The 461,373-nt window shown below is 70.1% G+C and carries 338 protein-coding genes and 10 pseudogenes (1 of these 348 only partly in view); 113 read left to right on the top strand and 235 right to left on the bottom strand.

What is annotated here, in order from left to right; translation table 11 throughout:
- From OG966_RS31920 to OG966_RS31880, 9 genes are all read right to left on the bottom strand, one after another.
- Positions 1 to 553 carry the beginning of a cytochrome ubiquinol oxidase subunit I gene (locus OG966_RS31920; protein WP_326653468.1) on the bottom strand. Its footprint begins 932 nt before the window's first position, so only the first 553 of its 1,485 coding nucleotides appear in the window; it begins with the start codon at positions 551 to 553; its stop codon lies beyond the left edge, outside the window.
- A gap of 45 nt (positions 554 to 598) precedes the next feature.
- On the bottom strand, positions 599 to 1,438 hold the full coding sequence (locus tag OG966_RS31915; protein WP_326653467.1) for an SDR family oxidoreductase: 840 nt from the start codon (positions 1,436 to 1,438) through the stop codon (positions 599 to 601).
- A gap of 167 nt (positions 1,439 to 1,605) precedes the next feature.
- Complete coding sequence (locus tag OG966_RS31910; RefSeq protein WP_326653466.1) at positions 1,606 to 3,186, bottom strand: GMC family oxidoreductase; 1,581 nt, start codon at positions 3,184 to 3,186, stop codon at positions 1,606 to 1,608.
- Positions 3,187 to 3,333: 147 nt separating this feature from the next.
- The gene (locus tag OG966_RS31905; RefSeq protein WP_406733714.1) at positions 3,334 to 4,248 is read right to left on the bottom strand and encodes a cyclase family protein; all 915 of its coding nucleotides are present in this window, start codon (positions 4,246 to 4,248) and stop codon (positions 3,334 to 3,336) included.
- Between the two features lie 123 nt (positions 4,249 to 4,371).
- Positions 4,372 to 5,961 (bottom strand): gluconokinase, GntK/IdnK-type, encoded by a 1,590-nt coding sequence (locus OG966_RS31900; protein WP_326653464.1) that lies wholly within the window; start codon positions 5,959 to 5,961, stop codon positions 4,372 to 4,374.
- Between the two features lie 127 nt (positions 5,962 to 6,088).
- Positions 6,089 to 7,474: a chloride channel protein gene (locus OG966_RS31895; protein WP_326653463.1), complete on the bottom strand. Its 1,386-nt coding sequence runs from the start codon at positions 7,472 to 7,474 to the stop codon at positions 6,089 to 6,091.
- A gap of 33 nt (positions 7,475 to 7,507) precedes the next feature.
- Entirely contained in the window at positions 7,508 to 7,789 is a 282-nt protein-coding gene (locus OG966_RS31890) for an SHOCT domain-containing protein (protein WP_326655448.1), read from the bottom strand.
- Positions 7,790 to 7,858: 69 nt separating this feature from the next.
- Positions 7,859 to 8,317 carry a DUF6325 family protein gene (locus tag OG966_RS31885; protein WP_326653461.1) on the bottom strand — a complete coding sequence of 153 codons (459 nt, stop codon included), beginning with the start codon at positions 8,315 to 8,317 and terminating at the stop codon, positions 7,859 to 7,861.
- A 227-nt stretch (positions 8,318 to 8,544) separates the two neighbouring features.
- Entirely contained in the window at positions 8,545 to 9,264 is a 720-nt protein-coding gene (locus tag OG966_RS31880) for a GAP family protein (protein WP_326655447.1), read from the bottom strand.
- A 215-nt stretch (positions 9,265 to 9,479) separates the two neighbouring features.
- Between OG966_RS31880 and OG966_RS31875 the strand changes: the two genes are divergently transcribed.
- The gene (locus OG966_RS31875) at positions 9,480 to 10,460 is read left to right on the top strand and encodes a YhjD/YihY/BrkB family envelope integrity protein (RefSeq protein WP_326653460.1); all 981 of its coding nucleotides are present in this window, start codon (positions 9,480 to 9,482) and stop codon (positions 10,458 to 10,460) included.
- A 16-nt stretch (positions 10,461 to 10,476) separates the two neighbouring features.
- Here OG966_RS31875 and OG966_RS31870 read toward each other — a convergent pair whose 3' ends face one another.
- Both OG966_RS31870 and OG966_RS31865 read right to left on the bottom strand, forming a co-directional pair.
- On the bottom strand, positions 10,477 to 11,886 hold the full coding sequence (locus tag OG966_RS31870) for a pyridoxal phosphate-dependent aminotransferase (protein WP_326653459.1): 1,410 nt from the start codon (positions 11,884 to 11,886) through the stop codon (positions 10,477 to 10,479).
- A 188-nt stretch (positions 11,887 to 12,074) separates the two neighbouring features.
- Positions 12,075 to 12,836: an SDR family NAD(P)-dependent oxidoreductase gene (locus tag OG966_RS31865; protein WP_326653458.1), complete on the bottom strand. Its 762-nt coding sequence runs from the start codon at positions 12,834 to 12,836 to the stop codon at positions 12,075 to 12,077.
- 136 nt (positions 12,837 to 12,972) lie between these two features.
- On the opposite strand from OG966_RS31865, the gene OG966_RS31860 reads away from it, so the two are divergent.
- On the top strand, positions 12,973 to 13,548 hold the full coding sequence (locus OG966_RS31860; protein WP_326653457.1) for a TetR/AcrR family transcriptional regulator: 576 nt from the start codon (positions 12,973 to 12,975) through the stop codon (positions 13,546 to 13,548).
- Between the two features lie 33 nt (positions 13,549 to 13,581).
- Here the strand turns inward: OG966_RS31860 and OG966_RS31855 are convergent, their stop codons facing one another.
- From OG966_RS31855 to OG966_RS31830, 6 genes are all read right to left on the bottom strand, one after another.
- Complete coding sequence (locus tag OG966_RS31855; protein WP_326653456.1) at positions 13,582 to 13,722, bottom strand: hypothetical protein; 141 nt, start codon at positions 13,720 to 13,722, stop codon at positions 13,582 to 13,584.
- A gap of 57 nt (positions 13,723 to 13,779) precedes the next feature.
- Complete coding sequence (locus OG966_RS31850) at positions 13,780 to 14,931, bottom strand: XdhC/CoxI family protein (RefSeq protein WP_326653455.1); 1,152 nt, start codon at positions 14,929 to 14,931, stop codon at positions 13,780 to 13,782.
- A 36-nt stretch (positions 14,932 to 14,967) separates the two neighbouring features.
- Positions 14,968 to 16,449 (bottom strand): NCS2 family permease, encoded by a 1,482-nt coding sequence (locus OG966_RS31845; RefSeq protein WP_326653454.1) that lies wholly within the window; start codon positions 16,447 to 16,449, stop codon positions 14,968 to 14,970.
- A 253-nt stretch (positions 16,450 to 16,702) separates the two neighbouring features.
- Positions 16,703 to 19,087, bottom strand: coding sequence for a xanthine dehydrogenase family protein molybdopterin-binding subunit (locus tag OG966_RS31840; RefSeq protein WP_326653453.1), 2,385 nt, complete (start codon positions 19,085 to 19,087; stop codon positions 16,703 to 16,705).
- 5 nt (positions 19,088 to 19,092) lie between these two features.
- On the bottom strand, positions 19,093 to 19,677 hold the full coding sequence (locus OG966_RS31835; protein ID WP_326653452.1) for a (2Fe-2S)-binding protein: 585 nt from the start codon (positions 19,675 to 19,677) through the stop codon (positions 19,093 to 19,095).
- A complete protein-coding gene (locus OG966_RS31830) occupies positions 19,668 to 20,567 on the bottom strand; it encodes an FAD binding domain-containing protein (RefSeq protein WP_326653451.1) in 900 nt (299 codons plus the stop codon). The genes OG966_RS31835 and OG966_RS31830 overlap by 10 nt, the downstream gene beginning before the upstream one ends.
- 289 nt (positions 20,568 to 20,856) lie before the next feature.
- On the opposite strand from OG966_RS31830, the gene OG966_RS31825 reads away from it, so the two are divergent.
- The 4 genes and pseudogenes from OG966_RS31825 (at position 20,857) to OG966_RS31810 (ending at position 24,276) form a co-directional block, all read left to right on the top strand.
- Positions 20,857 to 22,590, top strand: coding sequence for a PucR family transcriptional regulator (locus tag OG966_RS31825; RefSeq protein WP_326653450.1), 1,734 nt, complete (start codon positions 20,857 to 20,859; stop codon positions 22,588 to 22,590).
- Between the two features lie 249 nt (positions 22,591 to 22,839).
- Complete coding sequence (locus tag OG966_RS31820; protein WP_326653449.1) at positions 22,840 to 23,643, top strand: hypothetical protein; 804 nt, start codon at positions 22,840 to 22,842, stop codon at positions 23,641 to 23,643.
- Between the two features lie 10 nt (positions 23,644 to 23,653).
- Positions 23,654 to 23,734, top strand: a pseudogene (locus OG966_RS31815) (SDR family oxidoreductase); the annotation flags it as partial.
- A gap of 29 nt (positions 23,735 to 23,763) precedes the next feature.
- Positions 23,764 to 24,276, top strand: coding sequence for a protein-tyrosine phosphatase family protein (locus tag OG966_RS31810; protein ID WP_326653448.1), 513 nt, complete (start codon positions 23,764 to 23,766; stop codon positions 24,274 to 24,276).
- A 9-nt stretch (positions 24,277 to 24,285) separates the two neighbouring features.
- Here OG966_RS31810 and OG966_RS31805 read toward each other — a convergent pair whose 3' ends face one another.
- From OG966_RS31805 to OG966_RS31785, 5 genes and pseudogenes are all read right to left on the bottom strand, one after another.
- The gene (locus OG966_RS31805; RefSeq protein WP_326655446.1) at positions 24,286 to 24,639 is read right to left on the bottom strand and encodes a hypothetical protein; all 354 of its coding nucleotides are present in this window, start codon (positions 24,637 to 24,639) and stop codon (positions 24,286 to 24,288) included.
- A gap of 72 nt (positions 24,640 to 24,711) precedes the next feature.
- Positions 24,712 to 25,040: pseudogene (locus OG966_RS31800) on the bottom strand (ATP-binding protein); the annotation flags it as partial.
- A complete protein-coding gene (locus tag OG966_RS31795; protein WP_326655581.1) occupies positions 24,941 to 25,264 on the bottom strand; it encodes a hypothetical protein in 324 nt (107 codons plus the stop codon). The gene OG966_RS31795 and the pseudogene OG966_RS31800, both read right to left, overlap by 100 nt.
- Positions 25,264 to 25,980 (bottom strand): hypothetical protein, encoded by a 717-nt coding sequence (locus OG966_RS31790; RefSeq protein ID WP_326653447.1) that lies wholly within the window; start codon positions 25,978 to 25,980, stop codon positions 25,264 to 25,266. The genes OG966_RS31795 and OG966_RS31790 overlap by 1 nt, the downstream gene beginning before the upstream one ends.
- 659 nt (positions 25,981 to 26,639) lie before the next feature.
- Complete coding sequence (locus OG966_RS31785; RefSeq protein ID WP_326653446.1) at positions 26,640 to 27,473, bottom strand: GntR family transcriptional regulator; 834 nt, start codon at positions 27,471 to 27,473, stop codon at positions 26,640 to 26,642.
- 149 nt (positions 27,474 to 27,622) lie between these two features.
- On the opposite strand from OG966_RS31785, the gene OG966_RS31780 reads away from it, so the two are divergent.
- The gene (locus OG966_RS31780; protein WP_326653445.1) at positions 27,623 to 28,468 is read left to right on the top strand and encodes a (2Fe-2S)-binding protein; all 846 of its coding nucleotides are present in this window, start codon (positions 27,623 to 27,625) and stop codon (positions 28,466 to 28,468) included.
- 211 nt (positions 28,469 to 28,679) lie between these two features.
- Complete coding sequence (locus tag OG966_RS31775; protein ID WP_326653444.1) at positions 28,680 to 29,768, top strand: DUF2637 domain-containing protein; 1,089 nt, start codon at positions 28,680 to 28,682, stop codon at positions 29,766 to 29,768.
- Between the two features lie 101 nt (positions 29,769 to 29,869).
- Here the strand turns inward: OG966_RS31775 and OG966_RS31770 are convergent, their stop codons facing one another.
- The 3 genes from OG966_RS31770 to OG966_RS31760 all read right to left on the bottom strand — a co-directional run bounded on the left by OG966_RS31770 (position 29,870) and on the right by OG966_RS31760 (position 34,139).
- Positions 29,870 to 30,328, bottom strand: coding sequence for an ATP-binding protein (locus tag OG966_RS31770; RefSeq protein ID WP_326653443.1), 459 nt, complete (start codon positions 30,326 to 30,328; stop codon positions 29,870 to 29,872).
- A 158-nt stretch (positions 30,329 to 30,486) separates the two neighbouring features.
- Complete coding sequence (locus OG966_RS31765) at positions 30,487 to 32,229, bottom strand: pyruvate dehydrogenase (protein WP_326653442.1); 1,743 nt, start codon at positions 32,227 to 32,229, stop codon at positions 30,487 to 30,489.
- 80 nt (positions 32,230 to 32,309) lie between these two features.
- Entirely contained in the window at positions 32,310 to 34,139 is a 1,830-nt protein-coding gene (locus tag OG966_RS31760) for a protein phosphatase 2C domain-containing protein (protein ID WP_326653441.1), read from the bottom strand.
- A 376-nt stretch (positions 34,140 to 34,515) separates the two neighbouring features.
- Between OG966_RS31760 and OG966_RS31755 the strand changes: the two genes are divergently transcribed.
- From OG966_RS31755 to OG966_RS31745, 3 genes are all read left to right on the top strand, one after another.
- Positions 34,516 to 35,508 (top strand): helix-turn-helix domain-containing protein, encoded by a 993-nt coding sequence (locus OG966_RS31755; protein WP_326653440.1) that lies wholly within the window; start codon positions 34,516 to 34,518, stop codon positions 35,506 to 35,508.
- A 23-nt stretch (positions 35,509 to 35,531) separates the two neighbouring features.
- Entirely contained in the window at positions 35,532 to 36,014 is a 483-nt protein-coding gene (locus OG966_RS31750; protein WP_326653439.1) for a DUF456 domain-containing protein, read from the top strand.
- 429 nt (positions 36,015 to 36,443) lie between these two features.
- The gene (locus tag OG966_RS31745) at positions 36,444 to 36,809 is read left to right on the top strand and encodes a PPOX class F420-dependent oxidoreductase (protein WP_326653438.1); all 366 of its coding nucleotides are present in this window, start codon (positions 36,444 to 36,446) and stop codon (positions 36,807 to 36,809) included.
- A gap of 60 nt (positions 36,810 to 36,869) precedes the next feature.
- Here the strand turns inward: OG966_RS31745 and rsgA are convergent, their stop codons facing one another.
- The 6 genes from rsgA to OG966_RS31720 all read right to left on the bottom strand — a co-directional run bounded on the left by rsgA (position 36,870) and on the right by OG966_RS31720 (position 41,690).
- Positions 36,870 to 38,015: a ribosome small subunit-dependent GTPase A gene (gene rsgA, locus OG966_RS31740; RefSeq protein ID WP_326653436.1), complete on the bottom strand. Its 1,146-nt coding sequence runs from the start codon at positions 38,013 to 38,015 to the stop codon at positions 36,870 to 36,872.
- Between the two features lie 459 nt (positions 38,016 to 38,474).
- Positions 38,475 to 39,725: a formamidase gene (fmdA, locus tag OG966_RS31735; protein ID WP_326653435.1), complete on the bottom strand. Its 1,251-nt coding sequence runs from the start codon at positions 39,723 to 39,725 to the stop codon at positions 38,475 to 38,477.
- Between the two features lie 24 nt (positions 39,726 to 39,749).
- A complete protein-coding gene (locus tag OG966_RS31730; RefSeq protein WP_326653434.1) occupies positions 39,750 to 40,388 on the bottom strand; it encodes an AmiS/UreI family transporter in 639 nt (212 codons plus the stop codon).
- A 33-nt stretch (positions 40,389 to 40,421) separates the two neighbouring features.
- The gene (locus OG966_RS40970; protein ID WP_406730637.1) at positions 40,422 to 40,700 is read right to left on the bottom strand and encodes an FmdB family zinc ribbon protein; all 279 of its coding nucleotides are present in this window, start codon (positions 40,698 to 40,700) and stop codon (positions 40,422 to 40,424) included.
- Between the two features lie 148 nt (positions 40,701 to 40,848).
- Complete coding sequence (gene crcB, locus OG966_RS31725; RefSeq protein WP_326653432.1) at positions 40,849 to 41,217, bottom strand: fluoride efflux transporter CrcB; 369 nt, start codon at positions 41,215 to 41,217, stop codon at positions 40,849 to 40,851.
- A complete protein-coding gene (locus tag OG966_RS31720; protein WP_326653430.1) occupies positions 41,214 to 41,690 on the bottom strand; it encodes a fluoride efflux transporter FluC in 477 nt (158 codons plus the stop codon). Before OG966_RS31720 ends, crcB begins: the two co-directional genes overlap by 4 nt.
- Positions 41,691 to 41,862: 172 nt before the next feature.
- On the opposite strand from OG966_RS31720, the gene OG966_RS31715 reads away from it, so the two are divergent.
- Both OG966_RS31715 and OG966_RS31710 read left to right on the top strand, forming a co-directional pair.
- On the top strand, positions 41,863 to 43,026 hold the full coding sequence (locus OG966_RS31715; RefSeq protein WP_326653428.1) for an NAD-dependent formate dehydrogenase: 1,164 nt from the start codon (positions 41,863 to 41,865) through the stop codon (positions 43,024 to 43,026).
- A 227-nt stretch (positions 43,027 to 43,253) separates the two neighbouring features.
- Positions 43,254 to 43,676 carry a hypothetical protein gene (locus OG966_RS31710; RefSeq protein ID WP_326655445.1) on the top strand — a complete coding sequence of 141 codons (423 nt, stop codon included), beginning with the start codon at positions 43,254 to 43,256 and terminating at the stop codon, positions 43,674 to 43,676.
- Between the two features lie 386 nt (positions 43,677 to 44,062).
- On the opposite strand, the gene OG966_RS40965 is transcribed toward OG966_RS31710, so the two are convergent.
- Positions 44,063 to 44,359 (bottom strand): DUF6059 family protein, encoded by a 297-nt coding sequence (locus OG966_RS40965; protein WP_406730639.1) that lies wholly within the window; start codon positions 44,357 to 44,359, stop codon positions 44,063 to 44,065.
- Between OG966_RS40965 and OG966_RS40960 the strand changes: the two genes are divergently transcribed.
- From OG966_RS40960 to OG966_RS31695, 3 genes are all read left to right on the top strand, one after another.
- Positions 44,243 to 44,656: a methyltransferase family protein gene (locus OG966_RS40960; protein WP_442806821.1), complete on the top strand. Its 414-nt coding sequence runs from the start codon at positions 44,243 to 44,245 to the stop codon at positions 44,654 to 44,656. The genes OG966_RS40965 and OG966_RS40960 overlap by 117 nt on opposite strands.
- 1,375 nt (positions 44,657 to 46,031) lie before the next feature.
- Entirely contained in the window at positions 46,032 to 47,840 is a 1,809-nt protein-coding gene (locus OG966_RS31700) for a helix-turn-helix transcriptional regulator (RefSeq protein ID WP_326653426.1), read from the top strand.
- A 25-nt stretch (positions 47,841 to 47,865) separates the two neighbouring features.
- The gene (locus tag OG966_RS31695; RefSeq protein ID WP_326653425.1) at positions 47,866 to 48,291 is read left to right on the top strand and encodes an acyl-CoA thioesterase; all 426 of its coding nucleotides are present in this window, start codon (positions 47,866 to 47,868) and stop codon (positions 48,289 to 48,291) included.
- 58 nt (positions 48,292 to 48,349) lie between these two features.
- On the opposite strand, the gene OG966_RS31690 is transcribed toward OG966_RS31695, so the two are convergent.
- The 15 genes from OG966_RS31690 to OG966_RS31620 form a co-directional block, all read right to left on the bottom strand.
- On the bottom strand, positions 48,350 to 49,531 hold the full coding sequence (locus OG966_RS31690) for an FAD-dependent oxidoreductase (RefSeq protein WP_326653424.1): 1,182 nt from the start codon (positions 49,529 to 49,531) through the stop codon (positions 48,350 to 48,352).
- Positions 49,532 to 49,577: 46 nt separating this feature from the next.
- Complete coding sequence (locus OG966_RS31685) at positions 49,578 to 50,639, bottom strand: LLM class F420-dependent oxidoreductase (protein ID WP_326653423.1); 1,062 nt, start codon at positions 50,637 to 50,639, stop codon at positions 49,578 to 49,580.
- The gene (locus OG966_RS31680) at positions 50,639 to 51,547 is read right to left on the bottom strand and encodes an alpha/beta hydrolase (protein WP_326653422.1); all 909 of its coding nucleotides are present in this window, start codon (positions 51,545 to 51,547) and stop codon (positions 50,639 to 50,641) included. The genes OG966_RS31685 and OG966_RS31680 overlap by 1 nt, the downstream gene beginning before the upstream one ends.
- A gap of 31 nt (positions 51,548 to 51,578) precedes the next feature.
- Positions 51,579 to 52,325, bottom strand: a complete 747-nt coding sequence (gene fabG / locus OG966_RS31675; RefSeq protein WP_326653421.1) for a 3-oxoacyl-ACP reductase FabG — start codon at positions 52,323 to 52,325, stop codon at positions 51,579 to 51,581.
- A gap of 117 nt (positions 52,326 to 52,442) precedes the next feature.
- Positions 52,443 to 52,721, bottom strand: coding sequence for an acyl carrier protein (locus OG966_RS31670; protein ID WP_326653420.1), 279 nt, complete (start codon positions 52,719 to 52,721; stop codon positions 52,443 to 52,445).
- A 104-nt stretch (positions 52,722 to 52,825) separates the two neighbouring features.
- Positions 52,826 to 53,623, bottom strand: coding sequence for an SDR family oxidoreductase (locus tag OG966_RS31665; RefSeq protein ID WP_326653418.1), 798 nt, complete (start codon positions 53,621 to 53,623; stop codon positions 52,826 to 52,828).
- The gene (locus OG966_RS31660; RefSeq protein WP_326653417.1) at positions 53,623 to 54,591 is read right to left on the bottom strand and encodes a beta-ketoacyl synthase N-terminal-like domain-containing protein; all 969 of its coding nucleotides are present in this window, start codon (positions 54,589 to 54,591) and stop codon (positions 53,623 to 53,625) included. The genes OG966_RS31665 and OG966_RS31660 overlap by 1 nt, the downstream gene beginning before the upstream one ends.
- Positions 54,588 to 55,817 carry a beta-ketoacyl-[acyl-carrier-protein] synthase family protein gene (locus tag OG966_RS31655; protein ID WP_326653416.1) on the bottom strand — a complete coding sequence of 410 codons (1,230 nt, stop codon included), beginning with the start codon at positions 55,815 to 55,817 and terminating at the stop codon, positions 54,588 to 54,590. The genes OG966_RS31660 and OG966_RS31655 overlap by 4 nt, the downstream gene beginning before the upstream one ends.
- Positions 55,814 to 56,788 carry a beta-ketoacyl synthase N-terminal-like domain-containing protein gene (locus tag OG966_RS31650; protein ID WP_326653415.1) on the bottom strand — a complete coding sequence of 325 codons (975 nt, stop codon included), beginning with the start codon at positions 56,786 to 56,788 and terminating at the stop codon, positions 55,814 to 55,816. The genes OG966_RS31655 and OG966_RS31650 overlap by 4 nt, the downstream gene beginning before the upstream one ends.
- A complete protein-coding gene (locus tag OG966_RS31645) occupies positions 56,785 to 57,924 on the bottom strand; it encodes a beta-ketoacyl-[acyl-carrier-protein] synthase family protein (protein ID WP_326653414.1) in 1,140 nt (379 codons plus the stop codon). Before OG966_RS31645 ends, OG966_RS31650 begins: the two co-directional genes overlap by 4 nt.
- Complete coding sequence (locus tag OG966_RS31640) at positions 57,921 to 59,459, bottom strand: AMP-binding protein (RefSeq protein WP_326653413.1); 1,539 nt, start codon at positions 59,457 to 59,459, stop codon at positions 57,921 to 57,923. The genes OG966_RS31645 and OG966_RS31640 overlap by 4 nt, the downstream gene beginning before the upstream one ends.
- Positions 59,459 to 60,388, bottom strand: coding sequence for a beta-ketoacyl synthase N-terminal-like domain-containing protein (locus tag OG966_RS31635; protein WP_326653412.1), 930 nt, complete (start codon positions 60,386 to 60,388; stop codon positions 59,459 to 59,461). Before OG966_RS31635 ends, OG966_RS31640 begins: the two co-directional genes overlap by 1 nt.
- Positions 60,378 to 61,574, bottom strand: a complete 1,197-nt coding sequence (locus OG966_RS31630) for a beta-ketoacyl-[acyl-carrier-protein] synthase family protein (protein WP_326653410.1) — start codon at positions 61,572 to 61,574, stop codon at positions 60,378 to 60,380. The genes OG966_RS31635 and OG966_RS31630 overlap by 11 nt, the downstream gene beginning before the upstream one ends.
- Positions 61,575 to 61,606: 32 nt before the next feature.
- A complete protein-coding gene (locus tag OG966_RS31625; protein WP_326653409.1) occupies positions 61,607 to 61,864 on the bottom strand; it encodes an acyl carrier protein in 258 nt (85 codons plus the stop codon).
- Between the two features lie 13 nt (positions 61,865 to 61,877).
- Entirely contained in the window at positions 61,878 to 63,086 is a 1,209-nt protein-coding gene (locus OG966_RS31620) for a 3-deoxy-7-phosphoheptulonate synthase (RefSeq protein WP_326653408.1), read from the bottom strand.
- 319 nt (positions 63,087 to 63,405) lie between these two features.
- Here OG966_RS31620 and OG966_RS31615 point away from each other — a divergent pair, with 319 nt between their 5' ends.
- The 10 genes from OG966_RS31615 to OG966_RS31570 all read left to right on the top strand — a co-directional run bounded on the left by OG966_RS31615 (position 63,406) and on the right by OG966_RS31570 (position 73,755).
- A complete protein-coding gene (locus tag OG966_RS31615; protein ID WP_326653407.1) occupies positions 63,406 to 65,334 on the top strand; it encodes an anthranilate synthase family protein in 1,929 nt (642 codons plus the stop codon).
- Between the two features lie 23 nt (positions 65,335 to 65,357).
- Complete coding sequence (locus OG966_RS31610; RefSeq protein WP_326653406.1) at positions 65,358 to 66,488, top strand: acyl-CoA dehydrogenase family protein; 1,131 nt, start codon at positions 65,358 to 65,360, stop codon at positions 66,486 to 66,488.
- A gap of 73 nt (positions 66,489 to 66,561) precedes the next feature.
- Positions 66,562 to 67,623 carry an SDR family oxidoreductase gene (locus OG966_RS31605; protein WP_326653405.1) on the top strand — a complete coding sequence of 354 codons (1,062 nt, stop codon included), beginning with the start codon at positions 66,562 to 66,564 and terminating at the stop codon, positions 67,621 to 67,623.
- Positions 67,620 to 68,888, top strand: a complete 1,269-nt coding sequence (locus OG966_RS31600; RefSeq protein ID WP_326653404.1) for an aspartate aminotransferase family protein — start codon at positions 67,620 to 67,622, stop codon at positions 68,886 to 68,888. The genes OG966_RS31605 and OG966_RS31600 overlap by 4 nt, the downstream gene beginning before the upstream one ends.
- A gap of 6 nt (positions 68,889 to 68,894) precedes the next feature.
- Complete coding sequence (locus OG966_RS31595; RefSeq protein WP_326653403.1) at positions 68,895 to 69,347, top strand: type II toxin-antitoxin system RatA family toxin; 453 nt, start codon at positions 68,895 to 68,897, stop codon at positions 69,345 to 69,347.
- A 9-nt stretch (positions 69,348 to 69,356) separates the two neighbouring features.
- Entirely contained in the window at positions 69,357 to 70,199 is an 843-nt protein-coding gene (locus OG966_RS31590; RefSeq protein ID WP_326653401.1) for an SDR family oxidoreductase, read from the top strand.
- Complete coding sequence (locus OG966_RS31585) at positions 70,196 to 70,831, top strand: sterol desaturase family protein (RefSeq protein ID WP_326653399.1); 636 nt, start codon at positions 70,196 to 70,198, stop codon at positions 70,829 to 70,831. Before OG966_RS31590 ends, OG966_RS31585 begins: the two co-directional genes overlap by 4 nt.
- A gap of 21 nt (positions 70,832 to 70,852) precedes the next feature.
- Positions 70,853 to 71,446, top strand: coding sequence for a class I SAM-dependent methyltransferase (locus OG966_RS31580; protein ID WP_326653398.1), 594 nt, complete (start codon positions 70,853 to 70,855; stop codon positions 71,444 to 71,446).
- A 153-nt stretch (positions 71,447 to 71,599) separates the two neighbouring features.
- Positions 71,600 to 72,664 carry a right-handed parallel beta-helix repeat-containing protein gene (locus OG966_RS31575; protein WP_326653397.1) on the top strand — a complete coding sequence of 355 codons (1,065 nt, stop codon included), beginning with the start codon at positions 71,600 to 71,602 and terminating at the stop codon, positions 72,662 to 72,664.
- 32 nt (positions 72,665 to 72,696) lie between these two features.
- Positions 72,697 to 73,755, top strand: a complete 1,059-nt coding sequence (locus OG966_RS31570) for a methyltransferase (RefSeq protein ID WP_326653396.1) — start codon at positions 72,697 to 72,699, stop codon at positions 73,753 to 73,755.
- Positions 73,756 to 73,855: 100 nt separating this feature from the next.
- Here OG966_RS31570 and OG966_RS31565 read toward each other — a convergent pair whose 3' ends face one another.
- From OG966_RS31565 to OG966_RS31535, 7 genes are all read right to left on the bottom strand, one after another.
- A complete protein-coding gene (locus OG966_RS31565; protein ID WP_326653395.1) occupies positions 73,856 to 74,188 on the bottom strand; it encodes a TcmI family type II polyketide cyclase in 333 nt (110 codons plus the stop codon).
- A 27-nt stretch (positions 74,189 to 74,215) separates the two neighbouring features.
- Positions 74,216 to 74,695, bottom strand: a complete 480-nt coding sequence (locus OG966_RS31560; RefSeq protein WP_326653394.1) for an SRPBCC family protein — start codon at positions 74,693 to 74,695, stop codon at positions 74,216 to 74,218.
- Between the two features lies 1 nt (position 74,696).
- On the bottom strand, positions 74,697 to 74,951 hold the full coding sequence (locus OG966_RS31555) for an acyl carrier protein (RefSeq protein WP_326653393.1): 255 nt from the start codon (positions 74,949 to 74,951) through the stop codon (positions 74,697 to 74,699).
- 15 nt (positions 74,952 to 74,966) lie between these two features.
- Positions 74,967 to 76,217, bottom strand: coding sequence for a ketosynthase chain-length factor (locus OG966_RS31550; RefSeq protein WP_326653392.1), 1,251 nt, complete (start codon positions 76,215 to 76,217; stop codon positions 74,967 to 74,969).
- Positions 76,214 to 77,482 carry a beta-ketoacyl-[acyl-carrier-protein] synthase family protein gene (locus tag OG966_RS31545; RefSeq protein ID WP_326653390.1) on the bottom strand — a complete coding sequence of 423 codons (1,269 nt, stop codon included), beginning with the start codon at positions 77,480 to 77,482 and terminating at the stop codon, positions 76,214 to 76,216. Before OG966_RS31545 ends, OG966_RS31550 begins: the two co-directional genes overlap by 4 nt.
- Positions 77,479 to 77,913, bottom strand: coding sequence for a cupin domain-containing protein (locus OG966_RS31540; RefSeq protein ID WP_326653389.1), 435 nt, complete (start codon positions 77,911 to 77,913; stop codon positions 77,479 to 77,481). The genes OG966_RS31545 and OG966_RS31540 overlap by 4 nt, the downstream gene beginning before the upstream one ends.
- 69 nt (positions 77,914 to 77,982) lie before the next feature.
- Complete coding sequence (locus tag OG966_RS31535) at positions 77,983 to 79,107, bottom strand: SchA/CurD-like domain-containing protein (protein WP_326653388.1); 1,125 nt, start codon at positions 79,105 to 79,107, stop codon at positions 77,983 to 77,985.
- A gap of 267 nt (positions 79,108 to 79,374) precedes the next feature.
- On the opposite strand from OG966_RS31535, the gene OG966_RS31530 reads away from it, so the two are divergent.
- Together OG966_RS31530 and OG966_RS31520 are read left to right on the top strand one after the other, a co-directional pair.
- Positions 79,375 to 81,006 carry an FAD-dependent oxidoreductase gene (locus OG966_RS31530; protein WP_326655444.1) on the top strand — a complete coding sequence of 544 codons (1,632 nt, stop codon included), beginning with the start codon at positions 79,375 to 79,377 and terminating at the stop codon, positions 81,004 to 81,006.
- Positions 81,007 to 81,445: 439 nt separating this feature from the next.
- Positions 81,446 to 84,160: a SpoIIE family protein phosphatase gene (locus OG966_RS31520; protein ID WP_326653387.1), complete on the top strand. Its 2,715-nt coding sequence runs from the start codon at positions 81,446 to 81,448 to the stop codon at positions 84,158 to 84,160.
- Positions 84,161 to 84,323: 163 nt separating this feature from the next.
- Here OG966_RS31520 and OG966_RS31515 read toward each other — a convergent pair whose 3' ends face one another.
- From OG966_RS31515 to OG966_RS31505, 3 genes are all read right to left on the bottom strand, one after another.
- Complete coding sequence (locus tag OG966_RS31515) at positions 84,324 to 85,046, bottom strand: DUF1775 domain-containing protein (RefSeq protein ID WP_326653386.1); 723 nt, start codon at positions 85,044 to 85,046, stop codon at positions 84,324 to 84,326.
- A gap of 68 nt (positions 85,047 to 85,114) precedes the next feature.
- Positions 85,115 to 85,693, bottom strand: coding sequence for a hypothetical protein (locus OG966_RS31510; RefSeq protein ID WP_326653385.1), 579 nt, complete (start codon positions 85,691 to 85,693; stop codon positions 85,115 to 85,117).
- Positions 85,694 to 85,843: 150 nt separating this feature from the next.
- Complete coding sequence (locus OG966_RS31505; protein WP_326653384.1) at positions 85,844 to 86,419, bottom strand: histidine phosphatase family protein; 576 nt, start codon at positions 86,417 to 86,419, stop codon at positions 85,844 to 85,846.
- Between the two features lie 262 nt (positions 86,420 to 86,681).
- On the opposite strand from OG966_RS31505, the gene OG966_RS31500 reads away from it, so the two are divergent.
- Both OG966_RS31500 and OG966_RS31495 read left to right on the top strand, forming a co-directional pair.
- The gene (locus OG966_RS31500; protein WP_326653383.1) at positions 86,682 to 86,894 is read left to right on the top strand and encodes a CbtB domain-containing protein; all 213 of its coding nucleotides are present in this window, start codon (positions 86,682 to 86,684) and stop codon (positions 86,892 to 86,894) included.
- 22 nt (positions 86,895 to 86,916) lie between these two features.
- On the top strand, positions 86,917 to 87,690 hold the full coding sequence (locus OG966_RS31495; RefSeq protein WP_326653382.1) for a CbtA family protein: 774 nt from the start codon (positions 86,917 to 86,919) through the stop codon (positions 87,688 to 87,690).
- An 88-nt stretch (positions 87,691 to 87,778) separates the two neighbouring features.
- On the opposite strand, the gene OG966_RS31490 is transcribed toward OG966_RS31495, so the two are convergent.
- The 3 genes from OG966_RS31490 to OG966_RS31480 all read right to left on the bottom strand — a co-directional run bounded on the left by OG966_RS31490 (position 87,779) and on the right by OG966_RS31480 (position 90,688).
- Entirely contained in the window at positions 87,779 to 88,666 is an 888-nt protein-coding gene (locus OG966_RS31490) for an ABC transporter substrate-binding protein (protein WP_326653380.1), read from the bottom strand.
- Positions 88,667 to 88,790: 124 nt separating this feature from the next.
- Positions 88,791 to 89,912, bottom strand: coding sequence for a sensor histidine kinase (locus tag OG966_RS31485; protein ID WP_326653379.1), 1,122 nt, complete (start codon positions 89,910 to 89,912; stop codon positions 88,791 to 88,793).
- A 5-nt stretch (positions 89,913 to 89,917) separates the two neighbouring features.
- On the bottom strand, positions 89,918 to 90,688 hold the full coding sequence (locus OG966_RS31480; protein WP_326653378.1) for a response regulator transcription factor: 771 nt from the start codon (positions 90,686 to 90,688) through the stop codon (positions 89,918 to 89,920).
- 177 nt (positions 90,689 to 90,865) lie between these two features.
- Between OG966_RS31480 and OG966_RS31475 the strand changes: the two genes are divergently transcribed.
- Positions 90,866 to 91,261 (top strand): VOC family protein, encoded by a 396-nt coding sequence (locus OG966_RS31475; protein ID WP_326653376.1) that lies wholly within the window; start codon positions 90,866 to 90,868, stop codon positions 91,259 to 91,261.
- Here OG966_RS31475 and OG966_RS31470 read toward each other — a convergent pair.
- Complete coding sequence (locus OG966_RS31470) at positions 91,201 to 91,938, bottom strand: DUF6597 domain-containing transcriptional factor (RefSeq protein ID WP_406730645.1); 738 nt, start codon at positions 91,936 to 91,938, stop codon at positions 91,201 to 91,203. The genes OG966_RS31475 and OG966_RS31470 overlap by 61 nt on opposite strands.
- Before the next feature lie 124 nt (positions 91,939 to 92,062).
- On the bottom strand, positions 92,063 to 93,244 hold the full coding sequence (locus OG966_RS31465; protein ID WP_326653375.1) for a YihY/virulence factor BrkB family protein: 1,182 nt from the start codon (positions 93,242 to 93,244) through the stop codon (positions 92,063 to 92,065).
- A 17-nt stretch (positions 93,245 to 93,261) separates the two neighbouring features.
- On the opposite strand from OG966_RS31465, the gene OG966_RS31460 reads away from it, so the two are divergent.
- The 14 genes from OG966_RS31460 to OG966_RS31400 all read left to right on the top strand — a co-directional run bounded on the left by OG966_RS31460 (position 93,262) and on the right by OG966_RS31400 (position 106,821).
- Entirely contained in the window at positions 93,262 to 94,926 is a 1,665-nt protein-coding gene (locus tag OG966_RS31460) for an acyl-CoA dehydrogenase family protein (RefSeq protein ID WP_326653374.1), read from the top strand.
- A gap of 332 nt (positions 94,927 to 95,258) precedes the next feature.
- Entirely contained in the window at positions 95,259 to 96,542 is a 1,284-nt protein-coding gene (locus OG966_RS31455) for a GAF domain-containing protein (RefSeq protein ID WP_326653373.1), read from the top strand.
- 162 nt (positions 96,543 to 96,704) lie between these two features.
- Positions 96,705 to 97,271: a GNAT family N-acetyltransferase gene (locus tag OG966_RS31450; RefSeq protein ID WP_326653372.1), complete on the top strand. Its 567-nt coding sequence runs from the start codon at positions 96,705 to 96,707 to the stop codon at positions 97,269 to 97,271.
- Between the two features lie 96 nt (positions 97,272 to 97,367).
- Positions 97,368 to 97,451, top strand: a complete 84-nt coding sequence (locus OG966_RS40955; RefSeq protein ID WP_351448512.1) for a putative leader peptide — start codon at positions 97,368 to 97,370, stop codon at positions 97,449 to 97,451.
- A gap of 117 nt (positions 97,452 to 97,568) precedes the next feature.
- Complete coding sequence (locus OG966_RS31445; protein WP_326653370.1) at positions 97,569 to 99,266, top strand: nitrite/sulfite reductase; 1,698 nt, start codon at positions 97,569 to 97,571, stop codon at positions 99,264 to 99,266.
- A 31-nt stretch (positions 99,267 to 99,297) separates the two neighbouring features.
- Positions 99,298 to 99,477 (top strand): hypothetical protein, encoded by a 180-nt coding sequence (locus OG966_RS31440; protein WP_326653368.1) that lies wholly within the window; start codon positions 99,298 to 99,300, stop codon positions 99,475 to 99,477.
- On the top strand, positions 99,474 to 100,175 hold the full coding sequence (locus tag OG966_RS31435; protein WP_326653367.1) for a phosphoadenylyl-sulfate reductase: 702 nt from the start codon (positions 99,474 to 99,476) through the stop codon (positions 100,173 to 100,175). Before OG966_RS31440 ends, OG966_RS31435 begins: the two co-directional genes overlap by 4 nt.
- On the top strand, positions 100,175 to 100,741 hold the full coding sequence (cysC, locus tag OG966_RS31430; RefSeq protein ID WP_326653365.1) for an adenylyl-sulfate kinase: 567 nt from the start codon (positions 100,175 to 100,177) through the stop codon (positions 100,739 to 100,741). The genes OG966_RS31435 and cysC overlap by 1 nt, the downstream gene beginning before the upstream one ends.
- Positions 100,738 to 101,676 (top strand): sulfate adenylyltransferase subunit CysD, encoded by a 939-nt coding sequence (cysD, locus tag OG966_RS31425; protein WP_326653364.1) that lies wholly within the window; start codon positions 100,738 to 100,740, stop codon positions 101,674 to 101,676. The genes cysC and cysD overlap by 4 nt, the downstream gene beginning before the upstream one ends.
- A gap of 2 nt (positions 101,677 to 101,678) precedes the next feature.
- Positions 101,679 to 103,019: a sulfate adenylyltransferase subunit 1 gene (locus OG966_RS31420; protein ID WP_326653363.1), complete on the top strand. Its 1,341-nt coding sequence runs from the start codon at positions 101,679 to 101,681 to the stop codon at positions 103,017 to 103,019.
- A 218-nt stretch (positions 103,020 to 103,237) separates the two neighbouring features.
- Positions 103,238 to 104,356 carry an ABC transporter substrate-binding protein gene (locus OG966_RS31415; RefSeq protein WP_326653362.1) on the top strand — a complete coding sequence of 373 codons (1,119 nt, stop codon included), beginning with the start codon at positions 103,238 to 103,240 and terminating at the stop codon, positions 104,354 to 104,356.
- Between the two features lie 34 nt (positions 104,357 to 104,390).
- Positions 104,391 to 105,182, top strand: a complete 792-nt coding sequence (locus OG966_RS31410) for an ABC transporter ATP-binding protein (RefSeq protein WP_326653361.1) — start codon at positions 104,391 to 104,393, stop codon at positions 105,180 to 105,182.
- Positions 105,169 to 106,068, top strand: coding sequence for an ABC transporter permease (locus OG966_RS31405; RefSeq protein ID WP_326653360.1), 900 nt, complete (start codon positions 105,169 to 105,171; stop codon positions 106,066 to 106,068). Before OG966_RS31410 ends, OG966_RS31405 begins: the two co-directional genes overlap by 14 nt.
- Before the next feature lie 6 nt (positions 106,069 to 106,074).
- Positions 106,075 to 106,821 carry a sirohydrochlorin chelatase gene (locus OG966_RS31400; protein WP_326653359.1) on the top strand — a complete coding sequence of 249 codons (747 nt, stop codon included), beginning with the start codon at positions 106,075 to 106,077 and terminating at the stop codon, positions 106,819 to 106,821.
- Between the two features lie 40 nt (positions 106,822 to 106,861).
- Here the strand turns inward: OG966_RS31400 and OG966_RS31395 are convergent, their stop codons facing one another.
- From OG966_RS31395 to OG966_RS31380, 4 genes are all read right to left on the bottom strand, one after another.
- A complete protein-coding gene (locus tag OG966_RS31395) occupies positions 106,862 to 107,443 on the bottom strand; it encodes a TIGR03086 family metal-binding protein (RefSeq protein WP_326653358.1) in 582 nt (193 codons plus the stop codon).
- A gap of 239 nt (positions 107,444 to 107,682) precedes the next feature.
- Positions 107,683 to 107,922 (bottom strand): hypothetical protein, encoded by a 240-nt coding sequence (locus OG966_RS31390; protein ID WP_326653357.1) that lies wholly within the window; start codon positions 107,920 to 107,922, stop codon positions 107,683 to 107,685.
- The gene (locus OG966_RS31385) at positions 107,909 to 108,160 is read right to left on the bottom strand and encodes a DUF6400 family protein (protein ID WP_326653355.1); all 252 of its coding nucleotides are present in this window, start codon (positions 108,158 to 108,160) and stop codon (positions 107,909 to 107,911) included. The genes OG966_RS31390 and OG966_RS31385 overlap by 14 nt, the downstream gene beginning before the upstream one ends.
- A 205-nt stretch (positions 108,161 to 108,365) precedes the next feature.
- Positions 108,366 to 109,373: a ketopantoate reductase family protein gene (locus tag OG966_RS31380; RefSeq protein ID WP_326653353.1), complete on the bottom strand. Its 1,008-nt coding sequence runs from the start codon at positions 109,371 to 109,373 to the stop codon at positions 108,366 to 108,368.
- 36 nt (positions 109,374 to 109,409) lie between these two features.
- On the opposite strand from OG966_RS31380, the gene OG966_RS31375 reads away from it, so the two are divergent.
- Positions 109,410 to 110,246 (top strand): aldo/keto reductase, encoded by an 837-nt coding sequence (locus OG966_RS31375; RefSeq protein WP_326653351.1) that lies wholly within the window; start codon positions 109,410 to 109,412, stop codon positions 110,244 to 110,246.
- Positions 110,247 to 110,315: 69 nt separating this feature from the next.
- Here OG966_RS31375 and OG966_RS31370 read toward each other — a convergent pair whose 3' ends face one another.
- The 3 genes from OG966_RS31370 to OG966_RS31360 all read right to left on the bottom strand — a co-directional run bounded on the left by OG966_RS31370 (position 110,316) and on the right by OG966_RS31360 (position 112,493).
- The gene (locus tag OG966_RS31370; RefSeq protein ID WP_326653349.1) at positions 110,316 to 110,678 is read right to left on the bottom strand and encodes a nuclear transport factor 2 family protein; all 363 of its coding nucleotides are present in this window, start codon (positions 110,676 to 110,678) and stop codon (positions 110,316 to 110,318) included.
- Positions 110,671 to 111,216: a DUF1697 domain-containing protein gene (locus OG966_RS31365; protein ID WP_326653348.1), complete on the bottom strand. Its 546-nt coding sequence runs from the start codon at positions 111,214 to 111,216 to the stop codon at positions 110,671 to 110,673. The genes OG966_RS31370 and OG966_RS31365 overlap by 8 nt, the downstream gene beginning before the upstream one ends.
- A 77-nt stretch (positions 111,217 to 111,293) precedes the next feature.
- Complete coding sequence (locus OG966_RS31360) at positions 111,294 to 112,493, bottom strand: S8 family peptidase (protein WP_326653347.1); 1,200 nt, start codon at positions 112,491 to 112,493, stop codon at positions 111,294 to 111,296.
- Positions 112,494 to 112,861: 368 nt separating this feature from the next.
- Here OG966_RS31360 and OG966_RS31355 point away from each other — a divergent pair, with 368 nt between their 5' ends.
- Complete coding sequence (locus OG966_RS31355) at positions 112,862 to 115,135, top strand: MMPL family transporter (protein ID WP_326653346.1); 2,274 nt, start codon at positions 112,862 to 112,864, stop codon at positions 115,133 to 115,135.
- 340 nt (positions 115,136 to 115,475) lie between these two features.
- Here OG966_RS31355 and OG966_RS31350 read toward each other — a convergent pair whose 3' ends face one another.
- From OG966_RS31350 to OG966_RS31340, 3 genes are read right to left on the bottom strand one after another with little or no spacing between them, the layout of a single operon-like run.
- Positions 115,476 to 116,765 carry an ABC transporter substrate-binding protein gene (locus OG966_RS31350; protein ID WP_326653345.1) on the bottom strand — a complete coding sequence of 430 codons (1,290 nt, stop codon included), beginning with the start codon at positions 116,763 to 116,765 and terminating at the stop codon, positions 115,476 to 115,478.
- Positions 116,765 to 117,607: a carbohydrate ABC transporter permease gene (locus OG966_RS31345; protein ID WP_326653344.1), complete on the bottom strand. Its 843-nt coding sequence runs from the start codon at positions 117,605 to 117,607 to the stop codon at positions 116,765 to 116,767. Before OG966_RS31345 ends, OG966_RS31350 begins: the two co-directional genes overlap by 1 nt.
- Entirely contained in the window at positions 117,604 to 118,539 is a 936-nt protein-coding gene (locus tag OG966_RS31340) for a carbohydrate ABC transporter permease (RefSeq protein ID WP_326653343.1), read from the bottom strand. Before OG966_RS31340 ends, OG966_RS31345 begins: the two co-directional genes overlap by 4 nt.
- A gap of 140 nt (positions 118,540 to 118,679) precedes the next feature.
- Here OG966_RS31340 and OG966_RS31335 point away from each other — a divergent pair, with 140 nt between their 5' ends.
- The gene (locus OG966_RS31335) at positions 118,680 to 119,531 is read left to right on the top strand and encodes a phosphotransferase enzyme family protein (RefSeq protein WP_326653342.1); all 852 of its coding nucleotides are present in this window, start codon (positions 118,680 to 118,682) and stop codon (positions 119,529 to 119,531) included.
- 209 nt (positions 119,532 to 119,740) lie between these two features.
- Here the strand turns inward: OG966_RS31335 and OG966_RS31330 are convergent, their stop codons facing one another.
- Entirely contained in the window at positions 119,741 to 120,463 is a 723-nt protein-coding gene (locus OG966_RS31330) for a 3'-5' exonuclease (protein ID WP_326653341.1), read from the bottom strand.
- 74 nt (positions 120,464 to 120,537) lie between these two features.
- On the bottom strand, positions 120,538 to 121,770 hold the full coding sequence (locus OG966_RS31325) for an SAV2148 family HEPN domain-containing protein (protein WP_326653340.1): 1,233 nt from the start codon (positions 121,768 to 121,770) through the stop codon (positions 120,538 to 120,540).
- A 299-nt stretch (positions 121,771 to 122,069) separates the two neighbouring features.
- Between OG966_RS31325 and glgX the strand changes: the two genes are divergently transcribed.
- Positions 122,070 to 124,190 carry a glycogen debranching protein GlgX gene (glgX, locus tag OG966_RS31320; protein ID WP_326653339.1) on the top strand — a complete coding sequence of 707 codons (2,121 nt, stop codon included), beginning with the start codon at positions 122,070 to 122,072 and terminating at the stop codon, positions 124,188 to 124,190.
- Positions 124,191 to 124,428: 238 nt separating this feature from the next.
- The gene (treY, locus tag OG966_RS31315) at positions 124,429 to 126,789 is read left to right on the top strand and encodes a malto-oligosyltrehalose synthase (protein ID WP_326653338.1); all 2,361 of its coding nucleotides are present in this window, start codon (positions 124,429 to 124,431) and stop codon (positions 126,787 to 126,789) included.
- A gap of 64 nt (positions 126,790 to 126,853) precedes the next feature.
- Here treY and OG966_RS31310 read toward each other — a convergent pair whose 3' ends face one another.
- Positions 126,854 to 127,402: a DUF1707 and FHA domain-containing protein gene (locus OG966_RS31310; RefSeq protein WP_326653337.1), complete on the bottom strand. Its 549-nt coding sequence runs from the start codon at positions 127,400 to 127,402 to the stop codon at positions 126,854 to 126,856.
- 300 nt (positions 127,403 to 127,702) lie between these two features.
- On the opposite strand from OG966_RS31310, the gene OG966_RS31305 reads away from it, so the two are divergent.
- Together OG966_RS31305 and OG966_RS31300 are read left to right on the top strand one after the other, a co-directional pair.
- Positions 127,703 to 128,599, top strand: a complete 897-nt coding sequence (locus OG966_RS31305; RefSeq protein WP_326653336.1) for a GNAT family N-acetyltransferase — start codon at positions 127,703 to 127,705, stop codon at positions 128,597 to 128,599.
- Positions 128,600 to 128,656: 57 nt separating this feature from the next.
- Positions 128,657 to 129,883 (top strand): MFS transporter, encoded by a 1,227-nt coding sequence (locus OG966_RS31300; RefSeq protein ID WP_326653335.1) that lies wholly within the window; start codon positions 128,657 to 128,659, stop codon positions 129,881 to 129,883.
- Here OG966_RS31300 and OG966_RS31295 read toward each other — a convergent pair.
- Positions 129,872 to 131,254 (bottom strand): GH1 family beta-glucosidase, encoded by a 1,383-nt coding sequence (locus tag OG966_RS31295; protein ID WP_326653334.1) that lies wholly within the window; start codon positions 131,252 to 131,254, stop codon positions 129,872 to 129,874. The genes OG966_RS31300 and OG966_RS31295 overlap by 12 nt on opposite strands.
- A 56-nt stretch (positions 131,255 to 131,310) precedes the next feature.
- Here OG966_RS31295 and treZ point away from each other — a divergent pair, with 56 nt between their 5' ends.
- Complete coding sequence (treZ, locus tag OG966_RS31290) at positions 131,311 to 133,086, top strand: malto-oligosyltrehalose trehalohydrolase (RefSeq protein ID WP_406730654.1); 1,776 nt, start codon at positions 131,311 to 131,313, stop codon at positions 133,084 to 133,086.
- Between the two features lie 32 nt (positions 133,087 to 133,118).
- Here treZ and OG966_RS31285 read toward each other — a convergent pair whose 3' ends face one another.
- The 3 genes from OG966_RS31285 to OG966_RS31275 all read right to left on the bottom strand — a co-directional run bounded on the left by OG966_RS31285 (position 133,119) and on the right by OG966_RS31275 (position 136,007).
- On the bottom strand, positions 133,119 to 134,240 hold the full coding sequence (locus tag OG966_RS31285; protein ID WP_326653332.1) for an aminopeptidase P family protein: 1,122 nt from the start codon (positions 134,238 to 134,240) through the stop codon (positions 133,119 to 133,121).
- A 37-nt stretch (positions 134,241 to 134,277) separates the two neighbouring features.
- Complete coding sequence (locus OG966_RS31280) at positions 134,278 to 135,228, bottom strand: hypothetical protein (RefSeq protein WP_326653331.1); 951 nt, start codon at positions 135,226 to 135,228, stop codon at positions 134,278 to 134,280.
- Between the two features lie 137 nt (positions 135,229 to 135,365).
- Positions 135,366 to 136,007: a nucleoside/nucleotide kinase family protein gene (locus OG966_RS31275; RefSeq protein WP_406730655.1), complete on the bottom strand. Its 642-nt coding sequence runs from the start codon at positions 136,005 to 136,007 to the stop codon at positions 135,366 to 135,368.
- 58 nt (positions 136,008 to 136,065) lie between these two features.
- Between OG966_RS31275 and OG966_RS31270 the strand changes: the two genes are divergently transcribed.
- Together OG966_RS31270 and OG966_RS31265 are read left to right on the top strand one after the other, a co-directional pair.
- Positions 136,066 to 136,455, top strand: a complete 390-nt coding sequence (locus tag OG966_RS31270) for a VOC family protein (RefSeq protein ID WP_326653329.1) — start codon at positions 136,066 to 136,068, stop codon at positions 136,453 to 136,455.
- Between the two features lie 176 nt (positions 136,456 to 136,631).
- Positions 136,632 to 137,015, top strand: a complete 384-nt coding sequence (locus OG966_RS31265) for an SUKH-4 family immunity protein (RefSeq protein WP_326653328.1) — start codon at positions 136,632 to 136,634, stop codon at positions 137,013 to 137,015.
- A gap of 9 nt (positions 137,016 to 137,024) precedes the next feature.
- Here OG966_RS31265 and OG966_RS31260 read toward each other — a convergent pair.
- Together OG966_RS31260 and OG966_RS31250 are read right to left on the bottom strand one after the other, a co-directional pair.
- Positions 137,025 to 138,021, bottom strand: a pseudogene (locus OG966_RS31260) (vWA domain-containing protein); the annotation flags it as partial.
- A gap of 60 nt (positions 138,022 to 138,081) precedes the next feature.
- Complete coding sequence (locus OG966_RS31250) at positions 138,082 to 139,362, bottom strand: RNA-guided endonuclease InsQ/TnpB family protein (protein ID WP_326653326.1); 1,281 nt, start codon at positions 139,360 to 139,362, stop codon at positions 138,082 to 138,084.
- Between the two features lie 26 nt (positions 139,363 to 139,388).
- Here OG966_RS31250 and tnpA point away from each other — a divergent pair.
- Positions 139,389 to 139,595 (top strand): annotated as a pseudogene (gene tnpA / locus OG966_RS31245) (IS200/IS605 family transposase); the annotation flags it as partial.
- Between the two features lie 170 nt (positions 139,596 to 139,765).
- Here tnpA and msrB read toward each other — a convergent pair.
- The 4 genes from msrB to OG966_RS31225 form a co-directional block, all read right to left on the bottom strand.
- On the bottom strand, positions 139,766 to 140,173 hold the full coding sequence (msrB, locus tag OG966_RS31240; RefSeq protein ID WP_326653324.1) for a peptide-methionine (R)-S-oxide reductase MsrB: 408 nt from the start codon (positions 140,171 to 140,173) through the stop codon (positions 139,766 to 139,768).
- 12 nt (positions 140,174 to 140,185) lie between these two features.
- Positions 140,186 to 141,580 (bottom strand): UDP-N-acetylmuramate--L-alanine ligase, encoded by a 1,395-nt coding sequence (gene murC / locus OG966_RS31235; protein ID WP_326653323.1) that lies wholly within the window; start codon positions 141,578 to 141,580, stop codon positions 140,186 to 140,188.
- Between the two features lie 72 nt (positions 141,581 to 141,652).
- Complete coding sequence (locus OG966_RS31230; protein WP_326653322.1) at positions 141,653 to 142,123, bottom strand: indole-3-glycerol phosphate synthase; 471 nt, start codon at positions 142,121 to 142,123, stop codon at positions 141,653 to 141,655.
- A gap of 106 nt (positions 142,124 to 142,229) precedes the next feature.
- Positions 142,230 to 142,991, bottom strand: a complete 762-nt coding sequence (locus OG966_RS31225; protein ID WP_326653321.1) for a pyrimidine reductase family protein — start codon at positions 142,989 to 142,991, stop codon at positions 142,230 to 142,232.
- On the opposite strand from OG966_RS31225, the gene zapE reads away from it, so the two are divergent.
- The 4 genes from zapE to OG966_RS31205 all read left to right on the top strand — a co-directional run bounded on the left by zapE (position 142,990) and on the right by OG966_RS31205 (position 147,235).
- Positions 142,990 to 144,099 (top strand): cell division protein ZapE, encoded by a 1,110-nt coding sequence (gene zapE, locus OG966_RS31220; protein ID WP_326653320.1) that lies wholly within the window; start codon positions 142,990 to 142,992, stop codon positions 144,097 to 144,099. The two genes, OG966_RS31225 and zapE, sit on opposite strands and share 2 nt — an antisense overlap.
- Before the next feature lie 51 nt (positions 144,100 to 144,150).
- Complete coding sequence (locus OG966_RS31215; RefSeq protein ID WP_326653319.1) at positions 144,151 to 144,576, top strand: OsmC family protein; 426 nt, start codon at positions 144,151 to 144,153, stop codon at positions 144,574 to 144,576.
- Between the two features lie 170 nt (positions 144,577 to 144,746).
- Positions 144,747 to 146,105, top strand: a complete 1,359-nt coding sequence (locus OG966_RS31210; RefSeq protein WP_326653318.1) for an alkaline phosphatase PhoX — start codon at positions 144,747 to 144,749, stop codon at positions 146,103 to 146,105.
- A 305-nt stretch (positions 146,106 to 146,410) separates the two neighbouring features.
- On the top strand, positions 146,411 to 147,235 hold the full coding sequence (locus OG966_RS31205; protein WP_326655442.1) for a PPK2 family polyphosphate kinase: 825 nt from the start codon (positions 146,411 to 146,413) through the stop codon (positions 147,233 to 147,235).
- 59 nt (positions 147,236 to 147,294) lie between these two features.
- Here the strand turns inward: OG966_RS31205 and OG966_RS31200 are convergent, their stop codons facing one another.
- A complete protein-coding gene (locus tag OG966_RS31200; protein WP_326653316.1) occupies positions 147,295 to 147,753 on the bottom strand; it encodes an SsgA family sporulation/cell division regulator in 459 nt (152 codons plus the stop codon).
- Between the two features lie 132 nt (positions 147,754 to 147,885).
- Between OG966_RS31200 and OG966_RS31195 the strand changes: the two genes are divergently transcribed.
- The gene (locus OG966_RS31195; RefSeq protein WP_326653315.1) at positions 147,886 to 149,271 is read left to right on the top strand and encodes a hypothetical protein; all 1,386 of its coding nucleotides are present in this window, start codon (positions 147,886 to 147,888) and stop codon (positions 149,269 to 149,271) included.
- Positions 149,272 to 149,430: 159 nt separating this feature from the next.
- Here the strand turns inward: OG966_RS31195 and OG966_RS31190 are convergent, their stop codons facing one another.
- Entirely contained in the window at positions 149,431 to 149,844 is a 414-nt protein-coding gene (locus tag OG966_RS31190; RefSeq protein ID WP_326653314.1) for an organic hydroperoxide resistance protein, read from the bottom strand.
- A 98-nt stretch (positions 149,845 to 149,942) separates the two neighbouring features.
- On the opposite strand from OG966_RS31190, the gene OG966_RS31185 reads away from it, so the two are divergent.
- Positions 149,943 to 150,455 carry a MarR family winged helix-turn-helix transcriptional regulator gene (locus OG966_RS31185; protein WP_326653313.1) on the top strand — a complete coding sequence of 171 codons (513 nt, stop codon included), beginning with the start codon at positions 149,943 to 149,945 and terminating at the stop codon, positions 150,453 to 150,455.
- 56 nt (positions 150,456 to 150,511) lie between these two features.
- Here OG966_RS31185 and OG966_RS31180 read toward each other — a convergent pair whose 3' ends face one another.
- Together OG966_RS31180 and OG966_RS31175 are read right to left on the bottom strand one after the other, a co-directional pair.
- On the bottom strand, positions 150,512 to 151,981 hold the full coding sequence (locus OG966_RS31180) for a S1 family peptidase (RefSeq protein WP_326653312.1): 1,470 nt from the start codon (positions 151,979 to 151,981) through the stop codon (positions 150,512 to 150,514).
- Between the two features lie 154 nt (positions 151,982 to 152,135).
- Positions 152,136 to 152,621 (bottom strand): cupin domain-containing protein, encoded by a 486-nt coding sequence (locus OG966_RS31175; protein WP_326653311.1) that lies wholly within the window; start codon positions 152,619 to 152,621, stop codon positions 152,136 to 152,138.
- Between the two features lie 304 nt (positions 152,622 to 152,925).
- On the opposite strand from OG966_RS31175, the gene OG966_RS31170 reads away from it, so the two are divergent.
- Together OG966_RS31170 and OG966_RS31165 are read left to right on the top strand one after the other, a co-directional pair.
- Complete coding sequence (locus OG966_RS31170; RefSeq protein WP_406730659.1) at positions 152,926 to 153,429, top strand: MarR family winged helix-turn-helix transcriptional regulator; 504 nt, start codon at positions 152,926 to 152,928, stop codon at positions 153,427 to 153,429.
- Positions 153,430 to 153,537: 108 nt separating this feature from the next.
- Positions 153,538 to 154,395 carry a polysaccharide deacetylase family protein gene (locus OG966_RS31165; protein WP_326653310.1) on the top strand — a complete coding sequence of 286 codons (858 nt, stop codon included), beginning with the start codon at positions 153,538 to 153,540 and terminating at the stop codon, positions 154,393 to 154,395.
- Positions 154,396 to 154,474: 79 nt separating this feature from the next.
- Here the strand turns inward: OG966_RS31165 and OG966_RS31160 are convergent, their stop codons facing one another.
- Together OG966_RS31160 and OG966_RS31155 are read right to left on the bottom strand one after the other, a co-directional pair.
- On the bottom strand, positions 154,475 to 154,678 hold the full coding sequence (locus OG966_RS31160) for a hypothetical protein (protein ID WP_326653309.1): 204 nt from the start codon (positions 154,676 to 154,678) through the stop codon (positions 154,475 to 154,477).
- 253 nt (positions 154,679 to 154,931) lie between these two features.
- Positions 154,932 to 155,609 carry an AIM24 family protein gene (locus OG966_RS31155; protein WP_326653308.1) on the bottom strand — a complete coding sequence of 226 codons (678 nt, stop codon included), beginning with the start codon at positions 155,607 to 155,609 and terminating at the stop codon, positions 154,932 to 154,934.
- Between the two features lie 72 nt (positions 155,610 to 155,681).
- On the opposite strand from OG966_RS31155, the gene OG966_RS31150 reads away from it, so the two are divergent.
- The 6 genes from OG966_RS31150 (at position 155,682) to OG966_RS31125 (ending at position 162,473) form a co-directional block, all read left to right on the top strand.
- On the top strand, positions 155,682 to 156,398 hold the full coding sequence (locus OG966_RS31150) for a peptidyl-tRNA hydrolase (RefSeq protein ID WP_326653307.1): 717 nt from the start codon (positions 155,682 to 155,684) through the stop codon (positions 156,396 to 156,398).
- A 107-nt stretch (positions 156,399 to 156,505) separates the two neighbouring features.
- The gene (locus OG966_RS31145) at positions 156,506 to 157,267 is read left to right on the top strand and encodes a DUF4142 domain-containing protein (RefSeq protein WP_326653306.1); all 762 of its coding nucleotides are present in this window, start codon (positions 156,506 to 156,508) and stop codon (positions 157,265 to 157,267) included.
- A gap of 128 nt (positions 157,268 to 157,395) precedes the next feature.
- Complete coding sequence (locus OG966_RS31140; RefSeq protein ID WP_326653305.1) at positions 157,396 to 158,733, top strand: DUF692 domain-containing protein; 1,338 nt, start codon at positions 157,396 to 157,398, stop codon at positions 158,731 to 158,733.
- Positions 158,734 to 158,738: 5 nt separating this feature from the next.
- Positions 158,739 to 159,758, top strand: coding sequence for a TIGR04222 domain-containing membrane protein (locus tag OG966_RS31135; protein WP_326653304.1), 1,020 nt, complete (start codon positions 158,739 to 158,741; stop codon positions 159,756 to 159,758).
- A 192-nt stretch (positions 159,759 to 159,950) separates the two neighbouring features.
- A complete protein-coding gene (locus tag OG966_RS31130) occupies positions 159,951 to 160,727 on the top strand; it encodes a TIGR04222 domain-containing membrane protein (protein WP_326653302.1) in 777 nt (258 codons plus the stop codon).
- A 99-nt stretch (positions 160,728 to 160,826) separates the two neighbouring features.
- A complete protein-coding gene (locus tag OG966_RS31125) occupies positions 160,827 to 162,473 on the top strand; it encodes an alpha/beta hydrolase (protein ID WP_326653301.1) in 1,647 nt (548 codons plus the stop codon).
- Positions 162,474 to 162,529: 56 nt separating this feature from the next.
- Here the strand turns inward: OG966_RS31125 and hemQ are convergent, their stop codons facing one another.
- Together hemQ and hemG are read right to left on the bottom strand one after the other, a co-directional pair.
- The gene (gene hemQ / locus OG966_RS31120) at positions 162,530 to 163,243 is read right to left on the bottom strand and encodes a hydrogen peroxide-dependent heme synthase (RefSeq protein WP_326653300.1); all 714 of its coding nucleotides are present in this window, start codon (positions 163,241 to 163,243) and stop codon (positions 162,530 to 162,532) included.
- Positions 163,244 to 163,247: 4 nt separating this feature from the next.
- A complete protein-coding gene (gene hemG / locus OG966_RS31115; RefSeq protein WP_326653299.1) occupies positions 163,248 to 164,675 on the bottom strand; it encodes a protoporphyrinogen oxidase in 1,428 nt (475 codons plus the stop codon).
- 127 nt (positions 164,676 to 164,802) lie between these two features.
- On the opposite strand from hemG, the gene OG966_RS31110 reads away from it, so the two are divergent.
- Entirely contained in the window at positions 164,803 to 165,735 is a 933-nt protein-coding gene (locus OG966_RS31110) for a DUF4349 domain-containing protein (protein ID WP_326653298.1), read from the top strand.
- A gap of 28 nt (positions 165,736 to 165,763) precedes the next feature.
- Positions 165,764 to 167,140 carry an FAD-dependent oxidoreductase gene (locus OG966_RS31105; protein WP_326653297.1) on the top strand — a complete coding sequence of 459 codons (1,377 nt, stop codon included), beginning with the start codon at positions 165,764 to 165,766 and terminating at the stop codon, positions 167,138 to 167,140.
- A gap of 168 nt (positions 167,141 to 167,308) precedes the next feature.
- Here OG966_RS31105 and hemE read toward each other — a convergent pair whose 3' ends face one another.
- Complete coding sequence (gene hemE / locus OG966_RS31100) at positions 167,309 to 168,391, bottom strand: uroporphyrinogen decarboxylase (RefSeq protein ID WP_326655440.1); 1,083 nt, start codon at positions 168,389 to 168,391, stop codon at positions 167,309 to 167,311.
- Positions 168,392 to 168,504: 113 nt separating this feature from the next.
- Between hemE and OG966_RS31095 the strand changes: the two genes are divergently transcribed.
- From OG966_RS31095 to OG966_RS31070, 6 genes are all read left to right on the top strand, one after another.
- On the top strand, positions 168,505 to 169,176 hold the full coding sequence (locus OG966_RS31095; RefSeq protein WP_326653296.1) for a DUF3000 domain-containing protein: 672 nt from the start codon (positions 168,505 to 168,507) through the stop codon (positions 169,174 to 169,176).
- Positions 169,177 to 169,476: 300 nt separating this feature from the next.
- Positions 169,477 to 170,139 carry a helix-turn-helix transcriptional regulator gene (locus OG966_RS31090; RefSeq protein ID WP_326653295.1) on the top strand — a complete coding sequence of 221 codons (663 nt, stop codon included), beginning with the start codon at positions 169,477 to 169,479 and terminating at the stop codon, positions 170,137 to 170,139.
- Positions 170,140 to 170,216: 77 nt separating this feature from the next.
- Positions 170,217 to 171,494 (top strand): ribonuclease D, encoded by a 1,278-nt coding sequence (locus OG966_RS31085; protein ID WP_326653294.1) that lies wholly within the window; start codon positions 170,217 to 170,219, stop codon positions 171,492 to 171,494.
- A 304-nt stretch (positions 171,495 to 171,798) separates the two neighbouring features.
- Positions 171,799 to 173,019 carry a thiolase family protein gene (locus tag OG966_RS31080; RefSeq protein WP_326653293.1) on the top strand — a complete coding sequence of 407 codons (1,221 nt, stop codon included), beginning with the start codon at positions 171,799 to 171,801 and terminating at the stop codon, positions 173,017 to 173,019.
- On the top strand, positions 173,016 to 175,142 hold the full coding sequence (locus tag OG966_RS31075; protein WP_326653292.1) for a 3-hydroxyacyl-CoA dehydrogenase NAD-binding domain-containing protein: 2,127 nt from the start codon (positions 173,016 to 173,018) through the stop codon (positions 175,140 to 175,142). Before OG966_RS31080 ends, OG966_RS31075 begins: the two co-directional genes overlap by 4 nt.
- A gap of 85 nt (positions 175,143 to 175,227) precedes the next feature.
- A complete protein-coding gene (locus tag OG966_RS31070) occupies positions 175,228 to 175,599 on the top strand; it encodes an NTP pyrophosphohydrolase (RefSeq protein ID WP_326653291.1) in 372 nt (123 codons plus the stop codon).
- A 167-nt stretch (positions 175,600 to 175,766) separates the two neighbouring features.
- On the opposite strand, the gene OG966_RS31065 is transcribed toward OG966_RS31070, so the two are convergent.
- The 9 genes from OG966_RS31065 to ngcE all read right to left on the bottom strand — a co-directional run bounded on the left by OG966_RS31065 (position 175,767) and on the right by ngcE (position 188,278).
- Positions 175,767 to 177,284 carry an amino acid permease gene (locus OG966_RS31065; protein WP_326653290.1) on the bottom strand — a complete coding sequence of 506 codons (1,518 nt, stop codon included), beginning with the start codon at positions 177,282 to 177,284 and terminating at the stop codon, positions 175,767 to 175,769.
- A 143-nt stretch (positions 177,285 to 177,427) separates the two neighbouring features.
- The gene (gene dxs, locus OG966_RS31060; RefSeq protein ID WP_326653289.1) at positions 177,428 to 179,341 is read right to left on the bottom strand and encodes a 1-deoxy-D-xylulose-5-phosphate synthase; all 1,914 of its coding nucleotides are present in this window, start codon (positions 179,339 to 179,341) and stop codon (positions 177,428 to 177,430) included.
- A gap of 164 nt (positions 179,342 to 179,505) precedes the next feature.
- Positions 179,506 to 180,795 carry a sugar ABC transporter permease gene (locus OG966_RS31055; protein ID WP_326653288.1) on the bottom strand — a complete coding sequence of 430 codons (1,290 nt, stop codon included), beginning with the start codon at positions 180,793 to 180,795 and terminating at the stop codon, positions 179,506 to 179,508.
- Positions 180,792 to 181,580, bottom strand: coding sequence for an ATP-binding cassette domain-containing protein (locus OG966_RS31050; RefSeq protein WP_326653287.1), 789 nt, complete (start codon positions 181,578 to 181,580; stop codon positions 180,792 to 180,794). The genes OG966_RS31055 and OG966_RS31050 overlap by 4 nt, the downstream gene beginning before the upstream one ends.
- Positions 181,581 to 181,761: 181 nt before the next feature.
- The gene (locus OG966_RS31045) at positions 181,762 to 182,874 is read right to left on the bottom strand and encodes a sugar ABC transporter substrate-binding protein (RefSeq protein ID WP_326653286.1); all 1,113 of its coding nucleotides are present in this window, start codon (positions 182,872 to 182,874) and stop codon (positions 181,762 to 181,764) included.
- 122 nt (positions 182,875 to 182,996) lie between these two features.
- Positions 182,997 to 184,196: an ROK family transcriptional regulator gene (locus tag OG966_RS31040; RefSeq protein WP_326653285.1), complete on the bottom strand. Its 1,200-nt coding sequence runs from the start codon at positions 184,194 to 184,196 to the stop codon at positions 182,997 to 182,999.
- Between the two features lie 650 nt (positions 184,197 to 184,846).
- Positions 184,847 to 185,764, bottom strand: coding sequence for a carbohydrate ABC transporter permease (locus OG966_RS31035; RefSeq protein ID WP_326653284.1), 918 nt, complete (start codon positions 185,762 to 185,764; stop codon positions 184,847 to 184,849).
- Between the two features lie 92 nt (positions 185,765 to 185,856).
- A complete protein-coding gene (locus tag OG966_RS31030) occupies positions 185,857 to 186,780 on the bottom strand; it encodes a carbohydrate ABC transporter permease (protein ID WP_326653283.1) in 924 nt (307 codons plus the stop codon).
- Positions 186,781 to 186,829: 49 nt separating this feature from the next.
- Positions 186,830 to 188,278, bottom strand: a complete 1,449-nt coding sequence (gene ngcE / locus OG966_RS31025) for an N-acetylglucosamine/diacetylchitobiose ABC transporter substrate-binding protein (protein WP_326653282.1) — start codon at positions 188,276 to 188,278, stop codon at positions 186,830 to 186,832.
- 418 nt (positions 188,279 to 188,696) lie between these two features.
- Between ngcE and OG966_RS31020 the strand changes: the two genes are divergently transcribed.
- Entirely contained in the window at positions 188,697 to 192,530 is a 3,834-nt protein-coding gene (locus OG966_RS31020; protein ID WP_326653281.1) for a GH92 family glycosyl hydrolase, read from the top strand.
- A gap of 185 nt (positions 192,531 to 192,715) precedes the next feature.
- Here the strand turns inward: OG966_RS31020 and acnA are convergent, their stop codons facing one another.
- A complete protein-coding gene (gene acnA / locus OG966_RS31015) occupies positions 192,716 to 195,445 on the bottom strand; it encodes an aconitate hydratase AcnA (RefSeq protein WP_326653280.1) in 2,730 nt (909 codons plus the stop codon).
- 249 nt (positions 195,446 to 195,694) lie between these two features.
- On the opposite strand from acnA, the gene OG966_RS31010 reads away from it, so the two are divergent.
- From OG966_RS31010 to OG966_RS31000, 3 genes are all read left to right on the top strand, one after another.
- Positions 195,695 to 196,051 (top strand): VOC family protein, encoded by a 357-nt coding sequence (locus tag OG966_RS31010; RefSeq protein ID WP_326653279.1) that lies wholly within the window; start codon positions 195,695 to 195,697, stop codon positions 196,049 to 196,051.
- 48 nt (positions 196,052 to 196,099) lie between these two features.
- Positions 196,100 to 197,629, top strand: coding sequence for a helix-turn-helix domain-containing protein (locus OG966_RS31005; RefSeq protein ID WP_326653277.1), 1,530 nt, complete (start codon positions 196,100 to 196,102; stop codon positions 197,627 to 197,629).
- Between the two features lie 328 nt (positions 197,630 to 197,957).
- A complete protein-coding gene (locus tag OG966_RS31000) occupies positions 197,958 to 198,773 on the top strand; it encodes a VOC family protein (RefSeq protein WP_326653276.1) in 816 nt (271 codons plus the stop codon).
- Between the two features lie 39 nt (positions 198,774 to 198,812).
- On the opposite strand, the gene OG966_RS30995 is transcribed toward OG966_RS31000, so the two are convergent.
- From OG966_RS30995 to OG966_RS30975, 5 genes are all read right to left on the bottom strand, one after another.
- A complete protein-coding gene (locus tag OG966_RS30995) occupies positions 198,813 to 200,378 on the bottom strand; it encodes a PP2C family protein-serine/threonine phosphatase (RefSeq protein ID WP_326653275.1) in 1,566 nt (521 codons plus the stop codon).
- Positions 200,379 to 200,492: 114 nt separating this feature from the next.
- Positions 200,493 to 202,052: an MFS transporter gene (locus tag OG966_RS30990; protein WP_326653274.1), complete on the bottom strand. Its 1,560-nt coding sequence runs from the start codon at positions 202,050 to 202,052 to the stop codon at positions 200,493 to 200,495.
- A gap of 85 nt (positions 202,053 to 202,137) precedes the next feature.
- Positions 202,138 to 202,983 (bottom strand): alpha/beta fold hydrolase, encoded by an 846-nt coding sequence (locus OG966_RS30985; protein ID WP_326653273.1) that lies wholly within the window; start codon positions 202,981 to 202,983, stop codon positions 202,138 to 202,140.
- A 61-nt stretch (positions 202,984 to 203,044) separates the two neighbouring features.
- Positions 203,045 to 203,443, bottom strand: coding sequence for a RidA family protein (locus tag OG966_RS30980; RefSeq protein WP_326653272.1), 399 nt, complete (start codon positions 203,441 to 203,443; stop codon positions 203,045 to 203,047).
- A complete protein-coding gene (locus OG966_RS30975; RefSeq protein WP_326653271.1) occupies positions 203,440 to 204,609 on the bottom strand; it encodes an acyl-CoA dehydrogenase family protein in 1,170 nt (389 codons plus the stop codon). The genes OG966_RS30980 and OG966_RS30975 overlap by 4 nt, the downstream gene beginning before the upstream one ends.
- Before the next feature lie 132 nt (positions 204,610 to 204,741).
- On the opposite strand from OG966_RS30975, the gene OG966_RS30970 reads away from it, so the two are divergent.
- Together OG966_RS30970 and OG966_RS30965 are read left to right on the top strand one after the other, a co-directional pair.
- Complete coding sequence (locus OG966_RS30970) at positions 204,742 to 206,358, top strand: AMP-binding protein (RefSeq protein ID WP_326653270.1); 1,617 nt, start codon at positions 204,742 to 204,744, stop codon at positions 206,356 to 206,358.
- 4 nt (positions 206,359 to 206,362) lie between these two features.
- Positions 206,363 to 207,169 (top strand): PaaX family transcriptional regulator, encoded by an 807-nt coding sequence (locus tag OG966_RS30965; RefSeq protein WP_326653269.1) that lies wholly within the window; start codon positions 206,363 to 206,365, stop codon positions 207,167 to 207,169.
- Between the two features lie 49 nt (positions 207,170 to 207,218).
- Here OG966_RS30965 and OG966_RS30960 read toward each other — a convergent pair whose 3' ends face one another.
- Positions 207,219 to 209,540 (bottom strand): bifunctional salicylyl-CoA 5-hydroxylase/oxidoreductase, encoded by a 2,322-nt coding sequence (locus tag OG966_RS30960; RefSeq protein WP_326655439.1) that lies wholly within the window; start codon positions 209,538 to 209,540, stop codon positions 207,219 to 207,221.
- A gap of 131 nt (positions 209,541 to 209,671) precedes the next feature.
- Entirely contained in the window at positions 209,672 to 210,499 is an 828-nt protein-coding gene (locus OG966_RS30955) for an enoyl-CoA hydratase family protein (protein WP_326653268.1), read from the bottom strand.
- 216 nt (positions 210,500 to 210,715) lie between these two features.
- Between OG966_RS30955 and OG966_RS30950 the strand changes: the two genes are divergently transcribed.
- A complete protein-coding gene (locus OG966_RS30950; RefSeq protein WP_326653267.1) occupies positions 210,716 to 211,159 on the top strand; it encodes an ATP-binding protein in 444 nt (147 codons plus the stop codon).
- A 66-nt stretch (positions 211,160 to 211,225) separates the two neighbouring features.
- Here the strand turns inward: OG966_RS30950 and argF are convergent, their stop codons facing one another.
- The 16 genes from argF to OG966_RS30870 form a co-directional block, all read right to left on the bottom strand.
- Positions 211,226 to 212,233, bottom strand: a complete 1,008-nt coding sequence (argF, locus tag OG966_RS30945; protein WP_326653265.1) for an ornithine carbamoyltransferase — start codon at positions 212,231 to 212,233, stop codon at positions 211,226 to 211,228.
- A 66-nt stretch (positions 212,234 to 212,299) separates the two neighbouring features.
- Positions 212,300 to 213,532, bottom strand: coding sequence for an arginine deiminase (locus tag OG966_RS30940; protein WP_326653264.1), 1,233 nt, complete (start codon positions 213,530 to 213,532; stop codon positions 212,300 to 212,302).
- Between the two features lie 77 nt (positions 213,533 to 213,609).
- A complete protein-coding gene (locus OG966_RS30935; RefSeq protein ID WP_326653263.1) occupies positions 213,610 to 215,718 on the bottom strand; it encodes a hypothetical protein in 2,109 nt (702 codons plus the stop codon).
- Complete coding sequence (locus OG966_RS30930) at positions 215,718 to 217,844, bottom strand: hypothetical protein (RefSeq protein ID WP_326653262.1); 2,127 nt, start codon at positions 217,842 to 217,844, stop codon at positions 215,718 to 215,720. Before OG966_RS30930 ends, OG966_RS30935 begins: the two co-directional genes overlap by 1 nt.
- Positions 217,841 to 220,447 (bottom strand): hypothetical protein, encoded by a 2,607-nt coding sequence (locus OG966_RS30925; protein WP_326653261.1) that lies wholly within the window; start codon positions 220,445 to 220,447, stop codon positions 217,841 to 217,843. Before OG966_RS30925 ends, OG966_RS30930 begins: the two co-directional genes overlap by 4 nt.
- 8 nt (positions 220,448 to 220,455) lie before the next feature.
- Entirely contained in the window at positions 220,456 to 223,863 is a 3,408-nt protein-coding gene (locus tag OG966_RS30920) for a tubulin-like doman-containing protein (RefSeq protein ID WP_326653260.1), read from the bottom strand.
- Positions 223,864 to 223,904: 41 nt separating this feature from the next.
- Positions 223,905 to 226,304, bottom strand: coding sequence for a vWA domain-containing protein (locus OG966_RS30915; protein WP_326653259.1), 2,400 nt, complete (start codon positions 226,302 to 226,304; stop codon positions 223,905 to 223,907).
- Between the two features lie 6 nt (positions 226,305 to 226,310).
- On the bottom strand, positions 226,311 to 226,757 hold the full coding sequence (locus OG966_RS30910) for a Pycsar system effector family protein (RefSeq protein WP_326653258.1): 447 nt from the start codon (positions 226,755 to 226,757) through the stop codon (positions 226,311 to 226,313).
- 56 nt (positions 226,758 to 226,813) lie between these two features.
- Positions 226,814 to 228,157, bottom strand: coding sequence for a hypothetical protein (locus OG966_RS30905; RefSeq protein ID WP_326653257.1), 1,344 nt, complete (start codon positions 228,155 to 228,157; stop codon positions 226,814 to 226,816).
- Positions 228,154 to 230,448 (bottom strand): hypothetical protein, encoded by a 2,295-nt coding sequence (locus OG966_RS30900; protein ID WP_326653256.1) that lies wholly within the window; start codon positions 230,446 to 230,448, stop codon positions 228,154 to 228,156. The genes OG966_RS30905 and OG966_RS30900 overlap by 4 nt, the downstream gene beginning before the upstream one ends.
- Positions 230,445 to 231,344: a hypothetical protein gene (locus tag OG966_RS30895; RefSeq protein WP_326653255.1), complete on the bottom strand. Its 900-nt coding sequence runs from the start codon at positions 231,342 to 231,344 to the stop codon at positions 230,445 to 230,447. The genes OG966_RS30900 and OG966_RS30895 overlap by 4 nt, the downstream gene beginning before the upstream one ends.
- 75 nt (positions 231,345 to 231,419) lie before the next feature.
- Positions 231,420 to 232,148 (bottom strand): Crp/Fnr family transcriptional regulator, encoded by a 729-nt coding sequence (locus tag OG966_RS30890; RefSeq protein ID WP_326653254.1) that lies wholly within the window; start codon positions 232,146 to 232,148, stop codon positions 231,420 to 231,422.
- 223 nt (positions 232,149 to 232,371) lie between these two features.
- Positions 232,372 to 234,951: a polynucleotide kinase-phosphatase gene (locus OG966_RS30885; protein ID WP_326653253.1), complete on the bottom strand. Its 2,580-nt coding sequence runs from the start codon at positions 234,949 to 234,951 to the stop codon at positions 232,372 to 232,374.
- Positions 234,948 to 236,495: a 3' terminal RNA ribose 2'-O-methyltransferase Hen1 gene (locus tag OG966_RS30880; RefSeq protein ID WP_326653252.1), complete on the bottom strand. Its 1,548-nt coding sequence runs from the start codon at positions 236,493 to 236,495 to the stop codon at positions 234,948 to 234,950. Before OG966_RS30880 ends, OG966_RS30885 begins: the two co-directional genes overlap by 4 nt.
- Before the next feature lie 170 nt (positions 236,496 to 236,665).
- Positions 236,666 to 238,018, bottom strand: a complete 1,353-nt coding sequence (gene lysA / locus OG966_RS30875; RefSeq protein WP_326653251.1) for a diaminopimelate decarboxylase — start codon at positions 238,016 to 238,018, stop codon at positions 236,666 to 236,668.
- A 26-nt stretch (positions 238,019 to 238,044) separates the two neighbouring features.
- A complete protein-coding gene (locus OG966_RS30870; protein ID WP_326653250.1) occupies positions 238,045 to 238,431 on the bottom strand; it encodes an SAV_915 family protein in 387 nt (128 codons plus the stop codon).
- 531 nt (positions 238,432 to 238,962) lie between these two features.
- Between OG966_RS30870 and OG966_RS30865 the strand changes: the two genes are divergently transcribed.
- Positions 238,963 to 240,873 (top strand): amino acid transporter, encoded by a 1,911-nt coding sequence (locus OG966_RS30865; protein WP_326655437.1) that lies wholly within the window; start codon positions 238,963 to 238,965, stop codon positions 240,871 to 240,873.
- A gap of 213 nt (positions 240,874 to 241,086) precedes the next feature.
- Here the strand turns inward: OG966_RS30865 and OG966_RS30860 are convergent, their stop codons facing one another.
- Positions 241,087 to 241,830, bottom strand: a complete 744-nt coding sequence (locus tag OG966_RS30860; RefSeq protein ID WP_326653249.1) for a DUF4118 domain-containing protein — start codon at positions 241,828 to 241,830, stop codon at positions 241,087 to 241,089.
- A gap of 212 nt (positions 241,831 to 242,042) precedes the next feature.
- Entirely contained in the window at positions 242,043 to 243,599 is a 1,557-nt protein-coding gene (locus tag OG966_RS30855) for a hypothetical protein (RefSeq protein WP_326653248.1), read from the bottom strand.
- 392 nt (positions 243,600 to 243,991) lie between these two features.
- Here OG966_RS30855 and kdpB (OG966_RS30850) point away from each other — a divergent pair, with 392 nt between their 5' ends.
- A complete protein-coding gene (gene kdpB, locus OG966_RS30850) occupies positions 243,992 to 246,145 on the top strand; it encodes a potassium-transporting ATPase subunit KdpB (protein WP_326653247.1) in 2,154 nt (717 codons plus the stop codon).
- A 261-nt stretch (positions 246,146 to 246,406) separates the two neighbouring features.
- A complete protein-coding gene (locus tag OG966_RS30845) occupies positions 246,407 to 247,225 on the top strand; it encodes an SDR family NAD(P)-dependent oxidoreductase (protein WP_326653246.1) in 819 nt (272 codons plus the stop codon).
- A gap of 74 nt (positions 247,226 to 247,299) precedes the next feature.
- Here OG966_RS30845 and OG966_RS30840 read toward each other — a convergent pair.
- Positions 247,300 to 247,629 (bottom strand): annotated as a pseudogene (locus tag OG966_RS30840) (amino acid permease); the annotation flags it as partial.
- A gap of 293 nt (positions 247,630 to 247,922) precedes the next feature.
- Here OG966_RS30840 and OG966_RS30835 point away from each other — a divergent pair.
- A complete protein-coding gene (locus OG966_RS30835; RefSeq protein WP_326653245.1) occupies positions 247,923 to 248,483 on the top strand; it encodes a hypothetical protein in 561 nt (186 codons plus the stop codon).
- A gap of 228 nt (positions 248,484 to 248,711) precedes the next feature.
- Here the strand turns inward: OG966_RS30835 and mmuM are convergent, their stop codons facing one another.
- On the bottom strand, positions 248,712 to 249,629 hold the full coding sequence (gene mmuM, locus OG966_RS30830; protein WP_326653244.1) for a homocysteine S-methyltransferase: 918 nt from the start codon (positions 249,627 to 249,629) through the stop codon (positions 248,712 to 248,714).
- Positions 249,630 to 249,656: 27 nt separating this feature from the next.
- Positions 249,657 to 250,580, bottom strand: a complete 924-nt coding sequence (locus OG966_RS30825) for an LLM class F420-dependent oxidoreductase (protein ID WP_326653243.1) — start codon at positions 250,578 to 250,580, stop codon at positions 249,657 to 249,659.
- A gap of 240 nt (positions 250,581 to 250,820) precedes the next feature.
- On the opposite strand from OG966_RS30825, the gene OG966_RS30820 reads away from it, so the two are divergent.
- A complete protein-coding gene (locus OG966_RS30820; protein ID WP_326653242.1) occupies positions 250,821 to 251,174 on the top strand; it encodes a VOC family protein in 354 nt (117 codons plus the stop codon).
- A gap of 276 nt (positions 251,175 to 251,450) precedes the next feature.
- On the opposite strand, the pseudogene OG966_RS30815 reads toward OG966_RS30820, so the two are convergent.
- The 8 genes and pseudogenes from OG966_RS30815 to OG966_RS30780 all read right to left on the bottom strand — a co-directional run.
- Positions 251,451 to 251,939 (bottom strand): annotated as a pseudogene (locus OG966_RS30815) (DUF6099 family protein); the annotation flags it as partial.
- A 180-nt stretch (positions 251,940 to 252,119) separates the two neighbouring features.
- Entirely contained in the window at positions 252,120 to 252,452 is a 333-nt protein-coding gene (locus OG966_RS30810; RefSeq protein ID WP_326653241.1) for a nucleotide pyrophosphohydrolase, read from the bottom strand.
- Positions 252,449 to 253,594 carry an AAA family ATPase gene (locus tag OG966_RS30805; protein WP_326653240.1) on the bottom strand — a complete coding sequence of 382 codons (1,146 nt, stop codon included), beginning with the start codon at positions 253,592 to 253,594 and terminating at the stop codon, positions 252,449 to 252,451. Before OG966_RS30805 ends, OG966_RS30810 begins: the two co-directional genes overlap by 4 nt.
- A gap of 56 nt (positions 253,595 to 253,650) precedes the next feature.
- The gene (locus tag OG966_RS30800) at positions 253,651 to 254,046 is read right to left on the bottom strand and encodes a cell division protein SepF (protein ID WP_326653239.1); all 396 of its coding nucleotides are present in this window, start codon (positions 254,044 to 254,046) and stop codon (positions 253,651 to 253,653) included.
- Positions 254,047 to 254,167: 121 nt separating this feature from the next.
- Positions 254,168 to 254,326 carry a DUF5133 domain-containing protein gene (locus OG966_RS30795; protein ID WP_326653238.1) on the bottom strand — a complete coding sequence of 53 codons (159 nt, stop codon included), beginning with the start codon at positions 254,324 to 254,326 and terminating at the stop codon, positions 254,168 to 254,170.
- Positions 254,327 to 254,380: 54 nt separating this feature from the next.
- On the bottom strand, positions 254,381 to 255,790 hold the full coding sequence (locus OG966_RS30790) for an NADP-dependent succinic semialdehyde dehydrogenase (protein WP_326653237.1): 1,410 nt from the start codon (positions 255,788 to 255,790) through the stop codon (positions 254,381 to 254,383).
- A gap of 206 nt (positions 255,791 to 255,996) precedes the next feature.
- The gene (locus tag OG966_RS30785; RefSeq protein ID WP_326653236.1) at positions 255,997 to 256,371 is read right to left on the bottom strand and encodes a hypothetical protein; all 375 of its coding nucleotides are present in this window, start codon (positions 256,369 to 256,371) and stop codon (positions 255,997 to 255,999) included.
- A 90-nt stretch (positions 256,372 to 256,461) separates the two neighbouring features.
- On the bottom strand, positions 256,462 to 256,653 hold the full coding sequence (locus OG966_RS30780) for a DUF6381 family protein (protein WP_326653235.1): 192 nt from the start codon (positions 256,651 to 256,653) through the stop codon (positions 256,462 to 256,464).
- Positions 256,654 to 257,165: 512 nt separating this feature from the next.
- Between OG966_RS30780 and OG966_RS30775 the strand changes: the two genes are divergently transcribed.
- Together OG966_RS30775 and OG966_RS30770 are read left to right on the top strand one after the other, a co-directional pair.
- The gene (locus OG966_RS30775) at positions 257,166 to 258,032 is read left to right on the top strand and encodes a metallophosphoesterase family protein (protein ID WP_326653233.1); all 867 of its coding nucleotides are present in this window, start codon (positions 257,166 to 257,168) and stop codon (positions 258,030 to 258,032) included.
- Entirely contained in the window at positions 258,029 to 258,685 is a 657-nt protein-coding gene (locus OG966_RS30770; RefSeq protein WP_326653232.1) for a 4'-phosphopantetheinyl transferase family protein, read from the top strand. The genes OG966_RS30775 and OG966_RS30770 overlap by 4 nt, the downstream gene beginning before the upstream one ends.
- Before the next feature lie 78 nt (positions 258,686 to 258,763).
- On the opposite strand, the gene OG966_RS30765 is transcribed toward OG966_RS30770, so the two are convergent.
- From OG966_RS30765 to OG966_RS30730, 8 genes and pseudogenes are all read right to left on the bottom strand, one after another.
- Complete coding sequence (locus OG966_RS30765) at positions 258,764 to 259,537, bottom strand: thioesterase II family protein (RefSeq protein WP_326653231.1); 774 nt, start codon at positions 259,535 to 259,537, stop codon at positions 258,764 to 258,766.
- A 103-nt stretch (positions 259,538 to 259,640) separates the two neighbouring features.
- On the bottom strand, positions 259,641 to 260,873 hold the full coding sequence (locus OG966_RS30760; protein ID WP_326653230.1) for a cytochrome P450: 1,233 nt from the start codon (positions 260,871 to 260,873) through the stop codon (positions 259,641 to 259,643).
- Positions 260,874 to 261,040: 167 nt separating this feature from the next.
- Positions 261,041 to 275,437 (bottom strand): SDR family NAD(P)-dependent oxidoreductase, encoded by a 14,397-nt coding sequence (locus OG966_RS30755; protein WP_326653228.1) that lies wholly within the window; start codon positions 275,435 to 275,437, stop codon positions 261,041 to 261,043.
- 31 nt (positions 275,438 to 275,468) lie between these two features.
- Positions 275,469 to 276,368 (bottom strand): proline iminopeptidase-family hydrolase, encoded by a 900-nt coding sequence (locus tag OG966_RS30750; protein ID WP_326653226.1) that lies wholly within the window; start codon positions 276,366 to 276,368, stop codon positions 275,469 to 275,471.
- Between the two features lie 192 nt (positions 276,369 to 276,560).
- Positions 276,561 to 287,837 (bottom strand): annotated as a pseudogene (locus tag OG966_RS30745) (type I polyketide synthase); the annotation flags it as partial.
- Positions 287,838 to 287,865: 28 nt separating this feature from the next.
- Positions 287,866 to 298,527 (bottom strand): type I polyketide synthase, encoded by a 10,662-nt coding sequence (locus tag OG966_RS30740; protein ID WP_326653222.1) that lies wholly within the window; start codon positions 298,525 to 298,527, stop codon positions 287,866 to 287,868.
- 21 nt (positions 298,528 to 298,548) lie between these two features.
- Positions 298,549 to 303,294: pseudogene (locus tag OG966_RS30735) on the bottom strand (type I polyketide synthase); the annotation flags it as partial.
- A gap of 84 nt (positions 303,295 to 303,378) precedes the next feature.
- On the bottom strand, positions 303,379 to 304,248 hold the full coding sequence (locus OG966_RS30730; RefSeq protein ID WP_326653219.1) for a sugar phosphate isomerase/epimerase family protein: 870 nt from the start codon (positions 304,246 to 304,248) through the stop codon (positions 303,379 to 303,381).
- A 331-nt stretch (positions 304,249 to 304,579) separates the two neighbouring features.
- Between OG966_RS30730 and OG966_RS30725 the strand changes: the two genes are divergently transcribed.
- From OG966_RS30725 to OG966_RS30715, 3 genes are all read left to right on the top strand, one after another.
- On the top strand, positions 304,580 to 305,236 hold the full coding sequence (locus tag OG966_RS30725) for an O-methyltransferase (RefSeq protein ID WP_326653218.1): 657 nt from the start codon (positions 304,580 to 304,582) through the stop codon (positions 305,234 to 305,236).
- 345 nt (positions 305,237 to 305,581) lie between these two features.
- The gene (locus tag OG966_RS30720) at positions 305,582 to 308,362 is read left to right on the top strand and encodes a helix-turn-helix transcriptional regulator (protein ID WP_326653217.1); all 2,781 of its coding nucleotides are present in this window, start codon (positions 305,582 to 305,584) and stop codon (positions 308,360 to 308,362) included.
- Between the two features lie 421 nt (positions 308,363 to 308,783).
- Positions 308,784 to 325,661: an SDR family NAD(P)-dependent oxidoreductase gene (locus OG966_RS30715; protein WP_326653216.1), complete on the top strand. Its 16,878-nt coding sequence runs from the start codon at positions 308,784 to 308,786 to the stop codon at positions 325,659 to 325,661.
- 306 nt (positions 325,662 to 325,967) lie between these two features.
- Here OG966_RS30715 and thiO read toward each other — a convergent pair whose 3' ends face one another.
- From thiO to OG966_RS30690, 5 genes are all read right to left on the bottom strand, one after another.
- Entirely contained in the window at positions 325,968 to 327,086 is a 1,119-nt protein-coding gene (thiO, locus tag OG966_RS30710) for a glycine oxidase ThiO (protein ID WP_326653215.1), read from the bottom strand.
- A gap of 33 nt (positions 327,087 to 327,119) precedes the next feature.
- On the bottom strand, positions 327,120 to 329,417 hold the full coding sequence (locus tag OG966_RS30705; protein ID WP_326653214.1) for a type I polyketide synthase: 2,298 nt from the start codon (positions 329,415 to 329,417) through the stop codon (positions 327,120 to 327,122).
- 43 nt (positions 329,418 to 329,460) lie between these two features.
- On the bottom strand, positions 329,461 to 330,051 hold the full coding sequence (locus tag OG966_RS30700; RefSeq protein WP_326653213.1) for an FcoT family thioesterase: 591 nt from the start codon (positions 330,049 to 330,051) through the stop codon (positions 329,461 to 329,463).
- 55 nt (positions 330,052 to 330,106) lie between these two features.
- Positions 330,107 to 341,053, bottom strand: coding sequence for a type I polyketide synthase (locus OG966_RS30695; protein ID WP_326653212.1), 10,947 nt, complete (start codon positions 341,051 to 341,053; stop codon positions 330,107 to 330,109).
- 236 nt (positions 341,054 to 341,289) lie between these two features.
- Positions 341,290 to 342,894, bottom strand: a complete 1,605-nt coding sequence (locus OG966_RS30690; RefSeq protein WP_326653211.1) for an AMP-binding protein — start codon at positions 342,892 to 342,894, stop codon at positions 341,290 to 341,292.
- A 249-nt stretch (positions 342,895 to 343,143) separates the two neighbouring features.
- Here OG966_RS30690 and OG966_RS30685 point away from each other — a divergent pair, with 249 nt between their 5' ends.
- Positions 343,144 to 344,100, top strand: a complete 957-nt coding sequence (locus OG966_RS30685) for an ACP S-malonyltransferase (RefSeq protein WP_326653210.1) — start codon at positions 343,144 to 343,146, stop codon at positions 344,098 to 344,100.
- A 38-nt stretch (positions 344,101 to 344,138) separates the two neighbouring features.
- Here OG966_RS30685 and OG966_RS30680 read toward each other — a convergent pair whose 3' ends face one another.
- The gene (locus OG966_RS30680) at positions 344,139 to 344,384 is read right to left on the bottom strand and encodes an acyl carrier protein (protein ID WP_326653209.1); all 246 of its coding nucleotides are present in this window, start codon (positions 344,382 to 344,384) and stop codon (positions 344,139 to 344,141) included.
- A gap of 89 nt (positions 344,385 to 344,473) precedes the next feature.
- Here OG966_RS30680 and OG966_RS30675 point away from each other — a divergent pair, with 89 nt between their 5' ends.
- Positions 344,474 to 346,033 carry an AMP-binding protein gene (locus tag OG966_RS30675; protein WP_326653208.1) on the top strand — a complete coding sequence of 520 codons (1,560 nt, stop codon included), beginning with the start codon at positions 344,474 to 344,476 and terminating at the stop codon, positions 346,031 to 346,033.
- On the opposite strand, the gene OG966_RS30670 is transcribed toward OG966_RS30675, so the two are convergent.
- The gene (locus tag OG966_RS30670) at positions 346,014 to 346,790 is read right to left on the bottom strand and encodes a TetR/AcrR family transcriptional regulator (protein WP_326653206.1); all 777 of its coding nucleotides are present in this window, start codon (positions 346,788 to 346,790) and stop codon (positions 346,014 to 346,016) included. The two genes, OG966_RS30675 and OG966_RS30670, sit on opposite strands and share 20 nt — an antisense overlap.
- A 115-nt stretch (positions 346,791 to 346,905) precedes the next feature.
- Here OG966_RS30670 and OG966_RS30665 point away from each other — a divergent pair, with 115 nt between their 5' ends.
- The 4 genes from OG966_RS30665 to OG966_RS30650 all read left to right on the top strand — a co-directional run bounded on the left by OG966_RS30665 (position 346,906) and on the right by OG966_RS30650 (position 350,568).
- Entirely contained in the window at positions 346,906 to 348,624 is a 1,719-nt protein-coding gene (locus tag OG966_RS30665) for a DHA2 family efflux MFS transporter permease subunit (protein WP_326653205.1), read from the top strand.
- Between the two features lie 103 nt (positions 348,625 to 348,727).
- Positions 348,728 to 349,114, top strand: a complete 387-nt coding sequence (locus tag OG966_RS30660; protein WP_326653204.1) for a cold-shock protein — start codon at positions 348,728 to 348,730, stop codon at positions 349,112 to 349,114.
- Between the two features lie 229 nt (positions 349,115 to 349,343).
- On the top strand, positions 349,344 to 350,198 hold the full coding sequence (locus OG966_RS30655; RefSeq protein WP_326653203.1) for a mycofactocin-coupled SDR family oxidoreductase: 855 nt from the start codon (positions 349,344 to 349,346) through the stop codon (positions 350,196 to 350,198).
- Positions 350,199 to 350,268: 70 nt separating this feature from the next.
- Positions 350,269 to 350,568 (top strand): hypothetical protein, encoded by a 300-nt coding sequence (locus OG966_RS30650; RefSeq protein WP_326653202.1) that lies wholly within the window; start codon positions 350,269 to 350,271, stop codon positions 350,566 to 350,568.
- 290 nt (positions 350,569 to 350,858) lie between these two features.
- Here the strand turns inward: OG966_RS30650 and OG966_RS30645 are convergent, their stop codons facing one another.
- The 12 genes from OG966_RS30645 to OG966_RS30590 all read right to left on the bottom strand — a co-directional run bounded on the left by OG966_RS30645 (position 350,859) and on the right by OG966_RS30590 (position 364,415).
- Positions 350,859 to 351,863: an NADase-type glycan-binding domain-containing protein gene (locus OG966_RS30645; protein ID WP_326653201.1), complete on the bottom strand. Its 1,005-nt coding sequence runs from the start codon at positions 351,861 to 351,863 to the stop codon at positions 350,859 to 350,861.
- A gap of 335 nt (positions 351,864 to 352,198) precedes the next feature.
- The gene (locus OG966_RS30640) at positions 352,199 to 352,864 is read right to left on the bottom strand and encodes a phage tail protein (protein ID WP_326653200.1); all 666 of its coding nucleotides are present in this window, start codon (positions 352,862 to 352,864) and stop codon (positions 352,199 to 352,201) included.
- Entirely contained in the window at positions 352,861 to 354,819 is a 1,959-nt protein-coding gene (locus tag OG966_RS30635; protein ID WP_326653199.1) for a putative baseplate assembly protein, read from the bottom strand. The genes OG966_RS30640 and OG966_RS30635 overlap by 4 nt, the downstream gene beginning before the upstream one ends.
- The gene (locus OG966_RS30630; protein WP_326653197.1) at positions 354,819 to 355,244 is read right to left on the bottom strand and encodes a GPW/gp25 family protein; all 426 of its coding nucleotides are present in this window, start codon (positions 355,242 to 355,244) and stop codon (positions 354,819 to 354,821) included. Before OG966_RS30630 ends, OG966_RS30635 begins: the two co-directional genes overlap by 1 nt.
- Complete coding sequence (locus OG966_RS30625) at positions 355,244 to 357,133, bottom strand: VgrG-related protein (RefSeq protein ID WP_326653196.1); 1,890 nt, start codon at positions 357,131 to 357,133, stop codon at positions 355,244 to 355,246. The genes OG966_RS30630 and OG966_RS30625 overlap by 1 nt, the downstream gene beginning before the upstream one ends.
- A complete protein-coding gene (locus OG966_RS30620; RefSeq protein WP_326653195.1) occupies positions 357,133 to 357,885 on the bottom strand; it encodes a CIS tube protein in 753 nt (250 codons plus the stop codon). The genes OG966_RS30625 and OG966_RS30620 overlap by 1 nt, the downstream gene beginning before the upstream one ends.
- Complete coding sequence (locus OG966_RS30615; RefSeq protein ID WP_326653194.1) at positions 357,886 to 358,323, bottom strand: phage tail protein; 438 nt, start codon at positions 358,321 to 358,323, stop codon at positions 357,886 to 357,888.
- A 73-nt stretch (positions 358,324 to 358,396) separates the two neighbouring features.
- Positions 358,397 to 359,026, bottom strand: coding sequence for a hypothetical protein (locus OG966_RS30610; RefSeq protein ID WP_326653193.1), 630 nt, complete (start codon positions 359,024 to 359,026; stop codon positions 358,397 to 358,399).
- Between the two features lie 2,603 nt (positions 359,027 to 361,629).
- Positions 361,630 to 361,788: a DUF6760 family protein gene (locus OG966_RS30605; protein ID WP_326653192.1), complete on the bottom strand. Its 159-nt coding sequence runs from the start codon at positions 361,786 to 361,788 to the stop codon at positions 361,630 to 361,632.
- Positions 361,785 to 362,243, bottom strand: coding sequence for a hypothetical protein (locus OG966_RS30600; RefSeq protein ID WP_326653190.1), 459 nt, complete (start codon positions 362,241 to 362,243; stop codon positions 361,785 to 361,787). Before OG966_RS30600 ends, OG966_RS30605 begins: the two co-directional genes overlap by 4 nt.
- Positions 362,243 to 362,686, bottom strand: a complete 444-nt coding sequence (locus tag OG966_RS30595; protein WP_326653189.1) for a phage tail protein — start codon at positions 362,684 to 362,686, stop codon at positions 362,243 to 362,245. The genes OG966_RS30600 and OG966_RS30595 overlap by 1 nt, the downstream gene beginning before the upstream one ends.
- A gap of 121 nt (positions 362,687 to 362,807) precedes the next feature.
- A complete protein-coding gene (locus OG966_RS30590; RefSeq protein ID WP_326653188.1) occupies positions 362,808 to 364,415 on the bottom strand; it encodes a phage tail sheath family protein in 1,608 nt (535 codons plus the stop codon).
- Positions 364,416 to 364,751: 336 nt separating this feature from the next.
- On the opposite strand from OG966_RS30590, the gene OG966_RS30585 reads away from it, so the two are divergent.
- Positions 364,752 to 366,284: a COG1470 family protein gene (locus OG966_RS30585; protein WP_326653187.1), complete on the top strand. Its 1,533-nt coding sequence runs from the start codon at positions 364,752 to 364,754 to the stop codon at positions 366,282 to 366,284.
- A 54-nt stretch (positions 366,285 to 366,338) separates the two neighbouring features.
- On the opposite strand, the gene OG966_RS30580 is transcribed toward OG966_RS30585, so the two are convergent.
- From OG966_RS30580 to OG966_RS30570, 3 genes are all read right to left on the bottom strand, one after another.
- Positions 366,339 to 368,333, bottom strand: coding sequence for an ATP-binding protein (locus OG966_RS30580; RefSeq protein ID WP_326653186.1), 1,995 nt, complete (start codon positions 368,331 to 368,333; stop codon positions 366,339 to 366,341).
- A complete protein-coding gene (locus tag OG966_RS30575; RefSeq protein ID WP_326653185.1) occupies positions 368,330 to 369,004 on the bottom strand; it encodes a DUF4255 domain-containing protein in 675 nt (224 codons plus the stop codon). Before OG966_RS30575 ends, OG966_RS30580 begins: the two co-directional genes overlap by 4 nt.
- A gap of 197 nt (positions 369,005 to 369,201) precedes the next feature.
- Positions 369,202 to 369,840 (bottom strand): helix-turn-helix transcriptional regulator, encoded by a 639-nt coding sequence (locus tag OG966_RS30570; RefSeq protein ID WP_326653184.1) that lies wholly within the window; start codon positions 369,838 to 369,840, stop codon positions 369,202 to 369,204.
- A gap of 133 nt (positions 369,841 to 369,973) precedes the next feature.
- On the opposite strand from OG966_RS30570, the gene OG966_RS30565 reads away from it, so the two are divergent.
- Complete coding sequence (locus tag OG966_RS30565; RefSeq protein WP_326653183.1) at positions 369,974 to 372,781, top strand: AAA family ATPase; 2,808 nt, start codon at positions 369,974 to 369,976, stop codon at positions 372,779 to 372,781.
- A 478-nt stretch (positions 372,782 to 373,259) separates the two neighbouring features.
- On the opposite strand, the gene OG966_RS30560 is transcribed toward OG966_RS30565, so the two are convergent.
- The 6 genes from OG966_RS30560 to OG966_RS40950 all read right to left on the bottom strand — a co-directional run bounded on the left by OG966_RS30560 (position 373,260) and on the right by OG966_RS40950 (position 381,775).
- Positions 373,260 to 377,273: a molybdopterin-dependent oxidoreductase gene (locus tag OG966_RS30560; RefSeq protein ID WP_442806820.1), complete on the bottom strand. Its 4,014-nt coding sequence runs from the start codon at positions 377,271 to 377,273 to the stop codon at positions 373,260 to 373,262.
- Between the two features lie 323 nt (positions 377,274 to 377,596).
- Complete coding sequence (locus tag OG966_RS30555; RefSeq protein ID WP_326653182.1) at positions 377,597 to 378,781, bottom strand: amidohydrolase family protein; 1,185 nt, start codon at positions 378,779 to 378,781, stop codon at positions 377,597 to 377,599.
- A complete protein-coding gene (locus OG966_RS30550) occupies positions 378,778 to 379,917 on the bottom strand; it encodes an MAB_1171c family putative transporter (RefSeq protein WP_326653181.1) in 1,140 nt (379 codons plus the stop codon). Before OG966_RS30550 ends, OG966_RS30555 begins: the two co-directional genes overlap by 4 nt.
- The gene (locus tag OG966_RS30545; RefSeq protein ID WP_326653179.1) at positions 379,917 to 380,438 is read right to left on the bottom strand and encodes a hypothetical protein; all 522 of its coding nucleotides are present in this window, start codon (positions 380,436 to 380,438) and stop codon (positions 379,917 to 379,919) included. The genes OG966_RS30550 and OG966_RS30545 overlap by 1 nt, the downstream gene beginning before the upstream one ends.
- 11 nt (positions 380,439 to 380,449) lie before the next feature.
- Positions 380,450 to 380,920: a hypothetical protein gene (locus OG966_RS30540; protein ID WP_326653178.1), complete on the bottom strand. Its 471-nt coding sequence runs from the start codon at positions 380,918 to 380,920 to the stop codon at positions 380,450 to 380,452.
- A gap of 645 nt (positions 380,921 to 381,565) precedes the next feature.
- Positions 381,566 to 381,775, bottom strand: a complete 210-nt coding sequence (locus tag OG966_RS40950) for a transposase (protein WP_442806819.1) — start codon at positions 381,773 to 381,775, stop codon at positions 381,566 to 381,568.
- Positions 381,776 to 382,258: 483 nt separating this feature from the next.
- Here OG966_RS40950 and OG966_RS30535 point away from each other — a divergent pair, with 483 nt between their 5' ends.
- Positions 382,259 to 383,023 (top strand): response regulator transcription factor, encoded by a 765-nt coding sequence (locus tag OG966_RS30535; protein WP_326653176.1) that lies wholly within the window; start codon positions 382,259 to 382,261, stop codon positions 383,021 to 383,023.
- Positions 383,024 to 383,425: 402 nt separating this feature from the next.
- Here OG966_RS30535 and OG966_RS30530 read toward each other — a convergent pair whose 3' ends face one another.
- The 32 genes and pseudogenes from OG966_RS30530 to OG966_RS30375 form a co-directional block, all read right to left on the bottom strand.
- Positions 383,426 to 385,018: an acyl-CoA carboxylase subunit beta gene (locus OG966_RS30530; protein WP_326653174.1), complete on the bottom strand. Its 1,593-nt coding sequence runs from the start codon at positions 385,016 to 385,018 to the stop codon at positions 383,426 to 383,428.
- Positions 385,015 to 385,815 carry a 4'-phosphopantetheinyl transferase family protein gene (locus OG966_RS30525; protein WP_326653173.1) on the bottom strand — a complete coding sequence of 267 codons (801 nt, stop codon included), beginning with the start codon at positions 385,813 to 385,815 and terminating at the stop codon, positions 385,015 to 385,017. Before OG966_RS30525 ends, OG966_RS30530 begins: the two co-directional genes overlap by 4 nt.
- On the bottom strand, positions 385,812 to 386,771 hold the full coding sequence (locus tag OG966_RS30520) for a Gfo/Idh/MocA family protein (protein ID WP_326653172.1): 960 nt from the start codon (positions 386,769 to 386,771) through the stop codon (positions 385,812 to 385,814). The genes OG966_RS30525 and OG966_RS30520 overlap by 4 nt, the downstream gene beginning before the upstream one ends.
- Positions 386,768 to 388,177 (bottom strand): NDP-hexose 2,3-dehydratase family protein, encoded by a 1,410-nt coding sequence (locus OG966_RS30515; RefSeq protein ID WP_326655435.1) that lies wholly within the window; start codon positions 388,175 to 388,177, stop codon positions 386,768 to 386,770. Before OG966_RS30515 ends, OG966_RS30520 begins: the two co-directional genes overlap by 4 nt.
- Before the next feature lie 500 nt (positions 388,178 to 388,677).
- Entirely contained in the window at positions 388,678 to 388,977 is a 300-nt protein-coding gene (locus tag OG966_RS30510) for a hypothetical protein (protein WP_326653171.1), read from the bottom strand.
- Between the two features lie 42 nt (positions 388,978 to 389,019).
- Entirely contained in the window at positions 389,020 to 390,324 is a 1,305-nt protein-coding gene (rfbH, locus tag OG966_RS30505; protein WP_326653169.1) for a lipopolysaccharide biosynthesis protein RfbH, read from the bottom strand.
- Complete coding sequence (locus OG966_RS30500; RefSeq protein WP_326653168.1) at positions 390,321 to 391,358, bottom strand: NAD-dependent epimerase/dehydratase family protein; 1,038 nt, start codon at positions 391,356 to 391,358, stop codon at positions 390,321 to 390,323. The genes rfbH and OG966_RS30500 overlap by 4 nt, the downstream gene beginning before the upstream one ends.
- Positions 391,348 to 392,331 carry a dTDP-glucose 4,6-dehydratase gene (rfbB, locus tag OG966_RS30495; protein WP_326653167.1) on the bottom strand — a complete coding sequence of 328 codons (984 nt, stop codon included), beginning with the start codon at positions 392,329 to 392,331 and terminating at the stop codon, positions 391,348 to 391,350. Before rfbB ends, OG966_RS30500 begins: the two co-directional genes overlap by 11 nt.
- A complete protein-coding gene (locus OG966_RS30490; protein ID WP_326653166.1) occupies positions 392,328 to 393,395 on the bottom strand; it encodes a glucose-1-phosphate thymidylyltransferase in 1,068 nt (355 codons plus the stop codon). Before OG966_RS30490 ends, rfbB begins: the two co-directional genes overlap by 4 nt.
- 91 nt (positions 393,396 to 393,486) lie before the next feature.
- Entirely contained in the window at positions 393,487 to 394,647 is a 1,161-nt protein-coding gene (locus OG966_RS30485; protein WP_326653165.1) for an acyltransferase family protein, read from the bottom strand.
- A gap of 230 nt (positions 394,648 to 394,877) precedes the next feature.
- Positions 394,878 to 396,266 (bottom strand): FAD-binding oxidoreductase, encoded by a 1,389-nt coding sequence (locus OG966_RS30480; RefSeq protein ID WP_326653164.1) that lies wholly within the window; start codon positions 396,264 to 396,266, stop codon positions 394,878 to 394,880.
- A 260-nt stretch (positions 396,267 to 396,526) separates the two neighbouring features.
- Positions 396,527 to 397,573 (bottom strand): methyltransferase, encoded by a 1,047-nt coding sequence (locus OG966_RS30475; protein ID WP_406730811.1) that lies wholly within the window; start codon positions 397,571 to 397,573, stop codon positions 396,527 to 396,529.
- Positions 397,574 to 397,924: 351 nt separating this feature from the next.
- Positions 397,925 to 398,983, bottom strand: a complete 1,059-nt coding sequence (locus OG966_RS30470) for a methyltransferase (protein ID WP_326653163.1) — start codon at positions 398,981 to 398,983, stop codon at positions 397,925 to 397,927.
- A gap of 38 nt (positions 398,984 to 399,021) precedes the next feature.
- Positions 399,022 to 400,545, bottom strand: a complete 1,524-nt coding sequence (locus OG966_RS30465; protein WP_326653161.1) for an FAD-dependent monooxygenase — start codon at positions 400,543 to 400,545, stop codon at positions 399,022 to 399,024.
- Between the two features lie 118 nt (positions 400,546 to 400,663).
- A complete protein-coding gene (locus OG966_RS30460) occupies positions 400,664 to 401,503 on the bottom strand; it encodes an SDR family oxidoreductase (RefSeq protein ID WP_326653160.1) in 840 nt (279 codons plus the stop codon).
- A gap of 45 nt (positions 401,504 to 401,548) precedes the next feature.
- A complete protein-coding gene (locus tag OG966_RS30455; RefSeq protein ID WP_326653159.1) occupies positions 401,549 to 402,037 on the bottom strand; it encodes a flavin reductase family protein in 489 nt (162 codons plus the stop codon).
- Between the two features lie 21 nt (positions 402,038 to 402,058).
- The gene (locus OG966_RS30450) at positions 402,059 to 402,883 is read right to left on the bottom strand and encodes an SDR family oxidoreductase (protein WP_326653158.1); all 825 of its coding nucleotides are present in this window, start codon (positions 402,881 to 402,883) and stop codon (positions 402,059 to 402,061) included.
- On the bottom strand, positions 402,880 to 403,710 hold the full coding sequence (locus tag OG966_RS30445; protein ID WP_326653157.1) for an NAD(P)H-binding protein: 831 nt from the start codon (positions 403,708 to 403,710) through the stop codon (positions 402,880 to 402,882). Before OG966_RS30445 ends, OG966_RS30450 begins: the two co-directional genes overlap by 4 nt.
- Before the next feature lie 11 nt (positions 403,711 to 403,721).
- Entirely contained in the window at positions 403,722 to 404,846 is a 1,125-nt protein-coding gene (locus tag OG966_RS30440) for an acyl-CoA dehydrogenase family protein (protein ID WP_326653156.1), read from the bottom strand.
- A gap of 17 nt (positions 404,847 to 404,863) precedes the next feature.
- Positions 404,864 to 406,636: an FAD-binding oxidoreductase gene (locus tag OG966_RS30435; protein ID WP_326653155.1), complete on the bottom strand. Its 1,773-nt coding sequence runs from the start codon at positions 406,634 to 406,636 to the stop codon at positions 404,864 to 404,866.
- A 1-nt stretch (position 406,637) separates the two neighbouring features.
- Positions 406,638 to 408,227, bottom strand: a complete 1,590-nt coding sequence (locus OG966_RS30430) for an MFS transporter (RefSeq protein ID WP_326653154.1) — start codon at positions 408,225 to 408,227, stop codon at positions 406,638 to 406,640.
- 19 nt (positions 408,228 to 408,246) lie between these two features.
- The gene (locus OG966_RS30425) at positions 408,247 to 408,375 is read right to left on the bottom strand and encodes a hypothetical protein (RefSeq protein ID WP_326653153.1); all 129 of its coding nucleotides are present in this window, start codon (positions 408,373 to 408,375) and stop codon (positions 408,247 to 408,249) included.
- Positions 408,376 to 408,397: 22 nt separating this feature from the next.
- Positions 408,398 to 408,973: a dTDP-4-dehydrorhamnose 3,5-epimerase family protein gene (locus tag OG966_RS30420; RefSeq protein WP_326653152.1), complete on the bottom strand. Its 576-nt coding sequence runs from the start codon at positions 408,971 to 408,973 to the stop codon at positions 408,398 to 408,400.
- Positions 408,974 to 408,980: 7 nt separating this feature from the next.
- On the bottom strand, positions 408,981 to 410,252 hold the full coding sequence (locus tag OG966_RS30415) for a nucleotide disphospho-sugar-binding domain-containing protein (RefSeq protein ID WP_326653151.1): 1,272 nt from the start codon (positions 410,250 to 410,252) through the stop codon (positions 408,981 to 408,983).
- Between the two features lie 11 nt (positions 410,253 to 410,263).
- A complete protein-coding gene (locus OG966_RS30410) occupies positions 410,264 to 410,776 on the bottom strand; it encodes a nuclear transport factor 2 family protein (protein WP_326653150.1) in 513 nt (170 codons plus the stop codon).
- Positions 410,777 to 410,794: 18 nt separating this feature from the next.
- Positions 410,795 to 412,297 (bottom strand): FAD-dependent monooxygenase, encoded by a 1,503-nt coding sequence (locus OG966_RS30405; RefSeq protein WP_442806818.1) that lies wholly within the window; start codon positions 412,295 to 412,297, stop codon positions 410,795 to 410,797.
- A gap of 105 nt (positions 412,298 to 412,402) precedes the next feature.
- Positions 412,403 to 412,594: an acyl-CoA carboxylase epsilon subunit gene (locus OG966_RS30400; protein WP_326653148.1), complete on the bottom strand. Its 192-nt coding sequence runs from the start codon at positions 412,592 to 412,594 to the stop codon at positions 412,403 to 412,405.
- Positions 412,591 to 414,225 (bottom strand): annotated as a pseudogene (locus tag OG966_RS30395) (FAD-dependent monooxygenase); the annotation flags it as partial. The pseudogene OG966_RS30395 and the gene OG966_RS30400, both read right to left, overlap by 4 nt.
- Complete coding sequence (locus OG966_RS30390) at positions 414,168 to 415,103, bottom strand: aromatase/cyclase (RefSeq protein WP_326653147.1); 936 nt, start codon at positions 415,101 to 415,103, stop codon at positions 414,168 to 414,170. The gene OG966_RS30390 and the pseudogene OG966_RS30395, both read right to left, overlap by 58 nt.
- A gap of 20 nt (positions 415,104 to 415,123) precedes the next feature.
- Positions 415,124 to 415,909, bottom strand: coding sequence for a 3-oxoacyl-ACP reductase FabG (gene fabG / locus OG966_RS30385; RefSeq protein WP_326653146.1), 786 nt, complete (start codon positions 415,907 to 415,909; stop codon positions 415,124 to 415,126).
- Between the two features lie 150 nt (positions 415,910 to 416,059).
- A complete protein-coding gene (locus OG966_RS30380) occupies positions 416,060 to 416,329 on the bottom strand; it encodes an acyl carrier protein (protein WP_326653145.1) in 270 nt (89 codons plus the stop codon).
- 48 nt (positions 416,330 to 416,377) lie between these two features.
- Positions 416,378 to 417,451 carry an IS630 family transposase gene (locus tag OG966_RS30375; RefSeq protein WP_326653144.1) on the bottom strand — a complete coding sequence of 358 codons (1,074 nt, stop codon included), beginning with the start codon at positions 417,449 to 417,451 and terminating at the stop codon, positions 416,378 to 416,380.
- Positions 417,452 to 417,601: 150 nt separating this feature from the next.
- Here OG966_RS30375 and OG966_RS30370 point away from each other — a divergent pair, with 150 nt between their 5' ends.
- Positions 417,602 to 418,840 carry an IS4 family transposase gene (locus OG966_RS30370; RefSeq protein WP_326653143.1) on the top strand — a complete coding sequence of 413 codons (1,239 nt, stop codon included), beginning with the start codon at positions 417,602 to 417,604 and terminating at the stop codon, positions 418,838 to 418,840.
- Between the two features lie 197 nt (positions 418,841 to 419,037).
- Here OG966_RS30370 and OG966_RS30365 read toward each other — a convergent pair whose 3' ends face one another.
- The 7 genes from OG966_RS30365 to OG966_RS30335 all read right to left on the bottom strand — a co-directional run bounded on the left by OG966_RS30365 (position 419,038) and on the right by OG966_RS30335 (position 425,905).
- Complete coding sequence (locus tag OG966_RS30365) at positions 419,038 to 420,261, bottom strand: ketosynthase chain-length factor (protein ID WP_326653142.1); 1,224 nt, start codon at positions 420,259 to 420,261, stop codon at positions 419,038 to 419,040.
- On the bottom strand, positions 420,258 to 421,538 hold the full coding sequence (locus OG966_RS30360; RefSeq protein ID WP_326653141.1) for a beta-ketoacyl-[acyl-carrier-protein] synthase family protein: 1,281 nt from the start codon (positions 421,536 to 421,538) through the stop codon (positions 420,258 to 420,260). The genes OG966_RS30365 and OG966_RS30360 overlap by 4 nt, the downstream gene beginning before the upstream one ends.
- A complete protein-coding gene (locus tag OG966_RS30355) occupies positions 421,535 to 421,861 on the bottom strand; it encodes a TcmI family type II polyketide cyclase (protein ID WP_326655433.1) in 327 nt (108 codons plus the stop codon). Before OG966_RS30355 ends, OG966_RS30360 begins: the two co-directional genes overlap by 4 nt.
- Entirely contained in the window at positions 421,846 to 422,169 is a 324-nt protein-coding gene (locus OG966_RS30350) for an aromatic-ring hydroxylase C-terminal domain-containing protein (protein WP_406730821.1), read from the bottom strand. The genes OG966_RS30355 and OG966_RS30350 overlap by 16 nt, the downstream gene beginning before the upstream one ends.
- Complete coding sequence (locus OG966_RS30345) at positions 422,166 to 422,288, bottom strand: hypothetical protein (protein ID WP_326653140.1); 123 nt, start codon at positions 422,286 to 422,288, stop codon at positions 422,166 to 422,168. The genes OG966_RS30350 and OG966_RS30345 overlap by 4 nt, the downstream gene beginning before the upstream one ends.
- A 401-nt stretch (positions 422,289 to 422,689) precedes the next feature.
- Positions 422,690 to 423,589, bottom strand: a complete 900-nt coding sequence (locus OG966_RS30340; protein ID WP_326653139.1) for a hypothetical protein — start codon at positions 423,587 to 423,589, stop codon at positions 422,690 to 422,692.
- A gap of 531 nt (positions 423,590 to 424,120) precedes the next feature.
- Positions 424,121 to 425,905: a sigma-54-dependent Fis family transcriptional regulator gene (locus OG966_RS30335; RefSeq protein WP_326653138.1), complete on the bottom strand. Its 1,785-nt coding sequence runs from the start codon at positions 425,903 to 425,905 to the stop codon at positions 424,121 to 424,123.
- 180 nt (positions 425,906 to 426,085) lie between these two features.
- Between OG966_RS30335 and OG966_RS30330 the strand changes: the two genes are divergently transcribed.
- From OG966_RS30330 to OG966_RS30305, 6 genes are all read left to right on the top strand, one after another.
- Positions 426,086 to 427,111, top strand: coding sequence for an NAD(P)-dependent alcohol dehydrogenase (locus OG966_RS30330; RefSeq protein ID WP_326653137.1), 1,026 nt, complete (start codon positions 426,086 to 426,088; stop codon positions 427,109 to 427,111).
- A gap of 17 nt (positions 427,112 to 427,128) precedes the next feature.
- Positions 427,129 to 428,727: an extracellular solute-binding protein gene (locus tag OG966_RS30325; RefSeq protein WP_326653136.1), complete on the top strand. Its 1,599-nt coding sequence runs from the start codon at positions 427,129 to 427,131 to the stop codon at positions 428,725 to 428,727.
- A gap of 80 nt (positions 428,728 to 428,807) precedes the next feature.
- On the top strand, positions 428,808 to 429,686 hold the full coding sequence (locus tag OG966_RS30320; protein ID WP_326653135.1) for a carbohydrate ABC transporter permease: 879 nt from the start codon (positions 428,808 to 428,810) through the stop codon (positions 429,684 to 429,686).
- Positions 429,683 to 430,528 carry a carbohydrate ABC transporter permease gene (locus OG966_RS30315; RefSeq protein ID WP_108153094.1) on the top strand — a complete coding sequence of 282 codons (846 nt, stop codon included), beginning with the start codon at positions 429,683 to 429,685 and terminating at the stop codon, positions 430,526 to 430,528. Before OG966_RS30320 ends, OG966_RS30315 begins: the two co-directional genes overlap by 4 nt.
- A complete protein-coding gene (locus OG966_RS30310; RefSeq protein ID WP_108153093.1) occupies positions 430,525 to 431,613 on the top strand; it encodes an ABC transporter ATP-binding protein in 1,089 nt (362 codons plus the stop codon). The genes OG966_RS30315 and OG966_RS30310 overlap by 4 nt, the downstream gene beginning before the upstream one ends.
- Position 431,614: 1 nt before the next feature.
- Positions 431,615 to 432,694, top strand: coding sequence for an ABC transporter ATP-binding protein (locus tag OG966_RS30305; RefSeq protein WP_326653133.1), 1,080 nt, complete (start codon positions 431,615 to 431,617; stop codon positions 432,692 to 432,694).
- Between the two features lie 247 nt (positions 432,695 to 432,941).
- Here the strand turns inward: OG966_RS30305 and OG966_RS30300 are convergent.
- The 9 genes and pseudogenes from OG966_RS30300 to OG966_RS30260 form a co-directional block, all read right to left on the bottom strand.
- Positions 432,942 to 433,118: pseudogene (locus tag OG966_RS30300) on the bottom strand (flavodoxin family protein); the annotation flags it as partial.
- Between the two features lie 273 nt (positions 433,119 to 433,391).
- Positions 433,392 to 434,651, bottom strand: a complete 1,260-nt coding sequence (locus OG966_RS30295) for a TIGR02679 family protein (protein ID WP_326653132.1) — start codon at positions 434,649 to 434,651, stop codon at positions 433,392 to 433,394.
- A gap of 92 nt (positions 434,652 to 434,743) precedes the next feature.
- Complete coding sequence (locus tag OG966_RS30290; RefSeq protein WP_326653131.1) at positions 434,744 to 438,964, bottom strand: TIGR02680 family protein; 4,221 nt, start codon at positions 438,962 to 438,964, stop codon at positions 434,744 to 434,746.
- A complete protein-coding gene (locus OG966_RS30285) occupies positions 438,961 to 440,208 on the bottom strand; it encodes a TIGR02678 family protein (RefSeq protein WP_326653130.1) in 1,248 nt (415 codons plus the stop codon). Before OG966_RS30285 ends, OG966_RS30290 begins: the two co-directional genes overlap by 4 nt.
- The gene (locus OG966_RS30280) at positions 440,205 to 441,875 is read right to left on the bottom strand and encodes a TIGR02677 family protein (protein ID WP_326653129.1); all 1,671 of its coding nucleotides are present in this window, start codon (positions 441,873 to 441,875) and stop codon (positions 440,205 to 440,207) included. The genes OG966_RS30285 and OG966_RS30280 overlap by 4 nt, the downstream gene beginning before the upstream one ends.
- Before the next feature lie 312 nt (positions 441,876 to 442,187).
- Positions 442,188 to 443,696 carry a 3'-5' exonuclease gene (locus tag OG966_RS30275; RefSeq protein ID WP_326653128.1) on the bottom strand — a complete coding sequence of 503 codons (1,509 nt, stop codon included), beginning with the start codon at positions 443,694 to 443,696 and terminating at the stop codon, positions 442,188 to 442,190.
- 12 nt (positions 443,697 to 443,708) lie between these two features.
- Entirely contained in the window at positions 443,709 to 444,434 is a 726-nt protein-coding gene (locus OG966_RS30270; protein WP_326653127.1) for a hypothetical protein, read from the bottom strand.
- 109 nt (positions 444,435 to 444,543) lie between these two features.
- Positions 444,544 to 445,872, bottom strand: a complete 1,329-nt coding sequence (locus OG966_RS30265) for a class I SAM-dependent RNA methyltransferase (protein ID WP_326653125.1) — start codon at positions 445,870 to 445,872, stop codon at positions 444,544 to 444,546.
- A gap of 183 nt (positions 445,873 to 446,055) precedes the next feature.
- Positions 446,056 to 448,104, bottom strand: coding sequence for an APC family permease (locus tag OG966_RS30260; RefSeq protein WP_326653124.1), 2,049 nt, complete (start codon positions 448,102 to 448,104; stop codon positions 446,056 to 446,058).
- 185 nt (positions 448,105 to 448,289) lie between these two features.
- On the opposite strand from OG966_RS30260, the gene OG966_RS30255 reads away from it, so the two are divergent.
- Positions 448,290 to 448,958, top strand: coding sequence for a potassium channel family protein (locus OG966_RS30255; protein ID WP_326653122.1), 669 nt, complete (start codon positions 448,290 to 448,292; stop codon positions 448,956 to 448,958).
- Complete coding sequence (locus tag OG966_RS30250) at positions 448,958 to 449,635, top strand: potassium channel family protein (protein ID WP_326653121.1); 678 nt, start codon at positions 448,958 to 448,960, stop codon at positions 449,633 to 449,635. Before OG966_RS30255 ends, OG966_RS30250 begins: the two co-directional genes overlap by 1 nt.
- 89 nt (positions 449,636 to 449,724) lie before the next feature.
- Here OG966_RS30250 and OG966_RS30245 read toward each other — a convergent pair whose 3' ends face one another.
- The 11 genes from OG966_RS30245 to OG966_RS30195 form a co-directional block, all read right to left on the bottom strand.
- Positions 449,725 to 450,534, bottom strand: coding sequence for a DUF3159 domain-containing protein (locus OG966_RS30245; RefSeq protein ID WP_326653120.1), 810 nt, complete (start codon positions 450,532 to 450,534; stop codon positions 449,725 to 449,727).
- A gap of 3 nt (positions 450,535 to 450,537) precedes the next feature.
- Positions 450,538 to 450,954, bottom strand: a complete 417-nt coding sequence (locus tag OG966_RS30240) for an OB-fold nucleic acid binding domain-containing protein (protein WP_326653119.1) — start codon at positions 450,952 to 450,954, stop codon at positions 450,538 to 450,540.
- A gap of 33 nt (positions 450,955 to 450,987) precedes the next feature.
- Complete coding sequence (locus tag OG966_RS30235; protein WP_326653117.1) at positions 450,988 to 451,674, bottom strand: response regulator; 687 nt, start codon at positions 451,672 to 451,674, stop codon at positions 450,988 to 450,990.
- Positions 451,675 to 451,816: 142 nt separating this feature from the next.
- Complete coding sequence (locus OG966_RS30230) at positions 451,817 to 454,360, bottom strand: ATP-binding protein (protein WP_326653116.1); 2,544 nt, start codon at positions 454,358 to 454,360, stop codon at positions 451,817 to 451,819.
- A gap of 180 nt (positions 454,361 to 454,540) precedes the next feature.
- Complete coding sequence (locus OG966_RS30225) at positions 454,541 to 455,209, bottom strand: potassium-transporting ATPase subunit C (RefSeq protein ID WP_326653115.1); 669 nt, start codon at positions 455,207 to 455,209, stop codon at positions 454,541 to 454,543.
- Between the two features lie 5 nt (positions 455,210 to 455,214).
- Positions 455,215 to 457,359: a potassium-transporting ATPase subunit KdpB gene (gene kdpB / locus OG966_RS30220; RefSeq protein ID WP_326653114.1), complete on the bottom strand. Its 2,145-nt coding sequence runs from the start codon at positions 457,357 to 457,359 to the stop codon at positions 455,215 to 455,217.
- The gene (kdpA, locus tag OG966_RS30215) at positions 457,356 to 459,020 is read right to left on the bottom strand and encodes a potassium-transporting ATPase subunit KdpA (protein ID WP_326653112.1); all 1,665 of its coding nucleotides are present in this window, start codon (positions 459,018 to 459,020) and stop codon (positions 457,356 to 457,358) included. The genes kdpB (OG966_RS30220) and kdpA overlap by 4 nt, the downstream gene beginning before the upstream one ends.
- Before the next feature lie 8 nt (positions 459,021 to 459,028).
- Positions 459,029 to 459,118: a K(+)-transporting ATPase subunit F gene (gene kdpF, locus OG966_RS30210; protein ID WP_175264873.1), complete on the bottom strand. Its 90-nt coding sequence runs from the start codon at positions 459,116 to 459,118 to the stop codon at positions 459,029 to 459,031.
- A 304-nt stretch (positions 459,119 to 459,422) separates the two neighbouring features.
- The gene (locus OG966_RS30205) at positions 459,423 to 460,199 is read right to left on the bottom strand and encodes a DUF3710 domain-containing protein (protein WP_326653110.1); all 777 of its coding nucleotides are present in this window, start codon (positions 460,197 to 460,199) and stop codon (positions 459,423 to 459,425) included.
- A gap of 1 nt (position 460,200) precedes the next feature.
- Positions 460,201 to 460,716 carry a dUTP diphosphatase gene (dut, locus tag OG966_RS30200; RefSeq protein ID WP_326655432.1) on the bottom strand — a complete coding sequence of 172 codons (516 nt, stop codon included), beginning with the start codon at positions 460,714 to 460,716 and terminating at the stop codon, positions 460,201 to 460,203.
- Entirely contained in the window at positions 460,713 to 461,333 is a 621-nt protein-coding gene (locus OG966_RS30195; protein WP_326653108.1) for a PaaI family thioesterase, read from the bottom strand. The genes dut and OG966_RS30195 overlap by 4 nt, the downstream gene beginning before the upstream one ends.
- Positions 461,334 to 461,373: the final 40 nt, after the last annotated feature.

Raw genomic sequence — 461,373 nt, 5'->3', positions numbered from 1 at the left:
TGAAGATGGCCTTCCAGATGTGCACGTCGACGGGGTTGCCGTCGGAGTCGAGGGAGAAGCCCTGCGGCGTGTTCATCCACGAGTTGGCGGCCAGGATGCCGAACGCCCCGAGCAGCGCGGTAACCGGCAGCGGCAGCCCGAGGAGGAAGTGGGTGCGCGGCTTCAGTCTGCGCCAGCCGTACAGATAGATGGCGATGAGCACCGCCTCGAGGAAGAACGCCCAGGCCTCGACGCCGAATCCGATGCCGAAGACATCACCCCACCTGCCCATCAGCCCCGGCCAGAGCAGACCGAACTCGAAGGTCAGGACGGTGCCGGTGACGACACCGACCGCGAACTGCACCGCCATGACGGCCGACCAGCGCCGCGCCAGCAGCAGGGCGACGGGGTCCTTCCTGCGCATACCGCGGTAGTGCATCACCAGGGTGATGAACGGCAGCGCCACCCCCATGGGAACCAGGATGATGTGGGAGGCGAGCGTGAAGGCCATGAGCTCTCTGGCCGGAAGCAGTTGGGCCGGGGCGTCCGCCAGCAGGTGGACCGTGGTGTACATACGTGCCTTTGCTGCTCGGGATGGCGCGAGGAGATCAGGGGAAGGTCAGCCGCCGGTGGCGAAGCCGGGGAAGAGGGTCATCCCGCCGTCCACATAGAGGGTGGTTCCCACCACGTAGTCCATGAGGTCGGAGGCGAGGCCGACGACGGCATGGGCGATGTCCTGGGGGTCGCCGATGCGCTTGTACGGGATGAGCCGCATCAGATCTTCCCGTGCCTCCGGTGTCTCCCAGGCACTGCGGTTGATCGGCGTCTTGATGGCTCCCGGGGCAACCGCGTTCACACGGATCTTCTGCGGTGCGAGTTCCTGCGCGAGTGTCTCCATCATCATCTGTACACCGCCCTTGGAGGAGGCGTAGTTGACGTGCCCCGCCCACGGGATGAGCTGATGCACCGAACTCATGCAGATGATCTTCCCCGCCGCGCTCGACACCTCCGGGACGACCCCGCGGCGCAGAAACTCCTTCGTCGCCTCCCGGGCGCACAGGAACTGACCCGTCAGATTGACGTCCAGCACCTTCTGCCACTGGGCGAGGGTCATCTCCGTGAACGGGGCGTCGCGCTGCAGACCGGCGTTGGCGACCAGGATGTCGATCGTCCCGAACTCCTGGACCATCCGGTCCATCATGCCGATGACCTGGTCCTCCTTGGACACGTCCGCCTCGTACGCCGCAGCGCGCACTCCGAACGAGGTGATTTCCTTGACCACTTGGTCGGCGGACTCGCGGTCGGCCACATAGTTCACGACCACATCGGCGCCGGCCCGGCCAAGACCGATGGCCGTCGCCTTGCCGATTCCGGAGTTGGCGCCCGTGACCAGTGCCTTCTGCCCTTTGAGCAGGTGTGCCGGGATCACGCCCTGGGGTGCTCCCGCGGTGGAATTCACGATTGCCTGCCTCCTCGCTGCGCGGCCCCCGGTCCGCCGGGCTGTGGCCCGGCCGGGTCCGGAGCGTCAGGGAATCACCGGCGGCCGGGGGCGGCACATCCGGCGAGCTGACGTTGGGCCGTTGGGCGGAGCATCTTCGCCCGGTCGGACCAGCTGACGGCCGGCCGTCAGCTGAGCCGGTCCATGAGGTGGTCGCCCACCCGCAGGGCGTTGGCGATGGCCGTCAGGGACGGGTTGACCGCGCCGATGCTCGGGAAGAAGCTCGTGTCGACCACGTAGAGGTTGTCCAGGTCGTGGGACTTGCAGTTGATGTCCAGGGCGGAGGTGGCCGGGTCTGCGCCGAATCGAACGGTGCCGGCCTGGTGTGCCGTGGCGCCGATCGGCATGCCCTTGTGCAGATAGATGCTGTGGGAGAGCAAGTGGTGCTCGTGCATGCCCAAGTGACCGAGCATGCCCTGGAGTTTGTGCTGCAGACGCTTGAGTCCTGCGGTGTTGTTCTTCTCGTCGAGGGCCAGATGGATGCTGCCGTCGCCGTCCAGAGTGACGCGGTTGTCGGGCAGCGGAAGGTCTTCGCCGCACAGCCAGAAATCGACGGCGTGGTGGGCCAGCACCTCGAACGGCATGTCGGGGGTCACCGCCCCGGCCCAGCGCGGGGCCTCGCCGTGGATCTGCTCGGCGTCGGACTTGCCGAGCATCTGGATTCCACCCAGCGGGTAGTCCCAGTCGTCCGCGCCCAGATACCAGTCGTGCAGCGCGAGGGTCTTCTGGAACTGGGTGTCGTTGGGCTCCTTCGACACGGCCATCAGGGCCAGGTTGTTGTGCCGCATGTAGAAACGGCCGATCACGTCGGAGCTGTTGGCCAGCCCGCGGGGGTGCCGGTCGTTGGCCGAAGCCAGCAGCAGAGCGGCGGAGTTGACCGCCCCGCAGGCGACGACCACGATATCCGCCGCGTACCGGGCCTCCGAGCCGTCCGCCTGCCGGGTGACAACCGTGCTGACGCTGCGTCCCGCCGGGTCGGTCTCCAGCCTGACTACTCGGGCATTGGTGATCATCTCGACATTGGGGTGCTGCAGGGCGGGTTCCACGCAGATCACCTGGGCGTCGGACTTGCCGCGCACCAGGCACGGGAAACCGTCCACCCGATTGCAGCGGATGCAGACGCTGGAGTGGGTCGCCCGCCCCTCGCCGTCCTGGCTCAGGTTGACGCCGATGGGCAGATGGAAGGGGTGCAGGCCCCGCTTCTCCAGGTCGTCGCTCAACTGCTGGATGCGTGGCTCGTGTTGGACCGGCGGGTACGCGTACTGCGCGCTCGCCGGGCCCTCGCAGGGGTCCTCGCCGTGTCGCCCGTGTACGAGATAGAGGTGTTCGGCCTGGGTGTAGTACGGCTCCAGGTCTTCGTAGCGGATCGGCCAGGCGGGTGAGACACCGTCGTGGTGGCGGAGTTCGCCGAAATCCTCGGGCCGCAGCCGGAAGAGGGCGGCGCCGTAGAACTTGGTGTTGCCTCCGACGTAGTAGTTGACCTCGGGCGGGAACTCGTTGCCGTGCTTGTCGAACCAGAATTCCGGTGCACGGTACTTCCCCTTGACGAACACGGCGGTGGAGTCCCAGTTGTCTCTCTCACGCGGGAGATAGTCACCGCGTTCGAGGATGAGCACCCGTTTACCGGAGGGGGCCAGCCGGTGGGCGAGCGTACCGCCGCCGGCGCCGCTGCCGATGATGATGACGTCATAGTGCGGGGAGTCGCCCACGGCGACCACCGTCCTTGCTCTCGCGGCCCTGCCCTCTCGCCGGGACCTGTCACTTCGCGCTGCGGAGACGAAGGAACCATTCCGCCTCTTCGAACGTATCCGCCCTTTCCGTTCGCGGCGACCGGGCGAGCCGCCGTGGGATCACGGTCACAGAACGGCGATGGGATTCACCGGAGAGCCGGTGGCCGCCGGCAGCCGGAGCGGCGCGACCACACACAGGAAACTCCAGCGGCCCGCCCGTTCGCACGCGGGAGCCAGCTCCTCGAACTGCAGATAGTCCATGAGATGCACTCCCATGGCGTGCATGGCCAGCACATGCACGGGGAAGGCGATGTCCTCCACCGCGCTGGGGGCGGTGTCGTTGTTGCCGTCTCCGCCCAGCACCGAGACCTGCCGCTCGGCCAGGAACCGCATCGCCGTCGGATGGAGGCCGCTCCGGGCCCTCGCCGCGTCCCATGGCCCGAGCTCGCGACGCCGCCCCCGGTGCCCCACCCGGACGAGCAGCAGGTCCCCCGGCCCGACCCGGACCCCCTGGGCGGCCTCGGCCGCGGTCAGGTCGTCGGCCGTCACATGGTCGCCGGGCTCCAGCCAGGGCACGCCCCGCAGCCGCGGGATGTCCAGCAACACCCCGCGGCCGACGATGCCGTCCCGTACCTCGTCGAGAGAGAGCGAACCTGCGCCGTCCTGGGTCACCGTGCTCGCCGGCACCCCGTTGTAGAGCTCGCCGTCGAACAGCACGTGGCAGAGCGCGTCGAGATGGCTGTCCGCGTCCCCGTGCACGTTCATCGCGAACCGGTCGAGGGCGAAGTGCAGCCCGTCCGCGCCGATGTCACCGGCGGCGGGCCCGGTCATCCGGTGGTCGGCCGGCTCGGGATTGTCCGGTCCTGGCAGAGTCTCGATGGGCGCGGCGAGGGACACCGTGTGCCCGGACCTGACCTCGGCGGTGGCTGCCAGCACACGCTCGGGCGTCAGGTGGCCGAGAGCTCCGCGCCGGTCGTCGGGACTGCGCCGGGCCCCGTCGCGCAGCTGCTCGTACAGCTGCCGGAAGGCGTCCGCGGTCATTCGCTGCGGGGCCGAGGGTTCCATGTGCGTGGCCATGGGGATGCTGCCTCCCGCCGAAGGATCGGGGCGTCTGGCGTCTCATTGTCGGGTGGCCGGTCCCGGCCCGCGACAGATGCGCCGGCCTCAGCCGGTGGTCCCCCAGGGGCCGAGACCCCACCGGAACACATGGCTGCCGCCCGGCTCCAGGATGGTCAGATCCGTACCACTGCGAAATGCGTCCGCCGGACAGGACATGGCTTCCACCGCGACACCGCGGCGCCGCCGCCCGGGCTCGGACAGGGTGTCACCTGTGTACACCTGCACGCATCGGGTGCCCTCGCCGAGCCGTACGTCGATGCCGTGCAGCCCCGAGGGATGCGCCAGGCGCACCACGGCCGGGCCGGAGGGGTCCCGGTCGAGTCCGGTGAACGCGGTGTCCAGCCGCTGTTCGCCGATGGGCCGGGCGATGCGGAAGTCGTACGCCGTGCCCTCGACCGGTTCCCGGCCTACCGGCAGGCCCCGCTCGTCGGTACGCAGCCGGTAGCGGGCGGGCACGGTCAGCAGCGCCGTGTCCACCAGGTCGGTGCCCACCGTCAGATAGGGGTGCTGCCCCACGCCGTAGGGTGCCGCGGTGTCCCCCACGTTGGTCGCCGTGACGGCGACGTCCAGCCCCTCTGGCCCCAGCCGGTACTCGGCGACGACTTCCAGCTGGAAGGGATAGCCCGGCTGCGGGAAGAGCGTGGTGCCGACCCTGACTCCGTCGTCGCTGCGTGCGAGCAGCTGCCACGGCATCCAGCGGAGGAGTCCGTGGATCGCGTTGTGCTTCTCCGGCTCGGTCAGCGGCAGTTGGAGGTCCTGGCCATGGAAGTGGTAGCGCCCGCCGCCCACCCGGTTGGGCCAGGGGACGAGAAGTTGCCCTCGGCCGCCGGTGATCCGTGCGTCGGCGGTGAACCCGTCCAGCAGCGGTCGGCCGTCCACCTCGTAGTGGCGCAGGGCGCCACCGAGCTGCACCACGACGGCCGTCTGCCCGGCGTGGTGCAGCTGCCACTGCTCCCCGGTCGCATGCCGGCCGGTCGCGTATTCGCCTGTCGCGTGTTCGCCTGGCGCACTGCGGGGCATGCGCGGCTCCTCACTCGGTACGGTGCGTACGGTTGGCGCGCCGGCCGTCGGGTGAACCGGTGCGGTGTCCGCGGGCAGCAGGGACATGACGGCCTCCACGACGGTGTCCGGCCGCTGGTCGATCTCCACCACGATGGGGTGTTCGTCGGGCTCCGGCTCCTCGAGGTCCGCGAACTGACTGTCCAGCAGTCCGGCCCGGAAGAAGTGGCCGTGCCGGGCGACCAGCCGGGAGCGGATGAGCTGCCGCGATCCGTGCAGGTACACCAGGCGCACTCCGGGCCGTCCACCGAGCAGTTGGTCCCGGTAGGCGCGCTTGAGCGCGGAGCACGTGACGACGGCCGGTTGCCGCGCCGCGATCTTCTGGTCCATCCAGGCGGCGATGGCGTCCAGCCACGGTTGTCTGTCCGCGTCGGTCAGCGGTTCACCGGCCGCCATCTTGGCGCGGTTGGCCGGAGGGTGGAAATCGTCCGCGTCCCGGTAGGGCCGGCCGAGCCGGTCGGCGAGCAGCCGCGCCACCGTGGACTTGCCCGATCCCGCCACGCCGACGACGAGCAACAAGGACTCCGGCACGCCGCGGGCCGCGTCACGCGCCGGAGCCGGGTGCGTCCCGGTCATCAGCTCTCCCGAGGACGGAGAGCCGCGCGCGGCGCCAGGATCACGAAGCCGGCGGGAATGATCACGACGCCTCCGATCTCGGCCCATGGTGTCCGCTTCGCACCTCGGTGGCTGCGCCCCGCCGCCTTCAGGCGGGGCGGGCCGCTCCGGCGGCTGCCGGAGCTTCGACGGGCTTGCCCACCGGCGGAACAGCACGTCCGGGGGGAAGCAGCTCGGTGGTCACGAAGGCCACGACGGCGGCCAGGATCACCACGGGGATCATCGCCGTGCTGCCGAGCAGCAGGACCACGAGCACCACACTGCTGACCGGCAGCCGCAGGGCACTGGTAGCCGTGGCTGCCATGCCAGCGGCCAGTCCCGGTACGACCCCCAGCCCCGGAAGGGGCGCCAGCAGCACGCCGATCGCACCGCCCAGGAACAGTGCGGGAAAGATGGGTCCGCCTCGCAGGCTGCCCAGACAGAACGCGTAGGCCGCGCCCTTGCAGAGAATGACGGCGATCAGGGCACCGACCCCCCAGGCGTGCGGATCGGTGGCCAGGCCGGTCAGCATGGACTGGCCCGACGAGGCCACGTCCGCTGGTGACCGGTCGGTGATGAGCGTGTACACGGCGGCGCAGGCTCCGGCGGCCAGCGCGCAGACGGCGGTGTGGACAACGGGACGCATGGAGACGAACACGGCGGCCAACCGGCCTCCGGCCAGCACCAGATGCACGAAGACACCGATCGCGACAGCCATCAGCACCGACCAGAACACGTCACCGGTATCCAGACGGGCAAACGAATTGCCCAGCTTCAGGGACAGGCCGCCGGTCGAGAGGCCGGTCCAGCGTCCGAAACCGGTGAACACGAGCGAACCAATCCCGCTGGAGAGCAGCGCCGGCAGCATGACGGCGAACAGCTGCGCTCCGCCCACTCCCGCCATCTCCATCAGCAGCACCGCGGCCATCAGCGGGTTGCCGAAGATCGTCGAGATGGCCGCCGCAGCCCCCGCCGCGCCCATGAGCGCCTTGTTCTGCGGGGTGCCCGGCGCCCGGGCAAGGCGCCCGAAGAGCAACGCCAGGCCACCGCCGAGAGCGACCAGCGGGGCTTCGGGACCCAGCGTCGCGCCGAGCGCGAGGCTGGCCGCGGCCGCGAGGATCACTCCGGGCAGCGCCTCGGCCGAGGAGCCCCCCGCGTGCAGTCCGGTGGCTGGGATGTGGCCGCCGGCGCCGGGCATACGTGTGACCACCAGGCCGACGAGGATTCCGGAGGCCAGCAGCAGGGGCAGCGGCCACCACCACGGCGGGATGTGCCAGCCCAGCGCCTGCGGCAGATCGGTCCACATCAGATGCTCCAGCTCGTGGAGCCCGACGAGGAACCAGAACGCGGCGAGCGACACCGGAATACCGATGAGGGCGCAGAACAAGAGCGTTTTCAGGTAGCCCGGGGTGCGCAGCAAGTCACGCAGCAGGTCGGCCTCCGCCGGTTGTGTTCGGCCGCCCGAGGCGGCTGGTCGCGGACTCGGCTCCGTCATGGGGTCGTCCCTTCCCAGCCCCCAACTCCGGTGTCAGCCAAGGATCTTGCGCTTCTCTGCAGCGAATTCCTCTTCTGTCAGCACCCCTTGGGCCTTCAGATCGCCCAGTTGCCCCAGCTGATCGATCTTGCTGCTCATCTCGTCGCCGGAGGAAGGCGGCGGCGCGGCCGGGGCGGGTGCGGCGGCCTGCGCCTGCTGCTGGTCGTCCTGTTGTGCCCATCGGCCCGCCTGACGCCGCGACACGCGGTTGGACACCGCGGTCGCGGTTCCGGCGACGACGGCGGTGCGGGCGACGCCACGAAGAAGTCCGGGCATGTTCACTCATCTCCCACGGTAGGTGCGGGCGGACCGCTGCGGCGTCGGGCCCCGACGGCACCGTGGCCTTCAATCGGCGATGGGGCCGTCGGGGCCCGACGCCTCGACCGCGTCCAGTGAGGCCAGCAGGGCCTGGACGGGAATTCGGCCGCTCGTCACCAGCTGCGCACCACTGCGCCGCATGGCTCGGGCGAAGGGTGCCGCCCAGAGGTTCTCGTACACCAGGATTCCGGCAGAGCTGCCCGGCTCCAGCGCGGTCCCGGCCTCGTCGAGATCGTCCTGGCCCAACAGCCCGGACGAGGCACCCTCGAAGACCGTCAGGTCGAGCTCGTCCCCGAACTCCTTCAGTTCCAGTGCGGAGACCGAACCGTCGCTGTCCTTGCGGACGAAGACGAGGTCGAGGATGCGGATGATGCCGCGATCGACCAGATCGACGAGCAGGGGGAAGCCCTCCCCCGTCATGCGGTTGCCGGGGAACTCGACGACCAGGTAGTCGACGGGGCCCATCTCTTCGATGTCGTCGCTCATGGCCACTCCTCGCGAGCGGGTCCGGGTACGGGCCTCGACCGCCGCTCATGTCCGGCGGCGGTCGCCGCGACAGACGGCGACAGGCGGCCCTTCCAGCCATTGCAACACCCGTCGGAAGGCTTCGCACTTCCTGAGGCCTGGCGTCCCGGACCGTCGGCGGGCCGCCGAGGACCGGCCCACCGGCGGGTCCGCACCGGCCGACGACGGGTCCGCACCGCGTCAGCTGGTCAGCTGGTCAGCTGGTAGATGCTCTTCCCGGTGAGCCACAGGCCGAGAAGCAGACAGATGACCACGATCGCCGGATCCTGGTGGCGTTCCAGCCACGTGCGCAGTTTCATCAGCCGCGCCTGGGCCGCCTCCGGTGCGAACACCACATACAGCTCGGCGGCCAGCAGGCTCGAAGTGGCGAGGATGCAGAAGCCGAACAGCGCCAGATACGACGAGAAATGCGACAGGTCGGCCTCGATGACCGTGGTCGCACCCGCCGCGACGATGCCCCAGGGCTGCAGGAACACGGCAAGTCCCGCCGCCGCCCAGGCCGAGCTCCGGTCCATCCGGGAGGTCATGGAGGAGGACGACCGGGAACGGGAGGACGCGTGAGGCGACTTGCGAGGCGTGCGGGGCGGCTTGCGGGCGGATCCGGGGACCGGCCCATGAGCCGGTCCGAGCCGCCGTCGCCGGTGTTCGCCGTAGAACACGAGCAAGAGGCCGATGGCGAGTTTGGCCGCGAGCCCCGCCGTGGACGGCGGAGATCTTGGCGGCGGGGGCTCTCCCCCGGTCAGCGCGAGAACCAGAGCGATCACTGCGACGAGACAGGCCAGCCAGGCCAGGATGAAGGCCAGCCCCTTCCACACACCCCTGTCGGACGCCACCACCAGGACGAAAGCCATGATCGGCAGCGGGTCGAGCGTGATGGCCAGCGCGATGAGGAGCAGGTCGATGACCATGGCAACCCAATCGTGTGGCGACATCACGAGGGTATGCAAAGGACAGGAAACCGACACCTTTTGGTCGCCGCGCCGTCGGCTCACCGGAAATGCCGCCGCGCACTGCGTCCCCCACTCTGGACGCAGGGAAGGAGCAGCGCCATGACGACTTCCGGACGGGTGCCGTCGAAGATGGGCGGCCGTACGCAGAGCCCGGGTGCCGTAGCAGCCGGCTGATGCCTCCCAGCGAGCCCGAGGCCCCCCGGGAGCAGCCGGGCGAGGGGACACACGACGGGGAGCAGGGCGCGGCGGACCGCCGTCCCGGCTCCGTCCTCCGGCCGTCCTGGTGGCAGGTCCGGTCCCGGAAGCTGGTCGCCACGGCGCAGTGGCTGCACGCGCGGGCCGAGGCCCGTTTCCCGGTCATCTCGCACCTCGCCGCACGGATGGTGTCGGTGAACATCTTCGACTCCGCCACCCGGCTGGCCGCCCAGTGCTTTCTGACCGCGGTCCCGCTGCTCTTCGTCGTCGGATCAGTCGCCCCGGAGGCGGTGCGCAATCAGCTGATCAGCTCCGTGCGCACGGTCTTCGGGCTCGGCGGCGCCGCGAACGACCAGCTGGAGCACGTGTACAAGTCCGGTACCGACACTCTGCGCGAGGCCACCGGTGTGGTGGGCGCGCTCATGCTGCTGCTCGCCGCCACGGCCGTCAGCCGGGCTATGCAGCGGCTGTGCAAGCGAGCCTGGGAGATCCCCAGGGCGGGTACCAGGATCGCCGCCTGGCGGTGGCTGGCATGGATCGGGATCTGGCTCGCCGTCCTGGTCGTGCAGGCGCCGCTGCGCGACGGCTTCGGCGCCGGGCTGTGGCTGGGCATCCCGGTCACCGTGCTTACCCAGACCGCCCTGTGGTGGTGGACCCAGCACCTGCTGCTGGGCGGCCTGATCCGCTGGCCGCCCCTGCTGCCCGGTGCCGTCATCACGGCGATCGCAGTGACCTTTCTGTCGATCGGAGCGCGTTTCTACATGCCCCGGGCGCTCAATCGCGCCCTTGCCGAGTACGGGTCGGTCGGCTCGGTCTTCGTCCTGCTCTCCTGGCTGATCGTGGTCTGTGTGGCGGTCGCCATCGGCATCAGTGCGGGAGCCGTCGCGGCCCAGGAACCGTTCCTGGCCCGCCGCCTGGGCAGTCCACCTCCCACCTGGCAGAAGGCCGGAGGCACTTGACGACGACCTCTGCTCCCTAGGCCTGGGCGATCAGGCGGTCCACCGCTGCCGTCCCCGAGGTGTAGCCGGCGGCCTCCCCGTGAGCGGCGGGCATGGGGACGGCGGCGGGCAAGGGGGCGGCGGCGGGGGGCCAGTTCTGCTGCCGGGCCGCCGGGCCCAGGCCCCGGGCGGCGACCGGCTGCTGGGCCAGGGCGAGCATCGGTGTCTGCTGCATTGGTGTCTGCTGCATCGCCTGCTGCTGCGGCGCGGGCACCTGGGCCAGCATCGGCGCCATCGGCTGCGGCGGCGGTTCGGCCACCTGGGTGCGCTGTCCGTACAGCACCTGCTCCATCGCCGATATCAGCCGGACCACGTCCCGCTGCGGACGCACCACGAGGCGCAGGAACCGGCTGGAACTGCCGACCTTGTTGCTGCACTCGCGCACCAGTACGCCGTGTTCGGCGAGCAGCCGGTCCCGCAGAACCGACCCGTCCGCACCCTCCGGCAGGCGTACGTAGAGGAAGTTGCCCTGGGAGGGGTAGATGGTGAGACCCGGCAGCTGGGAGAGGCGCCAGGTCATCTCCTGCCGGTCGCGCCGCGCCTGGAGAAGGCTGTCGGCGTACTCCTGGCGGTGCTCCTTCAGCATGAACACCACGGTTTCGGCGAAGGAGTTGAGGTTCCACTTCGGCAGCGCGGCCCGCACCTTCGCGGCGAGGCTCGGATTCGACACGAGGTAGCCGAAGCGCACGCCGTGCAGCCCGAAGTTCTTGCCCAGGCTGCGCAGCACGATCACGTTCGTCCGCAGTACGGCCTCCGCGGCGACGCTGGGGTCCGGTTCGGCGTCCGCGAATTCGAGGAAGGACTCGTCGACGACGACCAGGTCCAGGTCCTCGAGGGAGTCGAGCAGCCCGAGGAGTTGCGCTTTGGGGAGGTAACCGCCGTCGGGGTTGTTGGGGTTGCAGATGACCGCCGCGCGGGAGCCGCGGCTGCGGATGAACTGTACGAAGGACGCCGGGTCGAGGCCGAAACCGCGCGCCTCGGGCAGCAGGAGCATGTCGACGCGCTTGCCGGTCTCCATCGGCTGGTCGGTCCACCGGCCGAAGGTGGGGACAGGGACCGCGAGCGACTCCTTGACCAGCAAATGGTCGATCCAGGTGATCAGTTCGGTGGAACCGTTTCCCATGGCGACGGTCTGCGGGTTGAGCCCGAGCACCTGGCACAGCTCGGCGGTGATGGTGTCCGCGCTGCTCGGGTAGTAGGTCAGGATCTCGCGCAGACGGTCACCGAGCTGATCGAACATCACTGGAGTGGGGAAGTACGGATTGCAGGGGATGCAGAAGTCCGTGATCTCTCCGCCCTCGCCGCCGGCTGCCCTGTTCAGCGTGAAGTACGAAGGGCTGTGCGCGGTGGACGCGCGGAAGAGTGCGGTGACATTGCTGCCGGCCATAGATCTGCCTCCCCTGCCGGAACGGCCCATGCGGACGCGCATGGGCCGCCCAGGTATACGGACGGGGGTGGGGCGGCGTTCAACGGCTGGGGCGTACGCGACACCTCCGGGGCTGATCAGCCGGACTCCTCGGGGCCCGTCGTGCGGACGACGTTCGGCTGCCGGCCGAAGTAGTAGGCGCCCATGGTTCACACCTGGGCCATGCCGCCGTCCGCGAAGAGCTCCACGCCGGTGACGAAGCTCGACGCGTCGCTCGAGAGGAACACCGCGGCCTTGCCCATCTCGCGGGGATCCGCGATCCGCCCGGTCGGGTTGCCCTCCCCCATGGACCTGATCGCGGCGTCGACCTGATTGGCGCCCTGCGCCATCTCCAGAGCACGCCTGAGGGACTCGGTGTCGACCGCTCCGGGGCTGAGGACGTTCATCCGGATGCCTGAACCCTTGATGTCCTGGATCCAGGCCCTGGTGAAATTCCGCACCGCGGCCTTCGCGCCGCCGTACATGCTCATCCCGCGTGGGGGCTGGATGGAAGCCGTCGACCCGATGATGACGACTGTTCCGCCGGACGGCAGCAACGGCAGCGCCGGCTGGACGGTGAACAGGACACCCTTCGCGTTGACGTCGAAGGTCCGGTCGAACTGCTCCTCGGTGATCGAGCCGAGCGGGGCGTGAGCGCCGATGCCGGCGTTGGCCACGACCGCGTCGAGCCGTCCATACCGCGTCTTGACCTCGCGGTACATCATCTCCATGGACTCGAGATTCGTGACATCGGCGACGATGCCGGAGCAGTTGGGTCCGACTGCCGCGACCGCTTCATCCAGCTGTGCCTGGTGGAGATCGGTGATGACCACGCGGGCTCCATGCTCAACGAACTCCTGGGCGATACCCAGGCCGACCCCGGACGCGCCGCCGGTGACAACGGCGACCTTTCCTTCGAGTGAGAGGTTCATATTTTTTCCCCTGTGACGTGGGCGATTCCCGCGCGGTGATCCGCTGCGAGTAGAGTAAAAGTGGAGGCGCCGCCACTTCATCCACTGTAACCGGATGCGCCTCCACTTAGCAACCCCGACGAGAAGGAGACGGCCGATGACCAGGGAGACCGGGCGCCCGCTGAGAGCCGATGCGCAGCGAAACCGGGAGAAGATCCTCGCCGCCGCGGTGCGCGTGTTCGCCGAACAGGGACTGGACGCGCACTTGGAGCGCATCGCCAAAGAGGCGGGCGTGGGCACCGGGACCCTTTACCGGAACTTCCCGACGCGGGAGATCCTGATCGAGGCCGCCTACCGCAACGAGCTGAGCCGGCTGTGCGACGCCGCCCCTGACCTCCTGGCCACGATGGAGCCGCGTGAGGCATTGCGCGCCTGGATGGGACGCTTCATCGACTACGCGACCGCCAAACTGGGCATGGCCGATGCCCTGCGGGCTCTCGTCGAGTCGGGCGTCAACCCCTACGCCCAGAGCCACGAGATGATGCTGGCCGCCCTGACCTCTCTCCTGGACGCCGGTGTCGGTGCCGGCACCATCCGGTCGGACATCGGCGCAACCGACATGTTCGCCGGCCTCACCGGCATTGCCCTCGCGTCCGGAAAACCCGAACAGCGAGAGCAGGCCGAACGTCTCCTCGACCTCACCCTGGACGGACTGAGCACCGACCGGCATTGACGCGCTTGCGGACATGAGTGCCCGATCCGTCGTTTACGGCGCCAAGGGATCTCTCCTGCGGTACGGAGCGCCGAGCCGCTCCAGTGGGAACGGCGGCCGGGCCAGCGGGCGCACTGCGAGACGGGTCAGCGGCAGGGCGTTGTCGTCGCCCGCCGTGCGGTTGGCGTGGAGCACCCCGCACCCCGCACCCGGCGCAGCGGTGGACGAGAGGCGGCAGACGGCAGGATGGCGTCAGGCGACCGAACCTATCCGTCCCACCGAGGCCTGCACGCCGTCATGGTGGATCGGGGTGTGCGCTCCCGTCAGTGAAACGCCGCTGCCGCCACGGCAGTTCGCCACTATCTCCGCGCCGATCGACAGCGCCGTCTCCTCCGGCGTACGCGCGCCGAGGTCCAGGCCGATCGGCGAGCGCAGCCGGGCCAGTTCCAGTTCGGTCACGCCGGTCTCCCGCAGCCGCTTGTTGCGGTCCTCGTGCGTACGCCGGGATCCCATCGCGCCGATGTAGGCGACGGGGAGCTTCAGGGCCAGTTCGAGCAGCGGGACGTCGAACTTGGCGTCGTGGGTGAGTACGCAGAGGACGGTGCGGCCGTCCACCTCGGTCGACTCCAGATAGCGGTGCGGCCAGTCGACGACGATCTCGTCCGCCTCCGGGAAGCGGGTCCTCGTCGCGAATACGGGCCGGGCGTCGCAGACTGTGACGTGGTAACCGAGGAACTTGCCGACCCGGACCAGCGCCGAGGCGAAGTCGATCGCGCCGAAGACGATCATGCGGGGTGCCGGGACGCTCGATTCGACCAGGAGCGTCAGCGGCTGTCCGCAGCGGCTCCCGTCCTCGCCGATGACGACCGTGCCGGTGCGGCCGGCGTCCAGCAGCGCGCGGGCCTCGGCCGCAGCCGTGCGGTCCAGTTCGGGGTGACCGCCGAGGACCCCGTCGTACGAACCGTCCGGTCGGACCAGCAGCGCGCGGCCACTGACCTCCGCCGGTCCGTCGGTGATCCGTGCGACCGCCGCCGCCTCCCCTTGCGCGGCGGCGGACAGCGCGGCCGCGAACACCTTCCTCGCAGGCGAGTCCGCGCGTACCGGCGTGACGAGGATGTCGATGATGCCGCCGCAGGTCAGGCCTACGGCGAAGGCATCCTCGTCGCTGTAACCGAATTGCTCGAGGACGGTGAGACCGTCCTCGAGCGACTGTCGGCACAGCTCGTACACCGCCCCTTCCACACACCCTCCGGAGACCGACCCGATCGCCGTGCCCTCGCTGTCCACCGCGAGAGCGGCGCCCGGCTGCCGGGGCGCGCTGCCGCCGACCGCCACCACGGTGGCGACGGCGAATGCGCGGCCCTGCCCGACCCACCGGTTCAGCTCTTCGGCGATGTCCAGCACGTCGGTCTCCTCAAGGTGTGTGTCGGGCGGCGGTGGTTACTTGACTCCCAGCCAGCCCTCGATCGGATGAAGGGCGAAGTAGGCCAGGAACACGACGGACAGCACCCACATCAGCCAGCCGACGTCGCGCGCCTTGCCCTGCACGGCCTTGATCAGGACGTGCGCGATGACGCCCGCCGCGATGCCCGCGGTGATCGAGTACGTGAAGGGCATCAGCACGGTGGTCAGGAACACCGGGATCGCGGTGGCCTGGTCGTTCCAGTCGATGTGCTTGGCATTCGTCATCATCATCGATCCGATGACGACGAGCGCGGCGGCGGCCACCTGGGTGGGGATGACCTGGGCGAGCGGAGTGAAGAACAGGCAGAGCGTGAACGCGAGGCCGGTGATCACGCTGGCGAAGCCGGTGCGCGCACCGTCACCGACGCCCGCCGTGGACTCCACGAACACCGTCTGGCCGGAGGCACCGGCGAGGCCGCCGAACGCGCCACCGGCACCGTCGATGGCCAGGGCCTTGTTGAGGCCCGGCATCTTGCCCTTGTCGTCGGCGAGGTTGGCCTGCTGGCCGATGCCGATGATGGTGCCCATGGCGTCGAAGAAGCCGGCCAGCACCAGGGTGAAGACGATGACGCCGACGGTGATGCCACCGACGCCGCCGATGCCGCTGAACGAGACGCTGCCGAAGAGACCGAAGTCCGGCGTGCTCACGATGGAGCCGGTGATCTCGGGTGCGTTCAGTCCGCCCCAGGCCTTCTTGTCGAGTCCCGCGAACTGGTGGACCACAGCGGCGAAGACCGTGCCGCCGACGATGCCTATGAGGATCGCGCCGGGGACCTTGCGGACCTGCAGCAGGAAGATCAGCAGGACGGTGACGGCGAAGCAGAGCACCGGCCAGCCGGTGAGCATGTCGCTCGTCCCGAGCTGGATCGGCTTGGCTCCCGCGATACCGCCGTCTCCGGGCATGGAGGTGACGAAGCCCGCCTGGACCAGGCCGATGAGGCAGACGAAGAGGCCGATCCCCATGGTGATCGCGTGCTTCAGTGCCAGCGGGATGGCGTTCATGATCAGTTCACGCAGGCCGGTGACGACGAGCAGGACGATCACGGCGCCGTAGATGACGCACATGCCCATCGCGTTTTCCCAGGTCATCTGTGGGGCGACCTGGAAGGCCATGACGGCGGAGACACTGAGTCCCGCCGCGAGGGCCAGCGGCACATTGCCGATGAAGCCCATCACGATGGTGGTGGCCGCGGCGGCGAAGACCGTCGCGGTGGTGAGCTGATCACCGTCGAGCCTGTGACCGGTCGCATCCGGAACCGAGAGAATCACCGGGTTGAGAAGGATGATGTACGCCATCGCCATGAAGGTGGTGATGCCGCCACGCACCTCCCGACCGACGGTCGACCCTCGCTGGGTTATGTGGAAGTACCGGTCGAGCCAAGATCTTCCGGCAGGCTGGCGCGAACCCGCGCCGGCGTCCTCCGCCGTGGTCTTGGTCTCAAGGGACTGCTGGGTCATGGTGCCTACTCCCAAGGTTCACAGGGGCACCCGCATAGGGACTGAGATTGCGGGATTTGGGATGGTGCGCTGGCTGCACGACCCGGGGGACGGCCCGAGACGAACTGGAATGTGGTGACGGGTGCTGCTGGTGGTGCTGGGTTGTGCCAGGACCGCGAGCGGTGCGGTGCTGGGGTTCTCCGGGCGGTGCGACGAGTGGCGGGAAGTGTGACGTTCCCCGGATGCGCGGCACACCGCCCGGAGAAGGCGGGGATCAGGTACCGGTGAGGTGCTCGGGGCGTACCGGTGTCCTGTTGAGCTCCAGCCCCGTCGCGTTCCGGATCGCCGCGAGGACGGCCGGGGTCGACGAAAGGGTCGGGGCCTCGCCGATGCCGCGCAGCCCGTACGGCGCGTGGTCATCGGCCAGTTCGAGTACGTCGACGGGGATGGTCGGCGTGTCGAGGATGGTGGGGATCAGGTAGTCCGTGAAGGAGGGGTTGCGCACCTTCGCGGTCTTCGGATCGACGATGATCTCCTCCATGACCGCGACGCCCAGGCCCTGGGTGGTACCACCCTGGATCTGGCCGACGACGGACAGCGGGTTGAGCGCCTTGCCGACGTCCTGGGCGACCGCGAGCTCGATGACCTTGACCAGGCCGAGCTCGGTGTCCACCTCGACGACCGCGCGGTGCGCGGCGAACGAGTACTGGACGTGGCCGTTGCCCTGACCCGTACGCAGGTCGAAGGCCTCGGTGGGGCGGTGGCGCCACTCGAGCTCCACGTCGACCGACTCGCCCTCGAGTACGTCCACCAGGTCGGCGAGGACCTCGCCGCCGTCGGTCACGACCTTGCCGCCTTCGAGCAGCAGCTCGGCCGTGGCCCATGCGGGGTGGTACGAGCCGAACTTGCGGCGGCCGATCTCCAGGACCTTCTCGCGGACGTTCTCGCAGGTGTGCTTCACCGCACCGCCCGTGACGTACGTCTGACGGGAGGCGGAGGTGGAGCCGGCCGAGCCGACCTGGGTGTCGGCCGGCTGGATCGTCACCTGCGCGACACCGAGTTCGGTACGGGCGATCTGAGCGTGGACGGTGACACCGCCCTGGCCGACCTCCGCCATGGCGGTGTGCACGGTCGCGACCGGCTCGCCGCCCACGACCTCCATACGCACCCGCGCGGTGGAGTAGTCGTCGAAGCCTTCGGAGAAGCCGACATTCTTGATGCCGACCGCGTAGCCGACGCCACGGACGACGCCTTCACCGTGTGTGGTGTTGGACAGACCGCCCGGCAGGGCGCGGACGTCCGCCTCCTGGCCGGCCGAGAGCCACTGCTGCTCGGGAGGCAGCGGCCGGGCCTTGACACGGCGCAGCAACTCGGCGACGGGGGCCGGGGAGTCGACCGGCTGCCCGGTCGGCATGATCGAGCCCTGCTCCATGGCGTTGAGGCGGCGGAACTCCACCGGGTCCATGCCCAGCTTCGCCGCGAGCTTGTCCATCTGTGCCTCGTAGGCGAAGCACGCCTGGACCGCACCGAAGCCGCGCATGGCTCCGCAGGGCGGGTTGTTCGAGTAGAGCGCGATCGCCTCGATGTCGACGTCGTCGACGACGTACGGACCGACACTGAGCGAGGACGCGTTGCCGACGACCGCCGGGGAGGCGGAGGCGTACGCCCCGCCGTCCAGGACGATCCTGCACTTCATGTGCGTGAGCTTGCCGTCCTTGGTGGCGCCGTGTTCGTAGTAGAGCTTCGCCGGATGCCGGTGGACATGCCCGAAGAAGGACTCGAACCGGTTGTAGACGATCTTGACCGGCTTGCCGGTGCGCAGCGCCAGAAGGCAGGCGTGGATCTGCATCGACAGGTCCTCACGGCCACCGAAGGCACCTCCGACGCCGGAGAGCGTCATCCGGATCTTCTCCTCGGGCAGACCGAGGACGGGTGCGATCTGCCGGAGGTCCGAGTGCAGCCACTGGGTGGCGACGTACAGCTCGACGCCCCCGTCCTCGGAGGGGACAGCGAGGCCGGACTCCGGGCCGAGGAAGGCCTGGTCCTGCATGCCGAAGGTGTACTCGCCCTTGACGATGACGTCGGCGCGCTCGGCGGCCTCGTCGGCGTTGCCGCGGACGATCGGCTGTCGGTGCACGATGTTCGGGTGCGGGACATGGCCGATGTGGTGGTCGTCGCGGCCCTCGTGGACCAGGATCGCGTCGGGAGCGGTCGCGGACGCCTCGTCCGTGATGACCGGCAGTTCGACGTACTCGATCTTGATCTTGGCGGCGGCGCGGCGTGCGGTCTCCGGATGGTCGGCGGCGACCAGGGCCACCGGCTCGCCGTGATGGCGGACCTTGCCGTGGGCGAGTACCGGGGTGTCCTGGATCTCCAGGCCGTAGTTCTTCACCTCGGTGGGCAGGTCGTCGTAGGTCAGTACGGCGTAGACGCCGGACGTCGCGAGCGCCTCGGAGACATCGATCGACTTGATCTCGGCGTGCGCGACGGTGGAGCGCAGCGTGTGACCCCAGAGCATGTCCTCGTGCCACATGTCCGAGGAGTACGCGAACTCACCGGTGACCTTGAGGATGCCGTCGGGACGCAGCGTCGACTCGCCGATGCCGCCCTTGGTCCGGGAACCCTGGGAGATGTTGGTGGGAGTACCGATGGTGGCCATGGTTCTCAGACCGCCTCTTCCTGGCGGGCGGCCGCGAGGCGGACCGCGTCGAGGATCTTCTCGTAACCGGTGCAGCGGCAGAGGTTGCCGGAGAGCGCCTCGCGGATGTCCGCGTCGGACGGCTCGGCATTGCGCTCGAGCAGCTCGTCGGCGGCGACCAGCAGACCGGGCGTGCAGAAACCGCACTGCACGGCACCGGCATCGATGAACGCCTGCTGGATCGGGGACAGCGCGGAGCCCTCACCGGTCTGCGAGTCGGAAGGCCTGGCTTCCCACCGCTTGGCCTGGTCCAGGGTGGTGCCACAGGCGCCGGTGGCGCAGCCGCCGTGCTCGGCCCGCTGCCTGGCGAAGTCCGCCAGGCCCTCTACGGTGACGACCTCGCGGCCCTCGACCTGACCCGCGGCAACGAGGCAGGAACAGACCGGGACGCCGTCGAGGCGGACCGTGCAGGAGCCGCACTCGCCCTGCTCGCAGGCGTTCTTGGAGCCGGGCAGGCCCATGCGCTCACGCAGCACGTAGAGCAGGCTCTCGCCCTCCCACACGTCGTCCGCTTCCTGCTGACGACCGTTGACCGTGAAGTTCACGCGCACTGTGCGCCTCCCTTTGTGCCGTGGGCATTGCCCCGGTATGCCTCCCAGGTCCAGCCCAGGGTCCGGCGGGCCATGACGCCGACCGCGTGGCGGCGGTAACTCGCCGTGCCGCGCACGTCGTCGATCGGGTTGCAGTCACCGGAGGCGAGCAACGCGAACTGCTTGGCGACCGACGGGGTAATGATTTTCCTGCTGTCCCAGAAACCGCCCTCTTCGAGCGCGGCGTTCAGGAATTCCTCGGCCGCCTTCGCCCGGACCGGGGTCGGGGCGGCGGAGCCGATGCCGGTGCGTACCGTGCGGGTCCGAGGGTGCAGAGCAAGACCGAAGGCGCAGACCGCGATCACCATCGCGTTGCGAGTGCCCACCTTCGAGAACTGCTGCGGTCCGTCTGCCTTTTCGATGTGGACGGCCCGAATCAGCTCGTCCGCCGCAAGCGCGTTGCGCTTGACGCCGGTGTAGAACTCGTCGATGGGGATGAGGCGGCTGCCTCGTACCGACTCGACCTCGACCTCGGCGCCCGCGGCGAGCAGCGCCGGGTGGGCGTCGCCGGCCGGGGATGCGGTGCCGAGGTTGCCGCCGACACCGCCGCGGTTGCGGATCTGGGGCGATGCGACGGTGTGCGAAGCCAATGCCAGACCGGGCAGTTCGGCCCGGAGGTTCTCCATGATCCGGGTGTACGGAACGGAGGCGCCCAGTCGGACGGTGTCCTCGCCGACCTCCCACTCGAGCAGCTCGCCGATGCGGTTCAGGTCCAGGAGGTACTCCGGCCGGCGGTGGTCGAAGTTGATCTCGACCATCACATCGGTGCCACCCGCGATGGGTACAGCCGTGGGGTGCTCGGCCTTGGCGGCGAGCGCCTCCTCCCAGCTGGCGGGGCGAAGGAAGTCCATGAGTGGCTCTCTTCTTCTCAATCGGGGTCGTTCGTCGCAGCGGGCCCGGGACGGCCGGCCCTCGACTGGTTGTTCACGCGCTTATTCATGTGCTGTTAACGCGCTGTGGCCCCAGTACACAAGCCAGTCTGCGCCTGGTGCAGTCACCGAAACCATGAAGGAGTTGGCTGGTCGCCTGTCTCGTCTTGTAGATTCGAACGAAAGGCGAGGCTCAGTAACCTCGATGTTTTCCCCTGGAAACGGTGGCCAAGGGCCACCGGCGACAACGAGACAGATCGGTGGCGACGAGATGCGGCTGCGCGCACTGCTGGAAACCGACGCGCTTGGGCTGCGGCTGCTCGGCGGCGAGGACGAACTGGACCGCGGTGTCCGCGGTGTGATGACCACCGACCTGCGCGATCCGAGCCGCTATCTCTCGGGGGGCGAACTGGTGCTGACCGGGCTCGCCTGGCGGCGGACGGCCGCGGACTCCGAGCCGTTCGTCCGGATCCTGGCGGGCGCCGGGGTGGCCGGCCTGGCGGCCGGAGAGGCGGAGCTGGGAAACATTCCGGGCGACCTCATCGAGGCGTGTTCTCGCCATCGACTGCCGCTCTTTGCAGTCAATGAATCCGTTGCATTTGCGACGATCACTGAGCATGTGGTGCGTCAGGTCTCCGGTGAGCGGGCCGGGGACCTCGCCGCAGTCGTGGACAGGCACAGGCGGCTGATGACCTCCGGCCCGGCGGGCGGCGGGCCGGAGGTGGTCCTGGACCTGCTCGGCTCCGACCTGGACCTTCGAGCCTGGGTGCTCTCCCCCACCGGCCGCCAGATCGCGGGCGCGGGCGACCCGCTGCCCGGCGAGGTGAGCGCCACACTCGCCGGTGAGCATCTGGCGGCCACCCGCGCCGGCCGCCGGGGGCCGCATCGGGCGACGGTCCACGGGGTGACGTACTCCCTCTTCCCGATCCGTAACAACGGCCGCGGCGCCGCCCCCGCCTCGAGAGACGTCCGCGAGACGGTGCTGTCCGACTGGCTGCTGGCGGTCGAGGCGGACGCGGGCGACTGGCCGGCCGCGCGACTGGACCTGCTGCAAGGCGTGACCCAGCTGATCGCCGTCGAGCGCGACCGGCGCGAGGCGGCCCGTACGGTACGCCGACGGCTCGCCCAGGAGGTTCTGGAACTGGTCCAGGCGGGAGCGGCACCGGCCGAGATCGCGGCGCGTCTGCGAGTGGCCGCGCCGGTGCTGCTGCCGGGTCTCGGCACGGCGCCGCACTGGCAGGTGGTGGTGGCGCGGGTGGACTGGGGGCAGGACGGGGCGCCCGGTACGGCCGGCGCAGTCGGTACGGGCGGTACGGGCGGTACGGCCATCGAGGCCGGCCCGGTCGCCCAGTCGCTGCTGGAGGAGATCCTGGTCGACCCGGGGGCAGCCGGTCCCGACTCCGCGGACCGGATCGCGGTCGCCCACACCGGCGACGAGGCGATCGCGCTGCTCCCGCTGCCCGCGACGGCCCTCGACCCGGACGCCCCCGAGGCCGGCTCCTCCGAGGCCGGACTGCACGCCGACGCGCTGCTGCTGTCCGTACGCGACCCGCTCTCCGCGGGTCTCGCCGACGACGGCCGGCTCACGCTGGGCGTCAGCGCGGCAGTGAGCTCGGCGGAGGGTCTGCGGGGCGCGCTGGAGGAGGCGAGACACGCCCGCCGGGTGGCGGCGGCCCGCCCGGGCAGGGTCTGCGCGGCAGGTCACCACGAGCTGGCCTCGCACGTGCTGCTGCTGCCCTTCGTCCCGGACGATGTGCGCCGCGCGTTCACGGCCCGGCTGCTGGACCCGCTCCGCGACTACGACCAGCGCCACCGCGCGGAGCTGATCCCGACGCTGGAGGCGTTCCTGGACTGCGACGGGTCGTGGACGCGGTGCGCGACGCGGCTGCATCTGCATGTGAACACACTGCGCTACAGAGTGGGCAGGATCGAGCAACTGACGGGCCGTGACCTGTCGCGCCTGGAGGACAAGCTGGACTTCTTCCTGGCGCTGCGGATGAGCTGAAGCCGGGGCCGCCCCGGACCTGCGGACGCGCTGGGAAATCCGGCCTCGCCATCTATTGAGGCGCGGGGTCCGGGGCGGATCCCGGGCTGGGGAAGGGGCGCACCACTGACCACCCGCGCCCCATCCCGCGCCGCATGATTGTGAATTCATTCACCTGACCTCTTGGCCAGGCATGCCTATCCATGCTGAGATGCGACTGACTCAACAGCTCAATGGCGTGCTCGGGGAGGGCAAGTGGCGCATACCGCCATGTCTGGTTCCGGAACCACCGCAGGTGACGACCCCCTCCAGACCGCGGTATGGCGGCTGCGCTCGCGCGGCTGTTGGACCGACGCGGCAGCCCTGCTCGAAGCCCACACAGCGAATCCCGCGGGGGCACTCGAGCGGGCCGGACTGCTCGTCGAGCGCTGTCTGTTCACCGCCGACGGCTGGGCGGACGCCGAGGACGCGCTGCGTACGGCCGAGGCGGTGGCCCGGGACGACGACGAACGCGGCGGCGCGGCGTGCGAGCGCGGGAGGCTCGCGTACGCGGCGACCCGCCTCGGTGTACGCGACCGGGCCGACGAGGCCCGCTCCGCACTCGGCAGGGCCGCGGCACTGCTCGCCCCCACCTCGCCCAGGCGCCCGCTGCTCGACTTCCGCCGCGGCCTTGTCGCCGAGCACATCGCCGACTCGCCGCAGGCGGCCCGTGCCGCGTACCAGCGGGCGCACGCCGGAGCAACCGCGCAGGGTGACACGCTGCTGCTCTCCTTCACCTGGCACCACCAGGCCGGACTCGCGCTGCGTGACGGCGAGTTGGCGGAGGCCAGGCACGGCTTCTCCGAATCGCTGCGGATCCGCGAGGAGCTCGGCTTTCTGATCGGCACGGCGCCGGCGCTGGCGGCACTGGCCGACTGCGAACCGGAGCCGGAGGCGAGCCGTTTGCGGGCGGAGGCGGGCCGGCTGTTCCGCCTGCTGGACGGCGTACCGGTCTGGCTGGCGGCTCAACTGGCACCGGCGACCCCAGCCGCGCCGCTCCACACCTCCCCGGCCCAGCCCGAGCCCGCGGCCTGATCGGGCAGCGGCGGTCTTCCTGGCGAGCGACGCTGCACGCTATATGACGGGCCAGACCTTGTTCGTGGACGGCGGCTTCTCTGTCACCTAGCGTGGATGTCTCCGCAAAGGGAGGGCTCAGTGAAGGCACGTCGCACGGACCACCCCGTTCCGGATCCCGGATCGCCCTGGGACGAGATCACGACCTGCCTCTGGATGGGCGGCCATGTCTGGGAGGACGACCGGAACCGGCACCTCGATGTTGTTGTGGACCGCGAATTCGACCTGGTGATCAGCCTGTTCACCCGCGTCGGCCACGGCCCGCCCGACGGGGTCGAGCACCATGTCTCCCCCATCCCCGACGACTGGCTGACCTCCGGGCAGATCGACCGGGTCCGCGGCCTGGCGGTACTGGCCGCCGATGCGGTACGCGCCGGGCGGATCGTGCTCGTGCGCTGTTACTCCGGCTACAACCGATCGGGCCTGGTGGTGGCCCAGACGCTGATCGAGCTCGGCCACGACGGCGCGGGGGCGATCGACCTGATCCGGCGCCGGCGCTCCTCCTACGCCCTGCACAACCTCGCCTTCGAGCGATACCTCATGACCGGGCTGGACATCGCCTCACTGCTGACCGGCCTGGAGTCCTCCCCCTGAGCACTCGGCTCACACCAGCCAGGACAGTGTTCTCTCCGGATTCATGACGAGCAGCACGACGACGACCACCACGACCACCCAGAAGACTCCCCAGGCCCGGCGCCTGCGCGCCCACCGCTGCCGGGACGGCCAGGCCCGCCACGCCTCGGGCTCAGCGCGCACCGCCGCCTTCCTCCCCCACCCGCGCGGACGGCGCTGCCGCCGGGCGGCCGCCTCGTCCTCGAGCCGCAGCCGCTCGGTCACCATCCGCGCCCGAGCGGACGGCTCCTTGGGCGCGGCGAGGCGTGCCGGCCCTTCGCTCGCGCGCTGGAACTCCTCCCACGCCTCGTCGGGTATGGACGACTCCGGCAACTCCGCGGTCATGAATGGCCCCCGTTCGTTCGGACTTCGGCAACGGCGGCACAGAGTAATGCAGCAGACCGACATCCGCGCGCAGGTCTTGCCGAGGGGCACGCGATCGTGCAAGCCCCACCGGTCCGCGAGCGCCACGACCAGGACGAGCCCGCACCCCGACTCCCCTCCGGGCGGTACCTCCTGCGGACGCTTCTCAGTGCGGGCGTCGGAGACCTCGATCCGCAGGGTGTCGGCCGAGAGTGTCAGCCGCAGGGCGAAGTCCCGCCCGGGCAGCGCCCGTGGGTGACGGCGTTCGCGGCGAGCTCGGCGACTATGACGGCGGCGGCGTCCGACAGGTCGGTGTCGTACGGGATCCCCCATGCGTCAGCCGCTGCACAGCGAGATGCCGGTGTCCGGCAGAGGCGCCGCAGAGAGCCTCGTGGAGTGCGGCCAGTTCGGCGTCCCGGCCGACGAACAGTGACGCCGGGAGCGGTGGCCGGCCGATCACGCCGCCCACCGGCGGCACCTCGGCTGGGCGCCGCAGCAGTTCGGAGGGAACGACCGTCATCCGCTCGGCGCGGTACAGCATGTCGACCGCGTGATCGCCGAGGGAGACGATCCCCTCGTTCTGCCGGATGTGCACGGGTTCGGGCATCAGCCCTGCCGCCGGATGACGTTGCGGGCGCTGTCGCCGGTGGAGATGATGCCCTCGTTGTGCCGGACCGCGACCGTGCGTTCTCCCGAAGTACCCGGTACCCGGGTTTCCTCCGCGTTCGGGCCATCTTGGTCGTCCCCGCCGGGCGGTACGGGTCCGTGGAGCCAGGCGCGCAGCGGGCCGTTCTTGCTGGCCAGGGTCACCTGGTGGAAGTCGGCCGCCGGGATGCCGTGGTGGTCGTGGCGCACGATTCCTGTGTGGACGCCTTCCGACACGCACAGCGCGAAGCCGTCGGCTCGCTCGCGTAAGGCTTTGCGTAGCAACCGGGCGTCCAGGAGGCGGCAGGCATGGTTGAGGTCGGAGCCCACCCACCCGCCGTGCTGGTCGATGGCGACGTACCCGGTGGCGACGACTCCGCGCAGTCGGATCTGCGCCGAGCTGGACGCCAGCCGGTTGTATCCGTGCAGTTGGGCCGGAACTTCGGAGAGCAGGGCGCGGAGCAGAGCCGTCACGGACGCGTTGGCGTCGATCAGCTCCATGACGGAGTCGCCCCGGTCGGCCCGTATCCGCAGTGTTTCCTCGATACCGGCGTGTTCCAGGGCACGGTCGGCGATGTCATAGAGCACGCGCCGCAGATACGCCTGCTCGACGTCGTCACGATCGCTGTACTTCTCGATGTCGAGCAGGAGGATCGTCCGGCTCACGGGGTCGGTCATGGTCGCCTTTCGGTGGCTCTCGATGGCGCTCGGTCGCTGCTGACGCAATGGTGCCCGGTTGGATCAGAAGGGTGGCGCGGCTGGAGGCAGGGATGCGAGGACGCACGACTCATTCGAACTGTGACCGTGTGCACAGATGGCCCGCAGCGCGCATGCGTCACTCTGTTCCCTCCGCCCGTGCGATCCGGCGCAGCACCTTGGGCCGCATGATCACCAGGGTCCGGCGGCCAGTGAGCACCACACCGCGTTCCCTCAGCTCCCTGGAGGCTCTATGCGTTGACTCCAGCCGCCGGTTGGGGCTGGAGTTGAGCGTAGTAGTTGGTCTCGTACTCGTGGGGCGGGATGTCCCCGATCGCCGTGCGGCCGCTCTGGTGAGCTGGTCGGCTGAGGCGGAGCCGTGAAGAGTCTTTCCGACGTCGCGGCGTGGGTGACGACGCAAAATACCCTTCTCCAAAAACCGACGGGCGCGCCAGAGCGGTCACGCCGCTCCGGACAAGTTGCCCCTTGCGCATCCGACGGACTGGCCTGAGGGGGCAACTCCCGTAACCGGACGGCAAAGCCCACAGCCCCCGAGCACCCACAGGCGCCGCTTCCGGAATTTCCTGTGACAGTGGATCTTGAGCACAGCGAAGTTTGAGGGGCTGCCCCAAGCCAAGCCGTCAGCCCTCGGCGCCCGTGAAGTGCTCCCGCACCAGCGACTGCACCACCCGGAGGTCCTGCGCCACCAAGGCCTCCAGCAGGGCCATGTGCTCCGCCGCGTCCGCGACCAGGTCCGCCCTGCGGGTGACCGGTGCGCTCGCCAGGGGCCACTGGGAGCGGCGGTGGAGGTCGTCCGCGACCATCACCAGCTGCTGATTGCCGGAAAGGGCGAGCACCGCGCGGTGGAAGGCGCGGTCCGTCTCCGCGTACGCCGCGCGGTCGCCCCTCGCCGCCGCCGCTGCCGTCGCGTCGGCCAGCGGGCGCAGCGCCGCCCAGCCGGCGGCCGGGACCGTTCGGGCCAGGCGCAGCACGACCGGGATCTCGATGAGGGCGCGGACCTCGGCCAGCTCGGCCAGCTCGCGGGGACTGCGTCGCGTGACGCGGAAGCCGCGGTTCGGGATGACCTCGACCGCGCCTTCGGTCGCCAACTGCTGCATCGCCTCGCGCACGGGGGTCGCCGAGACGCCGAAGCGCTCCCCCAGTACGGGGGCCGAGTAGACCTCGCCGGGGATCAGCTCGCCGTCGACGAGAGCTGCCCTCAGCGCTTCGAGGATCTGGCCGCGTACCGAGTGGCGCTGGACCGGGCGAGGCGCGAGGCCGGGCGGCTCGCTGTGGGTGTGCTCGCCTCGGGCCTGTTCCGGCATGCGGGCCTGTTCAGGCAGGCGGGCCTCGTCCGGTACACGCGGCCGCCCCGGGCCCGTACGGTCGCCAGGACCAGCCTGTCCGGGGACGGGCGCGGACGCGGACGCGTAAGGCTGCGGCGCTGCGGCATCGCGCGCTCGGGCCTGCTCCACTCGAGTCCTCCTCCGGCCGGGTGCCGGGCCCGGCGCGCGAGTGCGGGGCCCTTGAGCACGATAGGCGGACGGGGTCACAGTTCAAACATCGATCGCGTCGGGTAAGGTAAGGCTAACCTGCAAACGATCGCGATTCGGTGGTCTCCTGCATGACCGTTCCCGCTCTGCTGCCCGCCCTCACCTCGCCCGTCGAGGACGCGTACGCGCGTCTGGCCGAGGTCTTCCCCGGGCTGCGCGTACGGGAGCTCATGGACGGCGAGCAGGCGCCGGCCGGCGAAGGCTGGGTGGGCGCGGGCGAGCTCGCGGCCGGCGGGCCCGCGCTCGACGGCTTTCTCGCCTGGGACGACGCACAGGTCCTGCGGGACTACGGACAGCGGGCCCGCCCCGATGTGATCGCCGGCTTCGGTCTGCACCGTTACGCCTGGCCGGCTTGCCTGCTGATCACGGTGCCCTGGTTTCTGCACCGCCGGGTGCCGCGGGTGCCCGTCGACGATGTCGCCTTTCAGCGCATGCCCGGCCGGATGACGGTACGAGTGAGGGAATTCGCCTGCCTGGCGGACGATCCGGCCGCCCGGTTGCCCGGCGCCCGTGTCGTACCGGACGAGGAGGCGCTGCGCGCCGAGGTGCGCTCCGCCGTCGCCGAGCACATCGGGCCCGTCCTGGACGGCTTCGGGCCGCGGATGCGGCGCGGCAGGCGTGCGCTGTGGGGCATGGCGACCGACGAGATCGCCGAGGGCCTCTGGTACATCGCGCATCTGCTCGGTGAGGAGCGGCGGGCCGTGCTGGAGCTCGAGCAGCTGCTGCCGGGCGCCACCAAGCCGTACGTCGGCACCGCCGGATTCCGCGAGCTCACCGGGCCGAACGGCGAGCAGCTGCCGACCCGTGACCGGGCCAGCTGCTGCCTCTTCTACACACTCCGGCCCGAGGACACCTGCGTCACCTGTCCGCGTACGTGCGACGCCGACCGCGTGGGAAGGCTTCAGCCGAGCGCCTGAGTGTCCGGGCGCCGGGTTCCACGCCGTGCTTCCGCCTGGCATAAATCGAACTCAACCCCCTTCACCCGTACGGTAGTTCGACCGGATCGCACCTATCCGTGTGCCACGCAAGCCCGTTGGCGTCGACTTGCCGCGAAACCCCTTGGGCGCGCGGGCACTTCGGCCAATATGGCGGCCGAATGGACCTATCGCGATGCAAGGGACACCGCACATGAGACTGACCGACATATCGCTGGACTGGCTGCTACCCGGCGGCGTGATGCTCGTGGGAGTCCTGGTCGCGGTGGCAGTGGTCGCGCGCGGCAAGCGCGCCGGCGGCAAGGCCGCGTCCGAGGACAGCTGGGAGCGCAGCGAGGAGCGTCGCAGACGCAAGGAGGCGGTCTACGGCACGGCTTCCTATGTGCTCCTCTTCTGCTGTGCGGCGGTTGCCGCCGCGCTCTCCTTCCACGGCCTGGTCGGCTTCGGCCGGCAGAATCTCAGCCTCTACGGAGGCTGGGAGTATCTGGTCCCCTTCGGCCTCGACGGCGCGGCCATGTTCTGCTCGGTGCTCGCGGTTCGTGAGGCCAGCCACGGTGACGCCGCGCTCGGCTCGCGACTGCTGGTGTGGACTTTCGCGGGCGCGGCCGCCTGGTTCAACTGGGTACATGCGCCACGCGGAATGGACCACGCGGGCGCCCCGCAGTTCTTCGCGGGCATGTCACTCTCCGCGGCGGTCCTTTTCGACCGTGCGCTGAAGCAGACCCGCAGGGCCGCGCTGCGCGAGCAGGGCCTCGTGCCCCGGCCGCTGCCGCAGATCCGGATCGTACGGTGGCTGAGGGCGCCCCGGGAGACCTTCGGCGCCTGGTCGCTGATGCTGCTGGAAGGCGTGCGCACGCTGGACGAGGCGGTCGACGAGGTGCGCGAGGACCGGCGGGAGAAAGAACAGAACCGCCTTCGCAGGCGGGACCGGGAGAAGCTGGAGCGGGCGCAGATCAGGGCGCTCAACCGGCAGCACCGGGCGTGGGGGCGCGGACACGACGCGCGTCGGACGGAGCTTCCGGCCCTCGCCTCCGCCGGCTCGGGCAATTCCGGGGCGGGCAGCGCGCAGACGGTCGGAGCTGTCGGGTCCGGCCCGGAGCCCGCCATAGCGGAGCCGGGACAACTGCCGCTTCGCTCCCGGCTCTCGCTTCAGGCCGTGAAGGGATCCATTGGCGCTGAGCCGCGCACCGTGGACCTCACCGCCGAGGACGATACCCAGACGCTGCCACGTCTCGACTCCCTGGAGCGCAAACTCACGGATCTCGAGCGGCAATTCGGCTGACTTCCCGGCTGGGTGCCGGGGCTCTCGGGCGAGAGTGGCGAGCACCCGGGCGAGTACAGCGTGCGTGTGCATCCACCGTCACAGGGGCCGGTCTGCGTCCGTCAGGCCGGCCCTCCGTGCAGCTCGAACCAGACGACCTTGCCCACGCCGTGGGTCCGTACACCCCACGCGTCCGCGAGACTCTGCACCAGCACGAGTCCCCTGCCGTTCGTACCGAGTCGACCTGCCGGGACAGGCTGCACAGGCAGTCCGGCCATGAAATCCCGCACCTCCACACGGAGTGTGGAAGCGGCGACGGTGGCTGTGACCACCGCTCCGTGATCGGTGTGGATCAGCGCATTGGTCACCAGCTCGCTCGCGAGCAGCTCCGCCACATCTGCCGCGTCCGGCTTCCCCCAGTGCCGCAGCAAGTCCCGCAGCGCACATCGTACTTCCGGAACGGACGCAAGATCCGCGCACCCTAATCGGCGGTGCAGCCGGCTCTCCGGTTCTCCTTCCGCCCCAGGTTCCCGGCCGTGCCCGCTCGCAGCAGGTCCGGCCCCTCCCTGACGCCCAGTCATCATCCCCACCCACACGTCGAAGCGACCCTTTCTCCGGTTTCCTCGTAACTACCCCTTCTGCCGAGCATGTTCACGAGATGCATGCCCCACGCGGGGAATGCCACTCATGTCCATTCCTCAACCAAACAGGAGTCGCCGAGAGGAAGCCGTCACGGGAATCAGGGCCTCGGCACGTTACGCAGATTCGAGCGCGCCATCTGGACCATTCGGCCCACGCCACCGTCCAGCACCATCTTGCTGGCGGAGAGCGCGAAGCCGGTCACCATCTCGGCGCTGATCTTCGGCGGGATGGAGAGCGCGTTCGGGTCGGTGACCACATCCACGAGCGCCGGGCCCTTGTGACGGAATGCGTCCTTGAGCGCGCCCGCGAGTTGCTTCGGCTTCTCCACCCGTACGCCATATGCCCCCGCCGCCCGCGCGATCGCCGCGAAGTCGGGGTTGCGGTTGGTGGTTCCGTACGACGGAAGTCCCGACACCAGCATCTCCAGCTCCACCATTCCCAGAGAGGAGTTGTTGAACAGGACGATCTTCACCGGCAGGTCGTACTGGACGAGGGTGAGGAAGTCGCCCATCAGCATGGTGAAACCGCCGTCCCCGGACATCGAGACGACCTGGCGGTTCCGGTCGATGAACTGGGCGCCGATCGCCTGCGGCAGGGCATTCGCCATCGAGCCATGGCTGAACGAACCGATGATCCTGCGGCGGCCGTTGGGCGAGATGTAGCGAGCCGCCCACACATTGCACATGCCCGTGTCCACGGTGAACACCGCGTCCTCGTCGGCGAGTTCGTCCAGTACGGAGGCGACGTACTCGGGATGGATCGGGACGTGCTTCTCCACCTTGCGGGTGTACGCCTTGATCACGCCCTCGAGCGCGTCGGCGTGCTTCTTCAGCATCTTGTCGAGGAATCTGCGGTCCGTCTTGGGGCGCACGCGTGGCGTCAGACAGCGCAGCGTCTCGCGCACGTCGCCCCAGACGGCCAGGTCCAGCTTGGAGCGGCGGCCGAGGTGTTCGGGCCTGACATCGACCTGGACGATCTTCACGTCGTCGGGCAGGAAGGCGTTGTACGGGAAGTCCGTGCCGAGCAGGATCAGCAGATCGCACTCGTGGGTGGCCTCGTAGGCGGCGCCGTAGCCGAGCAGTCCGCTCATACCGACGTCGTACGGGTTGTCGTACTGAATCCACTCCTTGCCGCGCAGCGCGTGTCCGACCGGGGACTTGATGCGCTCCGCGAACTGCATGACCTCGGCATGCGCGCCCGCCGTACCGCTGCCGCAGAAGAGCGTGACCCGCTCCGCCTCGTCGATCATCTGCACCAGCTTGTCGATCTCCGTGTCCCCCGGCCGTACGGTGGGGCGTGAGACGACCAGTGCGTGCTCGATCGACTTCTCCGGGGCTGGGTGCGATGCGATGTCGCCCGGGAGCGAAACGACGCTGACACCGCTCCGGCCGATCGCGTGCTGGATCGCGGTCTGCAGGAGTCGCGGCATCTGCTGCGGGCTGGAGATCATCTCGTTGTAGTGGCTGCACTCGCGGAACAGCTGGTCGGGATGGGTCTCCTGGAAGTAGCCGAGGCCGATCTCGCTGGAGGGAATGTGCGAGGCGAGGGCCAGTACGGGCGCCATCGAGCGCTGGGCGTCGTACAGACCGTTGATGAGGTGGAGGTTACCGGGTCCGCAGGAGCCGGCGCAGGCGGCGAGCTTTCCGGTGATCTGGGCCTCGGCGCCGGCCGCGAAGGCGGCGACCTCCTCGTGCCTGACCTGGATCCAGTCGATGGCGGAGTTGCGGCGGATGGCGTCGACGATGGGGTTGAGACTGTCGCCGACGACCCCGTACAGCCGCTGGACACCGGCGCGGACGAGGACGTCGACGAACTGCTCCGCCACGTTCTGCTTGGCCATGGGATGCGCACCCCTTCTCGGCTTCGGGCCTGCTCCGGCCTTCATCGGCCTGCAGTTCCATCAACCCATGGCGAACGCGGTTACGCCTCCCAGACTGCGACAGCCGTACGGTCATCGGCGTATCCCTTCACCCTCAGCTGGGTGTCGGCGAGGAACGTGGCCAGTCCCGGCGGTCCGGCGGGCGCCCAGCGCTCGGCCAGCTCTTCGGCGAGGGCGGCTTCCCCACGCAGCGGGTCGGCCAGTCCGCTGCTGCACAGCAGCAGGGTGTCACCGGGGCGGGCCACGGAGGCGCGGAACCTGAACGGTTCGGCGGGGGGCGGTGGCGGGGCCTCGATATACGGGGACGGAGGCGTCGCGATCCCCAGGTCCATGGTGAGCCGGTCGCCGTCGGGGGACTCGGCGGGCGTGTCCGCGGGCGCCGAGCCGTATCCGACGACGGGAGCTCCTGCCACCGCGGCGGAGTCGGGGACATGCGGCTCGATGTCCTGCCAGGCGCCGTCGCGAAGGCGGAAAAGACCGCCGCCGCCGACTCCGAAGAACACGCGCGTACGGCACTCGGGGTCGGCGGAGAGCAGCAGACACCGGAGGTTCGCGGTGTACTCCTCGGGCTCGACGCCGAGCTCGGCGGCGCGGGCCCGCAGTTTGCCGAAGCTGCGGTCGGTGAGCCGGTGCAGACCCGACTTGAGATCGCCCCGGCGTCCGGCCCGGATGTCCGCGGCCAGGCGGGCGTGGCTGCGGCCGACGGCGCCGCCTATCCAGCGACAGGCCTCGGCGGCGGCGAGGTGGGCCCCTTCGGCGACGCGGGCGCCGCTGGCCACGGCGACCATGACAAGCGCCGCCTCGCCGCTGCCGAAGCGCGCGGTGAGCAGGGCGTCGCGGCGCGGCTCGCCGCGGTAGCGCGCGGAGTCCCCGCGGACGGAGGCGGCGCGCAGGGTGTACGTGCCGTAGTGGGCTCCGTCGAGCACGGTGTCGGCGACGAGGTTGTCCAGCTCGTGCGGCTGGGCCGCGGGCAGCGCGGTGGGCTCGGCGTCATAGGTGGGCGGTCCGCCACCGACGTATGCGACGTGGGGGCGCGGCTCCACGAGGCCGGCGTGGGGTGGTGGCGGGGGCGGATCCATGGCGGTCTGCGGCGGTGCGGGCGGGGCCGGCGGCGCGGGGACCTGCGGCGGCGGGGGTGCTGCCCGCGGTGCCGCGGGGGCGGGGACAGGAGCAGGTGCGGGCGCGTCGTCGTGCTGGTCCTGGGCGGCCGCTCGTCCGGGCGGGGCCTCGTGCCGGGGCGGCTCCGCGCCGGCCGGGGGGATGCCGTGCGCCGCGTCCGGCCGGGTGGCCGAGTAACCGGGCGCGGCCGGCGCGGCGGGTTCGGCGTCGAAAGGCTCTTCCGGGACCGGCAGTTGCGCGCGCGGGCCCTTTGCCCACGGCGGCCGGGATGGTTCCCGCGGCGCGACGTCGGGCCGCGGCGGCCGGGCGTTGTCGCGCGGTGCGCCATCCGGCCGCGGCGGCCGGGCTTTCCCGCGGGACCCGGCATCCGAACGGGGCGGCTCGGGCAGCGCAGCCGGCGGGGGTGCGTGCGGCTGGTCGGGGGCGGCCGGCCGTTCCCACGGCGCGCGTTGCCGTGGCGGCCTCGCAGGACGGCGCGGCATGTCCGGCTCGGCGGAAGCCGCCGCATCCGCCGGGCGCGACTCCCACCAGGCGCGCGGGCGCCACCTGCCGCGATCGCCCGGATCGCGAGGGTCGTCCGGCTGCGACGGCTCGGGGGTACTCTCCGCGGCCACCGCATCCGCCGCGGAGTCGAACCGGTCGTCCAGCGTGTCGCGCGTCGGCGCCGCGGGACCGGTGTCCGGGGCGGATTCGTCGTACAGCCGGTCCCACCATTCGTCCTCGGTGGCGGGCCTCTCCCCCTGCTGGCTCATGCCCTTATTGTCCACCGCACGGGCGGCACGAAAACGGTGCATCCCGAAAAAAGAAATATGCGTCAAGTGGTCCGCCGGGCGCCCCAACCCCCCACGGGAAGGACGCCCGGCGGACCGTTCGTGGCCGGCGCACCGCGTGATGGACGGTCACGGTGGCCGCCCCCGGTGAACGCGATATCGGGCGCATCGCCCCTCCCATCCGAATCCGGCGCATATGGCCGGAAGTGCGCTGTTTTCCGGGGCTCTTGGTGCTGCGGTGACGCCACATTGGCAGAGGGGCGGGCGGTGCGGGGATGATGCACGCGGCGGGAATACGCCTTGGCCGGTTTCCGCCAGTGCGGCCGAAGAAGTGCACGTCCGGGGAGGGTGGGGTCAGATGCTGCAGGCGATAGGTCTCGACGAGAGGCAGGAATCGGCGTACCGCGCACTCGTCGCGCTCGGGGCGGCGGAAGTCCCCGATCTCGCGCACCGGCTGGCGCTCCCTGAGACGGATACGGAGCGCGCGCTACGGCGGCTGGAACAGCAGGGTCTCGCCGCGCAGTCCTCGGCCCGCACCGGACGGTGGGTGGCGGCTCCGCCCGGTGTCGCGCTGGGCGCACTGCTGACCCAGCAGCGCCACGAGCTGGAGCGGGCGGAACTGGCCGCGGCGCTGCTGGCGGAGGAGTTCAGGGCGGAGGCCACCGCTCCGGCCGTGCACGATCTGGTCGAGGTGGTGACGGGCGCGAGTGCCGTCGCGCACCGCTTCGTACAACTGCAGCTGGGCGCGACCCAGGAGGTCTGCGCCCTGGTCACCGGAAATCCGGTCGTGGTCACCGGGACGGACAACGAGGCGGAGGAGAAGGCCGCGACGCGCGGCGTGCGGTACCGGGTGGTGGTCGAGCGCGAGGTGTTCTCGCGGCCCAACGGGATCAACGAGCTGAGCGCGGCGCTGGGCCGTGACGAACAGGTGCGGGTGGTGGACCGGGTGCCGACCAAGCTGCTTGTCGCCGACCGCACGCTCGCGATGGTGTCGCTGACCGGGCGCGGGGCCGATCCCGCGGCACTCGTCGTGCATGAGAGCGGGCTGCTGGAGTCACTGGCGGGTCTGTTCGAGGCGGTGTGGCGGGAGGCGCTGCCGCTGCGGCTCGGCGCGGGCGGCGAGGTGGGCGAGGAGGAGGCGACGGGGCCCGATGCCACGGATCTGGAGATCCTGTCGCTGCTGCTCGCCGGGATGACGGACGCGAGTGTGGCCAAGCAGCTGGATCTTGGGCTGCGGACCGTTCAGCGCCGGGTGAAGGGGCTGATGGAGCTGACCGGCGTGACGACGCGGCTGCAGCTCGGCTGGCATGCGTACGCGAAGGGCTGGGTGGCCCGCGACCTGCGGGAATAATCAGCTTCCTGCACCCTTGGCAGATGGGCGCATGGCAGCTCCTGATGGTCGGCCTGGTGATGCTGCTGGGCCTGCTCGGGGTGCTCGTGCCCGGTGTTCCGGGGCCGTGGCTGATCTGGGCCGCGATGCTGTGGTGGTCGTTGCACGAGCAGTCCGGACTGGCCTGGGCGCTGCTGGTGGGCTCGACCGTCGTACTACTGGTCACCCAGGTGGTGGTGTGGCTGCTGCCACCGCGCCGGCTGCGCGGGGTGGGGGTCACCCGGCGGATGGCGATGTTCGCGGGCGCGGGGGCGCTGGTCGGCTTCTTTCTGGTGCCGGTGGTGGGCGGGATTCTGGGATTCATCGGGGGGATCTACGGCTCCGAGCGGCAACGGCTCGGCGGGCACGGCCCGGCGATGGCCTCGACCCGGGCGGTGATGCGGGCGGTGGGGACGAGCGTGCTGGTGGAGCTGTTCGCCTGTCTGCTGGTGGCAGGGGCGTGGCTGGGCGCGGTCCTCTCGGGCTGAGCGAGGCCCCGTCGGCCTCCGCCGAGCGCCGCCCAGCGTCTTTCGGCGGACGAGGCCCTCAGGCCCTCCGGCTGACCAGCGAGGCGGGCGCGCCGTGCGTCGTACGCCACGGCATCGCGGGCCCGATCGAGGTCCGCGCCGGGCGGGGCCGGCGGCTGTGGTGGGAGGAGGCGGGCGACGGTGCGATCCGGATCCCGCTGAGAAGGGGCGAGTCGGGGCTGATCACGGCGCGTGGGGACCACCCGGACCTGCGAATCCGTCCAGTCGCTCCGAACGCGCCGGCCCCGGCGTGGGGGCTCCCGGCCTGAGCGGTCCGGGACCCGGGCCCTGAGCGGTCCCTGGCCGGTCCCCGACCGGCCGGAAGTCCTAGGACTCGCCCAGGACCAGCAGCCGATGCGGACGACGAGGCGCGCGTGTGAGGCTGCATCCATGACCGAATTCAGCGACGCCGAGCGCGCGTACCTCAAGTCCCAGCGCCTGGGAAGGCTGGCGACCGTCGACCCGAAGGGGCAGCCACAGGCGAACCCGGTCGGGTTCTTCCCGCAGGAGGACGGGACGATCCTGGTCGGCGGCTACGCCCTGGGCACGACGAAGAAGTGGCGCAACCTCCGGGAGAACCCGAAGGTGGCGCTGGTGGTCGACGACATCGTGAGCCTCCAGCCGTGGAAGGTCCGCGGTGTGGACATCCGGGGCGAGGCGGAACTGCTCACGGGCCCGCACGAGTTGGGCCCGCACTTCAGCGAGGAACTGATCCGGATCCACCCGCGGAAGATCCACAGCTGGGGCCTGGACTGAGGGGTGTTGCCCCGGGCGCCGGTGACCGCGAGGTCACCGGGCCCGGGTCCCCCTGTGCACTCAGCGCACCCGGCCGCGCTTCACCTGCATCGCCGCGCGACCCTCGGCGCCCTTCTGCTTCCAGTCGCGCAGGATCTCCGCCCGCAGCCGCGCGTCCGTCTTCGCGACGATGCGCCGGTTCTCCCGCAGCAACTTGCGGTAGCTCTCCAGCCGCCGCTCCGGCAGCGAACCGTCCTCGATCGCGACGAGCACCGCACAGCTCGGCTCCGACTCGTGAGCGCAGTCGTGGAAGCGGCACTCCTCGGCGAGCTCCTCGATCTCCGAGAAGACCTGGCCCACGCCGGTCTCCGCGTCCCAGAGCCCTACGCCGCGCAGCCCAGGCGTGTCGATCAGCACACCCCCGCCGGGGAGCACGAAGAGGTTGCGGGTCGTGGTGGTGTGCCGGCCCTTGCCGTCGACGTCACGGGTCGCCCGCACATCCATCACGTCCTCGCCGAGCAGCGCGTTGGCGAGCGTCGACTTGCCCGCGCCGGACGCGCCGAGCAGCACACTCGTCCCGCCGGAGAGGATCGCGGAGAGCACATCGATGCCCTCGCCTGACGCCGAACTGACGCCCAGCACCTGCACTCCGGGCGCGGTCGTCTCCACGTCCTGGACGAGATACGAAAGACCCGTCACATCGGGCACCAAATCGGCCTTGGTGAGCACGACGAGCGGCTGCGCGCCGCTCTCCCAGGAATGTGCCGATTTATGCAGCAGCGCATCACCGCTGGAGCTGGACATCGCGAGTGCGAGGAACCGCTCGATGCGCCCGAGATCGAGTTCGACCGCGAGCGACACACAGATGACGACGTGATCGATGTTGGTGGCCAGTACCTGGCCCTCGGAGCGCTTGGACGACGTCGACCGCACAAAGGCGGTGCGCCGCGGCAGCAGCGTCCGCACGTACCGCGGATCGCCACCTTCGGGGTCGACAGCGACCCAGTCCCCCGTACATACGACCTTCATCGGGTCGCGGGGAACGACGAACTCGGTATCAGCACGGACAAGGCCTGCCGGAGTGACGACATCACACTGACCGCGGTCGACACGTACGACACGGCCGAGCAGCAGACCCTGCTCCGCGTACGGGGCGAACTCAGTCTCCCAGCCCTCATCCCAGCCGTAGGGAGTGAGGGGATGCGAGGAAGCCGAGGACGAACCCATGAGAGAAAAGGAAGACAAGGGGGTGACCCTTCACAAGGGGGCCCCGGCTCCGCGCTCACTGGCGCGGGAGAAGAGAGAGGTCAGCCGGAGGCCACGGAGGTGGACTGGATGAACTTCCGGATGCGGGCAGCGCCCATCTCAACGACAGTCATCGGTCACACCTCCCAAACCAAGCCAAGTCACCAGCGGCAACACCTGGTTGCCGCTCGAACAGCACCGACTCTAGGGGTACACGGGCCCGTCGCGCCATCGAATTACTCTCATCCGTACGACACCCGCAGCCGGCCGACCGACCTCACGCCACGACTCGTACAGTGTTCTGCGCGAGGTCCTGGGCCTGCGGGCTTCAACCGCGCAGACAAGGTCCCGGCCGCGGCCCGCCCTCACGGATCTGGCAAACGGCGATGACGTGCAGGGCTGAGTCGCAGCCGAGACCGCGGGGCCGCAACTGGGGTCCGGTCAGGCGGTGGCCAACGCGCACTGGCCTCGGTCGGCCTTCATCGGTCCGGCGGCGCTGGGACGGACCTCGAAGTCGAACATGGCGGTGGGTACGTACAACGAGCAGCAGGCGTTGGGGATGTCGACGATGCCGCTGATACGTCCCTCTATGGGGGAGGAGCCGAGCAGCAGGTAGGCCTGCTCTCCGCTGTAGCCGAACTTCTTGAAGTACTCGACGGCGTTGAGGCAGGCCCGGCGGTAGGCCAGTGTCGCGTCGAGGTAGTAGTTCGTGTCCGTGTCGTGGTCGACGGAGATTCCGATGAAAGTGAGGAACTCCGTGTACCTCGGTTCGACGTTGCCCGGAATGAACACCGGGTTGGTGGAGATGCCGTACGTCTCCATGCCGCCCTTGATCAGGTCGACGTGGAAGTCGATGAAGCCGCCCATCTCGATGGCGCCGCAGAAGGTGATTTCTCCGTCGCCCTGACTGAAGTGCAGGTCGCCTCCCGAGAGCTTGGCGTCCTTGACGTGTACGGGGTAGAAGACCCGCGAACCGCGCGTGAAGTTCTTGATGTCGTGGTTGCCTCCGTTCTCGCGGGCCGGCACCGTGCGTGCGCCTTCCGCGGCGATGCGCGTGGCGAGGTCTCCGGTGGCCGTGCCCGCGAGTGCGTTGGTGCTGTCCGGCGGTACGGCGAGTGGCGGGACCCGGTTCGGGTCGGTGTCGATCAGCGCCTGCTCGCGGGCGTTCCAGCGTGCGAGCATCTCGGTGGACGGGGCGGTTCCGAACAGCCCGGGGTGGGTGATCCCGGTGAAGCTGATCCCGGGAAGGTGGCGGGAGACCGCCTGCTGTCCGTGGAAGTCCCATATCGCCTTGTAGGCGTCCGGGAAATAGTCGGTCAGGAAGCCGCCGCCGTTGGCCTTGGCGAAGATACCGGTGTAGCCCCAGCCCTGGCCCGCCGCGTCCCCGGTCTGCTGCGGCACGGGGCCGAGGTCGAGTATGTCGACGACGAGCAGGTCGCCGGGTTCGGCGCCCTCCACGCCTACCGGACCGCTGAGCATGTGAGGGATGGTCAGGTCGATGTCGCGTACGTCGTTGGCGGTGTCGTTGTTGCCGACCTGGCAGTCGGTCCAGTCGCGGCATTCCATGCGGAACTCCGCTCCCGGCTTCACCATGGCGACGGTGGGGACGTCCGGGTGCCACCTGTTGTGTCCGGGAACGTCCTGGTCACGCATCGACTTACTGTGGTCCACATTGAAGATGATTTCTGGCATGACAGCTCCTGGTTTCTGATCCCGTCACGTTTGTGCGCCTACGCTTCCGGCCGCCGGGGCGGCTGGGGCCGGTTGCCGCGAATTCCGGGTGAGGGGCCACAGCGCCCCGAACACCACCACGCCGAACACCGCCAGCGCGATGGCGGTTTCATTGGGGCTCACCCAGTAGCCGGAGAGCAGCAGCGCCGCGGGAATCGCGCCGGTGACCCAGCCCTGGATCGCCGTGACCCAGCCTGTATAGATTCTGAGACTGTCCATCTTGAGACCGAGCAACAGGAAGAACAGGAACCACAGGAACGCCCAGTAGAGCCAGATGACCCCGAACGGGTAGTCCCTGAAGATCCGGAAATTGACGAACGAGTACCCCAGGGCCGCAACCGCAACGAACAGGGAGTAGTAGCCGACGCCGGTACTGTCGAGACCGGCGAGGAGGCCCACACCTACATACAGGTAGGTGAAGCCGAACAGATAGATGCCGGATGCCGCCAGGATCCCTCTGGGTTCGCCGGCGGCGACGAAGATGAGATAAGTCGGCGTCAGCACCTGCAGTGCGCCCACGAACAGGTTGAACACCGCTGCCGCCTTGGCGTCGACCTTCCCGAGCAACAGCATTCCGTTGATGAAGAGCACTGCACCGACAAACAGCAGTCCCACGTTTCCCACGAGGACGCACCTCCTAAGTCCGCGTGGACGCCCTCAGGGACGCGGCAACCGCGAGAGCGCGGGGTGCGGGTGCCGTGGCACCCTTGTGCGTGACGGCACTTCGGAGACTACTGCCGGGGCCTCACGGGCCTGCTCCTCCTGGTCATGAAGGGCGGCGACCGCGTTCGAGGTCAGCGTAAAGCCGGGCGAGGAGTACACACGTCTCGCAGCGCCTGCGCAAACAGGGCAACCGTAAACCTTGGGCGCCGTCCCGATCGCCAACTTCACGTCGAAGGGCCCACATCGGCTGCATAGATATTCATAGGTTGCCATCAGCAGCCTCCGGATGCCCGTGGACGCTAGCCAACCCGAGTGCGTGCGATGCGCCCCGATCAGCACACGGCGCAGCGCGTTTCTTACCTTCAAGGAGACGTCTCGCAAATCCAGGTGTCAAGTACCGGACGGCCGGGCCTGGATCTTCTCAGAACGACCCGATCGCGAGCGCCGCCGCTGCTGCCGCAAGACCCACCGCGAGACTCGAAGCGGCGTACAGCAGGGCCTTGCCGACCTGCCCTTTCTCGCACAGGAGGACCAACTCGTAACTGAATGTGGAGAACGTCGTATAGGCGCCGCAGAAACCCACGCCGGCAATGGTCACGACCTGCTCCGGCAATGCGTGCCGTGCGCCGAGGCCCACCAGAAGCCCCAGCACGAACGATCCGCTCACGTTGATCAGCCAGGTGCCGCGTGGGAACGCGCCCGGGCTCCGGTACTGCACGTACTGGCCGAGGACGTAACGCGCCACTGCCCCGGCCGCGGCCGCCGCACCGACGGCGAGCAGGATGATCACCGCACCCACCAGCCGTATCGGCGGGCGCGCCCGCGCCGCGCGTCGAGCCGTATGTGCCGGGCCGACGTCAGCCGGCCGATGGCCAGGCCCAGAACGGTGGCGGCCGCCCCGGCGAAGAGGCTCCCGACGATGTTCAACGCCGCGGCTGCGTAGTGGCCGTGGCCCAGCAGGCGATCGGTGTCGACCATCCAGGTCGAGAAGGTGGTGAAGGCGCCGAGGAAGCCGACGGCGGCGAACGGCCGCACGTACAGGGTCGGCGGCCAGGCCTCGAACACATAAAAGAGCAGCAGCGCCAGCGCGAACGATCCGGACACGTTGACGGCGAATGTCGTCCACGGGAACGTCGCCCCAGGCGCGGGGAAGGCCAGCCCCAGCGCGTAACGGGCCGTCCCGCCCAGCAGGCCGCCGAGCGCGACCGCCGCCAGGACGCCCCCGCGCAGATGCGCGCGGAACGGCTCCCGAACTCCCGTCACAGGCCTCATCGAAATAGCCGCATCCCTATCCACCGGAACACCTCCCCATTATCCCCTGGGGATTGCAGCGCCGACGCACACTCGACTAAAATTCAAGATCATCGGCGTTTGACCGGTTTACCGGTGCCCAACCCGTTCACCGGAGCAGTGGCCCCACCGATGGAGGACGGCCATGGCAAAAATCCTTGCGGTGCTCTATCCGGATCCCGTGGGCGGATATCCTCCCGACTACGCCCGCGACGAGATTCCCACCATCACCGGCTATCCGGGCGGTCAGACCGCGCCGACCCCGCAGGCCATCGATTTCGCCCCGGGGCACCTCCTCGGCTGCGTCTCCGGAGAACTGGGACTGCGCCGGTTCCTGGAGGACCGGGGTCACACCTTCGTCGTCACGAGCGACAAGGAAGGGGCGGACTCCACCCTGGATCACGAGCTTCCCGACACCGACGTGGTCATCTCGCAGCCATTCTGGCCCGCCTATCTGACCCCCGAGCGCATCGCCGCGGCTCCCCGGCTCAGACTCGCGATCACCGCGGGGATCGGGTCGGACCACGTCGATCTGCCGAGCGCCATCTCCCATGGCATGACCGTGGCCGAGGTGACTTTCAGCAACAGCATCAGTGTGTCGGAGCACGCCGTGATGCAGATCCTCACCCTGGTGCACAACTACATGCCGGCTCACGAGTGGGTGACCACCAAGAAGGGATGGAACATCGCCGACAGCGTCTCGCGCGCCTACGACCTCGAAGGCATGGACGTCGGCGTCCTCGGCTCCGGCCGTATCGGCCAGGCGGTACTGCGCCGCCTCAAGCCGTTCGACGTCACGCTGCACTACTGCGACGTGCACCGGCTGTCCAAGAAGGTCGAGGAGGAGCTGGAGCTGACCTGGCATCCCGACGCCCGTTCGCTGGCCTCCTCCGTCGATGTGCTGTCGATCCACACTCCGCTGCATCCACAGACGAAGAACCTCTTCGACGACGAGCTGATCGGGGCCATGAAGCGCGGTTCGTACATCGTCAACACCGCACGGGCGCTCATCGTCAACCGGGACGCCGTGGTGCGGGCCCTCAACAGCGGCCAACTGGCCGGTTACGCCGGTGACGTCTGGTACCCGCAGCCGCCACCGCCCGACCATCCCTGGCGCACCATGCCCTACGAGGCGATGACGCCGCACGTGTCCGGGTCGACCCTCTCGGCGCAGGCACGCTACGCGGCCGGTACGCGGGAGATCCTGGAGTGCTGGCTCGACGGGCACCCCATTCGCCCGGAGTACCTGATCGTCGAAGGCGGTGGGCTCGCCGGGACGGGAGCGAGCTCCTACACGGTCGCCGGATGACCGACACGGGCGGGAGTGACATCCGGCGGACAAGAAATCAGCTGAAGATTCAATAGAAGATCCACCACCCCGGCTGTGAGCCGATTCACGCACAATTTACTGGACGGGCGCAGGCGAGGCCTTTAGCGTCCGTAAATAGATTGTTTCTCATTATGCGGAGATACCGGCGCCGCGCGTAATCTCTCGCAAGAAAACCAGGCGCACGCCGGGAAGGTGGATCAGTGAGCATGGACGCAGTGTGGGTCCGGGGCGTGACCGGCATTCAGATGCACCACGTGACCGACCTTCAGGATGCCGGCAGGTTTTTGGGCAACGCAGCGATGGCACTGCGGGCCGCGCACGTAAGGACCGGCGCCGACCGGTACTCCGGCATCTCCGCCGAGCTCAAGGCTCTGGTGGAGCGAGTGCGGGAGTTGGAGGAGGAGGCGCGGTCGAGCATGCACGACCTGCACTCCACCGACCCGGATCGGTTCGTCCGCTGCCGGGACGGCCACGAGCCGTGGCCCGGCGAGATCGCGGCAGGATTCATCCCGCGCCACACATGCAAGGACGAGTGCCTCTACCACGACCGCGAGGTCCTCGACGCCATCATGCAGTGCACCTGCGGACGGCCGCCATGCCGGGCCTGTGAGATCGGCGGGAGGCTCTGACGAGCCCCGGGCCTCCTGTGTCCGAGCCGGATCGAAACACCACCTGATCACCGACGGTCACCGCACCCACTCGCGGTGATCAGGACTGACTGTAACCACAACGACGTCTGCCGCTGGTCGACGCCGTCCCCGCCGTGGACAACGCTCAGCAGGGACGGCCACGCCGCAAGCCCGGCTCACACATCGCCGAGCACGGTTGCGGCCGGTACCGAGCAGTCCGGCCGCGACGACGCGCTCGCGTCAGCTCACCCCGACCCCACCGCTGTGCGCGTCGCGGCACTTTCCCACGCAAGCGCGAAGAACCGCCCGCTCAGCAGCGACGATGCTCGGTCAGGCCCGAACGTGTGCCTGCCAACTGTCGAAGCCGGGAGATCGTTGCCATCCGATCAACCTTCTTGCTCCGGCCGGCGCAGAGGGGGCAGGCAGCGGGCGAGCGTGCGCTCATCAACGGTCAGCGGTACGTCGGCACGCACCCGCTCGGGGTGTCCCTCGGGCGGCCCGGCGAGTGGTGGCTCGGCCGGGGCCCTCCCCGCGGCCGCGTACAGCATTCCTAAGGCCACCAGCCCATTCCAGACCGGCGGCAGCAGGCGATCGACCGCAATGCGCCTGATCCCTCTGATGGCCACACATCGGAGAGTGCCAGCTGCGGCTCGCGAACTGGTCGCGTCACGGGCCGGCGGCATCCCGAGCCGATCCTGCGGCTGGCTGCGCTCACCTGTCGGACGAGGGTGCTGCACAGCGCGCTGGAACTGGATCTGTTCAGCACATTGGCCGAAGGCCCGCTGACCGAGCCCGAGTTGCGGAAGCGTCTGGGGCTGCACGAGCGGTTCTCGCTGGACTTCCTTGACGCACTTGCCGGCCTCGGCATGCTGACCAAGGACGCGGGGAGGTACGGGGAGCGGCTCGATGAAGTGGAGCGCGCAAAGGCGGTACGGCGCCGCAGAGTCGGACTCGGCGTCCAGCGCTCGTCCCTGGCGTAGGACGACAGCGGGTGCGACGAAGACGGAACGGGCACGGAAACAGAAGGGAGATACAAGGGAAAGCCTTCGAAGGGTGGCCCCAGGAGCGCGCTCGGCGCGCGGAAGTGGTGTGAGTGTCAGCGTGAAACCACAGGGGTGGGAACGATGAACTCCTGAATGCGGGTAAAGCCCGTCGCCGTGCCAGTCATCAATGTCCTCACCTCCTGCTTCCTCAACGATCCAACGCAGTTCCGCTCGAGAGCGGCACACGGCCGCGTCCGGGAACGAAGGGACCCTATCCCCGGCTCGCGACGCGCCGCCACCCATTTATTTCCGGCCATTTATTTACCGCGGCAGCCTCCAACGCGCCCCGGCAGAGGGCCAGGATCATGACCTCGGACACCCTCGATCACACCGTAACCGACAGTAAGTTTAATGAGATGCAAATCACACGCACACGCCGCACCGCCGATCGGCCACGAGGCTGGGGAACCTGGCAATGTGGATGCGGACATGGTGCCGTTCGCCGCTCATCCATACCCGGGAGGGTCCGTCATGTCTTGTCATTCCCCCCACAATCTTCACCCTGCTCGGCTCGGCGACATCAGCCCAAGGTTTCGAGGGATCGATGACGGAGCACATTGACAGTCTTCGGCCATTAGGCCGCAGGCGAGAGTGGGCACGAATAGCAGAATTTCTCGCCGTAGGTTCAAGTGGCTGCAGTAACGCCCTGATCCTTGAGGGGCCCGCCGGGACGGGCAAGACCCGCTTGATGCGGGAGACGGAACGGCTCGCAGCGGAACTCGGGTTCGCCACCTCGTCGTTCTCGATCTCCCCGCACGATGGATCATCGGGGAACCGCCGAATCGAGTCGTTCCTGGCCGGACTTGAGTCCGGGTCCCTCGGGGCTTCGAGACCGCGGCTTGTTCTCGTGGACAATTTCCACCACGCGAACTCCAAGGTTACAAATTCCGTCCTCTCTGCGCAGCCTCACGGGAGCCATGCTCAGGTGACTTGGCTGCTCGGGCTACGAGCACAGCACGAGAGCCGAACCGTGAGGCGGTTGTTGGGCGAGAGTGCCCGAGTGGCCAGGATCGAGTTGGGCCGGTTGTCCGACGAAGAATCCATGGAATTGGCGGCCGAGTTATTGGGCGCGGAGCCTGATGCGGACCTCATTTCCATGGTCCGGAGTGCGGGCGGGAACCCGCTGCTCATTGTCGAGCTCGTCAGAGGATTACGGGAAGAGGGAAACCTTGCACTCCTCGGTGAACAGGCCCGCCTCACTGACGTTCGGATCCCTCAGCGAATCCGAGAAGTCGCTTCACGCTGGCTGAATGAGCTCTCGGAGAAATCTCATCAGCTGATCCAAGTCGCCGCCGCAATAGGCGGATCCTTCATGATCGGTGAACTGGCCGCGATGCAGCGCGAGACAACGGCGTCCTTACTCCCCGCACTGAACGAGGCCATGGCCGCGGGGTTGCTCATCTGCCCCGGTGAGCAAGCGGTGCTCCAGCACGAACTGATCCGGCGGGCGATAGCGGAGGCATTGCCTCCGGCAGTGCGGCTCGCTCTGAACAATGACATCGACACGCTACGGAATCAGCGGCGCGCGAACGTGCCGCTCACACCCGAACTTCTGCTGTCGCAGGGCGTGACCATCGTAAAGACGCCACCCGTCCCGGCTTCCGTGCCGGCTGTCGCGCAGGGCTCTGTCTCACAGCGTCTGACCGGCCGCCTGGTACCCGCCCTGCTGCTGGCCAGGAGTGCGCGTACGGAGCCGCTGACACTGGGCTCGACCGAGGAACTGCGGACCGAACTCACCGCCATCCTGGCCGACGCGCACGCCGTCGCACCGGGGAAGGCCGACGCGGCAGCCCGCAATATCGTCTCTCTGTTTGCCGACGACGAGCGCCGCGTGTGGGGTAATGCGCGGTCGATCCTCGACTCGCGCACGGAGGCGGACGGCGACGCGGACGCCGTGACGGCCACGACAGTGATCTCCAATCTGGAGTGGTCCGCGGGCAACCTGACCGAGGGGCTGCGGTGGGGGCGGCAGGCGGTGAGTCGCATCGGCCGGTCCACACCAACGATGTGGCGTCCGTACGTACGACTTGCACTGGCCTCCAAACTGTCCGACCTCGGCCAGTTCGACGAAGCCGAACTGCTGATACGGACTGCCCGGGAGGAAGCCGAGCGGGCGGGGCTCACGGACCACGCGGCGGCGATCCTGATCACCCGTTCCCGGTTGCTCCTCCAGTCGAGCCGGCTCCAGGAGGCGCAGGACGCCGCCCAGGCCGGGCTGTCCGCCGCCGTGGAGGCGGGCAGCAGCTGGGTCATCCCCGTCGGGCAGGCGGTCCTCATCCTGGTTGCCCTGCGCCGCGGGGACCTGTCATCGGCCGCGGACTATGTGTGGCGCACCCGGGCTGTGGTGGGCGCGGACAGCACGGTGTTCCCCTCGATCCATTTCTCCTGGGGGGAGTGTCTGGTGGCCACGGCCCAGCTCGGCCCGCGGCGGACGGCCGAGCTGCTCACCACCCAGTACGCGGATCTGCTGACGCAGCGGCAACTGTTCGTCGAGGAACCGGGCGCCGCGCCATGGTTCGTCAGACTGGCTCTCGCCGCCGACGACGCGCCGCTCGCGGCGGCCGTGGTCGCCTCGGTGGAGGCGCTCGCGGCCGCCAATACCGAGCACCACTCGGTGTGTGTCTCGGCGGCGCATGCCCGGGGACTCCTGGAGAGGGACGCCGCCGCGTTGCGCCGAGCCTCCAGGGAGCATCTCAGCCCCTGCTCCGGAGCGTTGGCGGAAGAGGATCTCGGTGTGCTGTTCTCCGCGGACGAGGGCAGGAACGGGGCGCTGGCTCAGGGCTGTCTGCAGGCAGCCCTGCACAGGTTCGAGCAGATCGGGGCGAAGGCGGACGCGGACCGGGTGCGTGACCTGCTGAGGGACAACAGTCTCCCGGCAGCTCCGATTCCGGCACCGGCTCCGGCCCGCCCGCCCGTGGACACGCCTGCCGGGTGGGATGCCCTCACCGAGGCCGAGCGGGCCATCGCCCGTCTGGTCGGCGACGGTCTGACGAATCGCCAGATCGCCCGGCGGGTAAGCCTGTCCCCGCACACCGTGAACTATCACCTGCGAGTGATATTCCGGAAGCTCGACATCAATTCGCGGGTGGAAGTGGCCCGTTACCTTGCACAAGGCGCTTGAAGGGCGCCGTTCTGAAGGGATTTTCATGGCAGACCTGTTTACTGTGCGAGTTACCGTCCGCGGTTACGAGACGGATGCCCAGGGCCACCTCAATGGAAATGTGTATCTGCAGCATGCGGAGCACGCGCGCTGGGAGTTGCTGCGGGCCGCCGGCATCGAGCAGAACGCACTGCTGGCGAAGGGCGTCGGCCCGATCAATCTGGAGAGCACGATCAGGTACCACCGCGAGGTGGTCGCGGGTGATGACGTCGACATCACCTGCGCCTTCATCTTCGGGGAGGGCAAGTCGTTCCGGGTGGAGCAGACCTTCCACCGTACGGACGACAACACCCTCGTGGCCGAGGTCTTCAACGTCGGCGGTCTGCTCGACCTGAAGGCACGCAAGCTGGTCGCCGACCCGCGCGAGTACTTCCGCGCCGTGGCCTCGGACCCTGGCGTGTTCGGCCTCTGACACGGATCCACCGGGCCGCGACAGCGGCCCGGTGGAGGTCCCGTGGTGAAGCAGCCGGTCAGGCCCGCGCCCGTTCTCGCCACTCCGGCGTGATCAGTTCACTGGACGGGCACGCTCCGGAGACGGTGGAGAAGAAACGCTCGATCATCACCGGATCGTCCGCGATGGCGCGCATCAGCGCCAGACGGCGATTCGGCCGGAGCTCGGCCACCGCCAGGGTGTCCCGGTAGCCGTCCATGACCAACTCGTCGCGGTCGATGGCGTATCGGCGCAGCGCGGCGTCCAGCCGGGGCCGGTCCTGCAGGCCGTCCGCAACACAGCCCGTCAGGGCCGTCGCCTGCCGGAAGGCGTCGGTGATGCCCTTGCCCGTGATCGAGTCCTTGTGGTGGCCCGCGTCGCCCACGAGCGCCCAGCCGGGGCCCGATGCCTGCCGGAAGAAATTCCGCTGGTCACCGGTTCCGTAGAGCCGGTCCTCCTGGGTGGCGGCTGCCAGCCGTTCGTCCAGACCGGGCGCGGCGGCGGCCACATTGCCGAGGAACGCGCGCCGGACATCCGCCCGTACGGTGTCGAACTCGGACTGCGGGAAGTACGTTCCCACGAGCGTCAGCCCGTCGTTGGTGGGCACGAAACCCGCCCACCGTCCGGTCGACTGGTACACCTCGAAGCCGGTCGGCAGGCCCGACCAGAAGCTGTAGTAGACACACGTCATCAGGGGGTCTTCACAGACGACGGGCGCACCGGCCAGCGCCGCCACCTTGGACCGCATGCCGTCCGCACCGACCACCAGCCGGGCGCGTTCCTCGGACCGTCCGGCCGCGGTCCGGATGCCGACCCCGACCACCCGGTCCCCCTCGAAGAGGAGGTCGTCCACCGTGCACTGCTCCCGGAACTCCGCGCCGGCCGCGACAGCCGCGTCGGCGAGGATCCGGTCCAGCAGATAGCGGCGGGGCGCGTAGGCGGCGCTGATTCCGTCGACGGGCCACGAGCACCCCTCCAGCCGGACGTCCGCCACCTGGTGGCGGGCCTTTTCCATCGGCGGACAGCCGGTGGCCGTGACCGCGTCGAGGATGCCCCACCGCTGGAGCAGGGCCACACCGGGCTGATGGATGTAGAGGGTGGACATGGTGTCGCGGGGGTAGCGGGCCTTGTCCACCATCAGGACGCGGTAGCCGGCCCGGGCGAAGAGCATGGCCGTCGGGGCCCCGGCGCAGCGTGCGCCCACCACTATGACGTCGTACACGAGGGGAGTCCTTTCCCGGACGGTGCGTGGTGCGGAAGGCCGGGTATCACCCGCCGGCCCCCGACTTCTCGAATGCCTCGGTGATCGCCCGCAGACTGCGCACCCCGTCGGGCGTGTTCTCGGGGAAGATCATGGCGGACAGGGTCGTCACGCCCGCTTCGGCGTAGGCGCGCAGGCCGTCGGCGATCCGGTCGACCGGGCCCAGCAGAGCGGTGCGTTCCAGGAACTCCTGGGGTACGGCCGCCGCCGCCTCGCGTGGTTTGCCGGCCAGGTACAGCTCCTGTACACGGCGTGCGGCATCCGCGTAACCGAGGCGGACCGCAAGGCTGTTGTAGAAGTTCTGCCCGCGTGACCCCATGCCGCCGAGGTAGTGGGTGGTGTACATCCGGACCCGGTCGGCGCACTCCGCGAGGTCGTCGCCCACCACGACGGGCACCGTCGCGACGACGTCGAACCCGGTGAGGTCCTTGCCGCGCTTCTCCCGTCCGGCGCGCAGATTCGCCAGGTGCAGGGCACCGGACTCCGGCTGGAAGAACACCGAGAGCCAGCCGTCCGCGATCTCCCCGGCGAGTGTCGTATTGCGTGGCCCCACAGCGGCCAGATACACCGGGACGTCCTTGCGGAGCGGGCGGGTCCCGAGGCGCAGCGCCTTGCCGGGCCCGTCCGGCAGAGGCAGTCGGTGGTACTCGCCGTCGTACGCGACGTCCTCCCGGCGCAGCGCGAGGCGCACCACGTCGATGTACTCGCGGGTGCGTGCCAGCGGCCGGTCGAACCGGGCGCCGTGCCACCCTTCCGAGACCTGTGGCCCGGAGACGCCGAGACCGAGCCGGAAACGACCGCCGGAAATGATGTCGAGGGTCGCTGCGGTCATCGCCGTCATGGTGGGGGTGCGGGCCGGGATCTGCATCACCGCGGTGCCGAGGTCGATCCTGCTGGTGTGCGCGGCGAGCCAGCCGAGCAGGGACACCGCGTCGGAGCTGAACACCTCGGCCGTCCACGCCACGGAGAAGCCGAGTTGCTCGGCCTCCTGGACGTAGAGCGCCGAGGCTTTGGGGTCGGGCCCCGCGCCCAGGTTTCCCAAGTAGCGCAGGTTCAGGCCCAGTCGCATCAGCGCACCGCTTTCGTCGGGTCGAGGCAACGCTCGAGGAATTCGAGGACGGTCGACGTGTACTGGTCCTTGTCGGTCCACATCGCGCGCAGGTGTTTCGCACCGGGAACGACCAGGGTCTCGGCGCGCGGGTACGGGCGCGCCAGGCGCAGGATCTCGTCGGCAGGTACGACGGAGTCCGCGCCGCCGGCGATGAACAGCATCGGGGTGGTGGCGTAGGCCGGCCGGTCCGGCGTCGGAGGCCAGTCGCCCGAGGCGCCCATCGTGATGTGATTGAGCATGCGGAACACGTACTCCACCACGGGCCGGGCAGGGGCTTCCCGCATGACGGCGGGGACGGGCAGCAGCCCTGAGCGCAGCAGGTTCGGGGAGATCGCGGGCGGATCGCAGGCGGGGCCGCTGTCGCACACCACGGCGTGGACCGCGCCGTGCAACGCGGCGAGCGCGCGCAGCATCGCGAACGAGGACAGCGAGAATCCGTAGAGGGCCAGGCGGGCTTCGGCGAATTCCGGCATGGCCCGGAGGTGGGTGGCCGCCGCGACGGCGTCCTCGGCGAAGCGCCGGTCGAATCCCGCGAAACCGCGGTCCTGGGAGCTGTCACCGTGATTGCGGAAGTCGAAGAGCAGCACCGTGTATCCGCCCCGGTGAAGGAAGCGGGCGTACGGCAGACTGCGGGACTTCTCCAGCCCGAGGCCGTGACCGAGAAGCACCACCCGGCCCGGGTCCCCCCGGCACAGCCAGGCGCTGAGGCGGGTGCGGCCGGGGGCGGCGATGGTCAACTCCTCGGTCTGGAGACCGAATTGGTCCGGTCTCCGTCGTTGCGCGGTACGGGGTGGATGGAAAGCGGAGTACGCCGCACGGGTCGCGACCAGGGGCGCGGCGCACACCGCCATCAGCTGCTTGCTCACGGGATCTCCTCGAAGCGGGCCGGCGCGGGGCTCAGACGACCAGCCCGCCGTCCACGCCGAGCACTTGGCCGCTGATGTAGCCCGCACGCGGGGAGACCAGGAAGGACACCAGGTCGGCGACGTCGTCCGGGGAACCGAAGCGGGCCAGCGGGATCTTCCCCAGGATGCTCTCCCTGGCCTCGCCGGACAGCGCCGCGGTCATGTCCGTCTCGATGAGTCCGGGCGCGACCGAGTTGACGCGAATCCCGTACTTGCCGCACTCCTTCGCGAGCGCCCGGGTGAAGCCGATGATGCCCGCCTTGGACGCCGAGTAGTTGGACTGGGTGGCGTTGCCGTGGACCCCGGCGACCGAGGACAGGGTGGTGATCGTCCCGGTGCGCCGCTTCATCAGGGAGAAGACCGCAGCCCGGCAGATGTTGTACGTACCGTCGAGGTTGGTGGCGATGACGTCCCGCCACTGCTCGTCTCGCATCAGCACGAGCGGATTGTCACGGGTGACGCCCGCGGAGGTGACGACGGCGTCCAGGGGCCCGAGTTCGGATTCCATGAGCTCCACGAAGGCGCGGGCCGCGGCGGGGTCCGAGACGTCGACCCGGCGGGCGGCCACACGTGCTCCGAGTTCGGTGGCTTCCTTCACCACCTGGTCGGCGGCCTCCGCGTCGGAGCGGTAGCAGAACGCCACGTCGTAGCCGTCCCGGGCGAGCCGGATCACCACGGCCCGCCCGATGCCCCGGGAGCCGCCGGAGACGAGGGCGACAGGACGATGACTGTCTGACATGTCAGTGCCTTTCGGTTGGCTGGGTGGGAGAGGGACGGGGGCCGGGGGGCGGCTCCGGGGCGTGGGCCCGGTGTGGTGCGAAGTGCCGGGCCCACCGCCCGTGAGGAGGCCCGTCGCTCAGGCGGCGTGGGCCTGTTCCTTGAGCTTGGATTCGACGAGTCCGTGGACCTGGAGCACGTTGGTGAGCTCCTTGAAGTCGGACTCGGCGACCTTGATGCCGTATCGCTTCTCCAGATTCACGACGATCTCGAGAGCCATCAGCGAGTCCACCTGGAGGTCGTTCACGAAGTGCGCCTCGTCCGTGACTTCTTCCGTGGGGAGTTCGAGGGCGTCGGCGACGATCGTGCGCAGCTCGTCGAGGTCGAGGCCGGCGGTGGACGTGGTGTTCTCGGACATGGGTGTGGTTCCCTTCGCGGAGATGTGCAGGTGCGCTTCCGCCCCGGCCGGGACGGCGGTTGTGCGGTGAGCGGTCATGCGGTGAGCAGTCGTGTGCTGAGCAGTCATGCGGTGAGCAGTTCGCCGCCGTCGACGCCGATCACGTTGCCCGTGAGCCAGGACGAATCGCTCATCGACAGCAGGACGATCGCCTCTGCGACGTCCTCCGGCTCGGTGAGCCGCCCGTGGGGATTGCGCGCACGGCACAGTTCGGCGTACTCGGCGCTGTTCGGGATCTTGTCGAGGGCGGGCGTCAGGGTGGTGCCGGCCCGGAGCGCGTTGACCGCCACACCGCGCGGGGCCAGTTCGGCGGCGAGCTGGCGCAGATGAGCCTCCAGCGTGGCCTTGGCCGCGGAGACCGCTCCGTAGCTGTCCAGGACCTGGGTGCTGCCCGCACTGGTCATGCCGTAGATCTTCGCTCCACGGGGCAGAAGTCCTGCCGCGAGAAGGTCCTGGACCCAGTACACGAGGCTGTGGGCCATGACGTCGACAGTCATCGCCATCTGCCTGGAAGTGATCACCTCCGGCTTCTCGGGGGTGGGCACGAAGGGCAGCAGTGAGCCGAAGGCGAGCGAGTGCAGGACGATCCGCACCCCTTGGGCGCCCGTCAGCTCGGCGGCTTGGGTAATCACCTCGGAACGGGTGGAGGCGCTGGCCGCGTTGAGGTTGAAGAAGTGGGCGGACACCCCGAGGTCGCGCAGTTCGCCGGCGAACTTCGCCGCGGCCTCGGCTCCGTCGGAGGTGTCGAAGTGGACTCCGATGATGTTTCCGCCGCGGGCCGCGAGCGCGCGTGCTGTCGCCCGTCCGAAGCCACTGGACACGCCGAGGACGAGGGACCAGGACCCCTGGATCTCAGTAATCATTACCGACTCCCGTGCAGCTGAGGGTGGTTGTCAGGGAAATTTGTCAGTCGCAGGAACGCCACGTTGCCCTCGGCTGCGGCGGTGACGACGACGCGGTCGGGACCGCTCCCGGCACCGAGCAGCGCGGCCACATGGCGCATCGGCGACAGACAGCCGGGGCCGGCCGGGGAGACGGAGACCTCGGCCGCCTTGCCGTCCACCCAGTCGAGGACGGCCCGGCCCGTGGGCGAGTCGTCGAGAACCGCGTGCACATGGCGCGGCCGCGGCCCGTCGGCGGTCAGTGCCGCCCAGGTTTCGTCGAGCGCGACGGCGGGCGCGACGCCGGGTGCGAGGAAGGCGTTACGCATACGACAGGTGCCGTAGGCCGCGGGGTTGGGCGCGCCCGTGGCCCGGGCGCAGACCAGGGCGACGGCACCGATGTCACTGCCTTCGGCGCCCGGCTCGCTGTCCGGCAGTGTTTCCTCGGTCGCGCCGACGATGACGAGGTCCGCCCGGCCGCAGGCCAGCGCGCGAGCGCCGGCCTGGACCGCGTCGAAACCCGCGGTCCGCGGCGAGTTCGTCGTGAGGGTGAATCCGTGGATCGTGTGTTCGACCGCGAGCCGGGACGCGAACAGACTCATCGCGAAATAGGGCGCGGTGATCGGACTGATCCCGTCCGCGTCCAGGTCGAGGATGGTGCGGTCCTGCTCGTCCATCAGCGCCATACCGGCGTTGTTGGTGCCGACGACGACACCGAGCCGTTCGGCCGGGGTCGAGGCCGGTGCCGCGCCCGCGTCGTCCAGGGCGTTCCCGGCGGCAGCGAGCAAGTACTGGCAGGCGGCGGGCAGTCGCCTGTATCCGCGACCGGGCAGGGCAGCCGTGACATCGAACCAGCCGGGTGCGGGCGCGGCGGACACCGCCAGGGCGTCGGCCGGCTTGTCCGCACCGGGCAGTACGACACCGAGTCCGAGCACATCGAGACCGGTCATGCGGCTCCCTCCGCCCCGGCGAGCACGACGGACACGTTGTTCCCGCCGAACGCGTAGGAGTTGACCAGAACCGCACGCCCCGACAGGGGTACGGACTCCTTCTGCGGGAGCCATACGGGGCACTCGGGGTCCTGCTCGTCCAGCGGCGCGTTCGCCGGGACCGTGCGGTGGTGCAGAAGCAGCGCGGCGGTCAGACAGCCGAAGGCGCCGGCGACCCCGGCGGTGTGCCCGATCATGGCTTTGAGGCTGAACAGCGGAAGTCGGGGACTCCGGTCCCCGAACACCTCGTTCAGCACCCGGCTCTCGACGACGTCGTTCAGCGGCGTACCCGTGCCGTGCGGGACGACCGCGCCGATGTCCGAGCCGGTCAGGCCGGCTTCCGTGAGCGCCTGGCGAATGCTCCGGGACGCCTGTGTGCCCCTGGGGTCGGGCGCCGTCGGATGGTGCGCGTCGCAGCTCCACGCGGCGCCCGCCAGTTCCGCGTACGGGGTGGCTCCGCGGCGTGCGGCGCTCTCCGCCGATTCGAGGACCAGCATGGCGGCGCCGTCGCCGAAGACGGTGCCCTGTCGGTGCAGGTCGAAGGGGCGGCAGCGGTCGGAGTCGAGAGCGCCCAGACGGTTGAAGACACCCATGCCCACCCGGGTGGGGCCTTCCGCGCCGCCGGTGAGGACGATGTCGGCCTCCCCGCTGCGGATCATGTCGGCGGCGAGCGCGGCGGCGTAACCGCTGGCGGCGCACGCGTTGCCCACGCTGACGTTGCCTCCCGTGGCGCCGAGCGCCGCGCCGACCGCCGCCGAGGTGACCGTCATCGGCGACCAGGCCGTGTCGCCGCCGACGGGCGCGGCGCCGCCGGGCCCGTCGGCCCGGCGGCCTTCGTGCATCCCCGCGTTACCCATCTCCACGCCCATGACAACGGGGAGCCCGGCCCGCGTACGGGCATCGAGCCCGGCATCGGCGACCGCCTCGCGGGCCGCGGCCACCGCCATCCGGGGGCCCGCTGCCAGGGGCACATGGGCCAACCGGGCAGGCTCCGTGGGCACATCGGCCTGCGGCACCAGGTACATCCGCCTGTTGCGCATGCGGGCGGCCGGGTCGGCCATGGGTTCGGGGCGGCTCCCGCCGGCGGCCAGCCCGCGCCAGAAGGCCGGGACCCCCGCGCCCAGACAGGAGATCGCGCCCAGGCCGGTGACGACGACCCGGCGCCCTGCGCCGTGTCCTGCGGTCATGACGCCTCACCGGTGGCAGTGAGCAGCAGGGCGGTGGCCGCATCGTCGTCGGGGCCGCCGCTGGTCGACAGGACCGAGCCGGCCCCGCCCCCGGCGAGGTACGCGACCCCCGCCGCGCACTGCAGCACGCCCAGGGCCCCCGAGCAGTGGCCGAGCCGGGCCGCGAGATCCACCGTCGGTACCGCGCCGATGTCCGCGGCCCCGGCCAGTGCGGGGACCGACGTGCCCTGGGCGGTGAGCCACAGCCCGACGGGCCCGGCGTGCGCTTTCAGGGCCACGTCCACCGCGGCCGACAGGCCGGACTCCCGTACGACTTCCGTGAGCACGGCACGCGGGCGGGCGCCGCGGGCCCCGGCATGCTCGGCCGACTCGACGACGAGCGCCGCCGCGCCGTCCAGCATCGGCCGGTCCGAGCCGTCCGCGAGAAGGCGGGCGGCCGGCTCGGTGTCCGGCTCCACACCGATCACGACGACGACGTCGGCGCGCCGGACCGCGATCAGGTTCCGGGCCCAGTACAGGGCGTCGGTTCCGCTCGTCCCGCCGTTGCACACGGTGATGTTCGGTCCGCGCATCCCATAACGAATGGCGACCCAGCCGGCGATCACATTGCTGGATGTGTGCGGAAGGCCCAGCGGGCTCAGCCCGGTGACGGTGTGTTCGGCGATGGTGTCCGCGAAGTCGCAGACACTGTCCAGGTTTCCGAAATTGGTGCTGACCACGACGGCCGTGGACGGCGCGGGTCCGTGGTAGACGCTGTCGTCCGCCAGCAGGCCCGCATCGCGCAGCGCCGGTTCGACCGACCGGAGCGCAAGCCGCGAGGCGCGGTCCTTGTGCCGCATCTCCCGGCCCTTGAGCCCGGTGGCAGGCTCGAAGCCGCCACCCGCCGAAGGCGGCCGCAGAAGATCCTCGGCCCCGTCGAGGCCCGGGACGGCGAGCCCCACACCCGTGATCACGGCGGTTGCAGGTGTCATGACGCCCCCTTCTCCAGGATGGCCACTGCGTTGATCCCACCGAATCCGAAGGCGTTCACCTGCGCGGTTGCCAGGTCGGCGGTGGCCGCCCGGTCGCGTACCAGACGCAGCCCGGCCGCCTCCTCGATCGGGTCGTCGAGTCCGAGCACCGGCGGTACGACGCCCCGGTGGAGCGAGAGCGCGGCCATGATGAGACTGAGCAGACCGGAACCGCCGAGGGTGTGTCCGGTCATCGACTTGATCGCCGTCAGCAGTGGATCGGCGCCCGTGCCGGCGAACACGTCCGACAGTGCGGTCGCCTCGGCGGCGTCGTTGAGCTGGGTGCCGCTACCGTGCAGCATCACCAGATCGATGTCGGCGGCCTTCACGTCCGCCCGCCGGTACGCATCGTGAACGGCCGTCGCGATGGTCCTGGGGTCGGGCGCGGTGGGATGGCTCGCGTCGCAGTTCATGCTCACCCCGCGAAGGACGGCGTGAACTCCGCCCGGCCGGGCTCCCGTTCGCTGCACGACGACGGCGACGGCTCCCTCGCCCATGAGCATCCCGTTGCGTGCCCGGTCGAACGGGCGCAGCGCCCGGGGCGTCTCGTTCTGTACCCGGTCGAGCACGCCGTAGGCGCTCTCGGTGATCGAGTCCGTGCCCGCCACCACGACGGCGTCGGCGAGGCCCAGTTCGATCATGTCGGTGGCCATGCCGAGCGCGTACAGCGCGGCGGCGCAGGCGTTGGCGAAGGTGTAGGTCTGCGACGAGCCGAAGCGCTCCCGCAGCGCTGTGCCGAAGTGCAGGTCGGACGGAGCGAGCGGCATCTTGTGCCGCCACCACAGCTCGGCCGAGCGCTGCTCGCGCAAGGTGGTGCCGACGAGTACGGGGCAGGAGCCCGGGTCCTCGTCGAGCCCGGCGTCGGCCAGGGCCTGCGCCACCGCGGTCTTGAGCCAGCGGGTGGCCCGCAACGGCTGGTCGTGCCCGGGTCCGGTACGGTCGTCGATCTCGTACGCGTGCTGCGCACGGTACTTGCCGAGATCGAACGCGCGCAGCCGGGCCAGGCCACTCCGCCCCGCGCACAGCGAGTCGAAGATCTCGTACGGGTCATTGCCGATGCCCGCGACGGCACCGATACCCGTGATGTCCCAGCTCATCGGCGACCCGCCGACTCACGCAGCTCGTGCCGGGCCAGCTTGCCGGTGGAGGTGACCGGCAGGACGTCGATCACTTCGATCCGGGAGGGGCGTTTGAACGGGGCGAGGCGTTTGCGGATCGACAGCAGGATCGCCTTGCGCACAGCGGCGTGGTCCGCCCCGGCCACCGGTACGGCGTAGACGACGGCCTGTTCGAGACCGTGCTCGTCGGCGCTCGCGACCACCGCGCACTCCGCGACCTGGTCGGTCTCGCGGACCACGGTCTCGATCTCGCCCGGAGCGACCTTGTACCCGCCCAGGTTCAGTACGTCGTCGGCGCGGCACAGGTGCCAGATTTCTCCCTCCTCCGTACGCCGGACGATGTCACTGGTGTAAGCGCCTCCCTCGGCGAAGGTCCGGCGCGTCGCCTCGACCCGGTTGAGATAGCCGAGCGCCACCGAGGGGCCCGCGATGTGCAGCCGCCCCTCGGTCCCGTCGGGGACCGTAAGCCCGTCGTCGTCCCGCACCGTCACCTCGATGCCCGGGACCGCGCGGCCGGTCGCGCCCGGCGTGATCTGCGAAGGCGGGGTCGCGACGACGATGTGCAGCGCCTCGGTGGCCCCCAGCCCGTTGACCAGTGGCACGCCGAAAGTGCTCCGGATCCGCTCGCCGAGCTGCGCGGGGCAGTGCTCGCCCGCGGTGACGGCGAGTCGTACGGAAGCGAACCCCTCGGGTCCGTGGCTGTCCGCGAGCGCCAGCAGCGCGGCGTACATACGGGGCACCGAGAAGAACACGGTCGGGCGGTGTCGGCGCAGGCTGCTGGAGACCACATGGGCGTCCACGGAGCCGCGCAGCAGTATGGTGCGCGCACCGGCGGCCAGTGGAAGAAGCACCGAGTTCCCGAAGCCGTAGCCGAAGGACAGCTTGGCGGTGGACAGGACGACGTCGTCCTGGCGCAGCCGCAGCGTGCTTCCGATTCCGGAGAGGACCGCCTCGATGCCCGTCGCGGCGTGCAGGACGCCCTTGGGTGCCCCGGTGCTCCCGGAGGTGTACTGCACCAGTGCCGGACGGCCCGCTGGCCACTGCACGGGCTCCGGGGACGGCTCCGGGGACGGCTCCGGGTCCGGCTCCGGGGACCCGCCGGCCGTGAACACGGCCCTGCCCTGGTCCCCCGTTGTGAAGGGCAGGGAGGCGAACTCCTCTTCCAGCGTGCGCTGTTTCGCTGCCGGGGCGTCGAAGTGGGCGAATCCGGCTTCGCTGTCCGCGGCCATGAAGCGGATCTCGGCGTCGGAGAGTACGGGGCTCACCGGTACCGGCACGCACCCGTGCCACCAGAGCCCGAGGATGGCGGCCACGGTGGCGACCGAGTCGTCGGCCACCACCAGACCGCGGGTGCCCGGCGGGACCCCCAGTTTCCGGAGCGTACCGGCGTAGGCGCGCGCCGCGTCGTGCAGTCGGGCGTGGGTGACCTCACCGACGTCGGGGTCCACGTAGCAGACCCGTTCTCCTCCACCGGCCTCGATGTGCCTGCCCAGCAGTCGTTCGACCAGATCCATTACCGACCTCCCCTTCGCGATGTCACTTCGATGGCGACGGCATTGCCCGCGCCGATGGCCAGCACGAGAATGTGCGGATTTCTTTTCTGGAGGCGACGGGTGGACATGGCGACCGCGGCGGCCACCGCGGCGAAACCGCCGGCGGCGCCGAGATCCCCCCAGCGCGCTTCCACATCCAGACAGGGGGCGGCGCACAGCTGCGACACCACGCCCGCCGGGATGTGGGATCCGGCAGCCGCGGAGAGGACCACCCGCCGTGGCCTGCCGCCCATGCGTTCCAGGCAGCCCCTGATGAAGGAGGCCGGGCCGTCGTCCCGCGCCGCGGCGCCGGGGCCGACACGGGCCCGCTCCAGCAGCCGGACGTCCGTGCCACCGCCGGTCCCGGGGTGCTTCTCCAGGACGACGCACGCGGCGCCTTCCGACCGTGGCCGGGCCGCGCCGGGACGTACCGCCGGCCAGGCGGCGGATCCGCCGACCAACACCCGTGCACACTGGCCCTGTTCGATCATGCGGGCGGCTTCGACGACCGCGTGCGCGCCTGTGTCCTGTGCCCCGGTGAGGTTCAGATAGGGACCGTCGAAGCCGAAGCGCACGGAGACCGCAGTCACCGGTCCGGTGTACGCCGACCGCGCCGCGCGGCGCGGTGACACCCGCCCGGGCCCCAGCGCGGGGATGTCGGCGCAGGTCTGCGCGTATTCCTGGAGGCCCGCTGTGGAGCTCGCCCATACCGTGCCGGTCCGTAAGCTCCTGGCCGGGCCGAGGCCACAGACCGCGGTGGTGGCTGCGGCGAGGGCGTGTGCGGTCTCGTCCTCACCGGCCCGTATGCCTTCGGGGGTACGGGAGTCGACCAGGCCGACCGGTTGTGGTGACCCGGCCGCTGTCAGCCGTACGCCGAGTCCGGTGACTCTCACACCGGCGCTATGCGTCATCGTCGGCCTCCGCGCTTCCCAGCATGAGCGCGGACACTCCGCCGCCGAGGCCGAAGGTCAGGCTCGCCACCGTCGTGACGTGAGCCGCGCGCCCCCGCGGTGGGACGAGGTCGATGCCGGAGCACGCGGGGTCCGGCCGCCGCAGTGTGGCGTTGCCCGGGATCCTCCCGGCGCGCAGTGCCTTCACGGCCACGACCGCCTCCAACGCGGCGGCTGCGCCCTGGGGGTGGCCGAGTGCCCCTTTGAGCGACGACACGACGGGCCGGCGCGGCACGGTGCCCAGAGCGGCGGTGATCGCCCGCGCCTCGATGCCGTCGCCGACGGGTGTCCCGGTCCCGTGCGCGCATACCCAGTCCACCTGCTCCGCCGTGCGCCAGGCCTGCTTCAGGCACGTGGTCAGTACCTCGACGACGGCATCGCCGGTGGGCCGGGGCCGCGTCAGGTGGTACGCGTCCGCGGCGGACGCGTGGCCGAGCAGCCGTGCCCGGGCCCGGCCGCCGCGGGCGGCGCAGTGCTCCGCGCTTTCCAGAACCAGTACACCGGCCCCTTCGGAGGGCAGCATCCCCCGGCGGTCGGCGTCGAAAGGGCGGGCCACATCCGGAGCGAGCGCCCGCAGGCTCGTGAACATGGCCAGGACCTCCTGCGAAAGCTCCTCCGCCCCGCCGCAGACGGCCACTTCGACCTCACCGGCGGCTATTGCGGCGGCCCCGCGGGAGATCGCGTCCCCGCCCACGGAGCAGCCCGAGGCGAGAAGGACCACGGGGCCGTCCACGTCAACGACCGCGGGTATGAGGTCGAGAAGGCGCTCCGGCTCGGCCCACTCCGTACCGGTGAGCGTCAACGACGTTTCCGTGAGCCCGTGTTCGAGTACCGGGCGCGTTCCCATGACGGTGCCGGTGAAGACACCGGTGCGGCCGGAGACCCGGCCGGGCACCAGGGCGGCGCTGCGGACCGCCTCGGCCGTGGCGACGGCGAGATAGCGGGCCGCGCGTGAGGGGTGCGGCGGCACGGCGGCATCGAGTTCCGGCAAACAGGACGACGGGACTTCGCCCGCTGTACGCGCCGCGTAGCCGGAGGCGTCGAACCGGGTCACCGGGCCCGTCGCCACACGGCCGCCGGACACCGCTTCCCACAGTGCCGTAGTTCCGACACCTGCCGGCGAGACGGCGCCGATGCCTGTGACCACGAGCCCTCCGTGGCCGTGAGCGGCGCTCGGCATCAGCCCACCACGCCCTTGTCGCGCAGCAGGGCCAGCGCGGCCGCGACGCTGCTCAGCTCCGCGGCCTCGTCGGCGCCGAGAGAAACCCCGAAATCCCGCTCGATCCGTACGGCGATTTCCACCTTCTCCAAGGAGTCGGCCGACAGGTCGTCGTAGAAATGTGAATCGGTAAGAACGTCGGCCACATCGATCTCAAGAACCAATGCCACGATTTCCCGGAGCTGGTCGCAGGCAATCTGATTCTTTACAGCGGACATGGGACAGTTCCTTTCAGTGCCATGCTTCGGCGGCGGTCAGGGCCTGCCACACGTTCAGTCGCGGGTCGCACAATGTTGTATACGGTCCGTCGCAGCGATCAATGTGCGAGTTGTCCGGCAAGCATTCGACGACGGAATCCGGAGTGGTCTCCAGATGCAGGCCTCCCGGGTTCAGGCCGAGCCCGTCGAGCACCGTCCGGAACTCCCGTATCTCCTGGGTGATGGAGGACAGAAGGCGAGTCTTGCGGCCGTTGGTGGCACGGACGGTGTTGCCGTGCATCGGGTCGCACAGCCAGACGACCGGGTGGCCGGCCGACCGGACGCGGGCGGCCAGGCGGGAGAGTTGCCCGGCCGCGGCGCCGATGCCCATGCGGGCGATGAGCGTGAGCCTGCCGGGCTGCCGGTCCGGGTCCAGCAGCTCACACAGGCGCAGCAGTTCGTCCTCCGTCATGCTCGGCCCCACCTTGCAGGCCACCGGGTTGCTCACCGCCGCCAGCAGGCGCACATGCGCGCCGTCCGGCTGGCGGGTGCGGTCGCCTATCCACGGCCAGTGTGTGGAGGTGAGGACGAGCCCGCCGTCCGGGTCGCGGCGGAGCTGCGGCAGTTCATAGTCGAGGACAAGGGCTTCGTGGCTCGTCCACACCGGTGCACCGGAGGCATCCTGCTGCCTGCGCAGATACGCCGTCGCGGAGCCCGCGGCCCGGTGGCAGGCCAGCAGGCGCATCGGGTCGGGCCTGCGGTCTTCCACCGTGGCCCGCGGACTGTTGACGAGGTGCCCGCGGTAGACGGGGAGCTCCGCGCCGTCCACGTACTCCGTCGGACTGGACCGGGGTTTGGCGAACTGCCCGGCTATACGGCCGACCCGGATCACCGGCTGACCGGTACCGATGCGCATGACCCCCGCCATGGCGTCGAGCAGGCCGACCTTGCGCGCGAGATGGCGGGGGGTGCACTCCGCCGGGTCCTCCGCGCAGTCCCCGGCCTGGATCACCTGGCGGCGTCCGTCGGCCACTTCGGAGAGAAGCTGCCGCAGCACCCTGGTCTCGTCGCCGTCGATGAGTTCCGGCAGGCTCGCGAGACCTCTGCCGACTTCGGCGACGAGCCAGTCGTCGCCCCAGTCGGGCTGCTGCAGGGCCGGCCAGGACCGCCAGGAGCGGATTTCGTGCTCGGAAAGTGTGGCGTCCGATTCGGTGAGACCGGCCCACCTTATGGCGACGTTCATGAGACACCTGGCCATGTCGACTGCCCGTGTATCGCCTTCAACGTTTCTCCAAATGCTCGTAACCCAGCAGTCGAATCAACGACATTTCCGCCCCCGGCTCGACGGGGCGAATGAACTCCGACTCTAGCCGGATACAAGGTGAGTGGGGCTACTCATGCGAGCAGTCAAGATTTGTTGACACGGCCGTCCGGGGCGAACCTCCCTACTCGTGTGAGTAGTGGCCCACATGCCGCCCTGATGCAAAAATTACGCCACGGATACGGGCCGTTGGTTGTAACCGGTTCTGGTGAATTCCCGATTGGGAGCAATAGTGAGCGACATGGACACTGCGCGTCTCGACAGCCTGCTCACCCCCGACGCACCCCCCTTCGCGCTGCTGCACCGCCCCTCTTCGGCCGGGCGCGATCAGGTCGAGATCCTCGTCGGCGACGTTCTCGAGGTGCCGACTCTCGCGGAGCTTCCGGTGACGCAGGAGCAGAAGGAGGGCCAGGGGCCGGCCGGTCAGGCCCGGCACGAAATGGTCGTACTCATTCCGTACCGCCAGATCGCCGAGCGTGGATTCGAGTACCAGGACGACCGGACGCCGCTGCTCGCCATGAGCGTCGGGGAACAGGCCACCATGGGTTCCGCCGCACTGCTGGAGAGGATCCCGGACCGGCCGATCGACCTGAACGGCGGGGAGTTCGACATCGACGACGGGGCCTATGGGACCATCGTCCGCAAGATCCTCAGTGAAGAGATAGGCAGGGGCGAGGGCGCCAACTTCGTCATCAGACGGTCGTTCGTAGCCACGGTGGAGGGTTCTGTCACCGACGCCGCACTCACGGTGTTCCGCCGCCTCCTCGCCCGCGAGGTGGGCGCCTACTGGACGTTCCTCATTCACACGGGCTCGCGCACCCTGGTGGGCGCCACCCCGGAGCGGCACGTCAGCCTGACAGCCGGCACGGTGAGGATGAACCCGATCAGCGGGACATACCGCCACCCGCCGGCCGGGCCCACGGTGCCCGACGTCCTGCGTTTCCTGGCCGACCCCAAAGAGACCGACGAGCTGTACATGGTGGTCGACGAGGAACTCAAGATGATGGCGCGGATCTGCGAACCCGGCGTGCGGACCTCGGGCCCGTACCTCAAGGAAATGACCCGGCTCGCGCACACCGAATACGTGCTGACCGGGCGTAGTTCACGGGACGTCAGGGAAATCCTGCGGGAGACCATGTTCGTCCCCACGGTCACCGGCAGCCCGCTGGAGAACGCCTGCCGTGTCATCAAGCGTTACGAGCCCGAGGGGCGCGGCTACTACAGCGGAGTGCTCGCGCTGATCGGCCGCGACGATTCCGGCGCCCGGCAGCTCGACTCGGCACTGCTCATCCGTACGGCGGACATCGGAGCGGAGGGCCGGCTGCGGATCGGTGTCGGAGCGACGCTGGTCCGCCACTCCGATCCGGACTCCGAGGTCGCCGAGACCCGCGCGAAGACCGCTGCCCTGCTGGATGCCGTGCACGGCACGCAACCGCATCCCCCGGGCACCTCTCGCCGCTCACCCCGCATCGCCGGACACCCGCAGGTCCGCGAGGCGTTGGCCCGGCGCAACGTCACACTCTCCCGGTTCTGGCTGGAGCCCCCGGGTGACGCCGGGTACCACCGCGAAGCGCTGGCCGGCCACCGTGTGCTCGTGGTGGACGGCGAGGACTCCTTCACCGAGATGCTCAGGCATCAACTGCGCGCGCTCGGACCTGAGGTCACCACGCGCAGGTTCGACGAACCCTACGAGCCTGACGACTTCGACCTTGTCATCGTGGGCCCCGGCCCCGGCGATCCACGGGACTTCGACGCCCCCAAGATCGCCGCGCTGCGCCGCACTGTCCGCCGGCTCATGGACGAACGACGGCCCTTCCTGGCGGTATGCCTGGGACATCAGGTGGTGTGCGGGGTGCTGGGACTCGAACTGATCCGCAAGGATCCGCCCAACCAAGGGGTGCAACGCGAGATCGACCTGTTCGGCCGCCGTACCCCTGTGGGCTTCTACAACACCTTCGCCGCTGTGTCGGCCGACGACCGGTTCAAAGGCGTCGAGGTCAGTCGGGACCCGGAGAACGGTGAGGTGCACGCCCTTCGCGGTCCTTCCTTGCGTTCTCTGCAGTTCCATCCGGAGTCCCTGCTCACGCAGGAAGGCGTGTCGATCCTCGGCGACGAGCTCGAGGCGCTGCTGACGACCTCCGGGACAACCCCTGTGAGGGCCGGTGAATGACACGATGACGGAGGTGGGAGGGTATGCGTTTTCTGCGGCGTGAGCGCGAGAGCCTGGAGAGTCTCCTGCCGGGACTGGACAAGCAGCTGGCAGCGGTGCCGCTGCTGGATCTGGAGACCACCGAAGGAACGGCGCTCAAGGCCTTCACCCTGGCCGGCGGGCCGGGGCTGCTCGTCCCCGCCGTGCACGGAGGAGCGGGGGCCGACCTGTTGTCCGCGGTACGTGTACAACGCGCGCTGGGTTCCCGCTCGCCCGCGCTCGCCGTGGCCACCACGATGCATCACTTCTCCACCGCGACGCTGGCCGAGACGGCGTCAGCCGGCGACGGAATGGAGTGGCTGCTGCTCGCCGCCATCGCCGAGGAGAATCTGCTGCTCGCCTCCGGCTTCGCCGAAGGGCGTACCGGTCAGGGCATCCTCCGCCCGGCACTGACCGCTCGGATGGACGGGGACCAGGTCCGGTTGAGCGGCTCGAAGAAGCCGTGCAGCCTCGCCAGGTCGATGAAACTGCTCACCGCGTCCTTCATGCTGCCGGGCCCGGACGGTTCGTGGGAGCTGGCGATCGCCCTGGTGCCTGCCGACGCCCCCGGAGTGAGCGTGCGCCCGTTCTGGCGCACTCCGGTCCTGGCCGCGGCGGAGAGCGAGGAAGTCGTCCTCGACGATGTGGCCGTCCCCGCCGAGCTGTTGGTACGCACCGGTGTCACCGACGAGGGCCGGGCGGACCATCTGCAGACCGTCGGCTTCGTCTGGTTCGAACTGCTGATGACCGCAAGCTATCTGGGGGCCGCCTCGGCGATGGTGGAGCGAACCCTGGCGGACACCCGGGTGGACCCCACCGTGCGCGGCGAAGCCATCGTCGCGGTCGAGGCGGCCATGCTCTCGGTCGAGGGTCTCGCGTCCGCGATCGGTCGGCGCCCGCCCGGAGAAGAAGCCCTCGCCCAGTCGCTGATCTGCCGTTACGCCGCGCAGGACGCGATCAGCCGGACCCTGGCCCTGTGCATGGAGGCGCTCGGGGGAATGGCCTTCATCGCGTCCGGAGAGCTCGCGTACCTGCAGTCGGCCTGCCGCGCGCTGGCCTTCCACCCGCCGTCGAAGTCCCGTACGGCCGCACCGCTGACGGACTACTTCGCGGGCCGGCCCCTGCTCATTCCCTGACGGTTTCCCTGACCGCATCCCTGACTGTGTCCCCGACTGTGTGCAAGACATCCAGCTGTGAGGTGACCCGAACGTGCCGGCTGCCCCGACCGTCCTGCTGACCGGAGCCTCCGGAGTGCTCGGTACGGCGCTGCTCCCGGAACTGTCCGGCCGGCGGGTGATTGCGCTGGTCCACCACACTCCGGTACCCGGCGCCGACGAACAGCTCACCGGAGACCTCACCGCTCCCCGGCTCGGCCTCGACGCAACCGCGTACGCGGACCTCTGCGCACGGGTGGACGCCGTGGTGCACTGCGCCGCGGTCACCGGCTTCACCGACGGGCCGGCGGCGACCCACGCCCTCAACGAGGCCGGCACCCTGCGGATCGTCCAACTCGTCGCGGACGCCAATGCGTTGCTGTACCACGTCTCCTCGGCCTTCGTGGCCAGGACCGGCATCACCGGTTCCGGTTCCGGGCCGGGGCAGGACACCGGGGAGCGCACCGCCCGTCCCGAGAACTATCTGGACTCCAAACGCGCGGGCGAGGACATCGTACGCACTTCGGGCGTACCGGCGGTGATCATCCGCCCGTCGGTGATCACCGGAGACTCCCGCACCGGAGAGATCTCGGCATTCCAGGGTCTGCACGGCATGCTGGCGAGCCTGCTGCGCGGGCGGCTGCCCCTGGTGCCGCTGTCGCCCGGTTCCCTGATCGACTTCGTGCCGCAGGACGTGGTGGCCGCCACGGTCGCCGCCCTGGTCCGCGACGGCGCGCACGAGGGGGAGGTGTGGGTGACCGCAGGCGATCAGGCTCTGCGCGCCGACCGTCTCCTGGCGCTGGCCGCCGAATTCGCCGCACAAGCCGGCCTGGACCTGACACTGCCGCGCATGGTCTCCCCGGACCTGGTGGACCGTCTGATCCGGCCGGTGTTCATGGCGGACCTGCCTCCCGCTACCCGTCGTCGCCTCGATGATCTGCTCGCAATGACCGCGCTGTTCACCGCCCACCAGCCGTTCCCCACCGATCTGGGGAAGCCCGGCCTGCCGGCGGCGATGGGGGCGGACCGGGCGGAATCCGCGCTGCACGCCGCGCTGTCGCAACTCGTACGCACGAAGGGCATGAACCGCCCGGCTCCAGCACTGGTCACGGCGTGAGCAGCCCGACGACGCCCGCCACGGCCGTCGAGGTGCTGGACGTGTACCGGCGCCATCTCAGCCGGGGCCGGGCCCGGTTGGCGTCCATGACGGGTGCGGCGATGGAAGTCACCTCCCGAGGCGCGTATGTGTGGGACGCCGACGGCAAGGAGTATCTGGACTGCGGCGGATACGGAGTCTTCCTGCTCGGGCACTGCCATCCGCAGGTGGTCGAGGCGGTTACCGCGCAGGTACGCCGCCACCCGATGGCCACCCGGCTGCTGCTGGAGCCGGTGGCCGCCACCGCCGCCTCGGAGCTGGCCGGGGTCACCCCGCCCGGGCTGGACCATGTGCACTTCGTCAACTCCGGGGCCGAGGCGGTCGAGACCGCGATCAAACTGGCCAGGGCACAGGGGAAGACCCGGCTGATCTCGGCCGTCGGCGGATACCACGGAAAGACCACAGGAGCGCTGGCCCTCACCTCCCAGCCGCTGTACCAGGAGCCGTTCCGGCCCCTGCTGCCGGCCGAGCACGTGCCGTTCGGTGATCTCGGCAAGCTGGCGGAGGCCCTCGGCCACGGCGGTCCGGCCTGCCTCGTTCTCGAACCCGTGCAGGGCGAAGGCGGCGTCGTCATCCCGCCGCCGGGCTACCTGGCACAGGTCCAGCGGCTCTGTGCCGAGCACGGCGCCTTCTTCGTACTGGACGAGATCCAGACAGGTCTGGGCCGACTGGGCACATGGTGGGGCGCCGACCCCGAGGACATCCGCCCGGATGTCCTGCTGGTCGGCAAGGGCCTCAGTGGCGGCGTCATTCCGGTCGCCGCGGCGGTGTCCACCGCCGCGGCCTACGCGCCGTTCGACCGGGACCCGTTTCTGCACACCTCCACCTTCGCCGCGTCGCCCGTGGCGATGGCTGCCGCCGCCGCGGCGGTACGAGCCATCGCCGGCGAACGTCTCGTCGAGCGCGCCAGGGTCCTCGGCCATGACATCCTGGCCCGCGTCGAAGCCGCCCTGGCGCCGCTGCGGGGGGACATCGTGGCAGACATCCGCGGCCGCGGCCTGCTGATCGGCATTGAGATGTGCGACGCGCAGACGGCCGGCGAGCTGGTGTTGCACCTGCTGGACGCCGGGCTGCTGACCAATCACTCCCTCAATGCTCAGCGCGTGGTCCGGCTGACGCCCCCGGCCGTGCTCCGCGACGCCGACCTGGAGCGGATCGGCGCGGCCCTCACCACGGCTGCCGCGGCCCTGCTCCGCTCCGCTTCGTCACTTCCCGGAAGGGGATGAGCCGACATGCCAGAGGTCACTGTCGATGCCCTCGTGACCGGTACCTCCGCAGCGGCCGTTTTCGAACGGCTGCGGGACTTCGCCTCCTACCCCCGCTACACCGACGCGGTGCGGCAGGTGGTCGTCACCGGTGTGGACGCGGACACCGTTCACTCGGACTGGTCGGTGAACTTCCGTAACGGTGTGCTGTGCTGGTCCGAACGGGACCGGATCGACGCCGCGGCGCTGACCATCGACTTCGCCCAGTCGGACGGGGACTTCGACCGTTTCGAGGGCAGCTGGTGTGTCCGCCAGGACGACGAGTCCGTCACCGTACGCTTCGCCGCCGCCTTCGACCTGGGGATTCCCAGTCTCGCCGCGATCATCGACCCGATCGCCACCCGGGCCCTGACCGAATCCATCACCTCAATCCTCCGCGGCCTGCTCGGCGGGCACAACGCTCCATCCATCACGTCATGAGGAGGACTCATGCCCCAAGCGATCAAGAACAAGGTTGTGGCCATCACCGGCGGCAGCCGCGGTATCGGACGCGCCACCGCCGAAGCGTTCATTCGCGAGGGTGCCAAGGTCGTCATCGGCGCCCGTGACCTCGACCACGCCGCGTGCGTCGCCGCCGAGATCGGCGCACTCGCCTACCCGCTGGACGTCACCGACCCCGCGAGCACCCAGCAGTTCTGCGACCGGGTGGAAGCCGAGTGCGGCGAGATCGACATCTTCGTCAACAACGCCGGGGAAATGATCGTCGGCAGCTTCGAGGACGAGACCGACGACAACACCGCACACCAGGTGGGAGTCAACCTCCTCGGCACCATCAACGGCATGAAGGCGGCCATCGGCCCCATGCGGGCCCGCGGCCGGGGCCACATCATCAACATGGCCTCCGCCGTCGGTATGGTCGGTCTGCCCGGCTGTGCCACGTACTCCGCGGCGAAGCACGGTGTCGTCGGTCTGTCCGAAGCCGTACGTGCCGAACTCCGCGGCAGTGGGGTCGACCTGTCCATCGTGCTGCCGATCCCCGCCCGTACCGAGCTCACCTCGGGCGTCGGCAAGGGCCGCTTCGTCCCTCTCCTGACCCCGCGGAACATCGCCGACGCGGTCCTTCGCACCGCCCGGCGCCCCCGCTACAACGTCTTCGTACCGGCCTGGACCAACCCGGTCACCCGCTCGTTGTTCCTGCTACCCCAGCCCTGGCGTGACGCCGTGGGCCGGCTGCTCAAGGCCGACCAACTGTTGCGCACCACCGACTTCCAGGCCCGCACCGGCTACGAGGCGCGGCTGAACGTGTCCGCTGCCCAGGGAACCGACCGATGACCGCCGGTACACCCCCACGCACCACCAAGGGCGCCCTGCACCGCGGCACCGCGCCCGCCGTTGTCGACCGGCCGCTGCTGGACCACCTGGTGCACATAAGCCCGATGACGAGCACGATCCTGTACGTGCCGGTGACCGTAGCCGGTGTGCTGCTCTCCCTCGGCCGGTCAGGACCGCCCGCGCTGGCCGGCTGGGCATTCGCCGGCTATCTGGCCTGGACGCTGTCGGAGTACTGGGGCCACCGCCTCCTGCTGCACTTCGAGCCCGAACGCGGCATCGGCGCCCGGATTCACTACATCCTGCATGGAGTGCACCACGACTATCCCCAGGACGCGCGCCGCTCGATCCTCAGCCCCGTCCTGAGCATTCCCATGATCGCGCTGACCTTCTGGCTCTCCTCCGGAGTGCTCGGCCTGCCGCCGGTGTTCGGTGCCGGATACGTGGCCGGGTACCTGGCGTACGACCTGCTCCACTGCTACCTCCACCGAGGCAGGCCGAAGAGCAGGATCCTGCGCACCCTGCGCACGTACCACATGCGCCATCACTTCCTCGACGACCGCCGCGGCTTCGGCATCAGTGCCCCCTACTGGGACCGCGTCTTCGGTACGTCCGTCGCCCGCACCCCGCAGTGAGCAACCGTCGAAGGAGATGACATGCCGGTGATGCCGACGCTGGAACGAGTGTTCTGCCGAAGCGCACCCTGGGGTGTGTTCGCCGGGCGCGTTGTCCTGCCCTGGGCCCTGGCCGGAGCCACCCTCGAGGGGCGAGTGCTGGAAATCGGTTCCGGCGGCGGCACCATGACCGCGCAGCTCCTCACCACGCACCCCGGCATCACGCTGACGGCCGTGGACCCGGACCCGGCCATGGTTTCCGCGAGCGCGCGCCGACTGGCGCCCTTCGGCGATCGCGCATCCGCGCGGACGGGGGATGCCACCGAGCTTCCCTTCGCCGACGGCACCTTCGACGCCGTGGTGTCCTTCCTGATGCTTCACCACGTCGTGGCCTGGGAGAGCGCACTGGCCGAGGCCGCGCGTGTACTGCGCCCCGGCGGCCTCCTCATCGGCTACGACCTCCTCGACACAGGCCCGGCCCGCTCCTTTCATCGTGCGGAGGGAGCGCAGGTACGCCTGGCCTCCCTGGACGGCCTGAGCCGCGTCATGGGCGAACTGCCCTTACACGCCCCCGAGGTCCGTCGCAGACTGGGCGGTTACGCCGTCACCTTCTCGGCGCGGCGCGCCGCCCAATGACGCTCGGGCGGCGCCGGCGATGGGGAGCCCGGGCCGTCGGGAAGGGCCGTGTCCGGGCCGCGTGACCGCCGAAAAACACCCACTCGCCCACGGGATGTATCCATACGCTCACCCCGTGTGGCGAGCCGGCATGATCGCCCATAACTTCGGCTCATGACGAAACGACAGCTCACCTGCCTCGCATGCACCGCGGTCATCATGGTCTCCGGACTGGGCGCAGCCGCTCCGTCCGCCGTCGCGGCCAACCACACGGTGTATCCGGGCGAATCGATCCAGGAAGCGGTGAACGCCGCCGAACCGGGAGACACCATTGTCATCTGGCCCGGCACCTACCGCGAAAGCGTCCTTGTCACGAAACCGAACCTGACCCTGCGCGGGATGGGCCCGGCTACCGTGATCAAGCCGGGGCCGGCGACCACGCCGGCCACGAACACCTGCGCTCAGGGCGGCAACGGCATCTGTGTGACGGGTACGGCGAACACGAACGTAGGCGGCGTCAGCATCCGCTCACTGACCCTTTCGGGCTTCAGGAAGAGCGCCATCTGGGCCACCCGCACCGACCGGCTGTCCGTCGAGCAGGTGACGACCGAGCAGAACGGCACCTGGGGCATCGGCCAGGAGATGTCCACCCGGGCGGTGTTCCGTAACAACACAGTCCGGGACAGCGGAGACGCCGGCATCTTCATCGCCAATACGGTCGACCACGAGGGCGGGGCGACCGACACCAACAACACGGTGATCACGGGCAACCGGCTGACGGGCAACCGGATCGGAGTCACGGTCAGGCGGGTCAGGAACCTCACCGTCAGCGCCAACGACATGACCGGAAACTGCGCCGGCCTGTTCATCGTGGGCGACGAGTCGAAGCCCGCGGCCGGGGCGATGACCGTTGCCGCCAACAGGATCTACAAGAACAACAAGTTCTGCCCCGCCACCACCCGCCTCCCCGCCATTCAGGGATCCGGCATCGTCCTCACCGGCAGCGAGTCCACCGTCGTCCGCGCGAACCTGATCCTGGAGAACGCCGGCTCCTCGCCGCTCTCCGGCGGAGTCGTGCTGTTCCAGAGCTTCGTGGGCGCCGTCAACACCGGCAATGTCGTCAAGGACAACTGGGTGCAGGGCAACAAGCCCGCTGACCTGGCCAACCGGGGCGGCGGAACGGGCAATGAGTTCGTCCGCAATGTGTGCCTGGCTTCCGAACCCGCCGGGATGTGCTGAGTGTTCCCCCTCCCCAGGAGAATCGAGGCGGTATGACCACCGTAAGTCCCAACCCCGTCACCACCGACACTTTCGTGTCCACTCCCCCGCCCGCCATGCGGCTGCGGGAGCTTGTCTTCGGGGCGGCGTGCGCCGCCGCCGTACGCGCGGCCGCCCGGCTGGGGGTGGCCGACGCGCTCGGCGATGCGCCCGCCACCGCGGAGCAGCTCGCGACCGCGGTGGACTCCGATGCCAGGTCGCTGCGCCGGCTGCTGCGCACCCTGTCCTGCTACGGCATCTTCGTCGAGACCGAGGACGGGACGTTCGCCCACACGGACATGTCGCTGATGCTGCGCGACGACGATCCGAACAGCCTGCGGTACATCGCCCTGTGGTGCACAGAGCCGTGGACCTGGGACGCCTGGCCCCGGCTCGACGAGGCCGTGCGTTCCGGCGGAAGCGTCTTCCACGAGCTGTACGGCAAGGGGTTCTTCGAGTACCTGCACCAGGACGCGCACGAGTCGGCCCATGTCTTCAACCGGGCCATGACCACGTCCAGCAGGCAGTCGGCACTGGAAGTCGCCGAGCTCCTCGACCTGACCGGGATCTCCGTCGTCGCGGACATCGGCGGCGGCCAGGGGCATGTGCTCGCGAGTCTGCTGGAGAAGCATCCGGCCGTCCGGGGCACGCTGCTCGATCTGCCCGACGTGGTCGCGAAGGCGGATCCCCGGCTGCGTGAAGGGGGTGCGCTCGCGGACCGGGTCCGTATTGTCCCAGGGGACTGCCGCCAGGACATCCCGGTCGAGGCCGATCTCTACATCATCAAGAACATCCTGGAGTGGGACGACGAGAGCACCCGCAGAACTCTGGGGAACATCGTCGCGGCGGCGCGGCCGGGGGCACGGGTCGTGGTCATCGAGAACCTCGTGGACGACACTCCCTCGATGAAGTTCACCACCGCCATGGATCTGCTTCTGCTGCTCAACGTCGGCGGCGCGAAGCACACCAAGGAGAGCCTGGTGCACAGAGTGACGAAGGCGGGCCTGCTCATCGGCGAGATCCGCCCGGTCAACCCGTATCTCCACGCGTTCGAGTGCACCGTCCCCGGGTGACCGGTCTCGCTCCACGCACCTCGGCACCCGTAACGACGAACATCCGCAACAGCGCCCCGAGCCCGGCCTCTCGGCCCGGACTCGGGGCGTTCGCATGTCCTCATGTGGTGCTGTCGCGCTCCCACCGGTAGAACTGGTGGGCCATCGCGTCCTTCGGGGTCCGCCAGGTCTCAGGGTCGTACGGGCTGACGAAGGCCATGAGCCGGTCGCTGATGTCCTGGAAGGCCGGGTGGTCAGTCACCTTCGCGATCTCGGGTCCGGGCGGCTTCTCGGACTCGATCAGGTGCATGTACACATCGCCGAACTGGAACAGGCTGCGGCGGCTGACGCCGACGAGGTGCGGAAGTTCGCCGGCGTCGGAGGCCGCGAACAGCTTGGCGATGTCCGGGGCCGAATCCGGCGCCATACGGGCGACGATCAGAGCTTGGTGCATCGGGAGGCTCCCTTTCCTTGCCCGGGCTCAGTTGGGGGTGACGGCGGCGGTACGGCTGTCGCGGTCGCGCTGCTCGATCTTGTCCCGGATGAGCTCCATCTGGACCCGGGAGTTGCGGTTGATGTTGTCGGTCATCCAGGCGTCGTCGACCGGGGCTTCCGGCTTCATCGCGAAGTCCTGGGTCCAGTGCATCCGGGTGCCGCCGGGCACCTCCGCGTACTCCCACCGGATGTCCATACGCTCGAAGGGACCGGTCTCGACGCGGCGGGCCCGTACCTTCAGGCCCTTGCGGTCGATCGTCCGTTCCGAGACCCAGCTCCAGACCTTGTCGTTCTCGTCGGGGTGCATGGTCAGCCGGAAGGTCGTCGTGTCGCCCTCCCGGGACAGGACCTCCACCGACGCGTACTCGCTGAACAGCTGAGGCCAGTTCTCGAGGTCGTTGGTCATGTCCCAGACGAGGTCCAGGGGGGCGGCGACGGTGATTTCGTTCTCGGTGTGTCCGGGCACGTCAGGCTCCAGTCATGAGGGTGTTGTTGACGAGGTCGAGGAACTCCTGCGGGGTCTTGCACCGGTCCGCGTCGGCGGGCAGGGGACGGCCGTGCCGGTTCTCCAGTTCGCCGACGATGCCGAGCAGGCCCAGCGAGTCGAGGCCGAACTCGTCGAAGCGGGTGTTGGACCGGCTTGCCAGGTCCATGGGGTCGACGGTGACGCCGGCGCCCTTCTTCATCAGTGCGGCCAGTTCTTCGATGGTCAGAGCGGACATGAGTGACTCTCCTTCTCATGAGGGGTTTTCGGTGGCGTGCCGCAGCACCAGCGCCGCGTTCGAGCCCATGAGCCCGCGGCTCAGCACCAGCGCAGTCCGCAGCTGAGCGGGTCGTGCCCGGCCGGTCACGACATCGAGGTCGTGGCACACGTCGAAGACATTGGGCGTGGGAGGTATGAGGTCGCGCTCCATGGCCAGCACGGCGGCGGCCGTGTCGAGCACGGGTCCGCCGCAGTAGGCCCGGCCGGTACCGGTCTTGGGTGCCGTCACCGGCACCTTGCTGCCGTGTGCGCCGAGCGCGTCGGCTATCGCCATCGCCTCGGCACGGTCGGCTTCCGGTACGCCGAGCGCGTCCGCGAAGACCACATCGATCTCCTCCGGCGCACACTCGGCTTCCCGCAGGGCGCCACGGATCGCCTGAGCCAGCCCCTCCCGGGACTCCGCCCACCGCGACGGTCCGGTGAAGGTCGCGGCATGCCCGGCCACCCGGGCGCGGACCCGGGCCCCTCGGCGGCGGGCCGCCGTCTCCTCCTCGACCACGAGCATCGCGCCGCCTTCGGCGGGCACGAAGCCACAGGCGTCGGAGGTGAACGGCCGGTAGGCGCGGTCCGGTTCCTCACCGGTGCTCAGATCCTGGTACCCCAGCTGGCAGACGACCGAGTAGGGCGCCAGCGGGGCCTCCGCGGCACCGACCACGACGGCGTCGGTGCCGCGGCGGATGGCACCGGCGGCGTGCGCGAGCGCGTCGAGCCCGCCCGCCTCGTCGCTGGCCACGACGCCGCACGGTCCCTTGAAGCCGCCCCGGATCGATATCTGGCCGGTGCTGGCGGCGTAGAACCAGGCGATGGACTGGTACGGACCGACGAAGCGGGAACCCTGTCCCCACAACCGCTGCAGTTCGCGCTGTCCGAACTCGCCACCGCCGGAGCCCGCCGCGGTCACCACACCGACGGCGAAGGGCGAGCCTTCGTAGTCGCCGCGGCCGAGCCGGGCGTCTTCCATGGCGAGATCGGCCGCAGCCATCGCGAAGTGCGTGAACCGGTCCGTCTGAACGAGGTAGCGCTCCTCTATCAGCGCGGCCGGGTCGAAGTCGCGGACCTCGCCGGCGACTCGGAGCGGCAAATGCTCGCAGCCCTCGCGGGTGACGCGGTCGAGGACGCTGATGCCCTCCTGGGTCGACTTCCAGAAGGCCTCGGTGCCGGCCCCGTTGGGGGCTATGACACCGATGCCGGTGACGACCGTGTGCCGATCCTGCCGGGAGCTCATAGCGTCCTCCCACTTGGTCTGGTCATGACGACCGCGGACTGGAATCCGCCGAACCCGCTGCCCACCGAAAGCACGCTGTGCAGCTTCCGTGGGCGGGCGGTGAGCGGCACATAGTCCAGGTCGCACTCGGGGTCTGGGGTCTCGTAGTTCGCCGTCGGCGGCACCACCTGGTGGGACATGGCCAGGACGCAGGCGACGAGTTCGATCGCGCCGATGGCGCCCAGCGAGTGGCCCACCATGGATTTGATGGAGCTCATGGGTGTTTTGAAGGCGTGGTCGCCCAGTGAGCGCTTCACCGCGGCCGTCTCGTGCCGGTCGTTCTGTTTGGTGCCGGAGCCGTGTGCGTTGACGTAGTCGATCTGCGCGCGGTCGATACGGGCGTGGTCGAGGGCCGTGTTGATGGCCTGGGCCATCTCCAGTCCCTCGGGGGTCAGCCCGGTCATGTGGTAGGCGTTGCCGAAGGTGGCGTAGCCCCCGATCTCGCAGTACACCGTGGCGCCGCGGGCGCGAGCGTGCTCCAGGTCCTCCAGGACGAGAACGGCGCCGCCCTCGCCCATGACAAACCCGTCCCGGTTGGCGTCGAACGGCCGGGAGGCGTGGGCCGGGTCGTCGTTGTTCGGCGAGGTGGCCTTGATCGCGTCGAAGCACGCCACGGTGATGGGCGAGATGGGTGAGTCCGACGCACCGGCTATGCAGACGTCGAGCCTGCCCTCCTCGATGGCGTGGAAGGCGTAGCCGATGGCGTCGAGTCCGGAGGTACAGCCCGTCGAGACGGTCTGCACCGGGCCATGGGCACCGACCTGCTCGGCCACCGCGGAGGCGAGTGAGCTGGGCGAGAACGCGCGCTGCAGATGAGGTCCGGCCGGGTGGTGGTCCACGTCCCAGTAGGTGCCGCTCTCGCTGACGGCGACGTAGTCGTGCTCGAGACGTGTGGTGCCGCCGACCGCGGTGCCCAGCGACACCCCGATGCGCCAGGGGTCCTCCTTCTCGGGGTCGAGACCGGCGTCGCGTACGGCCTCCCGGGCGGCCACCAGCGCGAACTGGATGTACCGGTCGGAGCGCGCCACCTGGTCCTCGTCGAGACCATGGGCCGCCGGGTCGAAGTCGACCTCGGCGGCGATACGGGAGCGGAAGCCCTCCGGGTTGAAGAGGGTGATGCCCCGCGTCGCGGTACGGCCGTTCGAGAGCAGGTCCCAGAACGCCGTGGCGCCGACTCCGCCGGGGGCGACGATACCGACCCCGGTGACCGCCACCCGCCGGTTCATGACACCGCCCCAGTCCGTTCCGGCGGCAGGCCCTGCTCGGCGTCTTCGGTGACCTCGGTGTCGACATGCCCGAGCTCCGGGCTCGGGGCGAGCGGACCGAGGTGGAAGACCATGCGGGCCTCCTCGCGGCCGACGTTGCGGAACCGGTGGCGCACGTTCAGCGGGATCATGAGGCCCTGATCGGGCCGCATCTCATGCGTCTCCCCGTCCAGGTCCACCTCGAGGAGCCCGCTGACGACGTAGACGAACTCCTCGGAGTACGGGTGGTAGTGCTCCCCGATGCGCTCACCGGGCTGCACGATGGCCAGCCCCATGAAGCCGCTGGTGGCACCCACCGCGGTCGGGGTGAGCATGGCGCGCAGGTCGCCTCCGCGCCTGCGGTTGGGCTGGGTCTCGCTGAGGTCCACGATGCGTGGGCGGTGCGTGGTCATGACTGCTTCCTCCAGGTGCGTTGCCCCCGACGGCCTTGGCCGCGTGGCTGGATGGGCCGGACAATCGGGTCAGGATTCTTCCGACGAGGCGCACCGGTCCGTGATCAGGCGCATGTCGGAGCGGGCGAGGAAGCGGGAGAACTCCTCGTCGGTGGTCGGTACGCCGTCGTCTCCGGTGGCGAGCAGACGGGTGAGCGTGGCTGCCTTCCGGGCGCCACTGATGCCGAGCGCCAGATCGGGCCGCGCGTCGAGCGCGCCGCTCATGTCGATGAGCCGGACCACGACGTCGTCGCGCTGGAAAATGGTGCTGCTCGCGATGGGGGTCGTGGGGTCGTCGGCCGCCGCCTCGGCCTGCTTGGCAAGCATCCGGGCCAGGGTCATCCCGCAGCCCTCCTTGGCCTGGTAGAACAGCGCGTGCCGTTGCACGTCGGCGGGCGCGGGCCCGTCGGCTGCCACGTGGTGGACCGCCGGGAGGGCCGCCCGGGTGAAGAACATCCGGGCGGAGTCCTGATCGTCCAGGTCCCGGTCCTGCTCCAGATACGGGTTGATTTCCTCCTCCACCTTCCTCACCTCGGGCTGGCGGGCCACGTAGCGCAGTGCCGCGAGAAGGTCTCCCTGCACCTCGATGGCACGCACGACGCGGTTGCCGTGCATGAAGAGCGAGGTACGGCGCAGCCGGGTGTTCTCGTCGACCTGGGCGGCCGGGGAGGTGTAGCCGGCGAGGATCTTCGCGACTTCCTTCTCGCTGCCCGGCTTGACGGTGAAGGTCAGCGCGTGGCGGACCACGCCGTCCCCGAGCCTGGGCGAGGCCTGGAGCCCGCCCCTGAGCTGCTCAGGGGCACCGCCGGCCATCCCTTCGGTCTCCCGCAGAATGCTGAACCGCAGCGACCGCGTGTCACGCACGCAGTTGTGCAGCGGCTGGACAGTCGCGACGTGCTCCTCACTGTTCACCCAGGCCAGGAAGGGCGGTGCGCTCTCCCATTCACTGGTGATGAGCCACTGCGACGGGTTCTCGATCGACTGGCAGAGCTGGTCGCTGATGTGACCCGGGATCGACGCCACCTGGTTGCGCAGGTGCTCGTACGCCTCCAGGAACTGGTTCTGGGCACCGTCATGAAGGTCCAACAGCAGGACGACCCGAAGCCTGGAGCCGTCGAAGGCGGACTGTGAAGTCCGTTCCGACAGGGTTGTCATCTTTCACTCTCCTTTGCGACAGCGTGGCCGCCACTTCGCGTGGACCTCGTCCGTCGTCGGTGGAATCCGCCGGGTCAACCACCCTGCGGATACGGACGGTCCGCCCCCCACGCGTTGGGGGGCGCTCCCGCAACTGATCGTGGTCCGGTACTACGACTGGCGCGAGAGCTGAGAACCATGCGGGTGAATGGGCGAGCAAACGGCTCCGGTAAAGGGCATGAAAGTTCCATCCCCCTAGGGCGGCAGGAGCTGGAGCAACTGATGGAAATGGAAGAGAACGTCGACCACCGCGTGCCGGTCCTGATCGTGGGCGGGTCTCTGGTGGGCCTGTCCACTTCACTGTTCCTGGGTCGCCTCGGCATCAGTCACCTGCTGATCGAGAAGCACTCAGGAACCTCGAAGCACCCGCGCGGCCGCGGGAACAACGTAAGGACGATGGAGCTGTTCCGCGGTGCCGAGGCGGAGCCGGAGATCCGGCAGGCCGCATCGGTTCTCGCGGAGAACCACGGCATTCTGCAAGCGGGATCGCTGACGGGCGACGACCAGGAGTGGCTGTTCAAGGAGATCGACCCGGGTGGCGCGCTCGGGCGCTTCAGCCCGAGCAGCTGGTGCCTGTGCAGTCAGAACGACCTCGAACCTGTGCTGCTGTCGTGCGCCCGCAGGGAGGGCGGCGATCTGCGGTTCTCCACCGAACTGATGACGTTCGACCAGGACGCGGCGGGCGTGAGCGCGGTGGTGAAGAACCGGGAGACCGGCGAGCACACGACCGTGCGCGCCGACTATCTCGTCGCGGCCGACGGGCCGCGCAGCCCCATCAGGGAGCAGCTCCGAATCGGCCAGACGGGCCACGGCGACCTGTTCCACAACGTGAGCATCACCTTCCGTTCCCGGCGGCTCGCCGAAGCGCTGGGCGACCGGCGCTTCATCTGCTGCTACCTCACCAACCCCGAAACGGGCGGCGCTCTGCTTCCGGTGGACAACAAGGAGCAGTGGGTGTTCCACGCGCCGTGGCACCCGGACCAGGGCGAGACGCTCGAGGACTTCACCGACGAGCGGTGCATCGAGCACATCCGCCGGGCAACGGACGTATCGGGTATGGATGTTGAGATCACCGGTATGGCGCCGTGGCACGCCGCGGAAAGGGTCGCCGAGAGGTACTCCTGCGGCCGGGTCTTTCTCGCCGGCGACTCGGCCCACGAGATGTCCCCGACCGGAGCTTTCGGCTCCAACACCGGAATCCAGGACGCGCACAACCTCGCCTGGAAGCTCGCGGCGGTGCTGGAGGGTGCGGCGGGGCCCGAACTGCTCTCGACGTACGAGGCCGAGCGGCTGCCGGTGGCGCGCGCGACGAGCGAGCGCGCTTCTGCCCGTTCCGCCGAACACAGCCACCCCGGTTACGCGCCCACCGGCACCCCGGGCGGCGGGCGGCAGGGCGGGATCCTCAACGTCGCCATGGGCTACGGCTATCCCCGAGGCGCCGTCCTGGGTGCCGACCCCGAACGGCCGGTGGTGCCCGAGCGGATGCAGCTGACGGGCGAGCCCGGCACCCGGTCCCCGCACATGTGGGTCGTCAGATCCGGTGAGCGGCTGTCCACGCTGGACCTCTACGAGCGGGCGTTCGTGCTGCTCAGCTCGGAGGGCACGGCGTGGCGGGCGGCGGCCAGGAAGGTCGCCGACCTGCTGTCCGTGCGGCTGGACGCGTACACGATCGGTACAGGACCGGACGCCGACCTGACGCCCGACAGCAGGTCCGACTGGGCTGGGACACACGGTACGACGACGGAAGGTGCGCTGCTCGTACGTCCGGACGGCTTCGTCGCCTGGCGGTCGGTGGACGCGGTGCCTGATCCGGAGGCCACTGTCCGCGAGGTCATGACGAAGTTGCTGTGCCGGGACTGAGCGTCCCGCCGAAAGCCGCACCGGCCATACCGGACCTCGGCCCGTATCCGGCAGCACCAGCACCGCCCCGGCAACCGGGTGCGGGCGGGTGAGGCCGATGCGGGCCGAGGTGATGTACATGTCCCGCAGACGGGCTCCGGGGCTCCGGGGCTCCGGGCGAGGACGGTGCGCAGCCGGTCCGGACGGTCGATGCCGGATGCGGCGCATCCGGCATCGACCGACTCCCGTCAGCAGCAGAGGAATTGCGGTGGCGGACGCCGCGGACGCGGCCCAGGAGTCGCTGCCCGCCCGCGCTCCGGCCGACCTTGCCGAGTCATGATCCGCCCGACCCGGAACCCGGCCCCGAGCCGCTGATTGCGGCAGGAGTCTCGCGTGTGCGACCCCTGCGATCTACGGTGTGCGGATCGCCCAGCACATGCCGGAGGTGTAGAAATAGCACATGGCCGGACGCTACGGCCGCCCGCGCTCGGTTCTCAGAATGCGAACTGTCGCCGGTCAGGTCTTTCTCCTGCAGGTGGCGATCGTGGTGTTGCTCGTCGCCGCCGCCATGGCGGCGCTCGTGCTGCAGTCCCGGTCCGACAGTGAACGCGAGGCCCGCAACCGGTCCGTCGCCGTGGCCCAGACATTCGCGCATTCACCGGGCGTCGTGGCAGCCCTGGAGAGTCCCAACCCGACCGCGGTACTGCAGCCCCTGGCCGAACAGGCGCGCAAACGGTCCGGCGTCGACTTCATCGTCGTACTGAGCACCGACGGAATCCGCTACACGCACCCACTGCCCGACCGGATCGGGAAGAAGTTCGTCGGCAACGTACAGCCTGCGCTGGCCGGCGGCGTCGTCACCGAGAAGATCGTCGGAACCATCGGACCTCTGGTGCAGGCCGTGGTGCCCGTCAAGGACAGCCACGGCAAGGTCGTCGGTCTGGTCTCGGCCGGGATCACGATCTCGCATGTCAGCAGTGTCGTCCAAGATCAGTTCCCGCTTCTGTTCGGCGCGGCCGCCGCGCTGCTCGTCGTGACCGCGGGCGGAACGGCGCTCGTCAGCAGGCGGCTGCGGCGCCAGACCCGCGGTCTGGGCCCTGCCGAGATGACCCGGATGTACGAGCACCACGACGCGGTTCTGCATGCCGTACGCGAGGGAGTGCTCATCGTCGGCGGCGACGGACGGCTGCTCCTCGCCAACGACGAGGCGCGCCGGCTGCTCGAGCTGCCCGCGGACGTGGAAGGGGCCCCGGTCACCGAGCTCGGGCTGGATCCGATCACCGCCCGGCTGCTGGTCTCGGGCAGGATCGCCAACGACGAGGTGTACCTGGTCGGGGAGCGGCTGCTCGCCATCAACCAGCGCTCGACGGACCAGGCCGGCGGGCCGCCCGGCAGCGTGGCGACGCTGCGCGACACAACCGAGCTGCAGGCGCTCTCCGGCAAGGCCGACATGGCCCGCGGGCGCCTGAAGCTCCTGTACGACGCCGGTACGGAGATCGGCACCACGCTCGACATGGTGCGGACGTGCGAGGAACTGGCGGAGTTCGCCGCGGACCGCTTCGCCGACTTCGCCACCGTCGATGTGGTGGAGGCCGTGCTGCGCGGCGAGGAGCCGGCCGGAGCCACCCCGGAGATGATGCGTCGTACAGCTTTCAAGGGCCTCCGGGACGACACGGCGCTCTACCCGCTCGGCCAGCTGATCCACTTCGTACCCTCCACACGGCTGGGTTCCGGCATCGGCGCGGGAGAGCCGGTCCTCGAGGCGGATCTGGCGGCCTTCCACGGCTGGCAGGAACAGGATCCGGAACGAGCCCACAGGCTTGTCGTCGAGTACGGAATCCACTCGATGATCGCCGTTCCGCTGCGGGCCCGCGGCGTCGTTCTGGGCGTGGCGATGTTCTGGCGCTCGGAGAAGCCCGAGGCGTTCGAGGACGAGGATCTGTCGCTCGCCGAGGAGCTGGTCGCCCGCGCCGCGGTGAGCGTCGACAACGCCCGGCGCTACACGCGGGAGCACGCCATGGCGGTGACCCTGCAGCGCAGCCTGCTGCCGCGGGGCCTGCCGGAGCAGAACGCCATCGACGTCGCCTACCGGTACCGGCCCGCACAGGCCGGGCTCGGCGGCGTGGGCGGAGTCGGCGGTGACTGGTTCGACATCATCCCGCTGCCCGGCGCCCGGGTGGCGCTCGTGGTCGGCGACGTCGTGGGTCATGGGCTGCACGCCGCGGCCACCATGGGCCGGCTGCGCACGGCTGTCCACAACTTCTCCGCCCTGGACCTGCCGCCCGACGAGCTCCTGTGGCACCTCGACGAGCTGGTCACCCGTATCGACCAGGACGAGGTCCTCGACGGTATCGACGGCTCCGATGCGGCAGTCACCGGAGCCACCTGTCTGTACGCGATCTACGACCCGGTCTCCGGCCACTGCAGCATGGCGCGGGCCGGCCACCTCCAGCCCCTGCTTCTGCGGCCGGACGGCAGCGCGGAATTCGCCGACGTACCGGGCGGCCCGCCACTCGGGCTGGGCGGTCTGCCCTTCGAAACCCTGGACATCTGGCTGCCCAAGGACAGCGGACTGGTGCTGTACACGGACGGGCTCGTCGAGGACCGGCACCGGGACATCGACGACGGTCTGGCACTCCTGCGCCGTACGCTCACCGGCCACGCGGCCCGGACACCGGAGGAAGCCTGCGAGGCGGCACTGCAAGCGCTGCTGCCCGAGAGCCCGCGCGACGATGTGGCACTGCTCATCGGCCGTACGCGCGTGCTGGACTCCGGGAGAGTGGCGGACTGGGAAGTTCCGCCCGACCCCGCGGAGGTGTCACGCGTACGAGCGGGTGTGGCCGGCAAGCTGGAGGAGTGGGGACTGGCGGAGGAGGCGTTCACCACCGAGCTGATCCTGAGCGAACTGGTCACCAATGCCATTCGGTACGCCTCCGGCCCGATCCGCGTACGGCTGATCCGCGACCGCAGCCTGATCTGCGAGGTCTCCGACCACAGCAGCACCTCACCGCACCTGAGGCAGGCGGCGACCACGGACGAGGGAGGCCGGGGGCTGTTCCTCGTGGCTCAGTTCTCGGAGCGCTGGGGCACGCGGTACACCGCCGACGGCAAGGTCATCTGGGCGGAACAGCCACTGCAGACCGACGGGCCGCCGGACCTGACACACGGCCTGTGAACGGTCGGCGCGCGAACAGTCGGCGCGCGAACAGTCGGCGCGTCAGCCGCCCGCCGAGATGTCCCGCGCCGGTCCCGGCCCCGGGCACAGCGCGGCGTAGGCAGTGGTACCGCCCGGGCACATGCCGGGGCACGGCAGGACCTGCCGCGCCCCGGCACCCGGCTCAGGCGGCTGCGGCGCCCGGGCGGCGCTTGAACCACCACAGGCCGGCGCCCGCGGCGATCACCACCACGACGGCGGCGACCGCGACGACGAGCCCGCCGCCTCCGCCGTCGTCCTTCTTCTTCGCCGTCGGTTGCTGCTGCTCTGAGACCGACGGTGAGGGCGAGGCCGTGCCCGGCAGGGTGCTGGGAGTGGGACCCGGGCCCGCAGCGATCGGGGTCGAGCCCGGCGCGGCCGGCTTCAGGTTGAGCATCGGCGCCGGATTCTCCGGCTCCTGGCCGCCCTTGGGCACTTCGATCCAGCGGTCGACCTTTCCGTCGCCGTACGTCTCCACGGTCTTGAACACCAGTGACTTCACGTCCGGCAGCTGTGTCACCGTGATGCTGTGGACCACGTCCGTGCCGGTGGCCAGCGCCTTGCCGCCGATGGTGTAGCCGCCTTCGCCCGGCGTGAGCTTCCAGCCGTCGGGCGCCTTCTTCAGCTTCACAGCATCCGGCGCGATGCCTTCGGGCAGGACGATCTGCAGTTTCGCGATGCCTGCGGTGTCCGATTCCGCCTCGGACGCGAACGTCAGCGTCACGTCCTTCGCCAGGGCCCGGTCGTCGGAGGCGGTCACTTCGACGTGGGCGGCGGCCGGACCGGCCACGGCGAGCACCGCGCCGAAGGCCACGGCGGCGACAAGCGCCGTCCGCCGGACTGCGGAAGGCAGGGGGAAGGTACTCATGGTGTGGGGGTTCTCCTCGGAACTCGAAAGCAGCGCAGCCCCCGACTGTGCGCGAGCCCGCTGGTCGGTCATGGACAGAACGGTGACGGTCCATGACCCGGAGGCCCCCGGCGTACCACGATGTGCGCGAGGACAACGCACACCGGCACTCCTGCGAGCGCCCGCGATCCGGCGGCGGCGGGAGCGGCATCCGGGCAGCGGAACGCGTACGTACTCCACCGGCCGAGCCGGCGCGCCACCCTCTCGCGGACCGTGGTGGCGAGAAGGCCCACAAGCCTTGGGAGCGCGGACAGTTGGTCGTCCGTCCGGTGCAGGAGCACCGCCACGCCCAGGGCGGCAAGCGTGTGCGCGAGGAGCATCACGGCCGCGCCCGGATGCAGGCCGTGATCACCGGCCATCGGGTGGGCGGCGGTGTGCGGTGTGCCGTGCCGCCCGGACCAGGCCGTCGCCAGCAACTGGTGGAGAACGAGCTGCGCGGCGCAGGTCCCGGTCACCACCACCGTGAGCTGACGCTGCCGTCCGGCCCAGGGCAGCGCCCCGAGGAAGGCGGCGCCGGCCGCGGCCAACAGCAGCCGCCAGGTGACCGGTTCCCCGGACGAGACATGGTGTCCGACGCCGGCCAGGCCCGCGCTCGCCAGGGCGAACACACCCGCCCGAGCGCCCCGCACACTCCACCGAGCGCGCGGCGCGCTGCGAGACGGAGGACGGAGGGTCTGCGGCATGCCGGGCCCATCATCCACGACCGGAGGCCCGCGGATGCTCCCAACCTGCGGATTTCTCCGTACTACCGCCGAAGGTCAGCCCGCGTGCGCCGCCAAGGGCCGTCCGCAGCGCAGATTCCAGCGCCCGGCCCGTCCGCTGAGCTCGGTCAGGGTGAGCGGCGCGACGTCCAGCCGCCAGAACGCCTCCGCCGGCAGCGCCAGCGCGTGCACGATCGCCGCACGCGCCACCGCGGGCTCGGTGACCGCCAGCACGCGCCCGTCGGCCGACAGCGACTCGAGCCAGCCGCCGACCCGGGCGCACAGAGCCAGCAGCGACTCGCCCCCGTGCGGGGCGGCCGAAGGATCGGTCAGCCACGCCGACACCGCCTCCGGCTCGCTCACGCTCACTTCCTCCAGCGTGCGTCCGCGCCAGCGGCCCATGTCCCAGTCCCCGAGCCGCAGTTCTGGCTCGGCCCGCAGACCCAGCGCCTCGGCCGTCTCACGGCAGCGCGCGGACGGGCCGCTCACCCGCCGGCCGGCGCCCGGCAGCGCACCGGCGGCGGCACGGGCGGCGCGGACACCGGCCTCGTCCAGGGGTACGTCCCCGTCGAAGCGCGCTCCGCGCAGTGCGGCACTCGTCGCCGGTGAGACCAACATCACCCGTACCGTCATCCCGCACGTTCCTCTCCGCCCGACGACCCATGGTTCAAGCACATCACGGGCGTTGAAGCGCCCCGGCATGCGCCCCTGCGCCGTAGCGGTACGGGCCGCCAGGCGGTACGGTCTCGTGGACATGACGACGGTGTGACGGAAGCCCGGTGAGAATCCGGCACGGTCGCGCCACTGTGAACCCGTACCTCTGCGGGAAGTCAGACCCAGCACCTTCGTCTCAGGCACCACGATCGGGACGCGTGTTCCCCCAGGAGGTTCTGCCATGGCACAGTCTGCTGCGCCCGCCGCCGCACCGGCCATCACCCCCATATCACTGAAGGAAATCGCCCCGTGGGCGCTCTTCTTCGGCGTTCTGATGCTCGTCCTGCTCTACTTCGTCGGCGCCGAACAGGGCGCCACCTCACTCATCTCCGGTGAAAACGTGCATGAGTGGGTCCACGACGGACGCCATCTGCTCGGCTTCCCCTGCCACTGAGAAACCAGGGGAACACGCACTCATGAACTCCATCTCTGTCAGAGCTCTGCTCGTCCGCGGCATGCTCGCCGGCCTCATTGCCGGTGTCTTCGCCCTGGTCGTGGCCTATCTGCTCGGTGAGTCCCCGGTGGACTCCGCCATTGCGTTCGAGGAAGCACACAGTCATGAGCACGGCGGCGAGGAACTCGTCAGCCGCGCCATGCAGTCGACGGGCGGCCTCGCCACCGGTGTGCTGATCTTCGGCATTGCGATCGGCGGCATCGCCGCCCTCGCCTTCTGTATCGCGCTCGGCCGCATCGGCCGGTTCGGCCCGCGTGCCACGGCCGCCCTGGTCTCCCTGGGCGCGCTGCTGGCCGTGTACGTCGTGCCGTTTCTCAAGTACCCGCCGAACCCGCCGGCCGTCGGTGACCCCGAAACGATCGGCAAACGCACCACGGTGTACTTCCTGATGATCGTGCTCAGCGTGCTGCTCGCTGTCGCGGCGGTGATCCTCGGGAAGCGGCTCGCTCCCCGGCTGGGCAACTGGAACGCGACCGTCGCCGCCTCGGCCGCCTTCGTCGTGGCTGCCGGGCTCGCATTCGCCTTCCTGCCCTCGTTCAACGAGGTGCCCAAGGACTTCCCGGCCACGGTGGTGTGGGAGTTCCGACTGGCCACGCTCGCCATCCAGGTCACCCTCTGGACGTTGTTCGGGCTGGTCTTCGGTCACCTCGCGGAGCGCCTCCTGGTGCCGAGTGCGGACCGGGCGACGGCCACGGGAAGCAGCACGGCCTCGCGGACAGCCTCCGCCGCGGGCTGACGCGACGTATCAGCGCCATCAGAACCCGCCGGGGACTCCCCGGCGGGTTCTGGCGTTGCCGCGGTTCCGGGGTCGCCGCGGCGGACGTTCAGCTGCCGGACGCGGCGGACGCCCGCACCGCCTCCGCCACGGTGTCGATGAAGCGCGCGTGCGCCCGATGGCTGCAGGGAGCCTCAGGGTTCCACGGCACGATCCGGGCCCTGCCCGCGCCTGCCTGCCACTCCTCGATACCCCCGAGTTCACCGACCGGCAGGGCATTGGCCCGTACGTCCGCCAGGACGATGTCCGGCTCCAGTGACGCGGCCACCGTCCAGTCGACGGTGGACCAGTTGGCCCCCGGGCCCCGCTCGGGCTCCACCAGGCCGATGCCGCACTCCACCAGCGTCCGGAGATCCGGCCACGCCCGTGGCCTGGCGAGATGGACGCTCTCCGGCGTGCCGGGCGACAGAGCCAGGATCGTCAAGTGAGCGGTATCGGCCGCCAGCGCGCGCAGCCGGCCTTCCGCTCGGTCGAGTTCCGCCGCCCCCGACGGGTTCCGCTCTGCTCCGAGCGACCGGGCGAGCGCCGTGAACCGGTCCCGTACATCAGCCAGCGAACGCCCCTGGCCGACGTCGCACACCACCACGGGCACCTGTTCCTCGATGTGCTTCGCCGTGTCCGGATCCAGGCCGTAGAGCTGGTCGGAGCCGTAGCCGACGCCGACCACCAGGTCGGGCTCCGCGTCCAGGACCGCCTCCGCGCCGACGCGGGTGCCCGATCCGAGGTAGGCGATGTCCTCGAGCGGCAGCGTGCCGGCCTTCGCCGGGTCGGCGGTTTCGCCGTCGTGGTGGGATCCGAAGAGGCCCACCGGCCGTATGCCGTGGTCGAACAGTGTCGCTCCGGCCTGGATGTAGGCGACCAGCCTCGTCGGCGTTCGCGCCGCCGTCGCCGAGCGGCCGCGATCGTCCAGGAATTCCCAATCCGTCTGTCGCGCCATACGTCCCACCCCTGACTTCTGCCGGTAACAGATCGCGATGCCCCCCGAGGCCATCGACGTTTGACTGCCCGTCAGTCCCCGTGGTCACGCATACAGACGCTCGCTGTTTCAACCACTGGCTGTTTCAACCGAGCGGGGCCGCGGCGGCGGGCAGCGTCACCTCGAAGCGGCAGCCGCCCGTCACATTGCGTACGTCGGCGTGGCCGGCGTGCGCCTCGACGATCCCGCGGACGATCGCGAGGCCGAGACCGGCACCGGCCGGGGGCGTACGGGCCTGGGTGCCGCGCCAGCCGGTGTCGAAGACGCGCGGGAGGTCCTCCTCGGGAATGCCGCCGCAGCCGTCCGTGACGGAGAGGACCACCCACGCCTCCCTGCGTTCGGCAGCGACGGCGACCGTGCCGTCGGCAGGGGTCCGGCGGATCGCGTTGACCAGGAGGTTCGCCAGTACGCGGGTCATCTCCTTACCGTCCACCTCGACCGGGACGGACTCGACACCGTCGCCGACGAGACGTACGCCGTGCTCGCGCGCGAGCGGGTCCGCGCCGGCGAGCGCTTCGCCGATCAGGTCGTACACCGACATCCTGGTGGGGGTGAGGGCCAGCGTGCCCGCGTGGATACGGGACAGCTCGAAGAGGTCGCCGACCATGGAGTTGAGCCGGTCGACCTCGGTACGGATCTGGCGGAAGTAGCGCTCCGGATCCTGTACGACACCGTCCTCCAGCGCTTCGGACATGGCGCGCAGCCCGGCCAGCGGGGTGCGCAGGTCGTGGGAGATCCAGGCGACGAGCTCGCGGCGGGAGGTTTCCAGGGCGCGTTCACGCTCGCGGGATGCGGCGAGCCGGTCGCTGGTGGCAGCGAGTTCCCGGCTCAGTGCGGCCAGTTCCGCGGTGGAGGCGCCGTCAGGTGCGGCGAAGGAGCCTCCATCGCCGAACGAGCGTGCCGCCAGGGCGAGTTCGCGGCTGCGGGCGACGACCCAGCGGCCGAGCAGCAGCGCGGTGGCGAGCGAGACGACCGCCGCCATCGCGACGACCGTGGTAACGACGGTGAGGTCGTGCGCGGACAGGAACATCGCCTGGGCGACGGCGAGGGTCCCGGCGAGCATCGCGGTGACCGCGACTGCGGCGACGACCGTGAGGGAGACGGCGACGGACCGGTGGCGCAGCGCACGCAGGGCCACGGCTCCGAGCACGCCGACGGCAGCGGCCCCGAGGAAGGCGAAGAGAGCGATCAGGAGCATGTCCCGCACGACGATCAGGCCTCTTCCCGTGGCAGCTGAGAAGGCGGTCCGTCCGGCGGCCCATACGGCGGTACGTCCTTCGATACGTCCCCGTCACCCGGCACATCGAAGCGGTAGCCCACTCCCCACACCGTCTGGATCAGACGCGGCCTGGCGGGATCGTCCTCGATCTTGCCGCGCAGCCGGCGCACATGAACCGTGACAGTGGACAGATCGCCGAACTCCCAGCCCCACACGTCCTGCATCAGCCGTTCCCGGCCGATCGCCTCTCCCGGGTGCCGCATCAGATGCGCGAGCAGGTCGAACTCCCGCAGGGTCAGCGCCAGTTCGTGGCCGTCCTTGGTGGCTCTGCGGGCGGCCGGGTCGAGGACGATGCCCGCGGCCGCCGGCCCCGGCCCGGCCCGCCGCTCCCCCGCCGCGGCGCCTCTGCGGAGTACGGACTCCACCCGCAACACCAGCTCGCGCGGGCTGAACGGCTTGGTCACATAGTCGTCCGCCCCTATCTCGAGCCCCAGGATCCGGTCGTCCTCGTCGCCGCGCGCCGTCAGCATGATCACGGGTACGGCGGCCGACTCACCGGCCCGCAGCCGGCGGCACACCTCCAGCCCGTCCATACCCGGCAGCATCAGATCGAGGACCACCAGGTCCGGCCGCCGTCCGGCGGCAAGCCGCAGCGCCTGCGGCCCGTCGGCGGCCCGGTCCACGGTGAAGCCCGCGCGCTCCAGATAGCCGCTGACGACCTCGGCGACGGTCGGATCGTCGTCGACGACAAGAATGTTGTGCATACGGTCAGTGTCCTCCGAAGGAGAGCGGTCGATCACCCGTGGCGCCTTACGGAACTATGACGGCCGGCCCGGATGACGACCCGCGCGGATGACGTTCCGCGCGGATGGTGGTCCCGCGCCGGAGGGACGTCCGATTCGTTCAAGACTTCCCGTCCCGGGCCCGCCTACGTTGAGGTCATGACTCCACGACTCGACGCGATCGGCCTCGTCACCTCCGACATGGCCGCCTCGCTCGCCTTCTACCGCCGCCTCGGCCTGGACATCCCCGCCGACGCCGACACCGCGCCCCACGCCGAGGCGACGCTGCCCAGCGGGCTGCGCGTGCTCTGGGACACCGAGGAGACCATCCGTTCCTTCGACCCCGAGTGGACCCGGCCGCAGGGCGGCGGCGAACGGCTCGGGCTCGCCTTCGCCTGCCGGAGCCCCGCCGAGGTGGACGCTGTCCACGCCGAGCTGATCGAGGCGGGTTATCAGGGGCACCTCAAGCCCTGGGATGCCTTCTGGGGGCAGCGTTACGCGGTGATCCTCGACCCCGACGGCTGCGGTGTCTCGCTGTTCGCCAGCGCCGAATAGGCGCCGAGGGTGATTCCGGCCAGGTCGCGCATCTCGCGTGCGAGGTGCGCCTGGTCGGCACAGCCCGCGCCGAGTGCCGCCTCGGCGTACGGCACGCCCTCCCGTACGAACGTCAGCGCCCGCTGCAGCCGCAGCACCCGGGCCAGTGTCTTGGGCCCGTATCCGAAGGCGTCCAGCGAGCGACGGTGGAGCTGCCGGGCACCCAGACCTACCGCGTCCGCCGCCCCGGCAACCGTGCCGCCCGCCTCCAGGCGGCGCACCACCTCGCCCAGCAGCGGGTCCGGCGACAGGGCGCCGTCCGCCCGCCGCAGCGCCACGGCCTCCAGCTCGGCCACCGGGTCCGCGGCCGCGTCGACCCGCGCGGTGAGCCGGCGCGCCTCGGCCCCGCCCCACACATCGGCGAGGGCCACCCGCCGGTCGCGCAGCTCGTACGCCGGTACGCCGAAGAACGCGGGCGCGGTCCCCGGCGCGAAGCGCACCCCCGCGCACCGGGTGCCCAGGCCGCTCCTGGGGGTGTGGGCGTGGGTGTCGGGTCCGGCTACGAGGAGCCGGCCCTCGAACCAGAGCAGGTCCATGCAGCCGTCTGGGAGCACGGGGTGGACCGCACCGGCGCCGGGCTCCACGGTCCGCGTCCAGACGACGGCTCCTTCGAGCCGCGACGCCCATTCCTCGTACACCCTTACCAGGCTATCCCGCAGCGGCCCGCGCGGTTGAGAACGGCCCCCTCGGTTCAACACCGCTGATGCCGAGGGCTGTTATGAGCGCGCTCATGGAATTCACCCCGCGGACGGCGGGGGCTTCTCAGGGCTTCCGCTGCTCCCCGGTTTTCTTGTCGCGGCTGCTCTCGCGGCTTTCACGGCCGTTGTCCCGGGTCGTGTGCAGCCGCGACTTCACATCGTCCAGCGGCAGGAACCGCGACCACCGCTCCGGGAATTCCGATGGCATGGCTCCGTCGTCCTCGTCCTCGCTCTCGCCCTCCACGTAGATCTGGGCCGCCTCCGCCCGGGCGAGCAGCTCCGCGGCGTTGACCGCGCGCATGCGCTCGTTGGCCGCGCGGGCCGCGGCCGTGGCGACCGACGGCCAGACCCGGTCGATGGCGGCGTTGACCGCGGCGCCCACCAGGACCGCGAAGGCGGTCAGGCCGATCCACAGCAGGACGGCGATGGGCGCGGCAAGTGAGCCGTAGATCGTCGGGCCCTCGACCGTGCTGGTGAGGTAGATACGCAGCAGGAAGGAGCCCAGCACCCACATCCCGAGCGCCACCAGCGCGCCCGGGACGTCCTCGATCCACGGTGAGCGCACCGGGACGGACACGTGGTAGAGCGTGGTGAGGAAGGCGATCGAGAGCAGGCTGACCACCGGCCAGTACAGGACGCTGACGACTTCCGTGCCCCACGGAATGAACTCCACCACCCGGTCGGGGCCGACCACCGCCAGCGGCAGTACCACCGCGCCGATCAGCAGGGCCACGATGTAGAGCAGGAAGGCCAGCAGCCGGGTGGCGACGATGCCGCGCTGACCGTCGAGGCCGTACATCACGGTGATCGTGTCGATGAAGACATTGACCGCCCGCGAACCGGACCAGAGTGCGATGGCGAAGCCGATGGAGATGATGTCGGGCCGGCCGCCGTGGGTGACGTCCTCCAGCAGGGGCTTGGCGATCTGGTTGACGCCCCGGTCCGACAGTACCGTGCCGGCCGCGCTCAGGATGTTCTTCTCGATGGAGGCGACGGTGGTGGTATCGGTCCAGTCGTCCACATAACCGAGGAGACCGATCAGACCGAGCAGCAGCGGCGGCAGGGACAGCAGCGTGAAGAACGCCGCCTCGGCCGCGAGACCCAGGATGCGGTACTCGATGCACGAGTTGACCGTGTCTTTCAGCAGCAACCATGCCATCTTCCGCTTGGAGACGTTGCGGTAGAGGACTCGGGCCCGGTGGAGTCGGCCCGATGGCCGCTCGGGTGTTTCATTTGCTGCCTGCACCTCCTTACCGTATCGGCATGGCAGCTACCACCCACACAGTGACCAACCAGGCTCCGCCCCTGGTCGAGTACGACGTATTCAGCGCCGACCCGGCGCTCACGGAGGGCGTGGAGCGACATGTCGCGCCCGAATTCCTCGACGAGGCCAGGGAGGAGCTCGAGACGCTCGGCCGCACCGCCGGCTCCGCGCAGGCCCAGGAGTGGGGGGTGCAGGCCAATGAGAACCCACCGAAACTGCGCACCCACGACCGGTACGGGAACCGGATCGACGAGGTCGAGTTCCATCCCGCCTGGCACCGGCTCCTCGGCAAGGCCGTCTCGGCCGGGCTGACCAACGCCTGGGGCCGGCCGGCCGGGCATGTGCGGCGCGCGGCCGGGTTCCTGGTGTGGACCCAGGCGGAGGCCGGGCACGGCTGTCCGGTGTCGATGACGCATGCGACGGTGCCCGCGCTGCGTACGGACCCGGCGCTGGCCGCCGAGTGGGAGCCGCGGCTGACCTCGCAGGTGTACGAGGAAGGGCTGCGGCCCGCCTCGCTCAAGGCCGGGGCCCTTTTCGGCATGGGAATGACCGAGAAGCAGGGCGGCAGCGACGTCAGGGCGAACACAACGAGGGCCGAGCCGCTGGCCGGTGACGGGGAGTATCTGCTCACCGGTCACAAATGGTTCTGCTCCGCTCCTATGTGTGACGGTTTTCTGGTACTCGCCCAGGCAGCAGGGGGTTTGACCTGCTTCCTGGTGCCCCGGGTGCTGGACGACGGGACCCGGAACGTCTTCCGGATCCAGCGCCTCAAGGACAAGCTCGGCAACAAGTCCAACGCGTCGAGCGAGGTCGAGTTCGACGGGACATGGGCGCGCCGGGTCGGCGACGAGGGGCGCGGGGTGCGCACCATCATCGAGATGGTGGCGGCGACCCGGCTCGACTGTGTCATCGGGTCGGCCGCGCTGATGCGGCAGTCGGTGGCACAGGCGATCCACCACTCCGCGTACCGCAGCGCGTTCGGCGGGCTGCTCATCGACAAGCCCCTGATGCGCAACGTACTGGCGGATCTGGCGCTGGAGTCGGAGGCCGCGACGACGCTGGCGCTGCGGCTCGCCGCCGCCTACGACGCCGATACGGACGAGGAACGGGCCTTCCTGCGGCTCGCGGTTCCCGCCGCCAAGTACTGGGTGACCAAGCGCTGCACGCCGACGGTGGCGGAGGCGCTCGAGTGCCTGGGCGGCAATGGCTACGTCGAGGAGTCGGGGCTGCCGCGGCTGCTGCGGGAGTCGCCGCTGAACTCGATCTGGGAGGGCTCGGGCAACGTACAGGCGCTGGATGTCCTGCGGGCGCTCGGGGGGTCCCCCCACGCCGCAGGGCGTAGGGGGAGGGAGCCGCAGGCCCTCAACGCCTTCCTGCAGGAGGTCGGCAAGGCACGCGGCGCCGACCACCGGCTGGACGGGGCGATCAAGGACCTGCTGACCGAGCTGGCCGATCTGAACGGGATCGAGGCGAGGGCGCGGCGGCTGGTGGAGCGGATGGCCCTGGTGCTGCAAGGATCGCTGCTGGTGCGGTGGGCACCGCCGGAGGTGGCGGACGCGTTCTGCGCCTCACGGCTCGGCGGGGACTGGGGCACGGCCTTCGGCACGCTGCCGCACACGCTCGATCTGGCGTCGGTCGTCGAGCGGGCGCGAGCCGTGGTCTGAGAGCTCGCGCCGCTGCAGACCGGTGGCCCGGGAGCTCGCGCCGCTGCAGACCGGTGTTCCGGGAAACTCGCGCCGCTGAGGACTGTCGGGGTGGTGCTGCGCCGACACGGCACCACCCCGCGCGCTGTCATGCGCCCCGCAGTGCTGGGCAGGAGGGTGCATGACGACCGGCGAACCGGTGTTCCACCACCTTGATATATGTGCACGCCTGTTCGCGAGGGTTGCAAAGAGTTGCAGTCCCGTGGCTCAAACCGCCACGCATCGCCGCCGGGAGGAGCACGATTGAGCCAGCCCCCCGCATCGGACGCCGGCGTCGCCCAGGAGGTCCCCCGGTGCAGAGCACATCACTCGACCTGGCCAGGCTCGCCGCCATGGACACCGCGGAGGCAGCCAGGCTGTTGAAAGGCGTGCGGGACGCCACGCTCAACGGCCGCCGCTCGCGGGTCGGCCCACGGGCGGACATCAAGGAGTCGTGGCAGCGGATGCTGCGCGGCGGCGTGGATCCCGACCGGGACCACAGGGCCGGGCTGCTGCCGTTGGAGGAGCTGGAACGCCGCCGGCTCGCCTCGCCGCTTCGCGAGGTGCTGCCGGTGCTGCGGGACGGTCTGGTGTCGATCGCCGAGGCGGCCCAGCACATCATGGTCGTCGCGGACACGGAGGGACGGATGCTCTGGCGCGAGGGCAAGGCGACCGTGCTGCGCAAGGGCGACTCGCACGGCTTCGTCCTGGGCGCCGACTGGAGCGAGAGGCTCGTCGGTACGAACGGAATCGGCACTCCGCTGATCTCCCGGCGGCCGGTCCAGGTGCACTCCGCCGAGCACTTCGTCTCCACCCACCACACCTGGACCTGCGCGGGCGCACCGGTCACGGATCCGCGCGACGGCAAGCTGATCGGCGTCGTCGACATCAGCGGACCCCTGTCCACGATGCATCCGGCGACGCTGTCCCTGGTCACCTCGGTCACCCGGCTCGCCGAGGCCGAACTGCGCAACCGGCACTTCGCGGCGCTGGACCGGCTGCGCAGCGTGGCGTCGCCGCTGCTGGCCCGCCTGAGCGGCCGGGCACTGGCCGTGGACATCAACGGCTGGCCGGCCGCGGTCACCGGCATGCCGCCCACCGGTCGGCTGTCGCTGCCGAAGTCCGTCGGCTGCGGCCGGCTCTGGCTGCCCTCGCTCGGCATGTGCGCGGTCGAGCCGCTGCCCGGCGGCTGGCTGATACGGGTCGACGAGAGGAGCTCCGCCGCGACGCCGGGCCGGGTGGTGCTGGATCTGAGCAGGCCACGGCAGCCTTCGGTCACCCTCGCCGGGGCCGCCGGCAGCTGGGTGCAGGAGCTCAGCCCGCGCCATGCCGAGCTGCTGTACGTGCTGGCGCTGAACCCGGACGGACGGAGCGCGGCGCAGCTGGCGCAGGCGATCTTCGATGATGCGACGCGCACGGTGACGGTGCGGGCCGAGATGTCGCGGCTGCGGCGGAATCTGGCGCAGGTGCTGGCGCACCGCCCGTACCGCTTCGTCGAGGAGGTCGAGGTGGAACTGGTCCAGCCGGACGATCCGGCCGATCTGCTGCCGCAGTCGACGGCCCCGGCGGTGGTGAGCGCGCGCCGACCGCCGGACTGACCGTGTGGCCGTGGACGGTCGCTGCGGCTCGGGGAGGACGCGGGCAGCTCAGGGCGGCGGCGGGCCGCCAAGGGGCGCGGCGGGGCGCGGCGGGCGGCTCCGGGGCCGCTCGGAGAGGACGCGGCTTTGGCCGGATCAGGACCTCGTGGTTCCCTGGCGCTCATGAGCATCACTGTGACCACCTGGTCCCTGGAGCAGACCTCGCCGGCAGATCTGCGGCCGGCCGCCGCGCCCGAGGGGGATCTGCGGATCGTACGGGGCGAGGTGCCTTCGCCCGAGTTCAGCCGCTTTCTGTATACGGCCGTCGGCGGTGACATCCGCTGGACGGACCGGCTGGGCATGACGTACGCGCAGTGGGAGGAGATGCTCGCCAGGCCGGGCACCGAAACCTGGGTGGCGTACGACAAGGGGACACCGGCCGGCTATGTGGAGCTGGAGGCGCAGGACGAGGGCTCGGTCGAGATCGCCTACTTCGGGCTGATCCCGGCGTTTCGGGGCCGGCGGATCGGCGGCCATCTCCTCTCCTACGGTGTCGCGAGGGCCTGGGACCTCGCCGAGCGGTGGCCGGGGCTGACGCCGACGAAGCGGGTCTGGCTGCACACCTGCTCCAAGGACGGCCCGCATGCCATGGACAACTATCTGCGGCGCGGCTTCACTCTCTTCGACACCAAGACGGAGAAAGAGCCCGAGGTGGCGGTGCCCGGCCCCTGGCCAGGTGCCCACGGCTGAGTGACCGGCAACACACTGTCTTGCGATGCGGGACAGTGTTGTCCACATTGTGGATAACGGTGGACTGCCGTTGGATCGCCGTGACACGCTTCCGTCATGTCTCGAGCTGGAATTGCCTTGGTGAGTCGGCGGCACGTCGACCTCGGCCGCATGTCCAGCGCCATCTGTCCGGTCTGCTGAAAGACCAGCACAGCCGAGCACTCCCCACCCCCTGTTCCCCTCCTGCGCATTGCCGCGCCCTCGCGCGAGTGTGCAGCTCAGAGCCGCCCTCCTGCAGTCTCGAAGGACGTATTTGCCATGGCCGCCACCCCCGAAAAGCCCGCACCCGCCGCGCCGCGCCGCAAGGCCGGACGCCACCGCGGCGAGGGTCAGTGGGCTGTTGGCCATATGACGCCGCTCAACGCAAACGAGCAGACGAAGAAGGACGACGACGGTCTCAATGTGCGGACACGCATTGAGACGATCTACGCCCATCGCGGCTTCGACTCGATCGACGGGGCCGATCTTCGCGGACGTATGCGCTGGTGGGGGCTGTACACCCAGCGCAAGCCCGGCATCGACGGCGGCAAGACCGCGATCCTCGAGCCGGAGGAGCTGGACGACAAGTACTTCATGATGCGCGTCCGTATCGACGGCGGCCGGCTGACCACCGAGCAGTTGCGGGTCATCGGCGAGATCTCGCAGGAGTTCGCGCGCGGCACCGCCGACATCACCGACCGGCAGAACGTCCAGTACCACTGGATCCGGATCGAGGACGTCCCGGAGATCTGGAAGCGGCTGGAGGCCGTGGGACTGTCCACGACCGAGGCCTGCGGTGACACACCCCGCACGATCCTCGGCTCGCCCGTGGCAGGCGTCGCCGAGAACGAGATCATCGACGGCTCGTCCGCCATCGACGAGATCCACCGCCGCTTCATCGGCAACCCCGCCTACTCGAACCTGCCGCGCAAGTTCAAGACGGCGATCTCCGGCTCCCCGCAGCTCGATGTCGCGCACGAGATCAACGACATCGCCTTTGTCGGCGTCAACCACCCCGAACACGGACCCGGTTTCGACCTGTGGGTCGGCGGCGGCCTCTCCACCAACCCCAGGCTCGGCGTCCGTCTCGGCGCCTGGGTGCCGCTCGACGAGGTGCCGGACGTGTTCGGCGGCGTCATCGGCATCTTCCGCGACTACGGCTACCGGCGGCTGCGCACCCGTGCCCGTCTGAAGTTCCTGCTCGCCGACTGGGGTCCGGAGAAGTTCCGCCAGGTCCTGGAGGACGAATACCTCAAGTACCAGCTCGTCGACGGTCCCGCGCCCGAGGAGCCGGCCGAGAAGTGGCGTGACCACCTAGGCGTGCACCGGCAGAAGGACGGCCGCTTCTACATCGGCTTCGCCCCGCGCGTCGGACGGGTCGACGGAACGACCCTGACGAAGATCGCCGAGCTCGCCGCGGCACACGGCTCCGGACGGCTGCGTACCACCACCGAGCAGAAAATGATCGTGCTCGATGTGACCGAGGACCAGGTCGAGTCGCTCGTCACGGGCCTCGAGGCCCTGGACCTGCGGGTCAACGCCTCCCCCTTCCGGCGGGGCACGATGGCCTGCACCGGCATCGAGTTCTGCAAGCTGGCGATCGTCGAGACCAAGGCGCGCGGTGCGTCACTGATCGACGAACTCGAGCGCCGTGTCCCCGAGTTCGACGAGCCGATCACCATCAACCTCAACGGCTGCCCCAACGCCTGCGCCCGTATCCAGGTCGCCGACATCGGTCTCAAGGGCCAGCTGATGCTGGACAAGGACGGCAACCAGGTCGAGGGCTTCCAGGTGCACCTCGGCGGCGCGCTGGGCCTCGAGGCCGGCTTCGGCCGCAAGGTCCGTGGCCTGAAGGTCACGTCGGCCGAGCTGCCCGACTACGTGGAGCGGGTCCTCAAGCGCTTCCAGGCGGAGCGCGAGGACGGCGAGCGCTTCGCGACCTGGACGGCACGTGCGTCCGAGGAGGCACTGTCGTGAGCGCCGGCGAACGGCAGCGGACGGAGGGGCCATGAGCGAGCGTGCCGCGCCCTTCTACTGCCCGTACTGCGGCGACGAGGACCTGCGTCCGAACGAGCAGGGCCACGGCGCCTGGGAATGCGCAGCGTGCAATCGAGCCTTCCAGTTGAAGTTCCTCGGTCTGCTGACCCGGGGACTTCAGCGCAACGACGGTGGAGGGGACGGGATATGACGACGGTTCAGGCCAAGGAAGATCTGAAGGCACTCGCCGAGCGGGCGGGGCGCGAGCTCGAAGAGGCATCACCGCTCGAGATCCTGACGTGGGCGGCCGAGACCTTCGGGCCGCGCTTCTGCGTGACCTCGTCCATGGAGGACGCGGTGGTCGCTCATCTCGCCTCCCGTGCCTTCCCCGGCGTGGACGTCGTCTTCCTCGACACCGGCTACCACTTCCCGGAGACCATCGGGACCCGGGACGCGGTGGAGGCCGTGATGGACGTCAATGTCATCACGCTCACCCCGCGCCAGTCCGTGGCCGAGCAGGACGCCGAGTACGGCCCGAAGCTGCACGACCGCGACCCCGACCTGTGCTGCGCGCTGCGCAAGGTCAAGCCCCTTGAAGAGGGTCTGACCGCGTACGACGCGTGGGCGACGGGCCTGCGCCGGGACGAGTCCCCGACCCGGGCGAACACCCCGGTCGTCGGCTGGGACGAGAAGCGGCAGAAGGTCAAGGTCTCGCCGATCGCACGCTGGACGCAGGACGACGTGGACACCTATGTCGCCGAGCACGGCGTACTCACCAACCCGCTGCTGATGGACGGTTACGCCTCCGTCGGCTGCGCGCCCTGCACCCGCCGGGTGCTGGAGGGCGAGGACGCACGCGCCGGTCGCTGGGCCGGCCGGGGCAAGACCGAGTGCGGGCTGCACGGCTGATGAACCATGACGAGAAGCAGCGGGAGAAGAACGTGACTGGGGCCACCATCTGGCTGACCGGTCTGCCGAGCGCGGGCAAGACCACGATTGCCTACGAGCTGGCGGACCGGCTGCGCGCCGAGGGCCACCGGACCGAGGTGCTCGACGGCGACGAGATCCGCGAGTTCCTCTCGGCCGGTCTCGGCTTCAGCCGGGAGGACCGGCACACCAATGTCCAGCGGATCGGCTTCGTCGCGGAGCTGCTGGCGTCCAACGGCATCAAGGCGCTGGTTCCGGTCATCGCGCCGTACGAGGACAGCCGCGAGGCCGTCCGCAAGCGCCACCAGAGCGAGGGCACCGCGTATCTGGAGGTGCATGTCGCCACTCCGGTGGAGGTGTGCTCCGTACGCGATGTGAAGGGCCTCTACGCCAAGCAGGCGGCCGGCGAGATTTCCGGGCTGACCGGCGTCGACGACCCGTACGAACAGCCACAGAGCCCGGACCTGCGGATCGAGTCGCACCAGCAGACCGTGCAGGAGTCCGCAGCCGCGCTTCATGCGCTGCTCACCGAGAGGGGTCTGGCATGACCGCGAGCGCGACGGTTCTCAACGAGGGCACCGACAGCCCGTACGCCCTGTCGCACCTGGACGCCCTGGAGTCGGAGGCGGTGCACATCTTCCGCGAGGTGGCGGGTGAGTTCGAGCGGCCGGTGATTCTCTTCTCCGGCGGCAAGGACTCGATCGTCATGCTGCATCTGGCGCTGAAGGCGTTCGCGCCGGCGCCGGTGCCGTTCACCCTGCTGCACGTGGACACCGGGCACAACTTCCCCGAGGTCCTGGAGTACCGCGACCGCACGGTCGCCGAGCACGGGCTGCGGCTGCATGTCGCCTCCGTACAGGAGTACATCGACGCCGGGAAGCTGCGGGAGCGCCCCGACGGGACGCGCAATCCCCTGCAGACCGTCCCGCTGACCGAGGCCATCCAGCAGCACCGCTTCGACGCGGTGTTCGGCGGCGGCCGCCGGGACGAGGAGAAGGCGCGCGCGAAGGAGCGGGTCTTCTCGCTGCGCGACGAGTTCTCCCAGTGGGACCCACGACGCCAGCGGCCCGAGCTGTGGCAGCTCTACAACGGCCGCCACGCGCCGGGCGAGCACGTCCGGGTGTTCCCGCTCTCCAACTGGACCGAGCTGGACGTCTGGCAGTACATCGAGCGCGAGAAGATCGAACTGCCCGAGATCTACTTCGCGCACGAGCGTGAGGTCTTCAAGCGCTCCGGCATGTGGCTGACCGCCGGTGAGTGGGGCGGCCCCAAGGAGAGCGAGAGCGTCGAGACGCGTCTCGTCCGCTACCGCACCGTCGGCGACATGTCCTGCACCGGTGCCGTCGACTCCGACGCCATCACGCTGGACGACGTGATCGCCGAGATCGCCGCATCCCGGCTCACCGAGCGGGGCGCGACCCGCGCCGACGACAAGATGTCCGAGGCCGCGATGGAAGACCGCAAGCGCGAGGGGTACTTCTAACCATGACCACCACGACCGGGCAACTCGCCGGGATCTCAGCCACCACCCTGCTGCGCTTCGCCACCGCCGGGTCCGTCGACGACGGCAAGTCGACCCTGGTGGGGCGGCTGCTGCACGACTCCAAGTCGGTTCTCACCGACCAGCTGGAGGCCGTCGAGCACGCTTCGCGTTCGCGCGGCCAGGAGGCGCCCGACCTGGCGCTGCTCACCGACGGTCTGCGGGCCGAGCGGGAGCAGGGCATCACCATCGATGTCGCCTACCGCTACTTCGCCACGGCGCGGCGGCGGTTCATCCTCGCCGACACTCCCGGGCATGTGCAGTACACCCGGAACATGGTCACCGGCGCGTCCACGGCCGAGCTCGCGGTGGTACTGGTCGACGCGCGCAACGGAGTCGTCGAGCAGACCCGCCGCCATGCCGCCGTCGCCGCCCTGCTGCGCGTCCCGCATGTCGTCCTCGCCGTCAACAAGATGGACCTCGTCGACTACGCCGAGCCCGTCTTCGCCGCGATCGCCGAGGAGTTCACCTCGTACGCCGCGTCCCTCGGCGTACCCGAGATCACCGCGATCCCGATCTCGGCGCTCACGGGCGACAACGTCGTGGAGCCCAGCGCCAACATGGACTGGTACGGCGGTCCGACCGTCCTGGAACACCTGGAGACGGTCCCGGTCAGCCACGATCTGACCAGCTGCCACGCCCGGCTCCCGGTGCAGTACGTGATCCGTCCGCAGACCGCCGAGCACCCCGACTACCGGGGTTACGCGGGCCAGATCGCCGCCGGCACGTTCCGGGTCGGCGAGCAGGTGACCGTGCTGCCGTCGGGCCGCACCTCGAAGATCGCCGGGATCGATCTGCTCGGCGAATCGGTGGACATCGCCTGGACCCCGCACTCCGTCACCCTCCTGCTGGAGGACGACATCGACGTCTCGCGCGGCGATCTGATCGTGCCGACCGGTGACGCGCCCGCGACCACGCAGGACATCGAGGCGACGGTCTGCCATGTCGCGGACCAGCCGCTCACCGTCGGCCAGCGGGTGCTGCTCAAGCACACCACCCGAACGGTCAAGGCGATCGTCAAGGAGATCCCCTCGCGGCTGACCCTCGAAGACCTCTCACAGCACCCGAACCCCGGTCAACTGGTCGCCAATGACATCGGTCAGGTCAAGGTCCGTACCGCCGAGCCGCTCGCGCTCGACTCGTACGCGGACTCCCGCCGCACGGGGTCGTTCCTGCTGATCGACCCCGCGGACGGCACCACGCTGGCGGCCGGCATGGCGGGCGACGCTTTCGCCACCGGCGCCGAGGTCGCGCACGAGGCCGACGACGAGGGGTGGGACTTCTGATGACCAGCGACTTCTACGCGACGTTCGCGAAGGAGGGCGGCCGCGTCGGCAGCGGCGCCCTCGGCGCGGGAACGGGCGGGGTGGCGCGATGTGCGCGATGACGTACGCGCACTGCCTGCGCGCCCTCACCCCCCGCACCCCGCACCGCCGAAGACCGCCGACATCCCGGCCGCGTCCCACGTGACGTAAGAACCGGGCCTCCGAGAGGACCACCTCCCGTGCCTGCCACCCGTACCACCCTGCGCCGCAGCCTCGCCGCTGCCGCCGCCCTCCCGCTGCTGGCCGTGGCGCTCACCGCATGCGGTTACGGCTCCGAGGCCAAGAAGGACGACGACGCGGCCCCGGCCGCGAAGGCCGAAGGCAAGAAGCTCTCCGCCGACGAAGTGAAGATCGGCTACTTCGCCAACGTCACTCACGCCACGGCCCTGGTCGGTCTGGGCAGGAACGGCCTGATCCAGAAGGAGCTCGGCGGCACGACCGTCAAGCCCTCCGTCTTCAACGCCGGTCCCGCCGAGATCGAGGCGCTCAACTCCGGTGCCATCGACATCGGCTGGATCGGTCCGTCGCCGTCGATCAACGGCTACACCAAGTCCAAGGGCAAGAGCCTGCGTATCATCTCCGGCTCCGCCTCCGGTGGTGTCTCGCTCGTCGTCAACCCGAAGAAGATCAAGTCTCTGGACGATCTCAAGGGCAAGAAGATCGCGACGCCGCAGCTCGGCAACACCCAGGACGTGGCGCTCCTCAACTACCTGGCCGAGAAGGGCTACAAGGTCGACGCGACGTCCGGCAAGGGCGACGTGTCCGTCTCGCGTACGGACAACAAGGTGACCCCGGTCGCCTTCAAGTCGGGCGACATCGACGGCGCCTGGGTCCCCGAGCCCACCGCTTCCAAGCTGGTTGCCGAGGGCGGCAAGGTCCTGCTCGACGAGAAGACACTCTGGCCGGACAAGAAGTTCGTCATCACGAACGTGATCGTCTCCCAGAAATTCCTCACGGAGCACCCGGACGTCGTCGAGGCCGTGCTGCGCGGCTCGGTGAACACCAACGCGTGGATCAAGGCGAACCCCGAGGACGCCAAGAAGGCTGTCAACGCCGCGCTGGAGAAGGAGACGGGCAAGGCGCTGCCGCCCGAGGTCATCGACCCCGCGTTCAAGAACGTCGACATCCTCAACGACCCGCTCGCGTCCACGCTGCGCACCGAGGCCGACCACGCGGTCAAGGCCGGGCTGCTCAAGGAACCGGCCCTCGACAGCATCTACGACCTGCGCCTGCTCAACAAGGTGCTGAAGGCTGCCGGACAGCCCGAGGTCGCCGACGCCGGTCTCGGCGCCAAGTAAGCAAGCAACGGATCGCTCTCAGGAGGTGACGCTCATGTCCAGCACGCTCACCAAGGCCGCCGACGAAGAAACCGCGGTGTCATACGCAGCGCGTATCGCCCATGTCTCCAAGTCCTTCGGCCGTCCGGGCGCCCAGCAGCTCGTTCTTGACGACATCAGCATCGATGTCGCGCCGGGCGAGTTCGTCACCCTCCTGGGGGCTTCCGGTTGCGGAAAGTCGACTCTGCTCAATCTCGTCGCGGGGCTCGACCGGCCGTCCGCCGGGGAGATCGACGTCCCCGGCGGCCGTCCGGCCCTGATGTTCCAGGAGCATGCGCTGTTCCCCTGGCTCACCGCGGGGAAGAACATCGAGCTCGCGCTGAAGATGCGCGGTCTGCAGAAGCCCGAGCGACGGACCGAGGCCGAACGGCTGCTGGAGCTCGTACGCCTCAAGGGTGCGTACGGCAAGCGGGTGCACGAGCTCTCCGGCGGCATGCGCCAGCGCGTGGCCATGGCCCGCGCCATCGCGCAGGCCAGCCAGCTGCTGCTGATGGACGAACCGTTCGCGGCGCTGGACGCCATCACCCGCGACGTTCTGCATGACGAACTGACCCGCATCTGGCGGGAGACGAACCTGTCCGTCCTCTTTGTCACCCACAACGTGCGGGAGGCCGTCCGGCTCGCGGAGCGGGTCGTCCTGCTCTCGTCCCGCCCGGGCCGCATCGCCCGCGAGTGGGAGGTCGGCATCCCGCATCCCCGCCGGATCGAGGATTCGGCGGTCGCCGACCTCTCCGTCGAGATCACTGAACAGCTCCGGGGGGAGATCCGCCGACATGGCCAGCACTGACATCAAGCAACAGCCGACCGATACCGGACCCGACCAGCTCGCCGGTCTGGAGGCGGGGCTCGACGCCCTGGACACCCGGACCGCACAGCGTGTGCCGTTGGGCAAGACACTGCTGGCCAAGGCCGTACCGCCGATCGCGGCCATCGCGATCGTGCTGATGGCCTGGCAGCTCGCCTACCACTTCGAGGTGAAGGAGCACTACCTGCTCCCGAGCCCGGCGGACGTGGGCCGCACGCTCCAGGACAAGTGGCTCGACGGCACGCTCCTCGGCTTTGTGTGGACGAGCCTCTCGCGCGGCGCGCTCGGCTTCCTCATCTCTGTCGCGGTCGGCACACCGCTGGGGCTGATCGTGGCCCGGGTGAAGGTCGTACGCGCCGCGATCGGACCGATCCTGTCCGGACTGCAGTCACTCCCGTCCGTAGCCTGGGTGCCTGCCGCGATCATCTGGTTCGGCCTGACCGACGCCACCATCTACGCCGTCGTTCTGCTCGGCGCCGTGCCGTCGATCGCCAACGGCCTGGTCTCGGGCGTCGACCAGATCCCGCCGCTGTACCTCCGGGCGGGACGCGTCATCGGTGCGACCGGGCTGCAGGGCGTACGCCATGTGCTGCTGCCCGCCGCGCTGCCCGGGTACATCGCCGGCCTCAAGCAGGGCTGGGCGTTCTCCTGGCGCTCGCTGATGGCGGCCGAACTCATCGTCAACGCCGCCGATCTGGGCGTGGGCCTCGGTCAGTTGCTGGAACAGGGCCGCGAGCTTCAGGACATGTCCTGGGTCCTCAGCGCGATCCTGCTGATCCTCGTCGTCGGTATCGGTATCGAACTGCTCCTTTTCGCCCCTCTGGAGCGTCGCGTGCTGCGCAGCCGCGGTCTCCTCGTCAGGAACTGAGTCCCGATGCGCAGCCCCGTCCTCCTCGTCATCGCCCACGGCAGCCGCGACCCGCGGCATGCGGCGACCGTGCACGCCCTGGTGGAGCGTGCCAGGTCGCTGCGGCCGGGGCTGCGCGTGGAGACGGGCTTCCTGGACTTCAACGCCCCTTCCGTGCCACGGGTGCTGGAGCGGTTTGCCGCGGACGGCGTGGAGGACGTGGTCGCGCTTCCGCTGCTGCTGACGCGCGCCTTCCACGCCAAGGCCGACATCCCCGCCGTACTGCACGAGGCCTCGGCGCGGCTGCCGCGGCTGCGGATCCGTCAGGCCGAGGTGCTCGGTCCGTCGCCGCTGCTGCTCTCCGCCCTCGAAAAGCGGTTGTACGAGGCCGGGCTCGACCCGTCCCGGAAAAGCTCGACGGGGCTGGTCCTGGCCTCGGCGGGCTCCACAGACCCGGAGGCGATCGCAGTGATCGCAGACATAGCGCGGGAGCTGCGGCACACCGGTTGGTGCGCCGTGCGGCCTGCGTTCGCCTCCGCATCCCTTCCGCGCACCGAGGAGGCGGTACGGGCGCTCCGGGACGAGGGCGTACGGCGGGTGGCGGTGGCTCCGTACGTCATCGCTCCGGGCTTTCTCCCGGACCGCATCGCCCGCGGGGCCGAGGAGGCGGACGTGATCGCCGATGTCCTGGGCGCCGCGCCGGAGCTGGCGAGGCTGTTGCTCCTGCGCTGCGACGAGGCGCGGGTCGACCGGCCGCTGGCGAACACCGCCTGAGCGTGCCGCCCCGGCCCCCGACCGCCGGACCTGTTGGACATCAAGCCCACCGCGGGTCCCGTCCGCTGTCGGCCAGGGCCCGGTCGAAGGCCGGTGCCCCGTCCGGCAGCGGCACCGCGTCGGCGAAGCCGTCGTACTGGCGGTAGATCTCGGCGTGCTCGTCGACGACGGTCAGGATCAGCGCCGCGGCAGCGTCCGAGATCCGGTAGTCCTGCCCGGTCGCGCGGGCCAGGTCCCAGCCGTGGACGGCCAGTTCCTTGGTGATCAGGGAGGCGATCACGGGCGCGGGCATCGCGGCGGAACCGAGGTCCACCTCGCCCTCCCAGACGGCCGGATCGGACCAGGCGGCGACGGCGCGGTCCAGCTGAGCGGCGTACTGCTCCGCCCAGTCGGCATCGGTGGTGAAGTCGCGGCCGGTGAGCTCCTCGGGGAGCTGCTTGCGCAGGGCGCGGTGCTCGAGGCCGTGGGAGGAGTAGAGGACGAGATGGTTGACGAGTCCGCGGACGTCCCACTCCTTGCAGGGCGTGGGTGCGGACAGCTGGTCGGCGCTGACGCCACGGGCGATCCGGGCGGCTTCGGCGGCGCATTCCGTCAGGTGCGGGTACACGGTGTTCTTGTCCATGCCCCGCACGCTAGGTCGGCGTGCGGGGCGGGGTCTTGAAAAAACACGACGCCCCCGGAGCCGGCGCCGCAGCCGCTCGGCCGGTGTGACGCTGCGCGGGTCGACCGCTCACCCGCGGTCGCCGCCTGACGCCTTCGGCCGAGCACTCGGGCTCACCTGCGGACTGCTTGCTGCCTGCTGCTTGCTGCTTGCTGCTTGCTGCTTGCTGCTTGCTGCTTGCTGCTTGCTGCTGAACGTTCCTACGACGGGCCGCACGAACCGCGCGATCCGGCGCCGAATCCGGTCTCATGGGCCCACACATGGGTGCAGTTGGAACACTGCAGATGCAGCAGGCTGCCCTCGTTGGACAGCAGATAGCGCCAGTGGTGGGGGCAGGTGCGTCCGGCCAGGCAGACGGCGCAGTCCTGGTGGTCGGCGCATGCCGGGCAACGCGTCCAGGCGCGGCGTCCGGCGTCAGCCGTCGGATCAAGCGGCAGCATGGCCATCGCTCCCCCCTCCCGGAAGGACACCGGCCGCCACAAGCTCGGCGTATATCTTCTGCTGCTCGTCGTCGAGGTTCGAGTACAGCAGGCGGTACGCCTCCTGCTCGCCCTCCAGAACGGCCACCGGGTCCCAGTCGTCTCCGAGCGCCGCCAGCACCGCGGCGCGCCGCGTGACCTCCTGGACGGTCAGGTCCATCTCGAACGCGTAGTGGTCCGGATCCTGGTCGTTGATCATGCTGTGCTTCTCTCGCCGGGTCGATGGCCGAACCCGTCGTGTCTATCAAGGGGGTGCGAACCGAGGAAGCGTCAGCTCATAGGGGCCGTCACGGCATGAAACGGACCGTCGACCCACTGAAGCATCCGACTCCATATATCGGGACAAAAGCCGCCAGGCGGCCCACGCTGTGTGAGAGACTCCACACCTCGCTCGCTGCTTGAAATCACTCGGCCACTTCGGCGTCGACGATCGCGGTCAGCTCCGCGACGGACATCGATCCGGCGGCCCTGCCTTCGCGGGCGAAGCTGTTGGCGACGCGCTGCAGCACGTCGTTCACCGGCGTGGGTACGCCATGGACACGGCCGACCAGGGCGATCTCACCGTTGAGGTAGTCGGCCTCGATCGTGCCCGTACCGCGGTTGAGGCTCTGCCAGGACGAGCCGCCTCCACGCTTGGAGCCGTCCAGCGGGTCGAAACGGATCTTGTCGCCCCTGAACTCCTTCTGCTCCGCCTCGCTCACCACCTCGATACCCGCGGCCGCGATCACCGCGCGGGCCTCCGCCGTCGCACGCTCGGCGAGCCGCACGCCGTCCTCGCCGGCGATCACTCCGGTGGCGGCCTCCACAGCATTGGCGACATTGTTGGTGAGCTTCGCGTACTTCCAGCGCATGACGTCCGGGACGACCGGTGCGAGCAGCCTGGACTTCTCCAGGTCGGCGGAGATGCGCAGTGCGGTCTCGTCGGTTCCTGACGGATAGCGGCCCAGGTGCAGGATGCCGGTCATGGGAGCACAGGTGGCCGAGACAGAACCCGGCTCGAGGTAGGTGGCGGGAAGGTAGACGCACATGCCGTACACACGGCGGAAGCGGCGCAGCGCGAGACGCTCGCTCTCCACGCCGTTCTGCGCGCAGACCAGCGGCAGCAGTTCGCCTGCCGTACCACCGCCGGCGACGGGCTGCGCGGCCCAGTCCTCCAGGGCGGCGGTGCTGTCCTGCGTCTTCACCGCGAGGAACAGGACGTCGTCCGGGCGCAGTTCGAGGGCGTCCGGCCGGTCCACGACCGGCAGCGGGTGCGTGCTGGTCCCGTCCGCCGTGGTGAGCCGCAGTCCCTTCGCGCGCAGCGCCTCGAAGTGCGTGCCGCGTGCGACGAGGACCACCTCGTGCCCCGCCTCGGCCAGCCGCCCGCCGACAGTGCCGCCTATCGCCCCTGCCCCGATGATGATGTAGCGCATACGCACGAGACTCGCACAGTTGGGTACGGTCCAGCCATGATCTTGGAGACTTTCCGGCTCGGCGGAAAGCTGACCGTACGCCGGCTCGGCTACGGCACCGCACAGCTCGCCGGCCGGGGGTACTGGGGGCCGCGCGGTGAGCGCGCGGATGCCCTCGCGGTGCTGCGGCGGGCGGTCGAACGGGGCGTCACGCTCATCGACACCGCCGACAACTACGGCCCGCACCTTGCCGAGGAGTTGGTCGCCGAGGCCCTGTACCCGTATCCGGCCGACCTGGTCGTCGCGACAAAGGGCGGGGTGGTGCGTACGAGCGACAGTGCCTGGCACATCGCGGGACGGCCCGAGCAGTTGCGGGCCATGTGCGAGGCGAGCCTGCGCAGGCTGCGTACGGAGACGATCGGCCTGTACCAGCTGCACCGGCTCGACCCCGAGGTTCCCCTCGACGAACAGCTCGGCACGCTCGGGGAGTTGAGGCGTGAGGGCAAGATCAGGCACATCGGTCTGGACACGGTCACCGCCGGTCAGCTGACAAGAGCGCTGCACATCGCGCCGATCGCCTCGGTGCAGAACCGCTTCAATCTCATCGACCGGGAGTCGGAGGCGGTACTCGAGGTGTGCGAGGCGAACGGCCTCGCTTTCCTGCCGTGGTTCCCACTCGCCAATGGAGCCCTGACCGGCGCGGCCGCCGCCGCGCTCGACACGGTCGCCGCGCGCCATGGCGCGAGCAAAGGCCAAATCGCGCTCGCCTGGCTGCTGCACCGCTCCCCGGTGCTGTGTCCGACGCCGGGTACCGGATCCCTCGCGCACCTGGAGGAGAACCTTGACGCGTCCGCCATCCGGCTCACGGAGGCGGATCTGTTGGCACTTCGCTGACCGGCGCTGCACTGACCGGCTCTTCGGTCACCGGTCGGGCGGCTTCGGCCTACGACGGTGGTCGCGTCCTCACTGAACTCGCGTGCCCTGGTGGAAGTAGAGCAGCCACTTGCCACTGGTCAGGCGCCACAGCGAACTTCGGTGGGCGCGGTGAGCGCCCGACTGGGTGGTGAACGTCAGATGCACCACGTCCGGCGCGAGCTGCACACCTTTCATCTGCGAGGTGGTGATGGGCCGCGGCGCCGGCACGTCCCGCGCCATGAGGGTGGCGAGGATCGACGCCCGGTCCCAGAGCCGGCCCGAAGTGCCGAACTCCTGGTAATCCGGGTGGAACAGCTCGGCGAGCAGCTGGGGCGAGGAACGCACGATCGGGTCGAGAAGGCGCAATTCCGCCTCCATGGCGCCATTGACGGCCTCGGTGGGATCAGTCACGGGTCAGCTCCACCAGTTTGACGACGGTGTTCCAGTTACGGCTGGTGGCGACGATGCCCTTGAACAGGCTCGGCCTCGCGAGCACTTCGGCCAGCTTGGAGCGGCCGAGGCCGTTCGGCACGTACAGATAGAGCACCCGGTCGCCGAGCCGGAACTCCTCCGGCAGATGGGCCGCAACATCGATCGAGGCGAGCCGCTCGGGGCCGACGCGCTCCGAGAAGTAGGTGGCATGCAGTTGCTTGCCCTCGAGCGAGGCCGCGGGGAAGGGGCACGCGTCGGCGACCTCCTTCAGATACCTACCGCTGCGCACCAGGCAGTCGACGCCGAAACCGAAGCGCTTCTCGATGGCTCGCTCCAGTGAGGCGCCCAGCGCCTTCTCGTCGTCCGAGTCGCTGGTGAAGACGGCGTTGCCGCTCTGCAGATACGTGGCGACGTCACCGTGACCCAGCTCCGCGAGCAGTTCACGCAGATCCGCCATGGGCACCCTCTTGTGCCCGCCCACATTGATCCCGCGCAGCAGGGCCGCATACCTCGTCATCGCCACACCATAAGACGGCCGCCGCACCCCGTGGGGGAGGGCACGGCGACCGCCGGTTCAGCGTTGGAGTCCGTCGGCTACTCGACGACCTTCAGCAGCTTGTTGGGCGTGCCTGCGCTGGGGTTGGAGATCTTGTCGGGCGTGGCGCCGTCGGTCAGGGCCTTGGCGACCTGCTCCGGGGTGGCGTCCTGGTGACCGCCGAGGTAGACCGCCGCGGCGCCGACCACGTGCGGGGTCGCCATCGAGGTGCCGGAGATGGTCTTCGTACCCTCGTCGCTGTCGTTCCACGCAGAGGTGATGTCCGAGCCCGGGGCGTAGATGTCCACGCTGCCACCGAAGTTGGAGAACTCCGACTGCTTGTCCTCCTTGGTGGAGGAGGCGACGGTGATCGCTTCCTTGACGCGCGCCGGGGATCCCTGGCTCGCGTCGGTGGACTCGTTGCCGGCCGCGACGGCGAAGGTGACGCCGGAGGCGATCGCCTTGCGGACAGCCTCGTCGAGCGCCTCGTCGACGCCGCCGCCGAGGCTCATGTTGGCGACGGACGGGCCCTTGTGGTTCTTGGTGACCCAGTCGATACCCGCGACGACCTGCTCCGTCGTACCGGAGCCGTTGTCGTCGAGGACACGGACGGCGACGATCTTCGCCTTCTTGGCGACACCGTACGTGGCGCCGGCGATGGTGCCGGCGACATGGGTGCCGTGGCCGTTGCCGTCGTCGGCGGAGTCGTCGTTGTCCACGGCGTCGAAGCCGTGGGTGGCACGACCGCCGAAGTCCTTGTGGGTGATACGGACTCCGGTGTCGACGACGTACGCCGTCACGCCCTCGCCCGCGCTGTCGGGGTAGGTGTACTTCTTGTCGCCGGCCGTGTCGGCCTGGTCGATCCGGTCGAGGCCCCAGGACGGCGGATTGTCCTGGGTCGCGTTGATCGAGAACTTCTTGTTCTGGACGACCTTGGCGACGGACGGGTCGGCGGCGAGGCGCTTGGCCTCGGTCTCCGTAAGACCGCTCGCGGAGAAGCCGTTGATGGCGGAGCTGTAGTTACGCTGCAGCTTGCCGCCGTACTCGTTGGCCAGGTCCTGCTTGTCGGCCTTCTTGTCCAGCATCACGATGTAGCTGCCATCGATCGCGCCTGCGGCATTCGCACCGTAGATGGTGCCCTGTGGGGAGGGCGCCGCTCCGGCGAATGAGGTGTTGAGTACGGTCACTCCGGCTGCGGCAGCCACGGCGGTTATCGCCGCGGTGAGCTTGATCCTGCTCGCGCGCTTGTGAGTTGCCATGAAGAGGGATCTCCTCGTCAGCATTTGTGGGGGGATTGCCCGCCGGACGGAAAATCTCCGGGGGCTGCCTCGAAACCCTGACCGATTGACGCGCGCAGATCAAGACCTTCATACAGCTGTGACTTACTCAACAAGGTTTCGTAATAATGAATCGGCCAGGGCCGAACAAGTCGGACTTCACCCCCAACCGCCTTTACGTGTAAGGGGCTTCGATCCTCCTTGTCGGGGATCCGACCGGTCCGCAAGGAGGAGAGAGCCACCCCGCCGTGTCACCGGCGAGCAGGAGGAGACGGCCTGAATGTGCCCATAGCTTCTAAGCGGAGACAACGGCGCGGCGCCGACGTCATTTCGAGGGGGGCAGGACCGTCATGGGGAAAGCAGAAAGAGGTCCGCGCGGAATCGCCGCGCGAGCCGGCGGCTGGAGCGCGCGACACCGCTGGGCAGCAGTGGGAATCTGGGTGCTGTTCGTCGTCCTCGCCATGGCGGCCGGCTCGGCCGCGGGCACGGTCGAACTCAAGGACAGCGATCAGCTGAAGGGCGAGACCACCCAGGCGGCCCGGATCGCGGAGGACGCGGGAGTCGAAGAGCCGGCCGGTGAGACCGTGCTCGTCCAGGCGAAGGACACGGCGGCGAGGGCGACCGACCCCGAGTTCCGTACAGCCGTCGCCGCGGTGATCAAGGCGGTCGGCGGCACGGGTGAAGTGACCGGGGTGACGTCGCCGTACGACACCAAGAGCATTTCGAAGGACGGGCGCAGCGCGCTCGTGCAGTTCGATGTGCGCGGCGACCCGGAAACCGCGAGCGACCGGATCGAGCCGGTCCTCAATGCCGTCGCCAAGGTCCAGGCCTCCCACAAGGAGCTGCGGATCGAGGAGATCGGCGGCGCGAGTATGCGCAAGACCTTCGACGAGGCCTTCGGCGACGACTTCCAGCAGGCGGAGCTCTCGGCGGTGCCGGTCGCGCTCGGCATTCTGCTGATCGCCTTCGGCGCTCTGGTGGCCGCTCTGCTGCCGGTAGCTCTGGCCATCACCGCGATCATGGCGACGATGGGGCTGATGGGAGTCGCCAGCCATTTCCAGCCGATGAGCGATTCCGCGAACTCCGTGATGCTGCTGGTGGGTCTGGCGGTCGGCGTCGACTACTGCCTCTTCTATCTGCGGCGCGAGCGCGAGGAGCGGGCAGCCGGGCGCGACGCTGCCACGGCGATGCAGATCGCGGCGGCGACCAGCGGACGGGCCGTCATCGTCTCCGGTGTGACGGTCTGTGTGGCCATGGCCGGCATGCTCTTCACCGGGATCGGCGAGTTCGAGTCGATGGGGCTCTCCTCTCTGATCGTGGTTGCTGTGGCGATGGTCGGTTCGGTGACGGTGCTGCCGGCGCTGCTGTCGCTGCTCGGCGAGCGGGTGGAGAAGGGGCGCGTGCCCTTCCTGAACCGCGGGAAGCGCGGCGCGAACGGAGCGGGTGGCGCGGAGAGCCGGGTGTGGGGCCGGGTGCTCGGGGGCGTCCTGAAGCGGCCCCTGGTGTCGCTGCTCGTGGCGGCGGGCGCGCTGGTCGCGATCGCCCTGCCCGCCATGGGTATGAAGACCCAGAACTTCACGCTGGACCAGGAGTTCGGCAACTCGGTGCCGATCGTCGGGACGTACGAGCGGATCAACGAAGCGTTCCCGGGCGGGGCGGACCCGGCGGAGGTCATCGTCAAGGCGGACGACATCAACGCCGCCCCTGTGCGCAACGCGATCGCCGACTTCCGTAGGAGCGCGGTCGCTTCGGGCGCCTCCGAGGGCCCGGTCACGGTTGTGACGCACGATGCCCAGAACCTCGCGTTCGTATACGTACCGCTGGTGGGCGGCTCCGACCAGGACAAGGCGGAGAAGAGCCTGGGCATCCTGCGGGACACGGTCCGGCCGGCCACGCTCGGCAAGGTCGACGGCCTCCAGGCGCCGATCAGCGGCCAGGTCGCGGGCTCGAAGGACTTCAACGATCAGCTCACCGGGGCGGTGGCACCCGTCTTCGCCTTCGTCGTGGTGTTCGCCTTCGTGCTGATGCTGTTGTCGTTCAGGTCGCTGACGATCGCGATCACCTCAATCGTCCTCAACCTGCTGTCGGTGGGCGCGGCGTACGGCATCCTGACGGCCGTCTTCCAGCACGGCTGGGGCGCGGGGCTGGTCGGCGCGGAGGGCGTGGGCGCGATCATCGCCTGGCTGCCGCTGTTCCTCTTCGTGATCCTGTTCGGACTCTCGATGGACTACCACGTGTTCGTGGTGTCGCGGATCCGTGAGGCGAAGGTGCAGGGACGCGAGACGCGGGACGCGATTACGCATGGCGTCGTGACGACGGCGGGGGTGGTGACGAGTGCGGCGGTCATCATGGTGGCGGTGTTCGCGATCTTCGGCACCCTGTCGATGCAGTCGATGAAGCAGATGGGTGTGGGCCTTGCGGCGGCGGTGCTGATCGACGCGACGATCATCCGCGGGGTGCTGCTTCCGGCGATCATGGCGCTGTTGGGCGAGCGGAACTGGTACTTCCCGAAGTGGCTGCGGTGGCTGCCGGATCTGACGCACGACGAGTCGACGGTGGCGGAGGCGCGGGTGAGGGCGCCGCGCCACGACGACGACGGCCGACCGGAACCGGCCCGGGTCTGAAGCGGGTTGATGTCCCCGCGGCCCGGGTCTGAGACGGGTTGATGTCCCCGCGGCCCGGGAGCCATGCGCTCCCGGGCCGCGGGGGTTGGGGTGCGTGGGCGGACCCTGGTCTCGGGGGTGCGGGTGCCTTGCGGGTCCCTTGCGGGGTGCGGGTCTTGGGTGCTTGGGCGTGCCCGGTCTTGGGCGTGCCCGGTCTTGGGCCGCTCCGGGGCTCGTGTCCGGGACTGCTTTCCTCACCGCGCTTCGCGCGAGTTGCGACGCTTTACGTCCCGGACGCGACCCCTGCGCGTCCCCCTGCCAGGGGGCAAGGCCGGGCCCTCGGGTGCCCGCGCCCCGGGCGTCAGCGCTGATAGCGGGAGAGAACCAGGTTGCCGTCATTGACCAGGCGTTTCTCCAGCTCCGGCGCATCGATCGCGCCGCTGTAGTACTCCTGCAGCGCCGGAGTCGCCACCTTGTCCTTCCACTCCGGGTAGCCGCGCACCGACTGGGCCGGCGCCGAGCGCAGATCCCGCGCGAGTGCGGCGCCTGTCGACCAGCCCGCCTCATCGGTGTGCAGGGCCGGGTCCGCCAGCGCCTTCGAACCCGTCGGCAGCATCCAGTCGCCCTTCGCCAGCCGCACCATGTTCCGCGGCTGGAGCATGAAGTCGATGAACCGCGCAGCTTCCTTCTTGTGAGGGGTGTCCTCCGCGACGGAGAGAGTCTGCGGGCTCACGCCCTGGGCCGGGCCCCCGGGGCCCGCCGGGGCGGGGAGCACCGTCCACTCGAAACCCTTGGGCGCCTGCTGGACAATCTGCTGACGGTACGAGAAGCCCAGCGGGACCATCGCGTACTTGCCGCCGAAGAAGCCGGGCAGCGTGTCCGAGCCGCCCATGCCGAGCGTGGTGCGGGAGGCGCTCTTGTCGGTGTTGACCTGATCGTGCACGGTGCCGGGCACCACGCCGTCGCCATCGGTGAACTTGATCGTGACCTTCCCGTCGTCGCCGCGGTGGAAGAGCTGCCCGCCCGCGGACAGACCGAGGTTGAGGGTGACGGAGACCGGCTCCTTGAGCGGCCAGGCGACACCGTACTTTCCCTCCCCCATCTCCTCCGTGAGCGTCTTGGTGACCTGGCGGAACTCCTCCCAGCTCCACGGCTTCCCGGCCGTCGGAATACGCACCCCCGAGGAGTCGAGGATTTTCTTGTTGGCGATGAGAACGCGCGGCTCCTGGAGGAATGGCACGCCGTAGACCCCCTTGCCGAAGGTCGCCGACTCCCAGCTCTGCCGCGGGATGTCCGCCGTGAGGCGTTCCGGCAGCAGCCCACTCAGATCGGCGAGGTAGCCGCCGTACGCGAAGTCGGCGAGGTCGTCGGAGGCGTCATGGATGATGTCCGGCGCCTCGCCACCCTCGAAGGAGGTCAGCAGCTGGTCATGGACGCTGTCCCAGCTGCCCTGGACATACTCGACCCGGATGTCGGGGTGGCTCGTGTTCCACTCCTTCACCAGCTCCTTGTTGGCGTCCACGGACTCCTGCTGCCAGGCCAGGGACTGGAAACGGAGCGTGATCCTTCCGCTGTCGGCTCCGCCCCCGTCGGCCGAGCAGCCGGTCAGCAGCAGCGCACATACGGCGGCAGCGGCCGCGAGTCTCCGCATCAGCTCTTCACCGCCCCTGTCAGCATCCCGCCCGTGATCCGCTTCTGGATGATCGCGAAGATGACGAGCGAGGGAATCGTCGCGAGGAACGCGGCAGCGGCCAGCGGCCCGAGATCAGCGACGCCCTCAGCGCCGAGGAAATGCGTGAGGACGACCGGCAAGGTCTGTGTCTGCGGGGTCTTGAGCAGGACGAGCGCGAAGAAGAACTCGTTCCACGCGGTGATGAAGGCGAACAGCGCGGTGGCCACGATGCCGGGAGCGAGCAGCGGGGCGGTGACCGAGACAAGCGTGCGGAGCCTGCCCGCGCCGTCGACCGACGCCGCCTCCTCCAGTTCGCGGGGCACGGCCCGTACATATCCGCCCAGCATCCAGAGCGCGAACGGCAGCGACCAGACGACGTACACCATGATCAGACCGGACAGCGTGTTGATCAGATGCAGGTTCTTCAGGATCAGGAACAGCGGAATGATCACCAGTACGAACGGGAACGCCTGGCTGACCACGACCCAGCCGGTGGCCGCGGCGGAGAGCTTGTTGCGGTTGCGGGCCATGACGTAAGCCATGGGCGTCGCGATCACGACGGCGATGAGCGCGGCGGACAGGGCCGCGATCAGGCTGTTGCCGGCGGCCCGGAGGAGCGGCTGCTCGTCGAAGGCCTGCCGGAAGTTGTCGAGGGTGGGATCGTCCGGAATCCAGGTGGGGTGCAGCGAGCCCAGTTCGCGCGGCGGTTTGAAGGCGGTGGAGATCAGCCAGAGGAAGGGGAACGCGAGGAAGACGAGGTAGCAGAGGAGCGCCACGTACTGGCCTGCTCGGCCGGATCTGCTGGTGCGTGGCGTCGTCACTGCCCCTCCCCTCCCTTGAGCCGTCCTACGAGGTAGAACGCGAGCATCACCGATATCACCGCGACCATGACGCAGCCCATGGCGGCGGCGTAGCCGAACTGGCCGTAGCGGAAGGCCTCTTCGTAGGCGAAGAGCATGGGGAGGCGGGTGCGGCCGCCGGGGCCGCCGTTGGTGAGGACGTACACCAGTGCGAAGGAATTGAAGTTCCAGATGAAATTGAGCGCCGTGATGGCGAGCGCGACGGGCTTGAGAGCAGGCCAGGCGACGGTGCGGAACCGGCGCCAGGCGCCGGCGCCGTCGAGCGCGGCGGCCTCGTGGAGCTCGTGCGGGGTGTTCTGGAGTCCGGCGAGAAGCGCGACGGTGGTCTGCGGCATGCCTGCCCAGATCCCGACGACGATCACGGCGGGAAGGGCGGTGGCGAGTCCGGTCAGCCAGTCGCGTCCGTCTCCGAGTCCGAGGTCACGGATGGTCTCGTTCAGGATGCCCGCGTCGGGGTTGTAGACGAGCCGCCACATGATGCCGACGACGACCTCGGGCATGGCCCAGGGAATGATCGCGATGGCGCGCGCCAGCCAGCGGAAGCGGAGGTTCTGGTTGAGCAGGAGAGCGAGGCCGAGCGCGAGCAGGAACTGCGGGAGCGTCACGCCGATCGCCCAGAGCAGGCCGATCCTGAACGAGTCCCAGAAGAGCGTGTCGTGGAGCAGGTCCTGGAAGTTCAGCGTCCCGATCCACTCGGTGGGCTGGGTGCGGCCCGCCTGGGAATCGGTGAAGGCGAGCGATATGCCGTAGAGCAGCGGCCCGACGCTCAGCACCAGAATCGGGATCAGGGCAGGCAGTACGAGGAACCAGACCCCGTGGTCCGGCTGCTTCCCGGACCACGGATGCTCGGACCGTGCCTTGCCGGGCCGCGAGGTTGCGGTCGCCAATGTCACGGATTCGGCTCCTTCGGGCGGCCCATCCCGGTCCGGCCGCCCAGGCGGCCTCCGTCATCGTGCTGACGGTCCGTCGGTTCGTCAACCCCACCTGCGTGGATGCGAGACTTTGGCGGATTCGCGCAAGCGGTGGGAGAGACATGGACGAGACACGAGCACGCGCCGTGCTGGCGGCTGCGGGACTTCCTGCCGATGCGACGCTGCTCGCGCTCGGCGAGAACGCGGTGTTCGGGGCGGGCGAGGTGGTCGTCAAGGTTGGCCGGGACGCGGAGCTGCTGGCGCGGGCGGAGCGTGAACTGTCCATCGCCGCCTGGCTGTCGGAGGCGGGGGTGCCTGCCGTGCGGGCGGCCGAGCCCAAGCCGCGGCTGGTGACGGGCCATCCGGTGACGGTGTGGCACCGGCTGCCGGATGCCGTACGCCCGGCGGAGCCGGCGGATCTGGCGGATCTGCTGCGCCGGATCCACGCGCTCGACTCGCCGTCCTTCTCCCTTCCGCGGCGGGACCTGCTCGGGGGCGTCGAGCGCTGGCTGCGTCTCGCGGGCGAGGCGATCGACCCGGCCGACGCGGCCTATCTGCGCGAGCGCCGCGACGGTTTCGCCGAGGCGGCGTCCGGGCTCACCCCACATCTGCCGCCGGGCCCGATCCACGGCGACGCACTCCCCCGCAACGTCCATGTGGGCCCGGACGGCCCGGTCCTGGTGGACCTGGAGACGTTTTCCTCGGACCTCCGCGAGCATGATCTGGTGGTCATGGCGTTGTCCCGCGACCGCTACGGACTGGCGCCCGAGGCGTATACGTCGTTCACCGAGACATATGGCTGGGACGTCCGCGAGTGGCCCGGCTGCGCGGTCCTGCGCGGCGCCCGCGAAACGGCAAGCTGCGCCTGGGTGGCGCAGCACGCGCCGACGAACCCGGCGGCGCGGGAGGAGTTCGCCTGCCGGATCGCTTCACTGCGTGAGGGGGCGGAGAGGGTCCGCTGGCACACGTTCTGACGGTGCGAGGGCGGACGCCTGCGGCGGGGCTTGTTCCCTGTCCTTCCCGTAACCGAGGAGCTCGGCCCCCTGGACCCCGAACGTGCTTCGCGCGTGTCCTCAATCGCCGGACGGGCTTGATTTTCAAGCCTCGTCGGCGATTGAAGCGCGGGGTCCGGGGCGGAGCCCCGGTTACGCGAAGGGGCGGGCAAGGGACAAAGACCCCTGGCTCAGCCCGCCGTCGGTGCCAGTTCCCGCAGGGGCCAGGACGCGTCCACCACCGCGTCCGCGCTGCCCTTCTCCCGCAGGAAGCGCTGGAAGTCCGTCGCCCACTCCGCGTACCACCCGATCTGGCGCTCATGCAGCTCCGCCGGAGTCAGCGCCGCCACCGGGCCGTGCCGTTCGGCTATCGCGCGGGCCACTCGCACCGCTGCGAGTGCGTCCGCGGACGCATCGTGGGCCGCGTCCAGGACCACGCCGTACTCGACGCAGACCGCCTCCAGAGTGCGCTTGCCCTTGCGGTAGCGGTCGACCGCCCGGTCGATGGTGTACGGGTCGATCACCGGTCCGATCGGGCGGCCCGAAAGACGGTCCGTCAGGGAAGGGAGATCGTGGCGCCGCAACTCCGCCGTCAGCAGCGTCAGGTCGAATGCCGCGTTGTACGCGACGACCGGCACCCCCTGCGCCCAGTACCCCGTCAGGGTCTGTGCGATCTCGTCCGCCACCTCGCGTGCCGGGCGGCCCTCCGCCGTGGCCCGCTCACTGCTGATGCCGTGGATCGCCGACGCCTGCGCCGGGATGCGGATGCCCGGATCCGCCAGCCAGCCCCGCCGCCGGACCGGCTCCCCCGGCCGGACACCGACGATCGCCGCCGTCACGATCCGTGCCTCCAGCGGCTCCGTACCCGTCGTCTCCAGATCGAAGCCGACCAGCGGTTCCCCGTGCCAAGCCATCCTGGCCCTCCTTCGTCGTGCGGTGGTGCGTTCTCCCCCGGTGGGTTTTCACCCTCCCACGTGCCACTGACAACTCAGGAGACGGGACGCGAATCCGCCCATACGGACTCGAACTCCTCGCGGTATGTCTGGAAAAGGCCGTTCTCGCCGTCATGTCCGGCGCGGAGCACCGCGCGCCCGCCGCCCCGCAGCACCAGCACCGGCGCCTCCATCCCCCGTGCCCGGCGCAGATAGGACTGGATGACGGCCAGGCCGTCCGGGCCATCGCCGTCGACCAGGTAGGCGGTGAAGCGCGGCGTCTCGTCGAAGACCTGGATCTCGAAAGCTCCCGGGTCGCGGAGGCGCGAGCGTACTCGGCGCATATGGAGAATGTTCATCTCCACCGTGCGACTCAACTCACCTTTCTTCAGACCCAGTTCGCGTTCGCGGCGCTTGACCGCACTGCTCGCCGGGTTCAGGAAGAGGAGCCGGACCCGGCAGCCGGATTCGGCGAGGCGGACCAGCCGGCGGCCGGAGAAGTTCTGGACCAGGAGGTTCAGGCCTATGCCGATCGCGTCGAGGCGGCGCGCACCGCCGAAGAGGTCTTCGGCGGGGAGCTGGCGCTGCAGCCGGACCCGGTCCGGGTGGACGGAGACCACATCCGCGTAACGGTCGCCGACGAGTTCCTCGACCGCGTCGACCGGGAGACGGTCGGCCGAGGGCACGCCCGCGCCGCTGCCGAGTATCTCCAGGAGCCGGGCGGAGGCACGCTCGGCCTGGGCGAGCACCGCCTCGTTCAGCGCGCGGTTGCGGGAGACGACATTCCGCGCGACCTCCAGTTCGTCCAGCGCCAGCTCGACATCGCGCCGGTCGTCGAAGTACGGCTCGAAGCACGGCCAGTGCTGGACCATCAGCTCGCGCAGCTGCGGGAGGGTCAGGAAGGACAGGACATTGTCGTCCGCCGGATCCAGCAGATAGCCCTTGCGGCGCGAGACCTCGCGTACGGCGACCGCGCGCTGCACCCACTCCTGCCCCGCGGGCCCCGCCGCGGCCACCACCCAGTCGTCGCCGTGTACCGGTTCATAGATGGGGCGCAGCACCGCCGCCACCACGGCCCGCAGGCGCTGCTCCACCAGGTTCAGCCAAATGTAGGCCCGCCCGGCGCGCTGGGCGCGCGTACGCACCTCGCTCCAGGCGTCCGCGCCCCAGTCCAGTTCCGCCCCGATCTCCATCGGCCGTGCGAGGGAAACCGCTCCGGGCGGCGCGTCGGCGGAGTCCCCCTCATGACCAGCGTCACCTGGGGGTAGCTCCAGCCCTCCCGAGCTCACCCGCGCACCCCTCTTCCTTCCCCCTTCAACGATCAAGGAAGACTACTCCGCCTGTGGGACACGATGCAGCCGGAACGGCAGTGTCCTTTCCCAACTCCCTTTCCATATCCGGCCCTTCTGCCTGGCGAGATCTGCCGGAGTGAGCGGATTCATAGCGGTTGCGTCACCGGGTCGTGCGAGGAACCCGATGTTGACCGCGTCGTCCTCCCCTGCGGAGGCACCTCACCGGGGATACTTCCGGGGAGGATCTGGGCCAAGTGCCCCCCAGCACCCGGATCAGAAGTGGAAGAGTCATATCTATGCAGGTCTGGCCGGGACAGGCGTATCCATTCGGTGCCACGTACGACGGCGCCGGCACCAACTTCGCGGTGTACTCCGAAGCCGCCCGACGAATCGAGCTGTGCCTGCTGCATGACGACGGTTCGGAGACCGACGTCGAGCTGCGGGAGACCGATGCCTTCGTGCGGCACGCGTATCTGCCGGGCGTGATGCCGGGTCAGCGGTACGGATTCCGCGTCCACGGTCCGTACGCCCCGGACCGCGGGCAGCGCTGCAACTCCGCCAAGCTGCTCCTCGATCCGTACGCCCGTGCGATCAGCGGCAGCATCGACTGGGGCGAGACGGTGTACGGCTACCACTTCGGCAAGCCGGACTCGCGCAACGACCTGGACTCGGCGCCGCACACAATGAGCTCGGTCGTGGTCAACCCGTACTTCGACTGGGGTGACGACCGGCCGCCGCGCATCGACTACCACCGCACGGTGATCTACGAGGCCCATGTGAAGGGCCTCACGATGCTGCATCCGGAGCTGCCGAAGGAGCTGCGCGGTACGTACGCGGGCCTCGCGCATCCCGCCGTCATCTCGCATCTGACCGAACTGGGCGTCACAACGCTCGAGTTGATGCCGGTGCATCAGTTCGTCAACGACCACCGGCTGGTGGACGCGGGGCTGAACAACTACTGGGGCTACAACACCATCGGGTTCTTCGCGCCGCACAATTCCTACGCGTCCTGGGGCGACCGGGGCGAGCAGGTGCTGGAGTTCAAGCAGGCCGTACGGGCGCTGCACAAGGCGGGCATCGAGGTCATCCTCGATGTGGTCTACAACCACACGGCGGAGGGCAACCATCTGGGGCCGACGCTCTCCTTCCGGGGCCTCGACAACGCCTCGTACTACCGGCTGTCCGACGACCCGCGCTACTACACGGACACGACAGGCACCGGAAACTCACTGCTGATGCGCAGCCCCCATGTACTGCAGCTGATCATGGACTCGCTGCGGTACTGGGTGACCGAGATGCATGTCGACGGTTTCCGCTTCGACCTGGCGGCCACGCTGGCCAGGCAGTTCCACGAGGTGGACCGGCTGTCGTCGTTCTTCGACCTGGTACAGCAGGACCCGGTGGTCAGCCAGGTGAAGCTGATCGCCGAGCCGTGGGACGTGGGCGAGGGCGGCTATCAGGTGGGGAACTTCCCGCCGCTGTGGACCGAGTGGAACGGCAAGTACAGGGACACCGTGCGGGACCTGTGGCGGGGCGAGCCTCGCACGCTGGCGGAGTTCGCGTCCCGGCTGACCGGCTCGTCCGACCTGTACCAGGACGACGGGCGGCGGCCGCTCGCCTCCATCAACTTCACCACCTGCCACGACGGCTTCACGCTGCACGACCTGGTCTCGTACAACGACAAGCAGAACGAGGCGAACGGCGAGGGCAACCGCGACGGCGAGAACCACAACCGGTCCTGGAACTGCGGCGCGGAGGGCGAGACGACCGACCCCGAGGTGCTCGATCTGCGGGACCGGCAGATGCGCAACTTCATCGCCACGCTGATGCTCTCGCAGGGTGTGCCGATGCTCAGCCACGGCGACGAGTTCGCGCGCACGCAGAGCGGCAACAACAACGCGTACTGCCAGGACAACGAGGTCTCCTGGGTGCGCTGGCCGGAGCCGGGCGAGGACGCGGACGGCACACTGCTGGCGTTCACCCGGGCGATGGTGTGGCTGCGCCGCGACCATCCGGTCTTCCGGCGGCGGCGCTTCTTCCACGGCCGGCCGGTGGAGGGGACGCACGACGAGCTCTCCGACATCGCCTGGTTCACTCCGGAGGGCGAGGAGATGGTCCAGCGGGACTGGCAGTCGGCGTCCGCGAAGGCGCTGTCGGTGTTCCTCAACGGCCACGCGATCTCGGAGCCGGGGCCGCGGGGCGAGCGGATCGCCGACGACTCCTTCCTGCTGATGTTCAACGCGAGCGCGGACGAACTGGAATTCGCGGTGCCGGTGAACCACGGCCGGCAGTGGCAGGTGGTCGTGGACACCGCACGCAAGGAGGGGGTCCCGCCGGGCGGGGGCCCGAAGGTGGCCGCCGGTGACCGGGTGCGTCTCCTGGGGCGGAGCCTGACGGTGCTGCGGCGGCCTGCGTAACCGTCACCGGGCGGACGGGGCCGGGCGCACGGGCCCGGCGGCCGGGCGCGAGGTCCGTCGCCCGTACGGTCCATGGACCCACGCGCCCGGCGAGCGCGGCCGCCGGGACGACACCCCGCCGGCCGTGCCGGTCAGCGCCACCCGAACGGCAGGGTCCGCCCGGCCGGTAGTCCGAACGGCCGGTACCCGTGCGTGGGCCGGTGACACATAAGCCCTCAAGGTGGGTACGTACGTTCGTATGACCCCCACCGCCACATACCGGCTGCAGCTCCAGCCGGACTTCCCGTTCTCGGCCGCCGCGGCAGCGGTCCCGTACATCGCCGGGCTCGGCGTCTCGCATCTGCATCTGTCGCCGGTGCTGGAGGCCGTACCGGGGTCGACCCACGGCTATGACGTCGTCGACCCCGCCCGGGTACGGGACGAGCTGGGCGGCGAGGAGGGTCTGCGGCAGCTGGCCCGTACGGCGCGCGAACACGGTCTCGGACTCGTCCTGGACATCGTCCCGAACCATATGGCCGCGGTGCCGCGGCACAACGGGGCGCTGTGGGAGGTGCTGCGCGAGGGGCCGCTGTCCCCGTACGCCCGCTGGTTCGACATCGACTGGAAGGCGGGCGGCGGGAAGGTACTGCTGCCGGTGCTGGCGGGCCGGATCGGCGACGAGCTGGGCGGAATGCGCGTCGAAGGGGACGTACTGCACTACGGGGAGCAGCGCTTCCCGCTCCGCGAGTCCACCGGGAAGCTGCCGCTGCCCGAGCTGCTCGACGCTCAGTGGTACCGGCTCGGCTGGTGGCGGCTGGCCCGCACCGAGCTCAACTACCGCCGGTTCTTCACCATTTCGGAGCTGATCGGCGTGCGGGTGGAGGACCCGGAGGTCTTCGCCGCGACCCACGCGAAGATCCTTGAGCTGGTACGGGACGGGGTCGTGGAGGGCCTGCGGGTGGACCACCCGGACGGTCTCGCCGATCCCGAGACATATCTGCGCCTGCTCAACGAGGCGACGGGCGGGGCCTGCTGGACGGTCGTGGAGAAGATCCTCACCGGGGAGGAAAGGCTGCCGGCCGGCTGGCCGGTCGCCGGCACGACGGGCTACGACGCGCTGCGCCGTATCGACGGCCTGTTCACCGATCCGGCGGGCGAAGCCGAACTGGTCGGGCGGTACCGGGAGTTCGCGGGTCCGGCGGACGACCGCGGGGGCTACTGGGAAGCGACGGTGCGCCGCGCCGCGTACAAGGTGGTCACGCATGAACTGGCCGCCGAGACGGCGGCGCTCACCCGCCTGGCCGAGCGCGTCTGCGCCGCGGATCCGGCGCTGCGCGACCACGCGCCCTGGGCGCTGCGCGCGGCGGTCCGGGAGCTGCTGGTGCGGGTCCCCGTCTACCGTCCGTACCGCATCGGCGGCGAGGAGGCGCTGCCCCCGGCGGCGGCGCTCGGCGCGAAAGCCGCGTTCGCGGTCGCCGAGGAGGCCGAAGCCGTCGAGGTGGTGCGGGACCTGGCGCTCGGGCGGCTCGGCGAAGGCCAGGACCATGACGCGTTCCGTACCCGATTCGCCCAGACCTCGTCGGCACTGCGCGCCAAGTCCGTCGAGGACACCGCCTTCTACCGGTATGTGCCACTGATCTCGGCGAACGAGGTGGGGGGCGACCCGGGAAGCCCGGCGATCGGCCCGGCACTGTTCCATGCGTACTGCGAACGACTTGCCCGCGACTGGCCGGCCACCGGCACCGTACTGACCACGCACGACACGAAGCGCAGCGCGGATGTACGGGCCAGGATCGCCGTGCTGTCCGAATGCCCCGAGGAGTGGGCGGACTTCCTCGGACGCGTCACGGAGGAGGCGGCGCGGCTCGAGGGCGGACGCGCACCCGATCCGCATCTGGCGTGGGTGGTCTGGCAGACGGCTTTCGGGCTCGGCATCCCGTCCGCGGACAGACTGTCGACGGCGCTGCTGAAGAGCGCGCGGGAGGCGGCGCTGCTGACCAGCTGGACGGAGCCGGATCCGGCGTACGAGGAAGCGGTCACCGCTTTCGCCGGCGCGGGCCCGGCGGGCCCGCCGCTGTACTCGGTGGCGCTGTTCGCCCGTGAGCTGGATCCGTATGTACGGGCCAACGTGCTGGGAGCGGCGCTGGTGCAGCTGACGATGCCAGGCGTGCCGGACCTCTACCAGGGCACGGAGCGGGAGTTCCTCGCCCTGGTGGACCCGGACAACCGGCAGCCGTTCCACGAGGGGCCGCCGAACGAGAAGACGACGGTCACAACGGCGGCACTGCGGCTGCGCCGGGAACGCCCCGAAGCCTTCGGCGAATCGGCTACGTACACACCGCTGCAGGCGGATGGCCCCGCCGCCGAGCATTGCCTGGCCTTCTGCCGGACGGGCGAGGTGGTCACGGCGGTCACCCGGCTCTCGCTGCGGCTGGATCGGGCCGGCGGCTGGGCGGGCACGGAGCTGACGCTGCCTGCGGGCCGATGGGCCGATCTGCTCGCGCCGGAACGGGAGTTCGCGGGCGGCCGACCGGTACCGCTGGCCGAGCTGTTCGCGGAACGTCCAGTGGCGCTGCTCAGCCGGAGAGCGGCGGGAGAAGGAGCCACGACGCGCGACTGAGACCGGCGGCGGTAGTCCTCACGCTCGACCGAGACCCGGGGGGCCGCTCGCCCGCCGGGCCTGGTCAGCGTGCGGCGAGGCGGAAACTCATCCGTCCGAAGCCCACCATGTCCCCGTCGTGCACGACGACGGAGCCGGTCACCCGCCGTCCGTTGACGGTGGTGCCGTTGGTCGAACCGAGGTCGCGCAGGATCCACAGACTGCCCTGGTGGCTCAGTTCGGCGTGCAGTCGCGAGACCGTGTCATGGCTCAGCCGCAGCCCGTTCGCCGGGTCGCGGCCTATCCGCAGGGGGTACGGGCCAGGTTCGGGCAGCAGCAGTGGCGGCAGTTTCTCGGCCTGCCAGGCCCTGCGCAGCCGTACCGAGAACGCCGATATCCGGCCCACCGCGCCGTACAGCCGCCGTGACCAACGGCTCTCGGTGTCGAGGTCGGCGGTGAGCGCCCGCAGTTCGTCGGAGCGGCGAGCGGCGAGGGCCAGCTCCATACGGTGCAGGAAGGTGTCGTGCGACAGCTTGCCCTGCGCCGCGCCCTCTCTGAGCACACCGAGGACACGGTCGCGCTCGGCATCCGAGAGCCGAGCGGGATACGTGTGGAACTCGAAGGAGGACGTCACAATCCAGATTGTCGGGCCGAATGGCCACAGGTGTCCAGAAGAACCGGAGTTCCGGTTCGCCAAGAGTCACTGCTGACCTGCGCGGACCTGCCGAACTCGGGCTGTTCCTGCGCCCGGTCCCAGGGAAAACGGTGGACGGCACCGGCAGGAACCGTCTAGCGTGATCGCGACGCCCGTGACCGACGGAAGGAGGCGAGAGCAATGCACACCACACGACTCTCGCGCTCCCGCACCGTCCGCCCGGCGTTCGCAGTCTGACCGGGAGCGCATACCGCACATCTCTTCCCGGAGGACTTCCTCATGACCGAACTGGTCATCCGCGCGCTCACCCCCAGCGACGCGCATCTCTTCGACTCTCTGCCCGACCTTCTCGGTGTGGGCCGCGCGCTGGCCCGTGCCACGCACCGCCCCGACTGGAAGCGGGTCGCGCTGCGCGACGGCGTGGTCGTCGCGCGAGCCGCCTGGTGGGGCGGCCCCGACGACGCAACTCCCGTCAACATCAACTGGTTCGACTTCGCCGATGGCGAGGAGGAGGCGGGTACCGAGCTGCTGCGGACCTCGCCGTTCCAGGTCGAGTACGAACTGATCCTGCCGGCCGGCTGGCGCGAGGATCCGGCGGCCCTGGCAGCCGGTGAGGCCCGGATCCGTGCCGCGACGGCGGCCGGCATGAAGGTGCTGGTGGAGCGATACCAGTACCGCTGGACCCCGGAGTGCGGACTGCCGGAGCGGCCCCGCCGGCTGGAGTTCAGGCCGGAGCCCGACGACGCAGTGATCTTCGAGGTGCTGCGCCGGGTCCACTCCTCGACGCTCGACGCGCATGCGCTGGACGCCATCGCCGAGGCGGGCGTCGACAAGGCGGCGCAGGAGGAGCTGGACTTCTTCCACTGGTGCCCGTCGCCGCGCGAGTGGTGGCAGCTGGCCTACACACCTGACGGTGAGCTGGTCGGTATCCACGTCCCGGCCCGCAACCCGTCGGGGCCGTGCGTCGGCTTCATCGGAGTCGTACCGGAGCACCGCGGCCGAGGCTACGCGTACGACCTGCTCGTGGAGTGCACGCACTTCCTGGCCGAGCGGGGCGCGGAGTTCATCGCGGGGGCCACCGATCAGGGCAACTTCCCGATGGCGGCGAACTTCGCGAACGCGGGGCATCCGATCGTCCACGAACGGATCCACTTCCTTCCCGGTTCGCAGCATTGAGCAAGCTCGGGGGTGTCCGTAGGCTCCGGACACCCCCGAGCTGATGGCGAGCCGCCCATGACGACTCAAAAGCTGCACTCCGAGCCGCGGAATCTCGTCGGCAGCGCCTGGATATCCTGTCTTGTACTGGCCAACCTGGGTCTGTACATGGCGTTCCTCACGCCGATCCAGGTGCTGCTCGCCGAGCAGATCGACCAGCTCGACCCGTCCGGCAAGGAGGTCGCGCTGGGCTGGGCGACCGGAGTGGGGGCGCTGTTCGCGGTCGTCGTCAATCCGCTCGCGGGTGCGCTGTCGGACCGTACGGGCGGGCGCTTCGGGCGCCGTCGCCCGTGGATCCTGGGCGGGGCCGTGCTGGGTGCGGTGGGCCTCGCGGTCACCTCGGCGCAGACGACGGTGATCTCAGTGGCGCTCGGCTGGTGCCTGGCGCAGCTCGGTCTGAACGCCATGCTGGCCGGGACCAATGCTGTCGTGCCTGACCAGGTGCCGGTGCGTCAGCGGGCCGCGGTCTCCGGGTTCATCGGGATTCCCCAGACGCTGGGGCTGGTCGTCGGGGCGCTGCTGGTGACCACGGTGGTGACCGGGACCGTGACGGGCTATCTGCTGCTCGCGGCGCTCGTGGTGCTCTGCGCGCTGCCTTTCGTACTGCTGACCCGCGACCCTCACGTCCCTTTTCCCGCAAGGGAGTCGGTGCGTCTGAAGGACTTCTGGGTCAGCCCGCGGGCGTATCCGGATTTCGGCTGGGCCTGGCTCACTCGTTTTCTGGTGATGCTCGGGAACGCGATGGGCACGCTGTATCTGCTGTATTTCCTCAAGGACGCGGTGCATTACCCGGATCCGGACGAGGGCGTACTGATTCTGACGCTGCTCTACACGGCCGGCGTGGTGGTGACGGCGGTGGTCGGCGGGGTTGTCTCGGACCGGCTGGGCCGGCGCAAGGCGCTGGTCGCGGTCGGTTCGGTGGTGATGGCGACGGCTTCGCTGCTGCTGACGTTCTGGCACACCTGGCCGGTGGCGATGGGTGCTGCGGCGCTGCTCGGGCTCGGTTTCGGCGTGTACATCGCCGTCGACCAGGCGCTGATCACGCAGGTGCTGCCGGAGGCCGGTGACCGGGCGAAGGATCTGGGCGTCATCAACATCGCCAATTCGGCGCCGCAGGTCCTCGGCCCCGCGCTGGCCGCGCCGATCGTGGCGTACGCGGGCGGGTACGCCGGGCTGTATCTGACGGCGACCGTGGTCACCGTCCTCGGCGGTGTGCTGGTGTGGAAGATCCGTTCAGTGCCCTGAACCCGCCTTCCGGGCGGCGGGCTTCTGCGCGGCGATGGCCTCCCGGTACCAGGCGTACGAGGCCTTCGGTGTGCGCTCCAGCGTCTCGTAGTCGATGTGGACGAGACCAAAGTGCTGGGACGCGCCCTGGACCCATTCGATGTTGTCGGTGAGCGACCAGGTGAAGTAGCCGCGTACGTCGACTCCCGCGTCGATCGCCTCGTGCAGTGAGCGGAGATGGGCGTCGAGGAAGTCGATACGGCGCTGGTCGTCGAGACCGTCGTACGAGCAGCCGTTCTCGGTGATGAACAGCGGCGGCAGCCTGTCGCCGAACCGGTCCTTGAGGAGCACGAGCAGCTCTCGCAGCCCGTCGGGAACGACCGGCCAGCCGAAATCGGTGCGCTGCTCGCACTCGATGTCCCGTAGCCCGAAGGGGAGTTCGGCGGGCATGCCGACGCCGGCGAAGTCACCGAGCGCGTCCTTGGCGGGCGCGCCGACGAGCATCGGGTGGTAGTAGTTCACGCCGTACCAGTCCAGCGGTGCGGCGATGACGGCGAGGTCTTCGGCGACCGGGCCCGGCATCAGGGCGGCGAAATTCTCATCGGGATAGCTGCCGGTGAGGATCGGGTCGGCGAACATCCAGTTGGTGATCGTGTCGTACAGCTCCGCGCCGAACCGGTCCTCCTCGCTGATCCCCGCGGTCCGTACGGGCGAGTGGGAAACGGCGAGGCCGATGTTCGCGGCGCCCGCCGCGCGCAGCGCCTGGACCGCGAGGCCATGGGCGAGCAGCTGGTGGTGGGCGGCGGGCAGCGCGTCGAAAAGGAGCTGCTTGCCGGGCGCGTGCTCGCCGAGCGCGTAGCCGAGCAGGGTGACCTCGGCCGGTTCGTTGATGGTGATCCACATCGGTACGCGGTCGGCGAGCCGCTCGGCGACGACGGAGGCGTACTCGGCGAAGCGGAACGCCGTGTCCCGGTTCAGCCAGCCGCCCGCTTCATCGAGCGGGAGCGGGGTGTCCCAGTGGTAGAGGGTGGGCGCGGGCGTGATGCCGTGAGCGCACAGTTCGTCGACGAGACGGTCGTAGAAGTCGAGCCCCGCGGCATTGACAGGTCCGCTGCCGCCGGGGACGACGCGCGGCCAGCTGACCGAGAAGCGGAAGCCGTCCGCGCCGAGGCCGGCGAGCAGGGCGACGTCCTCGCGATAGCGCGCGTGGAAGCCGGTGCCCCGCGAGGCATCGGCGCCGTCCTTGATCCGGCCCTGGGCGGCGAAGGCGTCCCAGCCCGAGGGTCCCTTGCCGTCGGCGTCGGCGGCCCCTTCGGTCTGGAAGGCGGAGGCGGACGCGCCCCAGAGGAAACCGGGCGGGAAGGCGGGCAGCGGCGGCAGCGGCGTCGACATGGTTCGTGACCTTAATGGCCCCAAGGACACCTCTTCTAGACCCCGATCTTGCCAGGATGGAGGTCGCATCGACGACGAGGGGACCTCCAGTGCTGTTCGAGGTGTGGGCGCCGCAGGCCGACCGGGTCGTACTGTGGCTGGCGGGCGAGGAGCGTCCGATGGGGCGCGCCGAAGGGCGTGCGGGCTGGTGGAGCGCCGAGGCCGAGGCGGGCGAAGGCGCCAGGTACGGCTTCGCGCTGGACGGCGGGCCCGTGCTGCCCGATCCGCGCTCTCGCCGCCAGCCGGACGGCCCGGACGCCATGAGTGCCGTGGTCGACCAGAGCGCCTACGCCTGGCGGAACGACTGGGCGGGGCGTGGGCTCGGCGGCGCGGTCCTGTACGAGCTGCACATCGGTACGTACACCCGCGAGGGCACCCTGGACGCGGCGGCCGAACGGCTCGGCGAGCTGGCCGAGTTGGGGGTCACCCATATCGAGCTGATGCCGCTGTGTCCCTTTCCCGGCGTGCACGGCTGGGGCTACGAGGGTGTCTCGCCGTGGGCGGTGCACGAGCCGTACGGCGGCCCCGAGGCGCTGAAGCGCTTTGTCGACACCGCGCACGGCCGTGGTCTCGGGGTGGTGCTGGACGTGGTCCACAACCATCTGGGCCCGTCCGGCAACCACCTGCCGTCCTTCGGCCCGTACTTCACCGACACCCACCACACCCCGTGGGGCTCGGCGGTCAACCTCGATGCCCCGGGCTCCGACGAGGTCCGCGCGTATCTGCTGGGCAGCGCGCTGGCGTGGCTGCGCGACTTCCGGCTCGACGGACTGCGTCTCGATGCGGTGCACGCCCTCGCCGACACGCGTGCGCTGACCTTCCTCGAGGAGCTCTCCGCCGCCGTCGATGCCCTCTCGGACGAGCTCGGCCGTCCGCTCTTCCTGGTCGCCGAGTCGGATCTGTGCGACCCGCGCACGACGGCGCCGCGCGAGGCGGGCGGCCTGGGACTGCACGCACAGTGGAACGACGACTTCCACCACGCCCTGCACACTGCCCTGACCGGTGAGGCCCAGGGCTACTACGCCGACTTCGCCGTCGCTCCGCTGGCGGCGATCGGCAAGACCCTCACCCACGGCTTCTTCCACGACGGTACGTACTCGAGCTTCCGGGGTCGTACGCACGGCCGCTCCGTCGACGTGACGCGAACCGCCGCACACCGCTTCCTCGGCTATGCCCAGACGCACGACCAGATCGGCAACCGGGCACTGGGCGACCGGCTCTCGGCCGGCCTCTCCCCCGGGCTGCTGGCGTGCGCGGCCGTACTGGTACTGACCGGGCCGTTCACACCGATGCTGTTCATGGGCGAGGAGTGGGGCGCCCGCACGCCCTGGCAGTTCTTCACCGACCACACCGACCCGGAGCTGGCCGAGGCCGTACGCAGCGGCAGACGGCGGGAGTTCGCGGCGCACGGCTGGGCGGAGGACGAGATCCCCGACCCGCAGGCGCCGTCGACCAGGGAGCGCTCCTGCCTGGACAGGTCCGAGCGGGAGCGGGAGCCGCACGCCCGGCTGCTGGCCTGGCACCGCGAGCTGATCGCGCTGCGCCGCGCACAGCCGGACCTGACGGATCCGGACCTGGCGGCGGTGAAGGTGGCGTACGACGAGGAGGCTCGCTGGCTGGCGTACCGGCGCGGCGATCTGCGGATCGCGGTCAATCTGGCCAAGGAGCCGGCCGCGATCCCGCTGGGCGGCGGCGGCCGGGTGCTGGCCGCCTGGGGAACTGTCCAAGAACCGGGCACGGACGGCGTATTGCACCTGCCGCCGCAGTCCTGTGTCGTCCTGGCCGACGGCTGAGACCAGGCGCTGGATCCGGGGCGGAGCTGCGGCTACTCGACGATCGCCATCTCGCGCGGGGTGTTGTTGAAACGGCGGCCGCCGTCCTCGGTGACCGTGACGATGTCCTCGATACGGACGCCGAAGCGGCCGGGGAGATAGATCCCCGGCTCGACGGAGAAGCACATGCCAGGGATCAGCGACTGCTCCTCACCCTCGATCATGTACGGCGGCTCGTGCGTGGTGACGCCGATCCCGTGGCCGGTGCGGTGGATGAACAGGTCTCCGTACCCGGCCTCTTCGATGATCTCGCGGGCGGCCCGGTCGATCTCCTGGCAGGCGACCCCCGGCCGTACCGCCTCGAAGCCGGCCTGCTGGGCCTCCCGCACGACGTCGTGAACGTGCTGCTCGGCGGGTGTCGGCTCGCCGACATGGACGGTACGGCTGGTGTCGGAGCCGTAGCCGTGCTTGAGGCCGCCGAAGTCGAGGACGACCATGTCGCCGTGGAGGATGGTGCGGTCGCCCGCCTCGTGGTGCGGATTGGCGCCGTTCGGTCCTGAGCCGACGACGGTGAAGTCGACCTGCGAATGTCCGAACTGCCTGAGCAGCGCGGCGAGATCGGCCGCGACCTCGGCCTCCCCGCGCCCGGCGAAGCGCACCTTGAGGATTTCGTGGTACGTCTCGTCGGCGGCGGCTCCCGCCGCCTCGATCAGGGCCAGTTCGTGCGCGTCCTTCACGGCCCGCAGCATGGGCAGGGCCTCGGTCAGCGATGTGTAGGAGGTCCCGGGCAGCTGCCGCTGCAGACCGAGGAGATGCATCGCCCAGGTGTTGTCGCTGACTCCGAAGCGGCCGTCGGCGTCCAGCAGCGGAGCGGTGACGGCGTAGGGGTCCTTGCCGTCGGTCCAGTCGCGCACGGTGAACGCGGCCGCTCCGGCGGCCTCCTCGGCGTCCGGCGCCTCCAGGGTCGGAACGACGAGGACGGGTTCCCGGCCCGCGGCGAGGACGAGCATGGTGAGCCGCTCAGTGCTCGCGGGCCGGTAGCCGGTCAGATGGACGAGGTCGGGGCCGGGCGCGACGAGCACTCCCGCGAGCCCCGCCTCGGCGGCGGCGGCCGCGGCGCGGGCCATCCGGGCTCGGTAGTCGTCTGTGGTGAAGGGCGCGGGCATGGTGGGCATGGGGTCATATTGCCCGCGGGTGGTGGCGTGCGCGAGCTCAATCCTGGTCGTTGGCCACCAGCCGCTCCAGCAGCTCATGGAATTCGTCGCCGACCACGATGCGCAGCTCTCCTTCCTCGTCACGGTCGCTGAGCTGGGTGAAGGTGCCGTCGCGCCACCAGTAGACGTACGGGCTGATGGCGCCGGGCGTGTCGGCGTAGCCGGCGGCCGCGAAGGAGGCCATGGCGTTGAGGGCCGGGATCATGCCGGTGTCGTGGATGGCATGGAAGGCGAGCTGATGCCGGAAGGGCATCGCCACCAGGGCCCCGTCGGCGGTGAGTTGCTCTCCGGTGACCTGCTGTACGACGCTGTCCAGCGCCAGGACGCGGCTCGCGGTGTAGAAGGAGTCGCCGAGGACCACCTCGAAGCGCATGCCCTCGGAGTCCTTGACGGTCTCGTGGCCCTCCAGGGGTAGTCCCCTGAGATTGTAGAGCGCCTGGTCGCGCAGGTACCGCAGGTCGCCGAGCGGCTCCAGGGCCTCGTCGGTGAGCATCATGACGCTCTCCGGGAGGTCGAGCGCGAGGATCTCGAACAGGCCGGGTGCGACGGTGCGCGCGTAGGCGAAGTTCTGCGCATTGAACCCGTCGGCGCCGACGACGCGGGGGTAGAGCTGGGCGCGGATCTGCTCGGTCGGCAGGGTGTCCAGCGCGGAGGGCGCCTCCATGGTGCGCAGCACCATCCCGACGTGCTGCCGGACCAGTTCGGGCCAGGAGCGCGGCCCGCGGTCGTCGTTGTGGCAGACGGCGGCGAGATTGCCGAGCCCGAACTGGCGGCCGGCGCTGTCCGACACCACGTCCGCGTACACGGTCACTTCCAGGCCTTGTTCGGCGAAGGCTTGCCGGACCTGGGCGCGGAAGCGTGCGCCCTCTTCTTCCGAGAAGAAGGAGAACTCGGGGTCCCGGGGTGCATCGCGTCCGTCGCGCTTCGGCCCTCGCCGGAACAACCCCACGTCAACCGCCTTCCGCATCGCGTACCAGGACCTCGAGCGTACCGACCGCGTCCGGCGGGGCCAGACCGCGTTCCGCATTGACTTCGCCGGCTTCTCGCCAGGGCCCCGCAGCGCGCCCGTGTGCGCGGGTCGGGGGACTACCACGACTGTGTGACCACGAAGTCGGCGCGGTCGCGGCCGCGGGCGACCAGCCGGGCGTTGCGCTCGTCCGAGTCCCGGACCCAGCGCTCGGCATACGGCCGCGGCTTGCCGAACCGCACATGCCGGTCGACCAGTCGGCGTACACGTACGGCGTCGTCGATCTCCAGGTACCAGGCCTCGTCGAGGAGCGGCCGCACCTGTGCCCAGGGGCCTTCGTCGTGGAGCAGATAGTTGCCCTCGGTGACGACGAGAGGGATGTCAGGGTCGACCGGGATGCTGCCGGCCACCGCTTCCTCCAGGGCTCGGTCGAAGGCGGGGGCGTAGACCGTCGCGCCCGGGGCGGGGGCGCGCAGCCGAGCGAGCAGGGCGGCGTATCCCGCCGCGTCGAAGGTATCCGGCGCACCCTTGCGCTCCGCGCGGCCGAGGCGCCGGAGTTCGGCCTGGGCCAGGTGGAAGCCGTCCATGGGGACGAGGACGGCGAGGCCGTCGAGGGAGTCGACGAGATGGGCGGCGAGGGTCGTCTTCCCGGCGCCCGGGGCCCCCGCGATGCCCAGGACGACGCGGCGCCCCTGGGCGGCCAGGGCTCGGGCGCGGAACAGAATGTGTGGCGGGTACGTCGGGGGCGGCGGCGCATGCATGGTGCGCATTGTCGCATCGCGTTGATCCGGGGTGAGTCATACGTATAACGTGCAGCGCATGTCGTTCATCGCCCTGGTCACCCTCGTCGTCCGCGACTACGACGAGGCCATCGCCTTCTACACGGACGCCCTCGGCTTCGAACTGGTCGAGGACACCGACCGCGGGGACGGCAGCCGCTGGGTGGTGGTCCGCCCGCGCGGTACCGGCCATGGCTCGGCACTGCTGCTGGCCCGCGCCAAGGACGACGTCCAGCGCGCGAGCGTCGGCGCGCAGACGGGTGGGCGGGTCGGCTTCTTCCTGCACACCGAGGACTTCGCGGCCGACCACGCGCGGATGACGGCGGCGGGCGTGCGCTTCCTGGAGGAGCCGCGACACGAGACGTACGGCTCGGTCGCGGTCTTCGAGGACCTGTACGGCAACCGCTGGGACCTGCTGCAGCCCAAGTAGCCTGCGGGCGCATTCCCTGTCGAGCACTCCGCGCTCCAGGACCTCCCACCGGCAGGCGAGTGCCCTCAACGAGGCCGCGGCCGCGGCCGGATTCGGCCAGGGGTGGCAGCGGCGGTACGTCTCCCGGGCGGGGCGGTCGCTGCTCGGTACGGGTGTCGGAGACCTCGATCCGGAGCGTGTCCGGGCTGAGGGTGAGCGTCAGGCGTGAGACACCGGCCGACGGGGACAGGCTGATCAGCCTCGGCAGTCTGGTCCACGACTTCGAGGTCGTGATCGACGGCCGTACGGGCCTCCTCTCGTACCACGAGTACGGCGCAGGCACGACGACGCCGGTCAACGCGGACGTCTCCACGCTGGCGTTCACGGTGTGGATGTACAACCGTCAGCAGAACATGGAGAAGGAGCACGACTTCACGCAGGACTTCTACCACCAGCTCGCCGACACCATGGTCGCTGTGCTCGCCTCGGTCGACCCGGTCGCCTGCCTGTCGGCGAAGAACGCCGACGACTACCGCTACCGGCCGGAGGTGTTCCACGACGAGGCGGGCGGTGTGCTCTGACGTCCGTGTTCAGGTCAGCCGGAAGACCGGTCCGCGAGGCGTGAACGGCAGGGAGCCCCCCTGCGGGATCAGGAAGGCGTGCTCGCGCCGGATCCGCAGGGGGTCGCACCAGCCGTCGGTGATCACGAGCACCGGGGCAGTGGACGGGAAGTCATCGGCCCGCTGCACCAGGTCGATCCCGGGCTGCAGTTCGGTCCCGCCGCGTCCGCGGTCCCGCACCCGTCCGGCGATCTCGGCCGGTGGCAGATACCCGGCGTCGTACGCCGCGGCGTCGCAGAACACGACGCGTGCCGCCGGTACGTCGCGGGCATCGGCGTACGAGGCGATGGCGCCGAGCGCCTTGCCGAGCAGCGCGCTGTTCATCGAGCCGGAGGTGTCGAGGACGACTCCGAAGGTGCAGCGCGGTGTCTCCTCGGAGGGGAAGTACCGACCGGCGCGGGGAATGTCCGGGGTGGACGCCTGCCGCCTGGCCGGGCGGGCATAGGACCGCACGGGCTCGGGCCGGGGCACGAACTCGTCGAACCAGCGGGCCAGTCGCGCGTCCCACGGCACGGGCGGATGGGCCAGGGCCCTGATCTCCTGGATCAGCCCCGCGGGCAGCAGACCGCGTGCCCCGTACCGGTGAAGGTCGAAACCCTGGACCAGGCCGCGGCGGTAGAAGTCGTCCAGGTCGGCGTACGGGCGGGCGGGCGGCCGCATGCGGCAGCGGCTCGCCGAGGATGTCACCGGCGCCCTTGCCGCGCAGGGTCGCGAGCCGGCGACGGCGGCGCTGGTCGGTGGCGATGCGGTCGTAGACCTCCTCCACCGACAGGTCCTTGAGGTCCGGCTCGTACAGCGGCCCTTCGGGCATCTCGCCGACACGCATCTCGACGAGCCAACCGTTCACGACGAAGTCGGCGGCGACGTTGAACAACAACGGGTCGCGGGCGCCGCAGCGTTCACCGTGACGCAGGGCCGCGTGCAGCATCTCGTGCGCGAGAATGAACCGCCATTCCCCATCGGTGAAGGTAGGTGCGCAGCGGGTTGATTTGAAGTGCTCTCCCGGCTGGAGCAGGGAGATTCCTGCTTACCTTGCAGCAGCGGGCTTGACGCGCTTCGCGCGCCTGACGACTGCCCTCCCGGCAGCCGGGATGAGCGCGAGGCCCATCCGGTAAAGGTGCAGGATGTTCCGGGCTGCGTTGTGGTCGGCGTTGCCTGACCATCCGCAGTCCGGATTCTTGCATACGAACGTGGCCTGGTCCTCCCGGCTGCCGGGCGTGATGAAGCCGCACGCGGAACAGCGCCGAGATGTTTTGGGGGCCGGGACCTTGTGCAGGGTGCCGCCGCACTGGGCGGTCTTGTACGTCAGCATCGTGACCGTACGGCCCCACGCTTCGCCGGTGATGGAGCGGTTCAGCCCCGACTTCTGGGCGACGTTCTTCCCCGGCAACTCGACGGTGCCCCTGGCGGACTTGACCATGTTCGTGATGGTGAGTGCTTCGACCACAATCGTGCCGTACTGCTTGGCGATGGCGGTGGTCGTCTGGTGCTGCCAGTCCAAGGCCCGACGCTTGGCTTTCGCGCGCAGTCCTGCGATCTGGTCATAGGTGTGGTGCAGACGGCGGCTGGTTCGTTCACCGGGCTTGCGGTGCTGCTTGCGTCGGGCGGCGCGCTGCTCCAGTCGCAGGAGCTTGGACTGCTCCTGCTTGGTCAGCCACTCGCCGTGGTTCTTGGTGATGCCGTCCGACAGGGCGATGGGCACGGTGACGCCGACATCGATGCCGACTTCAGGCCCCTGGTGAGGCTCGGGCCTGGCTTCGAGGGTCTGGAGGCGGAATGCGATGTGCCAGCCGAGCGCGTCCTTGACCAGCCGCGCTCCAGTGATGCGGTTCTCTTTGTTGGCGTGCTTGCCCACGGGGAGGTCTTTGGTCCAGCGGAACCGGACGCGGCCCACCTTGGGGATGTTGGCCATGCCCCAGCGGCGGTGCACACGGACGATGTTCAGGTCCCGTCCCTGCGGGATGTCCACGGACATCACCGACCGGAGGCGGCCCTTGAAGTTCGGGGCATCCGCCCGGCCGTCCCAGCAGTTCTTCCACGCCTGGAAGTACGTCTTCAACACGGCTTGCGCGGCCTGGGCCGGCAGACTTGCGAGGAAGTCGATGTCCTTACGGGCCTGGCGGATCTCGGCATCCGCGCTCGCGAGCGTCCGCTTTTCCTTCGGCATCATCTGCCACCACGCGTGAAGGAGATTCCACATCGTGCGGGCAGCGTGCGCCTGGTCGTCGGCCTTGAGCTCACATGCAGGGGACAGTGCCAGTCGGGCGCGATGCCCGAACTGCCGCTTATCCAGGTCGTGCTCACTCATGGCAACCACTCTATTACCGTTGGCTAATGTCGCCGCGCTGGAATCCGAATCCGGACGTACGCACGGGCCGTCACGTCGTCTACAACCTGCACGCCCACTTGGTTTTCGTCACCAAGTACCGACGTAAGGCATTCACTGACGCCACGCTGACTCGCACCGAAGAGATCATGCGCGAGGTCTGCCAAGACTTCGAGGCCGAGCTGAAGCAGTTCAGCGGCGAGCAGGACCATGTGTCAGCGAGTAGAACGCCTTCTGGACGTCCGGAGCGGCGGCGTTCAGCTCGTCGAGGAACCGGCGGCCTGCACGCGGTGGTGTTCCTTCGGCGAACTCGGAGAAGAAGATCGGGCCCGCCCAGTGTGGGCGGGCCCGATGGTCCCTCGCAGCCGATTTTCCGTCCGCGGAATCAGCCCGCGTCCGGCTCCAGCCGCAGCGAGATGCTGTTGATGCAGTACCGCTGGTCCGTCGGCGTCGCGTAACCCTCGCCCTCGAACACATGCCCAAGGTGCGACCCGCACCGCGCGCACCGCACCTCCGTGCGCGACATCCCGTGCGAGCGGTCCTCGATCAGCTCGACCGCGTCGGTGTCCTTCGGGTCGTAGAAGGACGGCCAGCCGCAGTGCGACTCGAATTTCGTGTCGGAGCGGAACAGCTCTGCGCCGCACGCCCGGCAGGAGTACACGCCGGCGGTCTTGGTGTCGGTGTACTCACCGACGAAGGCGGGCTCGGTGCCGGCCTGGCGCAGTACCGCGTACTCCGCGGGAGACAGCTCCGCGCGCCACTGCTCGTCCGGCTTGTCAACGTCGTACGACATGAAATGGCTCCCTCAGTTCGACAGGCGGGCCAGGATCGCGGGACCGAGGTCCGTGACATCGCCCGCACCCATGGTGAGAACAAGATCGCCGGGCTTCGCCATTCCCGCGATGACGTCGGGGACGGTCGCCTTGTCGTGGACTGCCGTGACATCCGCGCCTGCCGCGCGGGCCGCGTCGATGATCAGGGTGCTGGTGATGCCCGGGATCGGGTCCTCACGGGCCGGGTAGATGTCGAGGACGACCGAGGCGTCCGACAGCGCGAGCGCCTGGCCCATCTCCGCGCCGAGTTCCTGCGTACGGGAGAAGAGGTGCGGCTGGAAGACGACCAGCAGCCGGGCGTCCGTCACCGCGCCGCGCATGGCCTCGAGGTCGGCGGTCATCTCGGTCGGGTGGTGCGCGTACGAGTCGATGACCTGGACGCCGGCGGCCTCGCCCTTGAGCTGGAGGCGGCGCTTGACGCCGGTGTACTTGCCGATCGCCGAGGCGAGGTTGTGCGCCGGGATGCCGAGAGCGACGCCCGCGGCGAGGGCGGCCACGGCGTTGTGCGCGTAGTGGCTGCCGGGCACCGAGACGGTGAAGGTGAGGAACCGGCCCCCGAGCAGGACCGTGACCTCGCTGGTGAGGCCGCGCGGGGTGACCTTGTGGACGCGGACGTCGGCGGAGTCGGCCTTGCCGTAGGTGACGACATTCAGCGTGGACAGGTCGCGGACACGCGCGGTGAGCTCGACCGCGCCGGGCTGGTCCGCGGAGATCACCAGCGTGCCGCCGGGGACGACCTTGCCGACGAAGGTCTCGAAGGAGTCATAGATCTCGTCCATCGAGGCGTAGTTCGCATGGTGGTCGAGCTCGACATTGAGGACGATCGCGACCTCGGGGTCGTACTTCTGGAAGCTGCGGTCGCTCTCGTCGGCCTCGGCGACGAAGATGTCGCCCGCGCCGTGGCGGGAGTTCGTACCCGGCCCTTCGAGGTCGCCGCCGATCGCGTACGAGGGGTCGAGCCCCAGCTCGGTGAGGGCCACGGCCAGCATGGACGTCGTGGTGGTCTTGCCGTGGGTGCCGGCGACGGCGATCGAGCGCAGGCCGGTCATCAGCGAGGCCAGCGCGTCGGAGCGGTGGACGACCGGCACGGAGAGCTCGGCCGCGCGTGCCAGCTCCGGGTTGTCGGCGCGGATCGCGCTGGAGACGACGACGCAGCTGGCGTCGGTCGCCAGGTGCTCGGTCGCGTGCCCGATGTGGACGGTGACGCCGAGCGCGCGCAGGGCATCCGCCGTGGCCGACTCCCTCGCGTCGCTGCCGGCGACCTTCGCGCCGCGCTGGGCGAGAATCTTCGCGATGCCCGACATTCCGGCGCCGCCGATGCCGATGAAGTGCGGGCGTTCCAGGGCGCTAGGGACGGCGGGTGCCATGCGTGTGTCTCCCCAAGATGTACGAGTAGAGATGTGCACGTACCGCTGCGGGGGTATGTGCGAGCCTCCAGCCTATTCGCTGTGCGCGAAGAGCTTGAGCACGGGGACGCCGACCTTGTGGCGGGCCCGGGAGGCCCAGTCCCGGTGGAAGAACTCCTCCACGTAGTGCGGAGCGGTCAGCACGATCACCTCATCGGCGCCCGATTCGTCCACCACGGACTTCAGCTTGTCCAGCGGATGGTCCTCGACAACCTGGCCGACGGCCTCGCAGCCCGCCACGCGCAGCGCCCCGAGCGAGTGCTCCAGGGCGAGCTCGGCCGGGCCCTTGGCGTCCTGGCCCTCGGGCTCGTCGCCCTCGCGGACGGCTTCCTTCAGCTCGCCGAGCGCCACGTCGTCGATGGCGCGCAGCAGCAGATCGGCCTGATCGCCTCGGGGCTGCATCAGCACAATGAAGGAGATGTCCTCTTCTCCGTGCAGAGTGGTGACGAATTCAACGTCTTCGGGGGTCAGAGGCTTCTCGATCATAAGTACGCTTGTGAACACGTCAGGAGCCCTTCTGCGGAAACCATCCTTCCCCGTGCCCGCACGGGGTCTGCGAGGCTAAGTGTGCCCCGCCGAAACTAACCGGAACGGTAAGTTCCGCCGATTGTCAGATGCGACGGTAGCGGGTGAAAAGGAACCCTGCCTCCTCCAGTACCGATGCCATGGCGAACCTCTCCGGAACGGCCAGCGCCGGTCCGCCCGCGATCCGCTGCGCGTCCCCCGCCGTCAGCGTCGGCGACAGGGTCAGACACAGCTCGTCCAGCGCCCCGGCCGCCACGAACTGGCCCAGCAGCCGTGGCCCGCCCTCGGTGAGCAGCCGGACCAGTCCCCGCTCGGCGAGCGCCCGTACCGCCCTGGGCGGCTCCACCCCGGGGCCGTCCCCGGCGATCACCACCTCCGCGCCCGCCCTCTCCGCCGCACGGATACGGTCCGGGGGCGCCGCGGCCCCCGTCAGCAGGAGCGTCGGAACGAGCGGCCGGGCGAACAGCGGAAGCGAGAAGTCCAGGTCGAGCGAGGCGCTGACCACGACGATGGCGGGGGCGGGGCCCTGTCCGGCAGCGGCCCGCCGCTCGGCGAAGGCTTCCCGGGCCCGGGCGGGCCGGTAGCCCTCGAGGCGTACCGTTTCCGCGCCGACCACGACCGCGTCGGCGAGACCCCGCAGGGTGCCGAAGATCCGCATGTCCGTGTCGGAGGAGATCGGCTGCGACCGGCCCTCGTGCTGGGCCGCCCCGTCCAGCGAGGAGACCATGTTCGCCCGCAGCCAGGGTCCACCCCCGTCCGGGTACCCATAGGCGTCGGCCAGCTCGTCCAGGGACCACTCACGATCCACGGCGGCTGTCTGATCGGTCACAGGGAACAGGCGTCGCATGCTGTGCAGTCTGGCACGGCCCTTACAGTTGGGAACTGTGTCGACAAGCCCCATAACCGAAGCAGTCCCACTGTCCCTGTGCGCCCGCGAGCCGCGCGTACCCGCCGACCGTCTGGTCGCCGAGATGGTGCCGCCGCCGCGCTTCGACTCGGTGCGCTTCGACACCTACGTCCCCGACCCGAACCAGCCCAGCCAGACCGAGGCGGTCTCGGTGCTGGGCTCCTTCGCGGCGGGCCTCGGCGGGGCGCACGCGAGCGGCGCCGCCAAACGCAAGTGGTTCAGCAAGAAGCCCGCGGCCCCCACCGGACCGCGCGGCGTCTATCTCGACGGCGGCTACGGCGTCGGCAAGACCCATCTGCTGGCCTCCCTCTGGCACGCCACCCCGGCGGAGGCCCCGCTCAAAGCTTTCGGCACCTTTGTCGAGCTGACGAACCTGGTGGGCGCGCTCGGCTTCCAGCAGACCGTGCAGACGCTGAGCGGGCACCGGCTCCTCTGCATCGACGAATTCGAACTCGACGACCCGGGCGACACCGTCCTCGTGTCGACGCTGCTCGGGAAGCTCGTCGACGCGGGCGTCGCGCTGGCGGCCACCTCCAACACGCTGCCCGGCAAGCTCGGCGAGGGCCGGTTCGCCGCCGCCGACTTCCTCCGCGAGATCCAAGGGCTGTCCGCACACTTCCGCCCGCTGCGGATCGACGGCGAGGACTACCGTCACCGCGGGCTGCCCGAGGCGCCTCCCCCCTACTCCGACGAGCAGGTCGCCAAGACCGCGTACGCCACCGAAGGCGCGTCCCTCGACGACTTCCCGCATCTCCTCGAGCACCTCGCGAAGGTCCATCCGAGCCGGTACGGGGCGCTCACCGACGGTCTGCGCGCGGTCTGCCTCACCGATGTCCGGCCCATCCCCGACCAGTCGACGGCGCTGCGCCTGGTCGTACTCGCCGACCGGCTGTACGACCGGGAGGTGCCGGTGCTCGCCTCGGGCATGCCCTTCGACCGGCTGTTCAGCGACGAGATGCTGAACGGCGGCTACCGAAAGAAGTACTTCCGGGCAATCTCGCGGCTCACCGCGCTGGCTCGGGACGCGAAGGGGCTTGTGGGGCAGTAGGTTTGGGGCTTTGGGGCCCGAAAGCCCTCTAGCCACCGGAAGGGAACCATCATGGCCACCACGCGTACGGCGCACACGGTCTGGGAAGGCGAGCTGCTCAAGGGCTCCGGCACGGTCACCCTCGACTCGTCGGGCATTGGCAGCTACCCGGTCAACTGGCCGTCCCGCGCCGAGCAGGCCAACGGCAGGACCAGTCCCGAGGAGCTCATCGCGGCCGCCCACTCGAGCTGCTTCTCCATGGCCCTCTCGCACGGTCTGACCGGCGCGGGCACCCCGCCAACCCGGCTGGAGACCAAGGCAGATGTGACCTTCCAGCCCGGTGAGGGCATCACCGGCATCCACCTCACCGTGCAGGGCGAGGTCCCCGGGCTGGACGCGGACGGGTTCGCCGCGGCCGCCGAGGACGCCAAGAAGAACTGCCCGGTGAGCCAGGCCCTCACAGGTACGGCGATCACGCTCAGCGCTTCCCTCGCCTGACCCCGCCTGACCCCGCCGGGGCACGGCGACAAGCACAGCGACGCACAAAGGCATAGTGGCCCGCACGGTTCTCGTCCCACCGGACTGCGTGATACACACGTGCGGGTCACGTCTCCTGTTCCTCCCCCATGGCCTTCGGCATGGGCGGTGCCCCCACAGGGAGTTGCCTCATGTCCGCAACACGACGTCAAGTCCTGGCACGTACCGGTGCGTTGAGCGCCGGGATCGCCTTCACCGGTGCCTTCTCCGAACTCTTCGCGGGCACCGCTGCCGCCCGCGGGCACAGCGGGTACGGCCCGCTCGTCCCCGACCCGGCCGGGCTGCTCGATCTGCCAAAAGGTTTCCGCTACCGGGTCCTCTCCCGCGAGGGAGATCAACTGCGCTCGGGCGAGGGCAAGGTGCCCAGCAACCACGACGGCATGTCGGCCTTCGCCGGCCGCCGCGGCCGCGTCCATCTGGTCCGCAACCACGAGAACCGCGTCACCGCAAAGATCGCTGTCCCGGCCGTCGAGGGCCTCACCTACGACCCGATGGGCAAGGGCGGCTGTACGGCCCTTGAGCTGGACAGCCGCAACAATGTGCTGTCCGAGCGCGTAGCCATCGCGGGCACTGCCGTGAACTGCGCGGGCGGACCCACTCCGTGGGGCACCTGGCTCACCTGCGAGGAGACCGAGGACAGAGCCGGCACCAACGGCTACACCAAGGACCACGGCTTCATCTTCGAGGTCGACGGTGCCGATCCGCGCCGTACCGGAGCCGTACCGCTCACCGCGATGGGCCGGTTCCAGCACGAGGCGATCGCCGTCGATCCGAAGAGCGGGATCGTGTACGAGACGGAGGACGCCTTCGACCGGCCGTTCGGGCTCTTCTACCGCTTCCTGCCGAGGAAACCGCTCGGCGGCACGGGTTCGCTGCGCGCGGGCGGGAGGCTGGAGGCGATGCGGGTGCCGGGTGTGCCCGACCTGTCCGCGATCCAGGAGACCGGCACGAGCTTCGAGCGGATCGAGTGGGTGCCCGTACCGGACAGCCAGGCGAAGCAGACCCCCGTCCGGCTGCAGGACTTCGGGCCGAAGGGCATCACGCACGCCCAGAAACTGGAAGGCTGCTACCGGGGCGGGAGTTCGGTCTACTTCGTCTCCAGCTTCGCCCAGAGCAAGGCGGGCTCAGCCGCCGACCACTTCGGGCAGGTGTGGAAGTACGAGCCGCACCGGCGCCGGCTCACGCTGGTGATCGTCTTCGGCCCGAGCACGGACATCCAGCTGCCCGGCGAATCCCCCGACAACATCTGCCTCGCGCCCGGCGGCGGGCTGATGGTGTGCGAGGACGGCGGCGGCACGCAGCATGTGTACGGGCTGACGAAGCGCGGCGAGGTCTACCCGATGGCGCGCGGCGCTCAGAACATCGGCACTCCCGAGGTGCCGGAATGGGGCGAGTTCGCGGGCGTCACCTTCTCGCCGGACGGAGAGACCATGTACGTCAACTGCTATACGCCCGGGACGACGTTCGCGGTCACCGGGCCGTGGTGCTGATCCTCTGAGAACACCCGGACGGGGGCGGGTGCGGCGCACCACGTGCGTAGCCCATCCGCCCCGCTCAGGTTGTGGCTCTGCCCCAGGTCGCCCCGGCGCGGCGTAGTGATGCCGCCCCATCGTGCTCTTCCACCACACCGCGTTCGCGGGAGCCGGGGTTCCGTCGCACGATCGAGGGAACGGACCGGAGCCGGAAGGGGCACGCGGTGGCCAAGAAGGACGAGAAGAAGACCGCGGAGCAGGGCGCGAAGGAGCGCACGGCGGAGGACAGGACGAAGCAGAATCAGTCGGCGCAACTCCGTGACCTGCTCCGCATCCGTGGGGGCAAGCGCGTCGACCTCTCCTCGTACGACCCCGCAGCCACCCCGGCCGGCCCTGCCGACAAGGCCGCCGGACTGGCGGCGACCGCCCAGATGGGTGAACGTCTCGCCGACCTTCAGGAGCGCCTCTACGCGGCGAGCACTGCGGGCGACCGGCGCCGACTGCTCCTCGTGCTCCAAGGCATGGACACCAGCGGCAAGGGCGGCACGGTCAAGCATGTCATCGGTCTCTTCAACCCGGCCGGCTGCCGGATCACGGCATTCAAAGCCCCCACTCCCGAAGAGCGGAAACACCCGTTCCTCTGGCGCGTCGTCAGGGCCACGCCGGAGCCGGGCCAGATCGGGATCTTCGACCGCTCGCACTACGAGGATGTGCTGATCGCCCGCGTCCACGAACTGGTCCCCCGCCCCATGCTCGACCACCGCTACGGCGAGATCAACACTTTCGAGCAGGTCCTCGCCGAGGACGGAACCACCGTCGTGAAGGTGTTCCTGCACATCAGCTACGAGGAGCAGCGCCGCCGCCTTCTGGCACGCCTCGACAACCCGAAGAAGCGCTGGAAGTTCGACCTCAGCGACATCGAGGAGCGCGCGCTGTGGCCGGACTACCAAAGGGCGTACGAGATCGCCCTGAAACGCTGCTCGCCGAAGGTGGCACCTTGGTACCTCGTGCCGTCCGACCGTAAGTGGTACCGCAACTGGGCGATCAGCAAGCTGCTGCTCGAGCACCTCGAGGCGCTGGATCCGCAGTACCCCAAAGTCGATCTCGATGTGGAGGAGTGCCGCGAGCGGCTGCTCCGGTCGCCCTGACCCGGGCGGGCGAAGGTGTCCGGCCATGCCCTTCGCAGAGGCATGGCAGTGCGATGCCGCTAAACCGCGCCGCCCGGCAGCGGCGGAGGCAGAGTGCTGACATCGGAGGGGAGCCGGGACTCCTCCGATCCCGGAGGGACCAGGCGCAGTGTGCGCTCGGTCCAGGCCGAGACGGCGGCGGCGGGTGCCTGGAGGAGAGCGTGCTCGTCGGGCGCGGACAGGAGCAGATAGACGAAGTTCATGGTGCGCGGTGTCCTCCCCGGCCAGATCTTCACATCGCCCTGCCCCGTCGGGTGGAAGACCCCTTCGATGAGCAGATCGCGGGCGAAGAACCACTCGACGGGAGTGTCGGTGTCCGTGTGGAAAGCGACATGGACGGCGTACGGGTCGTCGGTGCGGTAGACGAGCCGCGTGGGTACGGGGACGGTTCGCCCGGCCTCCAGCACGAGTTGGCAGACCAGTTCGCGCTCGACCGTCGTAGGCGCGGTGTCTCTCGGTCGGCGTCCTCGCTGCAGCACGGACCGTCTCCTCACCCCTGAGTGTGTTCTATCGACGGAAAGTGAACGAAGTACCGCGGGGCGTGGGTAGGGTCCGGGCTTCATGGATTCGCTTAAGCCGCTTAAACACGCTGAAGAGCCAATCGGGGCCGCATGACCAGAAGGAACGAGCAGCTGAGACTGGCCGTCGACGAGTCCGGGTACTCATACGGCGAACTGGCCAGGAACGTCAGGGCCGTTGCCGCGGAGAGCGGGGTGACCACGCTGCGGACCAACTCGTCCGCCGTCGCGCACTGGATCGCCGGCACCCAGCCCCACGCGGTGGCCGCCCGCATCCTGGCCGAGGCGCTGTCCCGGAAGCTGGGGCGGCTGGTCACGGCCGAACAGCTGGGTCTGGTACGCATACCTGATACGGCGGATGAGTCGCTCGGGCTCGAGATGGGACAGGACCCGGTCGACGCGCTGACGAGGCTGGGGCGGGCCGACATCGAACGCCGCAGCTGGATCAGCTCGGCCGCCTACTCCGTCCCGGCCGCCGCTCATGCCGCCGCCGCGGCCGCCCGTTCCGTATGCCTGCCGCGCTCTTCTGCCACCGTCCGTCCGTGCGGCATCGCGGGCGAGAGAGAGATCCAGGCAGTGCAGCAGATGGCCACACTGTTGACCGCCATCGACCAGCGGCACGGCGGCCGGCACGGCCGGTCGGCCGTTGTGCAGTACCTGGTCTCCGACGTTGCCACCCTGTGCCGTACGCGCTTCCGCACCGAGGCGCAGAAGCCGCAGATGCTCTCGGCGGCCGCATGTGTGGCCTACCTGGCAGGCTGGAAGGCATACGACTCGGGCGAAGCGGGCCTGGCCCAGCGGTACTACCTGCAGGCCTTCAAGCTCACCCGGGAAGCCGGCAACGATCTGCATACGGCGTTCATCCTGCGCGTCCTCGCCCATCACGGTATGGAGACCGGGCGCGGCGAGCACGCTCTGGACCTGATCGACGCCGCCCTTCAGCGAGTGCAGGGCCGCACCGATCCGGCCTCCGAAGCGCTGTACGTCGTCACCCGCGCCCGCGCCCTCGCCCTGGCCGGCAGAAGCCGGGCGGCGGTGGCGGCAGCGGCCCGCGCGGCGCGACTGGTGGACGGTGCCGACGAGACGGAGATGCCGTTCTGGGCAGCGCTGTGGGGGTCGGCCAGTGCCTGTGTGGGCAGCTGCACCGCCCTGGCCGCGGAGCTTCTGGGGGCGTATGACGTCGCCGAGCGTCATTTCGCGCAAGCCGTCTGGAGCGAGTCCGGCTCCGAGTACCAGCGCATCACCGCCCTGGACCTCGCGCACGCCGGGTCCATGCAGTGCCGGCAAGGGCATGTGGAGCAGGCGTGCACCACATGGGACAAGGCCCTGGAACTGATGGGCGGCGTGCGTTCGGTGCGCATTCTGCAGGCGGCGGAGACCATGCGTCAGGACCTGGCGCCCTTCACGCACCGCGGGTCCCGGGCAGCTGTGGAGTTCGACGAACGTGCCCGTCTGTGGCTGGCAGGAGAACACGTCTGACGCAGCCGGGCGAGCGGCACCGCGACAAGGAACCGGGACGTCTGCGGGACACCCCTCGGTGCGGGGGCACCGCCTCGCGTGCAACATCGGCACTGTGCTGGGCGGTGCCCCGACCCACTGGATTGCCGGGCATTGCTGCTCGACGCGGCCCGACCTGCGTTACTCGATGACGAGCTCGAACGGCAGGTTGCCGCGGGTGGCCTTGGAGTACGGGCAGTAGGCGTGGGTCTTCTCGAGCAGATCGCGACCCGCCTCGCCCTGGAGGTGGTCGGGCAGCTCGACCCGCATGATCACCGAGAGGCCGAAGCCGCCGTCGGTGTCCTTGCCGATGCTGACCTCGGCGGTCACCGAGGCGTCCTTGACGTCGATCTTCTCCTGGCGGCCGATGGCGCCCATGGCGCTGGCGAAGCAGGCGGCGTACCCGGCGGCGAAGAGCTGCTCGGGGTTGGTGCCCTGTCCGTTGCCACCCAGCGCCTGGGGGAAGGCGAGCGGCAGGTCGATGTGGCCGTCGGAGCTGACGGCGCGGCCTTCGCGACCGTTGGCGGTGGCGACAGCGGTGTAGAGCGCGTCCATGAGTTGCATCCCTCTTCGTCCGTGGGGAACCGTTGACACGATGGTGACACACAATTTAGTTGTGCACAACTTAATGATGCGAGGTATACCCTGGTCGCATGGAGAAGACGCTGCTGACAACCGTGCCGGACGAGGACTTCCTCCGCCTCGACCACCAGATCTGCTTCTCGCTGCACGCCGCGTCCCGGGCCTTCAACGGCGTCTACCGGATCGCGCTCAAGGACCTGGGCCTCACCTACCCGCAGTATCTGGTGATGCTGGTGCTCTGGGAGCACGGCGAACTGCCGGTCAAGCGGATCGGCGAGCATCTGCGCCTGGACTCGGGCACCCTGTCACCCCTGCTCAAGCGGCTGGAGTCGGCAGGTTACGTGGAGCGCAGGCGCAGCATCGAGGACGAACGCTCCGTCACGGTCCGCCCCACCGAGGCGGGCGCCGCGCTCCGCGAGAAGGCGCTGGACGTACCGCGCAGGATCGCGGCGGCGACCGGTATGTCACTGGACAGGATCCGCGAGCTGCGCGCGGGCCTCGACGCGCTGACCGCCACCCTGGACACGGCCGAGCTCGACGGCACGGCCGCCGACTGCGCGACCGACGGCGAAGAGGACGGATGACGGCCCGGCCCCGGGCATCGGTCGATGCCCGGGGCCGCTTCCTTCGGGTGTCGGTGTCAGCCGGCGTTATGAGCCAAGCCGTCGTCCGCCGCGCCGCCGTTGCCACCGGCACCGGCGTCACCGGCGCCCGCATTGGCAGCACCCGCGTCACCAGCGCCTGCGTGACCGTTGCCCGCGTCACCAGCGCCCGCGTCACCAGCACCGGCGTCACCAGCGCCCGCGTCACCAGCACCGGCGTCACCAGCGCCCGCGTTGGCAGCACCCGCGTCACCAGCGCCCGCGTTGGCAGCACCCGCGTCACCAGCGCCCGCGTTGGCGGCACCCGCGTCACCAGCGCCCGCGTCACCAGCGCCCGCGTTGGCGGCACCCGCGTCACCAGCGCCACCGTTTTCGGCGCCACCGTTACCGCCCGCGCCGATCTCGGCGCCCACCGCGGCCAGAGCCGTGGTCACGGGCTGGAAGAACGTCTCGCCGCCCGCGGTGCAGTCTCCGCTGCCGCCCGAGGTGAGGCCGATCGCGTTTCCGTCCTGGGTGAAGAGCGATCCTCCGCTGTCGCCCGGCTCCGCACAGACATTGGTCTGAATGAGACCGGTGACCGTGCCCTCCGGGTAGTTCACGGTGGCGTTCAGACCAGTGACCTGGCCGTCCTTCAGCCCGGTGGTGCTGCCCATGCGGAGCACCTCCTGGCCGACCGCCGCGTCGGCGGCCTGCTTGATCTGCACGGTTTGCCCGCCACCGACGTTGACCTCGCTGGGGGCGTCGGTCGCCGGGTCGTCGTACGTAACGAGGGCGAAGTCGCCGTCGCCCGGGAAGGTGGCCGCCTGGACGGTGCCGATGGGCGCGCCGTTCTGTTGCGCGGACCACTCCTTGGCGGCGACACCGCAGTGCCCCGCGGTGAGGAAGCCGGGCTGACCGTCCTGGGTGGTCACATTGAAGCCGAGCGAACAGCGCGCGCCGCCGCCGAAGATGGCGTCGCCGCCCGAGACGAAGGGCTTGAACTCGCCTGCCGACTTCTGGATCCGGGCCATGCCACCGCCCAGGGACTTCACAGTCGATTCGAGTCTGTTCCACTTGTCACCGGCGACCGTGCGGTCCGCCGTGACGAGGATCTGGTTGTTCTTCGGGTCGACGGACCAAGCCGTTCCCGGGATGGTGGCCTTCTCGGCCAGCGTGCTCGCGGCGGACTTCAGTTCGCCCACGCTGTTCTCGACACTCCTCGCCACCGCGCCGGCCTTGTTGACCTGGTTGACGACGTTGCTGTTGTCGCCGACGACGTTGACGATGATCTGCTGCTTGTCGGCGTCGTAATAGGCCCCACCGAAGGCCTCGCCGAGTTTTGGGCCCAGCTTTGATATGAGATCTGCCGCCGATGCGGCGCTCATCGTCCTTGGGTTCGACCCTGCCGCGGACCCGGAACCGGGCTGCGAGGCATTGGCGTGGGGCAGCAGGATGGCCGCTGCGGCGATGCCCGCCGCTCCGGCTCCCGCAAGAACGACTTTGCGCTTGGGTATTCGCCTGTGACTCAACTCGTCGCCTCCTGTAGGGGGGTACGGAGTCCGGTTGCCGACGGAAACCGGGGGGACGCGTCCGACCCTTGATACGGATGGGGCGGGAGTTGTACTCATCGCCGTTGCAAAAGAAGTTTCCTGACGATTCGTCAATCAGGCTTGACGGGGCCCGTCATGAGGGCAGTCGACTACCGCACCGGCTGCAATAACGTGCACCGGTCTCCTCCGCCGGAAGGTCGCAGCCGGGACAGATCCGATGGAGCAGACATGCCGCTTCGCCGCCTTCCGGCCCGGCGGCGCTGCGGATGGTGAGTCCCGGACGGCGGCCGTGCACCGTCACGTACACCAGCCCCTCCTCGTCGGCGAAGAGCGCACGGTGCACACCGCGCGGCAGCCAGACGACGCACCCGGCCGCCAGCTCCTGCCGCCCGCCGGCGTCCGTCTCCAGTCGGCCACCGCCGCTCAGCACACACAGCAACACGTCGAGATCCGGTTCGACATGGTCGGCGACCCGGGCACCGGGCAGCATGCGGATGACGTTGGCATCCAGCTGCCGCCCTTCCTCGGAGAGCCGCCACAGCGCACCGCCCCGGTCGGCGGGCAGGTCATGAAGCAGTTCGGCGATGCCGACGAGCGCGCCGACGGGTGGCACAGCCATGTCATCCTCCTGAGCACAAGGTCCTCGGGGAGCGGCAGCCACGCCATACGGAGGACCCGACCGACGGGCAGGCAGGCATGCGGTGTTGAGCTGTGCCACCGTGCCGGTGCCGCTTCCGAGCGGAGGCCCACCGTTCACCGGGCCCTCCGCCCGGGCATCATTGCACAGGGCAAAAGACAGTGCGCCTCGAGAACCTCCCGGCTTCCGCACCTTCACGACGACACGCAGGTGGAGGTACGCGGGGCACTACCGCGATGTTCAACAGCGCTCCTGCCGGCGGGGCGGAGCAGGATAGAAAGAGGCCATGGCCGAACAGACTCACACCTTTGACGGGATGGACGACGTGGAGGCGGTCACCCGAGCGGTGCTGACCGCCTCCCGGCTGCTGGTCGCGGTGTCCGCGCGATCTTTGGCCTCGGTCGAGGATCGGGTGACGCTCCCGCAGTTCCGGCTGCTGGTGGTGCTGTCCACACGTGGCGCCGCCAAACTCGTGCTGCTCGCGGAGTGGCTCGCGGTCAGCCCGTCGACCGCGATGCGGATGGTGGACCGGCTCATCGCCATCGGCCTGGTCGACCGGCAGACCAATCCGGACAACCGGCGCGAGACAGTGCTTCAGCTGACCCCCGAGGGCATGCGCATCGTCGAGGTGGTGATGAACAGGCGCCGCCAGGAGATCGCGTCGATCGTCGAGCGCCTGGCCCCCGAGCAGCGCGCGGCGCTGATCGCGGCACTCACCGCGTTCAGCGAGGCCGGTGGTGAACCTGACGCCCCGTCGCGGCCGGTCGAACACCCCCTGGGCTGGGCATGAGGCTGAGCACGCGCTCTGACGGAACGTAACCCCGACGCACCTGCGCCGTGCACTCTGATAATCCGACTGATCAGATACTTTCCGTCGGTGATCACTTTTGTACGAAGAATGATGACTGCGGTTGTGATGGGCGCCGTGCTCGTCGGCTGCGCCGGCGGCAACGGCGGCGGTTCCACCCAGCCCTCACCCAGCAGGACGGACGCGGCGGCTGCCCCGAACCCCGGCAAACCGCTCACGGACAAGGTGCCGGAAGCTCCGTCCCTCGCACCTGGGCCCGGTGGCCTGACCCCCGTCTTCGAGCGCGCACCCAAGGGGGCCGCGACGGCCGAGAAGACCGTCGCGCTCACCTTCGACGCCGACATGACCGCAGATCAGGGGCCCCGGGCCGCGCGCGGCGAGCGTTTCGACAACCCCGCCCTGATCGCCACGCTCCGCGAGCTCAATGTCCCTTCGACGGTCTTCATGACGGGCCGCTGGGCCGAGGAGTACCCGGATCAGGCGAAGGTGATCGGCAACGATCCGCTCTTCGAGATCGCCAACCACTCCTACAGCCACTACGCCTTCACGTCGCCCTGCTACGGCCTGCCGCTGGTCGGGAAGAACGCCATGCGGGCCGAGGTGGACCGGGCCTTCGCCGCGTTCGAGAAGGCCGGTGCCCGCAATGTGGTGCCGTACTTCCGCTTCCCCGGTGGCTGCTACAACGACGTGGCCCTGAGAGCCCTGGCTCCGGCGAAGGTGACCGCGGTCCAGTGGGACGTGGTCAGCGGCGATGCCTTCGCGGCGAACGCCGACGCGGTCGCCGAGCAGGTACTCAAGGGCGTGCGGCCGGGGTCGCTGGTGGTGATGCACTGCACGCGCAGCGCGGCGCCGGTCACGGAGCAGGCGGTCCGGAAAGTCGTGCCCGAGCTACGCCGGCAGGGCTACCGCTTTGTGAAGGTCTCCGACCTGATGCGGAGCCGGCCGTAGCGACCCGCAGCATGAACGCGAGTGGTTGACCGGGGCCGTCCGGCAGCCTGTCCGCCTCGATCGCCGGGCGATCCTGGCCTCAGCCCGAACAGGCCGTCCGCTGTGCCTCCTGCCACTCGCAGACGGGGCAGAGAGTCGCGCCCTTCACCGACTCCGGGTACTCGGTCGGCTTCCGGCACAGTACGCATTCGGCGAAGGGTGGACCGTCCGCCGTCACGGGCGCGGCGGCCGGTGTCTCGCAGTACGGCTCCTGCGGCTCGTCCCGCTGGTTCGGCTCGTCCATACCTGCGAGGTTAACTCGCGCTGTCCACGCCTCGGAGCGAGCTCACGGCGCGGGCCACAGCGCCCGCCACCGGCGCGACCGGCGGCGCGCCCACCGGCGGCGGCGCGGGGCAGCCACACCGTCCGGTGCGCGAGCCGGTGACCAGCCGTCTCTCCCCCTCGCCGCGGACCGGGGCGCGCGCGGGCCGCTGGAGACGGTCCGCGCAGCACCCATGGTCCGGCGAGGCCGCGACGGCCGCGGGCTCCTTGCAGTCTCAGTTCGCCGACGCCTTCTGCGGGGTGAGCTCGCTGGGCCGTACGATCACGAATCCCTCACCCTGGAGCATCAGCTGGACGGCCTCGCCGGAGCCGCCACGGATCATTGACCCGACCGACTGCGAGCGGTGCAGCGAGGTGTGCAGCAGAGCACTCCAGCCGACGACCGCGTCCGTGTCCACGTACACAGGCTGCTGCGCCGTGACGGGTATCACGATCGGGTTGCCCTCACAGATGACGGCGAGCTTTCCGTAGCCGGTGAAGACGCTGTTGAAGAGACCGCCGCCGGTCATGCCGGCTCCCTTCACAGTCTTGATCTCGTACGAGAGGGAGGCGTCGAAGCAGAGGACGTTGCGACCGTTGATGGTGAGCGCGTCGCCCTGCTCGATATCGACGATGAAACAGTTCTGGGCCTCGTGCGCGAACCAGGCCTCTCCCTGCCCGCGCACCGCCATGAGCGGCAGGCCCTCGCCCGTCACGGCGCGCTTGAGCATGCCGCCTATGCCTTGCCCCTTGCGCTCGAACTGGAGGTTTCCGCGGAAGGCGATCATTGATCCCTGCCGCGCGTGCATCTCGCCGTTGACTGCGTACTTGACCGATTTGGCGTTCTGCAGGCTCATTCCGGGCACGGAAGCCTGCTGCGCCATGTTCTCCGAGGCAAAAAGATCGCTCTTCATGGCGCGCATCGTCGCCCGGAGCCTTCCGTTCCGCCAACAGTCCCGACAAGAGCGGCTGGCAGACTGGGCGGTGTGAGCAGCGACGAAACCCGCCCCGACAGTCCCTTCCGGCACGAGAACACCTCCCGTGACGAGGTCCCTCAGTTCGTCCTTCCGCTGGTGGTCCACATCGAGAAGGCCGAACCCCCGGCCCGTACCGACGCCCTGGAGTCCGCGGCCCGTGCCGTGCTCGACATCCTGAGCGACGAGCGTTCGCTGGGCGACGGTGAGTGGGCGCAGGCGATGCGGGACTGGCAGGACGCCCGGATCCGCAAGGTGGTGCGGCGGGCGCGCGGCGCCGAGTGGCGCAAGGCCTCGGAGCTGCCGGGCATCACGGTGACGGGTGGGACCGCCGAAGTACGCGTCTTCCCGCCCGTCCCGCTGGACGGCTGGCCCAAGGAACTGGCCAAGCTCCAGGTGTCGGGCACGGACCTGGACGACCCCGAGAAGCCTGCCGCGCCCGACCGCACCGCTCCGGTGCTGTGGCTGAGCCCGGATCTCGACATGTCGGCGGGCAAGGCGATGGCACAGGCCGGGCACGGTGCCCAACTGGCCTGGTGGGAGCTGTCGGAGGCGGACCGCAAGGCGTGGCGCGAGGCCGGCTTCCCGCTCCGGGTACGCACCGCTGAGCCCGCGCACTGGCGGCAACTGACGGTCAGCGGCCTGCCGGTGGTGCGCGATGCGGGCTTCACCGAGATCGCTCCGGGCTCCTGCACAGTGGTCGCGGATCACCCGTCGCTGCGCGGCTGAACACTGGGGCCCCCCGTTACGTACCTATCGGTACCGCCAAGTAGGTTGAACGCTGTTTCAGCCGGCGGTTGATTGCCGTGGAACGTATCGGCTCAGGAGGCACTTTGTTGCGGCGTATCAACGGGACAGCACTCATCATCGCGGCCCTGGTCGCCACGGTAGGCGCGCTGGCGTTCCCCGTGTGGTCGTACGCGGACCGTTCCGGCACAGGTCAGGACAATCTCAACGCCGCGACCGTGTCGACCCAGTGGGGACCGCTGTCGGCCACGGACCGGGACTTCCTGATCAAGGTAAGGCTGGCCGGACTCTGGGAGCTGCCCGCAGGACAGCAGGCGATCGAACGCGCGCCGACCAAAGCGATCAAGGACACGGGCGACCATCTCGTAGTCGGCCACACCGACCTCGACAAGCGGGCGCGCGATGTCGCGGCGAAGCTCGGCGTCGAGCTGCCGAACCAGCCGAACGAGCTGCAGCAGGGCTGGCTGCAGGAGCTTTCGGCGGCGAGCGGCGAGGAGTACGAACGGAAGTTCGCGAACCTGCTGCGCAACGCGCACGGCAAGGTCTTCGCACTGATCGCCCAGGTCCGGCACACCACCCGGAACACCCTGATCCGGCAGCTGGCGACCGACGCGAACCAGACGGTCCTGGACCACATCACCATGCTGGAAGCGACCGGATTCGTCGACTTCGACGCCCTCGCCAACGAGGCGGCCGGCAAGGCGACGGCCAGCCCGACAGGTCCGCCGCCGCCGAACGGCAACCTGCCGCCACAGCCCGCGCCCGCGTCGCCCAGCGGGGACCAGTCCTTCACGTCACGTCCGTCCACCCAGCCGGGAGCTCCGACGGCGATCAACACCAACCGTCCGTGACCCGTCGGTAACTCCGGTCCGCAGGAACCTCAAATCAACCTCTGAACGTCCCCTCCTCTGGATTCACCGCCGTCCGGCGGGGCCATAGGCCCTGCACGCACCGTCACACGGCGCAGGGGAGGGGACCCATGGAACTCGGTACAGGTATCGGCTGGCGCCCGGAGATCGCGGAAGCGGTCGAGGAACTGCCAGGCGTCGACTGGGTCGAGGTTGTCGCGGAGAACATCTGCCCGGGCCATCTGCCCGCCGCGCTGACCCGTCTGCGCTCGCGTGGCATCAAGGTCGTCCCGCACGGCGTCTCGCTGGGCCTCGGCGGCGCCGACCGCCCGTCCGGGCAGCGGCTCGCGGACCTGGCGGAGCGTGCGACAGCGCTCGGCGCGCCGCTGGTCACCGAGCACATCGCCTTCGTACGGGCCGGTGGCGTGCTCACTGCATCGCCGCAGCTGGAAGCGGGCCATCTGCTGCCGGTGCGGCGCACCTGGGACGCGCTGAAGGTGCTCTGCGAGAACGTCCGTATCGCGCAGGACTCGCTGCCGGTGCCGCTGGCTCTGGAGAACATCGCGGCACTGATCGCCTGGCCGGACGAGGAGCTCACGGAGGGCCAGTTCCTCGCGGAACTGGTCGAGCGCACGGGCGTACGCCTGCTGATCGACGTGGCCAACCTCCACACGAACCACGTCAACCGCGGCGAGGACCCGTCGGCGGCGCTGGACGAACTCCCCGTCGAGGCGATCGCGTACGTCCATGTCGCGGGCGGCATCGAACGCGACGGCGTCTGGCACGACACCCACGCCCATCCGGTGACCCAGCCGGTCCTGGACGTCCTGACGGAGCTCCGCTCCCGGGTGTCCCCGCCCGGCGTACTGCTGGAGCGGGACGACGACTTCCCGCCCGCGGCCGAGCTCTCGGCGGAACTGGCGGTGATCCGCGCAACGCTGACGGCGGCCGCTCCCAGCGACCCGCACGGGGAGCGCTCGACGGCTTCCGGCGCGTACCGTGAAACACGCGCCCACGAGCGGCCGGGGGCCCATGCCCAGGTGGAGACGGGTCAGGGGGACGTCCCCCGGGAGCGCGTCGCCCTCGACCAGGCCGCCCTTCTCTCCGCTCTCGTCGCCGGCACCCCCGCCCCCGAAGGCTTCGACTCCCGGCGGCTGCGCGTGCAGAGCCGTGCTCTCGCCGCCAAGCGGGCCGATGTCGTGGCCAAGGTCGCGCCCGAACTGCCGGAGATACTCGGAGCCGGCTATCGCGCCGCGTTCCTCGCGTACGCCAAGTCCCGCCCCATGCGCGCCGGCTACCGCCGCGACGCGCTCGACTTCGCCGAGCAGCTCCTCGTCGCCGGGAAACCGGAGGACGACAACGCCCGCCGCCTGCTGACCCGCTGGTGGAAGGAGCGCGCCGCTCCGCATCCGCCGCGCCGGTCGACCCGTCTCGTACGCGCGGCCCGTGCCGCTCTTGTCAGGAGGTGAGCGGAATGACCCTGCTCGCAGTGTGCGTCTACCTCGTCGTCGGCTCCTCCTCCGTCGCGCTGATCATCCGGGTGTCCGCCTCCCGGCGCCGCCACCCGGGCGGCGGCGGCATCCACGACGTCTACGAGGCCGCCTTCCTCAGCGGCGGCCCTGCCCGGGTGGTCGACGCCGCGCTCGCCGCCCTGCACACGGACGGCCGGCTCGCCATCGGCGGCCCCGGCATCGTCGCCGTACGGAATCCGGTCGCCCATGACCCGGTCGAGCGCGCGGTACTCGATGAACTCGCCGGTGCCCCGACCGGCGCTCTGCACACACTGCGGATCGCCGCGATGCGCAGCCCGGGCGTACAGGCGATCGGCGACGGCCTTGCCGCACGCGGGCTGATGGTCCCGCCCGGACTGAACCGGGGGCTGGGCGTGTGGGGTCTCGCACAGGGCTTGCTGTGCGTCATGGCCCTGCCGCTCGCCTTCGCCCTCACCGTGGTCAGTTTCCTCGCGGACGAACCGGACGGCTCCGGGACGCCGTTCATCGCGATGGTCCTGCCGGCCTTGATCGCGGGCATCCTGATCGGCTTCGTCATGGCGGGCCGCGCCCGGCGCCGGATCAGTACGGCCGGGCGGGACGCGCTCCGCTCGTACCGGGTTCAGTACGCCCAGGCGTACTCACCGGCCCATACGGTCGCGATCCATGGACTGCGTGCCGTGCAGGATCCCGCGCTCCGGGAGCAGTTGGCCACCGCGGCACGGATCCCCGCGGGCATTCGAGGCGGCCACTCGGCGACGCACCACTCGCACACGTCGTACCCGGACGCCGTGGCCGTGTGGTGCGCCGGATCGAGCCCGGGTTCCGGCTGTGGCAGCTCCAGCGGCCATGGCTCCTCCGGTGGCGGTTCGAGCTGTGGTGGCGGATCCAGTGCCGGCTGCGGCGGTTCGTCCGGAGGTGCCGGCTGCGGCGGTTCCTCGAGCGGCTCCAGCTGCGGCGGTTCGTCCGGGGGCTCCAGCTGCGGTGGCAGCAGCAGCTCCTGACCCGGCGGGGGACCCGAGGGCCCGCGCACCGGGCCCCGTTGCCGACACCGCCAACGACCGACCCCGACCCCGTTCTTCCCGCTGCCGCCCCGGGCCTCCCGCCCACGCCCCAGCGTCACGAAGGGATAACGCTCGGTCCACATCGTGAACAGCCCATGGCGGACCAGAGGACAACTCGCGTAGAAATCGGCCATGTTCTCGGTCCTCTTCCTGCTGGTCGCATGGGCCGCGGCGGGCATCAGCTGCGCCCGGCTCTGTTTCGCCGCCGTCGAGGCCGCCCGCCCCGCCCCCGAGAGCCCGGGCCAGAAGCAGGCGCTGACTCTGTACGAGGCCGCGTTCCTGGCCGGCGGCCCGCACCGGGTCACCGAGCTCACCCTCGTCTCCATGCACCGCCGCCGCAGGCTGCTGCTGGCGCACACCGGCTGGGCCACGGTCGTCGACCCGGAGGGCGCAGACGAACTGGAGCGCTCGGTAATCGGCGCGATAGGGCCGGCGGGGCAGGCCCGGACAGCGGCCGTACGAGCCGCGGCGTCCGCCGCGGGCGCGGTACGGGCGCTGGCCGACCGCCTCGTCAGCGCCGGTCTCGCGGTTCCGGACAGCGCCAGGTCGCACGTCGCCTCCGCCGTCCGCGGTGTGCAGGGCGCCACCGTCCTCACCGCGGCACTCGCCGCCGTCACCCTGCTGCTGCCTCCTCAGGAGCAGGGCGCGGACGCCGCGTTCCTCGCCTGGTTCGCGCTGCCCCTGCTGCTCACTCTCGGCTGTCTCGCCATCGCGCGGATCGAGGTGCATCCGTACACCCGCTGGGCCTCGCCCGACGGTCAGCGGCTGCTCGGCTCGCTCTCCCCGAAGAGTGACGGCGACGAGCGCGCGTTCCTGACCGCGGTCGCCGTCCGGGGTGTCGGCGCCGTCGACGATCCGGCTCTGCGTGCGGCGCTCACCGGCAGCCGTACGGCGCATCGGAGTCATTGACCCCGACACCGGACATCGGTGCTTTACATCGTTGGTCGTGCCGCCAAGGATCCCCTTTCGTCCCGTGGCCCCGGCCGCCGTCCGCACGAAGGGAACGCGATGAGAGCAGCTGCGAAGTACGGGGCCGTGACGAGCCTCGGTTCCTTGGTCCTGTCCGCGCTCGTCGTCGCTCCCGCCGGTGGTGCGACCACCGACTCCGCCGCGTCGCACGGCACGGCCGACTCCCCCGCGGCGGCGCGCGCGGCCGCGACGTACGGCACGGCCGTCGCGGCCGCGCGCGCCGCCGCGGCGGGCATCGCCTTCGGCCGCTGCCCCAAGGCCGAGAAGCTGCCCGATTCGATCCAGTGCGGCACGGTGAGGGTCCCGCTCGACTACGCCGAGCCCTTCGGCCGGCAGATCGAGCTGACCGTCAGCCGCGGGAGGGCGACCGGCGGGCCGGCCGAGTACCAGGGCGCGTTCGTCTACAACCCCGGCGGTCCCGGCGCCTCCAGCATGTACTTCCCGATGGCCGCCGCGCTCCCCGAGTGGGAGGGGATCGCCCGCGCGTACGACATCGTCGGCTACTCCCCGCGCGGTGTCGGCCGCTCCGCGCCGCTCTCCTGCGTGGCCCCGGCCGACTTCGTCAAGGCGCCGACCCTGGCTCCGGTCCACCCCTCCCCCTCGTACAAGCAGGAGCGGATCGCGCAGGCGAAGGCGTACGCGCAGGGCTGCGCACAGAACGCCGGACCTGCGCTGCGGCACTACACCTCGCTCAACAACGCCCTTGACCTGGATGTGCTGCGGGCGGCGCTCGGCGAGCGGAGGCTGACCTTCATGGGCGCCTCGTACGGCACCTACTTCGGCGCGCTGTACGCAACCCTCTTCCCGTCCCATGTCCGCCGCATGGTCTTCGACTCGGCGGTCAACCCGGCCACGAACCAGATCTGGTACCGCAGCAATCTCGACCAGTCGTTCGCTTTCGAGAGCCGTTGGGCGGACTTCCGCGCCTGGGTCGCCAAGCACGAGAAGACGTACCACCTGGGCGCCACACCCGAGGCGGTGGCGCACACGTACGACCAGGTGCGTACCCGGCTCGCCGAAGAGCCTGCGGGCGGCAAGGTCGGCCCCGGCGAGCTGCACCAGGCGTTCCTCGGGGTCGGTTACTACGACGACTACTGGACGGAGCGCGCCGAAGCGCTGTCCGAGTATCTGAAGGGCAATGCGAAGCCGCTGATCGACCAGGCGGCGCCGGAGCCGGCCGAGGCGCGGGAGGCGGAGAACGGCAAAGCCGTCTACACGGCCGTCGAGTGCAACGACGCCCCTTGGCCGACGGACTGGGAGGTGTGGGACCGCGACAACAGCGCGCTGGCGCTCATGGCACCGTTCGAGACCTGGGACAACGTCTGGATGAATCTGCCGTGCGCCTACTGGCCGGCCCCGCGGCAACAGCCGCTGGAGGTGCGCACCAGGCCCGGCGAGCTGCCTCCGGTGCTGATCCTGGCGGCGGAGCGGGACGCGGCGACGCCGTACGAGGGGGCGCGTGAGCTGGCGCGGCGGCTGACGGGTTCCGTGCTGATCACGGAGGAGGACGCCGGTACGCACGGCATCGGCGGCGGCAGCAACGAGTGCGTCAACGGCTATCTGGAGGACTATCTGCTGCACGGGATGACGCCGGTGCGGCGCGCTGCGTGCGCGCCGCACCCGGAGCCGGACCCGGTGTCGCTGGACCGGAGAGCGGCGAGCCCCAGGCTGCCGCACACCGTCTGATCTTCCGGGTCGGGGATGGCCGGGCCCGCTCCGCGCGGGCCCGGCCACCATGTTTTTCAGGCGAGTCCGGCCACCAGATCGGCGACGGACTTGCGGCGGCCGGTGTAGAACGGCACCTCTTCACGGACGTGCATCCGCGCCTCGGAGGCGCGCAGATGACGCATCAGGTCGACGATGCGGTACAGCTCGTCGGCCTCGAAGGCCAGGATCCACTCGTAGTCACCGAGCGAGAACGACGCGACCGTGTTGGCGCGCACGTCGGGGAAGCCGCGGGCCATCTTGCCGTGATCGGCGAGCATCCGGCGACGGTCCTCGTCCGGCAGCAGGTACCAGTCGTAGGAGCGCACGAAGGGGTAGACGCTGATGTAGTCGCGCGGCGTCTCGTCCGCCAGGAAGGCCGGGATGTGCGACTTGTTGAACTCGGCGGGACGGTGCAGCGCCATGTTCGACCAGACCGGCTCGAGCGCGCGGCCCAGCTTGGTGCGCCGGAAGAGGTTGTACGCCGCCTGGAGCTCGTCCGCGGTCTCCGCGTGCCACCAGATCATGACGTCCGCGTCGGCACGCAGACCGGACACGTCGTACGTGCCACGCACGGTGATGTCCTTCGCGGCGAGCTGGTCGAACAGCTCCTGGACCTCGTCGGCGTAGCCGGCGCGGTCCTCGGGGAGGAGATCGCGCAGCTTGAAGACGGACCACAGGGTGTAGCGGACGACCTCGTTGAGGTCCTTCGCCTTCTTCCCCGCGTTGGGAATCTTTTCCGGTGCAGTCATGTGGCTATTCTCCCGCGTCGTCCCCGGTGCCTCGCACCAGGGTGGACGTGGCGATGATCTCGTCGGCCGCGCGCTGCGCGCCGGCGATGCAGGCGGGGATGCCGACGCCGTCGTACGCCGCGCCGCAGACCCTGAGCCCCGGCAGCTTGGCGACCTCGTCGCGGATCCGGGCGACGCGCGCGAGATGCCCGACGGGGTACTGCGGCAGTCCGCCGATCCACCGGGTCACCTCGGTGGCCACCGGTCCGGCGGCGAGTCCTGTCGCCTCACCGAGGTCGCGCAGCGATACGCCGACGAGTTCGGCGTCCTCGCGGTGCAGATGCTCCTCCTCGCCGTACCGCCCGATGGAGGTGCGCAGCACGAAGAGGTCGGGGGAACTCTCGTCGGCCCACGCCCACTTGCGGGTGGAGAAGGTGGACGCCTTGATGGTGCGGCCGTCGACGGGCGGCACCAGGAAACCGCTGATCTCCGGCAGCCCGGCCAGGTCCGCACGGCGGAAGGCCATGGTGACCAGGGCCATGGAGGCGTACTCGACCTGACCGAGCTCCGCGGCGGCCGCCGGTGACTCGGCGGCGAGCAGCGCGGCCGCGGACCAGGCGGGGGTCGCGAGCACCACACCGTCGGCGGCGATGAGCCGCTGGTCGGTGCGGATCTGCCAGCCCTCGGCAGTGCGGGTCATCCCGAGGACGGGCGTCTCCATGAGGATCTCGCCGCCCTGCGCGCGCACGGCGTCGGCGACGGCGGGCGGCAGCTGCCCCACGCCGCCGTCGATGCCCATGAACACCGGGCCGGCTGAATGCTGCTGCGCTGCCTTCGCCTGGATGTCCCGTACGGCAGCGAGCAGCGATTCATGGGTCTTCGCCGCCTCGAAGAGCTGTGGGACTGCGGCGCGCATCGAGATGCGGTACGCGTCTCCCGCGTACACGCCGCCGAGCAGCGGTTCGACCAGCCGGTCCACGACTTCGCGGCCGAGGCGTTCGGCGACGTACGCGCCGACGGCGACATCGTCGCCGAGCTCCACGGGCGCCAGGTCCGGTTCCCGCTCGATACGGGCGATGCTGTCCGCGGAGAGCAGTCCCGCGAGCGCCGCCGGGTCGCCCGGCACGCCCATCACATGGCCCTTGGGCATCGGGCGCAGCGCGTCGCGGGTCCAGACGCAGGCGGTGGAGGTGGCGGGCGGCCTGAGCCGGTCGGCGAGGCCGACGGCGCGGGCCAGTTCGACGGCTTCGGGGCGGCGGGCGAGCATCGACTCGGCGCCGAGATCGACGGGGGCACCCTCGATCTCGCCGGTCTGCAGCTTGCCGCCGAGCCGGTCGGTGGCCTCGAGGAGGGTGACGCGCACACCGGAGTCGAGCAGCCGGTGCGCGGCCGCGAGGCCGGCGATGCCGCCTCCGATGACGACGACATGACCCGTATGTGTGTGCGCGTTCATGAAGCAACTCTCTCAGACCCGTAACGAGTCCTGACCGTGACCGCTTCGGGACCGGAAAGGGGCAACCCCCGGCGCGGCATCGAACGTCGAACCGGCGACACTCACCACCTGTCCCCGGGGGGCCTGTATGCGTGCACGTCGTACGGTCGCGGCACTGTTTCTCACCGCTTCACTCGCCCTCGCGGGGTGCAGTGGGGCCGACGCCGGATCCGCCCAGGACGACACGTCGGCGGCGAAGCCCGCGGCGGGGGACGCGAAGGGCGGCGGCTATCAGGCCGACGAGTCGGTGCCCGGCGCCCGGAACGCGCCGCCGAAGCGGCCGGTCTCCCTGGCTCCGGCCCACATCATCCGCACGGCCGAGCTCGATGTGGAGGTCAAGGACGCCCCCAAGGCGCTCGCCGCGGCCCGCAGGACGGCCGAGAACGCCGGCGGCCATGTCGCAGGCGAGACCACCGAACGGATCGACGACACCCATGTGACCTCGCACGTCGTCCTGCGCGTCCCGCAGGAGAAGTATGACGCGGTCCTCGCCGAGCTCGCCGGAGCGGGAAAGCTGCTCTCCCGCAAGGCCGACGCCAAGGACGTGACCGACCAGGTCGTCGACGTCGAGAGCCGCATAGCGACGCAGCGGGCCAGCGTGAACCGCGTACGGGCGCTGATGGACCGGGCCGACAAGCTCAGCGACGTGGTCACGCTCGAGGGGCAACTGAGCAGCCGACAGGCGGAGTTGGAGTCGCTGCTAGCCCAGCAGGCCGCCCTCAGGGACCGTACGACGCTGGCCACCATCACCCTGTCGCTCTCCGAGAACGAGAACAAGGGGCAGAAGGCGGAGGACGACGGCCCCGGCTTCCTGGACGCGCTCGGCGGCGGCTGGCACGCGCTGGTGACGGCGGCGCTGTGGATCGGGATCGCGATCGCGGCGGTCGCTCCATGGGTCGCGGCGTTCGCTCTGCTGTACGCCGTGTGGCGCTGGGTGATACGGCCCCGTCTGCCGAAGCGCCCCACGCCGGAGACCCCGCAGCCGGCGCCGCTGCCCGTGCACGGGCCCGGCCAGGACTGAACCGCCGCTCCCCCGTAGCGTGTTCTCCATGGCAGCGGAGCGACTGGTGGTCATCGGAGGCGATGCGGCGGGCATGTCCGCCGCATCGCAGGCACGCAGGCTCAAGGGCCGGGAGGAACTGGAGATCGTCGCGTTCGAGCGCGGGCACTTCAGCTCGTACTCGGCCTGCGGGATTCCGTACTGGGTCAGCGGTGATGTGCCGGAGCGCGACCATCTGATCGCCCGTACACCTGACGAGCACCGTGCACGCGGAATCGAGCTGCGGATGCGTACGGAGGTAACGGAGATCGACGTCGCCGGGCAGCGTGTGCGCACCCGCGACCTCGAAGCCGGCACCGATTCCTGGACGGGCTTCGACAAGCTGGTCATCGCGACCGGCGCGCGTCCGACCCGTCCCGCGCTGCCGGGCATCGACGCACCGGGAGTCCACGGGGTGCAGACCCTCGACGACGGCCAGGCACTGCTGGACACTCTCGCCGCTACGAGCGGTCGTCGCGCGGTCGTCGTGGGTGCCGGCTACATCGGCGTCGAGATGGCGGAGGCACTGCTGAAACGCGGCTACGAGGTGACCGTCCTCAACCGCGGCGAGCAGCCGATGGCCACGCTCGACCCGGACATGGGCCGCCTGGTCCACGAGGCGATGGACGGTCTGGGCATCACGACCGTGACAGGTGCGGCGGTCACCAAGGTCCTCACGGGCGAGGACGGCCGGGTGTCGGCGGTCGCCACGGAGTCCGCCTCGTACCCGGCGGATGTGGTGGTCCTCGGCATCGGCGTCGAGCCGGAGACGACGCTCGCCCGCGCCGCGGGCCTGCCGCTCGGTGTGTACGGCGGCCTGCTCACCGATCTGGCGATGCGGGTGCGCGGCCACCAGAACATCTGGGCGGGCGGCGACTGTGTGGAGGTCCTCGACCTGGTCTCGGGCCGCGAACGCCATATCGCACTGGGCACGCACGCGAACAAGCACGGCCAGATCATCGGCTCCAACGTGGGCGGCGGTTACGGAACGTTCCCGGGTGTCGTCGGCACGGCCGTCAGCAAGGTCTGCGACCTGGAGATCGCACGCACCGGCCTGCGCGAGAAGGACGCCCGCGCGGTGGGCCTGCAGTACGTCACCACCACGATCGAGTCGACGAACAGCGCCGGCTACTACCCGGGAGCCGCCGTGATGACGGTGAAGATGCTCGCGGAACGCCGTACGGGCCGCCTGCTCGGCGTCCAGATCGTCGGCGGCGAGGGCGCGGCGAAGCGCGTGGACATCGCGGCGGTGGCGCTGACCGCAGGGATGACGGTGGAACGGATGACGTCCCTGGACCTCGGCTACGCCCCGCCGTTCTCCCCGGTCTGGGACCCGGTCCTGGTGGCGGCGCGCAAGGCGGTGTCCGCCGTCCGCGAGGCGGGATGACCCAGGGCTCCGCCCCGGACCCCGAGCCCCGAGCCCCGAGCCCCGAGCAATCAAGCAATCAAGCAATCAAGCAATCAAGCAATCAACATCATGAGTGTGCGCGCCAGGGGTCGCGGGGCTGGGGTCCCCCCGGACCGCGTCCGGGGGGAGGGACTTCTACAACACGCCCTACCGGGCGGTCTGCTCGTGGACGTACTCCACGAGGCGCGTCAGCGCGTCCGGGTCCGTCGTCGGCAGCACACCGTGGCCCAGGTTGAAGACATGTCCCTCCAGGCCCGACGCCGCCTCCAGGACCTCGCGGGTCTTCGTCTCCACCGCCTCCCGGGTGGCGAAGAGGACCGCGGGGTCGAGGTTGCCCTGGAGCGCCTTGCCCGGGCCGACCCGGCGGGCTGCCTCGTCCAGCGGGACCCGCCAGTCGACGCCGACGACATCCGCGCCCGCCTCGCCCATCAGGCCGAGGAGTTCGCCGGTGCCGACGCCGAAGTGGATGCGCGGGACGCCGTACGGGGCCACCGCTTCGAAGACCTTTGTCGAGGCGGGCATCACCGAGCGCCGGTAGTCGGCGGGGGCCAGCGCGCCCACCCACGAGTCGAAGAGCTGCACGGCGCTCGCGCCCGCCTCGATCTGCACCTTGAGGAAGGCGGAGGTGATCTCGGCGAGGCGGTCCAGCAGGTCGGCCCACAGCTGCGGGTCGCCGTACATCAGCGCCTTGGTGTGCTCGTGGTTGCGCGAGGGACCGCCCTCGACGAGATAGCTGGCGAGGGTGAAGGGCGCACCGGCGAAACCGATGAGCGGAGTCTGGCCGAGCTCGCCGGTGAGCATCCCGATCGCCTCGGTGACGTACTGGACGTCCTCCGGCGTGAGGTCACGCAGCCGCGCCAGGTCCGCGCGGGTGCGGATCGGTTCGGCGATGACCGGGCCGACGCCCGGCTTGATGTCGAGGTCGATGCCGATTGCCTTGAGCGGTACGACGATGTCGCTGAAGTAGATCGCGGCGTCGACCTTGTGCCGACGCACCGGCTGCAGCGTGATCTCGGTGACCAGTTCGGGCTGCATGCACGACTCGAGCATCTGAGTGCCCTCGCGCACCTTGAGGTACTCGGGCAGTGAGCGCCCCGCCTGCCGCATGAACCAGACCGGTGTGTGCGGCACCGGCTCACGGCGGCACGCCTTCAGGAAAGCGGAGTCGTACGTCTTGGTCGGCTGGCCCGAGGAGGGGGTGTCCCCGGCTCGGGCGGCGCCTCGAGTCAAGGGAAGGTCATTGGCACTCACGCCCAGAATCTTCGCACGTACACCTGAAGTGGCCGCCCCGGGCCGGGTGTCCCTCCCTGCGCGAAGCCCCCGTTCCGCCTACTCTTCCCCGCATGGCTGCGGCTCAGGGACATTTTTCCGATCATTCCAACGGCGCTGACGACACGGACGGCGCGGAGGGGAATACTGTCCCGCGCGCGTTCCGGCAGGCGGTCGACGCGCTGCGGGCCACACGGCTGCGACCCGAGATCGAGGTGGACCCGACGCGCCCGCCGCAGCGCCTCGCTCCGCATGCGTACGCCCTGGAGGCGGCGGTCGTCGACGGCGACGACGATCTGGCGGACGGCCGGCTCGTCCTGCTGCACGATCCGGCCGGCCATGACGCCTGGCAGGGAACCTTCCGGCTGGTGACCCTCGTCCGCGCGGAACTCGAGCCGGAGATGGCGGCCGATCCGCTGCTGCCCGAGGTCTGCTGGTCGTGGCTGACGGGTGCTCTGGAGGCGCGCGGTCTGTCGTACGGGGAACCGAGCGGCACCGTCACCCGCGCGGGGTCTCACTATTTCGGTGGACTCTCCGACCGGCATCCGGTCACACAGATCGAGATCCGGGCCTCGTGGACGCCGAGGGAAGGTGCCGGCGGAGTTCCGGACTCGGCGGCACACTTCGCGGCCTGGTGCGATCTGCTCTGTCAGGTCGCCGGGCTGCCACCGTCGTCGGCCGGTGCGGCGGACTCGGCGACGGGCGTGGTGTCGCTGCCGCAGCGGCGCGGTCCGCAGCAGCCGTAGTCCAGGACCGGGGCGCGACCCGCGAGACTGGGTCCCGGAGTCACCGCTCGGTCCTCCTGTCGCTCGTGCTGCGCAGGTGCTCTGTTGCTCGTGATGCGTACGTGCTCTGTGCTACGGACGGGCTCACTCGTAGGATGATCGATCACGCGTCCGAATTGCCCCAATTGTTACTCACCAAATCGTGATCATTCTCTAAAGGCGGACGGGTTTGGTGCCGAAGAGGTTCGTGACCCTTCAAGCACGGTTCGCCCCGGCTTCCTCCCCGAGCCGGCTCCGTCCCGCACCTTCCCAGGAGGCCTGGTGTCCGTTCTTCTCGAGCAGCCCGCAAGCCTGGTCGCCTACCGCCCGAACAAACCGACGGCCATGGTCGTCGTGGCCGACCCGCGCGTCCGCTCCACCGTCACCCGCCACCTGTGGGCCCTCGGAGTACGTGACGTGATCGAGGCGTCGTCCATCGCGGAGGCCCGTCCCCGCGTCGGCAACCCGCGCGACATCTGCGTGGCCGACGTCCACCTGCCCGACGGTTCCGGGCTGACCCTGCTGTCCGAGACCCGAGCCGCGGGCTGGCCCAACGGCCTCGCCCTCTCCGCCGCCGACGACATCGGCGCCGTGCGCAACGCCCTCGCCGGCGGTGTCAAGGGCTATGTCGTCACCGGCACGCGTACGAACATCGGGCACCCGACCCGTCCCGGAGCCGCCCCCATCGGCTCCGCGGCCGGCCGGATGCACCGCCGCCCCCCGGGTGCCCCGAGCCACCCGGGCGGCTACCGCGAGCTCTCCGGCCGCGAGGTCGAGGTGCTCCGCCTGGTCGCCGAAGGCCAGTCCAACAAGGCGATCGGCGTCTCGATGGGGCTGTCCGCACTGACCGTCAAGAGCCACCTGGCCCGTATCGCACGCAAGCTCGGCACCGGGGACCGGGCCGGAATGGTGGCTGTCGCGCTGCGCACCGGCATCATTCACTGACCCCTCTACATTTCTTCGTGCCCGTCGACGGAACGTTCCGTCGACGGGCGCCGTCCGTTGACGGATACCCTTGACACGTGACCGACGCCCAAGAGACCGCAGCAGAGACAGCACTGCGAACCACCGGGGGCGCTCCCCCGGACGACGTCGAACCGGCGCCGATTCCCTTGCTGGAGCCCCGCGAAGGCATTCCACCCGTGGTGGCCAGCGACGATGCCCTCGCCGAAGTGATCGACGCCTTCGCCAGGGGCACCGGCCCCGTCGCCGTCGACGCCGAGCGCGCGTCCGGCTACCGGTACGGCCAGCGCGCCTATCTCGTGCAGCTGCGGCGCGAGGGCGCGGGCACCGCGCTGATCGATCCCGTCGGCTGCCCCGACCTCTCGGGGCTCGGCGAGGTCCTCGCCGGTACGGAGTGGATCCTGCACGCGGCAACCCAGGACCTCCCGTGCCTGCGCGAAATAGGCATGATCCCGACCCGGCTCTTCGACACCGAGCTGGCCGGGCGGCTTGCGGGCTTCCCGCGGGTCGGCCTCGGCGCGATGGTCGAGTCCGTACTCGGCTACGCCCTGGAGAAGGGTCACTCGGCCGTCGACTGGTCAACCCGCCCGCTGCCCGAGCCCTGGCTGCGCTACGCCGCGCTCGATGTGGAGCTGCTGGTGGATCTGCGCGACGCGCTGGAGAAGGAGCTGGACCGGCAGGGCAAGCTGGAGTGGAGCCGCGAGGAGTTCGACTCGATCGCCGCGGCACCGCCGGCCCCGCCGCGCAAGGACCCCTGGCGTCGTACCTCCGGGATGCACAAGGTGCGCCGCCGCCGTCAGATGGCGGTCGTACGCGAACTGTGGACGGTCCGCGACACGGTCGCGCAACGGCGTGATGTTTCGCCGGGCAAGGTGCTGAGCGACTCCGCGATCATCGAGGCGGCGCTCGCGGTGCCGGTGAACCTCCATGCGCTGACCGCGCTGCCCGGCTTCGGCCACCGGATGGGGCGGCGTCAGCTGGAGCAGTGGCAGGCGGCCGTGGACCGGGCCAAGGCGCTGCCCGACGCGGAGCTGCCGCAGCCCGGCCAGCCTCTGAACGGTCCGCCGCCGCCCCGTTCCTGGGCGGACAAGGACCCGGCGGCCGCGGCCCGGCTCTCCGCGGCGCGCGCCGCCGTCTCCGCACTCGCGGAGGAGCTCAACATGCCGCAGGAGAACCTGATCACGCCGGACACGGTGCGCCGGGTCTGCTGGGAGCCGCCGGCCGAGCACACGGTGGCCGCAGTGGCGGAGGCGCTGGCCGGCCATGGGGCGCGCGCCTGGCAGATCGAACAGGTGGCCCCGCTCCTTGCGCATGCGCTGACCGCGACGCCCGCCTAGCCGGGCTCCTCCCGGCCGCCGCCTGCGGCGGGTCTCCACCCGCCCTTCCCCGTGTCCGGGGGCCGCCCCCGGACCACCGGGTACACCCTTCGGGCGTGTCCTCAAGGGCCTGACGGGCTTGATTTCCCGCAGGCGTTCGAGGTGCGCGGGAGGGGGCGGGGACCCGCCCCCTCCGTGTGACGTTCGCCGCTCCCGGCGCAGGGGGTGGGCAGGGTGGTTACCCGCAAGTAGCATGAGCGGAGGAAGCGCGCGCTTAGGCGCGTGCCCGCAGCAGTGCCATCCCGCACCCTGGAGGAGAGCCATCGTGCCTCGTACCGTCAGGGACGTCGTCTTCGTCGACGGCGTCCGCACCCCGTTCGGCAAGGCGGGCCCGAAGGGCATTTACCACGAGACCCGGGCCGATGATCTCGTCGTGAAGGCGATCCGGGAGCTGCTGCGCCGCAACCCGGACCTCGACCCCGCCAAGATCGACGAAGTCGCGATCGCCGCGACCACGCAGATCGGCGACCAGGGCCTCACCCTCGGCCGCACCGCGGGCATCCTCGCGGGTCTGCCGCAGTCCGTCCCCGGCTACTCCATCGACCGCATGTGTGCGGGCGCGATGACCGCCGTGACGACGACTGCCGGCTCCATCGCCTTCGGCGCCTACGACGTCGTGATCGCCGGCGGTGTCGAGCACATGGGCCGTCACCCCATGGGCGAGGGCGTCGACCCGAACCCGCGGTTCGTGAGCGAGAAGCTCGTCGACGAGTCCGCCCTCTTCATGGGTATGACCGCCGAGAACCTGCACGACCGCTACCCGGCCATCACCAAGCAGCGCACCGACGAGTACGCCGTGCGCTCGCAGGAGAAGGCCGCGAAGGCGTACGCCAACGGCAAGATCCAGCAGGACCTGGTGCCGGTCTCCGTACGTCGCACCAACGCCGAAGCGGGCGAGACCGGTTGGGGCCTGGCAACGGCCGACGAGCCGATGCGTCCGGGTACCACCCTGGAGTCGCTCGCGGGCCTGAAGACCCCCTTCCGCGCGCACGGCCGGGTCACCGCCGGTAACGCCGCCGGTCTCAACGACGGCGCCACCGCCTCCCTCCTCGCCTCCGAGGACGTCGCGCGCGAGCTGGGCCTGCCGGTCAGGATGCGGCTCGTCTCGTTCGCGTACGCCGGTGTCGAGCCCGAGGTCATGGGCTACGGCCCGATACCGTCGACCGAGAAGGCCCTCGCCAAGGCGGGTCTGACGATCGACGACATCGGCCTGTTCGAGATCAACGAGGCCTTCGCCGTCCAGGTGCTGGCCTTCCTCGAGCACTACGGCATCGCTGACGACGACGCGCGCGTCAACCAGTACGGCGGCGCGATCGCGTACGGCCACCCGCTGGCCTCCTCCGGTGTCCGCCTGATGACGCAGCTGGCCCGCCAGTTCGAGGAGCAGCCGCACGTCCGCTACGGCCTGACCACCATGTGCGTCGGTTTCGGCATGGGCGCGACGGTCATCTGGGAGAACCCGCACTTCGACGGAGGCACCAAGTGAGCACCACCGAACTCCTGAAGGGCGCCGCGGAGCTCTTCCCCGACGAGGTCGTCACACAGGCGCACGTACGCCACCTCGACCTCCCGGCCGGCGCGGGCAAATTCGCCCTCATCACGCTGGACAACGGCCTGGACCACACCAAGCCGACCACCTTCGGCCCCCAGTCGCTGGCGAACCTGAACGCCGCCATCGACCAGGTCGAGAAGGAGGCGGCCGAGGGCGCGGTCGTCGGCGTCGGTATCACCGGCAAGCCGTTCATCTTCGCCGTCGGCGCCGACCTCAAGGGCGTCGAGCTGCTCAAGCAGCACTCGGACGCGCTCGCCATCGGCAAGGGCGGCCACGACGTCTTCAAGCGCCTCTCGGCGCTGGCCGTCCCCACCTTCGCGTACTACAACGGCGCGGCGATGGGCGGCGGTGTCGAGGTCGGTCTGCACTGCTCGTACCGCACCGTCTCCAAGGCGATCCCCGCCTTCTCGCTGCCCGAGGTCTTCCTCGGTCTCGTCCCGGGCTGGGGCGGCTGCGCACTGCTGCCGAACCTGATCGGCGCGGACCGCGCGGTCTCGGTGATCATCGAGAACTCGCTCAACCAGAACAAGCAGCTCAAGGGCAAGCAGGTCTTCGAGCTCGGGATCGCCGACGCGATCTTCGAGGGCGCGGACTTCCTGGAGCAGTCGCTGATCTGGACCGCGTCCATCCTCAAGGGCGAGATCGCCGTCGAGCGCGCGGAGATCGACCGTGGCGAGGCCTGGGACCAGGCCGTCGCGCGGGGCCGCTTCATCGCCGACTCCAAGGTGCACGGCGCGGCCCCGGCCGCCTACCGCGCGCTGGAGATCATCGAGGCGGCCAAGAGCGGTGACCTGCAGGCCGGCTTCGACGCCGAGGACACCGCTCTCGCCGACCTGATCATGGGTGGCGAACTGCGCTCCGGCATCTACGCCTTCAACCTGGTGCAGAAGCGCGGCAAGCGCCCTGCCGGTGCCCCGGACAAGTCCCTGGCCCGCCCGGTCACCAAGGTCGGCGTCGTGGGCGCCGGTCTGATGGCCTCGCAGCTGGCTCTGCTCTTCCTGCGCCGCCTCGAGGTGCCGGTCGTTCTGACCGACATCGACCAGGCGCGCGTCGACAAGGGTGTGGGCTACGTCCACGCCGAGATCGAGAAGCTGCTCGGCAAGGGCCGTATCAACCAGGACAAGGCCAACCGCCTCAAGGGTCTGGTCAGCGGTGTGCTGGACAAGGCCGAGGGCTTCTCAGACGCCGACTTCATCATCGAGGCCGTCTTCGAGGAGATCGGCGTCAAGCAGCAGGTGTTCGCGGAGGTCGAGGCGGTCGCCCCGGCGCACGCGATCCTCGCCACCAACACCTCCTCGCTGTCGGTGTCCGAGATGGCCTCCAAGCTCCAGCACCCGGAGCGTGTGGTCGGCTTCCACTTCTTCAACCCGGTGGCGGTCCTGCCGCTGCTGGAGATCGTCCGCGGTGAGAAGACGGACGACGCGTCGCTCGCCACCGCCTTCGGTGTCGCGAAGAAGCTGAAGAAGACCGCGGTTCTCACCAAGGACGCCCCGGCGTTCGTCGTGAACCGCATCCTCACCCGCTTCATGGGCGAGATCCAGAACGTCATCGACGAGGGCACCCCGGTGGCCACCGCCGAGAAGGCCATCGAGCCGCTCGGTCTGCCTATGTCGCCGCTGGTCCTGCTCGAGCTGGTGGGCCCGGCGATCGGCCTGCATGTCTCCGAGACCCTCAACCGCGCCTTCCCGGAGCGCTTCACGGTCTCCGCGAACCTGGCCGCGGTCGTCAAGGCGGGCAAGCGCGGCTTCTACGTCTACGACTCCGGCAAGCCGGAGCTGGACCCGGAGGTCGCAGCGCTCCTCAAGCAGGGCGATGTCGTCCTCACCGAGGAGCAGACCCGCGACCGCGTCCTGAACGCGGTGGCGCAGGAGATCGGCCTGATGCTGGAGGAGGGTGTCGTGGCCGAGGCCCAGGACATCGACCTCTGCCTGATCACGGGCGCCGGCTGGCCCTTCCACCTGGGCGGCATCACGCCGTACCTGGACCGCGAGGGTGTTTCCGAGCGTGTGAACGGCAAGACGTTCCTGGCGCAGGGTGTGGCGAGCGTCCCGGCGTAACGCCTGATCGCGAGCCCCGGCAGCCCCGGCACCGTCTTTCGGTGCCGGGGCTGCCGTCTGTCCGACGGCCTGTCATCCTGATGATATGCGGACGCTGGTGATCGTCGACGGGGCGAATGTGGTCGGCTCGGTGCCCGACGGCTGGTGGCGGGACCGGCGCGGAGCGGCCGAGCGGCTCAGGGACCGGCTCGTCCGCCATGCCGGTGAGGGGATTCCGGGGTGGCCAGGTCCCGTCGAGACGGTGCTCGTCGTGGAGGGCGCCGCCAAGGGCGTGGAGTCCGTCCCCGGAGTGCGCGTGGAGTCGGCGCCCGGCAGCGGCGACGACCGGATCGTGGAACTGGTTGCGGAGCGGGAGGCGGACCGGGCCTGCGTCGTCGTCACGGCCGACCGGGAGCTGTGCCGGCGGGTCGAGGCGTACGGCGCAAAGTGCGTGGGCCCGCGGACCCTTCAGCCGTAGGGCAATCGGACATAGCGCAACGCTTCGTCCCCACTCGGAGAGGCACAGCGTCCGGCCCCCGCACGGCGTCCGGCCCCGCAGTCACTGCCGTTGCCGTTGCAGGACGTACGGGGCCGGGCAGAACGGCGCCGGGCGGAACGGGCCCGGCAGATGGCGCCGAGTCCGCCCTAGTACTCGGACTCGGGGCCGAGGCGGCTGAGACGACTGTGGCTGCGGCCGTACAGGGCGTACACCAGGAAGCCCACAATCATCCAGCCGGCGAACCGCACCCAGGTCTCGGCCGGCAGATTGAGCATCAGCCAGACCGAGGCGGCCACCGAGAGAATCGGAACGAACGGCACCCACGGGGTGCGGAAGGCACGGTGCAGTTCGGGCCGGGTGCGGCGCAGGACGATCACGCCGAGAGCGACGACGACGAACGCGAAGAGCGTGCCGATGTTCACCAGCGTCGCGAGCTCGTTGATGCTGGTGAAGCCCGCGATGATCGCGATGATCACACCGAGCAGGATGGTCGGCCGGTAGGGCGTGCGAAAGCGCGGGTGCGTGACGGAGAAGAACCGCGGCAGCAGCCCGTCCCGGCTCATCGCGAAGAACACCCGGGTCTGGCCGAGCAGCAGAATCATGCACACCGTGGTGAGTCCGACCGCGGCGCCAAAGCTGATGATGCCGGCGTAGAAGGGGTGCCCGACGGCCTTGAACGCGTCGGCGAGCGGGGCGCTCACCGACATTTCGGTGTAGTGCTGCATGCCGGTGACCACGAGCGACACGGCGACGTAGAGCACTGTGCAGATGAGGAGCGAACCGAGGATGCCGCGCGGCATGTCCCGCTGCGGGACCTTGGTCTCCTCTGCGGCGGTGGCCACCACGTCGAAGCCGATGAAGGCGAAGAAGACGACGGAGGCGGCGGTGAAAATGCCCATGACGCCGAAGTTGGTGGGCGCGTAGCCGAACATCAGCTGAACCAGCGGGGCATCCAGTCCCGCCCCGGCGGGCTGTGGCTGGGCCTTGGGGATGAAGGGCGAGTAGTTGTCGGCCTTGATGAAGAAGAGGCCCGCGACGATCACGATCATGACGACGGCCAGCTTGATGGCGACCACGACCGCGGTGACCCGCGCGGACAGCTTCATACCGAGCACCAGGATGACCGTGAGAATCAACACCAGCACGAAGGCCAGGAGGTCGAAGCCGAATCCCACCGCCACATCGGGCCCGGAGAGCGTGGCGGGCAGGTGCCAGCCGACGTTGTCCATCAGCGAGCGGACATAGCCCGACCAGCCGACCGCCACCACCGCCGTGCCGAGGGCGAACTCCAGGACCAGGTCCCAGCCGATTGTCCAGGCGACCAGCTCACCCAGCGAGGCGTACGAGAAGGTGTACGCCGATCCCGCCACCGGGACGGTGGAGGCGAACTCGGCGTAGCAGAGCGCGGCGAGGCCACAGACGATGCCCGCGGCCACGAACGCGAGGGCGGTCGCGGGACCCGCCGTCTCCTTGGCCACCTTGCCCGTGAGAACGAAGATGCCGGTGCCGATGATGACGCCGACCCCGAAGACCGTCAGATCCAGGGCGGAGAGGGATTTCTTTAGCGCGTGCTCCGGCTCTTCGGTATCACGGATCGACTGTTCGACCGTCTTGGTCCGGAACAAGCCCTTTCCGGATGGCCCAGTGTCCTGCTGCGTACTCACCGGCGTACCTCCACGCACTCGTCGTGAACGCCATGATTGAGACATTGGCGGTCCGAGAGGGCTCCGTACGGGTGGATTTCACGCGAATGGGCCGGTCGGACCACCCATACAGGGTGAACCAACCGGCCCTTCGGCGCTACAGGTCAGTCGCGGGCGGGCTCGACCGCCTCGGTGTCGAACCGGCCGTCCAACCTGGAGACGAGACCGGTGACCTGACGGGCGATATCCGGTGCGGTCAGGCCGATCTCCGCCATGACCTCCTTGCGGGAGGCGTGGTCGAGGAAGCGCGCCGGGATGCCGAAGTCGCGCAGCGGTACGTCGACTCCCGCGTCGCGCAGCGCCTGGGCGACGGCGGAACCGACGCCGCCGGCCCGGCTGTTGTCCTCGACGGTGACGACGACGCGGTGCTGCTCGGCGAGTGGCGCGAGCGCCTCGTCGACCGGCTTGACCCAGCGCGGGTCGACGACGGTGGTCGAGATGCCCTGCGCGTCCAGCAGGCCGGCGATCTCCAGGCACATCGGTGCGAGCGCGCCCACGGAGACGAGCAGGACGTCGGGCCGGTCCGCGTCGGCGTGGCGCAGCACGTCCATGCCGCCGACCTTGCCGACAGCCTTCACGGCCGGGCCGACCGCGCCCTTGGAGAAGCGCACCACGGTCGGCGCGTCATCGACCTGGACGGCCTCCCGCAGCTGGGCGCGGACCTGGTCGGCGTCGCGCGGAGCCGCGATCCGCAGGCCGGGCACGCACTGCAGGATCGACATGTCCCACATGCCGTTGTGCGAGGCGCCGTCGGTGCCGGTGACGCCCGCGCGGTCGAGTACGAACGTCACGCCGCACTTGTGCAGGGCCACGTCCATCAGCACCTGGTCGAAGGCGCGGTTGAGGAAGGTGGCGTACACGGCGAAGACGGGGTGCAGTCCGCCGGTCGCGAGGCCGGCCGCGGAGACCGCACCGTGCTGCTCGGCGATGCCGACGTCGTAAACCCGGTCGGGGAAGGCCTTGGCGAACTTGTCGAGACCGACCGGCTGCAGCATCGCCGCCGTGATCGCGACGATGTCCGCGCGCTCCTTGCCGAGCTTGACCATTTCCTCGCCGAAGACCGAGGTCCAGTCGACACCGGAGGAGGCGATCGGCAGTCCGGTGTCGGGGTGGATCTTGCCGACGGCGTGGAAGCGGTCCGCCTCGTCCTGGAGGGCGGGCTGGTAGCCCCGACCCTTCTCGGTGAGGCAGTGGACGATGACGGGTCCGCCGAAGCGCTTGGCGCGGGCGAGCGCGGACTCCAGGGCCTCGATGTCGTGGCCGTCGATGGGGCCGACGTACTTGAGGCCGAGGTCCTCGAACATGCCCTGCGGGGCGATGAAGTCCTTGAGGCCCTTCTTGGCGCCGTGCAGGGTCTCGTAGAGCGGCCTCCCGACGACGGGGGTGCGCTCCAGGATGTCCTTGCCGCGGGCCAGGAAACGCTCGTAGCCGTCGGTCGTACGGAGCGTGGCGAGATGGTTGGCGAGGCCGCCGATGGTGGGGGCGTACGAGCGCTCATTGTCGTTGACGACGATCACCAGCGGGCGGTCCTTGGCGGCCGCGATATTGTTCAGCGCCTCCCAGGCCATGCCGCCGGTGAGCGCTCCGTCGCCGATGACGGCGACGACGTGGTCGTCCTTCTTCAGTACCTCGTTGGCCTTGGCAAGGCCGTCGGCCCAGCCGAGCACGGTCGAGGCGTGTGAGTTCTCGATGATGTCGTGCTCGGACTCGGCACGCGCCGGGTAGCCGGATAGGCCGCCCTTCATCTTGAGCCTGGAGAAGTCCTGACGGCCCGTGAGCAGCTTGTGCACGTAGCTCTGGTGGCCGGTGTCGAAGAGAACCTTGTCCTTCGGAGAGTCGAAGACACGGTGCAGAGCGATGGTCAGCTCAACGACGCCGAGGTTGGGACCGAGGTGTCCGCCGGTCTTGGAGACGGCGTCCACGAGGAAGGTCCGGATCTCGGCGGCGAGCTCGTCCAGCTGCTCCGGGCTGAGCCGATCCAGATCGCGCGGTCCCGTGATGCGGGTCAGCAGCGCCACCCGTGCCTCCTTGCAGTTGTGCGGTCTAGCTTGCCGGTCCGTCGAGTCTAATGTTCCGTCCGCGACGCCGGTCGCCGGGCGGTGCGATGTACATCACGCAATCGGGTGAACACACAGAGGTGCCCGGCACCGCGACGGTGCCGGGCACTCCTGCGGAGCTGCGGTCAGGCGCGGCCCGCGGTCTTCTGGGTCTTCCGGGTGACGGAGTCGATCACCACGGTGGCCAGCAGCACTCCACCCGTGATCATGTACTGGATCGGGGTGGCGATGCCTTGCAGCGACAGTCCGTACTGGATCGAGACGATCACCATCACACCGAGCAGGGCGTTCCAGGTCCGTCCGCGTCCGCCGAACAGGCTGGTACCGCCGATGACGGCCGCCGCGATGACGTTCATCAGAAGGTCACCGGCACCGGCGCTCTGGTTGGCTGCCGCGATCTTGGAGGCCCAGAACAGTCCGCCGACGGCGGCGAAGGTACCCGCGATCGCGAAGACCGAGACACGGACCGCCGTGACGTTGATGCCCGCACGCCGGGAGGCCTCGACGCTGCCGCCGAGTGCGAAGATCTTGCGGCCGTACGTGGTCCTGCGGAGCACGAAGTCCGTGACCACCAGGACCACCAAGAAGAGGACCAGCGCCAGCGGCAGGCCGCGGTACTGGTTGAACATGACAGCGGCGGCGAAGGCGATCACGCCGAGCACCGCCGTACGGAGCACGATGTCGCCGAGCGGCCTGGACGGGACGCCGGCGGCCTCGCGGCGGCGGTTGTCGAGGAAGGCCGAGAGGAAGAACCCGGCCACGGCGACCGCGGCGAGACCGTAGGCGGCGGCAACGTCCGAGAAGTAGTACGTGGTCAGCTTGCCGACGACCCCGTCACTGTCCAGGTTGATGGTGCCGTTGTCGCCGAGCAGCTGGAGCATGAAGCCCAGCCAGAAGAGCAGGCCGGCCAGTGTCACCGCGAACGCGGGTGCGCCGATCCGGGCGAAGAAGAAACCGTGGATCGCACCGATGGCCGCGCCGCTGGCGATCGCGACGACCACCGCCAGCCACTCGTTCATCCCGTGGGTGACGGTCAGCACAGCGACGATGGCTCCGGACACACCGCTGACCGAACCGACCGACAGGTCGATCTCACCGAGCAGCAGTACGAAGATGATGCCGACGGCCATCATGCCGGTGGCGACCATCGCGACGGAGATGTCGCTGAGGTTCTTCGCCGAGAGGAAGTTCGAGTTCAGGCTCTGGAAGACGGCGCAGATGATGATCAGGCCGATGACGACGGGGATGGACCCGAGGTCGCCGGCGTGCAGCTTGCGCTTGAATTCCGAGATGTAACCGGCGAAGCCCTGCTCGCGAACCAGCAGCCGTGGGTCGACCGCGGTGACGGCGTCGTGGGCGGCCTCCGGGTTCACGACCGGCGCGTCGGTGTGGGCGGAGGTCTTTTCGGTGTTCACTTCTGAACCTCCGTGGTGCGCGCCGCACGGCGGGTCACGGCGTTGTCCGTGGCACCGGTGATGGCGGAGATGATCTCTTCCTGAGAGGTGGTTCTGACCTCGAAGACGCCGTTGTTACGGCCGAGGCGGAGCACTGCCACCTTGTCGGCGACGGCCTTCACATCGGCCATGTTGTGGCTGATGAGGATCACCGCGTGACCGCGCTCGCGCAGCCGCTCGACGAGGTCGAGGACCTGGGCGGTCTGCTCGACACCGAGGGCCGCGGTCGGCTCGTCGAGGATGACGAGCTTCGGCTCACCGAGCATCGAACGGGCGATGGCCACGGTCTGCCGCTGGCCACCGGAGAGCGAGGCGATCGGGATACGCACGCTCGGGATGCGGATCGACAGCGTGTCGAGGAGCTCGCGGGCGCGGCGCTCCATCTCGACCTCGTTGAGAATGCCGCGCTTGCGGATCTCGCGACCGAGGTAGAGGTTGCCGACGACGTCGATGTTGTCGCAGAGCGCGAGGTCCTGGTAGACGGTCGCGATGCCGAGGTTCTGGGCGTCGTGCGGCTTGTTGATCTGGACGGTGCTGCCGTCCCACTCGATGACGCCCTCATCGATGGGATGCACGCCGGCGATCGTCTTGACCAGCGTGGACTTTCCGGCGCCGTTGTCGCCCACCAGGGCGACCACTTCACCGGCGTGGACCTCAAGCTCTACGTCGGTGAGCGCCTGAACGGCACCGAATCGCTTGGAGACCCCGCGCAACGCCAACACGGGCGTAGCGGACACGTGAACCATCTCCTTCGCCGCCTGACCGGCGGGGATGCCGCGCCGGGGGAACGGGCGCGGAGGTTGAGCAGAAACGAACAGAGGGGAGAAGCGTTTCTGCCCGGCGCCCCGCCCCGCTGGCGGGGGCTGGAGTGGGGCGGGACGCCGGACAGGCTTCGTGGGTGCGTAAGTCCCGTAGCGCTCGGGAGACTTACTTCAGACCGAGTGCGTCGCAGGCGGCCTTGTACTTCGGGGTGCAGATCTCGGCGACGGTGTAGACGCCGTCCTTCACGACGGTGTCCTTGATGTTGTCCTTGGTCAGCGAGACGACCGGGACGAGCACGGACGGGATGCCCTTGGCGGTCGGGCTGTCCGTCTTGGACTTGGCGATGGAGTCGAGCTTCTCGCCCTTGGCGAGCGCCACGGCCATCTCGGCGGCGGCCGCGGCCTCGGGCGCGTACGGCTTGTAGACGCTCATGAACTGCTCACCCGCGACGATGCGCTGCACGCCCGCCAGCTCGGCGTCCTGGCCGGTGACCGGGGGGAGCTTGGCGAGGCCGGCGGCCTTCAGGGCGGTGATGATGCCGCCCGCCATGCCGTCGTTGGCCGAGTAGACACCGATGATCTTGTCCTTGCCGAGAGCCGTGATCGCCGCCTCCATGTTGGCGTTGGCGTTCTCCGGCTTCCACTCCTTGGTGTCGTACTCGCGGCCGACGTTCACCTTGCCGTCGAGCTCGGCCTTGGCGCCCTTCTTGAACAGCTTGGCGTTCGGGTCGGTGATCGCGCCGTTCATCATCACGATCTGGCCGTCCTTGGCCTTGGCGCCAAGAGCCTCGAGGAGCGCCTTGCCCTGGACGTGGCCGACCTCCTCGTTGTCGAAGGAGGTGTAGCCGTCGATCGGACCCTCGGCGAGACGGTCGAAGGCGACGACCGGGATGCCCTCGTCCTTGGCCTTCTTGACCGAGCCGGCTATGGCCTTGGAGTCCACCGCGTCGACGATCAGCGCGTCGACCTTGTTGGTGATCATCGTGTCGACCTGCTGGTTCTGCAGCGTCGCGTCCTGCTTGGCGTTCGCGTAGACGACCTTGGCCTTGCCGTTGGTCAGCTCGCTGATCTTCTTCTCGATGAGCGGCTTGTCGAACTTCTCGTAGCGCGCGGTCTGGTTCTCCGGGAGGAGTAGGCCGATCGTGATCGCGTCGCCCTTGGCGGCTCCGCTCTCCTTGGTCTTGTCGCCCGACTCCTTGGCGCTGCCACACGCGGCGAGGGACACAGCCATCGTGGTGGCGGCTACGGCTACGGCGGCACGACGCATACGCATGTTCATGTTCTGAAACCTCCCTGACGAGGCCGCGTCGCTGCGGCCGAGGTGGCTGGAAGTCAACTCGGCCGTCGGGCCGACGTCAAGGAGTAAATCCTTAACGAGATGACAACGGTGCCATTCATTATCTAAGTGAAGACAGGTGCCCCGACGGGAAGCGAACTGTCCAGAAGGGTCGAATCGCCCATTTCGCTGAGCACGAGGGCCAGTGCGCCCAGCACCTCGGCGCGCCCTCCGAGCGCCCCCGGAAGGACGGACAACTGGCGTGCAGCGCTGGGAATCGCATACCGGGAGACCGACTCTCGAATCGGTCCGAGAACCAATTCTCCCGCTTCGGCAAGATTTCCGCCCAGCACTACGCGACTGGGGTTGAGCAGGTTGCAGAGGTTCGCCACACCGCTGCCGATATGCCGGCCGACGTCCGCGATGACCCGGCGGCAGCCGGGGTCGCCCTCGCGGGCCAGCTGGACCACGCGCTCCATGGTCAGATCGGCCCCGTGGCTGGACTGGAGCAGCGGCAGGACGTACCGGGCGGCGGCGAAGGTCTCCAGGCAGCCGCGGTTGCCGCAGCGGCAGACCGGGCCGGACTCGTCCAGCGTGATGTGGCCGATCTCGCCGGCCGTACCTCCCGGGCCCCGGTAGATCTGGCCGTCTATCACCAGGCCGGCACCGACACCGCTGGCGACCTTGATGTACGCGAGATCCCGGACCCCGCGGCCGCTGCCCCAGACCAGCTCGCCGAGCGCTCCGAGGTTGGCGTCGTTGTCGACGTACACGGGCACGCCGAGCCGCCCCGAGAGCTCCTCACTGGGGTTGATGCCGGTCCAGCCCGGCAGGATCGAGGTGGAGCCGAGGGTGCCGGACTCCACATCGATGGGCCCCGGTACGCCGAGTCCGACGCCGATCACCTTGTCCGGGCCGATCCCGGTCGCCGAGATCAGCCGGTTGACCAGCTGTTCCGCCCGGCCGAAGCCATGTGCGGACGAGGCGTCCACATCGAGCGGCTCGGACTCCTCGGCGAGCACCTGGTGGGCGAGGTTGCCGACGGCGACCCGCAGATGGGTGTGCCCGAAGTCGACGCCGATGACGATGCCCGCGTCGCCGCTGAGCGAGACGCTGCGGGCCCGGCGGCCGCCCGCGGAGGTCGGTGTGACCTCGACGGTTCCGCCGTCTTTCAGTTCGCGAACGATATTGGAGACCGTGGCCGCGGAGAGGCCCGTACCCCTCGCGATCTCCGCCTGCGTGAGCGAGCCCGCCATGCGTACGGCACGCACGACCCGCTCGAGGTTGGCCCGGTGCAGAGATGTCTGCGATCCCGGAGTCTCCATCGACTCATCCACTCCTGCCCCCGGTGGGCGGCACGACGACCGCCCCCGGCCGGGACCACCGTGCGGCGAGCCCGACGTTTCTCCAACTTGTGAACCCTAAGCACAACTCCCGAGCCTTATCGCGTCAAGACCTTGAGCGGCGCCAACCGCGGATGAGCACGCGGGAGTGCATCCGGAGGGCAAGGGGGAGCGCGAGGGCGATTCGGAAAGGTACAGACCTCCGGCAGTCGCCGGGCGCGGGCGGCCACGGGCGGTGAAGGCGGCCGCAGTCGCGTTCACGACAGCGATCGAGGCGGCACGGGCGCAGGCCGGGCAGACGGCCGGCGGCCAGTCGACCGAACGCCGGCAGAGGGGCGACTTCCAGCCAGGGCGAGACCATCTTGTGACCTTGGGTGGCCAACTCCGCGATCCGGATTCGGGAGCATCCGGCCCTGGAGACCGGGCCGGATGTTCCCGTACAGAAGGTGGAGGCAGGAACCGGCGCGCGTCGGAAGCCCGGCCGGGAGCCAGTCGTCCTCGGTCCGCCCCTGGCACTCAGCGCTGCCACCCGCACAGCAGCCGTGGCCCGGTCCCGGGGGATAAGTCCCCCGGGACCGGGCCACGGCACAGGGCCCCCGCTGTCGCGAATCGCGGATGCCCGCCCGCTGTCGTTACTTGACCGCGCCCGCCGTCAGGCCCGCCACCACCTGCCGCTGGAAGATGATGTACGCCGCGAGCACCGGCAGCATCGCCATCACCAGACCGGCGAAGAGGCCCGACCAGTCGCCCTTGTAGCCCTGGCTGACGGCCAGCTCCACCAGACCCTGCGAGAGCACCTTCTTGTCCGGGTCGGTGTTGAGCACGGTCGGAAGCATGTACTGATTCCACTGCCCGAGGAAGTTGAAGATGCCGACGCTGATCAGTCCGGGCCTGGCCATCGGCAGCATGACCTGGAAGAAGGTCCGGGTGTGCGAGGCCCCGTCGATCATGGCCGCCTCGGCCACCGAGCTCGGCAGCGTACGGAAGAACGCGGTCAGGAAGAACACCGTGAACGGCAGTGAATACGCGATGTAGACCAGGATCAGGCCGTGCAGCGTGTTCAGCAGTGCGATGTTGTTCAGTACATAGAAGAGCGGCACCAGCGCCAGCATGATCGGGAAGCTCATTCCTCCGATGAAGAGGAAGTAGATGAAGCGGTTCCCCGGGAAGTCGAAGCGCGCGAGTACATACGCGGCCATCGAGCCGAACAGCAAGGTGCCGACCAGCGAACCGCCCACCACCAGAACGGTGTTGAGGAAGTAGTCGCTCATGTGCGCCTGACTCCAGGCCCGCGACCAGTTGTCGAAGTGCAGCGAGTCGGGCAGTGACCACGGCGAAGTGAAGATCGCCTTGTCGCTCTTGAAGGAAGTCATCACCGACCAGAGCAGCGGCATGATGACCATGATCGCCCAGATGACGAGCACGCCGTGCGAGAAGACATTGAGGACACCGCCCTCGCTGCTCTTCACCCGGGCGGGCGCAGCGTTCGTCTTGGCCACCGGCGGGCGGTCCTGGGGGACGGCTGCGGGCGGGCTGTCTGTGGTCTTCACCGGGATTCACCTCGTGCTGTCATGCCGGCCACCGCGACCGAGCTGCTTATCTGCCGGGGGTCCGGGGGGTGCCCCCCCGGGAAGACACAGCATCAGAACTCCAGCCGCTCACGCCTGCCCAGCTTCATCACGAGGGCTGCGAAAGCCAGCGTGACGACGAGCAGGGCGACACCGATCGTGGTCGCATACGCCGCCTGGCCGTCCCGGAACGCCGTCTGGTAGACGTACAGCGTGAGAACCGTGGTCGAGTAGTCGGGTCCGCCGGGCCCCACGGTCATGATCTGGACGACCGCGAAGGACTCAGCGCCCAGGGCCAGGATTCCCATGTAGACCCATCCCGACTGCACGGTGTCCCACAGAAGCGGCAGGGTGATGCGGAAGAAGGTGGTGAACCGGTTCGCGCCGTCCAGCAGCGCCGCCTCGTAGAAGTCCTTGGGGATGGACGCCATCCCCGCCGAGAACAGGACGACGAAGAAGCCGACCGTGCTCCACACCAGGACCGCCATGACACACCAGAGCGCCAGGTCGGGGTCGCCGAGCCACTGCGGCTGTACGTCGCCGAGGCCGATGGCTTTCAGCGCCCCGTTGATCGCACCGTCGTTGGGGTTGTACGCGAATTGGAACAGCAGGGCGACGATCGCGATCGACAGCACCTGCGGGAAGAAGTACGCGATCTTGTAGAAGGACGACCCGCGCACACCGGCGATGGCGGCGCCCTTTCGGCGCCGCCCGCCGACATTGAGCATAAAGGCGAAGAACAGCGCAAGGCCGATCGTCACCAGCGGCAGCAGCAGCGCGAACCACAGGCTGTGCTGCAGCGACTTCCAGAAGACGTCGTCGTCCAGCATTCGACTGTAATTGTCGAAGCCGACCATTTTGAAGTCCGGGCTCAGGCCTGTCCAGTCCGTGAACGAGTAGTAGATGGACTGGACGAACGGCCAGATGACGAAGATTGTGTACAACGCCAAGGGGGCTGCCAAGAACCCCACAATGAACCGGTACTTGCCGTGTTGCATGGTTACCGACCCCGATCTTCCGGCGAGTGCCGCCGCTGGTGACGCCTGGTCACTGGTGCTTGTAGTGCTTGATCGACTGGTCCTTGGCGGCCGCGTCGGCGAAGCCCTGGATCTTCTTGATGGTTTCCGCGGGGGTCGCGCGGCCGGCCATCATCTCGCCGAGACCGGCGACGCCGATCTGCTCCTTCTGGAGCTTCACGTACCAGTCCTGCAGACGCGGGTTGACGACATTGTCACCGGCCTTCTTCAGCGCGTCGACGCCGGACTGCATCGCCGTCGACAGGGTGAGCCCGTCGGTGCCGCCGTTGAACGCGCTCAGGGACTTCACCTGCTGGGTGAAGCTCTTCGACGAGGCCTCGCTGAGCATGATGCGCAGCTGCTCCATGCCGCCCTCGGCGTTCTTCGCCTTCGCCGGGACGACGAAGGGCTCACCGCCCGAAGCCCAGATGGTGCCGAACGGCAGCTTGTCGGACTTGTCGAGGCTGGAGGGTGCGGCCACCATCATCTTGAAGTCCTTGGGCGTGGTCTTCGCCGCCTCGTTCTCCACCCAGGAGCCGTTGGGGATGAAGAGCGCCTTGCCCTGGGTCCAGGCCGTCTGGGACTGGATGTGGTCGATGCCGGGCGTGCCCTTGAGGATGTAGCCCTTCTTGAAGAGCTCGTAGTACGCCTCGAACGCGGCCTTGACAGCCGGGTGCTCCCAGGCCTTCGGCTCCAGGTTGTCGATGGCGTCGAGGACCTCGCGGCCACCGATCTTGGCGATGAAGGGGTACAGCGAGAACGGCAGGTAGTACGGGTACTTGCCCGCGTACGTCCAGCCGGCGATGCCCTTCTTCTTCGCCTTCTCGCACAGGGCGAGCATCTCGTCCCAGGTCTCCGGGTACGTGGCGTCGAGCTTCTCCAGGGCGGTCTGCGAGTACCACACGCCGTACACCGTGTAGGCGTAGTAGAGGATCCAGACCGGGTCGCCGTCGAACTGGCCCATCTCGACGATGCCCGGGCGCAGGGTGTCGCGCACCTTCTTGTTCGGATCGTCGATGGACGGCGCGTCCAGCAGCGGAGTGAGGTCGGCGAGTTGCTTCTTGCCCACCAGGACACCCATGTCCATCTGCTGGGCGCCGGAGTTGTCGATCAGGTCCGGCGGGGTTCCGCCGTTGAAGCGCGGCTGCAGCTCGGACTGGATCTTCTGCGTCGCGCGGTGCTTGACCTTGGGGGCCTTCGGGAAGGCCTCCTGGTACTTCTTCTCGGCGTCCAGGGCGTACTGCTGGCCGAAACCACCGTCGAAGATGACGACCTCGAGCTGCGCCGTCTCATTGACGCCCAGCGGATTCTTGGCGGACTTCTTGCCCTTGTCGACCTTCTCGCCGCCGCCGCTGTCGCTGCTCGCACAGGCGGAAAGGAAGCTCATCGTCGGGACGGCGATCAGGCCGAGTGCGGCAGACCGCTTGATCAGATCGCGACGGCCAAGGCCCTCATTGTTGTGGGCGGAGGTGGATCCCATGCTCAAGTCCTCGCCTTCTCCAGGACTCAGGCGGTGTACCGGTTACCCGTTCGTATTCGCCTAAGCGAAGGGCCCCGCCACCGCGGTCAGTTGCGCTTGGGTCGTGCAGGGTTGGCATGAGGGACGGACGGAACGCCGGCAGGTGTAGCACTGAAGCATCCGCCATCCCCCGCCCCCCGTGTCCGCCGCCGAGCGACTGTGACAAGGCTATGCAGACGCCGACAGGTATAGTCCACTTCCCGCCAGCTGGGCAAGATCGAATGCAGGTTTGAGCGGCAGTCTTTCCCGAGTTGAGACCTCGCGGATATCCCGGATATCCAACACCCTTGACACCACCGCACACTTGCCTCCCTACTGGATCCTGCGAATTGCGGGTGACAACGTTGTCCAACCTTTTCCACGGGAGGAAAAGATCAGGATGCAGCCCAGAACCGGACCTCGGCACGGACACGCCCATGCGGCCGCGGTGGTGGTGGCCGCATCACTTCTCGTGGTGACGGCCCAGTCGGCCGCCATAGCCCGACCCGCCCAACCCGCCGGACCCGACCGGGAGTTCCACTCCTCCTTCGAAGCGGACGAACCCCAGCCGGACTGGCGCAATACCGTCGAAATCGGATCAGACGGACAGAAGCGGGCATCGGGTGTCGATGGCGGATTCTCCAGCGGAATTCCGGGGAATGTCACCGACAAGGTGATAGAACTGCGTGCCAGCGACGAGAACTCCGGCGCGGGTGAGACCAAGGAGAATCTGGTCGATCTTCAGCCGGGCACCAAATGGCTGGGGTTCGAGCCCACCGCCTGGATCGAGTTCGACACGGACGCGCCGGTCAAGGTCGTCACCTATGCGCTGACATCGGCGAACGACCACGCCGAGCGCGACCCCAGGGACTGGACCCTGAAGGGCTCCGCCGACGGCAAGGAGTGGAAGGTCCTGGACACCCGCGAGGGCCAGACCTTTGAAAAGCGCTTCGAGACCAAGACGTACGACATCGACGATCCGGCGAAGGTGACGGCGTACGCGCACTACCGCCTGGAGATCACCAAGAACAACGGCGCCTCCGATGCCACCCAGCTCTCCGATGTGCAGTTCTCAGACGGCGACACCAGCACACCCACGCCCGACGACATGCGCAGCCTGGTCGACCGCGGACCCAGCGGCTCCCCCACCGCCAAGTCCAACGCCGGATTCACCGGAAAGCGTGCGCTGAAGTACGCCGGCACCCACAAGCCGGACGGCCGGGCCTACTCGTACAACAAGGTCTTCGACGTCAACACGGCCGTACGTCGCGACACCGAACTCTCGTACCGGATCTTCCCGTCCCTGCCGGAGACGGATCTCAATTACCCGGCCACGAACGTGTCGGTGGATCTCGCCTTCACCGACGGCACCTATCTCAGTGATCTGAAGGCCCTCGACTCCCACGGCGGGCTGCTGACCCCACAGGGCCAGGGTGCCGCCAAGCGGCTCTACGTCAACCAGTGGAACCAGGTCGCGTCCGGGATCGGTGCGGTCGCGGCCGGCCGGACAGTCGACCGGATCCTGGTGGCCTACGACTCCCCCAAGGGTCCGGCGAAGTTCCAGGGCTGGATCGACGACGTTGCGATCGCGCCCAAGGCTCCGGAGAAGCGGCTTGCCCACCTTTCGGACTACGCCTCGACTCTCCGCGGTACCAACTCCAGCGGCTCCTTCTCGCGCGGCAACACCTTCCCCGCCACCGCAGTCCCGCACGGCTTCAACTTCTGGACTCCGGCGACGAACTCCGCGTCGAAGAGCTGGCTGTACGAGTACGCGCGGGGCAACAACGCGGACAATCTGCCGACCGTGCAGGCCTTCAGCGCCAGCCATGAGCCGAGCCCCTGGATGGGCGACCGGCAGACCTTCCAGCTGATGCCGTCCGCGGCCGCCGGCACCCCGGACACGGACAGGGTCAAGCGCGCGCTCCCCTTCCGCCACGAGAAGGAGACCGCGCGACCGCACTACTACGGGGTCACCTTCGAGAACGGACTCAAGGCCGAGCTGGCACCGACCGACCACGCGGCGATGATGCGGTTCACCTACCCCGGTGACGATGCGAGCGTCGTCTTCGACAACGTCACCAAGGAAGGCGGCCTGACCCTCGATCCGGGCACCAGTTCCTTCACCGGCTTCTCGGACGTCAAGAGCGGACTGTCCACGGGCGCCACCCGGCTCTTCGTGTACGGCGTCTTCGACGCGCCGGTCACCGCGTCGGGCGCCGACGGCGTCACCGGCCATCTCCGCTTCAACGCGGGCACGGACCGCACGGTCAATCTGCGCCTGGCCACCTCGCTGATCAGTGTCGACCAGGCGAAGAAGAACCTCGCCGACGAGATTCCGGCCGGCACCCGTTTCGCGCGGGTGAAGGACCGCGCACAGGACGCCTGGGACGATCTGCTCGGCAAGGTCGAGGTCGAGGGCGCGAGCCGCGACCAGCTCACCACGCTCTACTCCAGCCTGTACCGGCTGTACCTCTATCCCAACTCCGGATTCGAGAACACCGGCAGCAAGTCCAGCCCCAGGCACCAGTACGCGAGCCCGTTCTCGCCGATGACCGGGCCCGACACGCCGACCCGTACCGGCGCGAAGATCGTCGACGGCAAGGTCTATGTCAACAACGGCTTCTGGGACACCTACCGGACGACCTGGCCCGCGTACTCCTTCCTCACTCCCAGGAAGGCGGGCGAGCTGGTGGACGGCTTCGTCCAGCAGTACAAGGACGGCGGCTGGATCTCCCGCTGGTCCTCGCCGGGCTATGCCGACCTGATGACCGGCACCAGCTCGGACGTGGCCTTCGCCGACGCGTACGTCAAGGGTGTGGACTTCGACGCCGGGGCGGCGTACGAGGCGGCGCTGAAGAACGCGACCGTGGTACCGCCCAGCTCGGGCGTCGGCCGGAAGGGCATGGAGACCTCGCCGTTCCTCGGTTACGCCTCCACCGACACGCACGAGGGCCTGTCCTGGTCGCTGGAGGGCTACCTCAACGACTACGGCCTGTCGAAGATGGGTCAGGCCCTCTACAAGAAGACCAAGAACGCCCGCTACAAGGAGGAGTCCGAGTACTTCCTCAACCGGGCCCGTAACTACGTCACACTCTTCGACTCCAAGGCCGGCTTCTTCCAGGGCCGTGATCAGAAGGGCGACTGGCGGGTTCCGTCCGACCAGTACGACCCGCGGGTGTGGGGCTACGACTACACCGAGACGAACGGCTATGGATACGCGTTCACCGCACCTCAGGACTCGCGCGGTCTGGCCAACCTCTACGGCGGCCGCTCCGGTCTCGGCAAGAAGCTCGACACCTACTTCTCCACCCCGGAGACGGCCTCGCCCGACTTCGTCGGCTCCTACGGCAGCGTCATCCACGAGATGACCGAGGCCCGTGATGTACGGATGGGCATGTACGGCCACTCCAACCAGGTCGCGCACCACGTCACGTACATGTACAACGCCGCCTCGCAGCCCTGGAAGACCCAGGAGAAGGTGCGCGAGGTGCTCTCCCGCCTCTACACCGGCAGCGAGATCGGACAGGGCTACCACGGCGACGAGGACAACGGTGAGCAGTCCGCCTGGTACCTCTTCTCCGCGCTCGGCTTCTATCCGCTGGTGATGGGCAGTGGCGAGTACGCGATCGGCTCGCCGCTCTTCACCAAGGCGACCGTCCATCTGGAGAACGGCCGCGACCTGGTGGTCAAGGCCCCGGAGAACAGCGCGAAGAACATCTACGTCCAGGGCCTGAAGGTGAACGGCAGGACCTGGAACTCCACGGCTCTGCCGCACGGTCTGATCGCGCGGGGCGGCACGCTGGAGTTCTCGATGGGCCCGAAGCCGTCATCCTGGGGTACGGGCAGGAACGCCGCCCCGGTCTCCATAACCGAGGACGACAAGGTGCCGTCGCCGCGCCACGATGTGATCGCGGCGGACGGTCCGCTCTTCGACAACTCGTCCGCGACGGAGGCGTCGTTCCAGTCGGCGGAGCTGCCGGTGGCGTCGAGGACCCGCGCGGTGCAGTACACCCTCACCTCGTCCGGGAAGGGCAAGGCCCCGGCCGGCTGGGTGCTGCAGGGCTCGAGCGACGGGACGACCTGGCAGGACCTGGACAGGCGGACCGGTCAGGCCTTCGCCTGGGACAAGCAGACCCGCGTCTTCACCATCGGGAACCCTGGTACGTACACGAAGTACCGCCTTGTGGCGGCGGGTACGGCGGCGACGCTCTCAGAGGTCGAGCTGCTCGCCTGAAGACTACGAGTTGGTCACACATCACCACAGGCCCGCACCCGGTCCCACCGGGTGCGGGCCCTTTTGTCCCCCACCGGGGCCGCTGCGGATCCCGTAGTTGGTGATCCCGTAGCTCATACGGAAAGGGCCGCACCCCCGTCACCGGGGATGCGGCCCTTTTGCTGCCTACTGCCGTGCCGCTGTGCCTACTTGCGGATCAGGTTCCGCAGCACGTACTGCATGATGCCGCCGTTGCGGTAGTAGTCCGCCTCACCGGGGGTGTCGATACGGACGACCGCGTCGAACTCCACACCGGTGTCGGTGGTGACCTTGACCGTGCGCGGCGTGGTGCCGTTGTTCAGCTCGGTCACACCGGTGAAGGAGAAGGCCTCATCGCCGGTCAGACCGAGGGACTGCGCGGAAGCGCCCTCCGGGTACTGCAGCGGCAGGACGCCCATGCCGATGAGGTTCGAGCGGTGGATGCGCTCGTACGACTCGGCGATGACGGCCTTGACGCCGAGCAGCGCGGTGCCCTTGGCGGCCCAGTCGCGGGACGAGCCGGAGCCGTACTCCTTGCCCGCCAGGATCACCAGCGGGATGCCGGCTGCCTGGTAGTTCTGCGAGGCGTCGTAGATGAAGGAGACCGGGGCACCCTCGACGGTGAAGTCGCGGGTGTAGCCGCCCTCGGTGCCCGGCGCGATCTGGTTGCGCAGCCGGATGTTGGCGAAGGTGCCGCGGATCATCACCTCGTGGTTGCCTCGGCGCGAGCCGTAGGAGTTGAAGTCACGGCGCTCGACGCCGTGCTCCGTGAGGTACTTGCCGGCCGGGGTGTCGGCCTTGATCGCACCGGCCGGGGAGATGTGGTCGGTGGTGACCGAGTCGCCCAGCTTGGCCAGCACACGGGCGTTCGCGATGTCGGAGACCGGGGTGGTCTCCATCGTCATGCCCTCGAAGTACGGGGGCTTACGGACGTAGGTGGACTGCGGGTCCCACTCGAAGGTGTTGCCCGTCGGGATCGGCAGCGCCTGCCACTGCGCGTCGCCCGCGAAGACATCCTGGTAGGACTTGTTGAACATGTCCTCGCCGATGGAGTTGGCGACGACGTCGTTGACCTCGGCCTCGGAGGGCCAGATGTCCGCGAGGTAGACCGGCTTGCCCTCCTGGTCCGTGCCCAGCGCGTCCTTGGTGATGTCGACCTTCATCGAGCCCGCGATGGCGTACGCGACGACCAGCGGCGGGGATGCCAGGTAGTTCATCTTGACGTCGGGGTTGATACGGCCCTCGAAGTTGCGGTTGCCCGAGAGGACCGAGGTGACGGCCAGGTCGTGGTCGTTGACCGCCTTGGAGACCTCGTCCGGCAGCGGGCCGGAGTTGCCGATGCAGGTGGTGCAGCCGTAGCCGACGAGGTTGAAGCCGACCTTGTCGAGGTACGGGGTCAGGCCCGCCTTGTCGAAGTAGTCGGTGACGACCTTGGAGCCCGGGGCGAGGGTGGTCTTGACCCACGGCTTGCGGGTCAGGCCCTTCTCGACCGCCTTCTTGGCCACGAGCGCGGCGGCGACCATGACGTACGGGTTCGAGGTGTTGGTGCACGAGGTGATCGCGGCGACGGTGACGGCGCCGTGGTCGATCTCGTACGTGGTGCCGTCGGGCGCCGTGACGAGGGTCGGGCGGGTCGGTACGCCGTTGTGCTCGGCGGGGGCGTCCGAGGCCGGGAAGGACTCCTTGCCCGCCTCGTCGTCCTCGTCCACGTAGTTGCGGACGTCGAGCGCGAACTGCTCCTTGGCGTTGGCCAGGACGATGCGGTCCTGCGGGCGCTTCGGGCCGGCGATGGAGGGGACGACCGTGGAGAGGTCGAGCTCCAGCTTCTCGGAGAAGTCGGGCTCGGCGGCCGGGTCGAGCCAGAGGCCCTGCTCCTTGGCGTACGCCTCGACCAGCGCGACCTGCTGCTCGCTGCGGCCGGTCAGCTTCAGGTACTTCAGGGTCTCGTCGTCGATCGGGAAGATCGCGGCGGTGGAGCCGAACTCCGGCGACATGTTGCCGATGGTGGCGCGGTTCGCGAGCGAGGTGGCGGCGACGCCCTCACCGTAGAACTCGACGAACTTGCCGACGACGCCGTGCTTGCGGAGCATCTCGGTGATCGTGAGCACCAGGTCGGTGGCGGTGGTGCCGGGCTTCAGCTCGCCGGTCAGCTTGAAGCCGACGACGCGCGGGATGAGCATGGAGACCGGCTGGCCGAGCATCGCGGCCTCGGCCTCGATGCCGCCGACGCCCCAGCCCAGCACACCGAGGCCGTTCACCATGGTGGTGTGCGAGTCGGTGCCGACGAGGGTGTCGGGGTACGCCTGGCCACCCCGGACCATGACCGTACGAGCGAGGTGCTCGATGTTGACCTGGTGAACGATGCCCGTGCCGGGCGGGACGACCTTGAACTCGTCGAAGGCGGTCTGGCCCCAGCGCAGGAACTGGTAGCGCTCCTTGTTACGGCCGTACTCCAGCTCCACGTTCTGCGCGAAGGAGTCCTTCGTACCGAACTTGTCAGCGATCACGGAGTGGTCGATGACCAGCTCGGCGGGCGCGAGCGGGTTGATCTTCGCCGGGTCGCCGCCGAGCTCCTTCACGGCCTCACGCATGGTGGCGAGGTCCACGACACAGGGCACACCGGTGAAGTCCTGCATGATCACGCGGGCCGGCGTGAACTGGATCTCCTGGCTGGGCTGCGCCTGGGAGTCCCAGCCGCCGAGTGCCCGGATGTGGTCGGCGGTGATGTTCGCGCCGTCCTCAGTGCGGAGCAGGTTCTCCAGCAGCACCTTCAGGCTGTAAGGGAGGCGGGCGGAGCCCTCGACCTTGTCCAGCTTGAAGATCTCGTACGACTCGTCGCCCACGCGCAGCGTGCTGCGGGCGTCGAAGCTGTTCGCCGACACGACAGTCTCCTTCATCAATGTGCGCGTACTTACCACAATCCTGCCGCCACGGCTCCTCGCCGATCCGCTAAGGTAAGACTTAGTTAGGTAACCCTTACCGACTGGCGGCTGCGGTACGTCTTCGGCAGATATCTCGATGTCGAGATAACTCTAGTACATGACCGCTGCCGGGTCATGCCCGGACCCGACCAAAGACGCGGGCCGGGCCGCCCGTACGGCCGCGGTGCGCTTGCCGCGCACCTGCGCCCGGCTCACTATCGGAGCATGTTCAGCGGTGCGCATGTGATCCTCTACAGCCGGGACGCGGACGCGGACCGGACCTTCATCAAGGATGTGCTCGGATTCCCCCATGTCGACGCCGGGCGCGGCTGGCTCATCTTCGAACTGCCGCCGGCGGAGTTCGCCGTCCACCCGACGAGCGAGGCACCGAAGGCCGAGTTCTATCTGATGTGCGACGACTTGGAGCGGACTCTCGCCGGGCTCACCGAGCGCGGCGTGGAGATCTCGCAGTCGCCGACCGATCAGGGATGGGGCGTGCTGGCCGCAGTGCGGATGCCGAGCGGGGCCGAACTCCCGCTGTACGAACCGCGACACCCGGTCGCCCACCGGCTGCCATCGTGACGGCCCCCCGTGCACGATCACATCTCATATCTGAGATAGCGTGCAGCCATGGCAGATGACTACCTCGTACGCATCGGCAAGCTCATCCGTGACGCCCGTCAGCATCGGGGCTGGACACAGACGCAGTTGGCCGAGGCACTCGGCACCAGCCAGAGCGCGGTGAATCGCATCGAACGCGGCAACCAGAACATCAGTCTTGAGATGATTGCGCGCATCGGTGAAGCGCTCGACAGCGAAATCGTCTCGCTCGGCTACGCCGGGCCCATGCACCTCCGCGTGGTCGGCCGTCGCCGGCTCTCCGGCGCCATCGACGTCAAGACGAGCAAGAACGCGTGCGTGGCGCTGCTCTGCGGCACACTGCTCAACAAGGGCCGTACGGTGCTGCGCCGGGTCGCCCGTATCGAGGAAGTCTTCCGGCTGCTCGAGGTGCTCAACTCCATCGGGGTGCGCACCCGTTGGATCAACGAGGGCATGGATCTGGAGATCGTGCCGCCCGCGCAGCTCGACATGGACGCCATCGACGCGGAGGCCGCACGCAGGACCCGGTCGATCATCATGTTCCTCGGTCCCCTGCTGCACCGGATGGACACGTTCAGGCTGCCGTACGCCGGCGGCTGCGACCTCGGTACGCGGACCATCGAGCCGCACATGATCGCGCTGCGCCGCTTCGGTCTCGACATCACCGCGACCGAGGGGCTTTACCACGCGAAGGTGGAGGGCACGACCGCGCACGACCGCCCCATCGTCCTGACCGAGCGCGGCGACACCGTGACCGAGAACGCGCTGCTGGCCGCGGCCCGTCACGACGGTGTGACCGTCATCCGCAACGCCTCCTCCAACTACATGGTCCAGGACCTGTGCTTCTTCCTGGAGGCGCTGGGCGTCCAGGTCGAGGGCATCGGGACGACCACACTCACGGTGCACGGTGTGCCGACCATCGACGTGGACGTCGACTACTGCCCCTCCGAGGACCCGGTCGAGGCGATGAGTCTGCTCGCCGCCGCGGTCGTCACCGAGTCCGAACTCACCATCCGCCGCGTCCCGATCGAGTTCATGGAGATCGAGCTCGCGGTGCTGGAGGAGATGGGCCTCGACCACGACCGCTCACCGGAGTACGCGGCGGACAACGGCCGCACCCGGCTGGTGGACCTGACGGTCCGGCCCTCCAAACTGGAGGCGCCGATCGACAAGATCCACCCGATGCCCTTCCCGGGCCTGAACATCGACAATGTCCCGTTCTTCGCGGCGATCGCGGCGGTCGCCCAGGGCAAGACGCTGATCCACGACTGGGTCTACGACAACCGAGCGATCTATCTGACGGACCTCAACCGCCTGGGCGGCCGCCTCCAGTTGCTCGATCCGCACCGCGTCCTGGTCGAGGGCCCGACCCGCTGGCGCGCGGCGGAGATGATGTGCCCGCCCGCACTGCGGCCGGCCGTGGTGGTGCTGCTGGCGATGATGGCGGCAGAGGGCACCTCCGTACTGCGCAATGTGTACGTCATCAACCGGGGTTACGAGGATCTGGCGGAGCGCCTCAACTCGGTGGGCGCGCAGATCGAGATCTTCCGCGACATCTGACCGGCCCGCAGGTCAGGAGGCTTCTTGTCCGTCCTGGGCCGTCTGGGGCCGCTGCCGAGTGGGCCACGCGCTACCTGACGGATGTCCCGCACCGTCCGGTCACCCGGCCGATGACCGCCGCACACCGGGCGCACTCGGCCGGGCCGAGGATGCCCGAACAAGGCCGGGACCTCGGCGGGCTGAACGCCGCTGACCTGCCTGGCGGAGCTGAGCGCCTTGTCCTTTCGGTCACTGAGGGTATGCGCGCGGTTCGCGAGCCTGCCCGGTTCAGGGGAGGATGAGGGGGCTGTGGGTGCAGAATGCCCCAATCCGACCGGGACGCCGAGTGATGGACAAACCAACGAGACCAGCCGGATCCGCCGGAGTGACATCGAGCGCCGAAGTGTTCGGCGCGCCGAGCTGGGTCAGCCTGATGGCACGTGACCTGCAGGGCGCGCAGGATTTCTACGGCGCGGTGATGGGGTGGGTGTTCCGGAAGGGCAGCCTGGGCGACGAGTTCAGTACCGCCTTCTCCGAGGGCGCACCGGTCGCCGGAATCGGGGCGCTGGCGTCGGCGTTTCAGGTCGCCGTCGCCTGGACCCCGTACTTCGCCGTCGCCGATCTGGATGAGACCGCCGCGCGTATCCGGGAGCGGAGCGGCACCGTCGCGGTGGGCCCGCTCGCCTTTCCCATGGGGCGGGGGGCGCTGGCCGCCGACCGTGACGGCGCCGTCTTCGGTATCTGGGAGGGACTGCTGGTCTCCGAATGGCTGACCGGGCGCAAGAGGGCGCCCGTCTGGCTTCGGCTGCGGACCCGCAACGCCTTCGAGGCGGCGATCTTCTACGGCGAAGTCCTCGAATGGGCATCCGAGCGGCCCGGCTCCTGCCAGGTCGACTACGAGGAGGACGAAGTCGTGCTCCGCCGCAAGGGGCATGTGCTCGCGCGCCTCAGCTCGGGCGCGACAGGGGCGGCACCGGACCCCACGCTCCGGCCCCACTGGCACTGCCACTTCCCGGTCGGCGACGTCGAGGCCACCGTGGAAGCGGCCCGCCGCAATGGGGGCCTCGTCCTGGAACGGCACTCGATGCCGGAGGGTGAAGAGGCGACGCTGCGCGATCCGGACGGCGCCCTGTTCACCGTCACCAGCAGCACAGTCCGGGAATGAAGCCGCGGCGCCCGGTGGTGCCTCTACGAGCTCGGCACCTCAGTGGTGATCCGACGCCGGCCTGCGCCGGATGCGTGCGGCCATGAGGGCGACGTCGTCGTCCGCGTGAGCGGCGTCCAGCTGGCCGAGGACCTCGTCCAGCAGTCCGTCGACGGTGATGCCGGGGGCGGCCTGTACCCGTGCGAGGCGGGCGAGGGAGGAGTCGATGTCCTCTCCCCGCCGTTCGACCAGCCCGTCGGTGAACAGCAGCAGGGTGTCACCGGGGTGGAGCTCGCGAGTGGCGATTTCGTATCCGCCCAGTCCTGTGCCGAGAGGCGGCCCGACGGGCACGCGTACCAGGTCCGCCCCGCCGCCCCCGCCGAACACGGCGGGCGGCAGATGGCCGGCGCTGGAGAAGGCGCCGGTGCCGCGCACGGGGTCCACCCGTACCAGCAGACATGTGGCGGGCCGCCTGGTGGACTCGGAGATGATCACGTCGAGCTGGCGCAGCACCCGGTCCGGCGGAAGATCGGCGGACGCGACATCGCGCAGCGTGGAGCGATAGCTGTTCATGTCGACCGCGGCTTCCACGCCGTGCCCCATCACATCGCCCATGACCAGCAGAGTCCGTCCGAAGTGCAGGCGCACGGTCTCGAACCAGTCGCCGCCGACGATGGTGCCTGAGCCGGAGGGCAGGTAGCGGGTGGCCAGTTGCAGGTTGGGGTGCGGGCGTCCGGGTTCGGTGAGCAGGGCTTGTTGGAGCTGCACAGCGGTCCGCTGGGCCTGACCGTACAGACGGGAATGCTCGATAGCCGTGGCAGCCCGCAGAACCGCCGACTGGACGATCAGCACATCGTCCCGATCGAACCTGCCGTGTGTCCGCGCGGCCAGCACCGCGCCCAGGACGTGGCCGTGAGCGACGAGCGGCACAGCCAGCACCCGGTCGTCGAGGACGGGGCGGCTGCCGTGCATCGCACGCACCGCGGCCCCGAGCGGGTCCGCCGGGCGCTGCGGCAGCAGATCCGCGCGTCCGGCCACGGCGGCGCGGTACACACCGGGCAGCGGTATCGCGCGCAGGTCACCGCCGGCCGGGGAGAGCGTCGGAGGTGACGTGAGGAGCAGGTCCACCTCGGCCGCGTCGGCAAGGCCGGGACTGAGGAAGCTCACCGCCTCCCGGCAGGTGGTGTCCTCGTCGAGCGTCGTGCCGATCCGATCGGAGGACTCGGCGACGGAGACGCGGTACGGAGCGGACTCCCGCTCGGCGGCCCGGGCGGGTGTGGTCCCGACGATGATGCCCATGAGTGCGACGACGTCTTTGTCGATGGTCAGACGTTGCCAGGTACAACGGGTTGCTTCGGTGACATGAACGCGAGGGTTGCCGTCGGCGAGCACTCCGGCCAGGAGCAGCTCGGAGCCGACTCTCGGCCGGACTCGCGGGTTCACGGGACTGCCCACGAGCCCGGCGTACACCTCCCCCGCGATCCGGCAGTAGCCGCGGTCCGCGAAGAGGTAACGCGCGTGTGTGTCGAGGACGGCGAGACCCACGGAATCGGCAGCCTCCGACGAAGCGCCCGGGGATTCGCCGAGGGAGTCGCCGAGCGAGTCGCCGAGGGAGTCGGCACTCACACCATCGCCTCCTCCCGATCCAGCCGGTGTCCCCAGTCTCATGCGGCTCACGCGCGTCCGCATGAGCTGACGGGGTCCCGCGCTCCGGACGGCACCGGAGGCGCGTAGGTGACCTCAGGAGTCTCCGGCCTGCCCGCGAGCGCCCCCTCCCTGAAAGCGTTCCAGGTCCGAGGGACGGACCTGGATGACCAGGAGGGCGATCACCGCGGCGATCACCGTGAAGATGGCGGCCACGGTGAAGGCGACGGAGACTCCGGCGGTCAGCACCTCGTCGCCCCACGGCGGTGGGAGCAGTCCGGTGCGCCGGAAACTCAGCCGATCCGCCGGGGTGGCCTGGGTCAGGAAGAGCGGTATCTGGTCCCTGGCCTCGTTCTGGCTGGCCGTGCCGAAGACAGTCACCAGGATGGAGAGGCCGAGCGAACCGCCCACCTGCTGGGTCGCGTTGAGCATGCCGGAGGCCGCGCCCGACTCATGCCGGGGCACACCGGAGACAGCCATCAGGGTCAGCGAGACGAAGTTCATGCCCATGCCGAGGCTGAAGATGAGCATCGGCCCCAGGATGCTGCCCAGGTACGTCGAATGAATGTCGGTCAGGGTCAGCCAGGACAGTCCCCCCGCGGCGAGGATCGAACCGGTCACCATAAACGGTTTGGGGCCGAACTTCGGCAGAAGGTGGGAAGCGGTGCCCGCGCCCACCGCGATGAGCGCGCTCACCGGCAGGAAGGCGAGGCCGGCCCGGAGCGGGCTGAAGTCCAGCACGTTCTGTACGAAGAGCGTGAGGAAGAAGAACATGCCGAAGATCGCGGCGGCGAGGCTCAGCATGATTCCGTAGGTGCCTGCCCGGTTGCGGTCGGCGAACATGTGCAGTGGCGTGATCGGCTGCCTCGAGCGGCGCTCGATGAGGATGAAGCAGGTGAGCAGCACCACCGCCGCAGCGAACGAGGCGAGCGTGAGCCGGTCGCGCCAGCCCTCCTGCGCGGCCCGGATGAAGCCGTACACCAGCGCGACCATGCCGAGCGTCGAGGTCAGCGCACCGGCCAGGTCGAAGTGGCCCGGATGACGCTCGGACTCCTTGATGTGGCGGGGCGTCGCCAGAACGATGAGCAGGGCGATCGGCACATTGACGAAGAACACCCAGCGCCAGTCGAGCCATTCGACGAGGACACCGCCCGCCAGCAGACCGATCGCGCCGCCGCCCGCGGAGACCGCCGCGAAGACTCCGAACGCCCGGTTGCGGGCCGGGCCTTCGGTGAAGGTGGTGGTGATCAGTGCGAGCGCGGTCGGCGATGCGATGGCGCCGCCGACGCCCTGCAGGGCGCGAGCGGCGAGGAGCTGGCCGGAGCTCTGGGAGAGGCCGCCGAGGAGAGAGGCGAGCGCGAAGAGCATGACGCCGGCGAGGAAAACCCGGCGGCGGCCGAGGATGTCACCGGCGCGGCCGCCCAGGAGGAGCAGGCCGCCGAAGGTGAGCGTATAGGCGCTGACCACCCAGGAAAGGCTCGTGGTCGAGAAGTTCAGCGCGCTCTGGATGTGCGGGAGCGCTATGTTCACGATGGTGATGTCGAGTACCACCATCAACTGGCACGAGGCGATGACGAGCAGCGCGATCCCGTTGCCGCCGAGTTTCTTGTCCGGGGCGGCGGTCTGCGCGGTGGGGGTCGGCTGCGGGCTCGTCATGACGTCGTGTCCCTCTTACGAGGGTCGGTAGACGATTCCGTCTACTCGTCGACGGTAAACCCGGGCCGGGCTCACCACCAGTCGATCAAGACGGTCCCGCGGTGGTCTCCGCGATGAAGGCGCGTAGCGCTTCCGTCAGCCGCTCCGGCTGGTCCTCGGCGATCAGCGTGCAGCTGTCCTCGATCTCCAGAAGCCGTCCCTGCGGCAGCAGTTCGGCCAGCCGCCGACCGTGTTCCCGCGGCATCATGCGGTCCTGGACGGCCCACACCACCAGCGCCGGCCGGTCGAACTTCCGTAGTCCTTCGGCCGCTTCGAGGAGTTCGGTCCTGCGTACGCCCGCGTTGTAGCGGCGGAAGTCGTTCCTGATGGCCTTGTCGGTGAGCAGCGGCCGCAGCCAGCCGTCGGTGATCTCGTGCGGTACGGGACGCCTGGTGAGCGCGCCGAGGCCGATGGGCAGTCGGCGCAGCGGCTTCAGCGCGAGGGTCCGGGCCATCAGGGCGATGCCGCCAGGCACTTTGCAGACAAGCGAGATCATCTTGCCGGGTGCGCCCGGCGGGTAGTTGTCGAAGGCCTCGCAGGAGATGAGTACAAGACGGGCCAGCCGTTCGGGGTGCCGTCCCGCGACTGTCTGGGCGCGCCCGCAGTCGCTCTCGACGAGGGTCACCTCGCGCAGGTCCAAGCGGTCCAGGAACTCCGCGATCAGCTCATTGACGGAATCGGGGCCGAGCGGGACATCCGGGCGCATGGGGATGCGGTGCGAGCCGTAGGGCAGGGTCGGGGCGATACAGCGGTGGTCCCGTCCCAGGCCGGCGACGACCTTGCGCCAGACGGTCGCGTCGTGGACCAGACCGTGCAGCATGACGACAACGGGTCCGGGGCCTCCCGTGTCCTCGTACACGATCGTCCCCGCGCTGAGCTCGATCTCCGGCATGACGGCTCCCCTCGGGTGACAACGATGTGAGGCGCGGAGGTTCCGGGCCGGCGGACTCCGGTCAGGGGAGCACGGCCATTCCGTCGAGTTCGACCAGGGCCTCCTCGTCCCAGAGCCGGACGACGCCGATCACCGCCACCGCAGGGTAGTCGCGGCCCGCCAACCGCCGCCAGACACGGCCCAGTTCAGCCGCATGAGCACGGTAGTCGGCGACATCCGTGGCGTAGATGGTGACCCTGGCGAGGTCCTGCGGTGCGCCGCCGGAAGCCGCGAGGGCGGTGAGCAGATTCGCCAGTGCCGTTTCGAACTGCTCGCACAGCGTCTCGCCGACGATCTTCCCGCCGGTGTCCAGCGCGGTCTGCCCGGCCAGGAACACAAGCCGCGAGCCGGTGGCGGTGACCGCGTGCGAGAAGCCGGTGGGCGGCGAGAGCTCGGCCGGATTGTGGCGGTGCAGGCTCATGCGTGCGGCTCCTTCGAGTACGGCTCCTTCGAGTACGGCTCCTTCGAGTGCGGCTCCTTTGCGTACAGCTCCTTTGCGATGATCGTGCGCTGGACCTCGGTGGCGCCCTCGTAGATCCGGGGGGCGCGGACCTCCCGGTAGAGGTGTTCCAGGAGGTGGCCGCGCTGGAGCGCGCGGGCGCCGTGCAGCTGGACGGCGGCGTCCACGACGAACTGCGCGGTCTCGGTCGCCAGCAGTTTCGCCATCGCGGACCGCTTCGGTACGTCGGCGGCCCCTTCGTCGTACGCGGCGGCCGCGGCGTACACGAGAAGCCGGGCGGCCTCGGTCCGTGTCGCCATCTCGGCGACCTGGTGGGCGACGGACTGGAGCTCCTTGAGCGGACCGCCGAAGGCGGTGCGGTGGGCGGTGTGCTCGAGGGCCGCGTCCAGGGCGGCCTGGGCCATGCCGACCGCGAAAGCGCCGACGCTGGGCCGGAAGAGGTTCAGGGTGTTCATGGCGACACGGAAGCCGCGGTCGGTCTTGCCGAGGACATCGTCGCTGGTCACAGGAACATCGTCGAAGTTGAGCGCGCCGATGGGGTGCGGCGAGAGCATCTCCAGCGCGGCGCCGGTCAGTCCCGGCCGGTCCGCGGGGACGAGGAACGCGGTGACTCCACGCGCGCCGGCGCCCTCCGTCGTACGGGCGAACACGGTGTAGAAATCGGCCTCGGGGGCGTTGGAGATCCAGCGCTTCTCGCCGCTCAGCCGCCAACCTTCCTGATCCGGTACGGCTTTGAGGGCGAGTGCCGCCGCGTCCGAGCCGGCGTCCGGCTCGCTCAGCGCGAAGGCGGCAACGGCACGCCCCGCGATCACCTCGGGCAGCCAGCGCTCCCGCTGGGCGGCCGTGCCCGCCTGGACCAGCGGGTAGCTGCCCAGGCCCTGCAGGGCGAGGGCGGTCTCGGCCTCCGTACAGCCGTACGCCAGTGATTCCCGCAGCAGGCACAGCTCGAGCGCGCCGGCCCCGAACAGACGCCGGAGGAGGCCGAGTTCACCGAGAGCGGCGACCAGGGGGCGGTTGACGCGGCCCGGCTCCGCCTTCTCCGCGAGCGGTCGCAGCCGCTCGCCGGCCAGGGTGCGCAACTGCGCACACCAGGCGGTCTGTGCCGGATCGAGCGAAAATACGGGCATATGTGCCCCCACTTCGTGCGGCCGGGGGTCCGGAGGTGTCCCCTGTCAAAAGCACAGTATCGCGGACCGTTGACTGTCGTCACCTTCACGATACGCTCGATTCGCGACCCCACCACGAGAAGGGGGCGAACCATGGAGCTGACACCCTCGGCCCACCTCGACACCTTTCCGCGCGACCACCTCCCGCCCACCGGGCAGTGGCCGGAAATCCTCTTCGACCTGCCCGAACTGAACTATCCACAGCGGCTCAACTGCGGGTCCGAGCTGTTGGACCGTACGATCGAGCGCTTCGGCGCCGACCGGCCCGTCTTCCGTACGGGGGGCGGCGAGGTCTGGACCTACGGCGAGCTGCGCGACCAGGTCGACCGGATCGCGCATGTCCTCACCTCCGGTCTTGGGGTGGTCCCCGGAAACCGCGTCCTGCTGCGGGGCCCGACGACCCCCTGGCTCGCTGCCTGCTGGCTGGCCGTGATGAAGGCGGGCGCGGTGGCGGTCACCGTTCTGGCCCAGCAGCGGGCCAGGGAACTGGCCACGGTGTGCGAGATCGCCGCGGTCAGCCACGCCCTGTGCGACATCCGGTCGGTCGACGATCTGGCGAAGGCGGAGGTACCGGGGCTGCGCATCACGGCGTACGGCGGTGACTCCCCCGACGATCTGCTGGGGCTGGCCGCCGGCGCGGCGCCGGAGCCGTACGAGGCCGTGGCGACCGCGGCGGACGATGTCGCGCTGATCGCGTTCACCTCGGGCACGACCGGCCGCCCCAAAGGGTGCATGCACTTCCACCGCGATGTGCTGGCCGTCGCGGACACCTTCTCCGCGGGCGTGCTGCGGCCCGAGCCCGACGATGTCTTCGCGGGCAGTCCGCCCCTGGGCTTCACTTTCGGGCTCGGCGGCTTGTTGATCTTCCCGATGCGGGCGGGGGCCTCGGCGCTGCTGCTCGAACAGGCAGGCCCCAGGCAGCTGTTGACCGCGATCGCCGCGCACCGGGTGTCGGTCCTGTTCACCGCGCCGACCGCGTACCGCGTGATGCTGGACGAGCTCGCGGCGCACGACACCGGTTCGCTGCGGCGCTGTGTGTCCGCAGGTGAGAATCTGCCCGCCGCCACCTGGCGTGCCTGGCAGGAGCGGACCGGGCTGCGCATCATCAACGGCATCGGCGCGACCGAGCTGCTGCACATCTTCATCTCGGCGGCGGACGGGTCGATCAGACCGGGGACCACCGGGGTACCGGTTCCGGGGTGGCACGCGCGCGTGGTGGACGCCGCGGGCCTGCCGGTCCCGGACGGCGAGCCGGGGCTGCTGGCCGTCCGCGGCCCGGTGGGCTGCCGATATCTGGCCGATCCTCGCCAGGAGGAGTATGTACATGACGGCTGGAACGTCACCGGCGACACATACGTGCGTGAGCCGGACGGCTACTTCCGCTACGTGGCACGCGCCGACGACATGATCATTTCGGCCGGCTACAACATCGCGGGACCGGAGGTGGAGGACGCCCTGCTGCACCACCCGGATGTGGCGGAGGCCGCGGTGATCGGCCGTTCCGATGCACTGCGGGGCCAGATCGTGGTGGCGTACGTCGTGCTGCGCGACGGGGTCCCGGCCGGCGACGACACCACCGCCGCGCTCACCGACTCCGTGAAACGGCGGCTGACACCGTACAAATGTCCGCGCGAGATCGTCTTTCTCGACGCGCTTCCCCGCACCCCGACCGGCAAGCTGCAGCGCTTCCGGCTGCGGGCTCTAGAGTGATCACGTGGCCGAGCAGCACACCCCCCGCTCCCTGATCGTCACCCTGTACGGCGCGTACGGACGCGAACGGTCGGGGCCTCTTCCCGTGGCCGAACTCATCCGTCTGCTGGCGGTCCTCGCCGTCGACGCCCCGTCCGTGCGTTCCTCGGTCTCCCGGCTCAAACGCCGCGGCCTGCTGATCCCCGAGCGAACCGCGGACGGGGCCGCCGGTTACGCGCTGTCGGCGGATGCCCGCCAGCTGCTCGACGACGGGGACCGGCGTATCTACACCCGGCACTCCCCCTCGCTGTCCGACGGCTGGGTGCTTGCCGTCTTCTCGGTGCCGGAGGCCGAGCGCCACAAGCGCCATCTGTTGCGTTCGCGGCTGGCCCGGCTCGGCTTCGGGTCGGCGGCGCCCGGTGTCTGGATCGCGCCGGCGCGGCTGTACGAGGAGACCCGGCACACCCTGCGGCGGCTCCAGCTCGACCCGTATGTCGACCTGTTCCGCGGCGAGCACCTCGGCTTCGCGCCCACGGCGGAAGCGGTGGCGCGCTGGTGGGACCTGGCGGCGATCGCCAAGCAGCACGAGGAGTTCCTGGATCTGCACGGGCCGGTGCTGCGGGCGTGGGAGGCGCGTGAGGAGGTGCCCGCGCAGGAGGCGTACCGGGACTATCTGTCGGCGCTGGACTCCTGGCGGCGGCTGCCGTACGTGGATCCGGGCCTGCCGGTCGAGCTGCTGCCGCAGGGCTGGCCGGGCGCGAGGTCGGCTGAGGTCTTCGCCCGGCTGCACGCGCTGCTGCGGGACGCGGGCGCGGCGTTCGTACAACCGTGACCCCGGGTGGCGGCCGGGCCGGACGGGCGGCTGTGCTGCCACGACCGCCTCAGCGCAGGGTGAGCCTCGGTTTCGGTGCGTCCGTACGGCCGGTGGGGGGCTTGCGGCTGCCCGCCCGGTACGGAAGCGGCCAGGGCGCGCCCCGGCCCGCGTAGTCCTGGTCGGCCGCCGCGTGCAGCGTCCAGTGGGGGTCGTAGAGATGCGGCCTGGCCAGCGCGCAGAGGTCGGCACGGCCCGCCAGCAGGAGCGAGTTGACATCGTCCCAGGAGGAGATCGCGCCGACGGCGACGACGGGGATGCCGAGGCTGTTGCGGATCCGGTCGGCGTACGGAGTCTGGTACGAGCGGCCGTACTCGGGCTGCTCATCGGGGACGACCTGCCCCGTGGAGACGTCGATCGCGTCGGCGCCGTGGGCGGCGAAGGCGCGGGCGATCCCGACCGCGTCCTCGGCGGTGGTGCCGCCCTGTGCCCAGTCGGTGGCGGAGATGCGGACGGTCATGGGCCGGTCGTCGGGCCAGCTGCCACGCACCGTGTCGAAGACTTCGAGGGGGAAGCGGAGGCGGTTCTCGAGGGAGCCTCCGTAGCAGTCGGTGCGCCGGTTGGTGAGCGGGGAGAGGAAACCGGAGAGCAAGTAGCCGTGGGCGCAGTGGAGTTCGAGGAGGTCGAAGCCGCTGCGGGCGGCGCGGCGGGCCGCCGCGGCGAACTGCTCGCGGATGTCGTTCAGTCCGGTGCGGTCCAGGGCGTGCGGGACCTGGTTGACTCCGGCCCGGTACGGGAGCGCCGAGGCGGCGGAGAGCGGCCAGTTGCCCTGGTCGAGCGGCTGGTCGATGCCTTCCCACATGAGCTTGGTGGAGCCCTTGCGGCCGGAATGGCCGAGCTGGACACCGATCGCCGTGCCCGGTGAGTGGTGGTGTACGAAGTCGGTGACGCGACGCCAGGCTGCGCCCTGTTCGTCGCTGTAGAGGCCGGTGCAGCCGGGGGTGATCCTGCCCTCGGCGCTGACGCAGACCATCTCGGTCATCACGAGGCCCGCTCCGCCGAGGGCGCGTGCGCCGAGGTGGACGAGATGGAAGTCGCCGGGGATGCCGTCGGCGGCGCTGTACATGTCCATCGGCGAGACCACCACGCGGTTGCGCAGGGTCAGTCCGCGCAGCCGGAGCGGCGTGAACATCGGGGGTGTGCCGGGCGGGCAGCCGAAGTCACGCTCGACGGAGTCGGTGAAGGCCGCGTCGCGCAACCGCAGATTGTCGTGGGTGACCCGGCGACTGCGGGTGAGCAGGTTGAAGGCGAACTGCCGGGGCGGCTGCTCGAGGTAGGTGGCGAGCTCCTCGAACCAGCGGAGGCTGGCGGCGGCCGCGCGCTGGGTGGACTCGACGACCGGGCGGCGCTCGGTCTCGTACGCGGAGAGTGCCTGGCCGAGGGTCGGCTGTTCCTCGATGCAGGCGGCGAGTGCGAGCGCGTCCTCGACGGCGAGCTTGGTACCGGAGCCGATGGAGAAGTGGGCGGTGTGGGCGGCGTCGCCGAGCAGCACCGTATTGCCGTGGGACCAGCGGTCGTTGACGACGGTACGGAAGGCGATCCAGGCGGAGTTGTTGCCGCGGAGGGGGCGGCCGCCGAGGGCGTCGGCGAAGATCTTGGCGCACTGGTCGGTGGACTGCTCCTCGTCGCAGGCGTCGAGGCCGGCCGCCCGCCAGACCTCCTCGCGCATCTCGATGATGACGGTGCTGGTGCCGAGTTGGCTCTGCGGCGCGGAGTGCTTCGTCGTGGGGTGGTCATCGGGAGACGGACGGGCGAAGGGGTAGCCGTGGAGCTGCATCACCCCGTGCTCGGTCTCGGCGATCTCGAAGCGGAAGGCGTCGAAGGCGAAGTCGGCGGCGAGCCAGATATAGCGGCATCGGTGGGAGGTGATGAGCGGCGCGAAGACGTCGGCGTGCGCCTCTCGGGTGAGGCTGTGCACGCCGTCGGCGGCGATGACGAGGTCGTACGCCTCGGCGAGCTCGGCGGCGGGCGGTGCGGGGGTGCGGAAACGGAGCCGTACGCCGAGATCGGCGCAGCGCCGGTGCAGGATCTCCAGCAGCCTGCGCCGGCCGAGTGCGGCGAAGCCGTGTCCGCCGGAGGTGAGGGTCCGGCGGCGGTGGACGATGTCGATGTCGTCCCAGCGTACGAACTCGTCCTGGAGCGCGCGGTAGACGACGGGGTCGGCGTGCTCGATCCCGCCGAGGGTCTCGTCGGAGAGGACGACACCGAATCCGAAGGTGTCCTCGGGGCCGTTCCGCTCCCAGACGGTGATCTCCCGCGCGGGATCGAGCCGCTTGAGCAGAACAGCGGCGTACAGCCCCCCGGGCCCGCCACCGATCACGGCGACACGCAGGGCACGGCCGGACTGCGCCGGCTCGCGGACCCGGACCTCCTGCTCGGCCGGTGAGAGGGAGGTCCGGGTCGATTCGGGCGGCACGGCAGGGAGCGGGCTCGCCGGGGCGCCTCCGGCCGGGCGGGGCATCGTCAGCGCCCCTGCCACTTCGGCGCGCGCTTCTCCGTGAATGCCGCGTGGAACTCCGCGTAGTCCTCGCCGTTCATCAGCAGCGCCTGCGTCGCCGCGTCCAGCTCGACCGCCGCCGCCAGTGGCATGTCGAGCTCGGCGGTGAGCAGTGCCTTGGTCTGGGCGTACGCCAGCGCCGGGCCCTGTGCCAGGCGGCGGGCCAGCTCGGCCGCCCGGGTGTCCGCATCGCCCTCGTCCGTCAACTCGCTGATCAGGCCGATCCGTTCGGCCTCCGGTGCACGGACCGGTTCGCCGAGCATCAGCAGCCGGGTGGCGTGTCCCAGCCCGACGACCCGCGGCAACAGATACGCCGCGCCCATGTCGCCGCCCGAGAGCCCCACCTTGGTGAAGAGGAACGCGAACCGGGCCGAGGGGTCCGCGATACGGAAGTCCGCGGCCAGCGCCAGCACCGCACCGGCGCCCGCCGCGACGCCGTGTACCGCGGCGATCACCGGGAAAGGGCATTCCCGCAGCGCCCGTACGACCTGACCGGTCATCCGGTTGAAGTCGAGGAGCTGCGCGGTGTCCATGGCGAGCGTGGCGCCGATGATCTCGTCGACATCGCCGCCGGAGCAGAACCCGCGCCCCTGCCCGCCCAGCACGAGCGCCCGTACCGACCGCTCACGCGCCAGTTCCGCGAGCAGATCGCGCAGGTCGGCGTAGGCGCCGAAGGTGAGTGCGTTGAGCTTCTCGGGGCGGGCGAGGGTGACGGTCGCGACCCCGTCCTCCTGGGTGAGCCGGAGATGGCGCCAGTCCTCGGTACGCGACGCGGAGCCGGAAAAGGGGCTCATGGAATGTGGCCTCCTTCGGCGGGCGGTCTGCTGCCTGCCCGCCTCTTGAAGCTATCACTCATACGTGACTTCCGTCACGAGTACGCGATACGTCAGGGCACCGACTCGGCGGGAGCGCGGTAGCGGGTGTGGCATATGTCCCACCCAGAGCGGGCCGCAGCCCCTTGTCCAGCCCGTTCCGGTTCGTATGGTTGCAACCAGGACGTCGCACCTCGAATGGACCCGCCCAAGTTGCTCGAAGCCTCCAGCTCCGCCTCGTGGCGCATCGCACTGCCGCACACCGCCGCCGCCGTGCCCATCGCCCGCGCCCTGATCCGTACGGCGCTGGCGGACATCGAGGCGCCCGCGGACAGCGACACGGCCGAGCTGCTCACGGCCGAGCTGGTCGCCAACGCGGTGAAGCACACCCCCGGAGACTCGCCCATAGAGCTGGTCGTGGAGCTGCTGGAGACGGAATGCCAGGTGGAGGTCCATGACGGCGACCCGGCCCCGCCCGGCGATCTCGCCCGCCCCGGCCCCGAGCCCGATCCCTGGCAGGAGCACGGCCGCGGGCTGCTGCTGATCCGAGCGCTGAGCTCGGCCTACGGCCACCGCCCCACCGCCGCGGGCAAGGCGGTCTGGTTCACGCTTCCGGCACGGAACCGACCGGCTCCGCGATAGCCGGCGCGGAGCCGACGGACCCCGAACCGGCCTGCCCGGAACCGGCCCGCGGAGCCGCCCGCATGACTATCCGGCGCGCCCGAGGGTGGCGACCATGATCGCCTTGATCGTGTGCATACGGTTCTCCGCCTCGTCGAAGACGACCGAGTGGTCCGATTCGAAGACTTCGTCCGTGACTTCCAGCTCGGTCAGCCCATGCCTCTCATGGATCTCCCGGCCGACCTTTGTGCCCAGGTCGTGGAAGGCGGGCAGGCAGTGCAGGAACTTCACCCCCGCGTTGCCCGTGGCGCGCAGGACATCCATGGTCACGGCATAAGGACCGAGCGCCTCGATGCGCTCGTCCCAGATCTCCTTGGGCTCGCCCATCGAGACCCAGACATCGGTGGCGACGAAGTCCGCGCCCCGGACGCCCTCGGCGATGTCCTCGGTGAGGGTGATCCGCGCGCCACTGAGCTCGGCAGCCTCGCGGGCCCGGGCGACGATCTCCTCCGCCGGCCAGTACGCCTTCGGCGCGACGATCCGTACATCCATGCCCAGCAGTGCGCCGGTGACCAGGTAGGAGTTGCCCATATTGAAGCGGGCGTCGCCGAGGTAGGCGAAGGCGATCCGCTCGAGCGGCTTGTCGCTGTGCTCGGTCATGGTGAGCACATCGGCGAGCATCTGGGTGGGGTGCCAGTCGTCGGTGAGGCCGTTGTAGACCGGGACCCCGGCGAACGCGGCGAGCTCCTCGACGGTGGCCTGCCCGTCACCGCGGAATTCAATGGCATCGAACATCCGGCCGAGCACCCGCGCGGTGTCCTTGGCGGACTCCTTGCTGCCGATGTGCGAACCGGCCGGGTCGATGTATGTCGTCGATGCGCCCTGGTCCGCGGCGGCGACCTCGAAGGAGCAGCGCGTACGGGTCGACGACTTCTCGAAGATCAGCGCGATGTTCTTGCCGCGCAGCCGCTGGACCTCGGTGCCCGCTCGCTTGGCCGCCTTGAGTTCCGCGGCCAGGCCGATCAGGCCGCGGAACTCGTCGGCGGTGAAGTCCAGCTCCTTGAGGAAGTGGCGGCCTTCGAGGTGTATAGCCATGGTGGCTGCTCCTGGGTCGCGAATGTGATGACGTGACCTTGGAAGTATATACGAAAGCCTGCATTGCTATACGGCATCGCGTTCGACGGGACAGCTCATGCAGCGAGGTCCCCCTCTGCCCCGGCCCAGTTCACTGCCGGGGATCTCGATCACTTCGATGCCCTGCTTGCGCAGGTGGGTGTTGGTGGTGACATTGCGCTCGTACGCGACGACGACGCCCGGCTCGACGGCGAGGACGTTGCAGCCGTCGTCCCACTGCTCGCGCTCCGCCGAGTGGACGTCCTGGGTCGGCGTGAGGACCCTGATCTCCTTGAACCCCAGCGCGGCCGCGATCGCGCTGTGCATCTGCTCGGGCGGATGATCGCTGACCCTCAGCCCCTGAGCGCCTTCGGCCGGTTCGATGGTGTACGAACGGAGCATGCCGAGCCCCGCGTACTGGGTGAAGGTGTCGCGGTCGACCATCGTCATCACGGTGTCGAGGTGCATCAGAGCCCGTCGCTTGGGCATGTCGAGCGCCACGATGGTCCGGGCCGAACCGGCCGCGAACAGCCCGCGGGCCAGCATCTCCACGGCCTGCGGAGTGGTCCGCTCACTCATCCCGATCAGTACCGCGCCGTTGCCGATGACCAGGACGTCGCCGCCCTCGATGGTGGAGGGGTAGTCGTCCTGCCCCTCCGACCAGTGGTGGAACTCTCCCGCGCGCGGACCGGTGAAGAGCGGGTGGTGCTTGTAGATCGCCTCGAAGTGGACGGTCTCACGCTGCCTGGCCGGCCAGCGCATGGCATTGATGGAGACGCCGTCGTAGATCCAGGCGGAGGTGTCGCGGGTGAAGAGATGGTTCGGCAGGGGCCGTAGGAGAAAGTCGTCGAGATCCATCACATGGAAGCGGACGGACGTGGGCTCGGGATGACCGGCGAGGAACTCCCTCTTGGTCATCCCGCCGACCAGCGCCTCGACCAGGTCGGCCGTGGGCAGCTCGTCGAAAGCGGCTCTGAGGTGGCTGGTGGCGAGCGGACCGTACTCCTTCTCGGCGAAGACCCGGTCCAGCACAAGCTTTCTGGCCTCCGGGATCTCCATCGACTCGCGGAGCAGATCGCCGAAGAGGTGCACCTCCACCCCGCGGTCGCGCAGCACGTCCGCGAATCCGTCGTGCTCCTGCCGGGCACGGCGCACCCACAGCACATCGTCGAAGAGGAGGGCGTCCTTGTTACTGGGTGTGAGGCGCTTCAGCTCCAGGTCTGGTCGGTGCAGTATGACCTGGCGCAGCAGCCCGGTCTCGGAGTCGACGTGGAATCCCATGTCCCCATCCTCACCGCGCGGAGCACCGTTCACCCGGCGAACGGCTCACCTTCCCAACTCATTGTGCTGTCCCCCGCCTACATGACGCTCATCAGCATCACGATCAGAACCACGGCGACCACGAGCACGGCGGCGAGAACGACGACGACCAGCCGGCCGTCCTGTGCCGAAGGGCGGTCAGGATCGCGCGCGGCGGGGGCCGAGGGCGGCGGAGGCTGATCCGGGAGACTCCGCGGCGTCGCCCGAGCATCGTGGGCGGAGCCGACGACGACGCTCGGCTCGTACCCTCCGTGCGCCGCCCTGAGCAGTGCCAGCCACGTGGTTTCCGGCAGTCCGGGTCGCTCGGCCGCCACGATCTGCCGGACCGCGGCGCGGCCTGCCCGGTCGGAGCCGGTACTCAGCCGGGGCAGCAGCTCGGTCAAGCGGGCCTTCGGCCGTGGGTCGTCCAGCAGCGGCCGTACCACCCAGCGGTAGAGGGATGCGGCGTTGGCGGCCCGGATCTCGTCGCCGGGGCCGTCGCCACCACCGCCCGGACCTGGCTGACCCGCCAGGAAGAGATCGAGGTCGAGGACGGTGTCGCGCAGCCCCCGACGTAGCCGGTGGTGCCAGTACGGCCACCTCTCGGCTATCTCCGCCATCAGGAGTGTCACCGCCTCGTAGGGGATTCCGGCCCGCAGCGCGCGAATCAAGTCCCCGTCCACGGCGCCCCTCACCAGCTCCCTGGCATCGCCCGGCCCGGTGTAGCGCTCGGGGAAGACGGAGAGCACGGTCAGCAGGTACTGGTAGTCCACCGTCGGTCGCCGACCGCGCCGGCGCAGCCGGGGCAGCCGGGGCAGCCGGGGCCGACTCGCCTGCGGAGCCTTCCACTCCGCCGGGACGATCCGGACCTCGGACTCGGCCGGGCGCGAGACCGCGGGCGAGACGGCGTGCGAGACGGGATACGGCGGCTGAGCCGGGAGCGGCTGGTGCGTCGCGAGCGGCTGCTGCGGGTGCGGCTGGTGGTGCGTGGGCGCCTGGTGCTGTTGCTGCGTGTACGGCTGGTCGTGTTGCTGCGCGTGCGGCTGGTGCTGCGTGGGCGCTTGGTGCTGGTGCTGCGTGTACGGCTGGTCGTGTTGCTGCGCGTGCGGCTGGTGCTGCGTGGGCGCTTGGTGCTGGTGCTGCGTGTGTGGCTCCCGCCCGTCGTAGGGCTCACGCGCCGGCGACTCCCGGCCGGGCTCTTCCTCCCATGGAGGCGGACGGTGCTCCTCCGCCCGGCGGCCGCCGTGCCCGCGTCCGGCGCCGTCCAGCGCCGACAGCGCACGTTCCACCGTGTCCAGCAGCGTCCGCCCGCCCGCGCCGTTCCCCGCCCGCTGCGTCGCAACCGTCCGCAGCGCCCTGTCCACCTCGAACTCCCGCCCGTCCCCCTGCGCCACCCCGCGAAGATGGTGGCGGACCAGCTCGGCCGCGAGTTCCTCCGCGCGGTCCCGGCACCGCTCCCGCGGATCCGTACGCAGCCGCTGGGTGTCCTGAGCCGCCGAACCCGGCCAGCTTCGTACGAAAACGAAGCGCAGCGCCGCAGTTTCGGCCGTGTCGTGCGTCGCGAACGTCCAGCCTCTCGGGACGAGTCCGCTGAAGATGCCGGCCATGCCCCAGAGCACCCGGCAGGCACTGTCGCCGCCCTGACGGTCCAGCAGAGTGAAGCGCTGACGGGGATGGCGCAGGAACTCCGCGGCCGCGCCCGTCAGTTCCTCCTCCACTCCGGCCAGGGTCGCCGCCAGCCGGCCCTGCCCCTCGAGGGCCGAGGGCAGCAGCGCCGCCTGGCGCACCTGGTCCAGAGCACCCCGGACCTCGCCCAGCGCCAGTTCGCTGCCCTCCCAGGACCAGTCGTGCAACCCCAGGCAGGTGTCGGGATCGAGTACTTGGGACGATCCGAGCAGCGCATGGCAGACCGTGCTCGTACTCCCGCCCGCGTCGCGCCAGGGGGTGCGGTGCAGCAGCAGGGCGCTGCCGTCGCGCTCCAGCCGGACGAGCGCGGGCACCGTGTCCTCGCCGGTCGCCCGGAGCAGCGCGGCCGCGCTGCGGAAGACGCCGTCGGCCTGCTCCGGGCCGCAGGACCAGGCCACCGGACCGAAGCCGGTGGTACCCGACGCGTTGTCGGCGTCCCAGCGGAAGACGATCTGCTCCACCCACTCCTCTTGCCGGACCATCAGGCGCCCACCTCTCTCGGCTCCGCTCCCGGCAGGAGCCCGCACATGGCGAAGATCGACAGCAGAGGCGCCAGCACCCGGCGGGGTCTGACGCCGTGTGGAAACTCGTCGCCCCTCGCCTGGCCACCGGTCGCCGCGACGAAGTGCAGGGTGCAGCGGGCACAGTCGTCGAAGGGCTTCAGCCAGGCGGAGCTGGCGTGGTGCGATACGAACGCGTAGGCGTCACGGCTCTCCGCGCGCACCGCATCCGCGTCGAACCGCGCCGGCAGTGCGCGGCCCAGCCAGCGGTCCACGGAGGGGTCGAAGCGCACCAGGTCGCTCTTGTTCACCGCGACCGCCGCCGGCGCGTCGATGTACGGCCCGCGCCGCGGTATCCGGTTGAGGACGGTGGTGAACGCCTCGTCGCCCAGATCGCGCCGGCGCAGCTTGTTCCGCTCGCGTACCGGGTCGAGGAACGGCAACCGCAGCGCGCGCAGCGGATCCAGTACGAAGATGAAGGCGCCGACGCCCATCAGAAACCCGGTCACCTCTCCCTCCTGCGCCAGGTCCTCGCCTGCGAGGTCGAAGAAGACGACCGGCCGGGTCGGCCCGCGCCCGGAGACCAGGAGACCGTCGGCGAAGCGCGCGAAGGTCTGCTGGCCGGTGCTGGCCAGCTGCTTTCCCTGGTGCAGGCCCTGCACCCGCTCCCGCAGAAACGTACGGTGCGAAGCCGGGTTGAGCGGCAGGCACTTGAGACCGTACGGCTCAAGCCCGCCCTGTTCGATCTCGCCGAGCATCGCGGCCAGCAGATGCGTCTTGCCCACGGCCGAGCTGCCCACCAGGGCGATGGAGAGAGGCTCACCGTTGGTGAGATACGGGACGGGCAGTTCGTGCGACCTGTCTCCGTCGGCGTGCGGGCAGCGGTGGAACGCCTGGCGCAGCGCGTCCTGCCGGTGTGCGGGGCGGTGCTCGGTACTGAGGTCGAGCGGTATGCGGTCGCCCTTGGGAGAGATCGTGAGCAGCATGCTCTCGTCGAAGGTGACCGGGAGCAGACAGTGCGGGCACAGCCGGGGGCGTGGGGACGCCGTCGGCTCGTGCACGGGCTCCGCGACGGGCCGGGGGACGGCCCCGTTCGGGGGAGGTACGGCTCCCAGCAAGGAGCGCAGCGAGCGGCGAGTGGGCCCCGGCGTCTGTACGGCCGCCTCTTCCACCGGCCGGTCGAGGCCCAGCTCTCTTCTCTTGCGGGCGAGTTGGGCGTCGAAGTCGGCACGTGCCCGGCCGAGCGGATCCGTGACACCGGGTGCCGAGACCAGCGGGTCGGTGACGTTGAGCAGCCGCATCAGTTCCGTCGGCGTGGGCCGCTCGACCGCCAGCGGAGCGAACACACCGCCGTGGTCGAGCGCGGCCAGCCGACGAAAGTCGGCGAGATCGGCGGGCGGGCCCGTGCCCCGGTCCGCCCGTCCGGAGAGCAGGAAGTACATCAGCTGGGCGACGGCCCACAGGTCGTCCCTGGCATCGGCGCCTCCCATGCCCTCGCGCTGTTCGGGCGACGCCCACGGCGCCGCGCCGAACGCGCCCCTGGGCTCTCCGGTGCGCAGCGCGCCGTACGGCTCGGCGAGCCGCACATGGGTGCCGTCCCAGCTGACGGTCTCCGGCGCGATGGCCCGGTGCACGAGCCCCACGTCCTCCAGCAGCCTGACGGCCAGGGTGAGTTGGGCGAGCACCTGGTGCTGCTCGTCCACGGTCAGGGCGCCGCGCCGGGTACTGATCGGCTCACCGCCGTGGATCCGGTAGAGGATGAAGGGCTCAGGGGCCTCCAGATCGAAGCCGATCATCCGCGTGAACACTTCGCCGTACCGCTCGGAGCCGTACCTCCGCTCCAGGGCGACGGCCGCGGCCACTTCCCGCTCCAGTGCGGCGTACGCCTGCGGATCCGCCTGGCCGGAGAGCGGAAGCCGGTACTGGTGCACCGGCCAGCCCGCGCCGAGTGTCACCTCGCGTGCGACCAGTGACGGCCGCCCCGGCAGCCGCCGGTCCGCGCCGAACCGGGCCGCGAACCCGACGGGATCCTCCTTGTGGGTGAGGAATTCCAGCACCCCGGACGCCTCCGCGGATGCGGAGTACGCGCCACCTACCGGTTCGGTCACGGCGTACTGCCCTCCTCTCCCCTGACGGTACGGACGGTCTCCGCACGCAGCGGTACGAGCCGCAGCACACCGGCGTGCCGGCCGGTCGCCGTCCACACCACGTCCTCGGCCGCGCCGCGCCAGCTGTCGTGGTTCTCGTCCTGCTCCGCGCCGCGGCGCATCGCCTCCGGCACGAACCGCACCTGCCGTACCGCCACCGGATCCTTGGACAGCATCCGCCGGTGCTCGGCGCCGCACAGCGGCACGGCCTGCTCACCCGCGCTGCCCGGTCCCAGGAGCCAGGCCACCCGGTCCGCGGAGACGCCGAGCAACTGGGGCGCACCCGGGCGCCGTTCGGGGTGCGGGGCAAAAGGCGGCGGCGAGGCCGCTCCGTCGCGCTGCAGCCGTGCGTGCACCTCGTCGAGCAGCTCGCCCATCGGCCGGTCCAGCGGCATCCGGCCCGCGGTCGACGGGTCCCGCTCGACCGCTCCCCAACAGGGCGTGACAATGCGGGTCACTCCCTCCATGAGATCCGAGACGAGCGTGTCGACCAGCGCGGGGCCGCCGTCGCCGCGCTCCCGCTCCAGCCAGGCCGGATCGGTGACCGCCTCGAACTGGATGCCGCCGTCGTCCGGTTGCTCTTCGTCGGCCGGAGGCTCTGCCGTCCCATCCATTCGAGTGCGCTCGAAGGAACCGACGGGGTCCACAGGGTCTGCGAAGCGGCCGGCCGGATCCGGTGCGCCTATGAGGTCGGCCGCCGGTGCGGCGTCGAGCCAGCCGTCACCGGCGGCGCTGTCGCCCCAGCTGTCCCAGCTCCAGGACTCGGCCACCGGCTCCGCCTCGGCCGAAGCCGCCGGCCCCGGACCAGGACCCGGACCGGGCCGAGGCCCTGGACCGGGCGCCGGCGCTTCCTCGCGGCGGGTTCCGGAGGGCCGCGAGCCAACCGGGGTGTGCCGCTCCGCCGTGTCGGCGAGGCCCCGCAGCAGCAGAGAGACAGCTCTGGCGCCGTCCGAGCAGTGGTAGCGGGCATCCGCGAACAGCCAGTCGTGGACGGCCGTTTCGATCAGCAGCTGATCGACGTCGCGCACCAGCTGGGCGGCGAACTCCGCGTCCATCCGGCTCCACCAGGCGTCGACGGCCGCGCTCCAGTGGCGCAGCGCCAACAGCACCAGCATCACGAGAGAGAGCACCAGTGCGGCCGCACCGGCCCACGAGGGAAGCCCGAGGAACTGCCCGGTTCCCGCCCCGGCCACGCCACCCGCCAGCCCGCCGAACAGGCGGGGCGCCGCCCCCGTGCTCCCCCCGCCGTCGAGCCTGCCGTCGGGTGAACGGCTGGGCCTGCGGCGCATCATGAGTACGGCGAGTGCTGCCCCGACCAGCCCGGTGGCCGGTCCCAGCACCCAGCCGAGTCCCGGCCACAGGCCGGCGCCGAACGCCAGCAGAAACGCCACGACGGCCGCGATGCGCCCGGAGCCGCCCGCGGTGAAGGGTACGGGCGAGGTCAGATGTCTCAGATAGTCCCGGTCGCAGATCTCGTCGAGCCGCGCAAGCCTGGCCGCGCTGCCGGCCGGAGCGGACCGGTCCGACAGTGCCGCGAGCCGCGCGGCGACCGAACGCAGCGGAAGCCGCTCGGCGATCAGCCGTTCCGTGAAGCCGCGCAGACCGGGCCCGACACTGCTGCGGGACACTTCGGGGATCTCCGGCAGGTCGATTCCGCGCTCCACCAGCCGGCTGCGCTGTTCCGGAGCCAGCCGCACTCCGCCGCCGTCCGACAGCGCCCCGGCGATGGTCTCCTGGTAGCCGGCCAGCGCCGTCGAGAGGCGTTCGAGGCGGCCCGGCAGATCGGCTTCCTGGGCCGTCGTGAACAGCCCGGCCCAGCTTCGTACGTGCTCATAGCCCTCCACCGCGTCGCGCAGCGCGGCCCCGCACTCCCGGTGCCGCGCCTCGGCCCGGCCGCCGGGCAGCAGCCAGGCGCGGCCCTCCAGGTTCCGCGGTACGGAGTCGCCGAGCAGCAGCGCCAGTTCGACGGGGAGAGTGTCGCCCAGGGCGGGGGCGGGGACTTCCTGGCCCACCAGGCTCTCCAGCGCCTGCCGCCAGGACCTGGTCCTGGCGTCATCCGTCAGATCGTGTTCCAGGATGCGCACGGCCGGCACCGCGACGCCGTGTACGACATCCCCGAGCGCCCGCAGAACGGCGTCGAACACCGCGGGGACGACGAGGAGTTCGATGAGGGGGCGCAGGGCTTCGTCGGCTCCGTGCGTTCCGGGACTCCGGCCGTTGCCTCTGGCGCCGGTCCCGCCGGACACGTCGAGGAGCCACAGCACACCGGCGGCCGGCGGCCGCAGGGTGAGCGGCCGCCGCAGGGTCCGTTCCTCTCCCGGACCGATGGCCAGGCAGATCACCTGGGCCGGTCCGTAGGAGTAGAGCTCTTCATAGAGGAGTTGATGGGTGATGAGACCGGGCGCGTCGTCGATGACGAGGAAGCGCCGCTCCTCGCCGGCCTGGGGCTCGTCCAGGGCGTCGGCCACGGCGCTGTGCAACGCGTCCTGCCCAGCGGTCGCCGGGGCCGAGGGCCTCAGGTCGAGGCAGACCGCGTGGGCGGGAATGCGGTGTTCAGGTGTCACGGTCGGCTTCACTCCTCACCGCCCTCCAGGTCCCAGGGGTATTTCACCGAAGACGCCGCCGTGTCAGGCTCCGACCTGTCACGCTCCGGCCTCCTGTGCTCCGGCTTCCCACGCTCCGGCGCCTCGCGCTCCGGGCTCTCCCGTTCTGAGCTCTCGCGTTCCGGGGTCTCGCGTTCCGGGCTCTCCCGCTCCCGCTTCTCAAAATGCGGCCTCTCACGCTCCCGCCGCTCCGGTGCCGGTGACCCCGCGGTGCGCCCGCCGTTGGACCGCGCGTCCGGCTCCGGTCCGGCTCCCTGCGCATAGCGCTGGTCCAGCGCCCGCAGCGAGGGCCTGGTGGGCCGGGACGCACCCGGGAAGCGCATCTCCAGGGCTCCCTTGAGGGTCTGCTCCCAGAAGTGCCGCAGGGGCACGAGCCATTCCTCGTCCTCGTCGCCGTACCGCCCGGAGAGCTCGTCCAGAAGCGCGACCTGCTGGGGAGCCACCTCGTGAACGAGCGTCGTGAAGAGCGTCGACGCGGGTACGGGGGTGGTGGCGAGCCCGGTCGGCTGGGTGCGCATCAGCCGGTCGCAGAAGTCCTCGATGATCTGGCCCTCGTCCAGCAGCGCCCACCTCTCGTACGCCGCCAGCAGCCCGGCCCAGCTCGAGACGGAGCCGTCGAAGGCCTCCAGCCGCAGGGTCATGGTCGCCGAGTCGCCCTCCTGGAGCCGGATCCGTATCAACTCGGGCGATGTGGCCGGACCCTCGATATCGACGCGTCCGTTCCACATCGCGCAGAGGATCCGGTGCAGAATCCGCTGCCGGTCGTCCTCCGTGCTGGCCAGCCAGTCGTCGCGGTGGCCCAGCCGCTGCCGCCAGTGCAGGAAGTCGTCCACTCCCGCCGCGTCCCGCGCCTCCGACCAGAGCCTGAGCACATGCCGTACCTCGGAGACATCGGTGAGGCTCATCCCGCTGCGGAACAGCACCACCGTGATGGACTCCGTGTCCACGGCCCGGTACTCCTGGGTCGCCTGGGGGTCGCGCGGCAGATTCAGCTCCTGCTTCAGGAACTGTTCGGCACGCCCGTCCGCCTCGCTTGCCGGGTGCACGATGAGGACCTTCAGCGGACCGCTGCCGTCCGGGGTGAAGCCGACCGGCAGCAGCCCCGCCAGTTGCGAGCGGAACTGCTCCAGCCAGCGGCTGTCCACGGTGGCCTCGGCGTCCTCGTCGCCGGCCGCGGCCCGCAGCAGTACTCCCATCGAGGGCAGCAGGGGACGGTCGTTGAGCACACTCGCCTCTCCGAAGAGCCCCTTGACCCGCTGTTCGACGACCTGCTTGATCTCCTTGACGGCGGCGCGCGGAGAGCGGCGTACGGCCTCCAGCGCACGCTGCCAGTCCTCCGGCTGGATCAGTCTCGCCAGCAGCCCGGCGGGATCCGTGTTCTCCGGCAGTCCCTCGTGCTGGACGAGGCGGTCGAAGACATCGTCGTAGAAGGCCCTGAGGTTGTTCTGCGGAGGCAGCAGATACGAGACTCCCGTGCGGTCGTCGCGGTAGAGCTCCTTGCGGCGTTCCAGGAACAGCTTGCGCTCGTCCTCCTCGTGCGCGCGCAGCGCCCTGGCGAGCTCGCCGATCTCCTTGATGGCGCGGGCCATCGGTGGCCGCCACCGGGATTCCTGTTCCTTCCAGCCGCGGTGCCACAGCCGGTTGGCCCGCCAGCGGTACCAGTCGTCCTGCTCGACGATGGCCTCCTGGACGTCCGGGTCCCCCCAGCGCGCCGGGACGAGCCCGCCCACTCCCCCTCTGATCCGCGGGATCTGCGGGGCGGAGGGCTGAACGCCGTCCGGCCGCTCCGGATCGTTCTTCCGGTTCTCCAGCATTCCGGCGAACCCGGCCTCGGCGGCCCGCTGCGGATGGCCATGCAGCCCGGCCAGTGTCCGTTCGAGCTGGAACGGTCCGATCAGGCCGAGGAGTTCGCGTGCCCCGGCCTGCGGCTTGAAGTCCTCGACGAGCCGCGGGATCTCCCGGTCCAGCTCACGGCCGAGCCTGCCGAGCCGGTCCTCCATGTCACCGATCCGGTCGCGGAGCGCCTGGCCGATATGTTTGTTCCCCTTGGGCAGCGGATCGGGGACCGGGATCTCCGGGGCCTCCCGGGTCCACAGGCGGCCGATGCCGGAGCGCCCGAAGAGCTCCTGGACCCGTTCGGCGCCGTCGTCACGGGGGCGTCTGGCATCCTCGGCCATGCCGTGGACCGCCTGGGCGAGCAGCCGGCCGGCGACTATTTCGGCGAGGTCGTCCACGGGTACGGTCAGTGAGGCGGCCAGGCTGGTGGACATGCCGCGGTAGCCGATGCCGGAGCGGGCCGGGGTGGAGCGCTCCACGCTCTTGTTGACGAAGCTGGCCGCGAACGACTGGTAGTCGTCCTCGGTGCGGCCCTGGCCGCTCTCGTCGCCCAGCTCCGTGCCGATGAGCGACATCACCATCGCGGTGATGGAGCGGCGCAGGTCCTCCGGTCTGATGACCGCGGGCCTGCTGAAGAGGAAGGCGGTCTGCACGGTCGACGGGCGCAGCGCGACGACCCCGTCCACGGGATAGTGCACGCTGATCGAGCCGCGCTGTTTCACATCGCCGAAGTCGTTCCGGGCGTCGGGCACATTCTGGTCGTCCACCAGCCGGGCGAGGTCGACCAGCGCGCGGGCGGAGTTCAGCTCGGCCTCGCGGCCGCCGCCGGCCTCGGGTGGGAAGGCCGAGGGCATGACCACCAGGGGATAGATCTTGACTCCTGGCACATTGGACTTGCGGAACTCGTGCCCGATGAGGTGGATGAAGTCGTAGTAGATGCCGGCTCCGGTACCTCCGGCCACCGAGAACGCCACGAACACATCGCAGCCGCGGATCTGCCGTCCGCCCAGGTCGCGGAGATCGCCCGCGGAGTTGCTGATGGTGCTGATGGCCGCGCGCAGTTGCCGCAGTACCGGCTCGAGACCGCTGCGCAGCGTGGCGAAGAGCGCGGCCCGGCCCACCGTGGGGAGCTGCCCGGCGCCGTTGTGCAGCGGGGCCACGCGCGGCTGCCGCTCCTGCGGCGGCAGCCAGCCGTGGGTCTCCTCGTGCAGGGCGACCCGCAGCATGCGGGTCACCTCCGGAGAGCTGTCGTAGCCGGTGGGCAGCAGATCGTGGATGACGCGTGAGGTACGGGCGTACGCGGCGGCCTCGGTGCCCTTGGCGCTGAACTGCGGGAGCCGGTCGAGCTCGGACTCGCTGAAGTCCGCGTAGACGAATTGGAGGTAGTCCGGCAGCTGGAACGGTGCGCGCCGGCCGGCGGCGACCAGTTTGGTGCCATCGGGACCGCACAGCTCGCGGCGCAGTCCGCGTTCCAGCTCGGCGCCGATCCGGCCGCCGGTTCCGCCCAGGCCGACGAAGAGCATGGGCTGGTAGATCTTCATCTCGTCTCCCCTTGAGCCGTCGTACGACGGCCCCTCGTGACTCAGAAATTGGGGTCGAACCGGCGCGTACCGGCCGCCTGTTCTCCGGTGCCGGCCGGGTCACCGCCCGGGCGGGGGCTGTCGGCCGCGTCATTGCCGCGGTGGGGTCTGGACCAGCGGCCGCGCGGTGGTGTGCGCGCGTCGTCCCCGGTCCGCCCGCCCGGGGCGCGGCCGGTGCGGGTGCGGCCGCGCTCGCCGCGCGGCGGCCGGCCGGCCGGGCTGCGGCGGTCGCGTACGACGAGTTCCAGGCCGTCGGCGATGCCGGTGGACTCCCCCGCGCGTACGGCGTGTTCGCGCCCCTGGTGCGGGCGGAGCAGGAGCTCGCCCCCACCGGTGCGCCGCAGCCGGTGGGAACTGGGCGCTCCGGGGGTGCTGCGCTGGAGCGAGGGTGCGGCGCCTGTGGCCCGGTCCACGGTGAAGTGGAATTCGCCGCCGGTGCTCTGCCCCGAACGTATGGTGAGCTCGTCGAGCGATCTGCCCTCCATGCTCAACTCCAGCTGCACACCGACGAGATCGCGGCGCCGCCTGCGGGCTCCGAGCCGTATGACGGCGATGACCGCGAGCAGCAGCAGCAGTGCGGCTCCGCCGATCACCGCGCCCGACCAGCGGTCCCACCAGGTGGGCGGCGCCTCGACCCGGAGATCGAGGAACGAGGTGTCGAGCACCCGCCCGTCGTCGCCCGTGTCGACGACGGTGACTCTTCCCCCCACCTCGCCGAGCGGAGTGCCGGGACCCAGCGAGAGGGTGAACCTGGCGCGGGTGCGCTCGCCCGGGGCCGCTGTGACGGTGGCCGGGCTGATCCGCAGCGCGGATCCGGGCGCCTGGTCGTCGAGGGCCAGCCTCAGTGTGTGCGGTCCACTGTCGTTGTTGGTGACGTCCAGGGTGCCGCCGACAGTGGCGCCGGGGTGCACGGTGGCCCGGTCGACCGTCAGCCCCGCTGTGACGGGCGGCGTGCCCGAGGTGACGCGGGCGTGCAGCGGGCGGCGGTCGGCGGTGACCCCGGGAGCGGCCATCTGCGTGGTGAGTTCGAGGTCTCCCGACGCGCCGGCCGGCACGGTGAGTGTGCCCGTGAAGCGCACGTCGTCGGCCCGCTGGTCCGGTGCCCGCCCGTCGTCCGCCAACTTCACGGTGACCGGGGCGAATCCGCTTCCCGACAACCGCGCGGAGACCTTGACGCCGGCCAGCTGGCGCGCGTCGGTGACCACGACGCCGCGCCTGGTCTGCATCCGGATCTCGACCACGGCTTGTTCTCCGGCACGCGGAGCGGCGGGGTCCAGGGTGACCGCGGAGCGCAGCCGGCCCTGCCAGATGGCGCGGACGGCGACTTCACGGTCCCGGTGGCCCTCCGGTGCCTCGACCCGGACCCGCCAGCGGCCCGGCAGCGGATTCTTCACACGCAGCGCCTCGACCGGGCCGTCCTGGCCGCTGGCCTCGAAGGTCGAGCCGTCGAACGCCCCTTGTGTGGGCACCTTGCGGCCGCTGGGGTCGTAGTAGGTGACCGACACCTTGGGGTCGTGTTTGCTGACGGTGATCGACCCGTCGGTGGCGATCGGCGGGATCGTCACCGCCAGATCGGCCGGCGGCTTTCCGACCGTGCCGTGTGCTATCTGGGCGCAGCGTGCCGCGGCGAAGGTCTCCTGCAGCGCCTTGTCGATCTCCGTGGAGCTGTCCACCACGCGCATCCGCGGGGTGGCGCCGGGCAGATCGGCGCAGCCGTTGCGGAAACCGCCCTCGGCCATCTCCGTCAGGGCCGCCCGGTCGATCTCGCCCCCGAAACCGAGCGGCCATACCTGGACGGATTCACGGCGGGCGCGGGCGAGCGCTTCGGTCAGCCGTTTGGCGCCGTTGGCCTGGCGGCTGGCGGCGTCGGTGCCGTACTCCGGGCTGTCACGCACATCCAGTTTGCCGTCGGTGAGCAGGAAGACCACCTTCGGGGTGGCTTCGTCGGTGCTCTCGGACAGCCGGTCGACGGCCTGGCTCAGCGCGGCCGGGAAGTCGGTTCCCGGACCGGTCCGCCGTGGATCTCTGCGGGACAGCTCCTGTACGCAGTCGCTCAGTCGCTGCCGTCCCGCGGCGTCGGCCACGGTGAGTCCGCAGACCTCCCGCACCGCTGTCTGTCCCGCCTTCTCGGAGCTGCCGAACCCGATGACGGCGGCGCGGGAGCGCTCCGAGATCTCGCCCTGGCTCAGCAGCGCGGCGGCTTCCACCTCGCGTGTCAGATCCTTGTCGGAGAGACTCTTCGACTGGTCGACGACCACGGCGAAGTCGATCGGGTCCGGGCCTTCGGCCGCGGCGGTGGCAGGGGCCCGGGCGGACTCCGTCGCCGTCGCTGTCAGGGGTCCGGTCAGGGCCAGCAGCGCGCCGGCCATCACCAGGGCGCCCGCCTTGCTTCTCAGCTGCATCGTCTCTCACCACAGTTCGCTGAAGAGGGCCAGTAGCGCGCCGAGCGCGAGGCAACACACGCCCATGCGCAGCCACCGGTATTTCGCGGCGAGCACAGCTCCGTGCACGCTCGCCTGGTCCAGCAGCCAGCCGGTGACGTCCTCGCCCGCTGCGGCGAGGCGGGCCAGCAGTTGCTCCGAAGAGGCGCGGGCCGCCAGGTCGCGCAGCAGGGTGCGGTCGGCGCCGACCCTGGTACGCGGCAGGATCACGGCGACGAGCATCAGCACTCCGGCGGCCCAGAACAGGCCGCCCACGACAAGGAGTACCGACGTGGAGCCCGATTCGGGCAACGGTGTGTCCCCCTTGGAGAACACGACGGCGAGGAAGGCGACGGCGCCCGAGAGCAGGATCGCCGCTTTCGTGTCGGCCCTGCCGATGTCCTCCCGGACCGACATCAGCAGGCGCTCCGCCATGAAGCGGACATCATCCGGTGCGGGCCGGTCGGGTCCTGGCCGTAAGGCGCCGGAGCTCATTCGTCGTCCCAGTCGTCGAATGCCTCGCTGGGCCTGGATGTACGGCGCCGGGACGGCCGGCGCTCGTCCGGGTCCCGTTCCGCCGCGGATTCGACCCGGGTCGGTTCGTACACGTGCGGCGGGTCGCCGGGCCGGGCCGGGCCGCCGGCCGCGCTCGCTGCTTCCGCGTCCCAGGAGGGCTGGTCCGGCTCCGGCCGCACCGGCCCTTCCCCGAGAGCGGGTCGCTGCGGCCCGTGCTGGGGCAGCACGCGGTCGACGACGCCACCGAGCACGCCGCCGGTGCTCTCCCGCAGATACTGCAGCACCTCGTACATCGGTTCGCCGATGTCATGGCGCTCCAGGACCCCGGTGTCGATGAGCCGGTTGAACACCGTGAGGAAGTCGGCCTGGCCCTCACGCCGCTCCTGCCGGATCGCGCGGCGGATCTCCCACTGCTTGTCCGGGTTCTGCGCCATGTGGTGGGCGATTTCGGCTTCCTCGCCGCTCCGCAGCAGGATCTCCAGCTCACGCGCCCGATCGGCGACCAGCCGCCGTTCGTGCGCGTCCTTGCGCCGCTGGGCCTCCGCCACACGCTCGTCCTTGGCCATGTCCAGGTCGACCTCGTGCCGCTGCTGGACCTTCCGCTGGACCACCTTGCTCAGATCGATGAAGACATGGACACGGGTGCGCAGGCCGAGATCGCGGCCCAGGGCCAGCCGGCCCGCGCCCAGTTCGTCCCGCACCGCCTCGTCCGCGCGCTGCGCCTCGGTGAGCGCGAAGCGCCGCGACACCGCACGCAACCCGTCGAGGAGTTCGTCGTGCAGCAACTCGGCGACGTCCCAGACCCGTTGGGTGACCACCAGGTACGGGTCCGTGACCTCCCAGTGCACCTTCGCGGACGCGTCGAAGAAGACTCCGTCGCCGGCGGCGGGCAGCCGGAGGTCGAATTCTGTGACGTTACGGCCGAGCAGCACCTCGAACACGGTGTACGCCCGGCTGAGCCACTGCCTCTGATGGTTCTCGCGGCGCTCCGGCCACACCACGGTGTGCCCGCCGTTTCCGTACATCACCACCGCGGCTATCTGGCCGCTCCGGCGTTTGTACGGCGGTGAGCACTCCCGTACGAGCGGTCCTTTCGGACGCTCCCGGTGCTGTTCCCTCTCCTCCTCCGGGCGCTGTTGCCGGCGAAGTTCCCGTTCCTGTGCCCAGTTCTGCCCAGGCTGCTGGTTCTGCCGCTGCCGGCGCTGCTGTCCTTGCTGCTGCTGTCCTGGGCCCTGTTGTCCTTGGTGCTGCTGTCCTTGCTGCTGCTGTCCTTGGTGTTGCTGTGCCGCCGGCGGCCCCTCGTTCCCGGGAGTGGTCATCGATCGGCTCCTTCTCCCACGGCGTCCCACATCCGGCTGGCCGCGGCCTTGTTCAATGGCCTGTCGCGGTCCCTGACGAGGTCCTCCAGCAGACTTCGCAGCCGGTCGCGGTCCCTGCGCTGCTGCGCGAGCAGCGGCAGAAAGCCGCAGACCAGCCGGAGTGCCTCCTCGTTGCGGGAGGCCCGGCGCAGCATGCTGCCCAGTTCGTCGAGCGCCGTCTCTCCGGCGCGGGCGGTGGCGAGTGTGTGCCGCAGCAGGGCCGCCAGCTCCGGTGTGAGATGCGGCCGGGTCGCCAGCAGGGCGATGAGGAGCGGCTGAGCGTCGTACGGCTCGAGTTCGGGGACTTCTGTCAGGCCCCACAGGTAGGTGGTGCGCATCGTGAGCGTCCCGATCATGGAGATCAGCACGAGATTGGCGAGCCTGCGGCGCCCGTCCTTCAGCCACTCGGAGAGCCGGCCGGTCACTGTCTCGGGCTCGGCGGAGGCGAGCAGCCGCATCACACTGAACGAGGCCGTGCCAAGCACGTCGACGTCGTCGTCATCCTGCCTGCGCACCACACTGACCAGCGCGTCGAGCGAGGCGCCGACCGAGCCGGCCGGCAGCACGTAGCCGTGGGCCAGCACAGCGGTGGCGAGCAGCGCGTCGTCGTCGCTCTTGGCCCACTCCTTCACCAGCGACTTGACCGCAGGCTGCACCTTCGCGTCACGCGCGGCCTCGGCGAGCGCCGTCGCCGCCGCCATCTGCGGTACGGGATTGTCCAGTGCTGCCATGGGGCGCACCAGTTCACCGAATCCGTAGATCCAGTCCCACGAGCAGAGGACACCGGCCGCGATCGAGGCGCGCACCCATACCTCGGGGCGCGGATCGTCGCACAGGATCCGCAGCCAGCGCGCCATGGGGCCGCGGACATTGTGGTAGCCGTGCCACACCTCGCGGAGCACGGCCGTGGCCAGGCCCTCGCCCTGGAACCGGATGGCACGCATCGGTACCCGGGTGTCACCGAGGTCGATTTCGCCGTCCTCAAGTACGGACCTGGCGACCATGGGGCGGATCTCGGCGTGCGTGCCGAAGAGCCGCCGTCCCACGGGCTGTTCCGGGTCCAGGGTCACCGCCAGCTCCCAGGCAAGCAGCTCGGCGGCTTCCGCGGTAAGGCTGTAGGCAGAGCCGTTGAACACGGCCACGGCGATCCGGAAGGCGGCAGCGCTGAGCGTCGGCAGTGCCTCGGGAAGGGTGCCGGGGCGGTCGGCGCCCGCGAACCATGCCCGGGCCTGTGCCCGTACGAAAGTGGCGCAGTCGTCGAGCAGTTGCTCGTCGCTCAGCTCGTCCTTCTGGCGGCGGGCCAGATGGTCGGCGAGCCGTGCGGCCTCGCGGGGCCGCAGTTCGTCGAGGCCGAGGGCCTCGGTGACGTCGGTACGCACGGCGAGCGCCCGCGCGCTGTCGAGGGCGCCGTCGGGCTCGCCCTTCAGCAGCACCCGCAGATGACGGTGGAGCACCTCTTCGGCAGGTGCGGGCGGGCAGTACATGCCGTAGCGGCCGCGGAGCAGCCGGTCGGCCAGGTCTCCGCTCTCGACCAGCACCACTCCGTACGCATGGGACTTGCGCAGCAGTTCGCTGAACCTGTCGAGGTGGAGCTCGGAGAGGCGGCTGGGCCTCCGGGGCTCCGTGTGGGTCTCGCCCCGGCGGCGCTCGGGCTCCCGGCGTCCGTCGTCCGGCGGCAGCTCGAGCAGATGGCCGGCTCCGGCCTCGATCATCTGCTCGCTGATCTCGTGGACCGCGTGGCTCGGGTCCAGCCGCGTCACTTGGTTGTCGGCCAGTTCGGAGAGCAGGGCGAGGGCAGTGGCCTTGCGGCCGCTTCCGGATTCGCCGCACAGCACCAGAAGGCCGTCCGTACGCAGAAGTTGCTTCATCCGGTGGTAGCCGGAGGCCTCGCAGTAGACATCGGCGAGGTGCTTCAGCGCCTCCTGCGGGACCGAGCCCTGGACCACGGGCGGGCTGCTGTCGGGGCCGAACTGGCCGATGAAGTAGTTGCCTTCGAATACCTGGCCGTCGCCGCGGATCTCATAGGTGCGTTCGGCGCGGCCCGGCGCGAAGGTGCGGCGCGCGGCGTGTGCGGTGCCGGCACCGCCGGTGCCGCCCGAGCCGCCCAGCGGGTTGCGTCCGGCCTGCTCGAAGGGGTTGACCTCGGGCTGCTGCTCCGCCGTGTCGGCTCCGCTGTTCTCCGAACCGGAGGCCGGCGACTGCGGTTCCTCGTTCTTCTCGTCCTGCGGCGGGGAGTCGTCCTGGTCGCTCATGCGTCGCCTCCCTCGCCGCGGGCGGAACGGTCGCGGTCCTTGTTGATGCCGGTGAAGCCGCCGTGGATCTCATTGCCCTTGAAGATCTGCATGTCTCCATGGGCGTTGTACTGATTCGTGCTGTCCCGGCTCGCGTTGCCCTGACTCGCGTTGCCCTGACTCGCGCTGTCCTGATGCGCGCCCGGCTGACCCGTCGCCGGCGGCCGAGCGCCCGGAACCGGGTCGCCGGGCGTCCATGCGTCGGGCGTAGGTGGCGGTGGGCCGTCCCCCTGCACCGGCCCACCGCCGGTCTGCTCCGCTGCCCGGTCGCCGAGCGGCGGCTCGGGCCGGCGGGGTATGTGGAACCAGGCGGTCTCGTCGGTCTCCTTGTACCGGACCGGCGCCTGGCGGTAGTGACCCGGTTCGACGTAGCGCCCGCCCTCGGCGACCACGTTCACGTACAACCAGTCGGAGACCACGATCAACAGGTCTGCCTTGTCGGCGGTGTTCATGATCTGCTTCGCCGTGGGGCTGTCACAGAGCCGGCAGGCGAGATCCACCGCGCGTCCCACGAGGCCCTTGCCGTCGTCGAGGACGAGGCCGGCGTTCATGCCGACGCGTAACCGCAGTGGTCGTGCGCTGCCGTCGTTGAGTTCCCGCAAGCTCTCGTAGAGGGTGTCGATCCACCGGCCGACCATGAGGGTCGGCGGTACCTCGGGCCGCAGGGCCGCGAGGATGCCGTCCCCCCTGTCCTCCTGGTGGACCCGCCCCGGCTCGATACCCACGGACGCGTGCGCCTCGGAGAACGCCTCGTACATGGCGGCGCGCATGCGCTTCTTGGCTTCCAGGCCCAACTTCCCCGATCCACAGGCGTCTCCGAAGATCACCAGTCTGTGGACGGCTCCCGCACTGCTCACTAGGACTCCCTGCGTGCTGTGGCGCTTGGTGACAAGTCAACTCTGGGCGGGCGCGGCGGCCGGCGATGTAGCCGTTTACACAGCCGGCGGAGATTTCTCCGGCGGCTGTGTCCCGGGTGGCTGCCCGCGGCCCTGGGCGAGGAGGAGCAGCACCTCCATATCGGTGACGATCACCCGGCGGTTGGCCGTACGCACCACGTCCTGCTCCCGCAGCAGGCGCAGGGCTTTGGCGACCGCCTCTCGGGTCGCTCCTATGGCGGCCGCCAAGTCGTGTTGCGGCAAAGGGAGTTGCAGCATGGTGCCGTCGTCGCCGCGGCGCCCTGCCCGCTCGGCGAGCTCCACCAGCCGGGCAGCGAGCCGCTGCAGCACGGTGCCGGAGGCGAGAGTTCGGCGCTCGATGTCCGCGCTGCGCAGCCGCGTGCTGAGCTGGCGCATGATCAGCGATGTGGCGTGCGGCCTGGCGGCCAGGAAGCCCCTGAACCGGACTCCGGAGACGGCCACCGCCTCCACCCGGCCGAGTGCGGTGACGGTGGCGCTGCGCGGCCCCTGGTCGACGGCGGCGAGATCGCCCACCACCTCGCCCGTACCGCGCAGGGCGAGGATGAGCCGGGCGCCGCGCTCCGTCTCGACTGAGACGACGGCCCAGCCGGAGAGCAGCGCCAGCACATAGGTCGTCGTATCGCGTTCGCGGATCATCACGTCACCGGGTTCGTACGCCCGCTGCGCCCCCTCGGCGAGCAGCGCCCGGCGGTCCTGGAGGGTGAGGGCGTCGAGGAACGAACGGTCCTGACCGAACAGACTCATCGTTCCCCCACAACGATCCATCTGGCCCTTTCCGGGGGACCACGCGATCTGCCGGTGTGCTCTTCCTCCCACGTCAGATGGCGTTCTCAGGACCAGACCGATGGCTTGAAGTCACGTCACGCGGTGGGGTGAAAAACGCTAGGTGCTCGTCCGGACAAGCGTCAACGAGAACGCACCGTGCGCCCCCTCACCCGCACCCGTGCGCCCCTTTTACGGCCTCTGCTCACAGCCTCGGGTCGACCGGCTCCGACTCCAGGGCGAGCACCGCGAAAACCGCTTCATGGATCCGCCACAGCGGCTCGCCGTCGGCCAGCCGGTCCAGGGCCTCGAGCCCCAGGGCGTACTCCCGCAGCGCCAGCGAGCGCTTGTGGTTGAGGAACCGGTTGCGCAGCCGCTCCAGGTTCTCCGGGCGGGTGTACTCGGGGCCGTAGATGATCCGCAGGTACTCACGGCCGCGGACCTTGATGCCCGGCTGCACCAGTCGGCCCTTCCCGTCACGCGCAAGTGCCTGGAGCGGCTTGACGACCATGCCCTCGCCGCCCCTGCCGGTCATCTCCAGCCACCAGTCGACACCCGCCCCGACCGAGGCCTCGTCACCGGTCTCGACGACAAGGCGCCGGGTGACCTGGAGCAGGCCGGTCGGGTCGTGCTCCACCAGGCGGTCCAGCCACGCCAGTTGCTCGTCGTGCGGTACGGAGGCGAGCGAGCGCCCCTGTACCGCGAGAATCTGGAACGGAGCGAGACGCACCCCCTTCAGCCCCTCGGTCGTCCAGCAGTAGCGCCGGTACGCGTCGGTGAACGCGGCGGCGTCCGCGGCACGTTCGCGCTGCTCGGCCAGGAGTCCGTCCACATCGACGCCGCGCCCCACGGCAGCCTCGAGGGCCGCCGTGGCACCCGGGAAGACGGCGCCCGCTGCGGCGCCGACCGCGGCGTACTGCGAGCGCAGCAGTCCGGCCGCCTTGAGCGACCAGGGCATCAGCTCTGCGTCGAGCAGCAGCCACTCCGTACCGAACTCGTCCCACAGGCCGGCCGCGGTGACGGCCGTACGCAACCGGTCGAGGACCGCCTCGGTGACGGCCTCGTCGTCGAAGAAGGGCCGTCCGGTACGGGTGTGCAGCGCTCCGGTGGGGCCATAGCCTCCGGCGTCGGAGGTACCACCGACCCCGAACCGCTCGCGCGCGGCCACGGCGTCACGGCAGACGAGCGCCACCGCCCGTGAGCCCATGTGCTTCTCCTCGCACACGACCTTGGCGATGCCGTCCGCCCGGTACTGGGCGAAGGCCTCCGCCGGGTGCTCCAGGTATCCGGGCTCCTTCGATGTCGCGGTCGGCGACATGGTCGGCGGAAGGTAGGTGAGCAGCCGCGGGTCGACGGCGAAACGGCTCATGACCTCGAGCGCCGCCGCGGCGTTCTCCTCGCGCACACCGATGCGCGCCATGTGGCGGGTCTCCACGACCCGCCGGCCCTGCACATCGGCGAGGTCCAGCGGACGGCCCTCGCGGCCGCCCGGCGCCTCGGTGGTGAGCGGTTTGGCCGGTTCGTACCAGACCTTCTCGGCCGGTACGTCGACGAGCTCGCGCTCCGGCCAGCGCAGCGCGGTCATCCTGCCGCCGAAGACCGCTCCGGTGTCCAGGCAGATGGTGTTGTTGATCCACGAGGTGCTGGGCACGGGTGTGTGGCCGTAGACGACTGCCGCCCGCCCCCGGTAGTCCTCGGCCCACGGGTAGCGCACGGGCAGGCCGAACTCGTCGGTCTCGCCGGTCGTGTCGCCGTACAGCGCGTGCGAGCGGACCCGCCCCGAGGTGCGTCCGTGGTACTTCTCGGGCAGACCGGCGTGGCAGACCACGAGCTTGCCCTCGTCGAGTACGTAGTGGCTGACGAGTCCGTCGATGAACTCCCGCACCTGCTCGCGGAAAGCGTCGTCCTCCCTCTCCAGCTGTTCGATGGTCTCGGCGAGTCCGTGTGTGTGCTGGACGTTCCTGCCCTTGAGCCAGCGTCCGAGCTTGTTCTCGTGGTTGCCGGGCACGCACAGGGCATTGCCGCCGGCGACCATGCCCATCACGCGGCGCAGCACACCGGGGCTGTCGGGTCCCCGGTCGACGAGGTCGCCGACGAAGACCGCGGTACGCCCTTCGGGATGAGCACCGTCCTCGTAGCCGAGCTTGGCGAGCAGGGTCTCCAGCTCGGAGCGGCAGCCGTGGATGTCGCCGATGATGTCGAAGGGGCCGGTGAGGTGCCTGAGGTCGTTGTAGCGGCGCTCGAGGACGACCTCGGCGCTCTCGACCTCCTCCACGCTGCGCAGAATGTGAACCTTGCGGAAGCCCTCACGCTCCAGTCCGCGCAGCGAACGGCGCAGTTCGCGCCGGTGACGCTGGATGACGTGGCGCGGCATCCCGGCCCGGTCGGGACGTACGGCGTTGCGCTCGGCGCAGACCTCTTCCGGCATGTCGAGGACGATCGCGATGGGCAGCACGTCGTACTGGCGTGCCAGCTGCACAAGCTGCCGACGGCTCTCGGGCTGCACGCTGGTGGCGTCGACCACGGTCAGCCGCCCGGCGGCGAGCCGCTTGCCCGCGATGTAGTGCAGTACGTCGAAGGCGGCACCGCTCGCGCTCTGGTCGTTCTCGTCGTCGGCGACGAGCCCGCGGCAGAAGTCGGAGGAGATGACCTCGGTGGGCTTGAAGTGCTTACGGGCGAAGGTGGACTTGCCGGAGCCGGTGGCGCCGATGAGGACGACGAGGGACAGGTCGGTCACCGGGAGCGTGCGCTTCGCCGGCGCGGTGGTCGGAGTGGTGCTGGTCATGCGGCCTTCGCCTCCTTCTCGGCCTCGGTCCTGCCGGTTTTCTCGGTCTTGTCGGTCCTGTCTGTGTGCCGGGACCTGTCGGTGTTCCTGGTCTTCTCAGTCTCGTCGCTGCGGGTGAAGACAGCCATCTGGGTGGGCGGCCCCACCTCCGGGTCGTCGGGCCCCACGGCCACGAACTCGACGCCGTAGCCGACGCGTTCGGCGACGGCACGCGCCCAGGAGCGGAATTCCGCGCGCGTCCACTCGAAACGGTGATCGCTGTGCCGGACATGCCCCGCGGGCAGCGTCTCCCAGCGGACGTTGTACTCGACGTTCGGCGTCGTCACGACCACGGTCTGCGGCCTGGCGGACCCGAACACCGCGTACTCCAGAGCGGGCAGCCGCGGCAGATCCAGATGCTCGATGACCTCGCTCAGCACGGCGGCGTCGTATCCGCCCAGCCGCTTGTCGGTGTACATGAGCGAACCCTGCAGGAGCTTGACGCGTGCGGCCTGTCTCTCGCCCATCCGGTCCAGCTTCAGCCGGCGCCCGGCGATGGTGAGCGCCCGCACGGACACGTCCACGCCGACGATCTCGGTGAAGCGCACATCCTTGAGCAGCGCCTGCACCAACTGGCCCTGCCCGCAGCCCAGGTCCAGCACCCGGCTCGCCCCGGCCGTGCGCAGCGCGTCGAGAATCGCGTCCCGCCGCTGCTGAGCCAGCGGCACCGGCTTCTCCTCGGTGTCCGTCGTCTCGTCCACGGCGTTGTCCACGTCCTCGACCTCGAGGTCGTCGGCCTCGGCCAGCCGCACCAGCTCAAGACGCTCCATCGCCTGCCGGGTCAGCCCCCAGCGGCGCGACAGATAGCGGCTGGTGATCAGCTTGTGCTCGGGGTGTTCGGCCAGCCAGCCCTCGCCCGCCCGCAGCAGCTTGTCCACCTCGTCGGGCGCGACCCAGTAGTGCTTGGCGTCGTCGAGCACCGGCAGCAGGACGTACAGCTGCCGCAGCGCGTCGGCCAGCCGCAGCTCCCCTTCGAGCACCAGCTGTACGTAGCGGGAGTCGCCCCACTCGGGGAACCGGTCGTCCAGCGCCACCGGCCCCGCCTCGACCGAGGCCCAGCCCAGCGGCCCGAAGAGCTTTCGGACCAGCTCGGCGCCACCGCGCGCGGGCAGGGCGGGCACCTCGACGCGCAGCTGCATCGGCTCATCGGCGCGCCCGGGCAGTGCGGCGCACACACCCCGCAGGGCGCTCTTGAACACGGTACTCAGCGCGACGGCCAGCAGCGAAGACGCGGCGTACGGCCGGTCGTTGACGTACTGCGCGAGCGCCGAATCCGGCGCGCCACCACGTCCCTTGCCCTTGCCGCGCCGCACCAGCGCCACCGGATCCACCTCCAGCAGCAGCGCGGACGTGCAGCGCTCGGCGGACGCCTCGGGGTAGAAGACATGCGCCGTGCCGTGCGAGGTGGAGAACTTCTGCGCCTTGTCGGGATGCTTGTGCAGCAGAAATCCGAGGTCGGTGGCGGGACGTTCGGGGGTACCGGTCGTGCTGATCGTCAAGAACATCCGGCGTACCTCTTTGACCTTCGCTTATACGAGCTGAAACGGCTGTGACCTGCCAGGACGGGTTTCAGAGGCTATCGGAGGCAGTCAGAGACAACCACTGAGTTTCGACCCGGATTCGACCCGGGCCGCTCGGAGCCGGTCAGAGGCGGTCAGAGGCGGAACGTTCGGCGCTAGAGGCCGATGTCCCGGCGGCTCATGTCGTCCAGCGATTCGCGGCGTATGAGCATCCGTGCGTGGCCGTCCGAGACGGCGACGACGGGAGGCCTGCCGACAAGGTTGTAACCGGAGGCCATGGACAGGTGGTACGCGCCGGCCGCGGGTACCGCGAGCAGGTCGCCGGGGCGTACGTCACCCGGCAGCGGCACGCCGTCCGCCAGTACGTCGCCCGCCTCGCAGTGTCGGCCGACCACGGTGACAAGGCGAGGCGGCACCGATGAGGAGCGGCCGATGAGCCGGGGCGCGTACCGCACCCCGTACAGCGCGGGCCTGGGGTTGTCGCTCATGCCGCCGTCGACGGCGACGAAGGTGTGCTCCCCGGTGCGCTTGACCGCGAGGACCCGGTAGAGCGCAACCCCGGCGGGGCCGATCACCGCCCGGCCCGGCTCCAGGGTGAGCCGGGGCACGGGCAGCTTGGCCCTGGCACAGCCGTCTTCGAGTTCGGCGCGGATCCGGCCGGCCAGGACGCCTGCATCGAGGCTCTCCTCGCCGGGCCGGTAGGCGATGGCGTGCCCGCCGCCGATGTCCAGCTGTGGCAGGGCGATGCCGTGCTGGTCCCGTATCCGGGCCATCAGACCGACGATGCGCCGCACCGCGGCGACATACGGCTTGGCGGTGGCGATCTGCGAGCCGATGTGGCAGTGCAGCCCGACAAGCTCCAGGGGCGGCTGGCCGAGCACCCGGGCCACGGCATGCTGCGCGGACCCGTCCGTGATGGAGAGGCCGAATTTCTGGTCGTCCGTGCCCGTGCGTATCTTCGCGTGCCCGCCCGCCGCGACGCCCGGCACCACCCGCACCATGACCTGCTGGCGGGTGCCCGCGGGTGTGATCGCGGACAGCCGGGCAATCTCCGATGCGCTGTCCACGACAATGCGTCCGGCGCCGAGCCGAACGGCGGTGAGCAGGTCCTCGGGGCTCTTCGCGTTGCCGTGCATCACAATCTTCTCCGGCGGGAAGCCGGTGGTGACGGCGAGTTCCAGCTCCCCTGCGGAGCAGACGTCCAGACCCAGGCCCTCCTCCCTGACCCAGTGCGCGACCGCTCGGCACAGGAACGCCTTGGCCGCGTAGACGACATCGGCCTCGGGGAACGTCGTGCGATAGGTGCGGCAGCGCTCCCGGACCTCTTCCTCGTCGAGTACGTACAAAGGGGTACCGAAGCGGTCGGCCGCCTCGGCGAGTGACACCCCGCCGACACAGACGTCCCCGTCGGGTTCGGGACGGGCGGAGCGGGGCCAGACGGACAGGTCGTCGGTGTCGCGCAGGGGTCGGGACGGGGTCTGCGGATCCGATGACAGGGAAATGGACATGACGCCTCCTCAGCCGATCAGCAGGTTCAGATACGAGACGAGGGCGCGGCACCGGTCACCCGCAGGACACCGATGTGCTGCGGTTTCCGGTCACGCCAAGTGCTCTCGCGACAACGCCCCTCGGCGGCCGCGGGGGCGGAGAACTGCGGATCGACGGTGAGGGTGACGACGCCCAGGGGTGCGGCAAGTGCACGCAGCGCGGGCTCCGAGAGCCTGATGCAGGCCTGTTGCGTGCCCAGTGTGGCGAGGAGCTTCTCCTCGGAGGTGAAGCCAACGGCTGTGCGGCCGCCGAGGGGGGTGCGGAAGAACCGGGCTGTGCAGCCCGCGGGTCCCGGCCGGACGGGGACGTAGAGAGGTCCGGCCGGGAAGCGTTCAGAAGGATCGGGGTCCTCGGGATGATCGACTGGAGACATGGTCCTGCCCTCGAAGAAGACGACACGCGGCCGGGTCGGCCGGGGGTGCTCTGGTGACGCTATGCCCGCTTATCAGGGGAACGGCCCCTCCCTGACGGGTGCTTGACGGGAAAATCCGTACCCGTAACGCGACGCTGACGGGATACGCGGGCGCCGGGGCAGGCCGATCCGAACTGCCGCCGTCTCGCGATGACGGGTAGCCGGTTGCGGCGTCGTCCCTCGTCGAAGCCGACGACGACATCGGGGCGCCATGCCCCGCCATCAGCGGGGCATGCCGCTCGCCGACCGTTTCGGCAGCCCGCACCCGGGATGCCGGCTGCGCGATCGAGTGGCGGCGCAACCGGGGGTGCCACGGCTCGTATCCAGCTACCCTGACCAGCCGAATCGCCCACGGGCCGGGTTGCGTACGCTGACCGGGCCGTCGCATTGATGGCTGATTCCGTTTGCATACGACAGGAGTACCCGGTGGCCAGTCCCACCCCTGTGGCTTCCGATTCCGCCGTCACCCCACGGCAGCGCCTGCGCGCGTGGATGCTGGCGGGCCTGTCCGACATGGCCAGGCACCAGCAGGGGCCGCAAGCCGAGACGGAACCCCCGCCCACGCACAAGGGGCAGCGGTGGTGGCGGGTGATGTGCCTGACCGGCGTCGACTACTTCTCCACGCTCGGCTATCAGCCGGGCATCGCCGCGCTCGCGGCCGGGCTGTTGTCCCCGGTGGCCACCATCGTCCTGGTGATCGTGACCCTGGCGGGCGCGCTACCGGTGTACCGGCGGGTGGCCGAGGAGAGCCCGCACGGCGAAGGCTCGATCGCCATGCTGGAGCGCCTGCTGTCGTTCTGGAAGGGCAAGCTGTTCGTCCTGACCCTGCTCGGCTTCGCCGCCACCGACTTCCTGATCACCATCACCCTGTCGGCGGCCGACTCCTCCATTCACCTGGTGGAGAATCCGCACGTGCCCAGCGCGCTGCACGGGCAGCAGATGGTCGTCACGCTGGTGCTGATCGCGCTGCTGGGGGCGGTGTTCCTCAAGGGCTTCCTCGAGGCGATCGGCGTAGCCGTCGTCCTGGTCGGCCTGTACCTGGCCCTCAACGCCGTCGTCGTGGTCGTGGGCCTGTGGCACGTCGCCACCGCCGCGCACGTGGTGGCCGACTGGTCCAGCGCCCTGACCACCGAGCACGGAAACGTTGTGGCCATGATCGGAGTGGCACTGCTGGTCTTTCCCAAGCTGGCGCTGGGCCTGTCCGGCTTCGAGACCGGCGTGGCGGTCATGCCGCACGTCGAGGGCGATGCCGGCGACACCGAGGCGAAGCCCGCAGGACGCATCCGCGGCACGAAGAAGCTGCTCACTACCGCCGCGCTGATCATGAGCGTGTTCCTGATCGCCACCAGCTTCATCACCACCCTGCTCATCCCGGCGAAGGAGTTCGAGCCGGGCGGCGCGGCCAACGGACGTGCGCTCGCCTACCTGGCGCACGCATACCTCGGAGACATCTTTGGCACCGTCTACGACGTCGCCACCATCGCCATCCTCTGGTTCGCCGGGGCCTCCGCGATGGCCGGACTGCTCAACCTGATGCCGCGCTACCTGCCCCGCTACGGCATGGCCCCGCACTGGGCGCGCGCCGTGCGCCCCATGGTGATCGTCTTCATCCTGGTGGCGTTCCTGGTCACCTGGCTCTTCGACGCCGACGTCGACGCCCAGGGCGGTGCCTACGCCACCGGCGTACTGGTGCTGATCTGTTCCGCGGCGATCGCGGTGACCATCGCCGCCCACCGCGCCCGACAGCGCAACTGGACCATCGGCTTCGCGGTCATCTCCGCGGTCTTCCTCTACACCACCGTCCTCAACGTCATCGAGCGGCCCGACGGTGTGAAGATCGGCGCCTGCTTCATCGCCGGGATCATCCTCGTCTCGCTCCTGTCCCGGCTCGCCCGCGCCTTCGAGCTGCGTGTCACCCACGTGTCTCTGGACGACATGGCGGAGCGGTTCGTACGGGACATCGCCAGCCGCAGGATCCGGTTCATCGCCAACGAGCCCGACAACCGTGACATCGCGGAGTACCGCGAGAAGATCGAGCAGATCCGGAAGGACAACGACGTCCCGGCCCAAGAGGACTTCGTCTTCGTCGAGGTGACCGTCCTCGACCCCTCGGAGTTCGAGGCGGACCTGAGTGTCCGCGGCGAAGTGCTGCACGACCGCTTCCGGGTCCTGACCCTGGAGTCCTCTTCCATCCCCAACGCCCTCGCCGCGCTGCTCCTGCACGTCCGCGACACCACCGGACAGCAGCCGCACATCTACTTCGAGTGGACCGAGGGCAACCCCTTCACCAACTTCCTCCGCTTCTTCCTCTTCGGCCAGGGCGAAGTCGCCCCCGTCACCCGCGAAGTCCTGCGCGAGGCCGAACCCAACCGGTCGAGGCGACCTCGCGTCCACGTCGGCTGAGCCGCGCCGCGCTACGGCAAGAGGGCGCGGACCGGTCACAGTCGCCGGCAGGGAGAATCCGGAGGCGAGAGGGAGCGTTGGGGACCCTGCCCGTCGAGGCGCGGAGCGGCCGGCGCGTCAGTGCCCTGGGGCCGGGATGCGGAGGCCCGACGGCCGGCGCACGCCAGTCCTTCTCTGCCCTCGCCCCTTCTCTGCCCTCGCCCGTCGGCGGGGTCACTGCTCCAGACGCGGTGCCGCCGTGTCCAGCGCCGCGCCGGTCTGGTCGGCCAGCGTCACGGCGACCAGCCGCGCCTGGAGGGGAGGGACGGCGGGGCCCGGCTGAAGCAGGAACCGGCCGCGGTAGTGGCCGCCTGCGAGGGCCCGGAGCTCGATCTCGCCGTCCGGCCAGCCGCGCCGCTCGACGTCCCAGCGCCCCCGCGCCACGACCACACTGCCGTCCTGCTCCAGCCTCGCCGGATGCCCGAGCAGACTGCCGTACTCGAAACGGCAGTCCCGCAACTCCAGCAGATCGATCAGCTGCCGTCGGACATGGTCGACGATCTTGTCGGGAGATCCGCTGGCCTGGACCAGCTGCGCGGTCTCGTGGATCCGGGCGAGATGACCGGCGTCGGTCACCGTGATGACCTCGAGCCGCCGGGCGCGGGCGGCGAGCTGCGACACGACAAGGCCCACGACCAGCAGCAGGACCGCCGTCTCGATGTCATTGGCGTCGTTGATGGTGAACCGCTGGTACGGAGGGGTGAGGAAGAAGTCGAACCAGGCGGCGGACGACACCGCCGCGACGGCTCCGGCCGCGCGATTGCCGATCGCGGCGACCGCCACGACGACCACGACGAGGATGAGCACCATCGTCGCGTTCGTCAGGTCCGTACGGAAGGGCACCAGAACGGCGGCCACCGCCGGCGGGGCGAGCAGGGCGGCCCCCAGCGCCCCCGTGTCACGAAGCGGAGTCCTCATGAGCCACCTCGCATCTCATGGCCTCAGAACTTCTCCGGGAGGATCGGCGCCGCCACCAGGTAGCCGACCGGACAAACAGCGCTGACACGTCCGACCGCATTCGCTGCGCTCACAAGGACAGAGTCCGCCCCTGGCCCCCCTACCGCCATCGGAACTGTTGACCTTGACGACTCTCTGACACCACCCGGACACAGAAGCTCGGACACAGGCGCTCAGACTTGGAACTCGGCCAGCCGCGGGCGCAGCCCGAGCACGGTCAGCGCCGCGGCCGCCACCAGAGCACCGCCGGCCGCGGGCAGCAGCCGGGAGACCGCGCCCCGGCCCTCGCGCACCGACGCGTCGAAGTGGGTCCGGTTGATGTCGGTGACCTCGTCGAGGGCATCCATCCAGGCACCGAAGTGTGCGTTCGACTTGCCCGGGCCCCAGCTGATGCAGAACGCGACGGCCTCCTGTGCCCTTCCCTCCGCGATCAGGCGGCGGATGGTCCGGTCGTCGCGCTGGTAGACGGCGTACGTCCGCACGGTCCGCTCGGCGGCGGCACGCTCGCCGGGGAAGGTGATGTTGTCGAGCTCCCGCCGGAATTCACCCGTGAAGCGCCGGTCGGCGTGGTCGGTGCGGTAGGCGTCCCACGTCTCGTCCATCCCCGTGTCGTACGTCGCGAGGGTCGCGCCCTCGATTCCGTACAGCTGCTGCGACTTGTCGAGGAAGGACTGCTCGTAGGCGGTCCGCTCCTGTTCGAAGAGGAGGTAGCGGCTTTCGTCGGCGTTCGCGTCGTAGGCGATGGCGCGGGCCCGGGACAGCGCGACGACCGAGTCGAAGGCGTCACGCCGGGCGCCTCGCAGGTGCTCGGAGGAGGCGGAGAGCGCCTGGCCGCCCAGCGCGAACGCCAGGAAGGCGCAGAGCGTACCGGCCAGCAGTGCCGGGTTGAGGATCCGGTGGAACTGCCGTGCCAGATACCACTGCAGTACGACGAGAGCGGTGAGGAGCAGCAGGCCGAGCACGACCGCGGTGACCAGTTCGGCTGTGAGCCGGGAGCGTGCGGCGTCGTACCCGGATTCGTACGCGTCGTTGTTGGCGGCGATCAACGCCTGTGATTCGGGGCGGATGTGCATGGAGAGCAGGGCAGTGGCCGAGCGGTAGTCGTCCAGGGCCCCAGCCTTGCCGCCCGCCCGGCCGTCGTTCTCCAGGGCGCGGCCGATCAGCTCCTGGTAGCGGGCGAAATTCTCGGTCAGCGCCTCGACGGTGTGCTCGGCACGTGTGTCGCCCTCGGCGGCAACGGCGAGCGTACGCAGCTCACGGCTGACCGTGCGGCGTGCGGAGTCGTAGAAGCCGGTGGCCTTGTCGTACGGGACAGCCATCCGACCCGCGCCTGCGTCGCCGCTGGACAGCAGGATGTTGGCGGCCTGCGCGTCCATGTCGTTCAGCGCGAGACCGAGACCGGCGGCGCTGGTGGTCCGGGGAGCATCGCGTCCGTCCACGGTGTCCCAGGTGGCGGAGACGGCGAGCCCTGCGAGTAACAGCAGCAGCGCGAGCGCGGCGGTGAGCAGCAGAATCCCCGCACGCGCCAGACGCAGCCCGGCCGGCTGCGTCGCCCAGCGGCAGCGCAGCCGCTCCCTCAGGGCGCCGGTGCTCGGACGGCCCGGCCGCTGCCTCCCTCGTGGCTGCGGACCGGGCCGGCCCTCGGGTCGAACGGCCGTCACCTGGCGTGTTCGGGCCTCGGTCTCGGCCCCTGTCTCCGGACTGTGCGCGGTACCGGCAGTGATGGTCACGCGCCCTCCAGGCTCACACCACGGACGGCTGCCCGTCCCCCGTGGCGATCAGTCTCAACCAGGCTCGAACAGGAATCGGACTCCCTTGACGGCGTCATGACGCCCCATCAGCGCTTCTTGACGCTGGCTTGACACGGAGCACAAATCCGCTGTCAGAGGGTCGTAAACACCCCGGGACAACGCGGAGATGAGGGGTTTGCTGCGGCTAGATTCCCTTTCTGCCGCTCGAGATCGCGAACGTCAGTGGCATGACACGCGCTCGGCGGCAGGTACGCGGCGGCCTCCCCCCGCCGCGTCCCAGTCCGCCTGGTCGACGCCGGGGCGCCCCGGCGTCGACCAGGCCCATGCGCTTGTCCCCTCCCCTTGCCGGCCTCATCAGAAGGTGCTTTGTGATGCTCCCCGCCGCTGACCAGCAGGCTCCGACAGCGCAGACACCGGGCGGGAGCCCACCACACGCCCGCCCCCACCGGAAGCGCTCCGGCCAGGGCGGCCTCTTCGATCCCGTACAACTGGTGACGTCCTTCCCCGAGGCCCTGCGCAAGCTGCACCCGCGGGCCCTGGTGAAGAACCCCGTGCTGTTGGTCGTCGCGGCCGGATCGGTACTCACCACGCTCTCCTCGCTCTTCCATCCGTCCGTCTTCACCTGGGTGATCAGCGTCTGGCTGTGGCTGACGGTGATCTTCGCGAACCTCGCGGAGGCCGTGGCGGAGGGCCGGGGCAAGGCGCAGGCCGAATCGCTGCGCAAGGCGCGCATGGACACCGTCGCGCTGCGGCTGCGCCACTGGCGGTACGGAACGAATCCGGCCCGCGCCGAGACCGACGCCGTCGCCGCCAACGACCTTCAGCTCTTCGACTTCGTCCTCGTCGAGGCAGGCGAGCCGATCCCCGCCGACGGCGATGTCGTCGACGGCATCGCGGCGGTCGACGAGTCCGCCATCACCGGCGAGTCCGCTCCCGTCATCCGGGAGTCGGGCGGCGACCGCAGCGGCGTCACGGGCGGTACGACGGTGCTCTCCGACCGGATCGTCGTACGCGTCACCTCACGCCCCGGACACTCCTTCCTGGACCGGATGATCACCCTGGTCGAAGGCGCGCGACGGCAAAAGACGCCCAACGAGATCGCGCTGAACATCCTGCTGGCCGCGCTGACCATCGTCTTCGTCCTGGTCGTCGTCACGCTGCAGCCGATGGCCGGACACGCGGGCGCCGCGCAGTCCACGACGGTGCTGGTCGCGCTGCTCGTCACGCTCATCCCGACGACGATCGGCGCGCTGCTGTCGGCCATCGGCATCGCGGGCATGGACCGTCTGGTGCAGCGCAATGTCCTGGCGATGTCCGGCCGGGCGGTCGAAGCCGCCGACGACGTCAACACCCTGCTCCTCGACAAGACCGGCACCATCACCCTCGGCAATCGTGAGGCCGCCGGCTTCGTACCACTGCCCGGTGTCGACGAGCTGATCCTCGCCGACGCGGCTCAGCTCTCCTCGCTCGCCGACGAGACGCCGGAGGGCCGCTCAGTCGTCGTCCTGGCGAAGGAGAAGTACGGGATGCGGGCCCCGGCCGAGGGCGAGCTCAGCAACGCGCGGTTCGTGGCGTTCAGCGCGCAGACCCGGATGAGCGGGATCGATCTTCGGTGGGACAACGGGGCGGCCTGCTTCATCCGCAAGGGCGCGGCGGCTCAGGTGATCAGCTGGGTGGAGATGCGCGGCGGAGTCGTCCCGTCCCAGGCGGCCATCTGGGCCGACTCGATCGCCGCGAGCGGAGGTACGCCGCTGCTGGTCGCCGTCCACGACTGGGACGGCCCGCGGATGCTCGGCATCATCCATCTCAAGGACGTCGTCAAGGACGGCATCCGCGAACGGTTCGCGGAGCTGCGGAGGATGGGCATCCGTACAGTGATGATCACCGGGGACAATCCGCTGACCGCGAACGCCATCGCCCAGGAAGCCGGCGTCGACGACTTCCTCGCCGAAGCCACCCCCGAGGACAAGCTGGCCCTCATCAAGCAGGAGCAGGAGGGCGGCAAACTCGTCGCGATGACGGGCGACGGTACGAACGACGCGCCCGCGCTGGCGCAAGCCGATGTCGGCGTCGCGATGAACACCGGGACCTCGGCCGCCAAGGAGGCCGGGAACATGGTGGACCTGGACTCCAACCCGACCAAGCTGATCGACATCGTCGAGATCGGCAAGCAACTCCTCATCACCCGGGGCGCGCTGACCACCTTCTCCATCACGAATGACGTGGCGAAGTACTTCGCGATCATCCCGGCGATGTTCGCCGGCGCCTATCCGGGGATCCAGGCCCTCAACCTCATGGGCCTGCACAGCCCCACCTCCGCGATCACCTCGGCGATCATCTTCAACGCCCTGATCATCGTGGCGCTGATTCCCCTCGCCCTGCGCGGAGTGCGCTACACCCCGGCATCCGCGCACGACCTGCTGCGCCGTAACCTCGCGGTCTACGGGCTCGGCGGGCTCGTACTGCCCTTCGTCGGGATCAAGCTCATCGACCTGCTGATCTCGAACGTGCCCGGGCTGGGCTGAACTTCGTCAGAGGGGTGTCAAGGACGGCGCCACGTCCTTGAGCCGCTGCCCGCAAGCCAGTTGGATGGACATCGTGAACAGCGAGTGGCTCCTTCTCGACCGGCCGCCTCATCCGGCGCCCCGCCGTGTGCCCCGCTGCCCGGACACGCTCGCCTTCGGCTGACGGCCGTCGGCTGACGCGCAGTCCGTAGCCCCGGGGCGCCGTGACCTTGTCCGGCGCCCCTTCTTCGTATCCGCACGCCCACCTTCCTTGGATGGACCATGCCCGGCTCAAGCCTTTTCTCCCTTACTGTCCTCGTCACCGGAGCCACCTCCGGCATCGGCTACGAGACCGCCCGGCTGCTCGCCGAGCGCGGCGCCACCGTCCTCGTGCACGGCCGAACTGCCGAAGAGGCACGGGCGGCGACCGACAGGCTCGTCAGCACGGCCGGGATCCCCGCCGAGCGCGTGTGCCCCTTCGGCGCGGACTTCTCCCGCCTCGACGAAGTGGAGGCGATGGCCGAGCGCGTCGTCGTCGAGCACCCGCACCTGGACATCCTCGTCAACAACGCCGCGATCGCCGCGCCCGAGCGCCACACCGTCACCACGGACGGCAACGAACTCGCCTTCCAGGTCAACTTCCTTGCCCACTACCTGCTCACCGGCCTGCTGGAGCGGGCACTGACCAGGGTGCCGGGCAGCCGAGTCGGCAGAGTCGTCAACGTGTCCTCCTCGCTGCACCGCACCGGCTCCATCCAGTGGAGCGACCCCAACCGCGCCCGCCGCTACGCCCGGCTCGCCGCGTACGCCCAGTCGCAGCTGGCCCTCACGGTCTTCGCGGCCGACCCGAGGGTGACGGCCGTCTCCGTCCACCCCGGCATCTGTGAGACCGCGCTGCTTCCTCTGTACGGCCACAACGGGGCCACGGCCGCCGACGGCGCCTCCCATGTCGTACGGCTCTGCGACCCCGCGGTGGAGATCGTCAACGGCGCCTACTACGACCGCGACGAGCGCGTCGAGCCCGCGCCCGCCGCCACCGAAGAGCGCACGGTCAAGCGTCTCAACAAGCTCGCCGACGTCCTCGTCGGCCACAGCGGCTGAAGGGACGGCTCAGAGCCATGTCCGAGCGCGCACGCAAGAAGAGAGCCCGCCGCAAGAGGAAGGTGACAAGCAGCTCAGTCGAGCCGGAAGCGGAGCCTGCAGATCACCGCGTCCGTGTCACGACGCACCGCATGCGCCACGACCGCACCACGCTGGTTCTGCAGAACCCGCTGCCACAGGCGGGCCGGTTCGACCTCGGGGATGAGCACGGTGATCCGAGTGCCCGGATGACTGGATGCCAACTCGCGTACGTATGCGGCGATCGGACGGCCGACCGTGCGGCGGGCCGAGGAAACGCGTACCAGCGGGACGCCCGGGTTCCACAGCTCCCAGTCCCGTTCCAGGGTCTCGGTCTGCGCACGATCCTCCGGATCGGGGTAGCAGACCGTCACGGCGCGCACCTGCGGTCAGCTTGTGACGGGCGCCAGTATCCGGGGGCTCCTCAGCGCTGGGCGCGGTGCTGGACTCGGTGGTCATGGCGGACATGCGGGTGAGCTCCTTTGTTCCAGGTCCGCTCAGGGTGGGCCCGCATCCGGCCGGCCTTGCCCGGCGCTGGCGCCTTCTTGTCACGTGGTGGCCGTATCTTCACGAGTTCATGACGTGCCCCGTCAGGACGACGTCAAAGCCGGCCGACACCACGTCAGCGGTTCATCAATAAACCGGGCGCAGGCCGTTCGGCGCCCCTAGCGTCGGCTGCATGGGACGGCGAATCACACCATCTCGTCCGGGGTGCGACGCGGACCGCTCGGAGCCCCCCGGAGAGGCTGCGCGCGACGGGAACTGGACCGGCGACACGCGATCCGCCGTCGGCTGCGCAGCGCTGCTTCTCTGCCTGCTGCTGGTGATCGACTGCGGCTCCGGCGGCCTCACCACCGAGCGCGCCGCCCTCTGGACGGCGCTCGCGATCCTGCTGTTCGTGGTGCTGCTGCCGGCGAGGGTGACCGCCGGCGAGGGCTGGCTGGCCTCGCGCAGCCTGCTGCTTGAACGGAGAGTGCGCACGGACTGCCTGGTGGCGGTGCGCTGGTCAGACGGCGTCGCGCAGCGGCTGGTCCTGCGTGACCTCTACGGCGGACGGGTCGAGCTGGACCCGCGGGTGCTCGTCACCAACCCGCAGCTGTGGCGTCTGCTCGATGCGGGCGCCCGAACCTCCCTGGGCCGAGGGACCCTTCTCTGCGGGGCGACGGCATTGCGGCAGTTGTCGCAGAGGATCGACGGTGAGACGGCCCATTCGGTGTTCAAGGTCTCCGGCCTGGAGTAGCGACAGCCGGGGTGCCGGCGGGCGGACCTCCTGAGCCGTGCTGCTGACCAGCCGTTGATGGCAGCTGCGGTCGTCGCGCCGATGACGGTGGTGGGCCTTCCGCCTCGGCCTGCCTCCGGTCAAGACGGCGGACCGGCCCTCACAGCACTGCCCGCGGCGCCGGCGGTTGGCCGAGCCCGGTGAACCCGCCGCGGACCGGTCATACGGCCCGCCCGCTGCCAACCGGCCCTACTGCTCGCCACCCGCACGGGGCACCAGTGCCGCAAGCTCCTCGATCTGCCCCGGCCCCACTCGGCAGCAGCCGCCGACCAGCCGGGCACCGGACGCCAGCCAGTCCCGCACCCTGGCCGGGTCGTAGGTGACTCCGCCGCGCCACGCCCCTTCGGCCGCGTCCCACCGCTCTCCGCTGTTGGGGTAGACGACCACCGGCTTGCCCGTCACCGCCGCCGCGAGCTCCACGGCTCGGTCCGCGTCACCCGGCCCGCAGCAGTTCACCCCGACGGCGATCACCTGCTCCCGGCCGACGGCGAGGGCGAAGGCAGCCGCCAGCTCCTGGCCTGCCCGGGTCCGCTCGCCGGCGATGCTGTACGAGAGCCAGACCGGCACCCCGCACCCCTCGACCGCCCGCAGCAGCGCCTCGGCCTCGTCCGTGTCCGGCACCGTCTCCAGGGCGAGCACATCGGGGCCCGCCGCGGCCAGCGCTTCGATCCTCGGCCGGTGGAAGCGCTCCAGCTCCGGCACGGACAGCCCGTACCGTCCCCGGTACTCGCTGCCGTCCGCGAGCATCGCGCCGTACGGCCCCACCGAGGCCGCGACCCACACCTCGCGCCGAGCCGCCTCACCCGCACTCCGCGCCAGTTCCACACTGCCGGCCAGCAGCCCCGCGGCCTCCTCCCGTGCCACGCCTCTGCGCGCGAAGCCCTCGAAGGTGGCCTGGTAGCTGGAGGTGATGAGAACCTGGGCGCCCGCCCGTACATACGCCGTGTGGGCCGCTTCGATCTGCTGTGGATCGTCGGCCAGCAGCCGAGCCGACCAGAGGCCGTCGGACAGATCGCAGCCCTGTGCCTCCAGTTGGTTGGACAGCCCCCCGTCGAGGACGACGACGCCTTCGGCGAGCGCGGCGGCGAGTGTACGGACGGGTTTCACGAGAACTCCCAGGTGTCCGGTTCGGCCTCAGCCCAGCTGGGGCTGGACCTGTGAGGAGATCAGCTCGAGATGCTCGAGGTCATCGAGGTCCAGCACCTGGAGATAGATCCGGGACGCGCCGATCGCGCCGTACCGTCCGAGCTTGTCGACCACTTCGGCGGGTGAGCCGGCCAGCCCGTTCGCCTTCAGCTCGTCCACCTCCCGTCCGATGACAGCCGCCCGGCGTGCCACCTCCGCGTCATCCTTGCCCACGCAGACGACCAGGGCGTTGGAGTACACCAGCTCGTCCGCCCCGCGCCCCGCCGCCTCGGCTGCGGCGCGGACCCGGCCGAACTGCCGCTCGCTGTCCGCGACGGAGGCAAACGGAATGTTGAACTCGTCGGCGTACTGCGCGGCCAGCCGCGGGGTCCGGCTCGCCCCGTGCCCGCCGATCAGCACCGGTACCTTCCCCTGGGCGGGCTTGGGCAGCGCGGGCGAGTCGGCCAGCTGGTAGTGCGCGCCCTCGTACGAGAACGTCTTGCCGACGTCTGTGGCCCACAGTCCCGTGACGATGGCCAGCTGCTCCTCCAGCCTCCCGAACCTCTCCTTCGGGAAGGGGATGCCGTACGCCTTGTGCTCCTCCTCGAACCAGCCGGCGCCCAGGCCCAGTTCCACCCGGCCGCCCGACATCTGGTCCACCTGCGCGACCTGGACGGCCAGCACGCCCGGCAGCCGGAACGTCCCGGCGGTCATCAGCGTGCCGAGGCGGATCCGCTTGGTCTCGCGCGCCAGCCCGGCCAGCGTGATCCAGGCGTCGGTCGGCCCGGGCAGGCCGTCGGCGGAGCCCATGCTCAGATAGTGGTCGGAGCGGAAGAAGGCATCAAACCCGAGGTCCTCGGTGGCCTTGGCAACGGTCAGCAAGGTGTCGTAGCTCGCCCCTTGCTGGGGCTCGGTGAAGATTCGAAGATCCATGCATCCATCCTGCACCGTCGAACGGTCGTCGAGCCCACCGTCGGCGCCATGCCGCCACCGGCTCGCCCGGGTGAAAACCGTCAGCCCGGCGGCCCGCGCTGTCCGCGTCGGGAAGGGCCCCGGGCCGAGGAGGCCGCCACGCCTGCGCAGTAACAGGTTCCCCCGCGATGGAGACGGGGGGTGAAGCGGGCGATGGTGTGGTGCCGGCCCGCCCGATCGCCGTCCTGGCAAGATGGCGGCATGGAACGTGTGCTTGGAATCGGTGGATACTTCATGCGGGCCTCCGACCCGGCGGCCCTGAGCGCGTGGTATCGCGATTGCCTGGGCCTGGACGCCGATGAGAACGGCCTGTGGCGTCAGGGAGCCGGGCCGACGGTATTCGCGACGTTCGAGTCCGGGACCGACTACTTCGGGTCCCGCGCCCAGCAAACCATGCTCAACTTCCGGGTCCGCGACCTAGATGCGATGCTCGCGCAATTGCGCGCCAAGGGAGCGGACGTGGCCAAAGAAACACAGGACATGGAGGGTGTCGGTCGATTCGGCTGGGTCACCGATCCTGAGGGCAATCGGGTCGAGCTGTGGCAGCCCGCCTGACCGCGTCTTCACGCAGGCGGTGACGTGCTGCTGAACCGTCCGACCCACATCACGCCGGCATGCCCCGACCCCCATCGCAGGGGCGGTCGTAAGCCGTACCCGAGGTCATGACGGCCCCGCCGCCGAGTCCACCGCATCCATCGCGTCCACTTCCCCCACCGAGTCCGCCGAGGAAGGCGAGGGAGACGCAGGGGACGAAGGAGGCAAGGAAGGCGAAGAAGGCGAGGGAAGCATGCGAGGCGGCGAGGGAGGCGAGTCCGACATCGTCTCCCGCGCGGCCGCAGGACCGGCTCTGCCCCGGATCGTGTCGGGCGGTCTCTCCGAATCCCGCGCCGCGAGCCGGCGCAGCATTCCACGCACCCGGTCGTTCGACTCGTCAGCGGCGTCTATCGCCTCGATGCACTGCCAGTACAACCCCTCCTCATCGGTGGCGCACGCGACGCCGACCAGTGCGATCCCCACATCACCCAACAGCACACTCAGCCCGATCAACGTCCGCCGCGCGTCCGCCACTTCGGACAGCTGCGCGGCGCGGACCCCGCCGCTGCGCACCATCGGATGGTCGAGCACCCCGCACCCTCGACCACCGATCTCGCTGAGCCCGCGCGCCTCGCTTCTCAGCTCCAGTGGCCCGCACAGCGCCAGCCGACTGCCGATCGCCTGGGCGAGGACTTGCGCCTGCCAGGCCTCGGCGACAATGTCCGGCACCGCCCGGCTCTGCGCCAAGGCGTGCCGACTGAGTCCGATGAGCCGCTCCGCATCCATGTACGCCGCCCCCGTTCGTACGACTTACTGCCCACTCAGTTCATTACCCAGAGTGAAGCTCATTGAGCCTGAACGCCAGGGGAATTCGGAAATCTATGGACACCAAGGCCGATGGGGATAACTCCCCAACTCCATAGAGTGACGAAGACATGCGTGAGGGGGCGGCGAACCGGTCGAAAATCACTTCGCCGGGAAGCGAATCTCATTCCGGTCGATCTTGTCGGAGAGCGCCGCCAGCGCGTCGATCCCGAGCACCTCGCAGAACTGCAGCAGATACGCGAGCACGTCAGCGACCTCGTCCCGCACCCGGTGCGCCGCCTCCTCTTCCTCCATCACTCGCGCCGACTGCTCGGGCGTCAACCACTGGAAGATCTCCACCAGTTCTGACGCCTCGACGCTCAGCGCCACAGCCAGGTTCTTCGGGGTGTGGTACGGCTGCCAGTCGCGCGCCGCCGCGAACTCGGCCAGCCTGCGCTGCAACCCGTCCACATCCAGTCCGTCTTCTCTCGTCACGGCACCAGGTCTACCACCGTCACCCCGTCCACCCCACGCGCATACGAGGCATCAGCGACCGCTCCCACCAGCCGGATGTGTCCGCGGGCGCACATCTCCGCGCCCAGAGAAAGCAGTTCCCGCGCCTGGCGCGGGTCCAGGCAGCGGTCGAAACCGTCCGCCAGGACGGTGAGCGACTGGTACGCCGCCGGCACCTCGGCCGCCTGGTCCATGGCCAGCACACCCGGCCCTGTGAGCAGTACCAGCGCCAGCGCCAGATACCTCAACTCGCCCTCGCCGAGACGCCCCACGGGCGTCGATCCCCGCGCACCGCTCCGGCCGAGGAGCGCCCGTACCGTTCCGTCGCCGAGTTCCTCGACGGCCAGATCCGCCACGTCGCCCGCGCATCCCACCCGCGCCGCGGCGGCCAGGCGGGCATGCCGCTTGGCGCACTGGCTCCGCGTGCGGTGCAGCACCTCAGCCAGGTTGTCGCAGCCGCGCCGCAGCCGCCCCTCCCCCGCAACAACCGGCTCACGCATCCGCTGGGGCTGCGGATCACAGGCGAAGACCGACCGCAACGCCACGACGACCTGCTCTGCGGCGGCGAGGACTTGTAACTGGCCCCGTGTCTTGCCCGCCACACGCAGCGGCAGCAGCGCCGTGCCGAGCCGGTCGTCCGGCAGCGGGGCCCGCGTCACGGTCGCGGCCCCTGCCGTGTGCCAGGCGGCCTGCACCGAAGACCGTCCGGGATCGCGCAGCGCGGTGGTCAGCAGGGAGCGCCCGCCGCTGGTCAGCCGCTCGCCCACCACGCGCAGTTCGGGCTCCGCCTGCACCGCGAGATCGAGCTCCACGGGACCGGCCGGGCCGTCGACCGTGCAGCCGATCCGGAATCCCCGCCGGCCCTGCCCGTCGGCCTCCGCCCACTCCGGCACACAGGCCGAGGGATCCGGAAAGGCCGTTTCGAGCTCGTCGCCCGCGCCGAGCCGCGCCAGCGCCTCGTACATCTGCAGGACACTCGATTTGCCGCTGCCGCTCACGCCCGCGAAGAGCGTCAGCGGACCGATGGGCAGGACCGCACCCCGGTGCGATTTGAAGGCGGAGAGCCGCAGTTCGGTGACTGTGGGGCGGGTGCAGTTCGTGCCGTCGAGCGTGGTTACGTCCATGAGCGGGACGGTACGCAGCAGGAAACGCGCCGAACCGTTCCGCCTCGACGACCTTCCTACGAACGGGGGACGGCCGCCGCGATCCCCTCGACCTCCGTGCCGACCGGGGCGAGCAGGAAGACATTCCGGTCGACCCGGTGCATCCCGCTGCCAAGGCCGAAGACGACACCACTGCTGAAGTCCAGGATGCGCTTGGCCACTTCGGTCTCGGCGCCGGTGAGGTCCAGCAGTACCGGGATCTGAGCGACGAGGTACTCGGCGACCTCGCGCGCGTCGGCGAAGACCTGCACCCGCAGCACGACGAAACGTCGCTGCTCGGCGGCCGCGTAGTCCTGCGGGATGGTGTTGTGGTCGACCCGCGAAGGCCACTCGTTACGACTGCGCAGCGGGACGACCTGGGCCAGACCCTCCCACTGTTCGTCGGTGACGTCGTACCTCTCGTACCTACTCATGTCACCATCCTCGCGCCCCTCACCCGTTCGGCCCAACAGCGACACGGGCGAGTCGGCCACGGATCGGGTCGATCTGGCCGGCCGGGTCAGCCCGAGATACAACTCGGCCGCGACTATCGCCTCACGCGCGGTGCGTTGTCCCGTCAGGACACAGGGTGTACGCGAGATCCTCCAGCCGACGCCGTCCGACCAGGTCCTTCGGCTCCGCGATGACCAGATGTTCCCAGGCTCGGCAGCGCCGCAGCAGCCCGGCGAGCAGCGCCCTGTCCGGCAGAAGCATGATTCCTGCTCCCGACCTCGGCCCGCCGCGCGGGCCGGAAGTCTGCGGGGGGGGTCAGCTGTTGTCGTCCGGCTCGGCGCCGTGCCACACCGTGGTGATATTGCAGAACTCCTGGATACCGTGCTTCGACAGCTCCCTGCCGTAGCCGGAGCGCTTGACGCCACCGAAGGGCAGCGCGGGGTGGGAGGCCGTCATTCCGTTGAAGAAGATGCCGCCGGCCTCCATGTCCCGTTCGAACCGGCGCACGTCCCCTTCATCACGGGTCCACACATTGGAACTCAGCCCGAAGGGCGTGTCGTTGGCGAGGGCCACCGCCTCATCGAGGCCGGCCGCACGGTAGACCGTGGCCACCGGACCGAAGGCCTCCTCGTGGTGAATCCGCATGCCGGCGGAGATCTCGGTGAGGACCGTGGGCTCGTAGTACCATCCCCGGTCCAGTTTCTCGGGACGCCGGGCTCCGCACCGTGCCTTCGCGCCGAGGCGCAGGGCGTCGGCGACCAGCGCTTCGAGGTCCGTACGGCCCTGTTCGCTGGCGAGCGGACCGACGTCGGTGGACTCCTGCATCGGGTCACCCACGGTCAACTCCCGTATCCCCGCGGTGAATCGCTCGCAGAAGTCTTCGTACACGTCGGCGTGGACGATGAAACGCTTGGCCGCGATGCAGGACTGGCCGTTGTTCTGCACCCGGGCTGTCACCGCCGTCCGGGCCGCCCGTTCGAGATCGGCCGACGGCATCACGACGAAGGGATCGCTGCCGCCGAGCTCCAGAACGGTCGTCTTCACCTCGTCGCCCGCGATGGCGGCGACGGAGCGCCCGGCCGGCTCGCTGCCGGTGAGTGTCGCGGCGGCCACCCTGGGGTCGCGCAGGATGTTCTCGACCGCGCCGGAGCCCACGAGAAGTGTCTGGAAACAGCCCTCCGGGAAGCCGGCCCGGTGGAAGAGGTCCTCCAGGTACAGGGCAGTCTGCGGCACGTTCGAAGCGTGCTTGAGCAGACCGACGTTGCCGGCCATGAGCGCGGGGGCCGCGAACCGTACGACCTGCCAGAGCGGGAAGTTCCACGGCATCACGGCCAGGACAACGCCGAGCGGACGGTAGTGGACGCGGGCGTGGGAGGCACCGGAGTCCTTCACGTCGGCGGCCGCAGGATACTCGTCGGCCAGGAGCTGCTCGGCGTGCGCGGCATACCAGCGCATCGCCTTCGCGCACTTCGCCGCCTCCGCGCGGGCGGCCACGATTGTCTTGCCCATCTCGGTGGTCATGGTGCGGGCGATGTCCTGCCGGTCCTGGTCCAGAAGGTCCGCGGCGCGGTTCATCAACTCCGTCCGCCGGCTGAACTCCGTGGTGCGGTGCTGCCCGAAGGCGGCCGTGGCGAGCGCAAGGCGCCGTTCGATCTCCTCAGCTCCGAGCGCGTCGAACGTCCTGAGCGTCTCTCCGGTGGCGGGATTCACCGTGGCGATGGGCATGGCACTGTCCTCCTCGAGCTCGGTCTTTCGACACTTGCGCGGTACGGACGGTCCGGCAACGCAGAGCGCCCGGATACCGGCCGGACATCCGGGCCGGCCGCGCCGGCGGACTCCGGCCGTGCGGGCGGCTTCCGCGACCGGGCGGGGCCACCGGCTTCGGGCGGGCCCGGTGGGCTCCGAGCCGGCCTGGTGCCTCCTGGGCCGGACTAGCGGATGCCGCTCTCGAGTCGCAACTGGACGTCCTTCTCCTGGTCACCGGCGGCCATGCCCTCCACCTGCACGACGAACGACGCCGCCAGCGTCTCGCCCAGCCGGTCCACCCCCCAGTAGGTGCCCTGCACACCGACTTCGACGGGTGCTGTCAGTTGCACGGGCACGGCCGGCGCGTGCGCGGGGGACACCTCGAACGTCGACGTCCACACGGTCGTGTGCGGGTGGGACGTGTATTGCGGTGCATCGTCATCGGCGCGGTCCGAGATGAAGGACTGCGCCAGCACGTGGAAGACGGTGTCGGCGTCCTCCTTCGAGCAATCGCTGAGCGTGACGACGACCGGTGTCGTGTACTGCGGGTCGCTTTGCACGGTACTCCCTGCCTTTCCGTACCTCGCCTGCCCATGGCCTCCAGTCCGCACAGCGGACTGGAGGCCATGGGCCTGTGATGGCCAGGTGCTTCACGCAGGCGGGGACTGCTCCTGCCCACCCATCGAGCCCTCCTGCCGGCTCTGCTCCTGCAGTCGGCGGGCCTTCTCCTGCAGCTTCTGACGCTCCTGCGGGTCAGTCGCGCGCTCCGCGGCTTCGGACAGCTGCTGTGCCTTCTCGCGCATCTGCTGAGCTCGACCTCGGGATTCGCCTGCTGCGCTCATTGTCACTCCTTGACAGTAGGAAGAGCGGGCTCAACCAGCGAACCAGGACCTCGTCACCCCCGCACGTCGAACGGTGACTGTCCGCTACCGACCGCCGAGGCGGGTCCCCAGGTACCCCGGAGAGCCCAGCCGGCGCAGTTGTCGCTGAGAGCACTCCAGTACGGGGCGCAGAGTCGAATACGGGATGCCGGCGATCTCGCCGGCGGGCCGTACGAGCACCTGCGGACGTTCGCAACCGTCAGCAGCACGGCCCAAGCAAGGTCCCCGGTACGGCACTTGGAACTCCTCGCCCCATGCGCCCGGGCCGGCATCCGTATCACGCCCGGCAAGCCGTGACGGTACGGTCCTCGGTGCCTCGCGACGTCAGCCGTTCCCTGCGCGGCCCGAAGCGCTCGCCGTCGGGCAAGAGGACCGCGCATCGGTCATCGAACCCCAGAAACCGGCCCCCAGAGCTCGCACCACAGGACCCGTAACCGGACCCCGCCCCCGCATTCCTCGTCTAAGCTGATCACGTGGCGACACAGGGGGCGGCGACACAGGGGGCACTGCGGGCGATCAGCGACCTGCACATCGCCTACGCCGAGAACCGCAGCATTGTCGAGGGCCTGATGCCGGGCTCCCCCGACGACTGGCTGATAGTCGCCGGCGACGTCGGCGAGTTGATGGCCGACATCGAGTGGGCACTCGCCCTCCTGCGGGACCGCTTCGCGCAGGTGATCTGGGTCCCCGGCAACCACGAGCTGTGGACGGTCAAGCAGGAGACCAGCCCGCTGCGCGGCGTCCAGCGTTACGAGCAACTGGTGGCCATGTGCCGCCGGCTCGGCGTGCTCACGCCCGAGGACCCGTACCCGGTGTGGACGGGATCGGGGGGGCCTGTCCGGATCGCGCCGCTGTTCCTGCTGTACGACTACACCTTCTTGACGCCGGGGACGACAACCCGGGAGGAGTCGCTGGCCAAGGCGTTCGACGCCGGGGTCGTCTGCACCGACGAGTACTTCCTGCACCCGGACCCGTACCCGACCCGCCAGGCGTGGTGCGCCGCCCGGGTCGAGGAGACCGAGCGGCGCCTGCGGGAGGTGGCGGGCGACCTGCCGCTGGTCCTGGTCAACCACTGGCCGCTGGTGCGCACGCCCACCGAGGTGATGATCCATCAGGAGTTCGTGCAGTGGTGCGGAACGGTGAGCACCGCCGACTGGCACACCCGCTTCGGCGCGAAGGTCGTGGTCTACGGCCACCTGCACATACCCCGGCACACCGTCTACGACAACGTCCCCTTCGAAGAGGTCTCGCTCGGCTACCCCCGCGAGTGGCGCCGCTTCGGACTCCGGCCCGACCTCGCCCGGGAGATCCTGCCTCGTACGAAGGGCCACGACGCATGATCGAAGGGATCCTGCCGTCCTCGGTGCGCTGGGTTCAGTCCTTCACCGACCGCGCGGACATCGAACTGTTCCCCGAGGAGCAGGCCGTCGTCGCCAATGCGGTCGAGAAGCGACAGACCGAGTTCGCCACCGTCCGGGCCTGCGCGCGGGACGCGCTGGCCGCACTCGGCCACCCGCCCGTGCCGCTCGTGCCGGGAGAACGGGGCGCTCCGAGCTGGCCGGCCGGGGTGGTGGGAAGCATGACGCACTGCGCCGGCTACCGCGCCGCCGTGGTGGCACGCAGCAGCGACGTGGCGACCCTCGGGATCGACGCCGAGCCCAACCATGCCCTGCCCGAGGGCGTCCTGCCGGCGATCGGCCGCCCCGAGGACCTCACCGCCCTGGCGGCGCTGCCGAAGTCGGCCGGGATCGCCTGGGACCGCATCCTCTTCAGCGCCAAGGAGTCCGTCTACAAGGCATGGTTTCCGGTGGCTCGGCAGTGGCTGGACTTCGAGGATGCGACCGTGACGATCGACCCCGACGGGACGTTCACTGCCCGCATCCTCATCCCCGGACCGATGCTGAGCGGCCGGCCGCTGACCGCCCTTTCCGGGCGGTGGGCGGCCGACGACAATCTCGTGATGACCGCGGTCGTGGTCGGGCAGGACGCCTGACGCGTAGGTCTGAGGGGACCAGGCCGTAGGTCAGGGCGGGCCCCGGCCGGGGTAGGTCAGAGATCCGACCTGCGCAGGTCAGAGCGGGATCCGGCCTGCGTCGGCCAGCTTCCTGCCCAGCAGCTCGGCCACCGTCGTCCACTGCTCGACGAGGTAGAAGTGCCCGCCGGGCAGGACTTGCAGGTCGAAGTCGCCGCTCGTGACCGCGCCCCACTGCCCGGCGTCGTCGACCGAGGTACGCGGGTCGCTGTCGCCGACGAAGGCGGTTATCGGGGCCTGCAGCCGCCGCGTCGGGCTGTACCGGTGCGTCTCCAGCGCCCGGTAGTCGGCCCGCATCGGCCGCAGGATCATCTCCCGCACATCCGGATCGTCCAGCATCGACGAGCCCGTGCCGTTGAGCTCACGCACCTCGCGCAACAGCCCCTGCTCGTCGCGCAGGTGTACGTTCTCGCTCCTGGGCCTGCTGGGCGAACGCCGACCGGAGACGAACAGCTGGTCGGCCGGGAGCACCGCCCGCTCCTGCAGTTGCAGCGCCACCTCGAACGCGAGCAGCGCACCCATGCTGTGGCCGAACAACGACACCGGGCGGCCGTCGTCGGTGGCCACCACCGACTCCACGACGTACGCCGCCATCTCGCGCAGGTCTGTCAGACACGGCTCCTTGTGCCGGTCCTGGCGTCCCGGGTACTGCACCACACTGACCTCGGCGGCACCCGTCGCGGCCATCGCCCCGGAGAAGGGGAAGTAATAGCTCGCCGACCCGCCCGCGTGCGGGAAGCAGATCAGCCGCGGCACCGTGTCGCCGACGGGGTGGTACCGCCGCAGCCAGGCAGCGGGATCAACGGATGACATTATCGGTTCCCTTCCGGAACGCGGGTTCGACGCAGTCTCGAGGCGAGTGCGACGCGGGGTCGACACGAGTGCGACGCGGGGTCGACACGAGTGCGACGCGGGGTCAGCCCAGGACGAGTTGGAGCTCTTCGTAGCCGTTGAGCCCGATGGCGTCCCGGCGCGCTGGCGTCCCCACCACCTCGATGCTGCTGAAGCGCTCCAGGAAGGCCGGGAACAGCACCGAGGCCTCCAGGCGTGCCAGGTTGCCGCCCATGCAGAAGTGCGGGCCCGCGCTGAAGGCCAGGTTGGCGCCCTCGCTGCGGGTGAGGTCCAGCCTGCCCGGGTCGGTGAACTGGCGCGGGTCGCGATTGGCCGCTGCCAGCAGCGCGACGACCAGACTGTTCGCCGGGACGACCTGGTCACCCAGCGGGGTGTCCTCCTTCATCATCCGGCTGGCGGCGGTGATCGGCGTGTTGTAGCGCAGCAGCTCCTCCACGGCCGTCGACGTGACAGACGGGTCGCGGCGCCACAGCTCCAGCTGGTCCGGATGCTCCAGCAGCGAGGTCAGCCCGGCGCTGATGAGCGAGGTCGTGGTCTCGAACCCGGCGACGAACAGGAACGTCGCCAGCGACATCGTCTCCTCCGGCGACAGGCGCGCGTTGTCCCCCTCGCGGACCAGGGTCGACAGCAGGTCCTCGCGTGGACTCCTGCGGCGCTCGTCCAGGATCCGGTCGAAGTACTCGCGCAGCTCGACCGCCGCCTCGTCGGCGCGGGCCAGGTCGTCCTCCGAGTAGTAGCCGCCCGACCAGACCCGGGACCAGTTGTTGGCCACGTGGTAGAAGTGCATGCCGTCCTCGTCCGGTACGCCCAGCATCTCGCTGATGACGGCGACGGGGAACGGGCTGGCCAGCGCCTTGATCAGGTCCACGGGGGCGCCACCGTCCGCCTGCTCGACGATATCGTCGAGGTGACGGCGCATCAGCCGCTGAATGCTGGGCCCCAGGGCGCGCACCGCAGCCGGGGTGAAGACCCTGCCGGCCAGACCCCGGACCCGGGTGTGGTCCGGTGGGTCGAGGGTGATCAGCGCGCTGAGGTACATCCGCAGCGCCTCGTGCTCCGCCCAGTCCGGGCGCATGGTGCTCGCCGCACGCGGGCCGTTGCGGGTGGTGTTGGCGCGCAGGATCGCCGAGGACTCGGCGTACCCCGTCACGGCCCACAGCCCGAGCGACGGGCTGCGGTACACCCGGTCGGTGCCCATCAGCACGTCGTAGAGCGGGAACGGGTCCGCCGGCTGCGGCGGACTGAACAACTGGATCACCGCGTCGTCCGGCGTCACGGTGCTCAGCTCGATCGTCATCGTGGATCTCCCATGGCGTCTCGGCGCGACGCAGCAGGCGCGCGTCGGAGCGGTTATGCGCGGGCGAGCCCCACGCTACGGCGGGCGTCCGGGGCGCAAGTACCCCTAGCCTCCCCCTGAGTCGGGGCCACTCCCCGTGCCGGGAGCAGCCCCCGGTGTCGCATTCGTCAGCCGCCGCTGAGCTCGGCGTCGAGTACGGCGAACAGCTCGTCGTCGCTCGCGTCGTCGAGCGCGGCAGCCGCCTCCTCCTGGGCCGAAAGGGCCGCGGTGCGCGACCGCCACAGCTGCACGAGCGACTCCAGCCCCGCCGTGATGGCGGCCTGCTCCTCGGAGGTCCGGGAGGCGTTCGACAGCAGCGCCTCCAGCCGGTTCATCCGGCCCAGCAACGCCTCGGCACTGTCCTCGGCCGACGGCCGGAGTTCCGCGTCCAGCCAGACCGCGGCGCGCCGCGCGGTGGGATGGTCGAACACGAGCGTGCTGGGCAGCGACAGCCCGGTACGCCTACCGAGGCGGTTGCGCACCTCGACGGCGGCCATCGAGTCGAAGCCGAGCTCGGAGAAGGCCTTGTCTGGGTCAACGGTTTCCGCGTCGGCGTGCCCGAGCACCTGCGCCACCTGCTCCCGCACCAGCGCCAACAACAACTGGCCGCGGGTCTCGTCGTCCTTATCCACGAGGTCTCGTACGAACCGCTGCGGATCCGTACGCCGGGCGGGCCTCGGCCGCGACGTCGCCGGGGTCTCCCCGAGGTCCGCGGTGGCCTCGAGCGGAACGGCATGGAGGGCCACCGAGCCGGCCGACGCCACGGGGCGCCCGGAGATGGTCTCCACCGCGAGACCGTTGCCGGTGAAGGCCATCCGCAGGGCCGACGGCGACGGCTCGTCCTCCCACCGCACGTTGTGCCACGTCGAACCGGTCAGCGCGCTGCCCGGCTCCACCTCGGCGTCGACGGCCAGGAGTTGGCACAACCCGTCGAGCAGGGCCGGGTGGATCCGGTGACCGTCGGCGTCGACATCCTCGGGCAGAGCGACCTCGACGTAGAGCTCACCATCGCGCTGCCAGGCCGCCTGGACGCTCTGGAACAGCGGTCCGGTACGGAAGCCGCGCGCCGCGAGGCGTTCGTACAGCTCGTCGATGTCCAGCTCCGCCGCATCGGCCGGCGGCCGGGTACCGGCGCCCGGAGCGGTTCCGCCGCCCGAGCCGTCCGTCGTGGGGCTGGTGAGGGTGCCGGTGGCGTGGGTGGTCCAGTCGGTGTCCTGGCCGGGACGGGAGTGGATGGAGACCTCGGCCTGCTCCCCCGCCCGGACCACCTGCACCTGCACATCCACACCACCATGCCCGGGCAGCACCAGCGGATCACTGATCACCAGCTCCGCCACCTCCCCGTACCCCGTCAGATCAGCAGCATGAACCGCCATGTCCAGAAAAGCCGTACCCGGAACAATCACCACCCCACCGACCGCATGATCAGCCAGCCACGGATGACCACCCAGACCCACACGCCCCGACAGCACCGTCGCCGCACCATCCGCCGTACTCACCACCGCCGCCAGCAACGCATGACCCGCATCACCCAACCCCGCCCCACCCACACCATTGGTGACGGCGGCCGATGACGACTCCGACAACCAGTACCGCCGACGCTGGAACGGATAAGTCGGCAGGTCCAGATACCGTCCCGGGGCGGGGGCGGGCAGGTGCCAGTCGACGGGCAGGCCGGAGGCGTGGAGGTGTGCGGCGGCGGTGAGGAGGGTGGTGTGCGCGGTGGTGCCGTTTTTGGGGCGGCGCATCAACGGCGCGAACGTGACCGTGTCGGTCTCGTCGAGGCTCTGGCGGGCCAGAGCGGTCAGTACCGCCTCCGGACCCACCTCCACCAGCCGCGACACCCCCAACCCGCGCACCGTGGCCAGACCGTCCGCGAACCGCACCGGCTCCCGCACATGCCGCACCCAGTACGACGGATCCGTCAACTCCCCGGACACCAGCCCACCCGTCACATTCGAAACGACAGGAACCGACGGCTCCCGGAACGCGAGGGAAGCGGCAACCCCGGCGAACCGCTCCAGCATCGGCTCCATCAACCGCGAATGAAACGCATGCGACACCGGCAACCAACTACTACGAACCCCATGCTCCTCGGCCCGGGCAGCCACCGTCTCCAGCTCCCGCAGACCACCGGAGACCACGACCGCGGCCGGGCCGTTGACCGCCGCCACATCCACCCCCAGACCAGCGGTCAACTCCCCGGCCCGGTCAACCTCACAGGCCAGGGCGAGCATCCCGCCACCGGCAGGCAGAGCCTGCATCAACGACCCCCGCGCCACCACCAACCGCGCCGCATCCTCCAGACTCAACACCCCAGCAGCCCAAGCCGCGGAAACCTCCCCCACCGAATGCCCCACCACCACATCCGGCACCACACCCCAATGCCGCAACACCGCAACCAGACCAGCCTGCACCACAAACAAACCCGCCTGAGTGAACACCGTGGCATCCACCCCCGCCGGATCATCCCCCCACACCACCTCCCGCAAAGGCCGCTCCAGATGCACATCCACCGCCGCACACGCCTCATCAAACCCCGCCGCAAACACCGGATTACAGGCATGCAGCTCACGGCCCATACCCAGCCACTGCGAACCCTGCCCCGTAAACAACCACCCCGTACGCCCCGATGACACCCGCCCCACCACCGCACCCGGACCTGCGGACACCGAAGACCCCGGACCACCCGACGCCAACGACAACAGACCAGCCACCGCCTCCTCCCGGCTGGAGGCAATCACCACCGCCCGGTGCTCCAGCCCCGCCCGCCCACGAACCAGCGCCGACGCCACCTCCCCCACACCCACATCCGCACGCTGCTCCCACCAGGACGCCAACCGCCCCGCAGACTCCACCAACGCCTCCGCAGACCGCGCCGACACCACCACGGCAACAGCATCCGGCCCGGCGGAATCCTCCAGCGCGGGCACAGGCTGACCCTCGGACGTGGGCAAGTCGTCGACAGCCGGGGGTTGTTCGATGATCACGTGGGCGTTGGTTCCGCTGATACCGAACGAGGACACCGCCGCCCGCCGCGGCCGCTCCACCACCGGCCAATCCCTCGCCTCGGTCAGCAGCGACACCGCACCCGCCGACCAGTCCACCTGCGACGACGGCGCATCCACATGCAACGACGCCGGCATCACACCATGCCGCATCGCCTCCACCAACTTGATCACACCCGCCACACCCGCAGCCGCCTGCGTATGCCCCAGATTCGACTTCACCGAACCCAAATACAACGGCTCACCCGCACGCCCCTGCCCATACGTCGCCAACAACGCCTGCGCCTCAATCGGATCACCCAACCGAGTACCCGTCCCATGCCCCTCCACCAGGTCGACCTGGTCCGCACCGACCTGCGCATTGGCCAGTGCCTGCCGGATCACCCGCTGCTGCGACGGACCATTCGGCGCCGTCAACCCATTCGACGCACCATCCTGATTGACCGCCGAACCCCGCACCACCGCCAGCACCGGATGCCCCAACCGCCGCGCATCCGACAACCGCTCCACCAGCAACAGGCCGACACCCTCACCCCAACCCGTACCGTCCGCCCCCTCCGCGAACGCCTTGCACCGACCATCCACCGACAACCCACGCTGCCGACTGAACTCCACAAACGTCTCCGGCGTCGACATCACCGTCACACCACCGGCCAACGCCAGCGAACACTCCCCCGAACGCAACGCCTGCGCCGCCAGATGCAACGCCACCAACGACGACGAACACGCCGTATCCACCGTCACCGCCGGCCCCTCCAACCCGAAGACGTAGGAGACCCGACCCGAGAGCACGCTGCCGAGTGTGCCGTTACCGACGTAGCCCGCTACTTCCTCGGGCACCTGCTGCAACCGGGAACCGTAGTCCTGGTACGACGTGCCGGCGAACACACCCGTGTCGCTGCCTACCAGCGTCGCGGGGTCGAGTCCGGCGCGTTCCAGCACCTCCCAGGTCGTCTCCAGGAGCAGCCGCTGCTGCGGGTCCATGGCCAGGGCCTCGACAGGGCTGATGTTGAAGAAGGCCGGGTCGAACCGGTCGACATCTGCCAGGAAGGCTCCGCCGCGTGCGTAAGTGTGGCCCGGCTTGCCCGGCTCGGGGTCGTAGAGGCCGGCCAGGTCCCAGCCACGGTCGGCCGGGAAGTCCGACACGGCGTCGACGCCGTTGGCGACCAGCCGCCACAGATCCTCCGGCGAGCTCACCCCGCCCGGGAACCGGCAGGCCATCGACACGATCGCGATCGGCTCGTCGGCGGCCGCCACGGTCCGGCGGACGAGGGCAGCCGCGGTGGGGGTGGCACCGGCGATCTCCTCGACCAGGTGGCGGGCCAGCGCCCGCGCGGTCGGGTGGTCGAAAAGCAGTGTGGCAGGCAGTCGCAGGCCGGTCGCCGTCCCGAGCCTGTTGCGCATCTCGATCGTGGTGAGCGAGTCGAAGCCGAACTCCGTGAACGGACGGTCGGGCTCCAGGACCGTCCCTTCCGGGTGCCCGAGCACCAGCACGGCCTGTTCCTGAACGATCCTCAGCGCGAGGTCGAGCCGCTCGGCCTCGGCAGCGGTCGCGAGCTGCTGCGCGAGCCGTCCGTCGGCCGTCCGCCGGGCCGCCGCCCGCGCCGTCGCGGCGCGGAACAGGCCGGCCAGCATCGGGGCCCGCTGGCCCGCGTGGTCGACCACGGCGGGCAGCAGCGGTGTCGCGACGACCGACGCCTCCTCCCCGGCGACCGCAGCGTCGAACAGCGCGAGGCCCTGTTCGGTGCTGAGAGCAGGCAGGCCGACGCTCAGGTTCCGCGCCAGTTCCGTCTCGTCGAGGGTCGTACCCATGCCGGCGTCCTGCCACAGCCCGAACGCGATCGAGACCGCGGGCAGATCCTGCTGACGGCGGCGTGCGGCCAGGCCGTCGAGGAAGCCGTTGGCGGCGGCGTAGTTCGCCTGACCGGCCGAGCCGAGCACCCCTGCAACCGAGGAGAACAGCACGAACGCCCGCAGGGGCAGATCCTGCGTGAGCTCGTGCAGCCACCAGGCCGCGGTGGCCTTCGGCGCCCACACCTCGTCGAGGTGATCCTCGGTCTGCTCGGTCAGTACGGCGTCGCGCAGTACACCGGCGGCATGGACGACGCCGGTCAGGTCGCCGACGCTCGCAAGCAGGTCGGCAAGAGACTCCCGGTCGGTGACGTCGCAGGCCACGGCCCGGGCATCGGCGCCCGCGCCGCGCAGCTCCGCGACGAGTTCCGCCGCGCCCGGCGCCGCCTCGCCTCGCCGCGAGGCAAGGACCAGCTTCCTCACTCCGTGCTCGGCCACCAGGCGGCGTGCGACCAGCGCGCCCAGGCCTACGGTGCCTCCGGTGATCAGGACCGTGCCGTCACCCCAGTCCGGGCCTTCCTCCGCCCGGGGCCTGCGTTCCAGCCGGGCCACGTGCCAGACACCGTCCTGCCGCCGCCACTCCGGCTCGCGGGCGGTGGCCACGGCCCACCAGCTTCGGTTGTCGAGGGACGTCGCGTCGTCGTCCGCCTCGACCAGGACGAAGCGCCCCGGGTGCTCCGCCTGCGCAGCACGCACCAGGCCGGCGACGGCGGAGGCGGCGGGTGCCGGGGCGCCCGCATCATCGCCGCCGACCGTGGCGATCACCAGTGTGCCGCCGTCCCTGGCAGGATCGGCCGTCCACGCCCGCAGGACGGCGAGCACCTCGGCGGTCAACGAGCGGGCCATCTCCGCGTCGGCCGTCCCAGGGGTCGGGCAGAGACAGGCCACGACCTCGCCCTCAGCGGTGGCCACGTCCGCGGGTCCGACGACCGCCACTGTGCCGGTCACCTCGGTCTCGTGCAGCGGCGCCTCCACCCAGCGCAGCCGGAACAGCGCGTCCACGGCGGTCTCTGCGATGGCCAGCTCGGCGCGGTTCATCGGGCGCAACACCAGGGATTCGACCGTGCCGACGGCGACGCCCCGCTCGTCCTGCAGCGACAGCCGGCCACCGCTGAACACCGCTCGCAGCTTCCTCCCGCCGCCGGGCTCGACCGAGACGCCCCGCCAGGACGCAGCCAGCATCGGGGCGTCGGCCGAGCCTCCGATCTCGGCCGCGATGAGCTGGCAGACACCGTCCAGCAACGCAGGATGGAGGACGAAGGCTGAGGCGGCGGAGGCGCTGTCGGCCGTCTCGGGCAGCGCGAGTTCGGCGTAGAGGTCGGCTCCCTCGCGCCAGGCGGCCTGCACGGTACGGAATGCCGGCCCGTGCTGGTGCCCGCGACGGGCCAGCGCTTCGTACATGGCGTCGAGGTCGAGCGGGACGGCTCCCGTCGGGAGCCACGACGACGGCGCAGCGGTCGCACGGCCGGGGCTCAACGTCCCGAAGGCGCAGCGCACCCACTCGGCCGCGTGGCCGGGGCGGACGTGAATACTGATGCCACGCCGGCCGGTGTCGTCGGCCGCACCGACGCTGATCTGCACCGGTACGCCGTCGGAGCGGGAGAGGACGAGCGCCGAGGTGAGGTTCAGCTCCTCGACAGTGGTGCAGTCGACTTCCTCGCCGGCCCGCAGGGCGAAGTCCACGAGCACCGATGCCGGCACGACCACGACGCCGTTGATGTCGTGGTCGGCGAGCCAGGGCTGGCTGTCCGGGGACAGCCGCCCGGTGAGGACCACACCACCGGTGTCGGCAATGGTGACAGCCGCACCCAGCAGCGGATGCCCGGTCGCGGACTGCCCCACATGGCGCGGATCGCTCCCCGCCACCACCGAGTCCTGCCAGTAGCGCCGGCGTTGGAAGGGGTAGGTGGGCAGGTCCAGATGGCGTGCGGGGGTGGGGGCGGGGAGGTGCCAGTCGACGGGCAGGCCGGAGGTGTGGAGGTGTGCGGCGGCGGTGAGGAGGGTGGTGTGCGCGGTGGTGCCGTTTTTGGGGCGTCGCATCAACGGCGCGAACGTGACCGTGTCGGTTTCGTCGAGGCTCTGGCGGGCCAGGGCGGTCAGTACCGCCTCCGGACCCACCTCCACCAGCCGCGACACCCCCAACCCGCGCACCGTGGCCAGACCGTCGGCGAACCGCACCGGCTCCCGCACATGCCGCACCCAGTACCCCGGATCCGTCAACTCCCCGGACACCAGCCCACCCGTCACATTCGAGACGACAGGAACCGACGGCTCCCGGAACGTGAGGGAAGCGGCAACCCCGGCGAACCGCTCCAGCATCGGCTCCATCAACCGCGAATGAAACGCATGCGACACCGGCAACCAACTACTACGAATCCCATGCTCCTCGGCGCGGGCAGCCACCGTCTCCAGCTCCCGCAGACCACCGGAGACCACGACCGCGGCGGGGCCGTTGACCGCCGCCACATCCACCCCCAGACCAGCGGTCAACTCCCCGGCCGTCTGAGGATTTGCGGCCAGGGCGAGCATCCCGCCACCGGCAGGCAGAGCCTGCATCAACGACCCACGCGCCACCACCAACCGCGCCGCATCCTCCAGACTCAACACCCCCGCAGCCCAAGCCGCGGAAATCTCCCCCACCGAATGCCCCACCACCACATCCGGCACCACACCCCAATGCCGCAACACCGCAACCAGAGCGGCCTGCACCACAAACAAACCCGCCTGAGTGAACACCGTGGCATCCACCCCCGCCGGATCATCCCCCCACACCACCTCACACAGAGGCCGCTCCAGATGCACATCCATCGCCGCACACGCCTCATCAAACCCCGCCGCAAACACCGGATCCGACCCGTGCAGCTCACGGCCCATACCCAGCCACTGCGAACCCTGCCCCGTAAACAACCACCCCGTACGCCCCGATGACACCCGCCCCACCACCGCACCCGAACCTGCGGACACCGAAGACCCCGTGCCACCGGACGCCAACGACGACAGCGCATCAATCGCCTCCTCCCGGCTGGACGCGATCACCACCGCCCGGTGCTCCAGCCCCGCCCGCCCACGAACCAGCGCCGACGCCACCTCCCCCACACCCACATCCGCACGCTGCTCCCACCAGGACGCCAACCGCCCCGCAGACTCAGCCAACGCCTCCGCCGACCGCGCCGACACCACCACGGGCCGATCCTCAGCACCGGGCATGCCCTCAGGTGCAGGCAAGTCCTCAACCACGGGGGGTTGTTCGAGGATCACGTGGGCGTTGGTCCCGCTGATGCCGAACGACGACACCGCCGCCCGCCGCGGCCGCCCCACCACCGGCCAATCCCTCGCCTCGGTCAGCAGCGACACCGCACCCGCCGACCAGTCCACCTGCGACGACGGCGCATCCACATGCAACGACGCCGGCATCACACCATGCCGCATCGCCTCCACCAACTTGATCACACCCGCCACACCCGCAGCCGCCTGCGTATGCCCCAGATTCGACTTCACCGAACCCAGATACAACGGCTCACCCGCACGCCCCTGCCCATACGTCGCCAACAACGCCTGCGCCTCAATCGGATCACCCAACCGAGTACCCGTCCCATGCCCCTCCACCAGGTCGACCTGGTCCGCACCGACCTGCGCATTGGCCAGTGCCTGCCGGATCACCCGCTGCTGCGACGGACCATTCGGAGCCGTCAACCCATTCGACGCACCATCCTGATTGACCGCCGAACCCCGCACCACCGCCAGCACCGGATGCCCCAACCGCCGCGCATCCGACAACCGCTCCACCAGCAACAGGCCGACACCCTCACCCCAACCCGTACCGTCCGCCCCCTCCGCGAACGCCTTGCACCGACCATCCACCGACAACCCACGCTGCCGACTGAACTCCACAAACGTCTCCGGCGTCGACATCACCGTCACACCACCGGCCAACGCCAGCGAACACTCCCCCGAACGCAACGCCTGCGCCGCCAGATGCAACGCCACCAACGACGACGAACACGCCGTATCCACCGTCACCGCCGGCCCCTCGAAACCGAACGAGTACGACACCCGCCCCGAGACGATGGCGCCACTACTCGTCCCCGGTCCGTAGTCGTGATACATCACGCCCGCGAAGACACCCGTACGACTGCCCTTCAGCGTCCCGGGATCAATACCGGCCCGCTCGAACGCCTCCCAGGACGCCTCCAGCAACAGACGCTGCTGCGGGTCCATGCTCAGGGCTTCGGTCGGGCTGATGTTGAAGAAGGCCGGGTCGAAGGCGGCCGCCTCGTGCAGGAAGCTGCCGTGCCGAGAGTAGGTCCTGCCCTCGACGCCTGGCTCCGGGTCGTAGATACCGGCCAGGTCCCAGCCACGGTCGGCCGGGAAGCCCGACACAGTGTCGACGCCGTCGGCGACCAGCCGCCACAGATCCTCCGGCGACGACACCCCGCCCGGATAACGGCAGGCCATCGACACGATCGCGATCGGCTCGTCCTGATCCGCGGCGTTGCGGACGACGGCGGCCTTGGACGGCACCTTCCCGCCGACCTCGTCCAGCAGGTGCTGGGCCAGTACCTGGGCCGTCGGGTAGTCGAACAGCAGCGTGGCCGGCAGCCGCAGCTCGGTCGCGGCACCGAGCCGGTTGCGCATCTCGATGGTGCTCAGCGAGTCGAACCCGAGCTCCGAGAACGGGCGGTCCGGCTCGACAGCGGTGACGTTGTCGTGCCCGAGCACGGACGCGGCCTCGGTACGGACCAGGCCAAGAACCAGGCCGAGCCGGTCGGCGGGCTCCACCTCCGCGAGTCGGCGGGCCAGGGCCCGGGAAACACCGGCCGCCGCTCGCACCACACGCCGTCCGGTTCCCCCGAACAGCCCAGAGAGCAGCGGCGCGCGCTGTCCGGCGTTCTGCGCCAGCTGCGGCAGCAGTCGGCCGGCGACGACGACCGCGTCCTCGCCCGCCACCGCGCGGTCGAGTGCCGCGAGGGCCTCGGCCCTCGTCAGAGCCGGGAGCCCCGCCTGCTCGGTGCGGCGCACTTCCGCATCGTCCAGCGTCGCTCCCATACCGACCTCACGCCAGAGGCCGAAGGCGACCGACGTCGCCGGGCGTCCTTCGCGCCGGAGGCACTCGGCGAGGCCGTCGAGGTAGGCGTTGGCCGCCGCGTAGTTGGCCTGGCCGGGCGCACCCAGCACGCCGGCGATCGAGGACACCAGCACGAACGCGGACAGGGTACTCCCCTGCGTGAGCTCGGCCAGGATCCCGGCAGCCGTCGCCTTGGGGCGCCAGACCCGCTCGTTCCGCTCGGGCGTCAGCTCGGTCAGGACGGCGTCGTCCAAGACGCCCGCCGCGTGCACCACCGCGCTGAGGTCGGGGACGGTCTGCAGGACCGCGGCCAGGGCGGCACGCTCGCCAACGTCGCACGCGACCGCTCGGGCGTGAGCTCCGGCCGCGGTCAGCTCCTCGACCAGCTCGGCGGCGCCCGGAGCGTCGGGGCCCGATCGCGACAGCAATACGACCTCGCCGACACCGTGGCCGGCGACCAGGTGCCGGGCGATCTCGGCTCCGACCCCGCCCGTTCCGCCGGTGATGAGCACGGCCCCACCGCCCCAGTCCGGCGTAGCGATGGTCGACGCCGCACGCGTCAGGCGCGGCACGGACCAGGCTCCCTCCCGCAGCCTCCACTCGGGCTCATTCGAGTCCGCGACCGCATGCCAGGCCGCGTCCTCGACCGTGGCGCCGTCGTCGACGTCGGCGAGGACGAGGCGTCCCGGGTGCTCGGCCTGTGCGGCCCGGACCAGACCCGCGACAGCGGCCTGCATCGGGTCGACGGAAGCGGCGACGGTCGCAACGACGAGGACAGCGCCGTCCCGTTCCTCGTCGGCCAGCCACTCCTGCAGCGCCGTCATGACCGCGACGACCGGGTCGGCCCCGGCGGCCTGGACGACGACCACGGCTCCACTCGAATCCGCCAGGGAGTCCGGGGTGACTACGGCCACCTGCGCGGACTCCGTCGGCGTCGACAACGGAGCCGGCGTCCAGACGATCCGGTGCAGCGCGTCGGAATGGTCGGCGGCGCCGGCGAGATCAGCGGCCGAGACCGGACGGACCACGAGTTCGTCGACCGCGCCGACAGGGCGGCCGTCCGAGTCGGCGAGCAGCAGGCGACCCGCAGGGTCAGCGGCAATCCGCAGCCGAGACGCACCGGCCGCCCAGAGAGTGACGCCGCGCCAGGAGAACGGGAGACTCAGCCCGTCCGCCGCGTCGGGGCGACCGAGGTGGACGCCATGCAGTGCCGCGTCGAGCAGGGCCGGGTGGAGACTGAACGCCGTTCCGGCGACGTCCTCGGGCAGGGCGACGTCGATAAACAGCTCGTCGCCACGCCGCCACACCTCCCGCAGACCCTGGAACGTCGGCCCATAGTCGTAGCCGTCGGCAGCGAGGGCGCCGTACGCGTCGCCGATCTCCACCCGCTCGGCCCCGGCCGGCGGCCAGACCGCGAGGTCGAAGTCCGCCGGGCGGTCCCCGGTCGAGAGGACGCCCTGCGCGTGGCACACCCAGTCCTCGGCATCCCGGCGGGAGTGGATCGTCAGCTCGCGCCGTCCGTCGTCGGCGGCGGATCCCACCGCGATCTGGATCTGGACGCCGCCGTGCTCGGGCAGGACCAGCGGGGCGACCGTGCTGACCTCGTCGATCCGGTCGCAGCCCAGCTCGTCGCCGACACGCAATGCGAGCTCGACGAAGGCGGTGCCCGGGAAGAGAACAGTGCCGTTGACTCTGTGGTCGGCGAGCCAGGGCTGGGCCTCGGTCGAGAGGCGTCCGGTGAGGATCATGCCACCGGTGTCCGCCACAGGAACGGCCGCGCCCAACAAGGGGTGGATCACCGCGGTGAGGCCGCGACCAGCCGCGTCCATCCCTCGCTCGGCGGCAGGCAGCCAGTACCGCCGGCGTTGGAAGGGGTAGGTGGGCAGGTCCAGATGGCGTGCGGGGGCGGGGGCGGGGAGGTGCCAGTCGACGGGCACACCCGAGACGTGGAGGTGTGCGGCGGCGGTGAGGAGGGTGGTGTGCGCGGTGGTGCCGTTTTTGGGGCGGCGCATCAACGGCGCGAACGTGACCGTGTCGGTCTCGTCGAGGGACTGGCGGGCCAGAGCGGTCAGTACCGCCTCCGGACCCACCTCCACCAGCCGCGACACCCCCAACCCGCGCACCGTGGCCAGACCATCGGCGAACCGCACCGGCTCCCGCACATGCCGCACCCAGTACGACGGATCCGTCAACTCCCCGGACACCAGCCCACCCGTCACATTCGAAACGACAGGAACCGACGGCTCCCGGAACGCGAGGGAAGCGGCAACCCCGGCGAACCGCTCCAGCATCGGCTCCATCAACCGCGAATGAAACGCATGCGACACCGGCAACCAACTACTACGCACCCCATGCTCCTCGGCCCGGGCAGCGACCGTCTCCAGCTCCCGCAGACCACCGGAGACCACGATCGCGGCGGGGCCGTTGACCGCCGCCACATCCACCCCCAGACCTGCGGTCAACTCCCCGGCCCGGTCAACCTCACAGGCCAGGGCGAGCATCCCGCCACCGGAAGGCAGAGCCTGCATCAACGACCCACGCGCCACCACCAGCCGCGCCGCATCCTCCAGACTCAACACCCCCGCAGCCCAAGCCGCGGAAATCTCCCCCACCGAATGCCCCACCACCACATCCGGCACCACACCCCAATGCCGCAACACCGCAACCAGACCGGCCTGCACCACAAACAGACCCGCCTGAGTGAACACCGTGGCATCCACCCCCGCAGGATCATCGCCCCACACCACCTCCCGCAGAGGCCGCTCCAGATGCACATCCACCGCCGCACACGCCTCATCAAACCCCGCCGCAAACACCGGATTACAGGCATGCAGTTCACGGCCCATACCCAGCCACTGCGAACCCTGCCCCGTAAACAACCACCCCGTACGCCCCGACACCACCCGCCCCACCACCGCACCCGAACCACCCGACGCCAACGACGACGAACCCGGAACTGCGGACGCCAACGACGACAGCGCATCAATCGCCTCCTCCCGGCTGGACGCGATCACCACCGCCCGGTGCTCCAGCCCCGCCCGCCCACGAACCAGCGCCGACGCCACCTCCCCCACACCCACATCCGCACGCCCAGCCCACCAGGACGCCAACCGCCCCGCAGACTCCACCAACGCCTCCGCAGACCGCGCCGACACCACCAACGCACTCCCGGCAACACCCTCCGGCCCGGCGGAATCCCCCATGGGGGAGTCCGGGTCCTCGGACGTGGGCAAGTCGTCGACAGCCGGGGGTTGTTCGATGATCACGTGGGCGTTGGTTCCGCTGATGCCGAACGAGGACACCGCCGCCCGCCGCGGCCGCCCCACCACCGGCCACGTACGGGCATCCGTCAACAGCGACACCGCACCCGCCGACCAGTCCACCTGCGACGACGGCGCATCCACATGCAACGACGCCGGCATCACACCATGCCGCATCGCCTCCACCAACTTGATCACACCCGCCACACCCGCAGCCGCCTGCGTATGCCCCAGATTCGACTTCACCGAACCCAGATACAACGGCTCACCCGCACGCCCCTGCCCATACGTCGCCAACAACGCCTGCGCCTCAATCGGATCACCCAGACGCGTACCCGTCCCATGGGCCTCGACCACATCCACATCGGCAGCGGACAGACCCGCATTGGCCAGTGCCTGCCGGATCACCCGCTGCTGCGACGGACCATTCGGCGCCGTCAACCCATTCGACGCACCATCCTGATTGACCGCACTGCCCCGCACCACCGCCAGCACCGGATGCCCCAACCGCCGCGCATCCGACAACCGCTCCAGCAACAACAGCCCCGCACCCTCACCCCAACCCGTACCGTCCGCCCCCTCCGCGAACGCCTTGCACCGACCATCCACCGACAACCCACGCTGCTTGCTGAACTCGATGAAAACCTCGGGCGTCGACATCACCGTGACGCCGCCGGCCAGCGCCAGCGAGCACTCCCCCGAACGCAGAGCCTGCGCCGCCAAGTGCATAGCCACCAACGACGACGAACACGCCGTATCCACCGTCACCGCCGGCCCCTCCAGCCCAAAGGAGTAGGCCACCCGGCCGGACACCACGCTGCCGCCGCTGGTGCTGCCGTCGTCGTCGCCGAGCCCGTAGTCGTGGTACATCACGCCCGCGAAGACACCCGTCCGGCTGCCCTTGAGTGTGCGGTGCGGGATCCCGGCCCGCTCGAACGCCTCCTGCGCCACCTCCAGCAGCAGCCGCTGCTGCGGGTCCATGATCAGCGCCTCGCTGGGACTGATGTTGAAGAAGGCGGGGTCGAACTGGTCGGCGTCGTGCAGGAAACCGCCCTCGCGCGTGTACGTCCTGCCCTCGATGCCCGGCTCGGGATCGTAGAGACCGTCGACGTCCCAGCCGCGGTTGGTCGGGAACGTGGACACCGCGTCCACCCCGTCGGCGACGACCTGCCACAGTTGCTCGGGCGTTCCGACGCCACCCGGGAACCGGCAGGCCATGGACACGATCGCGATCGGTTCCCTCGCTGCGGCGAGCTGCGCGTCGTTGGCCTCGCGCAGCCGCTCGTTCTCGATCAGGGAGTTACGCAGCGCCTCGACCAGCTGGTCAACCTGGTTGTCCACGGGTCCTCGTGTTCTGCTCGGTGTGCTCGGCTCAGTCCAGCGAACGCAGGTACTCGACGAGCACCTTCATGAACAGCGCGGGTTCCTCGAGGTGCGGGCCGTGGCTCGACTCCTCGAAGACCTCCCAGCGCACGTCGGGGATCAGGTCGAAGTAGGGCTGCACCGCGCCCACGGTCACCTCGTCGTGGCGCCCGGACATGAGCAGGGTGGGGACCTCGATCCGGGGCAGGAGGTCGATGACCGACCAGTCCCGCAGCGTGCCTACGACATGGAACTCGCTCGGTCCGTTCATCGTGAAGTAGACGGTCGGATCGTTGGCGATCTCCATCAGCGACGCGGTGAGTTCGCGCGGCTTGGACGGCAGCCGGAAGACATGGCGGTCGTAGAAGACGTTCATGGCGTCGAGGTAGTCGGGGGTGTCCGTCGTCCCGGCCTTTTCGTGTGCCAGCAGCGCCTCGTTGACCCCCGGCGGCAACTGCGCGCGCAGAACGTCGAGTTCCTCGGCCCACAGCGGGTAGGACGCCGGCGAGTTGGCCACGACCAGCCCGCGCAGGCCCTTCGGCTTTCCGGCGGCGTAGGCCGAGGAGAGCATGCCGCCCCACGACTGGCCGAAGAGCACGAAGTTGTCGGCGATCCCGAGCGATCGGACCAGGTTGTCGAGCTCGTCGAGGAACAGCTGCACGGTCCAGAAGTCCGTGCCCGCGTGCGGCAGATGTGTGGAGCCGCCGTTCCCGATCTGGTCGTAGTGGACGACAGGCCAGCCGTGCTCGGCCAGCGCGGCCAGGCTCAGCAGGTAGTCGTGCGTACTGCCCGGTCCGCCGTGCACCAGCACCACGGTCGGCCGGGCCGACGTACGGTCCCCGGTCACCCGGTACCAGGTCCGGTACGGTCCGAAGGCCACGGTTCCCCGTGCACTCGGTGCCAGCGCCATGCGACTTTCCCTTCCGGACCGGATCGGTGCCGCGCTTGTACCGACGGGATCGGCGCGGCACGCACGGCCGGCAGGTCCAGCGTCGAATGCGACGTTAGTGATGAGTACGGGCCGACGGACCCGCTGCGGCCCCCAGTAGGGGGCACCGTTCCCCCTAAAGACCGCTGGGCGGCCGGGCGGGGGCTACGGCGGCTATCCCTGGTGGACGCGCTCCCGGAGCCAGTCCTCGACGATGGCTGCCGTGGTGTCGGCGTTGTCCTGGATGAGCGTGAAGTGGCTCCCCGGCGCCGGCCGCAGCTCATGGTCGGGGTCCCAGGGCTGGGCCCGCAGGTCGCTCAGGTCGCCGTCGTCCTGCGGACGGTCCAGGAAGTCGCCGGTCGCCCCGACCAACAGCACCGGTGCCGTCACGGAGTCGAGCTTGAAGTCCGGCAGGATGTCGAAGTATCGGCTCATCGCCGACAGCCGCGTGTTGTCGTAGCGGCCGACGGTCTCCTCGACCTCCAGCAGGCTCCGTGCGAGCCGGTCCATGCCGACCACCATCGCCTCGTCCTGCACCCGGTAACTGTCCAGCAGCACCACGCCCGCAGGTATCACACCGTGGACCTGCTCCAGGTGGTGCGCGGTGGCGTAGGCGATCAGGCCGCCGGACGAGTATCCGAGCAGCACGAACGGCTCGCCCTCGGACGCGGCCAGCACGTTCGCGGCCATGACCTGCACGACAGCTTCCGCGGAGGCGGGCAGGGGCTCGCCGGTGCCGAATCCCGGCAGGGCCAGCGCCGAGACCGGACGTGCCCCGCGCAGGTACGACGCCAACTTGGCGTGCTGGTGCAGGCCGCCGCCGGCCATCGGCGTCGAGACGCAGACGACACGGGGGCTGCCGTGTCCGTCGCCCAGCCGGGCCGACGCCGGCAGGGTGGTCAGCTCGTCGCCGGACTCGAAGCTGTCACGAAGCTCGGCCACGGCCCGCAGGACGGTGAACGCCTTGCTGACCTTGCCGGCCAGTACCGCCTCACGGAACAGCGCGCTGAGCGAGTCGGACCCGGCGGGCTCCGGGACGATGTCGGCCGTACGGGCGGTGGTCGCACCGGCGTCGATGGCGGCACCCGCGCCGGAGTCGGTGCCTGCGCCGGTGCCCCCGCCGACCAACTCGGCCTGGATCAGGGCGGCCAGCTGCTCGGGATTCTGCCCGTCGAAGACCGCCATGGCCGGGAGCTGCAACCCGAGCGCCTTGTTGAGTTGGTTGCGCAGCTCGATGGCGGCCAGCGAGTCGAAACCGGACTCGAGGAAGTCACGCCGGGGGTCGACGTCCGCCTCGTTCTCGAAGCCGAGCACTGCGGCGACCCGCCCGAGGACCAGCCGGCGCAGCTCGGCCAGCTGCTCCGTCCCGGACAGCTCGCGCAGCCGCAGCCGCGCAGCGTCGTCCGGATCCGGCCCGGCCGTACGCGCCGCCCGCGGTGCGGGCACCAGCGCGCGGAGCATCGGATGCGGCCGGTCGGACAACCGGCGCAGCGTCGCGATGTCCAGGTGCATCGAGAGCACCGCAGGCCGGTCGGACGCCACCGCGGCGTCGAGGTCGGCGAGTCCCTCCTGCTCGGTCAGCGGCGGCATGCCGGTGCGGCGCATGCGCTGGAGGTCGATCTCGGTCAGCCATTGGCTGATGCCGGTCTCGGCCTGCCACAGCGCGTAGGCGATCGAAGTCGCGGGCAGGCCGAGGGCGTTCCGGTGTGCGGCCAGGCTGTCGAGGGCGACATTGGCGGCGGCGTAAGCGGACTGGCCGCCCGCGAGCAGCGAACCGCCGACGGAGGAGAACAGCACGAAGGCCGAGATCGGCAGCGATGCCGTCAACTCGTGCAGATGCCAGGCCGCGTCGGCCTTGGTAGCGAGCACCGGGGCGAGACGCTCCGGGGTCATGGCGGTGACCATGCCGTTGTCGGCGATGCCCGCCGCGTGCACGACACCCGTCAGGTCCCCGATACCGGCAACCACAGCGGCGAGCGCCGCCCGGTCCGCGACGTCACACGCCTCCACCCGCACACTCGCCCCGGCCCGCGTCAACTCCTCGACCAGCTCCACCGCACCCGGCGCATCGGCACCCCGCCGACTCACCAGGACCAACCGCTCCACACCACCGCTCACCACCAGATGCCGCGCCACCAAAGCACCCAACCCACCCGTACCACCCGTGATCAACACCGATCCACCACCCCAGTCGGGCGCACCGTCCGGGTCCGACGTGCCCAGCCGGCCGACCCGCGCCTGGTGCCAGCGGCCTTCGCGCAGGGCCCACTCGGGTTCGCCGGATGCGGCGACGGCTCGCCAGACTCCGGGGTCGACCGACGCGGGGTCGTCGGCGTCGACCAGCACGAAGCGTCCGGGGTGCTCGGACTGCGCGGCCCGGACGAGTCCCCAGACCGGCGCGGCCGCGACCTCCGTCGGGGTGGCGCCCTCCGGACCGACCGCGCCATGGGTGACCACGACCAGCGTGGCTCCGGAACGCTCGGGGTCGTCCAGCCAGCCGCGGACGGCGTCGAGCACCGCTACGGCGAGATCCAGCGCGGCCGCCGGGACCGTGTCCCCGGCAGGTACACAGTCGGCGACGACGACCGGGCCGAAGGCGGTGTCGAGCTCGGCCGGCCGAACAACCGGCACCGGGCCGGAGCCCGCGAGCGGGGTCACCGCGGCCGGCATCCACGTCACCTCGAACAGCGTGTCCGAGGCCCGGGCGACAGCGTCACCGACCTCGCGCAGCACGAGTGAGTCGATCACACCGACCGGCCGCCCGGCGCCGTCCGCGAACTCGACGCGGACCGCATCGGCACCGCGGGCCGAGAGCCGCACCCGCAGTTCGCGAACCCCTGTGCGGACCAGGCGTACGCCCTGCCAGGCGAAGGGCAGCATGGGGCGCGAGCGCGGCGCCCGGTCGCCGTGCACCCCGAAGCGCAGCCCGTGCAGAGCAGCGTCGAGCAGCGCCGGGTGAACGGTGTGTGCCGAGACGTCGATTTCCTCGGGCAGCGCGATCTCTGCGTAGACGTCGTCGCCGTGCCGCCAGGCCGCGCGCAGGCCCTGGAACGCCGGACCGTATTCATAGCCCTGCTCGAACAGCTCGGCGTACACGTCGTCGCTGTCTATCGGCGTCGCCGCCTCGGGCGGCCAGACGGTCAGATCGGGGTCAGCGCCGTCGGGGCTGCGTGTGGTGAGGGTGCCGGTGGCGTGGGTGGTCCAGTCGGTGTCCTGGCCGGGACGGGAGTGGATGGAGACCTCGGCCTGCTCCCCCGCCCGGACCACCTGCACCTGCACATCCACACCACCATGCCCGGGCAGCACCAGCGGATCACTGATCACCAGCTCCGCCACCTCCCCGTACCCCGTCAGATCAGCAGCATGAACCGCCATGTCCAGAAAAGCCGTACCCGGAACAATCACCACCCCACCGACCGCATGATCAGCCAGCCACGGATGACCACCCAGACCCACACGCCCCGACAGCACCGTCGCCGCACCATCCGCCGTACTCACCACCGCCGCCAGCAACGCATGACCCGCATCACCCAACCCCGCCCCACCCACACCATTGGTGGCGGCGGCCGATGACGACTCCGACAACCAGTACCGCCGACGCTGGAAGGGGTAGGTGGGCAGGTCCAGATGGCGTGCCGGGGCGGGGGCGGGCAGGTGCCAGTCGACGGGCAGGCCGGAGGCGTGGAGGTGTGCGGCGGCGGTGAGGAGCGTGGTGTGCGCGGTGGTCGCGGTGCCGTTTTTGGGGCGGCGCATCAACGGCGCGAACGTGACCGTGTCGGTCCCGTCGAGGCTCTGGCGGGCCAGAGCGGTCAGTACCGCCTCCGGACCCACCTCCACCAGCCGCGACACCCCCAACCCGCGCACCGTGGCCAGACCGTCGGCGAACCGCACCGGCTCCCGCACATGCCGCACCCAGTACCCCGGATCCGTCAACTCCCCGGACACCAGCCCACCCGTCACATTCGAAACGACAGGAACCGACGGCTCCCGGAACGCGAGGGAAGCGGCAACCCCGGCGAACCGCTCCAGCATCGGCTCCATCAACCGCGAATGAAACGCATGCGACACCGGCAACCAACTACTACGCACCCCATGCTCCTGGGCGCGGGCAGCGACCGTCTCCAGCTCCCGCACAGCACCGGAGACCACGACCGCGGCGGGGCCGTTGACCGCCGCCACATCCACCCCCAGACCAGCGGTCAACTCCCCGGCCGTCTGAGGATTTGCGGCCAGGGCGAGCATCCCGCCACCGGCAGGCAGAGCCTGCATCAACGACCCACGCGCCACCACCAACCGCGCCGCATCCTCCAGACTCAACACCCCCGCAGCGAGCGCCGCGGAAATCTCCCCCACCGAATGCCCCACCACCACATCCGGCACCACACCCCAATGCCGCAACACCGCAACCAGACCGGCCTGCACCACAAACAAACCCGCCTGAGTGAACACCGTGGCATCCACCCCCGCCGGATCCTCCCCCCACACCACCTCACACAGAGGCCGCTCCAGATGCACATCCACCGCCGCACACGCCTCATCAAACCCCGCCGCAAACACCGGATCCGACCCGTGCAGCTCACGGCCCATACCCAGCCACTGCGAACCCTGCCCCGTAAACAACCACCCCGTACGCCCCGACACCACCCGCCCCACCACCGCACCCGGACCTGCGGACGCCAACGACGACGAACCCGGAACTGCGGACGCCAACGACGACAGCGCATCAATCGCCTCCTCCCGGCTGGACGCGATCACCACCGCCCGGTGCTCCAGCCCCGCCCGCCCACGAACCAGCGCCGACGCCACCTCCCCCACACCCACATCCGCACGCCCAGCCCACCAGGACGCCAACCGCCCCGCAGACTCAGCCAACGCCTCCGCCGACCGCGCCGACACCACCAACGCACTCCCGGCAACACCCTCCGGCCCGGCGGACTCCCCCATGGGGGAGTCCGGGTCCTCGGACGTGGTCAAGTCGTCGACAGCCGGGGCCTGTTCCACAATCACGTGGGCGTTGGTCCCGCTGATACCGAACGACGACACCGCCGCCCGCCGCGGCCGCTCCACCACCGGCCAATCCCTCGCCTCGGTGAGCAGCGACACCGCACCCGCCGACCAGTCCACCTGCGACGACGGCGCATCCACATGCAACGACGCCGGCATCACACCATGCCGCATCGCCTCCACCAACTTGATGACGCCGCTCACCCCGGCCGCGGCCTGGGCGTGACCCAGATTCGACTTCACCGACCCCAGGTACAGCGGCTCACCCGTCCGGTCCTGCCCATACGTCGCCAACAACGCCTGCGCCTCAATCGGATCACCCAACCGCGTGCCCGTCCCATGACCCTCCACCAGGTCCACATCGGCGGCGGACAGACCCGCATTGGCCAGTGCCTGCCGGATCACCCGCTGCTGCGACGGTCCATTCGGAGCCGTCAACCCATTTGACGCACCATCCTGATTGACCGCCGAACCCCGCACCACCGCCAGCACCGGATGCCCCAACCGCCGCGCATCCGACAACCGCTCCAACAGCAGCAAGCCGACGCCCTCCGACCAGCCGGTCCCGTCCGCCCCCTCCGCGAACGCCTTGCACCGCCCGTCCACCGACAACCCACGCTGCCGGCTGAACTCCACGAACATGGCCGGTGTAGCCATCACCGTGACGCCGCCTGCGACCGCCAGCGAGCACTCCCCCGAACGCAACGCCTGCGCCGCCAGGTGCAGCGCCACCAGCGACGACGAACACGCCGTATCCACCGTCACCGCCGGCCCCTCGAAACCGAACGAGTACGACACCCGGCCGGACACCACGCTGCCGCCGCTGCTGAGGTCGCCGTAGTCGTGGTACATCACGCCCGCGAAGACGCCCGTACGACTGCCCTTCAGCGTGCCGGGATCGATCCCGGCACGCTCGAACGACTCCCAGGCGGCCTCCAGGAAGATCCGCTGCTGCGGGTCCATGATCTGCGCCTCGTTGGGGCTGATTCCGAAGAACACCGGGTCGAACTGGTCCGCGTTGTGGAGGAAGGCGCCGCGCTCGGTGTAGCTCTTGCCCGGTGCGCCCGGTTCCGGATCGAAGAGACCGTCGAGATCCCAGCCACGGTTGGTCGGGAACGGCCCGACGGCGTCGACACCGTCGGCGACCAGCCGCCACAGGTCCTCCGGCGACGACACCCCGCCCGGATAGCGGCAGGCCATCGACACGATGACGATCGGCTCGTCCTGGTGCGCGGCTGCGCGGACGACGGCGGCGGCGGGCGCCTCCTCGACCGTGGAGCCGACGAGCATCTCGTCCAGCAGAGCTGCGACGGCGGACGCGTTCGGGTGGTCGAAGATCAGGGTGGCCGGCAGCCGCAGATCGGTGGCGGCGTTCAGCAGGTTGCGCAGTTCGACGGCGGCCAGCGAGTCGAAGCCCAGTTCCGAGAACGGGCGGTCCGGCTCGACGTCGTCCGCACCCGTGTGGCCGAGGATGGCGGCGACGCGGCTCCGGACGAGGTCCAGCAGACGACGGGCCCTGGCTACCGGGTCCAGCCCCGCCAGCACGGCGGCCAGCCCGGACGAGGCGGACACGGTGGACCGGGTCACCTTCCGCCGGCCGGCCGGTACGAGGCTGCGCAGCAGCGCCGGGAGCTCGTCGGTACGCGTACGCAGTGCAGCCCGGTCGACGGGCGTTGCCACGACCTGGGGCCGCCCGCAGGCGAGGGCGGCGTCGAACAGCGCGAGGCCGGTGTCCGCATCGAGCGGAGGCAGGCCGAGGCGCTCCAGCCGCTGCACGTCGGACTCGCCGAGCGCGCCGCCCATACCCTCGTTCCGCCAGAGGCCGTAGGCGAGCGCGGTTGCCGGAAGGCCCTGCCGCTGCCTGTGCTCGGCCAGGACGTCGAGGACGACATTGGCGGCGGCGTACGCGGACTGGCCGCCCGCGAGCAGCGAACCGCCGACGGAGGAGAACAGCACGAAGGCCGCGATCGGCAGCGATGCCGTCAGCTCGTGCAGATACCAGGCCGCATCAGCCTTGACCGCCAGGACCTGGCGGAGACGCTCCGGGGTCATGGCGGTGACCATGCCGTTGTCGGCGATGCCCGCCGCGTGCACGACACCCGTCAGGTCCCCGATACCGGCAACCACAGCGGCGAGCGCCGCCCGGTCCGCGACGTCACACGCCTCCACCCGCACACTCGCCCCGGCCCGCGTCAACTCCCCGACCAACTCCGCCGCACCCGGCGCATCGGCACCCCGCCGACTCACCAGGACCAACCGCTCCACACCACCGCTCACCACCAGATGCCGCGCCACCAAAGCACCCAACCCACCCGTACCACCCGTGATCAACACCGACCCACCACCCCAGCCGGGCACACCGTCCGGGGTCAGCTTCTCCAGGCACGGCACGAACCAGGCGCCGTCGCGGTAGGCGAGCTCGGTCTCTCCGGAGGCCGCGACGGCGGACCATTCTGTGGAGTCGAGGGCGGCGGGGGCGTCGACGTCGGCGAGGACGAAGCGTCCCGGGTTCTCGGCCTGCGCCGCGCGGACGAGACCCCAGACGGCGCCGGCCGCCGGGTTCTGCGGTCCGTCCGGCCCTACGGCGGCGCGGGTGAGCACCACCAGGGTGCGGCCCGACCCGTCGCCATCGGCGAGCCAGGTCTGAACTGCGGCCAGCGCGGCCTCGGCCGCGGCAGCGGCGGCCTCCGGGACCGGCGCCTCATGCGGTGTGCAGTCGCAGACCACGACCCGGTCCGCGACGGTCTCCAGGTCGTGGGGCACGACGGTCGGGACCGGCTCCGTCGCGTTCGACGTGCCAACCGTGACGGGCTTCCAGGCCACGCCGAACAGTGCGTCGGAGATGGGTGTGGCGGACGAGAAGTGGTCGGGCGCGATCGGGCGGGAGGCCACGGAGCCGATCGTGGCCACCGGCCGTCCGCTCTGATCGGCGACGGACACTGCCGAGGCGGGCTGTCCCTCGCGGCGCTGGATGCGCACCCGCAGTGCCCGGGAGCCGACGGCATGCAGCGCGACGTCGGTCCACGCGAAGGGCAGGAACGTCTGCCCCTCCGCTTCGTCGTCCCCGGCGATCAGGTCGACATGCAGAGCGGAGTCCAGCAGCGCCGGGTGCAGGCCGTAGCTTTCCGCTTCGGTCGAGTCGGGTAGTACGACCTCGGCGAACACGTCGTCACCTAGACGCCAGGCCGCGCGCAGGTTACGGAAGCTGGGTCCGTAGTGGTAGCCGCGCTCGGCCAGTCGCTCGTAGCCGCCCTCGATCGGGATCGGCTCGGCGCCGGCAGGTGGCCAGGCCTCGAGGTCGAAGCCGGCCGGCGTGCCCGCCGTCGACAGAACCGCCTGCGCGTGACAGGTCCAGTCGTCGGCATCGCCGCTGTCGTCCGGCCGCGAGTGGATACTGACGCCGTGCCGGCCGGTGTCGTCGGCCGCACCGACGCTGATCTGCACCTGGACGCCGCCGGACGCCGGGATGACGAGCGGGGCCTGCAGGGTCAGTTCCTCAAGCGTGGGGCAGCCGACCTCGTCACCTGCCCGTACCGACAGCTCTACGAAGCCGGTACCCGGGAAGATGATCGTCCCGTTGATGTCGTGGTCGGCGAGCCAGGGCTGGCTGTCCGGGGACAGCCGCCCGGTGAGGACCACACCACCGGTGTCGGCAATGGTGACAGCCGCACCCAGCAGCGGATGCCCGGTCGCGGACTGCCCCACATGGCGCGGATCGCTCCCCGCCACCACCGAGTCCTGCCAGTAGCGCCGGCGTTGGAAGGGGTAGGTGGGCAGGTCCAGATGGCGTGCGGGGGTGGGGGCGGGGAGGTGCCAGTCGACGGGCAGGCCGGAGGTGTGGAGGTGTGCGGCGGCGGTGAGGAGGGTGGTGTGCGCGGTGGTGCCGTTTTTGGGGCGTCGCATCAACGGCGCGAACGTGACCGTGTCGGTCTCGTCGAGGGACTGGCGGGCCAGAGCGGTCAGTACCGCCTCCGGACCCACCTCCACCAGCCGCGACACCCCCAACCCGCGCACCGTGGCCAGACCGTCGGCGAACCGCACCGGCTCCCGCACATGCCGCACCCAGTACCCCGGATCCGTCAACTCCCCGGACACCAGCCCACCCGTCACATTCGAGACGACAGGAACCGACGGCTCCCGGAACGCGAGGGAAGCGGCAACCCCGGCGAACCGCTCCAGCATCGGCTCCATCAACCGCGAATGAAACGCATGCGACACCGGCAACCAACTACTACGAATCCCATGCTCCTGGGCGCGGGCAGCGACCGTCTCCAGCTCCGGCACAGCACCGGAGACCACGACCGCGGCGGGGCCGTTGACCGCCGCCACATCCACCCCCAGACCAGCGGTCAACTCCCCGGCCGTCTGAGGATTTGCGGCCAGGGCGAGCATCCCGCCACCGGCAGGCAGAGCCTGCATCAACGACCCACGCGCCACCACCAGCCGCGCCGCATCCTCCAGACTCAACACCCCCGCAGCGAGCGCCGCGGAAATCTCCCCCACCGAATGCCCCACCACCACATCCGGCACCACACCCCAATGCCGCAACACCGCAACCAGACCGGCCTGCACCACAAACAGACCCGCCTGAGTGAACACCGTGGCATCCACCCCCGCCGGATCCTCCCCCCACACCACCTCCCGCAGAGGCCGCTCCAGATGCACATCCACCGCCGCACACGCCTCATCAAACCCCGCCGCAAACACCGGATCCGACCCGTGCAGCTCACGGCCCATACCCAGCCACTGCGAACCCTGCCCCGTAAACAACCACCCCGTACGCCCCGACACCACCCGCCCCACCACCGCACCCGGACCACCCGACGCCAACGACGACGAACCCGGAACTGCGGACGCCAACGACGACAGCGCATCAATCGCCTCCTCCCGGCTGGACGCGATCACCACCGCCCGGTGCTCCAGCCCCGCCCGCCCACGAACCAGCGCCGACGCCACCTCCCCCACACCCACATCCGCACGCCCAGCCCACCAGGACGCCAACCGCCCCGCAGACTCAGCCAACGCCTCCGCCGACCGCGCCGACACCACCACGGCAACAGCCTCCGGCCCGGCGGAATCCTCCATGGGGGAGTCCGGGTCCTCGGACGTGGGCAAGTCGTCGACAGCCGGGGCCTGTTCCACAATCACGTGAGCGTTGGTCCCGCTGATACCGAACGACGACACCGCCGCCCGCCGCGGCCGCCCCACCACCGGCCAATCCCTCGCCTCGGTCAGCAGCGACACCGCACCCGCCGACCAGTCCACCTGCGACGACGGCGCATCCACATGCAACGACGCCGGCATCACACCATGCCGCATCGCCTCCACCAACTTGATCACACCCGCCACACCCGCAGCCGCCTGCGTATGCCCCAGATTCGACTTCACCGAACCCAAATACAACGGCTCACCCGCACGCCCCTGCCCATACGTCGCCAACAACGCCTGCGCCTCAATCGGATCACCCAACCGAGTACCCGTCCCATGCCCCTCCACCAGGTCGACCTGGTCCGCACCGACCTGCGCATTGGCCAACGCCTGCCGGATCACCCGCTGCTGCGACGGACCATTCGGAGCCGTCAACCCATTCGACGCACCATCCTGATTGACCGCACTCCCCCGCACCACCGCCAGCACCGGATGCCCCAACCGCCGCGCATCCGACAACCGCTCCACCAGCAACAGGCCGACACCCTCACCCCAACCCGTACCGTCCGCCCCCTCCGCGAACGCCTTGCACCGACCATCCACCGACAACCCACGCTGCCGACTGAACTCCACAAACGTCTCCGGCGTCGACATCACCGTCACACCACCGGCCAACGCCAGCGAACACTCCCCCGAACGCAACGCCTGCGCCGCCAGATGCAACGCCACCAACGACGACGAACACGCCGTATCCACCGTCACCGCCGGCCCCTCCAACCCGAAGACGTAAGAGACCCGACCGGAGGCGATGGCACCGGTCGCGGCGTTGTACGGGTAGTCGTGATACATCACGCCCGCGAAGACACCCGTACGACTGCCCTTCAGCGTCCCGGGATCAATACCGGCCCGCTCGAACGCCTCCCAGGACGCCTCCAGCAACAGACGCTGCTGCGGGTCCATGATCTGGGCCTCGCTGGGACTTATGTTGAAGAAGGCCGGGTCGAACTGGTCGGCCTCGTGCAGGAAGCCACCCTCCCGCGTGTAGGACTTGCCCTCGACGCCGGGCTCCGGGTCGTAGATACCGGCCACGTCCCAGCCACGGTCGGCCGGGAACGGCGACACCCCGTCGCGCCCCTCGGCGACCAGCCGCCACAGATCCTCCGGCGACGACACCCCGCCCGGATAACGGCAGGCCATCGACACGATCGCGATCGGCTCCCGGCTGTCCGCCGTGATTTTGCGCAGCTGCCCACGCAGCCGCTCGGTCTCCTTGACGGACGCACGCAGCGCCGTGACGAGCTTCTCGTCGGTTCCGGTCATCGGAGCCTCACACATCCTCGGCGATGTCGTCGAAGTCGGCGCCATTGAGCGCCAGACTGATCAGCGCGTCCGCGTCCATGGTGTCGACGTCTGCGTCGACGTCCCCGGCATCGCTGGACGGAGCGGCGGTGCCCGGGCCGGAGTGGCCGGCGAGTTGGAGCAGGCTGTCGAGCAGCCCGGCATCACGCAGCCTGGTGAGCGGAATCCGCTGCAGGGCCAGCCTCACGTGCTGTTCGGCGGAGTCGTCGGACTCGGCGTCGGGGAAGAGCTGCTCGGCCAGGAAGGCGGCCAGACTCGCCGTGGTCGGGTAGTCGAAGCTCAGCGTGGCCGGCAACCGCAGCCCGGTGGCCGTACCCAGCCCGTTGCGGAACTCGACGGCGGCCAGTGAGTCGAAGCCCATCTCGCTGAACGGACGCTGCGTGTCGATCGCCTCGGCACCGGCGTAGCCGAGCAGCGTTGCCGCGTGCCCGCGCACCAGATCGGAGAGCCGGTCCAGCCGCTCGGCGGGGGCGAGACCGGTCAGCCGGTCTCGCAGGGCAGCACCAGGGTCGGCGCCGGCCGCGGCCTGGCGGCGGCCCGGTACCCGGATCAGACTGCGCAGCAGGTCGGGTACCTCGCCCTCACCGGAGGCGGAGGTGTCGAGCAGCATCGGTACGAGAAGGGCCCGGTCGGAGCTGCCCGCAAGGTCGAAGAGCTCGGTGCCCTTCTTCTCGGGGAGCGGGTCGATTCCTGCCCGCCGGAGACGCTGGAGGTCGGCCTCTCCGAGCTCGCCCGCCATGCCGCCGTCGAGCGACCACAGGCCCCAGGCCAGCGACTGAGCTGCCAGTCCTGCCGCCCGGCGGTGCGAGGCGAGCGCGTCGAGCAGCGCGTTCGCCGCGGCGTAGTTGCCCTGTCCTGGTGCGCCGAGGACCCCTGCCGCCGAGGAGAAGAGGACGAAGGCCGAGAGGTCCGTGTCACGGGTCAGTTCGTGCAGGTTCAGCGCTGCGTCGGCCTTGGGCCGGAAGACCGTGTCGACGCGCTCGGGCGTCAGTGACGAGGTCACGCCGTCGTCGAGCACACCGGCGGAGTGGACGACCGCAGTGAGCGGGGCGTCGTCCGGGATCGTGGCCAGCACCTGGGCGAGCGCCGCACGGTCGGCGACATCGCAGGCGGCCACCTGAACGTCCGCACCCAGTCCGGTGAGTTCCTCGACGAGGTCCGGCATTCCCGGCGCGGCCGCGCCCCGGCGGCTGACCAGCAGCAGCCGACGTACCCCCCGTTCGGTGACGAGGTGGCGGGCGAAGACCTGTCCGAGGTTGCCGGTCGCGCCGGTGATGAGCACGGTGCCGCCGCCGAAGTCGGCGGCCGGCGGCGGCGTCGCAGGGACCGTCGCCCGGAGCAGGCGGGCGGCGAACACCTCGCCCTCGCGGATGGCCAGCTGTGACTCGTCCAGCCCGGCCAGGGCCTCGAGCGGGAGGGCGTCGGTCGGGACGTCGGTGTCGCTGTCCGCGTCGATCAGGACGATCCGGCCCGGGTTCTCCGCCTGTGCCGAGCGGACCAGTCCGCGGACGGCGGCGGCGGCGAGATCCGACACGGCCTCGCCCGCGACCGACACCGCGCCTCGGGTGAGGACAACGAGCGTCGCCTCGGACGAGCGCGGGTCGGCGAGCCATTCCTGCAACGCGGCCAGCGCAGTGTGCACGGCCGCGCGGGGCTCCTCCCCACCGCCGGCCCGCAGCACGACGCACTCCGGCAGCTCGCCCTCGGCTGGGATCGCGCCCAGCTCGACCATCGGGCGGCCGGCTGCCTCATCACTGACCGGCTTGAGCGGCCCGCGCGGGATCCAGCCCAACTCGTACAGGTTGTCGGCGGTGGGTGCCGGCGCGTCCAGCGACCCGGCGGACAGCTCACGCAGCGCAAGCGACCCGACAGAGATCACCGGATGTCCGGCTGGATCCCACGCCTGCAACCGCACCGCGAGGCCGTCGAGAGTGAGCCGGACTCGCAGCTGGGTCGGTCGTTCGGCCAGCAGGGTGACGCCGGACCAGGCGAACGGCAGCCGTACGGTCGTCCCGCCGCCGCTGTCGAGCAGGGCCACGGCCTGCAAAGCGGCGTCCAGCAGGGCCGGGTGAACGGTGTGTGCCGAGACGTCGATTTCCTCGGGCAGCGCGATCTCTGCGTAGACGTCGTCGCCGTGCCGCCAGGCCGCGCGCAGGCCCTGGAACGCCGGACCGTACTGCAGTCCCAGCTCGTGCAGCTCCGCGTAACCGTCGGAAACGTCGATCGGCTTGGCCTCCGCCGGCGGCCAGCTGCCAAGATCGTCCACTGCCGGGCTTGTGCTGCGTGTGGTGAGGGTGCCGGTGGCGTGGGTGGTCCAGTCGGTGTCCTGGCCGGGACGGGAGTGGATGGAAACCTCGGCCTGCTCCCCCGCCCGGACCACCTGCACCTGTACGTCCACACCACCATGCCCGGGCAGCACCAGCGGATCACTGATCACCAGCTCCGCCACCTCCCCGTACCCCGTCAGATCAGCAGCATGAACCGCCATGTCCAGGAAAGCCGTACCCGGAACAATCACCACCCCACCGACCGCGTGATCAGCCAGCCACGGATGACCACCCAGACCCACACGCCCCGACAGCACCGTCGCCGCACCATCCGCCGTACTCACCACCGCCGCCAGCAACGCATGACCCGCATCACCCAACCCCGCCCCACCCACACCATTGGTGACGGCGGCCGATGACGACTCCGACAACCAGTACCGCCGGCGTTGGAAGGGGTAGGTGGGCAGGTCCAGATGGCGTGCGGGGGTGGGGGCGGGCAGGTGCCAGTCGACGGGCACACCCGAGGCGTGGAGGTGTGCGGCGGCGGTGAGGAGGGTGGTGTGCGCGGTGGTGCCGTTTTTGGGGCGGCGCATCAACGGCGCGAACGTGACCGTGTCGGTTTCGTCGAGGGACTGGCGGGCCAGGGCGGTCAGTACCGCCTCCGGACCCACCTCCACCAGCCGCGACACCCCCAACCCGCGCACCGTGGCCAGACCGTCGGCGAACCGTACCGGCTCCCGCACATGCCGCACCCAGTACGACGGATCCGTCAACTCCCCGGACACCAGCCCACCCGTCACATTCGAGACGACAGGAACCGACGGCTCCCGGAACGTGAGGGAAGCGGCAACCCCGGCGAACCGCTCCAGCATCGGCTCCATCAACCGCGAATGAAACGCATGCGACACCGGCAACCAACTACTACGCACCCCATGCTCCTCGGCGCGGGCAGCGACCGTCTCCAGCTCCCGCAGACCACCGGAGACCACGATCGCGGCGGGGCCGTTGACCGCCGCCACATCCACCCCCAGACCCGCGGTCAGCTCCCCGGCCCGGTCAACCTCACAGGCCAGGGCGAGCATCCCGCCACCGGCAGGCAGAGCCTGCATCAACGACCCACGCGCCACCACCAGCCGCGCCGCATCCTCCAGACTCAACACCCCCGCAGCCCAAGCCGCGGAAATCTCCCCCACCGAATGCCCCACCACCACATCCGGCACCACACCCCAATGCCGCAACACCGCAACCAGACCGGCCTGCACCACAAACAAACCCGCCTGAGTGAACACCGTGGCATCCACCCCCGCCGGATCATCCCCCCACACCACCTCCCGCAGAGGCCGCTCCAGATGCACATCCACCGCCGCACACGCCTCATCAAACCCCGCCGCAAACACCGGATTACAGGCATACAGCTCACGGCCCATACCCAGCCACTGCGAACCCTGCCCCGTAAACAACCACCCCGTACGCCCCGACAACACCCGCCCCACCACCGCACCCGAACCACCCGACGCCAACGACGACGAACCCGGAACTGCGGACGCCAACGACGACAGCGCATCAATCGCCTCCTCCCGGCTGGACGCGATCACCACCGCCCGGTGCTCCAGCCCCGCCCGCCCACGAACCAGCGCCGACGCCACCTCCCCCACACCCACATCCGCACGCCCAGCCCACCAGGACGCCAACCGCCCCGCAGACTCCACCAACGCCTCCGCAGACCGCGCCGACACCACCAACGCACTCCCGGCAACACCCTCCGGCCCGGCGGAATCCCCCATGGGGGAGTCCGGGTCCTCGGACGTGGGCAAGTCGTCGACAGCCGGGGGTTGTTCGAGGATGACGTGGGCGTTGGTTCCGCTGATGCCGAACGAGGACACCGCCGCCCGCCGCGGCCGCTCCACCACCGGCCAATCCCTCGCCTCGGTCAGCAGCGACACCGCACCCGCCGACCAGTCCACCTGCGACGACGGCGCATCCACATGCAACGACGCCGGCATCACACCATGCCGCATCGCCTCCACCAACTTGATGACGCCGCTCACCCCGGCCGCGGCCTGGGCGTGACCCAGATTCGACTTCACCGAACCCAGATACAACGGCTCACCCGTCCGGTCCTGCCCATACGTCGCCAACAACGCCTGCGCCTCAATCGGATCACCCAACCGCGTGCCCGTCCCATGACCCTCCACCAGGTCCACATCGGCGGCGGACAGACCCGCATTGGCCAGTGCCTGCCGGATCACCCGCTGCTGCGACGGACCATTCGGAGCCGTCAACCCATTTGACGCACCATCCTGATTGACCGCCGAACCCCGCACCACCGCCAGCACCGGATGCCCCAACCGCCGCGCATCCGACAACTTCTCGACCAAGAACAGGCCGACGCCCTCCGACCAGCCGGTCCCGTCCGCCGCCTCCGCGAACGCCTTGCACCGGCCGTCCGCCGACAGCCCACGCTGCCGGCTGAACTCCACAAACGTCTCCGGCGTCGACATCACCGTGACGCCGCCGGCAAGCGCCAGCGAGCACTCCCCGGAACGCAACGCCTGCGCCGCCAGGTGCAGCGCCACCAGCGACGACGAACACGCCGTATCCACCGTCATCGACGGGCCCTCGAGCCCGAAGACGTAGGAGAGCCGACCGGAGGCGATGGCACCGGTCGCGGCGTTGTGGGGGTAGTCGTGATACATCACGCCCGCGAAGACACCCGTACGACTGCCCTTCAGCGTCCCGGGATCGATTCCGGCCCGCTCGAACGCCTCCCAGGACGCCTCCAGCAACAGACGCTGCTGCGGGTCCATGATCAGGGCTTCGTTGGGGCTGATCCCGAAGAAGTCGCCGTCGAAGAGGTCGGCGTCGTACAGGAAGCCGCCGTTGTCGACGTAGGAGGTGTCCGGCACCGTCCGGCTCGGGTCGACCAGCTGGGCGATGTCCCAGCCGCGGTTGGTCGGGAACGGCGACACAGCATCGCGTCCCTCGGCGACCAGCCGCCACAGATCCTCCGGCGACGACACCCCGCCCGGGAACCGGCAGGCCATCGACACGATGACGATCGGCTCGTCGTCCTCAGCGGTACTCGTCCGGCGCACGACGGACGGAGCGGCAGCGGCCGATCCCACAGCCTCCTCCCGCAGAAAGCGGGCCAGGACCGCCGGCTCGGGGTGGTCGAAGACCAGGGTGGCCGGCAGCCGCAGGCCGGTGGCGGCGTTGATCCGGTTCCGCAGTTCGACACCCGCCAGAGAGTCGAAACCCATGTCCCGGAACGCCTTGGTCGCCTCGACGGCGGCGAGGTCCGGGTACTCCAGCACGGCCGCGGCCTCGCGGCGGACCAGCGTCAGCAGGGTCTGCTCCCACTCGGCCTCTGGGACGTCCCGCAACAGCTGACGGAGGGCCGACGCCCCGGCCGGGTGACCGGTCCCGGAGCGGCGGCGTCGAACGGGCGCCAGAGTACGGAACATCGCAGGCAGCGACTCCGGTTCGCGGCGCAGTTCGGCCAGGCCGAGCCGGAGGGGAACGACGAGAGCCCGGTCGCACCGCAGCGCGGCATCGAGCATGGCCAGGCCCTGCTCCGCGGTGTGGCCGAGCAGCCCGCCGGAGGAGACCGGTTCATCCGAGTCGGCCATGCCGTCGGCGACCGCCCACATGCCCCAGGCGAGTGAGATCCCGGGCAGCCCCTGTGAGCGCCGGGTCTCGGCAAGCGCGTCGAGCAGTGTGTTCGCCGCCGCGTAGTTGCCCTGGCCCGGTGCGCCGAGCAGGCCGGATGCGGAGGAGAACAGTACGAACGCCGACAGGTCGGCGTTGCTGGTGAGTTCGTGCAAGTGAAGGGCTGCGTCGGCCTTGGCGGCCAGCACCGTGTCCAGTCGCTCCGGCGTCAGGGAGGGGATGACACCGTCGTCCAGCACGCCGGCCGCGTGCACGACCGCGGTCAGCGGCGCGTTGGCCGGGACTCCGGCCAGCAGGTGCGCCACCTCGTCCCGGTCGGAGAGGTCGCACGCGGTGGCAGTGACCTCTGCGCCCAGCCCGACGAGTTCGTCGAGCAGCTCGGTCGCGCCCGGAGTCTGCGCGCCGCGGCGGCCGACCAGCAACAGTCGGCGTACGCCGTGCTTGCTCACCAGGTGCCGGGAGACGCGTCGGCCCAGCGCGCCGAAGGCGCCGGTCACCAGCGTCGTTCCGTGCTCGGCGAAGGCGGGCGACGTCTCGGCCGGGACGGGGAGAGCGGCGAGCCGGGCGGCGAACAAGCGCCCGTCACGCAGGGCGAGTTGCGGCTCGTCGGCGGCGGCGGCCAGCCCAAGAGCGTCTATGTCGATGTCAGCGTCGACTTCGGTGTCGGTGCCGGTGTCGATCAGGATGAAGCGGTCCGGGTTCTCCGACTGCGCCGAGCGGACCAGACCCCAGACCGCGGCGCCCGCCAGGTCGGAAACCGTCTCCCCCGCAGCGGGGACCGCGCCCTGGGTCGCCACTAACAGGCTGGCCCCGGCCAGGCGAGGGTCAGACAGGAACTGCTGGAGAACGGTGAGGACGCGGGCGGTGCGGGCATGGACATCCGTGACGACGTCCTCGGCATCGCGGCTCGTACGCAGCACCACGACCCCCGTCGGCGTAGCCGCCGGGTCGAGTGCATCCCACTCCTGAACGGCCAGCGGCTCGGGCGGCGTCGCCACCGGAACCCAGGTCAGTTGATAGAGAGGCGGCGTCCCGTCGGGCTGCTGATCGAGGCCCGCCAGCGGGCGCAGGGCAAGGGAGTCGACGCTTGCCACCGGATGACCGGTCTGGTCGGTTATGCGCAGCGCGACCTCATTGGCGGCGAGGGGCCTGATCCGCACCCGGAGCGCGGCGGCCCCGCTGCTTTGCAGCTCGAAGCCGGACCAGCTGAAGGGCAGCGCTGCCGCGCCGCCGTTCGCCGACGAGAGCGCAACGGCGTGCAGCGCCGCGTCGAGCACGGCGGGGTGCAGGCCGAAGCGTGCACCTGCCTGCGCATCCGCCAGGGCCACGTCGGCGAACACTTCGTCGTCGAGTCGCCAGGCCCGGCGCAAGCCCTGGAACACCGGGCCGTACCGCAGTCCGGACTCGGCGAGGTCGGGATACAGCGCGTCGATGTCGATGCTCTGAGCCCCTGAGGGCGGCCACTCGGTGTCGTTCGATTCCGTCGGCTGTGAGGCGGCGGCGGAAAGGGTGCCACTTGCATGCCGCACCCACTGCTCGGGAGCATCCGACGCCGTGGAGCTCGAGTAGACGCCGACTGGGTGGAGGCCGTGCTCGTCGGCGGGTCCGACGGTGACCTGGACCTGGACGGCGCCCGGCTCGGGCAGCACGAGCGGGGCGTGCAGCGTCAGCTCCTCGACCCGTCGGCAGCCGACCTGGTCACCCGCGCGCACCACGAGTTCGAGCATGCCCGTGCCCGGGAAGAACACCTCGTCGCCGACGCGGTGGTCGGCGAGCCAGGGCTGCGTATCGACGGACAGCCGTCCGGTGAGCAGGGCGCCGCCGGTGTCGGCAACGGTGACGGCCGCACCCAGCAAGGGGTGTTGGGTCACGTCGAGGCCGGCCGCGCCGACGTCGGTGGACGAGACGGTGGGCTCGACCCAGTAGCGCCGGCGTTGGAAGGGGTAGGTGGGCAGGTCCAGATGGCGTCCCGGGGTGGGGGCGGGGAGGTGCCAGTCGACGGGCAGGCCGGAGGCGTGGAGGTGTGCGGCGGCGGTGAGGAGGGTGGTGTGCGCGGTGGTGCCGTTTTTGGGGCGGCGCATCAACGGCGCGAACGTGACCGTGTCGGTTTCGTCGAGGCTCTGGCGGGCCAGGGCGGTCAGTACCGCCTCCGGACCCACCTCCACCAGCCGCGACACCCCCAACCCGCGCACCGTGGCCAGACCATCCGCGAACCGCACCGGCTCCCGCACATGCCGCACCCAGTACCCCGGATCCGTCAACTCCCCGGACACCAGCCCACCCGTCACATTCGAAACGACAGGAACCGACGGCTCCCGGAACGCGAGGGAAGCGGCAACCCCGGCGAACCGCTCCAGCATCGGCTCCATCAACCGCGAATGAAACGCATGCGACACCGGCAACCAACTACTACGCACCCCATGCTCCTGGGCGCGGGCAGCGACCGTCTCCAGCTCCCGCACAGCACCGGACACGACGATCGCGGCGGGGCCGTTGACCGCCGCCACATCCACCCCCAGACCCGCGGTCAACTCCCCGGCCGTCTGAGGATTTGCGGCCAGGGCGAGCATCCCGCCACCGGCAGGCAGAGCCTGCATCAACGACCCCCGCGCCACCACCAACCGCGCCGCATCCTCCAGACTCAACACCCCCGCAGCCCAAGCCGCGGAAATCTCCCCCACCGAATGCCCCACCACCACATCCGGCACCACACCCCAATGCCGCAACACCGCAACCAGACCGGCCTGCACCACAAACAGACCCGCCTGAGTGAACACCGTGGCATCCACCCCCGCCGGATCATCCCCCCACACCACCTCACACAGAGGCCGCTCCAGATGCACGTCCACCGCCGCACACGCCTCATCAAACCCCGCCGCAAACACCGGATCCGACCCGTGCAGCTCACGGCCCATACCCAGCCACTGCGAACCCTGCCCCGTAAACAACCACCCCGTACGCCCCGACACCACCCGCCCCACCACCGCACCCGGACCTGCGGACACCGAAGACCCCGTGCCACCGGACGCCAACGACGACAGGGCATCAATCGCCTCCTCCCGGCTGGACGCGATCACCACCGCCCGGTGCTCCAGCCCCGCCCGCCCACGAACCAGCGCCGACGCCACCTCCCCCACACCCACATCCGCACGCCCAGCCCACCAGGACGCCAACCGCCCCGCAGACTCAGCCAACGCCTCCGCAGACCGCGCCGACACCACCAACGCACTCCCGGCAACAGCCTCCGGCCCGGCGGAATCCTCCATGGGGGAGTCCGGGTCCTCGGACGTGGTCAAGTCGTCGACAGCCGGGGCCTGTTCCACAATCACGTGAGCGTTGGTCCCGCTGATACCGAACGACGACACCGCCGCCCGCCGCGGCCGCCCCACCACCGGCCAATCCCTCGCCTCGGTCAGCAGCGACACCGCACCCGCCGACCAGTCCACCTGCGACGACGGCGCATCCACATGCAACGACGCCGGCATCACACCATGCCGCATCGCCTCCACCAACTTGATCACACCCGCCACACCCGCAGCCGCCTGCGTATGCCCCAGATTCGACTTCACCGAACCCAAATACAGCGGCTCACCCGCACGCCCCTGCCCATACGTCGCCAACAACGCCTGCGCCTCAATCGGATCGCCCAACCGAGTACCCGTCCCATGGGCCTCGACCACATCCACATCGGCAGCGGACAGACCCGCATTGGCCAGTGCCTGCCGGATCACCCGCTGCTGCGACGGACCATTCGGCGCCGTCAACCCATTCGACGCACCATCCTGATTGACCGCACTGCCCCGCACCACCGCCAGCACCGGATGCCCCAACCGCCGCGCATCCGACAACCGCTCCAGCAACAACAGCCCCGCACCCTCACCCCAACCCGTACCGTCCGCCCCCTCCGCGAACGCCTTGCACCGACCATCCGAAGCCAGTCCGCCCTGCTTGCTGAAACCGACGAACGCCCCGGCCGTCGACATGATCATGACGCCGCCGGCCAGCGCCAGCGAGCACTCCCCCGAACGCAGAGCCTGTGCCGCCAGATGCATAGCCACCAACGACGACGAACACGCCGTATCCACCGTCACCGCCGGCCCCTCCAGCCCGAAGGTGTACGCGACCCGCCCGGCCAGCACAGACGCGGCGGTCGACGTCGCCTGGTAGGTCTGCGCCAGTTCGGGTGCGCTCTCGAGCAAGTAGCCGTAGTCCTGGAGACCGGAGCCGACAAAGGTGCCGACCCGCTCGCCCTTCATCGTGTGGACGTCTATTCCGGCGAGTTCGAAGGCTTCCCACGCCGTCTCCAGCAACAGCCGCTGCTGCGGGTCCATCGCGACCGCCTCGCGCGGCGATATGTCGAAGAAGCCCGGCTCGAACAGCGTGGCGTCGGAGACAAAGCCGCCCCGGGTGACGTAGCTGCTTCCGGTGGAGGAGTCCGCCGGGTCTGCGGGCTCCTCCACCCGAACCTGCCAGCCGCGGTCGTTCGGGAAGTCCGATGTCGCGTCGACGCCGTCGCGTACCAAGCGCCACAGATCGTCGGCTGAGTTCACCGAGCCGGGGTACCGGCAGCTCATCGCGACGATGGCGATGGGCTCCTGCTCCCGGAGCTCGACCTCGGCCAGGCGCTGCCGGGTCCGGGCGAGGTCGGCCGTGACCCGCTTGAGGTAGTCGAGGAGCTTGTCGTCAGTGGACATCGGTTCCGCCGCTTCCTTGGGTCAGTTGCTCGCGCCGAGACCGAGCTGACTGTCGATGAAGTCGAAGACGTCATCCGCGCTGGCCGACTCCAGCCGGCCGGCCAGCTCACCGCCTTCGGTGGGACTGCTGAGCCGTGTGAGCACGGACTGCAGCCTCGCCGCAGCGCCGGACGTCGCGAGGTCGTTAGGCGCCATCGTCTCGATCGCCCGCTCCAGCCCGGCCAGGTGCTCGTCGAGCATCGCGGCGGCCTGCTCGGCCGGATCGGGGCAGAGCTTCGAGCGCAGGTGCTCGGCCAGGGCGGCGGGGCTGGCGAAGTCGAAGGCGAGAGTGCTGGGCAGCGAGAGGCCAGTGGCTCTGCCCAGCCCACCGCGCAGCTCGACGGCCGTGACCGAGTCGAAGCCGAGGTCGGCGAAGGGCCGGTCGAGGTTGAGCGTGGACGGGTCGGAGTAGGCGAGAACAGTCGCCACCTGCGTACGCACCATGTCCAGCAGGGCATGCAGCTGGCCCGCAGGCGGCAGTGCGGCGAGTGTGCGGGCCAGCTCGGAGGTACTGCTTTCGTCGGCGGCCGAGCCACCGAGCGCGGCGCTCACCTCGGGCAGGGCGTCGAGCAACGGGCGCGGACGGGAGAGCGTGAACGTGGGCGCGAACCGCGCCCAGTCGAAGTCGGCCACCACCTGGTGCGTGGGGGCCACGCCGCCGGCGTGACGCAGCGTTCGCAGCGCGGTCGCGGTCACCATGGGCGGTGCGCCTATGCGGCGCATGTACTCCTCGGCCTCGGCGTCGAGCATGCCGGTGTCGAGCGGCCCCCAGGCCATCGCGGTGGCCGGCCGGCCGCGGTGGCGCCGTTCCTGGACGAAGCCGTCCAGGAACGCGTTGCCCGCGCTGTAGGCGGTCTGATTGACACTGCCCCACACCGCGGCGCCCGAGGAGAAGACCACGAACGCATCGAGCGGACGGTCACCGACGGCCTCGTCCAGCGCCAGCGCGCCGGCCACCTTGGCCCGGATCACATCGGTGAACTCCTCGGCCGACAGCTCCGTCAGGGGAGCCAGCCGCTGCGACTGCCCGGCGGCGTGGACCACACCGGTCAGCGGCAGGTCGGCGGGGATATCGTCGATCAGCCGGCGCAGGGCGTTTGCGTCGGCGGCGTCGCAGGCGGCCAGGGTGACCGGTGTGCCCGCCTCGGTGAGTTCAGCGGCCAGCGCCGCGGCCTCGGGCGACGAGCCACCGCGGCGGCTGGCCAGCACTATGTGCTCGGCACCGTTGTCGGCGAGCCACCGGGCGACCTCACTGCCGACACCACCGGTGCCGCCGGTGACCAGGACGGTGCCGCGCGGCCGCCACATCGATGCGATCGGGTCCTCGATACAGGCGTGCCGCAGGCGGCGGCCGTGGGCCGTTCCGTCCCGGACGGCGACCTGGTCCTCGGTGCCGTCGGCGAGCACTCCGCAGAGCGCGTCGACGTCGGCCTCGCCGAATGTGGCAGAGAGGTCGACTATCCCGCCCCAGATGTCGGGGTGGTCGAGCGCCGTGCCGACGGCCACGCCCCAGAGCGCCGCCTGGTCCGCGGCGGTGACCTCACCCGGGTCGGCGACGGCGACCGCGCCGGTCGTGACACACCAGAGCCGTGTGCCGAGTTCGACGTCCAGGACGGCTTGGACGGCGGCGATGGTGGCAAGCAGACCATGCGTTGCGGCGGGCGAGTCCCCGGGGCGGCGCTCACCGCCGAGCAGGGACACGATGCCCGCCGGCGCCGGTCCGTCGGCCAGCTTCGCGCGGAGCAATCCGGCGATGTCGTCTCGGTCGGCTTCCGGTACGTCGATGACGGTCGGCCGGGCATCGGACCGTGCCATGCCGGCGAAGACGCTGTAGCCCACCACGTCATCGCTGCCGGCCGGGACGAGCAGCCACCAGTCGCCGGTCAGGGTCGCGGGCCCGGTCGTGGTCGACGGCTCCCAACCGACCTCGTAGCGCCACTCGTCGAGGAGCTGCCGCGCACGGTCCTCGGCGTGCAGCGGGGGCGTCGGCGCGTCGGCCCAGTACCGCCGGCGTTGGAAGGGGTAGGTGGGCAGGTCCAGATGGCGTGCGGGGGCGGGGGCGGGCAGGTGCCAGTCGACGGGCACACCCGAGACGTGGAGGTGTGCGGCGGCGGTGAGGAGGGTGGTGTGCGCGGTGGTGCCGTTTTTGGGGCGGCGCATCAACGGCGCGAACGTGACCGTGTCGGTCTCGTCGAGGCTCTGGCGGGCCAGAGCGGTCAGTACCGCCTCCGGACCCACCTCCACCAGCCGCGACACCCCCAACCCGCGCACCGTGGCCAGACCATCGGCGAACCGCACCGGCTCCCGCACATGCCGCACCCAGTACGACGGATCCGTCAACTCCCCGGACACCAGCCCACCCGTCACATTCGAAACGACAGGAACCGACGGCTCCCGGAACGTGAGGGAAGCGGCAACCCCGGCGAACCGCTCCAGCATCGGCTCCATCAACCGCGAATGAAACGCATGCGACACCGGCAACCAACTACTACGAATCCCATGCTCCTCGGCCCGGGCAGCGACCGTCTCCAGGTCCGGCACAGCACCGGAGACCACGATCGCGGCGGGGCCGTTGACCGCCGCCACATCCACCCCCAGACCTGCGGTCAACTCCCCGGCCCGGTCAACCTCACAGGCCAGGGCGAGCATCCCGCCACCGGAAGGCAGAGCCTGCATCAACGACCCACGCGCCACCACCAGCCGCGCCGCATCCTCCAGACTCAACACCCCCGCAGCCCAAGCCGCGGAAATCTCCCCCACCGAATGCCCCACCACCACATCCGGCACCACACCCCAATGCCGCAACACCGCAACCAGACCGGCCTGCACCACAAACAGACCCGCCTGAGTGAACACCGTGGCATCCACCCCCGCAGGATCATCGCCCCACACCACCTCCCGCAGAGGCCGCTCCAGATGCACATCCACCGCCGCACACGCCTCATCAAACCCCGCCGCAAACACCGGATTACAGGCATGCAGTTCACGGCCCATACCCAGCCACTGCGAACCCTGCCCCGTAAACAACCACCCCGTACGCCCCGACACCACCCGCCCCACCACCGCACCCGGACCTGCGGACACCGAAGACCCCGTGCCACCGGACGCCAACGACGACGAACCCGGAACTGCGGACGCGAACGACGACAGGGCATCAATCGCCTCCTCCCGGCTGGACGCGATCACCACCGCCCGGTGCTCCAGCCCCGCCCGCCCACGAACCAGCGCCGACGCCACCTCCCCCACACCCACATCCGCACGCTGCTCCCACCAGGACGCCAACCGCCCCGCAGACTCCACCAACGCCTCCGCAGACCGCGCCGACACCACCACGGCAACAGCATCCGGCCCGGCGGAATCCTCCAGCGCGGGCACAGGCTGACCCTCGGACGTGGGCAAGTCGTCGACAGCCGGGGGTTGTTCGATGATCACGTGGGCGTTGGTTCCGCTGATGCCGAACGAGGACACCGCCGCCCGCCGCGGCCGCCCCACCACCGGCCACGTACGGGCATCCGTCAACAGCGACACCGCACCCGCCGACCAGTCCACCTGCGACGACGGCGCATCCACATGCAACGACGCCGGCATCACACCATGCCGCATCGCCTCCACCAACTTGATCACACCCGCCACACCCGCAGCCGCCTGCGTATGCCCCAGATTCGACTTCACCGAACCCAGATACAACGGCTCACCCGCACGCCCCTGCCCATACGTCGCCAACAACGCCTGCGCCTCAATCGGATCGCCCAACCGAGTACCCGTCCCATGGGCCTCGACCACATCCACATCGGCAGCGGACAGACCCGCATTGGCCAGTGCCTGCCGGATCACCCGCTGCTGCGACGGACCATTCGGCGCCGTCAACCCATTCGACGCACCATCCTGATTGACCGCACTGCCCCGCACCACCGCCAGCACCGGATGCCCCAACCGCCGCGCATCCGACAACCGCTCCAGCAACAACAGCCCCGCACCCTCACCCCAACCCGTACCGTCCGCCCCCTCCGCGAACGCCTTGCACCGACCATCCACCGACAACCCACGCTGCCGGCTGAACTCCACAAAAGCGTCGGGAGCGGACATGACGTTCACGCCGCCGGCCAGCGCCAGCGAGCACTCCCCCGAACGCAGAGCCTGTGCCGCCAAGTGCATAGCCACCAACGACGACGAACACGCCGTATCCACCGTCACCGCCGGCCCCTCCAGCCCGAAGGAGTACGACACCCGGCCGGAGGCGATGGAGCCCATGTTCGCGTTGCCCGGGTAGTCGTGGTAGACCAGCCCGGCGAAGACGCCCGTGCGGCTGCCGCGGACCGAGGTGGGATCGATGCCCGCTGCCTCGAAGGCCTCCCAGGCCAGTTCGAGCAGCAGCCGCTGCTGAACATCGGACTCGATCGCCTCGCGCGGGCTGAGCGCGAAGAAGTCGGCGTCGAACTGGTCCGCGTCGTGCAGGAATCCGCCCGCGCGTGTGTAGGACTTGCCCTCGACGCCCGGCTCGGGATCGTAGAGGGCGTCGAGATCCCAGCCACGGTTGGTCGGGAACGCACTGATCGCGTCGACCTCGTCGGCAACCAGTCGCCACAGCTCGTCGGGCGTGGCCACGTCGCCGGGGAACCGGCAGGACATGCCGACGATCGCGATCGGCTCGCGCGCCGCGTTCTTCAACGTGTTCAGCTGACGCCGTGTGCTCTGCAGTTCGGCGGTCGCCCGCTTCAGGTAGTCGCGAAGCTTGTCGTCCTGCTGGGGCTGGGATGCCTGGGTCACGGAAGCCGTCCTGACTGGGTGCTGGGGGACCGGGCCGGGAGCCGCTCAGCGCCTGTCGAGCAGCGCGTCCACGGCGGCCAGGGTGTGCTTGGCGTTCTCCGCCGGGGAAAGCGCTCGCAGCGATGCGGACAGCACCTCCACCGACAGGTCGACGTCGGGCTGCCGGCGCTCGACCTCGCGCAGCAGCCGGGGCAGGTCGAAGCTGCCCTTACCGGGCAGCAGCCGGCCGTCCGCGGAGTCCTCCATCAGGGAAACCTGCGGCTCTGCAACGCCGTCGCACAGTTCCAGTCCGCTGATGTGCGCTCCGTCCAGCCGGTCCAGGGCGGCGAAGCCGGTCGGGTCCCGGAAGAAGTGCCAGGCGTCGATCTCGATGCCGCCGTTGGTCCGGTCGGCGTCGAGTACGACCTGCGCCGCGTCGGCGTAGCTGAAGTTGGGGAAGGCGGCGACCGGTTCCAGGGCGATGCGCAGTCCGTGCTCGGCCGCCCGGTCGCACAGGGCGCCGAACCGCTCGGCCAGTACCTCCAGCGGCGGCCGGTCCGACAGTTGCAGGAAGACCGCGGAAGCCTTGAGCCTGGCGATCCCGAACTCGTCGGCCAGCGCGAACATCGGCTGCTCCATCGGCCGTGAGGCGTCGGCGTCGTCGGGCGTACCCCACCACCAGGTCAGTACTTCGAGTTCGCCTATCTGCAGGCCGTTCTCGTCAAGCACACCGCGGACCCAGTCGGCGGAGTGTGTGGCGACCAACTCGGTGAGTTCCTGGGCGTCGAAGCCGATTCCCGTCGAGCCCACGCCGGCCACAGCGGCGGCCCGCTCGGGGAACGGGTACGCGGCGGGCTGCCCCCAGGGCGCCCCGGTCAGGTGGTGGTGGGCGAAGAAGAGCCGGCGGCTCCGCAGAAGATCCACTCGTTCGTCCAATCGTCTGCTTCGGTAGCTGCATCACCGGGCGGGTCCAGCGCGAGGACGCGGGGACGGACGAATCGATCCCGGCCCGGGTCATTCAGCCATCCGACCCGAACACCGCGCCAGCAGACCCGACCCCAGATCGGCGGACTCGGCCCCCTAAGACGCCCGGCACCCCAGCCGCGGCGGCGCCAAGGGGTTCTAGCCTCATCGGCGAACCCGATGCTCAGGTGGACGTGACCGAGACGGATGCGATCCAGACGGACGGGTCGGGCCCGGACAGGTTCCCTCGATCTCCGCCCGGAGTGGCCGCTCGGCCAGCTCCGCACCACCCGAAAGGCATGGCATGACCACTCTCGACAATGAAAACGTCAGCGCACTGCTCGATCGCCTCTACGAGGACGAGCAGGTCAAGGACGCGGCGCCGATCCAGAAGCTGATCGCCGACGGGCGGCCGCCGGAGCAGATCGGCCACGAGGCCCTCAACGAGATGTTCGAGGAGGCGTATCTGCCGATCCACCGGGACGTCGGCAATCTGATGTACCTGCTCTGCCGGACGCGCAACGTCAAGCGGGCCGTCGAGTTCGGCACCTCGTTCGCCGTCTCGACCATCTACCTGGCGGCGGCGGTGAAGGACAACGGCGGCGGCCAGGTGATCGGCACTGAGGTGATGCCGTCCAAGATCGAGGTCGCGAACCGCAACATCGCCGAGGCCGGCCTCACCGAGTACGTCGAGATCCGCGAGGGCGACGCCCTGAAGACGCTGGCGGATCTGGAGGGCCCGATCGACCTCCTCCTCCTCGACGCGTGGAAGGACGACAACCTCACCGTCCTGAAGATGCTGGAGCCCGTCCTGGCCCCCAACGCCCTGGTGCTGGGTGACGATGTGAGCCTCGCGCGCTGGCTGTGGGAGCCGTACCTGGAGCACGTCAACGGTCCGGACTACCACACGGTGGAGCTGCCCATCGGCGACGGCCTGGTGCTGTCCACTCGTCTGGTCTGAGCGATGCGGCCGGCCACATTTCACCGTGGCTGATTCTCGCCTCACGCTTTCAGCCCCCGCCGGGTTCTGGCGGGGGCTACCTGCGTGCCATGTAGCGATAAACCCCTATACACCCACTATACCTATCGTTTCGCCTATGTTACGCGATTCACCAAGCTTGGGCAAACGTTCGAGGAAGTCATTGACGAATTGCAGAGTCTGTGTAGAGGATATACAGAAGTTCGTGAGAGATTGAATTGACGAGTCCCGCGGTAACACGGGAAATCGCGAGCGGCAGGTTGCGTGCACCACCCGGGTCCGCTAGAGACACGGCCGGCTGCGCGACGGGGAAAGCGAGGTTTGGTGATGACTCTGGTGGGTCGCGGTAAAACTCGAATGGACATCGACTGTTTACTTGGCCGCGTCGACTCGGGCGTCGGCACTCTGGCAGTCGTCAGTGGTCCGACCGGCATCGGCAAGAGCACCCTGTTGCGAGCCCTCACCGCACGGGCCCGAGCCGCAGGCGCCACGGTGCTCGGAGCCTGCGCCCTGCGGGAAGAGCGCGACGAGGACTTCGCCGTCGTTCAGCAGCTGTTCACCCAGGGATTCCGCGCTGACGCTACCGTTACGGATCTCACGGACGACGGCGATGCGCCTGGCTGGGTGCACGTCGCGGAGAGGGCGCGACTCGCTGTGACCGCCCTGGCCGAGCACGGCCCGGTCGTGCTCGTCATCGACGACATCCACCATGCGGACCCGCTTTCCGTCCGCTGTCTGCGGTATCTCACGGCGCGCACTGCGCCGCAGTCGCTGTCGCTCTCCGTCATCGTGTCGTGGGACGCGACCGCGGAATCGACCTCTCCGATTCTCCAGGAAATCCTCTACGAATGCGATGTAAGCAGCATTTCCCTGGAGCCGCTGAATTCCGAAGCGGTAGCAGAACTGATGGCGGAAGCAAATGTCGACACGGCCGATACTGCTGACCCGGAATCAGCTGCGCGCTACCACGAATTAACCGGCGGTAATCCACTGCTGATATACGCGCTGATGCAGGACAGACAGGCGCAGCCCACCGCATCAGATACCGGGCCGAATGGTTCCGCATCCGAGCCGATCGCGGGTGACGCGTTTCAGCGGGCCGTCCAGGTCTGCCTGCACCGGATGGGCCCCCTGGCCCGCCAGGTGGCGCAGGGAGTGGCACTGCTCGGGGAGGGCGCTGACGAGTACCAGCTGAGTGAACTCTGCGAGACATCCCTGGGACTGGTGCGGACCGCGCTCCAGCGGCTCCAGGCAAGCGGGCTTCTGGTCGGTTGTACGTTCAGGCACGAGCGGGTCCGCGAGATCGTGCTGGACGCCATCCCGAGCGCCACCGTGATCGAACTGCACCACCGCGCCGCCCGGCTGCTGCACGCCCACGGCGCCTCAACCGAGTCGATCGCCTTCCACCTGCTGGCAGCCGGTCCCGTCAAGGACGAGTGGGGCCTGCCGGTGCTGCGTGACGCGGCGCGCCTGGTGCTCGCCGCCGGCAAGGTCGAGCTCGGCATTCGGTACCTCAAGCTGGCCGACGCCTCCTGCACCGACGACACGACGCGTTACGAGATCAAGGCCCAACTGGCCGAGGTCTGCTCGATGCTCGAGCTCGCCGGCGCAGCCGCGCGCTACCAGTCGCTCAAGACGTCGATCCTGACCGGCCTGATGGCGCCGGGCACGGCCCTTCCGGTCGCCCAGGCCATGCTGTGGAACGCCCAGGTGCATGACGCCGTCGAGGTCATTGACAGCGTTGTTCGGCACGCGGACACCAGTCGCCCCGACGTCGCCGTCGAGATGCAGGTGACCGAGCTGCAGATCGCTTCGAGCTTCCCCGGCGTGCAGCGGACGGCCGTCGCGACACCGCCCCCTGCCCCGGTGTCCCCGGCCGCGGCCTACGCGACGTCGCCGGCGGTCGGAGCGAGGCTCCGGGCGCACCAGTCCCTGCTCTCCGTACTGACCGGCAAGGGCGACGCCTACACCGCGGCGCAGGCGGAGCAGTCGCTGCAGACCGGCAGCCTGCTCGACGAATCGGTCCGCGCCTGCGTGGTGCCCGCCGTGCTCACGCTCATCTACTCCTCCTTCCTCGACGCTGCCCAACTCACCGCCAGCCGCTTCCTCGGGGACGCGATGGACAGCGGCCTGCAGGGCTGGACCACCGTGCTGCGCGGTCTGCTCGGCACGATCGCCCTGCGTCGCGGTGAGCTCGACGTCGCTGTCGAGCACAGCTCGGCGGCGCTGGCCGAGGCGTCGACACGGTCCCTGAACACCCATGGCTGGCTGGCCCTGGCCACCCTGGCCGAGGCGCACACGTCCATCGGCAACCACGAGAAGGCCGCCCAGTGCTTCGCGACGGCGGCCGCGCCCGCGCTGTTCCAGACCCGGTCCGGCCTGCACTACCTCTATGCCCGCGGCCGGCACCACCTCGCGGGCGGACGTCCGTACGCCGCGCTGGCCGACTTCATGACCTGCGGCGAGCAGATGCAGCAGTGGAACCTGGACACCCCCGTCCTCGTCCCGTGGCGGGTCGGCGCCGCCGAGGCCTGGCTCTCCCTCGCCCAGCAGCAGAAGGCCTCGGCCCTGCTGGAGGCGCAACTGGCGATGGGCGGCTTCGGCACCACCCGCTCGCAAGGCATGGCGCTGCGCTGCGTGGCCGCGACGCGGGACTTCAAGGACCGCCTCACGATCCTCAACAAGTCGCTGCACCTGCTGCAAGCCAGCGGCGACCGCTACGAGTTGGTGCGCACCCTGGCCGATCTGAGTTCGGCGCACCGGGCGATCGGTGACAAGGACAAGGCGCGCACGGCGGCCCTGCGGGCACGCCGGATGGCCAAGGTCTGCCACGCGGACACGCTGTCCGACTCGCTGATGGTGGCGACGACCCGGTTCGAATCGACCTCCGACTGGTCGGCGACGAAGGAGCGGGGTTTCGACAAGCTCAGCAAGTCCGAGCAGCGCGTGGCCACGCTCGCCGCGCGCGGGCTCACCAACCGCGAGATCGCCGAGGAGCTGTTCGTGACGGTGAGCACCGTCGAACAGCACCTCACCCGCGTGTACAAGAAGATGAACGTCCGCAGCCGCGAGGACCTCCCCGTCAAACTGCGTGTCTACGCCGCCTGACATCGCGCTCCCCCAGCACCCGTACCGTAACGACAACTGCGGCCCTGCACCTACGCGCGTCACACGGCCGCACAGAAGCACCGCAGGCACGAGTTCCTAGGCGATCACAGAGTCCCTTCACGCTCGGTGTTCACCAGCGCGGTTCGTGCCCGCGGTACGTCCCCGCGCAACGGCCCGGACACCGCCTGTCCCACCCGTCCGGGCCGCGGCCGCACCCCACTGATCGGCGCGTCCGCACTCGAAGTCACCGGTGGCGTGTCTAGGGGTGCCTACGGGTGGTGACGTTCACGGCACATCCACCATGATCGAGCTGCACTCGGCACAACACTCTCCTATCGGGCAGGGCGGTCCGAGAGCGCCGTGTTCCGCAGGCGCCAGGTCCCGCCGGCCAGAACTCGCCACAGGAAGGCCGCCAGGCGCCATGGAGTCAGAGCACACGCACGCCGCGCAGTCCGCACCGGTCGACATCGCCATCATCGGCATGGCGTGCCGCTTCCCAGGCGCCCCTGACCTCGCCTCCTTCTGGAGGCTCCTCAGCGCCGGCGAGAGCGCGGTCGGCCCACTGCCGGCCGACCGCGCAGAGCTGGCCGGCGCCACGGACCCGGCCGCACAGGTGGACGGTCCCCTGGCCTTCGGCGGCTTCCTCGAGTCCGTCGACGCGTTCGACCCGGCCTTCTTCGGCATCTCGCCGAAGGAGGCCGTCACCATGGATCCGCAGCAGCGGCTGGTGCTGGAGCTCAGCTGGGAAGTGCTGGAGGACGCCGCCGTACGCCCGTCCGGCCTGCGTGACAGCTCGACGGGCGTCTTCATCGGCTCGTTCTCCGACGACTTCGGAGCCATCGTGCACCGGGTCGCGCCCGAGGCGGTCAGCCACCACACCCTGGCCGGCACCCGCCGCGGGCTGATAGCCAACCGGGTGTCTTACGCGCTGGGTCTGCAGGGCCCGAGCATGGTCGTCGACGCGGCCCAGGCGTCGTCCCTCGTGGCTGTCCAGCTCGCCTGCGAGAGCCTGCGCGGCGGCGGAGCCTCGCTGGCCATCGCGGGAGGCGTGAACCTACTGCTCGACCCGGCGGCGGCCGCGGCGGTCGAGAGCTTCGGCGGGCTGTCGCCGGACGGCCGGTGCTACACCTTCGACGCCCGCGCCAACGGCTTCGTCCGGGGCGAGGGCGGTGGCGTGGTGCTGCTCAAGCGGCTGCCGGACGCGCTCGCCGACGGGGACCGCGTCCACGCCGTGATCCGCGGCGGCGCGGTGAACAACGACGGCGCGACGGACGGGCTGACGGTCCCCAGCACCGACGCCCAGACCGCTCTGCTGCGGCGCGCGTACGCGACAGCCGCAGTGGCGGCCGACGAGGTGCAGTACGTCGAGCTGCACGGCACGGGCACGCGCGTCGGCGACCCGATCGAGGCGACCGCCCTGGGTACGGCCTTGGCCCCGGCGTCACGCCGGGGAGCGCTGCGCGTCGGCTCGGCCAAGACCAACATCGGGCACCTGGAGGGTGCCGCCGGCATCGCCGGGCTGATCAAGACTGCGCTGAGCATCCGGCACAGGCGGCTGCCGGCCAGCCTCAACTTCGAGACGGCGAACCCGGCGATCGACCTGGACGCGCTCGGCCTGCGGGTACAGCAGTCGCTCACTCCCTGGCCGACACCGGACAGGGAGCTGATCGCCGGTGTGAGCTCGTTCGGCATGGGCGGGACCAACTGCCACCTGGTGCTGAGTGATGCGCCGGCGCCCGCTCCCCGTGACGAGACGCCGGTCTCCCGTCTGCTGCCGTTCCCGCTGTCGGGCCGGACCGAGACCGCGCTGCGCGCCCAGGCCGGCCGACTGCACGCCGCACTGGAGTCCGACGACCTCAGCCCGACGGACATCGCCTTCTCGCTGGCGACCACCCGCGAGAGCTACGAACACCGGGCCGTCGTGCTCGCCGCGGACCGCGAGGCACTGCGGGACGGGCTCGACGCGGTGGCCGATGGCGTACGTCCGGCAGGTCTCCCCGTCCCGTCCGAACTGCGCGCCCTCGTGGACCGGTTCGAGCAGGGCGAGGCCGTCGACTGGGCGCCGGCCTTCGCCGGGCTGTTCCCGGCCCGCGTCGCCCTGCCGGGCTACGCGTTCGACCGCGGCCGGTACTGGCCGGGCACCGCGCCGACCGGTCCCGTGGCTGCCGCCGCGACGGCCGCACTGCCGGCGACGCGACCGTCGGCCGACCGTCGCGACCTGCTCGACACGGTGCGCCGTGCGGCCGCGCAGCTGCTCGGTCATGCCCGCGCCGAGGACGTCGCCGCCGACCGCACCTTCCGTACCCTCGGGCTCGACTCACTCGGGGCAGTGGGACTGCGCGACGCACTGGAGGCGGAGACCGGCATCGCGCTGCCCAGCACCGTGCTCTACGACCACCCGACGCCGACCGCGCTCGCCCGGCATCTGGCCGAGGTGCGCTCCGGCGGCACGGCGGCCGTCGCGACGGTGGGTCCGCGGGACGTGGAGGACGACCCGATCGTGGTCGTCTCCATGGCCTGCCGCTACCCCGGCGGCGTCAACAGCCCCGAAGACCTCTGGCACCTGGTCGCCGAAGGCACCGACGCAGTCACCGGATTCCCCACCGACCGCGGCTGGGACCCCGACAGCCTCTACCACCCCGACCCCGACCACCTCGGCACCTCCACCACCCGCCACGGCGGCTTCCTCCACACCGCCGCCGAATTCGACCCCGCCTACTACGGCATCAGCCCCCGCGAAGCACTCGCCATCGACCCCCAACAACGACTCCTCCTCGAACTCACCACCGAAGCCTTCGAACGCGCCGGCATCGACCCCACCACCCTCCACGGCACCCACACCGGCGTCTTCGTGGGGGCCACCGGGCTGGACTACGGGCCGCGGCTCGCCGACGCTCCGGCGGACACGGCCGGCTACCTGCTCACCGGCGTTACGCCGAGCGTCATCTCGGGAAGGGTGGCCTATACATTCGGCCTGGCCGGTCCCGCGGTCACGATCGACACCGCCTGTTCCTCCAGCCTCGTCGCCCTGCACCAGGCGGCCCAGGCCCTCCGCACCGGCGAATGCGATCTCGTCCTCGCCGGCGGCGTCACCATCATGTCAACACCGGGCATGTTCGTGGAGTTCAGCCGTCAGCGTGCGCTGTCCGCCGACGGCCGCTGCAAAGCCTTCTCCGCCGACGCCGACGGCACCGGCTGGGCCGAAGGCGCCGGACTCCTCCTCCTCGAACGCCTCTCCGACGCCCAACGCCACCACCACCCCATCCACGCCATCATCCGCGGCAGCGCCATCAACCAGGACGGCGCCTCCAACGGCCTCACCGCCCCCAACGGCCCCGCACAACAACGCGTCATCACCCAAGCACTCGCCAACGCCCACCTCACCCCCCACGACATCGACGCCATCGAAGCCCACGGCACCGGCACCACCCTCGGCGACCCCATCGAAGCCCAATCCCTCCACCACGCCTACGCACCCCACCGCCCCACCAACCACCCCCTATGGCTCGGCAGCCTCAAAACCAACATCGGCCACACCCAAGCCGCCGCAGGCGTCGGCGGCATCATCAAAATGATCCAAGCCCTCCACCACCAACAACTCCCCCCCACCCTCCACAGCACCAACCCCACCCCCCACATCGACTGGAACACCACCCCCCTCACCCTCCTCAACCAACCCCAACCCTGGCCCACCACCCACACACCCCGCCGCGCCGCCATCTCCAGCTTCGGCATCAGCGGCACCAACGCCCACGTCATCATCGAAGAACCACCTGCCCCGAGCGGGAAGCTCGCGGTCCTGTTCGCCGGACAGGGCTCCCAGTACCCCGGCATGGGACGCGAACTCGCCACCACACACCCACGCTTCGACCAACTACTGCGCGAAATCGCCGCACACTTCGACACCCACCTCGAACACCCCCTGCTCGACATCATGTGGGCCGAGCCCGACACCCCCCACGCCGACCTCCTCAACGACACCCTCTACACCCAGCCCGCCCTCTTCACCCTCGAAACCGCCCTCATCACCTACCTCCAGGAACGCGGACTCACCCCCGACTACCTCATGGGCCACTCCATCGGAGAAATCACCGCAGCCCACACCGCCGGCATCCTCACCCTCACCGACGCCTGCACCCTCGTCACCACCCGCGCCCGCCTCATGCACCAACTCCCCCACAACACCGGCATGCTCACCGTCACCGCCCCCGCCCACCAACTCCACGACCTCCTCACCCACCACCCCGACATCGACATCGCCGCCCACAACTCACCCCGCCACACCACCCTCGCCGGAACCCACCACGCCCTCACCCACCTCACCCACGACCTCACCACCCACCACATCCCCCACCACACCCTCCCCGTCTCCGCCGCCTTCCACTCCCGCCACCTCGACCCCCTCCTCAACCAACTCACCACCACCGCCCACACCCTCACCCACCAACCACCCATCACCCCCCTCATCACCAACACCACCGGACAACTCGCCACCACCCAACAACTCACCAACCCCACCCACTGGGCCACCCAAGCCCGCACCCCCGTCCACTACCACCAAGGCATCACCACCCTCACCCAACTCGGCGTCACCACCTACCTCGAAATCGGCCCCGACACCACCCTCACCCACCTCACCCACACCACCCTCGAAACACTCAACAACAACGACAACAGCGAAAACTTCGGCAGCGACGCCGAGAACCCAGACACCCGCGAGACCATCACCGTCATCCCCACCCAGAACCCCCGCACCGACCAGACCGAAACATTCACCACCGCGCTGGAAGCGGTGGGTGGTTTGGTTGGGGGGCGGGTGAGTTGGGTGTTGTCGGCGCGTGATGAGGGGGCGCTGGGCCGCGCGGCGGGCCGTCTGGCCGAGCACGCCGGTGACCGTCCCGGACTGAGCGCCGTGGCCATCGCCGACGCACTGGCCCGCCGCGAGACCCACCCCCACCGCGCCGTCCTCCAGGCCGGCACCCGCGAAGACCTGATCACCCAGGCCACCGCACTGGCCACCGGCCACAGCCACCCCGCCACAACCACCGGAACACCCGCCCCGAGCGGGAAACTCGCGGTCCTGTTCGCCGGACAGGGCTCCCAGTACCCCGGCATGGGACGCGAACTCGCCACCACACACCCACGCTTCGACCAACTACTGCGCGAAATCGCCGCACACTTCGACACCCACCTCGAACACCCCCTGCTCGACATCATGTGGGCCGAGCCCGACACCCCCCACGCCGACCTCCTCAACGACACCCTCTACACCCAGCCCGCCCTCTTCACCCTCGAAACCGCCCTCATCACCTACCTCCAGGAACGCGGACTCACCCCCGACTACCTCATGGGCCACTCCATCGGAGAAATCACCGCAGCCCACACCGCCGGCATCCTCACCCTCACCGACGCCTGCACCCTCGTCACCACCCGCGCCCGCCTCATGCACCAACTCCCCCACAACACCGGCATGCTCACCGTCACCGCCCCCGCCCACCAACTCCACGACCTCCTCACCCACCACCCCGACATCGACATCGCCGCCCACAACTCACCCCGCCACACCACCCTCGCCGGAACCCACCACGCCCTCACCCACCTCACCCACGACCTCACCACCCACCACATCCCCCACCACACCCTCCCCGTCTCCGCCGCCTTCCACTCCCGCCACCTCGACCCCCTCCTCAACCAACTCACCACCACCGCCCACACCCTCACCCACCAACCACCCACCACCCCCCTCATCACCAACACCACCGGACAACTCGCCACCACCCAACAACTCACCAACCCCACCCACTGGGCCACCCAAGCCCGCACCCCCGTCCACTACCACCAAGGCATCACCACCCTCACCCAACTCGGCGTCACCACCTACCTCGAAATCGGCCCCGACACCACCCTCACCCACCTCACCCACACCACCCTCGAAACACTCAACAACAACGACAACAGCGACGCCCTCGACAACACCAAGAGCAAGAGCGGAAACCCCAACCGCCGCGAGACCATCACCGTCATCCCCACCCAGAACCCCCGCACCGACCAGACCGAAACATTCACCACCGCCCTCGCCACCCTCCACACCACCACCCCCACCGGACTCACCTGGCCCACCACACCCACACCCCCCGCAGACCTGCCCACCTACCCCTTCACCCGCAACCACTACTGGCTCACACCAGAACCCCGCACCGATGCGGTGCAGATAGGCCTGGGCCCCGCCGATCACCCACTGCTGGCCGCGGGCAGTGAACTCCCCGACGGCTCCTACCTGTTCACCACCACCCTCACCACTGCCGCACACCCCTGGCTCAACGACCACACCATCGCCGGCACCACCCTCCTCCCCGGCACCGCACTCCTCGAACTCGCCCTCCACGCAGGCGACCTGGTCGATCACCCGCACGTCGCCGAGCTGACCCTCCACTCCCCCATCACCCTCCCGGCCCAGCTGCAGATCACCGTCGAAACCGCAGACCAGGACCAACGGCACTTCACCATCCACACCCGCACACTCAGCCCCGACGACGACCGCACCTGGACCCTGCGCGCAAGCGGCACCCTCACAAACGCCCAGCCCGCCGACCTGCCCGGCCCCCTCCACTGGCCCGCCGACGGCCTCGGCCACCCCGCCGACCTCGACAGCTTCTACGACGAACTGGCCGACCACGGCTACCAGTACGGGCCCGCCTTCCGCGGCGTCCAGGCCCTCTGGCCCGACACCACCCACCCCGCCACCGGCTGGTCCCACATCCAACTGCCCAGCCAGTACGAACCCACCGGCTACACCCTCCACCCCGCCCTGCTCGACGCCGCCCTGCACCCCCTGGTCGCACCCACCGGCACCGACACCCCACTCCGCCTGCCCTTCACCTTCACCGACGTCACCACCCACCCCACACCCGGCCCCATCACCTCCCTACGCGTCCACACCACCACCCACACCGACACACCCGACACCATCACCCTGCACGCCTACACCGACGACGGCACCCCCGCCCTCACCATCACCGGCCTCACCCTCGCAACCGCAGACCCCCACGCCCTCGCAACACCCACACCCATATCCCAAATCCAATGGACCCCGACCCCACTCAACCCGGTCGCACCCGCCGACCACGCGCAGGCCGACGACAGCACACCAGCCATGCCGACAGGCTGGGTGCAACTCGGCGACGGCATCCCGATCCCCGGGATCTCGGCCCACTACCCGGACCTGACGGCCCTGCTGGCGGACATCACCCCCGAAACCCCCGCACCCACCACCGTCCTCTACCGCCCCCCAGCCCCCCACAGCAACAGCAACAGCAACAGCAACAGCAACAGCGACAGCAACGTCATTGAAACCACCCACACCCTGGTACTGACCGTCCTGAACACCCTCCAGACATGGCTGGCCGAACCCGCACTCACCAACAGCCGCCTGACAGTCCTCACCACCGGCGCCACCACCACCAACGGCGAACCCATCAACCTGCCCCAGTCAGCCCTGACCGGACTCCTGCGCACCGCACACTCCGAAAACCCCACAGCCATCACCCACGCCGACCTCCCCACCACCAGCCTCACCACCGCCGACACCACCGCCCTCACCACCGCACTCACCGCCGAACTCCCCGAATTCGCCATCCGCGCCGGCACCGTACTCACCCCCCAACTCACCCGCCACACCACCCAAACCCCCACCCCCACCAACTTCACCAACGGCACCGTCCTCATCACCGGCGGGACGGGTGGGCTCGGTGCGATGCTCGCCCGGCATCTGGTCCGCCACCGGGACGTCAGGCATCTGCTGCTCGTCAGCCGCCGCGGCCCGGACGCGGACGGCGCCGGCGCACTCGTCGCGGAACTCCAGGAACTCGGCGCCACCGTCGATACCGCGGCCGCCGACGTCGGCGACCGTACGGCCCTGGCCGGCGTCCTCGCCGACATCCCCGCGGCGCACCCGCTCACCGCCGTCTTCCACCTCGCCGGCATCCTCGACGACGGCCTGGTGACAGCGCTGGACACGGACCGCACGACACGCGTCCTGCGACCCAAGGCCGACGCCGCATGGCACCTGCACGAACTCACCCAGGACCTGCCCCTGGTGGCGTTTGTTGTCTACTCGTCGGTGGCTGGTCTGCTGGGTTCGCCGGGACAGGCCAACTACGCGGCCGGGAACACCTTCCTCGACGGACTCGCCCACCACCGCCACGCACAGGGCCTTCCCGCCACCTCCCTGGCCTGGGGGCTCTGGGCCGACGGAATGGGCTCCGCCCTCAGCACCTCCGAAACCGCCCGCTGGACCGCCACCGGCATGACCCCACTGACCACCACCGAAGGCACCGCCCTGCTCGACGCCGCACTCGACCTCCCCGTCCCCCTGCTCGCACCCACCCGCTGGGACCGCACCACCCTGACCACACTCGCCAACAACGGCGAACTCCCACCCCTCCTCCACCGCCTGGCCACCACCCCCCAACACCAACGCGCCACCCGAAACACCAACACCACCAACACAGCCACCAGCTGGCAACAACAAATGGCCGCCCTCTCCCCAGCAGAACGCACCACCGCCGTCCGCGACCTGGTAGCCCACGTCTGCGCCACCGTCCTGCACACCCAACCCGGCACCCTCACCACCGACCAAGCCTTCAAACAACTCGGCTTCGACTCCCTCACCGCAGTCGAACTACGCAACCGCCTCAACCGCGAAACCGGACTACGCCTGCCCTCCACACTCATCTTCGACCACCCCACCCCCGCCGCACTCGCCACCCACATCACCGACCAGATCACCCCCACCCACACCCCCGACCACACCCCACTACCCGCACACACCACCACCCGCCCGGACGACGACCCGATCGTCATCGTCTCCATGGCCTGCCGCTACCCCGGCGGCGTCAACAGCCCCGAAGACCTCTGGCACCTGGTCGCCGAAGGCACCGACGCAGTCACCGGATTCCCCACCGACCGCGGCTGGGACCCCGACAGCCTCTACCACCCCGACCCCGACCACCTCGGCACCTCCACCACCCGCCACGGCGGCTTCCTCCACACCGCCGCCGAATTCGACCCCGCCTACTACGGCATCAGCCCCCGCGAAGCACTCGCCATCGACCCCCAACAACGACTCCTCCTCGAACTCACCACCGAAGCCTTCGAACGCGCCGGCATCGACCCCACCACCCTCCACGGCACCCACACCGGCGTCTTCACCGGAGTCATGTACGACGACTACGGCTCCCGCCTCCACCCCGCCCCCGCCGGCTTCGAGGGCTACATCAGCAACGGCTCCATGCCCAGCGTCGCCTCCGGCCGCATCGCCTACACCTTCGGCCTCCAAGGCCCCGCCATCACCATCGACACCGCCTGCTCCTCCAGCCTCGTCGCCCTCCACCAGGCGGCCCAGGCCCTCCGCACCGGCGAATGCGACCTCGTCCTCGCCGGCGGCGTCACCATCATGTCCACCCCCTCCACCTTCATCGAATTCAGCCGCCAACGCGCACTCTCCCCCGACGGCCGCTGCAAAGCCTTCTCCGCCGACGCCGACGGCACCGGCTGGGCCGAAGGCGCCGGACTCCTCCTCCTCGAACGCCTCTCCGACGCCCAACGCCACCACCACCCCATCCACGCCATCATCCGCGGCAGCGCCATCAACCAGGACGGCGCCTCCAACGGCCTCACCGCCCCCAACGGCCCCGCACAACAACGCGTCATCACCCAAGCACTCGCCAACGCCCACCTCACCCCCCACGACATCGACGCCATCGAAGCCCACGGCACCGGCACCACCCTCGGCGACCCCATCGAAGCCCAATCCCTCCACCACGCCTACGCACCCCACCGCCCCACCAACCACCCCCTATGGCTCGGCAGCCTCAAAACCAACATCGGCCACACCCAAGCCGCCGCAGGCGTCGGCGGCATCATCAAAATGATCCAAGCCCTCCACCACCAACAACTCCCCCCCACCCTCCACAGCACCAACCCCACCCCCCACATCGACTGGAACACCACCCCCCTCACCCTCCTCAACCAACCCCAACCCTGGCCCACCACCCACACACCCCGCCGCGCCGCCATCTCCAGCTTCGGCATCAGCGGCACCAACGCCCACGTCATCATCGAAGAACCACCCACCGAACAAACCGAAGCGTCCTCCTCCACACCGGAGGCCAACGACGGCACTCCCGGCCAGGCCGCACAGGAAGGTGGTTTGGTTGGGGGGCGGGTGAGTTGGGTGTTGTCGGCGCGTGATGAGGGGGCGCTGGGCCGGGCGGCGGGCCGTCTGGCCGAGCACGCCGGTGACCGTCCCGGACTGAGCGCCGTGGCCATCGCCGACGCACTGGCCCGCCGCGAGACCCACCCCCACCGCGCCGTCCTCCAGGCCAACACCCGCGAAGACCTGATCACCCAGGCCACCGCACTGGCCACCGGCCACAGCCACCCCGCCACAACCACCGGAACACCCGCCCCGAGCGGGAAGCTCGCGGTCCTGTTCGCCGGACAGGGCTCCCAGTACCCCGGCATGGGACGCGAACTCGCCACCACACACCCACGCTTCGACCAACTACTGCGCGAAATCGCCGCACACTTCGACACCCACCTCGAACACCCCCTGCTCGACATCATGTGGGCCGAGCCCGACACCCCCCACGCCGACCTCCTCAACGACACCCTCTACACCCAGCCCGCCCTCTTCACCCTCGAAACCGCCCTCATCACCTACCTCCAAGAACGCGGACTCACCCCCGACTACCTCATGGGCCACTCCATCGGAGAAATCACCGCAGCCCACACCGCCGGCATCCTCACCCTCACCGACGCCTGCACCCTCGTCACCACCCGCGCCCGCCTCATGCACCAACTCCCCCACAACACCGGCATGCTCACCGTCACCGCCCCCGCCCACCAACTCCACGACCTCCTCACCCACCACCCCGACATCGACATCGCCGCCCACAACTCACCCCGCCACACCACCCTCGCCGGAACCCACCACGCCCTCACCCACCTCACCCACGACCTCACCACCCACCACATCCCCCACCACACCCTCCCCGTCTCCGCCGCCTTCCACTCCCGCCACCTCGACCCCCTCCTCAACCAACTCACCACCACCGCCCACACCCTCACCCACCAACCACCCACCACCCCCCTCATCACCAACACCACCGGACAACTCGCCACCACCCAACAACTCACCAACCCCACCCACTGGGCCACCCAAGCCCGCACCCCCGTCCACTACCACCAAGGCATCACCACCCTCACCCAACTCGGCGTCACCACCTACCTCGAAATCGGCCCCGACACCACCCTCACCCACCTCACCCACACCACCCTCGAAACACTCAACAACAACGACAACAGCGACGCCCTCGACAACACCAAGAGCAAGAGCGGAAACCCCAACCGCCGCGAGACCATCACCGTCATCCCCACCCAGAACCCCCGCACCGACCAGACCGAAACATTCACCACCGCCCTCGCCACCCTCCACACCACCACCCCCACCGGACTCACCTGGCCCACCACACCCACACCCCCCGCAGACCTGCCCACCTACCCCTTCACCCGCAACCACTACTGGCTCACACCAGAACCCCGCACCGATGCGGTGCAGATAGGCCTGGGCCCCGCCGATCACCCACTGCTGGCCGCGGGCAGTGAACTCCCCGACGGCTCCTACCTGTTCACCACCACCCTCACCACTGCCGCACACCCCTGGCTCAACGACCACACCATCGCCGGCACCACCCTCCTCCCCGGCACCGCACTCCTCGAACTCGCCCTCCACGCAGGCGACCTGGTCGATCACCCGCACGTCGCCGAGCTGACCCTCCACTCCCCCATCACCCTCCCGGCCCAGCTGCAGATCACCGTCGAAACCGCAGACCAGGACCAACGGCACTTCACCATCCACACCCGCACACTCAGCCCCGACGACGACCGCACCTGGACCCTGCGCGCAAGCGGCACCCTCACAAACGCCCAGCCCGCCGACCTGCCCGGCCCCCTCCACTGGCCCGCCGACGGCCTCGGCCACCCCGCCGACCTCGACAGCTTCTACGACGAACTGGCCGACCACGGCTACCAGTACGGGCCCGCCTTCCGCGGCGTCCAGGCCCACTGGCCCGACACCACCCACCCCACCACCGGCTGGTCCCACATCCAACTGCCCAGCCAGTACGAACCCACCGGATACACCCTCCACCCCGCCCTGCTCGACGCCGCCCTGCACCCCCTGGTCGCACCCACCGGCACCGACACCCCACTCCGCCTGCCCTACACCTTCACCAACGTCACCACCCACCCCACACCCGGACCCATCACCTCCCTACGCGTCCACACCACCACCCACACCGACACACCCGACACCATCACCCTCCACGCCTACACCGACGACGGCACCCCCGCCCTCACCATCACCAGCCTCACCCTCGCAACCGCAGACCCCCACGCCCTCGCAACACCCACACCCATATCCCAAATCCAATGGACCCCGACCCCACTCAACCCGGTCGCACCCGCCGACCACGCGCAGGCCGACGACAGCACACCAGCCATGCCGACAGGCTGGGTGCAACTCGGCGACGGCATCCCGATCCCCGGGATCTCGGCCCACTACCCGGACCTGACGGCCCTGCTGGCGGACATCACCCCCGAAACCCCCGCACCCACCACCGTCCTCTACCGCCCCCCAGCCCCCCACAGCAACAGCAACAGCAACAGCAACAGCAACAGCAACGTCATTGAAACCACCCACACCCTGGTACTGACCGTCCTGAACACCCTCCAGGCATGGCTGGCAGAACCCGCACTCACCGACAGCCGCCTGACAGTCCTCACCACCGGCGCCACCACCACCAACGGCGAACCCATCAACCTGCCCCAGTCAGCCCTGACCGGACTCCTGCGCACCGCACACTCCGAAAACCCCACAGCCATCACCCACGCCGACCTCCCCACCACCAGCCTCACCACCGCCGACACCACCGCCCTCACCACCGCACTCACCGCCGAACTCCCCGAATTCGCCATCCGCGCCGGCACCGTACTCACCCCCCAACTCACCCGCCACACCACCCAAACCCCCACCCCCACCAACTTCACCAACGGCACCGTCCTCATCACCGGCGGCACTGGAGCACTTGGCGCCGTCACCGCCCGCCTGCTGGCCACGCGATCCGACATCGGCCGTCTCGTGCTGGTCTCACGACGCGGCCCCGACGCCCCTGGCGCCCAGACGCTCGCCGCCGAACTCACGACCGCCGGCACCCCCACCACCGTCGTCGCCTGCGACGTCACCAACCCCCAAGCCGTCCGCGACCTCATCGACGACACCGCGGCCACCGGCCCCCTCACCGGCGTCATCCACACTGCCGGCATCGTCGCCGACGCCACCCTCACCACCCTCCAGCCCGAACAGGTCACACCCGTCCTGACCGCGAAGGTCGACGCCGCCTGGACTCTCCACCAAGCCACTCTCGAACAACCCCTGGTGGCGTTTGTTGTCTACTCGTCGGTGGCTGGTCTGCTGGGTTCGCCGGGACAGGCCAACTACGCGGCCGGGAACACCTTCCTCGACGGACTCGCCCACCACCGCCACGCACAGGGCCTTCCCGCCACCTCCCTGGCCTGGGGGCTCTGGGCCGACGGAATGGGCTCCGCCCTCAGCACCTCCGAAACCGCCCGCTGGACCGCCACCGGCATGACCCCACTGACCACCACCGAAGGCACCGCCCTGCTCGACGCCGCACTCGACCTCCCCGTCCCCCTGCTCGCACCCACCCGCTGGGACCGCACCACCCTGACCACACTCGCCAACAACGGCGAACTCCCACCCCTCCTCCACCGCCTGGCCACCACCCCCCAACACCAACGCGCCACCCGAAACACCAACACCACCAACACAGCCACCAGCTGGCAACAACAAATGGCCGCCCTCTCCCCAGCAGAACGCACCACCGCCGTCCGCGACCTGGTAGCCCACGTCTGCGCCACCGTCCTGCACACCCAACCCGGCACCCTCACCACCGACCAAGCCTTCAAACAACTCGGCTTCGACTCCCTCACCGCAGTCGAACTACGCAACCGCCTCAACCGCGAAACCGGACTACGCCTGCCCTCCACACTCATCTTCGACCACCCCACCCCCGCCGCACTCGCCACCCACATCACCGACCAGATCACCCCCACCCACACCCCCGACCACACCCCACTACCCGCACACACCACCACCCGCCCGGACGACGACCCGATCGTCATCGTCTCCATGGCCTGCCGCTACCCCGGCGGCGTCAACAGCCCCGAAGACCTCTGGCACCTGGTCGCCGAAGGCACCGACGCAGTCACCGGATTCCCCACCGACCGCGGCTGGGACCCCGACAGCCTCTACCACCCCGACCCCGACCACCTCGGCACCTCCACCACCCGCCACGGCGGCTTCCTCCACACCGCCGCCGAATTCGACCCCGCCTACTACGGCATCAGCCCCCGCGAAGCACTCGCCATCGACCCCCAACAACGACTCCTCCTCGAACTCACCACCGAAGCCTTCGAACGCGCCGGCATCGACCCCACCACCCTCCACGGCACCCACACCGGCGTCTTCACCGGAGTCATGTACGACGACTACGGCTCCCGCCTCCACCCCGCCCCCGCCGGCTTCGAGGGCTACATCAGCAACGGCTCCATGCCCAGCGTCGCCTCCGGCCGCATCGCCTACACCTTCGGCCTCCAAGGCCCCGCCATCACCATCGACACCGCCTGCTCCTCCAGCCTCGTCGCCCTCCACCAGGCGGCCCAGGCCCTCCGCACCGGCGAATGCGACCTCGTCCTCGCCGGCGGCGTCACCATCATGTCCACCCCCTCCACCTTCATCGAATTCAGCCGCCAACGCGCACTCTCCCCCGACGGCCGCTGCAAAGCCTTCTCCGCCGACGCCGACGGCACCGGCTGGGCCGAAGGCGCCGGACTCCTCCTCCTCGAACGCCTCTCCGACGCCCAACGCCACCACCACCCCATCCACGCCATCATCCGCGGCAGCGCCATCAACCAGGACGGCGCCTCCAACGGCCTCACCGCCCCCAACGGCCCCGCACAACAACGCGTCATCACCCAAGCACTCGCCAACGCCCACCTCACCCCCCACGACATCGACGCCATCGAAGCCCACGGCACCGGCACCACCCTCGGCGACCCCATCGAAGCCCAATCCCTCCACCACGCCTACGCACCCCACCGCCCCACCAACCACCCCCTATGGCTCGGCAGCCTCAAAACCAACATCGGCCACACCCAAGCCGCCGCAGGCGTCGGCGGCATCATCAAAATGATCCAAGCCCTCCACCACCAACAACTCCCCCCCACCCTCCACAGCACCAACCCCACCCCCCACATCGACTGGAACACCACCCCCCTCACCCTCCTCAACCAACCCCAACCCTGGCCCACCACCCACACACCCCGCCGCGCCGCCATCTCCAGCTTCGGCATCAGCGGCACCAACGCCCACGTCATCATCGAAGAACCACCCACAGCCCCCGCCCGCCTCGTGTCCGACGAGACGGACACCGAGGACATGACCTGGGTGTTGTCGGCGCGTGATGAGGGGGCGCTGGGCCGGGCGGCGGGCCGTCTGGCCGAGCACGCCGGTGACCGTCCCGGACTGAGCGCCGTGGCCATCGCCGACGCACTGGCCCGCCGCGAGACCCACCCCCACCGCGCCGTCCTCCAGGCCAACACCCGCGAAGACCTGATCACCCAGGCCACCGCACTGGCCACCGGCCACAGCCACCCCGCCACAACCACCGGAACACCCGCCCCGAGCGGGAAACTCGCCGTCCTGTTCGCCGGACAGGGCTCCCAGTACCCCGGCATGGGACGCGAACTCGCCACCACACACCCACGCTTCGACCAACTACTGCGCGAAATCGCCGCACACTTCGACACCCACCTCGAACACCCCCTGCTCGACATCATGTGGGCCGAGCCCGACACCCCCCACGCCGACCTCCTCAACGACACCCTCTACACCCAGCCCGCCCTCTTCACCCTCGAAACCGCCCTCATCACCTACCTCCAAGAACGCGGACTCACCCCCGACTACCTCATGGGCCACTCCATCGGAGAAATCACCGCAGCCCACACCGCCGGCATCCTCACCCTCACCGACGCCTGCACCCTCGTCACCACCCGCGCCCGCCTCATGCACCAACTCCCCCACAACACCGGCATGCTCACCGTCACCGCCCCCGCCCACCAACTCCACGACCTCCTCACCCACCACCCCGACATCGACATCGCCGCCCACAACTCACCCCGCCACACCACCCTCGCCGGAACCCACCACGCCCTCACCCACCTCACCCACGACCTCACCACCCACCACATCCCCCACCACACCCTCCCCGTCTCCGCCGCCTTCCACTCCCGCCACCTCGACCCCCTCCTCAACCAACTCACCACCACCGCCCACACCCTCACCCACCAACCACCCACCACCCCCCTCATCACCAACACCACCGGACAACTCGCCACCACCCAACAACTCACCAACCCCACCCACTGGGCCACCCAAGCCCGCACCCCCGTCCACTACCACCAAGGCATCACCACCCTCACCCAACTCGGCGTCACCACCTACCTCGAAATCGGCCCCGACACCACCCTCACCCACCTCACCCACACCACCCTCGAAACCGAAGACGGCACCCGCGAAACCATCACCGTCATCCCCACCCAGAACCCCCGCACCGACCAGACCGAAACATTCACCACCGCCCTCGCCACCCTCCACACCACCACCCCCACCGGACTCACCTGGCCCACCACCCCCACACCCCCCGCAGACCTGCCCACCTACCCCTTCACCCGCAACCACTACTGGCTCACACCAGAACCCCGCACCGAAGCCCATCACCTCGGCTTCGCCGCCACCGACCACCCACTCCTCGCCACCTCCACCGAACTCCCCGACGGCACCCACCTCCTCACCACCACCCTCACCACTGCCGCACACCCCTGGCTCAACGACCACACCATCGCCGGCACCACCCTCCTCCCCGGCACCGCACTCCTCGAACTCGCCCTCCACGCAGGCCGAAGGACGGGCTGCGAGGAGGTCGAGGAGCTGCTGTTCCAGGTGCCGGTGGCCCTGTCGGGAGATCGGGAGAAGGTGCTGCACCTCCTGGCCGGCCCGGTCGACGAGTCCGGCCGCCGGCCGATCACCATCTACAGCCGGGACGCGGACGAGCAGGCCTGGACCCGGAACGCCACCGGCACCCTCGCCGGCGTCTGAAACCGCGCGCGTTCCCCTGGCCGACGCTTCACGTCGGCCAGGGGAACGCGCGCGTTCGTGCGAGCCGGACGCGGCGGGACGCCGACGGTCGTCCTCCTCGGGCAGATGCCCCACGGCTGTGCCGGCACCCGAACCGACCGGGGCCCGGAAACGGCAAGACCCCCGCCCCGGACACAGCAAAACCCGACCCGGACACGGCAAGACCCCGGCCCGGACACGGCAAGACCCCGGCCGGGGCAGGGCACGACCCCGGCCGGGGCAGGGAAAGGCCCGGGCCCATGAGGACCCGGGCCGGAAGGTGGAGGGTCAGGCCGGCGCGGCGGCGAACCTGGCAGCGCTGAACGGGCGAGCGATCTGCGGCAGTTCACCCGTCATGACGGCCTCCGCCATCGCCTCGGCGGTGGCCGGTGTCAGCTGAATGCCGACCCGGTAGTGCCCGGTGGCCAGCAGCACGTCCTCCCGGGCCGTCACGCCGAGAATCGGCAGGCCGTCCGGTGATCCCGGCCGCAGCCCGGCGGCGGCGCCGACGAACCGCAGCCGCGCCGTGGAGGGCACGATCCGCCGTACCCGCTCGAGCAGGTCGGCGACGCCGTCCGCGAGCACCTGCTCGTCGTATCCGGCGTCCTCATAGGTGGCGCCGATGGCCAATTCGCCGTCGGCCCGTGGCGCGATGTACACCGAGCGGTCGCCGTAGCTCCCGCGGACGGTGTGGCCGACGACGGCCTCGCCGTGCAGCCGCACGACGTGGCCCTTATAGGGCCTGATCTCGGGGACCAGGCCCGCGGGCAGGCCCGGCAGCAGATGGGTCCAGGGTCCGGCGGCGAGGACGAGCCGGTCGCCGCGCAGGACCTCGCCGCCGCTGAGCCGGACCGCGGGGGTGGCGTCGTCGAGCATCACCTGCTCGGCCCGTTCCCGCACGACCTGTCCGCCGGCGTTGTGCAGCGCCGCGAGGAGGCCGCGGGTGAGCATGCGGGGGTCGATCGAACCGTCGGCGGGTGACAGCATGCCGACGTACGCCTCGGGGGCGAGGCGGGGTTCGAGCCGGCGGCAGTCGTCCGGTGACAGCATCCGGTAGTCGATGCCGAAGTCGTCGGCCATCTGGCGCAGCCGTTCGAGGCCCTGGGCGGCCTGCGCGTCGTAGGCGACGTCGAGGATGCCGTTGCGCAGGAAGCCGACGGACGTGCCGGCGGCCTGGGCGACCTCGGCGGCGAACGCCGGGTAGAGAGCGCGGGAGTGCAGGACCAGGCGGGCGAACTCGGGCCGGCCCAGCAACATGTCGCCGGACGGTGGCAGCAGTCCGGCGGCGACGCCGGATGCCTTGCCGCCCGGTTCCGGGTCGATGACGGTCACGTCGGTGCCGCGCTGCGCACAGCGCCAGCCGACCGCCAGTCCGATGACACCGCCGCCGATGACGATTACGCGCATGGGGTCCTCCGTCTGCTCCGCGGGTCGGAGCGCTCAGTCCTGACTCATCAGGCGCAGCAGGTGGGCGGCCAGGTCGGCCGGTGTCCGGTAGTCGAACAGGAGCGTGGCCGGCAGCCGCAGGCCGGTGAGGGCGGCCAGTCGGCGGTTGAGGTCCACGGTGGTCAGCGAGTCGAACCCGATGGCGGAGAACTCGGCCCCGGCCTGGACGGCCTCCGGCCCGGGGAGGGCGAGCACCCCGGCGACCTCGGTGCGGATGAGCTGCACGACGGCGCCGGTGCGTTCGGCCTCGGGCAGTTCGGCGACGGAGCGGCGCAGCTCGGCGGGGTCGACGTGGTCCGGCCGCCGGGTGGGGCGGGTCCGGTCCTCCTGCCTCGGCGGGCACAGGTCGCGCAGCACGTCCGGGATCTGCGGGGAGTGGTCGCGCAGGGCCGGCTCGTACAGCTGGATGGGCACGAGTACGGCGTCGTCGCGGGCGAGGGCGGCGTCGAACAGGGCGAGCCCGTCGGACACTCGGAGCGCCGAGATGCCGGCCCGTTCCATCCGCTTCAGGTCGGCGGCGTTGAGCCGCTCGCCCATGCCGGCTTCGTCCCACAGGCCCCAGGCGAGCGAGACGGCATGCAGTCCGGCGGCCCGGCGGTGCTGGGCCAGGGCGTCGACGAAGGTGTTGGCGGCGGCGTAGTTGGCCTGGCCGGCTCCGCCGACGATGCCACTGACCGAGGAGAAGAGGATGAGTTCGCAGTCGGGGAGCGACCGGCTCACCCGGTGCAGGGCGAGAGAGGCGTCGACCTTGGGGCGCATCACGCGGTCGAGGCGCCGGGGGGTCATGGTGCCGACGGCGCCGTCGTCGGTGACGCCGGCCGCGTGGATGACCATGGTGACGGGGTGTTCCGCCGGTACTTCGTTCAGCACCCGGTCGAGCGCGTCGGCGTCGGCCACGTCGCATGCCACCACGTCGGTGTGGGCGCCGAGTTCGGTGAGTTCGGCGACGAGCCGGCGGGCGGCGGGTGCGTCGGGGCCGGAGCGGTTGAGCAGCAGTAGTCGGCCGACGCCGTGCCGCTGCGCGAGGTGGCGGGCCAGGACGGTGCCGAGCGCGCCGGTGCCTCCGGTCATCACGACGGTGCCGTGGGTACGGGTGGGGCGGCGTGCCGGGGCGCCGGTGTCGCCGGGCCGGGAGCGCTGGAGCCGCAGTTGCAGGAGGCTGCCGTGGCGGACGGCCAGTTGGGGATACGGCGTGTCCGGGTCGGTGAGGGCGGAAACGGCGGACAGCAGGGCGCGCCGTGAGCCGTCCGCCTCGTCGATGTCGACCAGTCCGAAGCGTCCGGGCTGCTCGGCCTGGCTGCTGCGGACGAGCCCCCAGACCACGGAGGCGGCGAGGCCGGCGATGTCCTCGTCGGGCCCACAGGACTGTGCGCCCTGGGTGATGAACACCAGTCGGGAGCCGGCGAGCCGGTCGTCGGTGAGCCACTCCTGGACGAGGGCGAGGCAGCGCTGCGCCTCGGCGCGCACTGCGTCGACCCCGTCCGTGCCGTCGGCGCAGCTGACGAGGACGACGGAGGGGACGGGGGCGCCCCGTCGCAGTGCCGCGTCCATGGTGTGGAGGGAGCTGTAGTTCTCGAAGCTCCGTCCGGTGGCCTTGAGTTCGCCGGTGACGCCGAGGTGGTCGGTGCCGAGGAAGGCCCAGGGCTCGTCGGCCGCCGGGCGGGCGGGCACCTCGGCCAGTGGCCTCCAGACCGGGCGTAGCAGCGCGCCCGAGGCGCCGGTTCCCCGCAGCTGCTCGCGGCTGACGGGGCGCACCATCAGCGAGCGGGCGCAGAGGACCGGCCGGTCGTCCATGTCGGTGGCGGTCAGGGAGAGGGAGTCGCCCTCGGTGAGGGCGATGCGGATCCGCAGTGCGGTGGCGCCGGGGCGGTGTACGCGGACACCTCGCCAGGCGAAGGGCAGGTAGGTGTCCTCCCCGTCCCGGTCGAGAAACGGGATGCTCGCCGCGTGGAGGGCGGCGTCGAGCAGGGCGGGGTGCATGAGCATGCCCGTGGCGGGGAGCCCGGAGTCGTCCAGCGGGACCTCGGCGAACACCTCGGTGCCGCGCCGCCATGCGGTGCTGAGCAGGCGGAACGACGGCCCGTAGTCCATGCCGCGGGCTGCGAGCCGCTCGTAGAGGTCGGGGATGTCGACGGGCTCGCTGCCGGTGGGCGGCCAGGGTTGTGGTTCGGCGGGCGCGCCCGGGGCGGCGGCGGTCGGCGCGTCGCCGGGGCCGGGGGGCGCGCAGACGTGTCCGGCGGCAGCGGCACCGCTGGGGGCGGCCTCGCTCGGGCGGGGATCGAGGACGGTCATGCGCTTCCTTCTTGGCTGTCGGGGCCCGGGGTTGCCGACGGAGTCAGTCCTGGAGTGGCGGCGGGTTGGTGATGGCCGCCGTGACATAGCCCTTGGAGTCGCCGCCGTGCTCGTCGTAGTAGCGGCAGAACGTCTTGACGACGACGAGGGCGTCGCGGATGTCGTTGGCGTCCCAGGCGACGATGTCGAGGATCTCCATGCCGCCCTGGAAGTAGCGTCCGCGCATGGGGACGCGGAAGGAGCTGGAGAAGTCGGTGATGAGGATGTCGCCGAGCTGGCGGTGCCAGAAGTCGTTCATCGACCACTGGTTGAACGGTTCGGTGAGTCCGTCCTGTACGGCCTTGGCGATGAGGTAGTAGGCCATCTGGTTGTAGCAGATGTTGAACTCGACCGAGTTGAAGTGGCCGGTGTCGTCGATGTAGCAGGACTCGGGGATCTCGAAGGTGCACTCGGCCGAGAGCCGGCTGCCCTCTCCGGGTCCGCCGTCGCAGATCACCTCGGCGGTCCTGAGGTATTCGCACCGCTTGGCGCGGTAGGGGGTGAGCACCCGCTGGAGCAGCGGCTCGTCGGTGGGGTATCGCGTGGCGGTGGCGCTGTCGGCGCGCTCTCCGGGTCGCTGCAGAAGTTCCGTCATGGCTCGTGCCTCCAGCTCGTGCGGTGCGCACGGGGTGCGCGGTGGGTGGGGTGGCTCAGCTGCTGCGGGTGCGCTGCGCGGCGAGCAGCAGCTCCTCCACGCTCATGTTCTGCAGCGCGGCGGCCGGTGCGGGGGTCTGCTCTGCGGGTGTCTCCTCCTTCGGGGGCTCGGCCGCCTCGGTCGCGGGGCCGCCGTCGCGGAGCTCGAGCAGGGCGTCGAGCAGTCCGGCGGCGCGCATCACGGCCGGCGGGATGGTGGCGATGGCGGCACGGATGTCGTCGTCGGCGCGGTCGGCTGCGATCGCCTCGATGTCCGGGCCGAGTTCGGCGAGCAGGAACTCGGCGAGTTCGGCAGGTGTCGGGTAGTCGAAGGTGATGGTGGCGGGCAGCCGTATCCCGATCGCGGTGCTGAGGCCGTTGCGCAGTTCGATCGCGGCCAGCGAGTCCATGCCGAAGGCGGTGAAGGGCGTCTCGGGGTCGATGGCCGCCGGGTCGTCGTGGCGTACGACGGCGACCTGTCGCCGGACCAGGTCGAGCACCATGGGCAGCCGCTGCTCGGGGTCGGCGGCGGCCAGTTGCTGTTCGAGCGGTTCGTCGGCCGCCTCCGGGGCGGCGGCGCTCGGGGTGTCCGCCGGCCGGGAGGGTGGTGTGACGAGACCCTTGAGTACGGCGGGCAGTTGGTCGTAGCCGGCCCGCAGCGCGGCGAGGTTGAGTTTGAGCGGGACGAGCAGCGCCTCCGGGCGCGCCAGTGCGTCGTCGAGGAGGGCGAGGCCCTCGTCGGTGGGGAGGGCGGCGCTGCCCGCGAGTTCCAGTCGGGTGAGGTCGGCGGCGGAGAGGGTGCCGCCCATGCCGCCCGCCTCGGCCCAGAGCCCCCAGGCCAGCGACTGGCCGGGCAGGCCGGCTTGCTGCCGGTGGGCGGCCAGTCCGTCCAGGAAGGTGTTGGCGGCGGCGTAGTTGGCCTGTCCCGCGCCCAACAGCTGGCCGCTGGCGGAGGAGAAGAGGACGAAGGCTGCCAGGGGCAGGTCCTGGGTGAGTTCGTGCAGGTGCCATGCGGCGTCGGCCTTGGGTCGCAGCACGCGTGTCGTGCGGTCCGTGTCCAGCGCTGTCACCAGGCCGTCGTCGAGGATGCCGGCGAGGTGGAAGACGGCGGTGAGCGGGTGCGCCGCGGGGATGTCGGCGAGGACGCCGGCCAGGGCCGTACGGTCGCCGACGTCGGCGGCCGCGGTATCGACGGTGGCGCCGAGTTCCTGGAGTTCCGCGACGAGTGCGCCGGCGCCGTCCGCGTCCGGGCCGCGGCGGCTGACGAGCAGCAGATGCCTGACGTCCCGGTGGCGGACCAGATGCCGGGCGAGCATCGCACCGAGCCCACCCGTCCCGCCGGTGATGAGGACGGTGCCGTCGGGGTCGAACGGCGGCGGGGTCTGGGCGGTGTCGGTCACCGCGGCCAGCCGGGGCACCGAGCAGCGGCCGCCGCGGACCCGGACCTCGAACTCGCCGCAGGCGGCGGCGGAGGGGATCACAGCGAGCGAGGCCTGGTCGGAGTCGACGTCGACCAGCCCGAACCGTCCGGGGTTCTCGGCCTCGGCGGCGCGGACCAGACCGGCGACCGCGGTCGCGGCGAGTCCGCTGGTGACGGCGACCAGGCGGCTGTCGGCGAGGGCCGGGTCGGCGAGGAACTGCTGCACCGCACGCAGCACGCGGCCGGTGACGGCGTGGACCGCGCCCGGCAGGCCGGTGTCGTCGCTCGGGCAGCCGAGCAGCACCAGCGGGGGCGGGCTGCCGGGTACGGCGGCGAGTGACGCCATGTCGGGTGCGGCGGGGGCGGCGAGTCCGAAGCCGGCTTCGGGCGGTCCCACCACGGCCCAGCCGCCACCGTCGGCCGGGACGTCGACGGCCGTCCAGTCCACGCGGTGGAGAGGGCTGCGCCTGGCTTCGGCGAGCTGCTGCTCGCTGACCGGACGGCCGCGCACCGACCGCACCTCGGCGACGGGTTCGTCGTCGGCGTCGAAGAGCCGGATGGTGCTGTGCTCGGCGCCGGCGGCGCGGTGCAGGTGGACGCGGACCGCGGCGGCGCCGGGGCGGTGCAGGCGTACGCCCTCCCACGCGAAGGGGATGAGGGTTTCGCCTCGCTGGAGGCCGCCCAGCGACTCGGCGTGCATGGCCGCGTCGAGCAGGGCCGGGTGCAGCCGGTAGCGGGCGGCGTCGGTGTCGGCCGCCTCCGGCAGCGCTACCTCCGCGTAGAGGTCCTCGCCGTCCGCCCATGCCGCGCGCAGGCCCTGGAGGAGCGGGCCGTAGTGGTAGCCCTGCTCGGCCAGCCGGGCGTAGGCGCCGGTGACGTCCAGGGCGGCGGCGCCGGGTGGCGGCCAGGCCTCGAGGCGCGGGCCCAAGGGCTGCGGCGCCGCGCTCAGCGAGCCGCTCGCGTGCCGTGTCCAGGGTGTCGAGCCGTCGGTCCGTGAGTGCACGGTGAGGGTGCGGGTGCCGGCTGTGCCGGGCGCGTCGACGACGACGCGGACCGTGACCGTCCCGTCCGCGGGCACGATGAGCGGGGCTTCCAGCGTGAGCTCCTCGACCGTCGTGGCGCCGGTCTCCTCGCCTGCCGCCAGGGCGAGTTCGACGAAGCCGGTGCCGGGGAGCAGGGCGACGCCGTGGACGGCGTGGTCCGGCAGCCAGGGGTGCAGGCCGGAGCCGAGGCGGCCGGTGAGGACGACCTGGTCGGTGCCGGGGACGGGTATGGACGCGGTGAGCAGCGGGTGTGCGATCGCGTCCAGGCCTGCGCCGCTGACGTCGTGTGCCGCGGTGCCGGCGTCGATCCAGAACCTGCGGTGCTGGAACGGGTAGGTGGGCAGCACCAGTTCGGGGTCGTCGGGAGCGCCGTCGAGTACGGCGGCCCAGTCGGGTTCGATGCCGGCGGTGAACGCGGTGGCGAGGCCGGTCGTCAGCTCGGTGTGTTCGTCGCGGCGGGCGCGCTGGAGCGGGACGAAGACCGGGCCGTCGACGTCGGCGAGTGTCTCGCGGGCCAGCGCGGTCAGGGTGGCGTCGGGGCCGACCTCGACGAAGCGGGTCACGCCGGACTCGTACAGGGCCGTGACGCCGTCGGCGAAGCGGACGGTCCGGCGGGCGTGCTCGACCCAGTGCCGCGGGTCGGTGAGTTCGCCGGGTTCGGCCGGCCGGCCGGTGACGTCGGAGACGACCGGCAGGTCGGGTTCGCGGTAGTCGATGCTCCGGGCGACCTCGGCGAAGTCGGCGAGCATCGGCTCCATCATCGCGGAGTGGAAGGCGTGGGAGACGGGGAGCCGCTTGTGCCGGACGCCGTCCGTCACTGCTCGCCCGGCGGCCTGGAGGAGGGCGGGTTCGGGGCCGGAGACGACGACCGAGGTCGGCGAGTTGACCGCGGCGACGTCCAGCTGGAGGCCCTTGATCAGCTGCTCGGCGTGCGCTTCGGCGGTGTTCAGCGCGAGCATGCCGCCGCCGGGCAGGGCTTGCATGAGCCGGCCCCGCGCGGCGACCAGCCGGGCGGCCGAGCGCAGGTCGAGGACGCCGGCGACGTGGGCCGCTGCCAGGGCGCCGACGGAGTGGCCGAGTACGGCGTCCGGGCGCAGGCCCCAGTGCCGGAGCGCGCCGGCCAGTCCGGTCTGGAGGGCGAACAGCGCGGGCTGTGTCCACTCCGTCCGGTCGAGGTCGCCGCTGTCGCTGTCGCCCCATATGACGTCTCGCAGGGGCGAGTCGAGGTGCGGGTCGAGGGCGGCGCAGGCCTCGTCGAAGGCCTCGCGGAAGGGTGCGCAGTGCGCGTGCAGACCGCGGCCCATCCCGGCCCACTGGGAGCCCTGGCCGGTGAACAGCCAGCCGACGCGGCCGGTTCGCGCTTGGCCGATGACTGCGGCCCGCCCGTCGGCGATCTCGCGCAGCCCGGCGAGCAGCGTGGCCCGGTCGGCGCCGATGACGGCGGCACGGTGCGGGTGGGCGGTGCGGGCGAGGGCGAGTTTGCGCGCCACCGCGGCCGGGACGACGGTGTCGTCGTCCGCGAGTGCGGCGTGCAGCCGCGTCGCCTGGTCGCTCAGGGCCTGCCCGGTGCGTGCGGACAGCAGCCAGGGGACGGGCGTGGCCGGGGCCTCGGCGGCGGGTGCGGGGGCCGGTTCGGTCCCGGCGGGCGCGGGGGCCGGTTCGGCCGACTCCAGGATGACGTGGGCGTTGGTGCCGCTGACACCGAAGGACGACACGGCGGCCCGGCGCGGGCGCCGCACCTGCGGCCAGGGCCGGGACTCGGCCAGCAGCTCGACCCTGCCCGCGCTCCAGTCGACCTGTGCCGACGGGGCGTCCACGTGCAGGGTGGCGGGCAGGATGCCCGCGCGCATGGCCAGCACCATCTTCATGACGCCGGCGACGCCCGCCGCGGCCTGCGCGTGCCCGATGTTGGACTTGATCGAGCCGAGATACAGCGGCTCGCCGGGGTGGTCCTGGCCGTAGGTGGCGAGCAGGGCCTGGGCCTCGATGGGGTCGCCGAGCCGGGTGCCGGTGCCGTGGCCCTCTACGGCGTCGATGTCGGCGGGGCCCAGCCTGGCGGCGGCCAGTGCCTGCTGGATCACCCGCTGCTGGGACGGGCCGTTGGGGGCGGTGAGTCCGTTGGACGCGCCGTCCTGGTTGACGGCGGAGCCCCGGATGACAGCCAGAACCGGGCGGTTGTTCCGGCGGGCGTCCGAGAGCCGTTCGAGGAGCAGCATCCCGGCGCCCTCGCCCCAGCCGGTGCCGTCGGCGGCATCGGCGAAGGACTTGCACCGGCCGTCGGCGGCCAGGCCGCGCTGAAGGCTGAAGTCGGTGAACGTCTCGGGGGTGGCCATCACGGTGACGCCGCCGGCCAGCGCGAGCGTGCACTCGCCGCGGCGCAGCGCCTGCATCGCCCAGTGCAGGGCGACCAATGAAGACGAGCAGGCGGTGTCGACGGAGACGGCGGGGCCCTCCAGGCCCAGGACGTAGGCGACGCGGCCGGAGGCGACGCTGGCCGAGCTGCCGTTGGTCAGGTACGGCGCGAGGTCCTCGGGTATCTCCCGCAGACGGCTGGCCCAGTCGTGGTACATGACGCCGGCGAAGACACCGGTGCGGCTGCCGTGCAGGGTGCTGGGGTCGATGCCGGCGCGCTCGATCGACTCCCAGGCGGTCTCCAGCAGCAACCGCTGCTGCGGGTCCGTGGCCACGGCCTCGCGGGGGCTGATCCCGAAGAAGTCGGCGTCGAAGTCGGCGGCGTCATGGAGGAAGCCGCCCTCGCGGACGTAGGTCTTGCCGGTGCGGCCGACCTCGGGGTCGTACAACTCCGCGGTGTCCCAGCCCCGGTTCACCGGGAACGGCGAGATGCCGTCGGCGCCTTGGGCCACGAGGTTCCAGAGTTCCTCGGGGGTGGACACGCCGCCGGGGTAGCGGCAGGCCATGCCGACGATGGCGATCGGGTCGTCGTCGCCGTCGAGCAGGCCGGACGCCGGCGCCTGGGCGGCGGCGTCGGCCGCGGCCGCCGGTGCCAGCACGGCCAGGACATGGTCGGCCAGCGCCGCCGGTGTCGGGTAGTCGAAGATCAGCGAGGACGGCAGGCGGAGGCCCGTCGCGGTGTTGAGGGCGTTGCGCAGTTCGATGGCGCCGAGTGAGTCGAAGCCGACCTCGCTGAACGGGCGGCGGGGGTCGATCTCGCTGCTCTGCTCGTGTCCCAGTACGGCGGCGGCGTGCCGTGTCACCACCTCGAGTACGTGCGACTGCCGGTCCCGCCCGGCGAGGGCGGCGAGACGGCGCGCCAGTTCGCCGCCCGCGGCGCCGGTGCCCGCCGCGGCGGCGCGCCGCTGCCGGGGGACGAGGGTGCCGAGCACGGACGGCAGCGGGCCGGTGCGTGTCCGCAGGGCGGGGAGGTCGAGCTGGATCGGCAGCATCGTCGCTGTGTCGCGGGTGAGTGCGTCGTCGAACAGGGCCAGGCTCTGTTCGGCGGTGAGCGCGGTCACGCCGGAGCGCTGCGAGCGGCGCAGGGTGACTTCGTCGAGGCGGCCGCCCATGCCCTCTTCCCCGGCCCACAGCGCCCAGGCCAGCGAGGTGGCGGGCAGGCCGAGGGCACGGCGGTGCTCGGCCAGCTGGTCGAGGAAGGCGTTGGCGGCGGCGTAGTTGGACTGGCCTGCCGCGTCCATGGTGGCGGCGGCGGAGGAGAACAGCACGAAGGCGCTCAGGTCGATGTCGCGGGTGAGTTCGTGCAGGTGCCAGGCGCCGTCGACCTTGGCGGCGAAGACGGTGTCCACGTCGGCCGCGGTGAGGGTGGTGACCGCGCCGTCGGCCACGACGCCCGCCGTGTGCACGACGCCGGTCAGGGGCCGGTCGGGGTCTATGCCGTCGAGCAGCCGGGACACGGCGTCGCGGTCGCCGACGTCGCACGTCTCGACGCGCACCGTCGCGCCGTCCGCCCGCAGCTCGTCGGCGAACTCGGCCGCGCCCGGGGCGCGGTCGCCGGAGCGGCTGGTCAGCAGCAGGGAGCGGACGCCGTGCCGGGTGACCAGGCGGCGGGCGACCCGGCGGCCCAGTCCCCCGGTGCCGCCGGTGATCAGGACGGTCCCCTCGGACCAGGGCCGAGGACCGTCGTCGGGTGCGGGCATGCGCACCAGCCGGGGCGCGCTCGGCTCGCCGTCGCGGAGGGCGATCTGCTCCTCGGCGCGGTCGGGGTCGGTGGCCGCGGCCAGCGCGGCGAGCACCGACTCGGGGGTGGATCCGGGTTCGATGTCGAGGAGGAGGAACTTTCCCGGGTGTTCGGCCTGGGCCGCGCGGACCATGCCCCAAACCGGTGCGGCGGCCAGTCCGTCGACAGCGGCGGCCCCGGCCGCGGTGGCGTTCTCGGTGACGAAGACGAGGCGGGCCGTCCCCAGGTCGGCGGCGAGCGCGTCCTGGAGCAGGGCGAGTACGCGGGTGGTGGCGGCGCGGGCCGCCGCCGGAGTGGCGTCCGTACCGGCGGGGACGAAGGCGAGGACGGCGTCGGGGACATCGGCGCCCGCGGCGATGGCTTCGCCCAGCGCGGCGAGGTCCGCGTAGCGGTCGCCCGGGAGCGGCAGTGCCGGGGTGCCCAGCAGGGCCGTCCGCGGTGTGCCCGTCCCTGGGCGGATCGGCTCCCAACGCACCCGGTACAGCGGCCGGGTGGGACGCGCCGTCCCGAGGGGGCGCTCGACGACGGTCTCGACGGTGACGGCGGGGCTGCCGGTGCCGTCGGTCATGTCGGCGTGCAGGCCCGCCGCGCTGCGCGTCAGGCGGACGCGGAGGGAGGAGGTGCCGGGGGTGTGTACGGTGATGCCGTCGAGCGAGAAGGGGATGCGGGTACCGCCGTCGTCGGGGCCGGGCAGGAAGTCGGCGGCGTGGAAGGCGGAGTCCAGCAGGGCGGGGTGGATGAGGAACTCGTCGGCGCCTGCGCGTGCGGACTCGTCCAGCGCCACCTCGGCCAGGACCTGGTCGTCCAGCCGCCAGGCCGCGCGCAGGTTGCGGAAGGCCGGGCCGAAGCCGTAGCCGTCCTCGGCGCGGTCCGGGTAGAAGGCGCCGAGGTCGATCGGTTCGGCGCCGACGGGCGGCCAGGCCTCGGGGGCTCCGGTCGCGGCGTGCGCCGCGGGCCGCTCGGCGGCCACCGTGGCGCGGGCGTGCCGCACCCAGGTCTCCGAGGCGGCGTCGAAGCAGGACACCTGCACGTCCCGCCGCCCGTCCGGCCCGGGCGGGCCGACCCGGACCTGCACCGGGACGTCCGCGTCGTCGGGCAGCACCAGCGGTGCCTGGACGAGCAGTTCGTCGGCGCGGGGACAGTTCGCCGCCGCGCCGGCCCGCAGTACCATCTCCAGCCAGCCGGTGCTGGGCATGATCCGGTCCCCGGCGATGACGTGGTCGGCGAGCCAGCGCTGTGTCCGCACGGACAGCAGCCCGGTCAGCAGGGTGCCTTCGTCGTCGGCCAGGACGACCTGGGCCGAGAGCAGCGGGTGCTTCAGCGGGGTGAGTCCCGCGCCGCTGACGTCGGGCGCGGTGCGTGCGGTGAGCCAGTAGCGGCGGCGCTGGAAGGCGTAGGTGGGCAGCGGTACGGCGCGCGCGCCCGGGAACAGCCCCTCGCCGCTGACGGCGGCGCCGCGGACCCAGGCTTCGGCGACCGCGCCGAGCAGCTCGGTCTCCTCGTCGCGTCCGGCGCGCATGGCGGCCAGCGCGGCGACGTCGGCGGTGTCCGGCAGGCAGCCGGGAGTCAGGGCGGTGAGGACGGCGTCGGGGCCGACCTCCAGGTAGGTGGTCACTCCGGCGCCATCGAGGTGGCGTACGGCGTCGGCGAAGCGCACCGTACGCCGGACGTGCTCCACCCAGTAGTCCGCATCCGGCGCGACCGGCTCACCGGTCATCGTGGAGACGATCGGGATCTCGGGCTCGGCGTAGGTCATCGCCTCGGCGACGCGCCGGAAGTCGTCGAGCATCGGCTCCATCAGCGGCGAGTGGAAGGCGTGCGACACCCGCAGCCGCCGGGTGCGGCGTCCCTGCTCGGCGAAGTGCCGCTCGATGCGGGCCACTTCGTCCGCGGCACCGGAGACGACCGTCGATGACGGGCCGTTGACGGCGCCGACGGAGACGGTGTCCCCGAGCAGCGGCAGCACCTCGTCCTGGCTCGCGGCGACGGCGGCCATCGCACCGCCCGCCGGGAGCTCCTGCATCAGCCGGCCGCGGGCGGCGACCAGCATGGCGGCGTCGGGGAGCGAGAGCACGCCGGCCACGTGCGCGGCGGCCAGTTCGCCGACCGAGTGCCCGGCGAGGTAGTCCGGGCGGATGCCCCACGACTCGAGCAGCCGGTAGAGGCTCACCTCCAGCGCGAACAGCGCGGGCTGCGCGTACTCGGTGGTGTCGAGCAGGCGTGCCGCGTCCGAGCCCTCGTCGGCGAAGACGACGTCGGCGATCGGCTGCTCAAGCAGCAGGTCGAGGTGGTCGGCGACGACATCGAAGTGGTGCGCGAACAGCGGGTACCGCCGGTGGAGCTGCCGGCCCATGCCCAGGCGCTGCGACGCCTGGCCGGTGAACAGCACCGCGAGGCCGCCCTCGGCGACCCTCCCTGTGGGCGCGTTCCCCGCCGCGAGTGCGGCGAGGCGCGACCGGGCCTGGTCCGGGTCGTCCGCGAGGATCACGGCGCGGTGCTCGAGCGCGGCGCGGGTGGTGGCGAGGGAGAAGCCGACGTCGGCGAGGTCCGGGTCCCCGGCCGGCCGCTCCGCCAGCCACGCGGACAGCCGGGCCGCCTGGCCGCGCAGGGCCGTCCCGCTCTTCGCGCTCAGCAGCAGCGGCGTCGGCCCGGAGGTCCGCGGGTGCGGCGACGGCGCCGGGACGGCGGGCGGCTCCTCCAGGATGACGTGCGCGTTGGTGCCGCTGGCGCCGAAGGAGGAGACGCCGGCCCGGCGCGGCCGGTCGTCGTGCTGCTCCCAGGGCCGGGGCCGCACCAGCAACTGCACCGTTGCGGCGGACCAGTTCACGTGGGGTGTGGGGTTCTCCGCGTGCAAGGTGGCGGGCAGCACGCCGTGCCGCATGGCCATTGCCATCTTGACGACGCCGGCGACGCCCGCGGCCGCGCCGGTGTGACCGATGTTCGACTTGACCGACCCGAGCCACAGCGGCGCCTCGGCGCTGTGGTCGCGGCCGTAGGTCTCGAGAATCGCGCGGGCTTCGATGGGGTCGCCGAGGCGGGTGCCGGTGCCGTGCGCCTCGACGGCGTCCACCTGGGCTCCGGTGAGCCCGGCGTCGGCCAGGGCCTGCCGGACGACCTTGTTCTGGGCCAGCCCGCTGGGTGCGGTGATGCCGTTGCTGGCGCCGTCCTGGTTGATGGCGGAGCCGCGCACCACGGCGACGACGGGGTGACCGGCCCTCAGCGCGTCGTCGAGTCGCTCCAGCACGAGCATGCCGGATCCCTCGGCGAAGGCGGTGCCGTCGGCCTCGGCGGCGAAGGCCTTGCATTTGCCGTCGGCGGCCAGGCCGCGCTGGCGGCTGAAAGTGGTGAACGTCCCGGGGCTGGAGATGACGGCAACGCCGCCGGCCAGGGCCAGGCCGCACTCGCCTCGGCGCAGCGACTGGACGGCGAGGTGCAGAGCCGTCAGTGAGCCGGAGCAGGCGGTGTCGACGGTGAGGGTCGGCCCCTCCAGGCCGAGGGTGTAGGCGATCCGGCCGGAGACGACGCTGGGCAGATTGCCGAGCAGCAGGTGGGCGTCCAGGCCGTCGGGCGCCTCGTGGGTGCGCGGGCCGTACTCGTGCGGTTCTACGCCGACGAAGACGCCGGAGCGGCTGCCGCGCAGGGTGGTCGGGTCGATCCCGGAGCGCTCCAGCGCCTCCCACGCGGTCTCCAGGACCAGCCGCTGCTGCGGGTCCATGGCCAGGGCTTCCTTCGGGCCGATGCCGAAGAACTCCGCGTCGAAGTCGCCCGCGTCGGGGAGGAAGCCACCCTGCCGGACGTAGCTGGTGCGGGGCGCGTCGGGGTCGGGGTCGAAGAGCGCCTGCAGGTCCCAGCCGCGGTCCTCGGGGAACTCGCCCACGACGTGTTCGCCGCCGGCCACCACCCGCCACAGGTCCTCGGGCGAGCCGATTCCCGGGTAGCGGCAGCCGATGCCCACGATCGCGATCGGCTCGTCGTCGCGGGCCGTGTGCGGCACCGGCTCCGGGGCCTCGTCCGGTGTGCCGAGGAGCCGCGCCCTGAGATAGCGCACCAGCAGGGCAGGCGTCGGGTACTCGAAGCCGACGGTGACGGGCAGGTCGAGTCCTGTCTCCGCGACCAGCCGCGCGTGCAGCTCGACAAGGCCCAGCGAGTCGAGCGCGAGGTCGCGGAAGGGCCTGTCCAGATCGATCTCGCTGTCGGCCTCCGGGTCCGTCCGGAGCCGGAGGTCGTGCAGCTGCTCGCGGAGCAGCCGGGTCAGCGAGCGGGTGAGCTCCGCGCCCGTCGGCGGGGCCGGCTGCGGGGTGGCGGCGCCGTGCTCCGCGTCGGTACCGGCGCCGTCGGCGGGGGTCACTGGACAATCACCTGAACACCTCGGGTTTCTGCGGAAAGACAGGTGCGTCTTGCGCCTCGACGGTAGCTTTCGGCCGGTATCCGCCCCACCCCTGCGAATAGGGCGACTCCCCCTATGCCCTGCCGGGATCAAGGGGATCCGGGCGTCGGTCCCTTCAGGAACCGGAGGTCGGCGCGCGGCACCGCGCACCGCCCCGTGGCCGGGGCCGGGGAATCCGGCGTGAATCATGTGCGAATTCAGCGGGGAATACCGGCCAGCAAAGCGCGGCGGTCGGCCTTGCCATTGCCGGTGAGCGGAATTTCGTCTACGAAGTGGATGCTCTGCGGGAGCATGTACGAGGGAAGCGAGTCGGCGCAGAAGGAGCGCAGTCCAGCCGCTGTCGTGCTTTCACCGGCGGCGCCGTCCTTACGGACCAGGAAGGCGCTCAGCACCGGTTCGGCACCGGCCTGCTCGTCGAGGGTGACCACGGCCGAGGCGACGCCTTCGTGCTGCTGCAGCCGGCGTTCGATCTCGCCCAGCTCGACCCGGTTGCCGCGCACCTGGACCTGGGAGTCGACGCGCCCGCAGAAGTAGAGCTCGCCCTCGGGCCCGCGGTAGGCCAGGTCTCCGGTCCGGAAGACGATCTGGCCGGAGGCGGGGGCGAAGGGGTCGGGGACGAGCGCGGCGGCCGTGGCCGCCGGGTCGTTCCAGTAGCCGCTGAACAGCGCCGGGCTGCGCAGATATATCTGGCCGGTCACCCCGGGCTCGGTCACCGGCAGGCCGGCGTCGTCGATCAGGGTCATCTCCGCGCCGGGGTGTGCCCGGCCGATGGACAGCCGGTCCAGTGTCGCGGGGACGGGGTTGGGCACCGCGGTGAGGGACGCCGCCATCGACTCGGTCGCGCCGTAACCGTTGACGACCTGTACCTGCGGCAGCAGTTCGGACAGCCGGCGCAGCTCCGGCAGGGGGAAGTCCTCGCCCGAGAAGACGATTCGGCGCAGCGAGCGCATCCGGGCCAGGTCGGCAGCGGCGGTGCGCAGGACGGGCCGCCAGATGGAGGGGACTCCGTGCACCTGGCTGACCTCGGCCTCGGCCAGGAACTCCAGGAAGCGGCGGGGCCAGCCGAGTTCCTCCCGCGGCACCGGGACGATGGTCGCTCCGCAGCCCAGCGCCATTCCCGTGTCGACGAGCGAGAAGTCGAACTGCAGCGGTGAGGTGGTCGCGACCCGGTCGCCGGGGGCGACGAAGCCGAGCCGTCGTACGCCGCGCAGGAAGGCGAGCACTCCCCGGTGGGTCATCACCACGCCCTTGGGGCGGCCGGTGGTCCCGGAGGTGAAGATGATGTAGACGGGGTCGGTGGGTGTGACGCCGGCGCGCACGCGCGGCCCGGTCCGGGGTGCCCGCTCGACGAGCAGCCCGGCGTCACCGAAGCGGCCGGTGCCGACGGTGGCGGGCAGTCCGTCGCGCATGCCCTCGCCGTACTGCAGGAACAGCGCGGGCCGCGCGCTGTCGACGATCAGCGCGAGCCGCTCGCCGGGCATGTCCGGCGACACGGGGATGAACGGCAGGCCGAGTGTCGCGCAGGCCAGCAGTACGGCGACGGCCGCCGAGCAGTGGTTGGACTGCACGACCACCCGGTCGCCGACGTCGAGGCCCAGCTCGTCCAGGGCGCCGACGTAGTCGTCCACCAGCCGTTCGAGCTCGGCATAGTTCCAGATGCGCAGGCCGCCCTCTGCTGTGCGTTCGACGAGCGCCGGGGCGTGCGGCGTGGTGGCGGCCGCCGCGAGCAGGTAACCGCGCAGGTTGTCGTTCTCGTCGGTCGCGCAGGCGAAGCGGGGCGATTGCGGAGGCTGCGGCGTCACGGGTTCTCCTGTCGGCGAGTGGGCATGCCGGTGTCCCGCGGTGAATTCCGCGGCACCGTTCCACGCGCTTGAAGCTAATCAATCCGAGGCGTCGCCACAGGTGCTTTTCGGCCTCTTGCAAGCGGTTACCCGGGCTTAGGGGACGCTAGGGGTTCTGCGCCCGAACAGGTGACAGGAAACTCGGCAGGACCACACGTGAGCGGCTGGTCGAGCCGTGAGCATGGAGCGAATCGGCCGCCTGGAGGAGATATGGATAACGGCGACGCGACCACCACCGCGATTGTGTTTCCGGGGATCAGCGACACGGCATATGCCGATCTCGCGAAATTCCTGATGCTGAACAAATCAGCCAGGGCACTCGTCGGTGAAGCGAGTGAAATTCTCGGCTACCACCTGCTGGACCGGTACAAGACCGACGACGGACGTTTCACCGAAAGTTCCCGGGTGTCCTTTCTGGTGGGCTGCCTGGCGCTGGCCCGTGACGCCGAGCAGCGGTCGGGGCTGCGGCCGGACGTCGTCGTCGGGCCGAGCTTCGGCGGCATGCCTGCGGCCGTGTACGCCGGGGCGGTCGGCTTCGCCGACGCGGTGCGGATGACCGCGGGGTGGGGCGCCTGCGTCGAGCGGTACTTCGCCGGGCAGTACGCCGACACCGTCTCGCAGTCCTGCGCCCGGATCCCCGAGGCGGAAGTGGAAGGGGTCCTCGCGCAGCTCAGGGAAGACGGCGAGTGGCACGACGTCGCCTGCTACGTCGACACGGACTTCGTCATCGTCTCGGTGCGCGACGAGCGGCTTCCCTGGCTGGTGGAGCAGTTGCGTGCGCGCGGCGGCCTGCCGCTGGCCACCATGCGCCCGCCCATGCACTCGCCGTCCTTCGGCGCACTGCGCGACGAGGTGGCCGGCGAGGTGTTCGCGCGCCTGGTCTTCGCCGACCCGGTACTGCCGATGGTCGACGATCACGACGGCAGCGCGGTGGAAACGGCGGAGCAGGTACGGGAGATGGTGCTCGACGGCATCGTGGCGCCGGTCCGCTGGCCGAGTGTGGTGGCGGCGCTGCGGGCCAGGGGCGTGACCGAGCTGGTCGTCGCCGGCCAGGACAGCCTCTGGGGGCGCGTCCGGTGCAGCACCGACAACTTCGCGGTGACGACGCTGACGCCCCGGCGCGCACTGGTGCCGCCGGCCCGCCGACTGCCGGCAGCCACAAGGTGACCGCGATACGGGCGATCGTGAGCACACTCGCGCCGCACTCATGCCGGCGCCCGCACCTCGGCAAGGGTCTGCCAGAGCAGCGCCGGCGTGGCGAAGCGCTCCATGCTCATGGCGTCGTTGCTGAAGCGCACGCCGTAGGCGGACTCGAGCGCTGCCAGCAGCTCGACGGTCGCCATGGAGTCGAGCCCCAGATCCTTCAGGGGCAGGTCTTCGGTGAGCGGCTCGTCCGGCCCGATGAACGGGGTGTGCCGGCGAAGCAGCTGCTCGAACTCGGAATCCCACACGGTCGGGCCCTTCCTGCTCGGCGAACTCGGCGTCAACCTAAGGGCGCCCCGCGATCGGCAACAACCCCTAACCCTGGCAGGAGGCCACGATGATCGAGCCGGTTCCGGACGCCGGGGTGCATCACCGATTCCTCGCCGGGCTGCGCGTGGCTCCCGACCGGCCCGCGCTGCACCTCGGTGCCGGGGAGCACTACACCTACCGTGAGCTGCACGCCACGGCGCTGCAGTGGGCGGGCACTCTCACCAGTCGCCTTTCCGGCCGCCCGCGGCGGATCGCCGTGCTGGCCGGCAAGAACCACACCGGCTATGCCGGGGTGCTCTCCGCGCTCTACACCGGAGCGGCCGCCGTCCCGCTGCATGTGCAGTGGCCGGCCGGGCAGATCGGGCAGATGCTCCGGGCGGCGCAGGTGGACGCGGTGATCGCCGATCCGGACGGACTGGCCACGGTGCGCGAGACGGGGCTGGACCTGCCGGTGCTGTGCCCGGCACTGGGCGACGACGGCGACGTGTCCTCCGACCGCCTTCTGGCCCTCGATCCCGCGGACGCGCTGGGGCATCCCGCCGCCGCCGACCCCGCCGACGTCGCCTACGTGCTGTTCACCTCGGGCTCGACCGGGCGGCCCAAGGGGGTGCCGCTGACGCACGCCAACTACCGGCACTACTTCGCGGTGGTCGACGCGCGCTACGACTTCGGCGTGGGCGACGGCTTCGCCCAGACCGTCGAGCTGAACTTCGACTGCGCCATCTTCGACCTGTTCTGCGCCTGGGGCTCGGGCGCCTGCGTGCACCCCGTCCCGCCGACGGCCTACCTCGACCTGCCGGCGTTCGTCCGCGAGCGGAGGGTCACCGTGTGGTTCTCCACGCCGAGCGCCATCGCGCTGGTCCGGCGTACCGGCGGGCTGGTACCCGGCTCGATGCCGGGCCTGCGCTGGAGTTTCTTCGCGGGCGAGGCGCTGCGCTGCGGCGACGCCGAGGAATGGCAGCTGGCGGCGGACCACAGCATCATCGAGAACCTCTACGGCCCGACCGAGCTGACCATCACGGTGAGCGCCCATCGGTGGTCGAGCCAGGTCTCCACCGAACTGGCGGTCAACGGGGTGGTCCCGATCGGCGCCGTCCACGAGGGACACCTGGCCCGCATGGTGGGCGACGACGGCCGGGAGAGCCTCCGGACCGGCGAACTGTGCATCAGCGGGCCGCAGTTGACCACCGGCTATCTCGACCCGGCCGACGGGGCAGGGCGGTTCTTCGTCTCGGACGGGCGTACCTGGTACCGGACGGGCGACCGCGTGGTCCGCTCGGCCGACCAGTACAGCTACGTGGGGCGGCTGGACTCGCAGGTGCAGCTCAAAGGGCTGCGGGTCGAGCTGGCGGAGGTCGACAACGCGGTGCGCTCCTGCCCGGGGGTGAGCGACGCGGTCGCGTTGCCGCGGCCGGCCGACACCTCCCAGGAGCTGGTCGTCTTCTACACCGGTGAGTGGGTCGCGCCGTCGACGCTGGTCAAGCACCTCCAGCATCTGCTGCCCGGCGGTGCGCTGCCACGCGAGTACCGGCACCTCGACGAGTTCCCGCTCAACTCGAACAAGAAGATCGACCGCAAGACACTGGCCCTGCAGGCCCAGCTTCCCCTCAGGACTGCGGGGATGTAGGACGCGCGCGGTCCTTCATCGCCTCGCGTTCCGCGATCCGGACGCCGATGCCGTCGAGGACCACCCGCAGGCCGAAGGCCGGGCCGTTGTCGTCGGACGGGTCGAAGGCGCCGGAGGTCATGGCCTCCAGCAGCGCCGGGTAGCGGTCGCTGTGTTTGCGTACCAGGTCGGCGACGGTGGCACCCCAGTGCTCGTTCGAGATATCGGTGGTGTGGCCGGACGGGCTGTTGGCGGCGTACTGCACCCAGCTGCGCACGTGTCCATTGACGGCGACGACGGCGTCGGTCTTCTCGCTGCCGCTCAGGGCCGTCCCGCCGAGGGCCGACACGGCGGCTTCCAGCCAGCCGAGCTCATTGGGACCCATCGCCCGGCCGAACGTCGCGGCCAGCACGGCCCAGGGGTGGTCGTTGAGGACCATGAAGTAGCAGTGCGCCCACACCTCGAGCTTGGCGCGCCAGTCGCCGATGGAGTCCGAGAGAACCGGCGGCTCTCCGAGCGCCGCGTCGATCATGATGCTGACCAGCTCGTTCTTGCCGGGCAGATAGCGGTACAGCGACATCGTGCTGAAACCGAGCTCCCCGGCCACGCGCTGCATGGACAGCGCGGAGAAGCCCTCCGTGTCGGCGATCTCGATGGCGCACTCCACGATGCGCCCGACGGTCAGCGCCGGCTTGGGCCCGCGGGCCGAGCGGCTCTGGTCGCCCCAAAGGAGCTCCAGAGTCCGCGAGAAGTCGTCAGTTCCATCCGTTTTCGCCACAAGTGCCCCAGTTGTCGAATGCGAGGCGATTGACCACCCCGCGCTTCTGTGTATAGCCTACACAAGTGAGTACGGCATACACAGTTACCGCCCTCGTAGACCGGAGACTATTCTGATGGTTACCTCTCCAACCGCTGTCCACTTGGGCGCGCCGCCGCAACTCGGCGGGCGCCGCTGGGTCGCCCTCGTGGTGATCTGCATGGCGGCGCTGCTGTTGAGCGTCGACCTCACCGTCCTGCAGCTGGCCATTCCCTCGCTCATCAAAGACCTCCACCCCACGTCCAGCCAGACGCTCTGGATCGCGGACGTCTACGGTCTGACACTCTCCGGCCTCCTCGTCACCATGGGCAGCTTCGGCGACCGGATCGGCCGCAAGAAGCTGCTGCTGGCCGGCTCGTTCTCGTTCGCCGCGGCCTCCGTGCTGTGCGCCTACGCGGACTCACCGGGCTGGCTCATCTTCGGACGGGCGCTGCTCGGCGTCGCCGGCGCGACTGTGTACCCGACCACCCTTTCCATCATCCGCAACATCTTCACCGACCCCAAGGAGCGGACCACCGCCGTCGGCATCTGGGCCGCCATGATCAGCGGCGGCATGGCGATCGGTCCGGTCATCGGCGGCCCCCTGCTCAACAACTTCTGGTGGGGCTCGGTCTTCCTGATCAACGTCCCCATCATGGTGCTGCTGTTCTCGGTGGCGGTCGTCGTCGTCCCCGAGTCCCGCAGCCCGCTGCCCGGGCGCATCGACCCGGTCAGCGTGGTCCTCTCGATCGTCGGCATCGTCGGCATCGTCTACGCCATTCAGGAGTCGGTGCACGACGGGTTCACCGACAAGCGGGTGCTGGCCGCCGCGGTCATCGGCGTCGTCGCACTGCTGGTCTTCGGCCTCAAGCAGGTCCGCATGGAGCACCCGCTGATCGACGTCAAACTCTTCCGCAACATGGCGTTCTCCGGCGCGGTCGCGGCCAACACCTTCGCCCTGTTCGCCTTCATCGGGACGACATTGCTGCTCAGCCAGTACTTCCAGCTGGTGCATCAGTGGTCGCCGCTGAAGTCGGGCCTCGCGATGCTGCCCCCAGCCGGTGCGGCCATCCTCATCGCCCCGGTGATCGGGATGCTGGTGCCGAAGATCGGCCGGGCCAAGCTCTCCTGCTTCGGACTGGCCGTCGGCGCGGGGGCGATGGTCTTCTACAGCACGCTGGAGGTCGAGACCAGCTACGGCATCGTCATCATCCCGATCATTCTGCAGGGGATCGGCGCCGTGTCGACGTTCACCGTCACCTCGGACACCATCGTCAACAGCGCGCCCAAGGAGCGCTCCGGCGCCGCGGCCGCGCTCGCCACCACAGCAGCCGAACTCGGCGGCGCGCTCGGCATGGCCGTGCTCGGCACCATCCTCAACAACCGTTACCAGCACACGCTCACCCTCCCCGAGGGCACCCCGGCGTCCATCGCCGCGGCGGCGAACGACTCCCTCGGCGGCGCTCTCGAAGCCACGGCCGCGGCACCCGGGCAGCTGGCCTCCGCCATCGTCGACGCGGCCGACGATGCCTTCATGCGGGGCCTGCACTCCGCCGTGCTGCTCAACGTGGTGATCCTCGGCGCGGTCGCGATCGCGGCGCTGATCACACTGCGCCACGCCCCGGCCTCCTACCCGGAGGACTTCGAGGAGGAGTTCCCCGGCCTCGGCGAGTACCTCGCACACCACCCGGAGGAGGCGGCCGCGCTCAACGTCAGCGGCGCCGTGAAGGGCGCCGACGGCACCACGGCGGTCCCCGCCCCCACCGCCCACCGCACGGACGTCCGCACGGACGCCGACACGCAGCGGGGCAGCTGAGCCAGGGCTGACCGAGCAAGGCGTCCCCGACAGCCCGAGGGCCCACGGCGTCCCCGACACCGACGACACAGAAAGCGCGGAACCCATGCCTGTAGGTCGAGTAGTGAGTTTCGACAGCGTTCGCGGTTACGGCTTCGTCAGCCACCCCTCCGGCGAGGACGCCTTCATGCACGCGAACGACATCCTCTGCGACCGGTACCTCATCGCCCCCGGCATGCCGGTCCAGTTCGAGGACACCGAGAGCGAGCGGGGCCTGAAGGCCGTCAATGTCCGTCTCCTCGACCAGATGTCGTCCGCCGAGGCCGACGGGGCACACCCGGCCGGCCCGGCGACCGACTCCGCTGCCGGGATGATGACGTCGGCCGAGCTCCTCCAGGAGTTCACAGACGTCATCATCTCGGAAGCTCCGTCGGTGACCGCGGCGCAGATCTCCCAGTTGCGCGAACGGCTGCTGGCCACGGCCCGAAGCCACGGCTGGGTGCACGACTGACCTACCCGGGCGCACCGGTCGGCGCAGGTCTGGGGGCCCTTCCCCGGGCGCCCCCGGACGGCCCCTAGGTCTGCGCCGACCGGGAATCTAGGGGTCGTCCGCTTTGCGAAGCCCTGGCTATAAAGGACCCCGCGGCGCGCGCACTCGACGCGGCTGCGCCGCCGTCCGAATTCGCAGTAGTGCACCGCCGCGCAAACGCAAACTCTTTCAGTGCCTACGGAGGCGAATCATGGGCCGGGTCGATGGCAAGGTCGTCGCAATAACCGGAGCCGCCCGCGGCCAGGGGCGCAGCCACGCGCTACGACTGGCCGAGGAGGGGGCGGACATCGTCGCGCTCGACATCTGCCAGGAAATCCCGGTCGCCGACTACGGGATGGCGTCCGGCACGGACCTCGAGGAGACCGCTGAGCTGGTCAGGAAGACCGGACGGCGCGCCGTGGTCAAGCAGGTCGACGTCCGCGACCGTCCCGCGCTCGACCGGGCCTTCACCGAGGCGGTGGAGGAGCTGGGCCGGCTCGACGTCGTCGTCGCCAACGCGGGTATCAGCCCGGTCGGTATGAACCGCCCGTTGAGCGCGTTCACCGAGACCATCGACGTCAACCTGCTCGGCTCGATCTCCACCGTCCACGCGGCGCTGCCCCATCTTGCCGACGGCTCGTCCATCATCGTGATGGGCTCGGTCGCCGGTCTCGCCCCGGAGCTCGCGGGCAACGGCGTTGCCGGGCCCGGCGGGTACGGCTACAGCTTCTCCAAGAAGACGCTCATCGACTACGTCAATTGGCTCGCCGTGCAGCTCGCCCCGAAGGGCACCCGCGTCAACGCGGTCCACCCGGGCAACGTCGCCACCCGGATGGTGCAGAACGAGTCCACGTACCGCACCTACCGGCCCGACCTCGAGAACCCCACCGAGGCCGACGCCGAGGTGCTCTTCAGGAACTTCCACGCCATGGGTGTTCCGCTGCTGGATCCGATCGACATCTCCCACGCCGTGGTCTACCTGGCCTCGGACGAATCGCGGTACCTCACCGGCGTACAGCTCAAGATCGACGCCGGCGCCCTGGCTCAGCGGGAGATCCAGCGCTGAGCCGCCCAGGGCGGGTACCCGTCAGCCCCACCCGGCCCTGCCGGGCCACTCACCAACCTATGGAGAACCCATGAGCAACATCGACGGCAAGTGGTCCATCACCATTGCCTCGCCCATCGGCCCGCAGCACGGCACCGTGGACATCACACGGACCGGCGCCGCGCTCAGCGGCACCGCGACCGCCATGGGCAGCACGGTGGTCATCGAGGACGGGCGACTCGAGGGCGACCGGGCGCAGTTCACCATCAACATGGAGCGCCCGATGCCCATGAAGATGGACTTCGACCTGATCGTCGCCGGCGACTCGCTGACCGGGGGGACCATCGCGGGCACCTTCGGCCGGCTGCCGGTCACGGGTCAGCGCGACTGACCCGGCCGCGGCGCCGTCAGGGCGCGGGCGCCGACTCGGCGGTGCCCCGGCGTCCTGCGTACGGAGCGGCTCCCGTCTGAGCCCGAGATCCCCCCGGCCACTGTCGTGTACGCGCGCACGCCCCCGCCGCGCGATACAGGTGACGCGGTGGCCAGGGCACCGCACCGCGTGGGCCACGAGGTCGTGGTGACCACGGGGTGCGGAGCGGATCCGGGAGGCTGGGCACCCCCGTCCCAGCCTCCCGGCGTCCGTGGCACATGACGAACCACGTGACGAACCGGATAACCACGTTACGAACCGGATGAGCGCCCGAAGAACTCGATCTCGGCGATGGAGACCTGCTTGTCGGCGGCGGCTCCGTGGGCGGAGCGCAGGATGAAGCGGACGGCGCTGACCTCGCCGACACGGAAGGGCCGGCGTTGGCTGCCGGCGCCCTGGTCGAGGGTGAGATTGCGGGTGGTGGTCCTGCCGTCGGCGGTGGTGATCAGGGCTTCCACACGGTGCGGGAGAGCGGACTTGGAGAGGTCGGCCGCCCTGGTGGAGATGCCGGGGGTGATGAGAATGTCCAGCAGGCGAGTGGGCCGCTGGAATCGGGCCTCGATCCACTCGCCGTCGCCACCCTGGGAGACACCGGGGCCCCACCAGGTGTTGTTGGTCTTGTCGAAGGCCAGCTCCGGGTTGTGGCCGCGGAAGGAGCGGGACGCCTTGACGGAATCCGGGGCGACCGGGGCCCGCTTGGCGAAGTGGTCACGCGCGGCCTGATACGCGTTGTCGGCGTAGAAGGTCCCGGTCACCACCAGCGCGGCCACCAGGCCCCAGACAGCCAAGGTGACGATCCGGCCCAGGCTCCGACGCAGGCGCGGGCGGTCACCCGCCCAGGGAGCCGGCCGATTGCGGAAGTCCAGCATGCGACGCCACCAGGGCAGGCGCCGGGCCGCCGGGCCCCCCGGACCGCCGGCGAGGGTCATGGCGCAGCGACGGCAGAAGTGGCGGCCGGGCCGGTTGCCGGTGCCGCACCACGGGCAGGGGGTGCCGCCCTCCTCGTCCGGCTCTGTGCCGGGTCCCTGGGCCCGGGGGCGGGCCGCGGCGGGGCGGCCGGGCAGGACCGGGGCCACGTCCGGGGTCGTCGTCACCCGCTGGTTCGGGTCGGCGACCGGTATGAGCAGCGCCCTGGCCCGCTCGTCGGCTGCTGGCGGCACGGGTTCGGTCGGGGCGGTGTCCTCGGTGGAGGAGCCGGCCGGCGCGGAGTCGGGGCCGACGGCGGGGACGGGTTCGGTGCGGGCGGCGTCATCCACGCGGGCCTGCGCCTGATCAGACTCGTGATCAGGCCCGTAATCAGACTCGTGATCAGGCCCGTGACCGGGCTGAGTGGCGGAAGCGGGGGCAGGAGCGTGAGCCGGTTCCCGGCTGTCCCCGCTCGCATCCTCCCGAACCGTCCCCCGGCTCTCGGTCCGGTCCGGCGTGCGAGTGGCGGCCTGGGGCGTCCAGCTGAGGACCGCACCACAGCCGTCGCAGAAGGACTGCCCGGGGGCGGGGCGCGTACCGCACTCGGCGCAGGTCTGGGCCCTGCGCTCGCCCTCGCCGGTGTTCGAGGGCTGGGCACCGTCGGAAGAGGCGGAGGTCTGGCTGGTCACCTGTCGGGTGTCCTTTCGGCAGCGGTCACCTGGACCGTGAAGGGCATGTGAGCGGGGCGGGCGGCGGCGACGAGACTCTCCAGCCGGTGCTCGTCGGAGGGGCTCGGGTCGGGCAGCCGTACGGTGACGTGCAGTCGCGGGCGGCGCTCGCCGGGGACCGGGCCGAGCGGCCGGGCGTCCCACGCGGCGGCGCCGCTCTCGGTGATCTCGGGCTCCACGCCGAACGCGAGCCGTAGCGCTTCGGCCAGACCGCGCCGAGTGCCGCGGATGCGGTGCAGATGTACCGCGGCGGCGACCGCCGCGCGGAGCATGGCCGTGTCCTGCGACCGGTCCGGCACATACGGGCGGCCGGAGCACCCCGGTCCGTCCGGTCCGTCCGGTCCGTCCGGCCGGCCGGCTCGATCCGCTCCGACCGCGCGGTCCGCGCGGTCCAAACCTTCGGTCTCCGCGCCGACCCACTCGCCGAGCCAGCGGGTGAAGTCGGCAGGGGCGAGCGACGGTGTGAAGTACGCGTCCAGGCAGTCCAGCACGTTGTGGACCGGAGCCAGCACCTCGTCGAGCCCGGCCACGAACTTCTGCGCCAGGTCGTCGTCGGCAAAGACGGCGGGCAGCATCGGGCCCAGCGGGGCCGAGGAGCCCAGACCGTCCACCGACCCCCTCATGCCGCGTCCCCGATCACGCGAACCCGGTGGTCGAAGGAGAAGACCAGGGCCGGGGCGGCGAGGTCGATCCGCTCCGTGGGGTCACCGCGCTTGCCCGTCAGCGGGTCGGCGGGGTGGAGCAGCACCTCGTCCACGAGCTCGACGCCGGGCACCCGTTGCAGGACCGCGAAGACCTCGCCGGCCTGCACCGGGCGGCCGAAGGGCCAGCCGGTGCCCTGCGCTCCGCCGGTCAGCGGGTCGAGGTGCCGGTAGAGGGCGTCGTGGGCCTGTCGCCGGACCCGGTCGGTGTCGGCGCCGCGGAAGGCGTGCAGGGTCGCGACGACGGTGATGCCCTGGTAGTAGGGCGGCCCCACAGCCAGCCGGGTACCGATCAGGCGCCGCTCGTCCAGATAGCGGGTGATCCTCCCCAGCAACATGTCGCCCGGTACGAGTTGCTCGAAGCGCAGCCGTCCACCCGGGTCGGGCACGGCCTGCGGGACGACCAGGACCCGTACGACATGGGCGCCGTGTTCGTCCGGATCGGCCGCCAGGCAGGTGATGCGCGCGGTCTCGGGCGCGGCACGCCGGGCCAGCTCCTCGTAGTCGCGCAGGGTCACGGCGCGGTCCTGGGCGCTCAGGGCGATGGGTGCCCGGGCCTTCGCCTCCTCGACGGTCTCGCCGTCGACCCCGCCGCTCGCGGCCTCGCGGTTGGTGACGTCGGAGATGTACGGGACGGAGTCGCGCAGCACCTGGATGGCGCCCCGGGCGACATTGCCCGCCTTGCCGCCTCCCGTGCGGTAGAGGCGGGCGCGGATGAAGGCGCCCTTGGGCGGCACGGCTCCGTACTGGCGCAGGGTGCCGTCCGGTTCACGTACTGAGGGACCGAAGGCGATCTCGCCGGTGGCCGCGTCGAGGGTGAGGTGCCGGTCGTCGGGGCCCGAGGCGGCGAAGTGGCCGACGGTGGCCCAGTCGGTCCATCCGTCGCGCTCGGCGACCTGGAGGTGCAGCGGGGGTACGTCACCGACGACGGGCGCGTTGGCGAGCCGCAGCCGCTGGCCGGGCAGCCCGGTGGACTCTCCCAGAGCCTCGCCGCGGACCGTCTCGGCGTGTACGGCGGGGGCGGTGCCGCCGATGGTGAACGCTTCGGCGGACCGGATGGTGGGCGAGGTGGTGTAGAACGGCTGGCCCGGCTCGGGGTCGGTGACTTGGCAGCGCAGCCAGCCCGCCTCGCGCCGCCCGGCGCGGGAGAGGGTGTGGCCGCCGGGGACGTGCAGCACGACCTCGCCGGGGCGGTTGAGGCCGCCGGTGGTGTCCCGGTCGACCTCGCAGGCCGCCCAGCCGTCCGCGGTCCACGCCTCCCACGCCAGGGGCGGCTGCCGGGGGTCCACGCCGACACCGTCCACCTGGCTGTCGAGCGTCAGTGCCACCGCGCAGTGCGGTACGGCCGCGCTGAGCCCGAACAGCATGCGGTCGCCGGGCCGCGGGGACTCGGCAAAGCACAGCACGTCCTTGCCCTCGGTGAGGTCCGACGTACGGTCGGCCGCCTCCTCCCCGTCCGACTGGACGACGAAATACGACAACTCACAGGAAACTACGGCGAGTTGACGCTCGGTGGCGAAGACGACCGCCTCCTCGCTCTCGGTGCGCGCGGTGGCGACCTCGGTCCCGGCGGCCAGCAGGACCGGCTGCTCCTGCGGCGCGGACAGCCAGAACGTGACGTCGGCGCGGGCGGCGGAGGGCGGGAAGAGCGTGATCCCGATGAGGTCGAGGAAGGCGAGATGGTTCTTCTCGGGCACGCGGTTGAGCCGGTACACGACCTGATCCGCCATGTGCGCGACCGTCTCGACCAGCGTGACACCCGGGTCGGAGACATTGTGATCGGTCCACTCCGGCGCCCGCTGCTGGATATAGCGCTTGGCGTCGTCCACGAACTGCTGGAAGCGGCGGTCGTCGAGATTCGGGGAGGGCAGTGCCATCAGCGTTCGCTTCCAAGCTGCTCGTCGGGCTCTTCGTGGGAGGGGATGACGTAGAACGGGAAGACCAGGCTGCGCGGGTTGTTGGTGCCGCGGACCGAGTAACGGACGTCGATGAAGAGCACGCCCTGCTCGTCCCCGGCGCTCACCTCCACGTCGTCCACGTCGATACGCGGCTCCCAGCGGTCGAGGCTGGCGTACACCTCGTGCTGGATGCGGCCCGCGGTGGCCTCGTTGACCGGGGCGAAGACCATGTCGTGGATGGCACAGCCGAATTCGGGGCGCATCGGCCGCTCGCCCGGCGCGGTGGCCAGGACGAGGCGGATGGCTTCCTCGATCTCACGCTCACCGCTGACCAGGGCGATGCCCCCGGTAGGACTGACACGCAGCGGGAACGCCCATCCGGAGCCGACGAATTGCTCTGCCATCAGATCACCGGCTTCCCGTTGGAGGAGAGCAGACCCATCGATGTGATCGAGCCTGCCCGGATGCCGATGTTGACGGCCGCCGTCAGCTGGAGGCTGGGCCCCGCGGACAGCGACACGACGCCGAGGGTCTTCATGTTCAGGGCACCCGTGGCGTTGATGCTGGCCGCGCCGCCCGCTTTGAGGTTGAGAGCGGAGCCCGCGGTGATGCTGAGGAGCCCCCCGCTCTTGAGCGACAGCTGGCCGCCCGCCGTCAGCGACAGATTCCCGCCCGCCTCGACGGACACCGACCGGGTCCCCGTGATGGTGACGCTGCCCTTGCTGTCCACTGTGATGCTGGTGCGCGTACGGTCCATGTTGATGGTCAGCCGGTTGTCACCCGTGCTGAGCCGCACCCCGCGCTTGAGGCCGGGACGCTGGTCGAGCAGGTCCACGCGGTTGCCGCTGCGGTCGGACAGGGTGTGCCGGGTGACCTTGCCGCGTGTGCGGTCGTAGAGCGGGACATCGAGGGGGTCGGGCTTGTCCTTGCCGTTGTAGAGGCCGCCGATGACGTACGGGTGGTCCAGGGCGCCGCGGTCGAACGCCACCAGCACCTCGTCGCCGACGTCCGGGGCGATCACCCCGCCGCCCTTCACCCCGCCGAACTGCACCGTACGGGTCCAGTCACTGACGTACTTGTCGTCGAGCCAGGGGAACCGCAGCTTGACCCTGCCCTGCCTGAGAGGGTCCTTGATGTCGGTGACCAGGGCGTTCGCGACGCTCGGCAGCTTGGGCGAGGTCACCGCGGAGCCGCCCGATGTGAGGCCGTACAGGGAACGCCACTGCCGGCCGCTGACGGTCAGCAGAGTCTCGTAGTGCCGGCCGTCCCCGAAGGTGTGGCGCGCGGCGGTCACGGTGTACTTGCCCTCGAACGGGGCGCCCACATCGGCGAGGGCGACCGGGACACCGGGCCGCAACTTGGGGTTGCCGCGTACGGTCACCTCCAGCTCGGCGAAAGCCCCGGTCACGTCGTCGGCGAGAGAGTCGGCCGCGTGCTTGACCTCGCCCTGTTTGTCGTAGGGGGTGTCGGTCTCCACGAGCGTGGCCATGCCGAAGGAGGAGGCGGCCTTGCCGGGCGTGGTGCCGATGGTGAGGCCGGAGTTGGTCTTGGCGGGCGCCTGCGCGGTGAGGGCCCGCTTGGTCGTCACGTCCCACCCGCGCGCCTGGACGTTGGACACCTGGTCGGCGGAGGTGACCGCGGCGCGGCAGCGCAGAATGTCGGTGCCCGCCTCCAGGACGAACGGGCTCCTGTCGCCCGGGGTGCTCACCGGGGGCGCGCCGGACGCCGGATCGGGTTTGGCGAACTGGAATTTGCCCTTGGAGTCGATGGACATCACCATCTCGTTCTCGTCCGCGAGCCGGGACAGGAAATCCCAGTCGGTGACGTTGGCCTGGGTGATGAACTCGTAGATGCCCTTGGTTCGTTCGACCTTTCCCACCGGGACCTTGCACTTGGCCGCCAGCTTGCGCGCGATGTCGGCGGCGGTCATGTTGCGGTACGCGGCCACCCGGCGCTGTCTGAGCATCCGGTGGCCCCGGTCGTAGCCGCGTACGACGGTGAACGTACCGGTGCCGTCGTAGTCGCTCTCCAGGCCGGTGACCTCACCGGTGAACAGCGGGATCTGCGCGCCTTGGCCGTCCGACACGGGAGCCACGACCACGGGCGCGCCGATCGAAATGTCCGCCTCGCTGAGCACCTTCCGCTTGGGATCGCGGAAGGTGAGCTCGAACGCGCCGGGCACCCCGGCGCCGAGGTCGACCCAGCCCGCGACGAGCAGCTTGGCGACGGTGGGCGTGAGATTCTTGCCGCGGATCTTGACGTCGAAGACGTTGGAGTAGCCGATCAGGGTCATCAGAGGCCGACCTCTTCGACGGCGGGAAGCATGAGCTCACGGCCGGGGGACAGCTGCGCCGGGTTGTCGATCCCATTGGCCTCGGCGATCGTGCGCCAGACGGTGGCATCCCCGTACTCACGCCACGCGAGGAACTGGAGCGAGTCGCCCGCCACGACCCGGTGCACCCGCCGGGCGGTGAGCGCGCCGGAGGTGGGGTTCTGGCCGGCGGTCTTGTTCGGGATCTCGTGCAGGTGCACCTGGCAGGTGGCACGGATGGGCACGCCGGTGGTGCCGAAGAGGGTGTACGAGGCCTCCACGGCGCTGACATAGGCGGTGAAGCGGGCGGTCGAGAACGCCCCCCACTCGAAAACCACCCACGGGGTCGAGGGCTGCTTCGCCGCGATGCTGGCGGCGGTCACCTCACAGCAGGAGAAGAGCGACTCGACGTTCTTGCGCACTTCATTGCTGTCCGGCCTGTCGGAACGGTCCAGGAAGACCTCCACCGTCATTTCACGTGGCTCGGGCCCCATGAACTCCGGGACCGCGCCGTCGCGCACGGCCGCGGTGGGTGTGGTCTTCCACTGGGCCCTACGGCTCAGCGCCAGCTGGGACGGGTTGAAGTCGAACTGGAAGGTGCTGATCAGCGCGCCGGGCTTGGTGCTGTAGCCGATGGGTGGCTGGTGAATGGCGAGCGTGGCCCGTACGAGGCTCTTGCCCGCGCCGCCCTTTCCGCCGCCGCCCTTGCCCGCGCCGCCGCCCTTCGCCGCCATTTACGCCGCCCCCGCGTCGGTGAAGCCGTGGTGCGCAATCTCCAGGACCTCGGTGGCCACGGCCGGGCTGGACGGGTCCAGGGACGGGCCCCGCCAGCTCACGGGAAGGACGTCGATCAGCCCCCACCGGGCGACGATCGAGCCGTCGGCACGCAGGGCGGCGATCTGTGCGGTGGGACGGACCACGCCGCTGGTGACGGAGGAGATCCAGGCCGCGACCTTGGCGGTGTCCGGGGTGAGGGGACGGGTCAGCGTGATGTTGGAGAAGCTGACGCGGGAGGGCAGCTGCCATACGAAGCCGTTGTTGCCGCCCTCCTGGCGCTGCTCGATCTCCACCTGGGAGGAGAGGCCGTCGCAGCCGTTGAAGTTGCCCAGGCTCTCACCGTCGATGGTGAGGTTGAAGAAAATGGTGGAGCCGGGATCCAGGTCCTTGGGCATCGGGTGGCCTTCCTGCTTCCTGCGTTCCTGCGGGTGGTTCGGGGTGGCGTGGGGCGGGTCTGTGGCTCGGCGGTCAGCGGCGCGGGTCCCGCAGCTTGCCGATCCGTTCGCGGTCGAGGCGCAGCTCCGTACGGAGCAGCCGGGTCATCGGGCCGATCAACCGGTGGGTCAGCTCGTCCACCTGACCGTCGGTCAGATGGCGGGCGTCGAACACGGCGCCGGCCGTCCCCGTACCGGAGTCGCGCCGGGTGCTGTTCGGCCTGTGGCCGCCGGACGGAGGCGGGTCGCCGGGCGGGGGCGGGCTGCCCCCGGTCGGCGTGTCACCACCGCGGCCGGTGCGCTGGACCGTGACGGGTGCGGGCCGCTGCTCCGCCGGGCGGGGAGCGGACGCCCGTGGCGGCGCGGGGGGCGCCGGGAGTCGGGATGCCACGGGCGGGGTCGCGGGCGCCTGCTGCACGGGCAACGCCACGGGCGGCGCGGGCGCCGCGACGGCGAGCTGCACGACCCGACCGGACCCGGTACCGGACCCGGTCCCTGTCCCGGTACCGGACTCGGCCGGGCCGGTGTCGGGGATACGCGCGGGCGGACCGCTCGCTGGACGTACGGCCGCACCAGGAACCAGGGCCTGCGCCTGCGAACGCTGGACGACGGGGAACGCCTCGGCCACACCGCTGAACCTTGTGCCGTCGGTGCTGCGTTGCACCGGCGCAATATCTGCCGCGTTCGCACCGGCCTTGGGGGCCTGGACGGGAAGCGACGGTGCTGAAACGGCTCCGAGCGCGTATGCCCGTGTGGCTACGGGTGCCGGTGAGGCCAGGGGTGCGGGTGCAGTCGGGACCGGTGAGCATCCCGGCGCGGGCGTGGCTCCTGTCGGCGACGCCGATGCCGACGCCGATTCCGAAGCAACGGCGGCTTTGTGGCTTGTTACGGAACGCTGTACCGCCCTGCCGCCGACCGCACCGGCCGTCGTCACGCGGCGCAGCGGAACCGCCTTCGTGCCCCTCGCCGCCGCGGGCGTCAGCGGCACCGCCCGCGCCGGGGCCAGGGGGCGTACGGCGGCGGGAGAGCCGGCGACCGCGGACGCACCAGGAGCACCGGGAGCACGGACACCCCGTTGCACCACTCCGGAACCTTTCCCCAGTGCCGACGGCACAGCGGTTGCCGGACCCACCGGCAAGGGAGCCACGGGCGCGGCGCCGGGCGCCGAGCCTCGCACGGGCGAACCGGCCGCTGCGGACCTATCATTGGAGACATCGTGAGCGGCGGACAAACGCTGCACAGGCGGCACAGCCTCGGCCGGTGCGCCCGAGCCGGACCCGGCAGCCCCCGACATGGGCCGCACCGAACCCACCAGCGGAGCTGGCGGAACCGGACGTGTCTGCCGGACCGGCGGCGCACCCGCCGACGGCTCGATGCCGGCCGACGACCGCTGCACCGGTGGCAGGTCAGCGCCGGAGGCCGCGGAAACGCCCAAGGAGGCGGCACGCGGCAGGTTCACCGGTGCGGGACCCGCAGGACCGGCCTGCGTACCGCTCACCGAGGAACCACCGACCTGCGTCGGCCGTACCGGCTGCGTACCCGGGTCCGCTGGCGCAACGGCCTTGTTCACACTCGATGTTGACCGCTGCACAGACAGTCCTGCGTCCGCCGGATCCGACGCGGACCCGGCAGCCGCGACCGACCGTGCCGAGCCCACCTGCGGAGCGATCGGAAGCGCGCGAGCGCTACCAGGACCACTTACGGAACCCGCCCCCGACGTGGTGGCGCCAGGAAGCCTCTGCACAACAAGGGCACCCGGACCGGCCGGTGGACCGGTCGCGGGACTGCCTGACGAACCGCGCGTCCCGGAGCCGGCGGCCGTGGACGACTGCCGTATCGATGGAACTGCGCCGCCGGGACCGGCGACGGGATCCGGAGTCACGGCCGTTGGCGTTCGGTCAGCCCCCGTGGAGGTCGCGGGCCGCTGCACCGGAAGGGCATCCGTCGGGCCGCTCGACTGTCCACCGGCAGCGCTCGGCCCGGATGCGCCACCGGCCACCGACGACCGCTGAAGCGGCGGAAGGTCCGCGCCCGTACTCCCGGCCGTCACCGGCCGCTCGCCCGGGGCGGAAGCCGAACCTGGCGTCAGCGCCGCGGCGTTCGCGGGACCGCCACCGGTGCCCGGGCCGGACCCCTTCCGCCGGACGTCAGCGCCACCGCCGGTGGCGGTGAGCGGCACCGCACCCGCGGGCGGTGCGGACAAGGGGGCGCCCAGCAGTGACCGGCGGCCCGGCGGCGGCGCTGACGGCCCCGGGTCCGGAGAAGGAGAGGAAGACGAAGAGGCGGCAGAGGATGCCGGGGAAGGACGAGAGGCAGAAGGCGTGGACGCGCCCATGGTGGGCCTCGTTTCACCGGCCCTGGTAGGTGTTCCGAGCCCGGCCACCCGGCCCGGCACACGCGACGCGCGTCGCTGAACGGATGCCGGAGCTACCGGAAGGCCGGAGGAACCGGAAGGACCAGGGGAATCAGAGGAGCCGGAGTGCCCGGCCTGCCCGGGCGAAGGAACAGAAAGAGCCGGAAAATCCTGCCCCGGGTTCGTGCCCCGGTCCGCAGCCATGGGACGCGGCGGCTGCGAAACGCCCGGACTGCTCGAACCGCTCGGACTGCGTGAACTGCGTGAGCTACTCGGAGCGCCCGGAGCGCCCGGACTGCTTGACCCACCAGGACTGCCCGACGGTGCCGTACGCGACACTTCCGGCCGTACCGGCGGCTGCGCCGGGACCACGGTCGGGAGCACCCGGCGCTGCACCGCGCTCGGAGCGGGGGCGCTGGTCAGCCTCGAGGGCGATGAGCCCGACCGGGGCCGTACCGGCACGGCCCGCAGACCCGTCGCGCGCTGGACCGAGGGAGCTCCGCCCTCGCCTCCCCCGCCATCGACCACGGCGACCGGCAGGGACAGCGTGGGCTCGCCGAGGCCCCCGGAGACTCCCCCTGCGGCGGGCGCCAGGGCATCCCTGATCAGCCCGGTCGGAGCGCCGTCGAGGACGGCGTGCGAGAGCGTCCCCACGAAGGAGGGGTTCTGCCACGAGGCCAGGGTGCTCGCGAAGTCGGAGGTCGCGACCACCTGCCGCGCCACGGGTACCGTCGCGCGCTGGATCGTCGGCAGACCGGCCCATCCGCGCCCGGTGCCCGAGGAAGAACCGGCAGCCGAAGGACCGGCAGCCGAAGCGTCGGCACCGGTGCCGGAAGTCTCCGGGGCCGGTACGGCACCGGATGCCGTGCCGTCCCGGTCCTGGCCCCGGCCGCGGAACCTGTCGAGGATGCCCATTACCGCTCCGCCGCCCCACGTGTCACAAGCGTGGCGATCTGCTCCGCGTAACGCCGCCGTTCCCGGTGTTCGAGGTCCAGGATCTCCTCCAGGCTCCAGTGGAAGTGGTAGGCGATGTACGCGATCTCCTCATGAATCCGGTCGGTCGCGTACATCACGATTCCCCCAGGCGGCTCCCGCCGAGCTCGACCTCGAACGGCTGCTCGCAGTGCGGGCAGGACACCCCGGCACGCGTGTGGCCCTCGGCGTTGACCTGACGGTAGAAGTCCTGAAGAAAGGCGAGGTCGGAGGCGAACATGTTCTCCACGACGCCGTCGTGCATGTGTGCCACGGTGCCCAGCCGGGTGATCACCCGGCCGAGCAGCACCACCGACAGATACGCGGGGTTCTCCTGGACCCGTACATCCCGCAGCGGGATCAGTTCGTCCCGGGCGGTCGCCAGGCGCATCACCCCGTCCCGGTGCACGGTGCCCGTGTCGTCCACGTACCCGCGCGGCAGCTCGAACGTGAACTCGGTGCGCAACTGCTGCCGTACCGGCGCCGGTTCCGCCGCTGGTTCCGCCGCCGCGAAGGCGGACGCGGCGGCAGGACCGGTGGCCGTTCCCCGGCGCATTACTCCATGACCATTTCTTCGTAAGTGATGGTCACGGACTCGGTGAGCGCGGAGGCCTCGCCGGCCTTGACCGTGCTGGCCGAGATCTTGCTGCACCAGGCGTTGCGCAGGTGGTAACGCTTCACCGGGTTGTTCTGGTAGTCCATCACCAGGATGCTGGCGTTCTTACGGGCAGATCCCATGTCGCCCTTCACCGAGGCGTTGATCCAATCGTTGAAGGCAGCGGACTGGGTCATACCACGCACGACGGTCGCTTCCCCGGCCTTCTTCACGCCGGGCAGCTTCTTGGTGATGGGCTGGCCGTTGGACGAGACCTGCTGGAATTCGATGACGTCCTGCGTCATGTCCAGGCCGCTGACCTCCTGGAGGTACTCGACCATGACGCCGTCGATCTGAAGGCCAAAATTATGTGAGGTGAGGGCATCACCAGGCTGCAGACTCATGGGCTGTTCCTTCTGCTGACGCTGTTGCTGGTACCGGTGGCGCTTCCGGTCGACGGCCGAGGGCCGCTCAACGGCGGGGCGCTGCCGGGGAGGGGACGAAACTCAAGGCCGGGAGAGCGGTCTATTCCTCCAACTCGCCGCCGCCGCTGGAGAACTGCGCCAGCCGGAAGATCACGAACTCGGCCGGCTTGACGGGGGAGACACCGATCTCGCAGATCACGCGTCCCAGATCCACCGACTCCGGCGGGTTGGTCTCGGCGTCACACTTCACGTAGTACGCGTCCTCCGGCTGCCCGCCGAACAGAGCGCCGCTGCGCCATTCGGTCACCAGGAACGCGGAGATGTTCCGCCGGATCCGGGCCCACAGCGCCTGGTCGTTGGGCTCGAAGACCACCCACTGGGTACCGGTGAGGATCGACTCCTCCAGGTAGTTGAAGTACCTGCGAACGTTGAGGTAGCGCCAGGCCGGGTCGGAGGACAGGGTGCGCGCACCCCAGACCCGGATACCGCGGCCCGGGAAGGAGCGGATGCAGTTGATACCGAGCGGGTTGAGAAGATCCTGCTCACCCCGGGTGATCTGCATCTCCAGGTCCACGGCGCCCCGCACGACCTCGTTGGCGGGGGCCTTGTGCACACCGCGCTCGAAGTCGTTACGTGCCCAGATACCGGCCACGTGGCCGCTGGGTGGAATGATCCGGGTCTGGCCGCCTGCCGGGTCGAAGACCTTGATCCACGGGTAGTACAGCGCCGCGTACTTGGAGTCGTAGTTGGTCGTCTCCTGGCGCCACACCCGGATCTGGCGGGCGTTGAGTCCCGGCGGCGGGTCGATGACGGCCAGGCGGTCGCCCATCAGCTCACAGTGCGCGATCAGACCGAGCTGGACCGCCTTCACGGCATCCAGGTCGATCGCACCGCGCTGGTAGGCGGCCATCAGGTCGGGGACGGCGACCATCGAGATCTCGTCCACCGCCTCGAGCCCGCCGAAGCCGGTGCGGTCCGCGGAGTCGCCCAGGTACTCGGCGACGCCGACCTGCCCGGCATCGCCCTTCGCGGGGACCGCCGGGACCGCGGCCGTTCCCGCCCCGGCCGGCGCCGCCAGCGCCACCGTCTGGTTCTCGGGGCGCGCCAACTGCGAGGCGGTAGCGGCCTCCTGAACGGTGATCAGCTTCGAACGTTCCCTGACCTGCGTGACGACGTAGTTCCGGTTGCTCTTCTTCGCCGTCACGTCGAAGGTCTCGACAGCCTTGTCGCCGTCCTTGACCACCAGCCGGAAGCGGTCGGCCGGACCTTCGCCCTCCGCGTCGGCGACCTCGACGCTGATCGCGCCGCTCTCGCCCGGCGCGGTGGCCGACACCTTGAACGTGCCGAGCTGCTTCGGCTCACCGGCGGTCAGCGCGGCCGGACCGCTGCCGCTCGCCACGGCCGCGGTCCCGTCGTCCGGGACTCCCCCCGACACCCCGCCGGGCACTCCGCCCACCCGGACGACGTACGCGGCGGATCCGCCGTTGTTGAAGAAGCCGTACACGGAGTGCGCGAGAAAGTATCCGTCGGTGAACTCGCCGAACGACGCGACGTACTGCGTCCAGTTGGTCACCAACGTCGGCTCGTTGAGCGGCCCTTCGGGAGCCAGACCGACAAAGGCGGCCACCGAGGTGCCCACACCCTCGATCGGACGCGAGCCGCTGGCCACCTCTTCCACGTACACGCCCGGCGACAGGTACGACGGCATGCTCTGCTCTCCTCGGGGTAATGGACAAGTCGACTCCCACCCTCACGTGGGTGCGGGGCCGGCGAAACGGCCGCCCGTACCTGCTTGGGGGCACAACGCGTGCCCTCGGCGGGCGGCGACGCGACGCAGGACGGTCCGGATACCGTGCGCGTGCTCAGCACGGCAGGTCAGGCACGAGGCCGGAACGTGAGAAGGAGGCTCCGCACCACCTCGGAGGCACACGCCCCGGCCTCGCGGCACAGCTCGCTTGCGGGGCAGTACCGGGAGTCTTGCGGGCAGCAGCCGTGCCCCGCGGCCTCTGACGACGGCTCATCCGGGACAAGTAGCGTCCGACGAGTGAGCATCTGGACCTCTCTCGAGCCCGCGTCCGCCACTGTGGACCCTGGCAGCAGCAGCACCGTTCGGCTGAGGCTGCGCAACACCGGCGATGTCGTCGACGAGTACCGTTTCGTACCGGTCGGCGACATCGCGCCCTACGCGACCGTCGAGCCGGCGACCGTCCGGCTGTACCCGGGGTCCACCGAAACAGTGGAGCTGACGTTCTCGCCGCCGCGCACACCGGACTCGACCGCCGGGCCGAATCCGTACGGCGTGCAGATCATCCCCACCGAGCGCTCCGAGGCCACCACTGTCGTCGAGGGCAACCTCACCATCATCCCGTTCACGGAGGTACGGGCCGAACTGGTCCCGCACACCGTCAAGGGACGGTTCCGGGGGCGGCCCAAGCTGGCCGTCGACAATCTCGGCAACACCAGGCTCACCGCGTCCGTCGTCGGCGGCGACAACGGTGACGAGCTCTCGTACGAGATCACCCCCGCCAGTGTGCAGATCGAGCCGGGACGCGCCGCCTTCGTCGACGCGACGCTCAAGCCCCGGCAGATCACCTGGGCGGGGCAGAAGCAGCGGCGGCCGTACGAGCTGACGCTCCGGCGCTCGGGCAGCGATCCCTTGAAGGTCGAGGGGACATATGTGCAGCGCAGTGTGCTGCCGTACTGGATGATGACCACGCTCAGCCTCATGCTCGCCCTCACCGTCGCCGGCCTCGTGCTCTGGTTCAGCCACCAGCCGCAGGTACGCAGCCTCGCGCAGGAGAAGATCCAAGAGGCGGGGGCGACCGCGCTGCCGGACGAACCAGAGCAGCTGCCGGCCCCCGAACCGGCGAAGACGGCGGAGGAAGAGCCGGCCGACGAGACCGGCGACGGTTCGGGCGGTGGAGGTGGCGGCGGGGGCGGCGGAGGCGATTCCGGGGAGAAAGCGCCCTCGGGTCCGCTGCCGATCCGGCCGGGCAACGAACCGAACCTTCTGGTGCAGTTCGCACAGGTGCGGCTGAGCACCGACCGGGGCGACTGCAAGCCCGGCCCCGACTACACCGTCGGCGTGCTGGACACGACGACCGTCGCGGCACTGAAGTGCTTCCAGCGGGCCAACGACGAGCGGACCGGCAGTACCCTCGCCAAGACCGACGGGCCCGGCAATCTGGGCAGGTCCACGATGACCGCGCTGTTGATGGAGCACTTCGGCGGTCGTTCGTCGGTGTCGCTGAAGCCGGGCGAGTCCAGCCCGGAGGTGCCGTGGGTGTGGAACATCATCATCTGGACCACCAACAGCCAGTACGACCAAGGTGATCTGGAGACGATCACCAAGTACACCGCACTCAACCTCGAGTACCTCAAGGGCAAGCAGTCCAAGCAGACAGCGGGCCCGAGCCTGCCGAAGGGGGTCAAGCTGTACCAGCAGGCGGTGGGGATCCCCCAGACCGGGCAGATCGACGAGGCGACAACCTCGGCGCTGAAGGCGGGCAAGGTAAAGAATCAGGACAAGCCCGGCACAGTGACCGCCGTGACCTGGCCGCCGGCGCCGGTGGAGTGACGTACGGCAGGCCGGCGCCGCGCGACCGGCCCGCCGGTCGGTGCCGGTCGGCGGTCACCAGCCGCGGTCCTCCATCACCAGCCGTCCCGCCTTGCGGTACTCACGCTGGGCGCCGGCCACCAGGTCGGCGGTCGAGACGGGACCGCCACGGGCCGCCGCCCCGTACGCGGCGGTGACGACCGCGCTGCGGATGGAGCCGCCGGCCAGCTCGAAGTCCCGGGCGCACGGCTCCGGGTCGATACCGTCGACGCAGGGGACATGGGCGAGGCTGTGCCGCCAGAGGGCGAGCCGCTGGGCGGCGTCGGGGAACGGGAAGTCGACCACCAGATCCAGCCGGCGCGTGAAAGCGTCGTCGATGTTGGCTCGCAGGTTGGTGGTGAGCAGGGCTATGCCGTCGAAGGACTCCAGGCGCTGGAGGAGGTACGCGCTCTCCAGGTTCGCGTGGCGGTCGTTGGAGCTGTTGACCTCGGAACGCTTGCCGAAGACGGCGTCGGCCTCGTCGAAGAGCAGCACGGCGTCCGTGCGGTCGGCCTCGGTGAAGATCCGCTCCAGGTTCTTCTCCGTCTCGCCGACATATTTGTCGACGATGGACGGGAGCTGAACGACATAGAGGTCGAGGCCGAGTTCGGCGGCGACCACTTCGGCGGAGAGCGTCTTACCGGTGCCGGAATCGCCCGCGAAGAGCGCCAGTACGCCCCTGCCGCGCCCGCCGCCCGCACTCAGCCGCCAGTCGCCGAGCACCTGGTCGCGGTGGCGGCAGCGCAGGACCAGTTCGTGCAACTGAGCCAGCGGCTGATCGGGCAGGACGAGGTCTCTCCAGCCGACGTCGGGCCGGATGCGGCGGGCGTGCCGCTCCAGGCCGGACGTGGACTGCTGCCGGGCGGCGAGCCGCAGATGGGCGGCGGACAGCGCGGCGCCGTCGAACGCGGCGAGGTCCAGCGCCGCACGGGCGGCCCGGCCGATCCCGGTGCCGCCGAGCCGGTAGGCGGCGACGACCGGCGCCAGGTCGAACCCCGGCTCCCCGGACGATGCACCGAGGGCCGACGTCCAGGCATCGAGGTCGCCCGAGCGCTGCCTGGGGGCGTCCAGCACGAGCGGGGTGTGCACGCCGTCGCACCACTGCGGGTCGTACGGGCGGGAGCCGGCCAGCAGGACCGTGACATCGTCCACCGCCAGCGCCCTTACCAGCGCCTCCGGCTTCTCCGGCAGTGACGTGACGACGAGCGCGCGGCCGGTCAGCCGCGCCTCGCGGAGCAGTTCGGGGTACGGGGGGTGCTCCCCCGGTGTGAGATGCAGCGCCTCGGTCCCGGACTCGCCCAGGGCCGCGGTGACGCAGGCCAGCGCGTCCCCATCACGGTGCTCGCGGAGGTACGCGCTGAGCGGGCCGGCCGCCAGCCTCTCGGCCAGCTTCGGGATGAGCGGGTCGGAGCCGCGCGCGGCGCCGGTGCCGCTGCCGCTGTCAGGCAGCCGTCGTACGGTGCCGTCGAGCGCCGCGTCCGGGGTGTCGTCGCCCAGCAGATGAGCGACGATCCGGTCGGGGACCCGCAACGAGCGGCTGAGAAAAGGGCGTTCGGGTTCCTCGACGGCGAGCAGGCCCAGGGCCGACAGTGGCGCGGACGGGTGGAACCGGGCCCGCGCCGGAGCCGAGTGCACGGGCACCCCGCACAGATCGAGCGCGAGCCCGGTGGTAGCCCGGCGGCGGCTGATCTCGTCATTGAGGTAGCCGTACAACGGCTCGAAGGTACGGTCGAGTTCGGGTGCCAGCGCGACCAGCAGGATGCGGGCGTCCAGCGCGGTGAGGCGTAGCCGGCCGGCCAGCCGGCGCAGCCGGTCTCCGTCGTCCCCGGCCGGCGAGTGATCCGGAAAGTCCGGTACGTCCGGCGGGTGGGGAGCGGCCGACAGCAGACGTCGCGCGGACTCGTCGGACAGATACAGCCCGCGCAGCGGATCCGCCGCCGTCGGGTCCGTGGCACCGCGCCGCTCGACCAGCAGGGCCACGGCGTCGCGCAGCAGGGCGAGCCGTTGGAGCAGTGGATCGGCCGTGATCACTCCGGCACCGCTTCGCCGGGGCCGTGGGCGGGAAGCCCCCGGCGGCCGCGGAGCTGACCAGGGCGGTGGTGGCGCTCGGGGCTGCCGTCGAGTGTGCCGTCCATGCCGCGGACGCGGACTCCGGCGCCTTCGGTGACCGGTGGTCCGGCGCTGTACTCGGGAGAGACGGGGAAGGGCGCGGTGATGACGACGTCCAGGGAAGGCTTGAGCTCGCCGCCGAGCGCGGACCAGATGTCGGCGAGCGAGCGGGCTTCGGTGTGCAGCCCGGCGACGGTGAGGGGGATGGTGAGCCCGAGTTCGGCCAGAGGGCCGGTCAGTTCCTCGGGGGGCAGGACCTCACGCGGCAGCAGGGTGGCGAGTACGGCGGAGAGCAGCCGGTGTTCGTCCTCAGGGCGCTTGGTCCAGGCGGTGACGAGATAGGAAAGCCGGTACCAGCGTGGCGGTTGACGCCGTCTCAGTACGACTCCCCGGTCGTCGCGGACCGCGACCGCACCGCGCTCGCGCCGCGCGACGTCCTCCCGGATGTCGTAGAGGTAGGCGTCGATGGTCGGGGCGTTGCGCCGGGCGGCCCAGTCGCGGGTAGGGGCGTCGAAGGCGACCTCGATGCCGGTCCCGGTCAGGGCGCCGCCGGTCAGCAGCCCCTTGAGTACCTCGTCCACCTCGTGGATCACGGTCCCACCTCGTGGATCACGTCGCGCCCTTCACAAATACCGGTGGCCGGTTGCCGGTTCGCCGCTCGGCACGGCGCACTGCACGGTCATCGTGGCCCGCGGGGCGCCGCATCCGGGAGCACGCCCGGGGAACTGTCAGGAGCATGGAACGTGCCTCCGGGGCCCTTGACCGGGGGCCGCGGGGCGGATAGGGACCCTCAGATGTAGCCTTCACGGAGGGCATATGCCACCGCATGAGCCCGATTACGGAGTTGCAGTCGGGTGGTCAGTCCGTGCATCACGTTTTTGACGGTGCGTTCGGAGTACGACAGCTTGCTCGCAATCTCCCCGGTGTCCATCCCCTCGGCCACCAGCCGGAGCACATCGACCTCGCGCGGCGCCAGACCGGACGTTGGGGTTCCGGGCAGGTTCGCCGCGCTGCGTTGCATGGTGCCGACCTGGGCGATCAGCCTGCCTATCAGGTCGGAGGGCAGGTCACCGTCACCCCGGGAGGCCGCGAGGACCGCCTGGAGAAGCCGGTGTTCGGTGGCTTCGCGCCGCCAGACGATGGCGCCGACCCCGCATTCGATGACCTGGAGCAGTTCCGGCTCGCGGATGGCGCCTGTGACAAGCACCACCCGGGTCCCGTCGGTCCGTGCGAGCCGCCTCAGCCGGGAGAGAGTGGATTCGTCCAGCGCGTCGGCGAGCAGGATCGCCACTGCTCCCGGCCGGCCGGTCATCTCGTCGACGAGCTCGATCCCGGGCTGATGGCGCAGTTGGCTGGTCACTCCGGCGGAGGAAAGCGGGTCCGATGCGTGGATCTCGACCGGGATCCTGGCGCGACTGCGCAACACCATGGCCGAACGTCCTTACCGTCGGGGGAACGCGTGCAACACGCCGAACAAGCGGTCCCCATCGTCCTGTTGTGACTGTGACGTCCACAATCGTGGCCGACCACGAGACCGACCACGAGATCGCCGGGAGCCTTGGATGACGACACTTCTCGAACGCCAGGCCGCGCTGGACCTGCTGCACACGGAAGCCGAACGTGCCAGGGCCGGATCCGGGCGGCTGGTCCTGTTCCGGGGACCCTCGGGGACCGGGCGCAGCTCGCTGATGGAAGCCGCCGTCGACCACGGCGCGCGGCACGGCATGCGCGTACTGGGGGCCTACTGCTCGGCTGAGAACTCCGGCGTCCCCTTCGCCTCCGTACGGAAAATGCTCTCCCCGCCCGGCGGCTTCGGATCCGACGACGAAACTCCGCAGGCCTCGCACCACCGCGGTTACGCCGCCCGGCTGTGGCGGCTGCTGTGCTCGTACGCGGCCGACTCACCGCTGCTGCTGACAGTGGACGACGTCCACCTCGCGGACCCCGCCTCCCGGCGCTGGCTCACCGAGGCCGTCCGGCACATGGCGCGATTACCGATATTGCTGGTGGCGACCGAGCGGAGTCAGTACGACATCACCCCACCGTCGCCGGGGTTCGCCCACGGGCTGCCGCCCGCCCGGGTGCGGGTGCACGCGCCTGCTCCCCTGAGCCGGGCGGGCGCCGAGGCGATGGTCCGCGCCACCTTCGGAGCGGACACCGCGGACGCGTGGCTGGACGGCTGTGTCCGGGCCGGCGCGGGCAGTCCGCTGCTGCTGCGTGCCCTGCTGGACGATCTGCGGGCCGTGGTCCCGGACGGCGGCGGGGCCGGATCGGTGTTGCCGGAAAGCTGTGCCGACCTGTATCCGGGGGCCTTCGTGGCCGCGGTCTCCTGGTGGCTGGACAGCGCGGGGAACGAGACCGCGACCGTGGCCCGTGCCCTCGCCGAACTGGAGGACGACGCCGGACCGGCGGACGGTGACGACACGTCGTACGGTCCCGAGAGTCTGCTCGCCGGGGTGACCGGGGCCGGAGCAACCCGGGTCTCCGGCTGGGTCACCGCGATGATCCGGCTGGGCCTGCTGCGCCGCGACCCCGTGCACGGCGGGCCCCGCTTCGCACATCCCCTGCTGCGGGAGGCGGTGCTCGACGGCTGGCCCCAGCAGCGCCGGAACGCCGTGCACCGCGCTGCGGCGGAATTCCGGTGCCGCCGGGGCGACCGTGCCGAGGCGGTGGCCGGGCACCTGCTCCGGATGCCCCGGGTCGGGCTGGCGCGTGCCGCGCGTACCCTCCTGGCCGCCGCGGCCGACGCGACCAGGGCCGGCCGGACCGGCAACGCCGTGGCCTATCTGCGCGGCGCACTCGATGAACCGCTGCCGCGCGAACGCCGGGCCGCGGCGCTCGTCGCGCTCGGCACCCTGGAGTTCACCACCGTACGGTCCGCGGGGATACCCCGGCTGGCCGAGGCGCTGCGCCTCCAGGACGTACCCCGGGACCGGGTGCTGACGGCGGTCACGCTGGGCACCGCGCTGGCCCGCCGGGGTGAGGCGCGGGCCGCGTTCGACGTACTGCGCGATCTCGGCGGCCTGCGGGAAGACCCGGTGCTGGCCCGTACGGTGCAGACTGCGTCCGCGTTGTTGTCCGACCACGACCGGGAGATACGCCGGGAGATCTACGCCCGGCTGCGCCACACGGCCGAGCAGTCCCCCGCCCTGCTCAGTCCGGCCGTACGGGCCCTGCTGCTGCGGTACGAGGCCACGGCCGGCCTGGTGTCGGCCGAGAGAGCCGTACGGAAGCTCCAGATACTCACAGCGGCTCCGGAGGATCCGCTGCTGGTGCCGTATCTGCTGGGTACCGCGGCCGCCGTGGCCCAGTGGGCCGACGCGCTGGACCTCGCCGACCGGCTCGTCAGGGCCGGCCTGGCCGATCACCGTCTCTCGCCGCTGCACCCGATTCACGGCCCCCTGATCAACGTACGTGTCGACACCGCCGCCGCCCGCGGTGAGTTCGCGCAGGTGCTGGCGTACGCGTCCGGCCAGGATCTCCCGCCGGACGTGACCGGCCGGGGCCCCAGCAACTTCCAGGCCAACTCCGTGCTGGCGCTCGTCCGGACGGACCGCCTGCCCGAAGCCCACCGGCTCGCCGACAGCGTCAGTGTCAAGGACGCGGAGGACAGCTGGGAGGTGAACCGATTCCTTTACGCGCGCGGCGTCCTCCGCGCCGCCTCCGGCGACCCGATGGGCGCCCTGGAAGACTTCCTTGAGTGCGGCCGCCGCCAGGTCGGCCGCGACACGGTGAGCCCTGTGGTCACGCCGTGGCGCTCGGCCGCCGCCGAGTGCCAGCTCGCGCTCGGCCGAGTGCAGGCGGCCCTCGTCCTCGCAGCGGAGGAGCACCGGCTCGCCTGCGTGTGGGGCACCCCTCGCGTGGTGGGCCGCGCGCTGCGGGTTCTGGGTGAGGCCACTGGGGGCCGGCGCGGCCTGGAACTCACCGGCCAGGCCGTCGACATCCTGCGGGACACCTCGCTGGACACGGAGCTGGGCGCCGCCCTCGTCTCCCACGGCCGCCAGCTCACCGCCGCCGGGCAACCGCGACAGGCCCGTCCCCTGCTCCGGGAGGCCGCCGCGGCCGCCCAACGCGTCGGTGCCACCCGCCTCCTGACGGTCGCCGAGCAGGCCCTCCGCGGCAGCGGTGCCCGCCGCGGCACCACCCACCTCACCGGCGAAGGCGCACTCACCCGCAGCGAACGCCGTATCTCCGCCCTCGCGGCGGAGGGCCGTACGAACGCCGAGATCTCGGAGCTGCTGCACCTCGCCCGGCGCACCGTGGAAACGCATCTGACCAGTACGTACCGCAAGCTCGGCATACGGCGACGATCGGAACTGCCCAGGGCGCTGAACAGCGACGGTCCCAAGAATCCGGTGGCCGGGGCATAAGGCGCCCTGTGCGGGGCACACCGGTCGGCGGGGCGTCGCCTCCGTGGCTCTGCCGCGCAAAGGTGCTGACCTCCGTGCTTCACGCGCGGTCCGGCCGAATTTGTTGTGTCCTGAACCAATCCCTCGGCCATGTGGCTACGAATCCGTAGTGACACAGGCGCTGGGAGCTGATGCCCGCCACCCTCAGCCGGGCACCGGCCGGGATGGGGGCCGCGGGCGAATCCGGGGCGGGCAGCACCACCTTGGCGCGGGAGGCGACAGCATGCTGTCCCTTCCGGCCGCTCAGTGTCACTCCCAGGGCAACCGCCCCGGCCGAGGCCAGCGCGGCCGCTCCCGCGGCGACGAGGAACCCCCGCCGGTCCCAGCCGGGTTCCAGGTCAGGAGCTGCACCCGCCTGCCGGGCCGTGAGGCGGCCGATCAGTGCGGCCTCCGGGCACGCCCGACACTCGTGCTGAACCTCCCACTCGACCGACGCGGATCAGTAGACGTCACGGACGTACCGCTTGTCGGCGGTGAGCTGCTTGACGTACAGCGCAGCTCCGTCCTGGTCGAGGTCGCCGTAGGTGACGGTGATGTCGCGCAGCGCCTGGTCGACGTCCTTGGCCATTCGCGCGGCATCGCCGCAGACGTAGAAGTGTGCGCCGTCCTGGAGCCACGACCAGAGCTGGGGACCGTGTTCCCGTATCCGGTCCTGGACGTAGACCTTGGCGCGCTGGTCGCGCGAGAAGGCGGTGTCGAGGCGGGTGAGCGTGCCGTCGGCGAGGAAGCCGGTGAGCTCGTCCTCGTAGTAGAAGTCCGTGGCGCGGTGCTGTTCGCCGAAGAAGAGCCAGTTGAGGGCTCGGTGGCCACGGGCTCGGCGTTCCTCGAGGAAGCCGATGAAGGGAGCCACTCCGGTCCCGGGGCCGACCATCACCATCGGTGTGTCGGGGTCCGCCGGCGGCCGGAAGTGCGGGGAGCGCTGGACGAAGACCGGTACCGGGGTGTCAGCCGCGGCGTCGGCGAGGAACGGCGAGCACACGCCCTTGCGGGGGCGGCCGTTCAGGTTCTCGTACCGGACGACGGAGACCGTCAGTGACACTTGGTGGGGGTCGCTGAGCGGGCTCGACGATATCGAGTACAGGCGGGGCTGCAGGCGCTTGAGGACACCGGTCCACTCCTGCGGTGTGGCACGGACGGGGTGCTCGGTGATGACGTCGATGGCCTGGCGGCCCCAGGACCACCGGGCGAGTTCGCCCTTGTTGTCGGGGCGCAGCAGCTTCTTCACGTCGCGGTCGCCGGTGCGCTCGGTGATGAAGCCCAGCAGGGCGGGGGTGAGCTTGGTGATGTCCAGGTGCCGGCTCAAGGCGTCGGCCAGGGGGATCTCGCCGATGCCGGCGACGTCGACGGCAGCAGCAGGGTCAAGACCGGTGACGGCCAGCCATTCGGTCACGAGATCGGAGCAGTTGACGGGGTGCACGCCGAGAGCGTCACCGGCCTCGTAGGCGAGCGGAGCCTCGCTTTCTCGAGTGTCGAAGGTGAACCGGCGGACCTCCTTGCCCGCGCCGGGGAGGCTGAGGAGCCGGTTGCCGGCCAGCCGGGCAGCGGCGGGGGCCGGCTTGGCGCTGCGGACGGGTGCGGCAGCCGGGGCAGAGGCCGGGCCATTCGCCGGCGGTTCGGTGAGGTTGGTGAGGACCTGGTCGAGCCATGCGTGGGCAGAGGGCTCGTAGTCGGGCTCGCAGTCGGTGCGCGGGGCCAGGCGTACGGCCCCGAGCTCGTCCAGCCGCTGGTCCAGGCGGCGTCCGTGGCCGCAGAAGTCGTCGTACGAGGAGTCTCCGAAGGCCAGGATCGCGTACCGCCTGCCGTCCATGCGTGGTGTGTCGGCAGCTGTCAGGGCATCCCAGAACCCGGATCCGTTGTCAGGTGCGTCGCCGTCACCGAAGGTGCTGGTGATCAACAGCAGGTCGGCGGCGGGCGGTAGGGACCTGGGGTCCGTGTCATCCATGCCGATGAGCGCAGCACGGTGTCCGGTTGCGGTGAGCCGGTCGGCGGTGGCCGCTGCGAACTCCTCGGCATTGCCCGTCTGCGAGGCCCACAGGACGACCACCTCACGGCCCTGAGAAGTGGCTTGCGTCGTCGTCGATTCTTCTTCGGTCTGCGGGGCGCGCGAGTACATGCCGGCGAGCACACCGTTCACCCACCGTGTGTGCTCCTTGCTGAACGGCGCACCGGCCGGCAGCACGGGAACGCCGGGCGCGCCTGACTCCAGTCCGGCCAGGAATCCGACCAGGTACTGACGTTCGTGCTCGGCGAGCACAGGCGGTGGCGTGCTCTCCAGCCCGAAGACCGAGGCCGCGCCGGGCTGGACGGCGGTCGGCACGATCGCCGCCGGCTCCGCGGTAGCGATGTTGGGGGGCGCCGGAGTCACGGCTGCCGGTGCGGCGATCTTCGCCAGTGTCACCGCGCACACCTTGAACTCGGGCTGGAAGGAGATCGGGTCGACGGCGTCGCTGGTCACCGCATTGACACTCAGGTATTCCCCGAACAGGTCGTTCCAGTGGAACGGCGCGAAGCAGCACCCCGGCCGCACCCGGTCCGTCACCACGGCCGGCAGCACGGCCCGGCCGCGCCGGGACGCGATCTCGACCGAGTCGCCCTCCACGATTCCCAGCCGTTCGGCGTCCTCGGGGTGGAGCTCGACGAACGGCGTCGGGTTGAGCTTGTTGAGTTTGGCGACCTTTCCGGTCTTGGTGAGGGTGTGCCATTGATGCTGGAGCCGCCCGGTGTTGAGGACGAACGGGTAGTCGTCGTCAGGCATTTCGGCAGCAGGAATGTGCGGACGGGCGAAGAAGACCGCGCGGCCGCTCGCCGTCGGGAACACGGGACCGCGGTCCTCAGCCAGGTAGCGGATCGGGTTGCGGTCCGGGCCTTCGGCGGTCGCGGCGGGCCACTGCACAGATGTGGTGCGCAGCCGTTCGTAGGTCACGCCCCGCAGGTCGTAGCCGGTCTTCGGGTTCGCGGCGCGCTTGATCTCCTCGAAGATCTCCTCGGCGCTGTCGTAGGAGAAGGCGTGCTCGTAGCCCATTTCGCAGGCGATGCGCGCGATGATCCGCCAGTCCGCCATCGCCTCCCCCGGCGGGTCGACGGCCGGCTGGGCGAGGGTGAGGTTGCGTTCGCTGTTGATCAGTACGCCCTCGGTCTCGGTCCACAGGGCGCCGGGGAGGACGACGTCGGCGTAGGCGTTGGTCTCGGTGTCGGCGAACACGTCCTGAGTGATGACGAGTTCGGCCCGCTCCAGCCCTTCGATGACGGTCCTGCGGTTGGCGACCGAGGCGACGGGATTGGTGCAGATGATCCAGCAGGCTCTGATGTCGCCGTTGGCCATTCGCTGGAACATTTCGACGGTGCCCTTGCCGGATCCGTCCTTGCGTACGGTGCCGGGCTCGATGTCCCACAGCTCCTCGACGAAGGCGCGGTCCTCGTCAACCAGCACCGACCGCTGTCCGGGCAGTCCGGGGCCCATGTAGCCCATCTCGCGGCCGCCCATGGCGTTGGGCTGGCCGGTGAGCGAGAACGGGCCGCTGCCCGGGCGGCATATCGCGCCGGTCGCCAGGTGCAGATTGATCAGGGCGTTGGTGTTCCAGGTGCCATGGGTGGACTGGTTGAGTCCCATGGTCCAGCAGCTCATCCACTCCCCGGCTTCGCCGATCCACTCCGCCGCCGTGCGGATGTCGGCCTCCGGGATGCCGGTGATCCCGGCGACGGTCGCAGGCGGGTAGTCGGCCAGGAATTCGGGCATCGCCTCCCAGCCCTCGGTGCGCTCCGCGATGAACCCGGCGTCCGTGTGCCCGTTCTCGTACAGAAGGTGCAGCAGACCATTGAGCAGAGCCAGGTCGGTCCCGGGCCTGATCTGCAGGAAGAGACCGGCCTTGGCTGCGGTGGCACTGCGCCGCGGGTCGACGACGATCAGTTTCGCGCCCGCTTTCACCCGCTCCATCAGCCGCAGGAACAGGATCGGATGGCAGTCGGCCATGTTGGAGCCGATGACGAAGAAGACGTCCGCCTTCTCGAAGTCCTGGTAGGAACCGGGCGGACCGTCGGCACCGAGGGAGAGCTTGTAGCCGGTGCCGGCGCTCGCCATGCACAGCCGGGAGTTGGACTCGATCTGGTTGGTGCGGACGAAGCCCTTGGCCAGCTTGTTCGCCAGGTACTGAGCCTCCAGGCTCATCTGCCCGGACACGTAGAACGCGAAGGCGTCGGGCCCATGCTCGTCGATGATGGTCCGCAGTCGCCGTGCCGTGCTGGTGATCGCCTCGTCCACACCAGCGGGTATGGGCTCAGCCCCGCGCTCGGTGCGCACGAGTGCGGTGGTCAGCCGGCCGGGGGCAGCGAGCATGTCGGCCGTCGTCGCGCCCTTGGTACACAGCCGGCCGAAGTTGGCCGGGTGTGCCTTGTCGCCCGATGCCTTGAGCACCTTGCGGCGGCCGTCGGGGCCGGACGCGATGTCGAGGACCATCCCGCAGCCCACACCGCAGTACGAGCAGACCGTCCGCACCTGGGAGGCGCCCGTCGACGAGTCCTGTGGGGGCACCGTAGGGCCTTTCCGTTGATCGAAGCGTGCCCCGACGGTACGAAACGCCCATTACGCTGATGTGACCCCGGCCGATCATGGGTGGTAACGCTCGTCACACACCCGCTGGACCGGCATTGTGAGGGCGAACAGAATCACGCAGGTGCCAGGTGAACACCTCCCTCGGCCGATATTCACCTGGCCTCGGCACCAACCTTCGACCTGGGGGCCTGTCCACCACCCGGGGGACGGGCCGCATCCATCATCGTTCACTTGGTGACCGGGCGGCCTGCCGCGAAGATGTGTCGGATCCGGCGGAGGGCGCCCAGCTCAGTCAAAGGGTCGCCGTCGACGACGATGAGGTCGGCACGCATTCCGGGAGCCAGGACGCCCGTATCGGAGAGTCCGAGTGCGTGGGCGGGGTTCACGGTGGCCATGTCGATGATCTCGCCGTATTCGAAGCCGAGCGAGGCGAAGAACTCGAGCATTCCGACGTAGTCGCCGAACCGCGCCCCCGGCACGCCGGCATCTGTGCCGGCGATGAACCGGACACCGGCCTCGCGCATCTCCTGAATGACCTCGACCATGGCCTTGCTGCGTTCGGGTCCCATCTGCTCGAGGAACAGCTGCCAGTCCCCGGAGACACAGCGGCAGACGGAGACGTCGTTGTCAACGATGCGCCGAGTGATCGCCGGGTCGTAGACGATGCCCTCCGCGGTGCGCCAGGAACAGTGTTCAATGGTTCGGACGCCGGCAGCCACGCAATGTCCAATGGTCTCGGTGCCGTGAGCGTGAGCGGCCACTCCCAAGCTGTAGCGTGCCGCTTCCTCGACGATCAGGCGCAGTTGGCGGGGGGTGAACTGCGCCTCCCACATACGTGGACCATTCGGGGTGAGTGCGCCGCCCGAGGCCATCACCTTGATCACGTCGGCACCGGCTGCCGCGTTGCGGGCGATCTGTGCCCGGATGTCGTCGTCCGTGGTCACTTCACCGCCGAGAAAACCGCAATGACCACTGTGCGCGGTCAATGGTGCGGTCGCTGCGACGATACGAGGCCCGACTGTGGCCCCGGAGTCGATGGAGGAACGCAGCGCCACGGTGAGCCCGTCACGGTCACCGAGATCCCGTACGGTCGTCACCCCAGCGGCCAGCAGCTGCTGGGCGCGCTCCGCCATGGCGGTGGAGAGCTCGCCCGGGTCGGCGTTCGCCACCGCGCTGATCAGGTCCGGACCCGCATCAAAGGCAAGGTGGACATGACAGTCCATCATTCCGGGCATCACCGTCGCTCCGGGACACCGCAACCGGGGTATTTGCGTATCCACCGACGCGTCCAACTCGGCGGCGGTACCTACAGAGGCAATGACGCCGGATTCGACGAGCACGGCGCCGTCGACGGTCACCTGATCCGCGGGCCCGGCGATGACACGATCCGCAGTGATCAGTACCTTGTTCACGATTTCCTCTCGCGTAAGGCGTGGGATAGGGCGATGAGTTCACGGGCGTCGGCGCCCAGGTCGTTGCTGGCTGGTGACGCGATGCGAGCGGCGGACAACTCGGTGTCCGGGCACTCGGCCGTCGGCTTCAGCGCCAGTGCCTCGGTGATGTGCCGAGCGAGTCGGTCGGTCGGGCCACGGGCGAGATCGGCGTCAGGCGCGACACGCGTCAGGTAGGGGCTCAGGCGCACCAGTCCGTCGCGGCATTCGATGAGCCGGCGATAGAACCGCTGCTCGTGGGTACGACGCTGGTGGAGACGATGCCACTTGGAACCCGCCGGTGCCTGGTTCAGGACGAGTTCCGGGTAGGCGCTGGTGAGGACCGTCCACAGGGGAGTGAGCTCCTGGTGCATGCGGCGGTGGTGCACGATCGACCGCAGGCGGGTGATCAGCTGCACGCAGGCCGAGTAGCAGATTCCGATGAGGACGCTTCCCATGGCCCAGTTGGAGACGGACCAGTTCACCGTGTTGAGCACCTCGTGCGACCCGGGTTCGTCGATGCGCAGAACCACCAGGATCATTCGGTTGACCGAGGCGATCGTCAGTCCGAGGAGTCCAAGGGCCATGGTCCGCAAGCCGAGTCCGAGGTGCCGGGACGCCCTGCGCCCGTAGCGCAGCGCCCAGAGTGCGGAGGCGAGATAGGCGTAGACGAAGTAGGCGTTGCCGACGATGTAGAACGAGGCGATGGCCGGCTCCGCCATGTACGGGGTATCCAATGAGTGACCGCGCATCGTCGCAGGTGTGGCGATGATGGAGATCAACAGGGCCATCAGGGCACCGGCGAGGAGGCCGACGTTGATCCGTAGGCGCCGACGATAAGCGGCGTCCGTGTCGCGCGTGGAGGAGGCGAAGAACAGAATGAGGGCGAACAGGCCGGACATGTAGATTCCATTGAATGCCACCTTGCCGACACCGACGGCCGTGGCCGCGTCGATCGCGCCGTTGGCCTCGGAAAAGCTGAGGATTTCTCCGCCCAGCAGCATGAGCAGGGAGGCGACAAGGAAGCGCAGCACCCTGCTGTGTGGGGCGCGTGCCAGGTCGATGCCCTTCCACAGCACCCCGATACTCAGCAGGGTGATCAGAGGTACTTGGAACATCACGTCCACCCCCAGTGGGGGTTCAGTGCGAAACGCAGCGGACCGAGAGCCGGGTCCTCGGACGTACGGGGAGTGACGTAGTCGATGACCACCGCCCACTCCTGGATGATCGTCGCTACCAGTTCGGCCTCGCGTTCGTAGTCCTCGGTGTAGCAGGTGCGACGAAAGCCTCGTGTGGTCAAGTCGCCAGGAAAGTCCGGGCCGAGATCGGGGAGGTCCTCACTTATGTCACCGTCGTCCTGATGATTAGCGAGGATATGACCTATCTCGTGCAGGATAATATGATCTTGATGAACGCGCGTTGTTTCCTCCTGATAAAAGATCACCTCCTCGTTCGGCCGGGACATCCAGAGTCCAAATGGACCTGGCACCGGAAGCGCCCAGGGAATCAGCCGGATGGGTTTGTTCAGATGTTCACCGAGTTTGAGGCATAACTCGTCAACGCGCAGGCGTGGTTGAATATCGAGTTTCCGTAGCAGATGCCTGCAGTGGCGACGGAGTTCACGTTCGCGTACGGTCACGGTTTCCTTTCTCATTCTCCAGGGCTGCGATCGGGGGCGCCGTCCTGATCGAGGATCGCAATCATCTTGAGCAGTTGCCTGCGCATTACCGGCGTCATCGCCCCCGCCCTCATCGCGATCGCCCGCACCTGGTGATCCGCGAGTCGCTGCCGCAACAGCTCGTCCTCGGGGTCCTCTTGAGCGACCAGCCACTGCACCGTGATCGGCGGTGTCCCCGATGGGCGGTGGCCGTCGAAGAACCTGACAAGACCCTCCAGCACGCTCAACGTCGGGTTGGTGTGCGAGCCGTTGCGGAGCATCGACAGATAGCTCCGGGACAAGGTCGTCGGATGCGACGGGTCAGTGGTGACCGCCTTGGCCACCTCGGCGGTGGAGTACTCCCGTTGCCGCCCGTGGGCGTCGGTCCATCGCACCATCGCGAACAGCGAGTTCAAACGCTCGGCCAATGATTGCTGCTGTTCCCGGTCGCCCTCCGACTCCATGGACACTCCTCGCGCCAGTCGACCCGTCACGCCTTCAGGATGATACAGCCGTCACACTGCGGCACTTGTTGGACCACAACTCATTCCATTAAGGCTCCACTTCGGCTCCGTGCTAATATATTGGACGTCTCGCCAACAAGTGCGCCATGCTCGAGTGCGGACAGATGCAGTGATCAAGGTCGCGGCTCCGGGGTGCAGCGCGCACGTACCCCCAAGGCTCGGGTGAGGAGGCGCTTCACATGCGTATCAGCAACTCCGTGCTCGCGGCGGGGAAGCCGTGGGTGGATTCGCCTTGTTCCGAGTGGCGTTCACCACGCCATCCCGGAGGTGCTCGTCCCTGCGGAGACCCGGCGCGGTGGCGGCACCTGCCAGAAGCCGGGCTCTTAGCGGTTCGTGCACCCTTCGTACGGCCAACCCCCACGTACAGAACCGCAAGAGGATGCTCAGGAGTCACGCCCTGTGCATATACGCCGGTGCGCAGGCACGAGGCGGTCCGTCGCGGGATCGTGCGAGGCCCGGGCTGCGGCTCCCTCTCTTCGGGCCCCGGCCTACGTGCTGGTGGGGCCGAACGATGGTGGAGGGGACGGATATCAGCCAGTCGATGTCGCCGGCTGCATCTGCCCTCGCCCGGGCCGCGCGGAGCGTTCACTCGAAGGTGCCATCCGTGGCCCATCGGTGGAATCGGGTGTGCGAAGTGGTCCATGACCCGTACCGCTGGGGCCCGTCCCGCCAGGCCGTGCCGGTGCGGAACTTCCGGACGATCCCATTGCGGACCCGGTGGTCGTCCACCCGCTTCCGGCTGCGCAGAGACTCGGGCAGCAGTGGGCGGACGAACTCCCGCTCGGCATCGGACAGTTAATGACGGCGTACCACCCTGGGCCATCGAGTGCACCTTCGCCGAGGCCCGCGAGTACCTCGGCACGGGCCAGGCCCAGTTCCTCGCCGCCCGCGCCGTCGAGTGGACCTTTCGCCCTGTTCTGCCACACGATCACCGTCCTTTGGCGCGCGCTGCACGGGCACCACCCCGACGACTCGGCCGAGCTCTGTCACCGATCACCGTGGCACGTCACCAAGGCCGAGCCGTCCTTCGCTGACACGGCTGCCGAGCTCCGCCGCAGGACCAACGAAACGCGAAAGTCGAGGATGGGCGTGGGCCAGTTATCCAATGGCCCCGGTACTCATCGACTCTCGCTTCATTCCGATGCAGCATCGGATCCCTTTACTTCGCCGTTCGCCAAGCATCCGACTTCAGTCGGATGCCGGCGATGCACGCCCTCCTGTGCGTGAGATGCTTACTCAAACTCCGTTCTATTGGACAAAAGTGGAGGCTATCTCGGTATGAAATACCAGTCCACGAAAACGGTCGCGCCACGTATTCCGCATCAATTGCTCACCGAAGCCGCGTCCACTCGACCGCAGGAGCGGACGGACCGCAAGGCCATACGCGTACTCGCCGTGGAGAGCGACTCCCAGGACGCCGACCTGCTCATTCTGGGACTGCGCCGACATGGATACACGGCGGAGCAGGTCCGGACCGGCGCCGAGGCGCTCCAGCAGTACCGGAAGGCCGACCTGCTCCTCGTCGACCTGGATCTGCCGGACCTGGACGGTGTGGAACTGTGCCGCAGCATTCGGGCCGTCTGTGACGTCGCCATCATCGTCGTCACCGCCCGCGACACGGAACTCGACAGGGTCCTCAGTCTGCGTGCGGGAGCGGACGACTATGTCGTCAAGCCATGCAGTCTGACCGAATTGACTGCTCGAATAGAAGCCGTGATGCGCAGGGTCCGGCTGCAGCCGTTCGTCCCCAAGGACGTCATCGCGGTCGGCTCGCTGCACATCGATCACCGCGCCCGGGAAATCCAACTCGACGGCCGGTACATAGACGTGACCCGAAAGGAATTCGATCTGCTCTATCTGCTCGCCTCACGGCCGGGGGCTGTCTTTTCGCGCAAGCAGATCATGACCCAGGTGTGGAGCGACCCCAGAGCGAAACCCGGCCGGACCATAGATACGCACGTCAGCAGCCTGCGCAGTAAACTCGGTTCCAGCCGGTGGATCACCACGGTGCGCGGTGTCGGTTTCCGTTTCGGACCTTCCTGATTTTTTCGGCGGCAGCCACACGGCTGTTGCCCCGACTGCTGAATCCTCTCCCGGGGACTCCATCAAGAACTCCGGCACAATCCAGGCCCTGTGACAGAGGATCCGGGACCCGTCGATCAACGGCGATCGCGGTTTCCGGACCGGCAAAGCCCTTGGGCTCCGGACGACGCGCGCATGTGGCCCTCAGCGGCCCGATCGCCCGGCCGTGAGCCGTTCCAGGAGTGCCACCACCTCCAGCCGCCCCGGTAGACCCAGGACCGTCAATGCAGTGGCGTGGGCGGGCAGTTCCGCCGGATCGGGCGTCGCGGCCGGTTCGACGTCCCGGTGCGCGGCCTTCCTTACGCGTATCTGTCTGCTCCAAGGGTCGATGACGATCGCCGGACGGCGGTGACTCGGCAGCGGTCACAACGGCGGGTTGCCGTGCTTGCGGGAGGGCAGGTCGGCGTGCTTGGTGCGGAGCATCTCCAGGGACCTGATGAGCACCTCGCGAGTCCCGGCCGGATCGATGACGTCGTCGACGAGGCCGCGTTCGGCCGCGTAGTACGGGTGCATCAGCTCGGCCTTGTACTCCTTGACCATGTGGGCGCGCATCGCCTCGGGGTCCTCGGCGTCGGCGATCTGCCGCCGGAAGATGACGTTGGCGGCACCTTCGGCGCCCATGACGGCGATCTCGTTGGTCGGCCACGCGTAGGTGAGGTCCGCGCCGATGGACTGGCTGTCCATGACGATGTAGGCACCGCCGTACGCCTTGCGCAGGATCAGGGAGATCCGGGGGACGGTCGCGTTGCAGTACGCGTACAACAGCTTCGCGCCGTGGCGGATGATTCCGCCGTGCTCCTGGTCGACACCGGGCAGGAAGCCGGGGACGTCCAGGATGGTGACGATCGGGATGCTGAAGGCGTCGCACATCTGCACGAAACGCGCCGCCTTCTCGGCGGCCTCGATGTCGAGCACCCCCGCGAGGGTCTGCGGCTGGTTGGCGACGATGCCCACCACCTCACCGTCCAGGCGTGCCAGAGCGCAGATGATGTTGCGGGCCCAGCGCTCGTGGATCTCCAGGTAGTCGCCCTCGTCGACGAGTTCCTCGATGACCTCGGCCATGTCGTAGGGGCGGTTGCCGTCGGCCGGGACCAGGTCCAGGAGCGTGGTGCTCCGGCGGTGGGCCGAGTCGTCCGACACGGCCGTCGGAGGCAGCTCGCGGTTGTTCTGCGGAAGCATCGACAGGAGGTAGCGCACCTCGGCGATGCACGTCTCCTCGTCGTCGTACGCGAAGTGGGCCACACCGCTCGTCTCGGCGTGCACGTCCGCGCCGCCCAGGCCGTTCTGGGTGATCTCCTCGCCGGTCACCGCCTTGACGACGTCCGGGCCTGTGATGAACATCTGTGACGTCTCGCGGACCATGAACACGAAGTCCGTCAGCGCGGGCGAGTAGGCCGCGCCGCCCGCGCAGGGGCCCAGCATCACGCTGATCTGCGGGATGACACCGGAGGCCCTGGTGTTGCGCTGGAAGATGCCGCCGTAACCGGCGAGGGCGGAGACGCCCTCCTGGATACGGGCGCCCGCGCCGTCGTTCAGCGACACCAGCGGAGCCCCGGCCGCGATGGCCATGTCCATGATCTTGTGGATCTTCGTGGCGTGGGCCTCGCCAAGCGCCCCGCCGAAGATGCGGAAGTCATGGGCGTAGACGAAGGCCGTACGGCCCTCCACCGTGCCCCAGCCGGTGACGACACCGTCGGTGTACGGCTTCTTCGCCTCCAGTCCGAATCCGGTGGCCCGGTGCCGGCGCAGCTGCTCGACCTCGTTGAAGGAACCCGGGTCCAGCAGCAGCTCGATGCGCTCCCGAGAGGTCAGCTTGCCCTTGGCGTGCTGCTCCTCGGTCGCCTTCTCGCTGGGGCCGGCCAACGCCTGGGCACGAATCTCGTGCAGCTCCGCCACTCGCCCGCGCATGTTCTCGAGTTGGTGCCTCTCCCACGGGTGGTCGTCCAAGACGGTCATCGGTCTTCCTCCTGTGTCGGGCTCTTGGGTCGCGCCTGCCTCGGCAGCGCCCGGACGCGTCCACCGACGAGCACTGCCTGGGGCGGCAGCCGACGTACGACCTGCCGCGGCGCGGGTCCCCGGATCGCGGCCGCGGCGGCGTGGTCCCCGCCGCAGGGCACGTCCACGACGGTCCAGTCGGCGGGCCGTGACGGGGTGTGCGGCCCTTCGTCGCCGAGGTACACGTCCGACATCCAGCCGCCGACCCCGATGCCGGTCCCCTTGAGGTACGCCTCCTTGCGGGCCCACAGCCGGGCGAACACAGCCGGGCGGTCCCCGGGCGCATGCCCCTCCAGCTCGCGCCGCTCCCTCGGGTGGAGTGCCGAAGCGCACACATCGACACGCTCCGGTCGCGGTAGCCGCTCCACATCGACGCCGACCGGTGAGCAGGCCACGCCGATGAGGACGGCGCCCCGGCTGTGCGACAGCGAGAAGTGCGCAGCCGAGTCGACCAGCACCGGGCGCCCGTGCGGACCGCCGCACCGAGGACATTCCGCCCGTGAGAAGGCGATGTCCTGCGGCGCCGTCCTCAAGTACGCCGCCAGCAGCCGCCGCAGCGCGATGTGGGCGACCACGTACCGCTCGCGGTCGGCGGGCCGCCGGAACGCGTCCGCGCGACCGCGCTCGGCCTCGTCCAGCTCGTGCAGCGCGAGTGGACCGTGCAGGCCTGCCGTCTCGGGGGCGGGCAGCAGCCAGAGGTCCAGCGTCCCCCGCCGCAGCCGCGGCTCGGCCCCGAGCGGTGGCCGCTGGCCGGTCATGCGGCCCGGTTTCGTACGTCGTCCAGCAGGCGGGCCTGGCGCAGTGTCTCCTCGGCCGGAGCGGCGCCGGCGCGCACCGAGGCGACGAAGGCGGCGATCGTGGCGGCCACCTGGTCGTGGGGTGCCAGCCGGATCTCCTCATGACCCCCGCCCCGGTGCAGTTCGATCACCGGGACGAAGTCCGCCGGCGGGGTGAACGCACGGTCCACCGTGATCCGGCCCGTACTGCCCCACAGCTCGTACCGGGAGAGGTACGCGTGCTCGATACCGAAGGTGATCTGTGCCGTACTCCCCTCGCGTGTGCGCAGGAGGACGGCGCCCGAGGTCTCGACCTCGCGACCGCGCCCCCGCGTGAGCTCGGCCCCGACGACCTGCAGTCCGGGGCCGAGGAAGTGCACGGCCGCGCGCAGCGGGTAGAGGCCGACGTCCGCCAGCGCGCCGCCGCCGAGCTCGGGCCGGTGGCGGATGTCCGTGTCCGCCAGGGCCGGGATGGTGAACGCCGCGTGCAGCGCCCGGAGTTCGCCGATCGCGCCGTCGGCCACCAGGCGCCGCACCGCTTCGTGCCGCGGGTGGTGGACGAACATGACGTTCTCCACCAGCGCCAGCCCGCGGTCCCGGGCCAGGTCGAGGAGTTGCCCGGTGCGGGTGGCGTTCGTCGTCAGGGGCTTCTCCGCGAGCACGTGCTTGCCGGCGTCGAGAGCGGCCTCGACCCAGCGGTCGTGCAGCGAAGCGGGCAGCGGCACATAGACGGCATCCACCTCCTTGAGGTCCAGCAGCTCGGCGTAGCCCCGCACCGCGCGGCCGCCGAAGCGCTCCGCGACCCGTTCCGCCTTCTCCAGGGAGCGGCTGGCGACCGCGACGACCTCCGTGTCCGCATCGGCCTCGAAGCCGGGGAGCATCCGGCGCACCGCGATGTCCGCGCAGCCGATCACCCCGATGCCCACCGGTTCGCTCATCGGGCAGTCACCGCCGTCGCGTTGAGGCACGCCAGCAGGGTGCGCCCCTGGACGTTGACGTAGTGGCCGTGCCGGACCAGGGAAGTGAGCTGTGCCGGGGTGACCCAGGCGTAGCCGGGCGGCGGGTCCTGCGGTGCGTCGGCCTCGTCCGCGTCCACGATCAGACAGCGGCTCTCGGCGTTGAGGAAGCGCCCGCCCTCCTCCGAGTGGACGGCCTCGTAGCGAATACGGTCTCCGTGCGCACGCAGCACCGTGTCGAGGAAGCGCGGCCGGTCCCGCGCGTCGAGGTGGGCGTAGTTGTCCGGGGTGTACTGCACGGTGGGGCCCAGCTCGATGGTGTCGAGGAAGCCGCCCTCGACACGGGCGTGCACCAGGACGTGGGGCACGCCATCGAACTCGCGGGTGAGGAAGGCGGTGACACCCTGCCCCACCGGTTCGAAGAGGGGTTGGGTCCACCCCGTGACCTCGCGGTTGCCCGCCCGCACGGACACCGCCACCACCCGGAAATAGCGGCCGTCCTCGTGCTCGATGGCGCTCTCGCCGCGCTTCCACCGGGGAACGCTCGCGAGCGGGACACGCTCGGCCCGCACATCGTGCCGGGCGCGTTCCCCGGTGATCCAGGAGAACAGCTCGATGTCGCTGAGCAGCGCTCCCCCTCCGGTGTCCAGGTGGGGCAGGCAGGACAGCACGGTGCGCGAGTCCATGTTGACGACGTTGTCCCGGTGCAGCAGTTCGCCGATCTGGCCGAGGGTGAGCCAGCAGAAGTCGTCGAGCAGCGGCACGTCACCGGTCGCTTCCACGATCATGTTGCGGTTGGACTTCCGGTAGAACCACGAGCCGTGTTCGGACTGCAGCACATCGCCGATGACGCGCCCGCGGCGCGGACCGACGAAGTACTCGATGTACTTCACGTCCGCGCCCTTGTGGACCCTGGTGTAGTTGCTGCGGGTGGCCTGGACCGTGGGCGAGAGCTGGAGCAGGTTCGGGTTGCCCGGCTCCATTTTCGCCTGCATCAGGAAGTGCGGCACCCCGCCGAACTCCTTGACGAGGATGCCCAGGATGCCCACCTCGGGCTGCTTGATGATGGGCTGGTACCAGTCGGCGTACGGACCGTCCCCGTAGGGGCCGTCCTCCTCGGTGACGTGCAGCCCCTCGACGGTGAAGAAACGGCCGCTGCGGTGCGCGAGATTGCCGGTGCGCTCGTCGAACGACCAGCCCTCCAGCTCCGCGAACGGTATGCGGTCCACGCGGAACTCATTGACCCGGCCGCGTTCGGCCAGCCAGGCGGCGAAGTCCCCGGTGCGCAGCTGGACGCCTTCCGCGGCCGCCGCGGACAGCGCGATGCGGGACGGCAGACGCGCGTCCGCGCGCGCCTGGAGCGGAGATCGAAGGGACAGAGAAGGCATCAGAGGGCTCCCTGGGTCCGTGCGCCGGACCGCGGGGGTCGGACACGACGGCGTGGGTGAAGTCGGCGGGTATCCGCCGGTGGTGGTCGGGCCCGAAGGCCGGACTCGCCACCTGCGGCGCGAGAGCACGCGGCTTCTCGATGGAGATGACGCGCTGACCACCGGCGTCTGGTACTCGTAGCGGGCCCGAGGACCGACTCCGTGCAGCAGGTGGTCGACGATGTCCTCCACCGGGACGGCGAACCCCGACGCCGCGTTGACCGTCTCGGACCCCAGGCCGAGGGCGAGCAGCCGGTCGATGACGGTGACCACGTCCTTGACGTCGATGAGGTCGCGGGCGGCTCCCTTGTGCACCCGCACCCGCACCCGCGTCGGCGTCGGCGTCGGCGTCGGCGTCGGCGTCGGCGTCGGCAGAAGCTGGTGCTCCGGCCGGTCGGGCCGGACGAGATGCCCGAGCCGCAGAATCAGGTGGTCGGGCCCCGGAGTCGCGGAGTATCTCCTCAAGAGCCAACTTGTGTGCGCCGTACGGTGTGCACGGCGTCACCGGCGTGTCTTCCCTGCCGGGGCACCTCGGCCGGCCCGTACATGCCGGCGGCAGCGGTCGAGAGGAACAGCAGCCGCTGCCCGCCCGCCACGCACCGCTCCGCGACCTCGAGCAGCAGCGCCGCCTCGCGCGTGAAGTACGCGTCGGAGGTGCCGCTCGCCCTGGAAACCCCTGCCGCGAGGGCCACGGTGTCCGGATGCCGGCCGGCCGGCCGGCGCAGGTTCCGCGCCAGGAATCCGGTTCCCGGAATGTCCATACGTCGTCGTCCCGATCTCTGGAAGGGAAGTGGCCGGCAGGCTCAGCCGTGCGCGGCCACGAACTCCTTGACCGAGGCGGTGACGTAGTCCAGCATCTCGTCGGTGAGCGCCGGATAGACCCCGATCCAGAAGGTGTGGTCGGTGATGATGTCGCTGTTCGTCAGGTCGCCCACGATCCGGTGCGGCTGGCCGATGTAGGCCGGGTGCCGGGTCAGGTTGCCGCCGAACAGCCGACGGGTGCCGATCTTCCGGTCCTCCAGGAATGCCACCAGCTCGGCGCGGCTGAACGGCGCCTCGGGGTCCACCGTGAGCACGAAGCCGAACCAGCTCGGGTCGGAGCGGGGGGTGGCCTCCGGGAGCAGCAGACCCGGTACGCCGTCCAGGCCGTCCCGCAGCCGCCGCCAGTTGCGCTTCCTGGCGTCGATGAAGTCGTCCAGCTTGGCCAGCTGGGTCAGCCCCAGGGCCGCCTGGATGTCGGTCGCCTTCAGGTTGTAACCGACGTGGGAGAAGATGTACTTGTGGTCGTATCCGGCGGGCAGGGTGCCCATCTGGTACCTGAAGCGCTTGAGGCACTTGTCGTTCTCGCCGGGCTCGCACCAGCAGTCCCGGCCCCAGTCCCGCAGCGACTCCACGATCCGGGCGAGGCCCAGGTTCGAGGTCAGCACGCAGCCGCCCTCACCCATGGTGAGGTGGTGCGCCGGATAGAAACTGACGGTGGTCATGTCGCCGAAGGAGCCGGTGAGCTTCCCGTCGTACAGCGAGCCGACCGCGTCGCAGTTGTCCTCGATCAGGAACAGGTCGTGTTCCTCGGCGAGTTGGGCGATCTCGGTGACGGGGAAGGGGTTGCCCAGCGCGTGCGCGATGATGATGGCCCGTGTCCTCGGGCCGATCGCGGCCGCCACCCGATCGGCTGTCGCGTTGTAGGTGGTGAGGTCCACGTCCACGAAGACCGGGACGAGGCCGTTCTGCAGGATCGGGTTGACGGTTGTCGGGAAGCCCGCCGCGACGGTGATCACCTCGTCGCCCGGCTTCAGCCGCCTGTCCTCCAGCACGTGCGAGGTGAGCGCCGACACGGCCAGCAGGTTCGCCGACGAACCGGAGTTGGTGAGGTGGGCCTTGCGGCGCCCCAGCCGTCGGGCGAAGGCCGACTCGAACGTGCGGGAGCTCCGCCCGGCGGCGATGCGCATCTCCAGCGCGGCCTCCACCAAGGCCGTCCGGTCCGCCTCGTCCAGCACCGCGCCGGACGGCCAGATCTCCGTCGTACCAGGGACGAACTCCCGTTGCGGGGAGACCTCCTGGTGGTACTTGCGGACCTCTTCGAGTACCAGTTCCTTGCGGTCGCTCACGGTGATTCCCCTTCCATGTCCGGTGCGTTGGCCGTGACACCGGGCGGTGGGTGCCCGGGCGGCAGTACGGGCGCGAGCAGATCGCGCAGGGAGTCGTCGAGGTACCGGCGCGGCCGCCAGCCCAGCAGCCGGTCGGCGCGCGCGATGTCCAGCCGTTGCCACGCGACGTCGGTGCGCGAGGGCGGGCCCTCGGGGTCCTCGACGACCGGGACCTCCAGACCGCTGAGCGAGACCATCCGGTGGATCAGCTCGCGCATCGGGACCGCCTCGCCGCGGCCCACATTGATCACCCGGCCCGTGACGGCCGCTCCCGGTGCCGTGGCCGCGGCCAGTACCGCGGCGACGGCGTCGCCCGCGTCCACCAGGTCGCGGGCCGCGCGCAGCGGCGGGAGCCGCAGTTCGGCGGCCTTCTCGCCGCGCGCGTCGGCGCGCGCGGCCTCACCGAGATGGGCCGCGACCCGGCCGAAGAGACTGCCCTCCGGCACTCCGGCACCGATCACGTTGGCGAGCCGGAGCACCACGCCGTCGACGCCCCGCTCGGACGCGGCGCGCAGGACGGCCCGTGTGCCCAGGAGCTTGGTGCGTCCGTACGCGGTGACCGGGGCCGGCGCATGGTCCTCGCCGGTGGCGGCGTCCAGTGCGCCGGCCCCGTACTCGTGGACGCTGCCGAGCTGGACCAGCCGTACCGGCGGACCGGACAGCCCGGCGAGCGCCGCGACGAGGCGCTCGACCAGTTCGGCGTTGCCTGCGGCCATCTGTTCCTCGTCCGCCCGCCAGGCCCGGCCGGCCGCGTTGACCACCACGTCGGCGCCGGTCGAGTCGAGGAGCCCGGCGATCTCCTCCGGCGCCGCCGCGAGCAGATCCAGGCGTACGGGCGTGCGGTCCTGCGCGGGGTCGTACCCACCGGTGCGGGACACCGGGTGGACCCGGGCGCCGAGCGCGGCGAAGGCCTCGCCGATGTGGCGGCCCAGGAATCCGGTGCCGCCCAGGACGACGACCGAGAGCCCGGCCACCGGGCGGGCCTCAGGCCGCACGGCTCGCCCCGTGCTTGACGGCCTTCCACCAGCCGGGGTTGTCCCGGTACCAGGCGACCGTCTCGGCCAGGCCCTCCTCGAAGCCGGTCAGCGGGGCGTAGCCGAGCCGCTCACGGATCTTGGACTCGTCGATCGAGTACCGCAGGTCGTGCGCCTTGCGGTCCGGGACCCGGCGGATCATCTCCTCACCCGCGCCGGTCAGTTCGAGCAGCTTCTCGGTCAGGGCGAGGTTCGTGTACTCGTTGCCGCCGCCGATGTTGTAGATCTCGCCGGGTTTCCCGTGGTTGAGCACCAGGTCGATGCCGCGGCAGTGGTCGTCCACGTGCAGCCACTCGCGGACGTTGCGCCCGTCGCCGTACAGCGGGACCTGGCGGCCCTCCAGCAGGTTCGTGACGAACAGGGGAATGACCTTCTCAGGGTGCTGGTACGGCCCGTAGTTGTTGGAGCAGCGCGTGATGGACAGGTCCACGCCGTGTGTGCGCCAGTACGTCCGGGCGACCAGGTCCGAGCCGGCCTTCGATGCGGCGTAAGGGGAGTTGGGCGCCAGCGGCCACTCCTCGGTCCAGGATCCCTCCTCGATCGAGCCGTACACCTCGTCCGTGGAGACGTGCACGACCCGTTCCACGTCGCTCTCCAGCACGGCGTCCAGCAGGGTCTGGGTGCCCAGGACGTTCGTGCGGAAGAATTCGCCGGCGCCCTCCAGGGAGCGGTCGACGTGGGTCTCGGCCGCGAAGTGGACCACGGCGTCGTGGCCCGGTACCAGTTCGCGCATCAGGTCGCGGTCGCAGACGTCGCCGCGGACGCACACCAGCCGCTCGTGCGAAGTGGGCAGGTTGTCCCGGTTACCCGCGTAGGTCAGCTTGTCCAGGGCGGTGACCTCGGCGCCCGCCCAGCCGGTGTACTCGTCGGCCAGCAGTTTGCGGACGAAGTTGGAGCCGATGAAACCGGCCGCTCCGGTGACCAGGATCCTCATGCCGCGACCTCCACTCGGGTGTGGTCTCCGACGACCAGGCAGTGATGGTCCGCGCCCCGGCCGGTGGTGCCGACGGAGGCGGCGCGCCCGATCAGCGAGTAGCGCAGGCCGCGGACGCCGGTGACCGATGCCTCGTCCAGGGCTATGGAGCTCTCCAGCCGGCTGTCGGTCACCAGGCAGTCCCGCCCGATCGAGGTGTACGGGCCCACATGGCTCCCCTCGACGACGGTGCCGGCGCCTATGATCACCGGGCCCTCGACCCGGGACCGCAGGATGCGCGCCCCGAACTCGACCACGACCTGGCCGACGAGGACGCTGCCGGCGTCGACGTGACCGTCGACGCGCCGACTCAGGCCGTCGAGGAGATGCCTGTTGCACTCCAGGACGTCCTCGACCTTTCCGGTGTCCTTCCAGTAGCCGTCGTACCGGCTGGCCCGGACGTCCGCGCCGGAGGAGACCAGCCACTGGATGGCGTCGGTTATCTCCAACTCGCCGCGGGCGCTGGGCTCGATGGCCTCCACCGCCTTGTGGATGGCGGGCGTGAAGAAGTACACACCGATCAGCGCCATGTCGCTGCGCGGCTCCTGCGGCTTCTCCACCAGGCGCAGCACCTCGCCGTCGGGGCCGAGTTCGGCGACCCCGAAGGAGCGGGGGTCGGTCACCTTGTGCACGACGACCTGCGCGGCCGGGCGGTGCGTGGTGAACTCCTCGGCGATGCCGGCGACCCCGTCGGGCAGCATGTTGTCGCCCAGGTACATCACGAAGTCGTCGTCGCCGAGGAAGCCGCGGGCGATGGACACGGTGTGGGCCAGTCCGCGTGGCGCGTCCTGGGGAATGTAGGTGATCCGCAGGCCGAACCGGGAGCCGTCGCCGAGCACGGCCTCGATCTCGGGCCCGCGGTCGCCGACGATGACGCCGACCTCGGCCACCCCCAGATCCCGGACGCCCTGCAGTACGTGCACCAGGACGGGCGTGTTCGCGATGGGGATGAGCTGCTTGGGCATCGAGTAACTGAAAGGCCGCAGGCGGGTACCGGACCCGCCTGCAAGCACCAGAGCCTTCATCGAGAGGTCCTTTCGGTTCGTGTGTTCATGCCGGCCGTTCGAGCGCGGTGCCCACTTCCCGGGCCTGAGCGTGACGTGTGACCTCGCTGCGTCAGAGTCGCTCTTGGGCCGTACCGAAGCGTCGGACGATCGGCATCTCCACGTACCGGTACAGCAGCCATGCCACGGTGACGGAGGCGACAAGGGCCGATGCGATATAGGCGATCACCATGGCCACCGAGTCGAACGGGCCGTGCAGCAGCTTGATGTTGAGGGTGTGGAGCACCAGGTAGTGGCAGAGGTAGAAAGCGAACGACACATTGCCGAGCAGCACCATCGCGCGCGACGACAGGAACGTCGGGCGCCGTGCGATGTCCCGCTGTGCGGCGGCGACGATGAGCAGCACGCAGGAGATGAAGAGCGGTGCCCGCCAGCCGAACAGCAACGGGCTGTAGCTCGCAACGACGTAGCAGGGCACGAACGAGACCAGTACCCACGGCATGCTCACGCGCGGGAAGCGGCCGGAGGTCACCAGGAGCGCGGCGAACACTCCGGCGAAGAAATCGCAGAGGCGGCCGAGCGGGAAGACGTAGGCGAACCACATCTCGAAGCCGGCCGCGCTCTGCTCGCCCACGAGCTTCCCGGCGGGCAGGACGTCCGCGAGGATCGGTATGAGGAAGGCGACCGCCACGCAGAGGGCCAGGCCCGTCCAGGCCACACGGCGGCCCACGCCGCGGAACCACCGGATGACGAGGGGGAACACCAGGTAGAACACGGCCTCCACGGCGAGGGACCAACCCGGCGCAAGGACACTGAAGTTGACCTGCGGGTTCGGTACCCACACCTGGACGAGGCTCCCGTAGGCGAGCATGTCCTGCCACCGGACACCCACGTCCCACAGCAGCACCGCCGCCGCGACGCCGACCACGTAGTACAGCGGCAGAACCTTGACGAACCTGCGGCGGTAGAAGCCGCCGGTGCGGTCGGTGGAACGTGCGGACCAGGCGAGGACGAAGCCACTGAGGATGAAGAAGAAGCCCACTCCGAGGCCCGCCAGCACGCCGGCCGCGGCATTGAAGCTCGCGTTGGTCCGCTGGTCGGCGAAGGTGGGAAAGACCGGGCTCGAGGCGTGGCTGACGAAGACCGCGAGCGCCGCGAAGAAGCGCAGTCCGGTCAGCGAGTCGAGCCTGGCACGGCCAACGTGAGCGGGCGGCGCCCCCTCCTCGGGGGCTGCCGCCCGCTTGCGTATCTCCGCTCTGTCGAGGGAAGTCACGGATTTCTCCTCGGCATCACGGCCGCCATGGCCGCGAGGCCCTCGTAGCCGGGCACGGCGGCCAGGCCGCCGCCATCGAGCACCACGGTCGTCGATTCCTGTGTCATGAACTTCTCCAAGCGAGGGGGCGGGGGCGAGCTGGGGGACGCCGAAAAGGGGACGCCGGAAAACGGCGTCCCCTTCACCCGACCACCCGGAGCATCGCCCCGGAGGTCAACCGGATTGGATTCTCACGACATCGCGGGCGTGATGTTGTGATTGGACCGGAACAGGTTGGTCGGGTCGTACTTCGCCTTGACCTGGGCGAGTCGTTCCCCTGTGGCCCCGGGGAAGACCGCGTTCCGGATCTGCTCCTGCGTCACGTCCATGATGAAGTTGACGTACGCGCCGGAGTCGGACTGCCGCATGGCGGTCATGAACTCATCGACCCAGGTGGCGTGGACGTCGGCCTCGGCCGCGTCGGCGTAGATGGCGGACAGGTGGGCCATGATCTTGCTCTGTCGGTGAGCGAAGGCCGTGGCGTCGTTCGGGACCCGCGCCATGGCCCCGCCGAGCACCCGCAGCTGCGCCCCGGCGACCATCGCGCTCGAGGCGGTGACGCGCTCCAGGATGAGCTCGGCGGTCTCGCGGTCGACCTGGTCGATGAACATGTTGCGCGAGACGGAGATGGGGTGCTCCAGGGGGTCCGCCGGGGGGAACATCCCTGTGTACGGCATGGCCTGCACCATGTCGGCCAGCGGCGGGACGATCGCCCGGAACCGGCCGATGACCTTCTCGCCCTCCTCCGCGGGGCCGGCGTAGCACAGCATCGCGAGAATGATCGGCTTGCCGTGGTACTCCGCGGGCACGAACGGGAAGGGGGGTGCCGTCCACACGTTGATGATCGTGGAGAGCTCCTCGGGGGCGGCCACCGCCTCGGCGACGAAGGCCTCGAGGATCTCGGGGGTCACGGGGGTCACCATCATGCCGCCGTACACGCCGTCGAGCTCGTGCAACCGGAACTTGAAGCGGGTCGCCACCCCGAAGTTGCCGCCACCGCCGCGGATGGCCCAGAACAGGTCGGGGTGGTCGTGCTCGTCCACCACCAGCAGTTCGCCGTCGGCCGTGACGATCTCCGCGGCCAGCAGATCGTCGATGGTCATTCCGTGCTTGCGGGTCAGGTAACCGATGCCGCCACCCAGGGTGATGCCCCCGACCCCGACGAGGCGGCCGTCGCCGAATCCGGTCGCGAGCCCGTGCTCCGCGGCGGCTTCGGCGTACTCGCCCGCGGTGATGCCGGTCTCGGCCCAGGCGGTACGGGCCTCGACGTCGATCTCCAGCGCCCTCATGCTGGACAGGTCCAGGACGATGCCGCCCTCGCAGACACTGTGCCCGGCCGGGCTGTGTCCACCGCTGCGGACGGCCAACTCGAGCCCGGTCTCTCGCGCCAGCGCCACGACGCTCGCCACCTGTGTGGCGTTCTCGGGGCGCAGGATGACGGCGGGCCTGCGGTCGATGTCGCCCGCGTACACGCTGCGCGCCGCTTCGTACTCGGCACCACCAGGCCTGATGACCTGTCCGTACTGCTCATCGGTGAGTTCCCCGACAGAGAGGGGAATGCGGCCGAGAGGTGCTGTCACAGAGTGACTCCTTAATATCCGTCGCTGGTTGATTTGCGTCTCCGGTTCACGGGATTCTGTAAACGCTCCGACCCTGCCACCCGAGTCTTTTCCCTGTCAAACCCCAGAGGAAAGTCCCGATCAAACTCGAGTGGCATCGAGTTGCCCATTCCCAGCATGCGGAAACGTGCTGTCGCGGCGGATTTCACGCGCGACGGATGCACCATTTCAGTACGAGGCTCCCGCGCTGCGACACGAAGCGCTTCGAATGTACGCCGTATTCAGATTGCCCTGGCCTCGATGAGGCAGAACCCGGGCCCTCCGAGCTGTGTCACGGATACGACCTCGAGGCCCGCCCGGTGGCACACCTCGTCGAACTCGGCGCGGGTGCGCTCCCTGCCGCCCCAGTTCACCAGCATGTTGATGTCGCCGAGGTAGAGCCCCACGGCATGGGGGTCGACCACATCGGACAGGACGGGCTCCACGATCAGGACGCGTCCGTCCGCCGGAAGCACCTCGCGGACGTGGCTGAGGATCGTGACGCACCGGTCGTCCGACCAGTCGTGCAGGATGCTCTTGATCAGGTAGACGTCGGCGCCTTCGGGAACCGAGGTGAAGAAGTCCCCGGGCACCACGGAACAGCGGTCCGCGAGTCCGTCGCGCCGCATGGTCTCCGGAGCCTGGGCCAGGCCCTCCTCGGTGTCGTAGAGGATGCCGGTGAGGGAGGTGTGCTCCCGCAGGACGCCGGCGAGCAGGGTGCCGTCGCCGCCTCCGATGTCGGCGACCGTGGTGAAGCGGCCGAAGTCGAAGGCGCCCGGCAGCACCGTCGCGGTGGCCCGAGTCGCCTGGCTCATCGCCTCGTTGAAGCCCGCGGAGCGCTCCGGGTGGTCCTTGAGGTAGCTGAAGAAGTCCTTGCCGAAGGCCTTCTCGAACGAGGTGTCCCCGGTACGGAGGCTGTCGGTCAGGTGCTCCCAGCCGGGCTGCATGAGCCGCTCCATGAACCCGGAGGAGGTGACCAGCGAAGCCATGGAGCCGGGGCGCCCCGGGTCGAGGAGGGCGCCCACGGACGTCACCGAGAAGGCGCCCGGCGCGGACTCCTCGAGGAGGCGCAGGCCGGCCAGGGCGCGGAGCAGCCGAAGTGTGGGCTGCGGGGCCGTGCCGGCTTCCTCGGCCACGTCGGTGGCGAGCCTTTCCTTGTCGCCCATCAGCTCGACGATCCTCAAGTCGACGGCCGCGCGCACGGTGTGCGCCGCCAGAGTCCCGAACATGAGTTGAACGACGTATCCGCGGTCCTCCATCGTTGCCGCCTGGCCCTCGTCGTGCGCCACAGTGGTTCCCCTTCCGCTCCGCCGGTGCGCGATCCGACCACCAGGGCCGACCCCCGCAAGTTAGGTGACCTACGTGCTGAATATGCGTCGGACCGATCTCCGAGTGGAGTCGGCCCGATTTTTCTCATATACGCCCGGGCTGTTACACCCGAGCCTTTTCACTGTCAAACGCGAGATGAAACACCCGATCAAATTCGGCCAAGGCGTCGAGCTCCCTATGCCGATGCCAGGGGGTTATTAATCCACCGCGCAACCTGGAATTCACGGAGAACACCGGCCCCGAGAGAGGGGACCCGGAGGCCTGGTGAGACCCCCGGGCCCCCGACCCGGCCGCGGTGTACGACGAGACCGTCAGGCAGACGCCTTCACGAGGGTGAGCACGCGTGCGCCGTAGGCGAGGGCATCGGACGCCGAGTCGATCCTCAGGCCCGCGGCAGCCGCAAGCTCCTGCCACTGGGCGTACGTACGTTCGCGCCCCCCGAAGTAGGCCATCATCCGGATGTCGCCGCTCGTGAAACCCGGATCCGGTTTGGAAGGCGACTGGTCGGCGCACTCGATGAGCAGCAGAGAGCCGCCCGGCTCCAGCGCCTCCACACAGTTGCGCAGAATCCGCACGGCGTCGTCGTCCGACCAGTTGTGCAGCACGAACGACACCGTGATCAGGTCGGACGTCACCGGCAGCGGATCGAAGAAGCTGCCGTCGACCACGTCGACCGTGCCGGCCAGTCCGGCTGCCTCGAACTTCTCTCGCGCCCTGGCCGCCGGGCCGGGGAGTTCCAGCAGGGTGGCGCTGATCCCGGGCTCCTTCCCCAGCACGGTGGCGATCAGATCGCCGTCGGCGCCGCCCACATCGAGGATGTGACGCACACCGGTCCAGTCGTGCCGTTCCACCGCCTCGCTGAAGATGCGCGTCTGGCCGTGCGCCATCAGGTCGTAGAAGGTGGCGCCGAGGACCGCGTCACCCGAGACGTCGTCCCAGAATTCCTTGCCGTAGTGCTTCTTGTAGATGGAGCCGCCGCCGCGGACGGCTTCGAAGAGGTGGATGAGGGAAAGGTCCGCCCGCCCGATCATGTGAGTCGGGTCCAGCCACCCCACCTGGGTCGCTGGGTGACCGTGGGCCAGCAGCTCGCCGAGGGCGGTGGGCGCGAAGTTGCCCGGCGTGGACTCCTCCAGCACATCGATGGCGACCAGGTGCCGGATCACCCTCCCCAGCGTCTCCTGATGGGAATCGGTCATCTTCGCGAGCGACTCGAGGTCCTGGACGCCGTCCTGCATGTGGTCGACCAGCCGCAGGTTCGCGGCCACCCGCAGCGCCATGGGGGTCACCAGGTCGGCGAGCCGCATCAACGTAGCGAACTCCGGGGGGAGTTCAGCGACTGCGGCGGGGGGCGTCAATTCATCCTTCGGCATGGGATTCTCCGATCAACATGGGCGATTTCTGAAAAGGGTCAGCGGCCCTGAGCAGGGCCGAACCACCTGGTGAGCGCGGACGTGAGGGCCGCGGTGGTGGTTTCCGGAGTGGCCGAGCCGGCGGGGGCGGTGGGCGCGGCCCAGGCGACATGGCCGTCGGGGCGGATCAGCACCGCCGCGGGGGCCGGGACGTCGCCGATCACCGGGTACGTCCAGTGATCGTCCTGGCACTCTGCCTCGACAAGGTCCACCCGGTCCGTCCAGCCTTCGAGGGCGGCACGCAGGTCGGGTCGGCCGGTGAAGTCGAGCAGCACAGGTCGAGCGGCGTGCAGCAGCTCGAAGGCGCGTATCTGCCCAGAGGGTGTCTTGATGTCGAGGTCGGGCATCCGGCGACCGAGGGCCGGATGTCCGTCGCCCACCGGGTAGCGGATGTCGAGCTGGGTGCAGACGCCGCCCAGATACCGATTGGCGTCCTCGAACTCGACAAGGGCACCGAACACTTCGCGGAGCGCGTCGGTCTGAGCGCCTGGGCGCCAGAGGGCGGTCTGTGCGCGGATGCTGCCGAGCATGCGCTCGGTGGCTGGGTGCCGTTCGGCGTGGTAGCTGTCCAGCAGTTCCTCGGGGGCCTGCCCGCGCGCGACCGCGGCGAGCTTCCAGCCCAGGTTGACGGCGTCCTGGAGCCCCAGGTTCATTCCCTGTCCGCTGGAGGGGAAATGGATGTGTGCGGCGTCCCCGGCCAGCAGGACCCGTCCTTCGCGGTACCTGTCGGCCTGCCGGGCGGCGTCGCTGAAGCTGCTGAGCCAGTGCGGGCTGTGCATGCCGAAGTCGGTACCGGCGATCTTGATGCATGCCCGGCTGAGCGCCTCCAGGGTCACGGGGGCGTCTCGATCCGTGACCTTGTCGAACTCCATAGTGATCACCCGATGCGTGTCGGGTCGGTCGGAGTCGAAGATCATAAAGGACCCGTGCTCCCGTCGGCTCTCGGAGCCGAAGATGATCCCGGGGGGTGGGTCGGTGAGCTTTACGTCGCCCATCAGCGCGGTCACCGTGGCCGGTGTGCCGGGGTAGCCGATGCCGGCCAGCTTGCGTACGGCGCTGCGGCCGCCGTCACAGCCCACCAGGTAGCCGGCTCGCAGCCGCTCGGTGCCCTGGACCCCGGCGATCTGCACCTCGACCCCGGTCCCGTCCTGGCGCAGACCGATTACCTCGGCGGACCGGCGCAGCCGTACGCCCAGCTCGATCGCACGCTCCTCCAGGAGCCGCTCGACCCGGGACTGGTGGATGGCGAGGGCGTACGGATGTCTCGTCGGGAGGTCCCCGATGTCCAGAGGTATGAAAGAGAAGTGCGCGAGCGGCCCCGTCCTCCCGGCCGTGAGGAACCGGTCCGCGATCCCGCGCTGGTCGAGGAGCTCCACGCTCCGAGCGTGGAGGCCACCGGCTCGTGACTCACCGTTTCGCTCCGCGAGCCGTTCCAGCACCAGCACGTCCACTCCGGCGAGCCGCAGCTCGCAGGCGAGCATCAGCCCGACCGGGCCGGCGCCGGCGATTAGCACATCTGCCATGAGGACTCCTCTCTTGTTCCGCCACAGAACTGCATAGGGACGATGTTGTTCACGGCTCTACGGCAATCGGTGCGGGGCATGCGGGAGGCCGCCGACTGCCGACGGCCTCCCGTCGCCCCTACCGGAAGTCGGCCGCGTGATCGGCGGCCCACTGGTCAAACGTGCGTGCGGGGCGGCCGGTGACCTCCTCGACCGTCGATGAGATCTCCGCCGGCACACCGGCGCGCCCCGCCTGGAACCTGAGGGTCATGTCCGCGAGGTCGGCCGGGACCCGGTTCAGGATCATCTGCTCGCGCGCGACGGCCGGCGGCACCTCCTCGTACCGCACCGGACGTCCGACGGCCTCGCCGATCCGCCGGGCCTGCTCGGTCTGGGTGAGCGGCTCCGGCCCGGTCAGCACGTACTTCGCGCCCACGTGCCCGTCCGTCCGCAGCACGCGAGTGGCGACGTCCGCGATGTCACGCTCGTCGATGAGCGCCATCTCGGCCTCCGCGTACGGCCCGCGCACCACACCACCGGCGCGGATCTGCGGTGCCCACTGCAGGGTGTTGACGGCGAAACCGCAGGGCCGGACGAGGGTCCACTCCAGCCCGGATGTCTCGACCTCGTGCTCGATCTCCTTGTGGTACGCCACGATCGCGTTGTCGGCGCCGTCGGTGGTGTACTCGACGGACGACGACGAGAGCATGACGACCCGGCGTACCCCGCGTTCCCCTGCGGCCCGGAGGATCGGCCCCGCCGTGCCCGGCGAGGGGAACAGGAACAGCGCGGAGACGCCCTCCAGCGCGGGCTCCACCGTCTCCGGCCGGTTGAGGTCGCCACCGACCACCTCGGCCCCCGCCGGCAGGCGGGCTCCCTCCGGGCTACGGGTCAGCGCGCGTACGGACTCGCCCTCGGCGAGCAGTTGATGAACGACATGACGACCGACGTTCCCGGTCGCTCCGGTCACCAGAAACACGGACCCCTCCCCATCTCCGACCTCTCTGGATCAGCCTCGGCAACGTCATTCCGCACGAGACCGCTCCCTCAGGCTGGCGAAGCGGCCGCCCTGGAAGATCAACGGCCTCGCGTCGGCCCCCAGGGACCAGTCCTCCGCTTCGGCGATCACCAGGTGGTGGTCCCCCGCGACCTGAACCGTCCTGATCCGGCAGTCCAGCCAGCCGAGTCCGTCCGCTGTCACGGGGCGCCCGGCGAGGGTCCGGGCCCACTCCCGGCCGGCGAACCGGTCCGCGTCGGGTGCCGAGAAGGTCCGGCAGATCTCCTCCTGCGTATCGCTGAGGATCGAGACGGCGAAACCGCCTGTGGCCCGGATGGCCGGCCACGTGGTCGAGGTCAGCGCGGCGCAGAACGCGATCAGAGGCGGATCGAGTGACACGGAGGTGAAGGAGTTCACCGCCATGCCGACCGGCCCGCCGTCCGACTCCGCGGTCACCAGCACCACTCCGGTGCTGAAACATCCCAGTACGTCGCGGAAACTGCGCTGGGTCAGCACGGTCGCGTCCCTTCCCGGGTGTCAGCGAAAACTGTCGGCGTTGTCGCGCGCCCACTCCGCGAACGTCCTCGCCGGCTTCCCGGTCACCGTTTCGACGGTGGGCAGGGCCTGGGTCTCCGCCACGGTGGGGCTGCCGAGGAACTCCAGGGTTGCGGCGACGATCTCGGCCGACATGTGCGCGGCCATCGCCTCCTGGGCCCGCTCCGGAGTGATCTCCTCGTGCCGCAGCTTCCGGCCGATCGCCTCGCCGATCGCCGCCACCTGCTCGACGGGCGTGATCGGCGCGGGGCCGGTGAGCGCGTAGGCCGCGCCGGCGTGCCCGTCCTGGGTGAGCGCGGTCCGGGCCACGGCCGCGATGTCACCGGAGTGGACGGCGGGCAGGGCCACCTGCGCGTACGGCGTGCGGACCACGTCGCCCGCCGCGAGCTGGGCTGCCCAGGACCGGGTGTTGGAGGCGAACTGGCCCGGACGCAGGAACGTCCACTCCAGCCCGGACTCCTCCACGGCGCTCTCGGCCTCCTGGTGCACCTTGCCGATGAAGGAGTCCGGGCGGGTCTCCACGGCCATGGTGGACAGCAGCACGATCCGCCGCACCCCGGCGCGGGCCGCCTCCTCAAGCACCGCGGCCTCGTTCCCGGACATCATGAGGAAGAGGGCCTCCACCCCGGAGAGGGCCTTGGCCAGCGACTGCGGCGTGACGAAGTCTCCCTCGGCCACGTCCACGCCGGCCGGGAATCCGGCCCGCGCCGGGTCCCGGGTGAGCGCCCGAACGGCGACCCCCTCGGCACGCAGTTGCCGCAGCAGCTCGCCGCCGACGTTGCCCGTGGCACCGGATATCAGAATCATGACGTCACCTTTCGGAATGCGTTGGTGTGATCGGCCACCCACTGGGCGAAGGTCAGGCCTGACCTGCCCAGGAAGGAGTCGACCGGAGAGATCTCGTGCGGGCGACCGACCAGGGTCGCGAACATCCTCAGCCGCGACTCCACGGCATGCGGGGGGACACCGGCCCGGAGCCACTCCTGTCGCGCCTCGTCGTGTGTGAGCTCCGCAAAGCGGACCGGCTCGCCGGTCACTTCGCCGATGATCCGTGCCCGGTCGGCGTAGCTGAGCGACTCCGGCCCGCTGAACAGCGGCGTTTCCCCCACGAGGTCGTCGGTCAGCAGTGCGCGGGCGGCCACCGCCGCGATGTCGCGCTCATGAACCGGGGCGGTCCGCGCATCCCCGAAGGGCGAAAGGGCGACGCCGTCGGTCCTGATCCCCTCGGCCCACTCCAGGGCGGTCGCCGCGAACCCTCCGGCAGGCCGCAGGAACGTCCATTCCACACCGGTCTCCTCGATCTGGCGCTCCAGATCCCGGTGCTTCACGCCGATCATGTTCTTGGGGTCGTCGTCGAGGACCGAATAGGACGACAGGGCGACGATGCGGCGGACCCCCGCCGCCTTCATCCGGGCGATCGGCTCTGCGGAGCCTTCCGGGAACGCGGCCGTGACGAAGAAGACCGAGGTGATGCCGTCGAGTGGCAGATCGGCGGTGGCGGCCACCTCGACCTCGGCGGGCAGGTCGGCCCTGGCCGGGTCGCGGCTGAGTGCCCGCACCTTTCGGCCGGCCGCGAGCAGCTCGTCCACGAGTGGCCTGCCGACGTGCCCGGTGGCTCCGGTTATCAAGATCATCGCTGTCTCCTTCAAGACGGCCCGACGAGACCCTGGAGACCCAGGGTGTAGGCGAGCGCCGCGGGCTCGAACTGCATGACCGCGTGGCTGGCGACCGAGCGCACGTCCCGCCAGTACCGCCCCAGCGGGTGCCCGTCCTCCTGGGCCCTGGTGCCGCCGATCCTCAGCAGCCGATCGGTCGCGGCGACCAGCATCTCCAGCGCCAGCGCGCAGTCCCTGCGGTTGCGCTGCGCGAGCTTCGGCGGTACGGCATCACCGTCCGCGACGGCGGCGGCCCGCTCCAGCAGCAGCTGGGCCGCGTCGATCTCTCCGGCGGCCCTGGCGAAGTCCACCTGGTAGGGCTGGCCGGCAGCGGCCCGGGGACCGGTCGGGGCGACCGCCACGAGCTGCTCCGCGATGGCGAGCGCGGCACGCGCGGCGCCCAGTACGGGAGCGACGAACATCAGCCCGCTCACGGCGGGGTTCGACAGCTGGGTGTGACCTGGCAGGCCCACCATCGCGCCCCGCATCGCGTCCTCGCGCAAGCAAGTACGGTGCTCGGGCACGAACACGTCGTCCAGGACGACCGTGTGGCTACCGGTGCCCCGCATGCCGAGGGAGGCCCAGGTGTCTTCGAAGGTGTAGTCCCGTCGCGGTACCGCGAAGAGCCTCATCGGCTGCCCGCCGGACTGCGGGCCGGGGGCGGGGCCGGTCAACAGCGCCCAGTCGAAGTGCTCGACGCCGCTGACATAGGTCCAGGACCCGGAGAGCCGGAACCCGCCGTCCACCGCGACTGCCGTACCCAGCGGCTTGAAGACGATCGCCGCCGTCATGTCGGGACCGTCCGCCCAGATGTCGGCCTGGCCCTGCTCCGGCAGACAGCACACATACCGGGCGGAATAAGCGGCGACGCTGGCGAGCCACGCCGTCGAGGGGCACTCCTCACCCAGCTGCGCCACCGCGGCAGTCAGCTCCGTGTGGCTGCGCTCGGCCCCTCCCCAACGGGTCGGCACCCGCCACCGGGCGAACCCGGCGTCCACCATCGCCCGTATCACGTCCGGGCTCACTCTGCGCTCGACGTCGGCCTGCGCGGCCTGCGCCCCGGCCAGCTTGGCGAGTTCGACCATCGCCGCCTGTGTCTCTGTTGAGAGTGACATGTCGGTTGTTGCTCCTTTCACGCTCCGTCGAGGACGGGCGGGATGTTGTGGTTGATGCGGAACAGGTTGTGCGGGTCGTACTCGGCCTTCAGCTCGGTCAGCCGCCGGTAGTCCGGCTCTGCGTAGGCCCGCCGGACCCGCTCGGGGTCGGAGTCGTGGTCGAAAAGGAACCCTGGCAGCAGGGCGCCGGTGTCCCAGGGCCGCAGCCGTTCCAGTACCTCGTCCGCGGCCCGGCGCACCGCGCCCGCCTCCTCGGCCGGGGCCGGCATCCGCAGCCACAAGTGGAACGCCGCGTCCCTGGTGCCCACCGCGTGCGCACGTGCGGGCGGCCGACTCAGCGCCCCTCCCAGGTGGCGCAGCTCAATGCCGGGGAACGGTCCTCCGGGCGCCGACGCCGGATCGATGAACGAGACCAGCGTCTCGACCGCCACGTCGTCCAGCTCGTACAGCAGCGCGCTGCGAAAGTGCACCCTGACCGGGTTCTTCGGGTCGTGGTGGATCTCGGTGATCCGCGGGTACGGCATCGCGGCGCAGGTGTCCGTCTCGGGGTTGAGCGCGCGCAGCGGTTCCACCAGCCGGGCGCCTTGCGCTTCGTCGCCGGTGTGGACGATGTGCACCTGAACGAATGACCGGCCACGGAACCCATCGGGCAGCTCTGGCACGTCCGGGAGCCGCAGCAGTGTCACCGAGGACGACATCTCGTCCGGCTGCTCCTTGACCCAGGCCAGATAGGACCGCACCACCTGCGCCGCATGCGCGGGGTCCTCACCTGGGTAATAGAGCTCGCCGGCGTAGACGCTCCGCAGCGGCACCAGGTCGATCTCGGCCGTGGTCACCACGCCGAAGTTGCTGTTGCCGCCCCGCACCGCCCAGAACAGGTCGGGTTCCCGGGTCGGCGAGACGGTGCGGATGCGGCCGTCGGCCGTGACCAGCTCGAGGGAGCGGACATGGTCTGCGGCGAAGCCGTACGTGCGGCAGGTCAGCGGCAGTCCGCCGCCGGTCAGGTAGCCCATCACCCCGACCTGCTCGGAGGAGCCGCACAGCGGCGCGAGGCCGTGCTCGGCGGCGGCGGCGAGCACCGCGCCCCAACTCAGCCCCGCCCCGATCCGGGCGGTTCGAGCCCGCGGATCGACCGACAGCTCCCGCAGCTCCCTGGTCGAGACGAACACCGCACCGTCGGCGGCCACCGACTTGCCGTGCCCGGTCGCCTCCACCGCGATCGGCCGGTTCGTCGTGGCGGCGAACCGGACGGCAGCGGCCACGTCGTCGGCGTCGGCGGCGACCACGACAGCGTCAGGACGGTGCTCGACGGTGAGCAGCCAGCCGGAGCTCGCCTCCTCGAATCCGTCGTCCCCGCGGTGGAGCGTGCGTCCGCGGATCGGCGCGCCCAGGCTCACGACGTCGTGCCAGGCGGCTGGTACGTCACCGACTCGTTCGCCGGTGGACTCGGCCGTGGTGCTGTGCACCATCACGCCGTCGGGGGTGTAAATGCGGGCGGTGCCGACTCCCCTGTGCGTGGCCCCCTCGACGTGGGCCTCGACGTGCGCCTGGAGTCGCCCCGCGTGGCCGCTCGCCGGGGTGAAGGTCTCGGTGAGTTCGTAGGTGAATCGCCCCGCCTCCCCGGCGGCCCAGGTCCCGGTGCCCACGGTGACGGGAGTTCGCAGCGCGATCGTTCCGTCCGGCGCGAAGGAGATGGTGTAGGGGTCGGTCTGACCGTCGTGGCGCACCAGACCGGTCCAGACCCCCACGGGGGTCTGGACCGCGTCGGCCGCGGAGTTCGTGTCCAGCACGTCAGTTATCCGTCTTCTCTGAGGACTTCGCCGCATCGTCCGCTTCCGCGAGCGGCGGAGGGCCCGGCATCCGGGTGTTGCGCAGCAGGGTCGCGGCCGCCACGGCCAGCAGTACGGCGAGCACCGCACCGACGGTCGCGGTCGTCTGCAGGCCGTGCACGAATGCCTCACGGGCCACCGACAACAGCCGGGAGCCGTCGGCGGCCGGCAGCGTGTGGGCGACGTCCACCGCGGCGGCGAGGGTGTCCTCGGCCGCCTTGCCGGCGGGGGCGGGCAGCCCCTGGGGGAGGTTGTCGGCCAGGTTGGCCCGGTACACCGCGAAGCCGACGCTGCCGATCACCGCGATCCCCAGTGCGCTGCCGAGCTCGGAGCCGGTCGCGCTGATCCCGGACGCGGCACCGGCCCGCTCGGGCGGGGCGGCTCCCACGATCAGTCCGGTGCCCAGCACGGTCAGCGGGCCGAGCCCGAGACCGATGACGGCCGTCCCGGCCACCGCGAGGAACAGGTCGGAGGGGCCACTGACGCGGGTCAGCAGCACCATGCCGAGCGCGGAGACCACAAGGCCCCCGGAAATCAGGGTGCTCAGCTTCATACGTCCGGCGAGCGCCGGCCCCCCGAAGGAGCCGATGATGACTCCGAGTGTGATCGGCAGCGACCACAGCCCGGCCCGGACCGGGGGCAGGCCCCGCACGAGCTGCAGGTACTGCAGGACAAGGAACTGTGACCCGGCGGCGAGCAGAGTGGCGAGCACCACCATGCCCAGGGCGGTGCCGAACAGTTTGTTACGGAACAGCGAGAGGTCGACCAGCGGCTGCTCGAGCCGGCGCTGGCGAGAGAGGAAGAGCGCCGCCACCGCCAGGCCGACGACGATGGCGATGCCCGGCACAAGGCCCGGGCCGTCCTGGGCGATCCGCTTGATACCGAAGATCAGGGCGAGCATGCCGATGACGGACATGATCGCGCTGATGAGGTCCGGACGTACGACCGAGCGGTCCCGGTACTCGGGCAACAGGATCGGACCGAGGATGATCAGCAGCGCCATCACGGGAACCCCGATCAGGAAGACCGAGCCCCACCAGAACCACTCCAGGAAGGTGCCGCCGACCAGCGGTCCGATCACCGTGCCGAGGCCGAAGAAGCCGGACCAGGCCCCGATTGCGGCACGCTGCTGCTTGGGATCCTGGAACATGATCCGGATCAGGGAGAGGGTGGAGGGCATCAGGGTGGAGCCCGCGATGCCCAGTAACGCCCGGGCGGCGATGAGCATCGCCGGGTTGACCGAGAACGCCGAGACCACCGAGGCCGCTCCGAACGCGACCGCGCCGATCAGCAGCAGCCGCCGGCGGCCGATCCTGTCCCCGATCGCGCCCATGGGGATGAGGAAGCCGGCGATGAGGAATCCGTAGATGTCCACGATCCACAGCAACTCGGTGTTGCCGGGCCGCAGGTCGGCGGTGAGCGTGGGCAGGGCCAGATGCAGCACGGTCAGGTCCATGGCGATGAGCATGGTGGGAAGCGCGAGGACCGCCAGCCCCAGCCATTCTCTACGGGTCGCCCGCGGTGGTGCCGTCGTACCGACGTCGGTACTCAAAGGGATCTCCTTGCGTTGTCTATGGACGACGAGGGGTGAAGGCCCGGTCCACGGCGATGCGGCCCGTGTTGTCCGGCACCTGATACACCGACAGCACCGCGCCGTTCACCCGCGGTTCGGCGGCGGCCTCGTCAAGCGGCCGTCCCATGCGCCCCGCCCGTCCGGCAGGATCAGCGCACGTCATGCCAGTTCGCGAGCAACCCCGAGGCCAGCGCCGCATGCACGCCGGGTGCCTTCGCGTCCTTCTCCGACATCAGCGGTGGCTCGCCGAACCCCCACGGGAGCGCCAGGTCGGGGTCGAGCGGGTTGATGTCGATCTGCGTGCCGGGCACGTACGGCGTGGAGACCACGTAGCAGATGCAGGCGTCGTCGGTGAGCGACAGGAATCCGTGCCCGACCCCCTCCGGCATGTACACGCACCGCCCGGACTCGGCGTCCAGCAGGGTCACGTGGTGCGCACCGAAGGTGGGCGAACCCACCCGCAGGTCGACGACGATGTCGCGAAGCGCCCCGCGCACACAGGTGACGTACTTGGCCTGCCCCGGCGGTACGGCCACCCCGTGGATACCGCGGAGAGTGTTCCGCCGGGACACCGAGTAGTTGATCTGTTCGGGCCGGAAGGGACGCCCGGTGACCTCTTCGACCTGGTCGCGGCGGAACGCTTCGAAGAACGCACCCCGCTCATCGGAGATCTGCTTCGGGGTGAACACGAACGCGCCTGGCAACCGGGTCTCGACTACGTCCATGTCCGGTTCAGTCCCGGGTACGGTACTGCGCGGCCATCCGCTCCAGCACCGGCACGATCTCGCTGGGGCAGGGGGCGGCGGTCATGTCCGCGTACACGGCGGCGGCTCCCCGCTGGAACGACGGCTCGGTCAGCATCCTGGAAAGCTCGCCGCGCACCTGCGCCGCGGTCAGGCCGTCGCTGGGGAGGACCACGCCTGCGCCCCTGGCCTCCAGATAGCGGGTGCTGTTCAGCGCGCTGCCCAACTCCTCCATGACGATCATCTGGGGCACCCGGTGCGCGGCCGCCGCGAAGAACGTGCCGAAGCCACCGTGGTGGATGACCGCCGAGCAGGTCGGCATTACCTGGGTGAGCGGGATGTAGTCGAATATCCGCACGTTGTCGGGGACGCGCGCGCCTTCCCCCAACTGGTCGGCGTTGACCGTGGCGACCACCTCGATCTCCATGTCGGCCACCGCCTCGAAGGCGGCCATGACCCGCGCGTCCGGGCCATCGTGGACCGTGCGCCCGGTGACGCCCAGCGACAGGCACACCCGTGGCCGCGACGGTGGCTGCGACAACCACTGCGGCACCGGGGCCGCCCCGGTGTACGGCACCCAGCGCATCGGGACCCGGCGCAGCCCTTCGGGCCGGGGCAGCTGCGAGGGGATCGGGTCCACAGTGAAGTCGCCGAACAGCAACTCATCGGAGAACTCATGGCCGAACCGCCCGAACACCGGCGCCAGGGTCGCGGCCAGGGGATCCGTGTCCGCACTAACCGGGGACGCCGGGTCATTCATGCGTTCGACCAAGCGCCTACGGACCCAGCCGAAGTAGTCAGGGCCCCACATCATCCGGGCGGACGCGGCCCCGCACTCTCGGGCCGCGACCGACCCCACCGGACACGCCGGATCCCAGATCACCAGGTCCGGTTGCCAGTTCCGGGCGGCCTCGACCAGGTTGTCGGCGAGCTCCTGCCGTCCCTCCTCGTCCGGGTGGTACCGCTTGCACGCGGCCACCATGTAGTAGCGGGTCGCCCGCCAGAGCTGGTCGAAGTCGGAGCCGGCCTCGAACCCGAGCGCGTCGCTGAAGCGGTCCAGCTCCCCATCGGTGATCGGCGGGGGCGGCGAGGTGCGTTCGCCGAGCCCGACCGCCGTGAGACCGGCTGCGGTGATCTGCTCGACCAGACCGGTGTTGCTGGCCACCCGCACTTCGTGTCCGGCGCTCTGCAGCGCCCACGCCAGCGGGATGCTGGGGTACAGGTGAGCGGTCAGTGGTGCGACCGCGACAAGAATCCGCATGTGAATGCCCTTTAGCTGTCGTGGATGTCAACGCGCCCCGGCGGCGTGCCGCGGGTCCAGACGACCTCGAACGCGAGCCGCGCAAAGCGCCAGCCGGCGTCGGTCCGCACCGCCTCGCCCTCGAAGCGGTCCCCGACTTGGAAGGGCTCGGGTGCCCCGGGGGTCTCGTGCGCCCCTGACTGCCCGGGCGGCTTCTGCGGTGCCGCCTCTTGGGGATGCAGGTGGGTGGCGATCAGGTTTCCCCTCACCCGCGCCCCGTCCCCGTCGATCTCGACGAGGTGGCCGGCGGCCACGTGGTGGGTCCGCCGCCACTTGCCCATCATCGCGGCGGTGTACTCGGCCATGCCGGCCACTCCGTCGTGACCGCCCATCGAGAACTGGAACCTGCCGTCCTCGGTGAAGATCGACCGTGCCCAGGCGTCGTCGAACTCCGCCTCGTCCAGACCGACCACATAGCGGTCGACCAGCTCCTGGACATCCATCCGGTCGGCGAGCCGGCGCATCGGGTCCGCGTCGTGCGGCATGTGCATCCTCCTTTGCTCTCAGCCCACAGGGGTGGCAGGGCCCACCGGGGTGACAGGGGCGCCGAACCAACGGCCCAGCGCGTCGGCCAGCTCCTCCTGCCCGCCGGGCGCGGCCCAGGCCACGTGCCCGTCGGGCCGGACCAGCACGGCGTCCACCCGCGGGACCGAGGAATCGGCGGCCGGCTTGGCGGTCACCACGTCCACCCGGTCGGCCCACGGCTGCGCGGACTGCCGTACGGACTCGTCGTCGGCGAGGTCCAGCACCAGGCCGCGCGCCCCGCGCAGCAGCGGGAACACCGTCGTCGTCCCCGCATCGTCGGCGAGCTCGAGGTCCGGCATGCACAGCCCGAGCAGCGGGTGGTCACCCGGGCCCATCGGGTAGCGGATCTCCAGCCCGCTGACCATGCCGGCCAGGTGCCGGTGCACGACCTCGTGGTCGGTGAGCTCGCCGAGCACGTCGCGGAGCGGCTGCATCTCGGTGCCGCCCAGGAAGAGCAGCCCTTGGGCGCGGGTGTTGTTGAGCAGTCGCCTGCCCACCGCGTGCCGCTCGTCGTGGTAGGTGTCGAGCAGCGTGTCCGGGGCGTGGCCACGCACCGCGGCGGCGAGCTTCCAGCCGAGGTTGAAGGCGTCCTGGATGCCGGTGTTCATGCCGAGCCCGCCCGCCGGGAGGTGGACGTGCGCGGCGTCACCGGCGAGCAGCACCCGCCCCCTGCGGTACTCGGTCGCGAGTCGCGTGGCGTCGCCGAAGGCGCTCACCCACAGCGCCTCGCCGTGGCTGATGTCCTCTCCGGTGAGCCGCTGCCAACCGGCGGCGACCTCGCTGAACGCCGGTGGTTCGGTGCGCCGTTGCGGGGGTGTGTCCCGTTCGCACACCACGACCCGGTCCACACCGTCGCCGATGGGGGCCGACATCGCGACCCCGCCGGGCAGCCACTCACCGATGAAGCGTGGCCGGATGTTGCAGCCCCGGACGTCGGCGAGGAACAGTTCGAGGGTGGCGGGGGTGCCGGGGAAGTCGAAACCGCCCAACCCGCGAACCGTGCTGCGGCCGCCGTCGCACCCGACCAGGTACCGCGTGCGCAACACCAGTGGCCCGTCAGGCCCTTCGACCTGGACCTCCACGGTCTCGCCGGTGTCGGCCAGGCCGACGACCGCGTGGCCGCGGCGCAGGTCGCCGCCGAGCTCCGCGACCCAGCCACGCAGCATCGTCTCGGTGTGGACCTGCGGCAGGTTCACGACGGCCGGATGCGCCTCGGGAAACACCCCGAAGTCCAGCGGCAGCCCGCCGAAGTGCCCGCGGGTGGTTGTCTGCAGCGGGGTGTCCAGCACGTCGAACCTGTCCACCAGGCCGCGCTGCGCGAACACCTCCATAGTCCTTGGGGTGAAGCCCAACCCGCGCGATTCGGTGGTCGGTTCGGTCAGCCGGTCCAGCACGACGACCTCGACCCCGGCCAGGCGCAGCTCTCCTGCGAGCATGAGCCCGCTCGGCCCGCCGCCGACGACGATGACCTCGGCGTCCAACGCAGCATCCATCAAAGCTCTCCTGTTCAGGTTGTGGGCTCGGCGACCGTGTGCGGGGTGTCGCCGCCCTCGATGGCGAACAGCAGCGGCTGCGCCCGGGCACCTTCACGCATCGGCGGGCGACTGCCGGCTGCGGGGCGACGGGTACCCCGGTGCCCGCTCGAGGCGCCGCCGGCCCGCGGTGGCCCGGCGCGCCCGGCCAGGCGCGGGAGAGCCGGCCTCCCGGCGCGCCGGCAGCGCCGTGATCGCGGCGGCCAACTCCTCGGCCGTCGGGCGGCCCGTCACCACACGGATCATCGGGCGGTACCGCCGTGCACACGCACCGGCGGGTCGGCTCGTTTCCCTGCGGTCCCGGTCACGGCGGGCGTTCTCTCCCGGTCCGCGTCCGGGGCGCCGAACCAGCGGTGCAGCGCGGCACGGAGAGGTGTCGTACCGTCGTCGACCCAAGCGACGTGACCGTCGGGGCGGAGCAGGACCGCACGGACGGCCGTGCCGCCGGGCTCGAACGGGGACCCTGTCCCAGAGCCGTGCGGCGTCGCTGCCGATACCATGCGGACCCGGTCAGCCCAGCCGGCAACCGCTCCCGACGGCAGGCCGGCGGCGAAGTCGAGCAGCACCCCGCGGCCGGGGCGGAGCAGCTTCGCGGTACTGGACGGGCCGGTCTCGGCGGTCAACTCCCAGTGCGGCACCCGGCCGCCGAGCAGCGGGGCGACGCTTCCGTCGGGGTAACGGACGTCCAGACCGCTGATCATGCCGGCCAGCTGCCCGACCACCTCGTCGTGGCCGAGCAGCTCGGCCACGACCGCGCGCAGCGGCTCCACCTCCGCGCCGCCGAGCAGCAACGTGGCCTGCGCCTCGATGTTGGCCAGCACACGGCGGCCAACGGCGTGCCGCTCGTCGTGGTAGCTGTCGAGCAGGCCTGCCGGCGCCCAGCCACGCACCTGCGCCGCCAGCTTCCAGCCCAGATTCACGGCGTCCTGCAGGCCCAGGTTGAGGGCCTGGCCTCCGACCGGCATCTGCACGTGGGCGGCGTCCCCGGCGAGCAGCACCCGGCCGCCGCGGTACCGCTCGGCCAGCCTGCGGGCGTTCCCGAACGCGTTCACCCAGATCGGCCTGCCCGCGCCGATGTCCTCCCCGGTGACCCTCGCCCACGCGGCGGCGACCTCCGCGAACTCCGGCTCCCCGGCGCGTGCCGCGGCGGCCCTGCCGAACTCGTGCACCATGACCCGGGTGACCCCATCGGGCCGACGGTGGGCGATGGCCAGGCCGCGCTCGTGGCGTTCGAACCGGCGGTTGGGCACGTCGATACCGGCCACGTCGGCGCGGAGCAGCTCCCGCGTCGCGTCCGTGCCGGGGAACGCGAAGCCCGCCAGCCGCCGTACGGCGCTGCTTTCACCATCGCATCCCACCAGGTAGGCGGCCCGGATCCGGACCCTGCCTTCGGGGCCCACCGCCTCGGCTTCGACCCCCGACTCGGTCTGCCGCAGGCCCACGAGCTCGTGACCGCGCCTGACGACCGTGCCGAGACCGACCGCCCAGCTGCCCAGCAGTTGCTCGGTGCGGGCCTGCGGCACTTTCCACTGGCCCCGGTAGCGGCTGTCCAGCCCGCTGAAGTCCAGTCGGATCCCACCGAAGTGCCCGACCATGTCGTTGGGCACCGACCCCAATGCGTCAAGAAGCCCTCGCTGATCGAAGATCTCCATGGTGCGGGCGTGCAGGGTCGACGCGCGGGACTCGGTGGTGGGTTCGGCCAGCCGCTCCAGTACGGTCACCCGCGCCCCGCCGGTCCGCAGTTCCCCGGCGAGCATCAGCCCGACCGGGCCGGCACCCACGACGATCACGTCGGTGTCCACAGAGTGCGCGGCCATGGTCAGCCCTTGTTCTCCGCGTAGTCCTTCGCATGGCCGAGGGTGGCGCGGCTGTTGGTGCTCAGCGCGTTGCGGACGTACTCCCGGGCATCCGCGACGCTCGCCTCGGGGCCGAGCACCCGGGCGATGTTGTCGGTGTTGAGGACCACGGTGTGCTGCGAAGAAGCGGCGACGCCCCGCTCGTTCTCCGTGAAGGTCCAGTAGCCGGTGTGCAGCGTCATCAGGGCGGGCAGGGTGACCTGCTTGTACGCGATCCTGTGGTGCGGGAAGGTCACCCGGTACGACTTGGTGGTGTGCGTGGAACCGTCCTGCGCGCGGGTGTCCATCTCCAGGGTCTGCAGCCCCGGAATGTCCTCCTCCAGGCGGACGCTCGCCACGTGCGGGAGCCGCTCGGCCCACAGCCCCGCCTCGTTGACGAAGTCGTAGACGTCCTTGGCCCGGCCCCGTATCTGGACGGTGTCCTCGAAGGAGAAGGTGATCTCCTCGGAGGCGTGGGCCAGTTCCACGTTCTGTTTCAGGGAGGCGAGTTCGGTGCGGGAGTTGCGGTCGACGGCCTCGTCGATCCATTTCAGGCTCTCGGGGTCGTCGTCGACCGCCCGGTAGTCGTGCAGCAGCCGCACCCGGGAAGCCGAGTCGGAGAGCGGTTCGACGATCCAGGTGCCGCCCATGGCGGCGACCGGCGGGCTGGAGATCTCCTGCCGGAAGGTGATCCGCAGCTTTCGCGGATCCAGGGTGCGGTGCGAAGTCCAGTTCTTGGCCTCGCCGTTGGCGGTGGCCCAGATCCGTATGCGCTCCTCGTCGACGCCTCGCTCCACGTGATCGACGTAGATGGTGGGCGGGAAGATCCGGGGCCAGTTCTCCACTTCGGCGATCAGCCGGTAGACGGCGGCGGCCGGGGCGTCGACGGTGATCTCGTGCTCGACCAGGCGGTTCGTCATGGTCCTCTTCTCCGCGAATGTCAGAAGTTGCCCAGGCCGCCACAGACGTTCAGTGCCTGTGCGGTGATGGAGGCGGCGGTGTCGGAGGCCAGGTAGCCGACCAGGCCCGCGACCTCCTCGGGGGTGGAGTAACGGCCCAGCGGGATCTTCGCCTCGAACTTCTGGAGGATGGCCTCCTCGCTCGTGTCGTAGGCGGCCGCGTAGCCCTGACGGACGCGTTGCGCCATCGGGGTCTCGACATAGCCGGGGCAGACGGCGTTCACGGTGATCCCGGTCGGGCCCAGTTCGTTGCCGAGCGCCTTGGTGAGGCCGACGACGCCGTGTTTGGAGGCGGAGTACGGGGCACCGAGCACCACGCCCTGTTTTCCGGCGGTGGAGGCGATGTTGATGATCCGGCCGCGGTTCTTGTGCCGCATGCCACCGGTGTTGAGCACCTCACGGGTCATCAGGAACACGCTGTTGAGGTTGGTGTTGATGACGTCGAACCAGAGCTCGTCGGCGATGTCGGCGGTGACGCCGCCACCGGACCGGCCGGCGTTGTTGACCAGCACGTCGATCGGGCCGAAGCGGTCGACGGCCTGCTGCACGAAGCGGTGGATGTCCGCCGCGGAGCGGACGTCGCAGGGGGCGCCGTCGACGTCGAGTCCCTCGTCGACGAGTTCCTTGACGGTACGGGTCACGCTGTCCTCCGTGCGGGCACAGAGGAACACGCGGTGGTCCTGGCGGGCCAGCAGCCTGGCTGCCTCCAGGCCGATGCCGCTGGTGGCGCCGGTGACGATGGCGACCTTCGGTTTCTGCTCCGTCATGCTGTCTCCTGACTGCGTCGGTGGGCGAGGCCGGGCACGCCGGCCGTGGCACGGAGTTGCGGGGGCGTGAAGTGGAGTGGGCGCACCGCCGGCCCCGTCGGGGCATCGACGGTTGACCGGCGGGGACCGGCGGCGCGGTGTGGGGGGGGGTCAGGCGACGCCGGACGGCACCAGCACGCCGTTGACGGCCTCGATCAGGGCGCGTGGCGTCCTGGCATCGGTCAGCGTGTCGTCGTCCAGCGTCACACCGAACTCGCGTTCGATGCGACTGCCGGTCTCCAGCATGGCCAACGACTCGTAGCCGAGCGACTCGAAGTCGGTGTCGAGGATGTCTCCGTCGAGGTCGACGCCTTCGTCCGCGCCGGCACCCTCGCGCAGGATGCGCTTCAGGTCGTCGACGGTGAACTCGTGGGCAGACATGAATGGCTGTCCTTTCATCTCGGTGGGGCGGTCACTGCGGGGGCCGGGCTAGTGAGCCGGTCCGGAGATCCTGTCGCAGTAGTGGCAGATCTGGTCGGCGGTCTTGGTCCACTTGAAGGGCCGGGCGGCCTCGTTCCAGATCTTGATCCATTCGTCGAGTGCGGTCTTGAGATCGTCGAGTGAGCAGAAGACGCCACGTTCCAGACAGCGTCGTTGCAGTTCGGCGAACCACCGCTCGACCTGGTTGATCCACGACGAGTAGGTCGGGGTGAAGTGCAGGGTGAACCGGGGGTGTGCGAGCAGCCACCTGTGCACCACCGGTGCCTTGTGGGCGGAGAGGTTGTCGCAGATGACATGGACCGCCAGGCCTGGCTCGGTCTGGCGGTCGATCTCCGCCAGGAAGTCCCGGAAGTCCACGGCCCGGTGCTGCGCGGACAGGCGGCTGATCACCTGTCCGGTTGCCGTGTTCAGCGCGGCGAACAGGTCGATGGTGCCGTGCCGCACGTAGTCGAAGCTGCGGCGCTCGGGCACTCCGGGCAGCACCGGCAGCACCGGCGCGGTCCGCTCCAGCGCCTGGATCTGGGGTTTCTCGTCAACGGAGAAGACCACCGCATGGGCCGGCGGTGCCAGATAGAGCCCGACCACGTCCCGGATCTTGTCGATCAGCAGCGGGTCCGGGGAGATCTTGAACTCCTCGGTCCGCCAGGGCTGCAGGCCGAAGGCCCGCCAGATGCGGTGCACGCTGCTGGGCGAGATCCCCACCTGCCGGGCCAATTCCCGCTTCGACCAGTGCGTGCCGCCCTCGGGGACTTCTTCGAGGGTGCGCACCACCACCTCTTCCACCTGGGCGTCGGTGATGGTGCGCGGCACTCCGGGACGCGGCTCGTCGGACAGGCCGTCCAGCCGGTCCTGCAGGAACCGGTCCCGCCAACGGCGCACCGTGGAGCGGTCCGTGTCACACCGCGCGGCGACCACGGTGTTGTTCCACCCCCGGGCACACGCGAGCACGATCCGCGCCCGCTTCGCCAGGCCCTGCGCAGTCGTGCGGCGCTTGGCCCAGTTCTCCAACACCACCCGCTCAGCCTCAGACAGCACCAGCGGCTCCAGCCTCGGATCACCCATGCCCCCAGCACAACGCAGCCCCACCGCTCCTCGCAGCAGACCACCAAGATCTGAAACGAGAAGCGACACACGAGGCGAGCTACCGACTCAAAACCAGCTCACTAGACGCAATACCGGTGACTTTGGGGTTTTCGGGTCGTTGGGTGTGGTGTGCCAAGGCCCGGACAGGTGAAGTCGTCGTCGGATGACCGATTTTCGGATCGGATCGCGATTGGGGTGCTGACCCGCGCGTTTCCGCCGGAGTTGGTGGATGAGGTGGTCGCGGGATGTGGCCGGGTCGAGCAGCGCCAACGGCTGCTGCCCGCCCGGGTGGTGGTCTATTTCGTGCTGGCGATGTGTCTGTTCTCCGGGCAGGGCTATGAGGAGGTCGCCCGACTCCTGACGCACGGACTGGAGCGGATGGGCCGGTGGAAGGGGACCTGGCAGGTGCCGACCACCGCGGCGATCGGCCGGGCCCGTCTGCGACTGGGCCCGGAGCCGCTAAAGGCACTGTTTGCCCGGGTGTGCCGGCCGGTGGCGACCGAGGACACGAGCGGGGCCTGGTATCGGGGGTGGCGGCTGGTCGCGGTGGACGGCACCACCTTCGACGTGCCGGACACCGAGGCCAATGCCGCCTTCTTCGGCCGCCCGGGAGTCAGCCGCGGACAGGAGAAGAGCGCCTATCCGCAGGTGAGGGTGGCCGCGCTGGCCGAGTGCGGCACCCACGCTGTCTTCGCGGCGGAGGCGGGACCGCTGGCTGTCCATGAAACCGAGCTGGCCCAGCGCCTGTTCAGCTCACTGACGCCGGGCATGCTACTGCTGGCCGACCGGGGCTTTCGCGGCTTCGACCTGTGGCGGGCCGCCGCCGCAACCGGCGCCGACCTGCCGTGGCGGGTCAGGAACGACGCCGTACTCCCCGTCCGGGCCCTGCTGGAGGACGGCTCCTACCTCTCGGAGATTGTTGCGGCCCGGGACAAGAACCGTCGCGCGGACCCGGCCCGGGTCCGGGTAATCGAGTACACGCTCGGCCGCGACGGCAGCGACACGGTGTACCGGCTGATCACCACCATCCTCGACCCGAAAGCCGGCCCTGCCGCCTCGCTGGCCGCGCTGTACGCCCAGCGATGGGAGATCGAGAGCACGCTGGATGAGATCAAGACTCATCTCGGAGGCCCCCGCCTCGTCCTACGCTCCCAGCACCCCCGCGGCGCCGAGCAGGAGATCTTCGCCTTCCTGCTGGTGCACCACGCACTGCGAGACCTAATGCACCAGGCCGCACAGCAATCCGAGCAGGACCCGGACCGGATTTCCTTCACCCGCACCCTGCGCGTCGTCCGCCGCCACGTCACCGACCAGGCGGCATTTTCCCCCCTCCCGGCTGGCCCGGGCACTGGTCACGGCCCTGCATGAGATCCGCGAACGGCTCTTGGCACCCCGGCGGTTGCGCTCCAGCCCCCGCGTCATCAAACGCAAGATGTCCAACTGGAAGCTCAAACGCGCCGAGCACCACAATCCGCCCCGGCCGGACACTCCCCGCGTGACCCTGGTCGGGCCGACCAAGGCCAGACCGACCCGCCGGAAGACAACCTAAATCACCGGTATTGTCACTAGACGGCGCGTGCCACCAGCGCGGAGTTGAAGCCGCCGTGGCCGCGGGCGACCACCAGGGCGGAGCGGACCGTCGCGGTGCGCTCCTCTTCGACGACCAGGTCCAGGTCGTACTCGGGGTCGGGGGTGACGCCGATGGAGGGCGGGATCACTCCGTCGCGCATGGCGAGGAACGCGGCGGCCACGTCCAGCGGTGCCGCGCCCGAGTAGAGGCGTCCGGTCATGGTCTTGGGCGCGGTGACCGGCACGGCCCGCGGACCGAACACCCGGGAGATCGCCTCGGCCTCGACACGGTCCAGCTCGGGGATCGCGGCCGCGTCGGCGAACACCACGTCGATCTCCTCCGGAGCGACGCCCGCGTCGGCCAGCGCCAGTTCGATCGCCCTGGCCAGCCCCGGGGGACGGCCGCTGCCCGGCCGGGGGTCCAGGGTGGAGCCGTATCCGGCGATCTCTCCGTAGACCACCCGGGCCCCTCGGGCACGGGCGCTCTCCAGATCCTCGAGGACCAGCAGCGCCCCGCCCTCCCCCGGCACATGTCCTCGCGCGGCGGCGTCGAAGGGCAGATACGCCCGCTCCGGGTCCTCACTCGTGCTCAGCCGGCCGCCTGCCATCTGGGCGACCCAGCCCCACGGGCAGATCGAGGCGTCGACGGCCCCTGACATCACCAGCCCGGTGCCCTTGCGGATCTGACGCCGGGCCTGAGCGATCGCGTCGAGCCCGCCCGCCTGGTCGCTGACGATCACACCGCTCGGGCCGCGCATGCCGTTGCGGATGGAGATCTGGCCGCTGTTGACCGCGTAGAACCAGGCGAAGGACTGGTAGGCGCTCACGTAACGGCTGCCCTTGCTCCACAGCGCCTGCAGCTCCCGCTGGCCGAACTCGAAACCGCCCGACGAGCTGGCCGTGATCACGCCCATGCCGTAGTCGGGCAGTTCCCGCGGGTCGACACCCGCGTCGGCGAGCGCCCAGTCTGCGCTCGCCAGAGCGATCCGGGTCATCCGGTCGGTCTGTGGCAGCAGCCGCCCCGGCAGATGGTCCTCGGCGACGAAGTCGTTGATCTCCCCCGCCAGCCGGGCCGGGTACTGCGTGGGGTCGAACCGCGAGATACGGCCGATGCCGCTGATCCCCTTGCGGGCCGCCGCCCAGTACGTGTCCGTGCCACAGCCGTTGGGGGCGGCCACGCCCAGACCGGTGACCACGGTTCTGACGGCGGCGCCGCTCATGCCGCTCTCCTTTCGGGACGGGCCAGCACCATCGCGCTCTGGAATCCGCCGAAGCCGCTGCCCACCGAGAGCACGGCGTCGGTCCGCCAGTCCCGTGCCGTCAACGGCACGTAGTCCAGGTCGCACTCGGGGTCGGGCGTGTGCAGGTTGGCGGTCGGCGGCACGACACCGTGTTCCATCGCGAGCGCGCTGGCCGCGATCTCGATCGAACCGATGGCGCCCAGCGAGTGACCGACCATCGACTTGATCGAGCTGACGGGCACCTGGTAGGCGTGCTCGCCCAGGCTGCGTTTGAAGGCGGCGGTCTCGTGCCGGTCGTTCTGTTTGGTGCCCGAGCCGTGCGCGTTGACGTAGTCGACATCGTCCGGATCGAGCCGGGCCTCGTTCAGGGCGACCCGGATCGCCTCGGCCATCTCCCGTCCGTCGGGGCGCAGGCCCGTCATGTGGAAGGCGTTGCTGCGCGTGGCGTAGCCGGCGACCTCCGCGTAGACATGCGCGCCGCGACGTCTGGCGCTGTCCAGTTCCTCCAGGACGAAGACGGCCGCTCCCTCACCCAGGACGAATCCGTTGCGGGTGCTGTCGAAGGGACGGGAGGCGTGCTCCGGATCGTCGTTGCGCGACGTGGTCGCCTTGATCGCGTCGAAACACGCCACCGTGATCGGTGAGATGGGGGCGTCCGACGCGCCGGCCACCATGACGTCGGCCGAGCCCTCACGGATCAGCTCGGTGGCGTAGCCCACCGCGTCCAGCCCGGAGGTGCAGCCGGTGGAGACCACCATGGCGGGGCCCTCGGCACCCACGGCCCACGCCACCTCGGCGGCGAAGGAGCTGGGCACCAGGTAGTTGTAGAGGTGCGGGACGGCGTAGGTGTGGTCGACGAGTTCGAGCCGGCCGCTGTCGCTGACGATGCGGTACTCCTCGTCCAGCCCCATGGTGGCGCCGACCGCGCTGCCGATCGTCACGCCGGTGCGGTGCGGATCGAGGGCGGTGAGGTCCAGTCCGCTGTCCGCCACCGCCTCGCGTGCGGTCACCACGGCGAACTGCGCGGCCCGGTCCATCCGCCGGATCTGCTGGGTGTTCAGCCCGAGGAGTTCGGCGTCGAAGTCGACCTCCGCAGCGACCTGCGAGCGGAACGGGGTCGGGTCGAAGAAACTGATGCGGCGGGTGGCGGTGCGGCCGTCGGTCAGCAGACTCCAGAAGTTCTTGACGCCCACACCACCGGGCGCGGTGACGCCGATTCCGGTGATGACGACCCGCCGGCCATGCGGCGCGCTCACCGTGCGGTCCAGTGGTAGAAGCGCTCCGCCATGGCGTCGGCGGGAGAGCGCCAGGCGGCCGGGTCGTAGGCCGTGATGAACGGTTTCAGGTCGTTGCTGATGGTGACGAACCGGGAGTCGGTCTTCGCCTCCTCGATGCGCTCGCCACCGTCTTCGCCGTCGAAGTCCTGCAGGTGGAAATACAAGCCACGGTACGAGAAGAGCTCTCGGCGCCTGGTTCCCATCCGATGCGGCATCTCCGTGTCGTCGAACGCGCCGAAGAGGCTCGCGACCTCCGCGGCCGAGTGGGGTTCCATCCGGGCCACGATCAACGTGCTGTGCATCCACATCTCCTTATCGGGATGGTCGGATTCGGGAGGGGCGAAGCAGTGTTCGAGCGCCATGGGCAGGTGTGGTGGCTGCCGGGCGCGGCCCGGGCCATGTGCCCGTCGGGGCGTACGAGGACGGCCGATGTGCCGGTGCGCGGGCTGCCGGGCCGGAGCCCGTGGGGAGCCGCGGTCACGACGTCCACACGGTCGGACCAGCCCGACGACGCCCGGCCGCGGAGGACGGCGTTGTCCTCCAGGTCGAGCAGAACGCCCCTCCCCGCGTGCAGTTCCTGGGTGCGGCTGGTCTTGCGGTTGCCGGTCACCAACTCCCGAAGTGCCCCGCGTCGCTGGTGCCGATGTCACCGAAGCGGTTCAGCAGTCCGCGCCGGTCGAGCATGAGACCGGCGGGACCCGCTCCGGCGACGATGACTGATGCGTCCATGGCTGCGCCCTCGGGGAGACGTCGAAATGAGATGGGTACACCGAAGCGGCGCACCGGAATATCCCGTCGGTGCGCCGCGCGAGAAATTCAGTGATTTCACTTCGGGCCGGATGAGGAATATCCCCCAAACGGCCGTCGATTATCCCGGCCGGTGAACCGACACAGTTCTGAGGAAGTTAGTGATCAGCTTCTTCGAAGAACCGGAGAATGTCAATGCCGCTTTCTCAAAGCAGCGACAGGGCCGAGTCAGAGAATGGTTAAATCCCCCTGTGCGGCAACGCGGTTTCACCTGGCCAGGGTGCGCATGCGACGCGGTTTCACACGCGCTCGCATATTTGCCGGAAAACGAGAGCGGGCACGGCGCCGAGGCCGTGCCCGCTCGTTCCTGGAGGTCCGATCCGTCAGGAGCGACCGCCAGTGCGCGCTCCGAGAGACCGCAGGACATCCTCCTCGTGGTAGAACGTGCGGCCCTTGCCGCTGCGCCGCCGCCACCGCTGTTCGCTGGCATGGCGGTACACGCTGCCGGAGGGAATCCCCCACAGCAGGGAGATGTCCCGGGCGCTCAGCCACCGCACCGTCGGCGCCGGGAGCGCCGGGCCGGCCGACCGCTCCGTCCGGTCCGCCGACGCGCCGCGGCTCAGCGCCATCCACTCCTGCGCGGACCAGCGGTGGGAGGGAACCGCGGCGCAGCTGATCTCGACCGGCGGATCGGCCCGGTCGGCGCGCACCACGGCCGTCAGCCCGCCCTCGCAGTCCGCCACGACGCACGTCCCGACCTGCATGCCTCGGCCGGGGGACGGGTCGATCACATACCGCGCCCGGCGTACCGCTCGCGCCACCTCCCCGGACAGCTCCCCCGCGGCTTCGTGGGCGGCCAGCCACCCGGCGTGCCGGATCAGGAACTCGACGACGCCGGCCACCGTGTCCCGGGGCGCGGCGACGACCCGCTCCCCGACGACCAGCCCGGCCCAGGAACGCAGCACACCGAGGATCACGGAGCGGGCCTCGGCCGCCGCGGTGTTGAAGGGGAGCCCGGGCAACGAGCCGCCGCCGGACGTACGTTCGCGCGGCCGGTCGGAGCCCCCAAGGAGCAGTCCGCACTCGTCGTACAGGCGGGGCAGCCGCGTCAGATCGCTGGTCAGGTGGAGGACGCAGGCCGGGCAGAGCCGGGTTCCGGCCGCGGTGAGGTCTCGGGGACGCGCCGATGCCTCACTCTTGCCGCGGCATGCGATGCCCTCGCATTCCGCGAGCTCCGCCACCGCGTAGAGCGCCCGTGTCGTGTCATTGAATTCGCGTGTCATGTTGCCCCCGTCTCAAAGTGGGGCGAATATATTTCGCGGATTCCACGACAGGCAAGGAAAGGCCCGTTCTATGTCAATCCTCTGTAGCGGGCCTTCCATTTCCCTGACGGAGCTGTCCTGTATATGTCGATCGGCTTGAACCGATCGACGTCCGTCACATTTCGGACGGTACGTGATCGATTTTCGGCCGATCGGCGATACCGTCAAGGACGGAGTCCAGGCAAATTTCGAACCGCTATTGCGGATCGTCCTTGCGGGCGGCCTCTCCGAGACAGCTCATACATCGGGCAACGGCTGGTCTTCATCAGCCAGGCCGTCTGCAGGGGCCAGTTCGGAGCGCGCTTCCTCCTGACTGCACCACCCTCTCGCCCACAGCAGCTGGTTCAGGCCGATCTCCGAGTCGACGGGCGCCCCGCACACAGGAGGCGACGGTGCCGTAGACCGCCATGGAGATATCGGCGTCGATCCGATTGCTGGAGAGCACGGCCGGCGCGCCCTCCAGTACGCCACTGGGGAACGCCGGTGGGAGTCCTAGGTGAGGCTCGACGGGACGATCCCGTAACGGCGCATCTTGCGGTACATGGTGGCGCGGGAGATGCCGAGATCCTGTGCGGTGCGCTGGACGTTGGAGCTGCGGTCCATCAGCCCTCGGAGAATGGCGTCCCGTTCCAGCGCTTCGATGGTGGTCAGGACTTTGTGCGAGGACACCCGGCATTCCGGCGGGAGATCCTCCACTCGCAGGATCCGGACGGACTGCCGCCGCGCCAGGCCACGGATCACCGACTCGAGCTGCCGGACATTCTCCGGCCAGGGGCAGCGCTGCAGCATCGTCAGCGCATCCGGGGAGCAGCTGCTCTCTCCGCTCGGCCTGTATTTGAGCAGGAAGAACCGGACCAGGTGCTCGATGTCTCCATAGCGATGACGGAGGGGAGGCACCTCTACCGAGGCGTCGCACAGACGGTCGAGCACGTCGTCGGTCGTGACCATGGACGGTTGGCTGGTCATGATCAGTTGCCCGGTGGCGGTCGTGTCCAGGTGTGTCAGGAGGCTTCGCAGCTGCTGGCGCGAGTGGGCGGCAAGAAGGTGGACATCGCGCAGGACGACCACGTTCGACGGCTCGGCCAGCAGCTCGCGGACGTTGCGCAGCCATTGCTCGGTGGCGTGCGTCGACTCCGACAGCGGCGCTTCCACCCTCTCGAGCCGGCGCCCGGCACCTTTGGCTCGGTGGAGGGCTTCGATCAGCGTCCCCTTCCCGGCCCCGGCTTCTCCCACGAGATGAAGCCAGGACCCGGCGACGAACGCCGCTTCGGTTTCGGCGACCGCGCTCAGCCATCGCGGGGAGGAGCCCACCAGGCCCAGGCCCGATCGTGTGGATCCAGCGGAAGCGACCGGTCCGGACTGGGGACGCCCGATGACCCGGATTCGGAAGATGGTGCCCGCGTCGCTGTCCTCGCGCCGGCTACGGCTCACCCGGAGCTCGGCGATGCGTCCGGAGGGGAGTGCGATGCTCCGGGTACCTTCGAACCGGAGGTCGTCGGCGATCTCACGTGCGTGGTCGAGCAGTGCGTAGTGATCCGTCCCTGTAACGGCCGATCTCAGCTGCTCGTTCATCATGACGACATCGCGATTGATGGCCAGAACAGGTCCGGGGCGCACCGAGGAGCACGCGTCCATGTAGTCCTGGAACAGGGCCCGTTCCCGTCGCGAGCTGATCGCGGCGATCTCACTTTCGATCTGGCCCGCGACAGAGCGGGCCAGGGCCATGAGCATGCCGGCTGAGCCCTGACGGGCCGTGGTCAGGTTGAAGGCTCCCAGCAGGGTGCGCCGGGTGGGATGCAGGATCGGCACGGCCGCGCAGTAGAAGTCCCGCAGCGCCTCGACGTAGTGCTGACTTCCGGCGATCATGACCGGGCGGCCGCTGGCCAGTGCGGTCCCGATGCCGTTGGTGCCCACGTAGCGCTCGGCGAACACGTGGCCCGGGGCCAGCTGCACTCGGTTCAGCCGCGTCGTCAGAGCCTGCTGGGAGACCATGCGGGACAGCACCACGCCGTTGCGGTCGGTGACCATCGTGGACACCGGGTCGTCGGCCAGTTGCTCGTGCAGCGCGTTCAGGATCGGTAGCGCCGCTTTGGCGAGCGGGCTGTCCAGATTGGGGTTCTCGAGGTAGGGAGCGTCGATGCAGCTCGACTTCACCTGGTACTCGATCGAGCGCTGCCAGGAGGCGACCACGAGCGGGCGGGCGCTCGGATCCTTGGTGATCTCCTGGTAAAGCTCTCTGGCTGCTGTCAGAGAGCTGCCAGGTTGATGTCGGGGCATTTAACACTCCCGTATCGCGCGCGTCATCCCTCGGTGGAGTGATTGGAGCACCTCGATGACGCCGCGCCTATGGCCTGTATCACATTGATACATCCGCGGACCGCTTCTGAGACATCGGCCTGCGCGCGGCGGGCTGTGTAATCGGCGCACCATCCACCCCGCCGATTCGCAGGGAGCGCCATGAAAGCCGTGCAGGTCATCGAGTACGACGAGCCGCCAGTGCTCGTGAATGTGCCGGACCCGCAGATCACCGGTCCGCTGGATGTGATCGTGAAGGTCGGGGGCGCGGGGGTCTGCCGCACCGATCTGCACATTCTCGAAGGACAGTGGAGCGACAAGAGCGGGGTCGTCCTGCCCTACACCATCGGTCATGAGAATGCCGGCTGGGTGCAGGAGGTGGGACAGGCCGTCACCAACGTCAAGGTCGGCGACCCTGTCATCCTGCACCCTCTCGTGACCTGCGGTCTGTGCCGTGCCTGCCGGGCCGGCGACGACGTGCACTGTATGAACTCGGCCTTCCCGGGCATCGACACCGACGGGGGCTACGCGGAGTACCTGAAGACCACCGCCCGCTCAGTGGTGGCACTCGACCCGTCCCTTGAGCCGGCCTCGGTTGCGGCCCTGGCCGATGCCGGGCTGACGGCGTACCACGCTGTCGCCAAGGCGGCCCGGGTCCTGCGACCGGGCGATCGGGCCGTGGTGATCGGCGCCGGAGGTCTCGGGCACATCGGCATCCAAGTGCTCCGGGCCCTGTCGCCGGTCGAGATGATCGTGATCGACCGAAGCCCGGACGCTCTTGCCCTCGCCAAGGAACTGGGCGCCGAACACACGCTGGTCGCGGACGGGAGTGAGAGCGGACGCGTCCTGGAACTCACCGGCGGGCACGGGGCCGAGGCGGTTCTGGACTTCGTGGGCGAGGGCGGTGCCGTCGAGACCGGCGTGGCCTGCCTGCGCCGCAACGGCAACTACTACGTCATCGGCTACGGCGGCCGTCTCGACGTTCCGACGATCGACGTCATCTCCACCGAGATCAACTTCATCGGCAACCTCGTGGGGTCCTACAACGACCTCTCCGAGCTGATGGTCCTGGCAGCCCAGGGCAAGGTCAGCCTGCACACCCAGCGGTACCCCCTGGCGTCCTTCCGTGACGCCCTCGAAGACTTGTCCGCCGGTGCCGTCCGCGGCCGAGCGATCTTGATCCCGTGAGTCGAAGGAGCAGACCCATGCGCAACAACTCGTACAAGGGCATGATCGCCGCCGCGGCCGTCGTGGCCCTCACCGCCACAGGATGTACCGGCCAGGACAAGGCGGAGAGCAAGCCCGACAAGCCGGCGCTGTTCAAGCAGGGTTCGGACATCAGCTACAGAAAGTACGGCGAGGACTACCCGGCCACGAAGGTCAAGGACGTACCGGGTTCCTGCAGTTACGAGTCGATCAGCCGTAAGGACTACTCCGGGCAGACGCTGAAGATCATCAGCCATGCCGTCCCCGTCATCGGCGAGCCGACCAAGCTGCATGCCAGGCAGTTCGAGGAGATCACCGGGGCGAAGGTGGAGGTGGTCAACGTCCCGTTCGGGGAGCTGCACCAGAAGATCCTCACGCCCCTGCAAGCGAACCAGCCGGCGTACGACGTCATGTTCTACCCCTCCTTGTGGATCGGCGACATGGCCCCGTATCTGGCCCCGGTGCCGCAGGAGTACCTGGACACCCCCGGCATGAAGGACGTCACGAAGGCCTATATGGACGTGGCCACCTGGAACGGGCAGGTCGTGCAGTACCCCGTGGACGGTGACCGGCATTACCTCAAGGTCCGCACGGACGTACTGAAGGACCCGAAGCAGCAGGCGGCGTACAAGGCGGCCACTGGCAAGGACCTGCGCACGCCCAAGACGTGGGCCGAATACCAGGAGGTCGCCAAGTTCTTCAGCGGCAAGGACGTCGACGGCGACGGCAAGCCCAACTTCGGCAGTGCCGAGGTGACCAAGCGTGACGACCTGACGTTCTCCGCCTTCATCAGCCGGGCGGCACCGTACGTGAAGAACCCGGACGTCAAGGGGGGCGTCTTCTTCGACCTGGACACCATGAAGCCTCTGATCAACACCCCCGGCTTCGTACGCGCTCTCGACGACATGGTGAAGGCCAAGTCGACCTGGGCACCCGGTGGCGCCAACTTCGGTCTGGGCGACGAGATCTTCTCCTTCGGAGGCGGCCAGACGCTGATGTCCTACTCATGGGACGACGCGTTCATCCAGGCCCAGCAGCCGGACAGCAAGATACGCAACAAGATCGAAGCGGCGGCGCTGCCCGGTTCCACCGAGGTCTACAACCGCACCAAAAAGGCGTGGGACAAGAAGCCGAACCAGGCTCCGTACTTCACCTGGGGGTGGACCTCGGCGGTGTCCAAGGCCTCGGGCCACCAGAAGATGGCCTTCGACTACCTGTGCTTCTTCAGCAACGAGGCCAATACCGCCCTCGACCTGACCATCGGCCGCTTCGGCGTCAATCCCTACCGCAACGCCCACTTCGATGCGGCGTTCTGGGAGAAGCAGGGCTGGGACAAGGACGTCGCGAAGTCGTACGTGCAGACGCTCTCCGGCATGGAGAAGAGCACCAACCGCGTCTTCGACCTGCGTGTCCCCGGCGTCAACCAGTACATGTCCGCGCTGGCCAACGGCGTCGCCGCAGCTCTGGCGGGGCAGAAGACGCCGCAGCAGGCGCTGGACGAGGCGGCCAGGGAATGGGCCAAGATCACCGAGCAGATCGGCAAGGACACCGTCCACGACGCCTATCGCAACGTGGTCGCGCTCGAGGACTACCGCTGACCCGACCACAGGACGCCCCGGGTGGCCGGCCGGTCCGGCCGGCCACCCGGGGGCGACCGCCCCTTTCCACAAGGAGCACCATGTACGGCCTGCGCCGGCACAAGAGCATGTTCCTGCTCCCAGGACTGCTCACACTCCTACTGATCATCATCTTCCCCCTTCTGTTCACGATTCGCGTGAGCTTCTCCGGCTGGAACGTCAGCAGCCCTCAGATGGACTTCATCGCAGGGGCCAACTACGCCACGATGCTGCACGACAGCCGCTTCTGGTCGTCGATCATGCGCCTGATCCTGCTGGCCGGCGGCACCGTCCTGATCCAGTACGTCATCGGATTCGGCATGGCCCTGCTCGTCTGGCGCGATGTACGCGGCCGCAGGTTCTGGCGGGTGCTGTTCCTCGTCCCCATGATGACCACTCCCGTCGTGATGGCCGCCATCTGGCAGATGATCTTCCACGAGTCGCTGGGGCCGCTGAACGATCTACTCGGGATGCTGGGCCTGACCAAGGTTGCCTGGCTCACCGAGTCCGGGCCGGCGCTGGTCGCGCTGATGACCGTCGAGGTCTGGCAGTGGACCCCCTTCATGTTCCTGCTGCTGCTGGCCGGCCTGCTGAGCCTTCCCAAGGAACCGTTCATGGCCGCCGCGATCGACGGCGCCGACGTGTGGCGCACCTTTTGGAGGGTGACCTTCCCGCTGATGGCGCCGGTGTCGGTCGCGGCGGTCATCATCCGGCTGATCGAGGCCTCCAAGCTCTCCGACAGCGTCTACGTGCTGACCTCCGGTGGACCGGGCTCCTCCACGGAGACTCCGGGCTACTACCTCTACATCCAGGGGCTGCGGGATCAGCAGACCGGCTACAGCGGGGCGATGTCCCTGACCTACCTGGTCCTGATGATCGTCACGCTCACCGTTGTCGCCGCCTTGCTCACCAGGGCCCTCAAGCTGAAGGGGCACTCATGAGGCCGCGCCTTTACCCCGTATTCAAGTACACCGTGATCGCAGTGTGGGCCTGCTTCGTCGCGGGACCGTTCTTCTGGGCCATGACGACCAGTTTCAAGGACGCCAACGCAGTGCAGGGCGGCGCCACATATCTTCCCTGGATCCAGTACCAGCCCACCGCCACCGGCTGGCGCAACATCTTCGGCGGAGCCGGTGGCATCGATGTGATCCAGCCCTTCATCAACAGTGCCATCGTCACCATCGCCGCCTCGGCCATCAGCCTCGTTCTCGGATCCCTGGCCGCCTACGCGTTGTCCCGCTACCGGTTCAAGATCGGCTTCATCAAGAACAGCGACATCGTCTTCTTCTTCGTGTCACAACGGATCATGCCGCCCGTCGTCCTGGTGATCCCTTTCTTCTATCTACTGCAGTGGGCGGGCCTCCTGGACAGCATCGCGGGACTGGTCATCGTGACGGTCGCCCTGCTGCTGCCGATCGCGGTGTGGGTGATGGTGGACTTCTTCAACGGCATCCCGCGTGAGATCGACGAGATGGCCATGCTCGACGGATGCGGGCCGTTGCAGACCTTCGTGCGGGCGATCCTGCCGAACTCCCTGCCCGGGCTGACCGTGGCCGCGATGTTCTGCGCGGTGTTCGGCTGGAACGACTTCTTCTTCGCCTTCAGGCTGACCTTCACCGAGGTCCAGACTCTGCCCCAGGCGGTCGTCGCCCTCAACTCGTCCATCCCGCCCTGGTGGACCCTGTCCGCGGCTGCCCTGTTCGGTGTGGCGCCGCTGGTCCTGCTCGCCATCTGGGTGGAGCGCTATCTGTCAAAAGGCAACCTGTCGGGAGCAGTCCGATGACCCTGAGTGCCACTGATCTGAGCCTGACCATCGATGGCGTCGACCATCTCAAGAGCGTGACCGCAATCTTTGAACCGGGACGGCTCCACACTGTCATCGGCCGGACCATGGCGGGAAAGACGACGCTGCTGCGGGCCCTGGCCGGGCTGCAGGTGGTGGACTCCGGCTCCCTGACCAGGGACGGAGCCGACCTCCTGAGAACGCCGGTCTGGCGGCGCGACACCGCCATGGTCTACCAGCAGTTCATCAACTACCCACATCTCAGCGTGTTCGGCAACGTGGCCTTCCCGCTCCGCCGCCAGGGACTGTCACGGGACGAGATCCAACGGCGGGTCAGCAAGAGCCTGGCGCTTGTCGGCCTGACCGGCTTCGAGCGGCGCAAGCCGTCGCAGCTCTCCGGCGGACAGCAGCAGCGCGTCGCCGTGGCGCGCGCCCTCGCACGCGGCACGGGAATTCTCCTGCTCGACGAGCCACTGGCCAACCTCGACTACAAACTGCGCGAACAGCTGCGCGACGAGTTCAAGACCCTCTTCTCGGACCAGGGCGACACAATAGTGGTCTATACGACGACCGAGCCCGCCGAGGCGATGATGCTCGGTGACGTGGTGCTGGTCATGCACGAGGGACGGATCCTCCAGGTCGGCCCCCCACAGGAGGTCTTCGAGCGCCCGGCGACGACCACGGTGGCATCCATCATCAACGACCCGCCCATGAACATCTTCCCTGGCCGGATCGAGGGCGGTCAGGTCACGGTGGCCGGCTTCCAGGCCACGCACGTATCCGCGCATCTCGCCGACCTGCCCGACGGCGCCTACCAGTTCGGCCTGCGGGCAACGGATGTCAGCCTGGCCTCCGCCGGTGTCGAGGGCGCGGTCACCTTCGTGGAGATCTCCGGCTCCGAGACCTTCGTTCACGCGGCTGTCGGCAAGACTCCGTTCGTCATACAGATCGAGGGCATCCATGACGTCGCTCTCGGTGACCTTGTGAAGCTCCGGCTACGCCCCGAGCGGCTGTACGCCTTCGACGAGAAGGGCTCGCTCGTGCGGACACCTTCGTACGATCTTGTTTCAGTGGGAGGGCGTTGAGATGGCGCAGTTGGACATCGTCGACGTCGGGCACAGCTACACGCCCGGTGCCGAAGAGAAGCAGTGGGCCCTCAGGCCACTGAGGCTGACCTTCGAGGCCGGCAAGACATACGCACTGGTGGGGCCGTCGGGCTGCGGCAAGACGACGCTGCTGAACATCCTGTCCGGGCTGGTCAAACCGTCACAGGGCCAGGTCCTGTTCGACGGCGTCGACGTCACGGCTCTGCCGACGAAGGCGCGCAACATCGCCCAGGTCTTCCAGTTCCCCGTCATCTACCACTCGATGACCGTGTACGAGAACCTCGCCTTCCCGCTGCAGTGCCGCCGGTGGGACAAGGCGAGGATCGATGCCAAGGTCCATCAGGTGGCCGAGGCGCTGGACCTGGACGACCGGCTGGGGCAGCCCGCCCGGCGGCTCACCGCGGACGACAAGCAGCTGATCTCGCTCGGCCGTGGCCTTGTCCGTGACGACGTGGCGGCCGTGCTGATGGACGAGCCCCTGACCGTCATCGATCCGCAGCTGAAGCACTCTTTGAGGCGGAAGATCCGCGAGATCACCGAGCAGTTCCAGCCCACAGTTATCTACGTTACCCACGACCAGTACGAAGCCATGAGCATTGCGCAGGAAGTGCTGGTCATGAGGGACGGCCAGGCCATGCAGCAGGGCACTCCGGAGCAGCTCTTCGAGGCGCCCTCATCAGCATACGTCGGCTACTTCATCGGATCACCGGCCATGAACTTCCTCACCCTGGACCGGGCGCACCAGGAGTTCACCCTCGGAGGCCGGACCCTTGCCGTGGCGTGGGACATCCCGGAGAGCACCAGCGAGGTCCAGGTGGGAATCCGGCCCGAGTACGTCAAGGTCGTCACGGAACCCGGGCCGAACACCTTTACCGCCAGGCTTCGCGGTGTCCAGGACCACGGCCCTCAGCGCGTGCTCGAGATCGACGTGGCCGGCCAGCCCATGAAGGCGAAGGTGCCACGAGAGGACGGGGTTCCTGCGATCGAGGAATTCCTGGTGCATCTACCTCGCGCGAAGGCGCTTCCCTATTCGGACGGTTACCTGGTTCTCCAGTCGTAGAGCGGGTGGTTGCCGACGGGAGGCCCAGTTGCGGTCGGGGAAACAGCACTCCCCGCTGTCGCTGCCGGCGCTCACGTCGGCGTGGGCGGCATCATCCGCAGCGGACCGCGGGGCCGGTCGTACACGTGCGAACGACCGGACTTGCGGAGGTCTTTCCGAACCGCACCAATGCTCGGCGGACTGCGGCACGGATCAGGCGGCGTCGTCCACGACTTCATGGTGCGCCGGCCGGGCCGTCCGCCGCTTCTCAGCGGTGTTCGGGATTCGGGCAGCCGAAGCGGCAGTCGGCGTCCCACCCGGCGCGCCGGTTGCGGTGCGCCGGAATACCGCCCGCCTGCTTGAGCATGGCGGCGAGGTGCATCAGGTTCCAGGTCATGAAGGTGGTGTTGCGGTTGGTGAACTCGTTCTCGGGCCCGCCGGAACTCCACGGCTCCTTCCGACTCTGACCCTGCAGCTGAAGGGGGCACACTCGCCGTGACCGATGCTCATGGCTCGCGGCTCTCTCAGCCGAAGGGCTGTGTGGGCTTGGGCCCTGATGCTGCCGCGCGGCCTGCGGCTGGCGCGCGGTTGGGGGCGTTACCCGGATAGCCAAAGCCACATCTGAGGCGTTCCGCCACGGCGACGAGGAGCGCGTCGCCTACTGGGTCGTAGTGCGCGGCGAGGGCGACGGGCGAGCGATGACGCTCTTGGACGCTTCTCAATGAGCCTGCCTCTCCAAATCCGACAGCAAATCGTCGAGCACCACCTCTTCTTCGACACGAACACCGCGTTCGGCGAGAGCGACGGCCAGAGCCGGATCCCACGGAGTAGCGGCGGGCGCGCCCGTCAGGTCCGGGACCTCGGTCACTCTGGCCGCCGCCGCCCGATAGTGAGCGGCTGTGTAACGCCATGGCCGCCACGGGACACTTCGTCGCAGCGCCGTAGCGATGCGCACGCCGCCCCAGTCGAAGTCGCCGTGGTAAAGAAGCCCGGCTCCCTGGGCGGACAGGCCACGCAGCAGAGTGAGCGCGGCGGCTGAGGGCTGTCCCTGGAGACACACCATGGGCGGGCAAGCCCGGCCGAAGGTGTCGGCGGCGGCGGACAGGACGGCCGGGTTCTCGCAGACGTGGACGGTTCCCGTGGTCGTGACGACGGGGACTGGCGTGTGACGGGTGAGGGAACGCAGCGTCAGGACCGCGGGCTCACCGGTATCGGCCATCCAGTCGAGGGACGGGGTGCCCCGCAGGTTGAGGGAGAGGACGGTCGATGACACGTCGTCCCTGAGCAGGCCCGCCGAAGCCCATGCTTCCCGTCGCCATTCGGCACCGGCGCCGTCAGGGAAGCCCGTGACGGAACGGAGCCCCGACAGGACGAGAGCGGCGAGCGGTGTCCCCTCGTCCAGGGCGTGGGCGCCCGCGAGGTTTCGCGCCGCGAACGTGGCGCGTGACATCGGGGGTGACACGGGCAGCGAACGCAGCGCGCGCACGGCAGCGTCCACCAGGGGCCCGGCGGCTTCCGGTGTGCGCGCGAGGCGCCGTACGAGACCGTCCCTGCGGATCCGCTCCGCCCAGTCGGCCAGCTCGGCGTCGAGGGTGCCGAGCGGGGCGTACGCCTCCTCCCAGGCCCGCTCCTCCTTGTCCCGTGTCGCCGCGTGCAGGGTGACGGGGCCGGTGAGTGCCACCACGGCGACCCCCAGTCCGTCAGGGCTGACACCGGAGCGGCGCAGGATCGCATCCACCGTGTCGAGTCGAACGGTCAGAGAACGACCGGCTCTTGGTACGCGTCCCAACAAACTCTCCGCAGCACGACGTTGGGATTCGTCGGGATGGGACAGGGTGAGGGGGCCGGTGAGTGGTCGGCCGCGTGCCATCCGCTGCCGGGCGCGGTCCACGAGCCAGGCCAGGCCGGGATCACCGAGCAGCCGGCCGAGGCGTTCGGCGTCGACCTGTTCGCCGTTCTGCGGTGTCGCGGAAGGCACTGCTTCCACGGTGTCCGCCGGCCTCTCCCGCCCCGCCCGTCCGCTGGTTCCGGGCAGCTGACCGGTCTGTGAGGACGCAGGCACCGCAGCATTCACGTCCACAGGGACTCCTGTTCTCCGGTGCCGTCGGCGACGGCAGTCCGTCCCGGCCCGGCTGACGGCCTGTCCGCCCCAGCGGCCGCTCCGTCCGAGACGGCGGCATGAGAGGGCCCTGTGGAAGCGCTCGCCTGTCCGCCGGGCTCCGTGCCACGCCGTCGATCGCTCCCGTCCCACTCCCACCGGGTCACCAGCACGGCGGCGATGTCGTCGACGCGCGAAAGTTGTGCGATGGCGATTCCGGGGACCTGGGGGTAGCAGGCCCATTCCCGTTCGCTGGTCATGACGACGTCGAGGTCGAAGGCGCGCAGCAGGCCGAGGCACTTGGCGCGCGAGTCGTCGTCCACGCCGGCGAACGCCTCGTCCAGAGTGACCAGGCGTGGGGCGTGGGCGCCGCCCGCGCTCGCGTAGTGGGAGGACGCCGCGGCGAAGAGAGGCACGGACGCCGCCAGGACCCGTTCGCCGCCCGAGGCGGGCCCGGTGGCCGGTACCCATTTCCCGTGCTGGTGACGTTCGACGCCGAACTCGTGCCAAGCCCGGTAGTCGAGGGCGGCAGTGAGATCCTCCAGCCAGCTGCCGGCGCTGTCGTCGGCCTGCCGACGGGCGATCTGTTCCTGGAGGAACGCGCCGACCGCGGCCCTGTCCTGTGGCGACCACGCGTCGGCGGACTGGCGCAGCCGTTCACGGGCCTGTGTCAGTCCCTGCGGGGCCCGGCGCGACGCCCGCCACACCAGCCGCAACTTCATTCCGGTCGAGGTCGGGCGCTCCTCCAGTTCCCTGTTCATGGCGCGCACCTGCCGTTCGGCGGCACCGATCAGTTCCTGGAGCGTGCCGGCGACCTCGGTGATCAGATGGGTCTGAAGGATCTCGCGCTCGTGCGCGGACAGGATGCGGGTCAGCTCGGCGACCTCGGTGGCGAGGGCGTCGGCGAGTTCGGGAACGGCCCGTTCACGGCCCTGGTAGACGATGTCGACCCGCATGCCGTCCTCGCTCGGACGGGCGGTGGCGGTGTGGCCGTGCCGGGACAGCGCGTCCTGTAGCCTGCCGTACTCCTCGCTCAGCCGTTTCTGTACGCGCTCCCAGGCCGCGTCCGAGTCGTCGACCGAGGAGAGCTGGGACTCGATGGCGCGAGCGAGGTTGACAGCCGGGGTCGCCGCCCACGTCCCTCCCTCGTCGTCCGGTACGACGACGTCGGGAAGGGCAACGGCGAGCAATCCTGTCGAGGCGTACCGCTGAAGAGCCACGATGGCACGTTCACGCGCGGCGGTCGCCTCGGTGACGTCCTCTGCGAGCCGCTCGATGCGCCCCTCGGCGTGGCTGGCACGCCGGTCCGCGTCGCCGAAGTCCGCCTGGGCGCGCTGCTGTTCGCTCTCGCAGACGCGTACCGCCGCCTCTGTCTCCTCCAGCCGCCGCTGCAGTTCGGCGACGGCTGCTCCGACGGTGGAGCGGAGTGTCGTGAGGCGCTCGTCCGCCGCCGCGGCGAGGCGGGCCGCTTCTGTCCTGCGCTCCGCGAGTTCGAAGACGCGGAGTTCGGCCCGGCCGGTCTCCGCCTGCTCACCGAAGACCGCGTGCTCGGCCTCGGCGCGTTCACGCAGCGCCGGCCACAGCGCCGCCAGGCAAGCGGTGTGGTCGGCGAGCGCCTGGCGCACGGAGCCCAGTCCCGTCCTGTCGGTGGGGAGGTTCAGGGCGGCCGCGGTCTCGGTGAGCTCGGCCGCCGCACGGTCGGCGTTCCCGGCCGCCAGAGCCAGTTCTGCGGCCCGCTCGTCCTGCCGGGTACGGGCCCGGTGAGCCGCGTCGGCCGCGGCGGTGACGCGTGCGTGGGCATGACGCAGGTCGTCGTCGCCCGGTACCGCCGCGAGTTCGGCGTCGAGCACGCCTCGACGCTCGGCCACGGCGCCCAGTTCCTCGGCCAGCTGCTCCCGCTCCGCCTCCAACGCGTCCAGTTCGGTGCGCAGTTCGCCGATCCGGGCGCGGCGCGCTTGTTCCCGCGCTCCTTCTCCCACGTACTGGGCACTGTCCTTGGCCCAGCTTCCGGTCAGCGCGCCAACGCGGAAACGCCCGTCCGTGGAGACCCAGGTGTCGTTGCCTTCGGCCTCCCAGGAGGGCCCTTCGGACCTGTCGCCGTTCTTTCCGGCCAGCCCGATCCAGGCGAGCAGGCGCTCGACCGTCCCTTCCCCCACGGCGGCGGCCCGCACGTCCGCGTGGTTGACCGCCGGGCACAGCGCGCGGTCGAGGCCGCCCCCTCTGCGCGTGCCCATGGGGTCGAGCAGCACGTCGTGGCCGTCCGCTGAGACCGCGGAGCCGTCCGGCCGTACCCAGGCGTCGAGGAGCCCCGACGCCTCCAGCGCGGCTTCCAGTCCCGCGCGTTCGGCCTCGGTGACGTGCGGACGGAAGTCGACGAGTCGCCACAGCGGGGCGCCGAGGCCTCGGTCCCGGACACCGGGAGTGCGCGTGTACGGAGCAAACGGACCGCGCTCCCCGCCCGATTCGAGGGCGGTCAGCTCCTCGGCCGCCAGCCGCCGGCGTTCCGCCCTCGCCGCCTCGCGGTGGGTCAGACCGGCCGCCCGGTCGGCCAGCTGAGAGGCGGCGGTGCGATGGGGTGCGGCCGCCGCCGCGCGTGCCGGGTGAGGGCCGTCCAGACTGCTCGCCCAGTCCTGAACCGCGTCCAGGACCCCCGGCAGTCCGGGGACGCGCAGTTCCACGCACCCGGAGAGATGTTCCTTCACGGCCGTGATCAGCACACGTCCTGCCTCGGCGACGCTCTCCTCCGCCTCGGCCAGCCGCTCCCTGCTGTGCACGACCTCCTCGTCGGCCTCGTCGGCGCGCAGCTGGGCGGCCCTGCGCGTCTCCTCGGTCCGCTCGCCCCGCGTGGCGAGATCCTCCACATGCTCGACGGCGCGCCGCCTGCTCGCTGTCGCCTCGTCCGCTTTCCGGCGCAGGGCCGCATCGGGGGCTCCCTGTGTCCTGGGGACGTCGAGCCGGGCCGCCGCGGCACTCTCCGCCACGCGGCCCTGGATGTCGTCCAGGGTCTCCTGAGCCGCGGTGAGCCGATTACTCGCGGTGGCGAGCCGGCCCAGGGCCCGGGTGTGTGCTTCGGCCGCCGTCTGCCGGTCCGCCTCGGCACGCGTCAGTTCTCCTGCCGTGCGGGAGGCGTCGACCGCCGCCTGATCGAGTGCGCGGGCGTCACGCATCTCGGGTCCGGACCGCAGTGCGGCGTCCTGGGTGCTCAGCCGCGCGGCCCGCTCGTCGAGTGCGGCGCCCCTCGCCTGGGCCTCCGTCCGGTCCGCCACAGCCCGATCGCGGTCGCCCTGTGCCTTGAGGAGTTCACGCTGGAGGTGCTCGTACCGGGCGTGTTCGCGGCGGGGCAGGCGGGCCCGGCGCCGGGAGGCGATACGGGCGTAGCGCCGGTAGTGGTCGAGGAACCCCGACGAGGCCTGCTCGGCCTCGCGGGCCGCCCGCAGCTCCTCCTTCTCCTCGTCCAGCGACCTGAACGCCTCCGCCGCGTCGGCGATGACCGCCTGGTCCATCGGCGGCAGCGCCTCCGTCAGCGCCCGGGACAGGGCGGCTTCGTTGGGGCGCTTGGACAACTGGGGCTGGCGCAGCTGGATCAGGAGGTCTACGAGCGCGCCGTAGCGCCGCTCCCCCAGCCCGAAGAGAGCTTCGTCGACCGCTCTGCGGTACGTCTTCGCGGTGTCGTACACCATGCCGCGGCTGCCGACGGCCTCCGCGAGCCGGTCCCGGGACAGAGCCGTGCCGGTCGCGTCCAGCAAGTCGAGGCCTGCGCCGATCCGCTGGTCCGTCAGCGCGAACCAGTGGCGGGCGATGCCGCGTCCGGCGACCGCCTTCAGCCCGCAGAGCAGCGTACGGAAATGCGGCTCACCCGTGGTCTCGTCGAGCCGTCCGAACTCGATCCAGGTGTAGCCGAGCCGTTCCGGATGTGGGTGTTCGCCACCCAGGAGCAGGTTCCATTCCATCCGCTTGCCCGGGTCGCCGTCGGGCTCGACGCGTCGGGCGGAGAGGTCGCCGTCCAGCAGGAACGGCAGGGTGAGGGCGAGCACCTTCGACTTGCCGGTGCCGTTGTTGCCGCGCAGCAGCAGACGGCCGTCGCGGAACCAGAACTCCTCGACGTCGTAGTGGAACAGGTCGACGAGCCCGATGCGCAGGGGCCGCCACCGGCCGGGTGCTGGGCTGGGGAGCGCGGTCAAGGCGCGGTTCACCTTTCGTCCTTCATGGTCGTGTCCGGCAGCGCGGCAGGATGGCGAGCTGGTCCTGGTTCCCTGACGACGGGCTCACCGACCGCGTACCGCGCGAGGGCCGGTCGCGGCACGACGCCCCGCTCCGTGCGCTCGGCGAGTCCCAGTGCCACCAGCTTCGTCACGGCCTGCTCCACGAGTTCGGGCTCGGCTCCCGGCTCTCTCGCCGACTTGGACCAGAAGCCGCCGTGTTCCACGGCCAGCTCTCGTACGCGGGACGCCAGCTCCGTCGGCTCGACGGGTCCGTCGGCCCGTGCCAGGTGTCCTGCCAGCAGCAGGGTGATGTGGCCATGTGTGCCCTGCTCCGGCATGCGTACGTCCGTCAGGTCGTCCATCGGATCGACCATGGCGATGCCTTCGGCACGGACCTCCGCGACCAGACCGGTCAGTTCACTGATGCGGGCGGTGATGAATCCGCGCTGCCGGGTGAGGTAGGCCAGTTCGTCGTCGGTCAGGTCGTCGTAGTAGAGCACCGGGTCGTCGAGGAGGCGGCGGGTCAGCTTCCAGCGGATCGCGCGGAACCTGAGCTCGTCGCTGTCGAGCGCGGTCTGCGCCGTCATCTCCACCAGGCGTTCCTCGAAGCCCTCGGCCTCGATCATGGAGGGGCCACGCAGGGACGCCGGCACCCCGGCCAGCACGCGCCGCCGCACGTCGTACAGCACGTCCCCCGATCCGCTGACGTATGCCTCCTCGTCACCGGCCACCCGCCGCAGCACACCGAGCCGCAGCAGCAGTCGTACGACGGCTGCGAGGTCGAGGCGCTCGTCGCGCCGCTCGAGGGTGAACGTGATCCCGGCGGCGACGAGTTCGGGATCGGCCGCGGCCAGAACGACCTGTTCGGCGAGGCGTCCGAGTGCCACCTGCGACTCGCCCCGCTCCAGCGCGGCCAGCGTCAGGCAGAGCAGGACGTAGCGGCGGCGTGTGAAGGGCAGGGCGGTCCGGGTGGCTTCGCGTGCGGGGTGCGTGGCGTTGGTGAGGGTGCCCGGCGTCTTGCGCAGCCGTGCGGCGTCGGCGTCCGTGCGCAGCGTCCAGCCGACGTTGCGCTCGAACCACTCCCCCAGTTCGGCGGCGTGTCGGCGCACCAGCCGGAACTCGTCGGCGTACGGCCCGTCGGCGGTGAGCAGCGGCTCCTTCAGCAGGGCTCGCGCGGCCCGTTGGAGGCCGGCCTCGCGCTGGCCGTCCAGGACCTCGGTCAGGGGGCCGGTCATCGGTCCTCCGTGAGCTGTGGGGTGGCCCGGGAGGGCCGGAGGGGGGTGCCCTGCCGTGGGACGGACAGGGTCGCGGGCTGCGGAATCGGCAGGGCCGGGGCAGCGAACGGCCCGCCGCGCTCCCCGGCCGCCGTGAGGTCGACGATGTCGATCAGATGGTCGGGGCCGCTGAACACCCCGTCCGGCGTGTGCACTTCGGCCGTCGAGCCGTCGTCGAGCGCGGTCAGCCGGATCTCCATCGAGCCGTCACCGCTGGTGGCCACGGTGCTCGTCATGCCCGGCCGCCAGGTGGAGAGCACATCGCCGAGCAGACGCAGGAACAACTGGAAGGCGAGTGGGTCGAGTTCCCCCAGACGGGACAGCCGGACCGGACCGCCCGTCGCCAGGCGGTCCCGTGCCGCGCCGGCCTGCTCCGCCTGCCGGGCGGCGATCTCGGCGAGCCTGCGCTTCGCCTCACCCCGGTCGGCCACCTTGCGCGGCTTGCCGCGCCGCTCGTAGCTGCCGGTACGGCGCAGCTGGGGGCTGATCCGCAGCGGTCGCGCCTCGCCCCACGGGGTCGAGGCCGGTTCCGGCGCAGCCGTCCGTTCGGTGAGGGTGTCGGCGTCGACGGTGAGGTGCCGGGAGGGGTGCAGCCCGAACGCCACCCGCCACAGCCGGTGCCTCGCCGCGTCGTCGGGCGCCTGAGCGAACCAGCGCGCCAGCGCGCGGAAGTCGGCCGAGCGATCCGATCGCCCGGCCCGTCGCTCGTTCAACTGCCGTACTACGGACAGCAGTTGCGGAATCGAACCGAGCGCCCGCCCGCGCAGCAGCCTGGCCTGCGACTCACGCCCCTCCGCCGACACAAACCACTGGGCGAGCCCGGACCACCGAGCGGCCCACTTCTCATGCGCCGCCGCCTCCGCGTGCTCGGCGTCCTCGGGAGCGGCGTCGGTGGCCTCCCGTGCGGCGGCCAGACGCAGCAGCGGCCCGACCCGTCCCTGATCCTCCAACTCCCCGATCAGCAGGGCGATCCGCCCGCCGAGCGTAATGAGGTCCTGGATGAACCTCTCCAGGTACTGGATCAGCCGGTCCTTGTACGCGAGGAACGCCTCGACCTCGATGTCGTGCAAGTCGATGGTGCGCTGGAGCGACCCCATGAAGGCACGGGCGTTGTCCGCGAGGTCGCTGAAGCGCGCCGTCAGCACGGACAGGGCGACGTATGCCTTGGCCGGGTCGGGCTCGTCCTCCGACGCGATCACCAGCAGAGCCCGCAGCTGCGTGACGATGTCGTGCAGCGCGACCGCCTGGAGTTCGCCGCGCCGTCCCAGCACCTCGTCGTACGTCCCCAGCGCCGCCTCGGCCGCCTCACCGGCCCGCGTGAGCTGGTAGATGAACCGCTTCCGGTAGAAGTCCTCGACCGCCGTCACCCGGGCGGTGTCCGGATCGGCCCGCAGATTCCCCCAGGCGACAAGACTGTCCAGCGCCTTCGCTACGGCCTCCACGTCGGCCGGCCGGCTCCCCGCGTCCAGCGCGGCGTACACGTCCTCCGGCCGCAGATGCACCGCGAACCGCTCCTTGGCGGCAAGGAACGCACGCATCACCTGCCGGTAGAGGGCGGCGTTGGGGACGGTGAGGTGGGCGAAGGGACCGTAGTCGGCCGAGTTCTGGCCGGGAGTCTGGGCTGTCATCGTCGGTCCATCCTCCCCGACCGGCCCCCTCAACACGTACGATGTCGGATTTTCGCCCACCCGCACACGGCTGCCGTCAGGGTGCAGGGGAACAGAGGACCTGTCGGCCGACCTACTCGCGGATGGCTTGCAGCGTTAGGCAGTCCAGCGTGACGGAAGATCGTTCAGGCGGCTCGGTCACAAACGCGAGTACGGCCCGCCCAACCGGATTGATGAACCGTCCCTTGTGCGCCGGCTCCACGACCGCCGCGGGCGCAATTGACCTGATGGGTCGTCGAGATGGTGCCGAGACGCCCACGCTCAGCAAGCGCGTCAGATCGACTCCGTCGTCCCGAGAGGTTTGAGGAATCGGCTCGGTTCGCCGTTCCATGAGATTGCGAGAGCGTCCCGGGCGCGCGTCACGGCGACAAAGAGCAGCGAACGGGCGCGCTGCAGTTCCCGCTTGTGGCGGGCACTGTCGGTTCGTTCCCAGTTGTCCACCGACGAGCGGGGCACCAGACCTTCGGAGACCCCGGCGATGATCATTCGCTGGTATTCCAGCCCCTTGAAGCGGTACATGGTGCCGATGTGGACCCCCTCGGCCTTCCTCGGCCCTTCCGGGGTGATCTCCGTGGGAGTGATACCCCGCTCCTGCAATCGGGAGGCGACCTCCGATCTCCACCTCACATCGGTGTAGTGGCGCAGGAGCCAAGCGCGCGCGGCCACTTCTCCGACGAGGCCGATGGCGGACCGCTGGTCTTCGTTGGTCTGGGGCATCTTCGCGACGACGATGCGCGGCTTGGCGGGCGAAGCACCTCTGCGTCGCGGTTGGGGCAAACCAGCCACGGTGTCGAGGCGCACTCTGCCGGACTGGGCGAGGAAGCATTCGTCGATGCTCCTCGATGCGATGTCCGCGATGGTGGAGAACTGGTCGCGTCCTACCCTGACCTCGTTGTCTCCGATCGTGATCGCGCGCGGGGCGGCGCCGATCGAACCGCCGGGGGCCTGGGACGGCGCCGCCGCCTGCGCAAGATCCTTGTCAGTGAGACCCAGTCGCGCAGGATCCGCGGCGTGCGGCATTCCGACAGGCCACCCCACGGCGCGTCCCACTGCGTCGAGCAGTTGTTCCTCGCTCAGCAGCAGGTCGCTCAGTCCGGTTCCGTCGATGAGGCTGCACTCCAGCAGCATCGCCCCGTGCCATCCGGCGGGTGTCTGGACGGCGTGACGACGGCACCATGCGGCCACCAAGGGGACCAGCGTCGGCACGAGCTCGTCGAGCGCGGAAGCATTGAGTGCGCGAAGCCGGTCGACGGGCTGAAGCCCTGTGGGCCGCTCAAGGTCGTCGTCGGCTCCGTGGGCACGCAGCCACTCCTGCACCCTGCTCCGCATCGCTTCTTCGGACGGAGTGATGAACCGGGGAAGCCAGTCGGGGTCCGGCTGCAGGTCGTGGAGACCGCGGGCCGCTGCGTAGCCGGAGATGTCCTCGCCCTGGTGCGCGGCGACGGCGTACCGCTCGCGGAGCCTGTCGAGGACAGCCTCGGAGCGGGCGCGCACGAAGTCGCCGAAGACCTGTTCGTGCAAGTCGGGGTAGGAATACGGGGAGTACCCGGGCCCGAGCGAGGCGAGCGCGTCGTTGAACTGCCGGAAGTCGAGTCGCAGTTCGTCACGGAGTTCGGCAGGCGTCGTGGAAGAGCGGGCCAGGGCCACCAAGTCGACCGACGGCACCGGCAGACCGGGCGCGTACCGGTCGATGATCTCGCCGAGTTCGCGTTCGCCGGCCGCCCGGCCGAGGACATGGGCCGCCTCCTCGTCCCAGTCGTCGGCGGCGAGGCATGCCAGCACCGGGCGGAGCTCTCACTGTGTCCTGCACGTCGCTGGTGAGATTGTGCCTGATCTCGGTGACCTGGCCTCGGTCGTGTCCAGCGCCGTCGCGAGGGTGCTGTCGTCGATGTGTGTCGGACTGTGGCTACTGAAGTGCCGCTCGAGTTTGACCAGGACCAGTTTCAATGCGTCCTGTATCCACGGCCTGCCCAGCAGCTGCGCGACGGCGGGTGTCGCCGTCTGCAGCTCGTCCCAGCCCTCGTCGCTCCTCCATACGACCACCGTGGGGTGCTCTTCGTCCGGCAGCGACAGCGCACGCGTCGTCGACGACGGTTCGGTCGGTGTCCCGGAGATGGCAATCTCCACGTCGTCAGCCTGCACGACGCGGATGGTGCGAAGCCGTTCGAGCGCTGCACGGACACCTCGTTCACTGCGGCGCACGAACACCCCGGATTTTAGTTCCATGGCGGGTGCGAGCACGGTGACCAGCCACTCTCTTCCCTCGACGAGCACTGTCGCGTGCCCAGCCGGGGTGATCGGCTCGCCGTCTCGATGACGCACCTGGACGTGGGTGGCCGACGTGCGCTGCGCCCTCATTCCGTTCTCCTCGGCCAGGCGGACGATGGCGTCACCGGACTCTGCCGGGGCGACGAGGATCGGATGGCCCGCCAGCTCGATGAGCGCCTCCTTCAGGGGGTTCGCCTCGTCGCAGACGTGGACCGCGGCCTCGTCAGCCTTCGGCGTGAAGGTGCCCCTCAACCCGATCGAAGGCGCAGCCTAGCCACCCACGACCAAGCGCCCGGCGGCCGCAACGACCACCGGCACCCAGTCCTGCCCAAACAGTCCCTGCCCTGGACCTATTTACGCGTCAGATGCCCTTGTCCGCAGGCTCAAGAATCGCCACGCACTCCACGTGATGCGTCATCGGAAAAAGGTCGAACGCCCGCAGCGTGCGCGGCTTGTAGCCGCCCTCGCGGAAGTACGCCAGGTCGCGCGCGAGCGCCGCCGGGTCACAGGCCACGTACGCGATACGCCGCGCACCCAGGCCTGCCAGGCGCTTCACCGTCTGCTTGCCCGCCCCCGCGCGCGGCGGGTCGAGGACGATCAGGTCCGCCTCGGTGATGCCGGTGCGCGGCAGGATCTGATCGACCTTGCCGTGTTCGATCCGTACCCGCTCCAGATCCTGAAGGTTGTGCCGGGCGTCCTCGACGGCGCGCTTGGTGGACTCGATGCCGAGCACCGCACCGCTGTCGCCGACCCGTTCGGCGATCGCACCGGCGAACAGGCCGACGCCGCAGTACAGATCGAGCGCCGTATCGCCCTTGCGCGGCATCAGCCCCTGCATCACGGCCTTGACCAGGGTGTCCGCGGCCTGCGGATGTACCTGCCAGAAGCCGCCCATGCCGACGCGGTAGGTGCGCCCGTCGGCGCGCTCCCGGACGAAGGCGCGGCCGTGCACCCGGTGCACTCCACCGTCGCGCTCGTCGACGCGCAGCACCGAGACCGGCTTGTCCAGCTCGACCAGCGGCAGCCTGCCGCCGGGCAGCGGGGTGAGAATGACCTGGCGGTCGCTGGATCCCGTCGCCGCGATCGCCTCGACCGTGGCCATCTGGGCCCAGTCCTGCTTCTCGATGCCGAGCTCGGTGACCCCCGGGGCGGCGATCATGCACTGATCGATCGGCTGGACATCGTGCGAGCGGTGCTTGCGCAGCCCCGCGCGGCCCTCCGTGTCGATCGCGTACTGCACGCGCGTGCGCCAGGCCGGCACCTCGCCCTTCGGAAGCTTGTCGCCCTCCGCGGGCATGACCGTGCCGTCCCAGCCGGCCTCCTCAGGGGTGAGGCCCGCGAGCCGCTGCAGCTGCTCGGTGATCACCTCGCCCTTGAGGCGACGCTGGGCGCCCGGCTTGGCGTGCTGCCAGTCGCAGCCGCCGCAGTTCCCGGGGCCGGAGTACGGGCACGGCGCCTCGACGCGGTCCTTGGACGCCTCGAGGATCTTGACGGCGTCGGCGCGGAGGAAGCGGGAGTCCTCCTCGCCCTCGGTGATACGGGCCACGATCTTCTCACCGGGCAGCGTGTGCCGTACGAACAGCACCCGCCCCTCCTCGGTGCGGGCGATGCAGTGGCCGCCGTGCGCGACGGGCCCGACCTCGACCTCGTACTCCTCCCCGACCAGCGAAGACTCAGGTGCGTTCTGCATGGTGGGGTGACTCCAGAGGATCAAAGGAAAACGGCCGGACAACAACCCACCACTGTACGTGGGTGTCGACCGGCCGCTTGCCACGAACGTTCGAGCGGAAACCTCGGCTCCAGTGCGACCCCGAAGACCAGGGACGTCGACGACGCAAGTCCCCGAAGACGCGAGTGCGCGAGGGCGCGAGCCTCAGCTCTTCCCGGTGGGCTCCTTGGGCCGCTGGTCCACGGGCCCGCGCCGTACCGAACCGGGCGCGTTCCACTCCTGGCGCTTCCTCGCCCGCTTCTTCGCGGCCTCCGAGGACACCAGCTGGTACGGCACCGAGGTCACCATCACCCCGGGCGTGAACAGCAGCCGGCCCTTCAGCCGCAGCGCGCTCTGGTTGTGCAGCAGGTGCTCGTACCAGTGCCCCACCACATACTCGGGAATGATCACGCTGACCACGTCCCGCGGGCTCTCGCGCCGCAGCCCCTTGACGTATTCGATGGCAGGCCGGGTGATCTCGCGGTACGGCGAGTCGAGGATCTTCAGCGGCACATTGATGCCGCGCCGCTCCCACTCGTCCTTGAGTGCCTTTGTCTCCGCCGGGTCGACGCTGATGCTGATGGCTTCGAGCTTGTCGGAGCGCATCAGCTTGGCGTACGCGAGGGCGCGCAGGGTCGGCTTGTGGATCTTGGAGACCAGGACGATGGAGTGCACGCGCGACGGGCGCACATAGTCGTCGGGACGCTCCTCCGCAGCCGCGATCTCCTCGGAGACCCGGTCGTAGTGCCTGCGGATCGCGGTCATCGTCCCGTAGAAGATCACCATGCCGAGCAGTGCGACCCACGCGCCGTGCGTGAACTTGGTGGCGAGCACGACGACCAGCACCAGACCGGTGAAGAAGGCACCGAAGGTGTTGATCGCGCGGGAGCGGATCATATGGCGGCGCTTGGCCTGGTCCTTCTCGGTCTTCAGATGGCGGTTCCAGTGCCGCACCATGCCGGTCTGGCTGAGCGTGAAGGAGACGAAGACGCCGACGATGTAGAGCTGGATGAGTTTGGTCGAGTCGGCGCCGTACAGCCAGATCAGGAGTACCGCAGCGCCCGCCAGCAGCACGATGCCGTTGGAGAAGGCGAGCCGGTCGCCGCGGGTGTGCAGCTGGCGCGGCAGATAGCGGTCCTGGGCCAGGATCGAGCCGAGCAGCGGGAAGCCGTTGTACGCGGTGTTGGCGGCCAGGAACAGGACCAGCGCGGTCGCCGCGGCGAGCACCACGAAGAAGAATGTGCCGTCGCCGAAGACGGCGGCCGCGACCTGCGAGATCACCGGGTTCTGGACATAGCTCTCGCCGACCGGACTGCCGTTGCTCAGCAGGTCTTGCGCGGGCTGCTCGGCCATCTTCACGTCGGTGGCCATGGCCAGGGCGATGATGCCGCAGAACATGGTGACGGCGAGACCGCCCATCAGGGCCAGCGTGGTCGCGGCGTTCTTGCTCTTCGGCTTGCGGAAGGCGGGCACGCCGTTGCTGATCGCCTCGACGCCGGTGAGCGCGGCACAGCCGGAGGAGAAGGCCCGCAGCAGCAGGAAGACGAGGGCGAAGCCGGCCAGCCCCTGGTGCTCGGCCTTGATCTCGAAATCGGCCGTGGGAGCCTTCATGGTGTCGTCGAGCACCAGGCCCTTGAAGGCGCCCCAGGCGATCATGATGAAGACACCGGCGACGAAGACGTACGTCGGGATGGCGAAGAGCTTGCCCGACTCCTTCACGCCGCGCAGGTTCATCAGCGTCAGCAGGATGATGATCGCGATGGCGCAGAAAACCTTGTGCTCGACGACGAAGGGGATCGCTGAGCCGAGGTTCTCCACTCCGGAGGCGATCGAGACCGCGACCGTGAGGACGTAGTCCACCAGCAGGGCGCTGGCGACGGTGAGGCCGGCCCTGGGCCCGAGGTTGGTGTTGGCGACCTCGTAGTCGCCGCCGCCGCTCGGGTAGGCGTGCACGTTCTGGCGGTAGGAGGCGACGACGGTGAACATCAGCACCACGACCGCGACCGCGATCCAGGGGCTGAAGTGGTAGGCCGACACACCCGCGATGGAGAGCACCAGGAGAACTTCGCCCGGTGCGTACGCCACCGAGGACAGCGGGTCGGAGGCGAAGACGGGAAGCGCGATGCGCTTGGGGAGGAGCGTTTCTCCCAGTCGGTCGCTTCGCAGCGCCCGCCCGATCAGGATCCGCTTGGGCACGTCGGTCAGTTTGGGCACGCAGAGGATCGTAAGCGTTCCGTATGAACGGCGCTCACCCGCCCACCCCTACCGATACGGAATCTTCTGCTCCCCTCGCACAGGGGGTCCCTGGGCGGACTGCGCGTGTGTAGCTTGGGCCGCGGTCTGAGACCCTGACCGTGTTAAGCCTGAGCAGAAAACCATTGACAGCCGGAAGGACGGTCGTGCACATCGTCATCATGGGATGCGGGCGAGTGGGATCCGCTCTCGCGCAGACCCTGGAGCAGCAGGGGCACACGGTCGCCGTGGTCGACCAGGACCCCACGGCCTTCCGCCGCTTGGGCTCCGGGTTCGGCGGCCGCCGCGTCACCGGAGTCGGTTTCGACCAGGACACCCTGCGCGAAGCGGGGATCGAGGACGCCGGCGCGTTCGCCGCTGTCAGCAGCGGCGACAACTCCAACATCATCGCCGCGAGGGTGGCGCGCGAGATGTTCGGCATCGAGAACGTCGCGGCCCGTATCTACGACCCGCGGCGCGCCGAGGTGTACCAGCGCCTGGGCATTCCGACCGTCGCCACGGTCCGCTGGACCGCCGACCAGATGCTGCGGCGGCTGCTGCCGTCCGGCTCGGAGCCGCTGTGGCGCGACCCCAGCGGCGGGGTGCAGCTCGCCGAGGTGCACACCTCGGCCTCCTGGATAGGCCACAAAGTCAGCACCCTGCAGGAGGAGACCGGCGTGCGCGTCGCCTTCCTCACCCGGCTGGGCGAGGCGATTCTGCCGACGTCGCAGACGGTGCTGCAGGAGGGCGATCTCGTCCACGTGATGATGCGTACGGACGAGGTCGAGAAGGTCGAGGCGGCCTTCGCCGAGGGCCCTGAGGAGGGCGGTCACTGATGCGGGTCGCTATTGCGGGCGCCGGCGCGGTGGGCCGTTCCATCGCGGGCGAGCTGCTGGAGAACGGGCACGAGGTCCTCCTGATCGACAAGGCGCCGACCGCCATCTCGGTGGAGCGGGTGCCGCAGGCGGAGTGGCTGCTGGCCGACGCCTGCGAGATCACCTCGCTCGACGAGGCGGCGCTTCAGCGCTGCAACGTCGTGATCGCGGCGACCGGTGACGACAAGGTCAATCTGGTCGTCTCGCTGCTGGCGAAGACCGAGTACGGGGTGCCGCGGGTGGTCGCCCGGGTCAACAACCCCAAGAACGAGTGGCTGTTCAACGAGTCCTGGGGTGTCGACGTCGCGGTCTCCACGCCGCGTCTGATGTCGGCTCTGGTCGAGGAGGCGGTGAGCGTCGGCGATCTCGTACGGCTGCTGCGCTTCAGCCACGGCGACGCCAACCTGGTCGAGCTCACGCTGCCCCCGGAGTCGGCGCTGGCCGGCACCCAGGTCAGCGATGTGGCCTGGCCCGAGGACACCTCGCTGGTCACGATCATCCGCGGCTCCCGGGTGCTGACGCCAGGCTCCGAGGAGACTCTGGAGGCGGGCGACGAGCTGCTGTTCGTGGCCGCGCAGGCGCGCGAGGAGCAGTTGGAGGACCTGCTCTCGGTACGCCGGGAGGACGCTTCGAGCTGAGTCGCGCAAGCAGTACGGTCTCGCAGGCAGTACGCGGATGGGGCGCCCGGAATGATCCGGGCGCCCCATCGGCGTACGAGCGAGAAGAGCTACGGCTTGCGGTGCTTGGCCGGACCGTCGGTCAGGCGCTGGGGATCGGCGCCGTCCGCGAGGCTCTGCACCGCCTCGCCGAGCCGCTCCGCGGTGTCCCGGCGCTCCTTCTCGGCTTGCTCCTCCGCCTCCATCTCCGCGAAGACGTCGATCGGCGGCGGCGCCTTGGCCAGGAAGACCCAGGTCAGGTACACCGCGAGCAGGAACGGCGGGATCTTCAGCGCCACCAGCACCCAGCCGAGCTGAGCGGTGTCGGCCCACCAGTAGAGCGGGAAGAGGATCGCGCACTTGGCGAGCAGGATCAGGCCCCAGGCCCAGCTGGCCTTGGCGTACGCCTTCTTGCGGCCGGGGTTACGGGTCCGCCAGGAGAGGTTCTCCTTGAAGACGGGGCCGAGGATCAGGCCGATCAGCGGCACGCCCGCGATCGTCGTCGCGATGTACGCCACCGCCAGGCCGAGCGTGTAGATCATGCCCGGCAGATAGAAGTCCTTCGCATTGCCGGTCATCATCGCGAAGACGACACCGAAAGCCACTCCGAAGACCCCGCTGAAGGCGTGCTTGAGGGTGTCCCTGCGGATCAGCCGGACCGCGACGAGCAGCAGCGAGACCGCCAGGGCCGCGATGGCCGAGATGTGGAGGTCCTTGTTGACCGTGAAGATCGTGACGAAGAGCAGCCCGGGCAGGACCGTCTCGACCATGCCGCGTACGCCGCCGAAGGCCTCGAAGAGTGCGGCCTCCGTGACGGCCTTGGCGTCGCTGTCCTGCTGGTCGTTCGTCGTGGTGGTGGTCGGCTTGTCGAAAGACGTCACCGGCTACTCCTGTCCGAGCGGTCGGAGTTCGTATTTGGGGTTGAACAGCACCCGGCGGCCGTGACTCATGGAGATCCGGCCCGAGGCGATGAGCTTCCGGCCCGGCTCTATGCCCACGATGGAACGGCGGCCGAGCCAGACGACGTCCAGCGGGGCCGTGCCGTCGAAGAGCTCCGCCTCCAGCGCGGGCACTCCGGCCCGCGGACGCAGGGTGACCGTGCGCAAGGTACCAGTCACCCGTACTATCTGGCGGTCGTTGCATTCGGCGATGCGGGTGCACCCCGATGCCTGCGCGTCCTCCTGCAGCTCCTCCGACTCGAGGTCCTCTTGGGAGGTGGACAGCCGGTCGAGCATGCGGCGGAAGCGGCCGGCGGGCTTCGCCGGCCTCTCGGCCTTCTCGGAACGGGGTACGGCACTCATACAGAAAGCCTACCGGCCACGAACCGCGCCGGATCAACGCTCGAAGCGGTATCCCATGCCCGGCTCGGTGACGAAATGCTTGGGGTGCGAGGGATCGGCCTCGAGCTTGCGACGCAGCTGGGCCATGTAGACCCGCAGATAGTTGGTCTCCGTGCCGTAGGAGGGGCCCCAGACCTCCTGGAGCAGCTGCTTCTGGCTGACCAGCCGGCCCGTGTTGCGTACGAGAACTTCCAGCAGATGCCACTCGGTCGGGGTCAGCCGGACATCACGGCCGTCCCGCTGCACCTTCTTCGCGGCGAGATCGACGGTGAAGCCCTCCGTCTCGACCATCACGAGATCGTCGTCCCCGCCGCCGACCGGCTCGGCCCGCCGGACCGCGGCGCGCAGCCGGGCCAGCAGTTCGTCCATGCCGAAGGGCTTGGTGACATAGTCGTCGGCGCCGGCGTCCAGCGCCTCGACCTTCTCGTCGGAGGTGTGACGGGCGGAGAGCACCAGGATCGGGACGCGGGTCCAGCCACGCAGACCCTTGATCACCTCGACGCCGTCCATGTCGGGCAGGCCGAGGTCGAGGACGACGACGTCGGGGTGACGGGCCGCGGCAAGCTGAAGCGCGGTCGCCCCGTCGGGGGCCGCGTCCACCTCGTACTTGCGCGCCTTCAGATTGATCACGAGGGCACGTACGATCTGCGGCTCGTCGTCGACCACGAGCACCCGGGTCATTTTCGCCGGCCTGCCTTTCCGCACTGTTGTCTCTGCTGTCTCTGCGCTGCCGTCTGGATCTGTACTGCCGTCTGCGTCTGTACTGCCGTCGGCACTGCCGTCGGCGTCCGTACTGCCGCCCGTCCCCGCGCTGCCGTCCCGGTCATGAGGTCACCTGGGCGGGAAGGTCGGAGGCGACCGGAACGACCCCCGGCGCCGCCCTGAGGGTGAGGACCATGGTCATGCCACCGCCGGGGGTGTCCTCGGCGGTGAGCGTGCCGCCCATGGCCTCGACGAAGCCGCGGGCGACCGCGAGACCGAGGCCCACTCCGGCACCGCGTGGAGCGTCACCGTAACGCTGGAACGGCTCGAAAATCCGGTCCTTCTCGTCATCGGGGACGCCGGGTCCGCGGTCCGCGACCCGCACCTCGACGCGGTCGCCGAGCGCGCTCGCCGCGACGGTGACCGGCGTGGCGTCGGGGCTGTACTTGACGGCGTTCTCGACGATGTTGGCGACCGACCGCTCCAGCAGCCCGCGGTCGACGGACACCATCGGCAGCGTCTCCGGGATGTCCAGCTCGACGCTCTCCACGGGCACTCCGACGAGCGCCATCGGAACGACTTCGTCGAGGTCGGTCACCCGGATCAGCGGGGCGACGGTGCCGGTCTGCAGCCGGGACATGTCGAGGAGGTTGCCGACGAGATGGTCGAGCCGGTCGGCGCCGTCCTCGATGGCTTCGAGCAGTTCGGCCTCGTCCTCCTCGGACCAGGCCACGTCGTCGGCCCTGAGCGAGGAGACGGCGGCCTTGATGGCGGCCAGCGGGGTCCGCAGATCATGGCTGACGGCGGCGAGCAGCGCCGTACGGATGCGGTTGCCCTCGGCCAGCCGTCGGGCCTCCTCCGCCTGTCCGACCAGCCGCTGCCGGTCCAGTACGACTGCGGCCTGGGCTGCGAAGGCGGCCAGCACCCGGCGGTCCTCGGCGGGCAGTACGCGGCCGGAGAGGGCCAGTGCCATATGGTCGCCGACCGGCATGTCCACATCCGCGTCCTCGGGACGTACGACGGAACTGGGGCCGACGCTGCCCGCGCAGGTCCAGGGCGCGACGTCGCTCTCCCGCTCGAGCAGCGCCACCGACTCCATCGCGAAGGTCTCGCGGACCCGCTCCAACAGGGCGTCGAGCCTGGTCTCGCCGCGCAGCACACTGCCGGCCAGGAAGGAGAGGATCTCCGACTCGGCGCGCAGCCTGGCGGCCTGGTGGGTGCGGCGGGCGGCCAGATCCACCACGGACGCCACCGCGACGGCCACCGCGAAGAAGATCACTATGGCGACGATGTTCTTCGGGTCGCTGATCGTCAGGGTGTGGGTGGGCGGGGTGAAGTAGTAGTTCAGCAGCAGTGAGCCGACGGCGGCCGAGGCCAGCGCCGGCAGCAGTCCGCCGAGCAGCGCCGACACCACGGTCAGGAAGAGGAAGAGCAGAACGTCGTTGGCGAGTCCCGGACTGTCCTCGAGGCCGGTCAGTATCAGCGAGAGCAGGACGGGACCGGCGACTCCGACGAGCCAGCCGGCGATGATGCGGGAACGGCCCAGGCGTGCGCCGCGGGCCACGGGCAGTCCCCGGCCCTTGCCGGCCTCGTCGTGAGTGACGATGTGGACGTCGAGGTCGGGGCCGGATTCGCGGGCGACGGTCGCGCCGACGCCGGGGCCGAAGATGTACTGCCAGGCCTTGCGGCGGCTGGAGCCGAGGACGATCTGCGTGGCATTGACTCCGCGCGCGAACTCCAGCAGCGAGGACGGGACGTCGTCGCCGATGACGTGGTGGAAGGTTCCGCCGAGATCTTCGACCAGGGTCCTCTGGGCGGCCAGCTCCTTGGGCGAGGCGGAGGTCAGACCGTCGCTGCGGGCGATGTAGACGGCGAGGATCTCGCTGCCGGAGCCCTTGGCGGCCATCCGGGACGCGCGGCGGATGAGGGTGCGTCCCTCGGGCCCGCCCGTGAGGCCGACCACGATGCGCTCGCGGGCCTGCCAGGTGGAGCGTATGTCGTGCTCACCGCGGTACTGCTGGAGGTATTCGTCGACCCGGTCAGCGACCCAGAGCAGGGCGAGCTCACGCAGGGCGGTGAGGTTTCCGGGGCGGAAGTAGTTGGAGAGGGCCGCGTCGACCTTGTCGGACGTGTAGATGTTGCCGTGGGCCATGCGGCGGCGCAGCGCCTGTGGGGACATGTCGACGAGCTCGATCTGGTCCGCGCGGCGGACGACCTCGTCGGGGACGGTCTCCCGCTGGCGTACGCCGGTGATCGACTCGACGACGTCGCCGAGGGACTCGAGGTGCTGGATGTTGACAGTGGAAATGACATCGATACCGGCCCCGATCAGTTCCTCGATGTCCTGCCAGCGCTTGGCGTTGCGCGAGCCGGGCACATTGGTATGGGCCAATTCGTCCACGAGGGCGACGGTGGGATGCCGTTCCAGGACGGCGTCGACATCCATCTCGGTGAAGACGGTGCTCCGGTACTCGATCTCGCGGCGCTGGATCTGCTCCAGGCCGTGCAGCATCACTTCGGTGCGGGATCGTCCGTGGTGCTCCACGAAGGCGACGACGCAGTCCGTGCCACGCTCCACACGGCGGTGCGCCTCCGACAGCATCGAGTACGTCTTGCCGACGCCCGGTGCAGCCCCGAGATATATCCGTAGCTTGCCGCGTCCCATGGCCTCATTGTCTTTCAGGAACAGCTGTATACGCTGCGTCGACCTTACGGCCGGAGATCCGGTCACATCGGGCCGGGGACGGGCCTCAGCCGCGTATTGACGCGATTCTGACGCCCACCCCCGGCGTTTCGGGGGCACGGTCCGCCGGATGGAGCGGGCCGCAGCCGTGTTGCCCGCGGATCAGCCCTTCGCGGCGAGCTCCTTCAGTGCGATGTTGAGGGTGAGGACGTTGACGCCGGGCTCGCCGATGAAGCCGAGGGTGCGGCCGTCGGTGTGGTCCTGGACGAGCTTGTCCACCTGGGCCACGGAGAGGTTGTTCTTCTCGGCGACCCGGTGCACCTGGAGCTCTGCGTACTCGGGTGAGATCTGCGGGTCCAGACCGGACCCCGAGGACGTGACGGCGTCGGCCGGCACGTCCGAGGGCTTGACCTTGTAGCCACCCACCGAGTTGTCCTTGACGACGGCGGCCTTGGCGTCGGTGACCCACTTGATGAGTTCCGGGTTGTCGCCGGAGCGGTTGGTCGCGCCGGAGAGGATGAGCTTGTACTGGGTGTTGACGCTGTTGACGCCGAGACCGTTGGAGGGGCGGGGCTGGAACCACTTCAGGTCGGGCTCGGGGGTCTCCTCGCCCTTCTTCAGCGGCAGGTTGTAGGTCTGCCCGATCAGCTCGGAGCCGACGACCTTGCCGCCGGACTTGATCTCGGAACCGTTGGCCTTGTCGTGGAACAGGGCTTGGGCCACCCCGGTGACGGCGAGCGGGTAGATGACGCCGCAGACGACGGTCAGGACGAGCAGGGCGCGCAGCCCGGCCCAGATCAACCGTGCTGTGTTTCCTACAGAGTTGTTCATGGTCGTCACCCGATGCCAGGGATGAGGGAGATGAGCACGTCGATGATCTTGATGCCGATGAAGGGCGCCATCAGGCCGCCGAGGCCGTAGATCCCCAGGTTGCGGCGGAGCATCCGGTCCGCGCTGGTCGGCCTGTACCGCACGCCCTTCAGGGCGAGCGGCACCAGCGCGATGATGATCAGCGCGTTGAAGATGACGGCCGACAGGATCGCCGACTCCGGAGAGGACAGGTTCATGATGTTGAGCTTGTCCAGGCCCGGGTAGACCACCGCGAACATCGCCGGGATGATCGCGAAGTACTTCGCGACGTCGTTGGCGATCGAGAACGTGGTGAGCGCGCCCCGGGTGATGAGGAGCTGCTTGCCGATCTCCACGATCTCGATCAGCTTGGTCGGGTTGGAATCCAGGTCCACCATGTTCCCGGCCTCCTTGGCGGCCGAGGTACCGGTGTTCATGGCCACCCCGACGTCCGCCTGGGCCAGCGCCGGGGCGTCATTGGTGCCGTCGCCGGTCATCGCGACGAGTTTGCCGCCGGCCTGCTCCCGCTTGATCAGCGCCATCTTGTCCTCGGGGGTGGCCTCGGCGAGGAAGTCGTCGACACCGGCCTCCTCGGCGATCGCCTTCGCGGTCAGCGGGTTGTCGCCCGTGATCATGACCGTCTTGATGCCCATACGGCGCAGCTCGTCGAACCGCTCCCGCATGCCTTCCTTGACGACGTCCTTGAGGTGGATGACGCCCAGTACCCGGGCGCCCTTGTCGTCCTCGACGGCGACCAGCAGCGGCGTACCGCCCGCTTGCGAGATCTTGTTGGCGGTGACGTCGGCGTCCTCGGCCACCCGGCCACCGTGCTCGGTGACCCAGGTGATGACCGAGCCGGCCGCGCCCTTGCGGACCTTGCGGCCCGTGCCGTTCTCGACGAGGTCGACGCCGGACATACGGGTCTGCGCGGTGAAGGCGACCCACTCGGCGCCGCTCAGCTCGCCCTGGTGTCGCTCGCGCAGGCCGTACTTCTCCTTCGCCAGGACGACGATGGAGCGGCCCTCGGGGGTCTCGTCGGCGAGCGAGGAGAGCTGGGCGGCGTCCGCCAGCTCTGCCTCGGTGACTCCCCTGACCGGGACGAACTCGGCGGCCTGCCGGTTGCCGAGGGTGATCGTGCCGGTCTTGTCGAGCAGCAGCGTGGAGACATCGCCGGCGGCCTCGACCGCACGGCCGGACATCGCGAGCACGTTGCGCTGCACCAGCCGGTCCATACCGGCGATGCCGATCGCGGAGAGCAACGCGCCGATCGTGGTCGGGATCAGGCAGACCAGCAGGGCGGTCAGCACGATCATGGTCTGCTCGGCGTGCGCGTACTTGGCGAACGGCTGCAGCGTGACGACGGCGAGCAGAAAGACGATGGTCAACGAGGCGAGCAGGATGTTCAGCGCGATCTCGTTGGGCGTCTTCTGCCGGGCAGCGCCCTCGACCAGGGCGATCATCCGGTCGATGAACGTCTCGCCCGGCTTCGTCGTGATCTTGATGACGATCCGGTCGGAGAGCACCTTGGTGCCGCCGGTGACCGCGGACCGGTCGCCGCCCGACTCGCGAATGACCGGGGCCGATTCACCGGTGATGGCCGACTCGTCCACCGACGCCACACCTTCGACGACGTCTCCGTCGCCGGGAATGGTGTCGCCGGCCTCGCAGACCACCAGATCGCCGATACTCAGCTCGGTGCCGGGCACCCGCTCCTCGGTCCTGCCGACGAGCCGCCGCGCGACCGTGTCGGTCTTCGCCTTGCGCAGGGTGTCTGCCTGCGCCTTGCCGCGGCCCTCGGCCACCGCCTCCGCCAGATTGGCGAAGATCGTGGTCAGCCAGAGCCAGGCGGCTATCGCCCAGCCGAACCAGTCGGTCGGGTCCAGACACGCGAAGATCGTGGTCAGCACGGAGCCGACCAGGACCACGAACATCACCGGGGACTTGATCATCACCCGCGGGTCGAGCTTGCGGACGGCGTCCGGGAAGGACTTGATCAGCTGCTTGGGGTCGAAGAGACCCCCGCCGACCCGGCCGGCGTCCGTCTTGTGGCCCGTGGGCACGTCCGAGTGCGGTGCGGGCGTGGGCGTTGTAGTGGACATGGAGTCGTCTTGCTTCTTTACGTCGATGGTCATGACGCCAGCCCTTCGGCGAGCGGGCCCAGCGCCAGGGCCGGGAAGTAGGTCAGACCGGTGATGATCAGGATCGTGCCGACCAGCAGACCGGTGAAGAGCGGCTTCTCGGTCCGCAGCGTGCCAGCGGTGGCCGGGACCGGCTTCTGCTCGGCGAGCGAGCCGGCCAGCGCCAGCACGAACACCATCGGCAGGAAGCGGCCGAGCAGCATCGCGAGACCGATGGTGGTGTTGAACCACTGCGTGTCCGCGTTCAGGCCGGCAAACGCGCTGCCGTTGTTGTTGGCGCCCGAGGTGTAGGCGTAGAGGATCTCGGAGAAGCCGTGCGCACCCGAGTTGGTCATCGAGTTGACCGGGGTGGGCAGGGCCATCGCGGCGGCGGTGAAGCAGAGCACCAGCGCCGGCGTGATGAGGATGTAGCAGGCCGCCAGCTTGATCTCGCGGGTGCCGATCTTCTTGCCGAGATACTCGGGCGTACGCCCCACCATCAGGCCCGCGATGAACACCGCGATGATCGCGAGGATCAGCATGCCGTAGAGGCCGGAGCCCACACCACCGGGAGCGATCTCACCCAGCTGCATACCCAGCAGGTTGATGCCGCCGCCCAGACCGGTGTTCGACGAGTGGAAGGAGTTGACCGCGCCGGTGGAGGTGAGCGTGGTGGAGACCGAGAAGATCGCCGAGGTGCTGATACCGAAGCGGGTCTCCTTGCCCTCCATCGCGCCGCCCGCGACCTCGAACGCCGGACCGTGGTGTGCGAACTCGGTCCACATCATGAGGAGAACGAAGCCCAGCCAGATGGTGGCCATCGTGGCGAGGATCGCGTAACCCTGCTTGATCGAGCCGACCATCTTGCCGAAGGTGCGGGTCAGCGAGAACGGGATGAGCAGGATCAGGAAGATCTCGAAGAGGTTCGAGAGCGGGTTGGGGTTCTCGAACGGGTGGGCCGAGTTGGCGTTGAAGTAACCGCCACCGTTGGTGCCGATCTCCTTGATCGCCTCCTGGGAGGCCACCGCGCCGCCGTTCCACTGCTGCGAGCCGCCCATGAACTGGCCGACCTCGTGGATCCCGGCGAAGTTCTGGATCGCGCCGCACGCGACCAGCACGATCGCGCCGATCACGGAGAGCGGGATCAGGATCCGGACGGTGCCGCGGACCAGGTCGGCCCAGAAGTTGCCCAGCTCACCGGTGCGGGAGCGGGCGAAGCCCCGCACAAGGGCCACCGCGACGGCGATACCGACGGCGGCGGAGACGAAGTTCTGTACCGCCAGGCCGCCGGTCTGCACGACGTGGCCCATGGCCTGCTCGCCGTAGTACGACTGCCAGTTGGTGTTCGACACGAACGACGCGGCGGTGTTGAACGCCTGGTCCGGGTCGATCGAGGAGAATCCCAGCGAGCCGGGCAGACTGCCCTGCAGCCGCTGCAGCAGATAGAGGAAGAGAACACTCACCGCCGAGAAGGCGAGGACACCGCGCAGGTACGCGGGCCAGCGCATCTCGGCGTTGGGGTTGGCGCCGATGGCCTTGTAGATCCACTTCTCCACCCGCAGATGCTTGGTCGAGGAGTAGACGCCGGCCATGTAGTCGCCGAGCGGACGGTATGCGAGAGCGAGCGCGGCGATCAGCGCAAGCATCTGGAGCACACCGGCGAGGAGGGGGCTCATAGCTGTACTCAGAACCTCTCCGGGTACACAAGGGCGAGGACGAGGTAACCCAGCAGGGCTACGGCCACGACCAGGCCGACAATGTTCTCGGCAGTCACAGCTTCGCCACCCCCCTGGCGATGAACGCCACCAGCGCGAAAACCGCGATCGTGGTGACGACGAAGGCCACGTCGGCCATCGTGTGCTCCTAGATGAGGTACGGATTCTCGGACCTCTCGAGCAAACCTCCTCCTGACCGCTTTTCGGCCACCGTTGACGGCTCCCTTACGGCCATGGGCGTCTCCTTGACGACTCCCATACGGAATCTGCGCCGGCCCGGCGCTGACCTGCAAAAAGACCGGTGGGCCGTACTCCCTTCAGGGGAGTACGGCCCACCGGCCGGGTCGATTTCAGGTCGAGGAGTCAGCGCACCTCGGTGATCTCAGGTCCGCGCTGCAACTGGCCCATGCCTCCGGAGAAGCGCGAGCCTTCCTGCTCCTCCTGCTGCACGCCCTCGGGCACCATCTGGGCGTCTTCCGGCAGCTTGAGGACGATCGGGTCGCGCGGCGCCATCGGCCCTTCGCCTCGTACGACGACGGTGTCCCGGAAGATCGTCTCCAGAAGCCCGGCGGCCTCCGGCTGCACCGCGCCCTGTCCGGAGATCACTCCGCGCAGGAACCACCGCGGCCCGTCGACGCCGATGAATCGCACCAGCTGCACGCCGCCGGTGCCGTCCGGAAGCTGCACGGGCACCTGAGCTCGCAGCTCCCAGCCCAGCGGACCCTCGACCTCGTCGATGATGCCGCCCTGCTGGGTGATGCCGGAAGCGATCTCCTCGCGGACCTCGCTCCAGATGCCTTCCTTCTTGGGCGCTGCGAAGGCCTGCAGCTGTACGGCGCTGTCGCGCAGTACGACGGTGGCGGCGACGATCGCGTCACCCGCGACCTCGACGCGCAGCTCCATGCCGTCGACTCCGGGCACGAAAAGTCCGCCCAGGTCGACCCGGCCCTCGCCGGGCTTGGATACCTCGGAGACGTCCCAGGGGCCGTCGGGCCGCGGCTCCGGCGGAAGGTTCACCCGGCGAGGCGAGCCTTCCTCTTCGGCGTACTCCGTGTCGCGCTCGTCGACGACCTGCTCGGCCTCGCCCGCTGCGTCCGCCGCGTCCTCGGCGGAACCACTCTTCTTGCGACGTCCGAACACGTCACTGTCCTTCCCGGTCGGATACGACCGAAGCGTATCGATTCCCACCCGTTGAGCCGTCCACAGCGGCATGACCGCCGGTGGACCCGAAGCCCCCCTCGGCCCGCGCCGAGCCGGGAAGCTCCGCCACCTCGTGGAAGCGCACCTTCTCGACCTGCTGGACGACCAGTTGGGCAATCCGGTCGAACCGATCGAACCGCACACTCTCGCGCGGGTCGAGATTGACCACGATCACCTTGATCTCCCCACGGTACCCGGCATCCACCGTCCCCGGGGCATTCACGAGGGCCACTCCGCAGCGGGCCGCGAGACCGGAGCGGGGGTGCACGAAGGCGGCGTAACCGTCGGGGAGGGCGATGGACACTCCGGTGGGCAGCACAGCCCGCTCGCCCGGGGCGAGTTCGGCAGCCTCGCAGGTGACCAGATCGGCTCCGGCGTCGCCGGCGTGCGCGTACGCCGGCAGCGGTACCTCCGGGTCGACCCGGCGGATGAGGACATCGACAGGGGTACGCATCAGGGGTTCACCTCGAAGGCGCGGGTGCGCCTGATCCGGTCGGGGTCGGCCATGGCTGCCTGGATCTCCTCCGGGCGGCCGTTGTCGATGAAGTGGTCGACCTTGACCTCGATGAAAAGGGCATCGGCACGGACGGCGACGGGGCCGCCGGGGTCGCCGATCCGGCCCACGGCGGTGGAGTAGATCTTGCGGCCGGCGACCGCGGTCACCTCGGCCTCCAGATGCAGCACGGTGTCCACGGGCACGGGCCGTACGAAATCGGTCTCGAGCCGGCCGGTCACCGCGATCACCCGCAGCAGCCAGTTCAGCGAGCCGAGGGTCTCGTCCAGAGCCGTGGCGAGGACGCCGCCGTGCGCGAGGCCGGGCGCGCCCTGGTGGGCCGGCTTGACGGTGAATTCGGCGGTGATGCGGACACCCTCCCCGGCCCGTGCCTGGAGGTGCAGCCCGTGGGGCTGGCCCTCGCCGCAGCCGAAGCAGTGCTCGTAGTGCGAGCCGAGGAGCTCACCTGGGGCCGGGGCGTCGGGGTGCCGAACCGGCGGTATGGCGTCGGCCGGAGGGGTCAGAGCCGCAGCGCGGGCCGGGGAACCGGGGGCCGCCCCCCGGGATTTCGCAGTACTCACAGGCGCTGACCTTACCCGCGCGGGTACCCGCAGGTCGCAC

This window comes from Streptomyces sp. NBC_01750 (assembly GCF_035918095.1).
Lineage (GTDB): Bacteria > Actinomycetota > Actinomycetes > Streptomycetales > Streptomycetaceae > Streptomyces.
This window is presented reverse-complemented; position numbering and strand designations above follow the sequence as displayed.

Coding starts and splice junctions, on each gene's coding strand:
- OG966_RS31195 (WP_326653315.1), top strand. CDS start 147,886: ATGACCAGAAGGAACGAGCAGCTGAGACTGGCCGTCGACGAGTCCGGG.
- OG966_RS30525 (WP_326653173.1), bottom strand. CDS start 385,815: ATGACCGGCCAGCGGCCACCGCTCGGGGCCGAGCCGCGGCTGCGGCGG.
- OG966_RS30860 (WP_326653249.1), bottom strand. CDS start 241,830: ATGAGGACTCCGCTTCGTGACACGGGGGCGCTGGGGGCCGCCCTGCTC.
- OG966_RS31385 (WP_326653355.1), bottom strand. CDS start 108,160: ATGATCAACGACCAGGATCCGGACCACTACGCGTTCGAGATGGACCTG.
- OG966_RS30465 (WP_326653161.1), bottom strand. CDS start 400,545: ATGGCAGATGTGCTAATCGCCGGCGCCGGCCCGGTCGGGCTGATGCTC.
- OG966_RS31540 (WP_326653389.1), bottom strand. CDS start 77,913: ATGACCACGCACCGCCCACGCATCGTGGACCTCAGCGAGACCCAGCCC.
- OG966_RS30985 (WP_326653273.1), bottom strand. CDS start 202,983: ATGCCGGAGATCGAGCTCAGCGCGGGGACGATCGTGTACGAGGACACG.
- OG966_RS31175 (WP_326653311.1), bottom strand. CDS start 152,621: ATGGCTGTGCCACCCGTCGGCGCGCTCGTCGGCATCGCCGAACTGCTT.
- OG966_RS31615 (WP_326653407.1), top strand. CDS start 63,406: ATGGACACTGCGCGTCTCGACAGCCTGCTCACCCCCGACGCACCCCCC.
- cysC (WP_326653365.1), top strand. CDS start 100,175: ATGAACCATGACGAGAAGCAGCGGGAGAAGAACGTGACTGGGGCCACC.
- OG966_RS31805 (WP_326655446.1), bottom strand. CDS start 24,639: ATGACCGCGGAGTTGCCGGAGTCGTCCATACCCGACGAGGCGTGGGAG.
- OG966_RS31890 (WP_326655448.1), bottom strand. CDS start 7,789: ATGCCCGGACTTCTTCGTGGCGTCGCCCGCACCGCCGTCGTCGCCGGA.
- OG966_RS31210 (WP_326653318.1), top strand. CDS start 144,747: ATGTCCGCAACACGACGTCAAGTCCTGGCACGTACCGGTGCGTTGAGC.
- OG966_RS30880 (WP_326653252.1), bottom strand. CDS start 236,495: ATGTTCTTGACGATCAGCACGACCGGTACCCCCGAACGTCCCGCCACC.
- OG966_RS31395 (WP_326653358.1), bottom strand. CDS start 107,443: ATGGACAAGAACACCGTGTACCCGCACCTGACGGAATGCGCCGCCGAA.
- argF (WP_326653265.1), bottom strand. CDS start 212,233: ATGGCTATACACCTCGAAGGCCGCCACTTCCTCAAGGAGCTGGACTTC.
- OG966_RS30310 (WP_108153093.1), top strand. CDS start 430,525: ATGACCCTGAGTGCCACTGATCTGAGCCTGACCATCGATGGCGTCGAC.
- OG966_RS40955 (WP_351448512.1), top strand. CDS start 97,368: ATGTCTCGAGCTGGAATTGCCTTGGTGAGTCGGCGGCACGTCGACCTC.
- OG966_RS30335 (WP_326653138.1), bottom strand. CDS start 425,905: ATGCCCCGACATCAACCTGGCAGCTCTCTGACAGCAGCCAGAGAGCTT.
- OG966_RS31655 (WP_326653416.1), bottom strand. CDS start 55,817: ATGACCGCAGGACACGGCGCAGGGCGCCGGGTCGTCGTCACCGGCCTG.
- OG966_RS31635 (WP_326653412.1), bottom strand. CDS start 60,388: ATGACGCATAGCGCCGGTGTGAGAGTCACCGGACTCGGCGTACGGCTG.
- OG966_RS30665 (WP_326653205.1), top strand. CDS start 346,906: ATGGTTACCTCTCCAACCGCTGTCCACTTGGGCGCGCCGCCGCAACTC.
- OG966_RS30935 (WP_326653263.1), bottom strand. CDS start 215,718: ATGGTCCGGCAAGAGGAGTGGGTGGAGCAGATCGTCTTCCGCTGGGAC.
- OG966_RS30410 (WP_326653150.1), bottom strand. CDS start 410,776: ATGCCGCACGACGCGGACCCGATGCGCCGGCTCGCCGACCGGATGGAT.
- OG966_RS31595 (WP_326653403.1), top strand. CDS start 68,895: ATGCCAGAGGTCACTGTCGATGCCCTCGTGACCGGTACCTCCGCAGCG.
- fabG (WP_326653421.1), bottom strand. CDS start 52,325: ATGTCAGACAGTCATCGTCCTGTCGCCCTCGTCTCCGGCGGCTCCCGG.
- OG966_RS30565 (WP_326653183.1), top strand. CDS start 369,974: ATGACGACACTTCTCGAACGCCAGGCCGCGCTGGACCTGCTGCACACG.
- OG966_RS31880 (WP_326655447.1), bottom strand. CDS start 9,264: ATGGTCATCGACCTGCTCCTCATCGCGCTGGCCATCACGCTCGACCCG.
- OG966_RS30835 (WP_326653245.1), top strand. CDS start 247,923: ATGGGACGGCGAATCACACCATCTCGTCCGGGGTGCGACGCGGACCGC.
- OG966_RS30530 (WP_326653174.1), bottom strand. CDS start 385,018: ATGACCGTCTTGGACGACCACCCGTGGGAGAGGCACCAACTCGAGAAC.
- OG966_RS30805 (WP_326653240.1), bottom strand. CDS start 253,594: ATGGACGTAACCACGCTCGACGGCACGAACTGCACCCGCCCCACAGTC.
- OG966_RS30570 (WP_326653184.1), bottom strand. CDS start 369,840: ATGGTGTTGCGCAGTCGCGCCAGGATCCCGGTCGAGATCCACGCATCG.
- OG966_RS30845 (WP_326653246.1), top strand. CDS start 246,407: ATGCCCGGCTCAAGCCTTTTCTCCCTTACTGTCCTCGTCACCGGAGCC.
- OG966_RS30330 (WP_326653137.1), top strand. CDS start 426,086: ATGAAAGCCGTGCAGGTCATCGAGTACGACGAGCCGCCAGTGCTCGTG.
- OG966_RS31165 (WP_326653310.1), top strand. CDS start 153,538: ATGATGACTGCGGTTGTGATGGGCGCCGTGCTCGTCGGCTGCGCCGGC.
- OG966_RS31350 (WP_326653345.1), bottom strand. CDS start 116,765: ATGCGGAGACTCGCGGCCGCTGCCGCCGTATGTGCGCTGCTGCTGACC.
- OG966_RS31040 (WP_326653285.1), bottom strand. CDS start 184,196: ATGGAGACTCCGGGATCGCAGACATCTCTGCACCGGGCCAACCTCGAG.
- OG966_RS31270 (WP_326653329.1), top strand. CDS start 136,066: ATGTCGTTCATCGCCCTGGTCACCCTCGTCGTCCGCGACTACGACGAG.
- OG966_RS30685 (WP_326653210.1), top strand. CDS start 343,144: ATGGATAACGGCGACGCGACCACCACCGCGATTGTGTTTCCGGGGATC.
- kdpA (WP_326653112.1), bottom strand. CDS start 459,020: ATGAGCCCCCTCCTCGCCGGTGTGCTCCAGATGCTTGCGCTGATCGCC.
- OG966_RS30560 (WP_442806820.1), bottom strand. CDS start 377,273: ATGGTCCTCGACATCGCGTCCGGCCCCGACGGCCGCCGCAAGGTGCTC.
- OG966_RS31365 (WP_326653348.1), bottom strand. CDS start 111,216: ATGACGAGGTATGCGGCCCTGCTGCGCGGGATCAATGTGGGCGGGCAC.
- OG966_RS31750 (WP_326653439.1), top strand. CDS start 35,532: ATGGGCGCATGGCAGCTCCTGATGGTCGGCCTGGTGATGCTGCTGGGC.
- OG966_RS31755 (WP_326653440.1), top strand. CDS start 34,516: ATGCTGCAGGCGATAGGTCTCGACGAGAGGCAGGAATCGGCGTACCGC.
- OG966_RS30790 (WP_326653237.1), bottom strand. CDS start 255,790: ATGCCCATCGCCACGGTGAATCCCGCCACCGGAGAGACGCTCAGGACG.
- OG966_RS30990 (WP_326653274.1), bottom strand. CDS start 202,052: ATGACGAGCCCGCAGCCGACCCCCACCGCGCAGACCGCCGCCCCGGAC.
- OG966_RS30625 (WP_326653196.1), bottom strand. CDS start 357,133: ATGACCCTGATCGGCTACTCCAACGTCTTCGACGTCAAGATCCGCGGC.
- OG966_RS31110 (WP_326653298.1), top strand. CDS start 164,803: ATGCGTGCACGTCGTACGGTCGCGGCACTGTTTCTCACCGCTTCACTC.
- OG966_RS31375 (WP_326653351.1), top strand. CDS start 109,410: ATGATCTTGGAGACTTTCCGGCTCGGCGGAAAGCTGACCGTACGCCGG.
- kdpB (WP_326653114.1), bottom strand. CDS start 457,359: ATGACCATCGACGTAAAGAAGCAAGACGACTCCATGTCCACTACAACG.
- OG966_RS31660 (WP_326653417.1), bottom strand. CDS start 54,591: ATGACCGGTCTCGATGTGCTCGGACTCGGTGTCGTACTGCCCGGTGCG.
- OG966_RS31010 (WP_326653279.1), top strand. CDS start 195,695: ATGTTCAGCGGTGCGCATGTGATCCTCTACAGCCGGGACGCGGACGCG.
- OG966_RS30865 (WP_326655437.1), top strand. CDS start 238,963: ATGCTGGCGGGCCTGTCCGACATGGCCAGGCACCAGCAGGGGCCGCAA.
- OG966_RS30650 (WP_326653202.1), top strand. CDS start 350,269: ATGAGCAACATCGACGGCAAGTGGTCCATCACCATTGCCTCGCCCATC.
- OG966_RS31765 (WP_326653442.1), bottom strand. CDS start 32,229: ATGGCCAAGCAGAACGTGGCGGAGCAGTTCGTCGACGTCCTCGTCCGC.
- OG966_RS30750 (WP_326653226.1), bottom strand. CDS start 276,368: ATGGCGCTGGCACCGAGTGCACGGGGAACCGTGGCCTTCGGACCGTAC.
- OG966_RS30870 (WP_326653250.1), bottom strand. CDS start 238,431: ATGTCTCCAGTCGATCATCCCGAGGACCCCGATCCTTCTGAACGCTTC.
- OG966_RS30600 (WP_326653190.1), bottom strand. CDS start 362,243: ATGCGCCGGGGAACGGCCACCGGTCCTGCCGCCGCGTCCGCCTTCGCG.
- OG966_RS30325 (WP_326653136.1), top strand. CDS start 427,129: ATGCGCAACAACTCGTACAAGGGCATGATCGCCGCCGCGGCCGTCGTG.
- OG966_RS40965 (WP_406730639.1), bottom strand. CDS start 44,359: ATGCCGCCGGCCCGTGACGCGACCAGTTCGCGAGCCGCAGCTGGCACT.
- OG966_RS31905 (WP_406733714.1), bottom strand. CDS start 4,248: ATGACCGCGGACGCCTTCCGGCAGCTGTACGAGCAGCTGCGCGACGGG.
- OG966_RS30980 (WP_326653272.1), bottom strand. CDS start 203,443: ATGAGCCTGCACCGCCACAATCCGGCCGAGCTCTCGCCGCCCACCGGC.
- OG966_RS31160 (WP_326653309.1), bottom strand. CDS start 154,678: ATGGACGAGCCGAACCAGCGGGACGAGCCGCAGGAGCCGTACTGCGAG.
- OG966_RS31170 (WP_406730659.1), top strand. CDS start 152,926: ATGGCCGAACAGACTCACACCTTTGACGGGATGGACGACGTGGAGGCG.
- OG966_RS31460 (WP_326653374.1), top strand. CDS start 93,262: ATGGCAGCTACCACCCACACAGTGACCAACCAGGCTCCGCCCCTGGTC.
- OG966_RS31875 (WP_326653460.1), top strand. CDS start 9,480: ATGCCTCCCAGCGAGCCCGAGGCCCCCCGGGAGCAGCCGGGCGAGGGG.
- OG966_RS30770 (WP_326653232.1), top strand. CDS start 258,029: ATGATCGAAGGGATCCTGCCGTCCTCGGTGCGCTGGGTTCAGTCCTTC.
- OG966_RS30940 (WP_326653264.1), bottom strand. CDS start 213,532: ATGGGATTCCACGTCGACTCCGAGACCGGGCTGCTGCGCCAGGTCATA.
- OG966_RS31105 (WP_326653297.1), top strand. CDS start 165,764: ATGGCAGCGGAGCGACTGGTGGTCATCGGAGGCGATGCGGCGGGCATG.
- OG966_RS31135 (WP_326653304.1), top strand. CDS start 158,739: ATGACCCTGCTCGCAGTGTGCGTCTACCTCGTCGTCGGCTCCTCCTCC.
- OG966_RS31780 (WP_326653445.1), top strand. CDS start 27,623: ATGACCGTTCCCGCTCTGCTGCCCGCCCTCACCTCGCCCGTCGAGGAC.
- OG966_RS31490 (WP_326653380.1), bottom strand. CDS start 88,666: ATGGCGCGACAGACGGATTGGGAATTCCTGGACGATCGCGGCCGCTCG.
- OG966_RS31125 (WP_326653301.1), top strand. CDS start 160,827: ATGAGAGCAGCTGCGAAGTACGGGGCCGTGACGAGCCTCGGTTCCTTG.
- OG966_RS31830 (WP_326653451.1), bottom strand. CDS start 20,567: ATGGACTTCCTTCGCCCCGCCAGCTGGGAGGAGGCGCTCGCCGCCAAG.
- OG966_RS31475 (WP_326653376.1), top strand. CDS start 90,866: ATGACTCCACGACTCGACGCGATCGGCCTCGTCACCTCCGACATGGCC.
- OG966_RS30305 (WP_326653133.1), top strand. CDS start 431,615: ATGGCGCAGTTGGACATCGTCGACGTCGGGCACAGCTACACGCCCGGT.
- OG966_RS31000 (WP_326653276.1), top strand. CDS start 197,958: ATGGACAAACCAACGAGACCAGCCGGATCCGCCGGAGTGACATCGAGC.
- OG966_RS31190 (WP_326653314.1), bottom strand. CDS start 149,844: ATGGACGCGCTCTACACCGCTGTCGCCACCGCCAACGGTCGCGAAGGC.
- OG966_RS31005 (WP_326653277.1), top strand. CDS start 196,100: ATGGCAGATGACTACCTCGTACGCATCGGCAAGCTCATCCGTGACGCC.
- OG966_RS30320 (WP_326653135.1), top strand. CDS start 428,808: ATGTACGGCCTGCGCCGGCACAAGAGCATGTTCCTGCTCCCAGGACTG.
- OG966_RS30595 (WP_326653189.1), bottom strand. CDS start 362,686: ATGAGTCTGCAGCCTGGTGATGCCCTCACCTCACATAATTTTGGCCTT.
- OG966_RS31435 (WP_326653367.1), top strand. CDS start 99,474: ATGACGACGGTTCAGGCCAAGGAAGATCTGAAGGCACTCGCCGAGCGG.
- OG966_RS31840 (WP_326653453.1), bottom strand. CDS start 19,087: ATGGCCACCATCGGTACTCCCACCAACATCTCCCAGGGTTCCCGGACC.
- OG966_RS31515 (WP_326653386.1), bottom strand. CDS start 85,046: ATGAGTACCTTCCCCCTGCCTTCCGCAGTCCGGCGGACGGCGCTTGTC.
- OG966_RS31360 (WP_326653347.1), bottom strand. CDS start 112,493: ATGGCAACTCACAAGCGCGCGAGCAGGATCAAGCTCACCGCGGCGATA.
- OG966_RS30920 (WP_326653260.1), bottom strand. CDS start 223,863: ATGAAGATCTACCAGCCCATGCTCTTCGTCGGCCTGGGCGGAACCGGC.
- OG966_RS31480 (WP_326653378.1), bottom strand. CDS start 90,688: ATGCACAACATTCTTGTCGTCGACGACGATCCGACCGTCGCCGAGGTC.
- OG966_RS31330 (WP_326653341.1), bottom strand. CDS start 120,463: ATGGCTTGGCACGGGGAACCGCTGGTCGGCTTCGATCTGGAGACGACG.
- OG966_RS31565 (WP_326653395.1), bottom strand. CDS start 74,188: ATGCACCAAGCTCTGATCGTCGCCCGTATGGCGCCGGATTCGGCCCCG.
- OG966_RS30905 (WP_326653257.1), bottom strand. CDS start 228,157: ATGACCACTCCCGGGAACGAGGGGCCGCCGGCGGCACAGCAACACCAA.
- ngcE (WP_326653282.1), bottom strand. CDS start 188,278: ATGGGATCCACCTCCGCCCACAACAATGAGGGCCTTGGCCGTCGCGAT.
- OG966_RS31450 (WP_326653372.1), top strand. CDS start 96,705: ATGAGCATCACTGTGACCACCTGGTCCCTGGAGCAGACCTCGCCGGCA.
- OG966_RS30250 (WP_326653121.1), top strand. CDS start 448,958: ATGCGGGTCGCTATTGCGGGCGCCGGCGCGGTGGGCCGTTCCATCGCG.
- OG966_RS31030 (WP_326653283.1), bottom strand. CDS start 186,780: ATGCAACACGGCAAGTACCGGTTCATTGTGGGGTTCTTGGCAGCCCCC.
- OG966_RS30450 (WP_326653158.1), bottom strand. CDS start 402,883: ATGATTCTGATATCCGGTGCCACGGGCAACGTCGGCGGCGAGCTGCTG.
- OG966_RS31775 (WP_326653444.1), top strand. CDS start 28,680: ATGAGACTGACCGACATATCGCTGGACTGGCTGCTACCCGGCGGCGTG.
- OG966_RS31695 (WP_326653425.1), top strand. CDS start 47,866: ATGGCAGACCTGTTTACTGTGCGAGTTACCGTCCGCGGTTACGAGACG.
- OG966_RS30825 (WP_326653243.1), bottom strand. CDS start 250,580: ATGGATCTTCGAATCTTCACCGAGCCCCAGCAAGGGGCGAGCTACGAC.
- OG966_RS30510 (WP_326653171.1), bottom strand. CDS start 388,977: ATGGACATTCCGGGAACCGGATTCCTGGCGCGGAACCTGCGCCGGCCG.
- OG966_RS30380 (WP_326653145.1), bottom strand. CDS start 416,329: ATGTCTGCCCACGAGTTCACCGTCGACGACCTGAAGCGCATCCTGCGC.
- OG966_RS30230 (WP_326653116.1), bottom strand. CDS start 454,360: ATGGGACGCGGCAAGCTACGGATATATCTCGGGGCTGCACCGGGCGTC.
- OG966_RS30700 (WP_326653213.1), bottom strand. CDS start 330,051: ATGACGGAACTTCTGCAGCGACCCGGAGAGCGCGCCGACAGCGCCACC.
- OG966_RS30620 (WP_326653195.1), bottom strand. CDS start 357,885: ATGGCGGCGAAGGGCGGCGGCGCGGGCAAGGGCGGCGGCGGAAAGGGC.
- OG966_RS31860 (WP_326653457.1), top strand. CDS start 12,973: ATGACCAGGGAGACCGGGCGCCCGCTGAGAGCCGATGCGCAGCGAAAC.
- OG966_RS30705 (WP_326653214.1), bottom strand. CDS start 329,417: ATGACCGTCCTCGATCCCCGCCCGAGCGAGGCCGCCCCCAGCGGTGCC.
- OG966_RS30365 (WP_326653142.1), bottom strand. CDS start 420,261: ATGAGCGGCGCCGCCGTCAGAACCGTGGTCACCGGTCTGGGCGTGGCC.
- thiO (WP_326653215.1), bottom strand. CDS start 327,086: ATGCGCGTAATCGTCATCGGCGGCGGTGTCATCGGACTGGCGGTCGGC.
- OG966_RS31445 (WP_326653370.1), top strand. CDS start 97,569: ATGGCCGCCACCCCCGAAAAGCCCGCACCCGCCGCGCCGCGCCGCAAG.
- treZ (WP_406730654.1), top strand. CDS start 131,311: ATGGAGGTCGCATCGACGACGAGGGGACCTCCAGTGCTGTTCGAGGTG.
- OG966_RS40970 (WP_406730637.1), bottom strand. CDS start 40,700: ATGGCAACCTATGAATATCTATGCAGCCGATGTGGGCCCTTCGACGTG.
- OG966_RS31050 (WP_326653287.1), bottom strand. CDS start 181,580: ATGGTTCACGTGTCCGCTACGCCCGTGTTGGCGTTGCGCGGGGTCTCC.
- OG966_RS31285 (WP_326653332.1), bottom strand. CDS start 134,240: ATGCCCACCATGCCCGCGCCCTTCACCACAGACGACTACCGAGCCCGG.
- OG966_RS31505 (WP_326653384.1), bottom strand. CDS start 86,419: ATGACGGTACGGGTGATGTTGGTCTCACCGGCGACGAGTGCCGCACTG.
- OG966_RS31400 (WP_326653359.1), top strand. CDS start 106,075: ATGCGCAGCCCCGTCCTCCTCGTCATCGCCCACGGCAGCCGCGACCCG.
- OG966_RS31585 (WP_326653399.1), top strand. CDS start 70,196: ATGACCGCCGGTACACCCCCACGCACCACCAAGGGCGCCCTGCACCGC.
- OG966_RS31710 (WP_326655445.1), top strand. CDS start 43,254: ATGGACGCAGTGTGGGTCCGGGGCGTGACCGGCATTCAGATGCACCAC.
- OG966_RS30400 (WP_326653148.1), bottom strand. CDS start 412,594: ATGATCCGTGTGGTGACGGGCCGCCCGACGGCCGAGGAGTTGGCCGCC.
- OG966_RS31390 (WP_326653357.1), bottom strand. CDS start 107,922: ATGCTGCCGCTTGATCCGACGGCTGACGCCGGACGCCGCGCCTGGACG.
- OG966_RS30950 (WP_326653267.1), top strand. CDS start 210,716: ATGGACCCGCCCAAGTTGCTCGAAGCCTCCAGCTCCGCCTCGTGGCGC.
- OG966_RS30970 (WP_326653270.1), top strand. CDS start 204,742: ATGGAGCTGACACCCTCGGCCCACCTCGACACCTTTCCGCGCGACCAC.
- fabG (WP_326653146.1), bottom strand. CDS start 415,909: ATGACGGAGCAGAAACCGAAGGTCGCCATCGTCACCGGCGCCACCAGC.
- rsgA (WP_326653436.1), bottom strand. CDS start 38,015: ATGGGTTCGTCCTCGGCTTCCTCGCATCCCCTCACTCCCTACGGCTGG.
- OG966_RS31250 (WP_326653326.1), bottom strand. CDS start 139,362: ATGAGTGAGCACGACCTGGATAAGCGGCAGTTCGGGCATCGCGCCCGA.
- OG966_RS30915 (WP_326653259.1), bottom strand. CDS start 226,304: ATGCAGCTGAGAAGCAAGGCGGGCGCCCTGGTGATGGCCGGCGCGCTG.
- OG966_RS31900 (WP_326653464.1), bottom strand. CDS start 5,961: ATGACCGGGACGCACCCGGCTCCGGCGCGTGACGCGGCCCGCGGCGTG.
- OG966_RS31275 (WP_406730655.1), bottom strand. CDS start 136,007: ATGCATGCGCCGCCGCCCCCGACGTACCCGCCACACATTCTGTTCCGC.
- OG966_RS31185 (WP_326653313.1), top strand. CDS start 149,943: ATGGAGAAGACGCTGCTGACAACCGTGCCGGACGAGGACTTCCTCCGC.
- OG966_RS31790 (WP_326653447.1), bottom strand. CDS start 25,980: ATGACCGACCCCGTGAGCCGGACGATCCTCCTGCTCGACATCGAGAAG.
- OG966_RS31405 (WP_326653360.1), top strand. CDS start 105,169: ATGGCCAGCACTGACATCAAGCAACAGCCGACCGATACCGGACCCGAC.
- OG966_RS30340 (WP_326653139.1), bottom strand. CDS start 423,589: ATGACACGCGAATTCAATGACACGACACGGGCGCTCTACGCGGTGGCG.
- OG966_RS30420 (WP_326653152.1), bottom strand. CDS start 408,973: ATGGACGTAGTCGAGACCCGGTTGCCAGGCGCGTTCGTGTTCACCCCG.
- OG966_RS30715 (WP_326653216.1), top strand. CDS start 308,784: ATGGAGTCAGAGCACACGCACGCCGCGCAGTCCGCACCGGTCGACATC.
- hemG (WP_326653299.1), bottom strand. CDS start 164,675: ATGAACGCGCACACACATACGGGTCATGTCGTCGTCATCGGAGGCGGC.
- OG966_RS31825 (WP_326653450.1), top strand. CDS start 20,857: ATGCGGCTGCGCGCACTGCTGGAAACCGACGCGCTTGGGCTGCGGCTG.
- OG966_RS30910 (WP_326653258.1), bottom strand. CDS start 226,757: ATGGCGGAGCGCCTGCTGATGTCGGTCCGGGAGGACATCGGCAGGGCC.
- OG966_RS30490 (WP_326653166.1), bottom strand. CDS start 393,395: ATGAAGGCTCTGGTGCTTGCAGGCGGGTCCGGTACCCGCCTGCGGCCT.
- OG966_RS30635 (WP_326653199.1), bottom strand. CDS start 354,819: ATGGCACTGCCCTCCCCGAATCTCGACGACCGCCGCTTCCAGCAGTTC.
- OG966_RS30615 (WP_326653194.1), bottom strand. CDS start 358,323: ATGCCCAAGGACCTGGATCCCGGCTCCACCATTTTCTTCAACCTCACC.
- OG966_RS31625 (WP_326653409.1), bottom strand. CDS start 61,864: ATGTCCGCTGTAAAGAATCAGATTGCCTGCGACCAGCTCCGGGAAATC.
- OG966_RS31300 (WP_326653335.1), top strand. CDS start 128,657: ATGACGACTCAAAAGCTGCACTCCGAGCCGCGGAATCTCGTCGGCAGC.
- OG966_RS31645 (WP_326653414.1), bottom strand. CDS start 57,924: ATGAGCTGGGACATCACGGGTATCGGTGCCGTCGCGGGCATCGGCAAT.
- OG966_RS30470 (WP_326653163.1), bottom strand. CDS start 398,983: ATGCCGAAGGATGAATTGACGCCCCCCGCCGCAGTCGCTGAACTCCCC.
- OG966_RS30780 (WP_326653235.1), bottom strand. CDS start 256,653: ATGAGCGCAGCAGGCGAATCCCGAGGTCGAGCTCAGCAGATGCGCGAG.
- OG966_RS31095 (WP_326653296.1), top strand. CDS start 168,505: ATGGCTGCGGCTCAGGGACATTTTTCCGATCATTCCAACGGCGCTGAC.
- OG966_RS31070 (WP_326653291.1), top strand. CDS start 175,228: ATGCGGACGCTGGTGATCGTCGACGGGGCGAATGTGGTCGGCTCGGTG.
- OG966_RS31895 (WP_326653463.1), bottom strand. CDS start 7,474: ATGACGGAGCCGAGTCCGCGACCAGCCGCCTCGGGCGGCCGAACACAA.
- OG966_RS31155 (WP_326653308.1), bottom strand. CDS start 155,609: ATGAAGAGCGATCTTTTTGCCTCGGAGAACATGGCGCAGCAGGCTTCC.
- OG966_RS31130 (WP_326653302.1), top strand. CDS start 159,951: ATGTTCTCGGTCCTCTTCCTGCTGGTCGCATGGGCCGCGGCGGGCATC.
- OG966_RS31520 (WP_326653387.1), top strand. CDS start 81,446: ATGGCCGGACGCTACGGCCGCCCGCGCTCGGTTCTCAGAATGCGAACT.
- OG966_RS31865 (WP_326653458.1), bottom strand. CDS start 12,836: ATGAACCTCTCACTCGAAGGAAAGGTCGCCGTTGTCACCGGCGGCGCG.
- treY (WP_326653338.1), top strand. CDS start 124,429: ATGACCCCCACCGCCACATACCGGCTGCAGCTCCAGCCGGACTTCCCG.
- OG966_RS31410 (WP_326653361.1), top strand. CDS start 104,391: ATGTCCAGCACGCTCACCAAGGCCGCCGACGAAGAAACCGCGGTGTCA.
- OG966_RS30885 (WP_326653253.1), bottom strand. CDS start 234,951: ATGACCAGCACCACTCCGACCACCGCGCCGGCGAAGCGCACGCTCCCG.
- OG966_RS31885 (WP_326653461.1), bottom strand. CDS start 8,317: ATGAGCGACGACATCGAAGAGATGGGCCCCGTCGACTACCTGGTCGTC.
- murC (WP_326653323.1), bottom strand. CDS start 141,580: ATGGCACCCGCCGTCCCTAGCGCCCTGGAACGCCCGCACTTCATCGGC.
- OG966_RS31535 (WP_326653388.1), bottom strand. CDS start 79,107: ATGACAACCCTGTCGGAACGGACTTCACAGTCCGCCTTCGACGGCTCC.
- OG966_RS31530 (WP_326655444.1), top strand. CDS start 79,375: ATGGAAGAGAACGTCGACCACCGCGTGCCGGTCCTGATCGTGGGCGGG.
- OG966_RS31795 (WP_326655581.1), bottom strand. CDS start 25,264: ATGCCCGAACCCGTGCACATCCGGCAGAACGAGGGGATCGTCTCCCTC.
- OG966_RS30520 (WP_326653172.1), bottom strand. CDS start 386,771: ATGAGCGAACCGGTGGGCATCGGGGTGATCGGCTGCGCGGACATCGCG.
- OG966_RS30440 (WP_326653156.1), bottom strand. CDS start 404,846: ATGTCACTCTCAACAGAGACACAGGCGGCGATGGTCGAACTCGCCAAG.
- fmdA (WP_326653435.1), bottom strand. CDS start 39,725: ATGCCAGAAATCATCTTCAATGTGGACCACAGTAAGTCGATGCGTGAC.
- OG966_RS30820 (WP_326653242.1), top strand. CDS start 250,821: ATGGAACGTGTGCTTGGAATCGGTGGATACTTCATGCGGGCCTCCGAC.
- OG966_RS31225 (WP_326653321.1), bottom strand. CDS start 142,991: ATGCGACGCCTGTTCCCTGTGACCGATCAGACAGCCGCCGTGGATCGT.
- OG966_RS31610 (WP_326653406.1), top strand. CDS start 65,358: ATGCGTTTTCTGCGGCGTGAGCGCGAGAGCCTGGAGAGTCTCCTGCCG.
- hemQ (WP_326653300.1), bottom strand. CDS start 163,243: ATGACTGCACCGGAAAAGATTCCCAACGCGGGGAAGAAGGCGAAGGAC.
- OG966_RS30900 (WP_326653256.1), bottom strand. CDS start 230,448: ATGAGCGACCAGGACGACTCCCCGCCGCAGGACGAGAAGAACGAGGAA.
- OG966_RS30515 (WP_326655435.1), bottom strand. CDS start 388,177: ATGCCTTCTCTGTCCCTTCGATCTCCGCTCCAGGCGCGCGCGGACGCG.
- OG966_RS31715 (WP_326653428.1), top strand. CDS start 41,863: ATGGCAAAAATCCTTGCGGTGCTCTATCCGGATCCCGTGGGCGGATAT.
- rfbB (WP_326653167.1), bottom strand. CDS start 392,331: ATGAGGATCCTGGTCACCGGAGCGGCCGGTTTCATCGGCTCCAACTTC.
- OG966_RS30540 (WP_326653178.1), bottom strand. CDS start 380,920: ATGGAGTCGGAGGGCGACCGGGAACAGCAGCAATCATTGGCCGAGCGT.
- OG966_RS31575 (WP_326653397.1), top strand. CDS start 71,600: ATGACGAAACGACAGCTCACCTGCCTCGCATGCACCGCGGTCATCATG.
- OG966_RS30630 (WP_326653197.1), bottom strand. CDS start 355,244: ATGGCAGAGCAATTCGTCGGCTCCGGATGGGCGTTCCCGCTGCGTGTC.
- OG966_RS31700 (WP_326653426.1), top strand. CDS start 46,032: ATGATCGGTGAACTGGCCGCGATGCAGCGCGAGACAACGGCGTCCTTA.
- OG966_RS30390 (WP_326653147.1), bottom strand. CDS start 415,103: ATGACGAACCGCCTGGTCGAGCACGAGATCACCGTCGACGCCCCGGCC.
- OG966_RS30280 (WP_326653129.1), bottom strand. CDS start 441,875: ATGACAGCCCAGACTCCCGGCCAGAACTCGGCCGACTACGGTCCCTTC.
- OG966_RS31570 (WP_326653396.1), top strand. CDS start 72,697: ATGACCACCGTAAGTCCCAACCCCGTCACCACCGACACTTTCGTGTCC.
- OG966_RS30225 (WP_326653115.1), bottom strand. CDS start 455,209: ATGAACAACTCTGTAGGAAACACAGCACGGTTGATCTGGGCCGGGCTG.
- OG966_RS31685 (WP_326653423.1), bottom strand. CDS start 50,639: ATGCGACTGGGCCTGAACCTGCGCTACTTGGGAAACCTGGGCGCGGGG.
- OG966_RS30445 (WP_326653157.1), bottom strand. CDS start 403,710: ATGATCTTGATAACCGGAGCCACCGGGCACGTCGGCAGGCCACTCGTG.
- OG966_RS30535 (WP_326653176.1), top strand. CDS start 382,259: ATGAAATACCAGTCCACGAAAACGGTCGCGCCACGTATTCCGCATCAA.
- OG966_RS30740 (WP_326653222.1), bottom strand. CDS start 298,527: ATGTCCACTGACGACAAGCTCCTCGACTACCTCAAGCGGGTCACGGCC.
- OG966_RS30795 (WP_326653238.1), bottom strand. CDS start 254,326: ATGCTTCTGCCGGACAGGGCGCTGCTCGCCGGGCTGCTGCGGCGCTGC.
- OG966_RS31335 (WP_326653342.1), top strand. CDS start 118,680: ATGGACGAGACACGAGCACGCGCCGTGCTGGCGGCTGCGGGACTTCCT.
- OG966_RS31670 (WP_326653420.1), bottom strand. CDS start 52,721: ATGTCCGAGAACACCACGTCCACCGCCGGCCTCGACCTCGACGAGCTG.
- OG966_RS31500 (WP_326653383.1), top strand. CDS start 86,682: ATGGCACAGTCTGCTGCGCCCGCCGCCGCACCGGCCATCACCCCCATA.
- msrB (WP_326653324.1), bottom strand. CDS start 140,173: ATGTCGTACGACGTTGACAAGCCGGACGAGCAGTGGCGCGCGGAGCTG.
- OG966_RS31545 (WP_326653390.1), bottom strand. CDS start 77,482: ATGAACCGGCGGGTGGCGGTCACCGGGGTCGGTATCGTCGCCCCCGGC.
- OG966_RS30765 (WP_326653231.1), bottom strand. CDS start 259,537: ATGTCATCCGTTGATCCCGCTGCCTGGCTGCGGCGGTACCACCCCGTC.
- OG966_RS30425 (WP_326653153.1), bottom strand. CDS start 408,375: ATGGGACGGCCGCTTGACGAGGCCGCCGCCGAACCGCGGGTGAACGGC.
- OG966_RS30760 (WP_326653230.1), bottom strand. CDS start 260,873: ATGACGATCGAGCTGAGCACCGTGACGCCGGACGACGCGGTGATCCAG.
- kdpB (WP_326653247.1), top strand. CDS start 243,992: ATGCTCCCCGCCGCTGACCAGCAGGCTCCGACAGCGCAGACACCGGGC.
- OG966_RS30235 (WP_326653117.1), bottom strand. CDS start 451,674: ATGACCCGGGTGCTCGTGGTCGACGACGAGCCGCAGATCGTACGTGCC.
- OG966_RS31305 (WP_326653336.1), top strand. CDS start 127,703: ATGACCGAACTGGTCATCCGCGCGCTCACCCCCAGCGACGCGCATCTC.
- OG966_RS30955 (WP_326653268.1), bottom strand. CDS start 210,499: ATGAGCCCCTTTTCCGGCTCCGCGTCGCGTACCGAGGACTGGCGCCAT.
- OG966_RS31820 (WP_326653449.1), top strand. CDS start 22,840: ATGTCTGGTTCCGGAACCACCGCAGGTGACGACCCCCTCCAGACCGCG.
- OG966_RS31620 (WP_326653408.1), bottom strand. CDS start 63,086: ATGAACGTCGCCATAAGGTGGGCCGGTCTCACCGAATCGGACGCCACA.
- OG966_RS31550 (WP_326653392.1), bottom strand. CDS start 76,217: ATGAGCTCCCGGCAGGATCGGCACACGGTCGTCACCGGCATCGGTGTC.
- OG966_RS30345 (WP_326653140.1), bottom strand. CDS start 422,288: ATGGACGCATCAGTCATCGTCGCCGGAGCGGGTCCCGCCGGTCTCATG.
- OG966_RS30725 (WP_326653218.1), top strand. CDS start 304,580: ATGACCACTCTCGACAATGAAAACGTCAGCGCACTGCTCGATCGCCTC.
- OG966_RS31440 (WP_326653368.1), top strand. CDS start 99,298: ATGAGCGAGCGTGCCGCGCCCTTCTACTGCCCGTACTGCGGCGACGAG.
- OG966_RS30375 (WP_326653144.1), bottom strand. CDS start 417,451: ATGGGTGATCCGAGGCTGGAGCCGCTGGTGCTGTCTGAGGCTGAGCGG.
- OG966_RS30975 (WP_326653271.1), bottom strand. CDS start 204,609: ATGCCCGTATTTTCGCTCGATCCGGCACAGACCGCCTGGTGTGCGCAG.
- OG966_RS31020 (WP_326653281.1), top strand. CDS start 188,697: ATGCAGCCCAGAACCGGACCTCGGCACGGACACGCCCATGCGGCCGCG.
- OG966_RS30315 (WP_108153094.1), top strand. CDS start 429,683: ATGAGGCCGCGCCTTTACCCCGTATTCAAGTACACCGTGATCGCAGTG.
- OG966_RS31650 (WP_326653415.1), bottom strand. CDS start 56,788: ATGACACCTGCAACCGCCGTGATCACGGGTGTGGGGCTCGCCGTCCCG.
- OG966_RS31380 (WP_326653353.1), bottom strand. CDS start 109,373: ATGCGCTACATCATCATCGGGGCAGGGGCGATAGGCGGCACTGTCGGC.
- OG966_RS30655 (WP_326653203.1), top strand. CDS start 349,344: ATGGGCCGGGTCGATGGCAAGGTCGTCGCAATAACCGGAGCCGCCCGC.
- OG966_RS31870 (WP_326653459.1), bottom strand. CDS start 11,886: ATGGCCGGCAGCAATGTCACCGCACTCTTCCGCGCGTCCACCGCGCAC.
- OG966_RS30720 (WP_326653217.1), top strand. CDS start 305,582: ATGACTCTGGTGGGTCGCGGTAAAACTCGAATGGACATCGACTGTTTA.
- acnA (WP_326653280.1), bottom strand. CDS start 195,445: ATGAAGGAGACTGTCGTGTCGGCGAACAGCTTCGACGCCCGCAGCACG.
- OG966_RS30675 (WP_326653208.1), top strand. CDS start 344,474: ATGATCGAGCCGGTTCCGGACGCCGGGGTGCATCACCGATTCCTCGCC.
- OG966_RS31420 (WP_326653363.1), top strand. CDS start 101,679: ATGACCACCACGACCGGGCAACTCGCCGGGATCTCAGCCACCACCCTG.
- OG966_RS31845 (WP_326653454.1), bottom strand. CDS start 16,449: ATGACCCAGCAGTCCCTTGAGACCAAGACCACGGCGGAGGACGCCGGC.
- OG966_RS31140 (WP_326653305.1), top strand. CDS start 157,396: ATGGAACTCGGTACAGGTATCGGCTGGCGCCCGGAGATCGCGGAAGCG.
- OG966_RS30415 (WP_326653151.1), bottom strand. CDS start 410,252: ATGCGGATTCTTGTCGCGGTCGCACCACTGACCGCTCACCTGTACCCC.
- glgX (WP_326653339.1), top strand. CDS start 122,070: ATGCAGGTCTGGCCGGGACAGGCGTATCCATTCGGTGCCACGTACGAC.
- lysA (WP_326653251.1), bottom strand. CDS start 238,018: ATGTCCATTTCCCTGTCATCGGATCCGCAGACCCCGTCCCGACCCCTG.
- OG966_RS31745 (WP_326653438.1), top strand. CDS start 36,444: ATGACCGAATTCAGCGACGCCGAGCGCGCGTACCTCAAGTCCCAGCGC.
- OG966_RS31495 (WP_326653382.1), top strand. CDS start 86,917: ATGAACTCCATCTCTGTCAGAGCTCTGCTCGTCCGCGGCATGCTCGCC.
- OG966_RS30265 (WP_326653125.1), bottom strand. CDS start 445,872: ATGCAGAACGCACCTGAGTCTTCGCTGGTCGGGGAGGAGTACGAGGTC.
- OG966_RS31580 (WP_326653398.1), top strand. CDS start 70,853: ATGCCGGTGATGCCGACGCTGGAACGAGTGTTCTGCCGAAGCGCACCC.
- OG966_RS30800 (WP_326653239.1), bottom strand. CDS start 254,046: ATGAGTAGGTACGAGAGGTACGACGTCACCGACGAACAGTGGGAGGGT.
- OG966_RS30890 (WP_326653254.1), bottom strand. CDS start 232,148: ATGAGTCTGTTCGGTCAGGACCGTTCGTTCCTCGACGCCCTCACCCTC.
- OG966_RS31295 (WP_326653334.1), bottom strand. CDS start 131,254: ATGTCGACGCCGCTGCCGCCGCTGCCCGCCTTCCCGCCCGGTTTCCTC.
- OG966_RS30640 (WP_326653200.1), bottom strand. CDS start 352,864: ATGAGGGGGTCGGTGGACGGTCTGGGCTCCTCGGCCCCGCTGGGCCCG.
- OG966_RS31555 (WP_326653393.1), bottom strand. CDS start 74,951: ATGTCCGCTCTGACCATCGAAGAACTGGCCGCACTGATGAAGAAGGGC.
- OG966_RS30355 (WP_326655433.1), bottom strand. CDS start 421,861: ATGCACAGCACGTTGATCGTGGCCCGGATGGAACCCCACTCGGCCGCG.
- OG966_RS31045 (WP_326653286.1), bottom strand. CDS start 182,874: ATGAACATGCGTATGCGTCGTGCCGCCGTAGCCGTAGCCGCCACCACG.
- OG966_RS30590 (WP_326653188.1), bottom strand. CDS start 364,415: ATGCCGTCGTACCTGTCGCCGGGCGTGTACGTGGAAGAGGTGGCCAGC.
- OG966_RS31590 (WP_326653401.1), top strand. CDS start 69,357: ATGCCCCAAGCGATCAAGAACAAGGTTGTGGCCATCACCGGCGGCAGC.
- OG966_RS31215 (WP_326653319.1), top strand. CDS start 144,151: ATGGCCACCACGCGTACGGCGCACACGGTCTGGGAAGGCGAGCTGCTC.
- OG966_RS31770 (WP_326653443.1), bottom strand. CDS start 30,328: ATGACTGGGCGTCAGGGAGGGGCCGGACCTGCTGCGAGCGGGCACGGC.
- OG966_RS31640 (WP_326653413.1), bottom strand. CDS start 59,459: ATGGATCTGGTCGAACGACTGCTGGGCAGGCACATCGAGGCCGGTGGA.
- OG966_RS30285 (WP_326653130.1), bottom strand. CDS start 440,208: ATGACCGGCCCCCTGACCGAGGTCCTGGACGGCCAGCGCGAGGCCGGC.
- OG966_RS30550 (WP_326653181.1), bottom strand. CDS start 379,917: ATGTTCCAAGTACCTCTGATCACCCTGCTGAGTATCGGGGTGCTGTGG.
- OG966_RS30240 (WP_326653119.1), bottom strand. CDS start 450,954: ATGAGTGCCGTACCCCGTTCCGAGAAGGCCGAGAGGCCGGCGAAGCCC.
- zapE (WP_326653320.1), top strand. CDS start 142,990: ATGCTGTGCAGTCTGGCACGGCCCTTACAGTTGGGAACTGTGTCGACA.
- cysD (WP_326653364.1), top strand. CDS start 100,738: ATGACCGCGAGCGCGACGGTTCTCAACGAGGGCACCGACAGCCCGTAC.
- OG966_RS31355 (WP_326653346.1), top strand. CDS start 112,862: ATGGGGAAAGCAGAAAGAGGTCCGCGCGGAATCGCCGCGCGAGCCGGC.
- OG966_RS31665 (WP_326653418.1), bottom strand. CDS start 53,623: ATGATTACTGAGATCCAGGGGTCCTGGTCCCTCGTCCTCGGCGTGTCC.
- OG966_RS31760 (WP_326653441.1), bottom strand. CDS start 34,139: ATGAGCCAGCAGGGGGAGAGGCCCGCCACCGAGGACGAATGGTGGGAC.